Source organism: Micromonospora sp. HM134 (genome assembly GCF_007833915.1).
GTDB lineage: Bacteria > Actinomycetota > Actinomycetes > Mycobacteriales > Micromonosporaceae > Micromonospora > Micromonospora wenchangensis.
Window position 1 is genome coordinate 2,917,824 of record NZ_CP041061.1, and the last position, 461,373, is coordinate 3,379,196.

Annotated in this window: 338 protein-coding genes, 2 tRNA genes, 6 pseudogenes and 2 riboswitches (2 of these 348 running past the window's edge); of the genes and pseudogenes, 207 read left to right on the plus strand and 139 right to left on the minus strand. The window is 73.2% G+C overall.

What is annotated here, in order from left to right; translation table 11 throughout:
- Positions 1-354: the 5' end (the start) of a CoA ester lyase gene (locus FJK98_RS12800; protein WP_145919210.1), read on the minus strand. 492 nt of this gene lie to the left of the window's left edge; 354 of the gene's 846 nt are visible here — the first part of the coding sequence; it begins with the start codon at positions 352-354; its stop codon lies beyond the left edge, outside the window.
- Between the two features lie 531 nt (positions 355-885).
- Here FJK98_RS12800 and FJK98_RS12805 point away from each other — a divergent pair.
- Both FJK98_RS12805 and FJK98_RS12810 read left to right on the plus strand, forming a co-directional pair.
- On the plus strand, positions 886-1,398 hold the full coding sequence (locus FJK98_RS12805; protein ID WP_205789430.1) for a hypothetical protein: 513 nt from the start codon (positions 886-888) through the stop codon (positions 1,396-1,398).
- 11 nt (positions 1,399-1,409) lie between these two features.
- A complete protein-coding gene (locus FJK98_RS12810) occupies positions 1,410-1,760 on the plus strand; it encodes an S-adenosylmethionine decarboxylase family protein (RefSeq protein ID WP_145919211.1) in 351 nt (116 codons plus the stop codon).
- 456 nt (positions 1,761-2,216) lie between these two features.
- On the opposite strand, the gene FJK98_RS12815 is transcribed toward FJK98_RS12810, so the two are convergent.
- The 9 genes from FJK98_RS12815 to FJK98_RS12855 form a co-directional block, all read right to left on the minus strand.
- On the minus strand, positions 2,217-3,092 hold the full coding sequence (locus FJK98_RS12815) for a hypothetical protein (RefSeq protein WP_145919212.1): 876 nt from the start codon (positions 3,090-3,092) through the stop codon (positions 2,217-2,219).
- 284 nt (positions 3,093-3,376) lie between these two features.
- On the minus strand, positions 3,377-4,576 hold the full coding sequence (locus FJK98_RS12820; protein ID WP_145919213.1) for an McrC family protein: 1,200 nt from the start codon (positions 4,574-4,576) through the stop codon (positions 3,377-3,379).
- Complete coding sequence (locus FJK98_RS12825) at positions 4,573-4,848, minus strand: hypothetical protein (RefSeq protein ID WP_228542754.1); 276 nt, start codon at positions 4,846-4,848, stop codon at positions 4,573-4,575. Before FJK98_RS12825 ends, FJK98_RS12820 begins: the two co-directional genes overlap by 4 nt.
- Positions 4,849-4,861: 13 nt before the next feature.
- A complete protein-coding gene (locus FJK98_RS12830) occupies positions 4,862-5,074 on the minus strand; it encodes a transposase (RefSeq protein WP_145919214.1) in 213 nt (70 codons plus the stop codon).
- A gap of 344 nt (positions 5,075-5,418) precedes the next feature.
- Positions 5,419-6,672, minus strand: coding sequence for an ATP-grasp domain-containing protein (locus tag FJK98_RS12835; RefSeq protein ID WP_145919215.1), 1,254 nt, complete (start codon positions 6,670-6,672; stop codon positions 5,419-5,421).
- A 35-nt stretch (positions 6,673-6,707) separates the two neighbouring features.
- The gene (locus FJK98_RS12840; protein WP_240762797.1) at positions 6,708-7,763 is read right to left on the minus strand and encodes an ATP-grasp domain-containing protein; all 1,056 of its coding nucleotides are present in this window, start codon (positions 7,761-7,763) and stop codon (positions 6,708-6,710) included.
- Between the two features lie 187 nt (positions 7,764-7,950).
- The gene (locus tag FJK98_RS12845; protein ID WP_205789431.1) at positions 7,951-8,856 is read right to left on the minus strand and encodes a hypothetical protein; all 906 of its coding nucleotides are present in this window, start codon (positions 8,854-8,856) and stop codon (positions 7,951-7,953) included.
- Positions 8,857-9,158: 302 nt separating this feature from the next.
- Positions 9,159-10,502, minus strand: coding sequence for an aldehyde dehydrogenase family protein (locus FJK98_RS12850; RefSeq protein ID WP_145919218.1), 1,344 nt, complete (start codon positions 10,500-10,502; stop codon positions 9,159-9,161).
- Between the two features lie 107 nt (positions 10,503-10,609).
- Positions 10,610-11,242 carry a cyclase family protein gene (locus FJK98_RS12855; protein ID WP_240762964.1) on the minus strand — a complete coding sequence of 211 codons (633 nt, stop codon included), beginning with the start codon at positions 11,240-11,242 and terminating at the stop codon, positions 10,610-10,612.
- A gap of 389 nt (positions 11,243-11,631) precedes the next feature.
- On the opposite strand from FJK98_RS12855, the gene aroF reads away from it, so the two are divergent.
- The 5 genes from aroF to FJK98_RS33580 all read left to right on the plus strand — a co-directional run bounded on the left by aroF (position 11,632) and on the right by FJK98_RS33580 (position 19,564).
- Entirely contained in the window at positions 11,632-12,798 is a 1,167-nt protein-coding gene (gene aroF / locus FJK98_RS12860) for a 3-deoxy-7-phosphoheptulonate synthase (protein WP_205789432.1), read from the plus strand.
- A 20-nt stretch (positions 12,799-12,818) separates the two neighbouring features.
- On the plus strand, positions 12,819-13,913 hold the full coding sequence (locus FJK98_RS12865; RefSeq protein ID WP_145919220.1) for an AMP-binding protein: 1,095 nt from the start codon (positions 12,819-12,821) through the stop codon (positions 13,911-13,913).
- A 2-nt stretch (positions 13,914-13,915) separates the two neighbouring features.
- Positions 13,916-15,367, plus strand: coding sequence for an isochorismate synthase MenF (locus tag FJK98_RS12870; RefSeq protein WP_145919221.1), 1,452 nt, complete (start codon positions 13,916-13,918; stop codon positions 15,365-15,367).
- A 374-nt stretch (positions 15,368-15,741) separates the two neighbouring features.
- Positions 15,742-17,013, plus strand: a complete 1,272-nt coding sequence (locus FJK98_RS12875; RefSeq protein WP_145919222.1) for an MFS transporter — start codon at positions 15,742-15,744, stop codon at positions 17,011-17,013.
- A 76-nt stretch (positions 17,014-17,089) separates the two neighbouring features.
- Complete coding sequence (locus tag FJK98_RS33580) at positions 17,090-19,564, plus strand: zinc-binding dehydrogenase (protein ID WP_205789433.1); 2,475 nt, start codon at positions 17,090-17,092, stop codon at positions 19,562-19,564.
- Between the two features lie 132 nt (positions 19,565-19,696).
- On the opposite strand, the gene FJK98_RS12890 is transcribed toward FJK98_RS33580, so the two are convergent.
- Complete coding sequence (locus tag FJK98_RS12890) at positions 19,697-20,674, minus strand: DUF5937 family protein (protein WP_145919223.1); 978 nt, start codon at positions 20,672-20,674, stop codon at positions 19,697-19,699.
- A gap of 79 nt (positions 20,675-20,753) precedes the next feature.
- On the opposite strand from FJK98_RS12890, the gene FJK98_RS12895 reads away from it, so the two are divergent.
- Entirely contained in the window at positions 20,754-21,965 is a 1,212-nt protein-coding gene (locus FJK98_RS12895; RefSeq protein ID WP_145919224.1) for an MFS transporter, read from the plus strand.
- Positions 21,966-22,369: 404 nt separating this feature from the next.
- Here FJK98_RS12895 and FJK98_RS33990 read toward each other — a convergent pair.
- From FJK98_RS33990 to FJK98_RS12920, 5 genes and pseudogenes are all read right to left on the minus strand, one after another.
- Positions 22,370-22,690: pseudogene (locus FJK98_RS33990) on the minus strand (transposase); the annotation flags it as partial.
- A gap of 107 nt (positions 22,691-22,797) precedes the next feature.
- Positions 22,798-22,869 (minus strand) — tRNA-Pro (locus FJK98_RS12905).
- Positions 22,870-22,879: 10 nt separating this feature from the next.
- A tRNA-Gln gene (locus FJK98_RS12910) sits at positions 22,880-22,951 on the minus strand.
- An 18-nt stretch (positions 22,952-22,969) separates the two neighbouring features.
- Positions 22,970-24,382 carry a hypothetical protein gene (locus FJK98_RS12915; protein WP_145919225.1) on the minus strand — a complete coding sequence of 471 codons (1,413 nt, stop codon included), beginning with the start codon at positions 24,380-24,382 and terminating at the stop codon, positions 22,970-22,972.
- A gap of 278 nt (positions 24,383-24,660) precedes the next feature.
- Positions 24,661-25,440: a cyclopropane-fatty-acyl-phospholipid synthase family protein gene (locus FJK98_RS12920; RefSeq protein ID WP_240762799.1), complete on the minus strand. Its 780-nt coding sequence runs from the start codon at positions 25,438-25,440 to the stop codon at positions 24,661-24,663.
- 84 nt (positions 25,441-25,524) lie between these two features.
- On the opposite strand from FJK98_RS12920, the gene FJK98_RS12925 reads away from it, so the two are divergent.
- Entirely contained in the window at positions 25,525-25,803 is a 279-nt protein-coding gene (locus FJK98_RS12925) for a hypothetical protein (protein WP_145919226.1), read from the plus strand.
- Positions 25,804-25,893: 90 nt separating this feature from the next.
- Here FJK98_RS12925 and FJK98_RS12930 read toward each other — a convergent pair whose 3' ends face one another.
- Complete coding sequence (locus FJK98_RS12930) at positions 25,894-26,109, minus strand: hypothetical protein (RefSeq protein WP_145919227.1); 216 nt, start codon at positions 26,107-26,109, stop codon at positions 25,894-25,896.
- 382 nt (positions 26,110-26,491) lie between these two features.
- On the opposite strand from FJK98_RS12930, the gene FJK98_RS12935 reads away from it, so the two are divergent.
- Positions 26,492-27,211: a VOC family protein gene (locus tag FJK98_RS12935; protein ID WP_145919228.1), complete on the plus strand. Its 720-nt coding sequence runs from the start codon at positions 26,492-26,494 to the stop codon at positions 27,209-27,211.
- Between the two features lie 713 nt (positions 27,212-27,924).
- Here the strand turns inward: FJK98_RS12935 and FJK98_RS12940 are convergent.
- Positions 27,925-28,869 carry an SDR family oxidoreductase gene (locus FJK98_RS12940; RefSeq protein ID WP_145919229.1) on the minus strand — a complete coding sequence of 315 codons (945 nt, stop codon included), beginning with the start codon at positions 28,867-28,869 and terminating at the stop codon, positions 27,925-27,927.
- A gap of 192 nt (positions 28,870-29,061) precedes the next feature.
- On the opposite strand from FJK98_RS12940, the gene FJK98_RS12945 reads away from it, so the two are divergent.
- On the plus strand, positions 29,062-29,901 hold the full coding sequence (locus FJK98_RS12945; RefSeq protein ID WP_145919230.1) for a helix-turn-helix transcriptional regulator: 840 nt from the start codon (positions 29,062-29,064) through the stop codon (positions 29,899-29,901).
- Positions 29,902-29,988: 87 nt separating this feature from the next.
- Here FJK98_RS12945 and FJK98_RS12950 read toward each other — a convergent pair whose 3' ends face one another.
- Complete coding sequence (locus tag FJK98_RS12950; RefSeq protein ID WP_205789435.1) at positions 29,989-30,645, minus strand: TetR/AcrR family transcriptional regulator; 657 nt, start codon at positions 30,643-30,645, stop codon at positions 29,989-29,991.
- A gap of 58 nt (positions 30,646-30,703) precedes the next feature.
- Here FJK98_RS12950 and FJK98_RS12955 point away from each other — a divergent pair, with 58 nt between their 5' ends.
- Both FJK98_RS12955 and FJK98_RS12960 read left to right on the plus strand, forming a co-directional pair.
- A complete protein-coding gene (locus FJK98_RS12955) occupies positions 30,704-31,534 on the plus strand; it encodes an SDR family NAD(P)-dependent oxidoreductase (RefSeq protein ID WP_145919232.1) in 831 nt (276 codons plus the stop codon).
- A 56-nt stretch (positions 31,535-31,590) separates the two neighbouring features.
- Positions 31,591-31,914: a nuclear transport factor 2 family protein gene (locus FJK98_RS12960; RefSeq protein WP_145919233.1), complete on the plus strand. Its 324-nt coding sequence runs from the start codon at positions 31,591-31,593 to the stop codon at positions 31,912-31,914.
- A 159-nt stretch (positions 31,915-32,073) separates the two neighbouring features.
- Here FJK98_RS12960 and FJK98_RS12965 read toward each other — a convergent pair whose 3' ends face one another.
- Entirely contained in the window at positions 32,074-32,346 is a 273-nt protein-coding gene (locus FJK98_RS12965; RefSeq protein WP_145919234.1) for an acyl carrier protein, read from the minus strand.
- The gene (locus FJK98_RS12970; protein WP_168222447.1) at positions 32,347-33,942 is read right to left on the minus strand and encodes an amino acid adenylation domain-containing protein; all 1,596 of its coding nucleotides are present in this window, start codon (positions 33,940-33,942) and stop codon (positions 32,347-32,349) included.
- Between the two features lie 539 nt (positions 33,943-34,481).
- On the opposite strand from FJK98_RS12970, the gene FJK98_RS12975 reads away from it, so the two are divergent.
- From FJK98_RS12975 to FJK98_RS12995, 5 genes are read left to right on the plus strand one after another with little or no spacing between them, the layout of a single operon-like run.
- On the plus strand, positions 34,482-35,441 hold the full coding sequence (locus tag FJK98_RS12975; RefSeq protein WP_145919236.1) for a hypothetical protein: 960 nt from the start codon (positions 34,482-34,484) through the stop codon (positions 35,439-35,441).
- Between the two features lie 19 nt (positions 35,442-35,460).
- Positions 35,461-35,706, plus strand: a complete 246-nt coding sequence (locus tag FJK98_RS12980; protein ID WP_145919237.1) for an acyl carrier protein — start codon at positions 35,461-35,463, stop codon at positions 35,704-35,706.
- A gap of 4 nt (positions 35,707-35,710) precedes the next feature.
- Entirely contained in the window at positions 35,711-37,429 is a 1,719-nt protein-coding gene (locus tag FJK98_RS12985; protein ID WP_145919238.1) for an AMP-binding protein, read from the plus strand.
- Complete coding sequence (locus FJK98_RS12990) at positions 37,426-38,466, plus strand: hypothetical protein (protein ID WP_145919239.1); 1,041 nt, start codon at positions 37,426-37,428, stop codon at positions 38,464-38,466. The genes FJK98_RS12985 and FJK98_RS12990 overlap by 4 nt, the downstream gene beginning before the upstream one ends.
- Positions 38,463-39,218 carry a hypothetical protein gene (locus tag FJK98_RS12995; RefSeq protein WP_145919240.1) on the plus strand — a complete coding sequence of 252 codons (756 nt, stop codon included), beginning with the start codon at positions 38,463-38,465 and terminating at the stop codon, positions 39,216-39,218. The genes FJK98_RS12990 and FJK98_RS12995 overlap by 4 nt, the downstream gene beginning before the upstream one ends.
- Positions 39,219-39,388: 170 nt before the next feature.
- Here the strand turns inward: FJK98_RS12995 and FJK98_RS13000 are convergent, their stop codons facing one another.
- Positions 39,389-40,423, minus strand: a complete 1,035-nt coding sequence (locus tag FJK98_RS13000; RefSeq protein WP_240762801.1) for an LLM class flavin-dependent oxidoreductase — start codon at positions 40,421-40,423, stop codon at positions 39,389-39,391.
- 239 nt (positions 40,424-40,662) lie between these two features.
- Positions 40,663-41,235, minus strand: a complete 573-nt coding sequence (locus FJK98_RS13005; protein WP_145919241.1) for a TetR/AcrR family transcriptional regulator — start codon at positions 41,233-41,235, stop codon at positions 40,663-40,665.
- An 84-nt stretch (positions 41,236-41,319) separates the two neighbouring features.
- Between FJK98_RS13005 and FJK98_RS13010 the strand changes: the two genes are divergently transcribed.
- Entirely contained in the window at positions 41,320-42,201 is an 882-nt protein-coding gene (locus tag FJK98_RS13010) for an SDR family oxidoreductase (protein ID WP_145919242.1), read from the plus strand.
- A 183-nt stretch (positions 42,202-42,384) separates the two neighbouring features.
- Here FJK98_RS13010 and FJK98_RS13015 read toward each other — a convergent pair whose 3' ends face one another.
- Positions 42,385-42,972 carry a TetR/AcrR family transcriptional regulator gene (locus tag FJK98_RS13015; RefSeq protein ID WP_145919243.1) on the minus strand — a complete coding sequence of 196 codons (588 nt, stop codon included), beginning with the start codon at positions 42,970-42,972 and terminating at the stop codon, positions 42,385-42,387.
- Positions 42,973-43,053: 81 nt separating this feature from the next.
- Between FJK98_RS13015 and FJK98_RS13020 the strand changes: the two genes are divergently transcribed.
- The 5 genes from FJK98_RS13020 to FJK98_RS13040 all read left to right on the plus strand — a co-directional run bounded on the left by FJK98_RS13020 (position 43,054) and on the right by FJK98_RS13040 (position 46,618).
- Positions 43,054-43,944: an SDR family oxidoreductase gene (locus tag FJK98_RS13020; protein ID WP_168222448.1), complete on the plus strand. Its 891-nt coding sequence runs from the start codon at positions 43,054-43,056 to the stop codon at positions 43,942-43,944.
- Between the two features lie 100 nt (positions 43,945-44,044).
- A riboswitch (cobalamin riboswitch) is annotated at positions 44,045-44,245 on the plus strand.
- Positions 44,246-44,281: 36 nt separating this feature from the next.
- Entirely contained in the window at positions 44,282-44,926 is a 645-nt protein-coding gene (gene bluB, locus FJK98_RS13025; protein WP_145919244.1) for a 5,6-dimethylbenzimidazole synthase, read from the plus strand.
- Positions 44,927-45,000: 74 nt separating this feature from the next.
- Positions 45,001-45,342: a hypothetical protein gene (locus FJK98_RS13030; protein ID WP_145919245.1), complete on the plus strand. Its 342-nt coding sequence runs from the start codon at positions 45,001-45,003 to the stop codon at positions 45,340-45,342.
- 72 nt (positions 45,343-45,414) lie between these two features.
- Positions 45,415-45,978: a hypothetical protein gene (locus FJK98_RS13035; RefSeq protein WP_145919246.1), complete on the plus strand. Its 564-nt coding sequence runs from the start codon at positions 45,415-45,417 to the stop codon at positions 45,976-45,978.
- Between the two features lie 196 nt (positions 45,979-46,174).
- Complete coding sequence (locus FJK98_RS13040; protein WP_145919247.1) at positions 46,175-46,618, plus strand: hypothetical protein; 444 nt, start codon at positions 46,175-46,177, stop codon at positions 46,616-46,618.
- 99 nt (positions 46,619-46,717) lie between these two features.
- Here the strand turns inward: FJK98_RS13040 and FJK98_RS13045 are convergent, their stop codons facing one another.
- On the minus strand, positions 46,718-47,317 hold the full coding sequence (locus FJK98_RS13045) for a TetR/AcrR family transcriptional regulator (protein ID WP_145919248.1): 600 nt from the start codon (positions 47,315-47,317) through the stop codon (positions 46,718-46,720).
- Between the two features lie 102 nt (positions 47,318-47,419).
- Here FJK98_RS13045 and FJK98_RS13050 point away from each other — a divergent pair, with 102 nt between their 5' ends.
- Positions 47,420-48,490 carry a hypothetical protein gene (locus tag FJK98_RS13050; protein ID WP_145919249.1) on the plus strand — a complete coding sequence of 357 codons (1,071 nt, stop codon included), beginning with the start codon at positions 47,420-47,422 and terminating at the stop codon, positions 48,488-48,490.
- 146 nt (positions 48,491-48,636) lie between these two features.
- Positions 48,637-49,545 carry a methyltransferase gene (locus FJK98_RS13055; RefSeq protein WP_240762803.1) on the plus strand — a complete coding sequence of 303 codons (909 nt, stop codon included), beginning with the start codon at positions 48,637-48,639 and terminating at the stop codon, positions 49,543-49,545.
- Between the two features lie 18 nt (positions 49,546-49,563).
- Here the strand turns inward: FJK98_RS13055 and FJK98_RS13060 are convergent, their stop codons facing one another.
- Both FJK98_RS13060 and FJK98_RS13065 read right to left on the minus strand, forming a co-directional pair.
- Positions 49,564-51,435 (minus strand): cell wall metabolism sensor histidine kinase WalK, encoded by a 1,872-nt coding sequence (locus FJK98_RS13060; protein WP_145919250.1) that lies wholly within the window; start codon positions 51,433-51,435, stop codon positions 49,564-49,566.
- Positions 51,428-52,117, minus strand: a complete 690-nt coding sequence (locus FJK98_RS13065) for a response regulator transcription factor (protein WP_145919251.1) — start codon at positions 52,115-52,117, stop codon at positions 51,428-51,430. The genes FJK98_RS13060 and FJK98_RS13065 overlap by 8 nt, the downstream gene beginning before the upstream one ends.
- Positions 52,118-52,253: 136 nt before the next feature.
- Here FJK98_RS13065 and FJK98_RS13070 point away from each other — a divergent pair, with 136 nt between their 5' ends.
- Complete coding sequence (locus tag FJK98_RS13070; protein ID WP_145919252.1) at positions 52,254-53,555, plus strand: alpha/beta hydrolase; 1,302 nt, start codon at positions 52,254-52,256, stop codon at positions 53,553-53,555.
- A gap of 125 nt (positions 53,556-53,680) precedes the next feature.
- Here the strand turns inward: FJK98_RS13070 and FJK98_RS13075 are convergent, their stop codons facing one another.
- Genes FJK98_RS13075 through FJK98_RS13085 form a run of 3 tightly spaced genes read right to left on the minus strand, consistent with a single transcriptional unit; the run spans position 53,681 to position 56,593 of the window.
- Positions 53,681-54,505 carry an ABC transporter ATP-binding protein gene (locus FJK98_RS13075; protein WP_145919253.1) on the minus strand — a complete coding sequence of 275 codons (825 nt, stop codon included), beginning with the start codon at positions 54,503-54,505 and terminating at the stop codon, positions 53,681-53,683.
- Positions 54,506-54,548: 43 nt separating this feature from the next.
- The gene (locus FJK98_RS13080) at positions 54,549-55,571 is read right to left on the minus strand and encodes an iron chelate uptake ABC transporter family permease subunit (protein WP_145919254.1); all 1,023 of its coding nucleotides are present in this window, start codon (positions 55,569-55,571) and stop codon (positions 54,549-54,551) included.
- On the minus strand, positions 55,568-56,593 hold the full coding sequence (locus FJK98_RS13085; protein ID WP_145919255.1) for an iron ABC transporter permease: 1,026 nt from the start codon (positions 56,591-56,593) through the stop codon (positions 55,568-55,570). Before FJK98_RS13085 ends, FJK98_RS13080 begins: the two co-directional genes overlap by 4 nt.
- A 103-nt stretch (positions 56,594-56,696) precedes the next feature.
- On the opposite strand from FJK98_RS13085, the gene FJK98_RS13090 reads away from it, so the two are divergent.
- The gene (locus tag FJK98_RS13090) at positions 56,697-57,746 is read left to right on the plus strand and encodes an iron-siderophore ABC transporter substrate-binding protein (RefSeq protein WP_145919256.1); all 1,050 of its coding nucleotides are present in this window, start codon (positions 56,697-56,699) and stop codon (positions 57,744-57,746) included.
- On the plus strand, positions 57,743-58,654 hold the full coding sequence (locus FJK98_RS13095) for a siderophore-interacting protein (protein WP_145919257.1): 912 nt from the start codon (positions 57,743-57,745) through the stop codon (positions 58,652-58,654). The genes FJK98_RS13090 and FJK98_RS13095 overlap by 4 nt, the downstream gene beginning before the upstream one ends.
- Here the strand turns inward: FJK98_RS13095 and FJK98_RS34650 are convergent.
- Positions 58,596-59,627 carry a LacI family DNA-binding transcriptional regulator gene (locus FJK98_RS34650; protein ID WP_145919258.1) on the minus strand — a complete coding sequence of 344 codons (1,032 nt, stop codon included), beginning with the start codon at positions 59,625-59,627 and terminating at the stop codon, positions 58,596-58,598. The genes FJK98_RS13095 and FJK98_RS34650 overlap by 59 nt on opposite strands.
- Positions 59,628-59,701: 74 nt before the next feature.
- Between FJK98_RS34650 and FJK98_RS13105 the strand changes: the two genes are divergently transcribed.
- A complete protein-coding gene (locus FJK98_RS13105) occupies positions 59,702-60,694 on the plus strand; it encodes a P1 family peptidase (protein WP_145919259.1) in 993 nt (330 codons plus the stop codon).
- A gap of 38 nt (positions 60,695-60,732) precedes the next feature.
- Here the strand turns inward: FJK98_RS13105 and FJK98_RS13110 are convergent, their stop codons facing one another.
- Entirely contained in the window at positions 60,733-61,416 is a 684-nt protein-coding gene (locus tag FJK98_RS13110; RefSeq protein ID WP_168222449.1) for a trypsin-like serine protease, read from the minus strand.
- 327 nt (positions 61,417-61,743) lie between these two features.
- On the opposite strand from FJK98_RS13110, the gene FJK98_RS13115 reads away from it, so the two are divergent.
- Complete coding sequence (locus tag FJK98_RS13115) at positions 61,744-62,658, plus strand: aminoglycoside phosphotransferase family protein (protein ID WP_145919261.1); 915 nt, start codon at positions 61,744-61,746, stop codon at positions 62,656-62,658.
- 18 nt (positions 62,659-62,676) lie between these two features.
- Here FJK98_RS13115 and FJK98_RS13120 read toward each other — a convergent pair whose 3' ends face one another.
- From FJK98_RS13120 to FJK98_RS13130, 3 genes and pseudogenes are all read right to left on the minus strand, one after another.
- Positions 62,677-63,546, minus strand: a complete 870-nt coding sequence (locus FJK98_RS13120; protein WP_145919262.1) for an NAD(P)-dependent oxidoreductase — start codon at positions 63,544-63,546, stop codon at positions 62,677-62,679.
- 61 nt (positions 63,547-63,607) lie between these two features.
- Positions 63,608-65,575 (minus strand): translation factor GTPase family protein, encoded by a 1,968-nt coding sequence (locus FJK98_RS13125; RefSeq protein ID WP_145919263.1) that lies wholly within the window; start codon positions 65,573-65,575, stop codon positions 63,608-63,610.
- Positions 65,576-65,827: 252 nt separating this feature from the next.
- Positions 65,828-66,294: pseudogene (locus FJK98_RS13130) on the minus strand (inositol monophosphatase); the annotation flags it as partial.
- Between the two features lie 727 nt (positions 66,295-67,021).
- Here FJK98_RS13130 and FJK98_RS13135 point away from each other — a divergent pair.
- The 5 genes from FJK98_RS13135 to FJK98_RS13155 are packed head-to-tail and all read left to right on the plus strand — an operon-like array spanning position 67,022 to position 74,387.
- Positions 67,022-69,478, plus strand: coding sequence for an amino acid adenylation domain-containing protein (locus FJK98_RS13135; RefSeq protein ID WP_145919264.1), 2,457 nt, complete (start codon positions 67,022-67,024; stop codon positions 69,476-69,478).
- Positions 69,475-71,415 carry a B12-binding domain-containing radical SAM protein gene (locus FJK98_RS13140; RefSeq protein ID WP_145919265.1) on the plus strand — a complete coding sequence of 647 codons (1,941 nt, stop codon included), beginning with the start codon at positions 69,475-69,477 and terminating at the stop codon, positions 71,413-71,415. The genes FJK98_RS13135 and FJK98_RS13140 overlap by 4 nt, the downstream gene beginning before the upstream one ends.
- The gene (locus tag FJK98_RS13145; protein ID WP_194821223.1) at positions 71,412-72,554 is read left to right on the plus strand and encodes an acyl-CoA dehydrogenase family protein; all 1,143 of its coding nucleotides are present in this window, start codon (positions 71,412-71,414) and stop codon (positions 72,552-72,554) included. Before FJK98_RS13140 ends, FJK98_RS13145 begins: the two co-directional genes overlap by 4 nt.
- A 43-nt stretch (positions 72,555-72,597) precedes the next feature.
- Positions 72,598-73,377 carry a thioesterase II family protein gene (locus tag FJK98_RS13150; RefSeq protein WP_145919266.1) on the plus strand — a complete coding sequence of 260 codons (780 nt, stop codon included), beginning with the start codon at positions 72,598-72,600 and terminating at the stop codon, positions 73,375-73,377.
- Entirely contained in the window at positions 73,374-74,387 is a 1,014-nt protein-coding gene (locus tag FJK98_RS13155) for an ornithine cyclodeaminase family protein (protein WP_145919267.1), read from the plus strand. Before FJK98_RS13150 ends, FJK98_RS13155 begins: the two co-directional genes overlap by 4 nt.
- 25 nt (positions 74,388-74,412) lie before the next feature.
- Here the strand turns inward: FJK98_RS13155 and FJK98_RS13160 are convergent, their stop codons facing one another.
- Positions 74,413-75,762, minus strand: a complete 1,350-nt coding sequence (locus tag FJK98_RS13160) for an APC family permease (protein ID WP_145919268.1) — start codon at positions 75,760-75,762, stop codon at positions 74,413-74,415.
- An 854-nt stretch (positions 75,763-76,616) separates the two neighbouring features.
- Here FJK98_RS13160 and FJK98_RS33185 point away from each other — a divergent pair.
- Genes FJK98_RS33185 through FJK98_RS13185 form a run of 6 tightly spaced genes read left to right on the plus strand, consistent with a single transcriptional unit; the run spans position 76,617 to position 83,072 of the window.
- The gene (locus FJK98_RS33185) at positions 76,617-77,642 is read left to right on the plus strand and encodes a hypothetical protein (RefSeq protein ID WP_205789436.1); all 1,026 of its coding nucleotides are present in this window, start codon (positions 76,617-76,619) and stop codon (positions 77,640-77,642) included.
- Positions 77,639-78,454 (plus strand): trans-aconitate 2-methyltransferase, encoded by an 816-nt coding sequence (locus FJK98_RS33190; RefSeq protein WP_168222451.1) that lies wholly within the window; start codon positions 77,639-77,641, stop codon positions 78,452-78,454. Before FJK98_RS33185 ends, FJK98_RS33190 begins: the two co-directional genes overlap by 4 nt.
- On the plus strand, positions 78,451-79,473 hold the full coding sequence (locus FJK98_RS13170) for a Rieske 2Fe-2S domain-containing protein (protein ID WP_145919269.1): 1,023 nt from the start codon (positions 78,451-78,453) through the stop codon (positions 79,471-79,473). Before FJK98_RS33190 ends, FJK98_RS13170 begins: the two co-directional genes overlap by 4 nt.
- A gap of 41 nt (positions 79,474-79,514) precedes the next feature.
- Positions 79,515-80,729, plus strand: a complete 1,215-nt coding sequence (locus FJK98_RS13175; RefSeq protein WP_145919270.1) for a cytochrome P450 — start codon at positions 79,515-79,517, stop codon at positions 80,727-80,729.
- A 46-nt stretch (positions 80,730-80,775) separates the two neighbouring features.
- On the plus strand, positions 80,776-81,864 hold the full coding sequence (locus FJK98_RS13180) for a polyprenyl synthetase family protein (protein WP_145919271.1): 1,089 nt from the start codon (positions 80,776-80,778) through the stop codon (positions 81,862-81,864).
- Positions 81,864-83,072 carry a cytochrome P450 gene (locus FJK98_RS13185; RefSeq protein WP_145919272.1) on the plus strand — a complete coding sequence of 403 codons (1,209 nt, stop codon included), beginning with the start codon at positions 81,864-81,866 and terminating at the stop codon, positions 83,070-83,072. The genes FJK98_RS13180 and FJK98_RS13185 overlap by 1 nt, the downstream gene beginning before the upstream one ends.
- Positions 83,073-83,083: 11 nt before the next feature.
- Here FJK98_RS13185 and FJK98_RS13190 read toward each other — a convergent pair whose 3' ends face one another.
- On the minus strand, positions 83,084-84,289 hold the full coding sequence (locus FJK98_RS13190; protein ID WP_145919273.1) for a pyridoxal phosphate-dependent aminotransferase: 1,206 nt from the start codon (positions 84,287-84,289) through the stop codon (positions 83,084-83,086).
- Between the two features lie 376 nt (positions 84,290-84,665).
- On the opposite strand from FJK98_RS13190, the gene FJK98_RS13195 reads away from it, so the two are divergent.
- A complete protein-coding gene (locus tag FJK98_RS13195; protein ID WP_145919274.1) occupies positions 84,666-86,072 on the plus strand; it encodes an NAD(P)/FAD-dependent oxidoreductase in 1,407 nt (468 codons plus the stop codon).
- A gap of 119 nt (positions 86,073-86,191) precedes the next feature.
- Here the strand turns inward: FJK98_RS13195 and FJK98_RS13200 are convergent, their stop codons facing one another.
- The 6 genes from FJK98_RS13200 to FJK98_RS13225 all read right to left on the minus strand — a co-directional run bounded on the left by FJK98_RS13200 (position 86,192) and on the right by FJK98_RS13225 (position 94,177).
- A complete protein-coding gene (locus tag FJK98_RS13200) occupies positions 86,192-87,592 on the minus strand; it encodes a GH1 family beta-glucosidase (protein ID WP_145919275.1) in 1,401 nt (466 codons plus the stop codon).
- Positions 87,589-89,829: an alpha-xylosidase gene (gene yicI, locus FJK98_RS13205; protein ID WP_145919276.1), complete on the minus strand. Its 2,241-nt coding sequence runs from the start codon at positions 89,827-89,829 to the stop codon at positions 87,589-87,591. Before yicI ends, FJK98_RS13200 begins: the two co-directional genes overlap by 4 nt.
- Positions 89,826-90,701 carry a carbohydrate ABC transporter permease gene (locus FJK98_RS13210; RefSeq protein ID WP_145919277.1) on the minus strand — a complete coding sequence of 292 codons (876 nt, stop codon included), beginning with the start codon at positions 90,699-90,701 and terminating at the stop codon, positions 89,826-89,828. The genes yicI and FJK98_RS13210 overlap by 4 nt, the downstream gene beginning before the upstream one ends.
- A 1-nt stretch (position 90,702) precedes the next feature.
- On the minus strand, positions 90,703-91,680 hold the full coding sequence (locus FJK98_RS13215; protein WP_145919278.1) for a carbohydrate ABC transporter permease: 978 nt from the start codon (positions 91,678-91,680) through the stop codon (positions 90,703-90,705).
- Between the two features lie 68 nt (positions 91,681-91,748).
- The gene (locus FJK98_RS13220) at positions 91,749-93,053 is read right to left on the minus strand and encodes an ABC transporter substrate-binding protein (RefSeq protein ID WP_145919279.1); all 1,305 of its coding nucleotides are present in this window, start codon (positions 93,051-93,053) and stop codon (positions 91,749-91,751) included.
- 86 nt (positions 93,054-93,139) lie between these two features.
- On the minus strand, positions 93,140-94,177 hold the full coding sequence (locus FJK98_RS13225) for a LacI family DNA-binding transcriptional regulator (RefSeq protein ID WP_145919280.1): 1,038 nt from the start codon (positions 94,175-94,177) through the stop codon (positions 93,140-93,142).
- A 529-nt stretch (positions 94,178-94,706) separates the two neighbouring features.
- On the opposite strand from FJK98_RS13225, the gene FJK98_RS34825 reads away from it, so the two are divergent.
- From FJK98_RS34825 to FJK98_RS13260, 7 genes are all read left to right on the plus strand, one after another.
- Positions 94,707-96,719, plus strand: coding sequence for a cellulose binding domain-containing protein (locus FJK98_RS34825; RefSeq protein WP_145919281.1), 2,013 nt, complete (start codon positions 94,707-94,709; stop codon positions 96,717-96,719).
- Between the two features lie 331 nt (positions 96,720-97,050).
- A complete protein-coding gene (locus FJK98_RS13235) occupies positions 97,051-97,905 on the plus strand; it encodes an ABC transporter permease (RefSeq protein WP_205789437.1) in 855 nt (284 codons plus the stop codon).
- Positions 97,902-98,624: an ABC transporter ATP-binding protein gene (locus FJK98_RS13240; protein WP_145919282.1), complete on the plus strand. Its 723-nt coding sequence runs from the start codon at positions 97,902-97,904 to the stop codon at positions 98,622-98,624. The genes FJK98_RS13235 and FJK98_RS13240 overlap by 4 nt, the downstream gene beginning before the upstream one ends.
- Positions 98,625-98,713: 89 nt before the next feature.
- Positions 98,714-99,727, plus strand: a complete 1,014-nt coding sequence (locus FJK98_RS13245; RefSeq protein ID WP_145919283.1) for an ABC transporter substrate-binding protein — start codon at positions 98,714-98,716, stop codon at positions 99,725-99,727.
- 6 nt (positions 99,728-99,733) lie between these two features.
- Entirely contained in the window at positions 99,734-101,221 is a 1,488-nt protein-coding gene (locus tag FJK98_RS13250; RefSeq protein ID WP_145919284.1) for an MFS transporter, read from the plus strand.
- 37 nt (positions 101,222-101,258) lie between these two features.
- Complete coding sequence (locus tag FJK98_RS13255; protein WP_145919285.1) at positions 101,259-102,161, plus strand: ABC transporter substrate-binding protein; 903 nt, start codon at positions 101,259-101,261, stop codon at positions 102,159-102,161.
- 103 nt (positions 102,162-102,264) lie between these two features.
- Positions 102,265-102,663 carry an NADPH-dependent FMN reductase gene (locus FJK98_RS13260; protein ID WP_240762805.1) on the plus strand — a complete coding sequence of 133 codons (399 nt, stop codon included), beginning with the start codon at positions 102,265-102,267 and terminating at the stop codon, positions 102,661-102,663.
- 40 nt (positions 102,664-102,703) lie between these two features.
- On the opposite strand, the gene FJK98_RS13265 is transcribed toward FJK98_RS13260, so the two are convergent.
- Positions 102,704-104,935 carry a UvrD-helicase domain-containing protein gene (locus FJK98_RS13265; RefSeq protein WP_240762807.1) on the minus strand — a complete coding sequence of 744 codons (2,232 nt, stop codon included), beginning with the start codon at positions 104,933-104,935 and terminating at the stop codon, positions 102,704-102,706.
- Between the two features lie 387 nt (positions 104,936-105,322).
- On the opposite strand from FJK98_RS13265, the gene FJK98_RS13270 reads away from it, so the two are divergent.
- Positions 105,323-106,366 carry an arabinan endo-1,5-alpha-L-arabinosidase gene (locus FJK98_RS13270; protein ID WP_240762808.1) on the plus strand — a complete coding sequence of 348 codons (1,044 nt, stop codon included), beginning with the start codon at positions 105,323-105,325 and terminating at the stop codon, positions 106,364-106,366.
- On the opposite strand, the gene FJK98_RS13275 is transcribed toward FJK98_RS13270, so the two are convergent.
- Positions 106,360-107,316: a YafY family protein gene (locus FJK98_RS13275; protein WP_240762968.1), complete on the minus strand. Its 957-nt coding sequence runs from the start codon at positions 107,314-107,316 to the stop codon at positions 106,360-106,362. The genes FJK98_RS13270 and FJK98_RS13275 overlap by 7 nt on opposite strands.
- Positions 107,317-107,419: 103 nt before the next feature.
- Between FJK98_RS13275 and FJK98_RS13280 the strand changes: the two genes are divergently transcribed.
- The 3 genes from FJK98_RS13280 (at position 107,420) to FJK98_RS13290 (ending at position 109,254) form a co-directional block, all read left to right on the plus strand.
- Positions 107,420-108,103 carry an alpha/beta fold hydrolase gene (locus FJK98_RS13280; protein WP_145919289.1) on the plus strand — a complete coding sequence of 228 codons (684 nt, stop codon included), beginning with the start codon at positions 107,420-107,422 and terminating at the stop codon, positions 108,101-108,103.
- Between the two features lie 176 nt (positions 108,104-108,279).
- Positions 108,280-108,654 carry a UBP-type zinc finger domain-containing protein gene (locus tag FJK98_RS13285; protein ID WP_145919290.1) on the plus strand — a complete coding sequence of 125 codons (375 nt, stop codon included), beginning with the start codon at positions 108,280-108,282 and terminating at the stop codon, positions 108,652-108,654.
- Positions 108,655-108,714: 60 nt separating this feature from the next.
- Positions 108,715-109,254 (plus strand): hypothetical protein, encoded by a 540-nt coding sequence (locus FJK98_RS13290; protein ID WP_145919291.1) that lies wholly within the window; start codon positions 108,715-108,717, stop codon positions 109,252-109,254.
- A 102-nt stretch (positions 109,255-109,356) separates the two neighbouring features.
- Here the strand turns inward: FJK98_RS13290 and FJK98_RS13295 are convergent, their stop codons facing one another.
- The 6 genes from FJK98_RS13295 to FJK98_RS13320 all read right to left on the minus strand — a co-directional run bounded on the left by FJK98_RS13295 (position 109,357) and on the right by FJK98_RS13320 (position 114,691).
- A complete protein-coding gene (locus FJK98_RS13295) occupies positions 109,357-110,886 on the minus strand; it encodes an RICIN domain-containing protein (protein WP_145919292.1) in 1,530 nt (509 codons plus the stop codon).
- Between the two features lie 185 nt (positions 110,887-111,071).
- Positions 111,072-111,554 (minus strand): hypothetical protein, encoded by a 483-nt coding sequence (locus tag FJK98_RS13300; protein ID WP_145919293.1) that lies wholly within the window; start codon positions 111,552-111,554, stop codon positions 111,072-111,074.
- Complete coding sequence (locus FJK98_RS13305; protein ID WP_240762809.1) at positions 111,551-112,669, minus strand: molybdopterin-dependent oxidoreductase; 1,119 nt, start codon at positions 112,667-112,669, stop codon at positions 111,551-111,553. The genes FJK98_RS13300 and FJK98_RS13305 overlap by 4 nt, the downstream gene beginning before the upstream one ends.
- A 50-nt stretch (positions 112,670-112,719) precedes the next feature.
- A complete protein-coding gene (locus FJK98_RS13310) occupies positions 112,720-113,361 on the minus strand; it encodes a class I SAM-dependent methyltransferase (RefSeq protein WP_168222452.1) in 642 nt (213 codons plus the stop codon).
- On the minus strand, positions 113,358-114,035 hold the full coding sequence (locus FJK98_RS13315) for a DUF2064 domain-containing protein (RefSeq protein ID WP_240762811.1): 678 nt from the start codon (positions 114,033-114,035) through the stop codon (positions 113,358-113,360). The genes FJK98_RS13310 and FJK98_RS13315 overlap by 4 nt, the downstream gene beginning before the upstream one ends.
- Positions 114,032-114,691: a glycosyltransferase family 2 protein gene (locus FJK98_RS13320; RefSeq protein WP_088646821.1), complete on the minus strand. Its 660-nt coding sequence runs from the start codon at positions 114,689-114,691 to the stop codon at positions 114,032-114,034. Before FJK98_RS13320 ends, FJK98_RS13315 begins: the two co-directional genes overlap by 4 nt.
- Before the next feature lie 143 nt (positions 114,692-114,834).
- Here FJK98_RS13320 and FJK98_RS13325 point away from each other — a divergent pair, with 143 nt between their 5' ends.
- The 3 genes from FJK98_RS13325 (at position 114,835) to FJK98_RS13335 (ending at position 119,208) form a co-directional block, all read left to right on the plus strand.
- Entirely contained in the window at positions 114,835-115,887 is a 1,053-nt protein-coding gene (locus FJK98_RS13325; RefSeq protein ID WP_240762813.1) for an NAD(P)-dependent oxidoreductase, read from the plus strand.
- 29 nt (positions 115,888-115,916) lie between these two features.
- Positions 115,917-117,317 (plus strand): hypothetical protein, encoded by a 1,401-nt coding sequence (locus FJK98_RS13330; RefSeq protein ID WP_370517080.1) that lies wholly within the window; start codon positions 115,917-115,919, stop codon positions 117,315-117,317.
- A 127-nt stretch (positions 117,318-117,444) separates the two neighbouring features.
- Positions 117,445-119,208, plus strand: a complete 1,764-nt coding sequence (locus FJK98_RS13335; RefSeq protein WP_145919296.1) for a DUF1996 domain-containing protein — start codon at positions 117,445-117,447, stop codon at positions 119,206-119,208.
- 102 nt (positions 119,209-119,310) lie between these two features.
- On the opposite strand, the gene FJK98_RS13340 is transcribed toward FJK98_RS13335, so the two are convergent.
- The 3 genes from FJK98_RS13340 to FJK98_RS13350 all read right to left on the minus strand — a co-directional run bounded on the left by FJK98_RS13340 (position 119,311) and on the right by FJK98_RS13350 (position 123,103).
- Positions 119,311-120,858, minus strand: coding sequence for a cellulase family glycosylhydrolase (locus FJK98_RS13340; protein WP_145919297.1), 1,548 nt, complete (start codon positions 120,856-120,858; stop codon positions 119,311-119,313).
- A gap of 127 nt (positions 120,859-120,985) precedes the next feature.
- Positions 120,986-121,828: a LacI family DNA-binding transcriptional regulator gene (locus tag FJK98_RS13345; RefSeq protein WP_145919298.1), complete on the minus strand. Its 843-nt coding sequence runs from the start codon at positions 121,826-121,828 to the stop codon at positions 120,986-120,988.
- An 18-nt stretch (positions 121,829-121,846) separates the two neighbouring features.
- The gene (locus tag FJK98_RS13350) at positions 121,847-123,103 is read right to left on the minus strand and encodes an ROK family protein (RefSeq protein ID WP_205789439.1); all 1,257 of its coding nucleotides are present in this window, start codon (positions 123,101-123,103) and stop codon (positions 121,847-121,849) included.
- A 218-nt stretch (positions 123,104-123,321) separates the two neighbouring features.
- On the opposite strand from FJK98_RS13350, the gene FJK98_RS13355 reads away from it, so the two are divergent.
- The 7 genes from FJK98_RS13355 (at position 123,322) to FJK98_RS13385 (ending at position 137,024) form a co-directional block, all read left to right on the plus strand.
- The gene (locus FJK98_RS13355) at positions 123,322-124,323 is read left to right on the plus strand and encodes a LacI family DNA-binding transcriptional regulator (protein WP_088646826.1); all 1,002 of its coding nucleotides are present in this window, start codon (positions 123,322-123,324) and stop codon (positions 124,321-124,323) included.
- Positions 124,324-124,629: 306 nt separating this feature from the next.
- Positions 124,630-126,006, plus strand: a complete 1,377-nt coding sequence (locus tag FJK98_RS13360; RefSeq protein WP_145919300.1) for an ABC transporter substrate-binding protein — start codon at positions 124,630-124,632, stop codon at positions 126,004-126,006.
- Positions 126,007-126,073: 67 nt separating this feature from the next.
- A complete protein-coding gene (locus FJK98_RS13365; RefSeq protein ID WP_145919301.1) occupies positions 126,074-127,033 on the plus strand; it encodes a carbohydrate ABC transporter permease in 960 nt (319 codons plus the stop codon).
- Between the two features lie 3 nt (positions 127,034-127,036).
- On the plus strand, positions 127,037-127,924 hold the full coding sequence (locus FJK98_RS13370; protein WP_145919302.1) for a carbohydrate ABC transporter permease: 888 nt from the start codon (positions 127,037-127,039) through the stop codon (positions 127,922-127,924).
- Positions 127,925-128,017: 93 nt separating this feature from the next.
- Positions 128,018-129,643 carry a glycoside hydrolase family 13 protein gene (locus tag FJK98_RS13375; RefSeq protein WP_145919303.1) on the plus strand — a complete coding sequence of 542 codons (1,626 nt, stop codon included), beginning with the start codon at positions 128,018-128,020 and terminating at the stop codon, positions 129,641-129,643.
- Positions 129,644-129,758: 115 nt separating this feature from the next.
- Positions 129,759-132,638, plus strand: a complete 2,880-nt coding sequence (locus FJK98_RS34655) for a discoidin domain-containing protein (protein WP_145919304.1) — start codon at positions 129,759-129,761, stop codon at positions 132,636-132,638.
- Between the two features lie 99 nt (positions 132,639-132,737).
- Positions 132,738-137,024: a discoidin domain-containing protein gene (locus FJK98_RS13385; protein WP_145919305.1), complete on the plus strand. Its 4,287-nt coding sequence runs from the start codon at positions 132,738-132,740 to the stop codon at positions 137,022-137,024.
- A gap of 95 nt (positions 137,025-137,119) precedes the next feature.
- Here FJK98_RS13385 and FJK98_RS13390 read toward each other — a convergent pair whose 3' ends face one another.
- The 4 genes from FJK98_RS13390 to FJK98_RS13405 all read right to left on the minus strand — a co-directional run bounded on the left by FJK98_RS13390 (position 137,120) and on the right by FJK98_RS13405 (position 140,536).
- A complete protein-coding gene (locus tag FJK98_RS13390; protein ID WP_240762815.1) occupies positions 137,120-137,920 on the minus strand; it encodes a hypothetical protein in 801 nt (266 codons plus the stop codon).
- 10 nt (positions 137,921-137,930) lie between these two features.
- Positions 137,931-138,935, minus strand: a complete 1,005-nt coding sequence (locus tag FJK98_RS13395; RefSeq protein WP_240762817.1) for a hypothetical protein — start codon at positions 138,933-138,935, stop codon at positions 137,931-137,933.
- A gap of 162 nt (positions 138,936-139,097) precedes the next feature.
- Positions 139,098-140,123 (minus strand): zinc-binding dehydrogenase, encoded by a 1,026-nt coding sequence (locus FJK98_RS13400; RefSeq protein ID WP_145919307.1) that lies wholly within the window; start codon positions 140,121-140,123, stop codon positions 139,098-139,100.
- Positions 140,120-140,536: an L-rhamnose mutarotase gene (locus FJK98_RS13405; RefSeq protein ID WP_145919308.1), complete on the minus strand. Its 417-nt coding sequence runs from the start codon at positions 140,534-140,536 to the stop codon at positions 140,120-140,122. Before FJK98_RS13405 ends, FJK98_RS13400 begins: the two co-directional genes overlap by 4 nt.
- 91 nt (positions 140,537-140,627) lie before the next feature.
- On the opposite strand from FJK98_RS13405, the gene FJK98_RS13410 reads away from it, so the two are divergent.
- Positions 140,628-141,323 (plus strand): FadR/GntR family transcriptional regulator, encoded by a 696-nt coding sequence (locus FJK98_RS13410; protein ID WP_145919309.1) that lies wholly within the window; start codon positions 140,628-140,630, stop codon positions 141,321-141,323.
- Between the two features lie 11 nt (positions 141,324-141,334).
- Here the strand turns inward: FJK98_RS13410 and FJK98_RS13415 are convergent, their stop codons facing one another.
- The 6 genes from FJK98_RS13415 to FJK98_RS13440 form a co-directional block, all read right to left on the minus strand.
- Positions 141,335-142,216 (minus strand): amidohydrolase, encoded by an 882-nt coding sequence (locus tag FJK98_RS13415; protein WP_145919310.1) that lies wholly within the window; start codon positions 142,214-142,216, stop codon positions 141,335-141,337.
- Positions 142,213-143,538, minus strand: a complete 1,326-nt coding sequence (locus FJK98_RS13420; RefSeq protein ID WP_145919311.1) for an enolase C-terminal domain-like protein — start codon at positions 143,536-143,538, stop codon at positions 142,213-142,215. Before FJK98_RS13420 ends, FJK98_RS13415 begins: the two co-directional genes overlap by 4 nt.
- A gap of 82 nt (positions 143,539-143,620) precedes the next feature.
- Positions 143,621-144,658 carry an ABC transporter permease gene (locus FJK98_RS13425; protein WP_145919312.1) on the minus strand — a complete coding sequence of 346 codons (1,038 nt, stop codon included), beginning with the start codon at positions 144,656-144,658 and terminating at the stop codon, positions 143,621-143,623.
- Positions 144,651-146,192 (minus strand): sugar ABC transporter ATP-binding protein, encoded by a 1,542-nt coding sequence (locus FJK98_RS13430; protein WP_145919313.1) that lies wholly within the window; start codon positions 146,190-146,192, stop codon positions 144,651-144,653. The genes FJK98_RS13425 and FJK98_RS13430 overlap by 8 nt, the downstream gene beginning before the upstream one ends.
- The gene (locus FJK98_RS13435; protein WP_145919314.1) at positions 146,189-147,256 is read right to left on the minus strand and encodes a sugar ABC transporter substrate-binding protein; all 1,068 of its coding nucleotides are present in this window, start codon (positions 147,254-147,256) and stop codon (positions 146,189-146,191) included. Before FJK98_RS13435 ends, FJK98_RS13430 begins: the two co-directional genes overlap by 4 nt.
- A 90-nt stretch (positions 147,257-147,346) precedes the next feature.
- Complete coding sequence (locus FJK98_RS13440; protein ID WP_205789440.1) at positions 147,347-149,602, minus strand: alpha-L-fucosidase; 2,256 nt, start codon at positions 149,600-149,602, stop codon at positions 147,347-147,349.
- A gap of 514 nt (positions 149,603-150,116) precedes the next feature.
- On the opposite strand from FJK98_RS13440, the gene FJK98_RS13445 reads away from it, so the two are divergent.
- The 3 genes from FJK98_RS13445 to FJK98_RS13455 are packed head-to-tail and all read left to right on the plus strand — an operon-like array spanning position 150,117 to position 153,875.
- Positions 150,117-151,763 carry an amino acid adenylation domain-containing protein gene (locus tag FJK98_RS13445; RefSeq protein ID WP_240762819.1) on the plus strand — a complete coding sequence of 549 codons (1,647 nt, stop codon included), beginning with the start codon at positions 150,117-150,119 and terminating at the stop codon, positions 151,761-151,763.
- Positions 151,760-153,094, plus strand: coding sequence for a hypothetical protein (locus tag FJK98_RS13450; RefSeq protein ID WP_145919316.1), 1,335 nt, complete (start codon positions 151,760-151,762; stop codon positions 153,092-153,094). Before FJK98_RS13445 ends, FJK98_RS13450 begins: the two co-directional genes overlap by 4 nt.
- Before the next feature lie 16 nt (positions 153,095-153,110).
- Positions 153,111-153,875: an enoyl-CoA hydratase-related protein gene (locus FJK98_RS13455; protein ID WP_145919317.1), complete on the plus strand. Its 765-nt coding sequence runs from the start codon at positions 153,111-153,113 to the stop codon at positions 153,873-153,875.
- Positions 153,876-153,920: 45 nt separating this feature from the next.
- Here the strand turns inward: FJK98_RS13455 and FJK98_RS13460 are convergent, their stop codons facing one another.
- Both FJK98_RS13460 and FJK98_RS13465 read right to left on the minus strand, forming a co-directional pair.
- Positions 153,921-154,601, minus strand: a complete 681-nt coding sequence (locus FJK98_RS13460; RefSeq protein ID WP_145919318.1) for a response regulator transcription factor — start codon at positions 154,599-154,601, stop codon at positions 153,921-153,923.
- Between the two features lie 55 nt (positions 154,602-154,656).
- Positions 154,657-155,982 carry a cell wall metabolism sensor histidine kinase WalK gene (locus FJK98_RS13465; protein ID WP_240762821.1) on the minus strand — a complete coding sequence of 442 codons (1,326 nt, stop codon included), beginning with the start codon at positions 155,980-155,982 and terminating at the stop codon, positions 154,657-154,659.
- 513 nt (positions 155,983-156,495) lie between these two features.
- Between FJK98_RS13465 and FJK98_RS13470 the strand changes: the two genes are divergently transcribed.
- A complete protein-coding gene (locus tag FJK98_RS13470) occupies positions 156,496-158,025 on the plus strand; it encodes a non-reducing end alpha-L-arabinofuranosidase family hydrolase (protein ID WP_145919320.1) in 1,530 nt (509 codons plus the stop codon).
- A 410-nt stretch (positions 158,026-158,435) separates the two neighbouring features.
- Here the strand turns inward: FJK98_RS13470 and FJK98_RS13475 are convergent, their stop codons facing one another.
- On the minus strand, positions 158,436-161,990 hold the full coding sequence (locus FJK98_RS13475; protein ID WP_145919321.1) for a ThuA domain-containing protein: 3,555 nt from the start codon (positions 161,988-161,990) through the stop codon (positions 158,436-158,438).
- A gap of 524 nt (positions 161,991-162,514) precedes the next feature.
- Between FJK98_RS13475 and FJK98_RS13480 the strand changes: the two genes are divergently transcribed.
- The 7 genes from FJK98_RS13480 (at position 162,515) to FJK98_RS13510 (ending at position 170,024) form a co-directional block, all read left to right on the plus strand.
- Complete coding sequence (locus FJK98_RS13480; RefSeq protein WP_145919322.1) at positions 162,515-164,026, plus strand: sugar ABC transporter ATP-binding protein; 1,512 nt, start codon at positions 162,515-162,517, stop codon at positions 164,024-164,026.
- 56 nt (positions 164,027-164,082) lie between these two features.
- Positions 164,083-165,057, plus strand: coding sequence for an ABC transporter permease (locus tag FJK98_RS13485; RefSeq protein ID WP_145919323.1), 975 nt, complete (start codon positions 164,083-164,085; stop codon positions 165,055-165,057).
- Between the two features lie 2 nt (positions 165,058-165,059).
- Entirely contained in the window at positions 165,060-166,043 is a 984-nt protein-coding gene (locus tag FJK98_RS13490) for an ABC transporter permease (RefSeq protein ID WP_145919324.1), read from the plus strand.
- A 12-nt stretch (positions 166,044-166,055) separates the two neighbouring features.
- The gene (locus tag FJK98_RS13495) at positions 166,056-167,240 is read left to right on the plus strand and encodes a substrate-binding domain-containing protein (protein WP_240762823.1); all 1,185 of its coding nucleotides are present in this window, start codon (positions 166,056-166,058) and stop codon (positions 167,238-167,240) included.
- Between the two features lie 5 nt (positions 167,241-167,245).
- Positions 167,246-168,115, plus strand: coding sequence for a sugar phosphate isomerase/epimerase (locus FJK98_RS13500; protein WP_145919325.1), 870 nt, complete (start codon positions 167,246-167,248; stop codon positions 168,113-168,115).
- A 171-nt stretch (positions 168,116-168,286) separates the two neighbouring features.
- Positions 168,287-169,363: a cellulose-binding domain-containing protein gene (locus FJK98_RS13505; RefSeq protein WP_145919326.1), complete on the plus strand. Its 1,077-nt coding sequence runs from the start codon at positions 168,287-168,289 to the stop codon at positions 169,361-169,363.
- Positions 169,364-169,586: 223 nt separating this feature from the next.
- Positions 169,587-170,024 (plus strand): cold-shock protein, encoded by a 438-nt coding sequence (locus FJK98_RS13510; RefSeq protein ID WP_145919327.1) that lies wholly within the window; start codon positions 169,587-169,589, stop codon positions 170,022-170,024.
- A gap of 44 nt (positions 170,025-170,068) precedes the next feature.
- Here FJK98_RS13510 and FJK98_RS13515 read toward each other — a convergent pair whose 3' ends face one another.
- The 6 genes from FJK98_RS13515 to FJK98_RS13540 are packed head-to-tail and all read right to left on the minus strand — an operon-like array spanning position 170,069 to position 176,064.
- Positions 170,069-171,652, minus strand: coding sequence for a hypothetical protein (locus FJK98_RS13515; protein ID WP_145919328.1), 1,584 nt, complete (start codon positions 171,650-171,652; stop codon positions 170,069-170,071).
- Positions 171,649-171,972 carry a YciI family protein gene (locus FJK98_RS13520; protein ID WP_145919329.1) on the minus strand — a complete coding sequence of 108 codons (324 nt, stop codon included), beginning with the start codon at positions 171,970-171,972 and terminating at the stop codon, positions 171,649-171,651. Before FJK98_RS13520 ends, FJK98_RS13515 begins: the two co-directional genes overlap by 4 nt.
- The gene (locus FJK98_RS13525; RefSeq protein ID WP_145919330.1) at positions 171,969-173,291 is read right to left on the minus strand and encodes a hypothetical protein; all 1,323 of its coding nucleotides are present in this window, start codon (positions 173,289-173,291) and stop codon (positions 171,969-171,971) included. Before FJK98_RS13525 ends, FJK98_RS13520 begins: the two co-directional genes overlap by 4 nt.
- Before the next feature lie 43 nt (positions 173,292-173,334).
- Positions 173,335-174,159: an SDR family NAD(P)-dependent oxidoreductase gene (locus tag FJK98_RS13530; RefSeq protein ID WP_145919331.1), complete on the minus strand. Its 825-nt coding sequence runs from the start codon at positions 174,157-174,159 to the stop codon at positions 173,335-173,337.
- The gene (locus tag FJK98_RS13535) at positions 174,156-175,136 is read right to left on the minus strand and encodes an alpha-ketoacid dehydrogenase subunit beta (protein ID WP_145919332.1); all 981 of its coding nucleotides are present in this window, start codon (positions 175,134-175,136) and stop codon (positions 174,156-174,158) included. The genes FJK98_RS13530 and FJK98_RS13535 overlap by 4 nt, the downstream gene beginning before the upstream one ends.
- Positions 175,129-176,064, minus strand: coding sequence for a thiamine pyrophosphate-dependent dehydrogenase E1 component subunit alpha (locus FJK98_RS13540; protein ID WP_145919333.1), 936 nt, complete (start codon positions 176,062-176,064; stop codon positions 175,129-175,131). The genes FJK98_RS13535 and FJK98_RS13540 overlap by 8 nt, the downstream gene beginning before the upstream one ends.
- Before the next feature lie 131 nt (positions 176,065-176,195).
- Between FJK98_RS13540 and FJK98_RS13545 the strand changes: the two genes are divergently transcribed.
- Complete coding sequence (locus tag FJK98_RS13545; protein WP_145919334.1) at positions 176,196-177,326, plus strand: mandelate racemase/muconate lactonizing enzyme family protein; 1,131 nt, start codon at positions 176,196-176,198, stop codon at positions 177,324-177,326.
- A gap of 65 nt (positions 177,327-177,391) precedes the next feature.
- On the opposite strand, the gene FJK98_RS13550 is transcribed toward FJK98_RS13545, so the two are convergent.
- The 6 genes from FJK98_RS13550 to FJK98_RS13575 form a co-directional block, all read right to left on the minus strand.
- Complete coding sequence (locus tag FJK98_RS13550) at positions 177,392-177,742, minus strand: L-rhamnose mutarotase (RefSeq protein ID WP_145919335.1); 351 nt, start codon at positions 177,740-177,742, stop codon at positions 177,392-177,394.
- A gap of 103 nt (positions 177,743-177,845) precedes the next feature.
- Positions 177,846-178,679 carry a carbohydrate ABC transporter permease gene (locus FJK98_RS13555; protein ID WP_145919336.1) on the minus strand — a complete coding sequence of 278 codons (834 nt, stop codon included), beginning with the start codon at positions 178,677-178,679 and terminating at the stop codon, positions 177,846-177,848.
- On the minus strand, positions 178,676-179,635 hold the full coding sequence (locus FJK98_RS13560) for a carbohydrate ABC transporter permease (protein WP_145919337.1): 960 nt from the start codon (positions 179,633-179,635) through the stop codon (positions 178,676-178,678). Before FJK98_RS13560 ends, FJK98_RS13555 begins: the two co-directional genes overlap by 4 nt.
- A gap of 62 nt (positions 179,636-179,697) precedes the next feature.
- Entirely contained in the window at positions 179,698-180,993 is a 1,296-nt protein-coding gene (locus tag FJK98_RS13565; protein WP_240762825.1) for an ABC transporter substrate-binding protein, read from the minus strand.
- A 29-nt stretch (positions 180,994-181,022) separates the two neighbouring features.
- Positions 181,023-182,009 (minus strand): Gfo/Idh/MocA family protein, encoded by a 987-nt coding sequence (locus FJK98_RS13570; RefSeq protein ID WP_145919338.1) that lies wholly within the window; start codon positions 182,007-182,009, stop codon positions 181,023-181,025.
- Complete coding sequence (locus FJK98_RS13575; RefSeq protein ID WP_168222453.1) at positions 182,006-183,253, minus strand: M20 family metallopeptidase; 1,248 nt, start codon at positions 183,251-183,253, stop codon at positions 182,006-182,008. Before FJK98_RS13575 ends, FJK98_RS13570 begins: the two co-directional genes overlap by 4 nt.
- 110 nt (positions 183,254-183,363) lie before the next feature.
- Here FJK98_RS13575 and FJK98_RS13580 point away from each other — a divergent pair, with 110 nt between their 5' ends.
- From FJK98_RS13580 to FJK98_RS13590, 3 genes are all read left to right on the plus strand, one after another.
- Positions 183,364-184,206, plus strand: coding sequence for an amidohydrolase (locus FJK98_RS13580; protein WP_145919340.1), 843 nt, complete (start codon positions 183,364-183,366; stop codon positions 184,204-184,206).
- A 157-nt stretch (positions 184,207-184,363) separates the two neighbouring features.
- A complete protein-coding gene (locus tag FJK98_RS13585) occupies positions 184,364-185,737 on the plus strand; it encodes a glycoside hydrolase family 43 protein (protein ID WP_228543876.1) in 1,374 nt (457 codons plus the stop codon).
- 63 nt (positions 185,738-185,800) lie between these two features.
- On the plus strand, positions 185,801-186,745 hold the full coding sequence (locus tag FJK98_RS13590; protein ID WP_145919342.1) for a hypothetical protein: 945 nt from the start codon (positions 185,801-185,803) through the stop codon (positions 186,743-186,745).
- Positions 186,746-186,759: 14 nt separating this feature from the next.
- Here the strand turns inward: FJK98_RS13590 and FJK98_RS13595 are convergent, their stop codons facing one another.
- From FJK98_RS13595 to FJK98_RS13615, 5 genes are all read right to left on the minus strand, one after another.
- On the minus strand, positions 186,760-188,247 hold the full coding sequence (locus tag FJK98_RS13595; protein WP_145919343.1) for an MFS transporter: 1,488 nt from the start codon (positions 188,245-188,247) through the stop codon (positions 186,760-186,762).
- A gap of 85 nt (positions 188,248-188,332) precedes the next feature.
- On the minus strand, positions 188,333-189,595 hold the full coding sequence (locus FJK98_RS13600; protein WP_168222454.1) for a helix-turn-helix transcriptional regulator: 1,263 nt from the start codon (positions 189,593-189,595) through the stop codon (positions 188,333-188,335).
- Between the two features lie 224 nt (positions 189,596-189,819).
- Entirely contained in the window at positions 189,820-190,566 is a 747-nt protein-coding gene (locus tag FJK98_RS13605) for an SDR family NAD(P)-dependent oxidoreductase (RefSeq protein ID WP_168222455.1), read from the minus strand.
- Positions 190,563-192,197 carry an FAD-binding protein gene (locus FJK98_RS13610; protein ID WP_205789441.1) on the minus strand — a complete coding sequence of 545 codons (1,635 nt, stop codon included), beginning with the start codon at positions 192,195-192,197 and terminating at the stop codon, positions 190,563-190,565. The genes FJK98_RS13605 and FJK98_RS13610 overlap by 4 nt, the downstream gene beginning before the upstream one ends.
- A gap of 287 nt (positions 192,198-192,484) precedes the next feature.
- Positions 192,485-192,874, minus strand: a complete 390-nt coding sequence (locus FJK98_RS13615; RefSeq protein ID WP_240762827.1) for a helix-turn-helix domain-containing protein — start codon at positions 192,872-192,874, stop codon at positions 192,485-192,487.
- Positions 192,875-193,007: 133 nt separating this feature from the next.
- Between FJK98_RS13615 and FJK98_RS13620 the strand changes: the two genes are divergently transcribed.
- The 9 genes and pseudogenes from FJK98_RS13620 to FJK98_RS13700 all read left to right on the plus strand — a co-directional run bounded on the left by FJK98_RS13620 (position 193,008) and on the right by FJK98_RS13700 (position 238,781).
- Complete coding sequence (locus FJK98_RS13620; RefSeq protein ID WP_194822632.1) at positions 193,008-193,661, plus strand: NAD(P)-dependent oxidoreductase; 654 nt, start codon at positions 193,008-193,010, stop codon at positions 193,659-193,661.
- Between the two features lie 1,422 nt (positions 193,662-195,083).
- Positions 195,084-209,123: a type I polyketide synthase gene (locus tag FJK98_RS13625; protein ID WP_168222456.1), complete on the plus strand. Its 14,040-nt coding sequence runs from the start codon at positions 195,084-195,086 to the stop codon at positions 209,121-209,123.
- Between the two features lie 69 nt (positions 209,124-209,192).
- A pseudogene (locus tag FJK98_RS13630) lies at positions 209,193-218,351 on the plus strand (type I polyketide synthase); the annotation flags it as partial.
- Positions 218,352-218,484: 133 nt separating this feature from the next.
- Positions 218,485-228,573, plus strand: a pseudogene (locus tag FJK98_RS33590) (SDR family NAD(P)-dependent oxidoreductase); the annotation flags it as partial.
- On the plus strand, positions 228,570-232,913 hold the full coding sequence (locus tag FJK98_RS13680; protein WP_370517049.1) for a type I polyketide synthase: 4,344 nt from the start codon (positions 228,570-228,572) through the stop codon (positions 232,911-232,913). The pseudogene FJK98_RS33590 and the gene FJK98_RS13680, both read left to right, overlap by 4 nt.
- Positions 232,910-236,734, plus strand: a complete 3,825-nt coding sequence (locus FJK98_RS13685) for a type I polyketide synthase (protein WP_145919349.1) — start codon at positions 232,910-232,912, stop codon at positions 236,732-236,734. The genes FJK98_RS13680 and FJK98_RS13685 overlap by 4 nt, the downstream gene beginning before the upstream one ends.
- Positions 236,731-237,960 (plus strand): cytochrome P450, encoded by a 1,230-nt coding sequence (locus FJK98_RS13690; protein WP_145919350.1) that lies wholly within the window; start codon positions 236,731-236,733, stop codon positions 237,958-237,960. The genes FJK98_RS13685 and FJK98_RS13690 overlap by 4 nt, the downstream gene beginning before the upstream one ends.
- A gap of 35 nt (positions 237,961-237,995) precedes the next feature.
- Positions 237,996-238,355, plus strand: a complete 360-nt coding sequence (locus FJK98_RS13695; protein ID WP_145919351.1) for a nuclear transport factor 2 family protein — start codon at positions 237,996-237,998, stop codon at positions 238,353-238,355.
- Positions 238,356-238,379: 24 nt separating this feature from the next.
- A complete protein-coding gene (locus FJK98_RS13700) occupies positions 238,380-238,781 on the plus strand; it encodes a hypothetical protein (protein WP_145919352.1) in 402 nt (133 codons plus the stop codon).
- 33 nt (positions 238,782-238,814) lie between these two features.
- On the opposite strand, the gene FJK98_RS13705 is transcribed toward FJK98_RS13700, so the two are convergent.
- Positions 238,815-240,200, minus strand: coding sequence for a short-chain fatty acyl-CoA regulator family protein (locus tag FJK98_RS13705; RefSeq protein WP_168222457.1), 1,386 nt, complete (start codon positions 240,198-240,200; stop codon positions 238,815-238,817).
- A 239-nt stretch (positions 240,201-240,439) separates the two neighbouring features.
- On the opposite strand from FJK98_RS13705, the gene aceA reads away from it, so the two are divergent.
- The 5 genes from aceA (at position 240,440) to FJK98_RS13730 (ending at position 248,308) form a co-directional block, all read left to right on the plus strand.
- Positions 240,440-241,711 (plus strand): isocitrate lyase, encoded by a 1,272-nt coding sequence (aceA, locus tag FJK98_RS13710; protein ID WP_145919354.1) that lies wholly within the window; start codon positions 240,440-240,442, stop codon positions 241,709-241,711.
- Positions 241,708-243,315: a malate synthase A gene (aceB, locus tag FJK98_RS13715; RefSeq protein WP_145919355.1), complete on the plus strand. Its 1,608-nt coding sequence runs from the start codon at positions 241,708-241,710 to the stop codon at positions 243,313-243,315. The genes aceA and aceB overlap by 4 nt, the downstream gene beginning before the upstream one ends.
- A gap of 149 nt (positions 243,316-243,464) precedes the next feature.
- A complete protein-coding gene (locus tag FJK98_RS13720; RefSeq protein WP_145919356.1) occupies positions 243,465-245,006 on the plus strand; it encodes a glycoside hydrolase family 43 protein in 1,542 nt (513 codons plus the stop codon).
- 232 nt (positions 245,007-245,238) lie between these two features.
- A complete protein-coding gene (locus FJK98_RS13725) occupies positions 245,239-246,870 on the plus strand; it encodes an ABC-F family ATP-binding cassette domain-containing protein (RefSeq protein WP_145919357.1) in 1,632 nt (543 codons plus the stop codon).
- A gap of 103 nt (positions 246,871-246,973) precedes the next feature.
- Complete coding sequence (locus FJK98_RS13730; RefSeq protein ID WP_145919358.1) at positions 246,974-248,308, plus strand: PIG-L family deacetylase; 1,335 nt, start codon at positions 246,974-246,976, stop codon at positions 248,306-248,308.
- Positions 248,309-248,370: 62 nt separating this feature from the next.
- Here FJK98_RS13730 and FJK98_RS13735 read toward each other — a convergent pair whose 3' ends face one another.
- The 3 genes from FJK98_RS13735 to FJK98_RS13745 form a co-directional block, all read right to left on the minus strand.
- Positions 248,371-249,348 carry a ribonucleotide-diphosphate reductase subunit beta gene (locus FJK98_RS13735; protein WP_228543325.1) on the minus strand — a complete coding sequence of 326 codons (978 nt, stop codon included), beginning with the start codon at positions 249,346-249,348 and terminating at the stop codon, positions 248,371-248,373.
- A 53-nt stretch (positions 249,349-249,401) separates the two neighbouring features.
- Positions 249,402-251,777: a ribonucleoside-diphosphate reductase subunit alpha gene (locus FJK98_RS13740; protein ID WP_145919359.1), complete on the minus strand. Its 2,376-nt coding sequence runs from the start codon at positions 251,775-251,777 to the stop codon at positions 249,402-249,404.
- A gap of 119 nt (positions 251,778-251,896) precedes the next feature.
- Positions 251,897-252,110, minus strand: a riboswitch (cobalamin riboswitch).
- 28 nt (positions 252,111-252,138) lie between these two features.
- Complete coding sequence (locus FJK98_RS13745) at positions 252,139-253,026, minus strand: helix-turn-helix transcriptional regulator (protein ID WP_145919360.1); 888 nt, start codon at positions 253,024-253,026, stop codon at positions 252,139-252,141.
- A gap of 127 nt (positions 253,027-253,153) precedes the next feature.
- Between FJK98_RS13745 and FJK98_RS13750 the strand changes: the two genes are divergently transcribed.
- Both FJK98_RS13750 and FJK98_RS13755 read left to right on the plus strand, forming a co-directional pair.
- Positions 253,154-254,056 (plus strand): oxidoreductase, encoded by a 903-nt coding sequence (locus tag FJK98_RS13750; RefSeq protein WP_145919361.1) that lies wholly within the window; start codon positions 253,154-253,156, stop codon positions 254,054-254,056.
- A 55-nt stretch (positions 254,057-254,111) separates the two neighbouring features.
- Positions 254,112-254,831 (plus strand): hypothetical protein, encoded by a 720-nt coding sequence (locus FJK98_RS13755; protein ID WP_145919362.1) that lies wholly within the window; start codon positions 254,112-254,114, stop codon positions 254,829-254,831.
- Positions 254,832-254,886: 55 nt separating this feature from the next.
- Here the strand turns inward: FJK98_RS13755 and FJK98_RS13760 are convergent, their stop codons facing one another.
- The 5 genes from FJK98_RS13760 to FJK98_RS13780 all read right to left on the minus strand — a co-directional run bounded on the left by FJK98_RS13760 (position 254,887) and on the right by FJK98_RS13780 (position 261,262).
- The gene (locus tag FJK98_RS13760) at positions 254,887-255,480 is read right to left on the minus strand and encodes a TetR/AcrR family transcriptional regulator (RefSeq protein ID WP_145919363.1); all 594 of its coding nucleotides are present in this window, start codon (positions 255,478-255,480) and stop codon (positions 254,887-254,889) included.
- Positions 255,481-255,487: 7 nt separating this feature from the next.
- Complete coding sequence (locus FJK98_RS13765; RefSeq protein WP_145919364.1) at positions 255,488-257,866, minus strand: PEP/pyruvate-binding domain-containing protein; 2,379 nt, start codon at positions 257,864-257,866, stop codon at positions 255,488-255,490.
- Between the two features lie 126 nt (positions 257,867-257,992).
- The gene (locus FJK98_RS34660; protein WP_205789443.1) at positions 257,993-259,783 is read right to left on the minus strand and encodes a cell wall metabolism sensor histidine kinase WalK; all 1,791 of its coding nucleotides are present in this window, start codon (positions 259,781-259,783) and stop codon (positions 257,993-257,995) included.
- Positions 259,780-260,469 (minus strand): response regulator transcription factor, encoded by a 690-nt coding sequence (locus FJK98_RS13775; RefSeq protein ID WP_194821796.1) that lies wholly within the window; start codon positions 260,467-260,469, stop codon positions 259,780-259,782. The genes FJK98_RS34660 and FJK98_RS13775 overlap by 4 nt, the downstream gene beginning before the upstream one ends.
- A 232-nt stretch (positions 260,470-260,701) precedes the next feature.
- Positions 260,702-261,262 carry a hypothetical protein gene (locus tag FJK98_RS13780; RefSeq protein ID WP_145919365.1) on the minus strand — a complete coding sequence of 187 codons (561 nt, stop codon included), beginning with the start codon at positions 261,260-261,262 and terminating at the stop codon, positions 260,702-260,704.
- Between the two features lie 124 nt (positions 261,263-261,386).
- Here FJK98_RS13780 and FJK98_RS13785 point away from each other — a divergent pair, with 124 nt between their 5' ends.
- Positions 261,387-261,977, plus strand: coding sequence for a DinB family protein (locus FJK98_RS13785; protein ID WP_145919366.1), 591 nt, complete (start codon positions 261,387-261,389; stop codon positions 261,975-261,977).
- 46 nt (positions 261,978-262,023) lie between these two features.
- Here FJK98_RS13785 and FJK98_RS13790 read toward each other — a convergent pair whose 3' ends face one another.
- The 3 genes from FJK98_RS13790 to FJK98_RS13800 all read right to left on the minus strand — a co-directional run bounded on the left by FJK98_RS13790 (position 262,024) and on the right by FJK98_RS13800 (position 264,638).
- Complete coding sequence (locus tag FJK98_RS13790) at positions 262,024-262,689, minus strand: DUF2306 domain-containing protein (RefSeq protein ID WP_145919367.1); 666 nt, start codon at positions 262,687-262,689, stop codon at positions 262,024-262,026.
- A gap of 150 nt (positions 262,690-262,839) precedes the next feature.
- A complete protein-coding gene (locus tag FJK98_RS13795; RefSeq protein ID WP_145919368.1) occupies positions 262,840-263,514 on the minus strand; it encodes a response regulator transcription factor in 675 nt (224 codons plus the stop codon).
- Positions 263,511-264,638 carry a sensor histidine kinase gene (locus FJK98_RS13800; RefSeq protein WP_145919369.1) on the minus strand — a complete coding sequence of 376 codons (1,128 nt, stop codon included), beginning with the start codon at positions 264,636-264,638 and terminating at the stop codon, positions 263,511-263,513. Before FJK98_RS13800 ends, FJK98_RS13795 begins: the two co-directional genes overlap by 4 nt.
- A gap of 394 nt (positions 264,639-265,032) precedes the next feature.
- On the opposite strand from FJK98_RS13800, the gene FJK98_RS13805 reads away from it, so the two are divergent.
- The 3 genes from FJK98_RS13805 to FJK98_RS13815 all read left to right on the plus strand — a co-directional run bounded on the left by FJK98_RS13805 (position 265,033) and on the right by FJK98_RS13815 (position 267,594).
- Complete coding sequence (locus tag FJK98_RS13805) at positions 265,033-265,743, plus strand: ThuA domain-containing protein (protein WP_145919370.1); 711 nt, start codon at positions 265,033-265,035, stop codon at positions 265,741-265,743.
- On the plus strand, positions 265,713-266,816 hold the full coding sequence (locus FJK98_RS13810) for a Gfo/Idh/MocA family protein (protein ID WP_145919371.1): 1,104 nt from the start codon (positions 265,713-265,715) through the stop codon (positions 266,814-266,816). The genes FJK98_RS13805 and FJK98_RS13810 overlap by 31 nt, the downstream gene beginning before the upstream one ends.
- A 112-nt stretch (positions 266,817-266,928) precedes the next feature.
- Entirely contained in the window at positions 266,929-267,594 is a 666-nt protein-coding gene (locus FJK98_RS13815) for a GntR family transcriptional regulator (protein ID WP_145919372.1), read from the plus strand.
- A gap of 109 nt (positions 267,595-267,703) precedes the next feature.
- Here the strand turns inward: FJK98_RS13815 and FJK98_RS13820 are convergent, their stop codons facing one another.
- The 3 genes from FJK98_RS13820 to FJK98_RS13830 form a co-directional block, all read right to left on the minus strand.
- A complete protein-coding gene (locus tag FJK98_RS13820) occupies positions 267,704-268,672 on the minus strand; it encodes a S9 family peptidase (protein ID WP_205789444.1) in 969 nt (322 codons plus the stop codon).
- Between the two features lie 116 nt (positions 268,673-268,788).
- Positions 268,789-269,142 carry a hypothetical protein gene (locus FJK98_RS13825; RefSeq protein WP_145919373.1) on the minus strand — a complete coding sequence of 118 codons (354 nt, stop codon included), beginning with the start codon at positions 269,140-269,142 and terminating at the stop codon, positions 268,789-268,791.
- Positions 269,143-269,231: 89 nt separating this feature from the next.
- A complete protein-coding gene (locus FJK98_RS13830) occupies positions 269,232-269,696 on the minus strand; it encodes a TetR/AcrR family transcriptional regulator (RefSeq protein WP_145919374.1) in 465 nt (154 codons plus the stop codon).
- A gap of 192 nt (positions 269,697-269,888) precedes the next feature.
- On the opposite strand from FJK98_RS13830, the gene atzF reads away from it, so the two are divergent.
- The 5 genes from atzF (at position 269,889) to FJK98_RS13855 (ending at position 275,410) form a co-directional block, all read left to right on the plus strand.
- The gene (gene atzF, locus FJK98_RS13835; RefSeq protein WP_145919375.1) at positions 269,889-271,799 is read left to right on the plus strand and encodes an allophanate hydrolase; all 1,911 of its coding nucleotides are present in this window, start codon (positions 269,889-269,891) and stop codon (positions 271,797-271,799) included.
- A gap of 36 nt (positions 271,800-271,835) precedes the next feature.
- Positions 271,836-272,525 carry a cysteine hydrolase family protein gene (locus FJK98_RS13840; protein WP_145919376.1) on the plus strand — a complete coding sequence of 230 codons (690 nt, stop codon included), beginning with the start codon at positions 271,836-271,838 and terminating at the stop codon, positions 272,523-272,525.
- A gap of 9 nt (positions 272,526-272,534) precedes the next feature.
- Positions 272,535-273,227, plus strand: coding sequence for a cysteine hydrolase family protein (locus FJK98_RS13845; protein WP_145919377.1), 693 nt, complete (start codon positions 272,535-272,537; stop codon positions 273,225-273,227).
- A gap of 12 nt (positions 273,228-273,239) precedes the next feature.
- A complete protein-coding gene (locus tag FJK98_RS13850) occupies positions 273,240-274,910 on the plus strand; it encodes a regulator (RefSeq protein ID WP_145919378.1) in 1,671 nt (556 codons plus the stop codon).
- 95 nt (positions 274,911-275,005) lie between these two features.
- Positions 275,006-275,410, plus strand: a complete 405-nt coding sequence (locus FJK98_RS13855) for an AtzH-like domain-containing protein (RefSeq protein ID WP_145919379.1) — start codon at positions 275,006-275,008, stop codon at positions 275,408-275,410.
- A gap of 158 nt (positions 275,411-275,568) precedes the next feature.
- On the opposite strand, the gene FJK98_RS13860 is transcribed toward FJK98_RS13855, so the two are convergent.
- From FJK98_RS13860 to FJK98_RS13880, 5 genes are all read right to left on the minus strand, one after another.
- Positions 275,569-276,513, minus strand: coding sequence for an acyltransferase domain-containing protein (locus FJK98_RS13860; protein WP_145919380.1), 945 nt, complete (start codon positions 276,511-276,513; stop codon positions 275,569-275,571).
- A gap of 47 nt (positions 276,514-276,560) precedes the next feature.
- Positions 276,561-276,887, minus strand: coding sequence for a type II CAAX prenyl endopeptidase Rce1 family protein (locus FJK98_RS13865; RefSeq protein WP_145919381.1), 327 nt, complete (start codon positions 276,885-276,887; stop codon positions 276,561-276,563).
- Between the two features lie 251 nt (positions 276,888-277,138).
- A complete protein-coding gene (locus tag FJK98_RS13870) occupies positions 277,139-278,302 on the minus strand; it encodes a S8 family serine peptidase (protein WP_168222458.1) in 1,164 nt (387 codons plus the stop codon).
- Entirely contained in the window at positions 278,299-279,816 is a 1,518-nt protein-coding gene (locus tag FJK98_RS13875; protein WP_145919383.1) for a S8 family serine peptidase, read from the minus strand. The genes FJK98_RS13870 and FJK98_RS13875 overlap by 4 nt, the downstream gene beginning before the upstream one ends.
- Positions 279,817-279,955: 139 nt before the next feature.
- On the minus strand, positions 279,956-280,681 hold the full coding sequence (locus FJK98_RS13880; RefSeq protein ID WP_145919384.1) for a hypothetical protein: 726 nt from the start codon (positions 280,679-280,681) through the stop codon (positions 279,956-279,958).
- A 102-nt stretch (positions 280,682-280,783) separates the two neighbouring features.
- On the opposite strand from FJK98_RS13880, the gene FJK98_RS13885 reads away from it, so the two are divergent.
- Together FJK98_RS13885 and FJK98_RS13890 are read left to right on the plus strand one after the other, a co-directional pair.
- Positions 280,784-281,167 (plus strand): hypothetical protein, encoded by a 384-nt coding sequence (locus tag FJK98_RS13885; RefSeq protein ID WP_145919385.1) that lies wholly within the window; start codon positions 280,784-280,786, stop codon positions 281,165-281,167.
- Between the two features lie 531 nt (positions 281,168-281,698).
- On the plus strand, positions 281,699-283,150 hold the full coding sequence (locus FJK98_RS13890; RefSeq protein WP_145919386.1) for a S8 family serine peptidase: 1,452 nt from the start codon (positions 281,699-281,701) through the stop codon (positions 283,148-283,150).
- Between the two features lie 33 nt (positions 283,151-283,183).
- Here FJK98_RS13890 and eccCa read toward each other — a convergent pair whose 3' ends face one another.
- Positions 283,184-287,242, minus strand: coding sequence for a type VII secretion protein EccCa (gene eccCa / locus FJK98_RS13895; protein ID WP_145919387.1), 4,059 nt, complete (start codon positions 287,240-287,242; stop codon positions 283,184-283,186).
- 155 nt (positions 287,243-287,397) lie between these two features.
- Here eccCa and eccD point away from each other — a divergent pair, with 155 nt between their 5' ends.
- The 16 genes from eccD to FJK98_RS13975 all read left to right on the plus strand — a co-directional run bounded on the left by eccD (position 287,398) and on the right by FJK98_RS13975 (position 330,799).
- On the plus strand, positions 287,398-288,789 hold the full coding sequence (gene eccD, locus FJK98_RS13900; RefSeq protein ID WP_145919388.1) for a type VII secretion integral membrane protein EccD: 1,392 nt from the start codon (positions 287,398-287,400) through the stop codon (positions 288,787-288,789).
- A gap of 4 nt (positions 288,790-288,793) precedes the next feature.
- Entirely contained in the window at positions 288,794-290,188 is a 1,395-nt protein-coding gene (eccB, locus tag FJK98_RS13905) for a type VII secretion protein EccB (RefSeq protein WP_145919389.1), read from the plus strand.
- A gap of 67 nt (positions 290,189-290,255) precedes the next feature.
- The gene (locus FJK98_RS13910) at positions 290,256-290,552 is read left to right on the plus strand and encodes a WXG100 family type VII secretion target (RefSeq protein ID WP_145919390.1); all 297 of its coding nucleotides are present in this window, start codon (positions 290,256-290,258) and stop codon (positions 290,550-290,552) included.
- A gap of 30 nt (positions 290,553-290,582) precedes the next feature.
- Positions 290,583-290,879 (plus strand): WXG100 family type VII secretion target, encoded by a 297-nt coding sequence (locus tag FJK98_RS13915; protein ID WP_145919391.1) that lies wholly within the window; start codon positions 290,583-290,585, stop codon positions 290,877-290,879.
- Positions 290,880-290,939: 60 nt separating this feature from the next.
- The gene (locus FJK98_RS13920; RefSeq protein WP_145919392.1) at positions 290,940-291,332 is read left to right on the plus strand and encodes a hypothetical protein; all 393 of its coding nucleotides are present in this window, start codon (positions 290,940-290,942) and stop codon (positions 291,330-291,332) included.
- A 4-nt stretch (positions 291,333-291,336) separates the two neighbouring features.
- Positions 291,337-293,469, plus strand: a complete 2,133-nt coding sequence (locus FJK98_RS13925; RefSeq protein WP_145919393.1) for a hypothetical protein — start codon at positions 291,337-291,339, stop codon at positions 293,467-293,469.
- Positions 293,470-293,493: 24 nt separating this feature from the next.
- Positions 293,494-295,557: a hypothetical protein gene (locus tag FJK98_RS13930; protein WP_145919394.1), complete on the plus strand. Its 2,064-nt coding sequence runs from the start codon at positions 293,494-293,496 to the stop codon at positions 295,555-295,557.
- Positions 295,558-295,641: 84 nt separating this feature from the next.
- Positions 295,642-296,088, plus strand: coding sequence for a YbaB/EbfC family nucleoid-associated protein (locus FJK98_RS13935; protein WP_145919395.1), 447 nt, complete (start codon positions 295,642-295,644; stop codon positions 296,086-296,088).
- Entirely contained in the window at positions 296,088-296,420 is a 333-nt protein-coding gene (locus FJK98_RS13940; protein ID WP_145919396.1) for a hypothetical protein, read from the plus strand. Before FJK98_RS13935 ends, FJK98_RS13940 begins: the two co-directional genes overlap by 1 nt.
- 82 nt (positions 296,421-296,502) lie before the next feature.
- On the plus strand, positions 296,503-321,738 hold the full coding sequence (locus FJK98_RS13945; protein WP_145919397.1) for a hypothetical protein: 25,236 nt from the start codon (positions 296,503-296,505) through the stop codon (positions 321,736-321,738).
- Between the two features lie 31 nt (positions 321,739-321,769).
- Positions 321,770-322,852, plus strand: coding sequence for a hypothetical protein (locus FJK98_RS13950; protein WP_145919398.1), 1,083 nt, complete (start codon positions 321,770-321,772; stop codon positions 322,850-322,852).
- Positions 322,849-323,178: a hypothetical protein gene (locus FJK98_RS13955; RefSeq protein WP_145919399.1), complete on the plus strand. Its 330-nt coding sequence runs from the start codon at positions 322,849-322,851 to the stop codon at positions 323,176-323,178. Before FJK98_RS13950 ends, FJK98_RS13955 begins: the two co-directional genes overlap by 4 nt.
- 6 nt (positions 323,179-323,184) lie before the next feature.
- On the plus strand, positions 323,185-325,449 hold the full coding sequence (locus FJK98_RS13960) for a hypothetical protein (protein ID WP_145919400.1): 2,265 nt from the start codon (positions 323,185-323,187) through the stop codon (positions 325,447-325,449).
- Between the two features lie 119 nt (positions 325,450-325,568).
- Entirely contained in the window at positions 325,569-328,919 is a 3,351-nt protein-coding gene (locus tag FJK98_RS13965) for an AAA family ATPase (protein WP_145919401.1), read from the plus strand.
- Between the two features lie 202 nt (positions 328,920-329,121).
- Complete coding sequence (locus FJK98_RS13970; protein ID WP_228542817.1) at positions 329,122-329,751, plus strand: sigma-70 family RNA polymerase sigma factor; 630 nt, start codon at positions 329,122-329,124, stop codon at positions 329,749-329,751.
- Positions 329,752-329,827: 76 nt separating this feature from the next.
- The gene (locus FJK98_RS13975) at positions 329,828-330,799 is read left to right on the plus strand and encodes a hypothetical protein (protein ID WP_145919402.1); all 972 of its coding nucleotides are present in this window, start codon (positions 329,828-329,830) and stop codon (positions 330,797-330,799) included.
- Here FJK98_RS13975 and FJK98_RS34030 read toward each other — a convergent pair.
- The 7 genes from FJK98_RS34030 to FJK98_RS14010 form a co-directional block, all read right to left on the minus strand.
- Complete coding sequence (locus tag FJK98_RS34030) at positions 330,796-332,736, minus strand: ricin-type beta-trefoil lectin domain protein (RefSeq protein WP_370517081.1); 1,941 nt, start codon at positions 332,734-332,736, stop codon at positions 330,796-330,798. The genes FJK98_RS13975 and FJK98_RS34030 overlap by 4 nt on opposite strands.
- Positions 332,733-333,911 carry a chorismate synthase gene (gene aroC / locus FJK98_RS13985; protein WP_145919403.1) on the minus strand — a complete coding sequence of 393 codons (1,179 nt, stop codon included), beginning with the start codon at positions 333,909-333,911 and terminating at the stop codon, positions 332,733-332,735. Before aroC ends, FJK98_RS34030 begins: the two co-directional genes overlap by 4 nt.
- 5 nt (positions 333,912-333,916) lie before the next feature.
- Positions 333,917-334,939, minus strand: a complete 1,023-nt coding sequence (locus tag FJK98_RS13990; protein ID WP_145919404.1) for a pseudouridine-5'-phosphate glycosidase — start codon at positions 334,937-334,939, stop codon at positions 333,917-333,919.
- Between the two features lie 88 nt (positions 334,940-335,027).
- Positions 335,028-339,017: an amino acid adenylation domain-containing protein gene (locus FJK98_RS13995; protein WP_145919405.1), complete on the minus strand. Its 3,990-nt coding sequence runs from the start codon at positions 339,015-339,017 to the stop codon at positions 335,028-335,030.
- A 25-nt stretch (positions 339,018-339,042) separates the two neighbouring features.
- Positions 339,043-339,957 carry an EamA family transporter gene (locus tag FJK98_RS14000; RefSeq protein ID WP_145919406.1) on the minus strand — a complete coding sequence of 305 codons (915 nt, stop codon included), beginning with the start codon at positions 339,955-339,957 and terminating at the stop codon, positions 339,043-339,045.
- Positions 339,954-340,646, minus strand: a complete 693-nt coding sequence (gene upp / locus FJK98_RS14005) for a uracil phosphoribosyltransferase (RefSeq protein WP_194821005.1) — start codon at positions 340,644-340,646, stop codon at positions 339,954-339,956. Before upp ends, FJK98_RS14000 begins: the two co-directional genes overlap by 4 nt.
- 5 nt (positions 340,647-340,651) lie before the next feature.
- A complete protein-coding gene (locus FJK98_RS14010; protein ID WP_145919407.1) occupies positions 340,652-341,335 on the minus strand; it encodes a phosphoribosylanthranilate isomerase in 684 nt (227 codons plus the stop codon).
- A 405-nt stretch (positions 341,336-341,740) separates the two neighbouring features.
- On the opposite strand from FJK98_RS14010, the gene FJK98_RS14015 reads away from it, so the two are divergent.
- Entirely contained in the window at positions 341,741-342,637 is an 897-nt protein-coding gene (locus FJK98_RS14015; protein WP_240762831.1) for a haloalkane dehalogenase, read from the plus strand.
- Between the two features lie 47 nt (positions 342,638-342,684).
- Here FJK98_RS14015 and FJK98_RS14020 read toward each other — a convergent pair whose 3' ends face one another.
- A complete protein-coding gene (locus FJK98_RS14020; protein WP_145919408.1) occupies positions 342,685-344,496 on the minus strand; it encodes a class I adenylate-forming enzyme family protein in 1,812 nt (603 codons plus the stop codon).
- Positions 344,493-345,323 carry an aminotransferase class IV gene (locus tag FJK98_RS14025; RefSeq protein ID WP_145919409.1) on the minus strand — a complete coding sequence of 277 codons (831 nt, stop codon included), beginning with the start codon at positions 345,321-345,323 and terminating at the stop codon, positions 344,493-344,495. The genes FJK98_RS14020 and FJK98_RS14025 overlap by 4 nt, the downstream gene beginning before the upstream one ends.
- Before the next feature lie 312 nt (positions 345,324-345,635).
- Between FJK98_RS14025 and FJK98_RS14030 the strand changes: the two genes are divergently transcribed.
- The 7 genes from FJK98_RS14030 (at position 345,636) to FJK98_RS14060 (ending at position 352,472) form a co-directional block, all read left to right on the plus strand.
- The gene (locus tag FJK98_RS14030; protein WP_145919410.1) at positions 345,636-346,811 is read left to right on the plus strand and encodes a sulfotransferase; all 1,176 of its coding nucleotides are present in this window, start codon (positions 345,636-345,638) and stop codon (positions 346,809-346,811) included.
- Positions 346,808-348,055, plus strand: a complete 1,248-nt coding sequence (locus tag FJK98_RS14035) for an ABC transporter substrate-binding protein (protein ID WP_168222461.1) — start codon at positions 346,808-346,810, stop codon at positions 348,053-348,055. Before FJK98_RS14030 ends, FJK98_RS14035 begins: the two co-directional genes overlap by 4 nt.
- 38 nt (positions 348,056-348,093) lie before the next feature.
- Positions 348,094-349,026, plus strand: a complete 933-nt coding sequence (cysD, locus tag FJK98_RS14040) for a sulfate adenylyltransferase subunit CysD (RefSeq protein WP_145919412.1) — start codon at positions 348,094-348,096, stop codon at positions 349,024-349,026.
- Entirely contained in the window at positions 349,026-350,288 is a 1,263-nt protein-coding gene (locus FJK98_RS14045) for a sulfate adenylyltransferase subunit 1 (RefSeq protein ID WP_145919413.1), read from the plus strand. Before cysD ends, FJK98_RS14045 begins: the two co-directional genes overlap by 1 nt.
- A gap of 52 nt (positions 350,289-350,340) precedes the next feature.
- Entirely contained in the window at positions 350,341-350,943 is a 603-nt protein-coding gene (locus tag FJK98_RS14050; RefSeq protein WP_145922746.1) for a disulfide bond formation protein DsbA, read from the plus strand.
- Between the two features lie 76 nt (positions 350,944-351,019).
- Positions 351,020-351,874, plus strand: coding sequence for an arylamine N-acetyltransferase (locus FJK98_RS14055; RefSeq protein ID WP_145919414.1), 855 nt, complete (start codon positions 351,020-351,022; stop codon positions 351,872-351,874).
- 25 nt (positions 351,875-351,899) lie between these two features.
- Entirely contained in the window at positions 351,900-352,472 is a 573-nt protein-coding gene (locus FJK98_RS14060) for a DNA-3-methyladenine glycosylase I (protein ID WP_145919415.1), read from the plus strand.
- A 58-nt stretch (positions 352,473-352,530) separates the two neighbouring features.
- Here FJK98_RS14060 and FJK98_RS14065 read toward each other — a convergent pair whose 3' ends face one another.
- Genes FJK98_RS14065 through FJK98_RS14085 form a run of 5 tightly spaced genes read right to left on the minus strand, consistent with a single transcriptional unit; the run spans position 352,531 to position 357,051 of the window.
- Positions 352,531-353,232, minus strand: coding sequence for an ABC transporter ATP-binding protein (locus FJK98_RS14065; protein WP_145919416.1), 702 nt, complete (start codon positions 353,230-353,232; stop codon positions 352,531-352,533).
- Positions 353,213-353,971 carry an ABC transporter ATP-binding protein gene (locus FJK98_RS14070; RefSeq protein WP_145922747.1) on the minus strand — a complete coding sequence of 253 codons (759 nt, stop codon included), beginning with the start codon at positions 353,969-353,971 and terminating at the stop codon, positions 353,213-353,215. Before FJK98_RS14070 ends, FJK98_RS14065 begins: the two co-directional genes overlap by 20 nt.
- The gene (locus FJK98_RS14075; RefSeq protein ID WP_145919417.1) at positions 353,968-354,942 is read right to left on the minus strand and encodes a branched-chain amino acid ABC transporter permease; all 975 of its coding nucleotides are present in this window, start codon (positions 354,940-354,942) and stop codon (positions 353,968-353,970) included. Before FJK98_RS14075 ends, FJK98_RS14070 begins: the two co-directional genes overlap by 4 nt.
- Positions 354,939-355,826 carry a branched-chain amino acid ABC transporter permease gene (locus tag FJK98_RS14080; protein WP_145919418.1) on the minus strand — a complete coding sequence of 296 codons (888 nt, stop codon included), beginning with the start codon at positions 355,824-355,826 and terminating at the stop codon, positions 354,939-354,941. Before FJK98_RS14080 ends, FJK98_RS14075 begins: the two co-directional genes overlap by 4 nt.
- Before the next feature lie 25 nt (positions 355,827-355,851).
- Positions 355,852-357,051 (minus strand): ABC transporter substrate-binding protein, encoded by a 1,200-nt coding sequence (locus FJK98_RS14085; protein ID WP_168222462.1) that lies wholly within the window; start codon positions 357,049-357,051, stop codon positions 355,852-355,854.
- Between the two features lie 402 nt (positions 357,052-357,453).
- Here FJK98_RS14085 and FJK98_RS14090 point away from each other — a divergent pair, with 402 nt between their 5' ends.
- Together FJK98_RS14090 and FJK98_RS14095 are read left to right on the plus strand one after the other, a co-directional pair.
- The gene (locus tag FJK98_RS14090) at positions 357,454-357,813 is read left to right on the plus strand and encodes an MmcQ/YjbR family DNA-binding protein (RefSeq protein WP_205789445.1); all 360 of its coding nucleotides are present in this window, start codon (positions 357,454-357,456) and stop codon (positions 357,811-357,813) included.
- A gap of 4 nt (positions 357,814-357,817) precedes the next feature.
- Positions 357,818-358,252, plus strand: coding sequence for a hypothetical protein (locus tag FJK98_RS14095; RefSeq protein ID WP_145919420.1), 435 nt, complete (start codon positions 357,818-357,820; stop codon positions 358,250-358,252).
- A gap of 63 nt (positions 358,253-358,315) precedes the next feature.
- Here FJK98_RS14095 and FJK98_RS14100 read toward each other — a convergent pair whose 3' ends face one another.
- Positions 358,316-359,602 (minus strand): cation:proton antiporter, encoded by a 1,287-nt coding sequence (locus FJK98_RS14100; RefSeq protein WP_145919421.1) that lies wholly within the window; start codon positions 359,600-359,602, stop codon positions 358,316-358,318.
- 607 nt (positions 359,603-360,209) lie between these two features.
- Here FJK98_RS14100 and FJK98_RS14105 point away from each other — a divergent pair.
- The 19 genes and pseudogenes from FJK98_RS14105 (at position 360,210) to FJK98_RS14185 (ending at position 380,511) form a co-directional block, all read left to right on the plus strand.
- Positions 360,210-360,836 carry an FMN-dependent NADH-azoreductase gene (locus FJK98_RS14105; RefSeq protein WP_168222463.1) on the plus strand — a complete coding sequence of 209 codons (627 nt, stop codon included), beginning with the start codon at positions 360,210-360,212 and terminating at the stop codon, positions 360,834-360,836.
- Positions 360,837-360,887: 51 nt separating this feature from the next.
- Positions 360,888-361,733 carry an SDR family NAD(P)-dependent oxidoreductase gene (locus FJK98_RS14110; protein ID WP_145919423.1) on the plus strand — a complete coding sequence of 282 codons (846 nt, stop codon included), beginning with the start codon at positions 360,888-360,890 and terminating at the stop codon, positions 361,731-361,733.
- A 43-nt stretch (positions 361,734-361,776) separates the two neighbouring features.
- Positions 361,777-362,856 carry a hypothetical protein gene (locus FJK98_RS14115; RefSeq protein WP_205789446.1) on the plus strand — a complete coding sequence of 360 codons (1,080 nt, stop codon included), beginning with the start codon at positions 361,777-361,779 and terminating at the stop codon, positions 362,854-362,856.
- On the plus strand, positions 362,857-364,230 hold the full coding sequence (locus FJK98_RS14120) for an aldehyde dehydrogenase family protein (RefSeq protein ID WP_145919424.1): 1,374 nt from the start codon (positions 362,857-362,859) through the stop codon (positions 364,228-364,230).
- Positions 364,217-365,059: a hypothetical protein gene (locus tag FJK98_RS14125; protein WP_145919425.1), complete on the plus strand. Its 843-nt coding sequence runs from the start codon at positions 364,217-364,219 to the stop codon at positions 365,057-365,059. Before FJK98_RS14120 ends, FJK98_RS14125 begins: the two co-directional genes overlap by 14 nt.
- 107 nt (positions 365,060-365,166) lie before the next feature.
- Positions 365,167-366,705, plus strand: a complete 1,539-nt coding sequence (locus FJK98_RS14130; RefSeq protein WP_145919426.1) for a PLP-dependent aminotransferase family protein — start codon at positions 365,167-365,169, stop codon at positions 366,703-366,705.
- Between the two features lie 182 nt (positions 366,706-366,887).
- Positions 366,888-368,102 carry a 3-deoxy-7-phosphoheptulonate synthase gene (locus FJK98_RS14135; RefSeq protein WP_145919427.1) on the plus strand — a complete coding sequence of 405 codons (1,215 nt, stop codon included), beginning with the start codon at positions 366,888-366,890 and terminating at the stop codon, positions 368,100-368,102.
- 45 nt (positions 368,103-368,147) lie between these two features.
- Positions 368,148-370,229, plus strand: coding sequence for an aminodeoxychorismate synthase component I (gene pabB, locus FJK98_RS14140; protein WP_145919428.1), 2,082 nt, complete (start codon positions 368,148-368,150; stop codon positions 370,227-370,229).
- Positions 370,216-372,150: an FAD/NAD(P)-binding domain-containing protein gene (locus FJK98_RS14145; protein WP_145919429.1), complete on the plus strand. Its 1,935-nt coding sequence runs from the start codon at positions 370,216-370,218 to the stop codon at positions 372,148-372,150. The genes pabB and FJK98_RS14145 overlap by 14 nt, the downstream gene beginning before the upstream one ends.
- Positions 372,147-373,577 (plus strand): 3-carboxy-cis,cis-muconate cycloisomerase, encoded by a 1,431-nt coding sequence (pcaB, locus tag FJK98_RS14150; protein ID WP_145919430.1) that lies wholly within the window; start codon positions 372,147-372,149, stop codon positions 373,575-373,577. The genes FJK98_RS14145 and pcaB overlap by 4 nt, the downstream gene beginning before the upstream one ends.
- 41 nt (positions 373,578-373,618) lie before the next feature.
- Positions 373,619-374,631, plus strand: a pseudogene (locus FJK98_RS14155) (nitronate monooxygenase).
- Positions 374,632-374,658: 27 nt separating this feature from the next.
- The gene (locus tag FJK98_RS14160) at positions 374,659-374,883 is read left to right on the plus strand and encodes a tautomerase family protein (RefSeq protein WP_145919431.1); all 225 of its coding nucleotides are present in this window, start codon (positions 374,659-374,661) and stop codon (positions 374,881-374,883) included.
- A gap of 32 nt (positions 374,884-374,915) precedes the next feature.
- Positions 374,916-375,878, plus strand: a complete 963-nt coding sequence (gene cysK, locus FJK98_RS14165; RefSeq protein WP_194820995.1) for a cysteine synthase A — start codon at positions 374,916-374,918, stop codon at positions 375,876-375,878.
- Positions 375,879-375,907: 29 nt separating this feature from the next.
- Complete coding sequence (locus tag FJK98_RS14170; RefSeq protein WP_145919433.1) at positions 375,908-377,197, plus strand: ATP-grasp domain-containing protein; 1,290 nt, start codon at positions 375,908-375,910, stop codon at positions 377,195-377,197.
- Positions 377,198-377,542, plus strand: a complete 345-nt coding sequence (locus tag FJK98_RS33595; protein ID WP_205789447.1) for a hypothetical protein — start codon at positions 377,198-377,200, stop codon at positions 377,540-377,542.
- The gene (locus FJK98_RS14175) at positions 377,542-378,459 is read left to right on the plus strand and encodes an acetyl-CoA carboxylase biotin carboxylase subunit family protein (protein WP_205789448.1); all 918 of its coding nucleotides are present in this window, start codon (positions 377,542-377,544) and stop codon (positions 378,457-378,459) included. Before FJK98_RS33595 ends, FJK98_RS14175 begins: the two co-directional genes overlap by 1 nt.
- Positions 378,456-379,145 (plus strand): MFS transporter, encoded by a 690-nt coding sequence (locus FJK98_RS33210; protein ID WP_168222464.1) that lies wholly within the window; start codon positions 378,456-378,458, stop codon positions 379,143-379,145. The genes FJK98_RS14175 and FJK98_RS33210 overlap by 4 nt, the downstream gene beginning before the upstream one ends.
- Positions 379,067-379,840, plus strand: coding sequence for an MFS transporter (locus FJK98_RS14180; RefSeq protein WP_168222465.1), 774 nt, complete (start codon positions 379,067-379,069; stop codon positions 379,838-379,840). Before FJK98_RS33210 ends, FJK98_RS14180 begins: the two co-directional genes overlap by 79 nt.
- Positions 379,840-380,511: a TRM11 family methyltransferase gene (locus tag FJK98_RS14185; protein ID WP_145919435.1), complete on the plus strand. Its 672-nt coding sequence runs from the start codon at positions 379,840-379,842 to the stop codon at positions 380,509-380,511. The genes FJK98_RS14180 and FJK98_RS14185 overlap by 1 nt, the downstream gene beginning before the upstream one ends.
- Before the next feature lie 7 nt (positions 380,512-380,518).
- On the opposite strand, the gene FJK98_RS14190 is transcribed toward FJK98_RS14185, so the two are convergent.
- Both FJK98_RS14190 and FJK98_RS14195 read right to left on the minus strand, forming a co-directional pair.
- Positions 380,519-382,093, minus strand: a complete 1,575-nt coding sequence (locus FJK98_RS14190) for a class I adenylate-forming enzyme family protein (protein WP_145919436.1) — start codon at positions 382,091-382,093, stop codon at positions 380,519-380,521.
- Complete coding sequence (locus FJK98_RS14195; protein ID WP_145919437.1) at positions 382,083-383,627, minus strand: NAD(P)-binding domain-containing protein; 1,545 nt, start codon at positions 383,625-383,627, stop codon at positions 382,083-382,085. The genes FJK98_RS14190 and FJK98_RS14195 overlap by 11 nt, the downstream gene beginning before the upstream one ends.
- Before the next feature lie 63 nt (positions 383,628-383,690).
- On the opposite strand from FJK98_RS14195, the gene FJK98_RS14200 reads away from it, so the two are divergent.
- The 11 genes from FJK98_RS14200 to FJK98_RS14250 all read left to right on the plus strand — a co-directional run bounded on the left by FJK98_RS14200 (position 383,691) and on the right by FJK98_RS14250 (position 396,946).
- Positions 383,691-385,208 (plus strand): aromatic amino acid ammonia-lyase, encoded by a 1,518-nt coding sequence (locus FJK98_RS14200; RefSeq protein WP_145919438.1) that lies wholly within the window; start codon positions 383,691-383,693, stop codon positions 385,206-385,208.
- Positions 385,198-386,760, plus strand: coding sequence for an NAD(P)-binding domain-containing protein (locus FJK98_RS14205; protein WP_145919439.1), 1,563 nt, complete (start codon positions 385,198-385,200; stop codon positions 386,758-386,760). The genes FJK98_RS14200 and FJK98_RS14205 overlap by 11 nt, the downstream gene beginning before the upstream one ends.
- A 1-nt stretch (position 386,761) precedes the next feature.
- Positions 386,762-387,823: an alpha-hydroxy acid oxidase gene (locus FJK98_RS14210; protein WP_205789450.1), complete on the plus strand. Its 1,062-nt coding sequence runs from the start codon at positions 386,762-386,764 to the stop codon at positions 387,821-387,823.
- Positions 387,820-389,157 (plus strand): cytochrome P450, encoded by a 1,338-nt coding sequence (locus FJK98_RS14215; protein ID WP_145919440.1) that lies wholly within the window; start codon positions 387,820-387,822, stop codon positions 389,155-389,157. The genes FJK98_RS14210 and FJK98_RS14215 overlap by 4 nt, the downstream gene beginning before the upstream one ends.
- Positions 389,154-390,419: a cation:proton antiporter gene (locus tag FJK98_RS14220; protein WP_145919441.1), complete on the plus strand. Its 1,266-nt coding sequence runs from the start codon at positions 389,154-389,156 to the stop codon at positions 390,417-390,419. Before FJK98_RS14215 ends, FJK98_RS14220 begins: the two co-directional genes overlap by 4 nt.
- Before the next feature lie 74 nt (positions 390,420-390,493).
- Entirely contained in the window at positions 390,494-391,141 is a 648-nt protein-coding gene (locus FJK98_RS14225; RefSeq protein ID WP_168222466.1) for a response regulator transcription factor, read from the plus strand.
- Entirely contained in the window at positions 391,141-392,421 is a 1,281-nt protein-coding gene (locus FJK98_RS14230; protein WP_145919443.1) for a HAMP domain-containing sensor histidine kinase, read from the plus strand. Before FJK98_RS14225 ends, FJK98_RS14230 begins: the two co-directional genes overlap by 1 nt.
- Positions 392,422-392,550: 129 nt before the next feature.
- A complete protein-coding gene (locus tag FJK98_RS14235; RefSeq protein WP_145919444.1) occupies positions 392,551-392,958 on the plus strand; it encodes a YciI family protein in 408 nt (135 codons plus the stop codon).
- A 2-nt stretch (positions 392,959-392,960) separates the two neighbouring features.
- Positions 392,961-394,106 carry an RNA polymerase sigma factor gene (locus tag FJK98_RS14240; protein WP_145919445.1) on the plus strand — a complete coding sequence of 382 codons (1,146 nt, stop codon included), beginning with the start codon at positions 392,961-392,963 and terminating at the stop codon, positions 394,104-394,106.
- A 103-nt stretch (positions 394,107-394,209) separates the two neighbouring features.
- A complete protein-coding gene (locus FJK98_RS14245; protein WP_145919446.1) occupies positions 394,210-395,457 on the plus strand; it encodes an MFS transporter in 1,248 nt (415 codons plus the stop codon).
- 421 nt (positions 395,458-395,878) lie between these two features.
- Complete coding sequence (locus tag FJK98_RS14250; protein ID WP_145919447.1) at positions 395,879-396,946, plus strand: TauD/TfdA family dioxygenase; 1,068 nt, start codon at positions 395,879-395,881, stop codon at positions 396,944-396,946.
- A 90-nt stretch (positions 396,947-397,036) separates the two neighbouring features.
- Here FJK98_RS14250 and FJK98_RS14255 read toward each other — a convergent pair whose 3' ends face one another.
- Positions 397,037-398,308, minus strand: coding sequence for a DUF4386 family protein (locus FJK98_RS14255; RefSeq protein WP_145919448.1), 1,272 nt, complete (start codon positions 398,306-398,308; stop codon positions 397,037-397,039).
- 94 nt (positions 398,309-398,402) lie between these two features.
- Between FJK98_RS14255 and FJK98_RS14260 the strand changes: the two genes are divergently transcribed.
- The gene (locus FJK98_RS14260) at positions 398,403-399,047 is read left to right on the plus strand and encodes a TetR/AcrR family transcriptional regulator (RefSeq protein WP_145919449.1); all 645 of its coding nucleotides are present in this window, start codon (positions 398,403-398,405) and stop codon (positions 399,045-399,047) included.
- A 67-nt stretch (positions 399,048-399,114) separates the two neighbouring features.
- Here FJK98_RS14260 and FJK98_RS14265 read toward each other — a convergent pair whose 3' ends face one another.
- Positions 399,115-401,376 carry a cytochrome P450 gene (locus tag FJK98_RS14265; protein WP_145919450.1) on the minus strand — a complete coding sequence of 754 codons (2,262 nt, stop codon included), beginning with the start codon at positions 401,374-401,376 and terminating at the stop codon, positions 399,115-399,117.
- 176 nt (positions 401,377-401,552) lie between these two features.
- Complete coding sequence (locus tag FJK98_RS14270) at positions 401,553-402,635, minus strand: NAD(P)-dependent alcohol dehydrogenase (protein WP_145919451.1); 1,083 nt, start codon at positions 402,633-402,635, stop codon at positions 401,553-401,555.
- 72 nt (positions 402,636-402,707) lie between these two features.
- On the opposite strand from FJK98_RS14270, the pseudogene FJK98_RS14275 reads away from it, so the two are divergent.
- The 14 genes and pseudogenes from FJK98_RS14275 to FJK98_RS14335 all read left to right on the plus strand — a co-directional run bounded on the left by FJK98_RS14275 (position 402,708) and on the right by FJK98_RS14335 (position 418,982).
- Positions 402,708-404,176, plus strand: a pseudogene (locus tag FJK98_RS14275) (aldehyde dehydrogenase).
- The gene (locus FJK98_RS14280; RefSeq protein WP_145919452.1) at positions 404,173-405,408 is read left to right on the plus strand and encodes a CdaR family transcriptional regulator; all 1,236 of its coding nucleotides are present in this window, start codon (positions 404,173-404,175) and stop codon (positions 405,406-405,408) included. Before FJK98_RS14275 ends, FJK98_RS14280 begins: the two are co-directional and overlap by 4 nt.
- Before the next feature lie 182 nt (positions 405,409-405,590).
- Entirely contained in the window at positions 405,591-406,604 is a 1,014-nt protein-coding gene (locus FJK98_RS14285) for a zinc-binding dehydrogenase (protein WP_228544019.1), read from the plus strand.
- Positions 406,601-408,076 carry an amidohydrolase family protein gene (locus tag FJK98_RS14290; protein WP_145919454.1) on the plus strand — a complete coding sequence of 492 codons (1,476 nt, stop codon included), beginning with the start codon at positions 406,601-406,603 and terminating at the stop codon, positions 408,074-408,076. Before FJK98_RS14285 ends, FJK98_RS14290 begins: the two co-directional genes overlap by 4 nt.
- Complete coding sequence (locus FJK98_RS14295) at positions 408,073-409,152, plus strand: BMP family ABC transporter substrate-binding protein (RefSeq protein ID WP_145919455.1); 1,080 nt, start codon at positions 408,073-408,075, stop codon at positions 409,150-409,152. The genes FJK98_RS14290 and FJK98_RS14295 overlap by 4 nt, the downstream gene beginning before the upstream one ends.
- A gap of 37 nt (positions 409,153-409,189) precedes the next feature.
- The gene (locus FJK98_RS14300; RefSeq protein WP_240762834.1) at positions 409,190-410,767 is read left to right on the plus strand and encodes an ABC transporter ATP-binding protein; all 1,578 of its coding nucleotides are present in this window, start codon (positions 409,190-409,192) and stop codon (positions 410,765-410,767) included.
- A complete protein-coding gene (locus FJK98_RS14305; RefSeq protein ID WP_145919456.1) occupies positions 410,767-412,062 on the plus strand; it encodes an ABC transporter permease in 1,296 nt (431 codons plus the stop codon). Before FJK98_RS14300 ends, FJK98_RS14305 begins: the two co-directional genes overlap by 1 nt.
- Positions 412,059-412,973 carry an ABC transporter permease gene (locus FJK98_RS14310; protein WP_145919457.1) on the plus strand — a complete coding sequence of 305 codons (915 nt, stop codon included), beginning with the start codon at positions 412,059-412,061 and terminating at the stop codon, positions 412,971-412,973. Before FJK98_RS14305 ends, FJK98_RS14310 begins: the two co-directional genes overlap by 4 nt.
- A 279-nt stretch (positions 412,974-413,252) precedes the next feature.
- The gene (locus tag FJK98_RS14315; RefSeq protein ID WP_145919458.1) at positions 413,253-414,197 is read left to right on the plus strand and encodes an alpha/beta fold hydrolase; all 945 of its coding nucleotides are present in this window, start codon (positions 413,253-413,255) and stop codon (positions 414,195-414,197) included.
- Positions 414,198-414,201: 4 nt separating this feature from the next.
- Positions 414,202-415,434: a sensor histidine kinase gene (locus FJK98_RS14320; RefSeq protein WP_145919459.1), complete on the plus strand. Its 1,233-nt coding sequence runs from the start codon at positions 414,202-414,204 to the stop codon at positions 415,432-415,434.
- Positions 415,431-416,033, plus strand: coding sequence for a DNA-binding response regulator (locus FJK98_RS14325; RefSeq protein ID WP_145919460.1), 603 nt, complete (start codon positions 415,431-415,433; stop codon positions 416,031-416,033). The genes FJK98_RS14320 and FJK98_RS14325 overlap by 4 nt, the downstream gene beginning before the upstream one ends.
- A 285-nt stretch (positions 416,034-416,318) precedes the next feature.
- Positions 416,319-417,473, plus strand: a complete 1,155-nt coding sequence (locus FJK98_RS14330; protein ID WP_240762972.1) for a helix-turn-helix domain-containing protein — start codon at positions 416,319-416,321, stop codon at positions 417,471-417,473.
- Between the two features lie 149 nt (positions 417,474-417,622).
- Positions 417,623-417,793: a hypothetical protein gene (locus tag FJK98_RS34035; RefSeq protein ID WP_240762835.1), complete on the plus strand. Its 171-nt coding sequence runs from the start codon at positions 417,623-417,625 to the stop codon at positions 417,791-417,793.
- Positions 417,780-418,982, plus strand: coding sequence for a helix-turn-helix domain-containing protein (locus FJK98_RS14335; protein WP_240762837.1), 1,203 nt, complete (start codon positions 417,780-417,782; stop codon positions 418,980-418,982). Before FJK98_RS34035 ends, FJK98_RS14335 begins: the two co-directional genes overlap by 14 nt.
- 95 nt (positions 418,983-419,077) lie before the next feature.
- Here the strand turns inward: FJK98_RS14335 and FJK98_RS14340 are convergent, their stop codons facing one another.
- Complete coding sequence (locus tag FJK98_RS14340) at positions 419,078-420,106, minus strand: aldo/keto reductase (RefSeq protein ID WP_145919462.1); 1,029 nt, start codon at positions 420,104-420,106, stop codon at positions 419,078-419,080.
- 222 nt (positions 420,107-420,328) lie between these two features.
- Here FJK98_RS14340 and FJK98_RS14345 point away from each other — a divergent pair, with 222 nt between their 5' ends.
- The 3 genes from FJK98_RS14345 (at position 420,329) to FJK98_RS14355 (ending at position 422,040) form a co-directional block, all read left to right on the plus strand.
- The gene (locus FJK98_RS14345) at positions 420,329-420,742 is read left to right on the plus strand and encodes a VOC family protein (protein WP_240762839.1); all 414 of its coding nucleotides are present in this window, start codon (positions 420,329-420,331) and stop codon (positions 420,740-420,742) included.
- Positions 420,730-421,182, plus strand: coding sequence for a nuclear transport factor 2 family protein (locus FJK98_RS14350; RefSeq protein WP_240762841.1), 453 nt, complete (start codon positions 420,730-420,732; stop codon positions 421,180-421,182). Before FJK98_RS14345 ends, FJK98_RS14350 begins: the two co-directional genes overlap by 13 nt.
- Before the next feature lie 102 nt (positions 421,183-421,284).
- The gene (locus FJK98_RS14355; RefSeq protein WP_168222468.1) at positions 421,285-422,040 is read left to right on the plus strand and encodes an IclR family transcriptional regulator; all 756 of its coding nucleotides are present in this window, start codon (positions 421,285-421,287) and stop codon (positions 422,038-422,040) included.
- A 21-nt stretch (positions 422,041-422,061) separates the two neighbouring features.
- On the opposite strand, the gene FJK98_RS14360 is transcribed toward FJK98_RS14355, so the two are convergent.
- Together FJK98_RS14360 and FJK98_RS14365 are read right to left on the minus strand one after the other, a co-directional pair.
- Complete coding sequence (locus FJK98_RS14360; RefSeq protein WP_168222469.1) at positions 422,062-422,895, minus strand: IclR family transcriptional regulator; 834 nt, start codon at positions 422,893-422,895, stop codon at positions 422,062-422,064.
- Between the two features lie 49 nt (positions 422,896-422,944).
- A complete protein-coding gene (locus FJK98_RS14365) occupies positions 422,945-424,279 on the minus strand; it encodes a hypothetical protein (protein ID WP_145919465.1) in 1,335 nt (444 codons plus the stop codon).
- A gap of 211 nt (positions 424,280-424,490) precedes the next feature.
- Between FJK98_RS14365 and fdxA the strand changes: the two genes are divergently transcribed.
- From fdxA to FJK98_RS14400, 7 genes are read left to right on the plus strand one after another with little or no spacing between them, the layout of a single operon-like run.
- Positions 424,491-424,802, plus strand: a complete 312-nt coding sequence (gene fdxA / locus FJK98_RS14370) for a ferredoxin (RefSeq protein ID WP_145919466.1) — start codon at positions 424,491-424,493, stop codon at positions 424,800-424,802.
- Positions 424,802-425,782 (plus strand): NAD(P)/FAD-dependent oxidoreductase, encoded by a 981-nt coding sequence (locus FJK98_RS14375; RefSeq protein ID WP_145919467.1) that lies wholly within the window; start codon positions 424,802-424,804, stop codon positions 425,780-425,782. The genes fdxA and FJK98_RS14375 overlap by 1 nt, the downstream gene beginning before the upstream one ends.
- A complete protein-coding gene (locus FJK98_RS14380) occupies positions 425,779-426,699 on the plus strand; it encodes a fumarylacetoacetate hydrolase family protein (RefSeq protein WP_145919468.1) in 921 nt (306 codons plus the stop codon). Before FJK98_RS14375 ends, FJK98_RS14380 begins: the two co-directional genes overlap by 4 nt.
- The gene (locus FJK98_RS14385; protein WP_145919469.1) at positions 426,696-427,862 is read left to right on the plus strand and encodes an amidohydrolase/deacetylase family metallohydrolase; all 1,167 of its coding nucleotides are present in this window, start codon (positions 426,696-426,698) and stop codon (positions 427,860-427,862) included. Before FJK98_RS14380 ends, FJK98_RS14385 begins: the two co-directional genes overlap by 4 nt.
- A 7-nt stretch (positions 427,863-427,869) precedes the next feature.
- Positions 427,870-428,715 (plus strand): HpcH/HpaI aldolase/citrate lyase family protein, encoded by an 846-nt coding sequence (locus FJK98_RS14390; RefSeq protein ID WP_145919470.1) that lies wholly within the window; start codon positions 427,870-427,872, stop codon positions 428,713-428,715.
- 25 nt (positions 428,716-428,740) lie between these two features.
- Complete coding sequence (locus FJK98_RS14395; protein ID WP_088647236.1) at positions 428,741-429,115, plus strand: cupin domain-containing protein; 375 nt, start codon at positions 428,741-428,743, stop codon at positions 429,113-429,115.
- A 6-nt stretch (positions 429,116-429,121) separates the two neighbouring features.
- Positions 429,122-430,021 (plus strand): ribokinase, encoded by a 900-nt coding sequence (locus FJK98_RS14400; RefSeq protein ID WP_145919471.1) that lies wholly within the window; start codon positions 429,122-429,124, stop codon positions 430,019-430,021.
- A 232-nt stretch (positions 430,022-430,253) separates the two neighbouring features.
- Here the strand turns inward: FJK98_RS14400 and FJK98_RS14405 are convergent, their stop codons facing one another.
- A complete protein-coding gene (locus FJK98_RS14405) occupies positions 430,254-431,363 on the minus strand; it encodes an acetamidase/formamidase family protein (protein ID WP_145919472.1) in 1,110 nt (369 codons plus the stop codon).
- A gap of 310 nt (positions 431,364-431,673) precedes the next feature.
- Here FJK98_RS14405 and FJK98_RS14410 point away from each other — a divergent pair, with 310 nt between their 5' ends.
- The 7 genes from FJK98_RS14410 to FJK98_RS14440 all read left to right on the plus strand — a co-directional run bounded on the left by FJK98_RS14410 (position 431,674) and on the right by FJK98_RS14440 (position 437,677).
- Positions 431,674-433,053: an SRPBCC family protein gene (locus FJK98_RS14410; protein WP_145919473.1), complete on the plus strand. Its 1,380-nt coding sequence runs from the start codon at positions 431,674-431,676 to the stop codon at positions 433,051-433,053.
- 44 nt (positions 433,054-433,097) lie between these two features.
- Entirely contained in the window at positions 433,098-433,586 is a 489-nt protein-coding gene (locus FJK98_RS33215) for an aromatic-ring-hydroxylating dioxygenase subunit beta (RefSeq protein ID WP_158224284.1), read from the plus strand.
- A gap of 22 nt (positions 433,587-433,608) precedes the next feature.
- Positions 433,609-433,926 carry a Dabb family protein gene (locus tag FJK98_RS14420; RefSeq protein ID WP_168222470.1) on the plus strand — a complete coding sequence of 106 codons (318 nt, stop codon included), beginning with the start codon at positions 433,609-433,611 and terminating at the stop codon, positions 433,924-433,926.
- Positions 433,923-434,816 carry a VOC family protein gene (locus tag FJK98_RS14425; protein WP_088647651.1) on the plus strand — a complete coding sequence of 298 codons (894 nt, stop codon included), beginning with the start codon at positions 433,923-433,925 and terminating at the stop codon, positions 434,814-434,816. Before FJK98_RS14420 ends, FJK98_RS14425 begins: the two co-directional genes overlap by 4 nt.
- A gap of 192 nt (positions 434,817-435,008) precedes the next feature.
- Positions 435,009-435,428: a MerR family transcriptional regulator gene (locus tag FJK98_RS14430; protein WP_145919476.1), complete on the plus strand. Its 420-nt coding sequence runs from the start codon at positions 435,009-435,011 to the stop codon at positions 435,426-435,428.
- A gap of 10 nt (positions 435,429-435,438) precedes the next feature.
- Complete coding sequence (locus FJK98_RS14435) at positions 435,439-436,341, plus strand: TIGR03619 family F420-dependent LLM class oxidoreductase (RefSeq protein ID WP_145919477.1); 903 nt, start codon at positions 435,439-435,441, stop codon at positions 436,339-436,341.
- A 121-nt stretch (positions 436,342-436,462) separates the two neighbouring features.
- Positions 436,463-437,677, plus strand: coding sequence for a hypothetical protein (locus tag FJK98_RS14440; RefSeq protein ID WP_145919478.1), 1,215 nt, complete (start codon positions 436,463-436,465; stop codon positions 437,675-437,677).
- Positions 437,678-437,736: 59 nt separating this feature from the next.
- Here FJK98_RS14440 and FJK98_RS14445 read toward each other — a convergent pair whose 3' ends face one another.
- The 3 genes from FJK98_RS14445 to FJK98_RS14455 form a co-directional block, all read right to left on the minus strand.
- On the minus strand, positions 437,737-438,609 hold the full coding sequence (locus FJK98_RS14445; RefSeq protein WP_240762843.1) for a hypothetical protein: 873 nt from the start codon (positions 438,607-438,609) through the stop codon (positions 437,737-437,739).
- Positions 438,606-439,727: a WxL protein peptidoglycan domain-containing protein gene (locus tag FJK98_RS14450; RefSeq protein ID WP_145919479.1), complete on the minus strand. Its 1,122-nt coding sequence runs from the start codon at positions 439,725-439,727 to the stop codon at positions 438,606-438,608. The genes FJK98_RS14445 and FJK98_RS14450 overlap by 4 nt, the downstream gene beginning before the upstream one ends.
- A gap of 71 nt (positions 439,728-439,798) precedes the next feature.
- Positions 439,799-441,307: an HtaA domain-containing protein gene (locus tag FJK98_RS14455; RefSeq protein ID WP_145919480.1), complete on the minus strand. Its 1,509-nt coding sequence runs from the start codon at positions 441,305-441,307 to the stop codon at positions 439,799-439,801.
- 194 nt (positions 441,308-441,501) lie between these two features.
- On the opposite strand from FJK98_RS14455, the gene FJK98_RS14460 reads away from it, so the two are divergent.
- The 6 genes from FJK98_RS14460 to FJK98_RS14485 are packed head-to-tail and all read left to right on the plus strand — an operon-like array spanning position 441,502 to position 446,356.
- A complete protein-coding gene (locus FJK98_RS14460; protein ID WP_145919481.1) occupies positions 441,502-442,335 on the plus strand; it encodes a hypothetical protein in 834 nt (277 codons plus the stop codon).
- Positions 442,332-443,348 (plus strand): hemin ABC transporter substrate-binding protein, encoded by a 1,017-nt coding sequence (locus FJK98_RS14465; protein WP_240762845.1) that lies wholly within the window; start codon positions 442,332-442,334, stop codon positions 443,346-443,348. Before FJK98_RS14460 ends, FJK98_RS14465 begins: the two co-directional genes overlap by 4 nt.
- Entirely contained in the window at positions 443,345-444,442 is a 1,098-nt protein-coding gene (locus tag FJK98_RS14470) for an iron ABC transporter permease (protein WP_145919482.1), read from the plus strand. Before FJK98_RS14465 ends, FJK98_RS14470 begins: the two co-directional genes overlap by 4 nt.
- 37 nt (positions 444,443-444,479) lie before the next feature.
- Complete coding sequence (locus FJK98_RS34040; protein WP_240762847.1) at positions 444,480-445,373, plus strand: heme ABC transporter ATP-binding protein; 894 nt, start codon at positions 444,480-444,482, stop codon at positions 445,371-445,373.
- Positions 445,374-446,051 carry a heme oxygenase (biliverdin-producing) gene (locus tag FJK98_RS34045; protein WP_145919483.1) on the plus strand — a complete coding sequence of 226 codons (678 nt, stop codon included), beginning with the start codon at positions 445,374-445,376 and terminating at the stop codon, positions 446,049-446,051.
- On the plus strand, positions 446,048-446,356 hold the full coding sequence (locus FJK98_RS14485) for a DUF2470 domain-containing protein (RefSeq protein ID WP_240762849.1): 309 nt from the start codon (positions 446,048-446,050) through the stop codon (positions 446,354-446,356). The genes FJK98_RS34045 and FJK98_RS14485 overlap by 4 nt, the downstream gene beginning before the upstream one ends.
- An 81-nt stretch (positions 446,357-446,437) precedes the next feature.
- Here the strand turns inward: FJK98_RS14485 and FJK98_RS14490 are convergent, their stop codons facing one another.
- Complete coding sequence (locus FJK98_RS14490) at positions 446,438-448,504, minus strand: UvrD-helicase domain-containing protein (protein ID WP_145919484.1); 2,067 nt, start codon at positions 448,502-448,504, stop codon at positions 446,438-446,440.
- Positions 448,505-448,822: 318 nt separating this feature from the next.
- Here FJK98_RS14490 and FJK98_RS14495 point away from each other — a divergent pair, with 318 nt between their 5' ends.
- The 4 genes from FJK98_RS14495 to FJK98_RS14510 are packed head-to-tail and all read left to right on the plus strand — an operon-like array spanning position 448,823 to position 452,432.
- Entirely contained in the window at positions 448,823-449,689 is an 867-nt protein-coding gene (locus FJK98_RS14495) for an ABC transporter permease (protein ID WP_205789452.1), read from the plus strand.
- Positions 449,690-449,721: 32 nt separating this feature from the next.
- Complete coding sequence (locus FJK98_RS14500) at positions 449,722-450,768, plus strand: glycine betaine ABC transporter substrate-binding protein (protein WP_145919486.1); 1,047 nt, start codon at positions 449,722-449,724, stop codon at positions 450,766-450,768.
- Positions 450,752-451,540 (plus strand): ABC transporter ATP-binding protein, encoded by a 789-nt coding sequence (locus FJK98_RS14505; RefSeq protein WP_145919487.1) that lies wholly within the window; start codon positions 450,752-450,754, stop codon positions 451,538-451,540. The genes FJK98_RS14500 and FJK98_RS14505 overlap by 17 nt, the downstream gene beginning before the upstream one ends.
- Positions 451,541-451,553: 13 nt before the next feature.
- The gene (locus FJK98_RS14510) at positions 451,554-452,432 is read left to right on the plus strand and encodes a TauD/TfdA family dioxygenase (RefSeq protein ID WP_145919488.1); all 879 of its coding nucleotides are present in this window, start codon (positions 451,554-451,556) and stop codon (positions 452,430-452,432) included.
- A gap of 70 nt (positions 452,433-452,502) precedes the next feature.
- Here FJK98_RS14510 and FJK98_RS14515 read toward each other — a convergent pair whose 3' ends face one another.
- Positions 452,503-452,874, minus strand: coding sequence for a MerR family transcriptional regulator (locus tag FJK98_RS14515; RefSeq protein WP_145919489.1), 372 nt, complete (start codon positions 452,872-452,874; stop codon positions 452,503-452,505).
- A gap of 111 nt (positions 452,875-452,985) precedes the next feature.
- On the opposite strand from FJK98_RS14515, the gene FJK98_RS14520 reads away from it, so the two are divergent.
- The gene (locus FJK98_RS14520) at positions 452,986-454,125 is read left to right on the plus strand and encodes an alkene reductase (RefSeq protein WP_145919490.1); all 1,140 of its coding nucleotides are present in this window, start codon (positions 452,986-452,988) and stop codon (positions 454,123-454,125) included.
- A 16-nt stretch (positions 454,126-454,141) separates the two neighbouring features.
- On the opposite strand, the gene FJK98_RS14525 is transcribed toward FJK98_RS14520, so the two are convergent.
- From FJK98_RS14525 to FJK98_RS14535, 3 genes are all read right to left on the minus strand, one after another.
- Positions 454,142-454,513 (minus strand): helix-turn-helix transcriptional regulator, encoded by a 372-nt coding sequence (locus FJK98_RS14525; protein WP_088647720.1) that lies wholly within the window; start codon positions 454,511-454,513, stop codon positions 454,142-454,144.
- Between the two features lie 215 nt (positions 454,514-454,728).
- Positions 454,729-456,042 carry a cellulose binding domain-containing protein gene (locus FJK98_RS14530; RefSeq protein WP_145919491.1) on the minus strand — a complete coding sequence of 438 codons (1,314 nt, stop codon included), beginning with the start codon at positions 456,040-456,042 and terminating at the stop codon, positions 454,729-454,731.
- Between the two features lie 327 nt (positions 456,043-456,369).
- A complete protein-coding gene (locus FJK98_RS14535; RefSeq protein ID WP_145919492.1) occupies positions 456,370-457,956 on the minus strand; it encodes a cellulose binding domain-containing protein in 1,587 nt (528 codons plus the stop codon).
- A 152-nt stretch (positions 457,957-458,108) separates the two neighbouring features.
- Between FJK98_RS14535 and FJK98_RS14540 the strand changes: the two genes are divergently transcribed.
- Positions 458,109-458,999 carry an SGNH/GDSL hydrolase family protein gene (locus FJK98_RS14540; RefSeq protein ID WP_145919493.1) on the plus strand — a complete coding sequence of 297 codons (891 nt, stop codon included), beginning with the start codon at positions 458,109-458,111 and terminating at the stop codon, positions 458,997-458,999.
- Positions 459,000-459,093: 94 nt separating this feature from the next.
- Here FJK98_RS14540 and FJK98_RS14545 read toward each other — a convergent pair whose 3' ends face one another.
- Both FJK98_RS14545 and FJK98_RS14550 read right to left on the minus strand, forming a co-directional pair.
- Entirely contained in the window at positions 459,094-460,758 is a 1,665-nt protein-coding gene (locus tag FJK98_RS14545) for a cellulose binding domain-containing protein (protein WP_228544095.1), read from the minus strand.
- 118 nt (positions 460,759-460,876) lie between these two features.
- On the minus strand, positions 460,877-461,373 hold the end of the coding sequence (locus FJK98_RS14550) for a glycoside hydrolase N-terminal domain-containing protein (protein ID WP_145919494.1). Its footprint extends 2,353 nt past the window's final position; 497 of the gene's 2,850 nt are visible here — the last part of the coding sequence; the start codon falls outside the window, past its right edge; its stop codon occupies positions 460,877-460,879.

The following is a 461,373-nucleotide window of genomic DNA, read 5'->3' on the forward strand; positions in this document are numbered from 1 at the left end:
GATGTGCCCTACCGGTAGGCCGCGCTCGCTCTCCAGGTCGGTGAGCAGGGCGTCGAGGCGACTCAGCAGGGACGGGCCGTCCACCTTCGCCACCACCAGGCCGGCGAGGCCGGGGCGGACCGCCGCCCGTAGATCCTCCTCCAGGGCGTCCGGCGAGACCCGGACCCAGGCGTCGGCGTCGCCGGTGGCGCCGGAGTCCAGCCAGTCGGCGACCACCGAACGGGCGGTCGGCCGCTGCGCTACCGGCACCGCGTCCTCCAGGTCCGCGATGATGGCGTCGGCTCCGACGCCGGCGGCCTTCTTGAGCATCCGGGGCGAGTGGCCGGGGACGTAGAGCCAGGACCGGGACACCATAACGCCTCCTCAGTTGGAACGGTGTTCCAATCTAGCGCGGTGTGCTGAGGCGCAGCGCGCGGCCTGCCGTTCGGCCCGGCCCGGCCCGTGCCAGGCAGTCACGTCGGGCTTCGGCGACCCCGGTCGGAGAAGCGCCGGGTCAACGGGGATCGCACCGATCCCGTTGTCCAGGTCCTGGTTATTTGGCATGTTCCACGCGATAGGTGGCGCGTGCCCGAGACCGGGTAGCGGTCCGCTGAGACGGAGAGATGACCGGTGACGATCTGACGGTGTTGGCGGATCGCTGCGATGGGATCGCCGGCGGCATCCCTACCGGGGGCGACGGGAATACTCACAGACCGCCCGCCGGGTGGCCGAGGAGTGTGATCGACTGGTCGCCGAGGGGTGAGCGGATCTCGCGGTGCCGGTGTTGCGCAAGGCCGTCGACCGCATCACCCGAGCCCTGACGTACCTGACTCATGGACCTGTATGCCAAGGCGTGTGCGGCGGCGTTGCCGAACCCGATCAGCCTGGCCGGTTGGCTGGTGGAGGGTGTATACGGACCACGGCCCGTACACCGAGCACGTCCCGGTCGACGGCGGCGGCTGGTACGACGCGAACACCCCGGTCCGCTCGATCCAGAAGGGCTACCTCCTCGCGGCCGAACGGGAGCTGTACGACGCCTGCTCCGTCTCCGCCGACGGCGCCGACTGGGGCGGAGCCTGGCACAGCCAAGTCCTCGCGCCCGGCCTGGCCACCCTCGGCGTACCGCCGCACGACTGGCCCGTCTCCGTGTTCACACCGCTCGTAGTCGACCGCACCGGCGGCAAGCTGTCCAAAAGCCTGTACGTCGCCAACGGCGCGTACGCCGACCTGCCCGAGCTGTTCCTCAACCTCGACGTCCTGCTGGCCGAGCACGGCGACCAAGTCCTCGACACCCTGTGGGCCGAGGTTTCCCGGTGGGCCAGCGACCCGCAGCGGCTGCACCGCTCCTACACCGTCGACTACCTCGCCGCCCTGCTCAACGAGCACCTGGCCGCCCGCCCCGCGCCCCGCGCCGCCTGATCGGAGCACCCGTGATCCACGCTGTCTACGACGTGACCAACTGCGCCAGGGCCGACGTCGACCCAGGGCAGATCATGACCGCGATGCGGGAGACGTGCCGCCTGTTGGGCAACACGGCCCGCTCCGAACTGATCGAGCCGTTCCAACCGCACGGCGCGACGTGCGTCCTGATCCTCGCCGAGTCCCACATCACCGTGTCGACGTGGCCCGAGCTCGGGCTCGCCCACATCGACGTGTTCACCTGCCGGGCCGAAAGCGACCCAGACATGGCCGTCGCGCCGATCCTCGCGCTGCTCGGCGGCGACGTCGCCCTCAACGGTCGAGTTCCGCGTCTGCCGCTACCGGCGCGGATCGCCGCCTAGGCCGCGATCGATACGACGATGGACCCGGAGGGAGTGACGACGCCGTTGGTCTATTCGGCCATGCATGCCGTGCACACACCCGTCGCAGCCGGGTCATCTGCTACGTACTGCTGGGCCAGGGCCGGGCATGTCGAGGTGCGCAACTCTGCATCGAGCGTCGGCTCGAAACGGCCCCGGTCCTCCCGGCCTTGCCAGGGCTCCACTCCGTCGATCTTGGCCTGCTTGGACAGCTACTGAGAGAACTCCACCTCCGCCGCTGACGGCTACGGGAATCAGGTGAACCCCGAGAGGCGGTCCGTCTCGGTTGCGCTCGTCCGCCGCTGCGCGGATATCAGCAGGAGGCGGTCGAGGCGACCGTATACATCGATGGTCACGATGGTGATGCTGGCACCAATACTGCGCCAAACGGGACCACTACCAGCGAAGACACCGAATCCACCAGCTGTGGCTGGAGTGCTAGCCCTGCGTATACCTTCTCAGCAACCCCGCCGTCGTCGCCAAGATCGCCTCGGCGTCGGCCCGGCTCCAGGAGAAGCTTCCCGTGGTGCTGTCGTCGTGGTGAGCGGCATGGGTCATTCCCTTGACGTCCCAGTAGACGGCCGCCCAACGCTGGTCCTGGGTGCGGCTGTCAGCCGGCACAGAGAAGACCTGTTTGGCGGACGGGATACTAACGAGCAAGGAGATGTTCTCTAGTACCCGCCGGCAGGTGGCCACGCAGTGCTCCCACTGCTGGTCACGTAGCTCGGCCCGCGCCTGCCGCAGCCGGGCAGCAGCTTGACTAAGCGAGGCCGCGTCCTTGTCGGAGGCTGCCGGCGGCGGCGTGAGGGCCGAGTCGGTCAGTGGGCTGGGCACCCGGAGCAGTACGCCCACCTCCGTGCCGGCCTGGTCAAGCAGCTCCAGCCAGCGGCCACGCGGAATGCGGACCGGCAGCTCATCATGGGCCACCGGATGCACGTCGCCCGGCGGCGACAACAGGGTTACCTGAAGCTTGAGTCGCAGGACGATGTCGTCCTGTCCGCAGGCGCTCTCCAGGGAGATGAGCTGGTCATCGGTGAGGGAAACGACCAACTCCTCCGCCGCCGGATAGCCGCGGAGGGTCACGACTTGGGGCTCCAGGCCCCCTACCCAGCGGAAGAACGGCCGCTCTAGCCAGACGGTGCCAACACACAGCACCTGGGCGTTGCTCTCCGGGGCCTTGGCATCCAGCCAGGTACCGGTGACCTGGGCCGGGATGATCAGACGGTGGTTGGCGACGCCGGGCGTCAGTTGGACCTCCCCGAAGGAGAGGTGGATCTGCCCGAGCGGGAGGTAGCGGAAGGAGGCCGTGGTCACGGGGACAGGAGTAGCACAGGGCGGCGACAAGATCAGCCCGCCGTGTGGCTTCTGCTGAACCCGTTACAGGACAGTAGGCAGAGAGAGGCGGCGCAAGCCCTCGGCGCCGGTGCCCGGCGGTGCTGGAACGCGCTGGTCATCCGGCAGCGAGCAGGCCTCTTCGTACTGGCCAGGAGGCGTTCAGCAGTTTCCGTACGCCGGCAAGCGCCGTCTGCGGGCGTGTGTCCACCGCACGAGAAGCGGTCGGCGGGCGGTGGAGCACTAGGGTCCTGAGCCGGGATCCGTCAACGGCGCTGCGTTTCCTCGTGTTGGTGCACGGCCTTGCGTGCCAGGATGTCGATATCTGCGAGAATCCTTCTGGGTGGTGCGATCAGGTCGAGTGGGTGGTGCACGACGTCAATCTCGGTATTGCGGATCCGACGCGGGCCGGGCTTAGATGTGCCCTGCGCGTAGATGAGCCACCCGAGGGGGAGGTTCAGCGCCGTGCAGTACGCAAGCATCTGGTACGCGTCGGCGTTCGGGTAACCCGAGTTGGCGCTTTCAAGCTTGTACTTCGTGTCGAAGACCGCGACGGGCCGGCCATTGATGACATGAACAACATCGGGTCGGATGGAGATCGTCCGGTCAACATCGAGGTACGCCGGGTACTGGCCGTCAGTGCGCCCGGGATACGGGGCCAACGCCTCGCGCAGGGCGGTTGTGACGAAGTCCTCGAAGGTCTTGGCCATGTTCACGACGAACGCGGCCATGGAGACGTCACCAGGGCCAGGCTCTGCGGATTGGTAGTGGAGCACCAGCTGTGCCAACCTGAGGGCGGGGGCGTACCGAGCGTTCAGCCGACTCGTACGCCAAGTCGGTAGGAACGCTCCGTGCGGTAGCACCCGTACGCCGTCGAGGCGACCGTCCAAGTGGGCGAGGCGAGCCTGCGCCCCGGCCGGCAGCCGGGGAACCGCCATCATGCGCCGCAAGGCCGTGCGTAGGATCTGGTTCTCGACGATGTCCGTGGCGTACTCGTCGAAGCGCACCTCGATCGGCAGCGGTATGCCGGGACGGCGGGCGAACTGGTCAGCCAAACGGACCCGGCCGCGGACCAGCGGCAGCGACTCGTCGACCGACACATAGCCCTGTAGGACGCCTGGGGCGAGTGCGCGCTCGGCCTGCCGGATCAATGACTCGGCCAGTGCCGGCCACAGGTCCGGTTCGGGGGTAGCGGTGACGTCTTCCGGCCGGAACCCCGGGTCCATGGCGTAGCCGAGCAGGAAGAGCAGTCGGGCGATCCCCACCTTCGGTTGCACCTGGACGTCGAGTCCGTCGATGCGGACCGCGCCGACCTTGCCGGTGGGCAGCAGGCGCCACCAACCACCGCCTTCAGGACGCACCTCAACGAGCCCAGTGCTGCTCAGCGTGCTTGCGGCATCGTCATCGAGCTGCCGCAGCGCGCCGGCCTTGTCGAGCTCGGCGACGTTGACTGGCAGCCCGCTCATTCCGATGGTGACGCTTCGTCGGTGTTCGTAGGTGAGTTGCCACCGTCCGCCGGAGTGGCGCGGGCGCGGATGGCCGCGAGTCCGAATCGGTTGCGAATCTGGGTCCGGGTGAGCCGTCCGTAGTAATGCTCCTCCAGTAGCGGCATCAGGTCGTAGCGCCATACGCGGTCGAGCGCAGCCTCGCTGTCGAGGTTCGGCTTCATCAGGTACGACGGGCCGATCTTGAAGTCGTGGTCTTCCTCGCCGATCGACTCGTTGAGCGCCGCCAGCAACGCGGCCCGCTCGTCACCATCCTTGCCGTTGGTAGGCCGCGGCCCGCCGCAGGACCTCGTTCTCCTGTTCGAGGAGCTTGATCCGCTTGCGGGCCTCGCGCAGCTCGGCTGACTCGCCGCTGGTCGTGCCGGGCTTCGCGCCAGCGTCGATGTCGGCCTGGCGCAGCCACTTGAACAACGTCATGGGGTGGACCCCGAAGTCCTTCGCGATCTGCTCGACGGTCACGCCCGGATAACGGTCACGGGCCACCCGCATGACGTCATCGCGGAACTCTCGGGGTAGGGCTTGGGCACAGCGACATCCTTCCAGCCCGCCCACAGGGCAAGCCTGTCACCTATCGGTGCAGCAGACCCAAAGACCGGCCGTCGCTGGCCGGCCGTCTCGGGGAGAGAAGGGACATCCGGCACCCGCCCTGCTGGGCATCGAGTCGGCCGCTTCGGTGCAGACCTGTTCCGTGAGTTCGCCGCACCGACGAGATTCGTCAGCCAGCTCCACCGACTGCGGCGCATGTTAGCGTCTCGGCCAGTTCGTCCCTGAACGCCACCCGCCCATAAGTATCTGGGGGGGCGTCAGGCCAGTTCGTAGAAGCCCTCGCCGTCCAGATAGCGCGTGGTCAGGGCATCACGGGCGACGGTGGCCGCGATCTCGTGCAGCAGGTAGACCCGGAGTGGGAAGGTCCAATCGTCGATGGACGGGTGCACCGGTTCGCCCGGGTGCACGCGGAACAGCACGTCGTGGAAGCTGTCCAGAGCGCGCAGGTCGTCCAGCCGGGGATAGGAGCGCAGCACCCCGCCCCGGGGCGCCACCATGTTGACCACGCGGGCGTGGCGGTCGACGCAATAGTCCTCGTCGGCTGCGGAGAGGAACCCTACGGGGTTGGTGCAGGCCTCGACGGTGAGGTCGAGCTGGCTCGTGCCGAGGGCTGCCGTGACGGGCACGTGGACGTCGGCCCCGCATACCCGGGCCCCCGTCTCGACCAACCGCGGGCCGTCCGGGGTGAGCTTCAGCTCGGTGTGCGCGGGGCCGTAAGCGATGCCGAGGGCGTCCAGGATCTGAAAGGTGTGGGCGACTAGGGCGTCCTGTTCCGGTCCGCGCCGGGGCAGCAGTTCGGCACCGGCGGCCAGTTCGGCGACCCCGTTGGCGCTGAGGGTGTGCATCTTCCAGATGTCGGAGACGCGGTGCGTGCCACCGTGGCTGACGGTGTTGACGATGTACTCATGGCCAACCAGGTATTCCTGCGCAAGCACCGCCTCGTTCTGCTGGCCGAGCACGCTCGTGGTGCCGTGCAGCGACTGAAAGGCCGCCGTAATCTCCTCGGGCCCGGAGCAGAAGTAGACGCCGTCGCTGCCCGCGCTGCTGACCGGCTTCAGCACCGTCCGACCGCCTGTCTTGTCGTACCAAAGCAGGAGCTCGTCCAAGTCGGCGGTGTGGAGCTGCTCGACAGCCGGCACGCCCGCCGCCCTGACAGTCTCGATCATCAGGTACTTGTCGCGGCGGGCGGGACTCAGCGCGGTGCCGTTTGACGGCAGGCCCAACCGCTCGCTGAGCGCGTCGGCGAGCAGCACCGCGCGTTCCACCCCGGGGATTAGCGCGATCGTCCGGTACGCGCTCAGGGCTTGCAGCGTCTCGGCGAGGTCGCCGTGGTGGACGACGTGTCCGCTGAAGTCCTCGGGGCGGTAACCACGCAGGTAGTTCTGGGGGATGTCAGGCGTGCTCTGTACGTGCACGCAGTCGTAACCGCGGGCACGGAAGAGCGGTGCCAGACAGCGCGAACTGGCGTAGGCGTCGACGATGACGACCGCCGGGGCACTGGCAACATTCATTGGTTTCCTCACCGTGCAGGGATTCGGACGCGGTCTCAAGCGACGGGGCTAGTCCGGATCCGGATCCGGGCGACGGCGGCCTCGGCGCGAGCCGCGGCCTCCACCGCGTCCCGGCCGACGGCAATGACGTCCCCGCACACCCGGTCGGCGGACCAGGTCACTGGCGGGATCACCATGCCCGGCCTCGCCTTGACACCGAGGGTGACGCCCTCTAGCCCCTCGGTCGGCAGGGCGATGTCGGTCACCACGCCGGGCTCGGCGGACAGGAAGCGGATCGCCGCGCCGCCTAGTGGTGCGGGGAGTTCCTTCTCCCAGGGTTCGAGACCGAGTGGAACGGCGACCGCGGCGCGCACGAGGTCCACGCCGCAGGCGAGCCGCACCAGTTCGGGGATGTTGTCGCCACCGGCCCGGTTGTGGGACTCGATGATCCGCAACCCGTCGGCAGTGATCATGATCTCGGTGTGGGAAGGGCCCTCGACGAGGCCCACCGCGTCGAGCAGCCGCGCTGTCAGCTCGGCGATCGCCGCGCGGACGTGCTCATCCACGGATGCCGGGACGGAGTGTCCGACCTCCACGAACCCGGTGCCCAGGAGCTTGTCAGTGATGGCCACGACGGTGTGCAAGCCGTCCGTCGAGAAGCCCTCCACGCTCACCTCGTAGCCGGTGAGGAACTCCTCCACCAGCATCCGCTCGCGCCCGGCGGCCTCGACCCGCGACCAGATCTCGGCGGCCCGGTGTGGGCCGTCGACCCTGTGGACGTCCGCGCTGCCGCCGAAGTCGAGCGGTTTGACGATGCCGGGACCACCGAGTTCGGTCAGGAACGCGGTGAGTTCGCGTGCGCTGTGCACGACGCGGAAACGGACCGGCGATAGGCCGAGGTCGGCAAGGTGGTTCCGCATCGCGGACTTGTCCTTGAGAAGGGTGACGGTGCGCAGCGAGTTGCCGCCGAGTCCGAAGTCCTCGTTGAGCCGGGCCGCAGCGACTAGCCCCAACTCGGTCGGCGAGAAGAAACGGACCACGGGTGACCGCGCCTGTAGCCCCCGCCCGGCCGCCAGGACCGCCGGTTGATCGCCTAGGTCGACGTCAATCACCTCGATGCACCAGCGCCGTGCGGCCTCAGGATCGTAGCCACCGGGCCTGGCCAGCAGGACGACCCCGCAGCCCAGTTCCGCCGCAGACCTCAGGACGCTCGGTCGACCGCCCAGTAGAGCAATACGCGGAGCCATCTGTCTCTCTCCGATCTGTTCCTCGGGGAAACCCCGTCGTGCCCGGCCCCGGTCAACTCGCGGCGAGCAACGTGACATTGTCCCCGAAGCGCATAAGCGGCCGGTACTCCTCGGCGCGGGTGTGGCGCATGGAGCGGAGCATGGCGATGGCGCTGCCGGCCGCGCTGGCTGCCTGAATGATCGAACTGTCGTCGCCGACGAGGGCGGCCGTGATAGTGATGTGCTGCTCGATGTCCTGCAGGTCAGCCTCCAGCAGCGAGTCCCGGGCCAGCGCCACCTCGGGGTCGTTGGCGGCCAATTTGTCAAAGGAGTCGGTCCAGGTCCGCACGAGGGTGCGCATGGCCTTGCGGAACGCCTTGTGCTCCGGCTGTGTCCGTCCGGTGAGCGCCGCGGGGACGGCCGGCGGGCTCATGGTGGGCCGGACCTCGGCGTCGTAGCAGGGTGCCGACATGTCGCCGGAGTGCATCATCGCGGCGGTGAAGGCACGGACATACGTAACGGCCTCCCGCAGCGCGGCTCTGGTGGCCTCCGACTCGCCGTCGCGGTGCAGGGCGAGCGCGCGTGTCACGGAGTCGGCCGCGGCGAGGTTGAGCACGAAGTAGAAGTGGTGCGTGATGACCCAACGGGTCAGTTCGTCCTGGCCTGGGGTGACAGGGGCCGGTCCGGCAGGCGAGGAGGGGGAAGTTGGGTCACGTTCCGCGTCCGGCGGGGCGAGTCCGCGTAGCACCTGGACCATCGCGGCGACCTCGGCGGCCTGCTGGTTCAGCGACAGCCGCGCGATCCTCAGGTCGGCGAGCGTACGGGCGATGATGACAGTGGTCTCGGACACCAGACGGGCATCGTCGATGTCTGCCGTGCGGACGCCGAAGTACGCGTGGTTCGGGACGATCGGGGTGAGCGCGGTGGCGTCCATCGGCTTCACCTGGGCGAGCGTCGCGAGCCCGGTGGTGGCCGCCACTGCGGCCTCCCTGGCGTCCCGGAGCTGCGCCGGGCGTACCCCGCTGGGGTTCAGAAGCTCAGTGTGCAGGCCCTCTAGGGTGGCCACGGCGGTGTGTAGGGCGGACTCCACGGGCTCGGCGGGCCGGGACGTGGCGCGGACCAGGTTGTTCGCCGGGAGGACGACGAGGGGGAGGTCGGGGCAGGCAGCAGGCATGTCGGGTACCTCGGTGCATCGTGGCGGAGGGCGGAGAGGTGGGGCACGGGATGGACGAGGACGGTGCGGCCCGGCCGGGGCATGGTCGTTCGTAGCGCGCCGATCGTTTACGTGCGGGCGTAGCCGCGTGCCTCGTTGAGGAACTGGCCCAGGTAACCGTCGTGCGGCAGGTTCGGGTCCTGCCACCAGCGGGCGACGGGACCGTGAACGACGGTGCGTACCCCGGGCATGGCGAGGACCTTCTCAACCAGGGAGTCGTCTTCGGTGAGCAGGCCGAGGGCCAGCGAGTCGTCCAGCGGAGCCATGCCGTCGGCCTCGCGCCAGGGCGCCACCCAGACACAGGGGAAGGGCAGTTCCGTCGTCAGCGCCGGATGGTCGCAGCGGTCGAGCACGTACACGGCGGGGCGCAAGGCGACGGCCGGCTTCCCGACGTCGGCCAGCGGTCCGTCGGGGCAGTGGACGGCGACGAGGTCGGGGACCGGACCGGCGGCAGCGGCGGCGGCGGCGCGCAGCGCCTCGGCTTCGGGTCGGGGTCGGACCGGGAGCACCGCGCGGGGGTCCGTGACCGGGTGTGTGGGAAGTGCGGCCAGGCGTTCGGCGAGCTGTCCGGCCAGCCGCCTGTGGTCACCGGTGGTCAGTACAGCGGTCGTGTTGGTGCAACGCACCCCGCCGTCCCCGGCGATCTCGGCGACGAGGTGGTCGAGCACGGCCTCGTCCGGCTCAGTGTCCACGAGGATCTTGCTGCGTCCCGGTCCGCGTACGAGGACCCGGTTGTTGCCGCGAAGTCGGGCTACGGTGTCCTCGCCGCCGTAGACGATGGCCAGGTCGCCCGCCTCGGTGAGGGCGTCTGCGGTGGCGTGGCCGCCGGGAAGCAGACTGATCCAGTCGGGGCGCAGTCCGGCGGTGAGCAGGGCGCGGACGAGACGCAACGGCGTGAAGGGGTCGCGACCGCCGGGCCGTACGGCGACGCGGTAGCCCATGGCGATCGCCTGGAGCCAGGCACCATGGGTGCCGGGGTGGTTGCTGGGCGCGACGACGGACAGGACGCTCCCGCGCCGCACCCAGCGGGCGGTGTCGCCGGCTCCGGCTGGTGTCTGGCGGCGGACCACCTCGCCGAGCGTCTCGCCGTCCCGGGCGACCCGTTGCAGGACGCCGCGCGCCACGGTGACGGGCACGCCGGAGGCGAGCGCCTGGAGGCGGCAGTACTCCTCCGGGGTCTGTCCACCGAGGTTTGCCTTGGCGAAGAGCCGGCCGGCCTCGGCGAGGACGGAGAGGCGTTCGTTGAGGCTGAGTTCGGGCGACTGCCGCATGGCCTTGACCGTCAACCGGGCAACCAGGGGCGGGACCTCGTGCATGGTCGCCAGCGGTTCGCCTGTGACACCATGCAGGACGCGGGTGTCGCGGGAGGTGCGTTCCTCTCCGGCGCGCACCACGGGTACGGATGACAGCACGCCAGATCACCTTTCCTTTGGGCCGAGCCGGGCCGGTGCGGTGGACAACTCGGACAGGCCGGTTCCGGGTGGAACGGGAACCGGGGCGCGTCGCGGCAGCGGTCGGGTCAGAACGGCCAGCCGTCGAAGACCACCGCGCGGGCGGGCGCGGCCTCCACGTCGGCGATCTTGATGGGCAGCGCCATGAGCTGGACGACGGGATTGGAGATCTGCCCGAGATTCTGGATGTTCTCCAGGATCGGGATGCCGGCGGACAGGAGCCGCCGGTGCACCTGGCCGCTGCGGTCGTCGGGCCGCTCGGTGATGCAGTCCATACCGACGAGCGTGGCACCGTTGTCGGCCATCCAGTCGGCCGCTGAGACAGTGAGGTACGGGGGCTTGTCCCAGTAGTCGTCGCGTCCGAGGTACCGGTCGGGGTGATCGGTACGGATGAGCAGCCGGTCCCCCTCCTGCCACACGTCGCGTACGGCCTTCTCCAGGTCCTCGCCCGTCACCGGGTCCAGGTCCCGCTTGTGGGATAGGTCGGCGACGACGGCCCGGCCGACGAATGTGCTGAGCGGAAGCTCGTCGATCTTCTCGCGGTCCTCGAAGAAGTGGAAACCGGACTCGATATGGGTGCCGTTGTGGGGAAATATCTCCAGGTTGGAGAACGTCCGACCAGTTCCGGAAGGGTCGGTGGCCGGCGTCATAGCCCGATGTACGTGGAATTGCGGATACCACGGCGCGTCGTAGGAGGGCATGCCCTCAAACCAGCCCTGACTAATATCGATCAGCTTCACGCGGCACTCCACCACTAGCACGGAGACTCCGCCGGGAGCAGCGGAGTCAGAGGAAAGGTAACACGTCTCCGAGGAGGAGCCAACAATTAATGGAGATCATTGTTCGACTGGGCGGCGAGGGATGAATGCGGTTGATGAGTTTGAGAATTTTCCTGACGGAAGCAGTATTCGCCACCTCTTAACATTGACGTGACCATTAATTAATAGCGGCCGGACAAGATGTCTCAATCATTTCGCTGGGATTCGTGCTCAACGCGGCCCTTGCCCCCGCTTGCCGTCGTTGGTCGATGCAGGCGAATAGGTCACCTCCAGGATGCCTTGATAGAAAGATTCGTTATGTCCATTGTGGCGTGACCTCCTTCGAGGAATTTATTTCCGCCACTCGGTGGTACGCTCGGCCGCACCATTCCCTGTTCGGGGAGAAGTTCACATCAAGCCCATGGAAGGCCTATTACGTGATCGTGATCCTTGATCATTTGGCACCCCAAGAAAGTGTCAGGGACCTCATCGAAACCCTTTCGGAAAACGGACTCGACGCAGAGTTGACAAGGCTTGGGAACATCTCGTTGCTCGTATCCGAGAGTTCCGGAACGGCGGGCTTGGCCACCATGCTCGAAGGTCTCCCGACCGTCTCCCGGGTCCTACGGGTGCCGGGGCCGCAGCGGCTGACCAGCCGGGCCTTCCGCGAGCAGGACACCCGCGTCCGGGTGGGCATGAACCTGCAGGCCGTGTTCGGCGGTACCGAATTCATCGTGATCGCTGGCCCCTGCGCGGTAGAGAGCGCCGAACAGATGACAGGCATCGCGGACATGGTGCGCGGGGAGGGCGCGGTCATGCTGCGCGGCGGTGCCTTCAAGCCCCGTACTTCCCCGTACAGCTTCCAGGGGCTCGGGCTCGCCGGTCTCACGCTGCTCGCGGAACAGCGTCGGCGCACCGGACTTCCCGTTGTCACCGAGGTCGTCACCCCGAAGGACGTCGAGTGCGTCGCTGAAGAGTGCGACATGCTCCAGATCGGTGCACGCAACATGCAGAACTTCGAGCTGCTCCGTGAAGCCGGCGCCGCGGGCAAGCCCGTCCTGCTCAAACGGGGGATGTCCGCCACTGTCGAGGAGTGGCTGCTCGCCGCCGAGTACCTGCTGCATGTGGGCAACGACGATGTCGTTTTGTGTGAGCGGGGGATCCGCAGCTACGAACGCAGTACCCGGTTCACGCTGGACCTTAGCGCGGTGGCCGAGGCCAAGCGGCTCACCCACCTGCCGGTGATCGTCGACCCCAGTCACAGCACCGGAAAACCACACCTGGTCGGGCCGATGTCGCTGGCGGCTGCCGCCGTCGGGGCCGACGGGCTGATTGTCGACGTGCACACCGACGCCCGCGCCGCACGGTGCGACGGTGCCCAGGCACTCAACGGCACGCAGTTCGCCGACCTGATGAAGAAGCTCGACCCCGTCCTGGAAGCCGTGGGCCGCCGGCTCGCACCGACCGCCCGCGCCGCCGGCTCCCTCGCCTCGGCCTGACCACCCACTGGAGACGCAGCATGTTGTCGTACCCCAAGGATCCGTTCTCCGCGGACCTCGGTCCGGACGAACTCGTGCCCGCCGCTATGAGCTGGCACTTCTCCGCCGAGACCGGCTCCCCATACTGGCTCAAGCGCGCCGCCGACCTCGGCTTCGACCCCCTGACAGACGTCCGTACCTGGGACGACCTCGACCTCTTCCCCGATGTGAGCGAGGAGTGGCGCACCGTCACGGTTGACGACCTAGTGCCGGCCGGTACCCTCGCCGACCCCTGGGACTTCCAGGTCTTCGACAGCGGCGGCACCACCGGCTCGCCCAAGCGCATCGTCGAGTCCCGTTCCCGCCGCAACGGCGTCGCTTGGGTCAGCGAGGTTCTCGCCGCGCATGGCATACCCGGCCGGAGCGAGGGACACTGGCTGCACATCGGCCCCACCGGGCCGCACATCGTAGGCCGATCCGTGGGTTTGCTCGCCCAACTCCGCGCGGCGTTCTGCCACTACATCGACTTCGATCCCCGCTGGGTCAAGAAGTGCATCCAGCAGGGCAGGGGGGAAGAGGCCGGCCGCTACGTCCAGCACATCCTCGCGCAGGCCCGGGACGTGCTCAGCACCCAACCCGTCGCCGTCCTCTTCGCCACCCCACCCGTGCTGGAGGCGATCTGCGCCAACGAGGCGCTTCTCGACCTAGTGCAGCGCAAGGTACGCGGCGTCGTGTGGGCGGGCACCAGCGTGAGCCCGGAAACTCTGCGCGCCTTCGAGGAAGAGGTGTTCCCCGACGCGGCCGTCGTCGGGCTCTACGGCAACACCATGATGGGCATCGCCCCGCAGCGTCCCCGGAAGACGGACGACAGCCACCCCTGCATCTTCATCCCCTTCCACCCCTACAGCAGGGTCAGGGTCGTCGACCCCGAGCAGCCGACCCACCAGGTCCGGTACGGCGAGCGGGGCCAGGCGCGCATCAGCCTACTCTCCCGCGACCTGCTGGTGCCCTGGACACTGGAACGCGACTCGCTGGTCCGTGTCGCCCCGACCGCCCGCTATCCGCAGGACGGGCTCGCCGACGTCCAGGTACACGCTGGCGACAGCGGACAGGCCATCATCGAGGGGGTGTACTAGCCATGGCCGTGGACGTCGCGCCGAACCCTGGCGGCCTGACACTCAGCCCGGCCGAGCGCAGCATGCTCGTGGACGCCTGCCGCGCCAGCGTCGAACGAGCCCGGGTCACCGGCCGGCACGCCCTGGTCAGTTGGGCCCACCCGTACCCCCTCACTGACCCCTTCGCGACGTGGGCCGCAGCCCGTACCCGCACCGGCCGCTCCCTGTACTGGCAGTCGGCATGGGACGGCAGCACGGTCCTCGCCTTCGGCAGCGCCCACGACCTGCGCGGCACCGGTGCCGGCCGGATCGCCGCAGTCCGCTCCGCTTGGTCGGAGCTGGTACACGAGACGATCAGGGCGGGTCCGACCGGGCCGGGGAGGGGGCCGCTCGCCCTCGGCGGTTTCGCCTTTGGAGGCGAAACGGACGGCACATACGGTATTCTGCCCGATGCCCTGCTCTGGGTGCCGTTGATGCAGGTGCGTCACACCGCCCGGGACACGGCGGGCACACCGGCGGAACTACGGCTCAATGCGCTCGTCGACGGCAGCGACGACCCCGAACTGCTCGCCACGGTACTCACGCTTCGGGTCGAACAGTGTTTCGGCGCTCATCACACGAACGGACGTCCCCCCACCCCCCGGACTCGCACGACCATCGAGACCCCCGCCGCCGAGGAGTGGAAGGATCTGGTCCGCCGCGCCACTGCCCGGATCCGCGCGGGCGACTTCGAGAAGGTGGTACTCGCCCGGCGGGTGGACGTCACCGCCGACCGAGAGCTCGACATCCCGGCAGCGGTGCATCGGATGCGGGAGACCCATGCCGGTACGACGGTCTTCGCCCTCGGCCACGGCGACACGACCTTCCTCGGCGCGACACCCGAGTACCTGGTTCGGGTCGAGGATCGGGAGGTACACGCGCTCGGCCTGGCCGGCACCACCCCGCGTGGCGCCACCCCTGCCGAGGACCGGGAACTTGAGGCCGAGTTGTCCGGCAGCGCCAAACTTCGACACGAGCACGACGTCGTGGTGCGGATGCTCAGCGAAGCGCTCACCGAATCGTGCACCCGGGTCACGGTCGAGGCCGAGCCGCAGGTACTCAAACTCGCCCATGTCCAGCATCTGTCGACGCCGGTGCGGGGACGGCTGGTCGAGGGTTCAGCGGAAGGCGTCCTCGACCTCGCGGCACGTCTGCACCCGACACCCGCGCTCGGCGGCCACCCCCGCGCCGAGGCGTTGGCGTGGCTCACCCGCAACGAGGGCTTCGACCGCGGATGGTATGCCGGCGGGGTCGGCTGGGCCGACGGAGACGGCAACGGGGAGTTCGCCGTAGCCATCCGTTCCGCGCTGGTGCGGGGCGACACAGCCCTGTTGTACGCGGGCTGTGGCCTCGTGGCCGACTCCGACCCCGAGGTGGAGTACGCCGAGACGTGCGCCAAGCTGCGCCCCATGCGCACCGCCCTCGGCATCGACTGACCGACCCGACGCCCGGGCCCGGCCACCTGCCCGCACCGACAGCCCTGCGGAATAGTGGCACCTTGAGCCTGGAGAACATCGCCGGTGGCGGGCTGGCCGGCTCGCATGTTCGCCGCACTGTGGACCGTCCAGGGACCTGATGCATGCTCGCCGTGCTCTCGTCGCCGGTCGCGTCGTCGACCTGCCGGCGGCTACGGATCCCGGTACCGCGCTGCGTGACGCCTTGCACCCGGCCCAATCGTTACGGAAGGAGATTCTCCCGTGACCGCGACGCCCGAACGACCCCCGACTCTGCACGGCACCGACGAGCTGCCCGCCCCCATTTGATCGAACCCACGGCGTCGGCGGTGAGTCGGCCCGTGCTTGGGAGACGCATGTCCTTCTTCCGCCCCCGGTTCCCGGGCGAACGCGCCCTGGTCTCCGGCATCGCCGTGGACGCGATCGGCTCCGGTATGTACGTCCCCTTCAGCCTAGTGTTCTTCCTTCACGTGACGGGCCTGCCGCTGCCGTTGATCGGGCTGGTGCTCACCGCCACGGGCCTGATCGCCATCGCCGTCGTTCCCGTGGTGGGCATCGTGGTGGACCGCGTCGGTGCCCGCCCCACGCAGATCGCCCTGTATGTGATACGGGGGCTCAGCTTCGCCTGCTTCCCGCTCGCCCGGTCCCTGCCAGTGTTCGTCCTCGTCGCGCTGTTCACCTCGGTGGGGACCCGCGCCTTCCGGCCAGCCCAGAACGCCCGGCTCGCCGAGCTCGCCGACGGCACTGACCGAGACCGCCTGCTCGCGCTCAGCCGTAGCCTGAGCAACGCTGGTCTCGGTGCGGGCACCCTGATCGCCTCGATCGTCATCGCCACGGCGGGCGATGCCGGCTACATGGTGACGGCGTGGCTCAACGGGGCGAGCTTCCTCGCCGCGGGCTTCCTCGCCTCCCGCACACCGCCGGCACCACCCCGGAACCCGGCGACCGTCCGTGCCCGTGGCGGCGGTTACCGGACCGTCGTCGAGGACCGGCCCTTTCTCGGCCTCGTCTGTGCCAACCTGCTCGTCGCCCTCGGCTTCTCGGCCCTCACCTCGCTCCTCCCGCTGTATGCGACAGGCTGGCTCGACCTGCCCGAAGGGCTCGTTGGCAGCGCCTTCCTCCTCAACACGGTGCTGTGCGCGACTCTCGGTGTCCCCGTCGCCACCCTCGCCCGGCGCTGCTTCTCCAGCCGTCCGCGGGCCGCCGCTGCTGGTGCCGTGCTCTTCGCGCTGGCCTTCCTCGCCCAGGCAGGACTCGGCATCGTTCGACCGCACGGCGTACCCCTCCTGCTCGCTGGGCTACTGGGCACCGTACTCGTGATGACGATCGGTGAGATGGTGTACAGCCCCTCCTCAGAAGCGCTGTCACAGTTCGCAGCGCCGCAGCGGTTGCGGGGCCGGTACCTCGCCACATACCAGATGTCCTGGTCACTGGCGTACGCCCTGGGTCCGATGGTGTTCACCTCCCTGCTCACCATCGACGGCCGCCTGCCGTGGCTGCTGGTGGCGGGCACCGCGGCAGGCGGTGCGCTGCTCCTGGTAAGCGTCGAGCGGCGGCTGCCCGTCGAGGCAGTCGCCTTCGTCCCCCCGCCCGTGCCCGGGAAAGCCACCCTCACCGCCGCCACCTGACCGAGCATCACCAATACCGGACACGGAGTCATGATGCGGGCCACCAGCCCGCCACCTCACCGTCAGGAGACCCGACATGGACCGCGTCACGCTGACCGAGACCTACCTGGCGGAGCTGGAGGCCGCCGGGACACCGGCCGAGGAACTCCTCGCCGGCCTGCCCCACAACAAGATCGTCAACAGTGGCAAGCCGAGTGGCCTGGGCAGGTGGCTCGCCCGCCCCGTCTTCCTGGGCGATGCGGAACTAACCCGGCTGACCGCCGACCTGGACAACCTACTCACGGCGCTGGAGAGCCTCCCCAGGAAGCTCTTCGGCGGGGACTTCGCCGCCTTCGCGCGGGCGGTCGGACTCACCGAACCACAGGTCGCGGCGGTCATGCAGAACCGCGGGGAGCGGCTGACCCGGCAGAGCCGGGCCGACCTGGTCTGCGATGGCACCGGCTTCAAGCTTCTCGAATTCAACATCGGCAGCGCGATAGGCGGGATGGACAACGTCGACGTCTGTCGGGAACTCCTGACGGTTCCCGTCCTCGCCCGGTTCGCCGAGCGATACGGGCTGACCTTCGTCGACTCCCTGCGCGGGCAGGTCCACAACATCCTGACCGAGACCGGTTTCTCGGCCGGGGACCACCCGGTCGTCGCGCTCACCGAATGGCCCTCGGCCTTTCCGGACGAGCTGCCATACCTGACGCAGCTTTGCGGGCGTTGGCGCGAGTTGGGACTCGACGCCGTCCCCTGCCACCTTGGTCAGCTAGAGGTGCGCGACGGCCGCGTACGGCTCGCGGGGCGGCCCGTTGACATCATCGTGCGGACCTTCCTCATCCGCGACGTCGTCGGCCCGGACGCCTCCCGGCTGACCACTGCCGTCTTCGAGGCCGCCCGCCGGGGCGAGGTGAAGATCTTCACGCCGCTCGACACCGCCGCCTACGCGAGCAAGGGGGCGCTGTCGCTGCTCTCGGAGGAAAGCAACCGGCACCTGTTCACTCCCGAGGTCGTCGCGAGCCTCGACCGCATCCTGCCGTGGACCCGGCGAGTGCGTCGCGAGGAGGTGACACTGGAGAACGGCGATCGAGTGGACCTCGTCGAGTACGCCCTGTCGCACGCCGAGGACCTGGTTCTCAAGCCGACGTCGCTGTTCGGCGGCAAGGGCGTCGTGCTCGGCTGGGCCGACGACCTTACCCCCGAGGCATGGCGCGCTCTGCTGCTCGCCGCGCTGGACAGCCCCCACGTACTGCAACGACGGGTGCGGCACGTGCTGGAGACTGTCCCCATCCCGGGCGGCGGCGTGGACCGATTCCGTCCCGTCTGGGGGATCGCCACGGGTGTCGACGGCTTCATGGGAGGCAGCGTGCGGGCACTTCCCTCGGCGGCCGGCGACGCCGTGGTGAGCCTCGCCAACGGCGCCCACATCGGAGCGCTACTGCACGAGACACCGGCGCCCCTCGCCGGTGCCGCTCCGGAAGTGAGCCGTCGGCGGCTTTGGGGAACGGCCACCGTCATGAAGGCCGCGGTGTTCCACGGCAGGGGCGACGTCCGAGTCCAGGAATGGCCGGCGCCTCCTGCCCCTGGGCCCGGCGAGATCCAACTCGCCGTGGTGCGGGCCGGCATCTGCGGCACGGACGTCGAGGAGTTCACCTCCGGTCCCCACCTCATTCCGCTCACCCGGCCGCACTTCGCGAGTGGACACCATGGCCCCTTGGTCATCGGCCACGAGATGGTCGGCGAGGTCGTCGCGACCGGACCCGGGGTGGACACCTTCGCCCCTGGCGACATGGTCGTCCCCGGCTCCGGCGTCTCCTGCGGAGACTGCCGCTGGTGCGTACGCGGGCGGACGAACATCTGTGGGCGCTACTACACTCTCGGACTGCACGTCGACGGCGGTCTCGCCGAGCGGGTCAACGTTCCCGCCCGGATCAGCCGTTCGGTGGGCGACCTCGACCCCGACATCGCGATCATGGCACAGCCGCTGGCGGTGGCGCTGCGGGCGGTCCGCGACATCACTCCCGATCCAGACCAGACCGTGGTGGTAATCGGCCTGGGCAGCATCGGGTCGCTCGCGGTCGCCGCCTGCGCGGCCCGTGGCGTACGGACGGTCGGTGTCGACGTCTCGGCCGCCCGACTGGAAACCGGCCGCCGTGCCGGTGCGGGACTGCTGATCGACGCCTCGCACGAGGATGCGAGCGCCGTGATCCGGGCGGTGACGGGCGGACACGGCGCAGACGTGGTGATCGAGGCCTCGGGCGCCCCGGCCGGCCTGGCGACCGCGGTGAACGCGGTGTGCCGGGGCGGGCACCTACGGCTGGTCGGTCTGCACCGCGATCCCTCGCCGCTCGACCTGACCCGACTGGTGCTGGAGGAGGTCATGCTTGACACCTCGAAGGTGCACATCTGCGATCAAGACCTCCCCGAGGCGTTGGCGCTGCTCACCGACCACCCGGAGATCGCCACGACGGCGCTCGATGAGGTCGTCACCCTGGACCGGCTGATCCCGGACGGGCTGGAGCGCATCGCCCGCGGAGACGCCACCGGCAAGGTCGTCGTCCGCCTCTAGCCGATGCTGTAGACGATCGGTGGCCATACTCGACGATCGACAAGACCGGCTTCGGCGACTGGCGGTCGCCATCGCGCGGCCAGCCCTGAGAGCAGGCTCGGGACCCGTACCGGGTGACCTCCTTCGGGCCGCTCAGCCGGGCGGTGTCCCGAGCAGCGCGTCGGCAATCGAGGTGCGCGCGTACAGCACGGAGCGGCCAGCGCGGTGCGCGCTCACCAGTCCGGCGTCCCGCATGGCGGTGAGGAACTGGGATACCCCGGCGGGCGAGAGGCCGGTGCGCCGAGCCAACTCGGCGGTGGAGGCAGGTGACTGGAGTTCGGTGAGCAGCAGGGTACGCGAGCGACCGAGCACCGCGGCGACCGCGACGGATCGGGAAGGAGTGGGTCGCTCCCACAGAACGCCCACGCCGCGCGAGGGGTAGGCCAGTTGCAGCGGCTCGGCGTCACGCACCACAGTGAGCACGCCCGGCCCGGCAAAGACGGAGGGGATGAGCAGCAGCCCGGCACCCTTGGTCGCGCCGCGCAGGGTCTGCGCGCGGCGGACCAGCCGCAGGGTGTTGTCCTGCCAGCTAATCTTGGCATGCAGCCCATTGAACAGGGCCTCCGCGCCGAACTCGGCGACCTGGCGGGCCCGGTGGAAGACATCGGCCTCCAGCACGGTGCGTATCCGCTGCCAGTAGGGTGCGAGCGCCAACTCCCAGTACCTCTCGATCTCGGCTGCGAGTTCGGGGAGCAGTCCCTCCGGATCGGCCCGCAGAGACCGCACTCGCCTCGAGGCGCCGCCCAGGTGTCGTGCCAGGTGGTCCAGGTCCCGCTGCACAGCGACGGTCGCACTGCCCCGCACCGCGTCCAACTCATCTCCCAGCGAGGGCGCGTGCCCGGCCGGAACGGGATTGAGGAAGTCGGGAAAATAGCCGCTCGGGGGAACGAGCGCGGTGAGCCAGCCGCGATCCAACCCGGCCGTCGTGAGGCGAGGTCGCACCTGCCCGATCCAGGGCAGATGCCCGACGGTCGGACGGGCGGATCGCAGCAACCGGAAACTGGTCACGACCTCCCACATGGGCGAGAGGGAGAAACGCATCCGTGCCAGGTCACTCGCCGAGAGCTCCACCTCAGCCAGTGTGGACCCCCCGCATTCAGTCATCGCTGAATCAGTTGTCGGGCTTTCCCGGGCCGCGCATCATGCGGCCATGTTCTCCTCGTACCGGGGCCTGCCGCGCACTGCCTGGATCATCTTCAGCGGAACGATAGTGAACCGTCTGGGCTTCATGGTAGTGCCCTTCCTGGTCTACTACCTCGGCGCACGGGACGTCAGCACGTCCGAGGTCACCTACGTGCTGGGTGCCCTGGGCATCGGCAACCTGGTCGGCCCGCTGCTCAGCGGGATGCTCGCCGACCACTGGGGCCGCCGCTCCACGATGATCACTGGGTTGTTGGGCACGGCCGCCTCGCACGGCCTACTCTTCGTGGCACCCAATCTCGTGACCTTGGCCTTCGGAGCCGCCGCGCTGAGCGTCTGCGGCACGATGGTCAGCCCCGCCGCCAATGCGCTCCTCGCGGAGTCCGTCGTTCCCGAACGCCGCCGCAACGCCTTCTCGCTGGTCTACTGGGCGGTCAACATCGGCAGCGCCGGTGCCGGCGTCCTCGGTGGCTTCCTCGCCGAGCAGGGCTACTGGCTGCTATTCGTGGTCGACGGCGTCTCCTCCGTCCTGTTCGCCGTCATCGCCGCGACCCTGCTCCCCGCCGGAAAGGGGTACACGGCACCCAGTACCGTCGTGCGCAGCGGTTACAGCGTGGTACTGCGCGACCCGCTCATGCGTGCGCTGCTGCCATTGTTCGGCATCACCCTGGCGATCTACTCCCTAACCGAGGCCGGCCTGCCATTGGCGATCCGCGACGACGGCCTCTCACCCAAGGTACTGGGACTGATGTTTACGCTCAACGCGGTCCTGGTCGTCATCGTGCAGCCCATCGCCGCCACGGTGCTGGACGAGTTTCGTCCGCTCGTCGTCTACGTCTTCGCAGCCGGGCTAATCGCTGTCGGCGTCGCGCTCACCGGCGTGGCCAACAGCCTGTGGAGCTACGGTGCGAGCGTCGCGGTGTGGTCGCTGGGCGAGGCGGCCATCGGCGGCATCCACTCGGCGACGATCCAGAGCATCGCCCCCGACCATGCCCGAGGCCGCTACCAGGGCGCCTTTCAGTGGTTGTGGGGCACTTCCCGGTTCGTCGCCCTGACCGTGGGCACCGCTGTCTACGCGCACGCGGGATCCGCTGTCCTCTGGTGGTTCTGCGCGGCGGCGGGTGTCGTCGCCCCGTTGGGGGTTCTCGCCATGGGCCCGGCCATCGAACGGCGCACGGCCGATGCGGCAAAGGCGGAAGCCGTCGTCGCGGCGGCTGACTGATTGGATATCTCACCGGCCGGTCCGACGTTTGACGCCGAGGCCGTGGCCAGGTCTTCGGCGTTGAGGCAGGCGGTGTCCAAGGCGCGCAGTAGGGCCAGGGCTTGTCGTCCCATGGCCTGTTCGACCAGGGGTGGCTGGTGCAGGGTTGCGGTGGCCAGGGCCTGGTGCAGTCGGTCAGCTTCGGCGGTGACGCCTCGTTGGCGGCCGGCTCGTCGTATGGCGTCGGCGAGGTTGTCTGGGGTCAGTGTCGCTGCCTGGGTGGGGGTGGGCGCTGTGGCGATCACGGCGCGGGCTTCGGGGCGGGTGATCCCGCCGCGGGCGTCGCGGAAGGCCAGTATGAACGTCGGGTAGTACTCGCGCAGCAGTGAGCGCAGTTTGTTGTGGGCTTGGGTTCGATCCCATACGGCGTCTTGTTGGGCACGGGCGAGAACTGCGATCGCCTGGCCGAGTTCGGAGTCGTTGGGCAGCGGCCGGTGCACGGCCATGTCGGTGCGCAGAATGTTGGCCAGGACCATCGCGTCGACGTGGTCGGACTTGGTGCGTGAGGCGGTGTATCGGTCTCGGTAACGAGCGACCGCGACCGGGTTGATCGCGTAGATCTGGCGGCCGGTCGCCCGCAGGCAAGCCACCAGCAAACCCCGGGAGGTCTCTACCAGCAGATCAGCGAGGTGCTGGCCACTGCCAACCCCTCCCACTACCAGCCGACCCTCCCGGGAAACACGCACTGGCGCAACTGGCCGATGTCAGGGGCACTGTGACACCTGACGTTGTACCACGACACCGGGAGTACGCCTCGCAGTTGATGTCATCAACTCAGACGGCAGATCGGGGGATCCGTTGACCGGGCTCGAACCGGCGTCCTCCCGGTCCCTAGCCGGGTGCTCTACCGCTGAGCTACAACGGATCTCCACGGGCCCCGTCGGCTGGGCTCGAACCAGCGTCCACCCGGACCAGAGCCGGGCGCTCTACCACTGAGCTACGACGAGCGTGATCATGCTGCCCTATCACGGCTTGACGTGTCCATCCCGTTCCGGCAGCTCGCTGACCACGACGTCACCCGGGATCAGCGTGTGCTCCAGGCCGCTCTTGATCATCTTTCCGGAGAACGCTCCACCGGCACGGAGCATCGATGCCCACAGCGGGTCCACGATCGATACCCCGTGCACCAACTCGGGCGTGGGGCGGAAGCGCCCGGTTGCTGCGGGTGTCCTGGGACCTGTCCAACCGGACGTGACCGGGTCGACGCCGCCATCGGCGCATGCTGCCTCGACATCCGCACGGGTGCAGGCGGTGGTGCCGTCGAGCACGTCCCACGGCAGCGGTAGCCGAGCCCATACGCCCACGTCGGGGTGCAGGCCGCCGCCGGTCGACCGGTGCCATGCCGCCAGGTCCGCCGCGATCAGCATCATCGCCTTGCCCGGGCAGGACGCCTGCAGCAGTCCGAGGCTGTCGGCGGCGTCGAGCGCCGCGATCCAGGCCGCCCGCGCGGCGTTGTACGCGCCGCACAGAAGGTTCCACGTCGACGAGTCGTTACCCCGCCTCACGATCATGGTGGCCTGGTCGAACTCACTGGCCGTCCATACCCGCTTGAGCAACGCCGCGACCTGGCGCATCGTTGTCCACCACCGGCCCAGCAGCTCACCGCGCTGTGCCTCGGTCAGCCGGGCGAGCACAGCCGGCGTCGGATGGGCCTGGGCGATCATCCACCAGTCCGTCGCCGGGTTGGCGGTGCAGTGCTTGAACAACAGGTCGGCGATGTCGTCGTACGGGTTGTCCCGCCCCGACAGGGTGAACTCCCGCCGCAGCTTCCGCTTGGCAGTCAGATACGCCACGAAGCAACCCGCCCACGGATCAGCCAGAAACGCATCCCGCTCGATGCTCGCGGCGAATCCTGCCCGCGCGACCATGGTCAACTGCCGCTTGGTCTGCTCGACCGCCAACCTGTCGGCTTTCGCCGACAGTCGCTGGGTCACCCGGAATCGCCGGTTGTACTGCCGCTTCGACAGCTCGATCCCCGCCGTCACCCGGCCCTCCCGGTTCAACCGGTCACGCAGGAAGTCCAGCCGGGCCGGATCGACGGCACCCAGGGATTCGCTCAGGCGGGACGAGAATTCAAGCAGCGAGACGGGATCGTCCGGGTCGACGCCGCCGGGCGTCAGATCGAACAGCCGCGTTGCGGCGTCGACCTGACGGGCACCACCGACCGGCCGGGCGAAGTCCGCCGACATCGAACTCCACCCGTTCCAGCGTGATGCCCCGCGAGCCGCCCGCCCCACCGTCATCCGGTCGCGAAGCCCCAACTGGCCGCCCACCACCCGCAGCACGAGATGCGCAACCTCCTCCGGCCGGCGCCGCTCATCGAGCGACGTGTGCAGCGCGACCAGGGCATCCTCAGCAGAGGTCTCGGCGATCGACATGGCGGCATCCTGGCAGGCACGACGCGACCCAAGCAATCCGATTCACCACCGCCCCTGGCACCGCACGGCGGAATGCTCATCATCAGATCCCAACCGGTCTCTACCGTGGAGGTGGTACGCGACCCCTACCGGACATCGTGCGACGAGGTGCTGTGTGCCACGTCGTTGAACCCGATCTCCTCGTTGTCCCTCAACACCTCCGCTACCACGCGATCATCGGCACAAACGGACACTCACCGGGCGCGCGGATTGCGGCATGAGAGTGAGATGCACCGCGATCAGATGTGGCGGAGCACCAGTGTCGCGAAGCCGAGAACGTTGCGGTACCCGCGCAACCACTGATCGCGGTGCCTTCGGGCGACGGTAAGTACCTCGGCAGCGTCCGGATGGCCGGGGTTGTTCAGCGCCCATTCAGTGAGCGAGCCGCTCCACGACCATTCGTAGTCGTCCCACTCGGCGGCGTCGCTGACATGGGCGTACACCGGCGTCCAGCCGGCCTGTTCAGCTGCGTCGATCAGGCCGGGGAGGTCGGTGAACTCCTCCGGCCGCGCATCGAGCGCGGCGAGTGCATCCGGAGTCGGTGGGACCTGCCAGAATCCCTCACCGACCATCAGGATGCCGTCGGCGTTCACCTGCCGGCCGGCCGACTCCAGCGTCTCGGCGAAGCCGCCGAACACGTGGGTCGATCCGACGCACAGCACCAGGTCGTAGTCGCCGTCGGGCGCGTACGTGCGGGCGTCGCGCTCGTGCAGCGTGAGCCGGTCGGCGAGGCCTCGTTCGACGGCAGCGCTCGCGGCGCGTTCGAGGGCGTACCGGCTGACGTCCACGCCGTCCGCGTGCCCCTCGGGGTAGTGCGTCAGGGCCTGCAGCGTCCAGGCCCCCTCTCCGCAGCCGAGGTCGAGGATGCGAGCCGCGGGTTGCCGGTCCGCTCGGCGCAGGAGGCGGTTGAGGGTGACACCGGAGACCGGAGCCGCGATCGGGTGGTGCGAGTGCGCGATGCTGCTGAGCCGCTGACGATCCACCGTCAAAGTCAACACGAGTCCGACCGACACCCGCACCCGGATTCACCACGGCACGCACGGCCAGCGGCATGGCATGGGAGCACTCCCCGTCCAGATGCGGGCTGTTTCTACCGTGAGGACATGCAGTGGTATCTCTTGCTTGCTGGCATCGGGCTTGTGGCGGGCGTCGTGGTCCTGATCTTCCAGCGCAGCGGTCGCCGGCCGCGGAGCGCAGCGGAGAAGGCGGCGGCCGCGCGGGCCGCCATGCGGGCGATACGCCGCGACTCGCCGCGCCCTGATCGCGACATTTTTCACCGGGGTCGTGGTGTTCCCGATCGGCACTCTGCCGCCATCGTGGACAACGCCGGGTATGGAGACGCTGCGAACTTCGATACCGGTGGCGGAGGGCGAACGGACTGAGCCCTCACCCGAGAGGCGCAGCTGTGCATACCGAATTGCGAAACATGTCCCTCTCAACCGGTTGGCCGCCTGGGGCAGGCATCGCTGCGCTTAGCTGGCCGCCCAGCGCACCAACGGTCTGGTCTTCCAGTGCACTCCACGCGGTGGTTCCTCGTCGTCGTCGGGCCAGTCGATGACGGGGAGGGCGAGAAGACCGATCCGGCGTGCCACGACCTCGTTGGCTTCGGCCATCCAGGTGCTGGCCCAGGCCAGCTCACCCGGCAGGGCGAGGAGCCGTTGACCGTCGGCGGGATCGAGCCGGTCCAACAGAGGATTGCCGTGGCGGTCGGGACCGTCCGCCGCTCTGCCGCTCCAGCGAGTACCGACCTGGTGCGATCGGGCCCGTAGCGGGATCAGCACGCCGTCGATGTCGACAAAGATCGAGGTCGTCGGACGCTGGCAGGCACTGCGGAACCGTACCGCGACGGGCGGTCCGGGCCGCTGACGGCAGCGGCCGATGACCTTCAGTAGCGCGAGAGCGGCAGATCCGGGTGCTTGATCTTGGCGAGCCGTGTGGCCGGTAGGAAGGCACCCCGATGGCGCGGCGCGGCGACGTTGCGTTCTGGGTCATCGGCCGATCGGATGGCCGGTGGCGATGATCGGCTATTTCCATGGGCGACGGACACCCTGCGACGTCTAGGAAGGAGGCATGGCCAACGAGCGGACCGTTCCCCTGCTGCCCTGCGCGTCCATTGATGACATTGAAGCCTTCTATGGAGTTCTCGGTTTCCGTACCACGTATAAGCAGCGCAAGCCCAACGCGTGCGTGGGGGTGCAGCGGGAAGACCTGCATCTGCAGTTCTTCGAGATCGCCGGGTTTGACTCGGAGCAGTCCTACGGCTCCTGTCTCGTACTCACCGCGGACATCGAGGGACTACACCGGGCGTTCGCCGCTGGCATGCGCGCCGCGTACGGCAAGGTCCTGGTGTCCGGAACGCCGCGGATGACCCGGCCCAGGGCGCGGAAGAACGCCGACGGGTGGGGTGGGTTCAGCGTCATCGACCCGGGCGGCAACTGGATCCGCGTCTTTCGGGACGCCGCCACCGCGCCGGTGCCGGCCGCCACGCCTGCCGGGCGGCTGGCCAAGGCTCTGGCGAATGCCGTCGTGCAGGCCGATTCCCGGGGAAGCGTGGGACAGGCCGTTCGGATCCTCGACAGCGCGTTGGCCCGCCCGCAAGCCGACGACGACCCGGTCGAGCAGGTAGAGGTCCTGGTCTACCGCGCCGAACTCGCGATGGTGCTGCACGATCCAAAGACTGCGGCCGAGATGCTGACCCGCGCCAAGTCCGTCACGCTCACGGAAGTCGAATCCGAAAGGGCAGCACCCGCGTTCGACAACGCCGCCGACCTCGCCGCAGCATTGCGGTAACTCACCATTCGAACGCCTCCGCCATCTCGGCTACGTCCGGACGCCGGGTGGCCTCGGGAGTAGTCACCGCCCGTGGCACGCGGTCGGCGGCAGATCCGGATGGCAGCTAAGTCAGGATCAACGCAGCGACACAGACGGTGTGGGCACGGTGTGGTGCCTGCGGCACGTGGTCGGCCATTTTGCATGGGCGCTATGTGCGGCGGCTGGCGGATGTGTGGTGACGAACAACCCGCCCTGTGCTCTCCATCGAACTCGCCGACCGGTAGCCGGGGGTGTTGGGGGCAGACCGCCGCGGGGGCGGGTGCGGTGTCGAAACTGATGGTCTGGCTTCGCCCTCCCCGGCCGAAGCCGGCGGGTCCGCAGTGGGCGTCGAGGATGTCCAGCCGCGGCTGACCTCGGCCACGTCGAACCAGTACCGCAGCTGCTGCTCGCCCCGCCGCCGCGATAGTGGACGTCGGTCATGCAGCCCCGGGTGTAGCCGAATTCCTCCAGCTCGGTGTCGTGGGGGAACACCACCTGGAGGTCGGCCCGCATCCGGCTCATCAGGGTGAACTGCGCGAGAGGGCGCAGCGCTCGTGCACCGGGTATCGGAAGGCCGGCGCGGCCACGGCAACGACGGCCGACCCACGGAACCGACCCATGGTCGTCCAGAACCAGAACCAGAACCAGAACCGGCCGCCGGACGACGGGCGGCGTTCCGGTTCCGGCCGGTGTCAGGCCGCGACGAACGCGACGCCGGCCAGCCGTTCGGAGACCTGCCAGACGCGCTGGGCCTCCCCGGTGTCGCGCAGTGTCGGGTACATCCGCTGCTCGGCGGGTGGGCCGCCGAGGTTGCCAGGCCCGCCGGGTCCGTAGAGGACGGCGGGACGGGCGTCGGGGTCGGTCGCGGCCATCAGCGCGGGCAGGGCCGCGGTCTGGACGGTGCCGACCAGGATGCCGCGGGCGGACATGGCCCGGATCAGGCGGATCGCGGGAGTGTCCCGGCTGCGGCCGAGTTCGGGGCGGGCGGCCAGGAGGCTGGTGGGGGCCACCCCGGGATGGGAGAGGTTGCTGGTGATGCCCCACCCGTGGGCCCTGCTACGTCGGTCCAGCTCCAGACCGAACAGCCCGAACGCGATCTTCGACTGGCGGTAGGCGCGCATGCCGTGGTACGAGCGTTCCCAGTTGAGGTCGTCCCAGTTGATGCGACCACTGCGGGCGGCGACGCTGACCTGGGAGGTGACCCGGGCCCGGCCGGCGCTCAGCAGGGGGAGGAGCCGGGCGACCAGGGCGAAGTGGCCGAGGTGGTTGGTGCCGAACTGCACCTCGTACCCGTCGGCCGTGGTCTGCCGGGTCGGCGGCTGCATCACACCGGCGTTGTTGATCAGGAGGTGGATCGGACGGCCCTCCGCACCCAGGGTCTCGCCCAGCGTGGCGACCGACTCCAGCGAGGACAGGTCCAGGCTGCGTAGCGAGACCTTCGCGTCCGGGTGGGCCCGCCGGATGGTGGCGATCGCGGCCTCACCCTTGCCCGGGTTGCGGACGGGCAGGATCACCTCTGCGCCGGCTCCGGCCAGCCGGGCGGCCATGCCCAGGCCCATCCCGTCGCTCGCTCCGGTGATCACGGCCAGCTTTCCGGTCAGGTCGGGGACGCTGATGTCGACAGGTGTACGTGGCATCGGCTCTGCTTTCGCTGTCGGTGGTCCGGGTCATCGGGTTACGCCGTCGATCATCGGTCGGATGCGGGGCGGTAGCCACGGCCTACCGATCCCACCCTCGGCGGGCCCGCGGCCGGGAAGGGGGGATCGGCGGGGCGTGGCTACGTCCCTGCCGTGGCCGGTAGAAACAAGGCGGTACCGGAGGGAGGCGTCGTGATCGATCGCAGTGGGCTGGCGGAGTTCCTCCGTAACCGGCGTGAGGCACTGCAACCGGAGGACGTCGGACTGCCCCGTGGGCAGCGCCGCCGGACGAACGGGCTACGCCGTGAGGAGGTCGCCGGGTTGTGCCACATGTCGACCGACTACTACTCCCGGCTGGAGCGGGAACGCGGCCCGCAACCGTCGCAGCGGATGCTCGCCTCGATCGCCCAGGGCCTGCACATGTCGATCGACGAGCGCGACCACCTGTTCCGCCTCGCCGGCCACCAACCGCCCCCCAGGGGTGCCTCCAACGACCACATCAGTCCCGGTCTGCTGCGGGTGCTGGACCGGCTGGACGACACCCCCGCCGAGATCGTCACCGAACTCGGCGAGACCCTGCGGCAGTCCGCCATGGGCGTCGCGCTCACCGGGGACACCACCCGCTACACCGGGCCGGCCCGCAGCGCGGGCTACCGGTGGTTCACCGACCCTGCCGTCCGTCGCTTCTACGCGCCCACCGAGCACGCCTTCCTGACCCGCATGTACGTCTCCGGGCTGCGTCAGCTGGTCACCCTCCGGGGCCCGGAGTCGCGGGCGGCGTACCTGGCCGGGCTGCTGCTGGCCGCCAGCGAGGAGTTCCGGCGGGTGTGGGACGACCACGAGATCGGGGTACGCCCGCACGAGGTCAAGCACTTCGTCCACCCCGAGGTCGGCGCGCTGGAGTTGAACTGCCAGCGGTTGGTCGACCCGGACCGGGCCCACTCGCTGATGGTCTACACCGCCGTTCCCGGCAGCGAAAGCTACGAGAAACTCCAGATGCTGTCCGTCATCGGCGCCCAGCCGCTGCGCTGAGGCACGTCCCCGCCGCGCCGACCCGCCGGGGGCGGCGTTGGACGGTCCCACACGCCGGACAGCCCGTGACACGAGGCCAGCGGCACGTCAGCGGGCCAGGCGCTCCAGCAGTTCGTCGAGCAGTCCGCGTTCGCCGGGGGTGAGGTCGCCCGGGTCGTCGTCGACCAGTGCCCGCAACGTCAACGCGGCGCTCGCGCGGGTCGCGGGGGCGTCGGCGGAGGGTGTGTGCAGGACTCCGGCCAGCGCCGCCTCACGGACGCGTCCGGACAGCCCGAGGTCCGGCTCCGTCTGGCTGATCAGGGTGAGCGTGATGCCGACGTTGGCGGCGAAGACCTGTTCGGCGGCGTCGTCCGCCGGCACCTTGAGCATGCCCCGGGTGGCTGCGGCGGTGAACCGTTCACGCAACGCGGCGTGCGCGGGAGCGGTGACGGCGCAGGCTCTTCCCGGCTCGGCGCGCCCGTAGAGCAACCCGTAGAACGACGGGTGCGCCAACCCGAACTGCACGTGCCGGTCCCAGCCCGTGCGGAGGTCGTCCAGCGGGTCGCCCGAGTTCTCGACCGCCGTGTACTGGGTGAAACCGTGGTTGGCCACGGCGTCGATCAGGCCCTGCTTGCTGCCGAAGTGGTGGTAGAGCGTCGGGGCCTGCACCCCGGCGCGGTCACACACCGCCCTCGTGGACACCGTGGCGCCGCTCTCCAGCATCTCCGCCGCGGCGAGCAGGAGACGATCCCGTGCGTTGGTCACGCTTGCTATGGTAGCCCATATAGCGCTACATTGCGTTCTATAGCGAGAGGAGAAGTCCATGCGGACCTGGTTCATCACCGGTGGGACGCCCGGAGGGTTCGGTCTGGTCTACGCCGAGGCTGCACTGGCACAGGGGGACCAGGTGGCGTTGACCGCACGTCGGCCTGCTGAGCTGCGGGAGTGGGCCGAACCGCACGGTGACCGGGTGCTGGTTCTCCAGCTCGACGTCACCGACTCCGACCAGGTGCGGACGGCGGTCGCGGCGGCAGAGGAACGGTTCGGCGGCATCGACGTGCTCGTCAACAGCGCGGGCCGTGGCTGGTACGGCTCGATCGAGGGGGCTCCCGACGAGACGATCCGCCGCACGTTCGACCTCAACCTGTTCGCCGTCGTCGAGGTGATCCGCGCGGTCCTGCCGGGTATGCGGGCCCGCGGCGACGGCTGGATCGTCAACATGTCGTCGGTGGCCGGCCTCGTCGGCGCACAGGGGTTCGGTTACTACGCGGCGGCGAAGTTCGCGATCGAAGGCCTCACCGCGACGCTGCGCCAGGAGGTCGAGCCGTTCGGGGTGCGGGTGCTCGCCGTAGCGCCGGGAGCCTTCCGTACCAGTGCCTTCTCCTACTTCCAGCACGAGCCCGTCACCGAGACCGTCGACGCCTACGTGCCGATGGTCGAGGCGGTCAAGGCGGCGTTCGTGGACGCCGACGGCAAGCAGGCGGGTGACCCTGTTCGTGGCGTGCAGGCCGTGATCAGCGCGATGAACGCACCCGTTGCACCGCACCGGATCGTGCTCGGCAACTCCGGCTACGACGCCGTCGTCGCGATGCACGAGAACGCACTCGCGGAGCTGCGCGCGAACGAGAAGCTCTCCCGCAGCGCGGACTTCTGAGCCTGTCGCCACAGCGCTGTCGGCGCGCCCTCGCACCCTAGAACCGGAGAGTGGAAATGAATGACATCACGCTGCCCACCGTCGTCGAGAACTTCATCGCCGCCACCAACGCGCACGACGCGAACGCGCTGGCCGCGGTCTTCGGCGACGGGGCCACCGTGCGCGACGACGGGAAGACCTGGACCGGCGGGACCGAGATCCGCGAGTGGATCCAGGGACACCTGATCACCCCCAGGATCGTGCTCACCCCGACCTCGTTCGCGGACGAGCGGCTGGTGGCCTCCGGGGACGGCGACTTCCCCGGCGGCCCGCTGTCCTTCTCGTTCGAGTTCGGCATCACGGACGGCCAGGTCACCGACCTCGCGATCGCCCCTGTCTGATCGTCACCGACCGGGGCGGCCCGAGGGGAGGCCGGCTCTCGATCATCGAGGGTCGGCCGCGCTGACGAGGGACGAGCGCGGCGCGGTGAAGGACCGCCCGGCGGTCCGGCGCGCGACCGGACGGGGCCGACCGCACCGGAGCCGGCTACCGCGACCGGATCACTGCGGGGCGCGCGAGGAGGAATCGCCCATCAGACCCTGGACCACGGTCCACATGTGGCCGGCACTGGAGAACAACGCTGGGTCGAGCACCTCGTCGCCGAAGTCGACACCGAACTCCTTCTCCAACTCCGTCAGGAGCGCCGTCGCCCGCAACGAGTCCAGGCCCAGGTCGACGAGCGGCTCCGCCGGGACGTCCTCGTCCGTGGAGACCGCCGCCAGGTAACGGCGCAGGATCGCCTCGAACGGCGCCGGCCAGGTGGTGGCTGACATCTAGGTCTCCGTCCTGGGCGGGGCCGCATCGGCACGGTCGAGGAACCGTCGGGTCAGCGCCGGATAGTCGATCTTGCCGTTGCTGTTCGTGTCGATCGCGTCCACCGCGAGCCATCGCGTCGGCAACATGTACGGGGGCAACGTCCGGGCCAGCTCGGACCGTACCGTCGCGTGGTCCGGCGGACGGTCGCCGGCCGCCACGTAGGCGAGGCCGATCTCGCGTCCGGCGGCCTCGGGGGAGTCCACCGCCACGACCGCCACGTCGGCGAACTCCGGCAGCCCCCGCGCCACCCGGGTGATCTCGTCCAGTTCGACCCGGTAGCCGCGGGACTTGATCTGCCGGTCACCGCGACCGTGGAAGTGGGCGAGACCCTGCTCGTCGATGTTGGCCCGGTCCCCGGTGCGGTACCAGCGGGTGGCGTCGTCACCCTCGACGGTGCCGAACACCGCCGCCGTCTCCGCCGGGCTCCGCCAGTACCCCGGGCTGAGTCCGACCCCGGCGATGTGGAGGTCACCGACCACGCCGGCCGGCACCGGCCGCCGGTGTTCGTCGAACACCCCCAGGCGCTCGCCGGGCAGCGCGGTGCCGATCGGCACCCCGGCACCCGGCGCCGGCATCGACCCGACGTCGTGGTAGCTGCTCGCGACGGTGGTCTCGGTGGGCCCGTAGAGGTTGGTGAACCGGACGTGCGGCAGGTTCGCCATCCAGTGGCGCAGACCGTCGACCGGAAAGACGTCCCCGCACCAGACCAACCGGCGGAGCTCCGGCATGTCCCGCACCACACCACGGTTGGCCATCGCCATGAGGACCGACGGCACGGACGACCACTGGGTCAGCCGCGACTCACGGATGAACCGCGCCAGCAGATCAGGTACGAGGTTGTAGTGCGCCGGGACCATGTGCAGCGACGCGCCGGCCGTCACCGCCGAGTAGATGTCGAGCACGGAGAAGTCGAACGACAGCGCCGAGTGGCAGGAGAGCCGGTCCATGCTGGTCAGTCCGAAGTGCTCCCGCGCCCAGGACGCCAGACTCAGCACGCTCTGGTGGGTGATCGGCACTCCCTTCGGCGTTCCTGTCGAACCCGAGGTGAAGAGCAGGTACGCGAGGTCGGTGGGGGCCGGTTCGGTGGCCGGTGGCGTGGCCGGTGCGGCGCAGACCTCAGCCGCCACGACGTCCTGCGGTCGAAGGGCGTCCGGTGGCGGGTCGGTGAGCCAGACCGTCACGGCCGACGGGCCGTCCCAGCACTGCCGGAGCAGGCGGTGAGTGGTGGCGTCCCCGATCAGGAACCGTGGCTCGGCCGCGGCGATCCGGGGCCGCAGCCGGGCCGGCGGACTGGCGGTGTCCAGCGGAACGTAGACGCCACGGCATTTCAGGACCGCGAAGATGGCGCAGATCGCCGCAGCGGACCGGGGGAGCAGGAGGACGACCCGGTCGCCCGGCCGGAGCCCACGGGACGCCAGGACGTGGGCGAGGCGGCTGCTCTCCCGCTCCAGGTCGCCGTAGGTCAGCACCCCGCCCTCGTCGACCACCGCCACGCTCGACGCATCACGGTCGGCCTGGTCGCGGACCAGATCGACGAGGCTTCCACGTGCCACGGCCCGTATCCCCATGTCGGGGTTCCCTTCCGAAACCTCGTAGTCAGTGCAGCCGGCGACAAATTCCTGCCTTTCTACCACACGTCCATTGCGCGAAGGGACACCGAAATTCACGGCTAAAGGTCACCAGACCCGCTGTCCAGCGCAGTTCTCCACCCAGCGTCAGGTAAACCGGGCCCAGCACGGTCGCCCACCTCGCCGGGTGCGTGGATCGGGTGGTCCGGCGCGCGGTCCGGGCAGCCCACCAGCGGCTTGTGACCCGGTCGGCGTCGGTGCACAGGGCAGTGACGAGACCTCTGGCACGCGCACCGCCCTGCCCGAAACCCTGCCTTGACACCCGGCATCCGCTCGCCGATTCTCTAGGTGATCGTACCACTTGCGGGTGTGCGGCAAACGGGGGAGGAGCCCGCAACAGGCAAATACCGTGGTCAATGTCACCCGAACCGCTGGCCGACGCCGTTTCTCCGGTCGATCCAACTTCCCGCTGCCCCCGGTGCGGCCCCGTGACGCAGGGCAGCCACGGGGAAAGGAGTCCCACGGTGACGGCCGTCCTCGACGAACAGCTCATCGACGACCGGGAGACCACTCCCGAGAGCCTGTACCTGCGCTGGGAGCGGCAGAACTGGGCCACCCAGGACCTGCCGATGACCGCCGACCGACCGGCATGGCAGGCGCTGCGACCCTTCCTCCACCAGGAACTCAGGGCCGCCCTCGTCGAACTCGCCGTCGGCGAGGTCGCCGTCGCCCGCCTGCTGACCCCCCTGGTGTACGCGGCCCCCACCCAGGCCGCCCAGTTCTACCTCTCCAGCCAGCTCGTGGACGAGAGCCGCCACAGCATCTTCTTCCTCGGCTACCTCCAGGCGGTGGAGGGATCCACCGAGCCACCCCACGCGTACGCGCGACGGTGCCGGGCGGACGCCTCCGACGCCACAGTGGAACTGTTCGACGCGTACCTGCTGGAACAGACCGAACGGGTGCGACGCGACCCGGACGACCTCGACGCCTGGTACGCCGCAGTGACCACCTACCACGTGGTGGCCGAGGGGGCGCTCGCGTTGGTCGTGCTCCGCTCGGTGGCCGAAGCGGTCCGCCGCTGCGGGCAGCTACCCGTGCTGGCCCAGGGACTCCGCAACGTGATCCGCGACGAGTCCCGGCACGTCGGCTTCGGCGTCTGGGCGATGCGCCACGCGGTGGACAACGGCCGCCGTCAGATCGTCGGCGACCAGGTCCTCGACGCCGTCCCGTACGTGGTGCACGTGCTGGTCGGACCGGAGCGGCGCAACCCGTCGGCGCTGCCGATGGTGGTCCGGGCCCGCGGCCGGCAACTGCGCGACCAGTGGGACACCGCCCGGGACGCGCTGCTGCGCCGGGTGCGCGCCACCGGCCTCGACGACGTCGACGCGCAGGTCACCGAGGTGTGGCGGGCCGCCGAGGAACGGGCCGTCGTCGACTACGAGAACCGTCACGGCGTGCCACACCCGATCCGGAGCCTGAGCTGAGAAGGAAGGAGAGAGCCTGATGGCAGAGCCCATCGAGGTGATGGTCCGCCAACTGGTGGCCAGCATGGCACCCCACCCGGCCGGGGACGTCACCGACGGCCAACGACTCGTCGACGATCTGCACTTCGACTCGCTCGCGCTCATCGAACTGGCGGTCGCGTTGGAGCGGCGCTTCGACCTGCCACCGATCTCCGACGACGAGGCGATGGACGTCACCACGGTCGCCGACGTGGTGACGCTGGTCAGCCAGGCAGCCGGACGATGACACCATGAGCCTGACCGGCTGGCTCACCGAGCCGCGCACCGGCCACGGGCTACGGGTGGCCACCGACGACGCCGGTTGGACCCGGCACGACTTTCCCTCGCTCGCCGTCGCCGCCGGGAACGTGGCCGGACTGCTGCGCGCCACGGGACTGCGCCGGGGTGAGGTGGTCTCGCTCCTGCTGGCGGCACCGGAGACGTTCCTGGCCGGCTTCTTCGGAGTGCTGGCAGCCGGCGGGGTGGTCAACCCGATGCCACCACCGTCCGGGCTCGGCGCGGGCGGGGCGTACCCGAAGCAGCTGACCCACCTGATGCGGGTCGCCGGCACCCGCACCATGGTCGTCGACCCGCAGCTGGCCGGAACCGCCCGCAGCGCCGCAGCCGCCGCCGGGCTGGCGGTGACCGTGCTGACCGCCCCGGGCGCGGACCAGTCGGGCGACGGGCGGCCGGGCCGTCCCGTCACGCCTGCCGCCGACGATCCGCAGCCACCAGCCGGGGACGAGGTGGCGCTTGTCCAGTTCACCTCCGGATCGTCCGGCCACCCCCGGGCGGTGGCGATCCGCGCCGACAACCTCCTGGCCAACATCACCGCGATCCGCCGCTGGCTCGACATGGGCGCCGCCGACGTGACCGCCACCTGGCTGCCGACCTACCACGACATGGGGCTGATCGGCTGCACCCTCGCTCCGGTGCTCAACCAGAGCGACATCCTGGCCATGCGACCGGACCAGTTCATCCGCTCGCCCCGACGCTGGCTGTCCTGCTTCGGCGAGCAGGGGGCGACGCTGACCGCCGCTCCCACCTTCGGCTACGCCTACGCCGCCCGGCGGATCGACCCCGACGAGCTGGCCGGGATGGACTTCAGCGACTGGCGGGCCGCGATCGTCGGCGCCGAACGGGTCAGCCGACGCACCCTGGAGTCGTTCGCGGCGCTGCTCGGCCCGCACGGGTTCCGCACCCGGGCCTTCCTCCCCGCGTACGGGCTGGCCGAGAACACCCTCGCGGCGACCGGCCTGCGCCTGGCGCCACCACCGGTGGCGCTCCGGGTCGCCGGACAGTTGCGCCCCGGCGAGCCGGTCGAGGTGATCGCCGTCGAGGAGGTCGGGACGGACCCGTCGGCCGACGACGACTGGTTGATCGGCTGCGGCGACGCCCGGGACGGCGTCGCGGTGACCGTCGTCGACGACGAGGGCGGACCGCTGCCGCCCGACGTCGTCGGGGAGATCGCACTGACCGGCCGGTCGGTGGCCGCCGGATACCACGGGCCCGACGGACCTGACGCCGCCTTCGCCGGGGGCCGGCTGCGCACCGGCGACCACGGCTTCCTCCACGACGGCCAACTGTTCGTCCTCGGCCGGGCCGGCGACAGCCTCAAGGTACGCGGACGCAACCTCTACGCGGAGGACCTGGAGGCCCGCCTCGCCGGCGTCGACGGCCTCTCCCCGGAACGGGTCGTGGTACTGGCCGGCTCCGCCGGCCGCACGCCGGAACTGCACGCGCTGATCCGGCAGCGGCCAGGTCCGTGGGCCGCGGAGGTGGCGCGGATACTCGGCCGGGAGGGCGGCCCCGGCGTACGCATCCGGGTGCTCAGCGTGCCCGCGTCCACAGTGGCGCGTACCACCAGCGGCAAACCGCGACGGCGGCCCATGTTCCGGGCCGCCATGGACGGCTCCCTCTCCGGCGAGGTGCTCTACGACTCCACCGAGCCCGGAGCGTGGCTGCCGTGAGCGCGGTCACCGCGGCGGAGACCGACCGGTGGCTCGCCGCGCTGCGCCGGGTCACCCTCGTCCCGCCGGCCCACCGCGAGGTCACCGTCGACCGGGCCGGCGCGCTGGGACTGCTGCGTTGTCCCGCCGAGACACTGGAGTTGCTGGTCGAGGCCGGGCTGCCGGTCACCGGCGAGGGCGACGAGCGGCGATTCTGCCACTACGACCTCATCAATCTGGGGCTCTACTCGGGAAGCGGGAACAGCCTCCCGGAGATCGGCTGGGAGTTCGCGTTCCGGTTCTCCCTGAAGCCCGCCGCCACCTGGACGGAACCGAGGCCCTGGCGGATGACCGCGACGCTGAGGTGCCCGGACGGCGGATGCGGCACGGACCCCGGCTGGCTGCTGCACCGACCGGTTCCGGAGCGCGGCGGTGGCGCGGCGTCCGGCTGGACCAGCGCCGCCGGACCCGTGACCGTCACCGACGACGAGGTGCGGCTCCCGGCCGCACCCGACCTCGTCGCCGTCGAACTGGACCTGGTCACCGCAGGTCGGGCGGACCGGATCGTCTCCCCCCGGTTGGCCCGGCTGTTCGCCGGCATCCGGCACGGCGGGCCGCGTTTCCAGATGCTGCCGTCCAGTTGGCAGGTCGACCCGGACGACACGCTCGCCAACGGGGTGGTCAACTGCGTCTCCGCCAGCCTGTATCTCGAACGGGAGTGCCAGGCCATGGGGTACGAGGCGTACGCCCGACGGGGTTGGCTGATCGGGATGATGGACCTCGACCACGCCTGGCTGGAGGTGCGCGACGACGACGGCCGGATCAAGGCGGTGGACCCGGTGATGGCACTACTGGCCCGGCTGCTCCCCGGCGACCGGACCGCCTTCGAGGAGTTCTGCATCGGGTCCAGCCTCAACCGGGTGTTGCCCTGCGCCTGCCGGGCGGAGGGTCCGATGGCGGTACACCACTGCGGGGGTCGGACCCGTCCGCCCACGGTGAGCACCACCATCAAACCGCGGCGGCCGGCGCGAGCGCAGGCCCAGGGACAGCTGCCGTGACCGTCGGGCCCAGGCTGTACCGGGCGGGCACCGAGGCGCGTTATCCGGCCATCACCCAGCGCGGCACCCTGAAACCGACCCACCTGGTGCAACTCCTCGACGAGGTCTCAGCCGGCTGGTGGCAGGAGATGGCCGGCCTCGACCGCTGGTCCTACTTCGAACGGCACCAGGTCCGCGCCGTGGTGCGGTACGTGCAGGCGTACACCCCGCCGGTGCGGGTGCTTCCCGGAACGCCGCTCGACGCCGAACTGGCCGTCACCCTCGGCACCGATCGGCGTGGCTGGTACGGCGGGCACGACGAGCTGACCCTCCGCGCCGTCGACGGCACCGTGGTGGCGGTGTGGACCAGCCGGTGGACCTGGTTGGACACCGGGGTCGGGGCACGACCCACACCGCGCACCGAGCCACCCCCGGGCTTCGGCGGCGAACCGCCCCTCCTGCCGGAGCTGCCGCGACGACCACGCAGCGGCGGAACCGAGACGGCCGGCTTCACGTTCAGCGACCGCGAGACGGATCTCAACGACCACGTCTTCTTCGCGTGCTACCTGGAGCGCGGCGAGAACGCGCTGGCCGACGCGGGGGTGCCGCCCGGCCGGACCGACACCAGCCGGTGCTGGTACCTGCGACCGGCCCGGGCCGGTCAGTCGATCATCCCAGCGGTCACCGAGACCGACCACGGGCACGTCGTCGAACTGCGCTTCGGCGCGGGCGGTTTCCCGGCGGCGGTCTGTGAGTACACCATCGAGCCGTGACCGATCCGGGCCGTGGCCGGCCGAACATGGATCGAGTCGGTGTCGCTCACGACCACAGATCACGGCTCACCGGAGGCGGTCCACCCTGTTCCGTGAGCCGCGCGGGGAGAATGAGACCTGCAACGCAGGCCGGACAGTGGGCTCCCTGCTCAATCTGGCCGGCCCGCCCGTCAGCGGCTGGGGTGCCACCCGAGCGCGGGGCCGAGCCGGGTCGCCATGTCGGTGAGGATCTGCGCGTAGTCGGCCGGCGTGAAGGTGAAGGGCAGGGCGAACGCAACCTCGTCGACCTCGCGGAACGCGACATCGTCGAGCAGTCGTTCGGCGATCAGCTCCGACGGGCCGACGAGATCGGGGGCGAACATCATCCGGGCCGGACCCTGGGGTGACGCCGTTCGGGGCGTGCGTTGCCGGGCGTACTCCTCGTAGCGGGCACGTTGGGTCGGGGTGGCGGTGTCGGTGGGGATGACGACGAGTCCCTGCGAGACACGAGCCCGTTCGCCGTCCGGGTGGTGGGCGCGGAACGTCCGGATGTGCGAGAGCTGGATCGCGGTGAAGTCGGTGGACTCCTCGGCCTTGACCACGCTGCTGGTGAGCAGGTTCATGCCCTGCTCGCCGGCCCAGCGGGCGGAGTGGAGGCTGCCCGCGCCGTACCACATCCGGGCGGCCAGGCCGGGGGAGTGCGGTTGCACCCGGCGGGAGAACTGTTCGAAACCCTCGAAGCCCTCGACGTCGCTGGCCGGCTCGCCGCGAACGAGGTCGAGCAGCCGTCGTACCCGCGTGTAGCTGAAGTCCTCCGCGTCGGCGGTGTCCGGGTAGAGCGACCGGCGGACCCGGTCGTAGTGCATCGGTGGGCCGACGCTCACCCCGGGGTTCAGGCGCTCGCCGGAGAGGATGTCGACCGTGGCCAGGTCCTCGGCCAGCCGCAGCGGGTTCTCCCAGCCGAGCGGGATGACCGCGGTGCCGAGCTCGATGTGCCGGGTCCGCTGTGAGGCCGCCGCCAGGACGGCGATCGGTGAGGATATGCCGTACTGGAGGTGGCGGTGGCGTACCCAGGTGCTGTCGAAGCCGAGTTGCTCGCCCAACTCGATGAGCCGGAGTGTCGCCTCGTGGCCGGTGCGGGGGTCGGCCTCGTCGAACAGGCCGATGGTCAGGAAGCCGAGCTTTCGCAGTGCTGCCGACTGCTTCGACGCAGGTGTTCCACTCACCGTCCGCCTCCAAGGATGCCCACCCAGGGACCTGGAACCCTACCTGGTCGGTAGGAAAGGGTTGCGCCCGGCGGCGGCGCAACCGCAGGTTGGGCGGGTCGTCGGGTTACGGCGTGCCGGCGAAGCCGGGCATCCGGAGCGGGTCATCCACCCGGGCTGGGTGGCCGGATCCAGTCCGCGTTCTCGCCGCAGGGCCTGACGCGCAGAGCCGGCGACCGGCCCGAGATCCGCGCGCCGGCTCAGCCGAGTGTCGCGGTCGCCGCTCGCAGCTCGCTCAGGGCGGCCAGCGTGTAGCGGGCCAGCCCGTGGTCGGCGTCGGTGTCGGCCCACTCGGCGTAGCCCCGCTTGAACGCGAGCAAGCCCAGCTCCCCGGCCAGCGCGGCGGCCGCGTCGGGGACACCGCGGGCGGTCAGGGCGGCGGTCATCGCGGCGGCCATGCTCACGCTCTTGAGGGCGTCGCGCTCCTGTAGCTCGGTGCTCGCCGCGACGGCTGCCTTGAGTCGGGGTCCGATCTCGCGGTTGAGCGGGCCCATCGCGTCGGACGCCCGCTGCAGGCCGGCCGCGACCGCCTCGAGCGGGGTGGCCCCGGCCGGCGCCTCGGTGATGCCCTCGGCGAGCAGCCGGCTGAGCGTCTCCTGCCCGGCCGCCAGCAGCTCGCGCTTGTCGGGGAAGTGCCGGAAGAACGTGCTCTTGGTGACGCCGGCCCGCTCGGCGATCTGCGCGACCGTGGTGGCGTCGTAGCCCTGCTCGGCGAACAGGTCGACGGCGGCGACGATCAGCCGCTCGCGTGCTCCCGGTTCCCAACGTGCCATGTCGTCCATCATAAGTGATGGGACTCTTGTCCCATCACGTGCTACGGTGATGGGACAAGAGTCCCATCACTTTCGGGAGCGTCCATGCAGGTCTTCATAGCCGGCGGCACCGGGCTGATCGGCTCGGCGGTCGTCGCCGAGCTGCTCGAACACGGGCACCGGGTGCTCGCGCTCACCCGCTCCGACACCTCAACCAAGGCCGCTGAGGCGGCCGGCGCCGAGACGATCCGGGGCGGCCTGGCCGACCTCGACGTCGTGCGAGCCGGCGCGGCCCGCTCCGACGGCGTGATCCACCTCGCCTTCGGCAATGACTTCAGCAGCCCCGAGTCGGTGGCCGCGGCGGTCGCCGAGGAAACCGCGGCGCTCATCGCTCTGGGCGAGGAGCTGATCGGCAGTGACCGTCCGCTCGTGACGGTTTCCGGCACGCCCTGGGTGGCCGGCCGGCTCTCGACCGAGGGCGACCCGCTGCCGCTCGAGGGCCCGGTCGGGGGCCGCGGGCGTACCGTAAATTCGATCTTGGCGTTGGCTGCTCGGGGTGTCCGCAGCTCGTCGGTCCGGCTGCCCCGCACGGTGCACAACCACGGCGAGGGCGGCTTCGCCGGGCTGCTCACCCAGATTGCCCGGCAGTCCGGCGTCTCCGGCTACCCGGGCGACGGCACCCAGCGCTGGCCGGCCGTGCACGCGGTCGACGCTGCCGTGCTGTTCCGGCTCGCCCTGGAGAACGCACCGGCAGGCACCGCCTGGCACGCGGTGGACGACGAGGGCGACGCGGTGCGGGACATCGCCGAGGTCATCGGGCGGCGACTCGGCCTGCCGGTACGGCAGGTGCCCGAGGAGACGTTCGGCCCACTCGGCGAGATCTTCGCCGCCGACCAGCCGTCGTCGAGCGCACACACCCGGGCGACCCTCGGCTGGACGCCGACCCACCCGAAGCTGCTCGCCGACCTGGAGAACCTCCAGCCCTGACCGGTTGCCCTCCACCCGCGGCGCCGACGCCGGCTGCCCCTGGCCGGGCCGGCGCTGCTGGTGCCGGCTGGCCCGGCACTGACCACTCACCTGCTCGTCTGGCCCGCCCTGCCGACGCTTCCCGGCCACGCCGACGCGATCGTGCAGCCGGCGTCCCGGGCCGTCGAGTCCGCCGCCCGCCGGTCAGGTGTGCCGGCTCGTGGCGGCGACCATGTCGACGAGGGTGTCGGTGAGGTCTTCGGCGCAGACGCCTCCCCACTTCGGGTCGGCCAGCTGGCCACTGGCCTCCAGACCGGCGATCCCGTTCGCGCTGCTGATGAGCAGGGCCGCGTACCGGCGGGCGTCCTGCTCGCCCACCAGTTCGGCGACGACGGCCAGGAACTCGGTCTGGCTCCGCTGGGCGGCCCGGGCGAGTGCGGTGGGATCGCCGGGCGGGTTGCTGAACATGAGCTGGTAGAGGTGTGGCTGAACGCGGCCGACGTCGATGAGCGCGAGGAGACCGCCGCGGATCTTCTCGGCGGCGGACAGGCCCGGGTCGGCGCGGAGGGCCTGCATGCGGTCGCCGAGCGTGTCCCACGCCCGGGTCCCGACGGCGATCAGCAGGCTCTCCTTGTCGGGGAAGTGCCGGTAGGGCGCTCCGCGGGTCACTCCCGCGCGTGCTCCCACCGCGCGCAGCGTCACCGCGTCGAGGCCACCGGAATCGAGCAGCTCAGCGGCCGATTCGAGCAGCGCGCGGCGGGTGGCGGCGGCTGATTCGGCGCGGCTGGTCACGCGGACGATGCTAGTCCGCTGGTGACGACCAGGTCACTTCCTTCGGTTGACGTTGTCATCTCAATGGCGCAGACTAGAGAGATGACAACGTCAACTGAAACTCGGGAACTCGTGGTCGTGACCGGCGCCTCGACCGGCATGGGTGCGGCCACCGCGCGGGAACTGGCCCGCCGCGGCTTCCACGTCCTCGCCGGCGTACGACGCGACAGCGACGCCACGGCCCTGCGGGCCGACCGCATCGAGCCGGTGATCCTCGACATCACCGACCCCGACCACGTCGCCGCGCTCGCCGCCCGGGTCGGGCGGGACCCGCTGCCGCTGCGGGCGCTGGTCAACAACGCCGGCGTCCCCGGCGCCGGCCCGGTCGAGGTGATGCCGCTGCACGAATGGCGGCGCATCTTCGAGGTGAACCTCTTCGGCCACGTCGCCGTCACCCAGGCCCTGCTTCCCGCCCTGCTGCGCGGCAGGGGACGCGTCGTCAACATCAGCTCCCTCAACGGCAGGATCTCCATGGCCGGCTACGGGCCGTACGCCGCCAGCAAGTTCGCGATGGAGGCGATGAGCGACGCGTTGCGCAACGAACTGGCCCCCCACGGCGTGCAGGTGGTGGTGGTCGAGCCGGGCGGCGTCCAGACCGAGATGTCCCGCGTCGGCCTCGCCGCCCTCGGTCGCCTCGACGACACGATGACCCCCGAGCAGAACGAACGCTACGGCGCCCTGATGCAGGCGATACCCTCCCACGTGGCGGCGTTCACCAGGGCCGGGGTGACCTCCACCGTCGCCGCGAAACGGATCGCCGCGGCGGTGACCGACCGCAGGCCCCGCACCCGCTACACCATCGGCGCGACGGCTGCCTTCCTCATCCGGGCCTCCCGTATCCTCCCCGACCGGACGCTCGACCGGATGACGACCTCCGACCTGCGCAGGCACTACCCGACCGGGAACCGTCGCCGGACGACCGCCAGCCGGTGAACGCCGAGGCCGGCGTCAGCGGCCCACCGTCACCCGGCTGCCGGGCCGTATCCGGCGACCACCTCGGGCACGAGGTACGTGATCCACCGGTAGCATCGGCGGCGGCACGAACGTGCGAGGTGCCCCGCGTGGTGCGGGGAGAATCGGGAAGCCGGTGTGAATCCGGCACGGGCCCGCCGCGGTGACCGGGGAGCGACCGTCCAGGCGCGAGGAGCGCAGCCACTGGCCGTACGGCTGGGAAGGCGGACGGGTCGGCGTTGATCCGGGAGTCCGAAGACCGGCCTCGCGTCGACCGCCCACCCGTCCGGGGTGGGCCGAGCGCAGCGGGAGCCTGCCTGTGGAACTCTACGACGCCATCCACCGCCGCCGGGACGTCCGGGCCGAGTTCACCGGGGAGCCGGTGCCGGCCGGCACCCTGCACCGGATTCTCGACGCCGCGCACGCCGCGCCCAGCGTCGGCTACTCGCAGCCGTGGGATTTCGTCCTGGTCCGGGACCCTGCCGTCCGCCGCCGGTTCCACCGGCACGTGCAGGCCGAGCGGGCGACGTTCGCCGCCACCCTGGACGGTGCCGCGGCCGACCGGTTCGCGCGCATCAAGATCGACGGGGTGCTGGAGTCGACGCTGTCGGTCGTCGTCACGTACGACCCGCGGCGCGGGGGCCCGGCGGTGCTCGGGCGGCACGCCATCGCCGACGCGGGCCTCTACTCCGTCTGCCTGGCCATCCAGAACCTCTGGCTCGCCGCCACCGCCGAGGGGCTGGGCGTCGGGTGGGTGTCCTTCTACCGGGAGTCGTTCCTCGCCGAACTGCTGGGCGTGCCGGCCGGCATCCGGCCGGTGGCCTGGCTCTGCGTCGGGCCGGTCACCCACCTGGCGGCCGTGCCCGACCTGGAACGGCACGGGTGGCGGCGGCACAGGCCCCTCGCCGAGGCGGTGCACCACGACCGCTGGCCGCAGCGGGCGACCGACCAACCGAACAGCTAATCCAGATACGTCTATGCAGTTGCTAGGTTTGCGGTTGCAATGAGTCATTGCCTGGTTACGTTGGGAGGAGTTCTATGCGTACCACCGTCAAGGTCCTGGCCGCGTCCGCCCTGGCCGCACTGAGCCTCGTCGCCGCCGGTGCCACCCCGGCCCTCGCCGCCGCCCCGGCGCCCTTCTGCGAGTCCGGCGGCTCGCAGTTCTACTGCGACGGCAGCAGCACCGAAACGACGACCTGGACCATCACCTGGTACTCCGGCAGCGTCGGCACCTTCACCGCCGGGTCGACCCTCTTCGCCAGCTGCCCGGCCAGCAACCTCGGCCGTCCCGTGCGGGCCAGCTACAGCTACTTCGACGGCAGCACCACCCAGTACAGCGACACCACCCAGTTCATCTGCCGCAGCGGCCCCTGGCAGTAGAGCCCTACGGAGTCCGGCGTACGCGCCACCCGCGCGTGCGCCGGACAGGCTGTGGTGGCGGAATGAGGTCCGATGACAGCCGAGCCGGTCCGCGAGGGGAAGTACGCGCGCATCGAGCGGGAGCGGCGGTTCCTGCTGGCCGGACCGCCGCTGCCGGCATCGGTCACCGCCAGCCGTCGCATCACCGACCGGTACCTGACAGGCACCCGGCTGCGCCTCAGGCGTGCCGAAAGCCCCGCCGACGGATCCCGCGAGTGCAAGCTCACCCAGAAGGTGCCCGCCGCGCGGCCGGGCCACATCCAGGGACTCATCACGAACGTCTACCTGTCCCCGGCCGAGTACGAACTGCTCGCCCGCCTGCCCGCCGCGACGCTGTCCAAGACCCGTCTGAGCGTCCCGCCGCTGGGCATCGACATCTTCGATCCGCCCCTGCATGGTCTGATCCTGGCGGAGGCCGAGTTCACCTCCGACGCGGCGGCACGCTCGTTCCTCCCACCCCCGCAGGTCCTCGCCGAGGTCACCGACGACCCCCGGTTCACCGGTGGCTCACTCGTCCATGCCCACCGCGAGGACCTGCTCGGCTGGCTCGCCGACTACGGCATCACGCCAGCCCCTACCACCCCGTGGACCGCCTGAACCCCCTCGACCACCGGCACCGACGACTGCGCAGGTGGTTAATCCGCAGACGGTCCCGTGGGCGGTCGACGGCCGCAATCCGACCGGACGTCGGTCACCGCCGGCTACCGCGCCGACTCGGCTCGGTCGGGGAGTGGGCGAGTCGAGGTGGTAGTTTTCCGCCCCTGTGCTGGGACAGTCGAGAAAGGACGTTCGGGTGACTGACGGCCACTCCGGGGCCGGGCCCGCCGTCGAGGTGCCGCGGCGACGACGTCGGTGGGTCATCCCGTCGGTGGTGGCCCTCGTGGTGCTCGCCCTGGGTGGCGGTGGTGCGGTGGCGTACCGGCAGCTCGCTGACCGGGAGGATGAGGATCCGGGGGTGACGGCCTGTCGGTCGGCCGGGTTCGTGGTGCGGGCCGCGCAGGGCGAGGTCGCCCCTGATGACGAGGTGCGGCGGGTGGGGGAGTTGTTCCAGCGTTCCGCGCACGAGGATCTGCGGTCCGCGGGGGTCTTCGCGGTGGGCACGGTGCAGCGGGCGCAACGGGCGCAGGATCCGCGCGATGCGCCGGAGACGGTGAAGTTGCGGCAGGTCAACCTCGCCGCCGCAGTCCCCAGGTTGATCGCTGCCTGTGCGGAGCGCCAGGTCACCGTCAAGGGATAGCCGTGGACGTGGGCGTCGCTGCGGCCTGACGTACGGTCGCGGCGACGCCCGGACCCGACGGGCGGCATCCGGACAGGGTCGGACCCGCTCGTGCCGGACTCACCCTTCCGGGGCGACCTGACCGTTCGAGGTGGGCAGCCCTTCCAGCTCGGTCCGCAAGGTCGCTAGTGCGGTGTCGATGATGTCGGCGAGCCGGCGACCGTCGTCGGTGTCGAGCCATGCGGCGACGGACACGTACATCAGGGTTCCCGCCGTCTCGGCGAGCAGGTCGGCCCGCAGCGGGTCGAGGCCGCCGGCGCGGAAGCCGTCCCGCATCACCTGGGCCAGCATCGCGCGCTTGTGCTGGTCGCGTTCGCGCAGCCCCGGGTCGGACGCCACGATGGCGCGCCGTTGCCGCAGGTCGTCCTTGCGACCTTCGAAATACGTCTCGGCGAGCGTGCGCAGGCCCGCGACGATGAACGCCAGCGGTTCGTCGGCGGGCGCCGTGGCCATGATCTGCCTGGCGTAGGCACCGATCTCGGCCTCGTCCGCGAAGAGCACCTCGCGCTTGTCGGCGAAGTGCCGGAAGAACGTGCGCGTCGTCAGGCCGGCCCGCGCGGTGATCGCCGGCACCGTGGTCGCGGCGAAGCCCTGCTCGGCGAAGAGTTCGAGCGCCGCCTGCCGCAGCCGCTCGCGGGCATCCGGTCGCCACCTGGCCATGATCCGAGTGTAGCCGTGATGACATCGCGTGTCGTCGCCGGTATGGTGATGACACGGCGTGTCGTCACTGGGGCGGATGCCGCACCAGGGCGGAGCTGTGCCATGACCGACGTGTGGATCCTCGGCGGCACCGGCCGCAGCGGGCGCGCTATCGCGGCCGAACTGCGCCGACGGAACATCGAGCCGGTGCTGGTCGGCCGGGACGCCGAACGGCTCAAGGCCGCCACCGGCGGGCTGCCGACGATGGTGGCCGGTTCGGTCCGCGAGACCGTGGCCGCGATCCGCCGGGAACGGCCGGCCGTGGTGGTCAACACCGTCGGACCGTTCATCGAGACGGCCCTGCCCCTGCTGGACGCGTGCCTCCCGACCGGCCACTACCTCGACCTCGCCAACGATCTGGCCTCGGTGTCGGCGGTCCTCGGCCGGCACGGCGAGTTGACGACAGCGGGGCGCACGGCCGTCACGGGAGCCGGGTTCGGCGTGACCGCCACCGAGAGCGTCGTGGTGAAGCTCTGCCAGGGGCGGCCGACACCCCGGCGGGTCCGGGTCGACATGGTGCCCTCGTTGGCCACCGAGGACGGCGTGGTCGGCGACGCCCTGGCCGCCACGATCGTGGAGGGCATCCCCGGAGTCGAGGGCGGTGGGCGGTTCCAGGGCCGCCGGTACCGCGACGGACGACTCGCCCCGGCCCGTCTCGGCAGCGACCCGATGAAACTGGTCCTTCCCGACGGGTCCACGGTGACCACCGCCGGCATGCCGCTCGGCGAGCTGATGGCCGCCCAGCGGGCCAGCGGCGCAGCGGACGTGCTCGCCGCATCGAGCGAGGCCCCGTCCTCCCCGGTGATGCGCGCGGTGCTGCCCGTGGCGACCGCCCTGCTCGCGATCGGCCCGGTGCGCGCCCTCCTGCGGCGACGGCTCGCCACGGTACCGACCAGGGCCCGCCCGAAGCCCCGCGAGCACTCCTGGGGCCACGCCGTCGTGGAATGGCCGGACGGCAGCATCCGCGAGGGCTGGCTGCGGGTCGGCGAGGCCCAGTCCTGGACGGCGACAGTGCCCGCCGAGGTGGTCCGGCGGCTGCTGGACGGTCAGGGGAAGCCGGGCGCGTACACTCCGGCGGCGCTGTTCGGGTCGACCCTCGCCGAGGCGTGCGGCGGCACGTACCAGGTGCGGTGAACCACTGACGGGTCCCCGTGACCGGCCAGCCGCCGGCCGCGAGCCGCCGACTCGTCGTGCACGGCCCGACGAGACCGCTCGTCCCGTGTCCGGTTTCATCCGGCGTCGTACTGGCACCGGAGGCGGTCGGTCGTGAGGATGGGGGTGTGAGTTCACCGAAGCCCCCCGCCGGCCCCGGGTCCGAGCCGCAGCCGACCGTGGGCGGGCGGGTGGACCCGGCGGGCGGGGAGTCCGGCCTCCCGGCACCGCGTCCCGGCGGGTCTGCTCCGGATCGCCGCTATCTGCTCGACAACGCGCGGGTGGAGGCTGGCGAGCGGTTCACCTGGTTGGCTGAGCTGTTCGACGGTGTCACCATGGGGCACGTCGACCGGCTCGGAATACGGGCGGGCTGGCGCTGCTGGGAGGTCGGCGCCGGTGGCCCCGACATCCCGCAGGCGCTGGCGGCGGCCGTCGGCCCCTCCGGTCACGTGCTGGCCACGGACATCGATCCCGCCTGGTTGGGCCCGCGAGGTGGGTACGAGGTGGTCCGGCACGACATCGGCGCGGATCCGCCGCCGCAGCCGGGGACCTTCGACCTGGTGCACGCCCGGCTCGTGCTCGTCCACGTGCCCGACCGTGCCCGGGCGTTGGCGACGATGGTGGCCGCGTTGCGGCCCGGCGGCTGGCTTCTCGTCGAGGACGCCGACACCGAGTTGCAGCCGCTGGCCTGCCTCGACGAGGTCGGCCCGGCACAGCGGCGCGCCAACCGGGTACGCCGGGCGGTCCGGGAGTTGTTGACCCGCCGGGGCGCGGACCTGCGCTTCGGCCGTACGCTGCCGGGGGCGTTGCGGGCGGCCGGCCTGGTCGGTGTCGGCGCGTCCGGCTGCTTCCCGGTCGGCGGGGTGGCCTGCGACCGGTTGGAGGCGGCTACGGTGCGGATGGTCCGCGCCGAGTTGCTCGCCGCGGGGTTGGCCACCGACGCCGAGATCGACGCGCACCTGGCCGCCGTCGCGGCCGGCGACCTTGACCTCACCCTCGCGCCACTCATCTCGGCATGGGGACGCCGACCGGGGTAGTCCCACGGCGGTGCGGGGTCAGGGTCGGTCGGGGAGCGGGACAGCTCCGTGCGGCGGGTCGGCCTGCCCGGATGCGGCCGGAAGGCGAAGGATGAACACCGCTCCCGTCCCGGCGGCGCCGGCGACCCCTGCGGTGCCGCCGTGTGACTCGGCGATTTTGCGGACGATGGCGAGCCCGAGACCGCTGCCGCCCGTTCGCCGGTTGCGGGACTTCTCGGCCCGCCAGAACCGTTCGAAGACGAGGTCACGCTGTTCCTCCGGAATCCCCGGCCCGGTGTCGGCCACGACGATCTCGGCGTACGCTGCCTGGTGCCGGGCGGAGAGCGTGACCTGGCCGTCGGCGGGGGTGTGCCGGATCGCGTTGGTGACCAGGTTGCCGATGGCCTGCCGGAGCCGGATCGGATCGGCGTCGACCGTGCCGGGTGCGGCATCGACGACCAGCGCGACCCCGGCGGACTCGGCGGCGGGAGCGAAGGCGTCCGCGACCTCGCGCAGCAGTTTGGGCACCTCGACCTGTCGCCGGTGCAGTGTCAGCTCGCCCGCGTCGGCTGCGGCGAGATCCTGAAGGTCGTCGATGACGTGCTGGAGTAGCAGCGCCTCGTCCAGCAGCGAGCTGACCAGGTCCGCATCGAGTTCGACCACCCCGTCCTCGGCTGCCTCCAACCAGCCGCGGATGTTCGTCACCGGTGTACGCATCTCGTGGGCGATGTCGCCGACCATGTCGCGGCGCAGCTGCTCGACCCGGCACCGCTGTTCGGCCATCTCGTTGAACGCGTTGCCGAGCCGGGCGATCTCATCGCGTCCGGCGACCCGCACCCGTGCCGTCGTGTCGCCGTTGCGCATCCGCCCGGCCGCGGCGGTCAACGCGTGTAGTGGTCGGACCAGGCGTACCCCCACCAGCACCGTGACGCCGACCGCGACGAGCAGCACCACCCCGGCCACCCCGAAGATCCGCAACCGGTTGGCCGGGGTGAGGTCGAAGGCGCCGACCGGCACCGGGGTACCCGGGTCGGTGACGAACAGCAACACGGGTGGCGCGACGTGGTCGGCGATCTGGGTGCGTCGGGCCGCGGCGACACAACCGTCGACGTCGTCGCGTCGTTCGGTGGTGATCGGGCCGGACCCGGCCGGGGTCCACTGTCCGTCGAGGTCGGTCCGCACCGCCGGTATCCGCTGGCGGCCCAGGCAGGTGTTGACCAGGTCGTCGAGCTGGTCCAGCGCTCGTCGCTCGGTGGCGGTCGGCTCAGCCAACGCGTCGAACTCCCCGGCGCACCGGGCGTCGCCGGTGACGGTGGCGCCTCGGGACGCGATGCGGGGCCGGCCGCTGGGGGCGACGACGATCTCCGCATCGGTACGGACCGGAAACAACCCTTCCGCCGCGGTCAGCGGGGCCAGGTCGACCGGACCGTGCAGACAGTCCAGTGCCCTCACCGCCAATCGGCGTAGCGCGGTCCGTTCGGCGTCCGGTAGCTGGTACGGGCCGGTGGCCCGCGCGTCGATGCCGCCGGCTCCCGCCGTGCCCGCCAGATCGGTGTCGACGTCGAGCGGGTCGACGGTGGCGGAGGCCCGTTGCGGCAGGGCTCCCGCACCGGACGCGGCGAGCGGGGTGCGGTTGCGGTCGGTCAGGACGATCCGTCGCTCGGTGTCCGCCGCGAGGGACCGCACCAGTGGCGACACGCCCGTCCAGTCGTGGTGCGTCGCGGCGTGCCCGAGCAGGGCGTCGTAGATCCGCGCGTCGTCGGCGAGCGCCCGGCCGCGCTCCTGTTGCAGGGCCCGGGTCGTGTCGCGTACGGCGAGCCAGGCGGTCGCCGAGATCGAGAGTACGGAGATGACCACGCTGAGGGCGAGCAGCCGGACCAGGAGGCTGCCGCGTCCGCAGCACTCAGCCATCGGCGAGTTTGTATCCGATTCCGTACACGGTGAGTAGCCGTGCCGGGCGTCGCGGATTCGTCTCGATCTTCCGGCGCAGGTTCATCACGTGCACGTCGACCGTGCGGGCGGTGACGTACGAGTCGAGCCCGTGCAGCCGGCGGAGCAGTTGGTCGCGGCTGAACGCTCTACCCGGCTCCGCAGCGAACGTGCTCAACAGGGCGAACTCGCCCGGGGTGCACACCACCGGGGTGCCCGCGACGGTGACCTCGTGGCGTACCGGATCAAGGAGAAGGTCGCCCACCCGCAGGGGCGGCGCGACGGGCCGCGCAGCCGCGGACCGGGTCCGGCGGAGCAGGGTGCGCACCCGCGCCGCCAGTTCCCGCGGGCTGTACGGCTTCGTCAGGTAGTCGTCGGCGCCCAGGTCCAGGCCCAGCAGAAGGTCGTCCTCGGTGCTGCGGGCGGTGACCATCAGCACCGGCACCTCGGAGTCCCGACGCAGGATGCGGCACACGTCGAGGCCGTCGACGCGCGGCATCATGACGTCCAGCACCAGCAGGTCCGGCGGGCGGTGGCGGATCTCGTCCAGCGCGGCCCGGCCGTCGTGGACCACCGACACCCGGTGGCCCTCATGCTCCAGATACCGCCGGAGCAGTTCGGCCTGTTTGGGGTCGTCCTCGGCGACGAGCACGTTCGCGTTCACGGCGGCGAGTCTAGGAGGCGTCAGAACATCGAAACAGGTAGAGAACGGGACCACTACCGGATCACCACAGGTTCCTGACAAGGGTTCGCCAGGATGTGGCACGTACCAGCCCCCGGTCCCCGTGAAGGAGAAAAGGTTGTCATTGCTGAAGGGCCTGGCCGCAGTGGCCCTGGTCGCCGCCGGCCTCGTGCCCACGTCACCCGCCCAGGCGAAGGACCGCACCTATCCGGTCAGGTCGCTCGACTACACCCTCGGCGACCGCGCGTTCACCGTCGCCGGTTTCCACACCGACGGCCCGGACTCGTCGACCCTGGCACCGATCGAGCTGACCGGCAACGTGCACTACCCGGCCGCCGGCAACGGGCCGTTTCCGCTGGTGGTGCTCTCGCACGGCTACTGGTCCACCTGCGCCGACCGGGCTGCCGACGCCGAGGCGGCTCGTATCGAGAAGGAGTCGCCAGCCGACTACTACGACGACCCGCGCTGGTTGGACGCCATCCACCGGCTCTGGCAGTGGCCCTGCGCGCCCGGTGTCGCAGCACTGCCCAGCTACCGAGGCTACGACTACCTCGCCCGGCAGCTCGCCGCCCAAGGAATGGTCGTCGTCTCGATCAGCGCCAACGGGATCAACGCCGGTCAGATCGGCACCGAGGCCGACAACGCCCGCGCGAAGCTCATCAACAAGCATCTCGCGCTCTGGACCGAACTGGCCCGCACGGGCCGTGGCGCCCTGGCCGGCCACTTCAACGGCCCGACCCCGGACGTCAAAGGCAAGATCGACTTCTCGCGTACGGGGACACTCGGCCACTCACGCGGCGGCCGTGCGGTGGCCTGGCACGCCGCGGACGTCCACCGCGTCGACCTTCCGGCAGGCGTACGCGTGGCCGGCGTCCTCGCCCTCGCCGCCGCCGGCTCAGGCACCGCCACCAACCCGGGCTCCCCGGATGCCAAGCTCTACCGGGTGACCTCGGCACCACTCGCGGTCTGGGTCGGCGGCTGCGACAGCGAGCAGGGTCTCGACTATGCGAAGTTGGCGACCGGTCACACGCGTGAGCCGATCTACACCTGGCATGTCCGTGGCGCGAACCACAACTTCCTCAACACCCAGTGGTCCCCCGGGAGCGGGCAGGTCGGCGCCATCGACGACCAGGGCTTCGGTCCGGCACCGGGCTGGTGTGGCACCCCGACGTTCCCGGACTGGGACCCGGACAGCGGCACCCCCGAACCGCCGATCGAGTGGTCGCACGTGACCCGCAAACTGACCGAGACCGAACAGCGCCAGGTCAGCGCCGGATACGTCACCGCGTTCTTCCGTTGGGTGCTCCTGGGCGACCGGCAGGCCGAGGCGGTCGTCAGCGGCGGCGTCCACCCGTACGCCTCGTTCACCGTGGTCGACGCCGAGAAGATCGTTCCCCGACCCCGGCGGGGCCCGCGCTAGCGCCGCACGGCGGTGAAGCCCCCGTCGGTCATGACTGGTAGGTAGCGATGTCCAGGGCCGGGGCTTCCGCCGCCGACCGGGCGGGCTGCCGCATCGGCGGCCCGCCCTCGGCGGGGGTGGTCCGCTCATCCACCGGGCGCCACCACGGGGCTGCTCGGGTGGGGGCGGGACGACTCGGGGAACACCGCAGGCGTGCCCGTCACCGGATCGGGCACGATCCGGCAGCGCAACCCGAACACGTCGGCGACGAGGTCCGGGGTGAGCACCGCCGACGGGTGACCGGTCGTGGTGACCTGGCCGTGGCGCAGCACCACCAGGTCGGTGGCGTAGCGGGCCGCCTGGTTGAGGTCGTGCAGGACGGCCACCACGGTCCGGCCACCGGCGTGCAGGTCGGCGAGCAGGTCGAGGACCTCGTACTGGTGGGCGATGTCGAGGTAGGTGGTCGGTTCGTCGAGCAGCAGGATCGGGGTGTCCTGCGCCAGCAGCATGGCCAGCCAGGCGCGTTGCCGTTGGCCTCCGGAGAGTTCCGTCAGCACCCGGTCGCCGAGGTCGGTGGTCCCGGTGGCGGCCAGCGCCGCGGTGACCGCCCGGTCGTCCTGCGACGTCCAGCGGCTCAGCGCCGACCGGTGCGGGTGCCGCCCGCGCAGCACCAGATCGGTGACGGTCATCCCGGCCGGTGCCTCGATGCCCTGGGGGAGCAGCCCCACGGTGCGGGCGTACTGCCGCCGGCTGTAGCCGCGCACGTCGCGGCCGAGGACGGCCACCCGGCCCCCGCCCGGCCGCAACACCCGGGCGATGGTGCGCAGCAGGGTCGACTTGCCGCAGCCGTTGGGTCCGATGAAGACGGTGAAGCTTCCCTCGGCGATCCGCAGGGAGACGTCCCGGCAGACGGTCCGGCGGTCGTAGCCGACGGTGACCGAGTCCAGTTCGATCGTGGGCGGGGCGGTCATGGTTGCCTCCGGGGTGGCGGTGCGGTGCGGGACGGGCGGCGGCTCACCCGGGCCTGCCTCGCCAGGTCCAGGCCAGGACGAGAGCCAGGTAGCCGCCGCCGACGACGCCGGTGACCGCGCCGACGGGCAGTTGCTGCCCGGGGACGAGTCGTTGGGCGAGCTGGTCGGCGGCGAGCAGCAGCACGGCGCCGAACACCGCGCTCGTGGTCACCAGGGGAGCGGCGACGCGGGTGAGCCGGCGGGCCAGGTGGGGGGCGGCCAGGGCGACGAAGCCGACCGGCCCGGCGCCGGCGACCCCGACGGCGGTCAGCGCGACCGCCAGGGCCGTCGCGGTGAGCCGTTGCCGGCGTACGGGGACGCCGAGGCTGAGTGCCTTGTCCCCGCCGTTCTCGATGAGCCGCAGCCCCCGGGCCGTCAGGACGGCGGGCGGCAGCAGCACCGCGAGCGCGCCGAGCAGCAGTGGCAGGTGCGGACCGCTGCCGTTGAGGCTGCCGACGAGCCAGACGGCGGCGTTCTGCGCGTCGGTCACCTCGGCGCGGGTCAGCAGGTACGCGTTGACGGAGGTGAGCAGGGCGGACAGGCCGATCCCGACGAGGATGAGGCGCTGCCCGGTCCCGCCGAGCAGCAGGGCCGCCCCGGCGACGGCGGCACCGCCGAGCACCGCGCCCACGGCAGGGGTGAGTCGGGTGTCGTGGAGCACCAGCAGGACGACGAGCGCGCCGGTGGCGGCGCCGACGGTGAAGCCGACGATGTCGGGGCTGCCGAGGGGGTTGCGGCTGGCGCTCTGGAAGAGGGCGCCGGCCGCGCCGAGGGCCGCCCCGACGGCGAGCGCGGTGCCGATCCGGGGGAGCCGCAGCTCGAACAGGACGAACCGCAGGCCGGCATCGCCGCCCCCGGTGAGCACCGGCCACAGGTCGTGCAGCGGGGTGGCGTACCGGCCGCTGGCCAGGGCGACGACGGCCAGCCCGGTGCCGAGGGCCAGCGCGACGAGGCAGGCCAGGGTGGCGCGGCGGGTGTGCCGACGGCGGGTGCGGCGACCGGGAGCGTTGGTCGGGGCGGTGGTCATGGGCGGGGAATCCTCCGGGCGCGGACCAGGGCGATGAACACGGGCGCGCCGATCGCGCCCATGACGATCGCGACCTCGATCTCTCCGGGGCGGGCCAGGAGCCGGCCGATCACGTCGGCGGTGATCAGCAGGATCGGGCCGAGCAGGCAGGCGTAGGCGACGATCCACCCGAGCCGGGGGCCGCAGATCGCCCGGGCGGCATGGGGGACGGCGAGCCCGAGGAAGCCGATGGGGCCGGCCACGGCGGTCGCGCCGCCGCAGAGCAGGGTGGTGGCGACCAGCGCGAGCAGCCGGGTGCGGCCGGGGCTGACCCCCAGCGCGGTGCCGCCCTCGTCGCCGAAGCGCAGCACGTCCAGCGGCCGGATCACACCGACGGTGACGACCAGGCCGGCGAGCAGCGCCGGTGCCGCCGTGAGCAGGGCGGACGGCGGCTGGTCGGCGAGGCTGCCGACGGCCCAGAAGCGGTACCTGTCGAATGCGGTCTGGTCGATCAGGGTGACGCCGGCGACGGCCCCGGTCAGGCAGGCGCCGACGGCTGCGCCGGCCAGGACCAGCCGGCCGTCCTCGGCCCGGCCCGGGCCCCGGGTGCCGCCGATGGCGGTGACCAGGCCGGCGGCGAGGCCCGCGCCGAGTAGGGCGAGCAGCAGGTGTCCGCGCTGGCCGGTGACCCCGGCGAGGATGCCGGCGACCACGGCGGCGGCGGCTCCGGCGTTGACGCCCAGCAGCCCGGGGTCGGCGAGGGGGTTGCGGGTGAGTGCCTGCATCAGGGTGCCGGCCAGGGCCAGGGCCGCTCCGACGCAGATCGCGATCGCCGTACGGGGCAGCCGGACGTCCCAGACGATCAGGCCCGCCTCGCTGTCGCCGTGGGCGAGGAGTTCCCGTAGCACGGTGCCGGTCGTCAGGGGCAGCGCGCCGACGGCGAGGCTGGCGGCGATCGCGGCCAGCAGGGCGAGCGCGCAGGCGAGCAGCCCGGCGGCGAGCAGGCGGGGGCGGCGTAAGCCGGCGGGGGTGGCGACCGACACTGTGACTCACTTCATGGTGGAACGTTCCATCACTGGCTAAGGTAAACCTACCCTAAGCCACTGGGAACGTCGTTCTCGCTGCCCCTCCTGAGGATCGAATGCCATGTCACACTCCCGCCCACGCCGGCTGAGCACTGTCCTGACCGCCGCCGCACTGATACTCGCCGTGCTGGTGGCCGGCGGTTGCGCCGCCGACGGGGCGAGCCCCGCCGAGCCCGCGTCCGGATCGTCCGACGCCGCGTTCCCCACCACCCTCACCCACGCCTTCGGCGCGACCACCCTCACCGCCAAGCCCGAACGGATCGTGGTGGTGGGCCTCAAGGAGCAGGACTACTTCCTCGCCCTCGGCGAGGTGCCGGTGGCGATCCGCGACTGGTACGGCAACATGCCGAACGCGACCTGGCCGTGGGCCCGGGAGCGGCTCGGCACGGCCAGGCCGGAGGTGCTGGCCCGCGCCGAACTCGACTACGAACAGATCGCCGCGCTGCGCCCCGACGTCATCGTCGGGCTCTCCTCCGGCATGTCCCGGCAGGAGTACGACCTGCTCACCAAGATCGCCCCCACCGTCGCCCAGCCCGCCGGCGACGGCAGTTGGGCGGTGACCTGGCAGCAGATGAGCCGGGCCGCCGGACAGATCACCGGCCGCAGCGCCGAGGCCGAGAAACTCGTCACCGACCTGGAACAGCGGATCGCCTCGGTCGCCGGCGCCCATCCCCGCCTCAAGGGCGCACGCACCGTGTTCGCCTCCACCTACGAGGGCCAGTACTACCTGTTCAGCCCCGAGACCACCGCCTCGAAGGTCCTGCTCGACCTCGGGCTGACCATGGCACCCGAGGTCACCACCCTCACCGCGAACGCCAACCAGTCCGCCACCATCAGCCGCGAACGGTTCGACCTGGTGGACGTGGACGTCGCCGTCTGGTCCGAGGCGGCCACCGACCCGGGCGTGACCACCCTGCTCGGCGACCCGCTCTACACCCGGCTGGACGTCCGCACCCAAGGCCGGGACGTCTTCCTCGGCACCGAGGCCAACGGCGCGCTGGCGTTCGCCTCCGTGCTGAGCCTGCCCTACGTCCTGGACAAGATCGTCCCCGCGCTCACCGTCGCGGTCGACGGCGACCCGGCCACCCGTTCGGAGTACAGCGCGACATGACCGACACACTCACCCGACCCGGATTCTGGACCGCCACCGTGCACGAGGTCCGGCGGCTGACCCCGCACCTGCAACGGATCGTCCTCGGCGGCCCCGACCTCGCCCACTTCCCCTGCCTGGGCGCACCGGACGAGTCGGTGACGCTCTACTTCCCCCGCCCCGGCGAGGCGGCCCCGCCGCCGATGACCCTGCGCGGCGAGGTGTGGGGCTACCACGACGAGCAGCACCCGCCCCTCGGCCGCAACTACTCCGTCCGCGCCGTCGACCCCGCCGGGGCGCGGCTGACCATCGACTTCGCCCTGCACGATCACGGCCCCGCCACGTCCTGGGCGCGGCAGGCCGAGACCGGCGCCGGTCTCCTGCTGTGGCGGTGCCGCGCGTGGTTCCGTCCCCCCGCGGACACCCGCTGGCTGGTGCTCGCCGCCGACCTGTCCGGGCTGCCCGCCGCGACCCGTGCCGTCGCGGAACGCACCCCCGGCCTCCCGGTCCGGGTGCTGGTGGACCTGCCGGACCTGGCCGACGCCCGGGACCTGCTCGCTGCGGCCGGCGACGACCCCACCGTGCACGTCGACGTACGGGTCGGGGTCGGCAACGGCCACGGCCCGGGCAGCCTCGTCGACCGGCTGCGGGAGACCACGCTGCCCGACGGCCCCGGCTACGTGTGGGTCGCGGGCGAGGCGGGGGAGTGCCGAACGGCCCGGTCCGTGCTGCGTACCGTGCACCGGCTGCCCCGCGACCGCGCCGTCTGCGTGGGCTACTGGCGCACCGACGCCGCCGAGTGGGAACGCCGCTACGCCCGCTTCCGCCCCGTCCTCGACCAGGTCTACCAGGACGGCCTCGCGGCCGGACTCAACCCGGTGGAAGCGGGCGACCGGATGGAGGAGGCGCTGGAACGGATGACCCGGTGACCGGCCCCCGGGTCGACTCCCGCCACCACAGGTGGACCGGATGCTCGTAGACCCCACCCGGGCCGCCACCGGTCACGTCGTCGAGCAGGTCGGCGCAGCGACGGCCGGCGTCCAACGGCGACAGGTCGAGCGCGGTGACCGGCGGTTGGCCCAGCCGCAGCGCGCTCGACTCGGTGGCGCTGGCCAGCAGGACGTCCCGCCCGACCCGACGGCCGAGCCGGTGCAGCACCTGCACGGCCGTCGGCGCGGTGTCCACCGAGGCGCACACCAGGGCGTCCACCCCCGGCGCGGCGAGCACCTGCTCGACCGCCCGGGACACCTCCGCCGGCGACGGCACCCACGGATGGTGCGCCACCACGGGGGCGACGCCGTGCCGGGCGCACCAGTCCCGGTGCGCCGCCGCCAACTGGGCCGCCCAGTCACCCGTCTGCGGTGGCACCACGAGGGCGGGACGCCGGGCCCCGGCCCCGGCCATCCGGTCCAGCAGCCCGGTGAGCGCCCGGTGGTGGTCCGCCCAGAGCACGACGTCCGCGTGCATCCCGACCGGGGGCCGTTCGAAACACACGACCGGCATGCCACCCTGCATCAGGACCGGCACGAACGCGTCGTCCCGGTGCGGATCGGCCACGATCACCCCGTCGAGCGCGCGGGGCGACCGGCGTTCCGAGGCGGTCAGGATCGAGACGTCCCGGTCGCGGGCGGCGGCACGTTCCATGACGCCGAAGACGAACCGCATGTAGAACTCCGACGTGGACGGCACGCCCGGAACGTAGACCCCGATGACGCCGGTGCGCCCGCCCCGCAACTGCCGGGCCGCCCGGTTGGGGACGTAGCCCAGTTCCTCCATCGCCGCGCGGACCCGCTCCCGGGTCGCCTCGGAGACCCGGCCGGAACACGACAGCACATTGGAAACGGTGGACTTGCCGACACCCGCCCGGCGCGCGACATCGTGCAGCGTGACGGGACGGGCCATCAGCCCAGTCTAGGTAACCGGGCGTCGGTCGGGACACGCCACCACCACACCCCCCACGGAAGACGGTGATCCTCATGTCCGAGCACCATCCGGCCCCGCCGCGTACGACGTCACCCGTCGGCAACGACCACCGGCGGCGACCCGCGGTGCTCGGTGCGGCGGGCGACGGATGGGTCGACTTCGACCTGCCCGGCGTGGCGATCGGCACCGCCGAGTACCCCGACGGCCCGACCGGCGTCACCGTGCTCAGCATCCCTGGCGGCGCGCGTACCGCCGTCGACAAGCGGGGCGGGGCCGTCGGGGTCAGCGGCGGCTTCCCGTACCACCACGCGTTGTGCTTCGCCGGCGGGTCGAGCTTCGGACTCGCCGCGGCGTCAGGTGTCTACGACGAACTGCTCCGCCGCACCGGCTACGCCACCGACTTCGGCAGCCTGCCGGTGGTGTCCGGGGCCGTCGTCTACGACTTCGCGCCCCGGGACAACGCCATCTACCCCGACGCCGGGCTCGGTGCCGACGGGCTGCGCGCGGTACGCGCCGACCGGGTGGCCGTCGGGCGGGTCGGCGCGGGTGTCGGCGCAACTGTCGGCAAGGTCGACAATGCCCGCGCCGAGTGGGGCGGGCAGGGTGCCGCCTTCGCCCGCGTCGGCGCGGCCCGGCTGCTGGTGCTGACCGTGGTCAACGCCATGGGGGTGATCGTCGACCGCGACGGCGGGATCGTGCGGGGCAACCTCGACCCGGCGACCGGCCGGCGTCGCCACCCGGCCGAGGACTACGCCGAGTTGGTCGCGGCGGCCACCCCGGACCCCGCGCCCACCGGCGGGAACACCACCCTGACCGCCGTGGTCACCAACGTCCGGATGACCGACACCGAACTCGCCCAGTTCGCCACCCAGGTGCACAGCTCCATGCACCGGGCCATCCAGCCGTTCCACACCATCGCCGACGGTGACACCCTGTTCGCCCTGACCACCGACGAGGTGACGATGCCCGCCCCGTCGCTGCGGCTGGGCACGGTCGCCGCCGAACTGGCCTGGGACGCCGTCCTCTCCAGCGTCAACGCCGCCTGACGACGACCCGTCCCGGTCGCCGGGCGATCAGACCGGGTTCAGTCGATTCCGTCGACCCCGCTGACGCTCTTGATCCAGCCGGCCAGGAAACCGGTGGGGACGGACAGTCCACCCAGCGCGTCGTCGGAGTGGGTGAACACGGCCTGGACGCGGTTGTTCTGCCAGACCGCCGCCCCGGAGTCGCCGTCCAGGGGGACCCCGTTGAGTCCCTCCAACTCCAGCTCCGACCCGATGGATCGCTCGACCCGCAGGTTGCACACCCGCAGGGTCGACGCCGGTGGCCCGTTCGTCTCGGTCTGCCCCCAGCCGCGGATGGCTACGGTGACCCCGGTCTTGAGCAGAGCCGTGTCTCGGCTGTAGGGAACGACGAGATTGCTCTGGGTGACGTTCGACGCCAGATGCAGGACCGCCATGTCGTAGCCCTTCGGCGCCGCCGCCGTGCCGTCGACGATGATGCGCTGACCGCTGCCGAGACGCTTGTCGCCCGCCTTGACCACGAGGCGGCTGCTGTGGAGGCAGTGTGCCGCGGTGAGCACGTAGCGCACATGGATGAGCGAGCCGGTACAGCGGAAGTCGGCCCCTCCGTTGTTCCAGATCTGCACCTGCCCGTGCAGTGACGACGTGGTGGTGCCGCCGGCGATCGCCGATGCGGGGGTCTGCGGACCGACCACCAGCACGGCTCCGCACAGCACGGCGAGAAAAGCTCTACGAAAGTGATTCACCGACACTCCTCCGTGCATGTGGAAACAGCAGACTCGCGGCAGAAATCGGGAGACGTGGATGGTGTGACGTGCGGTTGCCTACAGCAGGCACATCCCCGCCCGCCCGGCGCGGTCCGGGCACTCTCTCTGCACCCCGATGAGCCGAACGGTCCGACCGCGGTGTCAGCATGCCCGATCCAGGCACTGTCCACAATCACCACTGCGACTGACGCGCAACACGCGTGCTCCCGTCGCGGGAACCAGGCCGCGAGTTCCCGGCCGTCGTCGTCGCGACCGGCCGGTGACGAAGGCCCGCGAGACGCCTCTGCGGGACTACCGTTGTTCCGCATGACCCACCGGGAAGAGGAGATCACCGCGGAACTGGTCCAGGAGCTGGTTCGGGACCAACACCCCGACCTCGCCGGTCTTCCCGTCCGGCTGGGCGCACGCGGGTGGGACAACCAGATGTGGCGGCTCGGCGACGAGCTGGCTGTCCGGCTCCCCTGGGCGACCGACTGCGCGGACGCGCTGCTGCGCAAGGAGTTCACCTGGCTGCCCACCCTGGCCCCGCACCTTCCGCTGCCGGTCCCGGTACCGCAGCGCATCGGCACACCGTCCGACCGCTTCCCCCGGTTCTGGCTCGTCACCACCTGGGTGCCGGGTGTCCCCGCCGACCGGCACCCCGTCACCCGGGCCACCGACGCGGCGCACTCCCTGGCCACCTTCCTCACCGCACTGCACCAGCCTGCCCCCACCGGCGCTCCGACCGGCGGCAGTCGGGGCGGCCCGTTGACCGACCACACCGAGGGATTCACCGCAGCGCTCACCGACGCCACCGGACGGGGCCTGATCCCCGACCCGGACGCCGTGCACGCCGTCTGGCACGACGCCGTCACCGCACCTGCCTGGGCAGGCCCGTTGCGCTGGCTGCATGCCGACCTGCACCCGGCCAACGTCCTCACCACCGACGGCACCCTCTGCGGCGTGATCGACTTCGGCGACCTCGGCACGGGCGATCCCGCCTACGACCTCGCCGCCGGATGGCTCCTGCTACCCGACCACGGCATCGACCACTTCCTCGGGGCCTACCAGCCGGCACCCGACACCGCCACCGTCCGTCGTGCCCGGGGGTGGGCCATGGCACGCGCCCTCGGTGGCATCCTGATCGGCGATGCCGGTGTCCACCACCGTCGCGGCGGCAAACCGTCCTGGGGTCCTCCCGCTCACGCCGCCATGCGACGCCTCACCCGCCACCACCGGTAGTCGGCCGTCGGAACAGCGTCACGGGACGAAGCTGGCGTGATAGGACGCCGCCATGTCCTCGTCGCCGTGACCCTGCGCGGCCGCGCGCCGGAACCGCTCCGCACCGGCGGCCAGGACGTCGAGGCGTACCCCGTGGTCCTCGCCGGCCGCGACGATCAGCCGGGCGTCCTTCTCGGCGGTCTCCACCGCGAAGCTCGCCGGCGACAGCCGGCCCTGCCGCACCAGGTCGGTCTTGGCGTGCAGGTAGCCCATGTCCAGCGGGCCGCCCTCGATCACCGCGAAGAAGCGGTCCGGGTCGACGCCGAGCGCCCCGGCCAACGCCAGCGTCTCGACCGCGCCGTGCGTCACCGTCAGGACCCAACTGTTCGCCACCAGCTTCAACCGCGTGCCGTCGCCCCGCGCGCCGTCCTCACCCAGCCACACCACCCGGGCCGCGATCGCGTCGAACACCGCGGTGAGCCTCTCCCGGCCGGTCTGCGGCCCGGCGGCGAGCACGGTCAATTGGCCGGCCTCGGCGGGCTGCCGGGTGCCGAGCACCGGCGCGTCGTAGAACGCCACCCGGTGCTCGGCGGCGACCTCGGCGAGCCCGGCCGTGTCGGCCAGGCCCACCGTGGTCGTCTGCAACCAGGCCGCGCCCGGCCTCAGCCCCGGTGCGGCCCGCCCGATCACGTCGCGGACGGTCGCCCCGTCGTACAGCATCGTGATGATCACGTCGGCGTCGCGTACGGCGTCGGCCGGGGTGTCCGCCACGGTCGCACCGGTGGCCGCCGCCTTGTCCGGGGACCGGTTCCACACGCGGACGACGTGTCCCGCCCGGACGAGATTGCGGGCCATGGCGGCGCCCATGATGCCCGCGCCCAGCACCCCTACGGTCAACTCGTCGGTCATGGGTCCATCCTCGCCCACGACCGGTCGCCTCACGTGGGTCGGCGCGGCGTCCGCGCGTCTGTCACCCCCGTCCGAGTACGTGGGTCAGGTATTCCCTGCGGTTCAGGGGGTTGCCGTCGGTGCGTGGTCGGACGGGTGGGGTGCCGGTGGTGCGGCGGTGGCCGGTGAGGGTGGAGACGAAGACACCTTCCCCGTGGGACAGGCCCGGTAGCTGCCGTTCGATGTCGTGGACGTTGCTCGCGGGGATCGTGCCCTGCAGGTGGCTGACCGGTCCGTGGGTGTCGCACCGGTCGACGACCGCGCGGGCGGCGACGAGCCGGGAGGTGACCGCGTGGACGGTGTCGTCGGGTACTTCCAGCTCGAACCGGTTCACCGGCTCGTGGACCGTGGTCCCCGCCGTGCGTAGGGCGGCCATCAGCACCAGTGGGGTGAGCCTGCGGAAGTCCCCGGCGGAGGTGATCGGGCTGGAGTACGCGGTGTCGGTCAGCGTGACGACGCAGTCGACGACCTCCCAGCCGAACAGTCCCTGCCGCAACGTGCGGCGGACGGTCTCCTCGATCGCCTTGTGGAAGGCGGCGGGCAGTCCACCGGGTTCGACGGCGATCCGGTACCGCACCCCGGTGCCGGGGGCGCCCGGTTCGATCCGCAGGCCGACGGTGGCGGCGAACTCGTTCTGCCAGATCACCTCCAATCCGTGACCGGTGCCCTCGACCTTCTCGACGTACACCGTGGTGGTTTCCTCGAAGGTCATCTCGATGCCGTGCCGGTCCAGCATCAGGCCCTTGACGACCTCGCGTTGGACCTCGCCGTAGAGCGCCACCGAGATGGTCCGGTCGGTCTCGTTGCGGCGCACGTTGATCAGCGGGTCCTCCTCGGCCAGACGGAGCAGGTGCTGGTAGAACTGCGCGTTCTGTTCGGGTCGGGCGGCCCGGACGACGGTCTCCAGGCTGGGTGGCGCGAAGAAGCCGCCGCTGGGGAGCCCGTCGGGTGAGCCGAGCTGGTCGCCGACCCGCACCTGCGCCAGCCCGTACACGGTGGCGATGTCGCCCGGTCCGGCCGCCGTCTCACGGGTGGTGGTGCCGTGCGCGAAGACCCGTACCGACGTCACCTTGCCGACTCCCTCGACCACCCCGCCGGTGCGGGCGCGGCGGTAGGTGTCGACCGGTTCCCGGGCGGCGAGCCGGCCGGAGTACACCCGAGCGTAGGCGACCTTCTCCCCGCCGGGCGCCCAGTCGATTTTGAAGACGCTCGCCCGCAGCCGCGCCGACGGGTCGCCGGCCGAGGGCGGGAGGAGTTCCCTGATGGCGCGGAGCAGGTCGTCCACGCCCTCACCGGTCACGGCCGAGCCGAAGTACACCGGTACCACCTGCGCCTGGCGTACCTGACGCACCAGCTCCGCGCGGTAGTCGCGGTCGGTGAGCTGCGTGGTGTCACTGAGGTACGACTCGAGGAAGGTGTCGCTGACTTCGGCCAGCAGGTCGGCCACCGACGCGGCGCGTTCCCCCTCGGACAGCGGCAGGGGCATCGACCGCGCCTGCGCGGTGCCGGAACCGGTCACCGTGCTCATCGCCAGCCGGCGGGGAGTGAGTTTCCGCCCGATGTCGTCCAGCAGTTCGTGGTAGCGGGCACCACCGCGGTCGATCTTGTTGGCGAAGATGAGGACGGGAATCCGCAGGCGGGTCAGCGTCCGCATGAGAATGTGGGTCTGCGCCTGCACCCCTTCGACGGACGACACCACCAGAACGGCCCCGTCGAGCACCCGCAACGCCCGTTCCACCTCGGCGATGAAATCCGGGTGCCCCGGTGTGTCGATCAGATTGACCTGGAGACCGTCGATGGTGAACGACACCACCGCCGACCGGATGGTGATCCCACGACGTCGCTCCATCTCCATGGAGTCGGTCTGGGTGCTTCCGGCGTCGACGCTTCCGACCTGGTCGATGACGCCGGTGTGATGAAGAAGCCGTTCGGTCAGGCTCGTTTTTCCCGCGTCAACATGCGCGACGATCCCGATATTGAGGGAGCCCATTGATGAATGCCACCCTGGGGTAGATAGCCGACATGACCGTCCCGTCTGGTGCTCCGGACTGTCGGCGCATCCCACTCTCCTTACCGGGATCAGGGTGAAATGGTGAGCTACCCGAGCCGGAGCCTACCACCGGGGCCACCACGCGACGTCCGCATTCGAGTGCCGTCGATGTCGTTTCGCGGGCCGGGAAGTCCGGTGCGCGGACGCCCGGCAGTCCAGGGTGTCGGTGCCCGGCCCGGCGGTGTCCCACCTCTCGAGATTGACGTCCACCAGGCTGGACTCCGCCGACGGGACGAGTCGCTCGTCCACCCCGCCGTTGCGCAGGTACGCGGCGTCGCCGTCGGTCCAGAACACGTCCCCGGTGAACGGGTCCGCCGAGGCGGCCACGGTGACGGCGGTCCCCACCCGCAGGGCCACGTTGACCGCGACCAGCATGTTCCGTACGGCGAAGTTCAGCGTTCCGCACAGGGGATCGACCAGCCAGGTGCGGCCGTTGTCCGCCGGGGCGGTGCGTCCGCTCTCCTCGCCCGGCACGGCGTCGTCCGGTCGCGCGGCACGCAGGACGTCGATGATGGCCTGCTCGGCGTCGAGGTCGGCGGCGGTGGCGAAATCGCCCCCGGCCTTGTCGAAGCGTGTCAGCGCGGAACCGTGGTAGAGCGGACGATCGCGGCACCGGCCTGCGCCGCATCGATGGCCAGGGTGGAGTCGGTGATCGACATGGATGCAGGGTAGGCGCTGCCGGGCCGCGATCGCCCGGCCCTTGATCGTGTCGAGCGCCCGCCCCGGAAATGCCGACCCCCATCGGCGGCTTCGTGTCCGGCGGCCGTCATCAGCCGCGTCTGCCCCGCTCATTGCGGGTTTCAGGAAGATCGCATTGATTGATCAATGGCAATTGATCAAGATATGTCCCGGTGGTTGGTATGACGTTCGACCAGGCTTTCCCTGTCGCCCTGTTGATGCTTGCGGTCCCGCTGCGCTTTGTTATACATTCCAAACGGTCCGTGAGGGCCGGTGTTACGTCAGACGTGCGTCCACCGCAACGACGCGACCGGCGCAGGCAGCGAGGATGGGACACAGTTACGGGGGGCAATAAGGGTCCATCGTCGACGGCGACCGCGGGATAACCTCCCGAGCGGTGACCTGCGCGTATGCGGTCAGGCCGTCAGGCGTGTGGTAAGTGGCATGGCAGACGTCCACAGTCGTGGCGATCACCCTGGGATAATCGTCGCCTGATCCATCGCCTGGAACGTCATCTGCGGTATCCGTGCAGCCTCCGGCGGCCGGGAAAGTATCGATCTCCAATTGCTCGGACGTTTCGACGCGCAATATCGGCGCGCGTGCGCCCACCGCATTCCGCTGGGTCGCTCCGCAATTGCTGGTGCCGCGTCACTATCTGCATGAACAGCCGGCACAAGGCTGCCCGCATTGTGGACACGAGGAGACGACATGACGCCACCCCCTGCCGGGCCGATGGCCGACCCGGACGCCCCGGCGGACACGGACACCCCGGCCGACACGGGCGCAGCGGCCGACGTGGACGCCCCGGCGAGAGCGCTGGACCTGGACGGCGAGCCGCAGCGGCACATCGCGGCGCTGGCCGCACGGCTCGGCGGCAGCGGGACCGACGTGCTGGTGGCGGCCGTCGGCACGCTGCTGATGCGGTACACCCGCCGCACCGGGGTCACGGTGGCGCTGCGGGAACCGGACACCGCCACGACGTCGGCCCACCCGGTGACGTTCCCGGTCGACCCACAGGACCGGTTCGGCGCGCTGGTGAAGACGATCGAGTCGACCAGACGCTCCACCGGGGCCGACGGGCCGGTCCCGGCGGGACCGCCGGGCTCCGGTGCCCCGGAACCGGTCGCGGTCGTCGCCGGTCCGGGTGGATCAGTCGGGGCCCGGGTCGTGCTGGTCCCCGCGCAGTGGCCCCGGGTGCCGGCCGGACAACTCGCCCGGCACCTGGCCACCCTCCTGCGGGAGGCTGCCGTGGACCCGGACCGGCAGGTGGTCGACCTGCCCCTCCTCGACGCCGACGAACTGCTGGCGGTCATCGAGGACGCCAACCGGACCGTGGTGTCCCGTCCCGACCGCAGCACCGTGGCCGAGCGGGTCCGCCGGTGGGCCGACCGCCAGCCCGACGAGCCGGCCGTCGTCGCCGGTGACCGCCGGCTGAGCTACGCCGAGTTGCTGGCCGCCGCCACCCGGGTCGCCACCACCCTGCGGGGGTACGGGGTGGAGCGCGGCGACCTGGTGGGGCTGCTCCTGGACCGGTCGCCGGAACTGGTGACCTGCGCGCTGGGGGTGCTGCTCGCCGGCGGCGGGTACGTCGGCCTGGACCGGGACGAACCGACCGCCCGGCTGGCCACGATGCTGGCCGACGCCGACTGCCGGGTGCTGGTCACCGGACCCGGGGCGGCGCTACCCGACGACGGCGTCCCCCCGGCCACCCGGGTGGTCACCGTCGAGACGCTGCTGACGCCGCCCGCCGATCCCGGCACGTCGACCCCGGAGGCCGGGACGCCACCGGTCGCCTCCACCGGGGACGTCTGCTACGTCACCTTCACCTCCGGGTCCACCGGCCGGCCCAAGGCGGTGCTGGTGCCGCACGACGGGGTGGCCAACCTGGTCGACTGGTACCGGGAGACCTTCGAGGTCCGCCCCGGCGACCGGATGCCGCAACTGGCCCGGCCCTCCTTCGACGGCTGGGGCCTGGAGGTGTGGCCCTGCCTCGCCAACGGCGGCACCCTGCACCTGGTGGACCGCCGGCGGCTGGACTCGCCGACGGAGTTCGGCGACTGGCTGGTGGAGCGGGGCATCACGGTCTGCTTCCTGACCACCGTGCTGGCCCGGGAACTGTTCACCTACCCCTGGCCGGCCGACCGGACCCGGCTGCGGCACCTGCTGCTCGGCGGCGAGAAGCTGCACCGCTACCCGCCGGCCGGGCTGCCGTTCCGGCTCTACAACGTCTACGGCCCGACCGAGACCACGATGCTCGCCACCTGCGGGGAGATGGACCCGGCCGACCCGCACGACGTCACCCCGCCGATCGGCCGTCCGCTGGACAACGTCCGCGCGTACGTGCTGGACGAGCGGGAACGTCCCGTGCCGGCCGGTGCCGTGGGTGAGCTGTACCTGGGCGGCACGGGCGTGGCCCGTGGCTACCTCGGCCGGCCGGAGCTGACCGGGCAGCGGTTCCGGCCCGACCCGTTCACCGGGCCGCCGGGCCGGATGTACGCCACCGGGGACCTGGTCCGCCGGCTGCCCGGCGGCGACCTGGCCTTCGTCGGGCGGGCCGACGACCAGGTCAAGGTGCGGGGCTTCCGGATCGAGCTGGGTGAGATCGAGGTGGCGCTGCGGGCGCTGCCCGAGGTCCGCGACGCCGCCGTGGTCGTCCGGCCCGGTTCGCCGCAGGACGCCACAGCCGACCGGCTGATCGGGTACGTCGTACCCGCCGATCCGACGCGACCGCCCCGGGCCGACCGGCTCCGCGAGGAGCTCGGCCGGGTCCTCCCGCCGTTCATGGTGCCGCACCTGTTCGGGTGCCTCGACGCCGTCCCGCTGACCCCGCACGGCAAGGTGGCCCGGGAGGAGCTGAGCCGGCGGCCCCTGCCCGTCCCGGCGGCGGACCCGCCCGGGACCGCGCCGGCCGGCCCGGCCGGGCTCAGCCCGGTGGAGCAGCTGCTGGTCGAGCTGTGGCGGGAGACGCTCGACATCGACACGGTCGACCGCGAGGACAGCTTCTTCGACCTGGGTGGCGACTCGTTGCAGGCCATGCGGGTCGCCGCGCGGGCCCGGGAACGCGGCCTGCACTTCGGGGCCGAGGACCTTTTCGAACACGAGATCCTGCACGAGTTGGCGGACGCGCTCCAGCAGCGCGGCGGACCGGACCGGAGGACGCGGTGACCGCGAACGGTGTGACCACGACGGATGTCCCGACCCGGGCCGGAGTACGCACGGTGGCCCTGGTGGAGCTGCCGCTCTACCCGAACAGCCTGCCGCTGACGTCGGGCTACCTGCAGGCGTACGCGCAGCAGGACCCGACGGTCGCCGCCGGCTACGCGTTCCGCATCCACGCCCGGCCGGTCACCGATCCCCTCGACGAGTTGGCCGCCGACCTGCTGGCGCAGCGGGCCGACGTGTACGCGCTGAGCTGCTACCTGTGGAACATGCGCCGGATGCGGGACCTGCTCGACCGGCTGCTGGCCGAACGCCCCGACGCGCAGTACATCCTCGGTGGGCCCCAGGTGATGAACCACGCCCCGGAGTACGTGCCGCCGCACCGGGAGAACGTGCTGGTCTGCAACGGGGAGGGGGAGCGGACGTTCGCCGCCTACCTGCGGGAGCTGCTGCGGGACCGGCCCGACTTCGACGCCGTGCCCGGGGTCAGCTTCTGGCGGGACGGCGAACTGGTCACCACCGACAAGCCGCCCCGGTTCACCGACCTCAACGAGATCCCCTCGCCGTACGACGCGGGGATCTTCGACGGCGGCGAGTACACCTTCGCGGTGGTGGAGACGAACCGGGGCTGCCCGTTCCGGTGCACCTACTGCTACTGGGGCGCCGCCACCAACGACAAGGTGCACCGCTGGGACCTCGACCGGGTGCTGCGGGACCTCAGCTGGGTCAGCCGCAACGGCGTGGAGAGCATCTTCATCGCGGACGCCAACTGGGGCGCGCTGCCCCGCGACGTCGAGCTGACCCGGCACCTGGTGCGGGGCAAGCAGGAGCACGGCTACCCGCTGATGATCTCGATGCAGGCGGCGAAGAACCGGCCGGACCGGGTCACCGAGATCACCGAGATCCTGGTCGAGGGCGGGCTGCTGGCCAGCCAGCCGGTCTCGTTGCAGACCGTCAGCCAGGACACGCTGCGGATCGTGGAGCGGGCCAACATCAAGGAGTCCACGTACGTGGAACTCCAGCAGAAGCTGCACGACAAGGGGATCAGCTCGTACACCGAGCTGATCTGGCCGTTGCCCGGGGAGACGCTGGACTCCTTCCGCGACGGCATCGCCCGGCTCTGCCGCTCGGGCGCGGACGTGATCGTGACGTACCCCCAGCTGCTGCTGCACAACACCCCGATGTACCAGCGCCGCGACGAGCTGGGCGTCATCACCGTCCGGGTGGACGACGAGGTGGCCGAGGCCGACGTGGTGGTCGGCACCCGGTGGGTCACCCCGGAGGAGTTCCGTGAGGGCGCCTGGTTCTACTACGCGGTGGTGAGCCTCTACAACGGCCGGGTCGCCTTCCACCTGGCCCGGGAGCTGGACCGCACCGGCCGGTGCGGCTACCGGGACTTCCTCGCCGCCGCAGCCGCCTACTACCAGCGGCGCGTCGACAACCCGGTCTGCGCGTTCTTCGCCGAGTCGGTGGCCGGGCTGGGCAACTACGACATCAACAACATCGGCAAGGCGCTGCACCTGGTGCTGCACGAACACCGCGCCGAGATGGACGAGCTGCTCGCCGACTTCGCCGGCGAGCAGGGCTGGCTCGACGAGCCGACCCTGCGGGCGGCCTTCGAGCTGGACCTGGTCGGCCGGCCGTACGTCTACCGGGAGCCGGTGGTGGCACCCTCGGTGCCGTTGGAGCACCTGCGCATCCTCGGGCAGGGGCGCTACCACCTGGACGTGGAGCTGCCGGCCTGGGCGGCGGCCGGGTTGGCGCTGGACACCGGCGACGCCGACCCGGTACGGCTGCGGGTCGACCACGTCGGACGGCGCAAGATGCCGTACCCCCGGCACCGCAGCATCGACCACAACGCCGCGTACTGCCAGGCCATGATGAACCGGCTGCGGGACCTGCTGCCGGCCTGGACCGTACCGGCCGCCGCGGTCTCGTCGTGATCACCTCGGCGCCGCCCCGGGACATCTTCGACGACGACCACCGCGCCTACCGCGACCTGGTCCGTACCTTCATCGACAAGGAGATCCTGCCGAACTACCCGCGCTGGGAGTCCGACGGGCTGACCGACCGCGAGGTGTGGCTGCGCGCGGGCCGGCACGGGCTGCTCGGCATCGACGTCGACCCGGAGTACGGCGGCGGCGGCAACCCCGACTACCGGTTCCACGTGGTGCTCTCCGAGGAACTGGCGCGGGCCGGCGTGCACGCCCCCGCCCTGCCGTTGCACAACGAGATCGTCGGGCCGTACCTGCGGACCCTCTCCTCGGCCGAGCAGCGTCGGCGCTGGCTGCCCGGGTTCTGCGCCGGCGAGCTGATCGGGGCGATCGCCATCACCGAGCCGGAGGCCGGCAGCGACCTGGGCAACATCCGCAGCACGGCCGTCCGGCGGGGTGACCACTACCTGCTCAACGGGCAGAAGACGTTCATCTCCAACGGCCACCTCGCCGACCTGCTGCTGGTCGTGGCCCGCACCGGCGACGCCGGGCTCAGCATGCTGGTGGTGGAACGGGACATGCCGGGCTTCGAGCGGGGCCGCCGGATCGGCAAGCTCGGCATGAAGGCGCTGGACACCGTGGAGTTGTACTTCCACGACGTGCCGGTGCCGGTGGCGAACCTGCTCGGCCGGGAGGGCAGGGCCACCGGCTACCTGCTGCGCCACCTGCGTCAGGAACGCATGTGGATCGCGGTGGCCGCGCTGGCCGCAGCCGAGCGGGTGTTCGAGGAGACGCTGGGCTACACCCGGCAGCGGCAGGTCTTCGGCCAGTCCGTCGGGCGGCACCAGCACAACCGGTTCCTGCTCGCCGAACTGGCGACCGCGCTGGCCGTGGCGCGGTCGTTCACCGACCGGTGCGTCACCGAGTTCGCCGCCGGCCGGCTGACCACCGAGTCGGCGGCCATGGCGAAGTGGTGGAACACCGAACTGTGCCAGCGGGTGGTGGACCGCTGCCTGCAACTGCACGGCGGTTACGGCTTCACCACCGAGTTCCCGGTGGCGCGGGCGTTCGTCGACACCCGGGTGCAGACGATCTACGGCGGCACCACCGAGGTGATGAAGGAAATGATCGGCAACTCGCTGTGCTGACCGTCCCGTCGTCGGACCGTACCGAGCGGAAGGGATTTCCGGCATGCCCGGCCCCACCTGGTACCTGACCTACCAACCCCGCCCGGCGGCGGCGGTACGGCTGTACTGCCTGCCCTGCGCCGGTGGTGGCGCCTCGATGTTCCGCCGCTGGGCCGGCCTGCTGCCGGACTGGGTGGAGCTGCGCGCCGTGCGCCTGCCGGGCCGGCAGGGGCGGCACCGGGAACCGTCGTTCACCGACTGCCACCGGGGGGCCGAGGCGCTGGCGGACGCACTGGCCGGGCCGCTCGCCGCCGAACCACCGGGCGGGTACGCCATCTTCGGCCACAGCATGGGCGCGATGCTCGGCTACCTGCTGATCCGGCTGCGGCAGCGTGCCGGGCTGCCGCCCCCGGCGCTGTTCGCGGCGGCCTCCTGGCCGGTGGCCGGCGCCGCACCCGGGGTCATGCCCGACCCGGCGGACTCCGACGAGGACTTCTGCGCCACGCTGCGCACCCTGGGCGGCGTACCGCCGGAGATGCTCGACGATCCGCAGATGCTCCGGTTGACGCTGCCCATCCTGCGGGCCGACTTCCAGCTCTGCCGCTCCTACCGGTACCGGCCGGACGGGCCGCTGCCGTGCCCGGTGGCGGCCTTCGGCGGGATCGAGGACCGGGTCACCCCGCCCGAGGGGCTGGCCGAGTGGAAGCAGCACAGCGCCGACTTCCGGGGCCTGCGGCTCTTCGACGGCGGCCACTTCTTCTTCCAGGACCGGCCGGAGGACCTGGTGACGGCGGTGACGACGGAACTGGCGGCGGCCACGGCGACGGGCGGGACGAACCGATGATCGTGATCGACGGCGGGACGGTGCGTCGGCTGCTGCCGATGGCCGACGCGGTGGACCTGATGCGGGACACGTTCCGCCGGTACAGCGGCGGGCGGGTGGTGCAACCCGTGCGGCACATGGTGCGCAGCCCCGGCGGGGAGGTGCTCGCGGTGATGCCGGCGCACGTCGCCGCCCCCGACCCCGGCACGGCGCAGCCGCACGCCGGGTACGGGCTGAAGACCGTGCTGATCAAACCGGACAACGCCGACCGTGGTCTGCCCGTACACGTGGGTCTGGTGCTGGTCTTCGACCCGGACACCGGGCTGCCGGCGGCGCTGATCGACGCCGCCGCGCTGACCGCGATCCGTACCGCGGCGGCGTCCGCCGCGGCCACCGACGCCCTGGCCCGCCCCGACGCCACCGTGCTGGCGGTGCTCGGTGCCGGGGTGCAGGCCCGCAGCCACCTGCGGGCGATCGCTGTCGTACGCCCGGTCAAGGAGGTACGGGTCTGGAACCACCGCCCGGCGTCGGCGCACGCCCTCGCCGACTGGGCCCGCGACCAGTTGGACCTGGACGTGACGGTCGCCGGCACCGTGCCGGCGGCGGTGGCCGACGCCGACGTGATCTGCACGGTGACCGCCGCCTGCGAACCGGTGCTGCCGGCCGCGCCGGTGGCCGCCGGGACGCACATCAACGCCGTGGGCTCCTCCTTCGCCCACCGCCGGGAACTCGCCGGTGACCTGGTGGGGCGCTGCGCGGTCTTCGTGGACAGCCGCGAGTCGGCCCGAGCCGAGGCCGGTGACCTGCTGCTCGCGGCGCGGGAGGGTCACTTCCGGATCGAGGCGGTCCGGGCCGAGGTCGGTGAGGTCCTCGGCGGGGACCACCCCGGCCGGTCCAGCGCCGGGGAGATCACCCTGTTCAAGTCGCTCGGCCTGGCGGCGCAGGACGTCGTCACCGGATTCGCGGTCTACCGGCGGGCGGTGGCCGCCGGCGTCGGCCAGCGGGTGGAGCTGCGCGGGGACGGTTCGTGACGGCCCTGGACGCCCTGGGGTGCGGTCAGCCCGCCGTGCCACCGCCGCCCGGTCCGCCGGCGGTGACCGCGGGCGTCGGGGCGGCCGGCACGGTCGGGGCGGACCGGCGGCGGCGGGACCGCCCGCCGAGCAGGTATCCGGCGAAGCCGACGGCCAGCCAGGCCAGCGCGCCGAGGATTCCGGTGGGGCCGCTCGCGACCAGGAAGACCGCGCAGATGAGGAAGGCCAGCGGGATGACCACCGGGGCCAGCGGGGTCCGGAAGCCGGGAACGGTGCGCGTCCGGCGGCGCAGCACCACCAGCGCGACCAGCGGCAGCATGAAGTGCACCACGTAGAGGAAGCCGCCGATCGCCGCGGCGACCGGCACCGACACGGCCAGGGCGACCACCGCGAGCACCCCGCTGCTGAACAGCACGGCCGCCCAGGGGGTGCCGGTCCGGCCACCGACCTTGCTGAGCTGGCGGGGCAGCAGGCCGTCGCGGGCCATCGCGAAGGCGATCCGGGACATCACCACCAGCACCGCGTTGCTCGTCGCCGCCGTGGTGAAGACCGCCACCACGGCGACCAGCCGCTGCCCGGTCGGGCCCGCGAACGCCTCGGCCGCGGTGGCCAGGGGCGCGGCCGAGCGGCCCAGGGTGCCGGCCGAGACCACCCCGACCGAGACGACGGAGATCAGCAGGTACACGCCGAGCACGGCGAGCAGGGTGAACAGGATCGCCCTGGGCAGCGTCCGTTCCGGGTCCTTGATCTCCTCACCGGCCGCGGCGATCATGTCGAACCCCGCGTACGCGAGGAAGGCGAACAACGCCGCCGTCACCACGCCGCCGACGCCGTGCGGGGCGAACGGGGTGAACCGGTCCAGGTCGACGTGCGGGAGCCCGACCGCGCCGAAACCCAGCAGGGCGACCGCGGTCAGTCCCACCACGAGGCTCTGGGCCAGCCCGGCCAGGCGCATGCCGGCGACGTTGACGGCGGTGCTCGCGGCGATCACCACCAGCGCGCCGATGGGTTGCGGCAGGCCGGTCAGGCTGTGCAGGTAGCCACCGAAGCCGAGGGTGATGAAGCCGCTCATGAAGACGTAGGAACCCCAGAACCCCCAGCCCATCAGGAAGGACAGGTGCGGGCCGAGGGCGGCCCGGACGAAGGCGTAGCCCCCGCCGGCGCGCGGGAACCGGCTGGCCAGTTCGGCGTAGGGCAGCGCGATGAGCACGGCGGCGGCGAACGCGAGGACGAAGGCGAGCGGCGCGGCCGGGCCGGCCTCACCCACGGTGGTGCCGACCAGGACGAAGATCCCGCCGCCGATGGTGCCGCCGACCCCGAGGGCGACCGCTTCTCTCAGCCCGAGCTCCCGCCGAAGCTGCGCATTATCCGCCATACCATCATTCTTTATGCATAAGCGTGCAAGAGGCAAGGGAAATCACTTTACGGACGAACCCGATCTTCCACAGAGGATGGTAGCGGTGGTCGGCACGCCCATGGGGGCGTGATCGGTGACCGCGCCGCCGGTGCCGTGTCCGGGAACGGCGCGCAGGCCCGTCGACCAGCGCGGGTGTCGCCGGTCCGTGTGCGGCGAGCTGGGTCGGCGGGCTTTCCGCCCGTGGGCCGGGATCTCGTGCCGGCCGTGGCCGGGTAGGTGACCGAACCGACCGCATCCATTTTCGTCGCCCCGGAGTATCGGCGGCCGGACATATTCGACCGAGGCTGCACCGCCCTATTCCAGCCCGGCGGCGGGTGTGTCGTTTCCGGCTTTGTCGCGCATTCGACACGCTTCCGCCGGCGCGCGACGACCCTCCAGCGTGCCCCCGCCGGGGGCGGGTCGGTGTCGCCGCCGCCGACGCGGTCAGGCGCGCGGCGATCACCCGCATGCTGGGACGCGATTCGCGGAGGTGGTTCACCGTATGTGCGTGACCAGGGCAAAGGGGTGGTTTCCCGACCTGCGGTATCCGGGTTCGGGCCGGTCGCACCCGAGCTGGACCGGTGACATTGAGTAATCCGATGTTGACTTTCCGCTGAGAACAGTCTTGCCATCCTTCGTCTGCCGCTCCTAGGCTGGGCTGCGGCGTCGGGCGTATTCATCGGGCCGGTGCGGGCCCACCCTCCCCATTTCCTGAATCCCGCCTGGGTGCTTCATTCCGACGATCGGGCGCGATGGGCCCGGTCGATGTCCGGCAGGAGCAACGAGTTGAAACCGGCACAGCCAGCAATCCGATCCCGCCGGAGGCCGTGTTCATGACGTTCACCGTTCCTGATCTTTCCGTACCCTTCCCCGAGCGGCAGAACCCGCACGTGGACGAGGCCGAGGTGCACGTACGCGAGTACCTGCGGGAGTTCGGCCTGCTCCGGTCGGAGGAAGCGAAGTTCCATTACGACCGGACCAGGTTCGGGGAACTGGTCGCCCGCGCCTATCCGTTCGCTGCGCTGGAGGAACTGTGCGTCATCACCGACTGGATGGCGGTCTGGGCGATCTTCGACGACTACCTGGAGCGGATCCCCGACGCCCAGGACGACGAGCGCTTCGTCGCCCTGATCCACGAGACGGTCAGCTGGTTCCCGCTCACCCCGCCCGGGGCCGTGGCCCGGTCGGGCAACCCCATCGAGCTGGCCATCCGTGACATCTGGGACCGGCTCACCGCCCGCAGCTCGCTCACCTGGCGTCGACGCTTCGTCCGCCACCTGACCGACTATCTCGAAGGATGCCACTGGGAGTCCCACAACCGACGGCGCGGCATCGCCCCGGACCTGCCGACGTACATCCGGACCCGGCGACGGTTCGGGGGCATGCGACCGAGCATGGACCTGTCGGAGATCGGGCTGGGCATCGAACTCACCGACGACGTCCACGCCCACCCGAGGATCCAGCAACTGCTGGACAACACGGCGGACCTGGTGCTGTGGGCCAACGACGTCTTCTCCGTCGAGGCCGAGAAGCGCGAAGGCAACGTGAACAACATCGTGCTGGTGGTCCAGCGGACGCGCGGCGGGTCCATGCGGGAGGCGGCCGACGAGGTGGCCGCCATGCTCCGTGGACGGTGCGCCGACTTCGTCGCCGCCAGCAGGTCGGCGGTGGCGTTCTTCGCCTCGTCCGGCGGGTACACCGCCGAGCAGGCCCACCAGGTGTCGCGCTACATCGCGGCGATGGAGTCCTGGGTCCGCGGGAACATCGACTGGTCGCGCGGCAACGAGCGGTACCGCAGCGAGCACCTGCGTACCGGCGAGGACCAACCCAACTTCCTGGAGAGGGCCGGCCAGCCGTGACACCGGCGGATCAACTGCCCGCGACCTTCCACTGGCGCGGCGGCACCTACGACGCGGAGTACGGGCACGTCGTCAGCTCCGGCGGGAGCCTCGTCGACCTCCTCGCCCCGCGCACCGGGGAACACGTCCTCGACCTGGGGTGTGGGACGGGGACCGTCACCGCCCAGATCGCCGACCGTGGCGCGACCGTCCACGGCCTCGACAACTCCGAGTCGATGATCGCCGAGGCCCGCCGCCGGCATCCCGGCATCCGTTTCGACCTGGGCGACGCCGAGGCGCTGACGCCGGACGCGCCGTACGACGCGGTGTTCTGCAACTCGGCCCTGCACTGGATGGCGGTGCCGACCCGGGTGTTCGGCGCGGTGTCCGCGGCCCTCGCCCCGGGCGGGCGGTTCGTGGCCGAGGTGCCGGTCGTGGGCAGCCTCGCGGAACTTCGGGAACTGCTGCTGCGGGCGTGGGAGCAGGCGGGGATCCCCGGCCCGCCGACGCCGACCCGGTGGCGGCTGCGACCACCGCAGACCTACCTGACGGGCCTGGCCGAGACGGGGTTCACCGTCACCTCGGCGCGGACCTCGCGGCGCGAGCGGACCCTGGACGGCGGGATGTCTCCCAGCCGGTGGTGGTCGCGGTACGGCCCCGAGGTCTTCCACGGCCTGAGCGACTCCCAGCGCGCCCGGCTGTGCTCCACCCTGGACGACCTGGCACCCCCCGACGTCGGGTGCGGCAGCACCCTGCTGCGTTTTCGTGCCCACCGGTCGCGCGACAGCGGACCGACGGCTGCCCACGGCCCGAGGAGACCCGAAGTGCCATGATCGATGACCGTAACGTGAAGCGCGGTCCGACCCCGGCGGACGAGGCGATCGGGGCGCCGCTGCCGTATCCCGAGGGCTGGTTCTGCGTCGGCACCGCCGCGCAGCTACGCCGGACCCCGGTGGTCACCCGCCGGATCGCCGACCGCGACGTCGTCGTCCACCGCACGCGACGCGGCGTCGTGCGGGCCACCGACCCCTACTGCCCGCACCTGGGCGCCCATCTGGGGACCGCCGGGCGGGTGGCCGGGGAGGCGCTCGTCTGCGGCTTCCACGGCTTCGAGTTCGGTGCCGACGGGGCGTGCGTCCGCACCGGCTACACCGACCACACGCCGCCCGCCGCCCGCCTGGCGCAGTGGCCCGTGTGCGAGCGGGGAGGGCTGGTCTTCGTCTGGTTCTCCCCGAAGGGGCTGCCGCCGTCGTGGGAACCGCCGGACCTCAACCAGCAGGGCTTCCCGCTGACCGCCATCCGGTGCCAGGTCCTGCCCGGACACCCACAGGACGTCGTGGAGAACGCCGTCGACATCGGGCACCTCTCGGTCTTCCACAAGTTCTACGGCATCGAGATCGCCGAACCGATCAGCTTCGAGGGGCCGCACTTCCACGCCCGGTACCGCTGGAAGCAGCGGTTCCCGGTCATCGGCACCAGGAGCGTCGAGTACCAGACCAGCGTCTCGGGCCTCGGCTACATCCTGGTGAACGCCGAGGTCCCCCAGCTGGGCCTGCGCGCCCGGATGTGGGCGATGGCCACCCCGATAGCACCGTGGCGCATCGAGTTCCGCTTCGCCACCAGCATCTCCGCCGCGCGGACCCGCCAGGGCCCGGCGGTCACCGGCCCGGCGTCCGCGGCCCTGTCCCGGGCGCTCACGCGTGCGGCGCTGCTCATCGTCTCGCCCGAGGCGACCCGCGACGTGCCGATCTGGTCGACGAAGACCTACCTGGAACACCCTCGACTGGTCAAGGGCGACGGCCCGATCGGCAAGTTCCGGCACTGGGCCGGCCAGTTCTACGCCGACAACTGAAATCCAGCCGACCGGGGCACCGACCGCCACAGCAAGGAGGAATGGACGCGATGGTGAACGCCGCTCCGCCCGATCTTCTGTCACCGGAGTTCGCGAGGGACCCGTACCCGATCTACCGGACGATGCGCAACGACTTCCCGATCCACCACGACCCGAGGCTGGGCTGGATCATCAGTCGCGCCGCCGACGTGCGGGAGGCCCTGACCCACGAGGACTACTCGACCGCCACCTACGCCGCCGTCCGGGAACTCGTGGGCCGCAGCATCCTGGAGATGGACGGCGCCGAGCACGGGCGGCACCGCCGGCTGGTCTCGCCGTCCTTCCGGGGCCGGCCACTGGCCTCGTACGGCGAGGTCATCACGGAGGCGGCCGACGAGCTGCTCGACGAACTCGCCGCCCGGCCGGACCCGGACCTGGTGCGGGACTACTGCGCCCTGCTCCCGATCCGGGTGATCATGGGGATCATGGACCTGCCCCGGCAGGACTACGCCATGTTCCAGGTGTGGTACCGGGCGGCTGCGGACTACGTCGGCAACTACACCCAGGACCCCGACGTCGCCGAGGCCGGACTGCGGGCCAAGCGCGAGCTGGACAAGTACCTCCAGGAGGTCATCGACCAGCGGCGGGCGGCCCCGGGCGACGACCTGATCTCGTCGATGTGCACGGCCACCATCAACGACGCGACGCTCACCGACCGCGAGATCCTGGACTTCTGCAGCCTCCTGCTCGCCGCCGGTGGCGAGACCACCGAACGGGGCCTGGCCTCCACCTTCCGGAACCTGGTGGACCACCCCGACCAGATGGACGACGTCCGGGCGGACCCCGAGCTGGCGCTGCGGGCCTTCGCGGAGTCCCTGCGCCTCAACCCGCCCACGCACATCCTGCTGCGTCGGCTGCTCACCTCGCGCGAGATATCCGGGGTCGACGTCCCTGCGGGGGCGACGATGTTCTGCCTGATCGGCGCGGCCAACCGGGACGAGGACGAGTTCGTCGACTCCGAGCGGTTCGACCTGCACCGCACCGAGATCGACGTGAACACGGCGTTCAACGCGGGAAGCAGTCACCTCTCGTTCGGCGCCGGCCGGCACTTCTGCGTCGGGGCGATGCTGGCCCGCGCGGAGGCGGCGATCGGCATCCCCGCCGTGCTGCGCCGCTTCCCCGTGATCCGCTACCGGGACGGGTTCGTGCCCGTCGAGGAGGGGATGCTCACCCGTGCCCCCCGATCCCTGCGGATGACCCTGGACCCCGCCCGATGACGACGCCCACCTCCCGGGCGTCCGACGGGGAACGGGGGAGCAGGGGATGACCGTCACCCAGGCCACCGGGGCCGTGGACGTGGCCGCCATCGACGCCGCCCTCGGCGACTTCTTCGCCGGCCGCCGGGGCGAGGCCGAGGCGTTCGGTCCGGACTTCGCGGCGACCGTCGCCGAACTGGAGAGCTTCGTGCTGCGCGGCGGCAAGCGGATCCGGCCGGTCTTCGTCTGGCTGGGCTGGCTGGGCGCCGGCGGCGACCCGGGTGGCCCACGGGCACACGCGGTGCTGCGGGCCGGCGCGGCGTTCGAGCTGCTGCACGCCGCCGGGCTGATCCACGACGACATCATCGACGCCTCCCTGACGCGTCGCGGCCACCCCTCGGCGCACGTGGCGTTCGCCGAGCGGCACCGCGCCCGGCGCTTCTCCGGCGACCCCGCCGCGTTCGGCGTGGGCACCGCGATCGTGGTCGGGGACCTGGCTCTGATCTGGGCCGACGCGCTGGTCGGTGACTCCGGGCTGCCGGCGGACGCGCAGATCCGGGTCGCGCCGGTGTGGTCGGCGGCCCGCGCCGAGGTGATGTACGGCCAACTGCTCGACCTGATCACCCAGGCCGGCGACGACGAGGACGTCGAGTCGGCGCTGCGGGTCGACCGGTACAAGACGGCGTCGTACACGGTGCAGCGACCGTTGCAGTTCGGCGGGGCCATCGCGGACGCCGATCCCGCACTCTCCGCGGCCTACGGCTCGTACGGCGTCGACATCGGCATCGCGTTCCAGCTCCGCGACGATCTCCTCGGGGTCTTCGGCGATCCCACGGTGACGGGCAAACCGTCAGGTGACGACCTTCGTGAGGGCAAGCGGACGGTGCTGTTGGCCACCGCCCTCACCCTCGCCGACGCCCGCGACGCCGCGGCGGCGGACTACCTGCGGACGAAGATCGGCACCGACCTCACCGCCGACGAACTCGACCGGGTGCGGGCCATCCTCGTCGACGTCGGCGCGGTGGCCCGGGTCGAGGAGCAGATATCGGTGCGCGGGGAACGCGCGCTGGCGGTGCTCGCCGCCAGCGACGCCACCGACCTGGCCAAACGCCACCTCGCGGAGATGGCGGTCACGGTGTTGCAGAGGACCCGCTGATGACCGTCGGCACCGCCGCCGCGCCGGAGGTTCCCGTCTACCTGCGCCGCGCCGGCTTCACCCCGGCACCCGACCTCGGCCGGCTCCGCGACGCCGGGGTCGTCGAACGGGTCACCACCCCGTTCGGCCTGACCGCCTGGTTGCTGACCCGGCACGACGACGTGCGCACGGTGCTGGCCGACTCGGCGCGGTTCAGCAACGACCCGTCGGCCATGCCGCCGCTGCCCGGGTTGGACGACCTCACCGACGACGAACGCGCACCGCTGCGCTTCGGCAACCTGCTCGGCGTGGACCCGCCGGAGCACACCCGGCTTCGCCGGACCCTGACCGGGGAGTTCACCCTGCGGCGGATGCGTGCCCTGGAGCCCCGGGTGCGACGCATCGTCGACCGGCAACTGGCGGAGATGGCGGGCAGGGGGTCACCGGCGGATCTCGTCGCCGGGTACGCCCTGCCGGTGCCCTCCCTGGTGATCTGCGAACTGCTCGGCGTGCCGGCCGCCGACCGGGCCGACTTCAACGCGCAGACGAACCGCCTCATCGACGTCTCGGTGCCGGTCCGGGAGCGGTTGCGGGTGGGCCGCGGGCTGCGTGACTACATGTCGGATCTGGTGCGGCGCGCCCGGCTCGCCCCCGGCGACGACATGATCGGCATGCTGATCCGCGAGCACGGCCACGACCTCACCCACGCCGAACTCGCCGGCCTGGCCAACTTCCTGCTGCTCGCCGGCCACGAGACGACCGCCAACATGCTCGCCCTCGGCACCCTGGCCCTGTTGCGCCACCCGGCGCAACTCGCCCGGGTACGCGACGACCCGGCGGCGGTGACGCCGGCCGTGGAGGAACTGCTGCGGTGGCTGAGCGTGGTGCAGGCCGGGGTGCCCCGGCTGGTCCGCGCGGACACCGAGTTCGGGGGCGTGCGTATCCCCGCCGGTGACCTGGTGCTGCTGTCGCTGCCGGCCGCGAACCGGGACCCGGCCGCCGTCGACCGCCCCGACGAGCTGGACATCGGGCGCGGCGCCGTGGGGCATCTCGCGTTCGGTCACGGCGTGCACCACTGCATCGGCGCGCCGCTGGCCCGGACGGAACTCCGGGTCGGGCTGCCCGCGCTGCTGCGTCGCTTCCCCGACCTGCGGATCGAGCCGGACGGGGTGGTGTTCCGCCCGTCGCACGTCTTCTACGGCCTCAGCAGGCTGGTCGTGAGCTGGTAGCCGGCTCCCTCCTACTGCCGGTAGGTGGACAGGAAGGTGCGGACGCGGCCGATCGCGTCGTCGAGGACGTCGGTCGGGGCCAGGAAGACCATGCGCAGGTGGTCGGGGGTGTCGATGTTGAAGCCGGTGCCGTGCGAGATCAACAGATGCTGCTGCTCCAGCAGGTCGATCACGAGCTTCTCGTCGTCGTGGATCTTGTGAACGGCCGGGTCGAGACGGGCGAAGAGGTAGAGCGCGCCCTCCGGCTTGACGCAGTCGACGCCGGGGATCGCGACGAGCTCGCGCCAGGCGTGGTCGCGCTGTTCCAGCAGCCGCCCGCCGGGCCGGATCAGCTCGTCGATGCTCTGGTAGCCGCCGAGCGCGGTCTGGATGGCGTGCTGGGCCGGCACGTTCGGGCAGACCCGGAGGTTGGCCAGCAGTTGCAGCCCGTTCACGTAGTCCGTGTCGGTGCCGGTGAATCCGCTGGTGGCGAGCCAGCCGGAGCGGAAGCCGGCGGCCCGGTAGACCTTCGACAGGCCGCCCATGCTGACCACCGGCACGTCCGGCGCGAGCGCCGCGAGCGTGTGGTGGGTGGCGCCGTCGTAGACGATCCGGTCGTAGATCTCGTCGGCGAAGATCAGCAGGCCGTGCCGGCGGGCCAGTTCGATCATGCCGAGCAGGGTCTGCTCCGAGTACACCGCGCCGGTCGGGTTGTTCGGGTTGATCACCACGAGGGCGCGGGTGCGTTCGGTGATCCGGGCGGCCAGGTGTTCCAGGTCGGGCTGCCAGCCGGCGCTCTCGTCGCAGCGGTAGTGCACGGCCTGCCCGCCGCACAGGTTCACCGCGGCGGTCCAGAGCGGGTAGTCCGGGCTGGGCACCAGCACCTCGTCGCCGGAGTCGAGCAGCGCCTGCAACACCATCATGATCAGCTCGGAGACCCCGTTGCCGAGCAGCACGTCGTCCGGTTGGACGCCGGTCACGCCGAGGTTCTGGTACCGCTGGGCGACGGCGACCCGCGCCGAGTAGATGCCCCGGGCGTCGCTGTACCCCTGCGCCTCGACGAGGTTCTGCACCACGTCGGCGACGATCGGCCCGGGCGTGGCCAGTCCCCAGGGCGCCGGGTTGCCCAGGTTCAGCTTGAGGATCCGGTGGCCGGCGGCCTCCATCTCCTGTGCCCGCCGCAGCACCGGCCCCCGGATGTCGTACCGGACACTCTTCAGCCGTTTGGCCTGCCGCATCGGACCCCCTCGACCACCTGGACACTTTGCCCCGGAAAGCACCCTAGTACGGCCGCCGGAAGGGTGGCTGCTCCGGCCCACCGCCGCAGCACGCCGACCCACGGAGAGTAGCGGTGCCCACACCGATCTTCATGTACGATCGTCTATCTCATTCGTGCGAGGATGGGGATGCTTGTGCTGCTTCGTTCGTCATCGGATTCGACCCGTGCGGCGCACGACCGTCGATACGGTACCCACGGCACACGCCTGCCGGATCCGACCATGACCGGCACCACCCCCTGATTCCGGCGGTGGCCCCGGTGGCCGCCGTGGAAACGCGCGTCGTCGTGCACCATCCCTGCGTGGCTACGGCCAGAACGGCAAGGTGGCAGAAGACATGAAGGTCCTCGTAATCGGTGGCGGCCCGGCCGGGAGCACCGCGGCAACGGCGATGGCCCAGGCCGGCCTCGACGTGCGGCTCATCGAGAGCGCCCACTTCCCGCGATACCACGTGGGTGAGTCGCTCACGCCGTCGTGCCGGGTGGTGCTGGACGTCATCGGCATGTCGAAGACGCTCGACGACCACGGCTTCGTGAAGAAGAACGGAGGCGTGATCCACTGGGACGACGACCAGTGGGCGTTCGACTGGCAGGCGCAGTCCGGGGTGCAGTCGTGGCAGGTGGACCGCAGCGAGTTCGACGCGCTGCTGCTGGAGCACGCCCGGCACAACGGGGTCGCCGTCACCACCGGTGTCACCGGCCGGTCGGTGCGGTTCGCCGACGGCCGCCCGGTCGCCGTGGAATGCGCCCCGGACGACGGCGAGCCGTTCACCATCGACGACTTCGACTTCCTGGTCGACGCCAGCGGGCGTAACGGGCTGCTCAGCACCCGGCACTTCGGCAACCGCGAGCCGCTGAACAACCTGCGCAACGTCGGCATCTGGGGCTACTGGACCGGTGCCACGCTGCTGCCCGAGACGCCGTCCGGCGGCATCAACATCATCTCCTCGCCGGAGGGCTGGTACTGGGTGATCCCGATGGCCGGCGGGCGGATGAGCATCGGCTACGTCACCACCAAGGACGCCTTCGCGCGTGACCGTCACGAGCACCCGTCGTCGGACGAGCTGTACCGGCACCTCATCGCGGCCTCGCCCACCATCGCCGGCCTGACCGCGGGGGCGGAGTTCCTCGGCGTGACGAGGGTCGAGACCGACTACTCGTACATCGCGGACCAGTTCTGCGGGCCGGGTTACGCGATCGTGGGTGACGCGGCGTGCTTCCTGGACCCGCTGCTGTCCACCGGTGTGCACCTCGCGCTCTACAGCGCGTTGACCGCCGCCGCGTGCGTCGCGTCGATGGACCGGGGCGAGGTCGGCGAGACGGAGGCCCTGCGGTTCTTCGAATTCGCCTACCGGCGCGCGTACATGCGCCTCTTCGCGCTGGTGACCATCATGTACGAGCGCTACCTGGGCAAGGACGGCTTCTTCCGCACCTCGGACCGGTTGATCGGCGACGAGCAGTCCGCGCAGCCGGACGACGACGTCTCCCCCCGGTCCTTCGCGGAGATCATCGGTGGTCTGTCCGACCTGCGGGAGGCGGCCGACTCGTCCACCCGCGTCATCACCGACCGGCTGCGGGAGGAAGCGGTGCGGGCGCAGCTGCAGGTGGTGCACGCACCCGACTCCGTCGGACCCGACTTCACCCCGGTCCGGGGCGATCCCCTCTCCGACGCGGAGTCGGCCGACTACCGCCTCGTCACCAGCCCGCAGCTCGGCCTCGAACGGGTCCGCGCGGCGCGCCGGTGAACGCGGGCCGGGGCGGGGGAGCCGGCTGCCCGGCCGCATAGCCGACGACGGTTGCCCTGGCCGGACGGCCAGGGCAACCCGAGGGCCCACCGGGCGGCAGGCACGCGCCGACCGCTGGGCTACCCGTCCAACCGGCCGGTGGCGACCAGCCGGCGGTACCAGTGGGCGCTGTCCTTCCAACGGCGCTCCTGCGTGTCGTAGTCGACCCGGATGATGCCGAACCGACGGTCGTAGCCGTAGCCCCACTCGAAGTTGTCCAGCAGCGACCAGACGAAGTACCCCCGCACGTCCACGCCCTGCGCGCGGGCGTCGGCCACCGCGCCGATGTGCCGGCGCAGGTAGTCGATCCGCCGGTCGTCGTGGACCCGCCCGTCGGCCGACACCACGTCGTCGAACGCCGCGCCGTTCTCGGTGATCATCAACGGCTGGCCCGGGTGGTCGTGCCGCAGCCGCAGCAGCAGCTCGGTCAGGGCCGGCGGGTCGATGTTCCACCCCATCGCCGTGTACGGGCCGGGCTGCGGCAGGAAGTCGACGTCGTCGGCACCCACCCACGGCGAGTGGGCCGACGCGCCGTGCCCGTCGGCGGCGGACCGGGCCGAGTGTCCGTCCCAGGCACGGACCAGGGTGCTGGAGTAGTAGTTCACCCCGAGCACGTCCAGCGGCACCGCGATCAGCTTCTCGTCGCCGGAGCGCACGAACGACCAGTCGGTGACGGCGGCGGTGTCGGCCAGCAGGTCCGCCGGGTACGCCCCGTCCAGCATCGGGCCGAGGAACGCCCGGTTCGCCAGCGCGTCGATCCGCCGGACCGCGTCGGCGTCGGCGGCCGAGTCGGACGCACCCCGTACGACGTGCAGGTTCAACGTCACCGACAGCTCGGCGCTCGGCGTCAGCTCCCGCACCACCCGCCCGGCCAGACCGTGCGCCAGGTTCAGGTGGTGCACCGCCGCCAGCGCCGCCGCCGGCTCCGTCCGACCGGGCGCGTGCACCCCGGAGCCGTACCCCAGATATGCCGAGCACCACGGCTCGTTGAGCGTGGTCCAGGTGTGCACCCGGTCGCCGAGGGCCGCGACGATCCCCGCCGCGTACTCCTCGAAACGCAGCGCCGTGTCCCGCGCCGGCCACCCGCCGGCGTCCTCCAACTCCTGCGGCAGGTCCCAGTGGTACATGGTCGCCACCGGCCGGATGCCGCGTTCCAGCAGGCCGTCGACCAGCCGGGCGTAGAAGTCGAGGCCGGCGGGGTTGAACCGGCCGGAACCGCCCGGCTGCACCCGGGGCCAGGAGATCGAGAAACGGTACGCGCCCAGCCCCAGCTCGGCGAGGTGGTCCAGATCCTGCGGCCACCGGTGGTAGTGGTCGGCGGCCACGTCACCGGTGTCGCCGTTCAACGTCCGCCCGGGGGTGTGGCTGTAGGTGTCCCAGATGGACGGACCTCGACCGTCCTCGGTGGCCGCGCCCTCGATCTGGTACGCCGCCGTCGCCGACCCCCAGACGAAGCTCTCCGGGAAACTACGTGCCGTCATCGTCCCGCCCTCTCCGCGCCGACCACCACGCAGTGGTACGCCGACGACTCGCCCGCCACCAGTTCGGCGGTCGCCACCCCGCCCCGGAACCCCACCTCGAACTGCGTCCCCGGCCCCCCGTCGGGCGACGGGATGCGCACCGGCTGCCGTTGCCCCTCCGCCGGGGCGTAGAGCCGCAGCTCCACCCCGTCGGCCCAGGCGTAGTCGGGCCGGTCGCAGCGTGCCCCGAACCCGATGACCGCGCCGGGCCGGGCGAGCACCGGCAGGCTGTCGTACCCGTGTTTCTCGGTCACCCACGCCGGGCCGGTGAGCTGCGCCCCGGTGACCAGGTGGGTCCAGGTGCCGGCGGGCACGTAGAAGGTGACCTGCCCGTCGGCGCTGAGCACCGGCGCGACCAGCACGTCCGGCCCGAGCATGTACTGCCGGTCGAGGTGCGCCACGGCCGGGTCGTCCGGGAACTCCACGATCATCGGACGCATCATCGGGACGCCGTCGCGGTGCGCCTCCTCGGCGGTCGCCGCCAGGTACGGCATGAGACCGAGCTTGAGCCGGGTGAAGTGGCGCAGCACGTCCACCGCCTGCTCGTCGTAGGCCCACGGCACCCGGTACGAGCCGGAGCCGTGCAGCCGCGAGTGCGAGGAGAGCAGGCCGAACGCGATCCACCGCTTGAACACCGCCGGGTCGGGGGTGCCCTCGAAACCGCCGATGTCGTGACTCCAGTAGCCGAAGCCGGACGACGCCAGGGACAGCCCGCCGCGCAGCGACTCGGCCATCGCGACGAACGTCGACTCGCAGTCACCACCCCAGTGCACCGGGAACTGCTGGCCGCCGGCGGTGGCCGAACGGGCGAACAGCACCGCCTCGCCCTCGCCCCGTTCGGCCTCCAGCAGTTCGAAGACCGCCTTGTTGTAGAGGTAGGAGTAGTAGTTGTGCATCCGCTGCGGGTCCGATCCGTCGTGCCACACCACGTCGGTCGGGATGCGCTCCCCGAAGTCGGTCTTGAAACAGTCGACGCCCATGTCCAGCAGCGCCCGGAGCTTGCCGGTGAACCAGGCCAGCGCGTCGGGGTTGGTGAAGTCGACGAGCGCCATGCCGGCCTGCCACTTGTCCCACTGCCACACCGACCCGTCCGGGCTGCGCACCAGGTAGCCGGCCTGGCGGCCCTCCTCGAACAGGTACGAGCGCTGCGCGATGTACGGGTTGATCCACACGCACACCTTCAGGCCCCGCTCGTGCAGCCGGCGCAGCATCCCCTCCGGGTCGGGGAAGGTCGCCGGGTCCCACACGAAGTCCACCCAGTGGAACTGGCGCATCCAGAAGCAGTCGAAGTGGAACACCGACAGCGGCAGGTCCCGCTCGGCCATCCCGTCGACGAACTCGGTCACCGTCTTCTCGTCGTACGACGTGGTGAACGACGTGGACAGCCACAGCCCGTACGACCAGGCGGGCACCCGGGCCGGCCGGCCGGTCAGCGCCGTGTAGCGGCGCAGCACGTCCTTCGGGGTGGGCCCGTCGATGACGTGGTAGGTCAGCGACTGACCCTCGACGCTGAACTGGGTCTGCGCGACGACCTCCGAGCCGACCTCGAACGACACGTGCTCCGGGTGGTCCACGAACACCCCGTAGCCGGCGCTGCTCAGATAGAACGGCACGTTCTTGTACGCCTGCTCGCTGGCGGTGCCGCCGTCGGCGTTCCACACGTCGACGGTCTGCCCGTTCTTGACGAACGGGCCGAACCGCTCGCCCAGCCCGTACACCGTCTCGCCGACGCCGAGGGCGAGCCGTTCGTGCACGTACCGGCGGCCCTCGCCGTCGGTGACGATGCCGACGCTACGCCCGGTGGACGCGGTGACCAGCCGGTCGCCGTGCTTGAACTCGACCCGCCAGCCGTCGATCAGCGCGACCCGGACAGTCAGCTCGCCGGTGGTCAGCGACGCGCTGATCCCGGTGATGTCGACGGTGACCGGGTGCGTGTCGTCGGTGTCCAGCCCGAAGCGGGGTTCGCGGGGCAGCCCGCCGCTGTGGTGGCCGATGGTGACCCCGACGACGCCGGGCGCGGGGGAGAAGAACCGGACGGTGACGACCGGCCGGTTGAGCGTGTCGCCCCGGCCGTTGATCTGACCGGCCGGCGCGAACACGGTGAAGCCGCGGTCGTCCGGTTCGACCGATTCGACAGTGCCGGGGCGCAGCACGCTGACCCCCGGGCGCAGTTGCCAGTACCCGTCGGTGAACTTCACTTCTCGGCTCCTGCCGTGATGCCGCGCGCCAGGGTGCGCTGGAAGATGAGGAAGAACAGGATGGCCGGCACCAGGCTGATCAACGCGCCGGCGTTGGTGGTGGGGGCGTCCATCAGGCGGTCACCCTGCAACGATGCGAGCGCGACCGGGATGGTCTGGGTCTGGTTGTCGATCAGCATGACCAGCGGGATGAGGAACTCGTTCCAGGTCCAGATGAAGAAGAAGATGAGCAGGACGGCGAGGGTGGGCCGCAGGTTGGGAAAGACCACCCGCCACAGCACCGTCCACCTGCCGGCACCGTCCAGCGCGGCGGCCTCCAGCAGCGCCCGGGGGAACGTGCCCAGCACCGAGGCGAGCAGGTACGTGCCGAACGCGCTCTGGATGACGGTGAAGATGATGATCACCGACAGCCGGGTGTTGTAGAGGCCGATCTCCTTGGCGACGTAGTACAGCGGGTAGATCAACGCCTCCTGCGGCAGCATGTTGGCCAGCAGGAACACCCCGACGATCCACAGCCGCCCCCGGACCCGGCCGATGCCCAGGGCGTACGCGTTGAGCAGCGACACAACGACGCCGAGCACCGCCACCGACCCGGCGATGAGCGCCGAGTTCCACAGCTTGAGCGGAAAGTTCACCTCCGACCAGTACGTCCGCAGCCCCGTGGTGTAGAACTCCGACGGCCAGCTCAGCGGGCCGCCCGACGAGTAGTCGCCCGGCGACTTGAACGCATTGAGCAGCATGAACGCGAACGGCACCAGCATGACCAGCGCGCCCGCGGTGACCCCGGCGAGCACCACCCAGCGGCTGACGCCCCGGTGGTGCCGGTCGCGCACCTTCCGGCGGACCGGGATCCCGGTCGTCGTGACGGCCATCTCAGCGCCCCCGTTCCCGGCGCTCGCTGCGGGCCTGCACGGCGATGAAGACCACGGCCACCACCACGATGATCGCCGTCAGCACGGTGGAGATCGCCGAGCCGTAACCGACCTGGAGCTTCTTGAAGAACGTGTAGTACGCGAAGTACGACGGCACGTTGGTGGCGTTCTCCGGCCCGCCCCGGGTCAGCGCGAAGATCGGCCCGAACACCTTCAGCGCGGCGATCGTGCAGGTCAGGGCCACCACGAAGGTCTCCGGCCGGATCTGCGGCAGGGTGATCGCCCGGAACCGGTGCAGCCAGTTCGCCCCGTCGACCTCGGCCGCCTCGTACAGTTCCGGGTCGACCCGCTGCAACGCCGCCATGAACACGACCACCGGGTAGCCGATCTGCACCCAGATCATCACCGCCATCACCGCCGGCAGCGCGGTGTCCGGGTCGCCCAACCAGTCGTGGCGCAGCGCGCCGAGACCGACCGCGTCGAGCACACTGTTGAACGCGCCGTCGGGGCGCAGGATCCAGCCCCACACGATGCCGGCCACCACCACGGGCAGCACCTGCGGCAGGTAGAACGCGGCCCGCAGGGCCGCCGCCGTCCGGGGCCGGAACCGACGCCCGATGACGTCGAAGAGCACCGAGGCGAGCAGCAGCCCGAGCAGCGTCGGCACCACCACCATCGCGACGATCATCGCCACCGTGTTGCGGAACGACGCCCAGAACACGTCGTCGTCCAGCAGCTGCCGGTAGTTGTCCAGCCCGACGAAGGTGGGGTCGCCGACGCCCGACCACCGGGTCAGCGACAGGTAGCCGGTGCCGACCAGCGGCACGCCGATCACCAGGACGAACAGCACCGCCCCGGGGAGCAGGTAGAGCCAGTACGCCGCGTCGCGTCCGTCGCGTCGGCGGCGGGGTGGGGGCGCGGGGGAGGGGGTGGGGGTCGTCGCCGGTGGGGTGCCGGCGACGGTGTCGGGGACTGTCATGGAGGATCCTTCCCGGCGGGGGTGGGCGGGCGCGCCGGTGGTGCCGGTCGCGCCCGCCGCTCGCCGTGTCACTTGCCGGTGATCTCCTTGACGCCGTCGGCGTACGGCTTGGCGATCGTGTCGAGCACCTGGTCGGGGGACTTCGACCCGTTGATCAGCGCCTGGAACCCGCCGACCAGCACGTCGTAGTAGCCGGGCACCGGCCAGTCCGGGTAGAAGGCCAGACCGTCCTGCTTGCTGACCGTGTTGAAGTCCTCGATCAGCTTGCGGTCCTTCGGATCGGCGATCTTCGCGGGGTCGCCGGCCACCGGGATGCCACCGTTGTTGCCGATCAGGTCCTGGATCTCCGGACGCAGGGTGATGTCGATGAAGTCGTACGCCAGGCTCTTGGCCTTGCTGTTGGTCGGGACGACCCAGAGGTTGCCGGACGAGCCGGCGTTGAGGGTGTTGCCCGGGAACAGGAAGGTGTCCCAGTTGGCCTTCATCTCGGCCTTGAACCGGCCGTACCACCAGCTCCCCGAGACGATCATCGGGGTCTTGCCCGCGATGAACGCGGTGCCCATGTCCTCGGCCTTGAGGCTCGCCGAGTCCTTGGCCACGTAACCCTTCTTCACCCAGTCGGCGAAGGTGTCCGCGCCGTACTTCAGCGGGTCGGCGCGGAAGTCGACCGGGTTCTTGTAGAGCTGGTAGTCGTCGACGAACTGCCGGTCGGCCTTCGACAGGGCCAGCTGGTAGAACAGCTGCCCGGCCGGGTACTCGGCGCCGGCCATGCCCAGCGGGGTGATGCCCTTGCCGACGAAGGTGTCCATCGCGGCGGTCAGCTCCGCCATGGTGGTGGGCACCGTGACGCCGTTACGGTCGAACAGGTCCTTGTTGTAGTAGACCGTGACGTACTCGCCGTAGTTCGGCACGCCGAACCAGTTGCCCGACCCCATCACGCCCTTGTCGCTGTACCGGGCGGTGGTCTGCAGGCTGGGGCTGAGCTTGCCGGCCCAGCCGCGCTTGTCCGCCTCGCCGCTGAGGTCGGTGAGCAGGCCCTGGGACGACAGCAGGCCGGCCGTCGCGTTGCCCTTGTTGTACTCCATGATGTCCGGGCCCTCGGACGAGTTGATGATCATGCCTGCGTTCTGCTGGATCTGCTCGAACGCCTTGCGCTCGAAGCGCACCTCGACGCCCGGGTGTTCGGTCTTGAAGATCTCGATGGCCTTGGCCCAGCCGACCCCCATCGCGCTGTTCTCGCCCTCGTAGTGCCAGAGCTTGAGGGTCTTGGCCCCGCTGTCGTCACCGCTGTCGTCGCCGCCGCACGCGGCCACGGTGGTCGTCGCGGTGGCCGCCAGGGCGATCGCGGCGACGATCCGGCGGAATCGCTGCATTGCTATCCTCCTCGTTGAGTATCGAGCCCGGTACTTCACTGGGTCCGTCGTCGCGTTGCCGCGCGGCGGCGGGCCGTTTTACCTGGTCAGCCCCCATCGGGGGGACGGCTTCGTGGTGCTGCGGTCGATCCCCGGATCTCCAGCGCGCACGGCAGCAACTGCTGGTGGCGCTCGTCACCGGCCCCGTCCAGGTGGCGCACCAGCGCCTCGATCGCGATCCGGCCCATCGCCGACCCGGGCGACGTCATCGCGGTCAGCGCCGGGGTGGCCAGCTCGGCGACCTGCGGCGAGGTGACCATCGAGACGACCGACACGTCGTCGGGCACGGTCAGCCCCCGCGCGGTCAGCTCGCCGAGGATGCCGAAGATCGCCGTCTCGTTCATGGCCAGCACGGCCGTCAGGCCCGGCGCCCGCGCGACGGCGGCGGCCAGCGCGGCCCGCCCACCGGCGGCGCTGTCCTGCGCCGGGATCATGACCGGCTCCAGGCCGTGGCCGGTCATCGCCGTGACGAAGGCGTCCCGGGTACGCAGCGCCGGCCCGTAGCCGCTGGCCAGGGTCTCGGCCGAGTGGTTGACGTAGACGATCTGCCGGTGGCCCAGGCCGACCAGGTGCGCCACCGCCTCCCGCACGGTCTGCTCGAAGTCGATGTCGACGTAGGAGAGCCCGTCGGTGTCCCCGGTCCGCCCGATCAGCACCAGCGGGACCCCGGCCTGCTGGAGCGCGTCGACCCGCTCGTCGGCGAGCTGCACCTCCATCAGCACGACCCCGTCGAACATCCGCTGGCTGGCCAGCCGGCGCAGCTCGTCGAGGTCGCCGCCCCCACCGACCGGCGACAGCACCAGGTGGTAGCCGACGGCGCTGGCCGCCGCGGCGGCCCCGGTGACGAACGCCGCCTCGGTCGCGCCGAGCCCGCGCTCGTCCATCGGCAGCAGCAGGCCCAGGATCCGGCTGCGCCGGCTGGCCAGGCCGCGGGCCATCGCGTTGGGCTGGTAGTCGAGCTGGGCCATGGCGGCGAGCACCTTGGCCCGGGTGGCCTGGGAGATCGGCCGGGCCCCGGTGAGGACGTAGGACACGGTGCTGACCGAGACCTGCGCCAGGCGGGCGACGTCGTGCATGGTGGCCATCGCGCACCTCCCCGGGCAGCGTCGAACCGCACGTGGATGATCGTCGAAGCGGTTCGACGAAGCGGTTCGACAGACGCTAAGCCCCCTGTTACGGCGACGTCAATAGCCGATGTCGAACGGAGGTCGTCACCCGGTGCGGGTACGGCCCGACGCGGTGACCGTGGGTGTGCGTCGGGTCGGGCAGCGGTTCACGGTCGCGCACCTCGCGGGCCCGACCCGCCGCCGGTATCAGCTCGGTCGACTGGAAAGTTTCAAATGATGTCCCGATAGTTTCCAGCCACCGCCTTGCCTTATATTGACGGAAATGCATGTCATGCGTAGTGTCCGCCGTGGAAATGTTTCTTGACGCGGCCCTTTTCGGCTCCGTGTCCCCGCCGCGAGGAAACAGGGCGGCGCGGCGAGCGACACGGAAGGGCCTGTCGGGACCAGCGCGGGTCCCGCGCCACGGCCGGCGGTCGCGCCGGTGCCGGCCCGCCTACGGCGGGCAGTCGTCCGGGCGAAACCCAGTCCATCCCCGAGAAGGGTCCCCATGAAGAACAGACGCCTCGCGATCTGGGCAACGATCGCGCTCCTCGCCGTCGGTGGTGTCGCGACGGGCGCAGTGGTGGCACCGGTCCACGGTGCGACCGCGGCGGCCGCGAACGACTCGCCCGGTGCGGCCGTCGGCGGCTGCGTCGCCGATCCCGCCCTGCGCGGCGCGACGAAGAGCACGCTCTACACCGTCACGGCGGACGCCACCCCGCTGTTCGTCGAGAAGATGACCAAGTACGCCCCGGAGATGCAGGTGCACTACGCGCACTGCTCGATGGCGGCGGCGGGGACCGCCCAGTTCTCGGTCACCGTCGCCGAGGGCTTCACTGCGTACACCGTCAGTCCCAAGAGCCGGAAGCTCGCCGTCACCCGCAGCGGCAACACCATCAGCTTCACCAGCGGCCCCAACTACCTGATCGTCCAGTTCGACGCCAAGGAACTGCTGTTCGTCCTGATCGACGCGCCCGAGGCGGACGCGCCGCAGGTGGGCGACGCCGACGTCACGAACCTGGCCGACTACGGCGTCGACAACACCGGGGGGACGCTGGTCACCTCCAAGATCCAGAGCGCCATCAACGCCGCGTCCGGGGCGACCCGCAACATCCTGTACGTGCCGCCGGGCCGGTACCAGGTCGGTGAGCTGTGGATGAAGAGCAACATGACCCTCTACCTGGCCGCCGGCGCGGTCCTCTACGGCTCGAACCAGAAGGCGGACTTCAACACCGGCGGCGGCGGGGTGAACATCGAGGGCATGCAGCACGCCTCGCTGCGGATGTACCAGGTGCGCAACGCGAAACTGCTGGGCCGTGGGGTCATCGACGGCAACGGCAAGTACCTGCGGGCCCAGGGCATCAACCTGGCCGTGCTGAAGATCGAGGAAAGCTCCGACATCCTGGTCGACGGCGTCACCGTCCGCGACTCCAGCTACTGGAACACCCTCGTCTACCGCAGCGACAGGGTCACCATCCGGAACTACAAGCTGATCAACTGCCGGCCGAACTCGGGGTACAACAACACCGACGGCGTGGACTTCGACGAGTCGACCAACAGCCTGCTGTCGAACGCGTTCCTCTACACCGGCGACGACAACATGGCGACCAAGAACGAGTTCGCCAGCGGCATTGTCAACACCAGGAACGTCGTCCACGAGCACGTCGTCTGCTACAGCAACTCCGCCTGCGCGAAGATCGGCACCAAGACCGAGGGAACGTCCATGGACGGGATCGTCTTCCGCGACATCGACGTGGTGAAGGCGGGACGCTCGATGGTGATCGACGCCGTCGACACCGCCGTCGTGTCCAACACCCGGTGGGAGGACGTCCGGGTCGAACAGACCGACAGCCTGATCGACCTCCAGGAGGACCGTCCGCCGTCCTGGCGGACGGTGAAGAACACCTCGACGATCCGCAACGCCTACTTCACCAACGTCTCCTCGGACGTGAAGAAGGTCGTCAACCTGCACGGACGATCCTCGACGGTCAACATCAGCGGCGTGCACTTCACCAACTTCACCGTCCAGGGCCGGCCGGTCACCAGCCAGACCGACGCGGACGCGAGCTGGAACATCAACTCCTACGTCTCGAACATCACCTTCGCCACCACGCCGCCGACCACGCCGCCCACCACCCCGCCCCCGACGACGCCGCCGCCCACCACGCCTCCGCCGCCGACCACGCCGCCGCCGGGCCAGTCCGGCGACTGCGCGGTGGGCTACACGATGAACTCCTGGAACGACGGTTTCACCGCCAGCATCCGCATCACCAACCGCGGCACGTCGGCGATCGACGGGTGGACCCTGGCGTTCACCCTGCCCGCCGGGCAGTCGCTCACCAACGGCTGGAACGCCACCTACACCGGCACCAGCGGTCAGGTCTCCGCCCGCAACGTCTCGTACAACGGGACGCTGGCGGCCGGCGAGTCCACCGACATCGGCTTCCAGGCCACCCACACCGGCAACACCGGCCGACCCGCCTCCTTCACCCTCAACGGGGTCAGCTGCGCCGTCTCCTGACGCGACCATCCCACCGGCCGGTGTGACCGCCCCGAGACGGGCGGTCGCACCGGCCGGCCGTGTGTGCGCCGGTCCTGCGGCCCGTCCGTCGTCCCGCTCGGCCCGGTCCCCGCCGGGGCACCCCGACGGCCCGTGACGCCCCGGCGACGACGGTCACTCGTTGCTCCCGGTCGACTACTCCACAAGGTGCATCCTGTCAGGTGAGACAACATTGCAAGCCTACTAATCCTATCGGCAGGATAGGAAATCGAGAGGCTGGCGTTGTCGTGCTGGTCACTGGTCTGCCGGCGTCGGGGATGACGCGGCCCACGTACCGAAGGATGGGATGTCGATGACCGTCACGCACCCCGCCGGCGTCGAGGAGGTCGTGCTCGGCGGTGGGCGGTCGCCCGCGCCGCCGGGCCGCCCACCCGCCACCGACGTCGTCGCACGCCTCACCCGGCCACTGCCCGCGCTGCTGCTCGTCGGCCTGCTCGCGGCCGGCTGGCAGCTCATGGCGCACACCTCCGGCAGCGCCCTGATCCCCGGCCTCGGTGAGATCGCCCGCAACCTGGCCGACATCACCACCAGCGGCGCGCTGGCGGAGAACGTCCGGGTCACCCTCACCCGCGTCGTGCTCGGTTTCGCGGCGGCCTTCGTCGTCTCCGTCGCCGCCGGCATCGCGATGGGCCGCAGCGAGTGGCTGCGCCGCTTCCTGGAGCCCGCCGTCCTCATCGGACTGGCCACCCCCGGCCTGGTCAAGGCCCTGCTGTGCGTCATCTGGTTCGGGGTGAGCCTGCTCAACCCGGTCCTCACCGTGGCGCTCGCGGCAGCCCCCGCGCTGACCATCAACGTCGCGCAGGGCGTCCGCTCGGTCGACCCGGCGCTGAGCGAGATGGCCCACGTCTACCGGTTCGACGCGCTGACCCGACTGCGGTACGTGTGGCTGCCCGCCATCGTCCCCGACCTGTTCACCGGGGCACGGCTGGGCATCGCGATGGCCTGGAAGGTCATCGTGCTGGTGGAGATCTTCGGCCTCGCCGACGGCGTCGGCTACCAGCTCAACCTGGAGTTCTCCCAGCACAACGTGGCCGGCGTGCTCGCCTGGACCGTCGCCTTCGCCCTGGTCATGGCCGCCATCGAGTACGGGCTGCTGCAGACCCTGGAACGTCGCGCGGTGCGCTGGCGGCGGGTGGCCCTGCGATGAGCATCCGGATCAGTCTCGACGGCGTCGACAAGGCGTTCACCAACCGGCGCACCGGCGAACGGCAACAGATCTTCCGCGACTTCTCCCTCACCCTCGCCCCCGACGAACTGGTCGCCGTGGTCGGCGGCTCCGGCACCGGCAAGACCACCCTGATGCACCTGATCGCCGGCCTGGAACGCCCCGACGCGGGCACCGTCTCCACCGGCGGCACCCGACCCCGCCTCGGCATGGTGTTCCAGCAACCCCGGCTGCTGGACTGGACCTCCGTCGAGACCAACGTGCGGCTCGCCGCCACGGCGGCCGGCGTCGACCCCGCCGAGGTCGCCCCGATCCTCGACGCCGTCGGCCTGACCGACTACGCCCGGTCGTACCCGTCGGTGCTCTCCGGCGGACAGCGCCAACGCGTCGCCGTGGCCCGCGCGTTCGTCGTCCGACCCGAGGTGCTGCTGCTCGACGAACCGTTCAGCGCGCTGGACGAGCTGACCGCCCGCCGCCTGCGGCTGCTGCTGCAACAGCTCTGGCTGCGCACCCCGCGCACCGGCCTGCTGGTCACCCACAACGCGCTGGAGGCCGCGTTCCTCGCCGACCGGGTGGTGGTGCTCGGCGGACGCCCGGCCGAGGTGGTCGGGGAGTACCGCATCGACCGCCCGCGCCCCCGCAGCCCGGAGGACCCCGACCTGTTCGACGTGCACCGCCGCATCGTCGCCGCCCTCACCTGAACCCGCCCCACCCCCCGGCGCGGCCACCGGCCCGCCGCCCTCACCCCGCGAGCCGGGGCATCCCTGAGCCACACCTGGAAGGAACCCCTGTGTCCACGACACCCCTCACCCGACGATCCCTGCTGCGTGCCGCCGGGCTCCTCGCCGGCGGCGCCGGCGCGGCCACCCTGCTGAGCGCCTGCGGCACCGACGAGCCGGCCGCCGCCGGCACCCGCAGCGCCAAGGTGCAGCCCCGCAGCCCCGGCACGGCGGGGGCGATCCGCGACTCCGTGGCCGAACAGTTCGGCCTGGAGGCCAAGCACGGGCTCCGCCTCGACCGCAAGGCCGGCGGTGGCCCCGGCGCGGGACAGGAACAACTGCTCACCGGCGTGCTCGACATCTACGCCTTCGGCCCGCTCGGCGCGACCGAGGTCAACACCAGCGGCCACGACGTGGTCATCGTCGGACCGTCACTGTGGAACCACGGCCGCTGGATCGTCCCCGCCGACAGCCCGTACCAGAGCATCGCCGACCTCAAGGGCAGGAAGGTCGGCGTGCAGCCACCCAGCAGCGACACCTACCGGGCGGCGGCGCTCGCCTCGGCCGTCAACGGCATCCGCTTCGACCGCGAGTTCAAACTGTTCACCGGGCAGCCCATCGCCAACCTCGCGCTCTACGAGCGCGGCGACCTCGACGCGATCATCGCGATCGAGCCCAACGCCACCCGCCTGGTCGGCTCCGGGAACCGGCAACTCGCCTCCGTCGACGAGCTGTGGCGCAAGGGAACCGGCGACAGCAGCCCGCTGTTCCTCAACGGCACCGCCGTACGCCGTGACTGGCTGGCCGCCAACCGGGAGACCGCGAAGGCGTACGTCGACTTCACCCTGGAAGCCTGGCGGCTGATCAAGCAGGATCCGGCCCTGATCGGGAGGTACCACGCCGACTACGGCGTCCCCGACACCGAGAAGAAGGCCATCGAGCTGTTGCCGGAGCGGCTCGCCCCCGTCTACGCCGACGTGTGGGACGACACCGTCTTCGCCAACCTGGAGAAGCAGATCGACCTTGCCGTCGAGGTCGGCGTGCTGAAGAAGCGGGCCGGCAAGCCGGTGTACGAGAAGCTCTGAGCCCCGGTGTCCCTGCCCTGGCGCAGCCGCGCCGCCCTGCTGGTGTGCTGCGGCACGCTGTTCCTCGGCGTCCTCGACGGCGCGGCGTTGAACCTCGCCCTGCCGTCGGTGCACCGCGAACTGCGGCTGAGCACGACCGAGTTGCAGTGGGTGGCGACCAGCAACGCGCTGGTGCGGGCCAGCCTCACCCTGCTCTGCGGCGCGGTCGCCGACCGGTACGGGCGGCGGCGGATGTTCCGGGTCGGGCTGCTGGTGTTCGCGGCGGGGTCGGTGCTGTGCGGGGCGGCCCCGCACGCGCCCGCCCTGATCGCCGCCCGGGGCGTGCAGGGCGTCGGGGGAGCGTTGATGGCCCCGCCCGCCCTCGCCCTCATCGCCAACCTGTTCCCCGACGCGGTACGACGCGGCCGGGCACTGGGCACCTGGAGCGCGACGGCCGGGGTGTCGGCCGCCTGCGGACCCCTGGTCGGCGGGGTGCTGGTGCAGGCCGCCGGCTGGCGCAGCCTCTTCGCCGTGAGCGTCGGCGGCGCGGCCCTGCTGTACCTGGGCACCCGGCTGCTGCCGCCGGGCGTCGTGGCCGGCCCGCCCCGACGCCTCGACGGACTGGGCAACACCCTGGCCGCCCTGGTCCTGGTCGGCTTCACGTTCGCCCTGATCGACGGCCCCAGCCGGGGCTGGCTGACCGGCCCGGTCCTGGTCGCGGTGGCCGTGGCGGTGGCCGCCGCCGTCGGGTACGTGCCGGCGGCCCGCCGCCGCCCCTACCCGGTGCTCGACCCGCGTCACCTGGCGATCCCCGCGCTGCGCGGCGCGGTGCTCACCGCGATCGTGGCCTACCTGGCGCTGGGCGGGTTCACCTTCGTCAACACCTTCTATCTGCAACAGGTCCGCGGATACAGCCCGCTGGCCACCGGCCTGCTCACCCTGCCGACCACCCTCGGCACGCTGGTGCTCGCCAACGTCTCCGGCCGCATCGTCGGCCGACACGGCGGCCGGCTGCCCGCCACCGTCGGGCACCTGTCGTTCGTGGCGTCGATGACCCTGCTCGCCCTGACCGTGACCACCGACGCGGGCCTGGCCCCGCTGCTCGTCGGCTACCTCCTGCTCGGCGCCGGCATGGGCCTGGTCAACCCGCCGGCCACCAACACGGCCGTGAACAGCCTGCCCCGCGACCGGGCCGGGGTGGCCAGCGCCATCACCAGCGCCTCCCGGCAGATCGGCACCAACCTCGGCGTCGCCGTCCTCGGCGCGGTGGTCGTGTCGGTGCTGGCCCTGACCGGCCAGCCCACCGACGACGTCGCCCGGGTCGCCGCCGAGGCGGGCGACGACTTCACCACCGCCCTGCGCGTCGCGTACGGACTCGTCGCGGCCACCGCCGCGTACTGCGCGTACGCGACGTGGCGGCTGCTGCGGCCGCCGCCCGGACCCACCCCGGGAGAGGAGGTGGTGGGCAACGAGGACCCGTCGACGGCAGCACCGACCGCCACACCCGCCCGATAACGCACAGCACGACACCAGCACAGAAAGGACCACCACGGTGGCACTCAAGAAGGTCAGGAGCGTCCGCAGCGGCGCCATCTTCACCCTGCCGTACCTCGTCGGCCTGGAGCACGGCTACTTCGCCGAGGAGGGCATCGACCTGGAACTGGTCGCCCCCGGCTCGTACGACGCGGTGCTCAAGCCGATCGAGGAACACGAACTGGTCAGCTCGTTCGGTGGCATCTCCAAGCCGTTCGAGAGCGGCGACGTCTCCCTCTACCGGGCCTGCGAGTGGGGGCAGATCCGCCGGTCCCACGACAGCGGACGCGGGGGCCAGATCATCGCCAAGCGGGCCTCCGTGGCCAGCCAGGCGATCTTCGTGCGGCCCGACTCCGACGTCAGGCACCCGCAGGCCCTGGCCAACAAGACCGTCGGCGTCAACTTCCACCACGGCTCGCACTACCTGGCCATCCAGTCCCTGGAGGGCTTCCTGGACTCCGACGAGATCAAGGTGGTGCACGCCGGCGGACCGGCCGAACGGTTCCGTAAGCTGCGCGACGGCGAGATCGACGCGGTGGCGCTGATGGAGCCGTGGACCACCGCCGCCGAGAAGCTCGGCTACGTGCTGATCACCGAGGCGTTCTACGTCGGCTCGGAGATCGCCAGCGCCGACGTCGACCCGGAGACCTTCGCCGCCGTCGACCGGGCCGTCCGCCGGGCCGTCGCGAAGATCAACGAGGACATCCGGCCGTACCTGCACCACTTCGTCGCCGAGGTGCCCGAGGACCTGGTGAAGCTGGAGCCGGCGGACTTCCGGCTGGGCCGGCTGCGCTACGTCGACCCGGAGCCGTACCCGGAGGCCGAGTTCGAGCGCACCTACCGGTGGATGGTGAAGTGGGGTCTGATCACCCCCGAGTCGACGTTCACCTCCATCGTGGACAACCGGGTCGTCACGGTCTGACCCCGCACACGGGGCCGGCCCGGCCGACGACGTCCGGGCCGGCCCCGCGCCCGACCTGGCCGACCACGACCTGCCACACCTCGACGAGCCGGTCCCGGCGGCCATGGGCCCCGAGCAGTACACCGCCGCGCACACCCGCCGCTGGGCCGACACCGTCGCGTCGTACGACGGGTACGTCTTCGTCACGCCGGAGTACAACCACTCCTATCCCGGCGTGCTGAAGAACGCGATCGACTACCTCTACACCGAGTGGCACCACAAGTCGGCGGGTTTCGTCGGGTACGGCCTCAACGGCGGTGCCCGGGCCGTCGAGCACCTGCGGCTGGTGCTGGCCGAAGTGCACGTCGCCGACGTCCGCGACCAGGTCGGCCTGCACTGTTTCGCCGAGTTCGACGCCGATGGCGAGGTGCGGCCCGCCGGCAACCAGGTGGACGTCCTGCACCGGATGCTCGACGAGGTGACGGCCTGGGGCGGTGCCCTGGCCACCCTGCGCCAGCGGTGACCGGCCTTCGGCGGGACGGCGGCACACCCGCAGACTCCCGCTACGCGAGAACCAGCTGTCCGAGTTCCTGGGTGCATCGGGTGAGCGCGACGTAGAGGCCGTTCCATCCGCGCGGCCCAGCGGCGATGCCCTGGGGGTCGACGAGGAGCGCCGCATCCCATTCCAGTCCCTTGGCCTGGACTGCGGTGAGCACCGGTACGTCACTCAGTACGGCGTGGAGTTCGGCGATGCGGTCGGCGGGGGCGATGACGCCCACCGTGCCGCCGTGCCACCGTTGCTGCAACTGCCGGACGGCCCGGGCAGCGGTGGCGGCAAGCTCCGCAGGGGCGACCGTGCGCACCCAGGGGTCGATGCCGCAGGAACGCACCGCCCGGGGCGGGGAGTTGTGGCTACCGGCCTGCTTCAGGACGGGCCCGGTGAGGTCCATGACCTCGCGCGGGGTGCGGTAACAGATGGTGAGTTCCGCTGCGGTCCACCGCTCGCCGAAAGCTGCCCGTACCGCCTGTGCCCAGCTGGTGTGCCGGTGCGCCGCCTCCGTCTGATCGATGTCGCCGACCGCCGTGACGGATCGACTGGGACAACGCCGCAGCACCATCTGCCACTGCATCTCGGACAGCTCCTGCGCCTCGTCGATGACGACGTGGCCGTACACCCAGCCGCGCTGCCGGCGAGCGTGGTCGGCGACGAAATCGCCAGGCGGTGGCGGAGCCTCGGTTTCGCCCAGCAGGTCGGCGACGGCGTCGAGCAGGGGGATGTCGCTCGAAGCCCACGGTGCGGGCTCGGTCGATACGGCGGTGATCTCCGCCGCGGACAACTGGGGAACGAAGCGGGCGAGCAGGGCGCGGTCGGTCAGGAGACCTCCCACCAGATCTTCGGCGTCGAGGGTGGGCCACCAGGCCTCGACGAACCGGGCGATGGTCGCGTTCTCCCCGATACGACCACGGAGAATGTCGATCTCCTCCTCGGAGAGCAGCCCGTCGACGTCACTGCCGGTGGGCCCACCGCCGGGCCGGTGGTCATGCTCCATGCTCCGGTCGACGCGGGCGAGGATGTCCTCGAAGCCCTCCTCCATCGCGTGCATCAACGCCTCGCGTTGATCGACGACGGCTTCGGTCAGGAGGTGGTGCAGCTGCTCGGCGCACGCCTCGCGGGCCCGGTGATAGGGACGCCCCCGCACCGAGGCGAGTATCTGGGCGACCGTCCCGGCGGAGATGACGTAGAACTCGCCCTCCCAGCGCAGCTTCAACTCACGGGGCCGGGGGAACAGCGAGCCGACGTAGTTCTCGAGCGCGGCCTGCCACAGGGCGCGGCCCTTGATCTCGGCGAGAGTGCGGCTCTCGTCGCGGCCCACGCGGATGCCGGGCAGCAGGGTGTCGCAGGTCGCCGAGACGACGGCGGTCTCACCGAGCGCGGGCAGCACCTGGGCGATGTACCGGAGGAACCGCGGGGAGGGACCGAGGACCAGGACCGCCTGGTCGGCCATTGTCGAGTGGGCGAACAGCAGATAGGCGACGCGGTGCAGGGCCACCACCGTCTTTCCGGTGCCGGGACCGCCCTGCACGATCAGCGGGCCGGTCGCCTCCGCCCGGATGATGTCGTCCTGTTCGCGTTGCAGCGTGGAGATCGCTGCCGACATGTGACCGGTGCGCCGCTGGTCCAGGGCGGCCAGCAGCGCGCCCTCACCGACGAGTTCCGCTGTCATGGTCCCGTCCAGCGGCTCGTCGTCCACCCCGACGACCACCGGTCCCGTCGTGCGGATGTGCCGACGCCGTGCCTGCCCCTGCGGGTCGACAGCCGTCGCGGTGTAGAACGGCCGGGCCGCGGGAGCGCGCCAGTCCAGCAGCAGCGGCTCACCGTCCTCGTCGTCGTTGCGCAGGCCGACCCGGCCCACGTGCCGCACGGTGCCGTCAAGACCGTCGAGGCGGCCGAAGACCAACCGTTCCTGCGCCCGCCGCAGCTGCTCGTACTGCTGGCGGAGCATGCGCAGCCGCGCCCGCTCCAACACGTCCAGGGCAGCTGAGGAAAGCTCTGCCTGCAGGTGGTCGACGAGAGTGTCGCGCTGGGCCATGGCCGAGTCGAGAAACTCCTGTTCCTCGGCAACCGCGGATCGGCGCGCGGCGTCCGCTGCGGGGGAGGTTGACGTTCCACTGCGGCTAATTGCCGTGGTGACGTCAGCGATGCCATTGTCCAGAGCAGATTTCCGACGCATTCGCAGATCCTCGGACTGGTGCTTTTCCTGCCACCCGACCGGCCGCAGGTATTCCGGCGACAAGCATAGGGTCGCTGTCTCCTCGTCGTGCCCTGATGCTGTCGGCGGAGATGAGCATCTCAATACCTCGCAGTTCCTTGCCGATCGTGGCCCGGTCCCATCGTGGCGGGTCGTGTCGCCCCTTTCGGGTGCGGACGCCGGTGGCAAGATCCCTGCGTGGGCGGTCGTCGACACCGTGGTGCGGGGCCCGCCGGGAGCGGTTCGTCGCGGCCTCTGCGGCACGGGCTGCCCGGGAGTGTCGGCGGGTGGGGAGCGGCAGCGCTAGGCGTTGACATGCTTCGATGTCTGCGTTAGCTTCGGGAAAATACGAATGCAATGATCTCGACATTTTTTGTCGACGTCGCGTCGCGTCGGCACCACGCTGCCCGACGCCCGACCCAGGGAACTGTCGTGACCACTTCGCTCGCCTCCGTACAGAATCCGTCCACCCTCCGCCGGCTGGCGTTGGTCTGCCTGTCGGTCGTGCTGGTGGCCGCCGGCATCGCCGGAGGATCACCGTCGGCCTCGACCGCCGCGCCCCGGGTGGCCGCCACCCCCACCACCCCACCCGCCTCCTACCCTGGACCGGGCCGGGTCACCGGGGACGTCGGGGTGCACGACCCGACGATCGTGATCCGCCCCGGCGGCGGCTACCTGGTCGCGCACACCGGCGACAACATCGCGCTCAAGACCTCCACCGACCGGACCGCGTTCCGCAACGCCGGCACGGTGTTCCCGGGCGGCGCGCCGTGGACCACCACCTACACCGGGGGCAGCCGCAACCTGTGGGCGCCGGACCTGTCCTACCGCGACGGCCGGTACTGGCTGTACTACTCGGCCTCGACGTTCGGCTCCAACCGGTCGGCGATCTTCCTGGCCACGAGCACCACCGGGGCGTCCGGCAGCTGGACCAACCAGGGGCTGGTGATCGAGTCCCGCACGTCGGACACCTTCAACGCCATCGACCCGAACCTGGTGGTCGACGCCACCGGCAGTTGGTGGCTCAGCTTCGGATCGTTCTGGTCCGGTATCAAGATGGTGGCGCTGAACCCGGCCACCGGGAAACGCTCCGATGCGACCGTGCACAGCATCGCGGGCCGCAACGGAGGGGCCATCGAGGCCCCGGTGATCGTCCGGCACGGCAACTACTACTACCTGTGGGTGTCGTTCGACCGCTGCTGCCAGGGCGCGGCGAGCACGTACCGGATCATGGTGGGCAGGTCCACCTCGGTCACCGGGCCGTACGTCGACCGCAACGGGGTGGCGATGACCGCCGGGGGCGGCACCCAGGTGCTCGCCGGGCACGGCAGCATCCACGGACCCGGGCACCAGGCGGTGTTCACCGACACCGACGCCGAGGTGCTCGTCTACCACTACTACGCCGACAACGGCGCGTCGCTGCTCGGTATCAACCTGCTCGGCTACGACACCGCCGGCTGGCCGTTCGGCTACTGACCGGGGTGGGGCTCGTCCCCCGACCGCGCCGCCGCCGGTCGGGGGGTGTCCGCCACGGCGGCGGTGAGGCGGGCGGCGAGCGCGGCCACCGCCGCCCGCAGCTCGGGCCCCTCCTCGACGGTGAACCCGAACGGGACGGCGGCCAGCCACTCCCCGGCGTACATCCGGGTGTTGGTGGTGCTGCCGGTGAGCACGCAGCGCTCGCCGGCCGGCTCCAGCCGGCCCATCGTCGGCCCGACCCAGGGCGCCACCCGTTCGTAGGGCTCGTGGAACACCACCCGGGTCGGGTACTTCCACCCGGAGCCCAGGTGCGCCTCCAGGGTGGCGACGGGGTCGAGGTCGGCGGGCGGGGTGAACGGCTGCGGCAGGTGCCGCACCGCCCCGATCCGGTCGATGCGGTACGTGCGGACCGCGTCCGCCCGGTGCGAGTGGCACAGCAGGTACCAGCGGCCGTGGCGCACCACCACCGCCCACGGGTCGACCTCGGCCTCCCACGACGTGCCACCCTCGGTGGTGTAGCTGACGGCCACCCGACGACGGTCGGCCACGGCCGTGACCAGCGCGCTGGTCGTGATCGGGTCGGCGTGCACCGCCCGCCGGTCGGCGGCGGCCGCCGCGTACGTGCGCAGCGCCGCCGCCTGCCGTCCGAGGCTGTCGGGCAGCGCCCGGATGAGCTTGCTCAACGCGGTACCGACCAGCCCGTCGGCGTCGACCGCGGCCGGCTGCCCGTCGAGCACGGCCATCACCAGGCCGAGGACCTGCTCCTGGGTGAACACGACGGCCGGCAGCCGCGCGCCCCGGCCGAGCCGGTAGCCCCCGTACGGCCCCCGGACGGACTCGACCGGGATGCCGGCCTCCCGGAGGACCTCGACGTAGCGGCGTGCGGCGCGCTCGGTCACGCCGAGACCCGCGGCGAGCTGGGCGGCCGTCGTGCCGGGCCGGTCGCGCAGGATGTCGAGCGTCCGCAGGGCGCGGGCGGTGGGGCTGACGGCGTTCTCCACGCCCGGACGGTACCGGAAGGAAAACGTCCGGAACCGGTTCTAGGTTGACGGTATGACGGATGAACGGATCGTCCTGGTCGGTGGTCTCTGGCTCGACGCCCCGGTGTGGGACGGCGTGGTGGCCGAACTGGCGCGGCGCGGCCGGCACGCGGTCGCGGTGCGCCTGCCCGGCCAGGGTGACGGGAACACCACGGCGACGCTCGACGACCAGGTCGACGCGGTGCTGGCCGCTGTCGACGCGGCACCGGGCGGGTCGGTGGTGGTGGGGCACTCGGCCGCCTGCTCCCTGGCCTGGCTGGCGGCCGACGCCCGGCCCTCGACGGTGCGCAGGGTGGTGTTGATCGGCGGGTTCCCACCGGCCGACGGGGACTCCTACGCCGACTTCTTCCCGATCGAGGACGGCGTGATGCCCTTCCCCGGCTGGGCGCCCTTCGAGGGCCCGGACGCGGCCGACCTCGACGACCGGGCCCGGCGGGAGTTCGCCACCGCCGCCGTCCCGGTGCCCGAGCAGGTCGCCCGGGGGACCGTCCGGCTGACCGACACCCGGCGGTACGAGGTGCCGGTCGTGCTGGTCTGCCCCGAGTTTTCCCCGGCCCAGGCACAGGCCCTGATCGACGCGGGTGACCTGCCCGAACTCGCCAAGGCCCGGCAGGTCGACCTGGTCGACATCGACTCCGGGCACTGGCCGATGCTCAGCCGGCCGGTCGAACTGGCCGGCATCCTGGCCGACCTCTGACGGGTCCGCCGCGCACCCGGTGGACCCTGCCGGGCGCGACGGGTGACCCGGCGGCACCGGGCGACGGTGAACGGGGGCGCACCGGTGCGGCCGGCTCACCCGGCCGGGGTGAACGGGGGCGGGACGCCACGGCGACGGTCCGGGTACCGTAGCCGGCGAGTCGAGAGGAACGCCGCGTGCAGGATCAACCCGAGCCGCTCACCGCGACCACGGTGGGGATCAATCCGGCAGCGCCGCCCAGCGGTCCCGGCTGCGTCGAGTGCGAGTCGTCCGGCGGGTGGTGGTTCCACCTGCGCCGCTGCGCGGCCTGCGGCCACGTCGGCTGCTGCGACTCGTCGCCGGGCCAGCACGCGACGGCGCACGCCGCCACCGAGGGGCATCCGGTGGTGCAGAGTTTCGAACCCGGCGAGGACTGGTTCTGGGACTATCCGGCGGACCGGTTCCACCCGCGCGGCCCGGAGCTGGCCCCGCCGCACTCGCGCCCGTCCGACCAGCCGGCCCCCGGCCCCGAAGGCCGGGTACCGGGGGACTGGAAACGTCGGCTGCACTGACGGGCGTGCCCGGCGGGAACGGTCCGTTTGGCTCTCCGGCCGGCCGGGCAGAACGCCGTGATGACCGCCGCCGATGACCCGCCCACCATCGAGTTCCGTCGCTCCCGCAGGCGTCAGGTCGCCGTCCTGGCGGTGGCCGTGCTGACGGCGGCGCTGGCGGTGGCGGTGGCCAACCTGGTCTCCGGTGACCCCTGGTGGGACGGGCTGTGGACACCCGCGCTGTGGATCCTGGCCCTCGGCCTGCTGCGCGGGGCGGCCCGTCCGTCGTCCACCGGTCACCAGCCGCAGCTGCCGCTGCGGCTCACCGCGGACCACCTCGAGGTGGCCGGCCCGGGTGAGCGCACCCTGGTCGTCGGGTGGTCGAACGTCGCCCGCGCGGAGATCACGGGGCGGCTGTACCCGGTCCTGGTGATCGAGCCGGCCGACCCGGAGCAGACCATCCCTCCGCTCGCCCGGTGGGAGTGGGCGGTCGCCGGGCAGAGCCGGCCGTACGAGATCCGGGTTCCACTGGTCTACCAGCGCCCCGGCCGTGACCTGCTGCGCCGGGAACTGGCCCGTCGCGTGCCCGGCCCCGCCGCCGGCGACCGACCCGCCCGGTAGGCCGGTTGCCACGGTCGCGGGTCACCGGCCCACGGGAGGCCCGCCGCCGCACCGACCCGCCCGGGTACGCGGGTCGGGCCGGTACGGCGGCGGGGTGGGACGTCAGACGGCCGTGCGGGACCACTGCTGGTTGGCGCCGGTGTTGCAGGCGTACTGCTTGAGCACCTGGCCGTCGGCGGTCGACGAGGCCGGCACGTCCACGCACTTGTTGCTGTGCCGGGCCCGGAGCTGGAAGAAGCTGCCGTTGGTGACCATCTGGAACTGCTGGTTGGTGCCGCTGCCGCAGGTGTACTGGATGAGTTCGGCACCGTCGGCCGTGGAGGCGCTCGTCACGTCGAGGCACTTCCCGCTGTGCCGGCTGACCAGCCGCCACCAGCCGCTGCCGGCGTCGACGAACTGCCACTGCTGCCAGGCGTTGCCGGCGTAGGTGTACTGGCCGACCCGCGCGCCGTTGTCGGTGTTCGGCTGCTGGACGTCCATCGCCTTGCCGCTGTGCCGCACGGTGACCCGGTAGTACGTTCCGCTGCTCGGCGGGGGAGTGGTGGGGCCGTCGCCGACGGTGTCGCCCCACCCGTAGCGGACCCGGTCGGCCCCGGAGGGGTTCCGGACGCTCAGGTTCAGGTCGGTGCCGCTGCCGCTGAGCGCGTACATCGAGTACCAGTCGTAGCCGATGGTGCCGGGCTTGCCGCCGAGGGCGGGCCAGTAGGTGCCGCCCATCTGGTTGTCCCGCATCACCTGGGCCATGGCGCGGATGTGGCGGACGAAGTTGTCGGTGCTGTTGGCGTCGGCGTAGTTGCGGCCGTCGTTCATCGGCGCGCCCCACTCGGTGGCGACGGCGCGGGAGGCGCAGTTGCCCAGGCGGGTCTGGATGTGGCTGCGGAAGGCGTCGTAGCTCATCTCGCTGTAGAAGAACGCGTAGTGGTGGAAGGAGAGCAGCGTCGCGTTGAACCGGCTGTCGTTGCAGATGTCCCGCAGGTCCTGGCTGAAGCCGGTGCCGCCGATGAGCACCCGGCCGGGCACCGCCGAGTAGTGGTAGCTGAGCCAGTTGGCGGCCACGTTGCGCCACTCCGCCGAGCTGTAGCCGTGCGGCTCGTTCATCGGTTCGAAGTAGACGTTGGGGTTGCTGCCGTACGTGTTGGTCACCGTGGACCACATCGCGTTCCAGGCGGCGAGGTTGGTGATCCGGCCACCGGAGGCGGCGCCGTCCTCCCAGTACGCCAGGATGACCTTGAACCCGCGTGCGGTGGCGGCGTCGACGGCCCCCCGGTACGCCTCCCACCACGCCGTCCCGACCGTGTGCGTGTTGATCGGCAGCCGGACGGTGTTGACTCCCATGCTGGCGGCCATGTCGTCGTAGAGGGCGTTGGCCTTGGCCCGTACCGTCGCGTTGCTGTCGGAGGCGCTGAGGCCCTGCACGACGAGCGGGCCGGTGCTGAAGTTGTCGCCCAGCACGGCCCAGTTCATGCCGCGGAACCCGCTGGTGGCGGCGGTGGCCGGGGACGAAACGACGACCGCGCCGCCGACCATCGCGGTCGCCACGGCGGCCAACGTGACCAGCAGCCGGCGGAGCGGGCGGTGTCGCCGCGACGCCGCCGAGGGCGTCGTGATCCGGGTCGGGGAGTGGTCGGTCACGGGATCGGGCCTCTCTGGTCGGGACGTCGCGCCGATATCGCTGTTAGCGCTAACATTGGCGCGCCGCGACCGGTGCCCTGATTGTTGCCTGCGTGTTGCAGACAAGTCTCAGCGATCGCTTCCGGGGTGTCAAGAATCGACGAGCATCGTTCGATGGGGTGGTGTCGTCGCCGGGCGGCACCCGGTCAGGGCGGATCGACACGCCCCGGCGGGCCCTCGTCGTCGGCCCGCGACGCCACCCCCGCCCCGTCCCGACCGGCCGTGCGCCTGCGGTGCCGCAGCTCCACCGCCAGGCACCCCACCGTCGTCGCGGCGGCGACGAGCAGCAGCACCACGGCGAGATTACGGCCGTACGGCAGCGGCAGCACCGAAGGATCGTCCGGCGGCCGACCGAAGCCCAGCACCAGCGGCAGCGCCACGACGGTGAGCGCGGCGGCACCGACCGCCCCGGCCCGCACCACCGGCCGGTGCCGGCGCGGGACGAACCGGGCGAGCAGCGCCCCGACGGCCAGCAGGCCGGCCATCCAGACGACGTCGTGCCCGACCAGCACCCCGGCCAGGAACACCAGCACCCCCGCCGGGGCCAGCTCCGGGTCGGTCAGTGCGCCCGCCACGGCGTACCCGATGAGCAGGGCGCCGGCCGCGACGAGCGCCACCCGGGTCCTCACCCCGCCTCCCGTACGACGATCCGGCCGACCCACTTGGTCTGGAGCACGCCTGGCCGGTTCGGGGCGATCAACCGGGCCGGGTAGCCGTGGTCGGGATGCAGGGGCTCCCCGCCGAGCCGCAACGCGACAAGCGTCGCCGGGTCACCCACGTGCGCCGGCCCGACCGTCGACACCCGGTAGCGGCCGGCCGCCTCCAGCGACTCGACGCGGACGCTCGCCCGGTCCGGGTCCGCCCCGACCAGCGCGACCAGGTCCCGCAGCCGCACCCCCGTCCACCGCCCGGTCGCGCTCCACCCCTCCACACAGGCGATCGGCAGGTCGGCGGTGTGCTGCGGCAGGGCGTACAGGGCGGCGAGATCCAACGCGACCCGTCCGCCCGGACCGTCGACCACCAGCCGGTACGCCGGATCCCCGACGTCCACCCCGGCCCGGCGGGCGGTCCGGTTCACCGGCAACCCCTGCGGGCCGACGTCCGGCCGGCGCGGGGCGAGCACCGCCAGGCCGGACAACGGCCGTACGGTCTGTCCGACCGTGGTCAGGGTGATCAGCCCGGCCGCGGCGGCCACCCCGGCGAGCAGCCCGCGCCGGCTGAGCCGCTCCTGCGGCGACTCGACGCCCGGGCGGGCCAGCGCGGCCCGGACGGCCGGCAACTGCACGCCGACGTGCACCAGCAGCGCACCCACCGCCAGCCACGCCACCCGGTAGTGCCCGGCGGTGAAAAAGAACGGCATCGGCGCGTACCAGCGGGCGACGTTGAACACCCCGCCGACCACCTCGAACAGGGCCGCGGCGACCAGCACACCGACGCTTGCGCGTTCGACCGCGTGCGCGACCGACCGCACCGGCGGCCAGCGGAACAGGTGGTGGTAGACCGACCACAGCTTGGCCCCGAGCAGCGGCACCGTGGCCAGCCCGGTCGCCACGTGCAGCCCCTGGGTGAACCGGTAGAGCCCCACCGGCCGGGCCGGCCACCGGAACCAGCCCGGCGGGTGCTGGATCAGGTGACTGAGCAGCCCGGTGAGGAAACAGACCGCGAACGCCACCCCGAGCGCGACGCCGAGCTGGCTGGTCAGCCGGGTCGACCGCAGCGGGGACGGGAACCGGTCGGGGCGCACCGATCCCGACCACCGTCCGGCGGGCCGCCGTGGCACCGCCTGCCGGCCGCTCACCGGGGGCCGAGGGTGGCGAACCAGCGGCCCGCCTCGGTCCAGGTGTCGCGCACCCGCAGCGCCGTCGCCCCGGCCAGCGCCGACAGACCGTCCAGGGGTACGCAGGCCCAGGGCAACGGGCCGTCCGCGCCGCCCGGCGTCCGCACCATGGCCGTACCGGACCAGGCCGGTGTCCCGGGTGGCGCGAACTCGACGTGCAGCCGACCGTCGGCGGCCAGCAGCCGGCGGCACCGGCGCAGCAGCCGGTACGGGTCACCGCCGATGCCCACGTTGCCGTCGGCCAGCAGCAGGTGCCGCCACCGCCCGGCCCCCGGCACCGGGCCGAAGACGTCCCGGCGCAGGGCCACCGCGCCACGCCGACGGGCCAACCGGACGGCGGTGGCGCTGACGTCGATGCCGAGCGCGGGCCGCCCCGCGTCGATCAGCGCACCGGTGAGCCGGCCCGGTCCACACCCGACGTCGAGGGTCGGGCCGGTGCACCGGGCCAGCAGCGACGCGTCCCCGGCGACGGTGTCCCGGCACCAGAGCGCCGGGTCGAACCGCAGCACCCCGCCGCTCGGGTGCCGGGCGGTGAACGCGGCGGGGACACCCGACGCGGCCCGGTCGAACACGGCGTCGAACAACGCCACCGCGTTCATCCGGCCACCGCCGTGGGCGACGGGACGTCGACGGCGACGGCGCGGGCGAACCGGCTGCCCGGCGGGCACAGCGCCGCCACCGCGTGGGCGTCGACGGCGGTGTCCACGTCCCGCAGCCGGGGCAGCAGGTGCACCCGCAGGCCCCGGCGGCGCAACGCGGCCAGGGTCAGCGCGCCGGTGCTCGCCACGGAGGTGGGGACCGTCCGCAGCACCGTGGCGTGGCCGGGGTCGCGCAGCCCCAGCGTCCACCAGCCGCCGTCGTCCGCCGGCCCGAGCACCGCGTCCGGCCCGTCCGCCCGGCCGAGCAGGTCCCGCGCGGTGTCCAGGTGCGCGGCGGTGAGCTGCGGGGTGTCCATGCCGACCAGCAGGGTCGCCGCGCCCCCCGCCCGGGTGTCGACGAACGCGTGGGCGAGCCGGTCGGCGAGCGGGCCACCCCGCTGGGCGAGCCGCGTCCAGCCCGGCGGAGCCGGCAGGTCACCGTCGACGACCAGCACCCGGGCGTCGACCGTGGCCGTGGCGACGGTGTCGAGGGTGTCGGCCAGGGCCGCCGCGGCGACCCGGGCGGCCTGCGCGGGCGTGCAGGGCGGGCAGAGCCGCGTCTTGACCCGGCCGGGCACCGGCGTCTTGGCCAGCACCAGCACCCGCAGGGCGGTCGGTGGACGGTGGGCGTTCACCGGGCCAGCACCGTGCCCATGTCCCGCACGGCGCGGGCGGTGCCGAGCACGGTGCCGGTCACCTTCGACCGGGTGCCGGCCGCCCGGGGGTGGTAGTCGACGTCGACCTCCACCACCCGCCAGCCCGCCCGACCGGCCGCGATCAGCAGCTCCAGCGGGTAACCGAAGCGGCGGTCCCGCAACCCCAGGGCCAGCAGGTCGTCGCGGCGGACGGCCCGGATCGGCCCGATGTCGTGGACGTCGAGGCCGGTGGTGCGGCGTAGCCGGTGGGCCAGCACGGCGTTGCCGACCCGGGCGTGCCACGGCCACACCCCACGCCCCGTCGGCCGACGCCGGCCGGTGCCCAGGTGCGCCGCGCCGGACCGGACCGGATCGGCCAGCCGGGGCAGCTGCGCCGGGTCGAACGACCCGTCGGCGTCCAGCACGCACACCACCCCGTCGACCGGGTCGGCCGCCAGCACCCCGGCGTGCACGGCCGCGCCGTACCCGGGCTCGGCCACGCTGATCACCTCGGCCCCGCAGGCCCGGGCCACCGCCGCCGACCCGTCGGTCGAGCCGTTGTCCACCACGATCGGCCGGTAGCCGGCCGGCATCCGCGCCAGCAGGTCGGGCAGGGCCGGGGCCTCGTCGCGGCAGGGAAGAACCACATCGGTCATGCAGCGGGACGCTAGGGCACCACCGGCCCGGAAATTCTTACCTGACGATGACGGAATCCCCGGCCGCCGCGCAGTTCTTACGAACCCCTGACGGCTGGTCGTCGTCGCGGCGCGACGCCGGTCACCGGCCCTACCGTCGGCGGGTGACCCACGTACTCGTCACCGGCGGCGCCGGTTTCATCGGCACCCATGTGGTGACCGCCCTGCACGACGCCGGCCACCGGGTGACCGTGGTGGACTCCGGCCACCCCGGCGCGCACCGCCGGCCGCTACCCGACACGGTGGCGGGCGCACCGCTGCTCCGGATCGACGTCCGGGACCGGCCCGCCCTCGCCGACGTCCTGGCCGACGGGGTCGACGCGGTGGTGCACCAGGCCGCCATGGTCGGCCTCGGCGTCGACCTCGACGACCTGCCCGAGTACGTCGGCTGCAACGACCTCGGCACCGCCGTGCTGCTCGCCGCGATGGCCCGGGCGGGCGTGCACCGGCTGGTGCTGGCCAGCTCCATGGTGGTCTACGGCGAGGGCGCCTACGCCTGCGCCGGGCACGGTCCGGTGCGTCCCGCACCGCGTACCGTCGCCGACCTGGCCGCCGGCCGGTACGAGCCGACCTGCCCGCGCTGCGCCGCCACGCTCACCCCGGGGCTGGTCGACGAGGACGATCCGCTCGACCCGCGCAGCGTGTACGCCGCCAGCAAGGCCGCCCAGGAGCACCTGACCGCCGCGTGGGCCCGGCAGACCGGCGGCGCGGTGGTGGCGCTGCGGTACCACAACGTCTACGGGCCGGGGATGCCCCGCGACACCCCGTACAGCGGGGTCGCGGCGATCTTCCGGTCCGCGTTGGAGGCCGGCCGGGCGCCCCGGGTCTTCGAGGACGGCGGGCAGCGTCGCGACTTCGTCCACGTCCGCGACGTGGCGGCGGCCAACCTCGCCGCGCTGGACGCGACCGGCACCGCCACCGGCTGGCGGGCGTACAACGTGGCCTCCGGCCGGCCGGCCACCATCGTCGAGGTCGCCACGGAACTGGCCGGCGCCGCCGACGGGCCGCCGCCCGTGGTCACCGGCGAGTTCCGCCTCGGCGACGTGCGGCACGTGGTCGCCTCGCCCGCCCGGGCGGAGACCGAACTCGGGTTCCGAGCCGCCGTGGGGCTCGCCGAGGGGATCGCCGAGTTCGCCCACGCCCCCCTGCGCGGGTGAGCGGCACCCCCGGCAGCCGTCCGGCCCGGGTGCCCGACACCCGTCCGGTTCCACCCGCCGGCACGGACCGCCGCCGGGTGGAACCGGACGGCGGCCCGCGCCGTCGCCCGCCGCGCGCCGACGTGATCGCCGCCGCCGCCGCGGTCGGCCTGTTCGCGGTGGCCGCCGTCACCGGCGGGGTGCTCTACCTGCTCGGCCACCCGGTGCACGCCAGCGCGGCGCCGCTGTTCGCGCACTGGCTGCCGCACGTCGGCATCGGCACCCCGCCGGCCCTGCTGCTGGCCGCGCTGGTCTGCTGGCACGGGCCGGCGGTGGCCGCCCGGCTGCCCTGGCGACCGCTGCTCGCCCTCGGCTACGCCACCGCCGTGGCCTGGACGCTGTCGCTGGCCCTGGTCGACGGCTGGCACCGTGGCGTCGCCGGCCGGCTGACCACCCGCCACGAGTACCTGCACGAGGTCCCCGGCGTCACCGACGTCCCCGCCATGCTTGCCGGTTTCGCCGGTCGCATCCTCGACGGGCAACCGGACTCCTGGACCACCCACGTCTCCGGCCACCCGCCGGGGGCGCTGCTCGTCTTCGTCGGGCTCGACCGGGTCGGGCTGTCCGGCGGGGGCTGGGCGGGGACGCTGTGCATCCTGGTGGCGGGCCTCGTCGCCGTCGCCGTGCCGCACACCGTACGGCTGCTCGGCACCGAGGCGGCGGCCCGCGCGGTGCTGCCGTTCGTGGTGCTGTTCCCCGGGGCGGTGTGGGCCGGGGTGTCGGCCGACGGGCTGTTCGCCGGGGTGACCGCCACCGGGATCGCCCTGCTGGCCCACGGCGCGACCCGGGGCCGCGCGGTGGGGGCGCTCGCCGGTGGGGCCCTGTTGGCGTTCGGCTGCTACCTGTCGTACGGGCTGGTGCTGATGGCCCCGCTCGCGCTGGCGGTCGTCGTGCTGGCCGGCCGGCACCGGCGCACCGTGGGGTGGGCGGTCGTCGGGGCGCTGCCGGTCGCCGCCGCGTTCACCGCCGCCGGATTCTGGTGGCCCACCGGCTACCACCTGGTCATCGAACGCTACTACCAGGGGGTCGCCGCCGACCGGGCGTACGGCTACTGGGTCTGGGCCGACCTGGCCCTGGTGGTGGTGGCCGCCGGCCCGGTGGCGGCGGTGATCCTGCGGCGGGCGGTGCCGGCCGGCCGGCGGGCCCTCGCGTCGCGGCGGCCGGACGCGGAGCACACCGTCTGGCTGCTGCCGCTCGCCGCCACGGCGGTGATCGTCGCGGCGGACCTGTCCGGCTACAGCAAGGCCGAGGTGGAGCGCATCTGGTTGCCCTTCACCGTCTGGCTGACGGCCGGCGCGGCCCTGATCCCCGTGGCCGACCGGCGCGGCTGGCTCGTGGTGCAGGCGGCGGTGGCGCTCACGGTCAACCATCTGCTCCTGACCGGTTGGTAGCACCGGCGCGACTTCTTACCGAACCATGACGTACCCGGCCGACGGTGACCGTTGCCCACCCGCCGGGCCGTACCCCCGGGGGACAGCACATCACCGGAGCCGGTTTCCGGCTTGGAGGAGATTTCCGATGAACCGCAGACCCGACGGGACCCCGCTGGTCCACACCCGGCCGGCCCGGATCGCCATGGCCGCGCTGGTGCTGGCGGCCACCGGTGCGCTCACCGTCACCTTCGTCTCGGGCGGCGGCAGGGGCACCGCGGACGCCGCCACCAGCCTGGACCAGTTCGTGCCGATCGAGAAGGTGCCGCCGAACGTGCGCAACCCGCAGCCGGCCCCCGGCGGGTCGACCGGCCGGTTCACCGTGGACTGCGGCACGAACGGCAACGGCAAGTTCAGCCCGGACAACCCGGTGGCCCAGCCCGGCATCCGCAACGGCGCCGAACACGTCCACGACTTCGTCGGCAACCTGGCGATCACCGCCAACTCCTCCGACGCCGACCTGGACGCCTCCGGCACCACCTGCCGCAACGGCGACAAGTCGTCCTACTTCTGGCCGGTGGTGCGCATCGACAGGAGCGTCCGCAGCGACAACCAGGTGCGGCAGGCCCTCGCCCAGACCCAGCCGACGGTCGTCTGCCCCTCGGTCGGCAAGCGGCTGCGGGCCGTCCCCACCGGGGCCCGCAGCACCGTCGACCGGCTGCTTGCCGAGCTGGACCGCCAGCAGGCCGCCGCGAACCAGCGGATGACCACCAGCCGGGGCCGCATCGACGCGGCCGTCAACCGGGAGGTCATCGACGCGTTGCGGGCCCGCCGCGCCGCGACGATCAGGCAGATCAGCATCTCGGTCACCGCCGCCGGCGGCAACCAGCCCGGCCTGGTCTCGCTGGTCGAGTGTGACGTCAGCTACGACGACATGCACGCCCGGATGCCCCGTAGCACCCACCGCGCCAGCGTCAGGGCGGCCCAGGCGGCCAACCCGCGCATCCAGTGCCCCACGCTGCGGGACAAGCTGCCCGGTGTGCCCGCCGGGGCGCTCGCCGAGGTGAACCGCAACCTCGACGAACTCGACCGGCAGCTCTCCGAGGCCAACGAACGCCTCGTCACCAGCCGGGGTCAGGGCGGCCCGGCCTTCGTCGACAACGCCATCCTCGGCCCGCTGCGCGCCAAGCGGATCGCCGTGCTCGACCGGATCGCCATCGCGATCGGCCGGCAGGCCGCCCGCCCGCAGGGCCTCGACGCGTTCGCCACCTGCACCCTGGACCAGGCCCCGGCCCAGGCCGGCACCCCCACCGCCGCCGCACCCACCACCGCCGCCGCGCTGCCCGACCCGCAGGGGCCCGACCTGGAACTGCCCGGCAACACCGGTGGCATCGTCCGCCCGGCGCAGGTGCTGATCGAGTACCGCGGCAACCCCGTCAGCCGGGTGGTGCCGATGCCGAAGTTCCTCCGGGCGCTCACCGGTGACGCCAAGCCCACCAGCCGTGGCCCGGCCAACGCCCGCGCCACCTGGACCTGCTCGGGCTTCGCCGACCGGCTGGCCGACAAGTACCCGATCTGCCCCGCCGGCAGCCAGGTGCAGCGGGTGCACGACTTCCCCGGCTGCTGGGACGGCCGCAACGTCGACAGCGACAACCACCGCAACCACGTCGCGTTCGCCGACCGGGCCACCGGCGCCTGCCCGCAGGGCTTCCGGGCGATCCCGCAGCTGCGCATCACCGTCGGCTACGACATCCCCCGGGACGTGCAGCTCAAGGGCCAGTACGCGCTCGACTCGTTCCCGGAGGAGAACCACAACCCGTTCTCCGACCACAACGACTTCGTCAACGTCAACTCCGCCCAGACCATGCAGCGCATCGCCACCTGCATCAACAAGGGCAGGAACTGCTCCTGACCCCGGGGGCACCGGACGCGCGACACCACCGCCACGCCGAGGGCGGTGGTGTCGCGCCGACCCGTGGCCGACCCGGCCGGCCGGAACCGGTCGGGTGGTCGGTTACGGGGTGACGGTGAGCAGGTGGGCCCGGTAGCCCTCGCCGTAGCTCTTGGTCGGGGTGCCGCTGTAGTCCTCGATGAGCACGTTGCCGCCGCTGCAACCCCACGGGTTCCAGGTCCACGCGGTGTAGCCGAGCCGGTTGCGGTCCAGCCAGGTCATCAACCGGTCGATGTAGTCGTGGGCGCAGGTGTCCTGGCCGATCTCCCCGGCGTGCACCGGCACCTGAGCGGCCACCGGCGCGATCTGGGTGTCCCAGCAGGCCTCGGTGACGCAGGCGTTGAAGTTGTACGAGTGCCAGGAGGCGACGATGTTGTTGCGCGGGTCGGTCGGCTTGTAGGCCAGCCACTGGGTCAGGTCGTTGGTCCAGGTCAGGCCGGGGACCAGCAGCACGTTGGTGGCGCCGGTGGCGCGGACGGCGTCGACCAGGCTCTGCATGCCCGCCACCGGGTACTCGATGCCGGTGCAGGTGCCGCCGTCACGTAGGCAGCGCCACGCGGCCGTCATGTCCGACCAGTTGTTGGCGGCGTCCGGGTACGGCTCGTTGAACAGGTCGAACAGCACCGCGTCGTTGCCCTTGAACGCGGTGGCGACCCCGGTCCAGAACTGGGGCGTGTACTGCCTGCTCGGCATCGGCTTCTGGCAGGTGGCGTTCACGTCGGAGCAGGCCGAGATGTTGCCGGTGTACTGGCCGTGGGTCCAGTGCAGGTCGAGGATCGGGTTGATCCCGTTGGCGACGAGCAGGTTCACGTACGCCTTGACCGCCTGCTGGTAGGTGGCCCCGCTGGGCGACCCGGACAGGCCCAGCCAGCAGTCCTCGTTGAGCGGGATGCGCACCGCGCGGATGTTCCAGGCCTTCATCGCGTCGACGGAGGCCTGGTCGACCGGCCCGCTGTCCCACATGCCCTTGCCCTGGACACAGGCGAACTCGCCGCTGGCCCGGTTGACGCCGAGCAGGCGGTAGGTCGCCCCGGCCGCCGTGACCAGCCGGTTGCCCGAGACCCGCAGGCTCGGCGCGGCCCCGCTCGGCGGCGGGGTGGTCGTCGGCGGTGGGGTGGTCGGCGGGGGCGTGGTGGGCGGTGGGGTGGTCGGCGGCGGCGTCGTCGTGGGCGGGGGAGTGGGTGTCGTCGGGCTGACCACGCCGGTGCAGGTCGTCCCGTTGAGCGCGAACGACGTGGGTACGGGGTTGACGCCGCTCCACGCGCCGTTGAAGCCGATCGTGGTGGACGCGCCGGTGTTCAGCGCGCTGTTCCAGCTCAGGCTGGCCGCCGACACCCGGCTGCCGGACTGCGACCAGGTGGCGCTCCAGCCCTGGGTGACCCGCTGGCCGGCGTTCGGGAAGTCGAACGTCAGCGTCCAGTTGGCCAGCGCCGAGCCGAGGTTGGTGATGGCGACGTTGCCGCTGAACCCGCCGGTCCACTGGCTCTGCACGGTGTAGGTGACCGCACAGCCCGAGGCGGCGGCCGAGGCGGGCAGGGTGGCCGCGGTCAGGCTGGCGGCCACCAGCGTGCCGGCGGCTGTCGCCGCCAGCAGGGCATGACGACGTGTCATGAAGCTCTCCTAGGCATAGAGGGGAGCGTCGATGGGAGCGCGCCTGCGAGCTTTCTTTATTCGCCTTACTAAGTCAAGCGTATCGATGCCGTTTCGACGGGTCGCCAGGTGGGACCGCATTACCGCGCTACCGGGGTGGGCCGGTCGTGCCCCGGGCGACCACCGTCTCGGTCGCGCACCAGCGCTGCGGCACCGACTCGCCGGTGACCAGCCGCAGCACCGACTCGCCGACCGACTCGCCGAACGAGTGCACGTCGAGGCTCATCGTGGTCAGCGCGGGCGAGGCCAGCCGGCAGAGGCTGGAGTCGTCCCAGGCGATCAGGCTGACATCGCGGGGGACCCGGTGACCCAGCTCGGTGACCGCGTGCAGGCCCGCCACCGCCATCAGGTCGTTGTCGTAGATGATCGCGGTGGGTGGTTCGGGCCCGTCCAGCAGCCCGGTGGTCAACCGCGCCCCCGACTCCGCCGAGTAGTCACCCTCCACCACCACGGCGTCGACGGCCGACTCCGCCGCCGCCGTCAGCATCGCGGCCGTCCGGATCCGGGTGTGCAGCAGCGCGTCGGGCCCGCTGACCCGGGCCACCCGGCGGTGCCCCAGGGCGACCAGGTGCGCCAGGGCGGCCCGCATCGATCCGGCGTCGTCCCGGCGTACCGCCGGGTTGTCGTCGGTGGGCTCACCCGCGACCACCACGGGCAGCCGCAGTTCCCGCAGCACCGCCGGCCGGGCGTCGTCCACCGACGGGTTCACCAGCACGATCGCGTCGACCAGCCGCTGCCGCGCCCACCGCCGGTACGCGGCGATCTCGGCGTCGTGGTGCGCGACGACGTGCAGCAGCACCGACCGGCCGTGCGCGGCGAGCCGCTCCTCGATGCCCGCGATGAACTCCATGAAGAACGGCTCGGTGCCGAGCAGGCGGGGTGGCCGGGCGAGCACCAGCCCCACCGCGCTCGTGCGCCACGTGTCGTCCATCGCGTACCCCCGGGTCACTCAGCCTGCCGATTCGGTGAGCCGGGCCCGCTGCCCGGCCACCTGCTCGGCCGGGCGTGGACCGTGAGCCAGCGGGACCAGTTCGGATTCCAGGACCAGGGCGGCGGCGCCGATGGCCGAGGCCGTCGCGGCGGAACGGGAGAGCCGGACATCGACGGTGTGCGTGCCCCGGGCGAAGGAGGCGCGCAGTTCGTGCCGGACGATCGGCAGGTACACCGACCCGGCGGTGGCCAGGCTCGGCCCGGTCAGCACGAGCACCTCCAGGTCCATCAGGTTGGCCAGCGTCCGGGCGGCCACCCCGAGGTGCCGGGCCGACCGCTCCAGCAGCGCCAGCGCGTACGGCTCACCCCGGCGGGCGGCCCGGCTGATCGCGGCGAAGTCGGCGACCACCGAGGGCCGTCGGACGCCGGGCGTGAAACCCACCGCCCGTGCCGTCGCCGGCTCCGAACGCGCGGCGGCGACCACCGCCGCCGGCCCGGCCAGCGCCTCCACGCAGCCCCGGGCCCCGCACCAGCACCGGGGTCCGTCGGCCGATACGCACACGTGTCCCAACTCGCCGACGTTGCCGCTCGGCCCCCGGTAGGTGACGCCGTTGATGACCAGCCCGGCGCCGATGCCGGTGCCCATGTAGAGGGCGGCGGCCGAGGTCGCCGTGCCGAACCCGCCGGTCCAGTGTTCGCCCAGCGCCGCCGCGGTCGCGTCGTTGTCCAGCGCCACCGGCAGGGTGGTCACCTGTTCCAGCGCCGCGCCCAGCGGGAACCCGTTCCACTGCCGCATGGCGGGGGCGAGCCCCACGTCCGGCGGGCCGCCCATGCCCCGGGTGGCGTTGACCGGGCCGGGGAACACCAGTCCGACGCCGAGGATGCGGTCCCGCTCCACCCCGACCCCGTCGATCAGCGCGGCGATCTCGGTGGCGATCCGGGCGACCACGACCGCCGGTTCCTGCGCGCCGGCACCCGGGCGGGAGATCCGGGCCACCACGGTGCCGCCCAGGTTGGTCAGGGCGTAGGTGATGACGCCGTGGTCCAGGTGCACGCCGACGGCGTACCGGGAGGCGTGGTTGAGCTGGAGCAGGACCCGGCGTTTGCCGCCTGTCGACTTCGCGTGCCCGGTCTCGACGACCAGATCCTCGTTGATCAGCTTACGGACCAGGGTGGAGATGGTCGGCGCGGTGAAACCGGTGGCCCGGATCAGCCCGACCCGGCTGATCGTCCCGGCTGCCCGGATCGCGTCGAGGACGACCGACTTGCTGCTCACCTGGGGTTTGCTCGCTGCTGGTCCGCTCACTGCTTCTCTGCCAGGGGCTGTTAGGTCGGCGGACCAGAGTATACAAGTATCCCGATGGCGCAGGGTCGTGGCCGAGGGGCGGACCGCCGGCCCGCTGACGCGCCCCGGCACCGTGGCGGTCCGGGTCGGACTGATTCTCGCCGGCTGTCTGTTCAGTTTTTGCAAGAATCCGACGTAGTATTGCCGCCGTGACGAAGCGTCTGACGGAGGTGGCCCGCAAGGCGGGGGTCAGCGAGGCGACCGTGAGCCGGGTGCTCAACGGTCGCGGGGGAGTGTCCGAGGCGACCCGGGCGGCGGTGCTGACCGCCCTCGACGTGCTCGGCTACGAACGCCCGACGAAGCTGCGCGGCGAACGGGCCCGGCTGGTCGGCCTGGTGCTGCCGGAGTTGCAGAACCCGATCTTCCCGGCGCTGGCCGAGGTGGTCACCGGCTCCCTCGCCCAACGGGGGTTCACCCCGGCGCTGTGCGCCCGCACCATCGGCGGCGTGCCGGAGTCCGGCTACGTGGAGATGCTGCTCGACCACCAGGTCAGCGGGGTCATCTTCGCGGGCGGCTCGTACGCGCTGGCCGACGCCTCGCACGAGCACTACCGGCGGTTGACCGACCGGGGCCTGCCGGTGGTGCTGGTCAACGCGGGCGTCGAGGAACTCGGCTTCCCCCGGGTGTCCACCGACGACGCGGTCGCCGTCGAGCAGGCGTACGGGCACCTGCGCTCGCTCGGTCACCAGACGATCGGCATGGTGCTCGGTCCGGCCGACCACATCCCGTCGCGGCGCAAGCTGGACGCGATGGTCCGTACCGCCGGCTGGGACGCCGACCGGCACCTGGTGGAGCGGTCCAGCTTCTCGATGGAGGGTGCCCGGGTCGCGGCGACCAGGCTGATCGAGCGCGGCGTGACCGGCGTCATCTGTGCCAGCGACGTGCTGGCGCTGGGCACCGTCCGGGCCGCCCGCCGGCTCGGTCGCGCGGTGCCGGCCGACGTGTCGGTGGTCGGCTTCGACGACTCGGCGTTCATGACCTGCACCGATCCGCCGCTGACCACGGTGCGCCAACCGATCGAGACGATGGGGCAGGCCGCGGTCGATCTGCTGGTCACCCAGATCGAGGGGGCCGGCGTGCTGCACGACGAGCTGCTCTTCGAACCCGAGCTGGTGGTACGCGGCTCCACCGCACCCGTTCCCCGCGACTGACCCGCCACGACCGAACCGCGACGCCTCCCGGCCGTCGACCGCACCTGCGGTCGGCGGCCGTTCTGCTGCCCGGGGTCGGCTTCGTTGCGATCAACCACTCCCAAGTCGATTTCTTTCGTGATGCGGTCGAAACCTTGCTGTAAAGAGTCCACGTCGCTACATTGACTCCACTCAACCCGACCCCGGGCACCGAGTCCCGGGGCAGGGCGTGGGCGGCTGCCACCCCACCACCCCCGTCACCGGCAGCCACCCGGTCACCGCAGATCAGTGCAGGTCATGGATAACCGTTCCCGAAGGGATGGACAGATGTCCGTACCGCAGTACCGGAAGGTCGCGGCCCTGACGCTCGCGGCCGGCCTCGGGCTCAGCCTGGCGGCGTGCTCCACCAAGAGCGACGACTCCGGCGCGGCCGGCGGCAAGGTCACCATCACGGTCGACTGCCAGCCGGTCGGCGCACAGAAGGAACTGCTGAAGAACTGGAACGACGACGTCGCCGCGTTCCAGCAGCAGAACCCGGACATCGTCGTCAAGAGCGTCAGCGTCGGCGAGCAGTGCAACAACCCGCCGGACTTCACCGCCCGCCTCGCCGGCGGCACCGTCACCGACGTCTTCTACGGCTACATGACCGACCTGGCGCAGGTGCTGGACTCCGGTCAGGCCATGGACATCACCGGGTACGCCACCAAGGACACCATCCCCACCTGGGACAGCGTCGACCCGGCGCTCAAGGAGGTCTTCACCGACGGCGGCAAGCTCTACGGCGTACCGGTGAAGAACTACTCGATGGGCCTGATCTACAACAAGGCGCTCTTCCAACGCGCCGGCCTCGACCCGGCCACCCCGCCGAAGACGTGGCCCGAGGTGCGTGCCGCGGCGAAGAAGATCTCCGCGCTCGGTGGCGGCGTCGCCGGCTACTCCGAGTACAGCGCGGGCAACACCGGTGGCTGGCACTTCACCTCGCTGCTCTACTCGCAGGGCGGCCAGGTGCTCAGCGCCGACGGCAAGAAGGCCGACGTCAACACCCCGGCGGGCAGGCAGGTCCTGCAGAACCTCAAGGACATGCGCCACGGCGACGACAGCATGGGCAGCCGCCAGCTCCTGCAGTGGGGCGACCTGCTGACCAACGCCGGCGCCGGCAAGGTCGGCATGTTCATCGGCGCGCCCGACGCCACCCAGGCGATCGTCACGCAGTTCCAGGGCAGGTACCAGGACTGGGCGATGGGCCCGCTGCCCGGCCAGGACGGGAAGGCGTTGGCGACGCTCGGCGGCGGCGAGGGCTACTTCTTCAAGAAGGGCCTGTCGCCCGAGCAGGTCAAGGCCGGTCTGAAGTGGATCGCCTTCCAGAAGCTCACCCCGGGCAAGGGCCAGTTCGACTACGTCCGGGCCAAGCCGCAGAACTACCCGGTCGGCCTGCCCCAGCCGCTGCTGTTCGCCGCCGGCAGCGACGCGCAGAAGCAGGAACTGGACCTGCGCAAGGCCAACGCCAACGTGGACACCGCCAACTTCGCGGTCTTCGAGGCCAACCCGGTGCCGATCAAGGGCGAGCCGCGCAACGCCCAGGCCATCTACGCGGTGCTCGACGCCGCGATGTCCGGGGTGCTGACGAACCCGAACGCCAACATCGACGCCCTGCTCACCACGGCCGAGAGCAAGATCAACCAACTGTTGGCCGCCGACAGCTGACCCGCCCGTGTGGGGGCCGGCCACCCGGCCCCCACGCCACCGCGACCCACTACCGCAGGGAGTTGCCTTGGCGCTCACCACCGCCCCGGGAGCCACCCGCCGCCCCGGCCGCCCCACGCCGTCGCCGCAGCCCACCGCCGCGCGCCGGGCCGGACGCGGCCGGCGGGTACGGGACAACCTGACCGGGCACACGTTCCTCGTCGGCGCGCTCGTCTGCTTCGCCGTCTTCTCCTGGTACCCGATGGTGCGCGGCGTGGTGATGAGCTTCCAGCGCACCCGGCGCGGCGAGACCACCTGGGTCGGCTGGGACAACTACGCCCGGATCATCGCCGATCCGAGCTTCTGGACGGCCTGGAAGAACACCTTCGTCTTCACCGGCCTGGCCCTGGTGCTCGGCTACGCCGTCCCGTTCCTCGTGGCGATCCTGCTCAACGAGCTGCGCCACGCCACCGGCTACCTGCGGGTGCTGGTCTACCTGCCGGTGATGCTGCCCCCGGCGTCCGCGCTGTTCCTGTTCAAGTTCTACGCCTACGACCCGAGCGGGGCGGGGCTGTTCAACGCGGTCCTCACCGCGCTCGGCCTGCCCACCTCCGAGTGGATGCAGTCGCCCACGATGACCATGCCGGCCATGGTGCTCGCGTCGACCTGGATGAACATGGGCGGCGCGGTGCTGATCTACCTGGCCGCGTTGCAGAACGTCCCCGGCGAGCTGTACGAGGCCGCCGAACTCGACGGCGCCGGACTGTGGCGGCGCATCGTCCACGTGACCGTCCCGCAGACCCGGCTGATCCTCGCCCTGCTGGCCATGCTCCAGATCGTCGCCACCATGCAGCTGTTCATCGAGCCGCTGATCCTCGCCAACGGCGCCGGCACCCAGGACTCGGCGACCTCGGTGGCGTACCTCATCTACCAGCACGGCTTCTTCCAGAACGACCTCAACGGCGCCGCCGCGTTCGGCGTGATCATGCTGGTGGTGCTGGCCGGGTTCTCCGCCGTCTACCTGCGACTGACCGCGAGACAGGACTAGGACATGGCCGCCGACCCCACCACCCGGACCCTCATCGCCCCGGCACAACTGCGACGCGGACGCGGCCGGGTCCTCTACTGGACCGTGCTGACCGTCGTCGTGGTCGTGTTCACGCTGGTCTTCCTCGGCCCGCTCTACTGGATGGTCACCGGCGCGCTGAAGAGCGGCCAGGAGATCGCCCAGACCCCGCCGTCGCTGTTCCCCCGCGACCCGCAACCGGGCAACTACGTCGACGCCTGGACCAACCTGGATCTGGCCAAGCTGCTGTTCAACACCTTCTACTACGCCACCGGCGCGGTGCTGTTCCAACTCGTGTTCGACACCGCCGCCGCGTACGCGCTGTCGAAGCTGCGCCCGGTGCTGGGTGGGCTGATCCTCGCCATGATGCTGGCGACGCTGATGATCCCGGCGATGGTGCTCATCGTCCCGCAGTACGTGACCGTGATCGACCTGCCGGTCGTGCACCTCAACCTGCTCGACTCCCCGTTCGCGATCTGGCTGCCGCTGGTCGCCAACGCGTTCAACATCTTCCTGCTCAAACGGTTCTTCGACTCCATCCCGGACGACCTGATGGCCGCCGCCGTGGTCGACGGCGCGTCACCGCTGCGTACCCTCTGGTCGATCGTCCTGCCGATGTCCCGCCCGATCCTCGGCGTGGTGGCGATCTTCGCGGTGACGGCGGTCTGGAAGGACTTCCTCTGGCCCAAGCTGGTCATGCCGTCACCGGAGACCCGCACGGTCAGCGTCGGCATCTACGCCTTCGCCGGCGGCACCCCGATGAACGTGGTGATCGCCGCCTCGGTCATCGCCGCCATCCCCACCGTCGTGCTGTTCCTGATCTTCCAACGGAACATCATGTCCGGCCTGACCACCGGCGGCCTCAAGGGCTGACCGGGCGATCCCGCCCGCCGTCCGCAGCCCGCCGCTCGCAACCCACAGCCCGCCGCAGCAGAACCGACCCGCAGAAAGCAGGTGACCGTGCCCATGGCCGACAGCAGCCCGTGGTGGCGCTCCGCGGTGATCTACCAGGTCTATCCGCGCAGCTTCGCCGACGGCGACGGCGACGGGATCGGCGACGTCGCCGGCATCCGCTCCCGCCTGGACCACCTCGCCGCCCTCGGGGTCGACGCGATCTGGTTCAGCCCCTGGTATCCGTCGCCGATGGCCGACGCCGGCTACGACGTCGCCGACCACCGCGACATCGACCCGGTCTTCGGCACCCTCGCCGAGGTCGAGGCGCTGATCACCGAGGCGCACGCACTCGGCGTCCGGACCATCGTCGACGTGGTGCCCAACCACTGCTCGGAGGCGCACCCCTGGTTCCGGGCCGCGCTCACCGGCGGCCCGGACGCCCCCGAACGGGAACTGTTCTGGTTCCGTCCCGGCCGGGGACCCGACGGCGACCTGCCCCCCACCGACTGGACGGGCGAGTTCGGCGGCCCCACCTGGACCCGCACCACCGACCCGGACGGCACCCCCGGCGACTGGTACCTGCACCTGTTCGCCCCGCAGCAACCCGACTTCAACTGGGACCACCCCCGGGTCCGCGCCGAGTTCGAGGGCATCCTGCGCTTCTGGTTCGACCGGGGCGTGGACGGCATCCGGATCGACTCCGCCGGCCTGCTGGTCAAGGACGGCACGCTGCCGGAGGTCCACCCGGACCGGCCGCACCCGTTCCACGACCGGGACGGCGTGCACGACATCTACCGCGCCTGGCGGCGCATCGCCGACTCCTACCCGGGCGGGCGGGCGCTGGTCGGCGAGGTGTGGCTGCCCGACCGGCAGCGGTTCGCCAACTACCTGCGCCCGGACGAACTGCACACCGCGTTCAACTTCGACTTCCTCGGCTGCGCCTGGGACGCCGCCGCGCTGCGCGAGAGCATCGACGGCACCCTCGGCGCGCACGCCCCGGTCGACGCCCCGGCCACCTGGGTGCTGTCCAACCACGACGTCACCCGGCACGTCACCCGCTACGGCCGGGCCGACACCACGTTCAGCTTCGCCGCCAAGCGCGAGGGCATCCCCACCGACCTGGAACTCGGCACCCGCCGGGCCCGGGCCGCCGCGCTGCTCAGCCTCGCCCTGCCCGGTGCCGCCTACGTCTACCAGGGCGAGGAGCTGGGACTGTGGGAGGTCGAGGACATCCCGTACGCGCTGCGGCAGGACCCGATGTGGGAACGCTCCGGGCGGGTCGACCCGGGCCGCGACGGCTGCCGGGTGCCGCTGCCCTGGCAGGGCGACACCCCGCCGTTCGGGTTCAGCCCCGACGGGGCCGCCGCCGCGCCCTGGCTGCCGCAGCCGGCCGACTGGAAGGACCGCACCGTCCGTGCCCAGACCGGCGACCCGCACTCGATGCTGGAGCTGTACCGGGCGGCGCTGGCGCTGCGCCGGGCCGAACCCGCCCTCGGCGACGGCACGCTGACCTGGCTGCCCGCGCCGGCGCGGGTGCTCGCGTTCGCCCGGGAACCCGGGTTCGCCTGCCTGGTCAACCTCGGTGCCGAGGCGGTGGCGCTGCCCGGGTACGACCGGATGCTGCTGGCCAGCGGGCCGCTCGACGACGACCGGCTGCCCCCGGACACCGCGGTCTGGCTGCGGACCCGGCCGGCCTGAACCGCACCACCCGGCGGCCCGTCCCGGCCGCCGGAACACCTGGGGAGGAAGGGGAGGAGACAGCAGCACCGCCGCACGGGGGACCTGGCCACCGACGAAAGGGAGCACACCCCGCATGGCCGAGCACCCGCACCACCGACGCCCGACCGGGCTCGCGGCCCTGGCCGCCGCCGTACTCGCCGCCTCGACACTGACCGTCGTGGCGTTGACCTCCACCGCCACCCCGGCGCACGCCGCCGGCCTGTCCCCGTTCGACATCGCCGGCCGGGGCGCGACCGTGCCGTTCCGGGAGCAGGAGGCGGAACAGGCCGTCCACACCGGCACCAGGATCGGCCCCGACCGGCGCTACGGCACGCTGCCGTCCGAGGCGTCCGGCCGGGAGGCGGTCACCCTCGACGCGGTCGGCGAGTACGTCGAGTTCACCCTCACCGCCCCGGCGAACGCGGTCACCTTCCGCTACAGCCTGCCCGACAACGCCGCCGGCACCGGTCGGGACGCCAGCATCGACCTGCGCGCCAACGGCACCCTGGTCAAGGCCGTCCCGGTCACCTCCCGGTACGGCTGGTACTACGGCGGCTACCCGTTCAACAACAACCCGGGCGACACCAACCCGCACCACTTCTACGACGAGACCCGGACGATGTTCGGCACCACGTACCCGGCCGGCACGAAGATCCGCCTCCAGGTCTCCTCGACCGCCCAGTCGCCCACGTTCACCATCGACCTGGCCGACTTCGAGCTGGTCGGGTCGCCGATCGCCAAGCCCTCAGGCGTGCTGGACGTGGTGACCGACTTCGGCGCGGACCCGACCGGCGGCACCGACTCGACGGCTAAGTTCCAGGCCGCGGCGGACGCCGGCAGGGCGCAGGGGAAAGCGGTGTGGATTCCGGCCGGCACGTTCACGCTCTGGGACCACGTGGTGGTCGACGGCGTCACGCTGCGCGGGGCCGGGCCGTGGTACTCGGTGCTCGGCGGCCGGCACCCCACCGACCGTAAGCGCGCCGCCGGCATCTACGGAAAGTACGTGCCCGGCGGCGGCTACTCCGGGGAGATCCGCGCGCACGAGGCCGGCGGACCCAGCCGCAACGTCACGCTGCGGGACTTCGCCATCATCGGTGACATCCGGGAGCGGGTCGACGAGGACCAGGTCAACGCCATCGGCGGCGCGATGACGAACTCGGTGGTGGACAACCTGTGGTTGCAGCACACCAAGGTCGGCGCGTGGATGGACGGCCCGATGGACAACTTCACCATCCGCAACAGCCGCATCCTCGACCAGACCGCCGACGGGGTGAACTTCCACTGGGGCGTCACCAACTCCACGGTGACCAACACGTTCGTCCGCAACACCGGTGACGACGCGCTGGCCATGTGGGCGCAGAGCGTGCCGAACGTCGGCAACTCCTTCACCCGCAACACCATCGGCGTGACGATCCTGGCCAACCATCTGGTCACCTACGGCGGACGCGACATCACCATCGCCGACAACGTGACCGCCGACTCGGTCACCAACGGTGGCGGCATCCACGTCGCGAACCGCTATCCCGGAGTCACCGGGTCCACTGCGGTGGCCGGCACCATCACGGTCGCCCGTAACACGCTGATCCGCAACGGCAACTCCGACTACAACTGGAACTTCGGGGTGGGCGCGATCTGGTTCTCCGCGCTCAACGAGCCGATCCAGGGCGCGGCCATCAACGTCACCGACACCGACATCCTGGACAGCTCCTACGCGGCGCTGCACTGGATCGAGGGGCAGACCAGCGGCATCGCGTTCAGCAACGTCCGGATCGACGGCGCGGGCACGTACGCGCTCCAGGTGCAGGCCCCCAGCCAGGTCAGCTTCACAGGCGTCCGGGCCACCAACATCGCCCAGACCAACCCGATGCACAACTGCGTCGGCAGCGGCTTCCAGATCACCCAGGGCACCGGCAACTCCGGCTGGTACACGCCCACCCCGTACTGCGGGCCGTGGCCGCAGCCGCAGTGGGGCAACGGCCCGTCCAGCCCGCCGCCGACCAGCGTCCCGCCGACCACCGCACCCCCGACCACGACCCCGCCGCCGACCACCCCGCCCCCGACCACCCCGCCGGCCGGCGGGAACCTGGCCCTGGGCCGGCCGGCGACCGCCACCAGCGTCAACCAGACGTACGCGGCCGGCAACGCGGTCGACGGCAACCCGGGCAGCTACTGGGAGAGCGCCAACAACGCCTTCCCGCAGTCGCTGACCGTCGACCTCGGCGCGTCGCGCACCGTCGACCGGGTGGTGCTCAAGCTCCCCGCCGGCTGGGAACGCCGCACGCAGACGCTGTCCGTGCTCGGCTCCACCGACGGCTCCTCCTACGGCACGCTCGCCGCGTCGGCGGGTCGCGTGTTCGACCCGGCGGCCGGCAACAGCGTGTCGATCGCGCTGCCGTCGGGCACCCGCCGGTACGTCCGGGTCACCGTCACCGGCAACACCGGCTGGCCGGCCGCCCAGCTCGCCGAGCTGGAGGTGTACGGCGGTGGCACCACCACCACCCCGCCGCCCACCACCACCCCGCCGTCGACCCCGCCCCCGACCACCGCGCCACCGACCGGCAACCTGGCCGCCGGCCGCCCGGTCGCCGAGACCAGCCACGCCGACGTCTACGGCGTCGGCAACACCGTCGACGGCAACCCGGCCACCTACTGGGAGAGCACCAACAACGCCTTCCCCCAGTCGGTGACCGTCGACCTGGGCAGCGCCCGCACGGTCGGCCGGGTGGTGCTCAGGCTGCCGGCGTCGGCGGCGTGGCAGACCCGTACCCAGACGGTGGCCGTGCTCGGCTCCACCGACGGCTCGTCGTTCACCACCCTCAAGGCGGCGGCCGGCTACCCGTTCGACCCGGCGGCCGGCAACAGCGTGTCGATCGCGCTGCCCTCCGGTGACCGCCGCTTCGTTCGGCTGACGTTCACCGGCAACACCGGCTGGCCCGCCGGTCAGCTCTCCGAGTTCGAGGTCTACGCCTCCTGACCCGGCGCGGCGGGGACCCGCCCGGGTCCCCGCCGCGCACCACACCCCCACCCCGTCAACGCCTCTCCACCTCCCCCGGGAAGAAGGTGTCCGTCCACCATGTCCAGATTCCGTACCAGAATCGTCGCGGTGCTCGCCGCGGTCGGCCTGGCCGTCACCGCGGCCCCCGCCCCACCGGCCCTGGCCGCCGGCGGCCCGAACCTCGCCGCCGGCCGCACCGCCACCGCCAGCAGCGTCAACGGCCCCTACGTCACCGCCAACCTCACCGACGGCAACCCGGGCAGCTACTGGGAGAGCAGCGGCGCGCTGCCCCAGTGGGCCCAGGTCGACCTCGGCACCAGCCGCGCCGTCGACCAGGTGGTGCTCAGGCTCCCCGCCGCCTGGGAGGCCCGCACCCAGACGCTGTCCGTGCAGGCCAGCGCCGACGGCAGCGGCTTCACCACGGTCGTCGCGTCCGCCGCCCGCTCGTTCAGCCCGGCCGCCGGTAACGCGGTGACCCTCGGCTTCAGCGCCACCAACGCCCGCTACCTGCGCGTCGTCGTCACCGCCAACACCGGCTGGACCGCCGCCCAGCTCGCCGAGCTGGAGGTCTACGGCACCGCCAGCTCCTCGACCAACCTGGCGCTCGGCGCGACGATGACCGAGAGCGGCCACTCCGACGTGTACGGGGCCGGCAACGCCAACGACGGCAACGCGGGCACCTACTGGGAGAGCCCGAACACCGCGTTCCCGCAGTGGATCCAGGCCGACCTGGGCGCCGCCACCAGCGTCAACCGGCTGGTGCTGCGGCTGCCCACCGGCTGGGGCGCGCGCAACCAGACGCTGACCGTGCAGGGCGGCACCAACGGGTCCACGTTCGGCACGCTCGTCGCGTCCGCGTCGTACGCGTTCGACCCGGCCGGCGGCAACACGGTCACCGTCACCGTGCCCACCGCGTCCACCCGCTACCTGCGGCTGCTGTTCACCGCGAACAGCGCCTGGCCCGCCGGGCAGCTCGCCGAACTGGAGGTCTACGGCGCGGCGACCGGCGACACCCAGGCGCCCAGCGCCCCCGGCAGCCTGGCGTTCACCGAGCCGGCCACCGACCAGGTGCGGCTGACCTGGACCGCGTCCACCGACAACGTCGGCGTCACCGGCTACGACATCTACGCGGGCGGCGCGCTGCGCACCAGCGTCGGCGGCACCACGCTGACCTACACCGACACCCAGCCGGCCGGGTCCACCGTGTCGTACTACGTCCGGGCCCGCGACGCCGCCGGCAACGTGTCGACCAACAGCAACACGGTGACCCGCACCGGCAACACCGGTGACACCACCGCGCCGACCGCGCCCGGCAACCTCGCCTGGACCCAGCCGGCGAGCGGGCAGATCCGGCTGACCTGGACCGCGTCCACCGACAACGTCGGCGTCACCGGCTACGAGGTCTTCGCCAACGGGTCGCTGCGCACCACCGTTGGCGGCTCCACGCTGACCTACACCGACAGCCAGCCGGACAGCGCCACCGTCTCCTACCGGGTACGGGCCCGCGACGCCGCCGGCAACGTGTCCGCCAACAGCAACACGGTGACCCGGACCGGCAGCACCGGCGGCGGCACCAACCTGGCGGTCGGCAAGCCGGCCACCGCGTCGTCGGTGGTGCACGTGTTCAACGCGGCCAACGCGGTCGACAACGACGTCACCACCTACTGGGAGGGCGCGCCGGGCGCGTACCCGGGCACGCTCACCGTGGCGCTGGGCGCGAACGCCAGCATCAGCGCGGTCGTGGTGAAGCTCAACCCGGACCCGGCGTGGGGCGCGCGTACCCAGACGTTCCAGGTGCTCGGGCGGGAGCAGTCCGCGTCCGGGTTCACCAGCCTGGTCGGCTCCGCGACGTACCCGTTCAACCCGAACACCGGCAACACCGTGACCGTCCCCGTCTCGGCGACCGCCGCGGACGTCCGGTTGCAGTTCACCGCGAACTCCGGCTCGTCCAACGGCCAGGTCGCGGAGTTCCAGGTCATCGGCGTGCCGGCGGCCAACCCGGACCTCACCGTCACCGCCCTGACCGCCGCGCCCACCGCGCCCGTCGAAACCGACGCGATCACGCTGTCCGCCACCGTGCGTAACGCCGGCAGCGCGGCGTCCGCCGCCACCGACGTCAACCTCTACCTGGGTACGACGAAGGTCGGCACCGCCGCCGTCGGCGCGCTCGCCGCCGGCGCGTCGAGCACCGTCTCGGCGAGCATCGGCGCGCGTAACGCCGGCAGCTACCCGCTCACCGCGAAGGTCGACGAGTCGAACACGGTGATCGAGCAGAACGAGGCGAACAACTCCTACACCAACCCGACCGCGTTGACGGTCAGCCCGGTGGCCAGCTCCGACCTGGTGGCCTCGGCGGTGACCTGGTCGCCCGGCACGCCGGCCGCCGGCGCCACGGTCACCTTCGCGGTGACGCTGCGCAACCAGGGCACGATCGCCTCGGCGAGCGGCGCGCACGGCATCACGCTCACCGTGCTCAACGACTCCGGTTCCGTGGTCCGCACGCTGACCGGCGCGTACTCCGGCACGATCGCCGCCGGGGCCACCGCCGGCCCGGTGTCGCTCGGCACCTGGACCGCCGCCAACGGCCGCTACACGGTGCGGGTGGTACTCGCCGACGATGCCAACGAGCTGCCGGTGAAGCGGCAGAACAATTCGAGCGACCGGCCGCTGTTCGTCGGCCGGGGCGCGAACCTGGGCTACGACGCGTACGAGGCCGAGGACGGCTCGGTCGGCGGCGGCGCGCAGGTGATCGGCCCGAACCGGACCATCGGCGACCTGGCCGGCGAGGCGTCCGGCCGGCGGGCGGTCACCCTCAACACCACCGGCGCGTACGTCGAGTGGACCACCAAGTCGGCCGCGAACGCGCTGGTCACCCGCTTCTCCATCCCGGACGCGCCGGGCGGCGGCGGAATCGACGCGACGCTCAACGTCTACGTCAACGGGGTGCTGCACAAGCCGATCAGCCTCACCTCGAAGCACATCTGGCTCTACGGTGCCGAGGCCGCCCCCAGCGACTCGCCGAGCGCGGGCGCGCCCCGGCACCTCTACGACGAGGCGAACGTGCTGCTCAACTCCACCGTCGCGGCGGGCAGCCGGATCCGGCTCCAGAAGGACCCGGCCAACAGCACCACCTACGCGATCGACTTCGTCGACACCGAGCTGGTGTCACCCCGCGCCAACCCGGACCCGACCCGCTACAAGGCGCCGACCGGGTTCAGCCACGCCGACGTGCAGAACGCGCTGGACGCGGTCCGGATGGACACCACCGGCACCCTGGTCGGCGTCTACCTGCCCGCCGGCAGCTACGAGACCGCCCAGAAGTTCCAGGTGTACGGCAAACCGGTGAAGGTGGTCGGCGCGGGCATGTGGTACACCCGCTTCCAGACGCCGACGAACCAGCAGAACACCGACGCCGGTTTCCGGGTCGAGTCCTCGGCCAGCGGGTCGACCTTCGCCCACCTGGCGTTCTTCGGCAACTACACCAACCGGATCGACGGTCCGGGCAAGGTGTGGGGCGAGCTGAAGGACGTGGACAACCTGACGCTGGACAGCGTCTGGGTCGAGCACACCGTCTGCGCGTACTGGGGGGTCAGCGTGGACGGGCTGACCATCCGGGACAGCCGCTTCCGTAACACCTTCGCCGACGGGGTGAACATGACCAACGGCAGCACCAACGCGCTGGTCACCAACACGGAGGGCCGGTCCAACGGCGACGACGCGTTCGCGCTGTTCTCCGCCACCGACTCCGGCGGCTCCGGCGGCAACCACGGCAACGTGTTCGAGAACCTGACCGCCACGTTGACCTGGCGGGCCGCCGGCATCGCCGTGTACGGCGGCTACGACAACACCTTCCGCAACCTCTACCTCGCCGACCAGCTGACCTACTCGGGCATCACCATCAGCTCGCTGGACTTCGGCTACCCGTTCGTCGGGTTCGGCGCCAGCCCACCCACCCGGTTCGAGAACATCTCGCTGATCCGCTCCGGCGGGCACTTCTGGGGCGCACAGACGTTCCCCGCGATGTGGTTGTTCTCCGCGTCCAAGGAGTTCCGGGGCATCCGGGTCAGCGCCGTCGACATCGTCGACCCGACGTACTCGGGGATCATGTTCCAGACCAAGTACACCGGCGGCCAGCCGGAGAACCCGATCACCGACACGGTGCTCACCGACGTGTCGATCTCCGGGGCGCGGCGCAGTGGTGACGCGTTCGACGCGAAGTCCGGCTTCGGCATCTGGGTCAACGAGATGCCCGAGGCGGGGCAGGGCCCGGCGGTCGGCTCGGCGACGTTCACCAACCTGCGGCTGAGCGACAACCACCAGGACGTCCGCAACACGACAAGCACCTTCACCATCGTCCGCAACTGAACCACCGATCAGCCGACGCCGCGGCGGCGGACTGACCGGGCCGGGCGGCCTCCCCGGAGGTCCGCCCGGCCCGGGTGGATCTTCCGCGCCGCGGGTCAGCCGTCGGCGGACGGTCCCGTCGCGCGCCACCCGGCCACCGTCGCGTCGTCGGTGGCGACCCCGTGCCGGGCCTCGGCCTCCCGGACCCGCCGGATGATCCCGGCGGGTCCGGCGGTGTCCAGCAGGCGCAGCAGGCCCGCCCAGTCGGTGAGGCCGAAGGTGTCCACGAGCCGGCTCGCCCCGTTGCTCAGCAGCGCCGCCACCGTCACCTCACCCGCCGGGCAGTCGCCGGTGACCGCCTCGTCGACCACCCGTGGGTCGTCCTTGGCCACCCAGAACCCGCCCGGGGCGTTCCGGTGCCCCCGCAGTTCGGCCAGCAACCGCCGGTGCTCCCCGCTGCCCTCGGCGACGCCCACCAGCCGCCGCTCGAAGGACCGGGCGATCACCACCTCGCGCGGGTCGTGGGCGACGAGCGGCCCGCCGGCCACCCGGCCGACGACCGCCACCACGTCCCCGAGGACCAGGTGCTCGACCAGCCCGCCGGAGCACCGCAGCACCGCCACGGCCGCGTGCGGGCTGCTCGGGTGGGTGACGTCGCAGCTGCCCCGGTGCGCGTCGGTGACCTGCGTGATCGCCCCGGCCAGCACCTCCCGCAGGCTCCCGCCCGTCGACAGCCCGCCCAGCAGCGCGCCGCCGAGCCGCCGGGCGTACCAGGCCACGCCGTGCCGGCAGAACTCCCCGGCCCCCGGGATGCCGCCCGCGCCGTCGACCAGCACCAGGCCGGCCGGCACCGCCCCGACGAAATCCTCGTTGGCCCGCCCGGGGTGTCCCGCGTCGGTCGCCAGCACCACCCGCACCCGCTGATCATCACACGGTCGGTCCGGCCGGCACGGTCCCGTACGACGCCCGCCGGGTGTACAGCCGGCGGGCGAGCCAGCCGGCGACGAGCGCTGCGAGGACCATGTCGTAGCGGCCGACCAGGGCGACCAGTAGGTCGAGGAGCACGAGGAACACGAGCAGGCCGACCACCACCCGGACCCCGTCGGCACCGTACGGGCCGGTCACCGCGAGCCGCCGGACCAGGAACAGTCCGGCGGCGACGGGCAGCAGCGCCAGCGCCACCCCGGCGGGCCAGGGCACGGCGGTCTGCGCGACCGTGTAGGTCAGGAACCAGTGCGCGCACGCGCAGCCGGCCACGAGCAGCACCAGCCCCCGCCGCGGTCGGGTCGGGTCACCGGCGGGTCGGGCGGCGTCCGGCGGTCGGCGGCGGCCCACCAGGAAGGCGGTCGCCACGACTGCGGCGAGCAGCGCCCCGGAGGCCACGAGGACGCCGGCCGGCGGACGCCGGTCGAACTCGCCGTAGACCACCGGGGTCACCGCGAGCACCAGACCCGCGACGACGAGCCCCGGCCGGCCGACCCACCGACGGTGCCGCGCCCGGGGAACGAACCACTCGACGACGAGGACGGACGCGCCGACGCTGACCGCCGTGTGGAACACCGTGAGGTGGGCCGCGAGCAGCAGGTTGGTGTGCCACACGACGCTGTAGCCGCCGACGCCGGAGTCCGCCCAGAACCGGGGGTCGAACCAGTACCGGTCGACGAGCGCCTCCTCCCACACGGCGTAGCCGACGCCGAGCAGGACCAGGCCGGTGAACCCCAGGCCGGACCGGTGGGCGAGTTCGCGGCAGACCAGCGCCCCGCAGCCGTACAGGGCGACCATGTAGGCGAGGTGCCAGGGCAGCAGCAGGTCCCCCGGTGGGCTGGACCCCGACAGGCCCTCACCGAAGAACGGGGCGACGAGCAGGACGAGCAGCGCCGGACTGGTGCTGGCCCGCCGGAGTCGTCCGGGTTCGGCCCTGGTGGTCGGCATGGCGTCAATCTCCCAGGGCGGCCCCCGACGGCGCATCGCCTACGGGTCGGTCCCCGCCCCGGCCAAGGTCGATCCCGCCCCGGCCAAAGTCGACCCCGGTCCGGACCAAAGTCGACCCCGGTCCGGTCGACGGCGGACCGGCCGGGGCCGGCCGCCCGGGGCTCACCCGGTGGCGCCGCAGTCGACGAGGATCTTCACCTCGCCGCCGGCGGCGAGCGCCCGGAACGCCTCGGCCACCTCGGGCAACGGCACGACCCGGGTGATCAGCCGCCCGGCGGGCACCTGTCCGCCGTGCACCAGCCGGACGGCCTCGGTGTAGTCCTCCCGTTCGTACACCCGCACCCCGATCAGCTCCAGTTCCCGCCAGAAGACGCGGTGCAGGTCCACCTCCCGGGGGGTGGGGTGGATCGCCACGACGACCAGCCGGCCGCGTGCGGCGAGCAGGTCGGTCGCGGTGCGGACCCCGGCGGCGGACCCGGACACCTCGAACGCCACGGCCGCCCCGGCCCCGCCGGTCGTCTCGTGCACGTGCCGGGCGACGTCCACCGTCGCCGGGTCGACGGTGCGTAGCCCGAGTTCGGTGGCGAGGGCCCGGCGGCGCGGGTCGAGTTCGAGCACCGTCACCTCGGCCCCGGTGGCCCGGGCGACCGTCCCGATGAGCAGGCCGACCGGCCCGGCGCCGACGACCACCGCGTGTTCCCCGGCGGTCAGCCGGGACCGGCGTACGTCGTGCACGGCGACGGCGGTCGGCTCGATCAGCGCGGCGTGGGTCAGCGGCAGGTCCGCGGGCAGCGGCACCACGATCCGCGCGGGCACCGTCCACGAGCGCTGCATCGCGCCGGGGGAGTCGATGCCGATGAAGGTGAGCCGGTGGCAGATGTGGCTGTTGCCGGCCCGGCAGGCGGGGCAGTCGCCGCACCAGTCCAGCGGCATCACGGTCACCGGGTCGCCCACCCGGTGCCCCTGCACCCCGGGGCCGACCTCGGCGATGCGTCCGGACATCTCGTGGCCGATCACCGCCGGCACCCGGACCCGCTGGTCCATCGCGCCGTGCGCCACGTGCAGGTCGGTGCCGCAGATCCCGGTGTACGCGACGTCGATGCGCACCTGGCCGGGGCCGGGCGGTACGACGGCGGTCCGCTCGACGACGAAGGTGTGGTCGCCGACGTAGTGCGCGCTGTGGTTCACGACTCCTCCTCGGACAGGTGCCAGACCTCCCGCATCGGCGCCCACCAGTGCCCCGAGCCGGCTTCGGCGACCGACTCCTGGCACGGGTCGGTCACCGTCCACCACTCCTGCGTCCGGGGGTCGGCGGCGATGCGCCGCTGGTCGGCGTCGTGGTCCTCGCCGACGTACTCGTAGTAGCCGAAGAGCAGGTCGCCGTGCAGGAAGATGCTGTAGTTGCGGATGTTCGCCGCGCGCAGCGTCCGTTCGACGTCCGGCCAGACGGCGGCGTGCAGGCGGAGATAGGTTTCGCGGTGCTCCGGTCGGAGCCGGATCAGCCAGCCGTAGCGGTGCACGTCACGCCTTTCCGGTGGGGGTGGTGGCCGCCGGCCAACGGCGGTGGGCGGCGGCGCGACGACCGCCGTCAGCGAAAACATCGGATGTCTCTATATTGGTGGGGGTCGCCGTCGGCCGCCCCAGCCGCAGCGGTCGGGACGACGCGCGACGGGCCGGCCGGAGGGGGACGTGATGGCACTGACCGACGACGCGATCGCCAAGATCCGGAGCATGGTCCAGAGCGGCGAGCTGCCGCCGGGTGCCCGGCTGCCCCCCGAGCCGCAGCTCGCCGAGCAGATGGGCCTGTCGCGCAGCGGGGTCCGGGAGGCGGTGAAGGTCCTCGAATCGGCCCGGGTGCTCGACGTACGCCGCGGCGACGGCACGTACGTCACCAGCCTCGCCCCCCGGCTGCTGCTGGAGGGGCTGGGGGTCGCGGTGGAACTGCTGCGCGACGACACCCTGCTGGAGGTCATGGAGGTGCGCCGGCTGCTGGAACCGATGGCCACCGGGCTGGCGGCGCTGCGGATGACCGAGGCCCAGCTCGACGACCTCGGCGGCATCCTGGAGGAGATGCGGGCGGCGGCCGACGACGCCGAGAAGCTGATCCGGTTCGACACGGCGTTCCACCACACCGTCGTCGCCACCACCGGCAACGAGACCCTCACCTCGCTGCTGGACGGGTTGTCCAGCCGTACCCTGCGGGCCCGGGTGTGGCGCGGGCTGATCGAGGGCAACTCGGCGCACACCACCATCGACGAGCACCACGCGATCTACCGCGCGCTGCGCTCGCGGGACCAACTGCTCGCCCAGGCGAGCGCGTTGATGCACGTCAACACCTCCGAGGCGTGGCTGCGCACGGTGCTGGCCGCCAAGGCGGGGGCCGCCTGACCCGGCCGGCGTCACGCCGGCCCCGCCGGGTGGGCCGCGCCGGCCCGCTCCGCCAGGCCGTAGGTGCGGACGGCGGTGCCGGCGAGGATCTCCCGGTGTTCCCGGTCCGACAGCGGCGGCAGCGCGGCCGTCAACGCCCGCAGCACCCCGGCGTAGTCCGACCGGAGCAGGCAGACCGGCCAGTCCGAGCCGAACATCAGCCGCTGTGCGCCGAACTCGGCGACGGCCACCGCGACGAACGGCCGCAGGTCGTCCGGCGTCCATGTCGGGGCGGCCTCGGTGACCAGGCCGGACAGCTTCGCGGTGACGTTGGGGTTGGCGGCGAGGGCGGCCAGCGGGCCGCGCCAGCTGCGCAGGCCCGCGTCGCCCGCGTCGATGCGGGGTTTGCCCAGGTGGTCCAGGACGAACCGCAACTGCGGCACCGCGCGGGCCGCCCGCGCGGCAGCCGGTAGCTGGTCGGCGCGGATGACCAGGTCGAACGCGAGCCCGGCGTCGGCGAGCGCGGCGAGCCCGCGACGCACGTCCGGCCGGTCCAGGTAGTCCGGGTCCGCCTCGCCCTGCACCTGGGAGCGCACCCCGGCCAGGTACCCGCCGCCGCGCAGCCGGCGGTAGCGGGCCACGGTGGCGGCCACGTCGGCGGCGGCGACGTCGAGCCAGGCCACCACCGCCAGGATCGGCGCGGTGTCGGCGGCGTAGCCGAGGAACTCGGCCGCCTCGTCGGGACGGCAGCGCCCGCCCTCGACGAGCACGGTGCCGGTGACCCCGGCGGCGGCGAGTTCGGCGGTCAGGTCCGCCGGGGTGAACGGCCGCCGGATGGCCGCCAGCTCGGGCGCGTCCAGCCAGGTGTACCCGCGTTCGGGCCGCCACAGGTGGTGGTGCGCGTCGATGATCACGCCGTCACCGGGCCCGGGGTCGCTGCGGCGTCGGCCCACTGCGGGCCGTCCGGGAACCGGTACGCGGCCAGGGACTCGGGCCGGATCTGCCCGCTCATGCCCGGGGTGGTGGGGGCCAGGTACCGCCCGCCGGTGACCCGGACCGGGTCGACGAAGTGGTCGTGCAGGTGGTCGACGTACTCGATGGCCCGGTCCTCGGTGCTGCCGCTGACCGCGACGAAGTCGAACATCGCCAGGTGCTGCACCAGTTCGCACAGCCCCACCCCGCCGGCGTGCGGGCAGACCGGCACCCCGAACCGCGCGGCGAGCAGCAGGATCGCCAGGTTCTCGTTGACCCCGGCGACCCGGCAGGCGTCGATCTGCACCACGTCGACGGCGTCGGCCTGGAGCAGCTGCTTGAACACCACCGCGTTGTGCACGTGCTCGCCGGTGGCGACCCGGATCGGGCTGAGCGCCTTGCGGACGGCGGCGTGCCCGAGGACGTCGTCGGGCGACGTCGGCTCCTCGATCCAGTACGGGTCGAACGCGGCCAGCTCCCGCATCCACCCGATCGCCTCGGGCACACCCCAGATCTGGTTCGCGTCGACCGCGAGGCGCACCTGCGGCCCGACGGCCTGCCGGGCGATGCCCATCCGGCGTACGTCGTCGGCCAGGTCGCCGCCGACCTTGAGTTTGATCAGCCGGTAGCCGTCGCGGACCGCCTCCGCGCAGAGCCGGGCCAGCTTCTCGTCGTCGTAGCCCAACCATCCCGGCGTGGTGGTGTAAGCCGGGTAGCCCTCGGCACGCAGCCGCTGTTCCCGCTCGGCCCGGCCGTCGGCGGCCCGCCGCAACAGGGCCAGCGCCTCGTCCTCGGTGAGGGCGTCGCGCAGGTAGCGGAAGTCGACCTGGGCGACGAGCTGTTCCGGGGTGAGGTCGGCCAGCAGCTTCCACAGTGGCTTGCCGGCCCGCCGGGCGGCGAGGTCCCACACCGCGTTGACCAGGCCACCGGCGGCCATGTGCACGACCCCCTTGGCCGGGCCGAGCCAGCGGATCTGGCTGTCGCCGACGAGTCGCCGGGCCAGCGCCCCGGGGTCGGCGGTCAGCTCGTCGACGGGCTGGCCGACGACCATCGCGGCCAGCGACCGCACGGCGGCGACCTGGATCTCGGTGCCGCGTCCCACGGTGAAGACCAGCCCGTGTCCCTCGGCGTCCGCCGAGGTCCGCAGGACGACGTACGCGGCCGAGTAGTCGGGGAACGGGTTCATCGCGTCCGACCCGTCGCGGTGCACGGAGGTGGGGAAGCGGACGTCGATCGTGTCCACCGAGGTGATGCGCTCAGTCAACGGAACTCCTGGTTGAGGGGATCGGGGGCGTCGGCGGCCCGCCTCGTGGGCGGGTCGCGCGGGGTCCGGCCGGGGGGCCGGTTCAGGTCTGCGCCTTGCCGCCGGTGATGCGGGAGACCACCAGGGCGACGAGGATGACCGCGCCGTTGAGGAAGTTCGTCCACTGCGCGGGCACCCCGGCCAGGGTCAACACGTTGATGATCATGAAGAGCAGCAGGACGCCGGTGAACGCGCCGAAGACGCTGCCCCGGCCGCCGTTGAGGCTGACCCCGCCGATCACCGCCGCCGCGAACACCTGGAAGATCGCGCCGTCGCCCTGGGCCGCCGGCACCGCCGCCAGCCGGCCGCTGATCAGCAGCCCGGCCAGGGCGGCGAGCACACTGGCCACGACCAGCGCGACCCACAGCACCCGGTCGGTGCGGATGCCGGCGGCGCGGGCCGCGTCGGCGTTGCCGCCGATGGCGTACAGGGCGCGGCCGGCGCGGGTGTGGCCGAGCACCACGATCCCGGCGGCGAACAGCAGCAGCGACACCCAGATCGAGGCCGGCACCCCGAACCAGCTCGTCGAGCCGAGGTACGTCATCGACCCGGGCAGCGCGAAGAACGTCTGCCCGCCGGAGATGCCGGTGAGCAGGCCGCGCAGGATGATCAGCATGCCCAGCGTCACGATGAAGCCGTTGAGGCCGAACCGGACGATGAGCAGCCCGTTGAACGCCCCGACCAGCGCCCCGACGAGCAGCACCACCGGCACCGCCCAGGCGTCCGGGAGCAGGCCGAGCCCCAGCCCCCGGGTCAGCTCCGGGTCGACGACCAGCCAGGCGGCGATGCCCGGGGCGAGCCCGAAGGTGGACTCCAGCGACAGGTCCATCTTGCCGGTGATCAGCACGATGGTCTGGGCCAGCACCAGGATGGCGATCTCCGACATGCTCTGCAGCACGTTGAGGATGTTGTCGGTGCTGAGGAAGACCGGGCTGATGATCCACCCGACGATCGCCACCGCGACGATGGCCGGCACCAGCGCCAGGTCCCGCAGCCGGGCGACGGCCAGGTGCCGCGACGACGGGCGGGTCGGCGGGGGTGCCGACGCCGGCACCGTGCCGGTGGACAGCGTGTCAGACATGGTGGAGGTCCACCCCTTCCATGGCGGCTACCAGATCGTTGTCGCTCCAGCCGTGGGCCATCTCGGCGACCACCCGGCCCTGGAACATCACCAGCACCCGGTCGCAGATGCGCAGGTCGTCCAGTTCGTCGGAGACCACCAGCACGGCGGCGCCCCGGCGGCGTACGTCCTCGACGACGCCGAGCAGGGTCTGCTTGGACCGTACGTCGACCCCGGCGGTGGGCGTGATCAGTACCAGCAGCCGGGGATCGTTGGCCAACGCCCGACCCATCACGACCTTCTGCTGGTTGCCCCCGGACAGGTCGGCCACCGGCGTCTGCGGCCCGGACGCCTTGATCGCCAGCGCGGCGATCGTCTTCCGGGCCAGGGCGTCCCGGCGGGCCGGGGAGATCAGACCGTGACGCCCGACCCGCTCCGGCACGGTCATCGTGACGTTCTCCGCGATCGACAGCGCCGGCACCAGGCCCTCCCGGTGCCGGTCCTGCGGCACCAGCCCCACCCCGGCGGCGAGGGCGTCGGGCACGCTGCCCGGCCGCAGCACCCGACCGGCGAGGGTGACCGACCCGGCCACCGGCCGGGCGAGACCGACGACCGCCTCGGCGGCCTCTACCTTGCCGCTGCCGCCACCACCGGCGATGCCGACCACCTCGCCCGCCCGGGCCCGCACCGACAGCCGGGCCCCGGACGCGGTGACCAGGTCCCGCACCGACAGCAGCACCGGCGCGTCGGACGCCGGTGGCCGGTGGTCGGCCTCCGGCATGCTCACGTCCTCGCCGGTCATCGCGGCGACCAGTGCCTGCCGGCTCAACCCGGCGACCGGGGCGGTGAGGATGTGCCGGGCGTCGCGGAAGACCGTCACCCGGTCGCACAGGTCGTAGATCTCCTGGAGGTGGTGGCTGATGAACAGGAACGTCACCCCCTGCGCCCGCAGGTCCCGGACCCGGGTGAACAGCCGGTCGATGCCGGCGGCGTCGAGCTGGGCGGTCGGTTCGTCGAGGACGATGAACCGGGCGCCGAAGGACAACGCCCGGGCGATCTCCACGAACTGCCGCTGCTCGACCGAGAGCGTCGCGGCCGGTTGCCGGACGTCGACGTCGACCGACCACTGCGCCAGCAGGTGCTCCGCCTCCCGCCGCAGGCTCGACCAGCGGATCAGGCCGGCGCGGGAGCGGGCGTGCCGGTTGAGGAACAGGTTCTCCGCCACGGTGAGGGCAGGGATGATCGTCGACTTCTGGTAGACGCAGGCCACCCGCTGCCGCCAGGCGTCCCGGTCGGCCAGCGGCGGCGCCGGACGGCCGTCGAAGGCGACCGCCCCGTCGTCGGCGGCCTGCAACCCGGTCAGGATGCCGACCAGCGTCGACTTGCCGGCGCCGTTGCGGCCCACCAGGGCGTGCGCCTCGCCGCGCCGGACCATGATCCCCGCTCCGGACAGGGCGAGCGTGGAGCCGAAGCGTTTGGTGACGTCGACCGCCTCGACGACCGGCCGGTCCGGGTCGTCCGGCGGGCCACCGGGGTGGTGCGGGGCGGTGCTCATGCCTGCCGGCCCCACAGCGAGGGGTCGTCGTACTTCACCGTGGGCTGCCCGGCGATCGGCGCGCCGTCCAGGGTCACCAGGGGTGCTGGGAGCTGGTCCTCCAGCAGGCCGTCGCGTACCTGGATGATGGTGCTGCCGTGGTCGGTGGGGCCGGGCTGGAACGTCCTGCCCTCGATCGCCGCCTTGGCGTACTCCAGCCCGTAGCGGGCGTACAGGTCGGCGGGCTGGCTGACGGTGGCGTCGATCAGGCCGTCGCCGATGTTCTTCAGCTCCTCGGGGATGCCGTCGTTGGACACGACGAAGACGTGCTTCGGGTCGGTCGGCGGCACCTGGAGGCCACGCTGCTTGAGGATCTGCAGGGTGCCCGACAGCGCGAACGACGACTGCATGTAGACGCCCCGGATGTCCGGGTCGGACGCGAATCGGGTCTGCAACTTCGACGCCGCGACGTCGGCCTTCCAGTCGGTCGCCTCCCCGAACACCGTGATGCCGGGGAACTCCTTGCCCATGCACTCGCTGAACGCCTCGGTGCGGTCCCGGCCGTTGATCGAGTCCAGGCCGCCCTGGAGCATGACGACCTTGCCCCGGCCGCCGAGCTTGGTGCCCAGGAACTGGCAGGCCTTGGTGCCGTACGCCCGGTTGTCGGCGCGGACCACCATGAACACCTTGCCGGTGTCGGGCCGGGTGTCGATGGTCACCACCGGGATCTTGCGGCTCTCCAGCTGGGCCAGGGTCGGCGCGATCGCGGCGGTGTCCTGCGGGGCCATCACCACCCCCTTGACGCCCTGGCTCATGAAGGTCTGCGCGTTCGAGATGAGGTTCGCGATGTCGTTCTGCGAGTTGGTGGTCTTGAGGTCGACCCCCAACTCCCCGGCGGACTGCGGCACGTACTTGATGTAGGAGTTCCAGAAGTCGGTGTCCGAGCGGGGGTAGTCGACCCCGATGAGCGGCTTGCCGCCGCCCGCGCCGGTCCCGTCGCCCCGGTCACCGCAGCCGGCGGTGAGGGCGACCGTCGCGCCGAGCAGCACCGTCAGCCCCGCGCTCACCAGACGTCCGTGGTTCATCGTGTTCGCTCCGTTTCTGCGGGAGTGGTCCGGCGGGTACGGCCGTGCCGTGGGGTGACGGCCGTACCCGCCGGGTGGCGCACTGCGGGGTCAGGCGGTGGTGACGGTCCAGAGCAGGTTGGTGCTGCCGTCCCAGCTCCACTGCTTGACGGTCGCGCCGGAGGCGACCTGGCCGCCGCCGTCGAGCACCAGGCCGGTCGCCCGGTTGGCGATCCGGTACCGCCGGTTGCCCTGGTCGGTGAGCTGCCACTGCTGGCTGGTGCCGCCGTTCCAGGCCGCCTGCTGGGCGGCGGCCCCGGTGTTGGTGAGGCCGGCGCCGTCGACGACCATGCCGGTGGTGCGGTTGACGATCCGGTGGTAGCCGGTGCCCAGGTCGACGAGCTGCCACTGGAGGTTGGTGCTGCCGTCCCAGCTCCACTGCTTCAGCGGCGAGCCGGCCGCGACGTTGCCGCCGCCGTCCAGCGCCAGGCCGTTGGTCACGTTGGTGATCCGCAGGTACGCCGCCGGGTTGAAGGTGACCCGCAGCGAGGCGATGGCGTCGTTGTTGCCGGTGTTGCGCAGGTCGGCGTTGTCGGCGGTGAACGTCCAACTGGTGCCCGAGAAGCCGTCGTTGGCGTACCCGACGAGCTGGTGACCGGCGGTGACCCGGACCGACGAGATGGTGCGCAGCCCGATGCCGGCGGACTGCAACTGCGCGGCGGTGTGGCTGCCGACCGGCAGGGTGACGCCGGTGTCGTAGCCGGTGTTGGCGTAGACGCTGACCGGCCCGGCGGTGGCGGGGCCGCCGCCGGGGGTCGGGACCGTCCCGCTGAAGGTCAGTTTCAGCACGTACGCGGGCGCGCTGAACGGCGCGCCCGCCGACGGCAGGGTGACCCGCAGCCCGGTGCTGTCCTGGGTGCGGGTGGGCAGGTTGACGTAGCTGCCGGCGGTGCTGTCGAGCAACTGCACGCCGGTCAGCGAGGCGAGGTTGATCCGGCCGGACGCGAGCGTGGTGATGGTCACGGAGCTGCCCGGCCAGCCGAGGACCGTCGCGTACAGCACCCGGTTGTCCTTGCTGCGGGTGAACCGGATGTCCTGGGCGGTGCCGGCCCGGGGCTGGGTGAAGGAGCCGCCGCCCATCTGGGTCGGGCCCTCGCCGTACGTGGTCCAGGCCCGGGTGGCGTAGATCGACTCGCCGAAGCGGCGCAGGTAGTCGCCGATGCTCCGCAGGATCGTCTGCTGCCCGGACGGGATGGTGCCGTCGGCCGTCGGCGCGATGTTGAGCACCATGTTGCCGTTCTTGCTGACCCGGTCGATCAGCGAGTGCAGCAGCTGGGGGAGCGTGTAGTAGCCGATGCCCGTGGTGTAGCACCAGCTCGAACTGCTGATGCTGTCGTCGGTCAGCCAGTAGGGGGTGCGCAGGTCGGCCGGTCCGCCGCGCTCGTAGTCGTAGACCGCGCCGCCGGATTCCAGGCCGTCCTTGTAGGTGGCGACGACCTCCCTGTCCCAGGCGACGGCCCGGTTGTAGTAGTACGCCAGGAACTTCGTCCGCTGGGCGTCGCTGATCCGCCGCAGGTCGAAGTCCTGCCAGATGATGTCCGGCCGGGCCTGGTCGATGACCTCGCGGAGCTTGTCGTACCAGAGTTGCTCCTCGGCGGCGGTGCCCAGTTGGCCGTAGAGCTTGCGCAGGCTCGGGTCGGACTGCTGCGGCGCCCACTGGTAGAAGCCGGTGAAGTTGAACGCGTGGTGCATGGCGACCAGCACCTTGAGGCCCCGGGCCCGGATCGCGTCGGTGTGCAGTTTCAGCAGGTCGAGGCGGGGTCCCTTGGCGACGGAGTTCCACTCGTTGACCTGGCTGTTCCACATGGAGAAGCCGTCGTGGTGTTCGGCCACCGGCCCGGCGAACCGCGCCCCGGCGTCGACGAACAGCTGCGCCCACTCGTCGGGGTCGAAGCTGCCGCCCGCCGACCGCAGCCGGGGGGCGAACTGGACGAAGCGGCCGGACCGGTCGTTGGCCCCGGTGATGAACTGGTGGTACGGCCACACCGACGGGTCGCCGTACACGCTCCGGTGGTGGTTGTTCTCGCCGGAGCCGTTGTTGTACATGTTGCGCGGGTACCACTCGTTGGCGAACGCGGGAACGCTGAAGACGCCCCAGTGGTAGTAGATGCCGAACTTGGCGTCCTGGAACCACTCGGCCGCCGCCGGGTGCTGGCCGACCGAGGCCCACGACTCGGTGTAGCTGGTGGGGCCGGGGATGGCGGCCGAGGCGGGGGAGGGGCGGATCAGGCCGGCGGTGGCGGCGGTGGCCCCGGTGAGGCCCAGGGCGGCCAGGAGCGAGCGTCGGGAGATCGGGGGACGGGACACGGAGACCCCTCCTTGGGTGGGGAGGTGGGGTGGTGCCGGTATGCGTGGTCGAGACATCAGACGTTAGAGTTTCCATTGTGTAACGTCAATGCCCTACGGAGACTCCAGAGCGCATCTGGGGCGGCTTTTCCGTCGGGACGCCGCTGATCCCGCGACGGCAGACATCATACCAATGCCCTGTCGGGCCGGACGGCCCCGGCTGGCGACGTGCCGCAGGCGGCGGTGGGCGGGCCGCGTTCCGATGAACGTTAACATCGAAATCCGTAGTTTCCCGGCGTCGTGTCGCCCGCGCCGGTCGACCCCGGGCCCGCGCCGCGTCGACCCCGCGCGCCGGCCGGGAGCCGACCCGCCCCGCCCGCCGTGGCCCCCTCCGATCCGACCGAACGTGCACCGGTGGGCACCGGGGCACGTTCGGTCGGCCACCGCGCGACGGATCTAAGAGATTTCCCATTTGAATTGACCAGCATCGATTCCGATCGCCGCGCAGGGCGGCCGGTCAGAACAGGAGCGGCCCATGTCCGTACGACAGTCCACCGACGACACCGCGACCCACCCGGTCGGCGTCCTCCCCGCCGGGCGGGACGGCTGGCGGGGAGCCCTGCTGGACCACCTCCCACCGCGCGAGCGGCGGCTGTTCCACCGGTTCGGCCAGGGCCCCCGGGTGCCCGCCCCCGACCTGCGCATCCACCAGGCGTTCGCCCGGTGGGCCGCCACCACCCCGGACGCCGTCGCCGCCGAGCACCTCGGGGTACGGATCGGCTACCGCGAACTGGACCGCCAGGCCAACCGGCTCGCCGCCCACCTCGTCGCCCTCGGCGTGCGCACCGGTGACACCGTGGGCGTGTTCACCAGCCGGTCCCTGCCGATGCTGGTCGGCATCCTGGCCACCCTCAAGGCCGGGGCGGCCTACGTCCCGCAGGACGTCCGGATCGCCCCCGCCGCGCAGTTGCGCCAGGTCGCCTCGACCGCCCGCTGCCGGGTGCTGCTGACCACGGCGGCGACCCTGGACGCGGTGCCGGCGTCACCCGGTGTGCCCCGGCTCGCGGTCGACGCGATGATGGCCGAGCCGCTGCCGCCCGGCGGGCACCTCACCGCCCCCGTCCCGGACCGTCCGGTACGCGCCGACGACGGCTGCTACGTGCTGTTCACCTCCGGCACCACGGGCACCCCCAACGGCGTCACCGTCACCCACGGCAACGTGGCCAACATCCTGCTCACCGCCCCGGGCCACCTGGGGATACGGCCCGGACGGACGGTCGCCCAACTGCTCAACGTCGCCTTCGACATGGCCGCCTGGGAGATCCTCGGCTGCCTCGCCAACGGCGGCACCCTGCTCGTGCGCGACCGGGACCTCACCGCCACCGCCGCCCGAGCCGACGTGCTGATCGCCACCCCCTCGGTGCTCGGCCGGATCGACCTGGACCGGTGCGCCGGGGTGCGGGTCGTCGCGGTGGCGGGGGAGCCCTGCCCGCGTCCGCTGGCCGACCGGTGGGCCGCCGGCCGGGTCTTCTACAACTGCTGCGGGCCGACCGAGACCACCATCGTCAACACCATGCACCGGCACCGGCCGGGCGCGCCGCTGACCATCGGCCGGCCGACGCCGAACAACACCGTCTACGTCCTCGACGCCGACGGACGGCCCTGCCGCATCGGCGAGGTCGGCGAGATGTGGGCCGGGGGCGACTGCGTCTCCGCCGGCTACCTGGACAACGACGCGCTCAACACCGAGCGGTACGCCCCGGACCCGTTCCTCGGCGGCGGCCGGCTGATGTTCCGTACCCGGGACCGGGGCCGCTGGCGCGCCGACGGGGAGCTGGAGCATCTCGGCCGCACCGACGACCAGGTGAAGGTCCGGGGTTTCCGGGTGGAGCTGGACGCGGTCTCCACCGTGCTGGAGACGGTGCCGGGCTGCCGGCGCGCGGTCACCCTCCGGGTCACCGACCGGGACCTGGTCTCCTTCGTGGCCCCCGCGGAGCTGGACCCGCAGCGGTGCCGGGAGACCGTGGCCGCCGCGCTGCCCTACTACTGCGTGCCGGCGGCCGTGCACCCGCTGCCGGAACTGCCGATGACCGGCCGGGGCAAGGTCGACCGGGACGCGCTGCTGAGGCTCGCCCTCGACCTGCGGTGGCAGTGGGCCCACGTCGAGGAGGCGGCGGCGTGACCACCACCGACCTGCCACCCGCGCCGACGTCGCGCACCGGCCCGGCGGGTGTCCCCGACGACACACTTCCCCCGCCGGTGTCGACGCTGCGCCGGGTCCTGGCCCAGCCCCGGTTCATGCACCACCACCGGCTCGTCGCGGCGGTGCTCGCCACCAACGCCGCGCTGCTGGCGTACGGGCTGTCCGCCGGCTGGTGGCACGGCCCCGGAGCCGCCGACGCGTTGGGTGTCGTCGCGCTGGCGAACGTCGCGCTGGCCGTGCTGATCCGCCAGCAGTACGTGATCAACCTGCTGTTCCGGCTGGCCACCCGGGCACCCACCCGGTGGCCGCTGCGGGTGCGGGCCACCCTGGGCAAGGTCTACCACTTCGGTGGGCTGCACGTCGGCGCGGCGCTGGCCGGCACCGGCTGGTTCCTCGCCCAGCTCGGCGCGCTGACCGTCGGCGACGGGCCGACGGGCGCGCTGGTCACCGGGTACGCGGTGGCCGTCCTGCTGCTGGCCGTCGTCGGCACCGCGCTGCCGCCGGTGCGGTCCCGCCGGCACGACCTGTTCGAACGCACCCACCGTCTCGGCGGCTGGGCGGCCCTGCTGCTGCTCTGGGCGCAGGCCGGTTTCCTGGCCGGCGGGCCGGTCGCGCTGGCCACCTCCGCGCCGGGCGTGGTGCTCGCGGTGCTGACCGTCAGCATCGCCCTGCCCTGGCTGCGGTTGCGCCGGGTGCCGGTGGTGGTGCACCGTCCCTCGTCGCACGTGGCGCTGGTCCACTTCGACCACGGCGTGACGCCGTTCCCCGGCTCGTCCACCGCGGTCAGCCGCAGCCCGCTGTGGGAGTGGCACTCCTTCGCCAACGTGCCGACGCCGGGTCGCAGCGGGTTCCGGCTGACCGTGAGCCGGGCCGGCGACTGGACCGGCCGGTTCGTCGACGACCCGCCGCGGCGGCTCTGGGTGAAGGGGATCAGCACCGCCGGGGTGGCCAACATCGAGACCCTGTTCCGGCGGGTGCTGTACGTGGCGACCGGCAGCGGGATCGGCCCGGTGCTGCCGCACCTGCTGGCCGGGCAGGTGCCGGCGCACCTGGTCTGGGTGGCCCGCCGGCACCGGGAGACCTTCGGCGACGACCTGGTCGACGAGATCCTCGCCCACCAGCCCGACGCGCTGCTGTGGGACACCGCCCGCGACGGCAAGCCCGACATGCTGCGGCTGGCGTGGCAGGCGTGCCGCCGGTACGACGCCGAGGCGGTCATCTGCATCTCGAACCGGCCGCTGACCTGGCAGGTGGTGCGGGGCATGGAGGAACGCGGGGTGCCCGCGTACGGCGCGATCTGGGATTCCTGACGAGAGGGAGGCGACGATGAGGATCACCGTGGAAAAGGACGACCGGGTGGTCACGGTGCGGTTGTGCCGGCCCGAGGTGCGCAACGCGCTGGACACGGCGCTGCTGACCGAGCTGGTCGAGACGCTGCGCCCGCTGGACCGCGACCCGGGGGTGGGCTGCTTCGTGCTCACCGGCTCCGACGAGGTCTTCGCGGCCGGGGCGGACATCCGGGAGATGGCCGGCAAGTCCTTCCTGGACGTGGCGTTGGACGATCACTTCGCCGGTTGGGACGCGTTCGCCGCGCTGCGTACCCCGAAGATCGCGGCGGTGGCCGGCTACGCCCTCGGCGGCGGCTGCGAGCTGGCGATGATGTGCGACCTGATCTTCGCGGCGGACAACGCCCGGTTCGGGCAGCCGGAGCTGCGGCTGGGGGTGATGCCCGGCATCGGCGGCACCCAGCGGCTGACCCGGCTGATCGGCCCGGCGCGGGCGATGGACCTGGTGCTCACCGGGCGGCAGCTCGACGCCGCGGAGGCGCACCGGTACGGCCTGGTGTCCCGGGTGGTGCCGACGGATCGCCTGCTGGCCGAGGCGCAGGCCGCGGCGGCGGTGGTGGCCGGGTATCCGAAGCTCGCGACGATGCTGGCCCGGGAGGCGGTCCGGCAGGCCGAGGAGGTCGGGGTGCACGCCGGGGTGCTGTTCGAACGGCGGGCCTTCCACGCCCTGTTCGCCACCGAGGACCAGCGCGAGGGGATGGCCGCCTTCCTGGAGAAACGTCCGGCCCGGTTCGTGGGCCGCTGAGCCACCCCGCCGCCCGGGGCCCCGTCGGGGTCCCGGGCGGCCGGCTCACAGCGCGCCGATCTGGTAGCCGAGGCCGTGCACGGTACGCACCACCCGGTCGCCGAGCTTGCGGCGCAGGTAGTGCACGTACGTGTCGACCACCGCCTCGGTGCGGTCCGCGCCGAACACCCGTCCGCGCAGCTGGCTGCGGCTGTGCACCATCCGGGGTTGGCTGGCGAGCAGCCGGATCAGCTCGAACTCCCGGCCGCTGAGCGTCACCTCCCGCCCGTCGGGCAGCCGCACCCCGCGCTGGGCCAGGTCGAGTTGCCCGGCCCCGATGGGGATCAGTTCGGCCCCGTCGAAGCGGCGACGGGTCAACGCCCGCACCCGGGCCATCAGCTCGGTCACCTCGAACGGTTTGGGCAGGTAGTCGTCGGCGCCCGCGTCGAGGCCCCGGATGCGTTCGTCGAGGTCGCCGAGCGCGCTGAGCATCAGCACCCGGGCGGCGACGGAGCACCGCCGCAGCCGGATGAGCAGGTCGACCCCGTCGATCGCCGGCAGCCGCCGGTCCAACATGATCACCTGGTAGGGGCCGCGCAGCGCCAGGTGCAGGCCCCGCTGGCCGTCGCGGGCCAGGTCGATCCGGTACCCCGCCCGGCGGAACAGCTCGACCAGCATGTCGGCCAGTTCCGCGTCGTCCTCGACGAGGAGCAACGGGCCGTGCGCCGGGGGTGACGGGTCGGTCATCCGTTCATGGTCGCACCGAAACCGCAGAAGGTTGACCGGTGGAATTTTTCGCCGGTCAGAATCTGCTGGTCGCGCGTTCCCCGCCCGTCCGCTCCCGGCCCGCCCACCAGCAGAAGGGCCACCGGCCCCCACCCGGGTCGCCGTCCGTCGGCGGACCCCCGGCCCGCCCCCCACCGGCCACCGGCAGCCGTACGGTGAAGGTGGCGCCCGCCCCGGGCCGGCCGGTGGCGCTGATCGTGCCGCCGTGCGCGGTGACCACCTCACGGACCAGCGCCAGCCCGAGCCCGGCCCGGCGGTCCCCGGCGTCGGGGCCCCGGTGGAACCGGTCGAAGATCCGGCCGGCGTGCCGGGGGTCGAATCCCCGGCCGGAGTCGCTGACCACCAGCTCGATCCGGTCCGCGCCCGCCGGGCGTAACCGCACCTGCACCCGCCCGCCGGCCGGGGTGTGGTGCAGGGCGTTCGCCAGCAGTTCCGCCACCACCCGGCGCAGCGCGGGCCCGACACCGGCCACCGGCACCGGATGGTCCGCGCCGGTCACCCCGAGCGTCACCCCGAGGGCGGCGGCGCGCGGCGCGTCGGCCCCGATCGCCTCGACGACCAGCGCGGCGAGGTCGACCGTGGCCGGCGGTCGGGTCATCGCCGCCGGATCGGCCAGCCGGGCCGACAGGAGCAACTCGTCGACGATCTCCCCGAGCCGCCGGGTGGTGTGCAGCAGCCGGTCCAGATCCTGCCGGTCCGCGTCGTGCGCCGCGCCGGTCGTCCGCTGGGCCAGCAACTGGGCCGCCGTGTGCACCCGGGTGATCGGGGCCCGCAGCTCGTGGCTGGCGTCGGCGACGAAGCGGCGTTGCCGGTCGAGCGCCTCGGTCAACGGCAGCACCGACCGGCGACGCAGCCGCAGGTCGGTCGCGGTCGCCGCGACCAGGACGGCCAACGCGGCGGTCGACACCGCCCACAGCAGGTAGCGCCGTTCGGCGAGTTGGAAGCGGGCGTCGAAGACCACCTGGACGACCTCGCCGTCGCGCAGCTGGGTGCGCACGTGGTAGACGGTGCCGTTGCGGGCGACCTGCCCGACCTGGGGTCGGCCGGTGCGGGCCACGGCGTGGATCGCCCCGTGCTCCGGGAACCCGGCCGGCATCGCGCCACCGTGCCCGGTGTCGCTCGCGCCGCCGAAGATCCAGGTGCAGCCGGACGGGTCGGCCGGGCGGCCGTGCACCATCGCCCAGTCCAGCTCGTGGCGGATCCTGGCCTGTTGGACGTGTACCAGGGCGGCGTAGCCGACGCCGCCGGCCAGCGCCAGCAGGGCGACGACCAGCAGGCCGACGGCCAGCCCGGTACGCGGCCGGGCGTGGCTGGCCGGTCGCGTCCGGCTGGTCAGCGGCACCGTGCCGCCCCGTGCCCGCGTGCGTGACCCTGTCCGCCTGCCCGGCCACCGACCCGCATCCATCGAAGATTACACATCACCCACCGGATCGGAAGGGATCATCGTCGGCTCCCGGACGGCGGGCCCGTCCGGCAGGTCCCGGGCCGGGCGATGCGGAGAGTGAGCGTTAACATGACCGCCGCATCGGCCACCCCGGCGGTAGGGGCCTTCCGTGTGGCGGCCACCTGGGCGGGCGGATGGCACGACCTTGAGCTGTCCGAAACACTCTGGTAACATCGCCGGATCTGAATGGGACCCCTGCCGGTTCGTTCGCCCCCACCAGCCCGACCGAAGAAACACCCGACCTGCATCCATCTATGTGAGCGTTCACATAGGTTGGTCGTATCCCGCCTCGGCGGGAGCGTCCGACGACGCGGGCCGGCCCGACCACCCCGGCCCTCGGCGACCACGTCACCGGGGGCCGCCGCGCAGGGACCCCCGGGCTCCACCCGTCCTCATGAAGGAGCGCCCTCCATGCATCTCCCGGCTGCCCACCCCGGCCCGGCCCCCGGCCGTCGCGGCCACCGGCGATGGCTGCTGTCAGCGGCCACCGCCCTCGTGACCGCCCTCAGCGGCGGTGCCGTCGTCGCGGTCACCGCGACGGAGGCCGCCGCCGCCACCATCGACACCGGCGCGTCGTACGTGCTGGTCAACCGCAACAGCGGCAAGGCCCTCGACGTCTACAACCTGGCCACCAGCGACGGGGCCCGGATCACCCAGTGGACCCGCAACGACGGCAGCCAGCAGCAGTGGCAGTTCGTCGACTCCGGCGGCGGCTACTACCGGCTGAAGTCGAAGCTGTCCGGCAAGGTGCTCGACGTCTACAACAAGTCCACCGCCGACGGCGGGTCGATCGTGCAGTGGACCGACAACAACGGCGCCAACCAGCAGTTCAGCATCCAGGACATCGACGGCTACATCCAGCTGATCAACCGCAACAGCGGCAAGGCCGTCGAGGTGCAGGGCGCGTCCACCGCCGACGGCGGCAACATCGTGCAGTACGCCGACTGGAACGGCACCAACCAGCAGTGGCAGCTCGTCAAGGTCGGTGGCACCACCACCCCGCCGCCCACGACCCCGCCGCCGAGCGGCAACTGCACGCTGCCGTCGTCGTACCGGTGGTCGTCGACGGGTTCGCTGGCCAACCCGAAGTCCGGGTGGGTGTCGCTGAAGGACTTCACGGTCGCCCCGTACAACGGCAGGCAGCTCGTCTACGCCACCACGCACGACTTCGGCAGCTCGTGGGGGTCGATGAACTTCGGCCTGTTCACGAACTGGTCGGAGATGGCCTCGGCGTCGCAGAACGGGATGAACTCGGCGACGGTCGCGCCGTCGTTGTTCTACTTCGCACCGAAGAACATCTGGGTGCTGACCTACCAGTGGGGTGGCACCGCGTTCTCCTACCGGACGTCGAGCGACCCGACCAACCCCAACGGCTGGTCCGCGGCGCAACCGCTGTTCACCGGCAGCATCACCGGCTCCGGCACCGGCCCGATCGACCAGACGGTCATCGGTGACAGCCAGAACATGTACCTGTTCTTCGCCGGTGACAACGGCAAGATCTACCGGGCCAGCATGCCGATCGGGAACTTCCCGGGCAACTTCGGTTCCAGCTACACGACCATCATGAGCGACACCACGAACAACCTGTTCGAAGCCCCGCAGGTCTACAAGGTCGCCGGCCAGAACCAGTACCTGATGATCGTCGAGGCGATCGGCTCCCAGGGCCGCTACTTCCGCTCCTTCACCGCCACCAGCCTGGGCGGCACCTGGACCCCGAACGCGGCCACCGAGAGCAACCCGTTCGCCGGCAAGGCCAACAGCGGCGCCACCTGGACCAACGACATCAGCCACGGCGAGCTGCTGCGCACCAGCGCCGACCAGACCATGACCGTCGACCCGTGCAACCTGCAACTGCTCTACCAGGGCCGTTCGCCGAGCTCCAACGGCGTCGACTACGGCCTGCTGCCCTACCGGCCGGGCCTGCTCACCCGGCAGCGCTGAGGATGCGCATCCCGGACCTCGGGGGTTCCTGAGGTCCGGGGTGGCCCGGGATAGGGCGGGCCGCCGGAACACCTGAACGGCATGCGCACCACCGATCGGCAGGGCCCGCACCTCGGGCCCTGCCGATCACCGTCTCCCCGCGCCGACGCCCGGGGCGGTACCGACCTGCCGGCGGGAACCGTCCGGTGACGTCCACGACCGGCGGTTCCGTCCGTCGGCCGCCGGAGGCGAACGGGTTCCCCCGCGCGGCGGCGATCCGGCGTACCGCTGATCAGCCCGCTGGCCCAGACCGGGACGGCCCGCCGGCCACCCGGCCGGGCGGGGTGGCGACGCGACCCGAGCGGGCCGGCTCCGACATCCGGAGCCGGCCCGCTCGGCCTACCGCCGCCGCGACGGCGACGGGTGGGGCGTCACACCTGGGTGAACCGCCACTGCTGGTTGGTGGCACCGTGGCAGGTCCACTGCAACAGCCGGGCGCCGTCGGTGGTGGCCCCACCGTTGACGTCCAGGCAGAGCCCGCTCTGCACGTTGCGTACCGTGTAGACCCCGGTGGTCGCCGTCGCCGTCGCGGTGAACTTCTGCTGGTTGCCGTTGTTGCAGGTGGCCTGCTGGAGGAACGCGCCGGTCGCGGTGGAACCGCCGGTCACCTCGGCGCACTTGCCGCTGTGCACCGCCTTCAGGTAGACCGCCCCGTTACCGGCGTCCACGGCCTGCCACTTCTGGTTGTTGCCGCCGGTGGCCGCCCACTGGGTGAGCTGCGCGCCGTCGGCGGTGGAGACACCGCTGACGTCCATCAGCTTGCCGCTGTGCAGCGCGGTGAGCGTCCAGGTCTTCCCCGCCACGCCGGTGCCGGTGCCGGTGCCGGGTGTGCCGACACCGTTCCCGCCGAAGGTGTGCGAGTCGAGGTCGAACCAGTTGTTCGCGCTGCCCTTGAACACCAGGTAGAGCGGGTGTGTCCCGGACAGCGCGGACACGCTCACCGGTGCGGTGGACTGGTAGTTGTCCCAACCACCCGTGCTCGGCACCGGGGTGGTGGCCAGCAGCGTGCCGGTCGGCGAGTCGGCCCGCAGCTCGATCGTGCCGCCACCGGACGGCGACGACAGCCGGTAGCTGACCGTCGAGATGCCCGACAGGCTCATCGGGGTGAACGCGATCCAGTCGTTGTTGGAGATGTCACCGACCCGCTTGGTGCTCTCCGCGGCGGCCTGGTCGACGACCCGGATGCCGGACTGGCTGCTGAAGTACTCGGCCTGCTTGTGCTTGGGTTGCAGGATCGCCTGCGCGGTGCCGGTGAGCGGGGACGCCCCGCCCGGGCCACCGCTGTCGGTGTAGCGGGCGTTGAGCACGTAGAACAGGTTGGCGCCGTCGGGATGCCCGCCGAGCAGGTCGGTGGAGATGGTCCCCGAACAGCCCGGGTACTCGGTGGTCTCGTGGGCGTGGTCGTCGTGACCCAGCGCCGGGTTGAGCAGCACCTTGCTGCAGTCGACCGTGCCGCCGTCCGGATCGGTGACGCTGATCTGGTACGACACCTTGTCACCGAAGGTGAGCATGCCGCCGTTGGCCGGTGTGGTGATGGTGACCACGGGCGCGCTGTTGCCGACGGTGATCTGGACGTTGGCGAAGCCCGTCTTGCCGGTGTTGTCGGTGACCTTCAGCTGCGCCGTGTAGTTGCCGTTGGTGGTGTAGACGTGCGACGGGTTGGCCGCCGTCGAGGTGGTGCCGTCCCCGAACGTCCACTGGTAGCTCAGCGTGTTGCCCGGGTCCGGGTCGGCCGTGCCGGCGCTGCTGAACTGGACGTTGAGCGGGGCGGGGCCGCTGGTGGGGGTGCCGACGGCCTTGGCGATCGGGGACCGGCCGCCCTGGATGTAGTCGATCCGGTAGAGCCCGGAGTCGCTGTTGCCGCCACCGAAGTTGGTGCCCCACTCCAGCACGTAGAGCGAGCCGTCCCTGCCGAACTCCAGGTCCATCGGCTTGTTGAACCGCCCGCCGGGCAGGAACGCGTTGGTGCGGGTCACCGCCGTCGCGGAGTCGAAGTGCACCTCCTTGATGTAGCTGCGCGACCACTCGTAGAAGAAGTGCACGCCGTCGTAGTAGGGCGGGAACTTGGTGGCCGACGGGTTCGCCGGGTCGTAGCGGTAGACCGGGCCGCCCATCGGGCCGGAGCCGCCGGAGCCCAGCTCCGGGAAGTTGGACGAGGTGCCGTAGCCGTACCACATGTTGGGGGCGACGACCGGGCGCAGGCTGGTCAGGCCGGTGTTGTTGGGGGAGTTGTTGACCGGGGCGTTGCAGTTGAACTTGGCGCCGACCACGCCGGTGTCCGGGTTGTACGGCGCGTAGGGCTGGTTGTCGCCGTGGCAGAACGGCCACCCGTAGTTGCCGGGAGACTTGATCACGTTGAGTTCGACCAGGCCCTCGGGGCCCCGGTTGGTGGTGGGCGGGTTGCGGTCCGGCCCGTAGTCGGCCAGGTAGACCCAGCCGTTGGCCGGATCGATCGAGAACCGGAACGGGTTGCGGAAGCCCATCGCGTAGATCTCCGGCCTGGTCTGCGCCGTACCCTGCGGGTACAGGTTGCCGGTCGGGATGGTGTAGCCGCCGCTGTCCGAGGGGCGGATGCGCAGCAGCTTGCCCCGCAGGTCGTTGGTGTTGCCGGCGCTGCGGGCGGCGTCGAGGTTGGACTTGCCGGAGCGCCAGTCCAGCGGCGCGTAGCCCTGCCAGTTGGGGTCGAGGTTCGGCGGGGTGTCGTCAACGGTGCCGATGTAGAGGTTGCCGTCCGGGCCGAAGTCGATGTAGCCGCCGGTGTGGCCGGGCTCGGGGAAGGTGCGGTCCCGGTACGCCGGGATGTCGATGATCCGGGCCTCGGTGGACAGGCTGAGGGTGTCACCGGACAGCGTGTAGCGGGAGACGCGGTTGACGTCGGTGCTGCTGCTCGCCGGTGAGTGGTAGAGGTACACGTACCCGTTGGTGGCGAAGTTCGGGTCCAGCGCCATGCCGGTGAGACCGTCCTCGCCGCCGGTGTAGACGCTCAGCGTGGCGGCGGTCACCGTGCTGTTGGTGGCCGGCTTGAAGATCTTGACCTGGCCGCCGCGCTGGACGTACATGACCCGGCCGTCGGGCAGCACGGCCAGGGCCATCGGGTCGACCGTGTTGTCGTCCAGGGTGCGCTTCTCGAAGTTGCCCCACACGGTGCCGCCGCAGTCGCCGGGCAGGTTGCCGGCGGCCCACTTGACGCCGCCGAGGACGTGGTTGCGGAAGTTCGTCTCGCTGTAGGAGTCGATCGCGTGGCCCATCGCGGTGGCCCAGACCCGACCGCCGGCGGCGTTGCGGCACCAGGAGATCGGGTGGTCCGGGCCCATCGCCCGGGACCCCGGGTTGTACGTGCGCTCGTCGGCGGTCACCAGCACGTGCACGTTGCCGCGCGGGTTGGTGTCGAAGTTGTACCACTCCTCGCTGCGGTTCCACCGGTCCGGCAGGCCCGTCGTCGACGGGTGTTGCTTGTCGGCGACGATGGCGGTGCCGGGCAGCACGCCGGGGGAGTGCTCGGGCATGTGGGCGCCGCCGTTGAGGGTCTGGTCCCACCAGGGGTACTCGCCCTCGATACCCATGTCCAGGGCGTTGTGGATGCCGACGATGCCCTTGCCGCTGGCGAGGTAACCCTCCACGGCCTGCCGCTGGGCCGCCGAGGTCCAGACCATGCCGGAGGTCTGGAACATGATGATCACGTCGAAGGTGGCGAGGTTGGCCGCGGTGAAGACGCTGGAGTCCTCGGTCTGCACCAGCTCGAAGTTGTTCGCCGCCGCCTGCTGCTGGAACATGCTGATCCCGGCGGGGATCGAGTCGTGCCGGTAGCCCACCGTCTTGGTGAACAACAGGGCGCGGAAGGCCGGGGCCGCCGACGCGGGTGGTGCGAGGCCGAGTGACATTAACAGCCCGGCGATCATGCCGATGAGCAACGTGGTGCGACGCATGCCGTCTCCTAGGTGTCGGCGGGAACTTCCGATGGCGACCACGGCCCGTCCGCGCGTCCGGTGGACGCCGGGACGCGCGGCGGGCACGGGTGTGCTGTCCGGGGTCGGCGTGCCGTCCGCCGCAACGGCCGTCCGCCCCGCAATGCGTCACTGAGAGTGACGTCGGTGATGTGCTCGCCCGCTGGGCCGCGTGGCCAGGATGGGTCAGTCATCGATGACTGTCAATGGATGGGGTAAGGTTCGATGTTTCGACGGTCCGGCTGTGGGGCGCGCACCGGCCCCCGATCCGGCATCGACGCCGATCGGGTGCTCGGACCGGCGGCCCGCAAAGATCGAGGATTGTGGACACGCATCGAAACATCTATCTTCATACGTGTGATGTTTCGTCGATGTCAAGGAAAGTTTGCTCCTTGGCGACGTAAGCGCTCACGAGCGACAGCGAAAGTTCACCGTCCGGCAGCTCGACCGTGCCGGACACGGAACATCAACCACGCCGATGACTACTGTCTGTGAGGGTTTCCGGGATGCCCGATCCGCCGCCGGCACCGCTGCTGACCCTCCGGGGCATCGGCAAGTCCTTCCTCGGGGTACGCGTGCTCGACGGGGTCGACCTCGACGTCGCACCGGGCGAGGTGCACGCCGTCGTCGGTGAGAACGGCGCCGGCAAGTCCACCCTCATGAAGATCGTCTCCGGCGGGTACGCCCCGGACGCGGGCAGCGTCGAGGTCGCCGGCGCGCGCCGGGTCTTCCGGGGCCCCCGCGACGCGCAGCGCGCCGGGATCGGCATCATCCACCAGGAGTTCAACCTGCTGCCGGAGCGCACCGTCGCCGAGAACGTCCACCTCGGACACGAGCCGGTCCGGCGCGGGCTGGTCGACCGGCGGGCGATGAGCGAGCACACCCGACGGCTGCTCGCCTCGATCGGCGAGACCGACCTGGCCCCCGACACCCGGGTGGGGCGGCTCGGCGTCGCGCAGCAGCAGGTCGTCGAGATCGCCAAGGCGCTCGCCCTGGACGCCCGCCTGCTCATCATGGACGAACCCACCGCCGCGCTGGCCGACCACGAGGTCGAGCTGCTCTACGGGCTGGTCCGCCGGCTCCAGCAGCGGGGCATCGGCGTGCTGTACGTCTCGCACCGGCTCACCGAGGTCTTCGACCTGTCCGACCGCATCACCGTCCTCAAGGACGGCCGCCGGGTCACCACCGTGCACACCGCCGACACCTCCGCCGACGACCTCGTCCGGCACATGGTCGGCCGGGAACTGTCCAGCTACTACCCCGACCGGGCCACCCCCGACGACCTCGGCCCGGTACGCCTCACCGTCCGGGGCGCGGGCAACCGGAAACTGCGCGCCGTCGACCTGGACCTGCGGGCCGGCGAGGTGCTCGGCATCGGCGGGTTGCAGGGCTCCGGACGCTCGGCGTTGGCCCGTGCGCTGTTCGGCGTCTCCCCGTTCACCAGCGGCGACGTGACGCTGGACGGCCGGCCGGTACGGCTGCGCTCACCCCGTACCGCGATGCGGGCCGGCATCGCCTACGTCACCGAGGACCGCAAGGGCGAGGGGATCGTGCCCCGGCAGTCGGTGCTCGACAACGCGCTGCTCGCCGGCCGGGCCGTCTTCCCGGCCCGGTCCGGGCGCGCGGCCCGCACCCGCCGGGTCCGCGACCTGCTCGCCGCCGTCGAGGTCCGCGCCGCCGGCGACGACCAGGAGATCCGCTTCCTGTCCGGCGGCAACCAGCAGAAGGTCGTGCTGGCCCGCTGGCTGGCGCTCGACCCCCGGGTGCTGCTGTTCGACGAGCCGACCCGGGGCATCGACGTGGGGGCGAAGTCGGCCATCCACGACCTCGTCCGTCGGCTTGCCCGCGACGGCGCGGCGGTGCTGATGATCTCGTCGGACCTGCCCGAGCTGCTGGGGATGAGCGACCGGATCGTCGTCATGCGCGACGGCCGGATAGCCGGTGAACTCCCCGCCGCCGCCACCGAGGAGGACGTCGTCACCCTCGCCGTCGGCCACACCCCGGAGGGCAGCCGGTGAGCGCGAGGAGTGAGCCGGGTTTGCGAGCCCCGCAGTCGCGAACGGAAGGCGGACCGGTGAGCGCCCTGTCGTTGCTGCCGGCCCGTCGTCGGGTGCCGGGGGTGTTCGTGGCGCTGGCCCTGACCCTGGCGGTCGGCTGGCTGGTCGTCCTGGTCGACGGCGGGCACCTGTTCAACCAGGCCACGACGGTGAGCCTGCTGCACGTCGCGGCCGGGCTGGGGCTCGTCGCCGTCGGCCAGACGCTGGTCATCCTCGGCGGTTCGCTGGACCTCTCGGTGGCGTACGTGATCAGTCTGAGCACCCTGGTCGCGGCCGAGACGATGAACGGCGGCGACGGCGCGCTGCTGCCGGCGGTCGGCCTGGCGCTCGCGGTCAGCGCCGGGATCGGACTGCTCAACGGGCTGCTCGTGACCCGGTTCCGGGTCAACGCGTTCATCGCCACGCTCGGGGTGGGGCTGCTGCTCAAGGGGTACCTCGACAGCAACTACGACGGCCCGGCCGGGACCACCTCTCCCGCGCTGGTGCAGTCGCTGGGCTACCAGCGGGTCGGTCCGGTGCCGCTGTCGTTCCTGCTGCTGCTCGCGTTGACCGGGGCGGCGTGGTTCGCGCTGTCGCGGACCCGCTTCGGGCACCACCTGGTCGCCGTCGGCGGCGATCCGGAGGTGGCCCGGCTCTCCGGGGTCCGCAACGACCGGGTCCTCGTCACCGCGCACGTGTTGTGTTCGCTGTGTGCCGGGCTCGCCGGGATCTACCTGGCCAGCCGGCTCGGTTCGGGTGCGCCCCGGGTGGGCACCGAGGGCCTCTACGACCTGGAGTCGATCGCCGCGGTGGTGATCGGCGGGACCGCGCTCGCCGGTGGGCGGGGCGGGGTCGTCGGCACGGTCGGCGGGGTGCTGCTGCTCGCCAGCATCGACGCGATCTTCAACCAGCTCGAGGTGGACGCCTTCTTCAAGCAGGTGATCCGGGGTGTGGTCATCATCGCCGCAGTCGCCGTCTACGCCCGTCGGGCCCTGCGGAAGGCGGCGTCCTGACCATGTCGACCGTCGCGCGTCGTGCGCTGTCCCCGATCCGCCTGCGGGTACGCCCCGGCGGGGTGCTGCCGATCCTGGCCATCCTCGCGGTGCTGTTGGTGCTCGTCGGCATCCGGCAGCCCGGCTTCCTCGACCCGCCGTCGCTGATGTCCTTCCTCGGCCGGTCGGCACCGGTCATCCTGCTCGCCGCCGGCCAGTACTTCGTGATCGTCTCCGGTGAGTTCGACCTGTCGGTGGGTTCGCTGGTCACCGCGCAGGTGGTGGTGGCGGCCCGGCTGATCGACGGCGATCCGGCCCGGACCTGGCCGGTGGTGCTGCTCCTGCTCGTCTTCGGCGCGCTGGTCGGGCTGGTCAACGGGCTGGTCACGACGCGCCTGCGGGTGCCGTCGTTCATCACCACCCTGGGCATGTTCCTGATCCTGGTCGGCGCGGTCTACCTGTGGTCGGACGGCGCGCCCAAGGGCGGGCTCTCCGAGGAGTTCCGCCGGTTCGGCCGCCGGGCGGTGGAGGACGTGCCGCTGCTCGGCCGGGTGCCGTACGCGCTGCTGGTCCTGGTGGTCGTCGCGGCGCTCGCCGTGCTGCTGATGCGGTCGGACTTCGGCCGGACCCTGGTGGCTGTCGGCGACAACCCGCGCACCGCGCAGCTGAGCGGGGTACGCGTCTGGCGTACCCGGACGGTCGCCTTCGTCCTCAGCGGGCTCGCGGCGGCCGTGGCGGCGATCCTGCTCGGCGGCTACAGCGGGGTGTCCTTCCAGGCCGGGGCGGGCCTGGAGTTCGGGGCGATCACCGCGGTGGTGCTCGGTGGCGTGGCGCTCGGCGGGGGCCGTGGCTCGGTCGTCGGCGCGATGCTCGGCGCGCTCACCCTCGAACTGCTCTTCGCGCTGATGAACTTCTACGGCGTCTCCGGCGCCCTCAGGTCCACCGTCCAGGGCGCGATCATCCTGCTCGCCGTGGCGGTCTCGGCTACCCGTTCTTCGTCTCGATAAGGGGAAACCATAGTGCGACGTTGCCTGGCGGCGCTGGCCGCCGTCACCCTGCTGTCCCTGACCGCCTGCGCCACCGACGAACCGGGCGCGGGCCCTGCGGGCGGTTCCACCTCGGCCGCCGGTTCGGGCACCGGGGAGCAGTCGAAGTTCTTCGTGCAGGCCGACTACGACGCCGAGTTGGCGCTGCTCGGCGCGACGCCGACCGGCCCGGCGGACAAGCCGTGGGAGCAGATGCTCAACCCGACCATGGTGGACACCACGAAGTTCAAGAAGGCCGGTCCGCACAAGCTGTGCTTCTCCAACGCGGCGTTGAACAACCCGTGGCGGCAGGTCGGGTTCAAGACCATGCAGGCGGAGGTGGCCGCTCAGGGCAGCCGGATCAGCGAGTTCGTGCACGTCGACGCCGAGGGCAAGGACCAGAAGCAGATCGCCGACATCAACGACCTGCTCGGCAAGGGCTGCGACGCGCTGATCGTCTCGCCGAACACCACCGCCACGCTCACCCCGGCGGTCGAGGCGGCCTGCAAGGCGGGGCTGCCGGTGGTCGTCTTCGACCGTGGGGTCAGCACGAAGTGCCCGGTGACGTTCGTCAACCCGATCGGCGGCTACGGTTTCGGCCACGTCGGGGCCGAGTTCGTCAGCCAGAGGATGAAGCCGGGCGGCAAGGTCCTCGCCCTGCGCATCCTGCCCGGTGTCGACGTGCTGGAGACCCGCTGGTCGGCGGCGAAGGTGGCGTTCGACAAGGCGAAGGTCGACGTGGTGGGGGTGGAGTTCACCGACGGCGACCCGGCCAAGACCAAGAAGATCGTCGACGACTACCTCCAGCGGTACGGCACCATCGACGGCGTGTGGATGGACGCCGGTGCGGTCGCGGTCGCAGCCGTCGAGGCGTTCCAGGACGCGGGCAAGCCGGTGCCGCCGATCAACGGGGAGGACCAGCTCGACTTCCTGAAGGTGTGGAAGGACAAGGGCCTGACCGCGATCGCGCCGACGTACCCGACGTACCAGTGGCGTACGCCGGTCATCGCCGCGCTGCGCATCCTCGACGGGCAGCAGGTGGCGAACCCGTGGAAGCTGCCCCAGCCGACCATCACCCAGGACAACCTGGACCGGTATCTCGACCCGGGCATGCCGCCGTTGCACTACGCGATGTGCGGCTGCACCGACCTGCCCGGTTACCCGCAGCGCTGGAAGTAGGCCCGGTGTACGTCTTCGGGGTGAACCCCTGGGTGTGGGCGTCGCCCGTCGACGACGAGGCCCTCGCCACGCTGGTGCCGCGGATCGCGTCGTTCGGCTTCGACGCGGTGGAGCTGCCGATCGAGCAGCCGGGCGACTGGGACCCGGCCCGTACCCGGGACCTGCTGGCCGCGCACGGTCTGGTCGCGGCGGCGGTCTGCGCGGTCACCCCGCCGGGGCGGGAACTTGTCGACGCCGCCCCGGCGGTGGTGGAGTCGACGGTGGCGTACCTGAAGGGGTGCGTGGCGGCTGCGGCGGCGGTCGGTGCGCCCTGCGTGGGCGGCCCGGTGTACGCCTCGGTCGGGCGTACCTGGCGGATGTCACCGGCGGCGCGGGCGGCCTGCCACGCGGACTTCCGGCGGGCCCTGCGGCCGGTGGCCGAGCAGGCCGCCGGGTGCGGGGTCGGCATCGGGGTCGAGGCGCTGAACCGTTACGAGACGAGCGTGGTCAACACCGTCGCGCAGACGATCGAGCTGATCGACGGGTTGCCGCCGAGCGTCGGCATCATGATCGACACGTATCACATGAACATCGAGGAGTCCGATCCGTACGCGGCTCTCGCCGCCGCCGGCCCGCACATCAAGCACGTCCAGGTCAGCGGCACCCACCGGGGCGCCCCGGGGTCGGACCACTTCGACTGGCCGCGGTTCTTCACGGTGCTGGGGGAGACCGGGTACCGGGGTGCGGTCTGCATCGAGTCGTTCACGGCGGAGAACGACACCATCGCCACCGCGGCGGCGATCTGGCGTCCGCTGGCCCCCTCGCAGGACCGGCTCGCCACCGACGGCCTGCGGCACCTGCGGGCGGTCACGGCGGCCGTGCCGGCCGGGGGATAGGGCGTTCGGGGCGGCCCGTCGGGACGTCTCGTCGGGGTGGCCGGACCATCGGCCGGCCACCCCGACGTCCTGCCGGCGGCAGGAGTCTCGTCCTTGTCTTGACAAGGCAAGCGGAGCCGCAGGACAGTCGTCGTACTTATTGATACCCAACGATTTATGGCGGGGTGTGCCATGCGGAAATCGCTGACGGCGGTGGTCGCCGTCGTTGTTGCCCTGGTCGCGACGATGGCGGCGGTCTCGCACGCCAGTACGGCGAACGCCGCCGCCGGGTGCCGGGTCGACTACGCCGTCACCAGTCAGTGGACCGGTGGCTTCCAGGCCGACATCGCGGTCACCAACCTGGGCGCGCCGGTCAACGGCTGGACGCTGCGGTTCGCGTTCCCCGCCGTCGACCAGCAGATCGCCCAGAGCTGGAGCGCCACCTGGGCCCAGACCGGCCAGCAGGTCAGCGCGACCAACCTCAGCTGGAACGCGACCCTGGGCACCAACGGCTCGGCGAACATCGGTTTCGTCGGTTCCTGGTTCCTCAGCAACCCCAAGCCGGCGGCGTTCACCCTCAACGGGGTCGCCTGCACCGGCGGCGTCGTGCCCAGCGTGACGCCGACCCGCACGACGCCGCCGCCGGTCGCCGACTACCCGGCGATCGTCACCTGGCTCAGCCCGGCCGCCGGGGCGGTCTACACCGCGCCGGGTCCCGTCCCGCTGGCGGCGACCGCGACCGTGGGCGGCGGCCACTACATCACCGGGGTGTCGTTCCGGGTGGACGGCGTCACGGTGGCCCAGGGGACGAGGTCCGCCGGCGACCGGTTCGACGCGTCGTGGACCCCGCCGGTCGGGGCCCCCGGCACCAGCACCACCTACGTGCTGAACGTCTCCGCCGGCACCGACCAGTCGCTGTCCGGTGGCGCCCCGCCCCGGCTGGTCACCGTGGTCACGCCCCCGACCAGCGGGGCCAACCAGCCCCCGGCGGTGGCACTGAGCACCCCCGGCGGGCAGACCTACTTCCTCGAACCGACCACCGTCACGCTGGTCGCCGACGTCACCGACGCCGATGCCGGGGACGCGGTCGACCGGGTGGAGCTGTACCTCGGCGGGACCCGGGTGGCCGCGACGCCGACCCGCAGTGGACAGCGTTTCCAGTTCCAGCTCGACCTGGCGGCGGCCACGTCGTCCACCTTCACCGTCCGGGCGTACGACACCCACGGTGGTGTCGGCATCTCCAACCCGCTGACCTTCACCGTCCGGTAGTCCGGCGGCGGCGTCCGCGCCCGACCTGCCCGGACACCGATGTCCTAGGATGCTTTAGAGGGTGTGCCCCGCGTCACCGGCGCGGGGCACACCCGTGACCACACGACTGCGCCCGAGTAGGGGTTCCGGAGCGCGCCCCGCCCACTAGCATGGGTGCTGCGCCGGGGACGGCACGGCGAAGTCTCTGTTCTGGTGGCTCTTGTTTCGTGGGGTGGTGGTCGCGGTGGCGGTCGGTACGATTCTCAGCTTCGACGACGTGAAGGGGTACGGCTTCATCAGCCCGGAGGGCGGCGGTGAGGACGTCTTCGTGCACGCGAACGACTTCGGCGACCAGCGCCCGTCGGTCGCGCCCGGGATGCGGGTGGAGTTCGAGTCGGTGGAGGGCAACCGCGGGATCAAGGCGCTCTACGCGCGCCTGCTCAACCCCGGTGCCCCGGTCGCGTCCCGCCCCTCGGCGTCCGCCGCGTCGACCGTGACCCGGCTGCCGGTGACCGACCGGGGCGACGACGACGAGTGCGACGTCCTGACCGCCTTCACCTTCCGCTCCAACATCACGGACCTGCTGGTGGAGCAGGTGCCGACGCTCACCGGCGCCCAGATCAGCCAGATCCGGCAGCACCTCACCCAGTTCGCCCGTTCCCACGGGTGGATCGAGGACTGACCCCCGCCCGGTGCGGGCCCACCACCGGCGGGCCCGCACCGGCGTCAGCCGGCGGCGTAGGCGTACCGCGAGGTGCGCTCGGCGAGCCAGAGCCACCGACGCCGCACCTCGCCGCTGGTGGCGGCGACCATGCCCAACGCGTCGGCGGACACGGCGGCCAACGCCGCACCGCTCGCCGCCGGATCGTCGAGCAGCGCCGCGCCGTCGCGGAACGCCTCCGCCTCGGCCGCGCCGCCGAACCGGGGAGCGACCTCGTCGCGCCAGAAGTCCGCCCAGGCCAGCTCCGGGTCCCAGGAGAACCGGGCGAACGCCAGGTAGCTGATCTCGTTGGTCGGGTGGTACGCGGACGGCTCGGCGAAGATGGTCAACCCGCGCATCCCGGCCGCCCCGGACCGGCCGGCCATGTCGGCGTACATGTCGGGGACCCAGGAGTGGCGCTGCCGGTTCCACTGTGAACCGGCGTGGGTACGCAGCACGTTCGTGGTGTGCGGGAGCCGCTCGACGTGCGCGGCGGTCAACCGGTCCCGCTGGTCGTACCAGAAGGCCCGGTTGACGCAGTACTGGTAGGCGACGTCGTCGGGCAGGTCGGCCAGGGGCTTCTGGGCGTCGAGGTCGAAGATGTTGTCCCAGTACACCTCGACGAGGTGGCGCAGCGGCACGCCGGCCGGGCCGGGCCGCCGGGCCGTCTCCAGCAGCGTCGGGTACACCGACCGCATCGCCTCGTACGACCAGGAGGTGCGTTCGCCCCCGGTGCGGGTGGCACACCGGGCGCAGGCGCAACTGCCGTAGTCGCCGGTCTCGAAGTTGATCCCGCCGACCGGCAGGGTGTCGAGCAGCCAGTCGATGGCGTCACGGTGCCAGGCCAGGTTGTCCGGCTGGGACGGGCAGGCCGCCATCATGTACTCGCTGGCCGGGAAGTGCAGGTCACCGAACTCGTCGATGTCGAAGCCGACCTTCTTCGGCAACTCGGCGGCGAGGTCGGGGCGCTGCCGCAGCCAGGTGGCCAGGTTGTAGCGGTGCCGGCCGTCGAAGTAGATGCCGCCGTAGGCGTTGATGCCCACCCCGGCGATGATCCGCACCCCGCGCGCGTTGGCGTACTCGCACAGGTCACGGGCCGCGGCGACGCCGCCGTGGGCGTCGCGCAGCAGCCCGTACACGACGATGCCGCCGATGCGTTCCCGGGAGCAGAGGTCGACCAGGCGGCGGTAGTCGGCGCCGAACGCGTCGGCGGACTTCGCGTACGGGTTGAGCGCGCCGATCTCCTGCTGCCCGAGCTGACGGAGGTCCCAGTTGGTGGAGTGGTCCCAGGTCCACAGGGTGCGCAACGGCAGCCCGGGGGCGCTCACCGTGCTGCCCACCGGCAGCCCGGCGGGGGTGGCGGCGGCGACCAGGGCGCGGGCGGCGTACACCAGGCCGGCGAACGGGTCGCCGACCAGCCGGATCTCACCCTGTTCCGGCACGTCGACGCGGTGTCCGCCCTCGGGCAGCGCCGGGTCGGCGACGAACCGGACCGGCACCGCGTCGGCACCGCCCTCGCCCCACGCCGCGCGGAGCAGGTCGGCGGCGAACGGGGCGTGCTCGGCCCCGAGCACCCGTACCCCGGAGAGTTGGCGGAACGACGTCATCATGACCTCCCGATGGTCGGTGCGGTGGCGGCCAGGTAGTCGACCACGTCGATCGCGGTCCACACCCCGTGCCGCCAGTAGGGGTCCTGTTCGAGACGGGTGCGGGCGGCGGGCGCGTCGGCGGCCCGCAGCACCAGCACCGAGGCGCGCAGGTCGGCGCGGGCCCCGACGACGAGGGCGGTGCCGTCGGCGAGCAGGTCGCGCATGTGCGCCAGGTGCGCGGCCCGGTGCGGTTCCCGCCGGACTGCGGCGTCGGCGGCGAACGTGGCGGTGACCAGGTAGGTCGGTACGAAGCGCAGTTCCCCGGTGGCGGTGTGGCTCACGTGTCGGCTCCGATCGCGCCGAGCAGCCGCTGCATGGCGACCCGGTAGACGGTCTGCGGGCGGCCCGCGCCGGTGCTGACGTGCACCCCGACCTCCTCGGCGAAGCCGGCCGCGCGCAGCGCGTTGAGCAGCCGGCGGGCCGAGCGGGCCTCCACGCCGTACGCGTCGGCGAGGCTCCGGGCGGTGATCTGGTCGGGGTCCATCTGGTGCAGCGCCTCCAGCAGCCGTCGGGTGGACAGCGGGCCGATCCGGAGCTGCTCGGAGACGCGCAGCATGCCCGGACCCGTCTCGCGCAGCCGGGGACGCACGGCGGTCTGCCGGCTGGAGTGGACCTCCCCGTCGGGGAAGACCACGTGGGTGTCGCCGCTGTGCCGGCCCAGCGCCAGGGCCTTGCGGGCGTTGTCCTCGGCGGCGGCGATGGTGGTGCCGGCGCCGAAACCGACGGCGTGCTCGACGTCGACGCCGCGCAGGGTGAGCAGGGAGGCGTGCCCGTCGCGGTGCCGGGCCAGAGCGCTCTCCACGGTGCCCCGGGTGGTGGTGATCAGCATCGTCCGGTCGTCGATGGTGGCGAGCCGGCCGCGCATCCGTTCGGCGTGCTCCAGCAGCGCCTCGCGGACCCGCAGCCGCTGCCGTTCGGCCTGGTACGGGTCCTGCGCCCGCTGGGTGGGTGCGCCCAGGTCGACCATCATCACCGCGATCTGGGTGGCCCGGGACTGGCGTACCTCGGCGGCGAGCCAGGCCCGGCGCAGCGCGTCGCGGACGGAGGCGCGGGTGTGCTCGACGCGCCACACCGGCACCCCGCTGTCGGCGAGGTCCCGGTGCACCGCGCCGAGGCAGGTCAGGCACGCCTCGACCGCGCCCGAGGCGTACCGTTCCCGGTGGTAGGCGGTGATCTCGTCGAGGCCGGAGAAGAGCAGCCCGGAGGAGTCGGCGATGGGCAGGATCTCGGTGGGCGGCTCGACCTCGATGTCGTGGTAGGTCTCCCGGACGGTCTCCGCCTCGATGGTGTCGACGCTGACCCGGGGCAGTCGTCCGCCGGTGGTCAGCAGTATCCGCGACAGGGTGCGGTAGAGGTCGATGCCGGCGTGCCGGACGTAGTCGATCTCGGCCCGCAGTTCCCCGGTGGCCGTGGCGAAGGCGTACGGGATGCGTCCGGTGAACAGCAGCACCTGGCACATCTCGTCGAGTTCACGGGCCAGCTCGGGCGCCTGCTCCGGCCGGGTGTACGCGCGGGTGGTGATCGCCTCCGCCCGGCCCTCCCCGGCCGCGACCTCCCGGACGAGCCGGATCGAGTCCTCCGGGCCGATGATCCCGATCACAATGCCTCCACGTGGTGTGCCGCTGCCCTGGTGGGTGGGGTGCTCAGCCGGTACAGACCGTGCCGGTGAGGCCGGCGCTCGCCGACGACGCCAGCAGGACCAGCGCCGAGGCGACGTCCTCCGGGCGACCCAGTGTGGCCTCGACGGCGGCGATCCGTCCGCCGTCGGCGCCGTTGGCCAGTGCCTCGGACAGCGACCGCCGCATCAGTGGCGTGTCGATGTCGCCGGGGCAGAGCGTGTGCACCCGGATCCCCTGTGGACCGAGCTGGCGGGCCAGTGTGAGCGCCAGACCGTGCAACCCTCCCTTGCTCGCGCCGTAGGGTACCGAGCCGGAGCCGTTCTGCACGCCCGCCTTGGAGCCGACCAGCACGAGCACCCCGCCGTCGGGGAGCAGGTGCCGGGCGGCGTGTTTGGCGACCAGGAACGGCCCGGTGAGGTTGACGGCGATGACCTGGGCCCAGAGCGCGACCGGCACGTCCCGTACGTCGAGGCCCTGCCCGCGCATCACCCCGGCGACGTGCAGCACGGCGTCGATCCCGCCGAGGTCGGCGGCGGCGGCGTCGAGCGCCTCGGCGACCTCGGTTTCGACGGTGACGTCCACCCGGTGCGCGTAGGCCCGGCCGCCGGTGTCGCGGACCTGCTCGGCGGCGGTGTCCGCGCCGGTGGCGTCGGCGTCGAGCACGGCGACGGCTGCGCCGGCCGCCGCGGCGGCGGCGACGGTGGCCCGGCCGATGCCGGACGCGCCGCCGACGACCACCACCCGCCGGCCGGCGAGCAGACCGGCGGGTGCGGCACCGGTGCCTGCTCCGCCGGCCGGCGGGTGTGCCTCGGGTGCGCCCGCGGCGGCGGGCGGGACGGCGTCGTTCACGCCCGGACCGTCCGGCGGACGGCGTCGGCGACGGTGGCCGCCTCGGGCACCACGACCGCCTGGAGGGCGGGCGCGGCGGGCATCGGCACGTCCGGGGCGGCGACCCGGGCGATCGGGGCGCGCAGGTCGGTGAAGCACTCGGTGGCGGCGCGGGCGGCGATCTCCGCGCCGAAGCCGCCGGTCAGGTTCGCCTCGTGGGCGACGACCAGCCGGCCGGTGCGGGCCACCGACGTGGCGACGGTGTCGAAGTCGAGCGGGTTGAGCCAGCGCAGGTCGACCACCTCGACGTCGATGCCCTCCTCGGCCAGGGTGCCGGCGGCGTCGAGGGCCGCCGACACCATCCGGGACCAGGCCACGACGGTGACGTCGGTGCCGGGGCGGACCACCCGGGCCCCGCCGACGGGCTCGACCGGGGCGTCGGTGCGGACCGGGCCCCGGGTCGGGTAGAGCATCCGGGCCTCGGCGACCACCACCGGGTCGTCGCTGACCACGGCGGTGCGCAGCATCTGGTACGCGTCGTCGGGGGTGGCCGGCAGGGCGACCCGCAGGCCGGGGGTGTGCGCGAAGTACGCCTCCGGCGAGTGCGAGTGCTGGGCGCATGCGCCGGGGGAGTAGCCCTGCTGCATCCGGATCACCAGCGGGGCCTTCCACCGGCCGGCGCTGGAGTAGTGGATGGTGGCGATCTGGTTGACGATCTGGTCCATCGCCACGAACGAGAAGTCGGCGTACATGATCTCGGCGATCGGGCGGAGCCCGGTCATGGCCGCGCCGAGGGCCATGCCGAGGAAGCCGGTCTCGGAGATCGGGGTGTCGAAGATCCGCTCGGAGCCGAACCGCTTGTGCAGCCCCTTGGTCGCGCCGAACGGCCCACCGGGCAGGGCGACGTCCTCGCCGAAGTAGATGGTGTCGGTCCGGCTGTCCAGGGCCCAGGTGAGGGCGGCGTTGACGGCCTGGATGTAGCGCAGCGACTCAGACATAGACGTGCTCCTCGGCGGTCGCCGGGTCCGGGTGGGGGACGGCGCGGGCGGCGGTGACGGCGGTTTCGATCTCGGCGGACACCTCGGCGTCGATGGCGTCGAGCCGGGCGGTCAGGTCGGCGTCGGCGGCCTGGCGGATGCGGGCCAGCGGTTCGCGTTGCCGGGCGGCGGCGATCTCGCCGGCCGGGCGGTAGTGCTGCACGTCGCCGCTGTAGTGGCCGACGAGGCGTTCGGTCATCGCCTCCACGATGGACGGGCCGGAGCCCTCCCGGGCCCGGTCGACGGCCTCGGTGACCGCCTCGGCGACGGCGTCGGGGTCGTTGCCGTCGACCACCCGGCCGGGCAGGCCGTAGCCGGCGGCCCGTTCGGCGAGCTGCCGGACGCGCACCATGTCGGAGATCCGGGACATCTCGGAGTAGACGTTGTTCTCCAGCACCAGCACCAGCGGCAGGTCGAGCACGGCGGCGAGGTTGAGCGCCTCGTGCACGTTGCCCTGGTTCATCGCGCCGTCGCCGATGCTGACCACGCTGACCGCCCCGCTGCCGGTGCGCTGGGCGGTGAGCGCCGCCCCGGTGGCGATCGGCACGCCGGCGCCGACGATGGAGTTCTCGCCGACGAACCAGCGTCCCGGGTCGGACAGGTACGGCGAGGCCGCCCGTCCGCCGCACAGCGCCGAGTCGCGTCCCATCATCTCGGCGAACAGGCCGGTCAGGTCGACGCCCCGGGCGATCGCCCAGCCGTGACCCCGGTAGGTGGCGGTGACGTGGTCGCCGTCGCGCAGCGCCCGGCACGCGCCGACCGGGATGGCCTCCTGGCCGTTGCACAGGTGGATCGATCCCGGGATCTCGCCGGCGTCCTTGAGGGCGGTCAGCCGCTCCTCGAACCGGCGGATCCGGGCCATCAGCCGATAGTCGTCGAGCTGCCCCATCACACCCCCAGAGATAATTGAGCCCTATTCCGGCTCGTTGGTTGTGGAGCCTAGACCAGCAGTCCAAGGCTATGGAAGAGTGCACAAGCAAGTTTGTGGCCGTTATTGGTCTCTAATTTGGGAGAGTCGGCATGGAGATCGTCGAGGTCGAGTCGGCGGTACGCGGGGACGCGCACTTCGTCCAGGTACGCACGTCCGACGGGCGGACCGGGGTGGGCCAGTCCGCGTGCTGGGGATACCCCGACGCGGTGCACGCCGTGACGCAGACGTTCCGGCCGTACCTGCTCGGGGCCGACCCGGACCGGATCGAGCACCACTGGCACCACCTCTACCGGATGGGCCCGTTCCGGGGCTCGGTGCTCACCGCCGCCGTCTCCGCCGTCGACCTGGCGCTGTGGGACCTGCTGGGCAAGCGGCTCGGGGTGCCGGTGTGGCAGCTGCTCGGCGGCCGGGTGCGCGACCGCATCCGGCTGCACCTGCTGCTGCCCGGCACCGGCGCGCAGGCGCTGGCCGAACAGGCCGCCGCCGCGGTCGCCGACGGCTTCACCGCCGTGAAGTTCGACCCGCTGCCGGCGAACTACGGCGACCTGTCGCAGGCCCGGCTGGTCACCGAGACCGAGGCCACCACCGCCGCCGTCCGTGACACCGTCGGCCCGGACGTCGACCTGCTCATCGAGCTGCACCGCAAGCTCACCCCGTTGCAGGCGCAGGCGGTGGTGCCGGCGCTGGCCCGGCACCTGCCGCTGCTGGTCGAGGACCCGATCCAGATCGACAGCGTGAGCAGCCAGGCCGAGGTGGGCCGGCGGGCGCCGGAGGTGCCGATGGCCAACGGGGAGCGGCTGCACACCATCTGGGAGTTCAAGGAGCTGCTGGCCCAGGGCGGCGCCCAGTACGTCCGGCCCGACGTCGGGCTGGCCGGCGGGCTCAGCCACGCCCGTAAGATCGCCGCGCTGGCCGAGGCGCACCACGCGGCCGTGGTCACCCACAACTGCCTGGGTCCGCTGCTCACCATGGCCTCGGTGCAGCTCGACACGGTCATCCCGAACTTCGTCACCCAGGAGTACTCGCCGCTGGACGACCAGCTCGCCGACGGTCCGGCGCGGGCCTGCGTCCGCCGGGAGGGCGGGTTCCTGCCGGTGCCGCAGGAACCCGGCCTGGGCGTCACCCTCGACCTGGCCGACATCCGGCCGCTGGACCTGACCGGTCGGCCGGTGACCCGCATCCCGCTGCGCGCCGACGGTTCGGTCGCGTACGCGGTCTGACGGCGGGCACCGCGACGGCCCGGCGGGGGACTCCCCGCCGGGCCGTCGCGGCACGCCCGCGCCGCTCACGGCGGCGGCTGCCCCGGATGGTGGAACACCGGGTACGCCCACAGCGGCTCGCCGTCGGCGTCGGCGATCTCGGCGAACAGCTCCGCCAGCGACGCCGTCCAGCGGGCCTGCACCGGCGAGCCGGCGGTCACCGCCCGGGCGTGCGCGAACCCGTGACGGGTCCGCAGCACACAGATCAGCAGCAGGTCGTGCCGGTAGATGTGGTAGTCGTAGACGCCCGCCTCGTCGAGCAGCGCGGACAACTCCGGCCACACCCGGGCGTGCCGCCGCTCGTACTCGGCCTGCGCGCCGGGGCGCAGCCGGTACAGGTGGCACACCTGCTCACCCGGCCCGGCCGCCCCGCTCACCGACGCCCCCGCAGGGGCGTCCCGCTCACCGGCACCCCGGCCGGGGCCGGGCCGACGACCGCCGGCACCCCGGCCTGCGTCACCCGGCTGCGGGCGGCCGGCGTCACTTGCCGGAGCCGGCGAGCGCGCCGGAGACGAGTTGCCGCTGGAAGACCAGGTAGACGATCAGCACCGGCAGCAGCGCCACGATCAGGCCGGCGCTGACCAGCGGCACCGACACGTCGTACTGGCCGCTGAGCAGGGAGACGCCGACCATCAGCGTCTTGCTGTCCGAGCCGCCCATGATGACCAACGGCAGCAGCAGGTCGTTCCACATCCAGACGAAGTTGAAGATGGCCAGCGCCGCGATCGCCGGAGTGGCGATCGGGGCGAGCAGCCGGAACAGGATGGTCAGGTGTCCCGCGCCGTCGACCCGGGCCGCCTCGATCAGTTCGTCGGGCACCTGCTGGAAGTAGCCGGCGAGCTGGTAGGTGCCCAGCGGCAGCCCGAACGCCGCGTACGCCAGGATCAGGCCCTGGTACTGGCCGGACATGCCCAGGTCCAGCACCGTCTGGTACAGCGGGTAGATGATCGCCTGGCTGGGGATGGTCAGCGTCACGATGATCAGCAGGAAGACCACCTTGCCGCCCCGGAACCGCAGCTTGGTCACCGCGTACGCGACCAGCAGCGCGGCGAGCACCGACAGCACCAACCCGCCGAGCGTGGTGATCAGCGAGTTGAGCAGCAGCCGGGGCATGTCCATCCGGCGGAACGCCTCCAGGTAGTTCTCGAAGGTGATCCCGGCCGGCAGGCCCAACGGGTCGGCGGCGAAACCGGACTGCGTCTTCACCGAGCTGACCACGGTGAACAGCAGCGGGTAGATCGCCGCGACGGCGACGACGACCAGCGCGAAGGTCAACAGGTAACGCCCGATCCGGGCGAAGTGGCGCGGGTTCATCGCGGCTTACGCGTCCCCTCGGTGAACATGTGCCGGACGCTGAAGATCGACAGCACGGCGACGAAGACGAACAGGGCGATGCCGATGGCCGAGCCGTAGCCGCGGTCCAGGAACTGGAAGGTGGTGAGGAAGACCAGGTACTCGGGGAGCATGGTGGCGTCCCCCGGACCGCCCTGGGTCAACGCGTAGATCAGCGGGAACAGCCAGATCAGCACGCCCGAGGCGCACAGCACGCTCCAGTACGCCACGGTCGGGCGCAACATCGGCACGACCACCGACCACAGCCGTCGGAAGAACCCGGCCCCGTCCAGGTAGGCCGCCTCCAGGGTCTCCTCGGGGATGGTGGCCAGGCCGGCGAGGTAGGTCATCACGCCGAGCCCGAAGAAGCTCCACAGGGCGACGGCCACCAGCGAGAACAGTGCGCTGTAGCGGCCGTTGAGCCACTCGATCGCCAGCGGTTCCAGGCCGACGAAACGCAGCAGGGCGTTCAACGGCCCGTCGGGGGCGAGGATCTGCCGGAACATGATGCCGACCACGATCGGCGCGATGGTGTACGGCACGAAGTACACCGCCCGGAAGAACTTCCAGCCGGGCGACCGCTGGTGGATCAGCAGCGCCAGGATCAGCGGGAGCACGATCCACACCGGCAGGGTGGCCACCACCAGCAGCGCGTTGCGGAAGCTGGTGAGCACCATCGGGTCGTCGAACATCCGGGTGTAGTTGTCCGCCCCGGCGAACTCGCTGCCACCGAACCCGCTGGACGACTCGAAGCTGGTGACCACCCCCCGGACCAGCGGCACCAGCTTGAACAGCACGGCCAGCACCACGGCGGGGAGCACCAGCGCGGCGCCCAGCCACCACTCCCGGGCATGCCCGGGGCGGTGCCGCCGGCGGGTCGGCGCGGGTGGGGCGTCGGCGGCCACCGGGTCCGACACCGGCGCGGTGGAGATCGTCATCAGGGTTCCTCTCCCCGGGTCGGGCGGGCGGGGCGACACGGCGTCGCCCCGCCCACCGGTGGTTACTTGCCCTGCTTCTTCGTGGGGCTGCGCTCCAGCGCCTGCTGCATCTGGTCGGCCCACTTGTCCACCGTGAGCTGGCCGAGGGTGACCTGCTGCCAGCCCCGGGCCAGGGCGTCGGCCTCCGGGCCGGAGAGCATCACCCCGGCGTGCAGGGTCGGCTCGGCGACCAGCTCCTGGATCTTGAGGAAGGCCGGCGACGACGGCAGCAGCGCCTTGTCGACGGTCTTGTTCAGCGGCTGGCCCTTGCCGTACTTCACCCAGAGCTCGCCGTTCTCCTTACCGGCGAGCCAGCTGATGAACTCCAGACCGGCCTGCTTCTTCTCGCTCCACTGGGTGACCCCGTAGACCGCGCCCTCGATGCCGGAGAACTTGCCGGCCAGCGGCGCGGCCGGGTCGATCGCCGGCCACCGGGTCACGCCGAGCTTGTCGTCGCCCAGCGCCTTGCCGAACGCCTCCCAGTTCACCGCGTCGGAGATGATGGTGCCGGCGAACGCGGCGTCGCCGCGCTGGAAGATGTCCGCGCCGTCGGGCAGCATGGTGATCGACGGGGCGTTCTTGTTGGCCCAGCCCTTCGTGGTGATCTCGGCCAGCTTGCCGAGCACCGACACCAGCTTCGGGTCCTTCCAGGACAGCTTCCCGGCGAGCAGCGCCCGGATGTCGTCCTCGGTCAGGTAGTTACGGGCGATCTCCGGGAAGTCCCAGTACGCGGGGAAGGTGCCGGACAGGCCCAGCGCCAGGCAGGTCTTGCCGGCCTTCTTCACCGCCTCGCAGGCGGCCCCGAACTCGTCCCAGGTGGCCGGGGGCTGCTCCGGGTTCAACCCGGCGGCGGTCAGGACGGCCTTGTTGTAGTACAGGACGTTGCCCTGGTAGGAGAACGGCACCCCGTAGCAGGTCTTGCCGGTGTCGAAGCCCTCGCAGGCCCCGCTGTAGGTGACCAGGTCCTTGGTGATCTCGGCGGCCTTGTCACCCAGCGGCACGTACGCCCCGCGCCTGTCGAACAGCTCCAGCCCGGCGTTGTTGGCCATCACGTCCGGCCCCGACTGCGAGGTGATGTACGGGCCCTGCACCTCGGGGTACTTGTCGAACGGGACGGACTGCATCTCCAGCTTGATGTCCGGGTGGCTGCCCTCGAAGCTGGTCTTGACCTGCTTCCAGTACTCGGCCCCACCCGGCTCCCAGGTCAGCACCTTGAGGGTGACCGGGCCGTCGGCGGCGTCGTTGCCACCGCATCCGGTCAGCAGGGCGGCGGCGGCCATGCCGGCGGCGAGGGCGCCGGCCAATCTCCGTCGAAACATCGGTTTAGCTCCTGTCACAAGTGGGGGGCTCAGGGGAGTCGGCGGACCGCGCCGCCGCTGTCGGCGCTGCCGGCCACGGCCTCGGCGACCTGCACCACGTGCAGTCCGTCGGCGAGCGGGACGACCGCCGTCGGTGCGGTGCCGTCGATCCGGCTCAGGAAGTGCCGCAGCTCGGCGGCGAGCGCGCCGCCGCCGTCGACCGGGGACAGCAGCCAGTCCGGCGCCTCGGTCGGCTCGCCCTGGACGAGCAGCATGGGGTGGCCGAGGTCGACGTGGGCGACCCCGTCGGTGCCGTACACCTCGACCAGGTCCGAGGTGTGGTGGGGAGTGCTCTCGGGAAGCAGGTAGCTGTTGCGGATCGACGACACGACGTCGTTGGCGTGTCGCAGCTCCGCCCACACCAGGACCGGGGTCGCCGATCCGGGTCGGGTCCGGGCCGCCGCGCGGACCTCGACCACGGGCGCTCCGGCGTACCAGAGGGCCAGGTCGATGTCGTGGACGGCGGTGAGCAGCGCGGGGTGTTCGCGCGGGAAGAGCCGGCTCAGGGTGCGGGGCCGGTCGCGGCGGGACGACACGGCGAGCACGTCGCCGAGCCGGCCGGCGCGGATCGCGTCGTGCAGGGCGCGGTGCGGTGGGCTGTGCCGCAGGAGGTGCCCCGGCTGGCAGAGCACGCCGGTGCGTCCGGCGGTGTCGACGATGGCGGCGGCGTCGGCGACGGTGGTGGCCAGCGGCTTCTCCACCAGCACCGGCACCCCGGCGTCGAGCAGCGCCACGGCCACCGCCCGGTGCGCCGGGCCGGGCACGCAGACCGAGGCGGCGTCCGGCGTCGTGTCGGCGAGCAGGGCGGCGACGTCGGTGTACGCCTGCGGCACCTGGTAGTCGGCGGCCACCCGGGCGCGGGTCGTGGCGTCCGGCTCGACCAGGGCGGCCACCGGCACGCCGAGCGACCGGTACGCGGCCAGGTGCCGGACCCCGAACGCCCCGGCCCCGATCACGGCCACCGACGGGCGGCTCACGCCCCCACCGCCTCGACGGCGTCGGCCCGGTCACCCGGGCCGGGCCGGCCGGCCCCGGCGTCCCCGTGACCGTCGGGAGCGGCCAGCCGGCCGTCGAGCACCGCCCGGGTGAGCCGCTCCAGGGCGGACACCCCGACGTCGAGGCAGCGTTCGTCGACGTCGAACGCGCCGGAGTGCAGCGGCGCGCCGCCCTGCTCGCCGGTGACGCCGAGCTTGACGTACAGGCTGGGGCCGAGCGCGGCGAGCAGCGCGAAGTCGTCGGTGGTCAGTGGGGGTTCGGTCAGGTCGGCGACCTCGACCACCCCGGGCAGTTCGGTGCGGGCGAGCGCCACCAGGGCTGCCGCGTTGCGGACCGGGGGCATTTCGTTGGCCCAGGTGAACCGCAGGCCCAGGTCGAGCGCGGCGGCCTGCTGCCGGGCGATCCGCTCGATGACCTCCTTGAGCCGGGCGCGGACGGTCTCGTCGTGGGTGCGCAGCGTGCCGGTGGCCTCGGCCCGCTCGGCGACCTGGCTCTGGCTGGCCCCACCGGCGATCGTGCCGATGTTGAAGGCCACCAGCTCGTGCGGGTTGCGGGAGCGGGCCACCCCGGCGTGCAGCAGGTTGACGATGCCGGCGAGGCCGAGGATCGCGTCGCGGCCCAGGGCCGGGGTGGCGGCGTGCGCGGCCCGGCCGGTCACCTCGAACCGGAAGGCGTCCTTGGCCGCCATCGCGGTCACCCGGTCCACCCCGATCGTCCCCACCGGCAGGTCCGGCCAGCAGTGCAGGCCGAGGACGGCGTCGAAACGCCGGTCGCGCAGGGCCTCGTCGGCGAGCACCGCGGCGGCGCCGGAGGTCGCGCCGAACGGGATCTCCTCGGCCGGTTGGAACAGCACGGTCACCGAGCCCCGGGCGGGCGGGTCGGCGGCGAGCCGGGCGGCGACGCCGGCCATCACGGTCATGTGCACGTCGTGCCCGCAGGCGTGACAGACCCCCGGGTTGGTCGACGCCCAGGGCACCTGCTTGGCGTCCTGCACCGGATAGGCGTCCATATCGGCCCGAAGCAACACCGAGGGTCCTTCGGTACGTCCTTCGATCTCCGCGAGCAGGCCGGTGCCGGCGACACCGGTGCGGACCCGGGCGATCGACGCGAGCCGCCCGGCGAGCACCGCAGCGGTCTGCTGTTCAGTGAACCGCAGCTCGGGGTGCTGGTGAAGCTGCCGACGCAGCCGTACCAGATCGTCAACGTCCTCGTGCGCCTGCACCACGCGGTTCACTCCTCGCCTACGTCCGATAATCCGGACCTAATTGAGACAAGAACCTAAGCGAGGGGTCCTCCCGCGTCAATGGGCAGCTCAGAATCGGTTAGGGTCCGGCCATGGAACGCGCCGACGCCCACCTGCACCTGTTCGCCGACGGTTATCCCGGCCGGTACGGAAGGTCACCGGCCGGGGGTGACGAACTCGCCGTCTACCGGACGTTGCGCCACGAACACGGCATTGCGCGGGCCCTCGTGGTCGGCTACGAGGGCGGCCCGGAGTTCACCGGCAACAACCGGCACCTCGCCCGGCTCGCCGCGACACACGACTGGATCGCCCCCCTGGCGTACGTTCCGGTCACCGGCGTCGACCCGGCCGGACTGGACCGCATCCGGTCGGCGGGATTCGCCGGCATCGCGGCGTACCTGCCGGACCCGGCCGCCGCCGACACCTTCGCCGACTGGCTGACGCGGACCGCCGCGACGCTCGCCGACACCGCGACGCTGCTCAGCCTCAACGCCCCACCCGAGGCGGCCGGGCGGCTCGGCCGTGCGCTGGCCGCCCTCGACGGGTGCCCGGTGCTGTTCAGCCACCTCGGCCTGCCGGGCCGGCAGTCGACCGTCCCGGGTCCGCAGGTCGCCGCCGCCCGGCTCGCCCTGCTGACCGACCTGGCCCGGCTGCCCCACGTCGGGGTCAAGGTCTCCGGCCTGTACGCCGTCAGCGACCCCGCCGAGGGCTACCCGCACACCGCCGCCCGGCCCTTCGTCGAGACGCTGCTGCACCACTTCGGCGCGCAGCGGCTCTACTGGGGTTCCGACTTCGCCCCCAGCCTCGACCACGTGTCGTTCGCCCAGACCCTGCACCCGGTCGGCCTCGACGGGCTCTCCGCCGCCGAGGCGGCCGACGTGTTCGGCGGCAACCTGCTCCGCGCCCTGGACCGCCACGCCTCGGCGACGCGCTGAGCGGAGGCGGGCCGGCCCGGGAAGCGGTGGCCTGCCCGGTGGCGTCCCACCTGCGGGGCAGGGGACGACCGGCCTCTCCGGACACTTGACGTCATCGATGTTAGCGATAACGTACGGGGACCACCGCCACCCCGCCGCCACCACCCCGAGGTGCCCGTTGAAGCGTCGTACCCTGCTGTCCGCCACCGGCGCCGCCCTCGCCGGCGCGACCCTGCTACGCCCTGCCACCGCGTCCGCCGCCCCCGGCGACGGCTACGTCATGGCCTACTTCACCGAATCGCCGAGCATGACCGCCGCCAGCTACGGCCTGCACCTCGCCGTCAGCACCGACGGCCTGAACTGGACCCCGCTCAACCAGAACCGCCCCGTCGCCACCCCCACGCTGGGCAGCCGGGGCCTGCGCGACCCGTTCATCCTGCGCAAGCAGAACGGCGGGTTCGTGGTGCTCGCGACCGACCTCAACGGCACCGACTGGAACTACCAGAGCCAGTACCTGCACGTCTGGGACTCGGCCGACCTGCGCACCTTCACCGGATACCGGCTGCTCAAGGTGCACTCCCTCGCCACCCACGCCTGGGCGCCCGAGGCGTACTGGGACCCCGGGCGCGGGCAGTACGCCGTCGTCTACTCCGCCGTCACCGGCGGCCGCAACGTGCTGATGGTGAACTACACCGCCGACTTCGTGACCGCGTCCGCCCCGCAGACGTTCTTCGACCCCGGCTACGACGCCATCGACGGCAGCTTCGTCAGCGTCAACGGGGTCAACTACATGTACTTCAAGAACAACACCAACAGCACCCTGCTCGGCACCCGCTCCACCACCCTCAACCCGGGCAGCTTCAGCATCCACACCGCCGCCATCGGCCCCGGCCGGGGCGTCGAGGCCCCGCAGATCGTCAAGTCCCACACCACGAACACGTGGTACCTGTGGGGCGACACGTGGAGCCCCAACGGCCGGTTCTTCTGCTGGCAGACCACCAACGTGGCCGGCGGCGCGTGGAGCCTGCTCAACGACCGGGCGTACACCCAACCGCTGAACTCCAAGCACCCCGGGATCGCCCCGGTCACCGCGGCCGAGCTGACCGCGCTCACCGCCGCCTGGGGGCTGCCCACCTGGAACCGGATCAAGTCGTACAACTTCCCCGACCGCTACCTACGGCACGCCGACAACGTCGGACGCATCGACACGTACCCGTTCGAGCCGTACCAGGACCAGCTGTGGACCCTGGTGCCCGGCCTGGCCGATCCGGCCGGAGTGTCGTTCCGCTCGGTGAACTACCCCGACCGGTACCTGCGCCACTACAACTACACGATCCGGCTGGCGGCCGACGACGGCACCAGCGCGTTCCGGGGCGACGCCACGTTCTACCGCACGGCCGGCCTCGCGGATTCCTCGTGGACGTCGTTCCGCTCGTACAACTTCCCCGACCGGTACCTGCGCCACTACGACTACCTGCTGCGCATCGACCCGCTCACCGGCAGCTCACCGGCCACCGACCGGCAGGACGCCACCTTCCGGATCGGCTACTGACCACACCCGGCGGGCGGCGCACCCGCCCCTCGGTGCCGGCGCGGCCGGTCCTATCCTGGGCCGATGTCGTACGCCGATCTCCGTGTCGACCAGTGGAACGACCGCTCCGAGGAGGCCGCCGGCCGACTGGCCCGGGAGATCGCGGCGCGGCACGACCTGACCGTGGTGGGCCTGCGGGACACCGGCTACGCGGGACGCCCGCACCGGACGGCGGTGTTCGACCGGGGCGGGCTGCGGTTCGCGCTGGTGCCCGGCGGCCGGCCGACGCTCGGCTACGACGCGTCCCGGTTCCACCCCGGCGCGGGCCAGGCGGCCAGCTACGCCGACAGCGCCGAGGAGTACGGCCTGCCGCCGCTGACCGAGTACGTCGACGCGATGACCTCGCCGGTGCGCGACGTCGACCTGCCGGCGATGCTGGTCGCGGTGGAGGCGTTCGATCCCGGTGAGATGCCGGTGCCGCCGGACGACCCCCGGGTCGGTGAACTCGTCGCGTCGCTCGGCCACCGGGGTGACGGGGCGGGCACGGTGAGTTCCGCCGACGGGCTGACCGTCGAGCTGGACGGGACCGGCCGGGTGGTCCGGGCCGTGCTGGTCGAGGAGTTCGACCACGACGAGGCGATGGCCGCCCTCGCCGCCCTCGGTCTGCGGACCACCAGCCCGGACGAGTGGGAGTGGGCCTGCGGCGCGGGCGCGACCACCCTGTTCCGCTGGGGCGACGACAGCCCCGACGACGGCTACCCGGTCGAGCATCCGACCGGGGTGCACCGGACGCCGAACCGCTGGGGGCTGGCGATCGGCCAGGACTCCTACCGGTACGAGGTGACGACCGAGCCGACGGTGGTGTGCGGCGGCGACGGCGGTGTCGTCACCTGCGGCGGCAGCGGCTTCTTCCTCGGCTGGCTCACCCTCGCGACCGCCTACCGGGACGGGGACTTCGGCCGGTGGCTCGCCTCCGACGACGGGTACGCCGACGAGACCCTGACCCGACCGGTGATCAGCCTGGGCTGAGCGACGGCTCCCGGCTACTCGCTCACCGCCGGTCGTACCGGTGCCGGCGCGGCGTGTTCCACCCGGCCCGCGCCCCGGGCCCGCCGGTCGACGACCACGAGCAGCACGGCGACGGCGATCGCGATCGCCGCCAGCACCAGCGCCACCGTGTGCAGCGCGTCGGTGAAGTGCCGGCCGCGCAGGCCGACGGGGCTCGCGGCGGCGATGAACGCCCCGGCCGCCGCGATGCTCACGTTCTCGGTGGAGAGCCGGATGGTGTTGAACAGCCCGGCCGCCGCCCCCCGGCGGCTCTCGTCCGCCTCGGAGACGGCGAGCCGGTCGATGTGACCGGAGGGCAGCCCGGCCCCCGCCCCGATGGCCATCAGGGGCAGCGCCATGGCGGGCAACGTGCTGCCCGGCGACAGGGTCACCAGCCCCAGCGCGCCGATCCCGCAGAGCACCACCGACGTGACCAGGACCGGGGTCATCCCGATGTTCCTGATCAGGATGCCGCCCACCGGCGGCAACGCGATCGTCGGGGCGGTGAGCACCAGCATCCAGGCGCCCGCCTCGGTGGGGGACAGGCCCACCACGTTGATCAGGTACGACGGCAGGTAGACCAGGATCGGCACCAGCACCACCATCAGGGTGCCCGCGGTGATCGCGATCGCCGTGTACCGGGGATTGCGCAGCAGCGTCAGGTCGGTCACCGGGTGCGCCACCCGACGCTCCACGCCGACGAACAACAGCAGCAGCACGGCGGACAGGGTCGCCCCGCCCCACAGCAGCGGATGCGTCGCCCCGAGCCGGGGGGCCTCCACCAGGGTCGCGATGCCGATCAGCGAGGCTCCGGTGAACAGCAGCGCCCCGGCCCAGTCGAACGGCGGGTGGGCCGACGTCCGGCGTCCGGCGGCGGGCCGGCGCGCGGCCAGGACGAGACCGATCACCAGCACGCCCACCGCGGCGGGCACCCCGAACACGGCCTGCCACCCCAGCGTCTCCAACGCCACGCCACTGAGCTGCGGTCCGAACGCCAACCCCACACCGAGCAGGGTGCCCAGCAGGCCGAAGGCGCGGGCCTGCGCCCGGCCGGTCAGCACGACCGACAGCAGCGCCACCCCGCCGGTCACGGTGGCCGCCGCGCCGACGCCGGTGACGGCGCGGGTCAGGTTCAGCACCAGCACCGTCGGCGCGAACGCCGAAGCGGCGGAGGCGACCGCGAAGACCGCCACCCCCGACAGGAACACCCGGTAGGGGCTCCACCGGTCGGTGACCGCGCCGCCCAGCACGAGGAACGCGGCGAACGTCGCGTTGTAGGCGTTGACCACCCACTGCGCGGCGACGGTGCTGGTCTGGAGGTCGTGCTGGATGCCGGGCAGCGCGACCGACGCCCCGGTGATGGTCAGCGGGAGGACCGTGGTGGCCAGCAGCACGGCCACCGCGTGGACCTGTGCCCGGCGGGTCGGCCGGTCCCGGTGCTCCTGCGCCCCGGCGGAATCCGGAGCGGAGAGGTGACTAGACATGAGGTTCCGTTAGAGGTGTGGGTCACGGGGCCCGGGTCCGTGGTGAGGGCGATCAGGTCGGGAGCGTCGTCGGCGACGCGGTGGGTCAGCCCAGGATCAGGCGGAGTTCCTTGCGGTTGCCGATGCCGAGCTTCTTGTACACATGGGTCAGATGCTGCTCCACCGTGCTGATCGTGATGCTGAGATCCCGGGCGATCATCTTGTTCTGCTTGCCCCGGCCGGCCAGGGTGGCGACCTTCAACTCGCTGTCGGTCAGCGTCGACAGGAACGCCACCGGACGCCGCTCCAGCACCGTGACGGTAGCGTAGTCCCCGCGGTCGAAGTCGAGCGGTTCGGTCTGCAACCGGCGCAGGATCAGGAAGAAGTCGGGGCTCGACGAGAATCGCTCCAGCGTCGTGAGGATCGCCTCGCGGGCACCGCTGAAGACCTCCCCGACGGTGTCCGCGGTCTGCATGGCCCGGGCCCGTATCTCGTCGCCACGGGCCTGCAGCGCCGCATCCACCAGGTGTACGGCGACGTCCTGCTCGCCGAGCATCTGGTAGCCGGCCGCCGCCGCCAGCCGCCACGGGAAGAGGTGCTCCAGCGCCATGCCCCATTCGGCCATGCTCCGCCCGCAGCTCATGAACCGGGTCACCGCGCCGCGCGGGTCCCCGGTGCCCAGACAGAAGTGCCCGAAGCCGTGCCGGTACCAGAGGCTGTAACTGGACTCGTCCATCAACGCCGACGGGGTGGTGCGCAGGTGGTGCACCGCCGCGCCGATCCGGCCCAGGGCCAGGTTGCCCAGGACCACGGTGGCCAGCGGCTCACCGATCCGGTGCGCCCAGCGCCTCGGCTGCATCATCCGCAGCGCCCGCTCACCCCACTCGACGCCGCCCTGCACGTCGCCGTCGAGCAGCGCGCAGACGGCGTGCAGGCTGGTGAGCCGGGCCCGCCAACCGACCGGGTTCTGCCCGCCGAGACGCTGCCGGGCCGCCGCCGCGCAGGCGGCGGCGGTCGGGTCCCCGGACAGCAGCAGGATGCGGATCGCGCAACTCACCAGCCACTCGACGCCGGTGGGGATCTGGCCGCCCTGGTTCTCCAGGTAGTCACGGGCCATGGTGACGTGGTCCAGGCCGGGCCAGGTGGCGGTCATCGCGTTGACCAGCCCGAGGGTCATCAACTGCTCGCGGCTCATGTCCTCAAGGGACGTGCCGCGCCGGGACTCGCCGCAGGGGTAGAGGTCGGTGAGCCGGTCGAGGGCACCGGGGAAATCGCAGGAGGCCAGCACCAGCGACTTCCACCGGTCGGATTCACGTGCCTCGGGGTGGCCGGCGAGCGGTTCGAGGCTCGCCTCGATTCTCCTGAACACCCGGTCGTAACCGACGACCTGCCTGATCCGCTGTCGTGCGGAATCGACATCGGGCCGCAACCACGTTGCCGGGAACTCTTCCGGGTAATCGCCGAATAAGGGTTCGGTTATCATTGGTCCCCCTGCCGTGCAAGTCGTTCCGAATTGCGTGACCGGCCCCTATGAAAGCACTCCTGTCTGTTCGACCGCTGATCTTTACCGGGACGTGCCGGCGGTACGGCCCGTCAGCGGGAGATCCGTTCCTCTCCCGCGATGACGACCTCCGTGAACGGATGCGGGGCGACCGGGTGCCCGGCGTTGACGATCCACGCCTCGCCGGTACGTCCCGTCGCGTGCGCCTGCTCGGCGGCGGCGGCCACCTCCTCCGGTGTCACCAACCCGACACCCGCGCGTACCAGCGCTTCGCGCCGGTCGGCGAGCATCGGGGTGTCCACCGCGCCCGGGCAGATCGCGTTGATCCGGATGTTCACCTGCCCGAGCGGGCCCGCGAGGGACCGGGCCAGCCCGACCACCGCGTGCTTACTCGCCGAGTACAGCGCGTCCGGCGACGGACGCAACCCGGTGGTGCTGGCGGTGACCAGCACCGCGCCACCGCCGTGCGCCCGCATCGGCGCGTACGCGGCCTGCACGCCGAACACGACGGAGTCGACGTTGGTCCGCATCATCGACCGGTACGCCTGCGGGTCGAACCCGTCGCCGACCGCCGTGCCGGCGAGCACGCCCACGTTGAGGTGCACCAGGTCCAGCGCCCCGTACCGGGCCAGGGTCGCCCCGACGTACTCCTGGCAGCCGGCCAGGGTGGTGGCGTCGGTGTGCACGAACAGCCCGTCGCACCCGTCGGCCACCGCGCGCCCCCGCCCGGCGTCGCGGTCCACGATCACGATCCGCCAACCCCGGGACCGGAAGCGGCGGGCCACTGCGGAGCCGATCCCACCGGCTCCCGCAGTGACCACCAGGACCTGTCCGGTCACGGAGCCGCCACGCCCAGGACGTGGCTGAACACGTTGAGCGGGTCGTAGGCCGCCTTGGCCAGTTGCAGGCGCGGGTAGTTGTCGCCGTAGAACAGCGTCGACCACGACACACCGGAGGTGTTCTGGGTGCTGTCGAGGAAGTCGATGTCGGGCCAGTTGATGTACGACCCCTCGTTGCGGGCGTCCGGCGCCGGCACCCCGCCGGTCTCGGCGTACACGTCCCGGTAGAGCCCGCGCAGCCAGTCGATGTTCACCGCGTCGGCGCTCGGGTCGTCCCAGTAGCTGGTGAACGACGCGGCGATCACCGACGAGCGGTGCGCCGTCGCCGTCGCGGTGGGAGCGGTGGCGTTGATCGCCCCGCCGTACGACAGCAGCGTCAGGCCGGACGCCGGGTTGGTGTAGCCGCTCGCCGTGAGCCGGTCGAACACCCGCCCCGCCTGGGCGTCGGTGTAGCGCTGCTTGAGCAGGCCGCCCTTGCTCTTGGAGCGCAGCGGGCCGGTGATGCCGAACGCGGCGGCCGTCGTCGGCAGGTTCAGCGTGGTGGTCAGCCACGGCCGGGTGCCGGTGTCGAGGATCGTCGGCGTCGCGGTGACGCCCGCGGTGATCGCGCTGACGTAGGAGCTGCGCAGGGTGTTGTTGCCGCTGACCGTGGGGTCGACCTGGGCGACGACCGACAGCCGGCCGTACTCGCTGCGGTTGGCGGTCAGCGCGGAGAACAGCCGGGTGCCGGTGGCCCCGGGGGCGCTGTTGAGCTCGTGCCAGGTGCCGTAGTTTGCCATGATCCGGACGAAGTCCGCCCGGGACACGTCGGCCCAGTTCCAGGTGAGGATGGTGTTGGCGACCGCGCCGGGCGGCGTCGGCAGCAGCGTGCTCGGGTTGGTGCCGGTGGCCGTGGCGCTGCGCAGCCAGAACCGGGTGACGATGCCGAAGTTGCCGCCCCCGCCACCGGTGTGCGCCCACCACAGCTCGCGGTTCGGGTCCCCGGTGGCCCGGGTCGCCACGACGGACTTCGCCGTGCCGGTCGCGTCGACGATGACGACCTCGACCGCGTCGATGTAGTCGGCGACGATGCCGTGCTGCCGGGAGAGCATGCCGAACCCGCCGCCGGTGGCGTGCCCGCCGATGCCGACGCTCTGGCAGGAGCCGCCGGGGAGGGTGACGCCCCACCCCCAGTCCAGCCGCCGGTACAGGTCACCGAGGGTGACACCGCCCTGCACGCAGAAGGCGTTACGGGTGGTGTCGAAGGTGACCGAGCGCATCTCGACCAGGTCGATGACGACCTTCGCCGCCGGGTCGTCGACGAAGTTCTCCAGGCAGTGCCCGCCGCTGCGGACCACGACCTTCTTGCCGGCCGTCACGGCCGCCTGCACCGCGGCGACGACCTGCTTGGTGGTGCTGACGATCCGTACCGCCTCCGGGCTGCCGACGAAGCGGCGGTTGAACCCGCGTTGGAGGGCGTCGGCGTAACGGCGGTCGGTGGGGCCGATCGTCACCGGCCCGGGAGTCTTCTGCCCACCGGCCAGGCTGTCGACCTGGGCGGGCGCGGCGACCACGTGGTCGCCGATCAGCGTGCTCGCACCTGCGCCGGCGATGACGGTGCCGACACCGGACATCAACCGCCTGCGGCTCAACCGGGACAAGCTTCCCCCTGGAATTGAGTGAATGTGGGGTGGACACCGCGCCCGATGCGTCGAGGCCCGGCGAAGAAACGTCAATGGGGGCGCGCGGCGATGCGCTCGCCACCTGTCGAACGGACCGTAACCTTACTATGGGAATTTCGCCGTCGCCAACGGTCGAAGCGCTCGCCAGAACCCCTATATCTCCCCTAGGGGAATTGTGTCCTGGATCACCTGAGTCGACGGTAATGGATGCGCTGAGCTATCCGGCCGGCACCCTGAATCAATACAGAAATGCCTGATCAGCGCAGTTCTGCCCGGCCCTGTCGGGCATGTTCGCGGTCGTATGCCTCCTGCGCGTCGAGCATCGCGCCGAGGTGGTCCTGTGCCCACTGGACGGCCAGCTCGATGGCGGGCAACAGGGTCCGGCCCAGCTCGGTCAGGCCATAGTGGACGCTGCGTGGCGGGCCGGGCTGCTCCATCCGGGCGACGAAGCCGTCCCGCTCCAGGCCGCGAAGCGCCGCCGTCAGCACCTTCGCCGTGACCGGGCCGATCTGCGCCCGGATGTCGGAGTACCGCATCGGTTCCTCGGCCAACAGGGAGATCACCATCGCCGTCCACTTGTCGCCGATGTGGATCGGCGCAATGCCCGACGGGCAGACCGGATCGAAGCGCGAGGTGGAGTCCGTCACCGAACCAGCCTAACGAGTTTCCCGGAGGAAACCTCGGTCCTCGTTACCGTGGCACGCCGGCGCTGTTCGCGGCCGTACGGCCCGTACGCGTGGGCGGCACCGGAACATCGGCATCGCGAGAGAGGGACGACCAGTGACCAAGATCGTAGTGTTCGGCGCAGGCGGCAAGGCGGGCAGGGCGATCGTGGCCGAGGCCGCCAGCCGTGGGCACGAGGTCGTCGCGGTCGTCCGGGACACCACCCGGTACGCCGACCTCTCCGGTTCCGGCGTCGAGGTGGTCGCCGGCGACGTCACCGACCAGTCGCAGGTCGCCGCCCTGGTCAAGGGCGCGGGCGCGGTGGTGAACGCGGTCGCCCCCGGTGCCGGGGACAACATGGCGACGTTCTTCACCGCCGCCGCGGGCGCGCTCGTCAACGCCGTCGCCGAAACCGGCGGGGGCCGCCTCGTCGCCATCGGCCTGTCGGCCTACCTCGACGCCGCGCCCGGCGTCCGGGTCATGGACACCCCCGGCTTCCCGGCGCAGTTCCAGGACTTCGCGAAGGCCCACGCGGCGGCGCTCGACGTGCTGCGGGAGGCGCCGGCGACGGTCGAGTGGTCGGTGGTGGTGCCGGCGATGGAGTTCGACCCGGAGGGCGAGCGGACCGGGACGTACCGCGCGGGCGACACCGGCATGCTGGCCGACGCCGACGGTGCCAGCCGGATCTCCTACCGCGACTTCGCCATCGCCGTCCTCGACGAGGCCGAGCAGGGCGCACACCCGCGCACGCACTTCGCCGTCGCCTACTGAGTTCCGGCGCGGAACACACCGCGTCCTGACCGTCGGCCCGGAACGCCGCGTCCGGGCCGGCACCGAGTGGTAGCCGCCGCGGGGCGTCGCCCGTCCGGCGGCCTGGACGCGGGCCGGAACCCGCCCGATCGGCTGCGCGGGATGGGCGCGGCAGCGGATCGGGCGGGTGGCCCGGGGTGGTCCCGTGACCGGGGTCGACCGTCCATGACGGACCCGACCCCTGTGCCGGCACGGGACCGGAGCCCGGGCCGACTGCGGCCTCCGCCACCGGCCCCCGGTGCGAGGGGCAGCCGGTGACGGAGGCCGCAGCACGAGACAAGGCGTCGGGTCGACCGGTGCTACCGCCGCGCCTCATTCCCGGGCGCCTGCCCCGGCTCCGATATCGGCGCGGCGCAGCGGTCCGCCCCCTGGCCGGACGGTAGATTCGCTGGCCGCTGGCCGCTGGCCGCTGGCCGCTGGCCGCTGGCCGCTGGCCGCTGGCCGCTGGCCGCTGGCTTGCCGGAGGATTCCCGCCCGTGGGTACGTGACTCCGGCCCTCTTCGGAGCGACCGTCCGCCGTGCCCCGATCCGGTCCTCGCCTCCCGGAGTTGGCCCGTTCTGCTCGTCGGGGCGGTGGCCCCCGCGAGGGCAGGCAACCCCGCCCTGCTGCGCGGAGCGCCGGGCACGCATCGGCTCGTCGTGCCGGTCGCGCGTCCTGTTCCCGCGCCGGGCGTCCGCTGCGTCGACGCCGGCGCCGTGCTTTCCCTCGTTGATTGTTCGCGTTATCCCGGAGCGTCGGCACCGGCGCGGTGAATTGTTTCCGCCGGGGAACAGTCGTGTTTCCGCCGTCGCCCCCCCATTGTCGGTGGTCGCTGATCCACTTCCGAGCATTTTTCCCCCGTGGTAATTGCACGTCGCGGAGCCCGGTGGTGTGCGGCACGGCCCGGCGATTGACGAAACAATACGAGTCCGGTTCTGATCAGCATGCGTATCGGTGCCCGGGTGGCCGTCGCCGATGTGGCGTCGGCCGGTCCGTCGGCGTGGCGGGGCGGCTTCCGGCCCCGTCGCCACCCGGTGCCGTGCCGGCCGGAAAGCCCGCCAGGGCAGCCCTTTCAATCGGCACCCGCGCCCGGCGCGGCCGAGTTCGCCCAGTGGCGATCGGTCCGTGGCCGCCCGCCGTCGCACGCCGTGGCGGCGGCGCTGGGTCGCCCGGGTCCATCGTGGGGACGGTGACCGAAAAGCGAGCGGAATGCGTTGCCGATAAACATCGATTAAACGTGGAGTTGACGATTCTAGGGGAAATCTAGGGGTTGAAGACCGTCGATCACTGATCGACTCTGGACGGGTCGTTGGCGGAGCGAATCGAAGTACCTCTCTCGATCATCTGCAATTCCCACGCGCTTCGCGTCACTGCGCCCACCGCGTCGAACCCGGGGGAAATACGTGGCTGTCCTGTACGGATACGAGTCGGCTGATTTCACGGCGGACATCGCGATCACCGGCATCGCGTGCCGTTTCCCCGAAGCACCGGACCCGACCCGATTCTGGGAATTGCTCGTGGCGGGCCGCAGCGCCGTCCGGGACGTCCGGGACCGCTGGCCCGCCGCCACCGGGGCCGCCCGCTGGGGCGCCTTCCTGACCGAGGTCGACACCTTCGACGCGCCCTTCTTCGACATCGGCGCCCGCGAGGCCGCACTGCTCGACCCGAGGCAACGCCTCCTGCTCGAACTCGGCTGGGAGGCACTGGAGGACGGCCGGGTGCCCGCCGACGCCGTGGCCGGCACCCCGTTGGGCGTGTTCGTCGGCACCACCTGGGACGACTACGCCCAGGTGGCACACCGCCACCGCACCGCGCTGCGCTCCGGCCACGCGATGACCGGCCTGCACCGCAGCATGATCGCCAACCGGCTGTCGTACTTCCTGCGCGCCAACGGGCCGAGCGTCACCGTCGACACCGGCCAGTCGTCCTCGCTGGTGGCCGTCCACCTGGCCTGCGCCAGCCTGCGCAGCGGCGAGTCGACGACCGCGCTCGCCGCCGGGGTGAGCCTGGCCCTGCTGCTGGAGAGCAGCCACATCTCCGACGACTGGGGCGGGTTGTCCCCCGACGGTCGCTGCCACACCTTCGACGCCCGCGCCAACGGCTACGTCCGGGGCGAGGGCGGGGGAGCGGTCCTGCTCAAACCGCTCGACCGGGCGCTCGCCGACGGCGACCGGATCTACTGCGTGATCCGGGGCAGCGCGGTCTCCGCCGGTGCGGGCGGCACCCCCACCACCCCGGACCCGGCCGCCCAGGAGGCGACGCTGCGCGCCGCCCACCGCCGCGCGGGCACCACCGCCGCCGACGTCCAGTACGTCGAACTGCACGGCACGGGCACCCGGGTCGGCGACCCGATCGAGGCCGGCGCGCTGGGCCGGGCGCTCGGCGACCCGGCCGCGCCGCTGGCGGTCGGCTCGGTCAAGACCAACATCGGCCACCTGGAGGGTGCCGCCGGCATCGCCGGACTGATCAAGACCGCGCTGGCCGTACGGCACCGCCAACTCCCGCCGAGCCTGCACTTCACCACCCCGAACCCCGACATCGACCTGCCCCGGCTCGGCCTGACGGTGGTCACCGACCCGACGCCCTGGCCGCGCCCGGACCGGCCCCTGGTGGCGGGAGTCAGCTCGTTCGGCATGGGCGGGACGAACTGCCACGTGGTCCTCGGCGAGGCCCCCACCGACGCGCCGCCGACCGCCCCGGTGCCGCCGGACGTGCCGGTCCTGGCCTGGCCGGTGTCCGCGAAGTCCGACCCGGCCCGGGACGCCGCCGTGACGCGCCTGCGGGAGCACGACGCCGACCCGGCGGCGGTGGCCTGGTCCCTGGCCACCACCCGGGCGGAACTGACCCACCGGGCCGTCGTGGTCGGCGACCGGGTGGTCACCGGCCAGGCGCGCGACACCGCCCTGGGATTCGTGTTCGCCGGTCAGGGCGCCCAACGGGTCGGCATGGGACTGCGCCTGCACGCGGCCCACCCGGTCTTCGCCGCCGCGTTCGACGAGGTGTGCGACCTGGCCCGGGTGGACCTGCGCACGGCGATCAGCACCGGCGACGGGCTCGACGCCACCGGCACCACCCAACCCGCCCTGTTCGCCGTCGAGGTGGCGCTGTTCCGGCTGCTGGAGTCGTGGGGCGTCCACCCCGACGTGCTCGTCGGCCACTCGATCGGCGAGATCGCCGCCGCGCACGTCGCCGGGGTGCTCGACCTGCCGGACGCGGTACGGCTGGTGTCCGCACGCGGCGAACTGATGCAGGCGCTGCCCGCCGGCGGGGCCATGGCGCACGTCCGCGCCGCCGACTCCGTCGTACGCCCGTTCCTGCGCGACGGCGTGGTCGTCGCGGCCGTCAACGGCCCCGACGCGACGGTGCTCGCCGGACCCGCCGGGCCGCTGCGCGCGGTCACCGGGGAGATCGCGGCGGCGACCCGGGCCCGGGTACGGCACCTGCGGGTCAGCCACGCCTTCCACTCGCCCCTGATGGACCCGATGTGCGACCGGTTCCGCCGGGTCCTGTCGACGGTGACGTTCCGGCCGGCCACCCTGCCCGTCGTCTCCACCGTGACCGGTGCGCCCGCCGACCTGACCGACCCCGAACACTGGGTACGCCAGGTGCGCGAACCGGTGCTCTTCCACGCCGCCGTCACCGGGGCCGGCACCGCGTACCACGTCGGCACCTGGCTGGAACTCGGACCGGACGGCTCGCTGTCCACCCTGATCGACGGCGGCGTCCCCACCCTGCGCGTCGACCACGACGAGGCCACCAGCCTGGTCACCGCCGCCGGGACGGTGTGGACCCGTGGCCACCCGGTGGACTGGCGGGCCCTACTCGGCGGCGCGGGCCGGGTCGTCGACCTGCCCACCTACCCGTTCCAACGCACCCGGCACTGGGTCGGAGCCCGGCCGGAACCCACCCGTACCGGCCGGCCGGCCGCCGACCGCGACCTCACCGCCGAGATCGACGTCCTCGTCCGACGGGTGCTCGGCGGACGCGCGCCCGCCGTCATCGCGGCCACCACCACCTTCCACGACCTGGGCTTCACCTCGCTGCTGGCGGTCGAGCTGCGCGACGAACTCGCCGCCGCCACCGGTCTGGTCCTCCCGAGCGGGCTGCTGTTCGACCATCCCACCCCCGCCGCGCTCGCCGAGCGGCTCACCGTGCTGCTCGCCGACGGCGACCCGGCCCCGGACGACGAAGCCGACGACGACACGTCGACCGTCGTGGACGAACCCGTCGCCATCGTCGGGATGGCCTGCCGCTTCCCGGGCGGGGTGGCCTCACCGGAGGACCTGTGGACGCTGCTCGTCGACGGCGCCGACGTCATCGGGGAGTTCCCCGACGACCGGGGCTGGAACCTGACGGCGCTGCGCGACTCGGGCCGGCTCGGCACCGGCTCGGGCGGGTTCCTCGCCGACGCCGCCGGCTTCGACGCCGCGTTCTTCGGCATCTCACCCCGTGAGGCGCTGGGCATGGACCCGCAGCAACGGCTGCTGCTGGAGGTCTCCTGGGAGGCGCTGGAACGCGCGGGAATCGCCCCCACCTCCCTGCGGAACAGCCGGGTCGGTGTCTTCGCCGGCGCGACCGGGGGCGACTACGGCCCCCGGATGCACGAGGCCCACCCCGACGCCGAGGGCTACCTGCTGACCGGCGTCAGCCCCAGCGTCGCCTCCGGCCGTATCGCGTACACCCTCGGCCTCACCGGGCCGGCGCTGACGGTCGACACGGCCTGCTCGTCGTCGCTTGTCGCCGTACACCTGGCGGCGTCGGCGCTGCGCAACGGCGAGTGTTCGCTGGCGTTGGCCGGGGGCGTCACCGTGATGTCCACGCCCGGCATGTTCGTCGAGTTCAGCCGGCAGGGCGGGCTGTCGCCGGACGGCCGGTGCAAGGCGTACTCCGCCGACGCCGACGGGACGGGGTGGGCCGAGGGCGCGGGGATGCTGGTGCTGGAGCGCCTGTCGGATGCGCGTCGGCTCGGTCATCGGGTGTTGGCGGTGGTGCGGGGTAGTGCGGTGAATTCGGATGGTGCGTCGAACGGCCTGACCGCGCCGAGCGGTCCGTCCCAGGAGCGGGTGATTCGTCGGGCGTTGGCGGTGGCGGGTCTGTCGGTGTCCGACGTGCAGGTGGTGGAGGGCCACGGGACGGGCACCCGGTTGGGTGATCCGATCGAGGCGGAGGCGTTGTTGGCGACGTACGGGCGGGGTCGGGTGGTGCCGTTGTGGTTGGGGTCGGTGAAGTCGAACATCGGCCATACGCAGCATGCGGCGGGTGTTGCTGGGGTGATCAAGGTGGTGTTGGCGATGCGGCACGGCATCGTCCCGGGGTCGTTGCACGTGGCCGAGCCGTCGGGGTTGGTGGACTGGTCGTCGGGTGGGGTGGAGGTGGTGCGGGGGTCGCGGGAGTGGGTGGTGGCTGATGGTGGTCGTCGGCGGGCGGGGGTGTCGTCGTTCGGGATCAGTGGGACGAACGCGCACGTGATCGTGGAGGAACCGCCGGCTGAGCCGGAGGTGCCGGCCGGAGGCGGTTCGCCCGTGTCGTCGGGACAGACCCCGGCGGCGGGTACGCCGGTCGGTGGCGTGGGGTCCTCCGCCGAGGTGTTGCCCGCGCCGGTGGGGGTGACGCCGTGGCCGGTGTCGGCGCGGACCGCCGCCGGGGTGCGGGAGTTGGTGGAGCGGTTGCAGTCGATGGTGGCTGGGGTGTCGGGGGTGGATGTGGGGTGGTCGTTGGCGTCGACGCGGTCGGTGTTCGACGAGCGGGCGGTGCTGCTCGACGGTGAGACTGTCGCGGATTCGGCGTCGCTCGCTCCGGAGATTCGTGCTCTGGCTTCCGGTGCGGTTCCTACCCCCACAGTGGATCCGGCCCGGGGGTCGTCGGATGGCGCTGCGTCGTCGGGTGGGGTGTCGTCCGGTGGCATTCCTGTGGGGTTGGGTCTGGTGTTCGGGGGTCAGGGTGGTCAGCGGGTGGGGATGGGTGCGGGTTTGTATCGGGCGTTTCCGGTGTTCGCGTCGGTGTTCGATGAGGTGTGTGGGCTGTTGGGGCCGGATGTCCATGAGGCGATCGGCTCTGGTGTGGGTCTGGATGGGACGGGTGTTGCGCAGCGGGCGTTGTTCGCGGTGGAGGTGGCGTTGTTCCGGCTGGTCGAGTCGTGGGGTGTGCAGCCGGCGGTTTTGGTGGGTCATTCGATCGGGGAGATCGCCGCCGCACATGTGTCGGGGGTGCTGTCCCTGCCGGATGCGGTGACGTTGGTGTCGGCGCGGGCTCGTCTGATGGCGGCGTTGCCGGCGGGTGGGGCGATGGTGTCGTTGCGGGCCTCGGCTGAGGCGGTGCAGCCGTTCCTGTCCGGTGATGTGGTGGTCGCGGCGGTGAATGGTCCGTCGGCGGTGGTGATCGCCGGCCCCGAACAGGAAACGCTGCGAGCGGCGGAGACGGCAGCGACCACGCTGGGTGTGCGGCAGCGGCGGTTGTCGGTGAGTCACGCGTTTCATTCGCCGTTGATGGAGCCGATGTTGGACGAGTTCCGTGCGGTGGTGGAGGGCCTGTCGTTCCAGCCGGCGCGGATTCCGGTGGTGTCGACCGTCACCGGAACGGTCGAGGATCTGGGGGAGCCGGATTATTGGGTGCGGCAGGTGCGTGAGCCGGTGCGGTTCCACGAGGCGATCGAGGCGGCTGGTCCCCGTTCCTGGTGGGAGTTGAGCGCGGACGGTGGTCTGTCGTCCCTGCTGACCGACGGTATCCCGATGCTCCGGCCGGGTGCCGACGAGGCGGTGTCGGCGGTGACGGGGTTGGCGCAGGTGTGGGTGCGCGGGCACGAGGTGGACTGGCGGGGGTACTACGGCGGGGGGAAGGTCGTCGACCTGCCGACGTACCCGTTCCAACGGCAGCGGTACTGGCTCGACAACCAGCCCGCGGTCGGGACCACCGGCACCCGGCACGGTCTGCTGTCCACCTCGGTGGACCTCGCCGACGACGCGGGGGTGCTGCTGACCGGCCGCGTCTCCACCCGCAGCCACCGCTGGCTCGCCGACCACGTCGTCGACGGGCGGACGCTGCTGCCGGGCACCGCGTTCCTCGAGGCGGCCCTGCGCGCCGGTGCCGAGTGCGACTGCCCCCGCGTCGAGGACCTCACACTGCTCACCCCCCTCCCGGTCGGCCCCACCGCCGTCGCGCTCCAGGTGGCCGTCGGGCCGCCGACCGTCGACGGCCACCGCACCGTCACCGTGTACGCCCGCGCCGCCGACTCGACCGACTGGACCCGGCATGCCGTAGGCACCCTGACACCCGCCCGGCCGGCGTCGGCCCCTCCCCGGCTACCGGCCGACGCGCAGGAACTGGACCTGACCGGCGTCTACGAGTCCGTCGCCGCCCACGGCTACCACTACGGGCCGGCGTTCCAGGGACTCCGTCGCCTCTGGCGGACCCGGGACGGCCTTCACGCCGAGGTCGAACTCGACGCGGGCGAGCCGGTGGAGCCGTACCTGCTGCATCCCGCCCTGCTCGACGGCGCGCTGCACCCGGCGCTGCCCGGCGTGGCCGACGACGCCCGCCCGGCCGCGCTGCCGTTCGCCTGGTCCGGCGTCCAGGTGCACGCCACCGGCGTCCGCCGGCTCCGGGTGGCGTACACCTGGACGGGGCCGGAGACGCTGTCGATGACGGCGGTGGACGACGACGGCACGCTGGTCGCCGAGGTCGCCTCGCTGGTCTGGCGGCCGGTGGGCGCGGTGCGGCGCGGTGAGGTGCTGACCCGGGGCTGGGTGCCGGCACCGGCCCCCACCGGCACGCCCCGCCCGGTCACCGCCGTGGCGCTCGCCGCCCGTGGCGCGGACCAGGCAGCCGCCGCCCACGCCGTCGCCGAGGACGTCCTCGACGAGATCCACGCCGCGCTCGCCACCGACGACGGGCGCACCGTGGTCTTCACCGTCGCCGACGACGCACCGGCCCTGGCCGTCGCCGCCGGGCTCGTCCGCTGTGCCCGCACCGAACACCCGGGCCGGTTCGTCCTCCTGCACCACGACACCGCTGTCGACGCGGCGGACCTGGCGCGGGTGGCCGCCCTCGACGAACCGGAGGTACGCCTCGCCGGTGGCGCGCTGACCGTGCCCCGGCTGCGCCGCGACGACCACACCCCGAGCGCCCCGGTCGACCTCGGCGACGGCACCGTCCTGATCACCGGCGCCAGCGGCGCACTCGGCACCGGACTCGCCCGCCACCTGGTACGCGACCTGGGCGTACGGGGGCTGCTGCTGCTCAGCCGCCGGGGCGCGGACGCCCCCGGCGCCGCCGAACTCGCCGACGAACTGCGGGCGTACGGCGCGGTGGTGACCCTGGCCGCCGGCGACGCGGCCGACCCGGAGCAGCTCGCCGCCGCGTTCTCCCTGATCCCCGCCGACCTGCCGCTCACCGCCGTGGTGCACGCGGCCGGCGTGCTCGACGACGGCCTCGTCGCCACCCTCACCCCCCGGGCGCTGCACGCCGTGCTGCGACCCAAGGTGGACGCGGCATGGCACCTGCACCGGCTCACCGCCGACCTCGACCTGGCCGCGTTCGTGCTGTACTCGTCGATCTCCCAGCAGATCGGCGCGGCCGGCCAGGCCAGCTACGCCGCCGGCAACGCCTTCCTCGACGCGCTCGCCGCCCACCGGCACGCCGCCGGCCTGCCCGCCACCTCACTGGCCTGGGGGCTGTGGGCCGCCGAGGGTGGCATGGCCGAGACGCTCGGCGCGGCCGACCTGGCCCGGATGGCCCGCAACGGGGTGGCCCCGCTGCGGCACGACGACGGCCTGGCCCTGTTCGACCGGGCCCTCGGGTTGCCCGGCCCGCTACTGGTCCCGATGCTGCTGGACACCGCCGGGCTGGCCACGGCGAACGATCCGGCGACACTGCCCGCCGTGTGGCGCGGCCTGGTCCGCCCCCGGGCCGCCCACCCCCGCCCGGTCACCGACGGCCCGTCGCACCGGGACCTGGCGGAGGTGGTCCGCGCCGAGGTGGCGGCCGTCCTCGGCCACACCGACCGGACGAAGGTCGGGGTGCGGGCCGCGCTCACCGACCTCGGTGTCGACTCGCTCACCTCCGTCGAGCTGCGCAACCGGCTCGCCTCGGTCACCGGGCTGGCGCTGTCGGCGACGGTGGTGTTCGACCATCCCACGGTCGCGGCGCTCGCCGACCACCTGCGGGAGCTGACCGGTGGGACCGACCCGGACGGCCCGGCGGCCGGCAGCGTCACCGACGCCCACGACCCGATCGCCGTCATCGGCATGGCCTGCCGCTACCCCGGCGGGGTCGACTCCCCGCAGGACCTGTGGCGGCTGGTGGCCGAGGGACGGGACGCCATCTCCGAGTTCCCGGTCAACCGCGACTGGCCGGAGGACCTCTACGACCCCGACCCGGGCCGCCCCGGGCACAGCTACGTCCGCGAGGGCGGCTTCCTGCACCGGGCCGACGAGTTCGACCCGGCGTTCTTCGGCATCTCGCCCCGCGAGGCGCTGGCGATGGACCCCCAGCAGCGGCTGCTGCTGGAGACGGCGTGGGAGGCGGTGGAACGCGCCTGCATCGACCCGTACTCGCTGCGCGGCAGCACCACCGGCGTGTTCGCCGGGCAGATGTACCACGACTACGCGCCGCCGGTCGACGCGATGCCCGGCGACCTGGAGGGCATCCTGCTCACCGGCAACACCGGCAGCGTGCTCAGCGGCCGGCTGGCGTACGTGCTCGGGCTCACCGGACCCGCCGTCACCGTCGACACGGCGTGCTCGTCGTCGCTGGTCGCCACCCACCTGGCCGTCCGGGCGCTACGCGCCGGTGAGTGCTCGCTGGCCCTCGCCGGCGGGGTCACCGTCATGTCGACCCCCGGCACGTTCGTCGAGTTCAGCAGGCAGCGGGGCCTGTCGCCGGACGGACGCTGCAAGTCCTTCTCGGCGGACGCCGACGGCACCGGCTGGGGCGAGGGCGTGGGCGTGCTGCTGCTGGAACGCCTCTCCGACGCCCGCCGCCACGGGCACCCGGTGCTGGCCGTGCTGCGCGGGACCGCCGTCAACTCCGACGGCGCGTCCAACGGGCTGACCGCCCCCAACGGCCGCTCCCAGCGGGCGGTGATCCGGGCGGCGCTCGCCGACGCCGGACTCACCCCCGGCGACGTGGACGCGGTGGAGGCGCACGGCACCGGCACCCGCCTCGGCGACCCGATCGAGGCGGAGGCCGTCCTCGCCACCTACGGCCACGACCGCGTCGAACCGCTCTACCTCGGGTCGCTGAAATCCAACGTCGGGCACACCCAGGCCGCCGCCGGCGTCGGCGGCATCATCAAGATGATCGAGGCGATGCGCCACGGCACCCTGCCGGCGACCCTGCACGTCTCCGCGCCGTCGCCGTTCGTGGACTGGTCCGCAGGCGCGGTGCGGCTGCTCACCGAACCCCGGGACTGGCCCGACACCGGCCGGGTACGCCGCGCCGCCGTCTCCTCGTTCGGGATCAGCGGCACCAACGCGCACGTCGTCATCGAGGCCGCCCCGCCGGAGCCGACGCCCACCGGGCCCGACCCCGCCACCGCCCCGGCCGTGGTGCCGCTGGTGCTCTCCGCCGTCACCCCCGCCGGACTGCGGGCCCGCGCCGACCAGCTCGCCGACCTCCTCGACGACGACGCCCCGAGCGCCGACCTGGGCTGGTCGCTCGCGGCCACCCGCGCCGACCTGCCGGAACGTGCCGTCGTGCTGGCCGATCACGCCACCGCCCTGCGCGCCCTCGCCGGCCACGACCCGCAGCCCGGACCGGGCGGCGACGCCGAACCCGCCCTGGTGGTCGGCACCGCCGGCGACCACGGCGGCGTCGTGTTCGTCTTCCCCGGCCAGGGCGGCCAGTGGACGGGGATGGCCGCGCCGCTGATGGCGCAGTCACCGGTCTTCGCCGCGTCGATGCGGGCCTGCGCCACCGCCCTGGCCCCGTACGTGGACTTCGACGTCACCGACCCGGACCTGGCCCTCGACCGGGTCGACGTGGTGCAGCCCGCGCTGTGGTCGGTGATGGTGTCGCTGGCCGCGCTGTGGCGTTCGCTGGGGGTGGAACCCGACGCCGTCGTCGGACACTCGCAGGGCGAGATCGCCGCCGCCGTCGTCGCCGGTGCGCTCACCCTCGACGACGGCGCCCGGGTGGTGGCGCTGCGCAGCCGGGCCCTGCGGGACATCACCGGCGGCGGTGGGATGCTCTCCGTCGCCCTGCCGGCCGAGGACGTCGCCGACCGGCTCGCCGGCCACGGCGGGCGGCTGTCCATCGCCGCGCTCAACGGTCCACGCTCCACCGTGGTGGCCGGCGACGCCGACGCGCTCGCCGACCTGCACGCCCGCTTCGCCGCCGAGGACGTCCGCTCCCGCATGGTCAACGTGGACTACGCCTCCCACTCCGCGCACATCGAACCCCTCGGCGCGTCGCTCACCGCGCTCCTCGCCGACGTCGCACCGCAGCCGCCCCGGGTGCCGCTGTACTCCACGGTCACCGGCCGTCCGCTGACCGAACCGATGGACGCCGACTACTGGTACCGCAACCTGCGGCACACCGTGCTGTTCCACGACGCCGTCACCGAACTGACCGGCCACGGGCACGGCGTTTTCGTCGAGATCAGCCCGCACCCCGTGCTCGCCGTCGGGCTCACCGAGACGGCACCGGACGCCCGCGTCGCCGGTTCGCTGCGCCGCGACCGGGGCGGCCTCGACCAGTTCCTCACCGCCGCCGCCACCGTCTACACCTGGGGGGTGCCGGTGGACCTCACCGCGCTGTTCCCCGGGGCCCGGGGCGTGGACCTGCCCACCTACCCGTTCCAACGCGAGCGGTACTGGCTGACCCGGCAACCCCGCGGCGAGGTCTCCGGGGCGGGCCTCGACCCGGCGGCCCATCCGCTGCTCGGCGCGGTGACCGCCCTGCCCGACGGCACGGTCCTGCTCACCGGCAGCGTGTCCCGCCGCACCCAGCCCTGGCTGGCCGACCACGTCTTCTCCGGCACGGTCCTGGTGCCCGGCACCGCCCTGGTGGAGTTGGCGCTGCGCGCCGGTGACGAGGTCGGCTGCGACGAACTGCGCGAACTGACCCTGGTCGCCCCGCTCGCCCTGCCCGACCGGGCGTCGGTGCGGGTGCAGGTCCGGGTCGGTGCACCGGAGGCCGACGGCGTCCGGCAGGTCACCGTGCACGGCCGGGCCGCCGAGGACGACCCGTGGACCCTGCACGCCACCGGCAGCGTCGCGTCCGCCGCCCCGGACACCCCGCCGTTCCCGCTGGTGTGGCCGCCGGCCGGCACGCAACCGGTCGACCTGGACGGTGCGTACGACCGGCTCGCCGCGCACGGCTACGACTACGGCCCGACCTTCCGTGGCCTGCGCGCCGCGTGGACCGGACCCGACGGTGACGTCTACGCCGAGGTGGCGCTCCCCACCGCCGACGCCGACCGGTTCCTCGTCCACCCGGCGCTGCTCGACGCGGCGCTGCACCCGATGCTGCCGGGCGTGGTCGGCGACCGGCCGGCGGGCCTGCCGTTCAGCCTGTCGGGCGTGCGGGTGACCACCACCGGGGCGACCGCGTTGCGCGTACACCTGTCGGCGGGGGAGGGGACGGAGGGCACCGCGCGGGTCGTCGCCGCCGACCCCGGCGGCACCGTCGTCGCCGTCCTCGACGCGGTCGTGCTGCGGCCGGCCGCCGCACCCGCACCGTCCCGCGACGCCCTGTACCGGGTGGAGTGGACGCCACTGGACCTGCCCGCCGCCGCACCCGTCCCGGCCGGCACCGAGGTGCTCGTGGTCCGCCCCGCCGCCACCGGGGACGTCCCCGCCGACATCCGGGCCACCCTGAGCCGGGTCCGCGACGACGTGCGGACCTGGCTCGCCGCCGAGCACCCGGACACCGCGCGCCTGGTCGTGGTCACCACCGGTGCCGGCCCCACCGGCACCGACCTGCCCGCCGCCGCCGTCTGGGGTCTGCTGCGCACCGCCCAGACCGAGAACCCCGACCAGGTCGTCCTGCTCGACGTCGACGCCACGGCGGTGCCCGACGACCTGCTCGGCCCGGTGCTGGCCAGCGGGGAACCGCAGGTGGCGGTCCGGTCCGGGGTCGCGTCCGTGCCCCGGCTCGCCGCCGCCGGGCCCGACCTGGTGCCACTGCCCACCGACGGGGCGCACCGGATGGTCGTCACCCGCCCCGGAACCCTGGACAGCCTGGCCTTCGAACCCTGCCCGCAGGTGTGGCAGCCGCTCGGCCCCACCGAGGTCCGGCTCGCCGTCCGCGCCGGTGGGCTGAACTTCCGCGACGTGCTCATCGCCCTCGGGCTGGTCCCGCAGCAGCACGCGCTGATGGGGGCCGAGGGCGCGGGTGAGGTCCTCGCCGTCGGGTCCGCCGTCACCGACCTCACCCCCGGTGACCGGGTGTTCGGCTACTTCGACGGCGCGTTCGCGCCGGTCGCCGTCGCCGACCGGCGGCTGCTGGCCCGGATGCCCGACGACTGGTCGTACGCCCGCGCGGCCACCGTGCCGGTGGTGTTCCTGACCGCCTACTACGGACTGGTGGACCTCGGCCGCGTCGGACCCGGTGACCGGGTGCTCGTCCACGCCGCCGCCGGTGGGGTCGGTATCGCCGCCGTGCAGCTCGCCCGCCACCTCGGGGCCGAGGTGTTCGGCACCGCCAGCCCCGGCAAGTGGGACACCCTGCGCGCGCTCGGCCTCGACGACGACCACATCGCCAACTCCCGCACCCTCGACTTCGCGGCGACGTTCCGCGCCACCACCGGCGGACGCGGGATGGACGTGGTGCTCAACTCGCTCGCCGACGACTTCGTCGACGTGTCGCTCGGCCTGCTCGCCGACGGGGGACGCTTCCTGGAGATGGGCAAGACCGACATCCGGGACCGCGCCGAGGTGTACGCCGCGTACCCCACCGTCGACTACCGGCCGTACGACCTCACGGCCCTGGCGGTCACCGCGCCCGACGCCGAGGGGGCCGAACCGGAGCGGCTGCGGGCGATCCTCGCCGAGGTGCTGGACCTCTTCGCCGCCGGGGTGCTCGCCCCACTGCCCGTCACCACCTGGGACGTGCGCCGCGCCCGGGAGGCGTTCCGGGCCCTGCAACAGGCCCGCACCATCGGCAAGGTCGTGCTCACCGTGCCGAAGCCGCTGGACCCGGCGGGCACCGTCCTGGTGACCGGGGCCACCGGCACCCTCGGCGGGCTCACCGCCCGGCACCTGGCCGCCGCCCACGGCGTACGCGAAATGCTGCTGGTCAGCCGGCGCGGACCGGACGCCCCCGGCGCGGCCGAGTTGGTCGCCGACCTGGCTGACCTCGGCGCGCGGGCCCGGGTGGTCGCCTGCGACGTCGCCGACCGCGACGCCCTCGCCGCGCTGCTCGCCGACATTCCCGCCGCGCACCCGCTGACCGCCGTGTTCCACACCGCCGGTGTCCTCGACGACGGGCTGTTCACCGCCCTGACCCCGGCCCAGTTCGACACCGTCCTGGCGGCCAAGGTGGACGCCGCCTGGCACCTGCACGAGCTGACCGCGCACCGGGACCTGTCCGCGTTCGTGCTGTTCTCCTCGTTCGCCGGGCTGCTGGGCACCCCGGGGCAGGCCAACTACGCCGCCGCCAACGGTTTCCTCGACGGCCTCGCCGCGCTGCGCCGCGCCGCCGGGCTGCCCGCCGTCTCCCTGGCCTGGGGACTGTGGGCGCAGGCCAGCGGCATGACCGGGCACCTGTCGGAGACGGACCTGGCCCGGATGGCCCGCGAGGGGCTGCGCCCGCTGGAGGCCGGGGAGGGGATGAGCCTGCTCGACGACAGCCTGGCCGCCGGCCTGCCCGTGGTCGCGCCCACCAAACTCGGCCTGCCCGCGCTGCGCGCCCAGGGCGACGCGCTGCCCGCCCTGCTCCGCGGCCTGGTCACCCGGACCTCCCGCCGGCAGACCGCCACCGGCCAGGCGACGGCCGGCACCCTCGCCGACCGGCTCGCCCCGCTCACCGAGGCGGACCGGACGACCGCCCTGACCGACCTGGTCCGTGCCCAGGTGACCGCGGTGCTCGGACACGGCGGCGACGGCGTCGTCGACCCCGACCGGGCCTTCCGCGACCTCGGCTTCGACTCGCTCACCGCCCTCGAACTGCGTAACCGGCTCGGCACCGCCACCGGGCTGCGCCTGGCCGCCGGAGTGGTCTTCGACCACCCCACCCTGACCGAACTGGTCACCCACCTGCGCGGCCAACTGGCGCTGGACACCCCGCCCCGACCGGACGGCAGCCCCACCGGCGTCCTGGCCGAGCTGGGCCGGCTCGAACAGGCGATGCGTCAACTCACCGACCGACCCACCGGTGCCGTCGCCGACCGGCTGCGGGACCTGTTGGCGATGTGCGGTCCGACCCCGGCGGCGGCCGTCCCCGACGTGGACCTGGACGCCGCGACCGACGACGAACTGTTCGCGCTCGTCGACGAACAGAACTGACACCCGACCCTGCCTGACTGGGAGTGGACTGACGTGGCGGACGAGGACAAACTGCGCGAGTACCTCCGACGGGCCATCGCCGACGCCCGCGAGGCGCGCGGCCGGCTGCGCGAATGGGAGGAACGCGCCACCGAGCCGATCGCCATCGTGGGCATGGCCTGCCGGTTCCCCGGCGGCGTACGCAGCCCGGAGGACCTGTGGCGGGTGGTCGCCGACGGGGTGGACGTGACGTCCCCGCTGCCCACCGACCGGGGCTGGGACGTCGACCGGCTCTATCACCCCGACCCGGACCACCCCGGCACGACGTACACCCGCACCGGTGGTTTCCTGCACGACGCGGGGGACTTCGACGCCGAGTTCTTCGGCATCTCACCCCGTGAGGCGCTGGGCATGGACCCGCAGCAGCGGCTGCTGCTCGAACTGTCCTGGGAGGCGGTGGAACGGGCCGGCATCGACCCGACGACGCTGCGCGGCACCCCGACCGGCGTGTTCGTCGGGGCCACCGACCAGGACTACGGACCCCGCCTGCACGAGGCCCCGCCCGAGGTGCAGGGTCACCTGCTCACCGGCAACACCGCGAGCGTCGCCTCCGGACGCGTCGCCTACCAGCTCGGGCTCACCGGCCCGGCGGTCACCATCGACACGGCCTGCTCGTCGTCGCTGGTCGCCCTGCACCTGGCCGTCCGCTCGCTGCTCGCCGGGGAGAGTGACCTCGCGCTCGCCGGTGGGGTGATGGTCATGTCCACCCCGGGCACGTTCGTCGAGTTCAGCCGGCAGCGGGGGATCGCCCCGGACGGACGGTGCAAGGCGTTCTCGGCCGACGCCGACGGTGTCGGCTGGGGCGAGGGCGCCGGCATGCTCCTGGTCGAGCGCCTGTCGGATGCGCGTCGGCTCGGTCATCGGGTGTTGGCGGTGGTGCGGGGTAGTGCGGTGAATTCGGATGGTGCGTCGAACGGCCTGACCGCGCCGAGCGGTCCGTCCCAGGAGCGGGTGATTCGTCGGGCGTTGGCGGTGGCGGGTCTGTCGGTGTCCGACGTGCAGGTGGTGGAGGGCCACGGGACGGGCACCCGGTTGGGTGATCCGATCGAGGCGGAGGCGTTGTTGGCGACGTACGGGCGGGGTCGGGTGGTGCCGTTGTGGTTGGGGTCGGTGAAGTCGAACATCGGCCATACGCAGCATGCGGCGGGTGTTGCTGGGGTGATCAAGGTGGTGTTGGCGATGCGGCACGGCATCGTCCCGGGGTCGTTGCACGTGGCCGAGCCGTCGGGGTTGGTGGACTGGTCGTCGGGTGGGGTGGAGGTGGTGCGGGGGTCGCGGGAGTGGGTGGTGGCTGATGGTGGTCGTCGGCGGGCGGGGGTGTCGTCGTTCGGGATCAGTGGGACGAACGCGCACGTGATCGTGGAGGAACCGCCGCCGGTGGAGGCGGGTGCTCCGGAGGCGGATGCGGTGGTGGCGGGTTCACGGGTGCCGGTGGGGGTGATGCCGTGGCCGGTGTCGGCGCGGTCGGTCGCCGGAGTGCGGGACCTGCTGGGGCGGTTGCGGCCGTTGGCGGCAGGGTCGGACGGGCCGTCGGCGGTGGATGTGGGGTGGTCGTTGGCGTCGACGCGGTCGGTGTTCGGTGAGCGGGCGGTGCTGCTCGACGGTGAGACTGTCGCGGATTCGACGTCGCTGACCCCGGAGATCCGGGAACTGACCGCAGGCGATGGCCCGGTGACGGTCCCAGCCCCCGGTCTGGGCCTGGTGTTCGGGGGTCAGGGTGGTCAGCGGGTGGGGATGGGTGCGGGTTTGTATCGGGCGTTTCCGGTGTTCGCGTCGGTGTTCGATGAGGTGTGTGGGCTGTTGGGTGGGGACGTGCGGGAGGCGATCTCGTCCGGGGTTGGTCTGGATGGGACGGGTGTTGCGCAGCGGGCGTTGTTCGCGGTGGAGGTGGCGTTGTTCCGGCTGGTCGAGTCGTGGGGTGTGCAGCCGGCGGTTCTGGTGGGTCATTCGATCGGGGAGATCGCCGCCGCACACGTGTCGGGGGTGCTGTCCCTGCCGGATGCGGTGACGTTGGTGTCGGCGCGGGCTCGTCTGATGGCGGCGTTGCCGGCGGGTGGGGCGATGGTGTCGTTGCGGGCCTCGGCTGAGGCGGTGCAGCCGTTCCTGTCCGGTGATGTGGTGGTCGCGGCGGTGAATGGTCCGTCGGCGGTGGTGATCGCCGGCCCCGAACAGGAAACGCTGCGAGCGGCGGAGACGGCAGCGACCATGCTGGGCGTCCGACAGCGGCGGTTGTCGGTGAGTCACGCGTTTCATTCGCCGTTGATGGAGCCGATGTTGGACGAGTTCCGTGCGGTGGTGGAGGGCCTGTCGTTCGGTCCGGCGCGGATTCCGGTGGTGTCGACGGTGACGGGGCAGGTCGAGGATCTTGCGGACCCGGATTATTGGGTGCGGCAGGTGCGTGAGCCGGTGCGGTTCCACGAGGCGATCGAGGCGGCTGGTCCCCGTTCCTGGTGGGAGTTGAGCGCGGATGGTGGTCTGTCGTCCCTGCTGGCCGACGGTATCCCGATGCTCCGTCCCGGCGTCGATGAGGCGGTCAGCGCGGTGACGGGGTTGGCGCAGGTGTGGGTACGCGGCCACGACGTGGACTGGCGGGCGTACTACGGCGGCGGCACCGTCGTCGACCTGCCCACGTACCCGTTCCAACGGCAGCGGTACTGGCTGGAATCCGTACGCCGCGGCGACGAGCCGTACCTGATCCAGGAAACCTGGCACACCGTCGACCTGCCGGCGGCCCCGACCCTCGACGGCGACTGGCGCATCGTCACCGACGACACCGTCGACGCGCGCCCGTTCGCCGACCTGCTCACCGGGCACGGTGCCCGGGTCGAGATCACCGACGGGCCCGGCAGCACCCCGGTCACCGGCATCCTCGCCCTCACCGCCGACCCGGTCCCGCTGCTCACCGCCCGCACCGGCCCGGTGTGGCAGGTCACCGGGGACGCCGCGACCATCGGCCGGGGTCGGGCCCTGGGCTGGGCGTGGCCGGACACCTGGCGGGGCACCCTCGACCTGCCCACCGACCCGGACCCGTACACCGGTGGGCTGCTGGTGGCCGCCCTCGCCGCTGCCGACCCGACCACCGAGCACCTCGAACTGCGTCCCGGCGGGGCCCGGGCCCGCCGACTCACCCCGGTACCCGCCGGCGGTCCCGAGTGGACGCCGCACGGCACGGTGCTGGTCACCGGCGACGGCCCGGGTGCCGACCTGATCGGCGGCTGGCTCACCGCCGAGGGGGCGACGGTCCGCCGGGTGCACCCGGACGAACTGGCCGGCGCGACGACCGGACCCGGGGTGACCGCCCTGGTGCACGCCGACACGGGCGTCGACGCCGACGAACTCGACCTCACCGGCGGGCCGGACACCGTCGTGCTGCTCACCCCGCTCGCCGGCGTCCTCGGTGCGCCCGACCTACCGGCGGCGGGCCGGCGGCACGCGGTCGCCGTCCACACCGCCCGTACGCTGGCCGCGCAGGGCCGTACGGCGAGCGTGGTGGCCTGGGTCGACCCGGCGGACCGGCCGGTGGCGGGGGTGGACGCCGCACCGGCCGACGCCGCCGTCGCCGCGCTGCGGCGCGCGGTGGGCGGTCGGCTGCCGGCCGCGGTGGTCGCCGCCCTCACGCCGGCCACCCTCGGCGTCGCCGACCTCCCCCCGGGGGTACGCGGCGTGCTCGGCGGGTACGCCGGCCCGCCGCCCGGGCCCACCGGCGGGCAACTCGACCCGGCCGACCTGCTGCCCCTGGTACGCCGGGAGATCGCCGTCGCGCTGGGGCACCCGGACACCGGCCGGGTCACCGCCGACCGGCCGCTGGGGGAGCTGGGCATCGACTCGATGACGGCGGTCACCATCCGCAACCGCCTCGCCGCCGCCACCGGGGCGGACCTGCACACCACCGTCGTGTTCGACCATCCCACCGCCCGTTCCCTGGCCGGGCACCTCGCCGCCGCCGGAACCCGCCCCGCCGACGCCCCCACCACCGTCGCAGCCCCCGACGAGCCGTTGGCGATCATCGGGATGGCCTGCCGGATGCCCGGCGGGGTGCGTACCCCCGAACATCTCTGGCGGCTCGTGCTCGACGGCGTCGACGCCATCTCGTCGTTCCCCACCGACCGGGGCTGGGACCTCGCCAACCTGGTCCACCCGGACCCCGACCATCCCGGCACCAGCTACACCGACCAGGGCGGGTTCCTGACCGGGGTGGCCGAGTTCGACCCGGCGTTCTTCGGCATCTCCCGCCGGGAGGCGCTGGGCATGGACCCGCAGCAGCGGCTGCTGCTGGAGACGGCGTGGGAGGCCGTCGAACACGCCCGGATCACCCCGGAGTCGCTGCGCGGGACCAGGGTCGGGGTGTTCGCCGGAGGCAACGGCAACGACTACGCCACCACGATGACCCGCGCCCCGGAGGGCGTCGACGGCTACCTGATGACCGGCAACGCGGCGAGCGTCGTCGCCGGCCGGATCGCCTACCTGTTCGGGCTGGTCGGCCCGGCGCTGACCGTCGACACCGCCTGCTCGTCGTCGCTGGTGGCGCTGCACCTGGCCGGGCACGCGCTGCGCGCCGGGGAGTGCACGATGGCGCTGGTCGGCGGCGTCACCGTCATGTCGACCCCGGGCACGTTCGTCGAGTTCAGCCGGCAGCGGGGCCTGGCCCCCGACGGGCGGTGCAAGGCGTTCGGCGCGGACGCCGACGGCACCGGCTGGGCCGAGGGCGCAGGCATGCTGCTCGTCGAACGGCTCTCCGACGCCCACCGCCACGGCCACCGGGTCCTCGCCGTGGTCCGGGGCTCCGCCGTCAACCAGGACGGGGCGTCGAACGGCCTCACCGCACCCAACGGCCGCTCCCAACAGGCCGTGATCACCGAGGCGCTGCGCACGGCCGGCGTCGCCGCCACCGACGTCGACCTGGTGGAGGCGCACGGCACCGGCACCCGGCTCGGCGACCCGATCGAGGCCGAAGCCCTGCTGGCCACCTACGGTCAGGGCCGACCGGCCGACCGGCCCCTGTGGCTGGGTTCGCTGAAGTCGAACATCGGGCACACCCAGGCCGCCGCCGGGGTGGCCGGGATCATCAAACTCGTCCACGCCCTGCGCGACGGCGTACTGCCCCGGACGCTGCACGCCGACGAACCCACCCCGTTCGTCGACTGGCGGCGCGGCGCGGTGGAACTGCTCCGCGAGCAGCGCCCCTGGCCGGCCGGTCCGGGGCCACGCCGGGCGGCGATCTCCTCCTTCGGGGCCAGCGGCACCAACGCCCACGTGATCGTCGAGGCCGCCCCGCCGACCGTCGACCCCGCCCCCTCGGCCGCGCCGCCGGTCACCCCGTGGGTGGTGACCGGGCGGGACGAACGCGGCCTGCGCGCCGTCGCCGCCGACCTGCTCACCGTCGCCGACCGGGTCGACCCGGCCGACCTCGGGTTCTCCCTGGCGACCACCCGCCAGCCACTGGAACGGCGGGCGGTGGTCACCGACACCGTCGGCCTGCGGGCGCTGGCCGACGGGGACCTTCCGCTGGTCACGCCCGGCCCCGGCGACCTGGGGTTCCTCTTCACCGGGCAGGGCGCGCAGCGGGCCGGCATGGGCCGGGGACTACGGGCCGCCTTCCCCGTCTTCGCCGCCGCGTTCGCCGAGGTCTGCGCCGCCTGCGACGGGCACCTGGGCCGGTCGTTGGCCGACGTCGTCGACACCGGCGACGGCCTCGACGACACCACCGTCACCCAACCCGCGATCTTCGCCGTCGAGGTCGCCCTGTTCCGGCTGCTGGAATCCTGGTCGCTGCGACCGGACGTGCTGGCCGGGCACTCCATCGGCGAGATCGCCGCCGCGCACGTCGCGGGGGTGCTGTCGCTGGCCGACGCGGCCACCCTGGTCACCGCGCGGGGCCGGCTGATGGGCGCGCTGCCGTCCGGCGGTGTGATGGCCGCCGTCCGGGCCGCCGAAGCCGACGTGGTGCCGCTGCTCACCGCCGAGGTGGGCATCGCCGCCGTCAACGGCCCCCGCTCCCTGGTGCTCTCCGGCACCGCGTCCGCCGTGGCCGCGGTGACCGACGCCCTCGGCGTGCCGGGCCGGCGGCTGACGGTCAGCCACGCGTTCCACTCGCCGCTGATGGCACCGATGCTCGACGACTTCCGGGCCGTGGTGGGCGGGCTCGCCTTCCACCCGCCCCGGATTCCGGTGGTGTCCACGGTGACCGGTCGACCCGCCGACCTGACCGACCCCGACCACTGGGTGGCCCACGTGTCCCGACCGGTGCGGTTCGCCGACGCGGTCGCCGCGCTGCGCGACACCGGCGTCGACACCCTGCTGGAGGTCGGCCCGGACGCCGCGCTCACCCCGCTGACCGTCGACCTGCTGACCGGGGACGCCACGGTCACCACCACGATGCGCCGGGACCGGGACGAGGCGGCCACCCTGGTCGCCGCCGTCGGCGAGGTGTTCGCCCGGGGGCACCGGGTGGACTGGGCGGCCTGCTACCGGGGCGGCGACGCCCGCGCGGTCGACCTGCCCACCTACCCGTTCGCCCGGGAACGGTTCTGGCTCACCGCCCGCCCCACCGGCGGCGTCGACGCCGCCGGCCTCACCGGCACCGACCACGGCCTGGTCGGGGCGCTCGTCGAACACGTCGACGACGACGGGCTGACCCTCGCCGGCCGGATCTCCACCGCCACCCACCCGTGGCTCGCCGACCACGCCGTGCTCGACACGGTGCTGCTGCCCGGCACGGCGTTCGTCGACCTGGCGGTCACCGCCGCCCGCCGCGTCGACTGTGCCGGTGTCGACGACGTCACCCTGGCCGCGCCGCTGGTGCTGCCGGCGGGCCGGGCCGTCGACCTACGGGTGACCGTCGCCCCACCCGCCGACGACGGCCGCCGGGCGGTCACCGTCCGGTCCCGGCCGGCCGGGGGCACCGGGTGGACCACCCATGCCACCGGCATGCTCACCCCCGACGGCGGCCCGGTGGAGGCGCTGCGCCAGTGGCCGCCGCGCGACGCCACCGAGATCGACGTGTCGGCCGCGTACCCGGCGCTCGCCGCCGCCGGCTACCGGTACGGGCCCACCTTCCAGGGGCTACGCCGGGCCTGGCGACGGGGCACCGAGGTGTACGCCGAGATCACCCTCCCCGAACCGGCCCGCCCCGACGCCGCCGGCTACGCCCTGCACCCCGCCCTGCTGGACGCGACCCTGCACGCGGTCATGCTCGACTCCCTCACCGCAGCCGAACCGAGCCTGCCGTTCGCGTGGAGCGGGGTGCGGGTGGTGCGTCCCGGCGGCACCGAACTGCGCGCCCGGTTCGTCCCGGTCGGCGAGTCCGCGGTGGCGGTGACCCTCGCCGACGGTACGGGCGAACCCGTCGCCGTCGCCGAACGGCTGGACTGGCGGCCGGTGTCCGCCGCCGCGCTGCGCCCCACCCACCACGAGTCGCTGTACCGGCTCAACTGGACCGAGGTCGCCGTCGGCGCGGCCGGGGACGACCCGCCGTCCTGGCAGCGCCCCGACAGCCCCGTCCGACTGGTGACCCTGACCGGCCCGGACGGCACCGACACCGTCGCCCGCACGCACGCGGCCACCACCGGGGCGCTGCGCCTGGTCCAGGAATGGCTGGCCGACGACAACGACCGTACCCTCGTCGTGCTGACCACGAACGCCGTGCCGACCGCCGGCGGTGAACCCCACGACCTGCCGCTGGCCGCAGCCCTCGGCCTGCTGCGTACCGCCGCCACCGAGAACCCGGGCCGGGTCGTGCTGGTCGACCTCGACGGGTCCGCCGCCGCCCGCCGGTTGCTGCCCGCCGTGGTCGCCGCCGCCGAACCCCAAGCCGTGGTACGCGGCGACCGGGTGCTGGTGCCCCGCCTGGTCCGGTTGGAGACCGCCGACGGGCCGGGCACCACCCTCGACCCGTCAGGCACCGTGCTGCTCACCGGCGGCACCGGCGGCATCGGCGCGGCCCTGGCCCGGCACCTGGTCCGCCGGCACGGCGTGACCCGGCTGCTGCTGACCAGCCGCCGGGGCCCCGACACCGACGGCGTCGGGAAACTCGTCGCCGAGCTGGCCGAACTCGGCGCTGAGGCCACCGTCGTCGGCTGCGACACCGCCGACCGGGACGCCGTCGCCGCGCTGCTCGCCGGCATCCCCGACGAGCACCCGCTGACCGCCGTCGTGCACCTGGCCGGCGTCTCCGACGACGGGGTGCTCGGCTCGCTCACCCCGGACCGGGTCGACGCCGTGCTGCGACCCAAGGTCGACGCGGTGTGGCACCTGCACGAGCTGACCGCCGGGCGGAACCTGTCGGCGTTCGTGCTGTTCTCCTCGGCCGCGTCGGTGTTCGGGGCGCCCGGCCAGGGCAACTACGCCGCCGCGAACGCCTTCCTCGACGCGATGGTCCACCACCGTCGCGCCCGGGGGCTGACCGCGACCACCCTGTCCTGGGGGCTGTGGGAGGGCGTCGGCGGCATCACCGGGCACCTCACCGAGGCCGACTTCCGCCGGATGGCCCGCTCCGGCGTGGCCGCCATCCCCGTCGCCGACGGCCTCGACCTGCTGGACGCAGCACTGGCCCAGCCCCGGGCCTGGGTGTTTCCGCTGCGCCTCGACCCGGCGGCGTTGCGGGGTCAGGGTGACGCGCTGCCCGCCGTGCTGCGCAGCCTCGTCCCCGCCGCCCGGTCGGCCACCGCGCCCGTCACCCCGACCGTCGACCTGGCCGCCCTCCCGCCGCAGGACCGGGACCCGGTCCTGCTGGACCTGGTACGCGGCCAGGTGGCGGCCGTCGTCGGGCTCACCGCCGTTGACGTCGACCCGGGCCGGCAGTTCCGGGACCTCGGCTACGACTCGCTGACCGCCGTGGACCTGCGCAACCGGCTCGGCGCGGCGACCGGGCTGCGGCTGCCCGCCACCCTCGTCTTCGACCATCCCACCCCGGCCGAACTGGCCGCCTACCTGGCGGAACGGTTCGCCGACGAGGCCGGGGACACCGGCCCGGCGGTGCTCGGCGGGCTGGACCGGTTGCACGCCGAGGTGCTCGCCGCGGATCTCGCCGCGACGGCGCGGGCGGCGGCGCGGGCCCGGCTCAAGGACATCCTCGCCCTGCTCGACGAGCCCGCCGCAGCGGGGGAGAACGTCGACGCGGAACTCGCCGACGCCTCGGCGGAGGAGGTCTACGCCTTCGTCGACCGCGAACTCGGCATCTCCCTGGACTGACCCGACCGACCCCATTCCACGACCAAGGGCGGAAGAGACCGACATGGCCGACGAGAAGCTGCTCGGATACTTCAAGAAGGTCAGCGCCGACCTGTACAAGACCCGGCAGCGGCTGACCGAGCTGACCGAACGGGACCGGGAACCCATCGCCATCGTCGGCATGGCCTGCCGCTACCCGGGTGGGGTCGGCTCCCCGGAGGACCTGTGGGACCTGGTCGCCGAGGGTCGGGACGCCATCTCCGACTTCCCCACCGACCGGGGCTGGCCGGCGGACCTCTACGACCCCGACCCGGAACGGGCCGGACACAGCTACGCCCACGAGGGTGGCTTCCTGCACGACGCCGCCGACTTCGACCCCGCCTTCTTCGGCATGAGCCCCCGGGAGGCACTCGGCGTCGACCCGCAGCAGCGGCTGCTGTTGGAGATCACCTGGGAGGCGTTCGAACGGGCCGGCATCCTCCCCGCCTCGGTGCGTCGTACCCCGGTCGGGGTGTTCACCGGCATCATGTACGGCGACTACGGCCTGCGGGTCCGCGACGTCCCCGAGGAGTTCGAGGGCTACCTGTTGACCGGCAGCGCCGGCAGCGTCGCCTCCGGTCGGATCGCCTACACCTTCGGCCTGACCGGTCCCGCCGTCACCGTCGACACCGCCTGCTCGTCGTCCCTGGTCGCCCTGCACCTCGCCGCCCGGTCGCTGCGCGCCGGGGAGTGCACGCTGGCCCTCGCCGGTGGTGTCACCGTGATGGCGAGCCCCGGCACGTTCGTCGAGTTCAGCCGGCAGCGGGGGCTGGCCCCGGACGGCCGGGCCAAGTCGTACTCGGCCGCCGCCGACGGGGTCGGCTGGGCCGAGGGCGCCGGCATGCTGCTGCTGGAGAAGCTCTCCGACGCCCGCCGGCACGGCCACCCGGTGCTCGCCGTCGTCCGGGGTTCCGCGATCAACCAGGACGGCCCGTCCAACGGGCTCACCGCACCCAACGGCCCCGCCCAGCGCGCCGTCATCCGGCAGGCCCTCGAATCCGCCGGCCTGACCCCGACGGACGTGCAGGTGGTGGAGGGCCACGGGACGGGCACCCGGTTGGGTGATCCGATCGAGGCACAGGCGCTGTTGGCGACGTACGGGCAGGGTCGGTCGGTGCCGTTGTGGTTGGGGTCGGTGAAGTCGAACATCGGTCATGCGCAGGCGGCGGCGGGTGTCGCCGGGGTGATCAAGATGGTGTCGGCGATGCGGGCGGGGGTGGTGCCGGGGTCGCTGCACGCGGGCGAGCGGTCGGGGTTCGTGGACTGGTCGTCGGGTGCGGTGGAGGTGGTGACCGGCCCGAGGCCGTGGGAGGTGGAGGGCCGACGCCGGGCGGGGGTGTCGTCGTTCGGGATCAGCGGCACCAACGCGCACGTCATCCTGGAGGAACCCCCCGCCGTGACGGACCCGTCGCCCGACGGGTCACCCGCCGAGGCGGGCCCGTCGGCCGGGGCCACCGGCGAACCCGACGCCGTACCGGTGACGCCGTGGCCGGTGTCGGCGCGGACGACCGCCGGGGTACGGGAACTGGTCGAGCGGCTCCGCCCGTGGAGCGCCGCCGCCGACCCGACGGTGCCGGCGGCCGACGTGGGCTGGTCCCTGGCGTCGACCCGGACGGTGTTCGACGACCGCGCCGTGCTGCTCGACGGCGACGTCGTCGCGGACTCGGCCTCGGTGCCCCCGGAACTCCGCTGGCCGGCGACGGTCCCACCGGCAGGTGACGCCGACCCGGCGTCCCCGGCCGCGACGGACGTCGACTCCCGGGTGGTGCCCTCCGGCCTGGGCCTGGTGTTCGGGGGTCAGGGTGGTCAGCGGGTGGGGATGGGTTCGGGTCTGTATCAAGCGTTTCCGGTGTTCGCGTCGGTGTTCGACGAGGTGTGTGGGCTGTTGGGGCCGGATGTCCATGAGGCGATCGGCTCTGGTGTGGGGCTGGATGGGACGGGGGTGGCGCAGCGGGCGTTGTTCGCGGTGGAGGTGGCGTTGTTCCGGCTGGTCGAGTCGTGGGGTGTGAACCCTGCAGTTCTGGTGGGTCATTCGATCGGGGAGATCGCTGCCGCGCACGTGTCGGGGGTGTTGTCCCTGCCGGATGCGGTGACGTTGGTGTCGGCGCGGGCTCGTCTGATGGCGGCGCTACCCGCCGGGGGAGCGATGGTGTCGTTGCGGGCCTCGGTGGGGGCGGTGCAGCCGTTCTTGTCCGGTGACGTGGTCATTGCGGCGGTGAATGGTCCGTCGGCGGTGGTGATCGCCGGTCCGGAGCGGGAGACGCTGCGCGTGGCGGAGGCGGTGGCGACGGCGTTGGGGGTGCGGCAGCGGCGGTTGTCGGTGAGTCACGCGTTTCATTCGCCGTTGATGGAGCCGATGTTGGACGGGTTCCGTGCGGTGGTGGAGGGCCTGTCGTTCGGTCCGGCGCGGATTCCGGTGGTGTCGTCGGTGACGGGGCAGGTCGAGGATCTGGCGGATCCGGGGTATTGGGTGCGGCAGGTGCGTGAGCCGGTGCGGTTCCACGAGGCGATCGAGGCGGCTGGTCCCCGGTCGTGGTGGGAACTCAGCCCGGACGGTGGTCTGTCGTCCCTGTTGGCCGACGGTATCCCGATGCTTCGTCCGACCGTCGATGAGGCGGTCAGTGCGGTGACGGGGTTGGCGCAGGTGTGGGTGCGCGGGCACGACGTCGACTGGCGGGCCTACTACGGCGGCGGCACCGTCGTCGACCTGCCCACCTACCCGTTCCAACGGCAGCGGTACTGGCTGGACGCCGGGGCCGGACGGGGCGACGTGACCAGCGCCGGCCTACGCTCCGCCGGGCATCCGCTGCTCGGCGCGACGGTCGAACTGGCCACCGGTGACGGCGTGCTGCTCACCGGGCGGGTGTCCCTGCGTACCCATCCGTGGTTGGCCGACCATGCGCTGCTCGACACCGTGCTCCTGCCCGGGACGGCCTTCGTGGACCTCGTCCTGCGCGCGGGCGACCACCTCGGCGTCAGCGTCGTCGACGAACTGACCATCGCCGCGCCGCTGGTGCTCACCGAGGAACCGGTGGAGATCCAGGTGGCCGTCGGCGCGCCCGACCCCGACGGCAGGCGACCGGTGACCGTCCACTCGCGTCCGCACACCGCCGACGGCGACGACCCCGCCTGGACCACCCACGCCGAGGGGCAGCTGACCGTCGCGCCCCCCGCCGCCCCCACCGGGCAGGAGACCTGGCCACCGCCCGGCAGCCGCGAGATCGACGTCACGCACGCCTACCCCCGCCTGGCCGAGGACGGCCACCGGTACGGCCCGGCCTTCCGTGGCCTGCGCCGGCTGTGGCAGCTCGACGAGGAGATCCTCGCCGAGGTGGGCCTGCCCGCCGACCGGCACGCCGACGCCGACGCGTTCGTGCTGCACCCCGCACTGCTCGACGCCTGCCTGCACCCGCTGCTGCGCGGTGTGCTCGACGACACCCGCCCCGGCGGTCTGCCGTTCTCCTGGAGCGACGTGCAGGTGCACCGATCCGGCGCGACCACCCTGCGGGTACGGCTGCGGGAACAGGCGACCGGCAGCCTCACCCTGACCGGCTACGACGAGTCCGGCGCGCCGGTGGTCACCGTCGGTGGACTGCTGTCCCGCCCCGTCTCCCCGGAGGCGCTGCGGTCGGCCGGGCGGCCCCGCCAGGAACACCTCTACGAGCGGGTGGCCGTGCCGGTGCCGGCCCCACCGGTCGCCGCCCCGGTGCCGGCCTTCGACGCGGGCCCCGCCCCGCTGACCTGCCACCACCTGACCGTCGACCCCGGCCGTGACGACCTGGCCGGCCGTACCCACGCCACGGTCGCCGCCGCCCTCGCCCTGGTCCGCACCCTGCTGACCGACCCGTACGCCGACACCCGGGTCGTCGTCGCCGGTGACCGTGTCGCCGACGATCCCGCCCTGGCCGCCGCCTGGGGGTTACTGCGTACCACGCAGACCGAGAACCCCGGGCGGCTCGTCCTGGTCGACACCGACGACCCGACCACGGTCCCCACCGTCGCGGCCGGGCTCGCCGCCGGTGACGAACCGGAGGTGAGCGTCCGGGCCGGCACCTGGACCGTCACCCGGTTGGCCCGGGTCACCGCCCCACCGGCCGAACCCGCCCGCATCCCCGGTCCGGTGCTGGTCACCGGCGGCACCGGTGGGCTGGGCGCGCTGGTCGCCCGCCACCTGGTGACCACCCACGGCGTACGCGAACTCGTGCTGGCCAGCCGTCGGGGCGCCGGAGCACCGGGCACGGGCGAACTGGTGGCCGGGTTGACCGGCCTCGGTGCCACGGTCAGCGTCGCCGCCGTCGACGTGGCCGACCGGGACGACCTGGCCCGGCTGCTCGACAGTCATCCCGTCCGTTCGGTGGTGCACACCGCCGGGGTGCTCGACGACGCGGTCGTCGGCGCGCTCACCGACGAACAGCTCACCCGGGTGCTCCGCCCCAAGGTGGACGCCGCCTGCCACCTGCACGAGCTGACCGTGGACCGGGCCCTGGACGCGTTCGTCCTCTACTCCTCGTCGGCCGCCGTGTTCGGTGGCCCCGGGCAGGCCAACTACGCCGCCGCCAACGCGTTCCTCGACGCGCTCGCCGCCCACCGCCGGGCCCGGGGGCTGCCCGCGCTGTCGCTCGGCTGGGGACTGTGGCAACAGGACGGCGGCATCACCGCCGCCCTCACCGCCGCCGACCGGGACCGGATCACCCGGGCCGGCATGACCCCACTGGACCGGTCGGAGGGGATGGCCCTGTTCGACACCGCGATCACCCTGGCCGACGCGACCGGCCAGCCGCACCTCGTACCGATGCGGATGGACCTGCCGAGGATCACCGGTGAGCCACCGGCGGTGCTGCGGGGGCTGGTCCGTCGCCCGGCCCGGCGGGCCGTCGCGGCGGCCGACCCCACCACGGTCTTCGCCAGGCGGCGCGGCGCGGACCTCACCGCCACCCTCCTCCAGGTGGTACGGGAACGCGTCGCGGACGTCCTCGGCCACTCCGGTGTCGACGCGGTCCCCGCCGACCGGCCCTTCACCGAGCTGGGCTTCGACTCGTTGACCGCCGTGGAACTGCGCAACGCGCTGTCGACGGCGACCGGGCTGCGCCTTCCCGCCGGGCTGGTGTTCGACCATCCCACCCCGGCGGCGGTCGCCACCTGGCTGACCACGAAGATCGCCGGCACCCCCGCCCCCGCCCCGGTCGCCACCCCGACCCGCACCGACGACGACCCCGTCGTCATCGTCGGCATGGCCTGCCGGCTGCCTGGCGGGGTACGCAGCCCGGAGGACCTGTGGCGGGTGGTCGCCGAGGGCACCGACGCGATCGGCGACTTCCCGACCGACCGGGGCTGGGACCTGGACAACCTCTACCACCCCGACCCGGACCACCCCGGCACCACGTACGCCGCCCAGGGTGGCTTCGTCGACGGGATCGCCGACTTCGACCCGGCCCTGTTCGGCATCTCGCCCCGGGAGGCGCTGGCGATGGACCCGCAGCAGCGGCTGCTGCTGGAGACCTCGTGGGAGGCGTTCGAACGGGCCGGGATCCCCCCGCTCGCCGCCCGGGGTTCGCGGACCGGTGTCTTCGTCGGGGTCAGCAGCCAGGACCACGGCTCGCTGCTCGCCACCGTGCCCGAGTTCGAGGGGCAACTGCTCACCGGCAGCGCCAACAGCGTCGCGTCCGGCCGGCTGGCCTACCACCTCGGCCTGGTCGGCCCGGTCCTCACCCTGGACACGGCGTGCTCGTCGTCGCTGGTGGCCCTGCACCTGGCGGCGAACGCCCTACGCGCCGGGGAGTGCGACCTCGCCCTCGCCGGTGGTGCGCTGCTGATGTCCACCCCGACCCTGTTCGTCGAGTTCAGCCGGCAGGGCGGACTGTCGCCGGACGGCCGGTGCAAGGCGTACTCCGCCGACGCCGACGGCACGGGGTGGGCCGAGGGCGCCGGGATGCTGCTGGTGGAACGTCTCTCCGACGCCCGGCGGCACGGCCACCCGGTGCTCGCGGTGGTGCGGGGCAGCGCGGTGAACTCCGATGGCGCGTCGAACGGCCTGACCGCGCCGAGCGGCCCGTCCCAGGAACGGGTGATCCGCCAGGCGCTGGCCGTGGCGGGCCTGTCGGTGTCCGACGTGCAGGTGGTGGAGGGCCACGGCACCGGCACCCGGTTGGGTGACCCGATCGAGGCGGAAGCGTTGTTGGCGACGTACGGGCAGGGGCGGTCGGAGCCGTTGTGGTTGGGGTCGGTGAAGTCGAACATCGGCCACACGCAGCACGCGGCCGGTGCCGCCGGGGTGATCAAGATGGTGTTGGCGATGCGGCATGCGACGGTGCCGGGGTCGTTGCACGTGGGCGAGCCGTCGGGGTTGGTGGACTGGTCGTCGGGTGGGGTGGAGGTGGTGCGGGGGTCGCGGGAGTGGGTGGTGGCTGATGGTGGTCGTCGGCGGGCGGGGGTGTCGTCGTTCGGGATCAGTGGGACGAACGCGCACGTGATCGTGGAGGAACCGCCGGCTGAGCCGGAGGTGCCGGCCGGAGGCGGTTCGCCCGTGTCGTCGGGACAGACCCCGGCGGCGGGTACGCCGGTCGGTGGCGTGGGGTCCTCCGCCGAGGTGTTGCCCGCGCCGGTGGGGGTGACGCCGTGGCCGGTGTCGGCGCGGACCACCGCCGGGGTGCGGGAGTTGGTGGAGCGGTTGCAGTCGATGGTGGCTGGGGTGTCGGGGGTGGATGTGGGGTGGTCGTTGGCGTCGACGCGGTCGGTGTTCGACGAGCGGGCGGTGTTGCTTGACGGTGTGGTGGTCGCGGATGGGGTGTCGCTTGCTTCTGGGGTGCGGGCGTTGGCGTCGGGTGGGTTGGGTTTGGTGTTCGGGGGTCAGGGTGGTCAGCGGGTGGGGATGGGTGCGGGTTTGTATCGGGCGTTTCCGGTGTTCGCGTCGGTGTTCGACGAGGTGTGTGGGCTGTTGGGTGGGGACGTGCGGGAGGCGATCTCGTCCGGGGTTGGTCTGGATGGGACGGGGGTGGCGCAGCGGGCGTTGTTCGCGGTGGAGGTGGCGTTGTTCCGGCTGGTCGAGTCGTGGGGTGTGCAGCCGGCGGTTCTGGTGGGTCATTCGATCGGGGAGATCGCCGCCGCGCACGTGTCGGGGGTGTTGTCGCTGCCGGACGCGGTGACGTTGGTGTCGGCGCGTGCCCGTCTGATGGCGGCGCTACCGGCCGGGGGTGCGATGGTGTCGCTGCGGGCATCCGAGCGTGAGGTGGAGCCGTTCCTGTCCGGTGATGTGGTGGTCGCGGCGGTGAATGGTCCGTCGGCGGTGGTGATCGCCGGTCCGGAGCGGGAGACGCTGCGGGCGGCGGAGGCGGCAGCGACCATGCTGGGCGTCCGGCAGCGGCGGTTGTCGGTGAGTCACGCGTTCCATTCGCCGTTGATGGAGCCGATGTTGGACGAGTTCCGTGCGGTGGTGGAGGGCCTGTCGTTCCAGCCGGCGCGGATTCCAGTGGTGTCGACCGTCACCGGAACGGTCGAGGATCTGGGGGAGCCGGATTATTGGGTGCGGCAGGTGCGTGAGCCGGTGCGGTTCCACGAGGCGATCGAGGCGGCTGGTCCCCGTTCCTGGTGGGAGTTGAGCGCGGATGGTGGTCTGTCGTCCCTGCTGGCCGACGGTATCCCGATGCTCCGGCCGGGTGCCGATGAGGCGGTCAGCGCGGTGACGGGGTTGGCGCAGGTGTGGGTACGCGGCCACGACGTGGACTGGCGGGCGTACTACGGCGGGGGGAAGGTCGTCGACCTGCCGACGTACCCGTTCCAACGGCAGCGGTACTGGCTGACGCCGGCACCCCGCACGGACGTGGCGGGCGTCGGGCTCGACCCGGTGGAACATCCGCTGCTGGGCGCGGCGGTGGAGCTGTCCGACGACTCGTTCGTCCTCGCCGGCGTACTGACCGCGACGGCGCTGGCCGAGGCCGGACCGCACGTCGTCCTGGCGGAGGCGGCGCTGGCCGCCGCCCGGCACGCGGGCGTCACCGGCGTCACCCAACTCGTCCCCGAGGTGCCGCCCGAGCGCCCCGGCCCACTGCGGGTCACCGTGGACGGTGCCGGCTTCACCATCGCCTCCCGGCCCAACGGCACCTGGATCGAACACGCGACCGGGCAACTCTCCGCCGAACCCGGCGACGGCGGGGCACTGCCCACCGCCGTGCTCCGCTCCGCCCTCGACGACCTCGCCCCCGCCCGGCCCGTCCGCTGGACGAACCTGACCGTGCACCGGGCCGCCCCCGCCGTGGACGTCGAGATCGCGCACCACGACACCGGGCACGTCCGGATCGCCCTGGTCGACCACGACGGCACCGTCACCACGGAAGCCGAGATCGAACTCGGCGACGACGCCGGCCCGTCCGTCGGCGACGCCCTGTTCCACCTGGAGGACCGGCGCGTCCCGACGCGGGAGACGAGCGGCGTACCGGGTGACTGGGCGGTGCTCGGCGACGACGAACTCGGGCTGCTCGACGGGCTGGGCGGCCTGCGCCGGCACCGTACCCTCGCCGAACTGCTCGACTCGACGGCCGGCCGGCCGGACGTGCTGCTCCACCCGCTGACCTACCCGGACACCGGGGACCCGGCGGCGGACACCCACACCATGGCACAACGGGTGCTGAAACTGGCCCAACACTGGCTCCGCGACGAGGCGCTCGCCCCCTGCCGCCTGGTGTTCGTCGCCTCCGGGGTGGACCGGGACGTCGTGCTCGCCACCGCCTGGGGGCTGGTCCGCTCGGCGATCAGCGAGTACCCGGACCGGTTCGGCCTGGTCGCCCTCGACGGGGACCGCCGCTCGGCACGGGCGTTCCCGTACGCCCTGCTAGCCGGCACCACCGAACTCACCGCGACCGGCGGTGCGGTGACCACCCCGACGCTCGTCCGCAGCCGGGGTGTCGCCCCGTCACCCCGCCGCTGGTCCGGCCCCGTGCTGGTCACCGGGGGCACCGGCGGCCTGGGGGCGCTCGCCGCCCGGCACCTGGTCACCACCCACGGCGTACGCCGGCTGCTGCTGGTCAGCCGGCGGGGGCCGGCGGCCCCGGGTGCGGCGGAACTCCGCGCGGAACTGCTCGACCTGGGCGCGCAGGACGTCACCGTGGCCGCCTGCGACGTGACCGACCGGGACGCCCTGGCGGAACTCCTCGCCGGGACCGACCCGGCGCACCCGCTGCGCGCGGTGATCCACACCGCCGGGGTGCTCGATGACGGTGTGCTGCCCGCCCTGACGCCGGAACGTCTGGACACGGTGCTGGCCCCGAAGATCGACGCCGCCTGGCACCTGCACGAGCTGACCCGGGATCTCGACCTCGACGCGTTCGTGCTGTACTCGTCGATCTCCGGACTGCTCGGCCCGCCCGCCCAGGCCAACTACGCGGCGGGCAACTCCGGCCTGGACGCGCTGGCCCGGCTGCGCCGCCACCTCGGCCTGCCCGCCGTGTCGCTGGCCTGGGGACTGTGGGCGCAGGACAGCGGCATGATCGGCACCCTGGACGCGCACGACCGGGAACGTGTCGCCCGGACCGGTGTGGTGCCGATGACCGAGGCCGAGGGCATGGCGCTGTTCGACCTGGCGCTGGCCCACGACCGGGCCGTGCAGGCGCCGGTCCGGCTCGACCCGGCCGCGCTGCGGGCGGTCGACGCGCCGCCGCCCGTGCTCCGCGCCCTGGTCCGCACCCCCCGCCGTACGCCGGGGGAGCAGCAGCCGGCCGCCGACCGGATCGCCGCGCTCGCCCCGGCCGACCGCCGCCAGGCGGTGCTGGACCTCGTCACCGCCCAGGCGGCGAAGGTGCTCGGCCACGCCGACCCGACCGAGGTCGACCCGGGCCGCCGCTTCGCCGACCTGGGTGTGGACTCGCTGGCCGCCACCCAGCTCCGCAACGCGGTCAGCGCCGCCGCCGGTGTGCCGCTGCCGGCCGGTGTGGTGTTCGACCATCCCACCCCCGCCGCGCTCGCCGACTTCGTCTGCGGGCTGCGCTGGCCGGACCAGGAGCGCGGGGACGGCTCGACGATGGCCGCCCTCGACCGGCTGGAGGCGGCGCTGCGCACCGGCGACGCGGGCGGCGACGAGGTGGTCGACCGGCTGGAACGCCTCCTGATCGAACTGCGCCCACCCGCCGACTACGGCGACCTGGACACCGACGACCTGGACACGATCCCGGTGGACCGCCTCTACGACATCATCGACCAGGGAACGGAGCTGTGATGGCCGAGGACAGCGCCAAGCTCGTGGAGTACCTGCGCAAGGCCACCACCGACCTGCGCCGGTCACGGGCCCGCGTCGCCCAGTTGGAGAGCCGGATCAGCGAACCGGTCGCGATCGTCGGGATGGCCTGCCGGCTGCCCGGCGGGGTACGCGGCCCGGACGACCTGTGGCGGGTGGTCGCCGAGGGGGTCGACGCGGTCGGCGGGTTCCCGACCGACCGGGGCTGGGATCTCGCCGGGCTCTACCACCCCGACCCGGACCACCCCGGCACCACGTACGCCACCGGCGGCGCCTTCCTCGCGGACGTCGCCGGCTTCGACGCCGACTTCTTCGGCATCTCCCCCCGGGAGGCGTTGGCGATGGACCCGCAGCAGCGGCTGCTGCTGGAAACCTCGTGGGAGGCCATCGAACACGCCCGTATCGACCCCGGGTCGCTCGCCGGCAGCCCGACCGGCGTGTTCGTCGGCACCATGTACCAGAACTACGCCTTCGGCGGTCAGGACGTGCCCGACGAACTCGAAGGGCTGCTGATCAGCGGCAGCGCCGGCAGCATCGTCTCCGGCCGGATCGCCTACCAGTTCGGCTTCACCGGGCCCGCGGTCACCCTCGACACCGCCTGCTCGTCGTCGCTTGTCGCCCTGCACCTGGCGGCGTCGGCGCTGCGTGCCGGGGAGTGCTCGCTGGCGCTCGCCGGGGGCGTGACGGTGATGCCCACCGCCGACCTGCTGGTGGAGTTCGCCCGGCAGCGTGGCCTGGCCCCGGACGGCCGGTGCAAGGCGTTCGCCGACACCGCCGACGGCGTCGGTTGGGGTGAGGGCGTGGGCCTGCTGCTGCTGGAACGGCTGTCGGACGCCCGCCGCAACGGCCACCGGGTGCTGGCGGTGGTGCGGGGCAGCGCGGTGAACTCCGATGGCGCGTCGAACGGCCTGACCGCGCCGAGTGGTCCGTCGCAGGAACGGGTGATCCGTCGGGCGTTGGCGGTGGCGGGTCTGTCGGTCAACGACGTGCAGGTGGTGGAGGGCCACGGGACGGGCACCCGGTTGGGTGATCCGATCGAGGCGGAGGCGTTGTTGGCGACGTACGGGCAGGGTCGGTCGGTGCCGTTGTGGTTGGGGTCGGTGAAGTCGAACATCGGTCATGCGCAGGCGGCGGCGGGGGTCGCCGGGGTGATCAAGATGGTGTCGGCGATGCGGGCGGGGGTGGTGCCGGGGTCGCTGCACCTGGCCGAGCCGTCGGGGTTCGTGAACTGGTCGTCAGGCTCGGTGGAGGTGCTGCGGGAGCCCCGGGAGTGGACGGTGGCCGATGGTGGTCGTCGGCGGGCGGGGGTGTCGTCGTTCGGGATCAGCGGCACCAACGCGCACGTGATCGTGGAGGAGCCACCGCCGGTGGAGACGGGCGCTCCGGCGGACGCGGATGCGCTGGCGGCGGGTTCGCGGGTGCCGGTGGGGGTGACGCCGTGGCCGGTGTCGGCGCGGACCGCCGCCGGGGTGCGGGAGTTGGTGGAGCGGTTGCAGTCGATGGTGGCTGGGGTGTCGGGGGTGGATGTGGGGTGGTCGTTGGCGTCGACGCGGTCGGTGTTCGACGAGCGGGCGGTGCTGCTCGACGGTGAGACTGTCGCGGATTCGGCGTCGCTCGCTCCGGAGATTCGTGCTCTGGCTTCCGGTGCGGTTCCTACCCCCACAGTGGATCCGGCCCGGGGGTCGTCGGATGGCGCTGCGTCGTCGGGTGGGGTGTCGTCCGGTGGCATTCCTGTGGGGTTGGGTCTGGTGTTCGGGGGTCAGGGTGGTCAGCGGGTGGGGATGGGTGCGGGTTTGTATCGGGCGTTTCCGGTGTTCGCGTCGGTGTTCGATGAGGTGTGTGGGCTGTTGGGGCCGGATGTCCATGAGGCGATCGGCTCTGGTGTGGGTCTGGATGGGACGGGTGTTGCGCAGCGGGCGTTGTTCGCGGTGGAGGTGGCGTTGTTCCGGCTGGTCGAGTCGTGGGGTGTGCAGCCGGCGGTTTTGGTGGGTCATTCGATCGGGGAGATCGCCGCCGCACATGTGTCGGGGGTGCTGTCCCTGCCGGATGCGGTGACGTTGGTGTCGGCGCGGGCTCGTCTGATGGCGGCGTTGCCGGCGGGTGGGGCGATGGTGTCGTTGCGGGCCTCGGCTGAGGCGGTGCAGCCGTTCCTGTCCGGTGATGTGGTGGTCGCGGCGGTGAATGGTCCGTCGGCGGTGGTGATCGCCGGCCCCGAACAGGAAACGCTGCGAGCGGCGGAGACGGCAGCGACCACGCTGGGTGTGCGGCAGCGGCGGTTGTCGGTGAGTCACGCGTTTCATTCGCCGTTGATGGAGCCGATGTTGGACGAGTTCCGTGCGGTGGTGGAGGGCCTGTCGTTCCAGCCGGCGCGGATTCCGGTGGTGTCGACCGTCACCGGAACGGTCGAGGATCTGGGGGAGCCGGATTATTGGGTGCGGCAGGTGCGTGAGCCGGTGCGGTTCCACGAGGCGATCGAGGCGGCTGGTCCCCGTTCCTGGTGGGAGTTGAGCGCGGACGGTGGTCTGTCGTCCCTGCTGACCGACGGTATCCCGATGCTCCGGCCGGGTGCCGACGAGGCGGTGTCGGCGGTGACGGGGTTGGCGCAGGTGTGGGTACGCGGGCACGAGGTGGACTGGCGGGGGTACTACGGCGGCGGCACCGTCGTCGACCTGCCGACGTACCCGTTCCAACACCGACGGTACTGGCTCGCTGCCGGTCCGGCGACGCCGCCGCTGTACGCGGTGCGGTGGACGCCGACGGACCTGCCCGCCGGGGAGGCGGCGGTGCTCGACTGCGCCGGCAGTGGCACCGCCGAGGTACTCGCGGTCCTCCAGCGGCGGCTCGCCGAACCCACCGGTGGTCGGCTCGTCGTCGGCTTCGACGGCACCGATCCGGCGGCCGACGGGGTGGCCGGTCTGCTGCGTGCCGCCCGGACCGAGCATCCGGGCCGGGTGGCTCTCGTCGACCACGACGGCACCCCGGCGTCGCTGGCGGCACTGCCGGCCACAGCCGCCGCCGGCCACGGGGAGGTCCGGCTGCGTGCCGGCGTCGCCAGCGTCCCGGAGTTGACAGCCGCCACCACCGGACCCCGCCCGCCCGTCGACGGCACGGTCCTGGTGACCGGGGCGGCGGGCGCCCTCGGCAGCGCCGTCGCCCGCCACCTGGTCACCGCGTACGGCGTGCGTGACCTGGTGCTGCTCGGCCGCCGCGGGGCGCCGGACCTGGCCGCCGAGCTGGCCGCGATCGGCGTGACCGCCACCTCGGTCGCCGGCGACGTCACCGACCCGGATGCGGTGGCCGCCGCGCTGCACGGGCGCACCCTGCGCGGGGTGGTGCACGCGGCGGGCGTGCTCGCCGACGGGGTCCTGTCCGGGCTCACCCCCGACCAGCTCGACCGGGCCTGGCGGGCCAAGGTGACGGGCGCGCGGGTCGTCGACCGGCTCACCCGCGACACCGACCTGGCCTTCTTCGTGCTGTTCTCGTCGGTCGCCGGGCTGTTCGGGGCGGCCGGGCAGGCCGCGTACGCCGCCGCGAACAGCGCGCTGGACGCCCTCGCCGAGCGTCGCCGGGCGGCCGGGCTGCCGGCCACCTCGATCGCCTGGGGGCCGTGGGCCGGTGCGGGCATGACCGGGGACCTGGGCGTCGCCGACCGGGCCCGACTCGCCGCCGCCGGCCTCGCCCCGCTGCCGGTGGCCGCCGGGCTGGCCCTCTTCGACGCGGCGCTGACCAGCACCGAACCGGTGGTCGTCGCGGCCGACCTGCGCACCGCGACCCTCGACCCGAGCACCGCCCCGGCCCTGCTGCGGACCCTGCTGCCGGCGGGGGAACCCACGTCCCCGCCCGTGCTGGACCTGACCGGCCTGGACACCCAGGGCCGTCGGCAGGCGGTCACCGACCTGGTCCGGGCCACCGCCGCCACCGTGCTGGGCCACCAGCCGGGCACGCTGGTGCCGGTGACTGGCGCCTTCCACGACCTCGGCTTCGACTCGCTGACGTCGGTGGACCTGCGTAACCGGCTGAGCGCGGCGACCGGGGTGCCGCTCGGCATGGGCGCGGTGTTCGACCACCCCACCCCGGCGGCGCTCGCCGCGCACCTGCTCACCCAGCTCGCCACCGACACCGACCCGGAGGACGAGCGGGTACGCGCGACACTGCGCACCCTCCCCGTCGACCGGCTGCGCCGCGCCGGCCTGCTGGACCGGCTGCTGGCCCTGGCCGACGAGCAGACCCCACCGGACGAACCGGCGGGGCCGGCCGACCTCGACGCGCTCTCCGGTGAGGAACTGCTCGCGCTGGCCGCGCAGACGGTGGGTCAGCAGTGAGCGCCGGCACCGAACAGTACGTGGCGGCCCTGCGTAACGCGCTGCGCGAGGTCGACCGGCTGCGCGGGGAACTCGACCGGGCCGCCGCGTCGGCCGCCGAACCGGTCGCCGTGGTCGGGATGTCCTGCCGGTTCCCCGGCGGCGCGGACACCCCGGACCGGTTCTGGGACCTGCTCGACGAGGGCCGCGACGCGGTCGTCCCGTTCCCCACCGACCGGGGCTGGCCGGCGGACCTGCACGATCCGGACCCGGCCGCCCCGGGGCACAGCTACGTCGACTCCGGCGGCTTCCTGCCCGACGTCGCCGGGTTCGACGCCGGCTTCTTCGGGGTCTCCCCCCGGGAGGCGTCGGCGATGGACCCGCAGCAGCGGATGCTGCTGGAGCTGGCCTGGACGGCGGTCGAGGACGCCCGCATCGACCCGGAGCGGCTGCGCGCCACCGAGACCGGGGTGTACGTGGGCACCAACGGCCAGGACTATCCGCTGCTGCTCGCCCACGCCGCCGGCGAGGCCGAGGGTTTCCTGCTCACCGGCAACGCGGCGAGCGTCGCCTCCGGCCGCATCTCGTACGTGCTCGGGCTGACCGGGCCGTCGCTGACCGTGGACACCGCCTGCTCGTCGGCGCTGGTGGCGGTGCACCAGGCCGTCCGCGCGCTGCGCTCCGGCGAGGTGCCCCTGGCCCTGGTCGGGGCGGCGTCGGTGATGTCGACACCGGTCGGGTTCACCGAGTTCAGCCGCCAGCGGGGCCTGGCCGCCGACGGGCGGTGCAAGGCGTTCTCCGCCGCCGCCGACGGGGTCGGCTGGGGCGAGGGCGGGGCGGTGCTGCTGCTGGAGCGGCTCGGTGACGCCCTCGCCCACGGGCGTACCGTGCACGCGGTGCTGCGCGGCAGCGCGGTCAACTCCGACGGGGCGTCCAACGGGTTGACCGCGCCGAACGGCCCCGCCCAGCGGCGGGTGATCGAGCGGGCGCTCGCCGACGCCGGGCTCACCCCCGGTGACGTCGACGCCGTGGAGGCGCACGGCACCGGCACCCGCCTCGGCGACCCGATCGAGGCCGAGGCGCTCCTGGCCAGCTACGGCCGGGCCCGGGACCGGCCGCTGTGGCTGGGCTCGGTGAAGTCCAACCTGGGTCACACCCAGGCCGCCGCCGGTCTGGCCGGACTGGTCAAGCTGGTGCTGGCGCTGCGGCACGGCCGGCTGCCGCGTACGCTGCACGCCGCGACCCCGACCACGGCGGTGCGCTGGGACGACTCCCCGGTGCGGCTGCTGACCGCCGCCCAGCCGTGGCCGCGTGGGTCCCGCCCGCGCCGGGCGGCGGTGTCGGCGTTCGGGATCAGCGGCACCAACGCCCATGTCGTCGTCGAGGAGCCACCCGCACCGGCTGCCGGCGGGCCGGCGGTGACCCCGCTGCCCGCGGTGCCGTGCCTGCTCTCCGCCGCCGACCCGCAGGCGCTGCGGGAGCAGGCCGGCCGGCTGGCGACGCTGGTACGGGCCGACCCGACGCTCACCCCGGCGGGGCTCGGCCTGGCGTTGGCCACCGGGCGGGCGGCGCTGCGGCACCGGGCGTGCGTCACCGCGACCGACCGCGCCGGGCTGCTCGCGGGTCTCACCGGGCTGGCCGATGCCGGGGTCGGCGCGGGCACGACCTGCGGCGGTGACCTCGCGGTCCTGTTCACCGGGCAGGGCGTGCAACGGGTCGGGATGGGCCTGGCGTTGGCCGAGCGGTTCCCCGCCTACGCGGAGGCGTTCGCCGAGGTCTGCGGGCACCTCGATCCGCTGCTGGACCGGCCGCTGGCCGCCGCCGTCGCCGACGGCGGCGGACTCGACGACACGGGCACCGCGCAGCCGGCGATCTTCGCGGTCGAGGTCGCCCTGTACCGGCTGCTGGAGGCGTACGGCCTCACCCCGGCCGCCGTCGCGGGGCACTCCGTCGGCGAGTTGACCGCCGTGCACGTGGCGGGCGCGTTGTCGCTGGCCGACGCGGCCACCGTGGTCGCGGCCCGGGGCCGGCTGATGGCCGCGCTGCCGGCGGGTGGGGCGATGCTCGCCGTACGGGCCGACGAGGCGGAGGTGACCCCGCTGCTCGGCGACGACGTCGAGTTGGCCGCCGTCAACGGTCCCCGGGCGGTGGTGCTCTCCGGCACGGTCGACGGGGTGGAGCGGGCGGCCCGGCTGCTGCGGGCCGGCGGCCACCGGTGCCGGCGGCTCGACGTCAGCCACGCCTTCCACTCCCGGCTGATGGAGCCGGCCCTGGCCGGGTTCGCCGAGGTGGTGGCGGGGGTACGGTTCACCGCGCCCCGGCTGCCGGTGGTGTCCACCCTGACCGGGGCGGTGCTGACCGTCGAGGACCTGGCCAGGCCCGGGCACTGGCTGACGCACGCCCGCCGGCCGGTGCGGTTCGCCGACGCCGTCCGCACCCTGGAGCGGCGCGGGGTACGCACCTTCCTGGAGGTGGGGCCGGCCCCGGCGCTGACCGCGACGGTGGTTGACTGCCTGCGCACTCCCACGGACGCGGCGGCCGTTCCCACGCTGCGTCCCGACGTGCCCGATCCGGTGTCGGTGCCGGTGGCGATGGGCGCGCTGCTGGTGCGGGGGCACCTGGACCGGGCGGCGGTGTTCGCCGGCACCCGCGCCGCCCCGGTGGCGCTGCCCGGTTACCCGTTCCAGCGGACCCGGTTCTGGCCCGACGCCCGGTTCACGACCACCACCGGCGGCCCGCAACCGGTGACGTCGGCACCACCGGCGGCCACCCCGGCCCCGGACGCGCTACGCGACGTGGTGCTGCGGCACGTGGCGGCGGTGCTCGGCCACGGTACGGCCCCCGTCGACCCGCACCGGTCGCTGGCCGAGCTGGGCCTGACCTCACTCAGCGCCGTGGAGCTGCGCGACCGGCTGGTGCGGGCCACCGGGCTGCCCGTCGGCACCGCCGACCTGCTCACCGCCGTCACCGCCGACGAACTCGCCGGCACCCTCGCCGGGCGGGCCGACGGCGACCCCGACGACGGCGCGGTGCGGGCGGCGTTCGCGGCGGCCTGCGCCCGTGGCGACGTACCCGCCGGGTTGGACCTGCTGGCCGCCGCGGCGGACCGGGCACCGGCCGGCGGCACCGCCGCCGCCGCGACGCCGCTGGTGTTCGCCGAGGGCGACGGCCCGCTGCTGGTCTGTCTGCCCAGCATGGTCGCCCCGGCCAGCCCCTACCAGTACGCCCGGCTGCTGGCCTGCCTCGACCGGCCCGCCGTGGTGCTGCCGCTGCCCGGCTACCGGCTGGGGGAGGCGCTGCCGGCCACCCGCGCCGAGGTCGTCGACGCCCAGGTAGCGGCGCTGCGGGCGCACCTCGGCGACCGGCCGTACGTGCTGGTCGGCTACTCCTCCGGCGGCTGGCTGGCGCACGCGGTGGCGGCGGCCCTGCACGACCTCGGCACACCGCCCGAGCGGGTGGTGCTGGTCGACGTGCACGTCCCGGGCGGGTCCTGGTACGTCGCGACGATGCCGACCCTGTTCACCCGGATGGCCGCCGACCGGACCGTCACCGAACTGGTCACCGACCGGCAGTTGCTGGCCATGGGGCGGCATCTGGCGCTGTTCGCCGACTGGCGACCGCAGCCGCTGGCGGTCCCCGTCACCCACCTGCGGGCCGCGGCGGCGCCCGGCGGACGGGAGCCGGGCTGGGCGGCCGACACCGGGTGGCGCACCGTGCCGGGCGACCACCTGGGCGTCCTCACCGGTGACGCCCCGACCACGGCCGCCGCGCTGGCCGACTGCCTGCGGTCGGCACCGACGAACACCCCACTGATCCCCTCACCGACAGGGCGGAGCCGATGACCATCGGACAGCAGGAAACCTCGACCCCCCACCCGGCGGACATGCTCACCGAGGAGTTCGCCCAGGACCCGTACCCGGGGTTCGCCCGGCTGCGCGACGGCGGCACGGTGGACCGGTTCCGGCTCAAGACGTTCTCCACCGCCGTGCACGCCTGGCTGGTCACCCGGCACGCCGACGCGCGCCGGCTGCTGGCCGACCCGAGGCTGTCCAAGGACGCCGGACGCATCGCCTCGGTGATCCGCGCCCAGGCCGTCGACCCGGACGAGCACGTCACCGACAACCCGCCGAGCATGCTGTTCAGTGATCCCCCCGACCACACCCGGCTGCGTCGGATCGTCGGCGGCGCGTTCACCACCCGGCGGGTGCAGGGCCTGATCCCGGTGATCGAACGCTTCACCGACGCCGCGTTGGACCGGATCGTCGCGGGGGAGACGGTCGACTTCGTGACCGACGTCGCGCTGCCCGTGCCGATGGCGGTCATCGGCTCGCTGCTGGGCATCCCCGAGGAGGCGTTCGACGACTTCCGCCGGTGGAGCGCGGAACTCGGCAGCGTCGGCACCTCGCTGGCCGACAAGCAGCAGGTGATCGCCGACGCCTACGGCTACGTGCGGGACCTGATCGCGGTCAAGCGCACCGCGCCGGCCGACGACCTGATCAGCGCGCTCATCGCCGCCGACGACGAGGGCGGCCGGCTGGCCACCGCCGAGTTGCTGTCCACCGTGTTCCTGATGATGAACGCCGGCTACGAGACGACCGCGGCGATGCTCAGCAGCGCCGTGCTGCTGCTGCACCGGCAGCCGGAGCTGCGCGCGGAGCTGGCTGCCGACCCCGGACGGGTGCCCGCCTTCGTGGAGGAGGTGCTGCGCTACGAGAGCCCGTTGAACCTGAGCACGATCCGGTTCACCGAGCAGGAGGTGACCGTCGGCGACAGGGTCATTCCGGCCGGGGAGATCGTGTTCATCTCGCTGTGCGCGGCCAACCGCGACGCGGACCGGTTCCCCGATCCCGACGCGGTCCGCCTCGACCGCGACGGCCACCTGGCGTTCGGGCACGGCATCCACCACTGCCTGGGCGCACCGTTGGCCCGGCTGGAGGGTCGGGTGGTGTTGCAGCGGCTGCTGGCCCGGCACCCGCACTGGCGGCTGGCCGTCGCCGACGACGAGGTCGCCTGGCGGCACAGCCTCCAGTTCCGCGCCATCGAGTCGCTGCCCGTGCGCTTCGGCTGACACCCCACCCACCACCCGAGCAGAGGGGACCCTCCATGACCGACACCAGCCCGGTGGCGGCGTTCTTCGCCGCCTGTGACGCCGACGACCTGGACGCCGCCGCCGACTGCTTCGCCCCCGACGGCGTGTGGATCGTCGCGGCCGGCCCCGAACCGGGCCACACCTACCACCGCAAGGAGATACCCGGGTTCCTCGCCGAGATCATCGGCAAGCGCGACGAACTCGACGCCGCCGGCGCCCGCATGGTGTACGGCGACCGCATCGTCGTGGCGGACCGGGAGTTCCTGGAGTTCCGCTGCGAGTCCGCGACCGGCGAGGTGCTCGAACGGGGCGTGGACGTGTTCACGCTGCGCGACGGCAAGATCCTGGTCAAGGACGTCTTCCGCAAGGCCTGACCCCCAACACGGAAAGAGGCGACCATGTACGACAACCTCCACGAGATCCTCACCTCGTTCGGTGCGGACATCGACTTCGAGAACCCGAAGCTCGGGCAGAGCGGGTGGTACAAGGCGGACCTGGTGGTCCCGGACGAGGGCCGGGTGGGCACCGTCGACGGCGGGTACCGGCTGGTCCTGCACCGTGAGTCCGACGGGATGCCGATGGTGCACCTGTCGGAGACGCTGTCGTTCCCGCAGGGGGACGTGCACGTGCAGGCGTGGGCGGAGTTTCCCAACCTGAGCAACGGCGACTGGTTGTACTGCCCGGCGGTGGGGATCAGCGGGGAGCTGACCGGCCGGCAGGGCTTCCGCCAGTGGCGCCCGGTGGAACTGGGCAAGCTCGCCGAAGCCAAGGTGATCCTCTTTACCAGCCCCACCTCGTGACGTCCGCGCGCCCGTTCCGGCCCGCCGCCGGGATCAGCCCTTCAACGGGTACGGGATGAAGGTGCTGCGGTTCTCGTCCAGGTCGAGCCGGCCGCTGATCGGCGCGGCGGCCCGCTGCGGGCAGGTCATCCGCTCGCAGGTCTTGCACCCCGGGCCGATCGAGGTGACGGCGTCGGCGTCGTACAGGTCGATGCCCCGGGAGTAGACCAGCCGGTCGGCGTGCCGGATCTCGCAGCCGAGCCCGATCGCGTAGACCTTGCCGGGCTGGTTGTAGCCGCCGTGGTGCCGGGTGATGGTGCGGGCGATCCACAGGTAGCGCTGCCCGTCGGGCATCGCGGCCACCTGCACCACCACCCGGCCGGGCGCGCTGAACGCCTCGTAGACGTTCCACAGCGGACAGGTGCCGCCGGTGAGCGAGAACGGGAAGCCGGTGGCGGACTGGCGTTTGGACAGGTTGCCGGCCCGGTCGACCCGGACGAACGAGAACGGCACCCCGCGCGCCCGGGGCCGTTGCAGCGTGCTGAGCCGGTGGCAGACGGTCTCCCAGCCCATCGTGAAGTGCTGGGTGAGCAGGTCGATGTCGTACCGGTGCTGTTCGGCCGCCGCGAGGAACGGCCCGTACGGCAGGATCAGCGCGGCGGCGAAGTAGTTGGCCAGGCCGACCCGGGTGAGGATCTGGGTCTGCGGGTCGTCGAACCGTTCCTCCTCCACGATCTCGTCGATCACGTCGGCGTACTCCAGCAGGGCGATCTGCGCCGCCATCCGCATCGCCTCCTGCCCGGCCCGCAGCGACGTCGACAGGTGCAGGGTGCGGGTCTGCGGCCGGTAGCGGTGCAGTTCGTCGCCGAGCAGGGTGGCGTCGTCGCGGCGTACCTGCACGCCGTGCCGCTGGGCGAGCCGGTCCTGGAGGGTGGACCGGACCTCGCCTCGGCGCATCCCGATCGTCGCGGCGAGCCGTTCGGCCGCCTCGTCCAGATCCGGCACGTAGTTCTGCCGCCGGTAGAAGAACTCGGTCACCCGGTCGTGCGGGCTGCGCCCGACCGTCTCCCGGTCGCCCAGCAGTTCGGCGAGCTGCTCGTCGGCCTGCCGGTAGCGGCGGTGCAGGTCGAGGACGGCCTCCGCGACCTCGGGCAGCCGGGTGGCGAGTTCGGTGAGGTCGGCGACGCCCGGCCGGCCGGGCAGCGCCTCGCGCAGCCCGGCGACCAGCCGGGGCGTGTCCCGGGGGGCGAAGACCGTCGGGTCGACGCCGAACACCTCGGTGATGCGCATCAGCACCGGCACGGTCAGCGGCCGGGTGTCGTGCTCGATCTGGTTGAGGTAGCTGGGCGAGATGTTGAGCAGCCGGGCCAGCCGGGACTGGCTCAACGCGCGGTCCTCGCGCATCCGGCGCAGCCGGGCACCCGCGAAGGTCTTGCTCACCACGCTCACCTCCCCGCTGCTCTTTCGGCAGCCCAGCACCCCTTGGCAGAGTGCGAATATACCTGTTCGCAACTTCGCAGAACCGGGTGTGAACTTCTCAGAACTTGGCTTCTTCCGTCCCTCGACCACGCCCCGGACCCCGTGTGACCGTGGGTGACACGCCGGTCGGGCGACGCGTTCGCACCGCCGGACGGCACGACGGCCGGTGCCGGCGTCACGACATCCGAGGAGACGAGATCATGCAGAACGCCGTGGAGCGGTTGCGTACCGAGTGGGAGACCGACCCCCGCTGGCAGGGGGTGCGCCGCAGCTACCGCGCCGAGGACGTGGTCCGCCTGCGCGGGGCCGTCCAGGAGGAGCACACCCTGGCCCGCCGTGGGGCGGAGCGGCTGTGGCGGCTGCTGCACACCGAGGACTACGTCCACGCCCTGGGCGCGCTCACCGGCAACCAGGCCGTGCAGATGGTCCGGGCCGGGCTCAAGGCCATCTACCTCTCCGGCTGGCAGGTGGCCGCCGACGCCAACCTCGCCGGGCACACCTACCCCGACCAGAGCCTCTACCCGGCCAACTCGGTGCCCGCCGTGGTGCGCCGGATCAACAACGCGCTGCTGCGCGCCGGGCAGATCACCACCGCCGAGGGCGACGACGACGGCATCGACTGGCTCGCGCCGATCGTCGCCGACGCCGAGGCCGGCTTCGGCGGCCCGCTCAACGCCTACGAGCTGATGACCGCCATGATCGGGGCCGGCGCGGCGGGCGTGCACTGGGAGGACCAGCTCGCCGCCGAGAAGAAGTGCGGCCACCTGGGCGGCAAGGTGCTCGTCCCGACCGGCCAGCACGTCCGTACCCTGGAGGCGGCGCGGCTCGCCGCGGACGTGGCCGGGGTGCCGTCGGTGGTGATCGCCCGCACCGACGCGCAGGCCGCCACGCTGCTCACCACCGACGTCGACGAGCGGGACCGGCCGTTCGTCACCGGCGAGCGCACCGCCGAGGGGTTCTACCGGGTGCGCAACGGCATCGAGCCGTGCATCGCCCGGGGCCTGGCCTACGCCCCGCACGCCGACCTGCTGTGGATGGAGACCTCCACCCCCGACCTGGCGGTGGCCCGCCGCTTCGCCGAGGCGGTCAAGGCCGAGTACCCGGACCAGCTCCTCGCCTACAACTGCTCGCCGTCGTTCAACTGGCGCAAGCACCTCGACGACTCGACCATCGCGAAGTTCCAGCGGGAACTCGGCCACCTCGGCTACCGGTTCCAGTTCATCACCCTGGCCGGCTTCCACGCCCTCAACTACTCGATGTTCGACCTGGCCCGGGGTTACGCCGCCGACGGCATGTCCGCCTACGTGGCGTTGCAGGAGCGGGAGTTCGCCGCCGAGGCATCCGGCTACACCGCCGTCAAGCACCAGCGTGAGGTCGGCACCGGCTACTTCGACCTGATCAGCACCGTGCTCAACCCGGCCGCCGAGACCACCGCCCTGCGCGGCTCCACCGAAGAGGAGCAGTTCGCATGAGGTACGAGATCATCGGCCCGCTGGCCGACCGGTTCGACGAGGTCCTCACCCCTGCGGCGCTGGAGTTCCTGGTCGCGCTGGACAGTGAGTTCGCCGCCCGCCGGGTGGCCCTGCTGGACACCCGCCGGGCCCGCCGGGACCGCTACGCCACCGGCCAGTTCCCCGACTTCCTGCCGGAGACCGCCGCGATCCGCGCCGACCCGGACTGGCGGGTCGCCCCGCCGGCACCGGGGCTCCAGGACCGGCGGGTCGAGATCACCGGCCCGACCGACCGCAAGATGACTGTCAACGCGCTCAACTCCGGGGCCCGGGTGTGGCTCGCCGACTTCGAGGACGCCACCGCACCGACCTGGCACAACGTCATCTCCGGCCAGCTCAACCTGATCGACGCCCTGGACCGGCGGATCGACTTCACCGACCCGCGCGGCAAGCGGTACGCCCTCGGCGCGCAGCTCGCCACGATCGTCGTCCGGCCACGCGGCTGGCACCTGGTGGAGAAGGGCATCGTGGTGGACGGCCGGCCCATCTCGGCCAGCCTGGTCGACTTCGGGCTCTACCTGTTCCACTGCGCGCAGCGGCAGCTCGACGCGGGCGCCGGGCCGTACTTCTACCTGCCGAAGCTGGAAGGGCACCGGGAGGCACGGCTGTGGAACGACATCTTCGTCTTCGCCCAGCAACGCCTCGGCCTGCCCCGGGGCACCATCCGGGCGACCACGCTGATCGAGACGATCACCGCCGCCTTCGAGATGGAGGAGATCCTCTACGAGCTGCGGGAACACTCGGCGGGGCTGAACGCCGGCCGGTGGGACTACATCTTCAGCGTGATCAAGAACTTCGGGCAGTGGGCCGACTTCGTCCTGCCCGACCGGTCCGAGGTCACCATGACGGTGCCGTTCATGCGGGCGTACACCGAGCTGCTGGTGGCGACCTGCCACCGGCGCGGGGCGCACGCGATCGGCGGGATGGCCGCGTTCATCCCGAGCCGGGACCCGCAGGTCAACGAGGTGGCCCTCGACCGGGTCCGGGCCGACAAGCGGCGGGAGGCCGGCGACGGGTTCGACGGCTCCTGGGTGGCCCACCCGGGCCTGGTCGACACCTGCCGTCGGGAGTTCGACGCGGTGCTGGGTGACCGCCCGCACCAGCTCGACCGGCTGCGGGACGACGTCGCCGTCACCGCCGCCGACCTGCTCGCCGTCGACAAGACCCCCGGCCGGGTCACCGCCGCCGGGGTGCGGGCCAACATCGCCGTCGCGGTGCGCTACGTCGACGCGTGGCTCGGCGGCACCGGCGCGGTGGCGCTGGGGAACCTGATGGAGGACGCGGCGACCGCCGAGATCGCCCGCTGCCAGGTCTGGCAGTGGCTGCACCACGGCACCCCGCTGGCCGACGGCGGCTGCGTGACCGAGGACCTGGTCCGGTCGGTCCTCGCGGAGGAGTTGGCCGCCCTGGTCGCCGGGCGCGACGGCGAGGACCGGGAACGGGCCGGCCGGGCGGCGCGGATCGTCGAGGACACCGCCCTCGGCGAGGACCTGCCCGCGTTCTTCACCACCGGCGCGTACGCCCGGCACCTCGGCCCGGTCCGGCGTCCCGTGCCGGTGGGCTGACCCGTCACCGCGCGGCCGGGAGGCGGCCCGACGGCCCCTCCCGGCCGGTGCCGGCCCGGCGGCCGGCGTCGGGTGGGGCAGCAGGCGGTGCCGCCCCGTGGGATCGTGAGCGGGTATCCATCCTGATCACGATCCCAGGGGGTTGGTGGATGAATCCGGTCGGGGCCGACGCGGTGACCGGGGGTGCGGCCGGCTGGGGCGACGGCACCTTCGCCAACCCGGTGCTGGCCGGCTTCCATCCCGACCCGAGCGTCTGCCGGGTCGGCGACGACTACTACCTGGCCTGCTCCAGCTTCGAGTACTTCCCCGGGGTGCCGCTGTTCCACAGCCGGGACCTCGTGCACTGGGAGCAGATCGGCAACGCGCTGGACCGGCCCGGTCAGCTCACCCTGCCGGTCGACATGCCGTCGTCGGCCGGGGTGTACGCGCCGACCCTGCGCCACCACGACGGCCGGTTCTGGCTGATCGTGACCAACTGCGCGGACGGCGGCGGCACCCTGATCTGCACCGCCGCCGACCCGGCCGGCCCCTGGTCGGACCCGGTCCGGGCACCCGGGGTGGACGGCATCGACCCCGACCTCGCCTGGGACGACGACGGCACCTGCTGGTGCACGTACGCCGGGATCGGGCAGGTGCGCCTCGACCCGGAGACCGGACGCACCCTCGGCCCGGTCCGGCGGCTGTGGTCCGGCGCGGCGGGGGCGCAGGCCCCGGAGGCGCCGCACCTGTACCGGATCGGTGACCACTGGTACCTGCTGATCGCCGAGGGCGGCACCGAACGCGGGCACGCCGTCTCGATCGCCCGCGCGACCAGACCCGACGGCCCGTACGAGCCGGGCCCGGCCAACCCGATCCTCACCCACCGGGGCACCCACCGGCCGATCCAGAACACCGGCCACGCCGACCTGGTCGAGGGGCCCGACGGATCGTGGTGGCTGGTGCTGCTCGGGGTCCGCCCCGGCGGCGGCACCCCCGGCTGGCACGTGCTCGGGCGGGAGACGTTCCTGGCCCCGGTGACCTGGGTCGACGGCTGGCCGGTGGTCGGCGCGGTCACGCCGACGATGGCCGCCCCGCCGTGGGCCGCGCACCCCGTCGCCCCGCCGCCCGTACGCGACGACTTCGACGCCGACCGGCTGCACCCCCGCTGGGTGTCGGTGCGGTCCCGGCCGGCGGAGGTCTGGTCGTTGGCCGAACGGCCCGGCTGGCTGACGCTGCGGGCCCGGGGCACGTCGCCGGACGCGCCGGACGTCACGTTCGTCGGCCGCCGCCAGCAGCACCCGTCATGCCGGGTCGGGACCGTGGTCGATCCGGGCGACGGGCGCGGCGGTCTGGTGGTCCGCCTGGACGAACGGCATCACTACGACATCGAGGCGGGCGGCGGCGCGGTGCGGGTCGTGGCCCGGATCGGATCGGTGCTGTCGACGCTCGCCACCCGGCCGGTCGGGCCCGGCCCGGTCCACCTGCGCGTCGAGGTGCTCGCCCCGGCCCCCGGCGACTGGCACCCCGCCAAGGAACCCGACCAGCTCCGGCTCGGCGTCGAGCGCCCGGACGGGACCTTCGACGTGTTGGCCGAACTCGACGGCCGGTACCTGTCGACCGAGGTCGCCGGCGGCTTCACCGGCCGGGTCATCGGCATGTACGCGGCGGATGGCGTCGTCGCGTTCGACTGGTTCGACTACGCGCCGCGCTAGCCCGCCTGCGCCGGGCGTGCGTCGGCCCGCCCGCGCCGGGCCGACCGGGTTATTCTGGTCGGGTCGACCAGGACAGGGAGCAGACCGTGGCAGGTGACGACGACATCTCCGGGTGAACACCCGGCTGCGGTGACCGACGGGGACGATCCCCCGCCGCGTCGCCCATGTCGTCCTGCCCTGTTCACCCCGGGCAGCGCCTACGCGCCCGGATCACCTGTCTCCGAGGTCCGTCATGTCTGACAGTTTCGTCGTCTGCTCCAACCTGTCCTTCTCCTGGCCGGATGACACCCCGGTCGTCGAGGACCTGTCGTTCTCCCTTCCCGGTGGCCGCACCGGCCTGGTCGCGGCGAACGGGGCCGGCAAGTCCACCCTGCTGCGGCTCATCGCCGGCGAACTGCGCCCCACCGGGGGCAGCATCACCGTGGAAGGGGTGCTGGGCTACCTGCCGCAGCACCTGCCGTTCGCGATGCGGCAGACCGTGGCCGAGGTGCTCGGGGTCGACCGCGTCGTCGCCGCGCTGCACGCCATCGAGGCCGGTGACGCCGCCGAGGAGCACTTCGCCACCGTCGGCGACGACTGGGACGTCGAGGACCGCACCCGTCTCGCCCTCGACCGGCTCGGCCTGACCGGGGTGACGCTGGACCGCCGGCTCGGCACCCTCAGCGGCGGTGAGGTGGTTTCCCTCGGCCTCGCCGCCGAACTGCTCAAACGGCCCGACGTGCTGCTGCTCGACGAGCCCACCAACAACCTCGACCGACCGGCGCGGGCGCGCCTGCTCGCCGTGCTGCGGTCCTGGCCGGGTGCGCTGCTCGTGGTCAGCCACGACCGGGAACTGCTGGACGAGATGGACCGCATCGCCGCCCTCGACCACGGCGGGCTCCGCTGGTACGGCGGCAACTTCACCCACCACGAGCAGGTGGTACGGGTCGAGCGGGAGGTCGCCGAGCGGCAGGTGCGTCAGGCCGAACAGGACGTGAAACGGCAGAAGCGGGAACTCCAGCAGGCCCGCGAGCGGGCGGCCCGCCGGGCCTCGACCGCCGCCCGGAACCTGTCCGACGCGGGGCTGCCCCGGATCGTCGCCGGCAACCTCAAGCGGGAGGCGCAGGTGTCGGCGGCCAGGGCCCAGGACGTGCACACCGCCCGGGTCGGCGACGCCCAGGCCCGGCTGGACCAGGCGAGCGGGGCCGCCCGCCGCGACGACCACCTCGTCCTCGACCTGCCGGACACGACGGTGCCCACCGGCCGGACCGTCTTCCACGGCGAGGGGATGCGGGCCGGATACGACGGCCGGCCGGTCTTCGCCGGTGCGGGGGTCGGCCTGGACATCCGGGGACCGGAACGAATCGCCCTGACCGGGCCGAACGGTGCGGGCAAGTCGACGCTGCTGCGGCTGATCGGTGGGCGGCAGGAACCGGACTCCGGCACCGCCACCCGGGCCCAGGGTCGGGTGGCGTACCTGTCGCAGCGCCTCGACCTGCTCGACCCGGACCGTACGGTCGCGGAGAACCTCGCCGGGTTCGCGCCGGCGCGGGCCGAGGCGGAGCGGATGAACCTGCTGGCCCGGTTCCTGTTCCGGGGTGCCCGCGTCCACCTGCCGGTCGGCGCGCTGTCCGGTGGCGAACTGCTGCGCGCCACCCTGGCCTGCGTCCTGTTCGCCGAGCCGGCACCGCAGCTGCTCCTGCTCGACGAGCCCACCAACAACCTGGACCTGGTCAGCGTGGCGCAGTTGGAGAGCGCGCTGCTGGCGTACCGGGGGGCGTTCGTGGTGGTCAGTCACGACGACCGGTTCCTCGCCGGGATCGCCGTGGACCGCTGGCTCCGGTTGGCCGACGGCCGGCTCACCGAGACGGGGCCGCCGCGCTGACCCGGCCCGGCCGTCCGACGCCGGGGGCCGTCGTGACGGGGCAGAGGTTGACGTTCGTCCATGGTAGAAAGAGGACGCACGCTACTGCTACGGGGAGGTAACCGTGCGTCACTTTGTCATGCGAACAGTTCGCCGTCGTCCGGCCCGGTGGTCGCTGGCCGTCGGGGTGGTGGCCGCCTGCGCGGCGGCTACCCTGGTCGGCCCGCCGGCCGCCCAGGCCGGGCCGGGCTGCCCGGCCGGAGCGATCATGAACGTGGTCGCCCACCAGGACGACGACCTGCTCTTCCTCAGCCCGGACCTGCTGCACGACGTGCAGGCCAACCGCTGCGTCCGCACGGTCTTCGTCACGGCGGGCGACGCCGGCCGGGACAGCGCCTACTGGACCGGCCGGGAGACCGGGGCGCGGGCGGCGTACGCCCAGATGGCCGGGGTCGCCGACACCTGGACCCAGGCGGACGCCGGGATCAGCGGGCACCCGATCCCGATCTTCACCCTCACCGCCAAGCCCACCGTGTCGCTGGCCTTCCTCCGGCTCCCGGACGGATACCCCGGCGGCACCGGCCATCCGAACACCGGTTCGCAGAGCCTGCAGAAGCTCTGGCTCAACGACATCTCGTCGATCACGTCGCTGGGCGCCGGCGCGTCCAGCTACAGCCGCTCCGGCCTGACCACCACCCTGGCCGGGCTGATGGCCGCCTACCAGCCGACCGCCGTCAACACCCAGGACCACGCCGGTGGGTTCGGCGACGGTGACCACAGCGACCACCACGCCGCGGCCTACTTGGCCCAAGCCGCCGAGCAGGCGTACGTCGGTTCGCCGACGTTCACCGGCTACCACGACTACAAGATCAAGAACTATCCGGCGAACCTGGGGTCGACCGACGTCGCCGCCAAGTCCGCGGCCTTCTTCGCCTACGGCCAGTACGACGACGGGGCCTGCACCAGCCTGCCCACCTGCGCCGGCCACGACTACCCGTACTTCCTCCAGCGGCAGTACAAGGTCCTCGGCCCCAACCTGGCCCGGACGGCCACCGTCACCGCGACCAGCCAGGACACCGGCAGCGGGCAGACGGCGGCCAAGGCCGTCGACGGGGTGATCGCCGGCTGGCCCGACGACCCGACCCGGGAGTGGGCGACCGTCTACGGCGGCGTCGGCACCCAGCTCACCCTGAGCTGGCCGGGCCCGCGCACCATCCGCCGGGTCGTCCTCTACGACCGGCCCAACCCCAACGACCAGATCACCGGCGGCACCCTGCTGTTCAGCGACGGCACCTCCACGGCCGTCGGCGCCCTGGACAACAGCGGCGGCCCGACGGAGATCATTCTCCCGGCGGCGAAGACGGTGACCAGCGTCAAGCTCACCGTCACCGGGGTCGGCGGCGGCACCGTCAACGTCGGCCTCGCCGAGATCGAGGTGTTCGGCAACGCCGGCCCCTGACCGACGGCCAGGCCCGGCCCGGTGGTCGCACGCCCCACCGGACCGGGCCCCGGCCACGCCGGTCAGAAGTCGTCGTCGAAGGTGACGCTGCCGCTGACCCCCACCTGGTACGCCGACACCCGCCGCTCGAAGAAGTTCGACAGCTCCTGCACGTCCTGCAGATCCATGAACGCGAACGGGTTCTGCGCCCCGTAGCGCGGCGCGATGCCGAGCTGGGCGAGCCGCCGGTCGGCGACGTGCTCCAGGTAGGCCCGCATGTCCTTAAGTGACAGCCCGGACACGCCCTGGTCGAGCAGGTCCTCGGCGAACTGCACCTCGCACTCGACGGCCTCGGCGAGCATCTCGGTCACCTGACGTTCCAGCTCGGCGTCGAACAGGTCCGGCTCCTCCCGCCGGGCGGTCTCCACCACGTCGAAGGCGAACGCCATGTGCATCGACTCGTCGCGGAACACCCAGTTGGTGCCCGACGCCAACCCGTTGAGCAGGCCCCGGGACCGCAGGAAGTAGACGTAGGCGAAGGCCCCGTAGAAGAACAGCCCCTCGATGCAGGCGGCGAAGCAGATCAGGTTGAGCAGGAACGCCCGCCGGTCCGCGCGGGTACGCAGCTCCCGCAGTTCGAATACCGAGTCGATCCAGCGGAAGCAGAACTCGGCCTTGCGCCGGATCGACGGGATGTTCTCGATGGCGGCGAACGCGGCGAACCGTTCCTGCTCGTCGGGCACGTACGTGTCGAGCAGGTTCAGGTAGAACTGCACGTGCACGGCTTCCTCGAACAGCTGCCGCGACAGGTAGAGCCGGCCCTCCGGTGAGTTGACGTGCTGGTAGAGGTTGAGCACCAGGTTGTTGGCGACGATCGTGTCACCGGTGGCGAAGAACGCCACCAACCGGGACACCAGATGCCGCTCGGCCGGCGACAGCCGCTCCAGATCGGCCAGGTCGGAGTGCAGGTCGACCTCCTCCACCGTCCAGGTGTTGCGGATGGCGTCCCGGAACCGGTCGAAGAAGTGCGGGTAGCGCATCGGCCGCAGGGTGAGGTCCATGCCGGGGTCGAGCAGCAGCTGCCGCCCGGCGGTGCGGGGTTCGTCGACGGTGGTCACTGGCACGCCTCGCAGCTCTCGGGGTTCTCCAGGGAGCAGGCGAGCGCCTCGGCGTCGGCCGCGACGACCGGGGCGACGGTGACGGTGGCCTGCTGGATCCGGGTCGCCGGACGCGACCGCAGGTAGTAGGTGGTCTTCAGCCCGGACTTCCAGGCGTGCAGGTACATCGAGGACAGCTTGCCGATGGTAGGCGCGCTGAGGAACAGGTTCAGCGACTGCGACTGGTCGATGTACGGCGCCCGCGCGGCGGCCAGGTCGATCAGCGCCCGCTGTGGCAGCTCCCACGCGGTACGGAACAGCTCCCGCACCTCGGCGGGCAGGTCGACGATCCCCTGCACCGAACCCTCGGCCCGCTTGATCTGGTCGCGGATCTCCGACGTCCACAACCCGCGCGCCTTCAGCTCCCGCACCAGGTACGTGTTGATCTGGAGGAACTCCCCGGACATGGTCTCCCGCTTGAACAGGTTGGACACCTGCGGCTCGATGCACTCGTAGCAGCCGGCGATCGACGCGATCGTGGCGGTCGGGGCGATCGCCACCAGCAGCGAGTTGCGCAGGCCGTGCGCCGCGATCCGGGTGCGCAGCGCGACCCACCGGTCGACCTGGGTGGGTTCGACCCCCCACAGGTCCGGGTGCAGGTCACCCCGGGCGGCCCGGGTCTCGGCGTACGCCGGGTGCGCGCCGAACCGTTCGGCGAGACCGGTCGACGTCTCCAGGGCGGTCAGGAAGATCTCCTCCTGGACCCGGGTGGACAACTCCCGGGCCCCGGCCGAGTCGAACGGCAGCCGCAGCGCGAACAACGCGTCCTGAAGCCCCATCAGCCCCAGCCCGACGGGCCGCCAGCGCGGGTTCGACACCGCCGCCTGCTCGGCCGGGTAGTAGTTGATGTCGATCACCCGGTCCAGGAACACCACCGCCGTGCGGACCGTCCCGCGCAGCTTGTCCCAGTCGACGCCGTCGTCGGTGAGGTGCGCGCCCAGGTTGACCGACCCGAGGTTGCACACCGCCGTCTCGGTGTCGCTGTTGACCTCCAGGATCTCGGTGCACAGGTTGGACAGGTGGATCGTGTTGCCCGGCACGCCGGTCTGGTTGGACAGCCGGTTCGCCGGGTCCTTGAACGTCATCCACCCGTTGCCGGTCTGCGCCAGGGTGCGCATCATCCGCCCGTACAGGTCCCGGGCCCGCACCGTGCGGACCGCCTTCTTCTCGGCGACCCGGTACGCGGCGTCGAACTCCTCGCCGTACAGGTCGGGCAGCTCCGGGGCGTCCGACGGGTCGATCAGCGACCACTCGCCGTCGGCCTCGACCCGGCGCATGAACTCGTCGGGGATCCAGTTGGCCAGGTTGAGGTTGTGGGTACGCCGGGCCTCCTCGCCGGTGTTGTCCCGCAGCTCCAGGAACTCCTCGATGTCCGGATGCCAGGGTTCCAGGTAGACGCAGGCCGCCCCCTTGCGCCGGCCGCCCTGGTTGACCGCCGCCACCCCGGCGTCGAGGGTCTTCAGGAACGGCACGATCCCGTTCGACCTGCCGTTGGTGCCCCGGATCAGCGCGCCCCGGCCGCGCACCCGCGTGAAGGAGATGCCGATGCCGCCGGAGAACTTCGACAGCTTCGCCACCTGGTGGTAGCGCTCGTAGATCGAGTCCAGTTCGTCGCGCGGCGAGTCGACCAGGAAACACGACGACATCTGGGTGTGCCGGGTGCCCGAGTTGAACAACGTCGGGGAACTCGGCAGGTAGGCCAGCGACGACATCAGCCGGTAGAACCCGACCGCCTCGTCGGGCGTGCTGGACAGCCCGCAGGCCACCCGCAGCAGCCAGTACTGCGGCGTCTCCACCACCAGCCGCGACTGCGGGTGCCGCAGCAGGTAACGGTCGGCCACCGTACGCAGCCCGAAGTACTCGAACCGCAGGTCACCGGCCGGGTCGACGGCGTCGTCGAGCTGCCGGGCGTGCCGGGCCACGAACGCGGCGGTGTCGTCGGCGATCAGGCCGAGGCCGTGGGCGTACCGGATGGACTCGCTGAACGAGGTCACCTCCTGCCCGCGTACCTCCTTCTCCACGTACGCGGCCAACAACCGCGCTGCCAGCCGGGAGTACTGCGGTTCCGTGCCGATCAGCTCCGCCGCCGTCTGGATCGACAACTTGTCCAGCTCGGCGGTGGTCGCCCCGTCGTAGAGGCCGCTGATCGTCCTGGTGGCCACCCGCAGCGGGTCGACCTCGTCCAGGTCGGCGGCCCATCGGGCGACGGCCGTGACGATCCGGTTGACGTCCACCGGCTCGGTGTCGCCGTCGCGCTTGCGTACCCGCATCGCCGGCCGGCGTGGCCCCGCGCCGTCGACATCGGACGGTAGGCTCTCCGCTACGTTCGTCATGACCTCTCCTCGCTGTCACCGATGGCCATCGGACGCGGGAGAACGCCAACGGGCGCGGCACGGCGGCCGGCCCGGGTGCTGGCGTCGGTCGTCCCGCGCGACCTCCGACCGCCGCGCGCAGCAGCGCACGGCGCACTGGCAGGTCTTCGGACTCGCGGGCGTGACCGGGTCCGGTCGCCTACTGGCCGTCGCTTCCCAGACCTCGCGGTCCAGTGCTCGATGACGGCGGTCGTTCCCACTTACCGCTGCGGGGCAGTCCCGGATTCCCACCGGGTTCCCTGTTGCCTCGACCGGACCACCGGGCCCGGTCGAACCAGCTGCGTGGCACACCATATATGGCGTGGATGGGGGAGAGGCAACACTAGATGTCGCGTCGGCGTGTCGGATAACTCTCATCCGACCGGCCGGTTGCCCGCAGTGACGCCAGCAGCCGCAGCGCGTCGGCGTCGGCGCTGCCCGGCTCGGCGGTGAAGACCAGCATGACCGGGCCGGGGTTGCCGGGCAGCGGGTAGGTGTCCCAGTCCAGGACGATGTCACCGACCTCGGGGACCTGGAAGGTCTTGGTGCCGTTGACCGATCCGCGCACGTCGTGCCGGGACCACAGCCGCCGGAACTCGGCGCTGCGGATGCTCAGCTCGCCGACGACGGCGGTGGCCCGGGGGTGGGTGGGGTCGGTGGCGACGGCGGCGCGCATCATGCCGATGTAGTCCATGGCCTGCCGCTCCCAGGCCGCGCAGCGCCGGGCACCGGTCGCCGCCTCGTCGAACATCAGCAGCAGCATGTTGAGCCGGTCCGGCGGGTAGCCCGCCGGGTCGCCGAGCAGCGCCACCGCCCACGTGTTCCAGGCGAGCAGGTCCAGGTGGCGGCCGAGCACCACCGCCGGGGTGTCCATCACCCGCAGCAGCCGCCGGGTGCTCTCCGGCACCCGCTCCGGGCCGTGGTCGACCCGGGCGGGCAGCGGCCGGCGGGCGGCACGGGCCAGGGTGAACAGGTGCCGGCGTTCCGCGTCGTCGAGGCCGAGCGCGGCGGCGAGCCCGTCCAGCACGTCGTCGGACGGGCGTACCTCCCGGCCCTGCTCCATCCGCTGGTAGTAGTCGGTGCTCAACCCGGCCAGCAGCGCCAGCTCCTCGCGGCGCAGCCCGGTGACCCGGCGTCGCCCGCCCGGCTCCAGGCCGACGTCGCGGGGGTGCAGCCGGCCGCGCCGGGCGCGCAGGAAGTCACCGAGTTCACGGGCGTACGGGTGGGTCATGTCGCCAGTGTGGCGCGGCCCGGACCGGCGCGGGTAGGTCTGCGGGACCTAGGCAACCGGGTACGACCGGTCCCGCCCGGCCGGCCCCTAGCGTCGGCGGTCCCACCCGACCGTCAGGGAGCAGCAGATGACCTGGACCGCCGACCACATCCCCGACCAGCACGGCCGCACCGCCGTCGTGACCGGCGCGAACTCCGGCCTCGGCCTGGTCACCGCCACCGCCCTGGCCCGCCGGGGCGCGCGGGTCGTGCTCGCCGTGCGCGACACCGCCGCCGGCCGGCAGGCCGCCCGTCACATCGGCGGCGACGCCGAGGTACGCGAACTGGACCTCGCCTCCCTCGCCTCGGTACGGGAATTCGCCGCCTCGCTGGCCGCCGACCGTCCGGTGCTCGACCTGCTGGTCAACAACGCCGGTGCGGTGCTGCTCGGCCCGCGCCGGACCAGCGTCGACGGCCACGAGCTGCACCTCGCCACCAACCTGCTGGGGCACTTCGCGCTGACCGGTCTGCTGCTGGGCAATCTGGGTGCGGCGCGGGCGGCCCGGGTGGTCAGCCTCAGCTCGATCACCCACCGCAGCGCGCACCTGGACTTCACCGACCTGATGGGGGAGCGCGGCTACCGGGGTGCCGGCGCGTACGGCCGGTCCAAGCTCGCCACCACCGTCTTCGGCATCGAACTGGACCGCCGGCTGCGCGCCACCGGATCGCCGGTGCTCAGCGTGCTGGCCCATCCCGGTGTCACCCGCACCAACCTGACCCCCCGGGCCTGGTCCCACCAGGGCCGGCGCGGCCGGGTGATCGCCCGGCTCGGCCTGCTGGCCACCCAACCGGTCGAGCAGGGTGCGCTGCCCCAACTGCGCGCCGCCACCGACCCGCAGGTCCACGGCGGCCAGTTCTTCGGCCCGGCCCGGTTCTTCCAGACCCGGGGGCCGGTCACCGAGGTGCGGGCCAGCCGGGAGGCCACCGACCCCGCCGTCGGCCGGCGGCTGTGGACGGCGGCCGAGGAACTGACCGGCGTCCGCTATCTCTGACGCAGGGCCGCACTAGCATGGCTGCGGTCGGTGACGGCGGTGGAGACGAGGCGACATGGGATGGCTCGGGCGGGTGCTGGGCGGCGGGGGCCGGCAGGTCCAGGACGATCCGGTCCGGCAGGCGGCGCTGTCGGCCGAGGTACGGCAGCGCTTCGGCGCGCACCTGGCCGTCCGCCCGGCCGAGCAGGTGGCGGCGATGGTCCGGCTGCTCGACGACGGCGACGGCCTGGCGGTGGCGGCCTCGATCGTCGGTGAGTTCGCCGACGCCGCCCACGCGGACCTGCTGGCCCAGACGGCGGAGCTGTACCGGCGTACCGGCCAGCGGTTCCCGGTGGACCGGCGCAACTACCGGCCGCTGTGGCGCGAGGCGGGTGGCCGGCTGCACTGGCCGCTGTTCGCGCTGCCGGGCGGCCTGCACCCGTACGTGCACGTCGCCGCCGCCACCACTGTCGTCGGCACCCGGGCGGCGCAGTTCGTCCGGGGCACCGACCCCCATCCGCTGCTCGCCCGCCTGTTCGAGGTGCTCGACCTCACCACCTGCGGCTGGGAGTACGGCCGGGTGCGGGTGGACCACGACGGGGCGTCGCTGGTCGGTCGACTGATCTCGACCACCCGGGACGTCCGGGCGGCGATGAAGGAACCTCCGTCGCTGCCGCCGTCGGTGCGGGAACTCATGCGCACCAACCGGACGGTCGACGTCTTCGACCTCACCGGCGACCGGGTGGTCGGCACGATCAACGTGGGCGGCGAGCTGCGGCCGGCCCTGCTCACCTGACGTCGCCGGGGGTGGACGCCGACGGCGTCCACCCCCGGCTGCCGGTCAGCTGCGGTCAGGCGAAGAGCAGGTCCAACTGGTGGTCGAGGACCGCGGTCGCCTGCGCCGGGGTGTACTGCCCGCCGAGCAGGTACACCCCCAGCCCCTCCACCATCGCCAGCAGCCCCGCCGCGGCCTCCGACGCCGCCTCCGCCCGGCCGGCGAGCGGTGCCGGTGGCTGCGGCAGCAGCCCGGCGATGAACTCCACCAGTTGCGCGGTGTCCGGCCGCAGCCCGGGGGCCGCCGCCGGGTGCAGGGCGGTCCAGGAGAGGAACGCCAACGCCACCCGCCCGTCCCCGCGTGCCGCCTCGTCCAGCGGCAGCAACGCCGCCAGCAGGGTGCGCAGCAACAGCCGGGGCTGCGGGTCCGGGCCGAGTGCCGCGACCGCCGCCTCGACCCGGGCCCGGCCCCGGTCACGGACGACGGACAGCGCGAACGCCATCATCTCGTCCTTGGTGGTGAAGTAGTGCTGCACCATGCCGGCGGAGACCCCCGCCTCGGCGGCCACGTGCCGCAGGCTCACCGCCTCCAGACCCCGGTCGGCGGCGACCCGCATGAGCGCGTCCGCGATCAGCGTGCGCCGCTGACGGGGATCGACCTTCCTGGGCATCGGGGGCCTACCGCGCCGTCGTCACGGTGCCGGCCGCACCGTCCACGGTGATCACCTGACCGGTGACGATCCGCGACGTGGCGCCCGGCACGCTGATCACGGCCGGAATGCCGTACTCGCGGGCCACCGTGGGGCCGTGCGCCATGATCGCGCCGGTCTCGGTGACCAGCGCCCCGGCGGTCAGGAACAGTGGCGTCCAGCCCAGGTCGGTGGTGGCGGTCACGAGGATCTCCCCGGGTTCGAGGTGCGCGGTGGCCGGGTCGGTGATCACCCGGGCCGGGCCGGTCACCCTACCCGTCGCCGCCCCCACGCCCCGCAGCAGACCTGCCCCGTCGGCGGGGGCCGGCAGGGTGCTCTCCACGTCGGTCCCGTCGGACAGCAGCGCCACCGGCACCGCCCGGCGGCGCAACTCGCGCCGGTGCGTCGCCCGTCGTCGCGCGACCAGCCCGGTCAGGTCGGCACCGTCGAGGGCCGCCTCGACCTCGTCGAGGGTGAGGAACATGACGTCGTCCGCCGTCGGGAACAGCGTCGCCCCGATGAGCAGCAACTGCTCGCGTACGGTCCGGAGCCGGTACAGCCCGGCGAACTTGCCGGACTCCCGCAGCCCCGCCAGCCGTCGTGCCCGCCGCAGCAGGAAGACCGCGATCCGGCCCCGCACCGGGCGACGTCGGCGGACCCGGGAGGCCAGCTCGTCCAGCGCGGCCCCGGCAGCTGCGGCGGCCTCGGCGAAGCGCCGGTCGGGTGCCTGCGCGGGATCGGTCAGCCGCAGGTAGTTGGCGATCACCGCGAAGACCGGGGTGGGGTCCTCGGCCCAGCGCGGCACCCCGACGTCGGCCTCGGCCGCCGCCCGGTGGCCGTACCGGGACAGGAAGGTGGACAGCCCGATCTCGGGGAGCGCGCCCCGCAGGTACCGGGCCGACAGCTCGGCCGGTGGCGTGCCGAGGAGCAGCTCGCGGTGCTCGCGGGCGGCGCAGGCGAGCGCCCACAGCGCGAGGTCCATCTCGATGGTCACGTTGTGCGGGACGCCGCGCAGCACGGCGTGGACGTCGTCCTCGGTGGCGACCCCCTTGAGCAGGTGGGCGGGCAGGGCCGAGGCGAGCATCCCGGCCACGATCGGCCAGGTGATGTCGTCGGCGGCACCGTCGTCGCCGTCGCCGTGGTCACGGACGAACCGCAGCCGCTCGTGGGCCGTCCGCAGGTGCGGCGACGCCGTCGACTCGGCCCGTAGCCGGTCGACGGCCGCGAGCAGCCGGTGCCGTGCCGCGTCCGGTCGGGCCAGCGCCCGCAGGATGCCCCGTAGTGCCCGCAGGGCCGTACCCAGCGAGGCGTCCGCCGGGCGGCGGGACCTGCCGGGGGACGGTGCGAACCGGGGGTCCCGCAGGACGTGTTCCATCACGGCCTGAGCGCGGGGTCCGAAGTCGACGGCCATCAGCCGGACGAGCCGCCGGCGGCTGGCCGGCCGGCGGACCAGGTCGGTCAGGTCGCCGTAGAGCCGCCCGCCGATGTCCACGATCTCCACCCGCATCCCGAGCGAGGCGACCATGGCGGCGATCACCCTGCGCAGCGTGGACACGCCCATCGGGGTGACCGGTCGCAGCATCCCCTGCACGTTGCCGAACTCGACGTACACCCGAAGGTCGTCGGTCTGCGGCGGCAGCGGGAACAGCGTGGTGACCGGCCGCGACTGGAGCAACCACAGCGTCCCGTCGTGGTCGAGGGCCCACTCGACGTCCTGCGGCGTGCCGAAGTGCGCCTCGATCCGCCGGCCGGCGGCCCACAGCGCGTCCCGCCACCCGGGCTCCGGCCGCCGCCCGTCGCTGCCGGCCGGGCCGGTCAGGACGACGCGCGTCACGTCGGTGCGGCCGTCGACGACCGTCGTGCCCGGGCCCGGCCCGACCTCGACGAGCATCTCGGTGCGGTTGCCGGTGACCGGGTTCGCCGTGTAGAGCACGCCGGCCCGGGCCGGGGTGACCATCCGCTGCACCACCACCGCCATGTGCACGTCGGCGGGGTCGCTCCCGCGTGCCTCCCGGTAGGCCGCCGCCCGGCTGCCGTGCAGCGACTTCCAGCACGTGCCGATCGCCGCCACCAGGTCCGCCTCGCCCTCGACGTCCAGCACCGTGTCGTACTGGCCGGCGAAGCTGGCGTCCGGGAGGTCCTCGTCGGTCGCGCTCGACCGCACCGCCACCGGGCCGCCGCCCAGCCGCGCGTACGCCGCCCGGACCTCGTCCTGCGGAACCACCCCGGCCCGGTGCGCCTCGGTGGTCACGCAGAACCCCTCCGGCACCCGCTCGCCGGCGCGGATCAGCTCGCCGAGTCCGGCCGCTTTGCCGCCGACCGGCGGGACCAGGCCGGCATGTGCCTCGGACAGGGGGATCACCGACACCTGCGCCTCCCTTTGCAATACGACTGCATTGCAAAAGAAGGTACGCGGGTTACAGTGCAACTGCAACGCAAAAAGTCGCCCGTACCCGGAAGGCGGCGTGGGCGGGAGCGAGGGACGGCGGCGGGCTCAGCCCCGGGCCGGAACGACGATCGGCAGCCGGACGGTGAACGTGCTGCCCCGGCCGAGGACGCTCTCGACGCCGATCGTGCCGCCGTGCGCCTCGGCGAGCTTGCGGGCGATCGACAGCCCGAGCCCGCTGCCGCCGGTGCTGCGGGTGCGGGAGTCGTCGGCCCGCCAGAACCGGTCGAAGATCTTGGCCTGGTCGGCGGAGGCGATGCCGGTGCCGGTGTCGGACACGGCGATGGTGAGCTGGTCGTCGCGTACCTCCAGGCGCACGACGACCGAACCACCCGCCGGGGTGTGTCGCACCGCGTTGGCGACGATGTTGCCGACGATCTGGCGCAGCCGGGCACCGTCGACCGCCATCTCCAGGTCGACGCCCACCGAGGTGCCCAGCCGCACCCCGGCCGCCTCGGCGGCCCCCCGGTGTGCCTCGACGACCTGCTCCAGCAGGTCGGCCACGAAGTACGATTCACGGTGGATACGCAGGTCACCGGCGTCGGCGGCGGCCAGGTCACGCAGGTCGTCGATGATGTGTTGCAGCAGCAGCGCCTCGTCGAGCAGCAGGGTGAGCAACTGAGTGTCGAGCTGCGCGAGGCCGTCCTGCGCGGCCTCCAGCCAGCTGCGCATGTTGGTCAACGGCGTCCGCAACTCGTGCGCCACGTCGCTGACCATGCTCCGGCGCAGCGCCTCGGTCTGCTCCCGCCGGGCGGCGAGATCGTTGAGCGCGGTGGCCAGCAGGCCGATCTCGTCGCGGGTGGTCACCGGAACCCGGGCCGGTTCGTCCATCGGCTGCCGGGTCGCGTCGGTGAGCGCCCGCAACGGCCGGACCAGCCGCCGCCCGACCAGCACGGTGATCAGCACGGTGGCCACCAGCACCGCCCCGGTCACCTGGGCGATGCGGACCACGTTGGCCCGGGACAGGTTGAACACCGGCTCGGAGCCGCCCTGCGTCTTGTCGGTGACGAACAGCAGCGCCGGTGGCGCCACGTACGCCCGGAGCTGGGCCGTCCGGGCCTTCTGCAGACAGCCGGCGACCTGCTCGTCGAAGCGGGTGTCGCGGCTCGGTGCCGCAGTCCGGTCGGCGCGGATGTCGACCCGGGTCGGTTCCCCCAGCTCCTTCAAGCAGGTCTTGGTCAGGGTCTCCAACTGGGCGATCCCGGCGGCCTCGCTCGGCATCGGGCGGGTCAGCTCGTCGGGCAGGCAGAACCCGACGATGCCCCGGTCCTTCGGGTCGCTCACCTGCACCGAGGCGCGGCCGGCCGGATCCACCACCACCCGCGCGTCCGCCCTGGACTCGGCACGCACGCAGCCGAGCTGCCGCTCGGCCAGCTCCCGGATGGTGCTGCTCTCCCGCTTGGTCAGCCGGTACGGCCCGACCGCGCGCGGATCGACCCGCTCGGTCCCGCCGGTCAGGCCCAGGTCGACCTGCAACGGGTCGACGGTCGCCGACGGCCGGGCCGTCTGCAACGACGGGCCGTCCGGGGCGGAGTCGGCGATCACCTGCCGGTCCGGGGTCATCAGGGTGATCCGCCGTTCGAGCCGGTCGGCCCGTTCGGCGAGCACCGCGTCGACCCCGCTCCAGTCCCGGTGGGTCGCCGCGTGATCCAGTAGCGTGTCGTAGATGCTCTTGTCGTCGGCGAGCGAGCGGCCCTGCTCCTGGCGGATCGCCCGGGTGGTCGACTGCACGGCCAGCCAGGTCGTCGCCAGGATCGCGCAGATCGCGACCAGCAGCGAGGTGGCCAGCAGCCGCACCACCAGGCTGCGGTGCAGGGGTACCCGCTGCCGTCGGGTCACGACGCGCCGGCGCTGAGCTTGTAGCCGACGCCGTAGACGGTCAGCAGCTGCTGCGGCCGGCGTGGGTTCAACTCGATCTTGCGGCGCAGGTTCATCACGTGGACGTCGATGGTGCGTCCGGTCGACTCCCGGTCGACGCCCCGGGTGTGTTCGAGCAGTTGCACCCGGCTGAACACCCGGCCGGGCTGCCGGATCATCGCGGCGAGGATGGCGAACTCCCCGGCGGTGCAGTCGACCGTGGTGTCCCCTGCGGTGACCAGGCGTCGGGACTCGTCGACGGCGAGCCGCCCGAGCCGGTGCACCGGTGACTCCTGGGGCGTCGTGCGTACCCGCCGCAGCAGGGTGCGTACCCGGGCCACCAGCTCACGCGGGCTGTACGGCTTGGTCATGTAGTCGTCGGCACCCAGGTCCAGTCCGCGCAGCAGGTCGTCCTCGGCGGACCGGGCGGTCAGCATCAGCACCGGCACGTCCGACTCCTGCCGGAGGATCCGGCAAACCTGCATGCCGTCCAGTCTCGGCAGCATCACGTCGAGCAGGAGAAGGTCGAACGCCTGCTCCCGGGCCTGGCGCAGCGCCGTCTCGCCGTCGGCCACGACCGTCGCCCGGTGACCCGCTGCGGTGAGGTAGCGGCGCAGCGCCTCGGCCTGCCGCGGATCGTCCTCCGCGAGCATCACGTGTGCGCACATGCTGGGGAATATAGAGCAGGTCAGGGGGGTCGCGAATCCGGCGGAAGGTGGTGGCACCGGGCACCTCACGATCGGTGTGCAGTTCGGCGGGCGGGTGGCGGGGAGATCCGGCGATCGTGAGAAGAAGGTCATGCCCGGCCCTGACCGGTTCCTGACAAACCGGTGGCAGGATCGCCCTGCGGACGACCGTCGGCGGCGTCGCCCGGGGTGGGCGACGCCGCCGGGTGCGCGGTCACTTCCGCTTCGCGGCGACCTCGCGTTCACACGCCGGGGAGTACTTCAACCCCTTGGAGATCGACTCGGAGTCGTTGTTCTTGCCGCCGAAGGCCCAGCCCGTGCCGTCGGAGCCCACCTCGACGTACCGGACGCCCTTGCCCTTGAGGCACTTGACGACGTCCCGGGCGAAGTCCTTCGCCTCCGGGTTGGCCGGGTCGAACTCCCAGGGCGGTAGCGGCATCAGCTGCTCACAGGCCTTGGACGCCTCGCTGGTCCCGTTCGAGCTGGTGCCGTCGCTCCGGAGCTTGGCGATGTCGACGCCGTGGTCGGCCATGCACTTCACGTACGGTTTGAGGCGTTCCTTCTGGTCCTCCGGGGTGTCGTCGAGGCGTTCCCGTGGCCGCTCGGCCTGCGGTGACGTCGCCGACGCGGCGGGGGTGGGCGCGCCGGTCTGGAGGGTGGCCACCTCCGCCTCACCGGTCTTGCCGACGGCCGCGGGCTGTTCCTCGTCGGCGGTCGAGCACCCGCCGATCAGCAGTACGGCGCTGCACAGCGCAGCCATCAGTTGCTTCCTCATCGTCACGCCTCCGGTCAGCTCTGTGGCGATCTCGCCGGGGCCCAGCATCACCGTCGACTGTCAGGAAGCTGTTTGCCGCGACGGGCCCCCACGGGTGTCGTACCGGTGGGGCAGACTGACGGGCATGGCGGAACGGGACGATCCGAAGGCGGCACTGCGGCACTACCTCCAGGCCACCCGCGACGACCTGGTGTGGAAGCTGGACGGGCTCGACGAACGCGAGGCCCGGCTGCCCCGCACCGCCACCGGCAACAACCTGCTGGGCCTGCTCAAGCACTGCCTGAACGTCGAGGCCGGCTACTTCGGCCCCACCTTCGGCCGGACGTTCCGGTCCCCCGGCGAACTGGTCCCCATGGCGGCGTACGACGAGGACCCGCAGGCGGACTGGTACGCGCGGGCGGACGAGACGAAGGACGGCCTGATCGACCTGTACCGCCGGGTGGCCGAGTTCGCCGACCGGACGATCGCCGAGTTGCCGCTCGACGCGCCGGGGCGGGTGCCGTGGTGGCGACCGGGGCACCAGGACGTGACCCTGCACCAGATCATCATCCACGTGACCTGCGACCTCGCCCGGCACGCCGGCCACGCCGACATCCTGCGCGAGCAGCACGACGCGGCGATCGGTTGGCGACGGGAGAACCCGAACGTCCCCGACGACCAGGACTGGCCGGCGTACGTCGCCAGGCTGACCGCGCTCGCCGACCGGTTCGCCTGACCCGCCGACCGGCCCACCCCGGCGAGGGGACGCTCCGTCCCGCCCGTTATCCCGTGGCGGCGAGCGTCGCCGGGCGGGTCGCCGTGACCGGGCCGGGTCGCCGCCGGATCAGCCACTCGGCGACGAGCAGGTTGAGCGTCCAGGCCGCCCCCATGAGCAACGCCCGCGACAGCTCGGTCGTCGGCCCCACCGCCAGCATCCAGGTCGACAGCAGCACGCCCTGGGTCCCCGCGCCCTGGGCGATCGCGTAACCCCGCATCATCCACGCCCGGTGCTGGTGCAGGCGTCGCCGTCGGACGGCCACGAAACCGGCGGCGACGGCGACGAACATGCCGGCGGCGAACAGGTAACGCAGCACCATGAGCAGCGGGCCGTCACCCGGTGGCAGCGGATAGGTGGCGTTCATCCACCACCCGGTCGCGGCCACCATCAGTCCACAGCCGACCAGCAACCGGCCCGCCCGGCGGTGCCAGGCCCGGTGGCGGTGCCGGAAGCCCGGCGCGAACTGGAACGCCCCCAGCAGGCTGAAGGTGACGGCGGCGGCGATGTGCAGCAGCACCGGGACCGGCGCGGCGAAGAAGCGTTCGTTGGCGGGGGTCACCTCGGCCCCACCGGAGAGGGCGGCCACCCGCAGCGCGCCGCCGAAGGTGGGGACCGCGCTGAGCGCGCTGAGCCCGGTGAGGAGGGGCCAGTCCCGTCGTCGCGTCGTCATGACCCGAGCATGGCGACCGGACCCGGCCGGCTCATCGGTCCACGGGCCGCCGTCGGACCGGCCGATGGTCGGGGCCGTCGACCGTACTTTCGGCGACGTCCACCGTGGAGGGACCCGGCCGCGACCGGCGTCGCCCGGAAGGGGTCCCGCTCAGCCGTCGCGCAGCCGATCGGTCCGGTACGCCCACATCGCGACCTCGACCCGGTTCCGCGCACCCAGCTTCGCCATCAGGCTGGCGACGTGCGTCTTGACCGTGCTCAGCGTGATGTGCAGCTCGGCCGAGATCTCGGTGTTGGTGCGTCCCCGGGCCACCGCGCCCAACACCTGCTCCTCCCGGTCGGTGAGCCGGTCGACCGGCTGGCGGGGCGGGGCGGCCGGCCCGGCGTCCGCGAACGCCCGGAGCAGCCGGGTGGTGACCTGCGGCGCGATCAGCGCGTCCCCGGCGGCCGCCGCGTGAACGGCCTGGGTGAGCAGGGCCGGGCCGCAGTCCTTGAGCAGGAACCCGCGCGCCCCGGCGCGTAGCGCGGCGTAGACGTACTCGTCCAGGTCGAACGTCGTGATGACCACCACCGCCATCGGGTCCGCGACCCCCGGGCCGGCCAGCAGCCGGGTCGCCTCGATCCCGTCCAGGCCGGGCATCCGGATGTCGAACAGGCACACGTCGGGGCGCAGCCGCCGGGCCAGCTCGACCGCCCGCTGCCCGGTGGCCGCCTCGCCGACCACCTCGACGTCGGGCTGCGCGGCGAGGATCATCGCCAGCCCGGTCCGCACGATCTCCTGGTCGTCGGCGACGAGCACCCGTACCCGGCCGGGCCCGCCGCTCATGCCACGGCCCGGGGCAGCGCGGCGGTGACCGTCCAACCATGGTCCCGGTCGGGGCCGGCGTCGACGGAGCCGAGCAGATGGGCCCGTTCCCGCATCCCGACCAGCCCGAAGCCGTCGCGTCCGGGCCTCGGCGGGCCGACGCCGTCGTCGCTGACCCGCAGCCGCACCGTGTCCCCGTCGGCCACGACCCGGACCGTGATCCGGGTCGCCTCCCGGGCGTGCCGGCGGGCGTTGGTGACCGACTCCTGGGCCAGCCGGCAGATCGTGGCCGCCACCGGGGCCGGCAGGCCGTCCAGGTCGCCGTCCAGGTCCACCTCGACGGCCGGGCCGTCACCGGTCCGGCCCGCCAACTGCCGCAGGTCGGCGATGCGGGGGCTCGGCAGCCGGTCGGCCGGCTCGTCGCGGCGCAGGGCCCGGACCAGGGTGCGCATCTCGGTCAGGGCCTGGCTCGCCTCCGTCTCGATCAGCCGTAACGCGTCGGCGGCGGCCGAGGGCCGGGTCTCCATCAGGGCGAGTCCGGCCTGGGCGCGGACGGCTATCGCGGACACATGGTGGGCGACGGTGTCGTGCAGGTCGCGGGCCAGCCGCTCCCGCTCGCGCAGCGTCACCTGCTCGACCTCCCGCCGCCGGGCCCGCTCCCGCCAGCGCAACGCGGCCCCGACCGCGAGGGCCGCCGCGACCACCCCGGCCCCGGCCAGGGCGTCCTCCGGGCCGAGGTGGCCGACCACAGTCGACCAGGTGATCTTCGCGGCGACGAGGGCCGCGCCGAACCCGGCCTCCCGCCCCGATCCCCAGCGCGTCAGCGCGAACACCGCCAGCAGCAGGTAGGCCAGCGTGTGCAGGCCGAGATCGCCACCGACGACGATCTCGCCCACGGCGCAGACCGGGAAGGCGACAAGCGTCACGAGCAGCGGCCGGCTCCGTCGCCACAGCAGGACCGGGGCGAGACCGACGCCGATCAGGACCGGCACGGCCGCCGGCTGCGGCAGGCTGCCCCACCGGGCGAGCCCCTCCACCAGCGCCGCTGCCGCGAGCAGGGCGACCAGCGTCCCGTCGCGCCACCCGTGCGGTGCCGGGCGCGCCGGGCGGGGCTCACGCCACCAGGACCGCAGCAGCTCGCGCACGGGGAAATCGTACGGCCGGCACCTCGCCGCCGCCTATCCCGACCGCCTCGACGAGGTGAGCGCCGCCGCCCTGGTCGGCGCGTCCGTCGGTGCGGCCACCGCCGCCCTGACCACGCTGCCGGGGAGGCGCGACGCCGCGTCGACCCGGTCGCGACCCACGCGGCCCTCAAGCAGGCCACCGAGGTCGCCCTGTGCCCGTGGACGCCCCGGCCCTGGACCCGTCCCCGCAGCCGCTGCGGTCCGGTCCGTCGGCGCTGCCGCGATCCGCGCGGGGCCGATCGTGTCGGCGGAGCCGAGTACGGTTTCGGTGCCCGGCCGGCACGCCCGGCGGCGGCCCGTCGCCGGCCCGGCACTGGCCGGCCCGGCCGGCGACGGACCGTGGAGGGGAGCGAGCGTGACGCAGCGCAGAGCACTGGTGGTACGCGGTGGCTGGGAGGGACACCAGCCGGTCCGGGCGACGGAACTGTTCCTGCCGTTCCTGGCGGACAACGGCTACTCGGTACGGATCGAGGAGTCCACCGAGGTCTACGCGGACGCCGCCGCGATGGCCGGCACCGACCTCGTCGTGCAGTGCATGACGATGGCCGAGATCACCGCCGACCAGGTGGCGGGCCTGAGCGCGGCGGTCGTCGCCGGGACGGGCCTGACCGGCTGGCACGGCGGCATCGTGGACGCGTTCCGCGCCTCGTCGGACTACCTGCACCTGGTGGGCGGCCAGTTCGCGACCCACCCCGGGCGGGAGCCCTGCGAGCGGCGCGGCGGGGAGGAGGACAACTTCCTGCCGCACACGGTGACGGTCACCGACCTCGGCCGCCAGCATCCGATCACCGCCGGGATCGCCGACTTCGACCTGGTCACCGAGCAGTATTGGGTGCTGCACGACGACCTGGTCGACGTCCTCGCCAGCACCGTCCACCCCACCCGGGACTGGCACCCCTGGCACCGGCCGGTCACCTCGCCGGCGATCTGGACCCGGCGCTGGGGCGCCGGCCGGGTCGTCGTCACGACCCCCGGGCACAGCCTCGACGTGCTGGAGCACCCGTCCGTGCGGACCGTCATCGAGAGGGGCATGCTGTGGGCGACCCGCACCGCGTCGGCGTCGTAGGGCTCGGGGTCATCTCCCGCGCCTATCTGGACACCCTGGCCCACCACCCCGAGCTGTGCATCGTCGCGGTGGCCGACCTCGACGCCGACCGGTCGGCCGCAGCCGCCGCGACCCTCCCCGACGCCGAGGCGATGAGCGTCGCGCGCCTGCTCGACCACCCCGACGTGCAGACGGTCCTCAACCTCACCATCCCCGCCGCCCACGTGGAGGTCTCGCTCGCCGCGATCGACGCCGGCAAGCACGTGTACGTGGAGAAGCCGCTCGCTGTGGAGCTGCCGCAGGGCCGTACGGTCCTCGACCGGGCCGCCGCGGCCGGGGTACGGGTGGGCTGCGCGCCCGACACCGTCCTGGGCACCGGCACCCAGACCGCCCGCGCGGCGATCGACGGCGGGCTGATCGGGCGTCCGCTGGCCGCCTCGGCCGTCATGGTCACCCCCGGGCACGAGCGCTGGCATCCCCACCCCGACTTCTACTACGCCCCGGGTGGCGGCCCGTTGCTGGACATGGGCCCCTACTACCTCTCCGCGCTGATCCACCTGCTCGGTCCGGTCCGCGCGGTGACCGGGGCGGCCAGCCGGCTGCGTTCCGACCGGGTCGTCGGCAACGGCCCGCGCCTCGGCCAGCGCGTCCCCGTCCTGGTGGACACCCACGTGACCGGCGTGCTCGAACACGACAGCGGGGTGCTGTCCACCCTCACGACCAGTTTCGACGGGGTGACCACGACGGCCGCGCCGATCGAGGTGCACGGGGAGAGCGGCACCCTGGCCGTACCCGACCCGAACTACTTCGACGGCGAGGTCCGGCTGTGCCCGCTCGGCGGCGACGGCTGGCGGGTGCTCGCACCGACGGCGGGCTACCGGGACGGCGCCCGGGGCCTCGGCCTGATCGACGCGGTGCGGGCCGACGACGCGCGGGCCCCCCGGGCGGGCGGTGACCTGGCGTTGCACGTGCTCGACACGATGACCGGCCTGCTGCGGTCGGCGACCGAGGGCCGGCGGATCACGCTGGACACGACGGTGCGGCGACCCCACCCCGTGCCGCTCACGGCGGCCGAGGACTGGCAGGGACGCTGAGCGGGGGCGGAAGGCCCGGCAGCCGGGGTACGGGCCGGACCGTCGCGGCGTCACCCCGGCGGGGTGACGCCGCGACGCCGACCGCCGGGGGACAGATGGCAGACTCAGCGGAGTGAACGACGTGGCCGCATCGCCGATGGATGGTGAGCTGGAGAGTGTCAGCCTGGTGGAGCTGGCCGTCATCCGGATCACCCAGGAGATCCTCAGCGGCAGGAGCGACCCGGGTGAACGCCTGGTGGAGGAGCAGCTGACCCGGCGGTTGGGGATCAGCCGGGCGCCGCTGCGGGAGGCGCTGCGGTTGCTCGCCCAGCAGGGGCTGGTCGAGCACGTGCCCCGCCGGGGGGTCCGGGTCGCCACCCTCTCCGACCGCGACGTGCGGGAACTCTACGAGCTGCGCGACGTGCTGGAGCGGTTCGCGGTGCGGGCCGGCATCCCGGTGGGCCGCGACGGCGACCTGGCCGGCCTGCGGGCGGCGTTGGAGCAGATGCGCGAGGCGGTACGGCGTGGCGACCGGATGCTGGTCGCGCAGGCGCACCGGGCGTTCCACGTCGCGCTGGTGGCGCTCGCCGGAAACCGGAAACTGTCCGACGTGTACGACTCGATCCTGGTGAAGTTGCAGCTCTACATGGCGATCAACCTGCGCCGGGAGGCGGAGCTGGCCCAGCCGCTCGACGGCGTGCACCGGCACGAGCGGCTGTTCGAGGCGGTCGCCGGGGGTGACCCGGAGGAGGTGCTCGCCGTGCTCTCCGCGCACGGCGCGCGTTCGTACCTCGGCTAGGTTCCGTCTTAAGGAGCTTGAGGGGCGGGGACGGCGCGTGGCCGGTCGAGGGTGGCAGCGACCCCACCGGCATGCCCATCACACCGGGCATCGTGAGCATGGGCCTCGCCTATCGGGCGCCGTGCCGCATGAACCGGTGCAGTGCGTCGAGTGTCGCCGGGGCGAGCACGTCCGGATTCGCGGGGTCGGTCAGATCGTGCGCCACGCCGGACAGCACGATGCGGCCGGACCCGCTGGTGTGTGCCCGCTCCAGCGCCGTTGCCAGCCGCGTGGTCGTGTGGCACGGGACCTGCTGGTCGATGGTTCCGCAGGTGAGCAGGGCAGGGGTCCGGGGCGGTAGCTGGAGTGCGACCGAGGCGGGGTCGATGGCGTCGATGGTCTCCACGTAGCGCCGGTTGGGGCCGCCGAGGGCCTGGAAGAGTGCGGCGAGGGCGGGCGGCATGCCGGTGGTGTCGGGCGGGCGGTGCGCCCGGAGATCGGCGACGGCCCGGTCGACAGCGCGTCCGATGGTGCGTTGCTCCTGCCGGCTCAGCTGACCTGCGGCGACGGCGGCGGCGAGTTGGTCGTGCAGTTGCCGGGCGAGCACGTCGAGGAACCGTTGTGCCAGGGGTTGCAACAGCCCGACCCCGGCTGCACGGGGTTCGGCGGTGACCGCGACCTGCAGTGCCGTCAGCGCACCTTCGCTGTGCCCGATCAGCCGTACCGCTCGCCGGTTGACCTCGGGCTGGCTGGCGAGTAGCCGGTACGCGGCATCGGCCTGGCGGACGAAGGCGGGATAGTCGATCGTCTCGGGATGTTCGGCGTAGGCGCCCAGCCCGGTCCGGCCCGTGCCGTACTTGTCGAAGCGCAGGCTGACGGCTCCGTCGCGCGCCAGCGCATCGGCGAGTTTGGCCAGGGTGTGCGGGGTGAGCGCGGGCGGCTGGTCGCCGTTGCGGTCGGTGGGGCCGCTGCCAGGCAGCAACAACACGGCCGGCATCTGCCGCCCCCGACGGTGGGCGGGGATGTGCAGGGTGCCGTACGTGACGGTGCCGTCCACAGTGAAGCTGATCTCGCGGTCCATGGCGGGCGTGGTCGGCATGGCCCGCACGGCACCGGCGGGAAGGGCCCCCGCGGCGATGCTCCCGAGCGTGACGGCGCCGATCGCGGCTCTCCATGCGATCCGGCGGGCGGTGTGCGGCATCCGGCCGAGCGAGATCATCGCAGGACCGCCTGCTCGATCAGGGCGACCGTGGCGGCCGGGTCGACGACCTCCACCACCAGGCGGGCGTAGTGCTCGTCGGCGAGTTCGATGACGACGGCGCGGGCACCGTCACGGATGTTCCAGAAGACGCGCTCACCGTCCTGATGGAAGGTGCCGGCCGTGATCACCCCGGGCAGACTCGTTCCCGGTGCCCGGAGGCCCTTGGGTTCGGCGGCGATACCCGGGTCGGCGGTGGCGCCGCGGACATTGGCCAACGGGATCACCAAACGGCTCTTGAGCGACCACAACCTGTCCATACCCTCGATCTCCACGACGAGATCGTCGCCCTCGATGCGGACACTGGCCATGTCGTAGGTCCTTTCGTAAGCCCGGCGGCACCGGCCGCAGGGCATGGTGGGGCACCGGCGTGAGCAGCGCCGGGCGGGGGAGGGTGGGGCTATGAGGGGCCGGCCGTCGCCGCAGCGGCACGAGCCCGCAGCCGCTCGCCCAGCAGGGCGTTCAACGCCGTCGAGGGAGAGCCGTCGGTGTCGTTCACCGACGCCCGCTGCAGGGCCTGATCCAGCGCCTGCCACGCCTTGGTCACGAGGGCGGCTACCTCGACGTCGCGGGGAGCGCGCTCGACCGCCGCCAACAACAGCAGATCGAGTGCGGAGTCGTCGGCGACTTCGGCGCCGGCGGCGAGCTGCTCGGTCAGTGGCGGTAGCCGGTGATCGAGGTGCCACCGCAGAGCGGCGAGATACAGCCCCCGTTTGCTGCCGAAGGTCTTGTACAGACTGTTGCGGTGCACTCCCAACTGCTGGACGAGGTCGTCGACGGACACCCCGTCGTAGGCCCGGCCGGCGAACAGCTCGGCCGCCGCGGCCGTCACGACTTCTTCGTCGAAACCTCTCGGGCGACCCATGCCGAGAACCCTAACGATTGAGGAACGACCAGTCAAGAACGATCGTTCCTTTTCCCGGCGGGCCGAGCGGGGCGCGGGCATCACGATGCGGACGGCTACCGGGAGAAGGTGGGCCGGTCCGGCCTGCGGGCCGTCATGGCGTCGTTACGACGTGGACCGTTGGTCGTAACAAGACAGTCGACAATCGACAGTATGTCAGAGCGCATCGGCACCGTCCCGGAACTACGGTCGGCCTACCGCAGCGGGGCGACAACCCCCGTCGACCAGGTCGAACGCGTCCTGGCCGGGCTCGCCGGGCGGGACGGGGGACCGGTCTGGATCAGCACCGTCCCGGCCGCCGAGCTGCGGGCCCGCGCCGAGGAACTGACCCGCCACCACGATCCCGCCGCGCTGCCGCTGTACGGCATCCCCTTCGCGGTCAAGGACAACATCGACGTCGCCGGGATGGTCACCACGGCCGGCTGCCCCGACTTCGGCTACCGGGCCGCCGAGGACGCTCCCGTGGTGCGCCGGCTGCGCGACGCCGGTGCCCTGCTCGTCGGCAAGACCAACCTCGACCAGTTCGCCACCGGCCTGACCGGCTCCCGATCGCCGTACGGCAGCGGCGAGAGCGTCTTCGGCGGCGGGCTCGTCTCCGGCGGCTCCAGCTCCGGTTCGGCCGTCGCGGTCGCCGCCGGCCAGGTCAGCTTCGCCCTGGGTACGGACACCGCCGGCTCCGGCCGGGTCCCGGCGGCGCTGAACGGCATCGTCGGGCTCAAACCCACCCGGGGTCTGCTCAGCACCGCCGGGGTGGTGCCGGCCTGCCGCTCGCTGGACTGCGTGTCGGTCTTCACCACCGAGGTCACGGGCGCGGTCGACGTGCTGCACGCCGCCCGGGGCGTCTCGCCGGCCGACCCGTGGGGCCGTGCCCTGCCGGCGCGACGGGAGGTCGCCGCCGTGCCGGCGACGCTGCGCCTCGGGGTGCCCCGGCCGGAGGACCTCGACTTCTTCGGCGACGACGGGCAGGCCGACCGGTTCGCGGTCGGCGTACGGCGGCTGAGCGCGCTGGTCGCCGCCGCGCTGCCGGTGCCGCTGGACGACTACCTCGCGGCGGGGGACCTGCTCTACCAGGGGCCCTGGGTGGCCGAGCGGCTCGTCGCCCTGGGCGACTTCCTGCGGGCGCATCCCGGGTCGGTCCTCCCGGTCACCCGGGCCGTGCTGGAGACCGGACGACGCCACGACGCGGTCGACGCCTTCCGGGGCCAGCACCGGCTCCGTGAACTGCGGGCCCGGGTCGACCGGCGGTGGCAGGAGATCGACCTGCTGGTGGTGCCCACCGTCGGCACCACGTTCACCCTCGACGAGATCGCCGAGGACCCGATCGGCCGCAACGCCACGCTCGGCCGCTACACCCAGTTCGCCAACCTGCTCGACCTGGCTGCGGTGACCGTGCCCAACGGGTTCACCGAGGGCGGCCGGCCGGCCAGCCTGACCCTGATCGGCCCGGCGTTCAGCGACCTCACCCTGGCCCGGCTCGCCGCCGCCCTCACCACCGCCACCGAGCCCACCCCGGTGGACGCCCACCCGGCCGGGGCGGGCACCGCCGCGGCGGCGGTGACGGACGGCGGCGCGCCGCCGGCGGTAGCGCACGACGGTGTGGTGGACGACGGTGTGGCTGCGGCGGCGGGCGGTGGCCCGGTGCCGGCTCCCGCCCCGGCGGAGCTGCTGCTCGCCGTGGTGGGCCGGCACCTGGCCGGCGAATCCCGCAACGGCGAGCTGACCGGGCACGGGGCCACCCTGGTCGGCGCGGCCCGGACCGCGCCGCTCTACCGGCTCTACCGGCTGGACACCCCGGACGACGAGGGACTGCCCGGCCTGGTCCGGGCCGCCCCGGACGGCCCGCCGGGCCAACCGATCGACGTCGAGCTGTGGCGGCTGCCGGCGTCCGCCGTCGGACCGTTGCTGACCGGGGTGCCGGCACCGCTCTGCCTCGGCTGGGTCCGGCTGCACGACGGGCGGGACGTGCTCGGCTTCCTCTGCGAGGCGTACGCGGTGGGGCCGCAGGTCGAGGACATCAGCGCCACCGGCGGCTGGCGGGCCTGGCGGCGTGCCGCCCGACGGTGATCCGGACAGCACCTTCGACGACGACAGGGAGCGAGGATGGGCAGCATCGGGCCGGTACCGGCCAACCCCTACCCGTGGCCGTACGACGGCACGGTGGACACCACGCGTACCGCGTTGCTCTGCATCGACTGGCAGACCGACTTCTGCGGGCCGGGCGGCTACGTCGACGCGATGGGCTACGACATCGGACTCACCCGGGCCGGGCTGCCGGCCACCGCCCGGCTGCTGGCGCACGCCCGGTCCCTCGGGATGCTGGTCGTGCACACCCGGGAGGGACACCAGCCGGACCTGTCCGACCTGCCGGCGAACAAGCGCTGGCGGTCGGCCCGGATCGGCGCCGAGATCGGCGCCCCCGGCCCGGCCGGGCGCATCCTGGTCCGGGGCGAACCGGGCTGGGAGATCGTGCCCGAGGTCGCCCCGGCGCCCGGCGAGGTGATCGTCGACAAGCCGGGCAAGGGCGCGTTCTACGCCACCAACCTCGACCTGGTGCTGCGGACCCGGGGCGTCACCCACCTGATCCTCACCGGCATCACCACCGACGTGTGCGTGCACACCACCATGCGGGAGGCGAACGACCGGGGCTTCGAGTGCCTGATCCTGGCCGACTGCACCGGCGCGACCGACAAGGGCAACCACGAGGCGGCCCTGCACATGGTGACCATGCAGGGCGGCGTCTTCGGCTGCGTCGCCACCTCCGACGACGTCATCGCCGCCACGGTGAGGTGAGGAACGCCCATGACGACCGTCGCCGCCGCGCGGCCCACCCCGTACTCCTTCGAGCCGGCCAGCACGGCGCTGCTGGTCATCGACATGCAGCGCGACTTCCTGGAGCCCGGCGGCTTCGGGGAGAGCCTGGGCAACGACGTCGGTCAGCTCCGCCGGACCATCGCGCCGCTGGCGGCGCTGCTGGCCGACGTCCGCGCCGCCGGCCTGACCGTCGTGCACACCCGCGAGGGGCACCTGCCCGACCTGTCCGACTGCCCGCCGGCCAAGCTGCACCGGGGCGCACCGAGCAGGCGGATCGGCGACCCGGGCCCCAACGGCCGCATCCTCGTGCGGGGCGAGTACGGCCACGACATCATCGACGAGCTGACGCCGCTGCCCGGCGAACCGGTCGTCGACAAACCCGGCAAGGGTGCCTTCCACGCCACCGACCTGGACGCCCTGCTGCACGCGCGGGGCATCCGCAGCCTCCTGGTCACCGGGGTCACCACGGAGGTGTGCGTGCACACCACCGTCCGGGAGGCCAACGACCGCGGGTACGAGTGCCTCGTGCTCGCCGACTGCGTCGGGTCCTACTTCCCCGAGTTCCACCGGGTCGGGCTCGACATGATCGCCGCCCAGGGCGGGATCTTCGGGTGGGTCGCCGACTCCCCACAGGTACGCGCCGCGCTCGCCACCACCTCCGTGTCGCACCCCTCCTCCTGACCGGGAGCAGCCATGGTCCCCACCAAGCCCACCGTCGTCGCGCTCCCGTACTGGGTGCGCGGCGACACCAACGCGTTCTTCGGTTTCGGCGTCAACGTCCTGGTCAACGTGCTCACCCTGACCGGGCTCTGCGTCGCCGTGGTGAACCTCCCCGAGGGGGAGGTGTTCGGCACGATCCTGCCGGCGCTGGGCATCGCCCTGGTCGTCGGCAACGTCTACTACACCCTGCTGGCGCGGCGGCTGGCCCGCCGGGAACAGCGCACCGACGTGACCGCCCTGCCGTACGGGCCGAGCGTGCCGCACATGTTCATCGTCATCTTCGTCATCATGCTGCCGATCTACCTGCGCACCAGGGACCCGGTGCGGGCCTGGGAGGCGGGACTGGCCTGGGCCTTCATCATCGGCGTGATCGTGCTGATCGGCGCGTTCGTCGGCCCGTACATCCGCCGGTACGCGCCCCGGGCCGCCCTGCTCGGTACCCTGGCCGGGATCTCCGTCACCTTCATCTCGATGAATCCGGCCGGGCAGATGTGGCGGACCGCCTGGGTGGCGCTGCCGGTGTTCGCGCTGCTGCTGATCGGTCTGCTCACCGACGTGAAGCTGCCCTTCCAGTTCCCGATCGGGCTCGCCGCGCTGCTGGTCGGCACGGCGATCGGCTGGGCCGGTGGGGCGATGTCGGTGCCGGACGTCACCGCCGCCGCCCGGGACGTCGCGGTCGCCGTACCCTCGTTCAAGCTGGACCTGCTGCTCACCGGGCTGGGCGACATGGCGCCGCTGCTGGCCACGGCGATCCCGCTCGGGGTCTACAACTTCACCGAGGGCATGTCCAACGTGGAGAGCGCGGCGACCGCCGGTGACCACTACAACCTGCGCAGCGTCCTGCTCGCCGACGGGGCGGGCGCGGTGATCGGCGCGGCCCTCGGTTCGCCGTTCCCGCCCGCCGTCTACGTCGGGCACCCGGGCTGGAAGGCGGCCGGTGGCCGCACCGGCTACTCGATGGCGACCGGCGTGGTGATCGCGGTGCTGTGCTTCCTCGGCATGTTCGGCCTGCTCGCGACGATCTTCCCGACGGCCGCCATCGTGCCGATCCTGCTCTACATCGGGCTGCTGATCGGCGCGCAGGCGTTCCAGGCGACGCCGAGGGCGCACGCCGCCGCCGTGGTCGCCGCGCTCATCCCGAACATCGCGGCCTGGGCCACCAGCCAGATCGACAACACCCTGGCGGCGGCCGGCACCACCGCCGCCGCGGTGGGCGACGACGCGCTCAACGGCGCCGGGGTGGTCTACGACGGGCTGCTCGTGCTCGGCCAGGGGGCGATCCTCGCCGGCCTGGTGCTCGGCGCGGTGGTGGTCTTCATCATCGACAAGCGGTTCGTCCGGGCGGCGGTCTTCGCCGGGGTCGGCGCGGTGCTGTCGTTCGTCGGGCTGATCCACGGCGAGAAGATCGAGTGGAACGCCAACGGCCCGGTGGCGCTCGGCTACCTCTTCGTCGCGGTGATCTGCGCGGTCTTCGCGCTGGGCCGGCCCACGCCCCGCGTCCCCGACCCGGACGAGGCCGAGCTGGACCGCCGGCACGAACCGCCCGCCCCGGCCGTCGCCACCGCCCCGGCCACCGGCACCGTCGTGCCGGCCCCGGGCGGTCCGGCCGACGGCACCCGGCCGACGTCGGCGGTCAACGGCTGAGCCGACCGGCCCGGTCGGTGGTCGGTGGGCCCCACCCCGTACCACCGACCGGGTCCACCGGCTCAGCCATCCGACGACGGGAAGGGACGCACCACATGGAGATCGACCGGGCGGAGGTGGTCGCCGAGGTGACGGCGGCCTTCGCCGGCTACGAACAGGCGCTGGTCGACGGGGACGCGGACCGGATCTGCGGCTACTTCTGGGAGTCCGACCGGACCGTGCGGTTCGGCCTCGCCGACCACCAGTACGGCTGGGACGAACAGCGCAAGTGGCGGGCCGCCCAGCCGCCGCTGCCGCCCGGCCGCCGGCTGGTCGACCCGGTGGTCACCACGTTCGGCCCGGACCTCGCGGTGGTGACCACCCGGTTCGGCTACCCCGGCACCGCCGTCACCGGTCGGCAGACCCAGACCTGGGTACGCCTGCCCGTCGGCTGGCGGATCGTCACCGCACACGTCTCCGAGCCGACCGGCGCACCGACCGGCAGCGACACACCGACCTGAGCCCGGCGTGGGCCGGCGGGCCGGTCAGCGTCCGGTGCCGGGCAGTTGCTTCGCCAGGCGGACGGTGGGTGAGGTCGGGTACGACGGCGAGCCGTCCCAGGTGGCGGTCGGTGCCGTCGGGGAGGGTCCGCACCATGTCCGGCAGCCGTCCACCCCCCCTAGAGCGGGAACCGGCCGTGCCGCCACTGCCAGTGGCCACCGGCCGCCAGGTGGTCGACGATCGCGTGTTGCAGCACCGTCCGCCGGGGCAACTGCTCCAGCGGCGTGCTGAGCGTACGGAAGGCGAACCGGCGCACCTCGACGTCGGCGTCCGGCCCGTCGGCCGGCACGTAGGGGAGCAACTCGAACCGGCGCTGGAACCGGATGATGTTGGAATCCCCGGGGAGGTAGTCGCGCAACTGCGGATCGAGCAGCCAGGAGCCGCAGGAGAACGTGGTGTAGCGCTCGTCGGGGAAGTGCCGGGGGAAGAACTCCCGGGCCTCGTCGAGCGACGCGTCGACCGCCTCCGGGGTCAGCGGCCCCGCGTCGGGGACGTGCAGCCCGATGGCCGTCGCGCCCCGCTCGTGCTGGAGGCGGCCCAGCTCGTAGAGGCCGCCCCGGGCGTGCAGGGTCAGCCAGCTCTGCATGACCGGCCAGCCCTCGCCGCGCATCCGCCTGTCGATCGCCAGGTTGCGACCCAGGTCGGCGAGGGTCGTCCAGGTGACGGACCCGGCGACGCCGTGCTCGCGGTGGTATCCGGTGACCACGTCGACCAGGGCGAGGTAGGCGTAGACGTACAGGTGCCGCCAGGCCGGCCCCCGGTCGCGGGGCAGCTCCGGGCCGGGCGACAGCCACTCGCGCCCGCCGAGGTCGGCGCGGACCAGGGCGGTCGAGCGGTCCAGCAGCCAGCGCAGCTCCGGCGTCCACAAGGGAGAATCCTGGTCCGGCCAGCCGGCCATGATCTCGGCGGCGTCGTCCGGTAGCACCCCCAGCCGGTCGAGCAGCGCGGGCGCGTCGGCGCGGTCGGGCAGCGGGGCCGACGGCCGGTCACCGGCGAGCCGGTGCACCCGCTCGACCTCCTCGACGGGCACCCCGAGCCGGGCGGCCACGGCATCCAGGTCCACCGGGCGATCCTACCGTCCACCGGCCACGCCCCAGGGCCCGCCGCCGGTCAGCGCTGCACCGCCCCCACGGCGAGCACCACGAAGGTCACCAGGTTGACCAGCACGTGGGTCGACACCGCGACGACCAGGCCGCGTGCGCGTCGGGCGACGACCGCGAGCGGGAGCGCGAAGACCGCCACCGTCAGCCACGCGTACGGCTGCCACAGGTGGTGGAGCGGCACCAGGCCGGGTGCCAGCGCCGCGACGGCGAGCGTCGGGGCCAGCAGCCGAACCGGCCGCGGCCAGCGGGTGTCGGGCTCGTCGCGGCCACCCCGCAACCGGTGGACGAGATACAGCTCCAGCGGGGCGAGCACCAGCAGCACCGCCGCGTACATCGCCCAGACCGGCGGCAGATCGGCAGCCGCCAGGACGGGGGCGGTTGTTCCTCACCCCGCTGTAACGCGCCTGACGGGTGTGCCCGTCGGGCGCGGGCCATCGCCGGCATGGCGCTCGGCAACACCTGGGCCTGGCCGGTCACCGGCGACCGCCATGTCGAACGGTTCTCGGCGCTGATGGGCGGCCCGGTCGGCGGTCGGCTGATCCGGCGCGCGAACCTCTTCGTCAACGTCATGATCCCGCCGTCCGCTCACCCGGGCCGGCGGGAGCCCCGGCGGGTGAGCGTGGCGGCGGCGAGCAGGGTCACCACGAACGCGCCGAGGACGGTCAGGCCGGCCACCCGGGCGGCCCGCGACGGGCCGGGCGCGGTCGGCACGACGACCGGCCCGGCCGCGACCGGCACCGGCGGGTCGCCCTGCCGGGGCGCGAGCGCGGCGACCGCCGCGTACGCGTCGAGCGTGCCACCGCCGACCCCCCGGGTCGACCCGCCGACCGGGATCGCCGTGCGCTCCAGCCGGGCGCGCACCTCGGCCTGGGACAACCCCGGGTGGTACGCCCGGACCAGCGCGGCGACCCCGGCGACGTACGCGGCGGCGACCGCCGCGCCACCGATCCGGTAGTGGCCGGACCCGCGCGGCGCGATCCCGAGCCCGGCCCCCGGGGCGGCCAGGTCGGTGCCCGCATCGGCCGCCACCGGACCGGCAGTCCCGTCGACACCGACCGCGTTGACCGCCAGCACACCGGGGAAACCGGCCGGGTAGCCCACCGGCGGGTCCCCGCCGTCGTCCCCGCCCCGGTCGGTGACGGCGGCGACCACCAGGATGTCCCGGTCGACCGCGGCCCGTACCGCGTCGGCCAGGTCGGGGGTCGCCGTGGTGACCCCGGTGGCAACCAGGATGACGTCCGCCCCGGCGGTGGTGGCGAGCCGGATGCCGGTGGCGAGCCGGGCCGGGCTGGTCCGCCGGTTCGCGTCGGTGATCCGCACCGGCAGGATCTCGGCGTCCGGGGCGATCCCGGCCGGGCCCCCGCCGGCGGTCGGACGGGCCGCGACGATGCCGGCCAGGGCGGTGCCCCGACCGGCGCAGTCGCTGTCGGCCCGCCCACCGGTGACGTCGGCACCCGCGCGTACCGCCCCGGCCAGGGCGGGCGCGGCGGCGCTCACCCCGCTGTCCACCACGGCGACCACCACCCCGGCCCCCCGGGTCAACGGCCAGCTGCTCTGCGGGTCGAGCAGGCGCAGCGCCCACGGTGTCTCCCGGACCGTCACCGGGGACGGTCCGACGCAGCTCCCCGCCGTCGCCGGCAGCGGCGGTGGCTCCCCGTCGGCGGCACCGGCCGGCGACCCCACCAGCACCGCGACGGCGACCAGCGTCCCGACGGACCCGGCACGACGGCGACCGGCCCCACCGGTCACGGCAGCACACCCCGGGCCGCCGCCGGTTCCACCGGTTCCGGCAGGGCCGCCGGTTCCCCGGGTTCCGTCGATGCCGGCAGGGCCGCCGGGGCGGCGGGCACGGCGGTGTCGGCTCCCCGGTGGGTGAGCCGGCGGGCCCGGCGGGCGAACACCCCCACCACGGTGAGCAGGAGGAGCCCGAGCCCGGCGGCCACCAGCGCCGGCCAGGTGCCGGAGCCGGCACGGGCCGGCGACGCCGCCGCGTCCGGGCCGGTGCTGACCGCCGCCAGCGGGTCGACCATGCCCCAGCCGTGCTCCGGGCTCGGGCTCGACCGGGTGCCCGGGTCGGCCGTGGTGGCGATCCGGCGGGCCACCTGGACGGCGTCCGCCCCGGGCAGCGCCGTGCGGACCAGCGCGGCGACACCGGCGACGTAGGCCACGGCGTACTCGGTGCCGGTGCGGGACCGCGGCGTGGTGGCACCGACGGCGAGCGTCGGTACGTCCAGGCCGGGCGCGGTCACGTCGACCCCGCCGGCCGGGTACGCCAGGACGGGCCGACGGTCGGGGCCGACCCCGGCGACCCGGAGCAGCCCCTCCTGGGCCGGTGCCGGGGTGCCGTCGGCGGTGGCGGCGGGGGCGACCACCACCACGTCGTGCGCCACGGCCGACCGGACGGCCTCGGCCACGGCGGGATCGGTGAGTTTCGTGTACCCGCCCAGGGCCACCACCGTCGCGCCGGCCGAGACGGCGACCTCGATGCCGAGGGCCGTCCGCTGCGGATCGGCGTCGGTCGCGTCGGCGACGATCCGTACCGGCAGGACCGCCGCCTCGGGGGCGACGCCGACCACCGGTGGTGCGGGTGAGCCGGTGCCGGGGGCCGCCGCGATCACACTCGCCATGGCGGTGCCGGTGCCCAGGCAGTCGGTGTCGGCGCGGGCCTTACCGGTGATGACGTCCGAACCGGGCGCGACCCGGCCGGCGAGGGCGGCCAGTTCCCCGTCGATGCCGGAGTCGACCACCGCCACCAGCGCCCCGGCACCCGTGCTGTGCGGCCAGGCGCGCGCCGGGGACAGCTCCGGGTCGACCCATGGGGACCCGCCGTCGCCGGAGACGGCGGCGACGCAGCCCGGAACGCCCGCGCCGGCGGCGGGCCGGCCCGGCTTCGCCGTCGGGGTGTCCGCCGGCAGCAGGCCGTAGCGGACCTCGTCGCCGGACGCGTCCCAGGGCAGCACCAGCAGCCAACCGGGGGACAGCCGCTGCCCGACGGCGGTCAGGGCCCGGCCGTCGGGCTGCCGGCGGCCCTCGTTGAGCCGGTAGACCTCGTCGGCCCGGTCGGGGTCGGCCAGGAACCGGGCGGCCACCCCGGTCAGGTCCGTCACCGCGCCCTCGGACCCGCCGTACACCGTGTAGTACTTCACGTACGTCGGGGGCGGTGGCGGGGCCGCCCGGGCCGGGGCGGGCGGGGCGAACACCAGCGCGCAGGTCACCATGAGGCAACCCAGGGACCGGGTCCAGGACACCAGCAACCGGCTCATCCACCGTCTCCTCGTCACCAGCGGGCATCGGCCGGTGGGACGCCCCGGCCCGGCGGGGCCGTCCGACGTGGCACCCCGGGACCACAACGGCGCGCCGCCGGTCACGGTTCACCCGGGCCGTGGGGAAACCGGCCACCGGTCACGGCGTACCACCGTCAGCAGGGGACCCGTCGCCGTGGGCCGCACCGGCCGGGGCGACGGCGGCGACGGGGTCGGGCCGGGCCGGGACGTCCGGCCGGACCGTCACCGACCAGCGGGCCCGCAACGCCCGGCCGACGACGATCGGCACCAGCCGGTGCCCGGTCAGGGCGGCGATCCGGCGGGCGAAGGCCAACTCGGTGCCGGACAGGGCGGCGCTGCACAGCACCCCGGTACCGTCGGGCAGGTCCGCCTCCCCGGTGGGGAAGGCCGCCCGGCGGACCCAGCCGTCGGGCAGGTCGGGTCCGAACAGGTCACCGATCACGGTGACCGTGTGCCCGGCGGTGTGTACCTGCTCGGCGAGCGTCCGGGCCCGGTGCCGGGCGGCCTCGACCGGGCCGGTGACCGTGAACACGTCCGAGGTGCCGGCCAGGTCGACCCAGAGCGCCCAGCCCTGCCGGTGGCCGAGCCGGACCGGCAGCCGCATCGACGGTCGGGGTTGCGCCGGGATCTGCCAGGCGTGGTGCGGTTGCCCGCCACCGGCCGCCACCCCGGGCACGCGGACCACCAGGGTGCCGGCGGGCGAGGTCACCTCGGTGTCGAGGCCGCCGTCGATGCCCGGCGGCACCGGGCCGGTGTCGGGAACAGCGGCGGTACGGCCCGGATCGGGCTGTGCCGCGGCGTCGGCGCGTACCACCGGGTCTGCCGGCGGGGCGGACCGGTCCACGGGGGACGGTCGGCGCGGTGGGCCCGGTCGTGCCGGATCCGGGGTTCCGGCCGGCACGGCGGTGGGGGCACCGTCGACGGCCGGGTCGACGTCGGTGGCCGGATGCGGGGCGGGCGGCACCGCGCCGCCCGCCGTGAGGGCGAGCCGGGCGGGGCGGCCGGGCAGGGCGCGCCGCCGTCGGGGCGGCCGGCGCAGCAGGGTGGCGACGAGCAGGGCGACGGCGGCGAGTCCGGCCAGGACGACCAGTTGACCGGTGTGCCCCGGGTCGGCCGTGGCCGGTGGGGTGTCGTCCCCGCCGGCCGGGGGCAGCGGGCCGATGCGGACGCCCGGCCCCGCGCGTCCGGGGGCAGCGCCAGCACCCAGCCGGGGCGGAGTTCGGCCGGGTCGGTCAACCGTCCGCCGTCGGGCTGGCGGCGGCCCCGGTTCAGCTCGAAGACCTCCCGGTACCGGTTGCCGTCGCCGAGGGTGGTGGCCGCGATCTGGTAGAGGTACTCCCGCTGCCCGCCCACCGGCGGCCCCACCACGTAGTACCGCCCTGCCGGCGTCGTGTCGGCGGAGTTCGCGGCGGACGGCGTCGCGTCAACGGACACCGCCCCGACCGACCCCGCGTGTGACGGTGCCGGTTGGACGGACCCCCGGTCGGGCGACGTCGCCCCGGCGGGCACCGTCCCCGCGGCGTGGGCGGCGGCGAGCAGGAGGGCGGCCAGGACCGCCGCCGTCGTCACGACGATGCCGCGCCGCCTGGACCGACCGGTGACCCGTCGGGTCACCGGTCGCCCGGCACCGGTAGTGGTCGGGAATCGCACGGTCAGCCTCCTTGATCCTCCGCCGGGTGGAGCCCTTCCCCGGCCGGTGCCTACAACGGCGGCGACCGGCGATCTGTTCAGTCCGGCTTCGCCGTCCGCCCGCCCGGTTGGCCGAATCGCAACCGACCGGACCCGGGGCCGGTACGGGGGAGGCCGTAGCCTGGGCGGTCCACGACGACGCTGGGAGGTAGCGCTGTCCCGCCCGCTTCCGGTGACCGGACGCCACCGGGCCCGATGGTCCCGTCCGCTGGTCGCCCTCCTGCTCGGTGGGCTCGCCGTCCCGGCGTCGACGGTGGCCGTGGCGACGCCGGCGACGGCCGCCCCCGTGCCCCCGCCCCCGGCCGGCGCGCCCGCCCGGCCGGGGGTCGCGCCGAACGGCTTCGTGAAGTACCTGGTGGTCGGCGCGGAGCAGGGCCGGGTCGAACACCTCTGGGAGGTCGCGTTACGGGTCCTCGGCGACGCGCAGCGGTACCCGGAGATCTTCGCCCTGAACAAGGGACGGGTCCAACCGGACGGCATCGCGGTCACCGACCCCGCCGTCCTGCGCCGGGGCTGGGTCCTGGTGCTGCCCTGGGACGCCGTCGGCGCGGGCGTCAGCTACGGCCCGCTGCCGGTGTTCACCCCGGCCCGCCCGGCGGCGACGCCCCGCCCAAGGCCGAGCACCGCGCCGACCAGCGCCCTGGTCTGCACGGTGGCCCCGAAACGGCGGATCGGCGGGGTGCCCTGGGCGCAGCTACGGCTGACCCCGGAGGTGGCCTGGACCCGGGGCCGGGGCGCGGGGGTCACGGTCGCGGTCATCGACTCCGGAGTGGACGCCACCCCGCCGGCCCTCGCCGGCCGGGTCCGTCCCGGTGCGGACGCCGGGGCCGGCGGTGACGCCCGGGGGGACCGGGACTGCACCGGCCACGGCACCGCGCTCGCCGGGATCGTCGCCGCCGCCCGGCAGCGGGGCACCGACTTCGTCGGTCTCGCCCCCGAGGCCACCGTCCTGCCCGTCCGGATCGGCATGGCCGCCGGGACGGCGGAGTCGACCGAGCTGGTGGCCGCGCTGCGGGTGGCGACCACGGCCGGGGCCGGGGTGGCCGTGGTCGGCGGCTCGGTGGACACCACCGACAAGCGGGTGGTCGCGGCGCTGCGCGCGGCGGTCACCCGGGGCACCACCGTGGTGGTGGCGGCCCGCCCGGCGACGGCGGCGAAGGGTGCCGCCCTGCCGCCGGGGGTGCTGCGGGTCGGTGCGGTGGGCCCGGACGACCGGTTGGCCGAGGTGCACCGGCCGGGGGAGGTCGACGTGGTGGCGCCGGGCGTGGACGTGGTGGGCCTGGGGATCGGCTCGGGCGAGGTGCAGGGCACCGGCACCGGCTACGCCGTGGCGTTCGTCGCCGGGCTGGTCGCCCTGGTCCGCTCCAGCGCGCCCCGGTTGGACGCGGTCGAGGCGGCGGCCCGGGTCACGGCCACGGCCGACGGGGCGGCGCCCCCGGCGGGCGGGCCCGACCCGTGGCACGGCTGGGGCATGATCAACCCGGCGGCGGCGGTGAACGCCACCCCGGCCGGTGTCGCCACCACCGTGGAGCAGAAGAGCCCGGCCGGCGCGATCGCCGTGCTGGCGGCGATCCTCACCCTGGTCACCCTCACCGTCGGCGTGCGGCGTCGGCGTCGGCGCTGACCCGCCCCGCACCCCGTGCTGCCCGGCCGGCGGTCAGCCGACGGGCACGGGGTCGGGTTCGACGTACGCGGTCTGGATCATCCGGTGTCCGCGTCGGGTCAGCACCATCGCCCGGCCGGGCGGCAGGTGCCGTCCCTTCACCCCGCCCAGCAGCGGCCCCTCCGTCGGCGGGCAGGACAGCGCGAGGTCCGGGCTGCTGGCCTCCTGGAGGCGACGCAGCAGCGGGTCCATCGACATCCGCATCAGGTTCGCGGTGCCCCGGACGACCACCATGTGCAGCCCGATGTCGACGCCGTGCGGGACGTACGGGATGAGGGGTTGCAGGGGGTTGTCCTGCCCGGCGAGCATCTCGAAGTCGTCGACCAGCACGAACAGTCGCGGCCCGGTCCACCAGTCGCGGCGGCGCAACTGCTCGGGGCTGATCTCCTTACCCGGCAGCCGTCCCTTGAGGCCGAGCACGGCGTCGGCGACGGTCTCCCGGGTGGAGTCGGTGGAGACCGAGTAGCCGAGGCGGTACTCGGCCGGTACCGAGTCGAACAGCTGCCGCCGGTAGTCGACGATCAGGATGCGCGCCTCGGCCGGGGTGAACCGGCCGACGATCAGGCGGGCCAGGTGGCGCAGCAGGTTGGTCTTGCCGCTCTGGCTGTCGCCGAGCCCGGTCAGGTGCGGCAGCTCCGCGAAGTCGTGCCAGTACGGCTTCAGGTCGGTCTCGTCCAGGCCGAGCGGCACCCACAGGTCGCCCTCGGCCGGCGGCAGGTCGGCGGCGGGGAGCACCGCCGGCAGGGTACGCACCGGCGACGCCACCGGCCCGGCCCAGAACTCGGCGACCGTGCCGGCCAGCTCACGCGCCCCCTCGGCGGTGCTCGCCGGGTCGGCCGCCCCGTCGATGCGCGGCAGCGCCCCCAGGAAATGCAGCTTCTCCGGGGTGAGGCCGTGCCCCGGGGCACGCGGCACGGTGGCCGCCAACCGCAGGTCGATGGCGGAGTCGACGGCGTCGCCGAGGCGCAGTTCCAGTTTGATGCCGAGCTGGTCGCGCATGCTGTGGTGCACCTCCGACCAGCGGGCCGCGCTGACGATCAGGTGGACGCCGAAGTTGAGCCCCCGGGCGGCGATCTGCCGCAGCGCCACCTCCAGCGGCTCGAACTCCTGCCGCAGCGTGAACCAGCCGTCGACCACCAGGAACACGTCGCCGTACGGGTCGTCGGCGACCCGACCCTCGGCGCGTAGCCGGCGGTAGGTCTGGATGCTGTCGATGCCCTGCTCGGTGAAGCGCCGCTCCCGCTGGTTGATCAGGCCGGTCACCTCGGCGACGGTCCGGCCGACCCGGTCGGTGTCGAGCCGGCCGGCGACGCTGCCCACGTGCGGCAGCCCGGCGACGGTGCCCAGGGTGCCGCCGCCGAAGTCCAGGCAGTAGAACTGCACGTCGGTGGGGCGGTGGGTGAGCGCCAGCGCGCAGATCAGGGTCCGGATCAGGGTGCTCTTGCCGCTGCGGGTGCCGCCGGCCACGCCGATGTGCCCGCCCACCCCGGACAGGTCCACGGTGAGCAGGTCGCGGAGCTGCTCGTAGGGCTTGTCGATGAAGCCGAGCGGGACGACCAGCCGCCCGTTGCCGGGCCAGTCCGCGGCGACCAACCCGAGATCGGGGTCGGGGGTCAGCGCCGGCAGCAGACTGTCCAGGGTGGGGGATTCGGCCAGCGGCGGCAGCCAGACCTGGTGGGCCGGTGGCCCGGAGTCGACGAGCTGGTCGGCGACGATCGCGAACACGCTACGCCCGGCGGCCGGCTCCGCCCCGGCCACCGGCGGCGTCCCGGACCCGGCCGGACCGCTCGCCGGGGTGCCCGCTCCGGCGGTCGGCGCGTCGGCTCCGGCCGAGTCGGTCGCGGGCGCGGTGTCGACGGGCCGCACCGACGGCGTCGGCTGCTCCGCTGTCACCGGGCCCAGCCGGTAGGGCACCACCTGCCGCTGGACCACCTCCTGCCGGACCCGGGCCCGGCGGGGGCGGTACTCGCCGGAGACGTACGCGGCCTTGAACCGCAGCAGCGTCGAGACGTCCATCCGCAGGTAGCCGTTGCCCGGCGCGGCCGGCAACTCGTAGGCGTCGGGCACCCCGATCACCGAGCGGGACTCCATCGCCGAGAAGGTCCGCAACCCGATCCGGTACGACAGGTGCGACTCCAACTGCCCGATCCGGCCGTCGTCGACGCGCTGGCTGGCCAGCAGCAGGTGCACGGCCAACGAACGGCCCAGCCGCCCGATCATGACGAACAGGTCGATGAAGTCCCGGTGCGCGGCGAGCAGCTCGGAGAACTCGTCGACGACCACGAAGAGGGTGGGCAGCGGGTCCAGCGGGGCGCCGCCGGCGCGGGCCTTCTCGTAGTCCAGCACCGAGCTGTAGCCACCAGCGGCCCGCAACAGCTCCTGCCGGCGGACCAGCTCGCCGTGCAGGGCGTCGCGCATCCGCCCGACCAGGGACGCCTCGTCGGCCAGGTTGGTGATCACCGCCGAGGTGTGCGGCAGCCGGTCCAGGCCGAGGAAGGTCGCCCCGCCCTTGAAGTCGACCAGGACCAGGTTGAGCGTCTCCGAGGAGTGCGTGACGGCCAACGCCAGCACCAGCGTCCGCAGCAGCTCGCTCTTGCCGGAGCCGGTCGCGCCGATCAGCATCCCGTGCGGGCCCATGCCGCCCAGGGCGGACTCCTTGATGTCCAGCTCGACCGGGGCGCCGGTGGCGTCCACCCCGATCGGCACCCGCAGCCGCTCGTCCGGCCCGCGCCGGTCGCGCAGCGCGGCCAGCTCCAACCGTTCCAGGTCGGGGATGCGCAGCAGCGTACCGAGGTCGAAGTCGGCCTTCATCGGTTCGGGGGCGAGTTCGGTGCTGACCGCCAGCCGGTAGGGCGACAGCAGCCGGGCGACCGTGCGGGCCGCCGCCGGGCCGAGCAGATCGGGGGTGGCGAGCACCTGCCGGGTCTCCTGGCCCACCCGGTCCCGCCCGAGCATGGTCAGCGTGCCGTCGGCGACCTCCAGGTTGAGGATGCCCTTCCCGGTGGCCACCGGCGGGTCGTCCAGGTCGACGAAGACCGCGTTACGGTAGCCGCCGGTGGTGAGCCGGTGACCGGTCGGCACCCGGCCACCGTCGCGGACCACCACCACGTACGGCTCGTCCCGGTCGGGGGTGACGCCCGGCTCGTAGCGGGGGCGGCCGGTGAACTCCGCGCCGAGCAGCCGTTCGAGGCGTTCGATCCCGTCGGCGGCCAGCCGTGCCGCACCGGCGGCGTCCTGTTCGGTGGGATGCTGGGCGTGCGGCAGCCACTTGACCCACTCCCAGGCCGCCGACCCGTCCGGGTCGACGCAGAGCGCCACCCGGACCTCCTCCGGCGCGTGCAACGCGCCGAGCTGGGTGAGCAGCGCCCGCAGCAGCGCCCGTGCCGCCGTCCGGTCCCCGGTCACCCGGATCTCGGCGAAGCCCGGCAGGAACAGCGCCACCGGCTGGTCCGGCAGGGTGCTGTACGCCCGGATGAACCGGCGCAGCGCCTTCGCGGCGACCGGTTCGAGATCCTCGACCGGCTTGGTCTGCATCGGCGCGATCCGGACCGCCAACCGCTGCTCGCCGGTGCCGACCCGGATCTCCAGGAAGTCCGGGTGGGTGGGGCGGCGTTCCCAGCGGCGGGTGGTCATCGCCAGCGACCACAACGACGCCGGGTCGGGGTGCCGCCACAGGCTGGAGTCGCGCTGGTCCTGGGCGTAGCGGCGGGCCCGGCGGCGGTGCTGGGCGAGATAGCGCAGGTAGTCGCGGCGGTCACCGCCGTGGCGTTGCTTGCGTTCCCCGCTGCTGGCGATGACCGAACCGATCATCACCCCGCCCATGGCCACCGCCATCATGCCGGCCATCACCCAGGTCAGCGGGCCCCGCGACGGGCCCATGAACATCAGCATCATCACGCCGGTCATGAGCGCCATCGGCAGCACCATCATCGCCTGCCGGGCGCCGTTGTGCTGCGGCTCGCTCAGCTCCGGCGGCTCCTGGAGGGTCAACTCCCCGGTGGGCATCTCCGGCCCGCTGCGCCGTGCCGGCCGCCGGAACAGCACCGTCCCCATGCTCGTCTCCCTCCACCCGGGCCGTCGGCCCCCCTCCACAACGGAGCACGGGCCGATCCGGGTCGATCCCGGTTTCCGGCCGGGGGCGTGCCGGCGGGGGAAGAAAATTCCGATCGGTCGTTGAACGTTCTCCGGGCCGTTCCGTTGAAGGGGCCGTGACAGGCACCGAGACCGAGCAGATGTGCCGGCTGGTCGTCCGCGGACCGAGCCGGCAGATCGAGGTCGCCGTGCCGGTCGGGGTGGTCGTCGCCGACCTGTTGCCGGCGCTGCTGCACCACCTCGGGGACGGGTTGGCCGACACCGGGCTGCGGCACGGCGGCTGGGTGCTGCAACGTGCCGGCTCGGCCCCGCTGGACGAGGAGAGCAGCGTCGCCGCGCTCGACCTGCACGACGGCGACCTGGTGTATCTGCGTCCGCGCGCCGACCAGCTGCCCGAGGTCGACTTCGACGACCTCGTCGACGGGATGGCGACCGGGGTGCGGGACCGTCCCGGCCGGTGGCGTCCCGAACTGGTCCGCCCGGTGGTGCTGGGGCTGGCCGGTCTGCTGTTCGCCGTCGGGCTGGTGGCCCTGGCGCTGCCCGGCCCGGTGCCGCTGCGGGCGGTGGCGGCGCTGGCGGTGGCGGTGGTGGCGCTGGGCGGCGGGGCCGCCGTGGTCCGGGCCGCCACCGGGCGGGGGTTCGGCGTGCTGCTGGGTGTCGCCGCGACCGGCTACGCCGGCCTGGCCGGGCTGGTGCTGCCCGGCGACGGCGGGGCGGTCGGAGCGGGGGTGACCGGGCCGCAGGTGCTCGGCGGGACCGCCACCGGGGCGGCGCTGGCGGTGCTCGCCGCCGGCCTGCTCGGCGCGGCCACGCCGCTGTTCGTCGCCGGCTCCGTCGCGCTGCTGCTGGGGGTGCTCGGCGGGGCCGTCGCCACGGCCGGTGGGCTGACCGGGCCGCAGGCCGGCGCGGTGGTGGCGGTGGTCGCGACCGCCCTGGTGCTGACGGTGCCCCTGTTCGCGTTCCGGCTGGCCGGGATGCGCCTCGCCCCGTTGCCGACCCGACCCGAGCACCTCCAGGAGGACATCGACCCGGAACCCGCCGGCCCGCTGATGGACCGGGCGCGGGCCGTCGACCGGCTGATGACCGCCCTGTACGCCGGCCTGGCGACGGCAACCGCCGTGGCGCTGCTGCCGGTGGCCCACCGGGCGGGGTGGGCGGAGGCGACCCTGGTGCTGCTGGTCGCGCTGGTCTGGTCGCTCAACGCCCGACCGATGACCAGCGCCTGGCACCGGCTGACCCAGGCGGTGCCGGCGCTGGTCGGGCTCGTCGCGGTCGCCGTGGACGCCCTGGCCGGTGCGGGACCGCTGGCGCGGGTGGTGTCGCTGGCGGTGCTGCCGGTCGCCGTACCGGCGTTGCTGCTGGCCGGGCACAGCCTCACCGGACGGCGGCCGACGCCGTACTGGGGGCGGGTCGGTGACCTCACCCTGACCGCCGCGGCGGTGGCCCTGCTGCCGATCGGGCTCGCCGTCCTGCACGTGTACGACTACTTCCGGGCGATCGGGGGCTGAGGTCGTGCAGTCCCGACGTGACCAGGTGCAGGCGCAGTCGCACCTGCTGGGCCGGTTGACCGCCGCGCTGGTGGCCGGCGAGCCGGACGGCCTGGAGACACCGCACCGGCGTACCACCGTGGGTCTGCTCGCCGGTGTCCTGGTCGCCGCGCTGGTGGTCGGCGGCTTCACCCTGTACGGCTTCTTCGCCCCCGGCGGGGCCACCGCCTGGCGCAGGGCCGGGGCGCTGGTGGTGGAGAAGGAGACCGGCTCGCGCTACCTCTACCTGGACGGCCGGCTGCGCCCGGTGCTCAACTACGCCTCGGCCCGGCTGCTGCTCGGCGAGGAACTCGCCGTGGTCACCGTGTCGGCCAAGTCGCTGCGGGGGGTGGCGCACGGACAGCCGTTGGGCATCGTCGGCGCCCCCGACGTGCTGCCGGCCGCCGGGCTGGCCGGCGTCGAGTGGACCGCCTGCGCGCCCGGCGGCACCGATCCGGCCGGCGTCGGGACGACCGCGCTCACCCTCACCGTCGCCCCGGCGGGGGACGGGACACCGCTGCCCGCCGACCGGGCGGTGCTGGCCCGGCCGACCGGCGACCCGACCGGCGATCACCTGATCTGGAACGGTCACCGGTTTCGGCTCACCGCGCCGTGGCTGCCGGCCGTGCTCGGTCACGACGCGCCCCCGGTCACCGTCCCGGCGGCCTGGTTGGACCTGCTGCCCGCCGGAGCGGACCTGGGGCCGGTGCCGGTGCCGGGGCGCGGCGCGGCCGGGCCGACGGTGGACGGGCAGCCGACCCGGATCGGTCAACTCTTCACCGCCCGGCCGGCCGACGGCGAGCAGCGGCACTACCTGCTGCGGCGCGACGGGCTGGCCCGGCTGACCCCGCTGGCGTACGCGCTGCTGGCCGCCGATCCGGCGACCGTCGCCGGGTACGGCGGTGGGGCGGTGGTGCCCACCGTGCTCAGCCCGGCGGCGCTGGCCCGGGTGCCGGTCGCGGCGCGGGCACCGCTGGCCGAGGAACTGCCGGCGGTGGCGCCCGTGGCGGCCACCCGTGCCCCCGGCCTCGCCTGGTGCCTGCGCTTCGGGGCCGACGGCCGGCCCCGGGTCGTCGCGGCCCGACCGGCACCGGCGTCCGGCATCGTACGCGGCGGTGTCGGGGTGACCCGGACGACACACACCGCCGACGCGGTGACGGTCGCGCCCGGACGCGGCGGGCTGGTGGTCGCCGGCCGTGCCGGGCGGCCCGGCACCGCCTACCACCTGGTGACCGACGCCGGGGTGAAGTACCCGCTCGCCGGTGCGGCGGTGGCGGAGCGGCTGGGTTACGCCCCCGCCGACGCGACCGTCGTCGCCCCGGAACTGATCGACCTGCTGCCCACCGGTCCCGCCCTCGACCCGGCCCGGGTCGTCGGATGAGGCCGGCCCGGCCAGCGGAGCCGGCGGCGCGGAACCGCCGCGACCGCCCCAACCGGAAGGAGCGCCGATGCCACTCGGCAACGAGGTAGACGAGCAGACCATCCGCAGCACCATCTCGGCCATGAACCAGACCGACGCGCAGTGCGACGCGGCGCAGCGTGCCGTCGACAACACGTCCAGCTTCCTGGACACCCAGTGGCGTGGGGAGGCCAAGACCACCTTCACCACCTCCATCCAGCAGTGGCTGGAGGGGCTGGGCAAGGTCAAGCAGGGCCTGCTCGACCTGAACACCGCGATGACCTCGCACTACCAGACCAGTGCGCAGGTGGAGCAGGACAACGCCCTCTCCGCCAGCTGGACCTGACCACCGACCGACCCCTCACGGAGGACGACCATGCCGTCGTACGGACTCAATCCCAACGGGCTGCTGGACAGCTCGGCCGAGTTGCAGGGCGTGACCACCAGCATCCAGAACTCGATCGACGAGCTCAATACCGTCGTGCAGACGTACGTCAGCGCCAACTCCGGTGACACCCGGGAGGCGTTCACCGCGGCGCAGGCCAAGTGGAACGCCGGGATCGAGGAGATGCGCCGGGCGCTCGCCGACGCCTCGTCCCGGCTCGACCAGATCCACGACAACTACCGGCTGGGCGACGCGCGGGGCGCGGCGCTGTTCCAGGGCAACGTCTGACCTTCGGTGCGGCGGGCGGTACCGGGCCGCCCGCCCCCACCTCACGGAACGGAGCACCAGATGCCGATCGTCATCGACGAGCCGTACATCAACCAGCTCATCGCGAAGCTGAACAGCCTGCGGGACGCGGTCGACACCGCCACCTCCGGGCAGGGCCAGTACGTGTCGCAGACCCTGCGCGACCTGGTCGTCTCGGCCGGCACCAACAACTTCGAGCCGGGCAAGACCATCCGCGACCAGCTCAACAAGACCGGCGACACGCTGCTGGCCCGGATGACCAGCCACCGGACGACGATGAACGCCCTCGCCCTCGGGCTGACCGAGCTGCTGGCGAACTCGGACTACATCGAGTCGCTCAACTCGATCACCGCCGAGCGTTTCCTGGAGTTCCTGCCCGGCACCGGCACCGGCACCGGCACCTCGCCCAACCCCACTCCCAACCCGACGGCGTGACCCGGTGACCGCGCCGTACCAGGACATGTCCCAGTGGACCTGGGAATCGATGCTCCAGAACGTGCTGGGCGAGGGCAGGGACGGCCCGGACGGCACCAGCGGCACCATGCTCGACCGCAAGCTGGTGGCCGGTCCGGACGTGCGGTGGCTGCGCCTCGTCGACCACATGGACGACGTGACGGAGTCCTCGCAGCCGCCCAGCGACGGCGATGTGACCAACCGGATCGACTCGCTCGACGGCAACGAGTTCTTCCTCTACCGGATCAGCTCGGTCGGCTCGCTGCGGGACGGGCAGCCCCACTACACCACCCGGACCCAGTTCATCCAGGTGAAGATCGTCTTCAACGATTCGCAGACCGAGGGGGCGCCCTCCCCGCGCGGGGCCTTCGAGACCTTCTACAAGTCCAGCGAGGGGGCGTTGCAACGGCTGACCAGCGGCACCAACCCCGTGTTCAGCTGGAAGAGCTTCACCGACGCCGCCAAGATGCTGCACGACGTGGAGAGCAGCCTGATCAGCACCGAACGGGAGCTGAAGACCATCCTGGACCGGGTCGGCGACGACGCCTCCGGGTTCCAGGGCAACGCCTCCGGGGTGTTCATCGGGGCGGTGTCGGGCCTGCGTCGGGACGTCCACCGGCTCGCCGTCGACATGAACGCCAACAGCGCCGACCGGGCCTGGTCCGACCAGGTCGACGACGTGGTCGACGACATGACCACCTTCCGCAACAAGATCGCCGGTTCGTTCCGGGAGTTCAGCGACCACACGTTCCAGTGGTTCAACGGCTACAACCCGACCACGTTGATCGACTCGCTCAAGAAGATCATCACGGAGGTCAGGACGGGCAACTTCAGCCAGGTCACGATCACCCTGCCGGACGCGTACGGCAACGGCACGGTGAACACCGGCACCTTCAACCTGATGACCGAGGCCGGCTGGCAGAGCGTCGACAACCTGGTCAAGGGGGCCTGGCTGGGCCAGTTGCGGGAGCTGGACGCCACGATGCGCACCGAGCTGGCGCGGTTGACCACCCGGCTGCGGTCCGTCACCCACCTGGTGAGCGTCATCTCGCCGCCACCGACCACCACCAACGCCACCCCGCCGCCGGGGGGCACCCCCAACCTCAACGGGCCGGACCTGAACGGCGGTGGTGGTCCCGGCCTGGGCGGCGGCGGTGACCTCGGGCTGGGCGGTGGTGGCGATCTCGGCCCGGGTGGCGGGGGTGACCTGGGCCTGGGCGGTGGTGGTGACCTCGGGTCCGGTGGCGGGGGTGACCTGGGGCTGGGTGGCGGTGGCGGGGGTGACCTCGGTCTGGGCGGGGGGTCCGGGCTCGGTCTCGGTGGCGACCTGGGCCTGGGTGGTGGGTCCGGCCTGGGTGGCGGGAGCGGGGCGGGCGGCCTGGGACTCGGCGGGGGTGACCTCGGTGCCGGTGGGTCGACCGGGGGACTGGGCGGGATCGGCGGCGGCATCGACTGGGACGACCTGCTCGGCGGTGGCACGGGGTCCGGCTCGGCCGGTGGCGGCGGGATCGGCGGTGGCCCCGGTGGCGGGATCGGCGGCCCCGGTCTCGGCGGCGGTGCCGTCGTTCCCGGCCTGCCTCCCGGGCTGGGTGGACTGGGTTCCGGTGGTTCGGGTGGCCTCGGTGGTGTCAAGGGCGGCGGGGCGGGTGGCCCCGGCGACGACACGACCAACCCGTCGGCACAGTTCCCGACCGATGTGGACGGCGTCGACGTCGGCAACCTGGGTGGCGGCTCGCCCGGCGAGTCCTCGACCAGCGGGGTGGCGCTCGGCAGCGAACTTGCGGCACTGCTCGGTGAACCCACCGGCGTCGGACCCGGCGGCACCGGGGCGCGGGGCGCCGACTCCGCCACCTCGGCGGCCGGCGGGTTCCCGATGATGCCCCCGATGGGCGGCATGGGTGGCATGGGTGGGGGCGGCCAACAGGGGGAGAAGGACCGTGAGCGCAAGACCTGGCTGGAAGAGGAGGAGGACGTCTGGGGCACCGACCCGGAGTGCGGGATGGCCGTCATCGGCCGGGCCGAGCAGTCCGGGGAACCGGCCACCACGATGCCGGTCGCGCCGCGCCGACCCGGTCAGTCGCCCGGCCCCACCCGGACGACGGGCCGCCGCCGTGGCTGACCGGCGATGCGGGCGGGCCGCGCGGTGACCGCCCCGAACCCGGAGTACGCCGGCTGGACCTGGGAACGGATGCTGCGCGACGTGCTCAACGAGGGGCGCGACGGCTCCGACCAGGGCAGCGGCACGCTGATCGACCGCAACCTGGTCGCCGGCCACGGGGTCACCTGGGTCCGGTTCGTCGAACGGCGGACCCAGGAACTGGACCGTGGCACCCGCCCCACCGTCGACCCGGGAGACCGGGAGCTGATGGGCTACCGCCGGGTCGGCCCCGGAGTGGACGACCCGCAGCGGGACCTCTGGGAGATCGTGCGGGGCCACGTCACCTTCTGGGAGGGGGCTGGCGGCCCACCACCGAGCACCGCGTTCGACAGCTTCTACCGGGCGAGCGTCAACGCCCTCACCCGGTTGTACGCCGGCACCAACGGCTGGTTCAGCGAACGCAGTTTCACCGACGCCGGCAACCTGCTCTGGCGGGTCGAGCAGACGCTGCTCACCACCGCCGCCGAGCTGCGGGTGCTGCGCGACGGCATCAGCGGGACCGGTTCCGGGTTCGAGGGGTCGGCCTCGGCGGTCTTCGTGGCGGCGCTGACCATTCTGCACGCCGACATCGACCGGCTCACCCGGGACATGAACGCCACGAACGAGGCCAACGCCTGGTCGGACCGGGTCTTCCAGCAGTCGAACGATCTGCTGATGTTCCGCGAGCGGATCAACGACGCCTGGCGGGTCTTCAGCGACCACACCCACGAGTGGTTCAACACGTACCATCCGACCGCGCTGTTCAGCACGGTCCGCAGCATCCTGGCGCAGGTCGACCAGGGCAGCCTCAACGCGGTCCAGGTCACCATCCCGGACACCTACGGCACCGGGCCGGTCAGCGGCACGTTCGACCTGACCACCGCGGCCGGCTGGACCGGTCTCGACCTGCTGCTGCGCACCGCCTGGGTACGGCAGCTCGTCCGGCTCGACCTGGCGATGCGCGACGCGCTGGCCCAGCTCGTCGCCGCGTTGCGGGAGACCAGCGGGATCGTCAACCGGTTCGCGGGCCCGTCCGGCGGCGGCGACCAACCGCCGCCGCCGGGCTCCCCGGACGGCCCCACCGACGGTCCACCCCGCAACGAGGTGCGTTTCACCACCACCCAGGTCGGCGGAACCGGATTCGACGGGGCCGGTTCCGGTGCTTCCGGGGGCGGTGGGGCGGACCTGGCGTTCTCCTCCTCCTCGGCGGCCGGCGGGGCGGGGGAGATGCTGACCGGTGGCCCGGCGGCCATCGGCGCGCTGGGCGGCGGCGGGTTCGGCGGGGCGGGCTTCTCGGCCCTCGGCGCGGGAAGCCTGGCCGGCGGCTCCGGTGCCGTCGGCCCCTCGGGCCTGACCGGAGGTGTCGGCCCCTCGGGCCTGGCCGGCGACGGTGTCGGGGCGGTCGCCGCCCTCGGGCGTACCGGCGTCGGCGGCTGGGGCGGCGGCGCGCTGGCCGGGGTGGGTGGCCTGGCCGGCGGCGTCAGCCCGGTGATCGGCGGCCGTACCGGAGGGGGCGTCCCGGACGGCGACCGCCGTTCCGGCGGGGCGCTGGGCGGCTGGGCCGACGGCGGCGTCGACATCGGCGACCTGGCGGACGGCCCGGTCGCCCCGCCGTCGGGCGCGGCGGTCGGCGGCTCCGCCGTCGGCCGGGAACTCGCCGCCCTGCTCGCCGGTCCGCTCGGCGGTGCCGGCGGTGCGGGGTTGCCCACGGGTACGGGACTGCCCGGCGGCGTCGGGGCGTCCGGTGGGGCCGGCGGACCGGGGTTGTCGGGCGCGACGGGCAGCGGCTCCCCGGCGTCCGGGCCGCTCGGCGGCCGGCCGGTCGGGCCGCCGATCCTGCCGTCGCTCGGCGCACCGGGCCGCCCGGACGGCGACGCCGACGCCCGACGCGCCACCCGGTTGACCGAGGACGAACAGGCGTGGGGAGCCGACCCGACGTGCACGGCGGCGGTGGTCGGCCGGACCGACCCACCGAGGCGGCGGCCAGCGGCGACGCCGGTGGAGGTGGGGGAGGTCCCCGCCGCCGGCCCGGTGGTCCACGGCCGGGAGCAGGCACGCGGCCGAGGTTGACCGCCGGCGCTACCGGGCGACGGGCGACCGTCGCCAGCGGTGCTCCGCACCGGATGAAACCACCGATCCAACAGGAGGTGAGACATGTCGAGCCCGTTGTCCAACCAGGTCGAGCAGGCGCTTGCCGAACTCGAACGGCAGAAGGCCGCGATCGACGAGATCCAGGGTGGCCTGCACACCGTCTACAGCACGGTCACCGCGAAGAACCGGGCGGTGGCGGTGACCGTGGACAGCCGGGGGGCGGTCACGGCGATCAGGTTTCCGACCTCGGCGTACCGGTCGATGGCCGGCCCGGAGTTGGGTGAGCTGCTGGTCGACACGATCGAGGCGGCCCGGGGCGAGGCGATGGCCCGGACCGTGGCCGCGTTCGAGTCGATGCTCCCCGCCGGGCTGCCCATGATCGACCTGTTGACCGGCGGGGCCGACCCGGAGCACGGCCCGCTGCCGATGGACCGGCTGCTCACCGAGATGTTCCGCACGGCCGAGCCGGACGACGACCCGACGCCGCCGTCTCCGGCCGGAGCCCACTGATGGCCCCGGCCGAGGGGCCGATCGGTGCCGACACCGGCCGGCTGACCAACCCGAACTTCGACCCGTTCACCGAGGAACTGGACCGGGTCCAGCAGGCGCTGCGACGTAGCGACACGGACAGTCCGGGGCTCGTCGGCGCGCCGTACGCCGACATCGACGAGATCGTGGCGAACCTGCCGAAGGCGTCGCTCGGCGCGGACCTCATCAGGCTCCTGGGCGCGGTGCCGCAGGGCTACCAGGAGGACCTGCGGGAGCTGGGGCAACTCCTGGCCAGCGTGGAGGCGACCAACGCCGACATCTCCGGCGGGGTCAACACCGGCCGGCACACCTAGCGGCTGGCAGCGCTGTCCGCAGCAGGCGGGCAGTGGTTTGCGTGACACCTGACAACGGCACGACGACGAGGGGTGGTCTCCGGTGGCGATCGAGGTTAGCGCCGAACTGGCGAACTTCCTGCGCTTCCTGATCGGGGAGAAGTTTCCCAGGGCCAACGAGACCAACCTCTTCGCCACCGCCGAGGAGCTGCGGCGGGCCGCCGAGCTGGTGGCCTCGTCGAGCGAGACGTTCGGCGACGGGGTGCGGGCGTACCGGGCCGGGGTGAACGGGCAGGCCGAGGACTCCTTCGTCGACACGATGGAGCGCTACGTCCTGCACAGCCCGGGTTACCTCGGTCTGGTGTCGAAATACACCAACCGGATGGGGGACAGCTACCGGGGCACCGCGACCGAGGTGCAGTACGCCAAGCTGATGATCATCGCGTCGTTGCTCGCGCTGATGCTCGAACTGCTGGCGGCACTGGCGATCGCCTGGATCAACCCGGCCGCCGCGCTGGCCCGGCTGGCCGTCGGCAGGGTGATCATGCGGATCATCTTCCAGAACGTCACCACCCGGGTCCTGTTCCAGGTGGCGATGGCGCAGGCCGTCGGGATCGGTCTCCAGACGGTGATGGACCGGCTGGTGCAGCTCTACCAGATCCGCAACCACACCCGCGACGGCTGGAACGACGAGCTGACCCGCGCCGCCGCCGAGGTCGGCTCGCTCGGCGGCGCGGTCGGCCTCGGCCTGGGCGGGCTCATGCAGGGGCTGGAGCGGTTGGCCCGGTCGACGAACATCGGCCGGCGGGTCGGGCTGACCGCATCGTCGAACACCCCGGAGCCGCACGGGTTCCGGCCCGGCGAGGCGGCCCAGGAAATCGCCAACGAGGGCGTCAGCGAGTGGCTGACCGAGTTCCTCTACAACGGCATGACGACCGGCGAGTGGGACGCCGACGGGGCGGCCGTCATCGCGGGTGCGCTCTCCGGGGTGGCGAGCGTCGCCGGCACCGCCATCGGGCAGCAGCTGAACAAGGCCACTGTCGGTGACCGGGACCGCAAGGCGGACCCGTCGGCGCTTGCGGACCCGGTGACGGACGAGCAGTTGCCCGCGTACGACCCGGTCCGCCTGCCGGCGTACGACGAACCACCGTCGTACGCCGAGGCGGTGGCCGCCGCGCCGCAGGTGGGTGCCGGCGCGGGTGGTATCGGCACCGGCGGTACGTCCCTCGGCGGTGTGACGCCCGGTGGTGCGACCCCGGGCGGTGCGGGTCGGGGTGGTGCGGCGGGGGGTGCGGGCTCCGGGGCCGGGTCGACGGCCCGGCCCGGTGCCGGTGGCGGTTCCGGCGACGCCGACGCGGCCCGGCCCCGGCCGGTGGACGGTATGTCGACGCCGCCGGGGGAGCCGGCCGGGCCGGAGCCGGTGGACCCGGGCGGCCTCACCGCCGGTGGCAACCCCGGCCTGTCGGACCTGTTGACCGCACCCGACCTGTTGGGTACGCCCGGCCTGTCCACCGCGTCGGACCTGTCCGCAGCGCCCGGTGCGCCCGCATCGGTGGACCTGTCGGCCGGTTCCTCGGCGGGCGGACCGCAGCCGGTCGGCGCACAGGTGGTGGGCGGACCGGGACCTGTCACGCAACCGCCGGGCACGCCGCCGGGGGTCGGGTCGGGGCCGGGGGCGCAGGCGGCGGGCGGACCGCAGCCCGGCGCGCAGCCGGGGGCCGGATCGGGGGCCCGGCCGCAGCCGGTGAACACCTCCGTGCCCGGTGCATCGTCGGGCGTACCGGCGGCGGGTCCACAGCCGGTGCCGGTGGGCACGGTGACCGCCTTCCCCGGGACCCCGGTCGACGGCCGGGGAGCCGCCCTGGAGCAGCGTCTGACCGGGGTGCTGCCGCCGTACGACGGTACGGCGATGGACTGCGTGATCCGGCTGGCGGCGGTGGTCGGTGAGTTCTCGGCCATGCCCCGGACGACCCGGGACGACATCGCGGTCGACTCCGCGCGCCCGGAGCGGGAACTCGCCGCGCAGCTCGGCGCCGAGTGGCAGCCGGTCTCCGACTGGGCGCAGGTCGTCGGCCCGGTCCGTGCCGCCGGTCCGAACGCGTTGGCGGCGGTGCTGGTGGAGCCACCGAACGCCCCGCGGCACGCCTTCGCCCTGGTCAACGACGGCGGTGAGCTGTTCTGGGTGGAGACCCAGGCGACCGAGGGCCGACGGGTCCGGCCGGTCGGCGAACCGCCGGAGCTGCCGGTGGGCGCGCGGGTCATCATGCGGGACGGGCAGGGCAACCCGGTGCCGGTGACGCCGGGCGGCACGGCGACCGTCCGGGCCCTGGTGGACCCCGCCAGCACCAGCCGGTACGGCATGTCCCGGCCGGACCCGACGCCCCCGGCCCCCACCCCGGCCGGCCAGCCCGTCGACCCGGTGACCGTGCCGACGGTCGAGCGGTTCACCCTGACTGCGGAGGGGCTGCCGGCGGACCTGGTGCGGGTGCCGGCGAACGGACGGTGCCTGCCCTATGCGGTCCTGACGTCCGCGCCGGGGCTGGTGTCCCACCGGTTGGAGCGTGCCGGGCTGCTGACGGAGGAGCTGGCTCCCTGGCTGGCGGAGGCCGACGATGTCCACGCGGCGGCGCGGTGGCACGCCGAACAGCTCTCCATCGGCGCGGCGTCCGTGCCTGACGACGCGCCGATGAACCGCACCGCCGACGCCCTGACCGATCTCGTCGCCAGGCATCTGACCACACACCGGGCCACCCTGCCGACGGTGATCCCCGCGATCCGTCAGGCGCTGGCCGACCGGGAACAGCTGGACCCCGGTCCGGTCTCCCGCGCCGACCGGATCGCCCTGCTGGAGCGGCACGGGTACACCGACCTGACGGGGCTGACCGACGACGATCTGTCCACCACCTACCTCGACTGGTACGCCTTCCAGGCCGGGCCGCTGACCGACCAGGAGTTCGACGTGCTCCTGGCCGCCGTACGCGACTGGTCCCGATCCTGGCGGGAGCCGGTCGGCCTGGCCCTGCTCCCGCTGTTGGCGTACGCGCTCGACGTGCAGTTGAGCGTGCGCAGCCGTGCCGACGGCCGGGAGCGCGCGAGGTACGGGCCGGCGGACGCCCCCACGATGACGGTCTACCACAACGATCGCGACCACTTCGACGCCTCGTCCGCCGAGACGAACAACCCGACCGCCCCCGAGCCCCCGGCCACCGCCGAGCCTTCGTCGGTTCCCGAGACCCCGGTCGCTGCCGACCTCCCGGCCACCGCCGATGCCCCGGTCACCCCGATCACGCGCGACATCCCGGTCGTCGCCGACACCTTCGGTGGGTCGAACACCCCGCAGAGACCGGTCGCCGAGGGTACTCCCGATACGCCCGCCACCCTGGCTGCCGCCGCGACCCTCGACGACCCGCCGGTCGGCGCGGATCTCGACGGTGCCTACGGGCCGGCGGTGCGGGCGGCCCGCATCACGCCTGAGGAACGCGACGACGCCGGGGACGTACGCCTCAATCCGCTCTGGTACCGGTTGGCGGACTTCCCCGCCCACCTGCTCGACCCGGCGGGGGCGCGGTCCTGGCGCTACGTGGTGGCCGAGGACGGCGAGATCTACCTCGGTGCGGCCGACGCGGCCGCGGCGATGCGGCCACGGGACTTCCGCGCCCTGCTGGCGGGGATGCGGCAGCACGATCCGGAGCTGACCGCCGAGCGGTTGCGGGACCAGCTCGGCGGGCAGGGCCACGCGGGCCTCGCGGTCGGCTTCGACGCGCGGGGCCGGGCCATCGAGCGGCACGCGCGGGTGGGTGGCGAACTGACCTGGAACGAGTCGGCCCGGCGCTGGCAGGTCGACGACCGCTCGGCGCAGTACATGGGGGCGACCCGCCCGGCGGTGAGCCCCGACGAGGTACAGGGCTGGTTGGGCACCGTCGCGGCGGCGGTCGGCAACCGGTTCGACCGGGACGTCACCCCGGTCCGGCACACCCCCGACGACGCCGACCCGGTGGCCACCGTCACCGTCGACTTCGCCCCCGGCCAGCGGGCGGCCGAGGACGGGCAGTGGCCCGAGCTGGACCTGTTCGTCGACCAGGTCGTCACCCAGGCCCGCCGCGCGTGGGAATCCGACCGGCCCCGGGTGGTGCGGGTCCGGATCGAGGGCGGCGGCAACGGCGGCCGGCTGCTGCGGCGGGGGGCCGCCCGCACCGGGCGGCGGCGGGCGGCCTCGCTGGCGGAGCTGGTCGGCACGATGGTGGCGGCGCGACTGAGGACCGAGGGGATTCCGCCACGGATGGTCCGGGTCGACCAGAGCAGCCGGGGTGCCGGCCGGTCGAAGGCACCCGGCGGCACGCAGCGTCCGTCGACACCGCGGCAGCGCCGCCGGGCGGTGCTCTGGACCGAGCCGGGGCCCGCCTACGCCAACCGGATCCGCCGCCGGGAACCCGCGTCGACCGACCGTGCCGGCCGGGACCGGCGACGGTCGCGCGGGTCCGCCCCGGCCGGACGGGCGGACCGGCCCGCTGCGGGCCGGCTGCGGCAGGACCCGGACGGGACCTGGTGGTTCGGTGGCAGCCGGGTGGTGACGCACGACGTACCCGGCCGACCGGGAAGCATCGCCCTGCTGTCGGACCGGGAGTGGCGTCGGATGGCCCGCAACCCCCGGCTACCCGCCGCGACCGACGGGGTGACGGTGCTGGTGCACGGGGCCGGCGACCGGTTCCGGGTGCCGCTGCGCCACACCGACGGCCGTACCGGCGAGGTGACGCTGACCGTCGACGAGCTGCACACGCTGCTGGAGTCGCCCGAGCGGGACGGCCGGCGGCTGGCGCTGCTGTCCTGCGCGGCGGGTCGGATCGGCGCGCGGTCCGTGCAGCGCCTGGCCGACCTGCGCGACACCGACGTGTTCGCGCCCGAGGGCGACCTGGTGGTGGCCGGGACGGCGGAGCACCTGCCGCTGTCGGTCGACGGTCGGCCGTGGGCGCTGTTCGTGCCCGACGGCACGGGGGCGTGGGACGTGGTCAACGACGAGATCGTCGACCCCGACCGGTCGGACGCGCCGTTCGCCGTGCCGTTCGCCGGCTACGCCAGCCGGGCCGGTGCCGCCGACCCGGACGGCGTACGGCTGACCAACGCCCCGCTGCCGCCGACCGGGTGGGACCGGATCCGCATCATCGGGGACGGGCTCTGCCTGCTCAGTGCGGTCGCCGTCGCGGTGCCCGAGGCGATGGCCGGCATCCCCGGCATGCCGTCGGACGCGGTGGACCGGCTGCTGCGGGTACGCCGCGCGGGCGTCCACGACACCGACCTGACCGACATCGACACGGCGCTGCGGGAGGAGATCCTGCGGCGGGTGGCCGACCCCTCCCCGGCGATGGTGGAGCTGTTCGACCAGGTGGCCACGACCTGGCTGTTCCCGGTCGGATACGACGTGCAGACCACCCTGCTCGACGCGGTCGACACCTGGGACTGGCAGCGGCTGCTGCCCGGCCAGGACGATCCGGACGACGGTGGCCGGGTCGGTGACGTGCTGCCCCTGGTGATCGGTGCGGCGCTGGGCCGGCCGGTGTGGCAGGGGCGGCTCGACCCGCCGTCGGTGACGGTGCTCTGGCCGGACGGCGACGGGACGCCGGTGCGGTTGCTCTACAACGGGCACGACCACTACGACGCCTGGGTCCCCGACGCCCTCGTCACCCCGGTCACCCCGGTCGACGTCCCCGACGACGACGGCGGCCGGACCGTCGACACCGGCGACAGCGGCAAGGAGCCCGACTGGCGAGGGGTGGCCAGCAGCCCGAAGCGGCGGGGGGTGCTGTGGCCCTGGGACGGCGAGGAACTGGCCACGACGGTGACCACGCTCATCCGGCAGGTCGACGCGGTGGACCTGCCGGGCCAGCACCTGCTCGTCCTGCTCGCCGACGCCGAACGTGCACTGCTGCTCGGTGGACGGGTGCTGCCCGAGGCGATGCTGGACGCCTTCTTCGCCGGCGGGCACAACGGCGGGCCGTGGGCGCCGACCATCGACGTCGATCCGCGGGCGCCGCTGGTGCTCACCGTGGTCAGCGACGACGACGCGAACGCGGTGGCGTTCGGTCGCTCCGTCGAGCGGGAACTACGCCGCCGCCTGGACGTGGGCCAGGCGGCACCGGCCCACCTGAGCGTGGTGGTCATGCAGGAGTCCCAGGTGCCTGCCGAGCCGGTACGGATACCCCGGCTCCGCTTCCGGCTCCCCGTACCCCCCGCCGGGCAGCTGTCCCGGGCGCAGCTCGCCGGCCTGCCCGAGCGGGTCCGGCAGGCGTACGTCGCGCTACCCGACTACACGGCCGGCGACCCGTCCCCGGCGTACGAGCGGCTGTCGCAGGACCAGCGGGAGCAGCTGCGGGTGGCGGCGCAGCAGGCGACGCCGCCGCACGCGGAGTCCACCCCGCCCGGCCCGGTGCGGCGGGTGACCGTCGCGGACACCGGTCTGGCCGACGGTCTCGGCGGGCACCGGGGCTGGTTGCTGCACGGCGGATGGCCGTCGACGGTGGCCGACTCCAGCGGTACGGCCCCGGTGGAGCTGGCCGTGGCGGCCCCGGCCGACACCACCCGGTTGGTCCGGCTGTCGTTGCCCGCGATCGAGGACCAGCCGGCGCTGGAGGTGGACGCGCTGGTGGAACCGCCGGCAGGGGCGTCGCTCGACGTCGAACCACGCCTGATCACCGTGGTCCCGCTGTGGCGCAACGACTTCGTCGACGGCCCGGTGGCCCAGCCGATCACGGACCCGCCCGAGATGGTCCGCCGGGCCTGGCAGTACCTGATCGAGGACACGGAGCAGACCGAGACCACCGGGATCCTGGCCGAGCGGTCCGACCAGCACGACGACAGCCCGCTCGACGGGATCGAGCGCCGGATGCTGCAGGCCCGCGTCCTCGCCGCGATCCGGGAGACCTTCTGGGAGACGTTCGGGGATACCCCGGCGTACGCCGCCGGGCTGGCCGCGTTCCTCGAGATGCCCGAGGACACACCCCTGGCCGACTACTGGCAGAACGAACCGGTCCGCGAGCTGATCATGCGGCGTCCATGGCAGCTGCTCTCCGGGGTGCTGGTGACCTACGTGGACCGGTACGGCTGGCGGGGCGCACACCGGATCGTCGTACAGCCCGGCCGGCTGGACGCGGAGTCGTCCGACGCGCTGGTCACCCCGGACGGCACCCGCTACACCGCGGCCGACTACCTGGCCCGGCTGCCGACCACCGGGGGCACCCGGGTGCTGTTCTTCCCGGACCTCGACCACGCCGCCGTGGTGGATTCCGGCTTCATCCGGGCGGTACGGGCCTCCGCCATCGTCGTCCTGCCGACGCTGCTGCCCGCCGACGTGCACTGGATCGTGCTCGGCGCCAGTGCCGTCACCGGCGCCGAGGTGAGCCAGCTCGTCACCCAACTCGACGGAGCGCTCGCCCGGGCCACCCTGCACGCCGCGGACCCGGTCGAGGGCCGTGAGCTGGCCCAGACGCTGCTCGCCGACCCCGCCCTGCGGATCTACGAGGACGACGACTGGCTCACCGAGATCTTCGACAGCGGGCTGCTGGCCACGCCGACCGAACCCGTGCGGCTGCTGCTCGCCCGGGCGGAAAGGGGAGACGTCGCGAGCATCCGAACGGAGTTGCGGGAGGCCGGGGTCCTGTTGATCGATCCAGCCGTGCTACCGAGGCACCGCGTGCTGATCGAGATCACCGATCCCCGTCCGGAGCTGGTGCAGTCCTTCCAGACCACCCGTGGTGGGACACGCTGGGCGCAGTTCCTCTTCGACGGCAGGTACGCCGCCGACCATCCCGACACGTGGCGGGTGATAAGGGAGCCCTGGTCGCGCATCCAGTCCTGGCTGGCCGTCCTCGACCCGGGCCGGACCTATCCCTGGGACCAGTTCCTGCTGGCCATGGCACATCGGGACCAGGTTGCGCGGCGCATCGGTGAAACCCCGGGCGCCTGGCCGGGGGCCGGTCACCGCTTCGCCCCGGTGTCGCCCGCCGCACTGGCGCAGGTGCAGGAGTTGTTCGCCGGCCGGTCCGACCGGGAGGGGGTGATCTGGACCGAATCCGCCGAGTCGTCGAGCCCGACGTTGTTGCTGGTCGACGCGTCCGCCCGGAGAATCGTCGATCATCCGATGGTCTACTTCGTCCCGCAGCCGCCGGAGGCCCGGGCGGTGGTCACCATCCCGCAGCGCGAGGACCTGAGCGGCCGGGGGTTGGTCGTCGCCACCGGGCAGCTCGCCGGCGACCGGCTGACCGGCGACGGCTGGGAGGTGACCGCCGACGAGGTGATCGGGAGCGAGGCGTTACGGGCGCACCCCCGGGTCGTCCTGCTCGACCGGTCGCCACCGGAGGGAAGCCCGTTCGTCCAGCGGCTGCTGGAGCGGGGCGTCGGCGTGCTCGCCCCCGACGCCGATCTGACCGGCTGGACCGCCGTCTACCAGCTCCCCGGCTGGCAGCTGGAGTTGACCGGCCCGGACAGCGCGGACCTGCTGCGCGAGCTCCGGCACGAGTTCGACGCGGTGGTGCTCAGCGCGGCCATGGCCCGCCGCCGGACCCCGACGCAGACCGCGCTGGTCCGCGCGGTCTTCGACCTGCTCGGTCGGCCGTACGGGCAGGAGGTCGTCGACGGTCACCTGCACCTGCACCTGGACCGGTGGGCCTCGGCCGAGGCGTTCGCGGCCGAGGCCGGCCACGACGGGCTGCTCCTCGTCGGCGACTCCGACCAGCACCAGCACGACCTGACCCTGCGGGTCCCCGTCGACCAGGTCCGGGTGTTCCAGCGCTGGTCCGGGGAGGAGCTTCACCTGGTCACCGTGGACCCGGCCACGATCGCCCCCGTCACGGACTTCCTCCGCGACCGGATCGCGACCGGCCCCGTCGTCCGCTGGACGCCCGACCTGGGCCGGGCGGCGCGGGCGGCGGACGTGGGCCAGCCCTATGCGGACCACGTCACGCTGGGCGGGCTGCCGATCTCGGCCGGCCACGTCGACGACCTGATCCGGACGACCCGCGACAACCCGTCGTGGCGCGGCCTGGGCTGGGCGGTGGACCCGGATGCGGACGACGATGCCCTGGTGTGGCTGGGCCCGGAGATGGCCGCCATGGAGTTCCCGGCCGACGGGGGTGAATCCCTGCTCGCCGTGGGCATGCCGGCGTCGGCCGTGCCCACCGCCGACCGGTACGGCAACGGCGCGGTGCTCTGGTCGGCCGGTCGCTCCGGCCTGCCGGCCTCCCTGCGTGCGGCGTTCCGGGTGGCCGTGGTGCCACTGTCCGAGCTGGACGACATCGTCGACGGTGTGCGGGCGGGTTTCCCCGCGGCCGACGCGGTCGCCGTCCTGACGGAGCGGCTGCCCGAGGGGACCCGGATCATCGTGGTGCCCGGCGAGGTCGAGTCGATCGCGGAGATCCCCGAGATCTTCGACGCGGTGTTCGCGGTGGTGACCCGCTCCACCGTCGGCGACCCCGGAACGTGGACGGCGTACGCGTGGTCCGACGAGGAACAACGGATCGGTGTGCTGACCGGCGCGGACCTGTCGTACGTCGTCGCCGGCGTGGCCGCCACGGACCCGGTGCTCCGGGAACAGAACGTGCCGGCCCCGACGATGCTGGCGCTGCCGCAGGCCGCCGTGCGGTTCCTGGCCGACACGGTGGCCGCCCGAGACGCCGACCCACCCGTCGGGCACGCCGTCACCGATGTCGCCTTCGTCGCCGTCGAGGAGATCAGCGCCGACGACCGCGTGTACACCCTGCCGGAGGGTTCGGTGATGCGCGTGATGGCACCCGGTCCGGACGGGGAGCACGTCCTGCACGGCTGGTTCATCGACGGGGACATCCTGGCCGAGGCCGGGCACGACATCCTGGGTGAGGAGGACGGATCGCTGGCTACCGCCCTGCCGAGCCAACTCGCCGACGACCTGTCCTACGACCGGCGGCTCGCGCTGCTCGAACTGGCCCGTCTCGTCGGAGTCGGACAGCCCGTCACCGAGAATCCGCTGCGCCAGCACGGGATCCGCCCGGCCGACCGGACCTTCGTGCCCGACTGGACGGTGCCGGTCGGCCCGCCGGGCGGACCGGCCTGGTGGGTCGGCGCGGACGTGTCGGTCATCGAGATCACGTCGGCCCCCGCCGGCCGGCTTCCCGCCCGGCGGGTGCTGGCGTGGGAGGTGACACCCCCCGCCACCGGCACCGGGCAACCGTCCGACGACGTGCCGCCGCCGCAGCTGATGGCGGTCCCCTACCGGGACGGACCGCTGCTGGGAGTCATGCCCGACCAGGTCTGGGCGTGGGGGCTGGGCCCGCTGCTGGGCGAACGGGGTGTCCTCGTCGAACCCGGCGTGGTGAGCGGCGACGGGGTGACCACCGGGCGTCCCGACGGGCGCGGCGCGCTGCCCGCCGACGATTACCGGGTGATCCTGCCGGACACCGCCGCCGGCCTCCCCGTCGTCGTGCTGCTCGACACCGGTACGGCGGCGGAGGACTTCGCCGGGGCGCTCGCCGCGCAGGCGGCCGTGGTGCTGGTCCGCACCGGGGACGGACAGTGGCGGGCCCATCATCCCCGGCCGGGCACCGGCGTTCCCGAGGTCATGACGGGAACTCAGGCGTACCAGCTGTTCAACCGGGCCGTCGCGGCGGTCACCGCCGAGCTGGCCGAGCTGGCGGGTGCGGTCAACGACCTGGGCCAGGAGTGGGGCGGGACCATCCCGCCCGACGGCGTCAACCTGTGGGGCCGGCTGTCCGGGCTGCCCGCCAGCACCTTGGCGGACCGGGCCGCCCGGCTCGCCTCGGCCCTGTTCGGGATGGACCGGCTGCGGGCCGCTGTCGACGGCCCCTCCGGCGAACAGTCGGTGGGACGGGTGCTCACCCACCTCGGTCTGCCCGGAGCGGCGGGGCAGCACCCGGCGTTGCTGGCCCGACGGCTGCACGCGCTGCAGTTCGCCCCGGTGCCGGTCACGGCCCTGGGGCTGCTGCCGGCCAACGCGGTCGCCCTGGTCTGGCTGGGCGACGCCGTGGTCCTCGTCCATCGCGCCCCCGACGGCACGCTGACGCTCGTGCGGCCACAGGCCGAGGCAGCCGACCGGCTGACCGCGCTCGACCCCGACGGGCTGACCGAACCGCCGTGGATGCTGCTGGCACGGGGGCGGCTGGTGGCGGTGCGCGTCGCGAGTGGCCATCGGGTGCTCGGCGGCGAGGTCGTATCCGAGCCGCCGCCGTATCCCGCCCAGGAGCGGCCGGCGGACCACGACCCGGACCTGCCTTCCGACTTCGACCAGGACCCGTCGTCGGACTCCGACCAGCACCTACCGTCGGACTGGGAGCCGGATCAGGACGCCTCGTCGGATTCCGACCGGGACCCGTCGTCGGACCGGGAGCCGGATCAGGACCCGTCATCGCATTCCGACCGGGACCAGTCGTCGGATCGGGAGCAGGATCAGGACGCTTCGTCGGACCGGGACCCGGATTCCGCGTCGACCGGCGCGGCGGTGACGGAGCCCGGCTCGGTCGACACCGCGTCGGTGTCGACCGGCCCGACGGAAGGGACCGCATCCACCACGGCCGGCCCGTCCCCGGCAGCGCTGCACGCCGCCGGGGAGGCGCTGCGCCGGCTGCCGGCGGCCCGCCTCGCGGCCGGCCGGCAGATCCGTCGGGGCCGCCCGTCCCTGCCCCGGCTCGCCGGGTGGGTCGACGCGGTGCAGGTCGACGAGGCCGGCGCCACCGAGGCCAGCTCCCGGGTCCGGGCGGTCAGCGCCCACCTAGCCCTGCACGGTCGGATCGGCGACCTCCCGGTGACCGAAAGGGCGGTGACCGCGCTCAGCCTGGACGGGTTCCACCGGGCGTTGGGCGGGCGGCCGGTGGCACCCGACGCCGGCCGTCCCGGTTCGCTGGTCCAGGCGCTGACCCGCCGACCGGGCGCGATGATCCTGGTCCACGAGCAGCCTGCGGACGGGCCTGCCCGGGTGTTCTGGCTGGTCGCCGACGACCGGGACGGTGCCGTGGTGCCCCGGGTGGTCGACCCCGCCCGGCCGGGGGTGTTCGCCCGGTCCGCCGCCGACGACCCGGCCACCGCCGTGGCGCTGACCCGCGCCGGCACCACCGTGCTGGCGGTGGACGCCCGTGGCGACGCGATGGACCTGGCCGACTTCCTCACCCCGTCGCCGGCCGGCCTCACCCGGGCCACCGGTGACCCGGCGCTGGTCGTGGCCGACGCCACCGACCTGGTCCAGGCCATGGTGCGGCTGGTCGACGGCTACTTCGGGCGGACACCCCGCACTCTCGGCGGGCAATTCACGGTGACCCCGGAGACGATCCCCGGCACCCTCGCCGCCGCGCTGGGCGGGCAGTTCGAACCGCTGCACGACGTCGAGGCCACCGTCGCCGCGCTGCGCGCCGCCCCGGGCTCCTTGGCGCTGGCGTACCTGCCCCGGGCGGAGGCACCCGGACATCTGCTCATGTTCGTCGTCGAGCCCGGGTTGGCGACGGTGCCGGCCCAGCTCATGGTCGTCGGGGTCGACGCCGCCGACCTCAGCGACGCCGACCTGACCCGGGCGCTGTCCACCGGACGGGCCCAGGTGCTGCTGCTCGACGCGACCGGCGCGGCCCGCCAGGTGCCGGGCCGGGAACCCACCGCGGAGCAGGTCACCGCGGTCCGCACCGCGGTCACCGCGCAGCCGCTGCTGATCGGCGTGCCACACACCGACCACCCGGCCTGGGGCGACAGGCTCGGCGCCCAGGTGACCCGGCGGTTGGCCGCGCTGGGCGTGACCATGGCCACCGCCCGGCCGCTGCTGCACGCGCTGGCCACCGATCCCACCGAGTTCCTGCACCACGGCTCCGGCCACCCGGTCCGGGTGGGCCGGGACAGGCGGTTCGCCTGGGTACGCCTGGTGCCCCGGCCGAGCGACACCGACGAGGTGCGGCTCGCCCCCGGCCTGGGTGGCATCGAGGACCGGCGTACCGCAGGTGTGTCGGCGTCGACGTGGGCGCAGCCACAGACCACCACCGCCCGGGTCGTGGTGCCGGTCCCCGCCGGGGGCGTCGGGGTGACCGTCCTGGGTGGTGTGCTGAGCAGCCGGGCGGTCCGAACGATCGGCCAGTCCCTCACCACCGGGGACAACGGGATGATGATCGGGGTACCCGACTCGTTCCTCACCCGCAGCGCGGTGTTCGTCCAGGTGGAGATCACCGAACGGCCCGCCGCGCCGACCTGGGCCGACGTCCCGGCCACCTGGGTGCCCGGCGACGGCGACCGCTTCTGGTTCCGTACCCCCGAGGTGCTGGCCACGATGCGGCCGATCAGCGACGGCACCGCGCTGACGGTGAGTCGCGCCGGGGCGGCGTTCCTGCGGGACGCGAGCTACCCGGTGGAGGTCGTCGACGACGGCGCCCTGGCGACCACCGTGCTCTCCGGCATCCCCGACGTGGTCCGTCGGGGGAGCAATCTCAGGGTCTGGCGGCTCTGGGGCGGCCAGCGGGCCCTCGACGCGGTGCAGCCCGGCGCGACCGGTCTGACCGCGACCAGCTCGTCATGGCTGCGCCGGCCGGCCTACGCCCAGGGGGTCCGGCCCACCCTGCGGCTGACCCGGCTGACCCCGATCGGTGAGCTGCCCGAGTCGGCGCTGCTGCGCGCGGTGGCCTCGGCCACGACAGGTCAGTCGGTGCAGTCCGCCTCGGACCGGGGCGGCTTCCTCGCGGTGCTGATCGGCCGGGCGTTCGGCCTGTTCCGGCTCTCCGCCGGGCCGAGCATCTCGGTCGTCGACCGCCGTGCGCAGGCCATCGCACCGCAGGTGGAGACCACCGCCGGACAGGAGACGGGCGACCACGCCCTGGGGCTCTACCTGGCGGAATACACCGGCACGTTGCAGTGGAGCATGCACCGGTCGGTCACCCGGTCGCTGGCGCACCGGGGGCTGCGGCGCGGGGCGCAGCCGGTGACGGTGCGGACGCTGCTGGTCGTGCCGCAGCAACACGTGGCGGAGCTCTCCCGGGTCCCCTCGACGGCCCGGCCCGACCGGGAACTGGTCGCCCTGCTGGCCCGCACCGTCGAGGAAGACCCCGACGACCCGCGTGCCCTACCCGACTACCTGTGGCAGGGCGACCGGCTGCGCATCGGACGCGGCTTCCTGCACGGCGGGGATCTGGTCGCCGGCCTGGTCGCCGACCGGCTGCGGCAACTGCTCGACGACGACCGTAACGCGGTGTACCGGCAGTACCTGCCCGACTGGGACAACCCGCGGGTGCAGACCGCCCGGATCCGGCGGGCCCTGGACCGGCTGGGCAACGAGGAACGTCTCTCGGCGCAGAACAGCCCCAGCCGCTACTCGGCCCGCCTGTTGGGCACCGCCGACGGGGAGCTGCTGATCGAGCTGCGGGTGCGGGACATCTTCTCGGGTCGGGCGCTGGAGGTGCGGATCGGGGTACGGCGTCGCCACCCGGACACCGCACCCCGGTACCTCGGCCGGCGGGGCACCCACCCGGACCCGGTCACCGCCGACCTCCCCGAACCCAGCGACAGCGGGTCGAGCGAGTCGGAGGACGACGAGCCGACGGTGAAGCTGCGCACCAGCCAGGGCCGGGCGCAGGCGGCGACGAACCGGGCGGTCCGCAGCGTCGCGTCGGGCGTGCAGGCGGGCGCGTCGGTGGGCAGCGACGCGCTCGGCGGAGCCGCCGGGATCGGGTTGCGGCTCCAAGGCGTCTGGCGGGACGTCATCGAGGTGACCCAGGGCAGCCAGGCCGGCGTCGTCGGCGTCGGCGGCGGCGCGGTCGCCGTGTTCGCCGACGACGTCCGGTTGGAGCTGTCGGCGTCGGTCATCGTCGAGTACCGCGGGTTCCTCGCCGACACCTGGCGGTGGCTGGCCGACCAACCCGTGCAGGCGCAGCCACTGCGTTTCGCCGGGGACGCCACCATCGACCTCGAACTCGGTTTCTCGGTGCCGTTCACCCAGACCATCGCGGTCGGGCAGCCGCAGCCGGTCGTGCTGCCCACGCCGGCCGGCACGCCGAGCGCGGGCATCGTGCTGCGCGAGGCGCTCGGTGAACTGCTGCCCGCAGCCGTGACCCCGCAGCGGCAACGGCTACGCCACCTCGGGGCGGCACTGGCCCAGCACACCGTCACCCACCACGTCCACGGCCTGCCCGAGCTGCGCGAACAACTGCTGGACGCGTTGCGGGGGGCCACCGCGGACTACATGGACGCCGGGCACCTGCCGTCCGGCACCGGCGGTCGTCGGCGGGGCACGGCGTTCAGCGGCGACATCCCCGGCACCCCCCTGCACCAGTGGCTCAACGCCTTCGTCGACCAGGGCCACCTGGCGGCGCTGCTGGCACCGGCGACCCAGCAACCCCAGCCGGTGCACGCCCCCAGCGTGGTCGTCGGCGACGACGTGCCGGTCACGGTGTTCGTCTTCGCCGAGGTGACCGGGCACGACCAGGCACCGGCCGGCGCGGTCACCGGCGACGGGTACGAGAGCGCGGTCGCCGGGTACGCGGTCCGCCGCTCGGCCACGGACCGGGGTGGACAGTTCCGGCTGGAGGTCGGCGGGGGCGGCGCGGCGTGGCGAGCGGCCGAGCCCGGCGCCCCCGCCCAGCCCGGTGACGCGGGTGGGGGAACGTCGGGCGGCCAGGCACCCGCCCCGAACCCCACCCAGCCGGCCGCCCGCACCCCCACCCAGCCGCCCGCGACCCTGGCGTTGCGCCTGTTCGGCCGGCGGCAGATCGAGTGGACCAACGGCGAGACGGTCCTCGCCGTCGCCGAGGTCGAACGGACCATCAAGCACTCCGAGTCCCGGACCGTCCTGCTGGGTGTGCACGGTCGACTGCGGGTCCACCTCGCCGTGGTGCTCACCGAGCCGAAGTGGGTGCTGTCCGACCGGTCCTTCACCCGCTACCAGCAGGTGGGCGACGTGTCCCTGCTGGGTCAGATATCGGCCGAGGAGTACCGGCAGGCCGTCGGTACCCCGTTGGGCGGCTGGCGGCTGCCGCGCCAGGTCAGCCCACCGGCGGCGCAGGTGATGCACCAGACCAGCCGGCTGGTGGACGCCCCTGCCATCGGTCAGGCCGTGCTGGGCTGGCTGCGTTCGCTGCGCCTCGGCGGCGACGAGGGAATGGAACTGGTCGGCCACGACCGCAACACCAGCATGAACATCAGCACCGTCCTGCACCACACCGACCCGGTCACCGTCGCCGCGCACCTGGGCGACCTCTTCGACGGTGGCCTGAGCTTCGTGCTGCGCTACCCGGGACTGCTCAGCCGTCCGGCGGTGCAGATCATCGTCCGGGCGGTACCGGCCACCGACCCGCCACAGGTGGGTGAGCTGCGGGCGGGCGCCAGCAACCTGGAGTTGAGCACCGTCAGCGAGGTCGGCGGCGGACGCCAGTCGGGCGAGGCCGTCACCGACGAGGTGGTCCCGGTGGCACACGTCGGAGAGCGGGCGGCGCTCAACGCGCTCGGGGCGCTGGGGCGTACCGCCGCCGGCCGGTCCAGTGACGTCACCCTCGGCCGGGCGGTCAGCGCCGTCGAGACCCCCGGCCCCTGGCTGCCGGTCGACTACGGGCCACAACGGCTGGTCTTCACCGCCCACCGTCGCCGGCAGGAGATCGGCCGGCACGAGATCACCGTGCCGCTGCGTACCGAAACCGCCGCCGAACACCTCAATCTCACCTACCGGCCGGCCGGCCCGGCCACCGTGCTGCCCGACCCGGCCGCAGTGACCGACGCCCGGCTGACCGTCGGCGGGACGGACGGGCCGCTGCGGCTGGTGCCGATCCCGGCCGACAACTGGCTGGCCTGGCGGGACGCCGCCGTCCCGGTGCCCGACCGGTATGTGGCGCTCGGCTTCAACGGAGCCGCCGCCCTCCAGGCCACCGCGCTGCGGGCGCTGCGGATCGTCGGCTCCGGACCGACGGTCGGGATGCCCGGAACGACCCTCAACTACCAGCTGATGACCCTGCTGGGACGGACCCACCTGTGGGCCGCCACCCCACACCGGATGGCCGGCCCCTACGAGATCACCCTCGCCGACGGGTACCGGCTCGTCCTGCACACCCGGGTCACCGCGGTACGGCTGGACACCATTCTCGTGCCCGCTGAGGGAACCTCCGGTGTCGGTGGGGCCGGCCGGCACGGCGACGCCCGGCTGGTGGCCCGGGCCGACGCCGCCCTGCCGGACACCCTCGGCACCTCGGTCGGGGTGGTGCCGGCGCTCGGGCTCTCCGTGCCGGGCAATTCCAGCCAGCAGGAGGCCGCCGGGCACCGGACCGACGTGATGCGGCTGGGACTGGACGACGAGGGCGCGCGGGCGAAGGTGTGGTGGACCACCGAGACGGTCGTCGTCGCCGAGCACACCGACCTCACCGGCACCCGCCGTACGGCCGTGCAGGTGACCATGCCCGATTCGCAGCCGGTGCTGGTCGATCAGGCCGCAGCCCTGGACCACCTGCTGGCCGGTGACGCACCCGGGAGCGCGCCCGTCGACCGGGTGGTCGTGGCCGGGCTCCTGGAGCAGGCGGTCCACGCCGCGAAGCAGGCGCAGAGGGCGCTGAAGTCCTGGCGGGAGCTGGAACGGATCGCCCTGGTCGCCGAGTTCCCCGGGGACGCCGGCACCACCGGCGACACGCTCGCCGGGGCCGCCGCCGCGAACGCGGCCGAACGGGCCGAGGCGGAGGCGTCCGCCCGTCGCCGGTGGTGGGAGGCCCGCGCCGAGGTCGAACGGCTGGTGGCGCTGGCCGCCGGCCACCTCGGCCGGAGTTCCGCAGCCGACCCGGTTCTGCTTCCCCCGACCGACGGCACCGATCCGACGCCGCCCGGTGGACGACCCGCCCCGACGGCGGCCGGGCGGCAAGACCCGGTCGAGCCGGTCGAATCAGTCGTCGACGACCGTGCGCCGGCCGGGTCGGTCGCAGCCGTAGCCCCGGCCGGGCCGGCACCGTCACCGGCGATGGTCCGTGAGGTCACCGACAACCAGTTCACCGCACTTCCTCCCCCCGCCGCCGGGGAGGTCGTCGATGTCAACCGCAACGGCCTCTGCCTGCTCGAATCCGTGGTCGTCAGCGCGCTGCCCGAGGTGCGCGGCCTGCTGCCCGACGGGTACCACGGGCAGCTCGACGAGATCCAGGCCTGGCGGGACGCCCGAGGGCCCGTCGACGTGACCCTGCCCTACCGCCTGCGCCCACTGGTCCTACGGGTTGCCGACGGCCTGCGCGCCCAGATCCATGCCCTGCTCGTCGACGGCCGGCTCGCCGAGGTGGAACAGGTGATCGCCGACGGCGGGCTGCTGGGCCGGGGCGTCAGGGCACAGCGGCGGGTACGCGTCCAACTCGCGCGGACCGTCAGCAGGTGGCAGGCGGACTGGGCGGCCGATACCGGCGACTACCTCGTCCTGTTGGTCGGAGCGGCGCTGCGCCGGCCGGTGGTGCTGGCCACCCCCGTCCCGTCGGCCCGTCCGGCCGCTGGCTCCCGGTCGACCGGCGACACGGCGACGGCGGTCCGTGGTCAGGCCGCCGACGACGCTCAGGCGAACGTCGGAGGCTGGTCGATCCGGACGGTCTACAACCCGCGCTTCGACGGTGCCGAGGCCCGGATCAGCGAGGGACCGGTGCTGCTCTACCTGGCGAACGGCCACTACCGGGCGTGGCTACCGGAACCGGACGTGCTCGATGTGGCCCGGGCCCGGGAGGAGGCGCTCGAACTGCCCCGCCCGACGGTCGACCTCTGGCGCGAGAGCACCGATCCGGCGACCCTGCGACCCACGACGACCGGGAGCGATCCCGGGTACGGCGCTGCGGACAGCGACGCCTTGCTCAGCGACGCCGTGCTCAGCGACGCCGAGAGCGGTGCCGGGTCCGACGGTGCCGTCGTCGGCCATCCGGGCGGTCATGCCGGCGTGCCCCGGCCGACCGGCCGGGGACGGCACCCGTTGACGCTGGCGGGGTTGGAGACGGCCGTGCAGGAGACCCAGGACGTGCAGGCTGCCGTCCGTCCGGCCGGCCCGGTGACGGATTGGCGCCCGCCCGAGGATCCGTTGTCGTGTCTGGCTCTGGCCCGTCGGTTCGCAGTCGTCCTGCATCCGGGCATCGACGGGTTCGTCCGGCCGGGCCTGCGGGTCGGTCGGACCCGGGACGACGCCGCGATCGGCACCCGGTGGGCCGGCGATTTCGCCGGTGACCGGTCCGACTGGGCGGTGGTGGATTCCTGGGCGCAGGTCGAGCGGGCACTCGGCGCCGCCGTGCCCGGCACCGCCGCCTTCGTCCTGCTGGAACGCCCCGGCAGCGCCCCCGGGCACGCCTTCGCGGGGTACCGGCTGGACCGGGAGACCGATCCGGTGCGGTGGGTGCAGTTCGGCGGCGACCGGGGCGCGGTGCTGCTGCCCCGGGCCGCAGCGGACAACCGGCTGCCCCGGCTCAACGCCCTCGGCCCGGAGGTCGCCGCCCGTGCGGTCCTGGTGGATCCCGAGGGCACTGTCGATCCGGCGGCGCTTGTCGACGCCGGGACGTTCGCGCCCGTCGCCTCGACCTCGGTGGCGCGGGCGATCGTGGACGCGCCGGTGAACCGGACCTTCCTGGGCCATGGCACGGAGTTCGAGTTCTTCGAGATGCTCGACCTCAGCGCGGCCGCCGACATGTTCACGGGAGCCACCGCCGAGACGCTGCCCGATCGGGCCCGGACGAGAGCGCTCGCCAGGGACCCCGCGGGAACGACAGTCATCGAGGTGGAGACCAAGACCTACTTCCGCGACAGCGGCGACGGCCAGCTCTACCGGCGACCGGCCCCGAAACGGACCAAGGAGGCCGTCGCCATCCTGGAGGTCATCGTCGGCGTCGTGCCCGACACCGACGCCGAGATGGACGCCCACCACGGCGGCGAGTCGTTGTACCCGGCGATGACCGCGTTGGGTCAGGCCCTGTCGGCGCTCACCGGGCCCGTCCCGTTCGCCCAGCTCCTGGGCACGGTGCAGGCCGCCGGTCACCTCCCCCAGGTGGTGCTGACACCGCTCGGTCGCAAGGCGAACGTCGGCCCGCGCCCGTCGGACAGCGAGCCCGGCGCCCGGGTGCACCACAGCATCGGGGTCCCGCTCGCCGGTGCCCACTCGTTCCTGAGCTACGTCGCCCGGCACACCTGGCGCAGCCCGACGAGTGTGTCTCCCTCCTACGCCCGCCCCCACCTGGAAGACGCGTTGTCCTTCGCCGACACCGTGGCCGACCACTTCGCCGACGGGGGCGGCAGCCCTCGGGACGTCGCGGAGCTACGCGGGTTCGCCACCGTGCTGTACTCCAACACCGCAGGCGTCGCCGGAGCCTGGCTCCACCGGGGTCTGGTCAAGGAGAACGTCGCGGCGTTGTCCCGGCAGGACATGCGGATGCTGCTCGACGCGTTGTCACCGGCGGCACAGGCCTATTTCCAGGCCAACTTCACGGAGATCGCGCAGTTGTTCCGCGGGATGTTCACGGACCGGTTCCCGGATCTCGAAGAGCGCTTCGAGCTGAGGACCGGGGTCAAGCTGGCCGGTGACTTCTTCCAGAACGGCGCCTTCGTCGACAAGAAGAACAACAACAAGCAGCAGTCGATCATCGACTACCTCCGTGGAGACGTGCGGCAGCATCTCGGGTACGGCGGAATGACCGTGATCAACGGTTTCGACACGTCGAACGGTGCGCTGCCGCTGATGGTGCTGGAGGTCCGGTACTTCGGCGCGCAGCACGTCGACGGCGCCACCGCCCAGGTGGAGGCAGCGGTCCTGCGCCGGGAGGCCGGGGCGGCCTTCGACGAGGCGCTGCAGGTCACCGGCGTGGCGGTGGAGCGTCCGGGGGGCCTCCAACTGGCCCTGCCCGACCGGGAACTCTGGCCGATGTGGCGGCACGCCGGCCCGCCCGGCCTGCTCACCGTCGAGTTGCCGCTGTACGCGCCGAACTGGTCGCTACGCCCCCTGTTGCCGGTTGCCGACGACGTGACGGCGATCCGTGTCGTCCAGCATGCGGGCCTTTCCGAACACTACGTTGCCCTGCAACGGCTCGCGGACCTCACCGGCCGGCCCGTCTACGCGTTGGCCGGGGAGGCGATGCCGAGGTGGGATCCGGATGCGGGGGAGCTGCGGGTCGACTGGCCCGACGGCACGCGGCCCTGGCTGGAATTCCTGCCGGCGTTGTACGACGCCGACAGCGACCGGGGAATCCGGCGGGGTGTCGACCCCGACGGGGTGCTCGTCCCGCTGGACGACCGGGTCGACCTGCTGGAGCCGACGACGGTCCACCTGAACCTGTATCCGCCGGACGTGGCGCACGTCCTGCCGCCCCTCTTCGGCACCGAGGACCCCGACGTGCTCGACCTGGTGCCACTGATCCAGGCGTCCGACAGCCGCCAGCTGATCTTCGCCGGTCCCGACGCACCGACGTACCTGCCCGGCTGGGCGACGACCGTCGTCGAGACGGTCATCGCCCAGTCGACACCGGTCGAGGGTCTCGTCCTCGTCGGGCACCCGCTGCCGCACGCGGCGGCGCAGACCCTGGTCGACGTGCTCGGACAGGCGGTGGCCGAGCAGCCGGGACTTCTCGTCACACCGGTGGTCCTGACCCACGGGGCGGACATCGACATCACGACGCGCGCCGGCGCGGCCCGGATGGTGTCCACCGACGACGGCCTCGGCGGATGGCGGGTGTTCCGGCCGGACCAGAAGGGCCGCACGAGTGCCGTCCCCGACGACCTGCGCGCGGTGATCACCACCCCGACCGTGGCACCGGAACAGCCGCAGGACACCGCGGACCCGCTGGGGCCCGACGGGGCGGAGCCGGCCCCGCCCCGCCCCGAACCCCGCACGGTGCCGCGCGGGGAGGACGAGCCGTTGGAGTGGACGATCCGGCGCGCGATGGCACAGGTCGCGGTCCGCGAGCACCACTGGGTCGACCCGGTCAGCCGGCCCGGCCCCGCCCGGGACGACCGTTACGAGGTCGTGTCGCGGTTCGAGGCCCGCCGGTTCCGGTACGGCGGCCAGCCGGTGACCGACCTGACCGTACGGGTGTGGCTCGACGACGACACCGGTGGAGCCATGCTCGCCGCCCTCGAACGGGGGGTGAACCGGGTGTTCAACAGCAGCGCCGACGCAACGGCGTACCGGCTGCCCAACCGGTCCGGCGACCTGCTGCACGTGACCGTGGAAAAGGCCGCCTCCCCGCAGGACGCCCACCTGCGGGTGCAGGTGATCGACGAGGGGCCGACCGACCAGTTCCACTGGCGTCACGACTCCCTGGAGGAGGAGCTGGTACACGAGTTCGCCCACCAGCTCGGCCTGCGCGAGGAGTACCGCGACGACACCGCGCCGCACCGCCCGAACGTGCCCGGCAGTCTCCTCGGCGACCTCGCGGGACTTCCCGGTGATGCCCTGACCGACGAGGAACAGGCGGCGCTGTCCGACGAGGAGAAGGCCCAGCTACGGGGCATGCGGTGGGCCGGGCTGCGGTCGCGTCACCTCCACCTGCTGGCGGCGCTGGTCGGCGAACCGGACGCCGACGGGGAGTACCGTGCGGTGGACCCGGTGCTCCGACCGATCGGTGTCGCGCCCTTCGCACCGCAGACCACGACGGACCAGGCGGGGCAGCAGCCTCCGGCAGCCGATCCGACGGTTCCGCCGGTCACGGCGGCCGAGGTGGAACGGACCTGGCGGACCCGGCCCGAGCGCCTCGGCTTCGAGGCCCCGGTCCGGATCGCCGCGGACCACGCCGTCCGGGCGGTTCTCGACCGGGTGGATCTGCTCCGCCGGCCGTGGGACCTGGAACTGCTCGGCGACCTCCCGCCGTCGGCGGCCGCCGGGGACCACCAGCGGCTCTCCCCGGCTGAACCGGTAGGTGACTGGGCGGTGTTGACCGGACCGACCCGCGATGCGATCTCCCGGCGGGCCGCGCTGGTCACCTCCTGGTTGGCCGGCCTGCCGCAGCAGGCGACAGCCGGCACGGCGCTGGAGTTCGGTCTGGTGCTGGGCGTGCCCCCGGAACTGCTGGCCGATTCCCGGGGCAACGCGGTGGCCCGCGTCCTCGCCGACGCCGCTGCCGACTTCCTCCGGGGCCAGCTCGACGCCCAGCTCCCCGTCGGGATGCTCCCGGTACGGGTCCTCGTCGAGGTCACCGACTTCGACGGGGTCGTCGACGGGGTCCGCGAGCAGGTCCGGATGCAGGTCGAGCTGTCCCTGCGCCGGGTGCTCCCCGGCCCGGTGTACGCCGACGATCCGACGTCCGGCAGCGCGGTCGGCGGAGTCTACGACGGTCGGGACCTCCGGGACGACGTGCTGCTGCGCGTCACCGAGGCGCGGCAGGCCCTAGCCGGGCTGCCCGCCGGGGAACCGGAGACCGCGGCGGCGGTCGTCGTCCACCGGCTCGGCGGCGTCCTGGTCCGGCTGCTGCCGGTGCTCGTCACGCCGACCCTGGCCACCCCGTTCGCGGCCCACGCCGCACAGGTGCGTGGCGTGCTGGACGAGTTCCGGTGGCTGGTGGGCCGGTGGGCGCAGCAGTGGCGCACCGGCGACATCGAGGTCGCCGAGCTGGTCACCCGCGCCACCGGGACGCTCGACGTGATCGTCGACCTGGCGCCGCTGATCGAGCTGGCCCCGGCCGCCCATCGCGACCTCGACCTGACACCGCTGGTCGACGGCCACCAGCCGGACGACGCGGACCACGTCGCGGCGCTGGCCCGGTTCCGTGCCGAGCTGACCCGGCTGCGCGACGCCACCGGGATCGCGCTGGACGGGCCGATCATGCAGGTGTACGGCTGGCAACTGCTGACCCAGGCACTCGGGGCGCTGTGGTTCGGCATGACCGAGGGCCCCGAACCGATCGCCGACGGACGCCTCCTCGGGGCTGCCGGTGCGGCGCTCGACGCGTACCACGAGGTGGTCGGCGGGCTCGGTGCCGGCACCGCCGATCTCGCGGCGTTCGACCGGGCCGCCGGGGCCGTCGGGGTGCTGGCCGGCTGGCTGCGTCCCCGCCCCGACCAGGCGGCGACGGACCGGGACCTCGCCCGGCTCGACGACGCGCTGGCGGTGGTGGGTCTGCACACCGACGCGCAGCTCGACCGGCTTGCCCTGGACACCCGGGAGGCGATGCTCGACGGGCTGCTCGACGCGGCGACCGCCGCCCTGGACACGTTCCGGATCAGCCGCGACCCCGGCCGGGTCGGCCTCGCCGGGATCCCCGGCGCGCCGGGCCCGCTCGCCGACTGGATGACGCTGCTGCGCACCCTGCAGCAGATGAGCGCCCTCTGGAACGGCGGGGAGCCGGACCTGCCCCGGCTGCGTGCCATGCACGGCCTCGCCGGACAGGTCCGCGACGGCATCGCGGCCGGTCGGGCCGACTTCGTCCGACTGGCCAACCGGGAGGCTCCCGGTGGCGACCCGCGTGCCGTGTCGGACCGGGTCCTCGACGCGCCGGCCGGCGGGGCCCGCCCGCCCGCGCCGGTCCGATCCGCCGGTGGTGGGACCGGCCCCGGAACGGTGCGGCCCGGCCCCGGTCAGGTCCTGCTGCATCTGGTCGTCGAGGTGCCCCGGGGGCGGCAGAGCGGGTCTGCGGAGCCGGTGTCGACCGACCTGTACCAGGACCCGGCCACCGGACGGGTACATGTCACGACCGGTGACCCGTACGCCCCCGTCGCCGTGTTCACCCGGCCGGAGACCGCGTACGGGGTGGCCCGGGGGATGGCCGAGCACCTCGCGCAGGTGGGTCTGCCACCCGGCGACGGCCCGGTGGTACGCCGGTTCGTCGTCGACACCGACGCGTTCACCGCCCCGGACGACGCGCAGGTGTACGTCTTCCCGGCCCGCGACTTCGCGGCCCTGGTCGGCCGGGCCGAACCCGGCTCGCTGGACAGCTACGCGACCGACCCGGAAACGGTCGACGACACCACCCGGGCACTGGACACGCTCGCCGCCGCCGACACCCCGGTCGTCACCGTCGACGAGGCGAGCCGGATGCTGCCGACGCAGGAGCCGAACGCCCGACACCGACCGCGCCCGGAGCCGGCCCCGGTCGCCACCGGCGACCCACCTGCCGGCACCGCCGTCGACCCGGTCGTCCGGCGGGATGCCGGTCCGGCCGGTGCCGTCCCGCCGGGCACGGTGCCGGCCGGTCCGGTCCCGTCGGGCACGGTGCCGCTGGGCGCGGTCCTGGCGGGTGTGGTGCTGGCCGGGGTGGTCCTGCCGGACACCATCGTCGTGCCCGGTCTCGGCGACATCCTGGTCACCGGACTCCCCGGCCTGCCGGTGTACCCGCCCGGCGCGCGGCCGACCACACCCGCCCCGGTACCGGACCGCCCCGGCAGCCGGCCACGCCGTCGGCAGCGCACCCCGCGACCGGCGGCCGATCGGGGGTGAACCGGTCCGCTCCGGTGGCCGTTGTGGAGGCGTGACCGCGACGACCGAGCCGACCACCGACCGGCGCACCGCCGTGCACCGGCTCCTGCTGCGCCTGGCCGGGCAGGCCCCGGACGAGCTGGTCAGCGCGGCCCGGCAGTGGCTCGCGGCGGGGCAGCTGACCGAGGTGGCGCAGGCGGTCGCGTTCACCTGCCTGAGCGGACCCCTCCCGCTCACCGGGGCGGAGAGCGCCCTGCTCGCCGGCATCCTCGACGATGCCGGTGCGGACGGCAGCGCCCTGGTCAGGTCGCCCACCGGCGACCCGGCGCCGCCGGTGCCGTACGGGATGGCCCCGGTCGGCCCGTCGGTGCTGACCGAGTCCGGTGCGCGGGTGCCGTACAGCATGGATCTCACCGTCGGAGGGGACGGCCCCGGCGGGCCCGACGACCTCGACCGGGCCGCCGTGGCCGCAGCATCCGGGGCGGTGGGGCTCTGGCGGGCCTGGCGGTTCCCGGCCGTCGACGCGCGGCATCCGGCACCGAAACGGCTCTACCTGGTGCAGGGCGGTGACCCGGTCACCATCGCCGCCCGGGTCGGGTCCGCCCTGGAGGCGGCCGGTGAGCGGCATCCGCTGGTGGAGGCGTTCGTCGACCCGGCGGAACTGCCGGAGTACCAGCGGCGTGCGTTGGCCTTCTCGGCGCTGCTCTGGGCGGCCCGCCCCGCCGAGCCGCTGCGGGTGGCCGTCCCGCCGGACCCCGCCGCGCCGCCCGGCACGCTCACCGACGACGAGGCGGAGCGGGTCGCCGCCTACCTGGGGGCGGGGGTGCCGCTGTTGACCAGTCCGCAGCGGTCGGCGGACGTCTTCGACCCGGAACACAACCCCGACCCGGTGCCGACGGGCGTCCGGGGCGACGGGCGGTGGTTGTGGTCGGAGGCGGTCACCTACTACACCGACCAGTACGGGCTCGCCCCCGATCCGGAACTGCTCGCGGCGATCCGGGCGGTCGACTACACCGCCCCGACGGTCGACGCGGTGGCGGTGCACCGTTCGCTGTCGTACCTCTTCGCGGCGATGTGCGACGCCGGACGGATCGCGGTGAACCACCCCGGCGAGCCCCACGTTGTGGAGGCATGAGCGTGCCGTCGGCGTTGCACCGGCTCCTGCTGCGGGTCGCCGGGCAGATCCGGCTGACCGACGCCGCCGCGCGGCTGCTTGCCGGGGTGCCCGCCGCCGGTGCACCCGACGACCTCCTCGCCGACCGGCCCCGATCCGAGAACGACCTCACCCCGCCCTGCACCTGGACGCCGGGCCCGCGCAGCGCCCCCGGGCCCACCCACCGCGGCACCCTGCCCGCAGCGCGACGGCACGACCAGGGTGCCGCGCCCGGAGCGAACCGGGTCGACCCGACCACCGGTGTGCGGGCGGGCGCGACCCACGCGGGTGGACCGGTGGCGGGATAACCGGCGATGGAGCAGCCTCCCGGAACCGTCCACGCCGCCGTCGTCGGTGACGTGCTCCTCGTGCACGGCGAGACGGAGCCGTACGCCGCCCTCACCGGGGTGGCCGCCCGGTTGCCGGCCGACCCGGACCGTACCGTGGTGCTCTGCTCGCCGACCGTCTCGGGACGGCCGGACCTGTTCCGCCTCCTGGCCGAGCTGCTGCCCCGCCATCTCGGCGGATCGGCCGTCGGATTCCGCCTCGTCCCGCTCGGTGGTTACGCCGACCCGGTGGCGGTGTCGGACCTGGCGGCCGGGCTCGCCACGGATCTGGGGATCGACGGGGTGGTGCCGCTGGACGCCCCGGCCATGTCCACCCGGGCCGTGGCGACCGCACGACAGTGGGTCGTCACCGACGGCGGACCGGTCCGGCCGGAAGACCCGCCGGCCGCATGGTGTGCGCCGATCCCGGGCCCGCCCCGGCCGGCCGACCACCCCGAGCAGTCCGGGGCCGCCCCGGCCGGCGACGAGCCGGTCCCGCGGTCCGCGTCCCGGGAGCAACCGTCCCCGCCGGCCGTCGCCGCGTCGCCGCCGGGGCGACCGGTCCCGGGCGGCTGGTCGTTCCTGGACTCGTCGGACCCCGGACCAGCCGACCCGGTGCCCCTCGCCGTGTTCCTCGTCGAGGTGGCGATCGGCGCGGGCGGCTTCCGGGTCGATGGGTGTCCGGTGCCGCCCGGCGTGCTCGCCGATCACCTCGCCGCCGTCCGGGTCGACGGGCGGCCCGTGGTGCTGCGCGGCAGCGCGCCGTACCCGGCGGCAGCCGGGATGCTGTTCGGGAGCCTCGCCGACGCGCTCGGCAGTCCGGTGGTCGCCAGCGACGCCCGGGTCACGGTCACCGCGACGGGCCTGCTGACCACCCCGGGCACCTTCCGCCGTTGGCATCCACGGACCACCGCCGGTGCCGCCCGGATGGTCACCGACCTCGGCCCGGTGCTGCCCGCCCAACCCCGGGTGCCCCCCACCCCGTCGGCCCTGCCGTCCGACGTGGCCCTGCCGTCCGACGTGGCCCCGCCGTCCGGTCCGGCACCGGCGGCCCCGCGTCGGGTCCCGGAGGTGCTCCTGGTCGGGCGGTTCGGGTCGGCCGTCGACCCGGCATTCGTGCTGCCGGACCTCGTGAGTCACTGGCAGCGGCTCCGCGTTCCCCGGCCCGACCTGCTGTGGGTCGAGCCGGCTGAGGCGACTGCGGTCCAGCGGGCACCGGCCCCGGCGGCGGAGCCGACGGCCACGGGTGCACCCGGCCCGGTGGACGTCGGGGCCGACCCGACCGTCGGCCCGATCGGCCCGGCCGCCGTGCTGTCCGGCGCAGGCATCTCGCCCGGTCCGCCTGGCATCTCGCCCGGTTCGCCCGGTGACGGCTCCGGTCCGCTGCCGACCGCCGACGTCGCACCCCGGCCGGGCACGCCGGTGACGCCTCCGGCCGGCCAGCAGCGGGTACCGGTGCCGTTGCGTCCGGACGGGGCCGAGCCCGCCGCCGAGGACCGGATGGCGCTGCGCCGGATCCTCGCCGGGCGCTACGACTCGTACACCCAGGTGGTGACCCGGACCCTGGCGGAGGAACCGGGGCTGCGGGTGGCGGCGATGGGTGCGCCGGACCTCCCGGCCGGCCTGGTCGCCGTCCGCGCCTACTGCACCGGTGCGCGGGACACGGTGAACGCGATCCTGCGCGGCGAGGCCGATCCGGACCCGGACGCCGACCCGACGGTGCTGGCCCGGTGGGTGGCCTACGGACTGCGCCGCCTGCCGGTGGTCTTCGGCCCGGTCTTCCGCGCGGCGACCGTGTTGCCGGCGGTCGGCTACCAACCGGGCGTGGTCCTGGTCGAGCCGGCCTTCCTCGACGTCGACCCGGTGCCCGCGCCGGACGCCGTAGCGGAATTCGTGATCTGGTCCATCGGCGCCCGCCGGTTGGGCGGCCTCGCCGCCGGTCCGCGTACCGGCCCTGCCGGTGCCGGCCCCGTCGGCGGGCGAACGGCGCCCCGGGCCGATGGCGCGGCGGTCTTCCCCGCCGGGACCTGCTTCGAGGTGCTGGCCGAGGAGCCGGCGCAGGAGCGGCAGCTGCGGCGGGTCTTCCTCCGGGAGGTGCCGGCCGGGCGGCCGTCCGGTGGCGGTGACCAGACGCTGGAACGGCTCCGGGCCGTCGTCGCGGCGGGAGCCGGGTCGGGCGGCCGCACCACGCCGTTGACCGTGGGGCTCGGATGTGACCCGGCCGGGCGGCTGTTCGCCCTGCCGTCGGGGTGAGCGCGCACGGCGTCGGACGCCGGGCTGCCGTGGCCCCGGTGCGGGAGACGGCGGACGGCACGGGACGAGCCGGTGCCGCACGACCAGGCGCGATGAACCAGACGAGAGGGTGGTGCGGGGTGAGCGGCACTGTGCTGGCGGTTTCCCAGACGGAGTCGGGCTGTCAACCGACGATTACCGGCGCGTTGGCTGTCGCCCCGGTCGGCGCCACCGTCGTCGTGCAGCCGGGGGTGTACCGGGAACAGATCCAACTCGGTGGCGACGTCACGCTGATCGCCGAGGAGGGGCCGGGCACGGTCACCATCGACGGCGGTGACGGTGTCGCGTTCTTCGTCGGCGCGGGGGAGGTGACCCTGCACGGGATCGAGCTGCTCGGGGGCGGCGGGCACCTGCCGGCCGTCCAGGTCGGCGGCGGTCGGCTGGAACTCACCCGGTGCGGCGTACGGGCCGGGGGGGTCGTCGCGGTGCACGTGCCCCGGGGGGAGTTGACCATGCGGGACTCCCGGGTGGGCAACCCGGCTGGTGCGGGCCTGCTGTTCGAGCGCGCCGGCACCGGTGAGGTCACCCGCACCACGGTCGCCGGGATCGGCACCGTGGCGGTGGCCGTCGCCGGGGGTGACCCGGTGCTGCGCGGTTGCACGATCACCGACGTACGCGGCAGCGGGGTGCTGTGCACCGGTGGCGGACGGGGGCTGCTGGAGCAGTGCGTGGTCACCGCCGTGGACGGCCCCGGCCTGCTGGTCGAGGACGGAACGATCCGACTGGTCGACACCCGGATCGTGGACACCGCCGGCCCCCCGGTGCTGGTGACCGGGGGCAGCCCCGAGCTGACCGGCTGCGAGTTGCGTACGGCGACCGGCCCGGTGGTGCTGGTCGACGGGACGGCCGACCCGACGCTGCGCGACTGCGTCGTCGGAGCCGAGAGCGGGCACGGTCTCAGCGTCCAGGCCGGTGCCACCGGCAGCTACCTGGGGCTGCGGGTCGAGACGACGACCGGGGCGGCCGTGGTGGTCAGCGGCACGGCGACGCCCCGGATCGAGGGTGGCACGCTGACCGCCACCGACGGGGTCGGGCTGCTCTTCGTCGACGCGGCGACCGGCGCTGCCCGGGGGGTGACGGTCGTCCGGACCCGGTCCGGGCTGCTGGCCCGGGGCACCTCCCGGCCCGAGGTCGACGACCTGACGGTCACCGCGCCGACCGAGGACGGGCTGCGGGTCGCCGAGTCGGCCCGGCTGCGGGCGCTGCGGGGTGCGGTGACCGACGCCGGTTCGACCGGGGTGCTGGTGACTGACGGGGAACTGGCCGTGGAGGGGATGACGCTGCGCGACTGCGCCACCGGGCTGGTGGTGGCGGCCGGCCGGCTGCGGGCCACCGGCGTGGACGTGCTCGGCAGCCGGGGTGCCGGGCTCACCGCCCGGCATGGCGCGACGGTGCAGCTGCGGCGCAGCCGGGTGCGGGGCAGCGACGGGCCGGGGATGTGGTTCGCCGTGGACTCGCAGGGTGAGGTGACCGGGTGTGAGGTGTTCGGGAACACCGGGCCGGGGGTGCTGGTGCAGACGCGCCGACCGGTGCGGCTGATCGAGACCGAGCTGCGGGGCAACGGGGGCGGTCGGCTGCGTACCACGGTGGACGCCGCCGCCGTCGAACTCGTCGGCACCGACGGCGACCCCACGCCCCCGGGTCCGGCGGCGGACGGGCCGCACCGGCCGTCGGAGCCCGCCGTGCGCCCCGACCCGCCCGTGCCGGCCCGGGCGGCCGACCCTGTCCCGGCGGTGCCGGCGGCCGGCGGCGGGCCCGCCGACGACCCGGCCGCGCCGCTGCTGACCGAACTGGACGCGTTGGTCGGCCTGGCCGGGGTGAAGCGGGAGGTGGCGACTCTGGTCGGGCTGCACCGGATCGGCCGGCGGCGGGCCGCCGCCGGACTGCCGGCCCCGCCCATGTCCCGACACATGATCTTCGCGGGTGCGCCGGGGACCGGGAAGACCACCGTGGCCCGGCTCTACGGCCGCATCCTGGCCGCCCTCGGTGTGCTGCCCGGCGGGCAACTGGTCGAGGTGGCCCGCGCCGACCTGGTCGCCGAACACATCGGCGGTACGGCGGTGAAGACCACCGAACGGTTCCGCGAGGCGATCGGCGGGGTGCTGTTCATCGACGAGGCGTACACCCTGGCCCCGGTCGACGGCGGCGGCTCGGGGCACGACTTCGGTCGGGAGGCGGTCGACACCCTGGTCAAGCTGATGGAGGACCACCGCGACGAGGTGGTGGTGATCGTCGCCGGCTACTCGGCGCAGATGCGCACCTTCCTCGCCGCGAACCCCGGACTGGCCTCCCGGTTCTCCAAGACCGTCGAGTTCGAGAGCTACACCTCCCCGGAGCTGGTGCAGATCGTCGAGCGGCTGTGCCGCGACCACCACTACGCCCTGGAGTACGACACCCGGCTCGCCCTGGAGTCGTGGTTCGAGTCGATGCCGCGTACCGCCTCCTTCGGCAACGCCCGGGTGGCCCGGCAGACCTTCGAGGAGATGGTCAGCCGGCAGGCGTTCCGGCTGTCCGGCAGCGGTGCCGCCTCGGGGGTGGAGCTGGCCCAGCTGCTGCCGCAGGATCTCGACGAGGCGGCGGCCGGCCCGGCCGACGACGAGCCGCCCGCCGGTGCGGTGGACGCGCTGCTGGCCCGGCTGCACGCCATGATCGGGTTGGACGCGGTGAAGCAGGAGGTGGCCGACCTGATCGACCTGCTGGCCGCCGTCCGGACCCGGGTGCGGGCCGGCCTGCCCGCGCCGTCGGTCTCCCGGCACCTGGTCTTCTCCGGGCCACCGGGCACCGGCAAGACCACGGTCGCCCGCCTCTACGGGCAACTGCTGACCGCGCTGGGGGTGCTGCGCGGCGGCCAACTGGTCGAGGTGGCCCGCGCCGACCTGGTCGGCGAGTACGTCGGGCACACCGCGCAACGCACCCGGGAGGCGTTCGAACGGGCCCGGGGCGGGGTGCTGTTCATCGACGAGGCGTACACGCTGGCGCCACCCGACGCCCGCAACGACTTCGGTCGGGAGGCGATCGACACGCTGGTCAAGCTGATGGAGGACCACCGCGACGAGGTGGTGGTTATCGTCGCCGGCTACGAGGCGGAGATCGCCCAGTTCCTCGCCGCGAACGCCGGCCTGGCCTCCCGGTTCTCCCGCCGGGTCCACTTCGCCCCGTACACCGCCGACGAACTGGTCGCCATCTTCGAGGGGCTGGCCCGCGCGGGCGGGTACGACTGCCCCGGGGACACGCTGACCGCGCTGCGCCAGCACTTCGAGCAGGCCCCGCACGGTCCGGCCTTCGGCAACGGCCGGTACGCCCGCCAGGTGCTCGACGAGGCGGTGACCCGGCAGGCGGGCCGGCTGCGCGGCCTGACCGGGCCGACCGTCGCGGACCTGCGTACCCTGCGGGCCGAGGACGTCACCCCCGCGACGGCGTCGCATGGCTGACCGGCCCGGCGGCACGGTGTGGCGGCTGCGGCCGGTGGACCGTCCGCATCGGAACCGGTTGCGCCGTCGGGTGACGGGCGGCATCAGCGACAGCGCGTCCGACGGTGCCCCGTATGCTCTCCTGGATCGACGTGGGACCGGAGGTGCGGGCGCGCCCGCGCGGCCGGTCGCGCGGACGGTGAGCGTGCTGGGGAGGCACCGGTTGGCAGGTCTTTCTCGCGGGCCGGACGCGGACGCGCCGGGCGGGGCCGGCATCGGGGTGGCGGCAGCCGACACCGTGGACGCGTCGGCCGTCGACGCCGGGCCCCCGCCACCCGCCGCCGACCTGGCCCCCGACGCGCGACTGCGGGAGCTGCACGCCGTACACGCCGAGCCGCTGTTCCGGTTCCTGCTCCGGCTCGCCTCCGGTGAACGGCAGCTCGCCGAGGACCTGCTCCAGGAGACGATGATGCGGGCCTGGCGCAGCATCGACAGCCTCGCCGCCGACCTGGAGACCCAACGGCGCTGGCTGTTCACCGTGGCCCGCCGGGTCGCCATCGACGTGGCGCGGGCCCGGCAGGCCCGCCCGACCGAGGTCGGCGCGCTGGACCTCAGCCGGATGCCGGCGACCGCCGACGTGGCGGAGCGGGTGGTGACGGCGCGGACCATCCGCGACGCCCTACCCCGGATCAGCGTCGAGCACCGCCGGGTGGTGGAGGCCGTCTACTTCCGGGGGCTCTCCACCGCCGAGATCGCCGCGGAGTTCGGCATCGCCGAGGGCACCGTCAAGTCCCGCGCCCACTACGCCCTGCGCGCGTTGCGCGCCGTCATAGGGGAGGTCGACGGTGCGTGAGGCGACGACCGCGATGGCATACGATTGCGGCGGCGGGGCCGCGAGGCGCTGCCTCCCCGAGCAGAGCTGACAGGCCATGACCGACCTCCGAAGCGACAGCGACGCCCCCGGTCCGCTGGCCCACGCCCCCCTTCAGCAGTGCGCTCCCTACCTGTGGGGTGACCTCGATCCGCAGGACGAGTGGGAGTTCGAACGCCACCTCGGCACCTGCACGGTCTGCCTCGACGAGTGCGACCGGTTGGGCCCCCTGGTGGGGGCGTTCTCCGGGCTCACCGCCAGCGAGATCGTCGACCTGCGCGCCGGTCCGGCCGCCGAGTCCGCCCCCGCCCCCTCGGTGGCCGAGTCGGCTCCCGCCCTCCCGACCGTCTCAGCGGCCCCCGCCGCCCCGGCCCCCGGCGTCACGCCGGCCCCCGAGGCTCTACCGGCCGCCGGGTCGCTGCCGGCCCCCGAACTTTCGCCGGCCGTCGACGCCGCATCGCGTCCGTCGGCGGCCCCAGCCGGTCCGTCGCAGTCGCGTCCGGGGTCGGAGGACCGGCCGCCCTCCCGGGACGCGGCCGGGCGGGGTCCGGCCGGCCGCGCGCCCGACCGGGCCCGGCGGGGTCGACGGCGGTGGCTCGTCGCCGGCACGCTCGCCATGGTCGCGGCGGTGTCCCTGGGGGTCACGCTCGGGCAGCGGCAGCAGGGCGGCGCACCCGACGCCCGACAGTCCACGGTCAACCCGGTCAACGCCGGGGTGACGGTGGAGGGGGTCGGTGCGGCCACCCGGCTGTCCGTCACCGTCTCGGCCCGCACCGACGGCCCCGGACCGGTCTCCGACGTACGGGCCACGGTGGTCGGCCTGACGGCGGGGGTGCAGTACCGCCTCTACGCGGTCGCCGCCGACACCCGCACCTACCAGGTGTCACAGTGGACGGCGACGGCCGGGCCGCAGGAGGTCACCGGGGAGATCCCTGCCGTCGTCGACACGCTGGCGTTCTTCGCCGTAGCGGAGACCGACGGGACGGCGCTGGTGTCGGCCCGGATCGGCCGCCCCGCCGGACCCCGCTAGACCTTCACCCGCGTCCACTTCTGGTTGGCCTCACCGGTGCACGTCCACAGTTGCAGGCCGGTGCCGTTGGCGGTGGACCAGTCCCGGATGTCGACGCACCGGCCGATCGCCGAGTTGACCAGATCACCGGAGCCGTTGATCCAGAACTTCTGTGCCCAGCCGCCGTTGCAGGTCGCCAGCTGGATGCGGGTGCCGTCGGCGCTGGAGGCGTCCGCCAGGTCCATGCAGAGCGACCCCATCCGGATCGTGCCGTCGCCGCCGAACGTCCACTTCTGCCGGGCCGAGCCGTTGCAGTCCCAGACCACCAACTGCTGGCCGTCGACGGCGCTGGGCGCGTACACACAGGTCCCGCCGTACCCGCGGATGCGGTAACCGGCGGCGGCCGCGGCCGGCGGCGCGGTGGTCGGGCGGGCGGCGGCCGGCGTGGACCGGGTGGCGACCGGGGCCGGCCTGGTCGCGGCGGCGCTCGGCCGCCCCGGGGCGGCCCGGCGACGGTGGGGGTGGCGGGGGTGGGCAGGGCCAGCACCGGGCCCCGGGTGGTGTCCGGCAGCGGGGGACGCGGCGACGGACGCCCACCGAGCCGGGGGTCCTGGGCGTAGAAGGCGGCGTAGGCGAGGACCCGGCCGGCGATCTCGTCCACCGTGCCCAGGTCGGGTGCGCCGCCGGCCTGCACCCCCGGCCCCCACTGGAAGGCGGCCAGCGCGAGCGGGTACGGGTCGGCGGTGAGCCCACCCAGGTCGGTGGTGAGGGCGCACATCGTCCGGCCGAGCGTGGCGATCGCCGTCGCGGCGTCCCACGGTGACTGGCCGGCGGTCGCGTAGCGGCTCCACACGGTGGGGAGGAACTGGGCGATGCCCTGCGCGCCGTTGGGGCCGAGCAGGTTCGGGTTGAACCCCGACGCCGCCATGAGCTGACCGGCGATCTTCGCCGGGGTCACCGCCGGGCAGGTCCGGCCGGCGGCGAGGATCGCCGCCAGGTGCTCGTCGGGGATGGGGCGCGGCGCGCTGCCGGCGGGTGGCGCGGGTGGGGCGGGCGTCGGTGACGCGTCCGCCGCGTCCGGGTCGAAGTCGGGCTGCCGGGAGTACCACTCGGCGTAGCCGACGACGGTCCGCACGTACCCGGCTGCCGCGTCGGGGACGCCCCGGTCGGCCTGGACGGCGGGCATCCCGGAGCGGTGCGCGGCGAGCGCGAGCTGCCAGGTGTCGCCGTCGATGTCGCCGTGCGACACCTGCCCGACGAGGTCGCACATGTGGTGGGCCAGCGCGACGATGTTCGCGGCGACGTCCAGCCGGGGCGCGTCGGGCCAGGGCAGCCACCGCTGCCAGAGTTCGTCGGTGAGGCCGGCCACCCCGGAGCCGCCGTCGTCGGTGCGGGCGTCGGCCACGAACCCGGAGGCGGCCATGAGCTGACCGGCCAGCCGGGGCGCGGTCAGGGTCGGACAGGAGAGTGCGGCCTGGGCGATCAGTGGCACCTGGTCGGCGGGGACCGGTTTGCCCTCCACCGTTTCGGCGGTGGCCGTGCCGAACCCGGTGCTGGCGGCGAAGCCGGCCAGGACGGCGAGCGCCAGCGCCATCAGGCCGGCGACGATCCGCGCGACGATCGGCGGGCCGGGCAGGCGGGACATCCCTCGCCGGACGACGCTGGTCAGTGGTGACAGCCGTTGCCGCACCCCACCGACGAGTCGTTCCAGCCGCTGGCGGTGGGACGTGGAGGTCAGTGGCACCGGTGCGCTCCTCGGCAGGCTGTGGCTTCGACCTCTCAACGCACCGAGCCAGCCGAAGGTTCAGTCGGATCAGCGTGGAGTTTGCCGGGTGCCGGTGATCGTGGCGCTGCCGGGGTGGGTGGTCCGGGCCGGCGGCAGGTCGGCGCGCCGCCGACCTGCCGGACGTCACCGGGTTGACCCTCCGTTCGGCTGCGCTGCGCTGCGCCGCGTTCACCGGATGATCAGGGTGTCGAGGTAGCCGGCGACGTTACGGCGGATCTCGGCCACCGAGTCACCACCGAACTTCTCCACCACCGCCTCCGCCAACACCAACGCCACCATCGCCTCCGCGACAACGGCGGCGGCGGGAACGGCACACACATCCGACCGCTGGTTGATCGCCGTCGCCGCCTCACCCGTGGTCACATCCACCGTCGACAAGGCCCGGTTCAACGACGAGATCGGCTTCATCGCCGCCCGCACCCGCACCGGCTCACCCGTCGTGATCCCACCCTCCAAACCACCCGCCCGATCCGTCACCCGACGCACCCCCACAGCCGTCGGCACGATCTCGTCATGCGCCTCCGAACCCCGCGACCGGGCCTGCTGCCAGCCGTCCCCGATCTCCACACCCTTGATCGCCTGGACCGACATCAACGCCGTCGCCAGCCGGGCGTCAAGCTTCCGGTCCCACTGCACATGACTCCCCAGACCCGGCGGCACCCCATAGGCAAGGACCTCCACCACACCACCGAGGGTGTCCGCGGCCTTCTTCGCGGCGTCCACCTCCGCCACCATCCGCGCACTCGCCTCCGGATCGAGACACCGCAACGGATCCGCGTCGATCCGCTCCGCGTCCTCCGGCACCGGCCGCAAACCGGGCTTCGCGACCACCGAGCCGAGCTCCACCACATGCGACACGATCTCGATACCGACCGCCTGCTTCACCAGAGCCTTCGCCACCGCACCCACCGCCACCCGCGCGGCAGTCTCCCGCGCACTCGCCCGCTCCAGAATCGGCCGCGCATCCGTGTGACCGTACTTCTGCATCCCCGCCAGATCAGCATGACCCGGACGCGGACGCGTCAACGGCGCATTACGCGCCTGACTCGCCAACTCCCCCGCATCAACCGGATCAGCGGCCATCACCGTCCGCCACTTCGGCCACTCCGAATTCCCCACCCGCACCGCCACCGGACTACCCAGAGTGACACCATGCCGCACACCACCAACGACCTCAACCACATCCTGCTCAAACGCCATCCGCGCACCCCGGCCATAACCCAACCGACGACGCGCCAACTCACCCGCGATGTCACCGGTCGTCACCGCCACCCCGGCCGGCACCCCCTCCAACAACGCGACCAGAGCCGGACCATGCGATTCACCTGCAGTCAGCCAACGCAACACAGCGGTCACCCCCGCAGACCGGGCAGGGCGTGCGCCATCCCGGCAGCGGCCGGGGCCGGCGACGGGGCGTCGGCGGCGGCCGGGCTCCCGAGGTCGGCCAGGTGGCGGGCGTGGGCGGCGGCGAGGTGACCCCCGGTCCGGGCGGTGCTGATCAGCACCGCCATGTTGGCCCGGGAGGACCGGCCCTGGGTGGCCGCGTCGACGGCGCGCATCAGGTACTTGGTGATGGCGTTGCCGCGTACCCCGTCCCGCCGGGCGGCCACCATCGCCTCCTCGATGGCCCGGTCGACCTCGGCGTCGTCCACGGCCTCGGCGGCGTCGACCGGGGTGGTGATCAGGAAGGAGCTGTGGTTGCCCAGGGCCCAGTGGTTCTCCACCGCGCGGGCGACGACCGTCGCGTCGTCGACCCGGCAGGGGCTGGGGATGCCGCTGGAGACGCAGTAGAAGGCAGGGAAGTCGGCCGAGCGGTAGGAGACCACCGGCACCGAGTGGGTCTCCAGGTATTCCATGGTCAGCCCGAGGTCGAGGATCTTCTTGGCCCCGGCGCACACCACGGCCACCCGGGAACGGGTGAACTGGATGAGGTCCGAGGAGATGTCCATGCTCGTCTCGGCGCCCCGGTGCACCCCGCCGATGCCGGCGGAGGCGAAGAACGCGATGCCGGCCAGGTCGGCCGCGATCAGCGAGCTCGCCACGGTCAGCGCGCCCATGCCGCCCCGGGCGAGGGCCACCGGCAGGTCGCGGGCGCTGACCTTGGGGATGCCCGGCGTGGAGGCGAACCGTTCGATGTCCGCCGCGGTCATGCCGACCCGGATCACCCCGTCGTCGACCGCGACCGTCGCCGGCACCGCGCCGCCCTCCCGGACGGCATCCTCCACCCGGTGCGCGGTGGCGGCGTTGTCCGGGTAGCGCAGGCCGTGGGTGATCACGTTGGACTCCAACGCCACCACGGCCCGCCCCTCGGCGAGGGCGTCGGCGACCTCCTCACTCAACCGCACCTCGACGGTGGAGTGGACCTTGCGTGTCATGCTGGCTCCTCGGTCGGTCCGGTCCGGCGCGTCGGGACCGGTTTCGGGCAGGACGGGTGCGGGGTGGGTTCGGTGCGGCCGGGACCGCTCACTCCTCCAGGACCGCCTCCAGCGCGATGGACACCGCGTCCTCGTCGCAGCCGAAGGCCCGGGTCATGGCGCGGGTGACGGCGGTCACCAGCCGGTTGTGCTGCTCGTCGGTGAGCGCGATCGGCAGGTGGGTGATGCTCACGTGCGGGCGGACCGGGCGACGGCGGGACCGGGCGGGCAGCGCCGCCACCACCTGGTGCACCCCCGGTTCGCGCAGCACCCCGTAGTGGTCGGCGGCCAGGTCGACGACGACGGGGGACAGGGAGCGGCGGGCGACGGCGGTGTCGAGGAAGGACTCCTGGTCGCCCCGGGTACGCAGCACCGTCACCGGGGCCCGCACCGGCCGCCGGGCGAGTTCGGCCTCGGTGTGCCGCAGCCCGTACGTCCGGGCGACGACCCCGGTGATCCGGCGGACCAGCGGCAGGTCCAGGGTGGGGAAGTGCCGTTGGACGAACGCGGTGAAGCTCTCCTCGTCCACGACGGTGGCGAGGCACTCCTCGATCACCGGACCGCTGACCGTGCCCGCGAACACGGAACACAGCACCGCCAGGTACGTCGGGTTGGTGAAGCTCGCCGTGTCGGCCGCGCCCGGCGTCACCGGCACCCGGACCCGGGGTGACCCGGGGGCGATCAGGACGAGCTGGTCGACCTGCTCGCCGGCCTGCTCCAACTGGTACGCCGCCTCGACGGCGACCCGGGTGCCGAACGAGTAACCCCACAGCGTGTAGGGGCCCCGGGGTTGCCGCTCCCGGATCGCCCGCACGTCCTCGGCGGCCATCCGGGCGATCGTCCGGTAGGGCTCCTCGCCCGGGTTCACGCCGTACGCCTGCACGCCGTGGAAGGGGCGTCCGACGGTGCCGGCGAGCAGCCGCAGGTTCATCGGGTAGCCGCCCAGGCCCGGCCAGCAGTAGACGGAACGTCCCTCCCGGCCCCGCGCCAACGGCACCAGCCGGGACCCGCCCTGCTGGTCGCGTCGGGCGACCCGCCGGGCGAGCTGGGCGACCGTCGGGTTGTCGAAGATGACCTGCATCGGCAGCGCCGCGCCGAACACCCGGTTGAGCCGGTTGATCAGGGCGACGGCGATCAGCGAGTTGCCGCCGCAGGCGAAGAAGTCGTCGTGGACGGAGACGTCGTCCTGGCGGACCGCCTCCCCCCAGAGCCGGGCGATGCGGCGTTCCAGGTCGGTGCGGGGCGCCACGAACGGCCGTTGCGGGCCGGGGTCGTCGGCGACCCGGGCGGCGAGCGCCGTGAGGTCGGTCTTGCCGTTCGCGGTCAACGGCATCCGGTCGACGATCACCACCTTGTTGGGCAGCATGTAGTCGGGCAGCCGACCGGCCAGGTCGTCGCGGATCAGCTCCGCCGGACCCTTCATGTGGACGACGTCCTCCTTCATGCCCCGGCCGGCCACCTGGGCGGCGCTGACCCGCCCGCCGACGGCGAAGTACGACGGCCCGTCGGGCAGCCCGTGCCGGCGTAGGATGCCCCGGATGCGGTGGGCCGACGGCAGGTCGTGGCCGGTGTCGGAGCTGTAGCCGGAGGACATGAAGCCGAAGCCGAGGTCGTTCATGGACAGTCGTTGCAGGGCGCGTCCCAGGTCGATGTAGCGCCGCCACCGGGTGGACGACGTGCTGATCATGCTGATGCCGATCGCGGCCCGGTCGTACACCTGCTGGTTGATGGCGATGACGTGCTGCCGCTGCACCAGGGCGTCGTCGAGGCGGACCAGTTCACCGCCGTGGTACCGGTACTGCCCGGCGGGCAGGTCCACGCCCCGGTCCGGGTGGACCTGGACGTACAGGTCGATCTCGTCCGGTGGCGGCGGGGCGTACGGCGTGACCGCGAAGCTGCCGAGGTAGAGGTCCTCGTCGGCGCAGTCGAGGTGCCGGACGGTCTGCGGCGTGTGGTCGGTGGCGGTGATGCCCAGCCCGTATCCGGGCAGGACCTGTTCCAGCAGGCCGACCAGGTGGCCGGTCTCGATCTCCAGGACCTCGCGGATGTTGTTCTGGTAGACCGGTTCGATGGCCCGCCGCCGACCGACGAGGTGCAGCCGGACGGTCGGCTCGGGCCGGGGCGGGGCCGGGCTGATCAGGACCAGCTCGTGGGTGAGCGGGTGGTGGTAGTAGTAGCCGGACGGCTGCCCCCAGAGCTGGTGCAGTTCCAGGTAGACCTGGGTGGCGTTGAGTGCCCCCGGCGAGGCGTAACCGTACTTGGGCAGCAGCCGTTCGTCGCTGACGAACTGCCCGAGGTAGCGGACGATCTCCCCGAAGGTGGCCAGGTCGAGCTGCCCGAGCGGGCGCGGGGTGACGTCTGCGGGCTGTGGGGGGCGCAGCAGCGCCAGCAGGTCGGCGCGGGTGACCGGCGGACCCTCGTAGAACCGGTACGTCTTGCGGGCGAACACCCGCCGCACCTGCTCCGCGGTGGGTTCGGCCCCGGGCAGCGCGAGCACCGCCCGCCCGGCCAGCTCCTCCGGGGTACGCACCCCGACGTGCGACAACTGTGCCCGGACCTGGAGCCGGCTCTCCTTCGACCGGTGGTGGGCGCCCTGCCGGCCCTGGTCCATCAGCGCCGCCTCGCGCGGGTTGAGTTCGACGACGGCGAGCAGGTGCGGATGCCCGGTGCGCGGATCGTCGCGGACCAGCACCCCCGCGTGCCGGACCCACTGGTGGGCCTCCACGGCGAGACGGACCTCGTCGAGTTCGACCCGGAACCCGCGCAGCTTCACCTGGTTGTCGACCCGCCCGACGAACCGTACGGTGCCGTCGGCCTGCCAGGCGGCCAGGTCGCCGGTGCGGTAGAGCCGTTCGCCGGTGACCGGGTCGGGTACGAACCGTTGCGCGGTCAACGCCGGCCGGTGCAGGTAGCCCCGGGCGAGCTGGATGCCGCCGATGAGCAGTTCCCCGACGGCGTCGCCGGTGACCGGGGTGTCGTCGGCGTCGACGATGACGTAGCGCAGGCCGGTGACGGGCCGGCCGATCGACACGGACTGCTGGGTGGGGTCGAGCCCCGCCGGGTCGACGGTGAACGCCGAGGAGTTGATCGTGCACTCGGTGGGGCCGTACAGGTTGACCAGCGTGCCGGGGTGCGCCGTGAGCACGTCGGCGGCCAGCGTGGTGGACAGCGCCTCGCCGCCGGTGAAGACCTGCCGCAGGCTGGTGCAGGTGCCGAGGCGTTCGGTGTCGACCAGCGCCCGCAGCAGGGTCGGCACGCACTGCAACGCGGTCACGCCGTGGCGGCGGATGCTCGCGATGATCGCCTCGGGGTCGCGGTGCAGGCCGGGGGTGCCGGCGACGACGGTGCCACCGCAGGCCGGGGCGAGGATCTCCCACTGCGCGGCGTCGAAGCTCATCGGCGTCTTCTGCAGGATGACGGCCTCGTCGAGCCGGTAGGTGTCCCGCAGCCAGCGCAGTTGGCTGACGATGCTGCGGTGCTCGATCATCACCCCCTTGGGTCGTCCGGTGCTGCCGGAGGTGTAGATGACGTAGGCCAGGTCGCGGGGGCGTGGCCGGTGGTCGGGCACGTCGGGTGGGGACGTGTCGTGCCACGCGCTCAGCGGCACGATGGCGGTGTCGGGCGGGACCAGGTCGGTCAGCCGTTCGACGAGGTCGTCCTGGGCGACGACGAGGCGGATCCGGGCGTCGGCGGCCATGTAGCGCAGCCGCTCGTCGGGGTAGTCCGGGGCCAGCGGCAGGTAGGCCGCCGAGGCGTACAGGATGCCCCAGGCCCCGACGACGAGCCCGGCGGACGGTTCGGCGAAGAGGCCGACCCGGTCGTCGGGGCCGGCGCCGCGCTCGCGGAGCTGGGCGGCGAGGGCACGGGCCCGGCGGGCCAGCTCCCGGCGGGTGACGCCGTCCGGCCCGTGCCGGACGGCCACCGCGTCGGGGTCCGCCCGGACCTGCTCGTCGAGCAGGTCCGGCAGGGTGGCGGCGGGTGGGTGGTGGGCGTCGGTGCCCGGTTCGTGGGCGTCGGTGGTGGCGGGCGTGGTGCGCATGCTTCCCCCTGTGGTGGGTGACGCCTCACCGGCTGGTCAGCGCGGGTGACGCCACCGGCTCCGTGGCGGGTGGCGATGCCGGCGGGGACGACCTGCGTTGGGCGAGGGCGACGGCGGCGACGATGACCAGGCCGCCGACGAGCTGGGTCAGGCTGAGCCGTTGGTCGAGGAAGGCGAAGCCCAGCAGGCTGGCGACGATCGGGCTGACCAGGCTGAGGAACGACGCGGCCAGGGCGGGCAGCCGTTCCAGGCCACGGAACCAGACCGCGTAGCCGAACAGCGATCCGACGATCCCCAGGTAGGCCAGTCCGGCGAGGTTGGGGCCGGTGAGGCGGTCGGGCAGGCCCTCCATCAGCAGGGTGGTGGGGAGCAGGACGAGACCGCCGGCGGTGAGCTGCCAGCCGGTGAACTGCAACACGCCCACCCCGGGCGGTCGGGCCCACCGTTTGGTCAGCACGATCCCGCTGGCCATGCTGGCCGCGCCGGCCAGGGCCGCGACGACGCCGAGCGGGTCGAGCGCGGCGGTCGGGCGCAGCACGAGCAGCGCGACCCCGGTCGCCCCGAGCAGGCACGCCACGACGTGCAGCGGCCGGATGCGGTCGCGCAGCAGCAGCGCGGCGAGGATCAGCACCAGCATCGGCTGGAACGACATGATCAGCGCCGCGACGCCGCCGGGCAGCCGGTAGGCGGCGACGAAGAGCAGCACGAAGAACAGTCCGATGTTGAGGGTGCCGAGCACCAGCGCCCGCCAGATCCACGCACCGCGCGGCACCACCCGCCCGAGCGCCATCAGGGCGAGCCCGGCGGGCAGGGCGCGGGCCAGGGCGGCCAGGTAGGGCCGGCCCGGGGGCAGCAGTTCGGTGGTGACGAGGTACGTGCTGCCCCAGATCGCCGGGGCCAGCGCGGTGAGTCCGACGTCGCCGATTCCGCCGCGCCTCATCGCGGCTGGTCCGTTCCGAAGTAGCGGTCACCGAAGTCGCCGATGCCGGGCACCATGTAGGCGTCGGCGTTGAGGCGTTCCTCGATGGCGGAGGTGACGATCCGGACCCGGGGGTGGTGGGCGTGCACGGCGCCGATGCCCTCCGGCGAGGAGAGCAGGGTGACGAAGACGACGTCCTCCTCGAAGACCCCGTACTCGCGCAGCAGCGCGAGGGCGGCCAGCGCGGTGCCGCCGGTGGCGAGCATCGGGTCCAGCAGCAGCACCTGGGACCTGGCGATGTCCGGGGGCAGGGCCGCGTAGTGCAGGTGCGGCAGCTTCGTCGTCCGGTCCCGCTGGATGAGGATCTTGCCGATCCGGGTCTGCGGCAGCATGGCCCGCAGTTCGGACTCCATGCTCTCGCCGGCGCGGGCGATGGACACGCCGCAGACCGGCGCGGCCGGGCGCAGCCCGTGGTAGGTCTGCCCGACCGGGGTGCGCACCTGCTGGGAGACGACCGGGAGCAGGTCGAGGGCGGTGTCGAGGAGCTGCCGGAAGATCTGGGCGGAGGTCTGCACGAAGTCGGCCCGGGAGGCGTCGCGGTCCCGGATGACCGTGTGCAGCGCGCGCAGCCGGTTGGTCTGCGGCAACAGGTGCAGCCGGCCGGTCACGGCGGGGGCGGTCACGGTGGGGGCGATGGCGGTGTCGGTCATGGCTCTCAGTCCTGTCCGGCGAGGTCGGCGAACGCCTGGCGGGCGGCGGTGACGAACCGGCGCACCTTGGCGCGGTCCTTGCGGCGGTCGGGGCCCTCCAGGCCGGTGTGCGCGTCGACGGCGGCGGGGCGTACCGCCGCGATGGCCGCCGCCACGTTGTCGGGATTCAGACCACCGGCGAGCATCAGCGGCCGGGGCGCGACGCGGACCAGTTCGGCGCTGACCGACCAGTCGTGCGTCAGACCGGTCGCGCCCTTGGCCCCGGTTGCGGGGTTGAAGCTGTCGGTGATGTACATGTCGACCCACTCGGCGCTCTCGTCGACGATCTTGGTCAGCTCGTCGATGTTGTCCTCCTTGACCACCAGGCTCTTGAGGACGTAGAGGTCGGGGTCGATCCGGCGCAGCTTCTCCAGCTGGGCGGGCTCGACGTCGCCGTGCAGCTGCACGGCGGTGACGCCGAGTTCGGCGCAGAACTGCCGGATCTCGTCGGCCTCGGTCAGGTAGGTGATCAGGACGCCCCGGTGCCGGGGCTGGATCGCCGCGACGATGGCCGCGGCGTCGGCCTCGGACAGGTCCTCGTTCTTCGCCGGCAGCCGCAGGGCGAACCCCAGCCAGTCGGCGCCCTCCGCGCAGATCAGGTCGGCCTCGTCCTGGTCGATGACCCCGGCCACCTGGATCAGTCCCTGCATCTGCTGCTCCCTCTCTGCGAAAAGCCGGTCAGGATCTCCACCGACGGAGATCCCACGTGTGCGTCGACCAATCGGTGGCGGCCGGAGATCCGGGACGGAACCGGCCGCGCGGTCGACTCGACGAGAGAAACGTACGAAATGAACGGCACCGGGGGACAGGCCCATGTCCGGCCCCGCGTCGGTGCCACTTCCACCGGTGGCCCCACCCGACGACGAAGCGGCCCCACCTGCGCACAGTGGAGCCGAAAAGGATTCGCCATGTCATTGTTTGAATTCTCGCGAACAATTCATGAATGGCGCCGCCCCGCTGAGCGCGAACGGCCGCCGGTAACGGGACACGCCGTCAGGCCGATGCCCCGGAATTGCCCGGACCTCTTGCTATCACTGTGCCGAGGAGGTCCACCAGTGACAACAAGTTCCACACCCGCCGCGGCTTCCGTCTCCGCGGCCGACCCGCATCCGCGCCGGCGCATCGACCTGTGCGGGACCCACCTGTCGTACGTCGACGTGGGGGCCGGGGACCCGATCGTGTTCCTGCACGGCAACCCCACCTACTCGTACCTGTGGCGCAACGTCATCCCGGCGGTCCGCGACCTGGGCCGCTGCCTCGCCCCCGACCTGGTCGGCATGGGCGACTCCGGTCCGGCGCCCGACGGCGGCTACCGCTTCACCGACCAGGTGCGCTACCTCGACGCCTGGTTCGACGCCGTGGTCGGCGACCAGCCGGTCACGCTGGTGCTGCACGACTGGGGCTCGGCGCTGGGGTTCCACTGGGCGGCCCGTCACCCCGAACGGGTCCGGGCCGTCGCCTATCTGGAGGCGATCGTCCAACCCCGCCGGTGGAGCGACTTCGAGGCCGGACGCGACCAGCTCTTCCGCGCCATGCGCTCGCCCGAGGGGGAACGCCTGGTGCTCCAGGAGAACTTCTTCGTCGAGGTGGTGCTGCCCCGCAGCGTGGTACGCCCCCTGTCGGAGGCCGAGCTGGACCACTACCGCCGGCCGTTCGGCGACCCCGACTCCCGGCGGCCCACCCTCGCCTTCCCCCGGGACCTGCCCATCGAGGGCGAACCGGCGGACGTGACCGCCGTGGTCGAGGAGTACGGCCGGTGGCTGGCCGCCTCCCCGGTGCCGAAGCTGCTGGTGGTCGCCGAGCCGGGGGCGTTGCTGACCGGCCGGGCCCTGGCGTTCGCCCGGACCTTCCCCAACCAGCGCGAGGTCACCGTCACCGGCAGCCACTACGTGCAGGAGGACTCGCCGGACGAGATCGGCGCCGCCCTGCGGGACTTCGTCACCGCCCACTGAGCACGGCCGCGGGGCGGGCGGTGGGAACCGCCCGCCCCGGGTGCCGGTCAGGCGGCCGAGGTGGCCCGCTCCTCCTGCGGCGTCTCGACCGAGGCGCTCAGCTCCCGCAGGATCGACTGCTCGGTGCGGGTCCGCGCCACGTCCAGCCCACCGTCGTCGTCGGTCAGCAGCAGCTGGGCGAACTGCGCGCGTACCTCCCGCTTGAGCACCTTGCCGGTGACACCCAGCGGGATCTTGGTGTCCCCCTTGGAGATGACCGTCGCGGCCAGTTCGTGCTTGCCCGCCGCCCGCAGCGCCCGGTTGATCCGGGTCAGCAGCTCCTCGGCGGTGAGGTCCGACTGGTCGATCAGGCGCAGCGCGGCGATCGGGGCGAACGAGGTCGGCTCGACCGGGTCCACCACACCGACGACGGCGCAGTCCACCACCGCCCGGCACGCCTTGAAGATCTCCTCCTCGATGGTGAGGCTGTAGACCGGTCCGCGCCGCGTCGTGATCACGTCCGTGGTCCGGTCGTAGTGGTAGAAGCGGCCCTTCTCGTCCTTGTAGCCGATGTCACCGGTGAGCCAGTAGCCCTTGCGGATCGACTTGTGCGTCAACTCGTGGTTGCCCCAGTAGCCCAGGGTCACCGTCGGGGTGTGCACCGCCAGGTAGCCGACCTCGTTGGGGCCCAGCTCCCGGCCGTCCTCGTCGAAGACCACCGCGTCCTCGACGATCGGCTCCGGGTAGCCGACACAACGGTTGTAGGCGTTGGTCTTGGGGCCGTGGATGTTGAGGAACAGGGCCATGCCCATCTCCGAGGCGCCCAGCCCGTCGAGGTAGTGCGACCCCGGCCGCCAGCTGCCGTTCTCCCGGTGCCGGCCGAGCCGGACCAGCTCCCGCACGTGGGCCTCGTGCGAGGCGTCCGCCGTGCTGATCCAGGTCGTCACGTTCGCCGCGGCGGACGGCTCCAGGCCGAGCGCGAGCATCTCGGTGAAGGTGATCGGGAAGCCGGTCACCACGCTGGGCTTCCACCACCGCATCGCCTGGGCCACCGTCGCGCCGTCCTGGGACTCCATCACCAGGGTGGGCAGGCCGATCAGGGTGGCCATCATCATGTAGCTGTAGCCCGACGAGTGCGAGGCCGGGAAGGCCAGCAGCATCTTGTCGTCCGGACCGGACGGCAGCGTCATGATCCGGGGACGCTTGCCGGCGAAGAACTGGCGGTGGCCGAACGTGGCGGCCTTCGGCATGCCGGTGGTGCCCGACGAGTGCGAGATGAGCACCGGGTCGCGGTCGCCGTGCCGGTACGGGTAGACCCCGGGCAGCGGGCCGGCCGGCGGCGCGGCGTGCATCGCCTCCTGCGAGGCGGTGAACCGGAACGGACGCGCGTCGGCCATCCCGTTGAGCAGCGGGCCGAGCTTGTCCGCGTCGACCACCACGCCGACCGCGTCGAGCCGGGCGAGGTACTTGGCGGCGGTGTCGGGCACCATGTTCGGGTTGATCACGGCGGGGATCGCGCCGAGGCTGTTGAGCGCCAGGAAGTGCACGAAGCTCGCCATGCCGTTGCGGGTGAAGACCCCCACCCGGTCGCCGTGGGTGACCCCGGCGTTGTGGTACCACCGGGCGTACCGCTCGGTCTGGTCCCGCAGCGTCGCCAGGCTGTAGACGATCAGGTCGTCCGGGCCGCCACCGGGCGGCAGGTGGTGGAACAGCGGGGCGTCGTGGTCCTGCCCCCGCTCCAGGGCGTGCCACAGGAAGTCACCCGCGCCGAGCTGACGGGTGGCCAGCAGCTCCAGCCGGGCCCGCAGCCCCCGGTGCGACCGCCCGAAGTGCATACGCGGGACCGATGCCAGATAACGCTGTAGTGACCTGAGCTTCATGGTGCCTCCTCGGTGCTTCGGTGCGGCCAGATGGCCTCGGGGTCGGGCAGGGGTTCGGTCAGCGCGTCGAGATGGGCGCGCCAGTCGTGCAACCGCCGCGCGTCGACGGGGGCGGTCGGCTCTCCGTTGATCCGGGTCAGGACCCGGATTCCGTGCAGGGCACTGGTGATCCACACCTCGCTGTCGAGCAGTTCCGCCACGCTCGGCAGCCGGTGCCGTACCGGCATCCCCAGCTCGGCGCAGCGGTCCAGCAGCAGCCGCCGGGTGACGCCGGGCAGGATCCGCCCGTCCTCCGGAGGGGTGTGCAGGACGCCCGACGACCACCAGTAGATCGTGCTGAACGCCCCCTCGCGGACCAGACCGCGCTCGTCGCAGAGCAGGGCCTCGTCGGCGTCCGCGTCGTGGGCGGCGGCTCTGATCTTCTCCAGCTCCTCGAAGTCCGGCCCCTTGAGGTGGGGCAGCCGCCGGGGGTCCGGATGCGGCCACAGCCAGCCACGTGCCTGGCTGACCCGGGGCGGGGCGGGCCGCAGCCGCAGGACCAGCCGCTGCGTGGGAACCAGGTGCAGTTCGATGCGGGGAAACCACACCCCGGAACGGGGCAGCGCCGTGGTGACCGACGCCCCGAAGGACGCCACCCGGTGCGCCGAGACCCCGAACCGTCGTACGGCCGCGCCGAAGCGCTGCCAGTGCAGCCGGTACGCCCGGGCCCGGCCGTCGGTCAGGAGCCAGGAGTCGGCCACCACGGGGCGGTACCGACTGTCCTCGATTCCTTCGCGGACCCCCGTCTCCCACAGCAGCAGTGGGACGGCCCGAGTCGCCGGCGGCATCTTCTTCTCCGATCCGTGGTGCGTCGCCGATTGGCTGGGCCGACCATAGGGCGGCCGTCCGGCACCGCTCCAGAGCCACGTTGACGCCGTACTCCGGGCCACTTGTCACCCCACGGCTTTGGTCCCGTGCGGACCACTGATGTGGCCCTGTACCGACCGTGGTCGGGTGCCTATCGTCGCTACCTACCGTGATCGCTGTTCACATTCGTCACCGTCCGTCGGCACGTCCGGCCCGGTGGAGGCGGGGGCACCGACCGCACGGACCGGCAGCCCGAGCCGCCGCGTTTCCAGCCAGACAGAGGGGAGTACGCCGTGACCGCCGTCATCGAACCCACTCAGGACACCTACCGGGTGGACGAGTTCGTCGAGGCCGCCCGAGCCAGGGCGGGAGTTCCGGACTTCGAGTTCGCGCACCTCGACGCCCTCGACCGGCTGCTGCGGGCGTTGGACACCGAGGGGGGCCTGAACGAGGCCGGTCGCCGGTCGGTCCGGGGCGCCCTGGTCGCCGCGCTCGCCACCCAGGCCGCCGCGCACCGGGCCCGGGTGAAGAACCCGGAGATCGCCTCGGTCGAGATCAACCAGCCGGTGTTCATCACGGGCATGACCCGCAGCGGCACCACGCTGATGCACAACCTGCTCGGTCAGCACCCGGACCTGCGCGCCCCCGACCTGTGGGAGCTGATGGCCCCGGCGACCGACGACCGCGACGAGGCGACCCGGCAGGCGCTCGTCCAGGCCGCGGAGAACTTCTGCGTCGACTACTACACCGTCGCGCCGGCGCTGAAGCCGGTGCACCTGTGGGAGCCGCACCGCCCCGACGAGGACCACCGGCTGACCGCCCCGACGTTCAAGACGATGGCGTACGAGCTGCGCTACACCGTGCCCAGCTACGGCGAGTGGCTCCGCACCCAGGACCAGTACGACGCCTACGACTACCACCGCTACCTGATGCAGCACATCGTCTGGCGGGTGCCCACCGACACGCTGGTCCTCAAGGACCCGTTCCACCTGTGGCGGGCCGACGCGCTCGCCCGCACCTACCCGGACGGCCGGCTGATCTACATGCACCGCGCGCCGAGCGTCACCATCCCCTCCACCTGCAGCCTCACCGAGATCATTCGACTCGCGCGCGCCGACCAGGTGGACCGCCTCGCGCTGGGTAGGCTCTGGACCGAGCGCTTCGCCCAGATGCTCGACCTGTACGCGCAGGCCGAGCAGGAGCAGCTCGGCGGCACTCCGGTGCTCGACGTCGACTACCAGCGTCTGATGGCCGACCCGATCGCGGTGATGGCCGAGATCTGCGACTTCCTCGACGCCCGCTGGGACGGCGAGGTCGAGAAGGCGTTCCGCGACTACCTCGCCGCGAACCGCAAGGACAAGCTCGGCAAGCACGTCTACCGGGCCGAGGACTACGGCCTGGACGCCGACGAGCTGGACGAGCGCTTCTCCGCGTACCTGACGAAGTACCAGATCGGAGGACGGGCGTGAGCACCACGTCGGAGCCCACGGTGCTGGAGACGGTCACCGAGCAGGTCCGCGCCTTCGCCCGTACGGTGGACGGCGCGCCCACGGTCACCGTCGGCATCGTGACCCCGCTGTCCCTGCCGGGCGACCCGACGGCCGGCACCCTCACCGCGCGCGGTGCCCTGATCGGCGCGGAGTACGTCCGCGACCACGGCGGCATCCGCGACGGCCTCCAGTTCGACTTCGTCGTCCGCGACGACCAGGAGACCGTCACCCTCGACGGGGGCACGATGCCCCGCTCCGCGGTCGGCGCGCTGGCGAAGGTCGCGATCGTCGACCGGGCGCTGGCCGTCCTGGGGCCGTGGCACCTGCGCTACACCGAGGAGGTCGCCGACCTCGCCGACCGGATCGGGGTGCCGCTGTTCATCGAGAACGCCCACCCCGGGGTCACCGCGCAGAAGCGGCGGGCGGTCTTCCGCACGTTCACCTCGATGGCCGAACGCGCCCCGGTGCTGATCCGGTTCGCCGCCGACCAGGGCTTCCGGCGGGTCGGCCTGATCCACGCCGACACGGTCTTCGGGCGCAGCGCCGCCGCGCTGCTCACCGCCGAGTTGCAGGCGGCCGAGGAGCCCATGGAGCTGTACTCCGTGGAGTTCGACCAGGAGTCGACGACGGACCTGCGTCCCCAGCTGCGCGAGATCCAGCAGTGGGGGCCGGACGTGGTGATCAACGTCGGGGTGGTGCGCACCAACCACCTGATCGTGCAGCAGGCGGCGGAGATCGGGCTGCTGCCGGAGGTGCCCATGCTGGCCCCGTTCCAGTGGCCGCTGCGGGCGCCCGACTACTGGAAGGCGCTCGGCGCGCACGGCCTGCACCTGGTCTGGCCGGCCACCCAGTTCAGCCCGAACTGGTCGGGGCTGACCCCGATCGGCAGGTGGTTCGTGGACCGCTACCGCGACACGTACGGCACGATGCCGCCGGACACCGCCCTCAACGCCTTCACCGACATCACGATCATCGCGCAGGCCCTGCGGCAGGCGGACCGGGTCGGCCGGGCGGAACTGATCGACGCGCTGGAGAAGGGCACCTTCGACACCTGGCGCGGCCCGGTCAGCTTCACCCGGGGCGAGACCCACTGGCACCACAGCCCACCCCCGGTGGTGCTCCAGCAGTACCAGGAGATCGACCAGGACATCTCCACCGTGCCGATCGTCTACCCGCCCGAGCTGCGTACCGCCGGGTACGTACGGCCGGGCTCCTCGACCTGACCGGCCCGACCGGCCGACACCTGTGGGGAGACAACGCCATGGCGTTCACTTCGACCGCATCCGAAACCTCATCCGACCTGCGGATGTCCTACCTCGACGTGCTTGAGGCCGAGGCGGTGCACATCATCCGTGAGGTGGCGGGCACGCTGGAGCGTCCCGTCCTGCTGTTCAGCGGCGGCAAGGACTCCGCCGTCATGCTCCACCTGGCCCGCAAGGCGTTCCTGCCGGGCCTGCTGCCCTTCCCCGTCATGCACGTCGACACCGGGCACAACTTCCCCGAGGTCATCGAGTACCGCGACAAGGTCGTGGCGGAGCACCAGCTCACGCTGCGGGTGGCGCACGTGCAGGACTACATCGACGACGGCCGGCTCACCGAGCGGCCCGACGGCAGCCGCAACCCGTTGCAGACCGTCCCGCTGCTCGACGCCATCACCCAGCACCGCTTCGACGCCGTGTTCGGCGGCGGGCGGCGCGACGAGGAGAAGGCGCGGGCCAAGGAGCGGGTGTTCTCGCTGCGCGACGAGTTCGGGCAGTGGGACCCCCGCCAGCAGCGCCCCGAGCTGTGGAACCTGTACAACGGCCGGCACGATCCGGGCGGGCACGTGCGGGTCTTCCCGCTGTCGAACTGGACCGAGCTCGACGTGTGGCACTACATCGCCCGGGAGGAGATCCCCCTGCCGGCCATCTACTTCGCCCACCAGCGTCAGGTCTTCCTGCGCAACGGGATGTGGCTGGCGCCGGGGGAGTGGGGTGGTCCGCGCCGCGACGAGCAGGTGCAGGAACGCACCGTGCGGTACCGCACCGTCGGGGACATGTCCTGCACGGGCGCCCTGGAGTCCGGGGCCGCGACCATCGACGAGGTGATCGCCGAGATCAGTCTGTCCCGGATCACCGAGCGCGGTTCGAGCCGGGCCGACGACCGGATGTCCGACACCGCCATGGAGGACCGCAAGCGGGAGGGGTACTTCTAGTGACCACACTCAGCCTCGACACCACGCGCGACGGCGAGCTGCTGCGGCTCGCCACCGCGGGCAGCGTCGACGACGGAAAGTCCACCCTGGTGGGCCGCCTGCTCTACGACTCCAAGTCGGTGCTGGCCGACCAGTTGGAGGCGGTCGAGTCCGCCAGCCGCGCCCGCGGCTACGGCCAGGCCGATCTCGCCCTGCTGACCGACGGGCTGCGGGCCGAACGCGAGCAGGGCATCACCATCGACGTCGCCTACCGCTACTTCGCCACCGGCAACCGCCGGTTCATCCTGGCCGACACCCCCGGGCACGTGCAGTACACCCGGAACATGGTCACCGGCGCGTCCACCGCGCACCTGGCCGTGATCCTGGTCGACGCCCGGCACGGCGTGGTGACCCAGACCCGGCGGCACACCGCGGTGGCCGCGCTGCTGCGCACCCCGCACGTGGTGCTGGCGGTCAACAAGATGGACCTGGTCGGCTTCGCCGAGGACCGGTTCGCCGAGATCGACGACGAGTTCCGCCGCCTGGCGGGTTCGCTCGGGGTCCCCGACGTGCGGTCCATCCCGTTGTCGGCGCTGCGCGGTGACAACGTCGTCGACGCCTCGACCGAGATGCCCTGGTACACCGGGCCGACCTTCCTGCAACACCTGGAGCGGGTGGACCTCGACGAGGACCTGACCGCCCTGCCGGCCCGGCTGCCGGTGCAGTACGTGCTGCCCGACGGGTCGCTCGCCGGTCAGCTCGTCGCCGGTCAGCTCCGCCTGGGGCAGCAGGTCCTGGTGACGCCGGCCGGCCGGCCGGCGGTGGTCACCGCCATCCAGCGGCTCGGCACGCCGATCGAGTACGCCCGCGCCGGCATGTCGGTCAGCGTGAAGCTCGACGGGGAGGGCGAGGTGGGACGCGGCGACATGATCGTCGCGGCGGACCGGATCCCGACGACGACCCGGCAGGTCACCGCGACGCTGTGCCACGTCGCCGAGCGTCGGCTCGGCGAGGGCGCCCGGGTCCTCGTCCAGCACCAGACCCGGGTGGTCGATGCGACGGTGACGTCGATCGTCGACCGCCTCGACCTGGCCACCCTGGAGCACACCCCGAACTCCGACCCGCTGGCGGTCAACGACATCGCGACCGTGGTGCTGGACCTCGACGAGCCGATCGCCGCGGACCCGTACCGCCTCATCCGGGGCACCGGGTCGCTGCTGCTCATCGACCCCGCCGACGGGGCGACCCTCAGTGCCGGCCTGGTGGGTCCGGCTTTCCGATGAATCAACCGAAGGATGTACGACGGTGCCCGAAGTGAACCGAATCCTGGTGGACATGTTCGTCGACCCGGTCTGCCCGTGGGCGTGGCTGACGTCCCGGTGGCTGCTCGACGCCGAGCGGCAGCGCCCGATCGACGTACGGTTCAAGATCATGAGCCTGTCCGCGCTCAACGAGGGACGGGCCGACATCGACGCGTTCTACCAGCGCAACATCGGACCGTGGCGGCGGCCGGTGCGGGTGCTGATGGCGGCCGAGCAGCAGCACGGGCCGGACGCCGTCCGGTCGCTCTACGACGCCATGGGCACCCGCCGGCACGTCAAGGGCCAGTCGTACGGGCCGGCCCTGTACAAGGCGGCGCTCACCGAGTGCGGGCTGCCCGCCGAACTGGCCGACGCGGCGGACGACGCCGGGTTCGACGACGCGGTACGCAAGAGCCACCAGGCGGGGATGCAGCCGGTCGGGCTGGACGTCGGCACCCCGACGATCCACGTGCACGTCCCCGGCGGCGACCCGGTGGCGCTGTTCGGCCCGGTGGTCACCCCCGCCCCGCGTGGCGAGGACGCCGCCCGACTCTGGGACGGCTTCCTGCTGGTCGCCCAGACGCCCGGGTTCTACGAGCTCAAGCGCAGCCGCACGAGTGGCCCGCAGACCCGCTGACGACCGGCCGGGGCGGTGCCATCTCCACCGATGGCACCGCCCCGGCGTTTTCCGCAGAGAAGGTGACCGTTCCGACATGCAGGAGCCGTCTGTGCCCAGGATCGGTGACGAGGTGGTCCGCCGCTACCTCGCCCGCCTGGACGAGCCCGGCCGGCCCAGGGTGAACCTGGCGACGCTGGTCCGGTTGCACGAGCGTCACGTCCGGCGGGTTCCGTACCACAATCTCGACATCCAGTTGGGGCTGCCCACCGACGTCGACCCGGCCGGCAACGCCGCGCGGCTGGCCGGCGGCGACGCCGGCTACTGCTTCCACCTCAACGGCGCGTTCGCCGCCCTGCTGGCCGCGCTGGGGTTCGACGTGACCCTGCACCGGGGCCAGGTGAAGAAGGCGCCGTCGCTGCCCGACGGCGTGCAGTTCGCCAACCACCTGACCATGACCGTCCTGCTGGAGGGCCGGCGCTGGTTCGTCGACGTCGGCCTCGGTGACGGGCTGCTGGGTCCGGTGCCGTTACGTCCCGGCGTGGTCCGGCACCCGCCGCTGACCTTCGCCTTCGCCGAGGCGGCGTGGGGGTGGCGGTTCACCCACGACCCCCGCGGGTCGTTCACGGTGATGGACTGGGAGGACCGGCCGGCCCGGCCGCAGGACTTCGTCGCCGCCCACCAGCTGCTCTCGACGGCGTCGACGTCCACCTTCGTCCGCCGGTTCATCGTCACCAACCGGGGCCCGGGTGAGGTGGTGTGGTCGCTCGTCGACCGCCTGCTGACCCGCATCGACGGCGACGGCGTGCACCGGCGGGCGCTGACCACCTTCGACCAGTGGCGTCGGGAGTTGGAGGAGACGTTCCTCCTGCGGCTCGACGACCGGCACACCGCCGGGCTGCGGCTGCTGTGGCAGCGGTTGCCGCAGCACCCCGGCATCCCCACGGGTTGACCCCGCTCCCCGGACAGGAGACGACATGCAGATCAGCACCGGCCCCGACGGCGTGCCGCGCTGCGGTTGGTGCACCGGCACCCCCGTCTACGTCGCGTACCACGACGACGAGTGGGGGCGTCCCGTGCACGGCGACGCCCCGCTCTTCGAACACCTGGCGCTGGAGGCGTTCCAGGCGGGGTTGTCGTGGTCGACGATCCTGCACAAGCGGGAGGCCTTCCGGTCGGCCTTCGACGGCTTCGACCCGGAGACGGTCGCCGGCTACGGCGACGCCGACGTGGACCGGCTGCTCGCCACCGACGGGATCGTGCGCAACCGGGCCAAGATCGAGGCGACGATCGGCAACGCCCGGCTCGTCGTCGCGCTGGCCGGCGGCCTCGACGCCCTGCTGTGGTCGTACGCGCCGGACGCGGTCCGGCCCCGGCCCCGCTCCACCTCGGAGGTGCCGGCCCGGACCGCCGAGTCGACGGCGATGGCGCGGGAGCTGAAGCGGCGCGGGTTCCGGTTCATCGGCCCGGTCGGCGCGTACGCGATGATGCAGTCGACCGGGATGGTCGACGACCACCTGGCGGGCTGCCACCTGGCCGTGGACGGCTGAACCCGCTGCGGGTGCGGCCCCACCGTCGGCGACGGTGGGGCCGCACCCGGCCGTGTCCTCACGCCGCGACGCCCAGCAACCGCTGCATCGTCGGCAGGTCCCCGCGCAGGTCCTGGGTGGGGCACCGGTGGACGATCCGGCCCCGGACCATCACCGCCGCCTCCTCGGTCACCCCGAGGGCCAGGTGCAGGTCGTGCTCCACGAGCAGCAGCGTCAACCCTTCCCGCACCACCACCCGCAGCGCCTCGGCCACCTGGTCGACGACGATCGGCGCCAGCCCCTCGGACGGCTCGTCCATCAGGACCAGCCGTGGGTCGGTGGCCAGGGCCCGGCCGATGACGAGCATCTGCTGCTCCCCACCGGAGAGCTGCCCGGCGAGGTGCCGTCGGCGTTGCGCCAGGCGGGGGAACAACTCGTAGACCCGCCCAGTCGGCCAGGTCCGGCCGCCGTGCCGGGTGGCCAGGGCCAGATGCTCGTGCACCGTCAGCGTCGGCCACACCCGCCGTCCCTGCGGCACCAGCGCCACCCCGGCGCGGGCGAGCCGGTCGGCCCGCCAGCCGGTGACGTCCCTACCGTCCAGCAGCACCCGGCCACCGGTGGGCCGCAGCAGCCCGGCGAGAGTGGACACGAGGGTGGTCTTGCCGACCCCGTTGCGGCCCAGCAGGGCCAACGCCCGCCCGGCGGGCAGGTCGAGATCCAGCCCGTGCAGCACCTGCCCCTGCCCGTAGCCGGCGGACAACTCACGCACCGCCAGGTTCACCGTGCACCTCCTCCATCCGGCCGCCGAGGTACGCCTGCTGCACCTCGGGGCTGCGCCGCACCTGCTCGGGCGTGCCGCTGTGCAGCACGGTGCCGAGGTGCAGGACGCTGACCCGGGTCGCGACGTCGAAGACGACGTCCAGGTCGTGCTCGACGAACACGATCGTCACGGTGGGTGGCACGCCGCGCAGCAGCTCCACCAGCCCACCCCGTTCCTCGCCGGACATGCCGGCCGCCGGCTCGTCCAGCAGCAGCAGCTGCGGCCTCGCCGCGAGCGCCACCGCGATCTCCAACCGCCGGCACTGGCTGTACGACAGCGCCGCCACCGGCACGTCCGCCTGGTCGGCCAGGCCGACCGGGGCGAGCGCGGCGGCCACCTCGGCGCGGCGGTGCCGGTCGGTGTGCCGGGCCAGCACCCGGCCACCGGTCAACGCCAGGGCCACGTTCTGCGCGGCGGTCAGCGAACCCAGCAGGGTGGAGTGCTGGAAGCTGCGCCCGATGCCCGCGCGGGCCCGTCGGTGGACCGGGTCCCGGGTGACGTCGCGGCCCCGGTAGTGGACGGTGCCCTCGGACGGGCGTTCCTCCCCGGCGATCAGCTTGAGCAGGGTGCTCTTGCCGGCGCCGTTGGGCCCGATGAGCGCGTGCCGCTCCCCGGCGGCCACCGTCAACCGCACCCCCCGCAGGACGCTCAGCGCGCCGTAACGGTGGTGCACGTCGTGGCAGCGGAGCACGTCGATCATGACGCGGCCCTCCTCAGCCGGATCCGGGCGATCCCCGTGGGCAGCAGGTAGACGACGAGCACGAACAGCAGCCCCAGGGCCAGCGGGCCGTGCCCGTCGAGGGTCGCGCCCAGCGAGTCCCGGACGACGATGACCAGGGCCGCGCCGAGGCAGGGCCCCCACCAGGAGCCGGTGCCGCCGATCACCACGGCCAGCAGGGCGAGCGCGGAGGTCTCGAAGCCGGCGTCGGCGGGGGTGACCAGCCGCTGCTGGGCGGCGAGGAGCCCGCCGGCCAGCCCGGCGACGGCACCGGCGAAGACGAACGCCCCGAGCTTGATCAGCGTGGTCCGGTACCCCAGCGCCCGCATCCGGTCCTCGCTGTCGCGGATGCCCCGCAGCGCCACCCCGGTGGCGGAGGTGGCCGCCAGGCGCAGGGCGAGCAGCCCGACGAGGAAGAAGGCCAGCACGTACCAGTAGGTCGTCGCGGGCTGGTCGAGGACCAGGCCCGACAGCGTCGGCGCCGGTACGCCGTACAGGCCGTTGGAGCCGCCGGTGACCGACTCCCAACTGTCGGCCGCCTGCTGGGTCAGCTCCCCGACCGCCAGGGTCAGCATGAGGAAGAAGACCCCGCCCGCCCGGACGGCGACCGCCCCGGCGACCAGCGCCACCAGGGCGGCGGCGGCCATCCCGACCAGGAGCGCCGGCACGCCCGACGTCACGTGCAGGGCGCTCCAGGCCGCCGCGTACGCGCCGACGCCGAAGAACGCGGCGTGCCCGAGCGACGGCAGCCCGACGACGCCGACCAGCAGGTTGAGGCTCGCCGCGAGCAGCCCGAAGACGAGGATGCGGGTCAGCGTCGTCGTCGCGTACGGGGCGAGGTAGAGCGGGGCGGCGGCCAGCAGCAGGGTGCCGGCGGCCACGCCGGCCGTCGTCCGGACGGCGGGACGCAGCCGGGGACCGGTGGCGGTGCGGGCCGGGGCCAGGGTTGTCATCGTCGTCCTCCCGGGGCGAGGGTGAACAGGCCGCGCGGCCGGACGACGAGCACCGCCGCGAGCGTGCCGAAGAGCAGGAAGGAGGCCAGGCCGGGCAGCACCGCCCGGCCGACGGACTCGACCTGGCCGAACAGCAGCGCGGCGATCAGCGGCCCCCGGATGGAGCCGAGCCCGCCGACCACCACGACCACCAGGGCGAGCACCAGGATGGTGGTGTCCAGCCCCGGACGGGCGTGGTAGATGGGTGCGCCGAGCAGCCCGGCGAGGGTGGCCAGCACCGAACCCAGCACGAACACGCCGCCCCGGACCAGGCGCGGGTCCACCCCGACGGCGGCGACCATGTCCCGGTCGCCGACGGTGGCGCGGAACAGCGCGCCGAGCGAGGTGCGCTCCACGGTCCAGTACACGGCGGCGGCGAGCAGGGCGGCGACCCCGACCAGGGCGAGCCGGTAGCTGGGGTAGCTCCAGCCGGCGACGGTCACGGTGCCGGCCAGACCGGCCGGTGGTTCGGTGGCGCGGACGTCGTCGCCGAACAGCGCGGACAGGATGTCGGCGGCCACCAGGGCGATGCCGAGGGTGAGCAGCGCCTGTTCGAGGTGGGAGCGGCGGGACAGCGGCGCGGTCAGCAGGGACAGCAGGCCACCGGCGGCGGCCCCGAACACGACGACGGCGACGACCGCCCGGCCCAGCGACGGCCAGGTCTGCTGCTCACCGCCGATCCACCAGGCCAGGTAGGCGCCGGTGAGGAACAGCGCCCCGTGGGCGAGGTTCAGCACGTCCATCATGCCGAAGATCAGGGACAGGCCGGCGGCGGTGATGAACAGCAGCAGCCCGATGGCCAGCCCGTTCACCATCGCGGTCAGCGCGATCTGCGCGGTGGGCATCGTGATGCTCCGTCCGCTGGCCCGGTCAGGCCTGCGGGTCGAGCGGACCGAGGTCCTCGACCACGCCGTTGACCGGTGCGCCGCCCCGGGTCTGCACCCGGCGCAGGTAGAAGTTCTGCCGGGGCGACTGCTCCACGAACGACCACGGGCCGCGCGGGCTGTCGGTGATGACGCCGACCGAGCCGAGCGCCCCGGCGAGGCTGTCGCCGTCGACGGCCCCGGCCTGCGCGACGGCGCGGGAGAGCACCTCGGCGGCGTCCCACGCCTGCACCGCGTAGGCGGTGGGGGCGGCGTCGTAGGCGGCGCGGAACGCCTGCCCGAACGCCGTGTTGGCGGGGTTGTCCAGTTCGGAGGTGTAGTGCAGCGTCGACAGCACCCCGTCGGCCGCCGCGCCCTGCGCGGTGAGCACCCCGCCCTCGACGAGGAACCCGGAGGCGTACAGCGGGATGGTGCGGGAGAGCCCGAACTGGGCGTACTGCTTGACGAAGGCCACCGACTCGGCCCCGCCGAAGAAGCAGAACGTGCCCTGGGCGCCGGAGGACTGGATGCGGCTGAGGAACGGCTGGTAGTCCTGGGTCTTGCCGAACGGCGGCTGGCTCCGGCCGACGATGGTGCCCCCACCGGCCCGGTAGGCGTCGCTGAACCCCTTGATCGCCTCGGTGCCGGCGACGTAGTCGGGGGCGATGGCGTAGACCCGGCGTACGCCGCTGGCGGCCAGGTGGCGTCCCATCGCGGCGGCGACCTGGGCGTTGGTGAACGAGGTACGCCAGATGTAGGGGCTGCGGTTGGCGCCGGTGATGGCCCCCGCGCCCGCGTTGGCGATGACCAGCAGCCGGCGGGCGCTGGTGACGAGGTCCCGGACGCCGAGCGCGGTGGCCGAGCTGACGATGCCGACCAGCACGTCGACCCGGTCGTTCTGGAGCAGCTTCTGCACCGCCGGCACGCCGGTCTGCGGGCCCTCGCCCTCGTCGGCGACGACGGTGGTGACCCGGCGACCGCCGAGCCTGCCGTCGTGCTGGCGCAGCCAGAGGTCCCAGCCCCGTTGGATGTCCACGCCCAGCGGGGTGTAGACCCCGGCTTGGGGGATGACGAGGCCCACCTTGACGGTGTTGCTGTCGCCGCCGCTGGCGGCGGTGGCGCCGAGGCTGCTGCCGCAGCCGGTGAGGCCGGCGACGCCGAGGCCGGCGGTGATGCCGAGGAATGTCCTGCGGTTGATTCCGGTCATGGCTTGACTCCCGAACGTATCGAGCAGGATTGGTGGCCTGAAGGTATGGCCGGCCGTCGGGGGCGGCCAGTGCCACATCGCCGCCCGGTCCGGAACCACTCCGCCGCCGGCCGGACCCGTTCCCGGGCGGCGGCGATTGGCCCCGTCGGGCGACGTCAAGTGGCCGTTTTCCGCGCCGCCGGGCCGTGGCACGCTGCTGGACGCCGTCCGGTCCGGACAGGTGGGGAGCCGGCGTGCGCGCGTACGGCCGGCGGGACGGTTCCGCCGACGGCGCGCACCCGGGCTCCGGCCTTCCCGGGTGCCGGTCGGCGCGTCCGCCCGGACGGCACCCGGCGTCGACCGTCTAATGGGCGGTGCGCCCCGCCGCGGGCGTCGTGCCCGCTGACCCGGAGGGAACCGACAATGCTGACACCCGAGCAGGTACGGGAGTTCGCTCTCGCGATGCCGGAGGCGGTGGAACAGGAGACGTGGGGCCATCCCACGTTCCGGGTGCGCGACCGCATCTTCGCCAGCACCTCCGCCGACGGCGTGGTGGCGATCATCCGGGCCTCCAAGGAGGACCAGGCCGAGCTGATGGCGGCCGACCCGGACACCTACGACCCGGCGGACTACTTCGGCCGGTACGGCTGGGTCCGCGCCCAGCTCGCCTCGGCCGACCCGGACGAGATCCGGGAGCTGGTGGTGGAGGGCTGGCGGCGGGCGGCGCCGAAGCGGCTGGTGGCGCGGTACGACGGCGGGCCCGCCCGGACCCCGGGGCGGTGACCGGGTGGCCGCGATCATCCTGGGCTGGAACCCGCAGCGGTGGAACGGGTGGACGCCGAGCTACGAGGAGCTGACGCCGTCGGTCTCCGCGCAGCGCACGTTGGCCGGGTCGTGGACGGTGGGCCGCCGGGTGAACATCCCGGTGGGTGCGGACGCCTGGCTGTTGATGCAGGGCCGCCACCGGGGCCTGGTCGGGCACGGCGTGGTGACCCGCGCCCCGTATCCCGGCCCGCACGACCGGGACCCGTCGGCGACGACGAACTACGTGGACGTCGCCTGGGACGGGCTGCTGCCGGTGGCGCGGCGGATCGTCCCGGAGGTGCTGATGACGGAGGCGTTCGGGGTCGCCTGGGGCTATGTGTTCAGCTCGGGCACCGGGGTGCCGGCCGCCGCCGAGGCGCAGGTCCACCAGCTCTGGCAGCGGCACGCCCTGGACTGATCCGTGGGGGGCCGGCCCCGGCGGCACGCGCACGGCGTGCCACCGGGCCGGCCCCCACGGTGTTCAGCGGCCGACCGGCACGGGTTCGGCAGCCGGCGTCAGCGTCTCGTCGCCCGACGCGGCGCGGGTGGCCAGCAGCGGTCCGGCCATCGCGGTGGTCACCAGGGCCATGATGACCATCATGGTGAACATCTGTCCGTCGAGGACGCCGAGGGAGACGCCGATGTTGAGCACGATCAGCTCGGTCAGTCCCCGGGTGTTCATGAGCACGCCCAACCGGCGTGCCTGCGGCCAGGACAGGCCGAAGGCGCGGGCGGGCAGGGTGGCGCCGGCCATCTTGCCGACGCAGGCGACCAGGATGATGGCGGTGAGTTCGAGCAGGTTGGTCAGGCTCAGCGCGGCGATGTCGACGCTCAGCCCGGTGACGATGAAGAAGACCGGCAGCAGGACCAGGCCGATGTTCTCGAAGGGCACCCGGACGTGCTTGATCAGCGCCTCCGCGGGCTGGCGGGGCATGACGAACCCGAACGCGAAGGCCCCGAAGATGGCGTGGATGCCGATCCAGGTGGTCGCGTAGGAGGACAGGAAGACGCCGGCGGCGGTGATGGCCGCGAGCTGGTAGGTGTTCGGGCCGACCCGGCGGATCAGGGCGGCCAGGCCGGGGCGGACGGCGAAGGCCATCACCGCGACGTACCCGGCGGACATGAGGACCACCTGGGCGAGGTCGGTGGCGTCCCGGGCGGTGGCGACCGCGGCGACCACCGCCAGGATGCACCAGGCCAGCACGTCGTCGATGGCGGCGCTGGCCAGTGCCAGCACGCCGACCTGGGTGTGGGTGAGGCGGCGGTCGCGCAGGATGCGGGCCAGGACGGGGAACGCGGTGATGGCCATGGCGGCGCCGAGGAAGAGGGCGAACGCCAGGAACGGCACGGACTTGCCGGCGATGGTGGCGTGTCGGGGGTAGATGAGGCCGGCCAGGCCGACGCCGAGGGTGAAGGCGAGGGCGATGGAGCACACCGACACCGACAGGGTGAGGCTCTTGCGCCGGGAGACCATGCGCCGGTCGAACTCCCACCCGATGAGGAACATGAACAGCAGGAGGCCGACCTGCGAGATGGCCGACAGGTACGGCCGGGCGGCGGCGGGGAAGAGCAGTGCGGTCAGGTCGCCGGGGAGCAGGCCGAGCAGGCTGGGGCCCAGCGCGATGCCGGCGACGATCTCGCCGATCACCACGGGCTGCCCGAGCCGCCGGGCGATTCCGCCGAACAGGTGGGCTACCAGCAGGACGAGGGCGATGTCGGCCATCACGATTGCCACGGTGAGTTCGGCCGGGGTGGCTACGGACTTCATGAGATCTCCGGATCTGAGCGGGAGAGGGCTGGTCCGCCGGCCGGCGCCGTTAATGCGGGGCCCGCGCGGGTCACCGACCGTAGCAGCGGATTCTGCCGCCCGACATGTCCATGTCCGACGGATCAGGGGTGCCATTTGCCGGCCCGGTCGCGGTGCGCGGGGGGTTGGTGGGAAACGCGACCGGCGGGTGTGTCACCGCCGTTTACGGCCGGCTCTCCTGGCGGTCACCGGGTTAAATGCGGAAAGCTGACTCGTAACTGGCCGGTCAGGTTGCCGACACCGGCTGGTTAACGCGAAATGGTGCATTCCAGCGATCGGTTCCCGATGATGGGTGTCTATAGCGGGGCCTTTTCGAGGCCATTTGGTCACCTGCCGTGACGGTATGATCACCGCATGACATCAATGCTGGACAGCGGCCTGTCCAGTGGCACTGTCTGCGGGCAAAAAATGGCTCTGGTTGCCCCGCAACCGGTGGGTTAGCCTTCCTGACGTTCCGTCCCTCCGGCGACACAGAGAGTGCAACCATGACACGTTCGTCAGCCCTCGGCGGTCATTGCGGTCGGTCCGGGGCGGTCCTGTCCGGCAGCCAGCGGGGGCGGGCCGAGAGGTGACCAGACTGCTGCATGTCAAGGCCACTCCGACCGGCCCGCGAAGCCGCTCGGCCGCCGTCGCCGAGGCGTTTGTCGACGCATTCCTCGAGTGCCACCCGCAGGCGGCAGTCGACGTGCTGGACCTTTCCGCGACCACCCTGCCCCCGGTGGGGGCGGTCGCGGTGGCGGCCAAGAAAAACGCCATCTCCGGTGCCACCGGCTCCGCCGATGAGGCGATGTCGTGGCAACAGACCCGGGAACTCGTACGCCGGTTCACCGATGCTGACCACTATCTGTTTTCCGTGCCGATGTGGAACTTCGGAATCCCCTACCTGCTCAAGCACTTCATCGATATCGTCACCCAGCCGGGGCTGACGTTCCGCCTCGATCCGCGACACGGTTACCAGGGCCTGCTCACCGGCCGCCGGGCCTGTGTCGTCTACACCAGCGGCGTCTACACCCCCGGGTGCCCGCCGGAGTTCGGCGTCGACTTCCAGTCGACGTACCTCAACTACTGGCTGCGCACCATCGGCGTCGACCCGGTGATCGAGGTCGCGCTGCGGCCCACCGACTTCACCCGTTCCCTGGCCGCGGACCTCGACCGCGCCCGCGAGGACGCGCGCAAGGCCGCCCACACCATCTGACCACACCACCGGCCGACGACCCGTCGGCCCGTGCCACAGGAGGGAAGAAGCATGTCCGTCTGGTTCGTCACCGGCGCCTCGCGGGGCTTCGGCCTGGAGATCGTCCGGCAGTTGCTGGAGCGCGGCGAGCAGGTCGTCGCCACGGCGCGCAACACCAGCAGCCTGGCCGAGCTGTCCTACCCCGACCGGCTGCTCGTGGTCCCGCTCGACGTCACCGACCAGTCCCAGGCCGACCGGGCGGTGCTCGCCGCGGTGGAGAGCTTCGGCGGCATCGACGTGCTGGTCAACAACGCCGGCCGGGGCCTGCTCGGCGCCGTCGAGGAGGCCACCGACGCCGAGACCCGGGCGGTGTTCGACACCAACGTCTTCGGCCTGCTGAACGTCACCCGCAGCGTGCTGCCCGTGCTGCGGCGTCAGCGCCGGGGCCGGATCATCAACATCAGCTCGGTCCTCGGCTTCAGCGCCAAGATGGGCTGGGGCGTCTACGCGGCGACGAAGTTCGCGGTGGAGGGGCTCAGCGAGGCCCTGCGGGTGGAGCTGGAGCCGGTCGGCGTCCAGGTGTGCCTGGTGGAGCCCGGCCTGTTCCGGACCGACTTCCTCGACCCCTCGTCGTTGCGCTTCGCCGGCCGCGAGTTCCCGGAGTACGCCGAGACCTCCGGGCGGGTCCGCGCCTGGTCGGTCGGGCACAACCACGCGCAGGCCGGCGACCCCGCGCGGGCGGCGGCGGCCATCATCGACCTCGGCGGCAACCCGCAGCCGCCGTTCCGGCTCCCGCTCGGGGTGGACTCCGTGCAGCGCGTCGGCGAGAAGCTGACCGAGGTGTCGCAGGAGCTCGCGGCCACCCGCGAGATCGGGCTGTCGATGTCCTACCCGGAGCCCGCGGTCGCCGCCCACTGAGGCGGTCCGGGCCCATCCACCAGACGATCGGCGAGGAGCGAGCATGAACACGATGACCACGGCGGTGGCGTCGAGCCGCGTCGAGACCTTCGACGAGCGGCTCCGGCGGCTGCTGCGATGGCACTTCGACCCTCAGACCGGCTCGCCGTTCTGGCTGCGCCAGCGCGGGCTGCTCGACTTCGATCCGCTACGCGACATCGACGGGGCCGCCGACCTGGTGCGGTTCCCGGATCTCACCGACCAGTTGCGGCACGTCCCGGTCGGCGACCTGATCCCGCGCGGCCTGACCGGCACCGGCTTCCGGGTGTACGAGTCGGGCGGGACCAGCGGCGCGCCCAAGCGCATCATCGACCGCGACTACCGGCGTCGGCTGCTCACCTGGGCGATGCAGCGGCTGCGGGCGCACCACATCGCCGACCCGGCGCACTGGCTGCACCTCGGCCCGAGCGGGCCGCACGTCTTCGCCTACGACTGCGCCCGCTACGCCGCCCTGGGCAACGGCCTGTTCCACACGGTCGACTTCGACCCGCGCTGGGTCAAGAAGCTGGTGGCGGCGGGGGAGGCCGACACGGTCAAGCGGTACGTACGGCACCTGCTGGACCAGGCGGCCGAGGTGCTGCGGTCGCAACCGGTCAAGGTGCTCAGCACGACGCCCCCGCTGATCGAGGCGATCTGCGCCGACCCGGAGCTGCACGCGGCCGTCGAGCGGACCGTCGAGACGATCATCTGGGCCGGCACCTCGTTCAGCCCGGAGAGCCTGCGTCAGGTGGAGGAGGTGTTCTTCCCGGACACGACGATCGTGGGCATCTACGGCAACACCCTGATGGGGGTGGCCCCGCAGCGGCCCCGGCAGCCCGACGACCGGCACCTGTGCGTGTTCGAGCCGTACGCCGAGGCGGTCTGGATCGACGTGGTCGACGACGACGGCGCGGTGGTCGACTACGGTCAGCGTGGCCGGGTCCGGCTGAGTCTGGTCAGCGACGAGATGTTCCTGCCCAACGTCATCGAGCGGGACACCGCCGTGCGGGTGGAGCCCGTCGGCGACGCCATGGTCGACGGCCTGGCCGAGGTCGGCACCGTGGCCGAGGTGGGCGACGTCCGGGTGATCGAGGGGGTGTACTGAGTGGACGGCATCGTGGTGGAGCCGATCGTCTGCGGCCGGCCGGTGCGCAGCCTCGACCGGGCCCCGCTCGCCGACGTCCGGGGCGACCTGCTGGGCGAGGTGGGGACGGCGCCCCGGTTGATGGCCGTCGGGGCGGTGACCCGGGCCCGGCGGGCGGCCGACGGCGCTCCGGTCGGGCACGACCTGCTGCTGCGGGCCGCCGACCTGTTCGCCACCGCCGACCTCGACGGGGAGACCCCGCAGGAGTACGAGCGGCGGGTCGCGCTCGCCGCCGGCCTGCCCCGGGTGACCGTCCGCAACGCCGTGGCCGACATCGTGCGCAGCCTCACCCACCTGCCCGCCACCACCCGGGCCGAGCTGCCCGGCACCCGGCTCGGCGACGGCTACGACACGGCCTGGGTGCCGGCCGGTCGGCTCTTCACGGCCGTGATGGCCAGCAACCACCCGGCCCCCAACGACTCGTGGCTGCACGCGCTGGCGTTGGGCTACAGCGTGCTGGTGCGCCCCGGCACCCGGGAGCCCTTCACCGCCCGCCGGTTGACCCTCGCCCTGCTCGCCGCCGGCCTGGCGGAGCACCGGATCTCCTTCCTGCCGTGCGAGCGCGCGGTGGGGGAGTACCTCCTGGAGGCCGCCGACCGGGGCATCGTGTACGGCGGCAGCGACGCCGTACGGCGGTGGGCCGACAGCGCGACGGTCACCACCCGGGGGCCGGGGCGCAGCCGGGTCCTGCTCGACCGGCCGCTGACCGACGAGGTTCTCGACCATCTCACCGTCAGCGCGGCGCACGACGGCGGAACCCGGTGCAACAACATCTCCCTGGTGCTGACCACCGGCGATCCCCGGCAGGTGGCCGCCGCGCTCGCCGCCCGCTTCGACGCGTTGGCCAGCCCGGAGGTGTCGGCCCCCGACGCCACCCTGCCCGTCGTCGACGCCGCCCGCGCCGAGGGCCTGCGCCGGCAGCTCGCCGGGCTGACCTCGGGCGGGGTGGTGGTGCACACGGCGGCCGGCGTGGACCCGCTGGTGCGGCTGCCGGACGGGTCGCACCGGCCGCTGCCCACCGTGCTGTCCACGGACGACGTGCGGCATCCGGCGGTGGGTGTGGAGCTGCCGTTCCCGTTCGTCGTGGTGGCGCCCTGGCGGCGTACGGACGGCACCGCCGCCCTCGGTGACGCGCTGGTGCTCAACCTGCTGACCGACGACGCCGACCTGCGGGCCGCCGTGGTGGCCGATCCGAGCGTCCGCAAGGTCACGTGCGGGCTGACCCTACCCTGGGACAGCACGCCCGGGATTCCGCACGAGGGCAACCTGTCGCTGTTCCTGCTGAAGTCCAAGGGCGTCGTCTCGACCGGAGCGAGGGATCATGCGTTGGCTTGAGGAGTTGCTCTCCGACGGCTGGTGGGCCACCGGCCAGGCGGTGCGGTTCCAGCTGCCCAACCAGAGCGAGTCGTCGATCACCTACGGCGACCTGCTGCGCCAGGCGGCGACGCTGGCCGGCCGGATCGGCGAGCCGGGTGACGGCGCGCAGACCCGGCTGGCCATCCTGACCATGGGCAGCGCGGAGGGGCTGGTCGCGCTGATCGCCGGGCTGATCGTCGGCGCGGTGGTGATCTCGACGCCCATCCAGACGCCGAGCCCCTGGTCGGCGGACCTGCTGGGCGATCCGGACGTGGTGCTGACCGACGCGACGGGCGCGGCGGTGTTGCAGTGTCACGAGCGGCTGACCGGGGCACGTCCGCGCTACCGGGTGCTCGGCGTCGACCTGACCGAACCGGCCAAGGCCAGCGTCCGGCCGGACATCTGCGCCGACCAGGACGACGTCTGCAAGATCGCCTATCTGGACCCGGGCCGCTCGCCGCTGGTGGTGGGGCTGACCGGGTTCGCGCTGGACTCCGCCGTCCGGCAGCCGGAACGCCGGCCGGTGGTGGCGGCGGGTGGGCTCGGCAGCCTCACCGGCCAACTGGCCAGCTACCGGACGCTGGCCGCGGGCGGCGTCGTCGACCTGACCACCTCGCGTCCGGCGGGACGGTCCATTCTGGACGCGGCGATGCCGGTGACCCTGCCGCGCCGGCCGGAGGGCCGGACGGCCGACTCCAGCACCACCTTTCCGTACATCGTGGACAACGCGGCCCAGTTGGACAAACTTGTGTCGGGAATCGTCCTACCGGCCGGGTCCGTCGCGCTTCCGTCAGTAGCTAAGTTGTAGGCATGGTCATTTCCGTTTCTTGAGCCGCCTCGGTCGGGAGATGGATCGTCAGCGCGGCCGGGCACACATGCAATCCCGGCCGCGCCCGATCGGGCAAGGACAAATGCATGCCACGTGAGTCTCCCGCCCTGCCGGGAAGCGGTTTCCTCATCGACCGTCATTCATCGGCGCCGCTCTACCAACAGTTGTACGAACAGTTACGGTGGAGCATCGAGGCGGGTCAACTCACCCCGGGCACCCGACTGCCGGCCACCCGTACCCTGGCCAAGGAGTTGGGGGTTTCCCGCAACACCGTGCTGGTGGCCTACGACCGGCTGCTCGCCGAGGGCTACCTCGACGGCCGGGTGGGTTCCGGCACCCGGGTGGCCACCCGGCAGAGCGTGCGGGAGATGGAGTCCCAACTGCCCCGGCCGGCCGCCAAGACCCCCCTGCGGATCACCCGGGCCGCCCGCCGGATGGCCGAGGCGGCGGCCTACTTCACCCCGGCGCACGACCAGCTGCGCTACCCGGACCGGCCGTTCACCCTCGGCATGCCCGCCCTGGACCTCTTCCCGTCGAAGGTCTGGGGCCAGATCATGTTCAGCAAGTCGCACCAGCTCACCAGCGCCCTCTACACCCACCGCGACCCGGCCGGCTACTGGCCGCTGCGCAAGGGCATCGCGGCCATGCTGGGGCTGATGCGGGGCGTCCGGTGCACCCCGGAACAGGTGATCATCCAGCCGAGCGCCCAGATCGCCGTGCACGTGATGGCCCTGACCCTGCTCGAACCGGGGGAGAAGGTGCTGGTCGAGGACCCGGGCCTGCAGGCCATCCGGGGCGCCCTGCACTCCGCCGGCGCGGACACCTGCCCCGTCCCGGTCGACGCCGAGGGCATGTGCGTGGCCGTGGGCCAGGCCCGCCACCCGGACGCGCGGATGGCCGTGGTGACGCCCAACAACCAGTTCCCCCTGTCGGTGCGGATGTCCGCCGCCCGTCGGGCCGAGGTGCTCGCCTGGGCCCGGGACCGCGACGCCTGGATCATCGAGGACGACTACGACGGCGAGTTCTGGGCGGAGAATCCCGGCCCGCCGCTGCACCAGGGCGACGAGTACGGGCGCGTCATCTATGTCGGGACCTTCAGCAAGGTGCTGTTCCCCGGGCTGTGCCTGGCCTATCTGGTGGTCCCGCCGGATCTGGTCGACATCGTCACCGAGGTGCAGCGGGCGACGGTCAACTCGCTCAACATCCTCACCCAGGCGGCGCTCGCGGAGTTCATCGAGGCGAATCACCTCGCCCGGCACGTACGCCGAATGCGCGACGTCTACCGGGAACGCGGCGACATTCTCGTCGGCGCGCTGCGGGGCCGGCTCGACGGGTTCGTCACGATCGACACCGCGCCACGGGGCACCCATCTGGTCGCCAGCCTGCCCGACACCGCCGACGAACAACGCCTGGCCCGGCTGGGTCGGGAGGCGCGGTTGCGGGTCTATCCGCTGTCGTCGTTCGGCGACGAACTCGAAGGCATCGGGCGGGGCCTGGTCCTCGGTTACGCGGCCACCCCACCCGAGAAGATCCTCTCCGGCGTGACCCGCCTGACGACGGTTGTCGAGCAGTTTACCGGTCGTTCGCATTCGAACAGCCGGGCGGCATTGAGGAAGAGCGTATAAGTCGTTCGCCGGGGGCCAAAGGTCCATGTAGCCAAATAGTCAGGTGCCAATCCCAGTGGTACTAGCGAGATGGCAAACATGGCCCTGTGCCAATCGTCTCTTGCGCCTATACGGTCCGTACCGGATCGCGGCGCCTTCTTCGGTGACCGGGCCGCCCCGAAGAATACAGGGGGAGAGACTTCATGCCATCACCACGGCTTCTCGTACGGCGCCCCGAGGCGCCCACCATCGACAGCTGGAGCCCCGCCGGTTGGCGTACGCTGCCCATCGCGCAGCAGCCGACCTGGCCGGACCGGGACGAACTCGACGCTGTCGCCGACTACCTGTCCGGCCTGCCCGCGCTGACCGAGGTCGCGGAGATCAGGCGGCTGAGGGAGGACATCGCCCGCGCCAGCGTGGGTGAGGCGTTCGTGCTCCAGGCCGGCGACTGCGCCGAGCCGCTCGGCATGGCCGCCACCACCTCGGCACGGGCCAAACACCGGGCCATCACGGCCCTCGGCGAGCGCCTGGCCCGTGAGCTGCGCCGCCCGACCATCGGCGTGGGACGGCTCGCCGGCCAGTTCGCCAAGCCCCGCTCGGAGCCCTTCGAAGCGGTCGACGGCCAACTGCTGCCGGTGTTCCGCGGCCTGATGGTCAACGAGCCGGAGGCCACCGCCACCGCCCGCCAGGCCGACCCGTACCGGCTGCTGTCCTGCTACTACACCGCCCGCCAGGTGGTGGCGGAGCTGGCCCGCTCCGGCGGCGGCGTGCGGACCAGCCACGAGGTGCTGATCCTCGAGTACGAGCAGGCGCTGACCCGCCTCGACGAGGCCAGCGGCGAGTGGTTCCTGCGCTCGACGCACCTGCCCTGGGTGGGTGAGCGCACCCGCGCGGTGGACGGCGCCCACCTGCACTTCCTGGCGGGGCTCGGCAACCCGGTCGCGGTCAAGGTCGGTCCCAGCGCCACGGTCGACGAGGTGCTGCGGATCTGCGCCCTGCTCGACCCGCACCGCCGGCCCGGCCGGCTCACCCTGATCAGCCGGATGGGCCACCGGCAGATCGCCGACCACCTGCCGGCCCTGGTCCGGGCGGTGGCCGAAGCCGGGCACCCGGTCGCCTGGATGTGCGACGCCATGCACGGCAACACCGTCCGCGGTGCCGGTGGGGTGAAGACCCGCCACCTGGACACCATCGTGGGCGAGTTGACCACGTTCGTCGAGGTGCTGCGCAGCCACGGCCGGGAGCCGGCGGGCCTGCACCTGGAGATCGCCGCGGACGACGTCACCGAGTGCGTCGGCGCGGGCGTGGTCGACGAGAGCCAGCTCGGCCGCGCCTACCGGTCGCTGTGCGACCCGCGGCTCAACCACGAGCAGGCCGACGCGGTCGTCGACGCGCTCGTCACCGCGATGCACCGCTGAACACCAGTCCCCACACACCTCGTGACCCGAGCGGAGGAGGCATCAGTGCGTACCCTGCTGGTCGACAACTACGACTCCTACACCTACAACCTGTTCCAGCTCATCGCCGTGGTCAACGGCGTCGAGCCCACCGTCGTCCGCCACGACGACCCGGCCGTGGCCACCCTGGATCTGCGCCGGTTCGACAACGTGGTCATCTCGCCCGGACCCGGCCGGCCCGACCGGGAGAAGGACTTCGGCTTCTCCGCACAGGTCATCGCGGAATCCCCGGTGCCGGTGCTCGGCGTCTGCCTGGGCCACCAGGGCATCGCCTCGGGGCACGGGGCGGCCGTGCACTCCGCGCCCGTACCCCGGCACGGGCACCTGGCGTCGATCACGCACGACGGGGACGGCCTGTTCACCGGCATCCCGCAGCGCTTCACCGCCGTGCGCTACCACTCGCTGTGCGTGTCGGACCTGCCCCCGGAACTGGTCGCCACCGCCTGGGCCGAGGACGGGGTGATCATGGGGCTGCGGCACGTGGACCGGCCGATGTGGGGGCTCCAGTTCCACCCCGAGTCGATCTGCACCGAGTACGGGCAGACCCTGCTCGGCAACTTCCGCGACCTGACCCGGGCCCACCAGGCCCGGGAGAGCATCCAGGTGGCCGCCCCGCCGCCCATCGCCGCGCCGACGCACCGGCTGCACGTGCGCACCCTCGGCTGGGAGACCGACGCCGAGCAGGCGTTCACCCGGCTGTTCCGGGACTCGACCCACGCCTTCTGGCTGGACAGCGCCCGGGTCGAGGAGGGACTGTCCCGCTTCTCCTACCTCGGCGACGCCTCCGGGCCGCTGTCCGAGGTGGTCCGCTACGACGTCGGCACCGGCGCGGTCGAGGTCGCCACGGCGGCCGACGCCCCGACCCGGGTGCCCGGCACCATCCTGTCCTACCTCCAGCAGAGGCTGGCCGGCATCCACCTCGACTCGTCGGCCCTGCCCACCGACCTGACCTGCGGCTACGTCGGCTACTTCGGCTACGAGCTGAAGGGCGACCTGGGTGCCGCCGGGCCGCACCGCGCCGACACCCCGGACGCGTACTGGATCTTCGCCGACCGGTTCGTCGCGGTCGACCACCGGGACCGGCAGACCTACCTGGTGGCCCTCTCCGACGGCAGCGAAGGCAGCGACGAGGCGGCGCAGGACTGGGTCGAGACCGTCGCCGAGCAGCTCACCGCCATCCCCGAGGCGGGACCGGTCACCCCGCTCACCCCGCCGCCGGTCGACACCACCTCGCTGGTCGCGTCGCTGGAACGGGACCGGGAGCAGTACCTGGCCGACATCGCCGCCTGCAAGCGGGAACTGGTCGCCGGGGAGAGCTACGAGATCTGCCTGACCAACGGGCTGCGCCTGCCGCGCCCCCGCGACGGGTTCGCCTTCTACCGGGCCATGCGCCGGTACAACCCCGCGCCCTACTCGGCCTACCTGCGGCTGGGCGACATCGAGGTGGCCTGCTCCTCCCCGGAGCGCTTCCTGCGGCTGACCGCCGACCGGGTGGTGGAGACCAAGCCGATCAAGGGCACCGCTCCCCGGCACCCCGACCCGACGGTCGACGCGGCGCTGCGCGACGAGCTGACCACCAGCGACAAGACCCGCGCCGAGAACCTGATGATCGTCGACCTGCTCCGCAACGACCTCGGCCGGGTGTGCGAGGTCGGCAGCGTCACCGTCCCCAAGCTGATGCAGACCGAGTCGTACGCGAGCGTGCACCAGCTCGTCTCGACCATCCGGGGCCGGCTGCGGGCCGAGGCCAGCGCCGTCGACTGCGTCGAGGCGTGCTTCCCCGGCGGCTCGATGACCGGGGCGCCGAAGCTGCGGACGCTGGAGATCATCGACGGGCTGGAGACCACCGCCCGGGGCATCTACTCCGGCTCGCTGGGCTTCCTGAGCTGCAACGGCACCGCCGATCTGAACATCGTGATCCGCACCGCGGTGCTGTCCGGCGACGGCATGCGGGTCGGCGCGGGCGGGGCCATCATCCTCGACTCCGATCCGGAGGGGGAGTTCGACGAGATGCTGCTGAAGGCCGCCGCCCCGTTGCGCGCGCTGCTCAGCGGCGGCTACCGGGAGGACGTCGATGTCTACCAGTGATCCGCTGTCGGTGTGCATCGTCGGCATGGGGCCGCGTGGGCTCTGTGTGCTGGAGCGCCTGGTCAGCAACGCCGCCGCCGACCCCGACCGGCGGGTACGCATCGACGTCGTCGACCCGTACCCGCCGGGGGCGGGCCGGGTGTGGCGGGCCGACCAGTCGGACCGGCTGCTGATGAACACCGTGGCCTCCCAGGTGACCGTGTTCACCGACCCGACCGTGGAGATGGCCGGCCGCCTCAGCGAGGGCCCCAGCCTCTACGAGTGGGCCCGGTTCCAGGTGCTGATGGGCGACCTCGGCCAGTTCCCGGCCGACGTCGCCGAGGAGCTGCGCGCGGTGGGGCCCGACACCTACTCCACCCGCCGGCTGTTCGGCCACTACCTCGCCTGGGTCTACCGGCGGGTGGTCGGCACCGCGCCGGCGAACGTCAGCGTCCGCGCCCACGCCACGGTCGCCGTCGCGCTGTGGGACGAGTCCGACGGCCGGCAGTGCGTGCAGTTGCAGACCGGCGACCGGCTCCCCGGCCTGGACGCGGTGGTGCTGGCGCAGGGCCACTACCCGGTCACCCCGACCGCGCAGGAGCAGACGCTCGCCGAGTTCGCCGTCGAGCGGGGGCTGACGTACATCCTGCCGGCCAACCCGGCCGACGTGGACCTGTCGATGGTGCGGCCCGGCGAACCCACCCTGCTGCGCGGGCTCGGGCTCTGCTTCTTCGACTACCTGGCGCTGCTCACCGAGGGCCGCGCCGGCCGCTACGTCCGCGCCGACGACGGCCGGTTGACCTACCTGCCGTCCGGGTTGGAGCCGCAGCTGCTGGCCGGCTCCCGGCGCGGCATCCCGTACCGGGCCCGGGGCCGCAACGAGAAGGGCGCACACGGGCGGCACGAGCCGCGGGTGCTCACCGTCGCGCTGGTCGAGCGGCTGCGCGCGGCCCGGGACGGCGTCGCGATGGACTTCATGACCGACCTGTGGCCGCTGATCGCCAAGGAGGTGGAGACCGCCTTCTACGTGGCGGTGCTGCGCCGGGCCGGCTGCCGCGGCAAGGCCCGCCGGTTCGAGGCCGAGTACCTCCAGACGCCCCGGGGCGACGCGCGGGAGGAGGAGATCCGCCAGCGCTACGGGATCACCGAGCGGTGGGACTGGGACACGGTGCTGGACCCGGCCCGCGAGGAGACCTTCACCGGGTCGGCGGCGTTGCAGGAGTGGATGCTGCGCTACCTCGACGAGGACGCCCGCACGGCGGACGAGGGGAACGTCAGCGGCCCGCTCAAGGCGGCCATGGACGTCCTGCGCGACCTGCGCAACGAGGTCCGACTCGCCGTCGACCACGGCGGTCTGCGGGGCGCCTCGCACCGCGAGCACCTGGACCGCTGGTACACCCCGATGAACGCCTTCCTCAGCATCGGACCGCCGGCCCACCGGGTCGAGCAGCTGGCCGCGCTCATCCGCGCCGGGGTGCTGCGGGTCGTCGGGGCCGAGATGCGGGTGACGCCGTACCCCGAGCGGGCCGGGTTCCTCGTCGAGTCGCCCCGGACGCCGGGGAGCCGGGACGTGGTGACCGCCATGATCGAGGCGCGGCTGCCGGAGGTGGACCTGCGGCGTACCGCCGATCCGTTGCTCGGCTGGATGCTCGCGCACCGGTCCTGCGCGCCGCACGTGGTGCCCGACCGGGAGGCCGAGCCGCACGTCACCGGCGGCCTGGCGGTGACCGGCCGGCCGTTCCACCCGGTGTCGGCCGCCGGCGAGCGACACGCCCGGCGGTTCGTGTTCGGGGTGCCCACCGAGGGCGCACACTGGGCCACCGCGGCGGGCGCGCGGCCGGGCGTCAACTCGGTGATGCTCGGCGACGCGGACGCGATCAGCCTGTCGGTGCTCGCCCTCACCGCGCAGGCGGCCACCACGACGGGAGCGGTGACGACATGACCGAAGGCTTCGACCACGGGCTGCTCAGCCCCAGCAGCGCCGACCGGAGCATCGAGAACGCCGTCCGGGACCGGGCGGTCCTACAGGCGATGCTCGACGCGGAGGCCGCCCTGGTGCGGGCCCAGGCCCGGATGGGGGTGGTGCCCCGGGAACACGCGGACACCATCACCGCCGTCGCCGACGCCCGCCGGATCGACCTCGACGCGGTGGCCCGCCGGGCGACCGAGACGGCCAACCCGGTGGTCGCGGTGGTCGCCGCGCTCACCGACCTGGTAACGGCGCTGGACCCGGCCGCCGCGGAGTACGTGCACCGCGGCTCCACCAGCCAGGACATCCTGGACACCGCGCTGATCCTGGTGGCGGAGCGGGCGTTGCGGGTCATCGACGCGGACCTGGCCGCCACCGCCGACGCGCTGGCCACCCTCGCCGACCGGCACCGGGGCACGCCGCTCGCCGGCCGGACCCTGACCCAGCACGCCGTGCCGACCACGTTCGGCCTGAAGGCGGCGACCTGGCTCTCCGGCGTCCTCGACGCGCGGCAGGCGATCCACGCCCTGCTCGCCGAGGGGCTGCCGGTGCAGCTCGGCGGGGCCGCCGGCACCCTCGGCGCATACCTGGAGTTCGCCCGGCTGGCCGGGGACACCGACGACGGCTACGCCGAGAAGCTGATCCACGCCTTCGCCGCCGAACTGTCCCTGGCCGAGCCGCACGCGCCCTGGCACACCGTGCGTACGCCCCTGCACGCCGTCGCGGGCGTGCTGGGCCTCACCACCGGCGTGCTCGGCGCGATGGCGGCGGACGTGCAGGTCATGGCGCGTACCGAGATCGGGGAGCTGGCCGAGCCGACCGGCCCGGGACGCGGGGTGTCCTCGGCGATGCCGCACAAACGCAACCCGGTGCTGGCGACCCGGATCCGGGCGGCGGCCACCCAGTTGCCGCTGCTCGCCGCGACCGTCGCGCACTGCCTCGTCGCCGAGGACGAACGCCCCGGCGGCGCCTGGCACGCCGAGTGGCAGCCGTTCCGGGAGGCGTTGCGGCTGGCCGGCGGGGCCGCCGACGCGGCGGCCGAGCTGGCCGCCGGGCTGACGGTGTTCCCCGGCCGGATGCGCGCCAACCTCGACCTCGCCGGGGAGTTCATGGCCTCGGAGCGGTTGGCCGTGCGGCTCGCCCCGCTGCTCGGCAAGGCGGTGGCGAAGGAGCTGCTGACCACCCTGACCGGCCGGGCGGTGCAGACCGGGCAGCCGCTGCGCGACCTGGTGGCGGCCGATCCCCGGGTCACCGCCGTCCTCGACCCGGCCGAGGTCGCCAGCCTGCTCGACCCGGCCCACTACGTCGGCGCCGCCGACCTGCTGGTGGACCGGGTGCTGCACCGGCACCGCACGGTCGGCGCGCGGTCGGCCTTCGCGACCGAGGGCCGGCGGCTGTGAGCGGGCCGGGCCCCCTGGCGCGTCCGGTGGTCGGCGCGCCGATGGCGGGGGGAGTCAGCACGCCCGCCCTCGTCGCGGCCGTCGGCGACGCCGGGGGGCTCGGTTTCCTGGCCGCCGGTTACCTCCGGCCGGCGGACCTGGCCGCCGACATCGACCAGGTCCGTCGCAGCACCACCGCACCGTTCGGGGTCAACGTCTTCGTGCCGGAGTCCCGGCCGGTGGACCGGGCCGCCGTCGCCCGGTTCCGGCAGGCGTTGCTGCCCGGGGCCACCCGGTGGGGGGTGACCCTGCCCGAGCCGCCCGAGCGGGACACCGACCACTTCACCGACAAGATCGAGGTGCTGCTCGCCGCGCGGGTGCCGGTGGTCAGCTTCACCTTCGGCTGCCCGTCCCGGGCGGTCGTCGACCGGCTGCACGCCGCCGGGTCGCAGGTCGTCGTCACGGTCACCGACGTCACGGAGGCGCTGGTGGCCGTCGCGGCCGGGGCCGACGCGCTCTGCGTGCAGAGCGCCGACGCCGGCGGGCACCGGGCGAGCTTCACCCCGGACCTCCGTCCCGACCCGCAGCCGGGCACGGCCGAACTGGTCGGGACGGTCCGGCGGGCCGTCGCGGTGCCGCTGATCGCCGCCGGGGGATCACCGGCCCGGCGCAGGTCGACGCGGTGGTCGCGGCCGGCGCGTCGGCGGTGCAGGTCGGCACCGCCCTGCTGCTGACCCCGCAGGCCGGCACCCATCCGGCGTACCGGGCCGCGCTGACCGACCCCGGCCGGCCCGGCACCGTCGTCACCCGGGCCTTCTCGGGCCGACCGGCGCGGGGGCTGCGCAACCGGTTCGTCGACGCCTTCGACGCGCTGGCCCCCGCCGCCTACCCGCAGGTCCACCACCTGACCAAACCGTTGCGGGTGGCGGCGGCGGCACGCGGCGACGCCGAGCAGATGGCGCTCTGGGCCGGCACGGGCTACCGGTCCGCCCGGCCGGAACCCGCCGGGCGGGTGGTCACCCGCCTCGCCGCCGCCGTGGCCGCCGCGACCCCGCCGCGTCCCGTACCCCGTTGACCCGTCAATTCCCCCCAGGAGGACCCGATGCCGCACATCAACATCAAGTTTTTCCCGGTCGACCTGCACCGGGACACCGAGCAGCAACTCGTCGACGAGCTGACCGAGGCGGTCACCGCCGCCTTCGGGTGCAGCCCGAACGTGGTGTCCATCGCCCTGGAACCGGTGGAGGAGCAGCGCTGGCAGGCGCAGGTCTACCAGCCGGAGATCGTCGAACGGCAGCACCTGCTGCGCAAGGTGCCGAACTACTGACGCCCCGGCCCCTTGAGGAGGTGGAGACCGTCATGGCGCAGCCGACCCGTACCCTCGCACCGAGACCGTTACCCAGCATCGCCGACGGCATCGACGATCTCGTCGGCAACACACCGCTGCTGCGCCTGCCCGTCGCGCACCGGGCGCCCGGCGCCGACGTGCTGGCGAAGCTGGAGTGCGCCAACCCGGCCGCCAGCGTGAAGGACCGCGCGGCGCTCTACATGCTCCGCGCGGCGGAGGCCGACGGGCGGCTGCGCCCCGGCGGCGTCGTCGTGGAGGCGACGTCGGGCAACACCGGGATCGCGTTGGCCGCGTTGTGTGCGGCGCGCGGGCACCGGTGCATCATCGTGCTGCCGGACAACGCCACCCCGGAGCGGATCGGCCTGCTGCGCCGCTTCGGCGCCGACGTGGTGCTGACCCCACGCGAGGCACGCTACCAGGGCGCGGTCGACAAGGCCGAGGAGATCTGCGCGATGACGCCGGGCGCGTGGTTCGTCCGGCAGCACGACAACGACGACAATCCCCGGGCCCACCGGGAGACCACCGGCCCGGAGATCTGGGCCGACACCGGCGGTCAGGTCGACGTCCTGGTCTGCGGGGTCGGCACCGGCGGCACGCTCAGCGGCACCGCCGGCTATCTCAAGGACCGCAACCCGGCGCTGCTGGCGGTCGCGGTGGAGCCGGCGGGTTCGCCGCTGCTGTCCGGGGGTACGGCCGGGACCCACGCCATCCCCGGCTTCAACGGCGGGTTCGTCGCGCCCACCACCGATCTGGACCTGATCGACGAGGTCGTCACCGTCACCGACGACGAGGCGGCGGACACGAGCCGCTGGCTGGCCCGCCGTGTCGGGGTCCTCGCCGGGGTGTCCTCCGGGGCGGCGACGCACGTGGCGCTGCGGGTGGCCCGCCGGCGCAGCAGCGTCGACAAGCGGATCGTCGTCATCCTCCCCGACACCGGGGAGCGCTACCTGAGCATGTGGTCGGAGCGTCCGTGAGACGCCGGAGATTCGGAGGGGACGGTCCCGTGAGGACACTGCTTGTCGTCGGTGGCGTCGACGACACCGCCGTCGCGGCGAAGGAACTCGGTCTGCGGGTGCTGCTGCTCCAGCACCCCACCAAGATCACCGAACGGCAGCGGCAGGTGGCCGACGTCGTGGAGGTGCTGGACTACACCGACTGGACGCTGACCGCGCCGGTCGTGACCCGGCTGCACCAGCGGTGGCGCATCGACCAGGTGGTGTCGCTGACCGAGCCGGGCCTGGACATCGCGGCCCGCGCCCGTGACCTGCTCGGCCTCGACGGCACCACGTACCCGGTGTCCCGCCGGTTCCGGGACAAGCTGGCCATGCGCCGCCACCTGGTACGCCGCGACGCCGAGGCGGTCGCGGCGGCGCCCCTGCGCGACTTCGACGACCTGCACGCCTTCGGCCTGCGGCACGGGTACCCGTTCGTGGTGAAGCCGACCGCCGCCACCGCCAGCATCGGGGTGTTCCGGGTCGACGACCCGTCCGGGCACGAGGCCGTGTGGGAGCAGGTGTGCCGGTTGCGGGGCACCCGCACCGACCGGGTGTCCACCCTGCTGGTGCTCGACGACTTCCTGATGGAGGAGTACGTCCACGGCCGGGAGTTCAGCGTCGAGACGTTCAGCTTCGCCGGCCGGCACGTGGTCGTCACGATCACCGAGAAGATGACCGACCCGGGCCACTTCGCCGAACTCGGCCACGCCGTGCCGGCCCGGCTGACCGAGGACGCCTGGGACCGGGTCGGCGAGTGCGTCGGCACCTTCCTCGACCACCTGGGCTTCACCGACGGCCCCTGCCACACCGAGGTCCGCCTCAGCGGCACCCGGGCCCGCATCATCGAGAGCCACCACCGCTACGGTGGCGACGCCATCCCCGAACTGGTCCGCGCGGTCTACGGCATCGACCTGGACCGGCTCGCCGTCGGCTGGCCGTTCCGCCTGGTCGACCCGTTGCCGGACAGCCCCGCGCCCCGGGGTGCGGGCTGCGTGCGTGCCGTCGTCGGCCCGCCCGGCCGGGTGCTGTCCGTCGAGGGGGTGCAGGAGGCGGCCGGCCAGCCCGACGTGCTGGCGGTCCGGATCAGCGCCCGGCCCGGCGACGAGGTGCGCCCGCTGCGGGACAACTGGGACCGGCTCGGCCTGGTCGCCGTCACCGGCCCCACCGTCGCCGCCGCCGCCGAGCGGGGCGCCCGGATCGTCGACGAGTTCATCCGCATCCGCATCCGCGACGACCGGGGTGCGGTGCACCTCGCCCGGGTCGCCGAGGTGCACCAGCTGACCGGGGCGGTGGGGTAGGTGAGCGTGCTGATCCTGCACCGCAATCCGCTGGAGCCGTTCCCGTACCGGGACTGGCTGGCCGACCACGACCAGCCGGCGGTGGTGCTCGCCGCCCGCGACAAGATCGAGTCCTTCGGCGAGCAGGTCCCGACCGACACCCTGGGCCTGGCCCACCTGGAGGTGCTCGACCACTACGACCGGGACGTGGCGGCCCGCGCCACCGCGCTCGCCGCCCGCCACCGGCCCCGGCACGTCGTCGCCCTGCACGAGGCGGACCTGGAACTCGCCGCCGACCTGCGGGCACGCTGGGGGCTGCCGGGCCCCGGCCCGCCGACATCCGGCCGTTCCGCGACAAGCTGCTGATGAAGCGCCGGGCGGCTGCCGCCGGCATCGAGGTCGCCCCGCACACCCTGGCGGCCACGGCGGAGCAGGTACGGGCGTTCGCGGCCGACCACGGGTACCCGGTGGTGCTCAAGCAGCGGGCCGGCTACAACTCCGTCGGGTTGCGCATCGTCCGCTCCGCCGGGGAGCTGCGCACCCACCTGGACGAGCTGTACCGGGACGGCGACCGCGACGACCTCCTCGTCGAGCGGTTCGTGCCCGGCCGGATGTGCCACGTCGACGGGTTCGTCCGGGCCGGCCGCACCGTGCTGGCCTGGCCGTCGCAGTACCAGTACGACCTCGCCTCGTTCGGCAGCGACCCCGGCCCGCGTATCGACGTCACCCTCGACCCGGACGACCCGCTCACCGGGCGGCTGCTCGACCTCGTCGACCGGGTGCTGGCCGCCCTCACCCGCTCACCCGGCGGGCTCACCGACCACGCCTTCCACGCGGAGGTGTTCCACACCCCCGACGACCGGCTCGTGCTCTGCGAGATCGCCTGCCGCAGCGGCGGGGCGAAGATCCGCGAGGTGTTCGAGGTGATGTTCGGTGTCAACCTGGCGGAGGCGGAGCTGCGTACCCAGTTGGGGCTGCCCGTACCGGCGCTGGACCGGCCCGCCGGCGACGCCCGCCCGCGACCGCGCAGCATGTCCGGCCAGCTGCTGATGATGAAACGTCCCGGACTGGTCCGTACGGTGCCCACCCCGCCGACCGAGCCCTGGGTCCGCCGGTTCTGGTGCTGGGCCCGACCCGGGCAGGTGATCCCCCCGGCCGCCGGGTCGGCCGACTTCCTCACCGCCGCCGTCGCCGCCGCCCCGACCCGGGCCGAGTGCGAGGCGCGGCTACGCCGGCTCGGCGACCGGGTCGCCGCGCAGATCCAGATCGGGGAGGCGTCGTGACCGGCCGGGGAGTCCAGGCCCGCTACATGGCGGCGATGGTGATCGACGCCACCGGCAGCGGCATGTACCTGCCGCTGTCGCTGATCTACTTCCAGCACAGCACCGGCCTGTCCGTGGGACGGGTCGGCGCGATCGTCAGCGCGGCGGCGGTGCTCGGCCTGATCGCCAACCCGCTGACCGGGGTGCTCGTCGACCGGTTCGGCGCGCGGGCCGTGGTGGTGGGCGGCTACCTGCTGCGCGCCGCCGCCTTCGCCTGCTATCCGCTGGTCGACTCGGCGGGGCCGCTGTTCCTGGCGGTGCTGGTGGTGGCGTTCGGCGACGTGTCGTTCTCCCCGTCGGTGCACTCGCTGGTCGCCGAGATCGCCAGCGGCAGCGCCCGGGACAAGCTGATCGCCGCGCAACGGAGCCTGCGCAACGCCGGCCTCGGCGCGGGCGGCCTGCTCGCCGGGGCGGCCCTCACGGTGCGGGCCGACCAGGCGTTCACCGTGATCGTGCTGACCAGCGCCGTCGCCTTCACCGTCGCGGCCGGGCTGATCCGCGCGATCCCCGTGCACCGCCGGCCCGGCGTCGGCACCCCCGGGCGGCGCGGGGCCGGGGCTACCGGCTGGTGGCCCGTAACCGCCCGTTCCTCGCCCTCACCCTGCTCAACGTGCCGACCGCGTTCGGCTACATGGTGCTGGCGGTGAGCCTGCCCGTCTACGTCACCCTGCACCTGGGGCAGCCGGCCTCGCTCGTCGGCGCGCTCTACGCGGTGAACACCATCGGCATCGCGGTGGCGCAGATCCCGGTCACCCGGGCGTTGACCCGGTTCCGCCGGTCGCGGGCCGTGGCGGCCGGGGCCGGCGTGTTCGGGCTGTCGTTCGTGTCGTTCGCGGTGCTCGGCGCGACGGCCGGCGGCGCGGTCCTGCTGGCCGGTGTGTTCGCCGCGACCGCGCTGTTCACCGTCGGGGAACTCCTGCACGGGGCGACCGCGTCCGCGCTGGTGGTCAACGCGGCCCCCGAGCAGACCCGGGGCCGGCACCTCGCCGTCTACCAACTGTCCTGGGCGGTGCCGGGCGCGTTGGCGCCGGCGGTGCTGACCGCGCTGCTGTCGCTGTCGCCGACCGGGATGTGGCTCGTGCTGGCGGCCGGTGTGGTGGTGTCGGCGGTCGGCGTGCTGCGCCTCGAACCCCACCTGCCCCCGGCGGCGGTCCGACCGTCGCCCCCGCCGGAGGCGACCGGGCCCACCCCGCCGTCATCCGGGGACACCGGACCCCACGGCGACCCCGCCACCGACCCGCCCGGCGGTCCGACCGCCGCCGACCCGCCCGGTGGCGCACCCGCCGCCGGTTCCTCCGACGGTCGCGACGCCGACCTCGTACGAGTCAGGGAGAGTCACTGATGGGAGTTGCCAGCTGGGTGGTCCTCACCGGCGACGATCCGCGGCACGCGCCGCCGGCCGCCGCCGGCCAGTGCGGCTGGGTGAGTCAGATCGCCCCCCTGATCACCGAGTTCAGCAGGCCGGGGGACCTGGTGTTCGACCCGTTCGCCGGCTGGGGGACCAGCCTCGTGGCGGCCTCGGTCACCGGCCGGCGCGGCATCGGCCTGGAGATCTCCCCGGACCGGGCCAAGCAGGCGGCGCACCGCCTGGAGGCGTACCCCGACCAGGTGATGATCTGCGGCGACGCGCGCCGGCCCCCGGTGCCCGACCGCAGCGTCGACTTCCTCGTCACCGACCTGCCCTACTTCGGCACCGCGCTCGACGCCGACTCCCCGGTCGACGGCCAGTTCTACGCGCTGCGCGACTACTCCGCCTACCTGACCGCCCTCGACCACGCCTTCCACGCGCTGGCCCGGGTGCTCAAGCGGGGCGCGTACGCGGTCGTCGCGGTGCAGAACCGGCGGGTCGCCGACCGGTTCGTGCCGCTGGCGTGGGACGTCGGCCGGGTGCTGGGCGGTCACCTCACCCTCGGCGACGAGCGCATCCACCTCTACCCGCGCCCGGTCACCGACGGGGACCCGATGGTCAACAACCGGGCGCACGAGTACCTGCTCGTCGCGCGGAAACGGTAGCCGCCGCTCAGGAACCGACGCCCACGCCCAGGGCACGCTTGTCCGGCTTGCCGCTCGGCCCCACCGGCACCCCGGCGATCACCTCGACGGTCGTCGGGACGGCGGCCGCGCCCAGGGCCGCCGCGACCCGGGCGCGCAACCGGCCGACGTCCACCGGGCACCCGGCCGCCGGCACCACGTACGCGTGCACCGCCTCGCCGGTGACGTCGTCGGGACGGCTGACCACGTACGCCTCGGCGACGGCGGGGTCGGCGGCGAGCACCCGCTCGATCGGGCCGGCGTACACCAGGTTGGCGTTGACGATGATCACGTCCCGCACCCGGCCGGACAGGTGCAGGTAGCCGTCGGTGTCCAACCGGGCCAGGTCGCGGGTGCGTACCCAGCCGTCGGTGAACACCTCGGCGGTCTCGGCCGGGTCGCCCCAGTAGGCGCCGGCCTGCGCCGGGGTCCGGACGAAGAGTTCGCCCTCGGTCGCCGGCCGGCCGTCGGCGTCCCGGACGGACAGGTCGACCACCTCGGGCGCACGCCCGACCGAGGCGAGCCGGCCCGGGTCGGCCAGCAGCTCGGCCGGGGTGACCATCGAGATCATCCCGGTCTCGGTCTGGCCGTAGCCGTGGAAGACGACCGGGCCGAGCACGTCGAGCGCCTCGGCGAGCCGGGACGCGGTGAGCGGGGAACCGGAGACCACGAGCGCCCGCAGGCTGCCCAGGTCGACCGGGTCGGCGCGCTGGTCGCGGACGAGCTGGTGCAGCTTGCCGACGGTGATCACGCTCGCGGTGGCCCGGTGCCGGGCGATCATGCCGGGGAAACCGGGCGGGCGGGCGGCGACCAGGGTGCCCCCGGCGGCCAGGGTGAGGATGCCGTACTCCAGCATCACCTGGCTGGCCAGCGAGCCGAAGACCAGGTAGCGCCCCAGCCGGGGGGCGAGCTCGGCGATCGCCGGTGGCCACCGGTCGGGGTGGGCCGCCCAGGCCGCGCTCATCGCCGCGTACGTCTGGGCGCAGCCCTTGGGGTTGCCGGTGCTGCCGCTGGTCCAGGTGATCCGGGCGACGTCGCCGGGCCGGCCGGCGGCGACCAGCGGGCTACCGTCGTCGCGGGTCCCGGCCAGGGTGGCGAGCCGGGCGTCGTCGACGAGCAGCACGTCGTCGCTGGCGAGCAGCCGGTCGAGTTGCGCCGGGGTCAGCTCCGGCCGGATGCCGGACACCCGCGCGCCGACGGTGAACGCGGCGAGGACGCCGGCGAGCGCCTCCGGGGTGACCCCGATCCGCAACGCCACCCCGCTGCCCGGTCCGATGCCGGCGGCGCGCAGGCCGCTGGCGGTCCGCCGGACCAGGTCCGCCAGCTCGGCAGCGCCGACGATCCGGTCGCCGTCCTCGAAGACCGGCCGGTCGCCACCGGTGGTGAGCAACCGCAGCACGGGCTGCGGCCACAGCTCACCACCGGCGGCGGCCCCGGACCGGTCGCGGTCCGCCGACCCGCGACCGGTCCGGTCGTGCCCGCCGTGCCGGCCGGGCTCCGTCGCGCGGCGGTCGGCGTGGTGGTGCTCCGCCGCGCGACGGCCGTCGTCGTGCTCAGCCCGCATCGGACAGGACGCCCTTGAGGAACAGCGCCAGCGGCTGCTGGTGCACGCCGGGCAGGTCCCAGTTGTTCTCCAGGTTCTCGGCGAGGTGGTGGGTGGCGACGACCTGCCCACCCCGGTGCACCCGGACGACGGGGTGCAGGTAGCTGGCGTCGTGGGCACGCTCGGCGTCGTTCTCGGCGATCCGGGGGACGGTGATGTCGAACGGGTCGACCTGGTCGTGGTCCGGGCCGTACTCCAGGGTGGTCACCACGGCGAACGGCGCGGGGCCCAGGCCCCCGTCGTGCAGGTGGGCCACCGGCACCTCCTCGTGGTAGCGCGCGACGCCGTCGGCGATCACGACGACGTCGCCGAGGACGCCGAACTGCTGCCACAGCGCGGAGGTGCGGTTGATCCGGGCGATGATCGCGTCGGTGATCGCCTCGGGGGTGACGTCCAGTGTGGTGGACGGCCACGGCGTGCCGTGGTGCCGGGCGTTCAGCATCCGGTGCAGGGCGCGTACGCCGTACCGGAAGCCGTGGATGAAGCCGTTGGTGGAGCGCTTGAAGTCGCGCTGCTGGGTGAGGGTGCCGGCGAAGTACAGGCCGGGCACGTTCACCGACTCGAAGCCGGAGGTCTGCTCGGGGAAACGGTCGTTGATGACCAGCTTGGGCCGCGCCGACGGGGCGAAGATGTCCGCGTCGAACCGGAAGCCGGTGCACAGGATGATCCGGTCGTAGTCGAGCTGCCGCAGTGACTCGCGGGTGCGGGCGTACCGGAAGTCGATCCGGTAGCCGCCGTCGTCGCGGCGGGCGATCCGCTCGACGGTGCCGTCGAGGACCGCGTTCTGCGACTTGAGCTGGTAGGTGTCGAGGAAGTTGTTGTTCACCGCGCGCAGGTGCCCGACGTAGTGCGTCTGCCAGGCCAGCCGGATCGAGTGCGGGCCGGCGACGTGGATGACGGCGGCGGTTTCGACCAGGGCGTCGGCGGTCTCGAAGGCCGAGTTGCCCTTGCCGATGATCAGGACCCGCTGGTTGGTGAAGTCGTCCGGGTCGACGCTGACGGTGTCGTAGCGTTCGGCGAGGTCGACGCCCTCGATCGGCGGGACGTACAGCTGGGAGACGCCGGTGGCCACGACGACCCGGCGGGCGGTCAGGGTGTCGTCGCCGGCCGCGACGGTGAACAGGTCGCCGTCGCGGGCGATCCGGGTGACCCGGGTGTCGTAGCGGACCCGCAGCCCGTCGGCGAAGGCGGCGAGGTAGCGCACCATGTCGTCGGCGTCGGGGAAGTAGCGCCGGCTGAAGTTCCGGAACAGCAGCGCCGGATCGTCGGTGAGCAGCGAGTTCCAGTCGGAACGCAGGTTGAACTCCGGATCGTCGGAACCGGTCCAGACCTTGTTGATGGAGATCAACTGGCGGTGCCGCGGGTAGCGGCCGAAGAACGTGCCCGGCGCCGGTCCGGCCTCCAGCACCAGATGGTCGCGGCCGTCGCGCTCCAGCAGGGCGGCGAGTTGGAGCCCGGCCGGCCCGGCTCCGATGATCACGTAGTCGAGCGTCATGCGGCGCACCGTATCGGCCCGATTTCAAAGCGTTCTGAGAATCGCTCTCTAGGGTCCCGTCGCATGACGACAGAGGTTGATCTCGCGGCGCCGCTGCGGATCGCCGACCTGAGCGCCGCGCGTGACCCGGTCCGGGTCGTGGTCGGGCCGCAGGTCCGCGACCGGGTCACCCGCACCCGCACCTTCCTGTCCGAGGTGCTCGGCGAGGACCGCGCGGTGTACGGCAGCACCACCGGCTTCGGCGCTCTCGTCGGGTACGCCGGCCGCGCCGACCTGCGCGACCAGGCCGACAACACCCTCGCCCACCTCGGCGCGGGCCAGGGCCCGGATCTCGCCCCCGGGATCGTCCGGGCGACCGTGCTGGTCCGGGCCTGGTCGCTGGCCCGGGGCGCGTCGGGGGTGTCCCCGCACGTCGTCGACGCGTTGGCGGCGATGCTCGGCACCACCTTCGTGCCGGCGGTGCCGCGGTGGGGTTCGGTGGGCGCGAGCGGCGACCTGATCCCGTTGGGCGCGGTGGCCCAGGCGCTGCGCGGTCGCGGCCACGCCTACCTCGACGGGGTACGCCTGCCGGCGGCGCAGGCGCTGGAGAAGGCCGGCCTGACCCCGTTGCCGCTGGACGGCCGGGACGCCCTGGCCCTGGTCAACGGCACCTCGCTGACCACCGCGGCGACGGCGCTGGCGTTGTCCGCCGTGCGTGCCGCGCACCGGGCGGCGCAGGTGCTCACCTGCCTGCTGGCCGACCTGCTCGGCTGCGACCCGCAGTTCCTCGACGCCCGGCTGCTGCGCGCGTACGGGCATCCGGGGGCGATCGACGTGGGCGCGCGGATGCGGCAGGTCGGCGCGGGGCTGGTCGCGTCGGGCAAGCGCCCGTTGCAGGAGCCGTACAGCATCCGGTGCGCGCCGCAGTTGCTCGGCGCGGCCGAGGACGCGCTGCGCCACGTCGACGGGGTGGTCACCGCCGACCTGGGCAGCGTCAGCGACAACCCGCTGTTCTTCCCCGACGACGACCTCGTGGTGCACGGCGGCAACTTCTTCGGCCAGCCGGCCGCGTTCGCCGCCGACCTGCTGTCGATGGTGGTGGCGCAGGTCGGCAACCTCGTCGAGCGGCAACTCGACCTGCTCGTCGACCCGCACCGCAACGGTGGCCTGCCGCCGATGCTGGCCGCCGGCCCGGGACAGCAGCACGGGCTCCAGGGGGTGCAGTTGGCCTCCACCGCGCTGATCGCCGAGATCCGCCGGGACGCCATGCCGGCGAGCATGCAGAGCCTGCCGACCAACCTGCACAACCAGGACGTCATCCCGCTCGGCACCCAGGCCGCCCTGCGGGTCTTCGACCAGGCCGGGCTGCTGCGGCTGATCGTCGGCTCGCTGGCGCTGGGGCTGCGGCAGGCCGCGTACGTGGGGGCCCGGACGCCCACCGCGCCGGGCTGCGGCGCGGCGCTGGCGGCGCTGGTCGCGGCGATCCCCCCGGTCGATCCGGACCGGCCGCTCGACGGCGACGTCCGGCGGGCCGCCGACGTGATGGACGCACTGGAACTTCCGTTGACCCCTCTCACCCTGGATGGCCGTCGTGACGCTTGACTGTCTGATCATCGGAGCCGGCCCCGCCGGCCTGCAACTGGCCGCCCTGCTCGAGGCCGACGGCCGGCGCGACTACCTGGTGCTGGAGGGCGCGGACATCCCGGGCGCGTTCTTCGCCACCTACCCCCGGCACCGGCAACTGATCTCCATCAACAAGCCGCACACCGGCTCCGACGACCCGGAGTTCAACCTGCGGCTGGACTGGAACTCGCTGCTCGGCGACGACCCGGCGCTGCGGTTCACCAGGTACACCGAGCGGTACTTCCCGGACGCCGACGTGATGGTCCGCTACCTGGCCGACTTCGCCGCGAAGACCGGGGTGAAGGTGCGCTACGGCGCGCGGGTGACCTCGGTGTCCAAGGTGGACGGGGTGTTCGAGGTGCACGCCGGGGAGACCTTCCGGGCCCGCCGGGTGGTCGTCGCCACCGGCGTGTCCCGACCGTACCTGCCGGACATCCCGGGGCTGGAGCTGGCCGAGCAGTACGCGGACATGCCCGTCGACCCGCGCGACTACCTCGACCAGAAGGTGCTGATCATCGGCAAGGGCAACTCCGCGTTCGAGACGGCGGACAACCTGATGGAGACCACCACCCTGATCCACCTGGCCGGGCCCAGCTCGGTGCGGATGGCCTGGCGTACCCACTACGTCGGGCACCTGCGGGCGGTGAACAACAACTTCCTCGACACCTACCAGCTGAAGTCGGCCAACGCGATCCTGGACGGCACGGTCCGGCGGATCACCCGCGACGCCGACGGGTACACGGTGACGTTCGCGTTCTCCCGCGCCGACGAGGTGACCAAGGAACTGCGCTACGACCGGGTGCTCGTCTGCACCGGGTTCGCCTTCGACGCGTCGATCTTCGACGGGTCGTGCCGGCCGGAGCTGGCGATCCGGGACCGCTTCCCGGCCCAGACCGCGCAGTGGGAGTCGGTGAACGTGCCCGACCTGTTCTTCGCCGGCACCATCACCCAGCAGCGGGACTTCAAGCGCTCGACCAACGGGTTCATCCACGGTTTCCGCTACGCCGTACGGGCCCTGCACCGGATCCTCGAACGCCGGTACGGGGACACGCCGTGGCCGGCGGAGAAGCTGGACGCCACCGGGGCGTCGATCGCCGACGCGGTCATCGCCCGGGTCAACCGCACCTCCGCGCTGTGGCAGCAGTTCGACGTCCTCGCCGACGTGGTGACCGTCGCCGACGCCGACGCGCGTTACCACGAGGAGGTGCCGGTGGACTACTTCACCGAGACCGGCCTGCGCACCGCCGACCACGACTACTCCGACGCGTTCGTGGTCACCCTGGAGTACGGCCCGGAGCACGACCAGGTGGACCCGTTCGACGTGACGGTGAAACGGGTCGCCCAGGACGTCGTCGGTCAGGCCCACGACGCGGCCTACCTGCATCCGGTGGTGCGCCACCACCGGGCGGGGCAGGTCGTCGCGACCCACCACCTGGCGGAGAACCTGGAGAACCGGTGGGACCGGCCGCAGGTGCACGTGACGCCGTTGGCCGACTTCGTCGACCGGTGCCTGCGCCGGGCCGGGGACTGACGTGCCGGCCCTCGACGAGGTGGCGCTGAACCTGGCCGACGTGGCCGCCGCCGCCCGCCGCCGTCTCGACCCGGTGCACTGGGACTTCTTCGCGGGCGGGGCCGGCGACGAACGGACCCTGCGGGCCAACGAGGCGGCCTTCGCCCGGCGCTGGCTGCTTCCCCGGGTGCTGCGCGGCACCGGCGAGCGGGACCTGCGGATCGCCCTGCTCGGCAGCGAGGTCTCGATGCCGGTGCTGGTCGCGCCGACCGCGTTCCACCGGCTGGCCCACCCCGACGGCGAGGTGGCCACCGCCCGTGCCGCCGCCGACGCCGGGACGGTCATGGTGGTGAGCATGGCGGCCACCCGGCCGGTCGAGCAGATCGCGGCGGCCGGCGGGCCGCTGTGGTTCCAGCTCTACCCGCACACCGACCTGGAGTTCACCACCACCGTGGTCCGGCGGGCGGTGGCCGCCGGCTGCCGGGCCCTGGTCGTCACGGTCGACTCGCCCGTGTTCGGTCGGCGCGAGCGCGACCTGCGGCACGGTTTCGTGGACCTGCCACCCGGCCTGGTCTGCGAGAACATGCGTGACGCGGACGGCCGGGTCCGGGACGTCGAGATGAACGCCCGGGTGGGCTGGGAGCTGGTCGCCGAGCTGCGCCGGCTCACCACGGTGCCCATCGTGCTCAAGGGGGTGCTGCACCCCGAGGACGCCCGGCTGGCCGTCGAGCACGGGGTGGACGGGGTGGTGGTCTCCAACCACGGCGGCCGGCAACTCGACGGGGTGACGGCCACCCTGGACGCGTTGCCGGCCGTCGTGGCGGCCGTCGGCGGTCGGCTGCCGGTGCTGGTCGACGGCGGCCTGCGGCGCGGGGTCGACGTGCTGGTCGCGTTGGCGCTCGGCGCGACGGCCGTGCTGGTCGGCCGCCCGGTGCTGTGGGGGCTGGCGGTGGGCGGCGCGGCCGGGGTCCGGCACGTGCTCGACCTGCTGCGCGCCGACCTCGACCGGGCGTTGGCGCTGGTGGGCGTCGCGCGCCCGGGTGACCTCAGCGCCGACCTGGTCACCACGGGAGCCCCGGCGTGAGCGCGCCGGTGCTGTGGGGCGCGCTGGTCGTGGCCGGGGTCGGCTGGACCCTGCCCCGGTGGCTGCCCGCGGCGGTGGTGCGGCTGCGGCAGTGGGTCTTCGCCCGGGTCAACGGCGGGGAGGGCATCCCGGTGCCCGGTCCGCTCGTCGACGTCGACGACTTCGAGCGGCTGTACGCCGACCCGGCGGCCGACGGACGCAGCCGGGGCGCCGGCCTGTCCGACCTGTTCTGGTACTGGCTGTCACCCGGCCCGCACATGCACCAGGAGCACCTGGAGCCGGGGGAGCGGTACCGCACGGTGGCCGGGGCGACCCGCCAGGTGCTCGCGATCCGCCCCCAGCGCGCCGACGCGCTCGCCACCGCCGCCACCCGGCGGGTGCTCGACGAGCTGCCGGCCGGGCGGGTCCATGTGCGGCTGCGGGACCTGATGATGCCGGTGTGGGCGGAGGTCTACCACGAGCTGATCTTCGGTGAGGTGTGCCCGCCGGAGGTCCGGGCGCTGTTCGTCGCCAACGCCGCCGACGTGGCCGCCGCCCTCAAGTGCACCGGCCTGCGGCACCTGGACCGGCGTGACCCGTTGACCCGGTACCTGCGTGGGCGGGTCGAGGCGGGCACCTGCCCGGTGACGTTGCCGCCGCCGTTCACCACCGAGGAGACGGCCTGGTACCTGCACGGCGCGTTCGGCACCACGGCGGTGGTGCAGATGTCCGAGGCGATGTCGCACGTGCTGCTGGCGCTGGCGAACCGTCCGGACCTGCAACGGGGTCTGGACGACGACGACGCGTTGGACCGGGTGATCGACGAGACGCTGCGGCTGCACCCGCTCTTCGGCGTCGCCCACCGGATCACGTCCGCGCCGATCGGGTTGCCCTCCGGGGTGACCCTGCCCGCCGGGTCGGTGCTGCTCTTCAACTACCTGGCGTTCCAGCGCAGCGGACCGGCCGGCGACGAACGGTTCGACCCGGACCGGTGGCGCACGCTGCGCCGCCGCGACGCCCGGTTCATCCCGTACGGCGTCACCGCGAACCGGGCCTGCCCGGCGCGCGGGGTCGCGCCGGTGATGCTGCGCGCCGCGACCCGTGAGGTGCTGCGCCGGTACGCCCTGGCGTCCTCGGCCGCGCACAGCCGGTCGCTGCCCAGCCGGGGCCCGGCGTACCTGACCCCGGCCGGGGTGGCCGGCCCGGGGCGGCTGCGGCTGGCCGCGATGCGGTGGCGGGACCGCTGGGCCGACGTGGGGCGCAGCCTGCGGCAACTGGTGTTCGGCGCCTGGATGGTCGTCGACGCGCGACGGCAACGCTTGTGCACCAACTACTTCGAGGAGGCGGTCCGATGACCCCCACCCAGTTGGCTCCGCGGTTCTTCATCGCGGTCGCGGTGATCCTGATCTTCTGCAAGGCGGTGGCCTGGCTGCTCGGCCGGGTGGGTCAGCCGGCCGTGGTCAGCGAGATGCTCGCCGGCGTGCTGTTGGGCCCGTCGCTGCTCGGGCTCGTCCTGCCGGAGGTGAAGGACGCCCTGTTCCCGCCCGCGCTGCTGCCGGTGCTGTACGTGGTGGGCCAGGTCGGCCTGGTGCTGTTCATGTTCCAGGCCGGGTACGCCTTCAGCGCCCACCGGGTCACCGGCCTGGCCGGCACCGCCGGGCTGGTGTCGCTGGCCGGGGTGACCGCGCCGCTGGTCCTGGGGGTGGGGCTGGTCCTGGTCACCGCGGACGCCGTGCCGATGCGGGCCGACGGGACGTCGATCGGGGTCTCGGCGGCGTTCGTCGGGGTGGCGTTGGCGATCACCGCGTTCCCGATGCTGGCCCGGATCATCACCGAACGCGGCCACGCCGGCACCCGGCACGGCACGTTGTCGCTGGCCAGTGGCGCGCTCGACGACATGGTCGCCTGGATCATGCTGGCCGTGGTGCTGGCGTTCGCCTCCGGCCGGGCCGGACCGGCGGTCGTCACCGCCGGTGGGGCGGTGCTGTTCGCGCTGGTGCTCTGGCTGTGCGGGCGGCGGGTGACCACCGCGCTGATGACCAGTCCCGGCCTCAACGACGCCGCCCGGGTGCTCGGCACGGTGGCCCTGCTCTTCCTGGTGGCCTGGTACACCGACGAGATCGGGCTGTACGCGGTGTTCGGCGCGTTCGCGGTCGGCGTGGTGATGCCCCGTACCGACAACACCGACCGGGTGGTGGACACCCTCACCCCGGTCGCCGCGACGGTCTTCCTGCCGCTGTTCTTCACCTATTCGGGGCTGCGGACGGAGTTCGGGTTGCTCGGCAGCCCGCCGGTGCTGCTGTTCGCGGTGGCCTGCGTGGCGGTGGCGATCGTCGGCAAGTTCGGTGCCTGCTGGGCGGCGGCCCGGCTCCGGGGCGAGTCGCAGGGCGTGGCGCTGCGGGTGGGCGCGTTGATGAACGCCCGGGGCCTGATGCAGCTCATCGCGCTCAACGTCGGCCTGGAGGCGGGCATCGTGAACCGGTCGTTGTTCACCGTGCTGGTGCTGGTCGCGCTGGTCACCACGATGATGACGACCCCGCTGCTGAGCTGGATCGAGCGCCGGGAGGCCCGTCGGGGCGACGACGTCCGGCCCCGGACACTCGCCACGGTGAAATGATAAAAAGATAGCTATCACTCTTTAGGCTCACTCTGTGCGATTGTGGAGGCATGCGCGGGGGAGGACCTAACCGGTTGCTGTTGGTCGAGGACGACGAGGAACTGGCCGACTTACTCACCGAGACACTGAGCTGTGAGGGTTTCCTCGTCGACCGGGCCGCCGACGGCCAGCGTGGCCTGCACCTGGGGCTGACCCGCAGCTACGACGTGCTGGTCGTCGACCGGATGCTGCCGGCGCTGGACGGTCTCGACCTGGTCGCCCGGCTGCGGTCCCGGGCGGTGCCGACCCGGGCGCTGATGCTCACCGCGCTCGGTGGGGTCGGCGACCGGATCGCCGGGCTGGACGCCGGTGCCGACGACTACCTGGGCAAGCCGTTCGACCTGGACGAGTTGAGCGCCCGGGTCCGGGCGTTGTGCCGGCGCGGCGCGGAGTCCACCACCGTGCTGCGCATCGGCGCCGGGCGGCTCGACCTGACCTCGCACGACGCGGTGCTGGCCGACGGCACCCGGGTGGCGCTGTCCGCCCGGGAGTTCGAGCTGCTGCGGGTGCTGGCGGCCCGGCCGAGCACCGTGCACTCCCGGGGTGAGCTGCGCCGCCGGGTCTTCGACGAGGCCGCCGCGACGTCGCTGGTGGACACCTACGTCTACTACCTGCGCCGCAAACTCGGCCGGCCGGTGATCCGTACCGTGCACGGGCTCGGCTACCGACTCGGAGCGCTGTGATGGAGTTGGTGGAGCAGTCGATGGTACGCCGGGCCCGGCTGCGGATCGGGCTGCTGGTGGGGCTGGCCATCAGCGCCCTGCTGCTGCTGGCCGGCGGCATCTCGTACGCGGTCCTGGTCCGCAGCCAGGAGGCGCAGATCCACCGGGAGCTGGCCTGGGGCACCCAGCACGCCACCATCCCCGGCCCGCCCGCGTGCAGTTGGGTGTTCCGCTACAACGGGCTCACCACCGACACCGGCCTCAACCCGCCACCTGCGGGTTTCCCGCTGACCGGAGCGCTGAGGTCGGTGGCGGCCACCGGGATCACCGAGGTCACCACCGTCACCCGAAACGGCACCACCTACCACGTCCGCACCGAGTCGCGCAGCGACGGGATGGTCGTCCAGGCGGTGTTCGACGCGCGGTTCCAACTGTCCGACCGCCGGCACCTGCTGCTGGCGTTCAGCCTCGCCGCGACGGTCGGGCTGTTCGTCGCCGTGCTGACCGGCGCGCTGGTCGGGCGGCAGGCCGTCGCGCCGCTGGCCGAGGCGCTGACCCGGCAACGGCGGTTCATCGCCGACGCCAGCCACGAGCTGCGGACCCCGATCGCCCAGGTGCACATCCGCGCCCAGTTGATGGCGCGGCGGGCGCGGACCGGGGGCAGCACCACCAGCCTGGAGGATCTCGACCGGCTGATCGGCGGCACCCGCCGGCTGGGCGAGATCGTCGACGACCTGCTGCTCTCCGCCCAGCTCGCCGCCGCTCCCGCCGACCGCCGGCCGTACCCTCCGGTCGACCTGACCGCGCTCGTCGGGGCGGCCGTCGCCGCCGAGACGGAACGGGCCGCCGAACGGCAGGTCACCCTCGCCGCCGACCTGCCCGACGGGTCGCTGCCGGTGCCGGGGGTCGCATCGGCGCTGCGCCGGGTGGCCGGCGAACTGTTGGCGAACGCGCTCGCCCACACACCGCCCGGCGGCCGGATCGACGTGTCGCTGCGGTCCGGCGGCGACTACGTCGAGTTCGTGGTCGCCGACACCGGGGTCGGGTTCGACCAGGCCGACGCGCGGCGCATCTTCGACCGGTTCCACCAGGGCGGGGGCTCCGGGGAGCACCGGTTCGGGCTGGGGCTGGCCCTGCTCCAGGAGGTCGTGACGAGCCACCGGGGCACGATCGAGGCCGAGGGCCGGCCGCACCGGGGGGCGGTCTTCACCGTCCGGCTGCCCGCCACCCGGGCACCCGAGGTGCCGGAGCGGGCCTCGGGTATCCGCCGCCTGCGGGTCCGGCAACTCGTCGACAGGTGAGCCGCGCCGGGCCGCGACACCCGGCCGGAGAAAAAGTTCCGCCACCGATGTCGAGAACGGCAGGCCGGCTCCGTCCCCGGGGTGAACGCGGCCAGAATGGGGGTCGCGCCGGCACCGAGGAGAGACCCGATGGCGAAGTACCTGCTGCTCAAGCACTACCGGGGTGCCCCACCCGCGGTCAACGACGTCTCGATGGACCAGTGGACGCCCGAGGAGATCACCGCCCACATGCGGTACATGCACGACTTCGCGGCCCGGCTGGAGGGCACCGGCGAGTTCGTCGACGGTCAGGCCCTCGCCCCCGAGGGGACGTTCGTCCGGTACGACGGGCCGGGGCGTCCGCCGGTCACCGACGGGCCGTTCGCCGAGACCAAGGACCTCGTCGCCGGCTGGATGGTGATCGACGTGGACAGCTACGAGCGCGCCGTCGAGCTGGCCGGTGAGCTGTCGGCCGCGCCGGGGGCGGGCGGGCGGCCGATCCACGAGTGGCTGGAGCTGCGTCCGTTCCTGACCGCCCCGCCGACCGTCACGGACTGACGGTGGACGGTGACCTGCTGCGCCGGCTCATCCCGGAGGTGCTCGGGGTGCTCGTCCGGCGCGGGGCCGACTTCGCGGCGGCCGAGGACGCCGTGCAGGACGCGCTGGTCCGGGCGCTGGACGTCTGGCCGGCCGACCCGCCCCGCGACCCGAAGGGCTGGCTGGTCACCGTGGCCTGGCACCGGTTCCTCGACGCGGGCCGGGCGGACGCCGCCCGTCGTCGGCGCGAGGACCTCGTCGTCGAGGAACCGGCGTCCGGCCCGGCGTCCGGGGTGGACGACACGCTCCGGCTGTACTTCCTGTGCGCCCACCCGTCGCTGAGCCCGTCGTCGGCGGTCGCGTTGACCCTGCGCGCCGTCGGCGGGCTGACCACCCGCCAGATCGCCCGGGCCTACCTGGTGCCGGAGGCGACCATGGCGCAGCGGATCAGCCGGGCCAAGCGCACGGTGGCCGGCGTGCGCCTCGACCGGCCCGGCGACGTCGCCACCGTGCTGCGGGTGCTCTACCTGGTCTTCAACGAGGGCTACTCCGGCGATGTGGACCTCGTGGCCGAGGCGGTCCGGCTCACCCGGCATCTCGCCGCGCTGGTCGACCACCCCGAGGTGGCCGGGCTGCTCGCCCTGATGCTGCTGCACCACGCCCGCCGCGCGGCCCGCACCACGCCCGACGGCAGCCTGGTGCCCCTCGCGGCGCAGGACCGCAGCCGGTGGGACACCGCCGCGATCGTCGAGGGGGTCGGCATCCTCCAGGCGGCGCTGGCCCGGGACCGGCTGGGCGAGTTCCAGGCCCAGGCCGCCATCGCGGCGTTGCACGCCGACGCGCCCATCGCCGCCGAGACCGACTGGGTGCAGATCGTCGAGTGGTACGACGAACTCGTGCGGCTGACCGACAGCCCGGTGGTCCGGCTCAACCGGGCGGTGGCCGTCGGGGAGGCCGACGGGGCGCGGGCCGGGCTGGCGGCCCTGGCGGCGGTGGACCCGGCGGTGCCCCGCCACGCGGCGGTGACGGCGTACCTGCACGAGCGGGCCGGCGACCTGGCGACGGCGGCCCGGTGGTACGCCGAGGCCGCCCACCGGGCCGCCCACCTCGCCGAACGCGACCATCTGATCCGTCAGGCCGCCCGCCTCAACGCCCGCCAGCCCGGCTGACCGCGGCGCGCGCCCGCCGGGCCGGGATTCGATGCATCGCTATTCTTGACTCCTGTCGTGGTGGCCGCCTCCGTGCGGGTGGCGCAGGGACGGGGGCCGGGCGATGACTGACCGTCGAACCCCGGCGGTGACCGTTGCGCCCCGGGCGGTCGCGGCGCTGGTCGCGCTGTCCGTCTCGGCGTTCTGCTACGTCGCCGTGGAGACGTTGCCGGTCGGCATCCTGCCCCTGGTCGCCACCGACCTGGACGTGTCCGTGTCGCACGTGGGGCTGCTCGTCACCGGCTACGCGATCACCGTCGCTGTCGTCTCGGTGCCGCTGACCCACGTCACCCGGCTGGTGCCGCGCCGTCGGCTGCTCGGTGTCCTGCTGGGCGTGCTGGTGCTCGCCACGCTGGTGTCGGCCGCCGCCCGCGACTACCAGGTGCTGCTCGGGACCCGGGTGGTCGTCGCGCTCACCCAGGCGCTGTTCTGGGCGGTGGTCGCGCCGACCGCCGCCGGCATGTTCCCGGTCCGGGTACGCGGACGGGTCACCTCCGTGGTGTTCGCCGGGGCGTCGCTCGGGCCGATGCTCGGTGTGCCGGCGGGCACCTGGCTCGGCCAGCAGTGGGGCTGGCGGGTGGCGTTCCTGGCCCTGGCCGCCCTGGCGCTGGCCGCGTTCGTGGCGGTCGTGACGCTGATGCCACCGGTGCCGGTCGGGGCGACGCACGCGTCGACCGGCACCGCCCCGGACGCCCGCCGGTACGCGGTCGTCGTGGTGGCGACCGCGCTGTCGGTGGGGGGCCTGTTCACGGCGTTCACCTACACCGCCGTGTTCCTGACCGACGTCTCCGGGTTCGCCCCGGGCGCCCTCGGGCTGCTGCTGCTGGTCCGGGGCCTCGCGGACTTCGCCGGCATCACCGCCGGGGGGATCGCGAGCGACCGTCACCAGCGGGTGGCGATGGTGACCCCGGTGCTGCTGCTGGTGGTGGCCCTGCTCGGGATGTTCCTGCTGGCCGCGTCGCCGGTGGCGACCGGGGTGCTGCTGGCCGTGTCCGGGTTCGCCATGGGCGCGCTGACCCCCGCGGTGCAGAACCGGGTGCTGGAGGTGGCCCCGGGCAGCGCCGACCTGGCGGCGGCCGGCAACTCCGCCGCCTTCAACGTCGGCATCGCCGGCGGGTCGCTGCTCGGCGCGGTGGTGCTGTCCGGGTTCGGGGTGCGCGCCACGGCGTTGGCGGGTGGCCTGGTGGCCGTGGCGGCGCTTGTCGTCCTGCTGGCCGAGCCGCTGATCGCCCGGGGCGGCGGGGCGCGGCGGGCCACCCCGGTGGCGGGTCCGGCAGGTGCCGCCGCAACCGGGAGGATGGTGGGCCGGTGACCGAGCGGACGCGGTGACCCCGGGGTTCACGTCGAGGGGGTCCGCTGACCGGACGGAGCGCCCGCCCCGGGAATACCCTCAGGTCGTATTGCGAGACGGTGTCTCTGTTGACGTTGCGGTGGGGGTTGGTTAGCCTGGACCGATCATCGCCAGCCGCAGGAGAACGCCATGATCCGAGTTCCGCAAGGCTCTGGATTGCTGGTGCGCGGTTACGAGGAGCCGCTGCGGGTCCACCCGCCGCGGGAGGGCATGCGCCCCGGGACCGCCGCCGGGGACCCGCAGACCCCGTTCTGATGGATCGGCCCGCCGTCTCCCGACCCGGACACGGCGAGTGCCCACGTCGTTGATCAGCCCGGTGGGCGACACCGCCCGCCCGGCACGCCGACCTTTTCCGCAGAACCGAACCTCGGAGCGCATCATCATGACCACCGCAATCGATCTCGCCCCCATCTCCGGTCCGTCCGCCTGGCGCGGTGACGAACTGCGTACCTCGACCGAGTGGATCTACCAGCTCAGTGACGCCGAGCGCGCCGAGCTGGAGACCGTCGGCCGCCGGTTCGTCGCCGACAACCCCGACCTGCGTACGGTGACCGCCGCCGACTACCCGCTGCCGGCCTGCGCCGGCCTCAACGAGGAGTGCGCCCGCCAGCTCGACTCCGGACGCGGCTTCATCCTGGTCCGGGGCCTGCGCACGGAGGAGTACGGCGACACCCTCGCCGGGGCGATCTTCTACCTGATGGGCCTGCACCTTGGCGTGCCGATGGGGCAGAACCAGATGGGCGACGTGCTCGACCACGTCATCGCCACCTCCAACAAGACCCTCGACGACCCGTCGGCCCTGCCGTCGCGGGTCCGCGACCGGCTGCCGTTCCACTCCGACAGCTCCGACGTGGTCGCGCTGATGTGCCTGCGGGCGGCCAAGGCCGGCGGGGCGAGCAGCCTGGTCAGCGGCACCACGATCTACAACGAGATCCTGCGCCGCCGGCCGGACCTCGCGCCGCTGCTGTTCGAGCCGTGGCACTGGGACTGGCACCGGCAGGACCCGGACGCCCCGGCCCGCACCTACACCTCGCCGATCTGCAGCTACGTCGACGGCATCTTCAGCACCTACGCCGGCAGCTCGATGATCTTCTCGGCGCAGGACTACCCCGAGGTGCCCCGCCTCACCGAGGCGCAGATCGAGCTGCTGCACCTCTACGACGAGGTGTCCCAGTCCGCCGGCCTGGCCCTGGACATGGACTTCCAGCCCGGTGACGTGCAGTGGCTGCTGAACTACGCCGCCCTGCACTCGCGTACCGGTTACGTCGACTTCCCGGAGCCGGAGCGTCGCCGGCACCTGCTGCGGCTGTGGCTCAAGCGCGACGTCGGCCGGCCGCTGGTCGGCGGGTTCGGCAAGCACGTGGTGACCGAGCGCGGCAGCGAGATCGCGCCGGGCGGCCGGTTCCGCATCGCCGAGGCGGTCGAGCCCAACTTCGAGTGGGGCAACTGACCCACCGGCCCCTCGTCAGGACGGCCCGCAGCGCCCCAGTGTCGTGGCGCGGCGGGCCGTCCGCGTGTGGTCGCCCGCACGGCCGTCCGGTCACCGGAGGGCGCTGAGTGGCCGTGCGGTGGCGTCCGGAGCGATGCGGCGGGCTGCTGACCGGCCGGGCCGGGCGGCGTGGACGAGCAGCCAGCCCATCAGGACGACCTCACCGACGAAGGTGACCCCGGAGACCTGCACCGGATATCCGGCGGAGAGCAGCGGTCCGACCGCGTCGGCCAGGTAGCCCGCGCCGGCGACGGCCACCAGCGCCGCCACCCAGGTCGGCACGGTGTCCGACCGCCAGGCCAGCCAGCCGACCAGCAGCAGGTGGCCGCCGAAGAGCAGCAGGCCCAGGTCCCAGACCTGCTGGAAGTCGGCGAGCCCCGGGTATCCGTCGGCGTGGAGCCGGTCGGCCCCGGCGCTGTCGCGCAGCAGGCCGGCGACACCGGTCAGGTGGGTGACCGCCACGGCGAGGATGACCGCGTAGCCGGTGCGGCACCACGCCGCGAGCAGGGCGACGGCACGGTGGGTGCGGCGCAGGAGCGCGGCCAGCGCCCAGCCGACCAGCACGTCCAGGCAGGCCACCGTGAACAGGGCGACGACGGCCAGGGTGAGCGCCCTCTGCTGTGCCGGCAGCCGGGTGACGATACCCGCCGCGTCGGTGGCGAGCAGTGGTTGCACGACGCCGAAGTTGGCCCACCCGGCGAGCACCGCCATCAGCAGCAGCCCCGCCCCGGCGGCCAGCGCCGCCCGGTGGGCGCGGGAGTCGTCCGGCCCCACCACGGCCGGTCCGGTGGCGGCGGTGGCCGGCGCGAAGCCCCGGACGAGCAGCACCACGCCGAAGGCGACCTCGAACAGCCCGCCCGGGACGGCCGGTGCGACGCCTACCTCCACCCCGGCCAGTGCGGCGACCGCCCCGGCCGCGAGCAGCGCGTAGCCGGCGGTTCCCCAGCCGGCGAACCACCGGGGCAACCAGCGCCGCCGGGCCAGCGCCAGGCAGAACGGCACGCTGCCCAGTCCCAGTGCCAGCATGGCGAGCTGGTAGGCGAGGTCGGCGGCGCCGTCGCCGTACCGGTCGCGCAGCACGAGACCGGCGGCGAGCAGGAACGCCTCCGCGCCCCGGGTCACCAGGTAGAGCCAGGCGACGCCGGGGTGCGGCCGGCGCAGCGCGCGGAAGGCCAGCACCCCGATGGCCGCCACCAGTACGGAGTTCGCCAGCACCAGCGCCACCCCGGCCGGTCGCCCGGCGAGCGCGCTGCCGACGCCGTAGGCGACGAACGCCGACAGGAAGAACGCGCCGGCCCACCGACCGGTCACACGCAGGGACATCGTCGCCTCCCGGATCTTCGTACTAAGTACGACTTACTTAGTACGGTACGGTGGGCGGAGCAGGCGGTCAACGAAGTGTCAGGGGAGCGACGCAGTGGGCGAACCGGTGCGGCAGCTCAGCCGGGAACGGGTGCTGCGGGCGGCGGTCGCCATCGCCGACGCCGACGGCCTCGGCGCGCTGACCATGCGGTCGCTCGCCGCCGCGCTGCACGCCAAGCCGATGTCGCTCTACCACTACATCCGCAACAAGGAGGAACTGCTCGACGCGCTCGTCGACGGGGTGTTCGCCGAGATCGACCTGCCCGTGCCGGGCGGCGACTGGCGGGCCGAGGTACGCCGACGGTGCCTGTCGGCCCGTGCCGTCCTCGCCCGGCACCCCTGGGCACTGACCCTGATCGAGACCCGGACCAGCCCCGGCCCGGCCACCCTGCGCCACCACGACGCCATGCTGGGCGTGCTAAGGGGCGGGGGCTTCTCGCTGCCGATGACGGCCCACGCGTACGCGATCGTCGACGCGTACGTCTTCGGGTTCGTGTTGCAGGAGGCGTCGCTGCCGTTCGACACCGGCGACGCCGCCACCGAGGTCGCCGACGCGATCATGGCGGGGTTCGCGGCGGGGGAGTACCCGCACCTGGTCGAGTTCGCCACCCGGCACGTGGGCCAGCCCGGCTACCACTTCGGCGGGCAGTTCACCTTCGGCCTCGACCTGATCCTCGACGCGCTGGCGAACGCGGCGTGACGACCACCGGGGACGGACGTCCGGACGGGCCGGCCCCGGGACCCGGGCCGGCCCGTCCGGACAGGACCTACAGGTCGAGCACCAGCCGCTCCGAGCGGCACCGCCCGACGCAGATCATCATGCTGCGCCCGGCCGTACGCTCCTGCTCGGTCAGCAGTGAGTCGCGGTGCTCCGGCGTGCCGGCGAGCACCCGGGTCTCGCACGCTCCGCAGTAGCCCTTCTCGCAGTCGTAGGTCAGGCCCGGCACGACCTCGCGCAGCACGTCGATCATGCGCCGGTCCGGCGGCACCCGCAGGGTCGCCCCGGTACGCGCCAGGTGCACCTCGAACTCGGTGTTCGTCGCCGGGTCGAAGGCGACCTCCAGGTCGTCCCCGGCGGTGAACCGCTCGACGTGCAGCCGCTCCGACCGGCCGGTCGCGGCACAGACCCGCTCCAGCGCGTCGATCATGCCGGTCGGCCCGCAGCAGTAGACGGCGGTGTCCGGCCCGGTGGCGTCGAGCAGCGCCTCCAGGTCGGGCAGGCCGGCCTCGTCCTGCGGCAGCAGGGTCACCCGGTCACCGGCGAGCGCGGTCACCTCGTCGACGAAGGCCATCGAGGCCCGGCTGCGACCGCCGTACACCAGCCGGAACGGCACGCCCCTGCGGTCGGCCTCGCGGGCCATCGCCAGGATCGGGGTGATCCCGATGCCCCCGGCGAGGAAGAGGTAGTCGGGGGCGTCGACGAGCGGGAAGTGGTTGCGCGGGCCGCGCACCGAGAGGGTGACGCCCGCCCGGGCGAGCGCGTGCAGCTCCACCGAACCGCCCCGGCCGGCGGGCTCGCGCAGGGCCGCGATCCGGTAGTGCCGGGTGTCGTCCGGGTCGCCGCACAGCGAGTACTGCCGGACCCGCCCGGACGGCAGCCGCACCTCCAGGTGCGCGCCCGGCGCCCAGGGCGGCAGCTCCGCGCCGGTCGGGTCGGCCAGGCGGAGCTCCAGCACCTCGTCGGTGGCGGTGGCGGTGGCCGCCATGACCAGCTCCCGGTCGCCGGTCAGGCTGGCGGTGGGCCGGGTCCCCGCCGCGTCGGCGTCGCGGCGGGGACCCGGGGTGAAGACGGCCGGGATCGCGTCCCAACCGCTCTGGTTGCCCCGGGTGGGGTAGGCGACGAGCCCCTCCTCCACCACCCGGAAGTCGGGCAGCCGGGTGAGCACCTGCGTGATCATCTCGCGGAACATCAGCCGGGCCAGGTGCGCTCCGGCGCAGCGGTGGCTGCCGATGCCGAAGCTCAGGTGCCGGGCGGCGTCGCGGTCCAGCCGCAGCTGCTCGGGGTCGGGGAAGACCGCCGGGTCGTGGTTGGCCGCGACCCAGGGGATCAGCACCCGTTCGCCGGCGGTGACCGGGCAGCCGCCCACCTCGGTGTCGGCCCGGACGGTACGGGCCATCGACTGCGACGGGGCGAACACCCGCAGGAACTCGTCGGTGGCGGTGAGCAGCAGGTCGGGGGAGTCGATCAGGCGCTGCCGGTCCTCGGGGTGCCGGCTCAGGTGCACCAGGGTGGAGCCGGTCAGCGAGGTGGTGGTGTCCACCCCGCCGGCGATCAGCAGCCCGATGACCGAGACCAGCTCGTCGGCGGCGAACAGTTCCCCGTCGGGGCGGCGCTGGGCGGCCAGGTAGCTCACCGCGTCGCCGGTCGGCGCGGCCCGTCGCTCGACGATCAGTTCGCGGATGCGCTGGTCGAGGTAGGCCAGGCCGGCGGCCCCGCGTACGGCGCGTTCGCTGCCGGGCAGCGCGGCGAAGATGTCGTGGATCGGGCCGGCCAGCTTGGCCCAGTCGGATTCGGGGAAGCCCAGCCAGTCGAGGGTGACGGCGGCCGGCAGCGGGTTGGTCAGGTCGCGGACGAAGTCCACCGACCCCTCGGCGATGAACGCGTCCACCACGCGGGTGGTGTGCCGGGCGACCATCGGGGCCAGCTCGGCGACCGCGTCCTGGGTGAGCAGCGGGTTGATCAGGTCGCGGTAGCCGGTCGCGGCGGGCGGGTCCAGCTCGATCGGGTACTGCTCCAGGCCGGGGCCCCGGGGGATGACGATGGCGGTGCCGTCGCCGCCGGCGGTGGCGCGGGCGGAGGAGAAGGTGTCGTCGTCGCGGGCGATCCGGACCACGTCGGCGTACCGGGTGGTGTAGACGAATCCGCCGTGCGCGTCGGTCCGACCGACCGGGCAGGTCTGGCGGAACTCGCGGTAGTAGCCCACCGGGTCGGTGTTGCACTCGGCCGAGTGGTGGTCGAAGGGCGCGGCGGGCCGGTCTTCGGTCGCGGTCTGCGTGGCGGCCGGGGCGGTGCGCTGCTGTTCGGTCATCGGGACGTGCTCCACAGGTGCGGGACGCTGCGCGGTGTTGCCCAGCCGCGCCACTGGGTGTGGGTCTGACGCCAAGGGTAATGTCGCTCACATTGCGAGACAATGTTTCGCGATGAGATACAGAAATGTCGATGGGGTGGCCCGGCGGGATGCTCCGGACCCGGCGTCGTCCCCGGTCAGAGGGTCAGCACGGCCTTGCCGACCTCGCCGGAGCGCAGCGCCGCCACCGCCTCGTTGATCTGCGCGAAGGGGAACCGGGTGATCAGGCGGTCCACCGGGAAGTTGCCGGCGGCGTGCAGGTCCAGCAGCTTGGGCAGGAAGACCTGCGGCAGGCTGCTGCCGCCGATGATGCCGGTGATGCTGCGGCCGTTGAGCACGCTGCGCCACTCGAAGCTCATCTGCTCGCTCGGGCCGATCCCGACCACGCCGCAGCGGCCGAGCGGGCCGAGCGACTCGACGGCCAGCCGCAGCACGTCCTCCCGGCCGGTGGTGTCGATCGCGACGTCGAAGCCGTGCGGGGCGATCGCGGTCAGCAGTTCGCGTGGGTCGCCGTCGGTGGAGTTCACCCCGTGGGTCGCGCCGAGCAGCCGGGCCGTGTCCAGCTTGCCGGCGTTGACGTCGACGGCGGCGACGACGGCGCAGCCGGCCACCCGGGCGGCCAGGATCGCCGCCACGCCCACCGCGCCCGCGCCGAAGACCACCAGCGAGGAGCCGACCTCCGGGCGCAGCACGTTGAGCACCGCGCCGGCGCCGGTGCCGAAGCCGCACCCGAACGGGCCGACCACGCCCAGGTCGATCTCCTTGCTGATCGGCACCACCGCGCGGGCCGGGGCGACCACGTGAGTGGCGAACGACGACTGGCCCAGGAAGTGGCCGTTGACCGGCTGCCCGTCGCGGGACAGCGCCGAGCTGCCGTCCGGTCGCCGGCCGGTGAAGTTGACCGCGTCGAACTGGCGGCAGTAGGCGGGGTTTCCGCCCCGGCACAGCGGGCAGTCGCCGCAGGAGGTGAAGCTCATCGCGACATGGTCGCCCGGGGAGATCCCGGTGACCCGCTCGCCGACCTGCTCGACCACTCCGCTGCCCTCGTGGCCGAGCACCGCCGGGGTGGGGAAGAAGTTGGCGAACTCCAGGTCGGTGGCGCAGATCCCGACGCTGTGCACCCGGACCAGCACCTCGTCCGGTCCCGGGTCGGCGAGGTCGATCTGCTGGAGGGTGAACGGCCCTCCCGCGCTCTCCAGCACCGCCGCTGTGATCCGCACGCGCCCTCCTAGTGACTCATAAAGCGAGATTGCATCTTGACATGCGAAACGTGAAGGGTCAAGGATTCGCACATGGCTGACCTGGACATTCCCACCGCCCGCCAGCTCGTCGACGGCGACTGGACCCCCGCCGCCGACGGCGGTGAGCTACCGGTGCTCGATCCCGCCACCCGGGAGCCCATCCAGTCGGTGGCCCGCGCCCGCGCGGTCGACGTCGACCACGCCGTCGCCGCCGCCCGCCGGGCCGCCCCGGCTGGGCGGCCACCTCGCCCAGCGAGCGCGGCGCGGTCCTTTCGCGCTGGGCCGCGCTGATCGGCGAGCACGTCGAGGAACTCGCCGCGTACGAGGCGCGTGACGTGGGCAAACCCCGCTCCGGCGGGCGGCTCAACATGTACATCACCCAGGGCATCGTCGACTACTTCGCCGGGGCCGCCGACAAGCTCACCGGCGTCACCCTGCCCACCCGTACGCCTGACTACTTCGGCTACACCCGGCCCGAGCCGTACGGCGTCTGCGCGGTGATCATCCCGTGGAACGTGCCGGCCGTGCTCACCGCCGCCAACGTCGCCCCGGCGCTGGCCGCCGGCAACACGGTGGTGCTGAAGCCCTCCGAGGTCGCGCCGTTGTCGCCGTTCGCGTTGGCCGAGCTGGGCCGCCGGGCCGGCCTGCCGCCGGGCGTGCTCAACGTGGTCACCGGCCTCGGTCCCGAGGCCGGGGTGGCGCTCACCGGCCACGCCGACATCGACCACATCAGCTTCGTCGGCTCGACGGTGACCGGCCGGTCCGTCATGCGCGCCGCCGCGCAGCACCTCGTCCCGGTCAAGCTGGAGCTGGGCGGCAAGTCCCCGAACGTGGTCTTCGCCGACGCCGACCTGGACGCGGCGATCCCGGCGATCATCGCCTCGATCACCGAGAACGCCGGGCAGAACTGCTACGCCGGCTCCCGGCTGCTGGTCGAGGAATCCATCCGGGCCGAGGTGGTCGAGCGGGTCGCCGCCGGTATGGCGGCCGTCCGGACCGGCCCCTGGGACCAGGACCTGGACATGGGCCCGCTGGTCAGCCAGGCCCAGTACGAGCGGGTCCGGGGTTTCCTGGCCGAGGCCCCGGCCGCCGGGGCCCGGCTGGTCGTCGGCGGCGAGCCGGCCACCGCCGCGTTCGACGACGGCTGGTACGTCGCCCCCACCGTCTTCGACCAGGTCGACTCGGACATGCGGCTGGCCCGCGAGGAGGTCTTCGGCCCGGTGCTGGCGGTGCAGGGCTTCCGGGGCGTGGACGAGGCGGTGGCCCTGATGAACGACACCGACTTCGGCCTGCTGGCCTGCATCTGGACCACCGACGTGTCGCGGGCGCTGCGGGTGGCCGGGCAGGCCCGCGCCGGGCAGGTCGCGGTCAACCAGTTCCACGACGCCGGGGTGATCGGCTTCCCGTTCAACATGCAGAAGGAGAGCGGCTTCAGCCGGGGCGGCGGCTACGCGGCGCTGCGCGAGTACACCCAGGAGAAGGCCGTCGCGGTCCGGCTGCTCGACCGACCGTCGGCGTGAGCCGATCGGGTGAGCTGGCGGCGGCCCGCCCCCGGCTGGCCGTCGCCGCCGCGCCCCCACCGGCCGCGTTCGCCCAGTGGCTCGCCGAACTCGCGTTCGGCGGCGCCGGCTGGCCGGAACTGCTGGCCGCGGTGGCGGAGCGGACCGGCGCGGCCTGCCGGCTGGTGGCCGAGACGGGGGAGCTGCTCGCCGACAGCGACGGCACGGGCGGTCCGGGGCGCGACGCCGCGCCGGACGACGTCCGCCGCGCCCTGGCCGCCGGCCGGGCCGGCGGGGCGGGGCCGCCGGGAGGCGCGCCGGCCACGGTGCGCTGCGCCGACGGGTGGACCGGCCGGGCGGTGGCGGTCGGCGCGGGGCCAAGGCGGATCGGCGCGCTGCTGTTGGCCGAGCCGGTCTCGACCGGGCAGTGGGAACTGGCGGCGGCGGCGACCACCGCGCTGTTGATCGAGGCGGTCCGGCACGAGTCGCCGCCGCCCGCCGTGCGGGACGCCGCGACGGTGCTGCGGGCCCTGCGCGGCGGCCCCGGCGGGCCGGCCGGATCGCCGTCGGCGCCCCGGATGGGCGAGGCGGAACTGCTGCGGGCCGGCGCGGCGCACGGTTGGCGGCTGGACCAGCCGCACGCCGTCGCCGGGATCGCCTACACCGGGGAGCAGCAGCGCCGCTGGGCGTCCGCGCTGAGCTGGCTGGACCGGCCGGTGCTGGCCGAGGGACGGCTGGCCTGGACCCTGCTGCACGGCGACGTCGAGCGCGAGGTGACCCGGTTGCGGGCCCGGCTGGACCAGATCGTCGGCCCCGGGCAGGTCCGGGTGGTCGCCGGGCCGCTGGTGACCGGGCCGGCCCGGACGGCGGCCTCGTTCCGCGACGCGGACCGGCTGCTGCGGCTGCTGCTGCGCTCGTCGGACGGGCGGTCCGAGCTGCCGTTCGGGCAGGCCGGCCTGGCGCAGGTCCTGCTGGCGGTGCCGGACGAGCGGCTGCGCTGGTACGTGCACCGGCACCTGGGGCCGATCGCCCACCGCGACGACCTGCTGCGCACCCTGGACTGCTGGCTGGCGACCGGGGGCAGCCGGCAGGCGGTGAGCGAACGGCTGCACCTGCACCGCAACTCGGTGGGCTACCGGGTCGGCCTGATCAAGCGGCTGCTGGGGGTCGATCCGCTCGACCCGCAGACGGTCGCGGTGCTGCGTACGGCGCTGGTCGCGCGGGATCTGCTGGCCGCGTCCGAGGCCGGTTGATCCCCTGGTGGGTGGCCTGTGAACAGCCTGGACGCCCGGCTTCGTTAACCGTTCCGCCTCTTTTGCGGCAAGCCGTTGACACGCCGCCGCCCCGCAGGCAGAGTACGTCCCCAAGCAGCGAGAATCACAATGCAAGACGCCATATTGACTGGTAGACCATGGGGGAGGTTGCGGTGCGGGCGATGGTCCAGACCGGTTTCGGGGGTCCCGAGGTGCTGAGCCTGCGGCACCTGCCCGACCCCGAGCCGGGCCCCGCCGACGTGGTCGTCCGGGTGCACACCGCCGCCCTCAACCGCCTCGACCTGCTCCAGCGGCACACCGCCCTGCTCCCCGGCTTCACCCTGCCCCACACCGGCGGCATGGACGTCGCCGGCCAGGTCAGCGCCGTCGGGCCGCAGGTCACCACGGTACGCCCCGGTGACCGGGTGCTGATCGACCCGACCATCGGCTGCGGAACCTGCGCCACCTGCAAGAACGGCCAGCCGGGCTACTGCGCCACGCTGGCCGTGGTCGGCGGCAACCGGCCCGGCGGCTTCGCCGAGTACGTCACCGTCCCCGCCACCGTCGTGCACCGGGTGCCCGCCCACGTCGACCTCGCCGAGGCCGCCGCGCTGCCCACCGCCTGGAGCCTCGGCTGGCACGCGGTGCACGGCGTCGGCGCCGTCCGCCCCGGGGAGTGGGTGCTGGTGCAGGCCGCCACGAGCGCGGTCAGCATCGCCGCCATCCAACTCGCCCGCCGGGCCGGCGCCCGGGTGCTCGCCGTGGCCCGTACCGAGGCCAAGCGGGCCGTCGCCGCCGACCTCGGCGCGGACGTGCTCGACCTCGACGACCACACCGTCGAGCGGGTACGCGAGCACACCGACGGCCACGGCGTCGACCTGGTCGTCGACCACGTCGGCACCGCCACCTGGGCCACCTCGCTGGCCAGCCTGCGCACCGGCGGCCGGATCGTGCTGCTCGGCAACACCACCGGCGACCAGGTCAGCTTCTCCCTCTCCGACGTCTACCGGCGGGGGCTGCGGCTGCTCGGGGCCGGGGCCTACCGCCCGGCCGACTTCGCCGACATGCTCGACGCCTACTTCACCGGTGGCCTGCGGGTGCTCCGGGGCGCGGAGTACCCGCTGGCCGACCTGGCGCAGGCGTACGCCCGGCAGGAGTCCGGTGACCTCGTCGGCAAGATCCTCGTACGGCCATGACCACCATCCCGACGGCGGCCACCGCCGACCCCCGCCCGGCGGACCTGCTGATCGTCGACGCCGAGATCGTCACCATGGCCCCCGACCGGGCGGTCGTCCCCGGCGGCACGATCGCCGTGGTCGACGGCCGGGTCGCCGCGATCGGCCCGGCGGCGACCCTGCGCGCGGCGTACCCGGGCAGCCCCGAACTCGACGCCACCGGCTGCGTGGTCGTCCCCGGTCTGGTCAACGCCCACCAGCACACCACCGCCGACCCGCTGGTGCGCAGCAGCATCCCCGACGACGTACCGGCCCAGCAGGCGATCTTCGACTGGATCGTGCCGCTGCACGCCGCGGTCACCGGCGACGACGACGAACTGTCGGCCACCCTCACCGCCGTCGAGTCGCTCAGCTACGGGGTCACCACCCTGCTGGAACCCGGGACGGTGGCGCACCCGCTGCGGGTCGCCGCCGGGCTGCGCGCCGCCGGCATCCGGGCCCGGGTCGGCGGCTGGGGTTGGGACGCCGACGACGCCCCGTACGCCCGACCGGCCGCCGAGACCCTCGCCGTGCAGGCCGAGACGGTCGCCGCACTGGCCGGCGACCCGCTGGTCACCGGCTGGATCACCCTGGTCGGGCACGACCTGGTCAGCGACGACCTGTTCACCGGCGCGGCGGAGTTGGCCGACCGGCTCGACATCGGAATGACCTGGCACCTGTCGCCCGGCCCCGAGGACGCCGCCGCCTTCGCCGCCGCCGGTCGGGCCCGGCCGGTGCGGCACCTGGCCGACCTCGGCGTGCTCGGCCCCCGGCTGCTGCTCGGCCACGCGGTGTGGCTCGACGACGCCGAACTCGCCGCGCTCGTCGAGACCGGCACGGCGGTCGCCTCCTGCCCGGGTGCCTACCTGCGGCTCGGCCAGGGCTTCACCCGGGCCGGCCGGCACACCGCGCTGCACCGGGCCGGCGGCCGGCTCGCGCTGGGCTGCGACTCGCACAACGCCGGGGACACCCCGGACCTGTGGCGGGCCGCCCGACTCTTCGCCGGCCTGGAGCGGGACCGGGGCGTCCCCGACCCGCTGCGCGCCGACGAGGTCTTCGCCCTGGCCACCGTCGACGGCGCCGCCGCCGTCGGGCTCGGGGCGCGGACCGGTTCGATCGAGGTCGGCAAGGCCGCCGACCTGGTGCTGCTCGACACCCGGACCGTCCCCTGGACCCCGCGCGGTGACCTGCCCACCCAGCTCGTCTGGGGCGCGGCCGGGCACACCGTCCGGGACGTCCTGGTCGACGGCCGGCTGGTGGTCCGCGACCGGCGGGTCACCACCGTCGACGTCGACGCCCTGCGCGAGGAGGCCGCCCAGCGTCGGGCCGCCCTGCTGCGCCGGGTCGGCATCGACATCCCCCCTCGCTGGCCCACCGTGCCAGCGACCGAGTACTCCGCGCGCCGGTCCGTGCCGGGCGGCGCGCCGACCCCACGTGAAGGGAAAGCACCATGACAATGAGGATTGGTCGGGGTCCGGCGGCGCTGCTCGCCGGGGCGCTGGGGTTCGCCCTGGTCGGTTGCGCGAGCAACGACGCGACCGCGCCGTCGGCGGCCGGTTCGGCCAGCAGCGGTACGGCCCCCGCCGGGCAGCCCGACGCCAACGGTGACGGCAAGGTCGTCATCGGCGTGCTCAGCCCCGGCGACATCAACGACAACGGCTACTACGAGAGCTTCGTCGTCGGTGCCGAGAAGTTCGCCACCGAGAAGGGCTGGCAGGTCATCAAGCGCGGCAACGTGCCGCCGACCGAGGCGCTCAGCGCCGCCCGCGCGCTGTGCCAGCAGGGCGTGGACATGGTGGCGCTCGGGGCCTCCGAGCTCAAGGACGCCATCCCCGCCTCCGAGGAGCCGGTCTGCGCCAAGACCTCCTGGTACGTGCCGTCGTCGGAGAACATCCCGCAGAGCCCCCGGGTGACGCTGTCCAGCGACGACCCCAACCAGAGCATGCTCGCCGCCGGGTACGCCACCGGCCTGGTCATGCAGGCGAAGAACGCCACCAAGGCCGGTTTCGTCACCGGCATGGAGGCCGACTTCTCGGTCAACGCCGCCAAGGCGTACAAGGCCGGCATCCGGATGGTGGTGCCGAACGCGACCCTGGTGACCACCTACACCGGTGACTTCAACGACTCGGCGAAGGCCCGGGAGGCCGTCCAGGCGCAGATCAGCCAGGGCGTCAAGGTCGTCTACCCGTACCTGGGCGGGGCCACCGACGCGGCCGCCAAGCTGGCCAACACCGGTGGCGCGCTCACCCTGACCCCGGGCACCGACCGGTGCGACTCGACCGACCCGCGCTTCGACATCTCGGTCATCTTCGACCCGGGCGCGTACTTCGCCGCCGCGCTGGAGCTGTTCGCCAAGGGTGAGATGACCCTCGGCACCACCAAGAAGTGGGAGCTCGGCAAGGACCCGTTCCCGGCCGTCAAGATCTGCAAGCCGACCCCGGAGCAGACCCAGAAGATGGACGCCTTCGTCGCCGACGTGGCCAGCGGCAAGACCGACACCGCCGCGACGGTCGCCAAGCTCGGCTCCTGACCCCCGCTGCCCGACGACCAACGAGGTGTAACGGACTGTGGACGTTGACGACCAGCTGACGCCGGCTCTCACCCTGCGCGGGGTCAGCAAGCGTTACGGTCCGGTTGTCGCCTGCGACGCCGTGGATCTCGCCGTACGACCCGGCGAGATCCACGGCCTGCTCGGCGAGAACGGGGCCGGAAAGTCGACCCTGATGAAGATCCTGCTCGGGTTGGTACACCGCGACGCCGGCACCATCACGCGCGGCACCGAACCGGTCGAGATCGACAGTCCGCAGGTCGCCGCCGACCTCGGCCTGGGCATGGTGCACCAGCACTTCAGCCTGATCGAACCGCTCACCGTCTGGGAGAACGTCATCCTCGGCGACACCGGGCGGATCGACCGGGCGGCGGCCTGCGCCCAGGTCGAGGAGGTGTCCCGCCGGTACGGGCTGCCCATCGACCCGCACGCCCGCATCGACCGGCTCTCCGCCGGGGAACGGCAGCGGGTCGAGCTGATCAAGTGCCTGCGCCGCGACCCGTCCATCCTGATCCTGGACGAGCCGACCTCGGTGCTCACCCAGGCCGAATCGGCGGAGCTGTTCACCGTGCTGCGCCGGGTGGTGCAGGCGGAACGGCGGGCGGTCATCCTGATCAGCCACAAGCTCGCCGAGATCATGGCGGCCACCGACCGGGTGACCGTGCTGCGGCGCGGCGCGGTGGCGTTCCACGGCGCGACGAAGGACACCACCGCCCAGCAACTCGCCCGGCAGATGGTCGGCCGGGAGGTGTCGTTGCAGTCCGAGAGCGCGGCGCTGGGCCTGCTGCCGGTGGAGCGTCCCGAACCGGTCGAGGGCGTCGCCCCCGCGGCCGGGGACCCGACGACGCCGGAGCAGCCGGCGGCGCTGCGGCTGCGCGAGGTGACCCTGCTCGTCGGCGGCCTGCCGGTGCTGGACAAGCTCAGCCTCGACGTCGCCCCCGGCGAGATCGTCGGCCTGTACGGCGTCGAGGGCAACGGCCAGGCCACCGTCGGTGAGCTGCTGTCCGGGCTGCTCGTCCCCGACTCCGGCACCGTCGAGCTCGACGGCCGGCCGGTCGACCTGGTCCGGCCCGGCGCGCTGCACACCGCCGGTCTCGGCATCGTGCCCGAGGACCGGCACCACTCCGGCGTCGTGCTCGACATGAGCGTCGCCGAGAACCTGGTGATGAAGTCCCTCGCCGGGGTCACCGCACGCGGGGTGCTCAGCCGACGCAGGATGCACCGGATCGCCCAGCGGCAGATGGCCGAGTTCAACATCGTGGCGCCCTCGCCGGACACCCCGCTGCGTAGCCTCTCCGGCGGCAACCAGCAGCGGGTGGTGCTCGCCCGGGAGCTGTCCGCCGGGCCGAAGGCGCTGGTCGCCGCGCAACCCACCCACGGGCTGGACGTCGGCGCGATCGAAGACATGTACGTGCGGCTGCGGCAGGCCGCCGCGGAAGGGGTGGCGGTGTTGCTGATCTCCACGGAGCTGGAGGAGGTGATGGCCCTGGCCAACCGGATCGCGGTGATCTCCTCCGGCCGGATCGTCGGGGTGCTCCCCACCGCCGAGGCCACCGCCGAGCGGCTCGGCATGCTGGTCGGCGGGGTGAGTCACTGATGGCCACCCTCGGTATCGACGGCACCGGCCAGCGGCTGCTGCGCCGGCTCAACCCCGGCCCCGGCGGCTGGCAGGTCGGCCTCGCCACGGTCGCCACGGTGGGCGTCGCGCTCGGCCTGTCGGCCCTGCTGATCGCGGTCACCGGCGGCTCGCCGGCCGCCTCCACCAAGGCCCTCTACCAGGGCAGCATGGCCACCCCGGCGGCCTGGTCCACCTCCCTGCTGTACGTCGCGCCGCTGCTGCTGGTCGCCGTCGGGGCCTGCGTCAGCGCCCGCTCCGGCTTCTTCAACATCGGCCAGGAGGGGCAGGTGCTGATCGGCGCGCTCGCCGGCGCGTGGGTCGGCCTGCGGCTGGCCGTACCCGGGCCGCTGCTGCTGGTCCTGGTGCTGCTCGCCTCGGTGGTCGGTGCCGGCGTCTGGGCCGGACTCAGCGCCCTGATGTACCGGTTCCGGGGCGTCAACATCGTGGTGAGCACGATGCTGATGACGTTCCTCGCCCAGCAGCTCATCTCGTTCGCGGTGAACACGCCGTGGCTGCTCCAGGAGTCCCGGCTCGGCCGGGGCACCCTGTCGCCCCAGTCCAACCCGGTGCCGGAGAACGCCCGGCTCACCTCCCTCGGCGACTACCCGAACCTCCAGCTCAACGGCGGTCTGGTGCTGGCCGTCGTGGTGGCGGTCGTGCTGGCGCTGGTGATGGCGCGTACCCGGTGGGGTTTCCGGTTGAAGATGGTCGGCCTCAACCCGGCGGCGGCCCGGCACGCGGGCGTGCGGGTCGGCGCCCTCGGCGGCATCGCCCTGGCGATCTCCGGGGCGCTGGCCGGCCTGGCCGGCGCGCTGCTGCTGACCAGCCCGGTCGGCACCAACCGGTTGCAGCCGGGCATGTCGCTCAACATCGGCTGGGACGGCCTGCTGGTCGCCCTGGTCGCCCGGAACAACCCGCTGCTGGCCATCCCGGTGGCGGTGCTGTTCGGCGTGCTGCGGGCCGGCGGTAGCTTCCTGGCCGCCACCGGCGTGCCGTCGTTCCTGGTCGACGTGGTCAAGGCACTGCTGGTGCTGGCCTTCGTCGCACCGCCGGTGGTGATCGGCATGCTGCGCCGACGCCGCCTGGCCGACCAGCCGGCGACCCCCACCACCCCGACCACCCCGGTCGCCGCGGTGGCCACGCCCGAGCCGGCCGACCCGCCGGCCCCGGCGGCGTCGGTGCCGGCCCCCCGGTCCGCCGCGCCGGAACCGGCGGACCCCGGCGACGCCGGGACCGCCGGCACCAAGGACGCCATGGAAGGCAGGTTGGCATGAGCGCCGCCGACAACATCGCCACCATCCTCTCCAGCGGGGCCCGGCTCACCGTGCCCCTGGCCTTCGCCGCCTGCGGGGAGTACGTCGCCCAGCGCGCCGGCACCCTGAACATCTCCGTCGAGGCGATGATGCTCGGGGCGGCGTTCGGGTCGATCGCGGTCGCCAGCGCCACCGGCAGCGCCACCATCGGCCTGGTGGCCGGTGCGCTGGTCGGGGTCGCGGTGGCGTTCGTGCACGGCGTCCTGTCGCACCGGGTGCAGATCAACACGTTCGTCGTCGGCCTGGTGCTCAACGCGCTGGTGCTCGGCCTGACCAGCTACCTGATCACGGTGAGCACCTTCACCGGCCACCAGGTCTGGCAGGTGGACATCCCCGTGCTGCGGGACATCCCGATCGTCGGCCCGATGCTGTTCGTGCAACGCTGGCCGGTCTACCTGCTGCTGGCGGTGATCCCGCTGACCTGGTGGCTGGTCGAGCGCAGCCGGTGGGGGCTGGAACTGCGGGCGGTGGGGGAGAACCCGCAGGCCGCCGACGTCAGCGGGATCGAGGTCAACAAGCGACGGCGGCAGGCGCTGCTGTGGTGCGGGCTGCTCGCCGGGCTCGGCGGGGCGTACCTGGCCGTCGGCGAGGTCGGCTCGTTCAACCAGAACATGACCGCCGGCCGGGGCTACCTGGTCATCGCGGCGGTCATCTTCGGGGCCTGGCGGTTGGGCCGGACCCTGATCGGCTGCGTCGTCTTCGGCCTGGCCGACGCGATGCGGCTGGCGCTGCCGGCGCTCGGGGTCACCATGAACTCGCAGCTGCTGATCGCCGCGCCCTACCTGCTGGCCCTGCTGGCGATGCTGGTGTTCGCCACCGCCCACCGCGAACCCCGGGCGCTGGCCCAACCGTTCCAACGCGGCACCACCTGACGGGGGATTCCCCGACTCCGGTCCGCCCACACGGCGCAGCGGCCACCCTCCTCCGGTGGCGGTCGCTGCGCCGTGTGGGTTTCTGGGTCGGCACCCGCCCGCCGTGGGGGTCGTCTCTCGTTGCTCACGAGGACCCGGCGGTCCCACGGGGCATACCATGACTTTTTGTCACGATCGGTCGTGACAGCGGGACACTTCTCCAGCGCCTCGCGCGCTTGATTGGCTGGTCAGGCATCCCGGGAGTGATCCGGATGCGCCGCCGATCCGAAAGAAGAACCCATGCGTAAGCCCGTGCGAGTCGTGCTCACCACCCTCGGTGTCCTGGTCGCCGTGCCGGTGCTCCTGCTCGCCACCACCGCCGTGGTCAACGTCGTGGCGACGAGGTCGGAAGCCTCCTCGATCACCCGGTACGGGCAACTCGTCCCCGTGGACGGCAAGCAGATGAACGTGGTGGTCGCGGGCAGCGGTGCCGAGACGATCGTGCTGCTGCCCGGCCTCGGCACCGCCGCCCCCGGGCTCGACTTCCAACCGCTGATCACGGAACTCCAGCACACCTACCGGGTCGTCGCGGTCGAACCGTTCGGCACCGGCCTGAGCGACCCCGCCGACACCGACCGCACCGCCGCGAACATCACCCGGGAGGTGCACGAGGCGCTGCGGCACCTCGGCATCGACCGGTACGTGTTGATGGGCCACTCGGTCGCCGGGATCTACGCGCTGACCTACGCCGCCAGCTACCCCGACGAACTCGTCGCCTTCGTCGGCATCGACAGCAGCGTCCCCGACCAGCCCGGCTGGGACGACCCGATTCCCACCGGCGTGATCGTCGGCCTGAGCAGGCTCGGCCTCACCCGCGCCCTGGCGGCGATCGCCGACGACCCGTACGCGGGCCTGCCCTACGACGAGCGGACCCGGGAGCAGTTGCGGTTGCTCACCGCGAAGAACACGGCCGCCCCGACCATGGTGAACGAGATGGAGCACGTCCCGGCGAACTTCGCCGCGGTCAGCGGGAAGACCTTCCCCAAGGGGCTTCCCGTCCTGTTGTTCGTCCGGTCGAACGACACCGACGTGGCGGACTGGGTCGCCCTGCACGAGCGGCAGGCGGCGAGCGTCGACACCGGTCAGGTCGTCCTCCTGACGGGCGACCACTACCTGCACCACACCCTGTCGCCGGAGATCGCCCAGCAGACCAGGGCCTTCCTGACGGCCCGGTCGCTACGCTGAGCCGGTGACGGACACCTGGCAGGGTGCGCCGCGAGTGGCCGCCGACCTGCGGGCGATGCGCCTGTTCACGGTGCTCTCGCTGGGGCTGGGCATGCTGATCGGTGGCGTCGTGCAGGTGCTGCTCGGCGTCGGCGTGGCAAGCGGCCCCCGGACGGTCGTCCTGGTGGCCGCGACGACCGCCGCCGTCCTGGCCGGGCTCGCCGCGATTCCCCTGCTGCTGCGGGGCCCCGACGAGGTGCCGCCCGGCCATCCGCTCGTCCTGGTGCTGCTGGCGATGTCCGGCGCGGTGTGGGTGCTGGCCGTCGTGCCGCCGTTCGCCGGCTGGGGGTGGGCGTTCACCCTGGCGATGGCGGGCGGGGTGCTCAGTTGTCTGGTCCGGGGCCGGTGGCGGGCGACGGTGATCCTCGGCTGCTGGGCGGTGATCGGTCTCGGCGGCCTGATCGGCGTGCTGGCCCCGTCGCGCGTCGGGCCGCCGCCCGATGCGGCCGCCGACGCCATCGTGCTCAGCACCCTCGCGGTGTTCACCCTGCTGCCGCTGAGCGCGGTCTGGGTGCAGCAGGTGGTGCTGCGGCTGGAACACGCCCGCCGGCTCGCGTCCGACCTGGCGGTGGCGCGGGAGCGGCTCCGGTTCGCGACCGACCTGCACGACATCCAGGGCCACAACCTCCAGGTGATCGCGTTGAAGAGTGAACTGGCGGAGCGCCTGCTGACCGGCCAGCCCGAACGGGCCGGCCGGGAGATCGCCGAGATCCGCCGGATCGCGCAGGTCGCCCTCGACGACACCCGCGCGGTGGTGAACGACTACCGCACCGTCACCGTGGCGACGGAGGCACGCAACGCGGCGGCGGTGCTGCGCTCCGCCGGCATCCGCTGCACCGCACGCATCGACACCCCGGACCTGCCCGTGGCCCTCGGCGCGGTGTTCGCCGTCGCGATCAGGGAGGCGGTGACCAACGTGCTACGGCACAGCCGGGCGACCGACGCCACCATCGAACTCGTCCGCGTCGCGGCGGAGTACCGGCTGACCGTCACCAACGACGCCGCCGGGGTGCCGCGCCGCGACGGCACGGGCCTGGCCGGCCTCGCCGAACGCGTCGCGGCCCAGCGCGGAACGGTCGAGACCACCCGTGAGGGTGACACGTTCGTGCTGGTCGTCCGCATCCCCGCGCCGGACGCTGCGGGGCCTGCCCCACAGGAGCCGACCCCGCCGGGCAGACGACGGGGGACCGGCCGGTGATCCGGATCGTGATCGCCGACGACGAGGAACTCATCCGGGGCGCGCTCGTGGCGCTGCTCTCCCTCGAGGCCGACATCGAGGTCGTCGCGGACGTCGCCGACGGCGAGGCCGCCGTCGCCGCCGCCGTCACCCACCGCCCCGACCTGACCCTGCTCGACCTCGAAATGCCCGGACTCGACGGGGTCGACGCCGCCCGCCGGCTGCTGCGGCTCGTCGCGACGCAGGTCGTCATCGTCACCCGGCACGCCCGACCGGGGACGTTGAAGCGGGCGCTGAACGCCGGGGTGCACGGCTTCGTGCCGAAGTCCACCCCGGCATCCGAGCTGGCCAGGATCATCCGGTCGGTGGCCGCCGGCGAACGCTACATCGATGCCCGTCTCGCCGCGTCGGCGCTCACCGAGCAGGAGAGCCCGCTGACGCCCCGGGAGATCGACGTGCTGCGGCTGACCCGCGACGGCCTGCCCACCAAGCACGTCGCGCGGCAGCTCGGCCTCGCCCACGGCACCGTCCGCAACCACATCTCGTCCGCGATGGCGAAACTCAACGTCGGTTCCCGCACCGACGCCGCCACGATCGCCTGGGAACAGGGCTGGATCTGATCGCCCCGCCGACGCCTTTCGCCGTGTCGCGGGGACGCCCGTCGACGCTTTTCGCTATTTCGCCGATGTGGCGGTATCGAAGTGACTTCGACCCCCCAACATCGGCGACATTGAGTCGATCACGCGACGTCCGTCCGGCGGATGGGCCGGATGAGCAGGCGTCACGCATCGGGTGGTACGGGTGTACGGTCCGTGGTGGCAGCCTGTCGGTTTCGGCTGGCAGGGATCTCGTGTCACCGGGGGAGTGCGCTGATGCCTCGTCGCTCTATTCCTGACGATCCGTCGATCGGTGATCGTATTCGTGCCCGTCGGGAGTTGCGTGGTTGGAGCGTGCGGTATGCGGCCAGCCGGGCGGGCATCTCCCATACGTCGTGGTCGCGTATCGAGCGGGGACTACAGCGCACCGACCGGTACATGGTGGTGGATCTGGCGGCGGCCCTGGAGTGTTCGGTGGTCGACCTGACGGGTCAGGCGTACACACCGGCTGACCGGCAGCTCGACGCAGCCCGGATCGACGCCGAGCGGGTGTGGCGGGTCATGATGGACACGCCGATGGCCCGGCGTTCCGCCGCGACGGCGACGCTCGAACAGGTGCGCCGTGAGGCGGCGTTGGTGCGTGGTCTGTACGGGCGGTGTGATTACGCGGGTGCGTTGCGGCGGCTGGTGGATCTCGTGCCGGCGATGCACGGCCTGGCGGACCGGCGGGCTGCGTTGTCGGAGATGGTGCCGGTGTATGGCGTGGCCATGGGGTCGTTGTTGAACGTCAGCTATCCGGCCCATGCCTGGCTGGCGGCTGAGCGTTGTGCCGAGGCTGCCGGGTTGCTCGACGACGGGGTGGCGGTCGGGGTGGCGGCGGCCAACCGGGCGCGGGTGTCGGCCTACTCCGGGGCGTACGGGTCGGCGCGCGCGTGGTGTGACGCGGCGGCTGCCGATCTTGCGGGTAGCGCTGCCGATGGCGCGTTGGACGTGCTGGGGTTCCTGCACCTGGCGCGGGCGCACCATCTCGCCGGTCTGCGGGAGCGGGCCGGTGCCGAGGATCATCTCGCCGAGGCAGCGCGGATCGCCGCGCACACCGGGGAGACCGAGAACTGGGATCTGGTCTGGGGCCCACGGAACGTGGCCCTGTGGACGATGGCGTTCCAGCTCGACACGGGTCGCCCGGAATTGGCGATGCGGACGGCGGCGGGTGTGGAGGTGGCCGGTCTGCCGGCGGTGCGCCAGGTGTACTTCTGGCTCGACATGAGCCGGGCGGCCGAGGGTACCGGTCGGGATCGTGACGCCGTGCGGATGCTGCTCGCTGCGGAGCGGATCGGGCCGCAGCATGCCCGCTCGTCGGTCGCCGCCCGGGAGACGGCGCGGTCGTTGCTGCGTAAGGGGGCTACCTCGCCCGAGCTGCGGGGGCTGTGCGAACGGATGAGCCTGACCACGGGTGGTGCGTAAGCGTTCCAGCCTTCCGTGCGCGCTCCGTAGCGTCCTGACCACGGTGCGGTGACGCCTCGTCGGTCTGGTGACCGGCCGCCGCTGCGCCGCTGATCGTGCGCGGCGGCAGCTTCAGTTCGTACCGCCGGGCCCTTGCGGAGGGGACGCGGGTGGGCGACAGGGAACGTGATCCGGGTGAGAGCCGGGGCGAGCGGATTCAGGCGGTCGAGCGGGAGGCGGCGCGGCAGCGGTTGCTCGCGCAGGCCGAGGCGGACCGGATTCCGGTGGAGGAGACGACGCGGGCGGTGCCGGATCGGCGGTGGCGTCGTGGAGGGCGGTGAGTTGTTGCCGGTCGGCCGGCGGGTGGCGCACTGGCGGGGGCGGCGTGGGTTGTCGCAGCAGGTGTTCGCCGACCGGTTGGGTAAGTCGAAGAGTTGGGTAGACAAGGTCGAGCGGGGTGTCCGGACGCTGGACAAGGTGTCCACGCTCCAGGACATCGCCGCTGTTCTGAGCATCGACCCGGGTGTGCTGCTCGGCCGGGACCTCCGGCCGGCCGACGTGCCCGGTCCGGTCGAGGCGGTGGAACGGGTCCGGGAGGCGCTGTCGACGTACGACGTCGTGGTGGGAAGGCCGTCAGTGCCGGGCCGGGTCGTGCCGGCGGATCGTGTGGGGCGGGACGTCACCCACGCGTGGGTCGCCTTCCAGCATGCCCGGTATACGCAGGTGACCGGGATGCTCCCGGGGTTGGTGGGTGGCGCGCAGCGTGCCCATGCCGGTGATCCGGTCGCGGGCCGGCCGGTGCTGGTGCAGGTGTACCGGCTTGCCGCAGCACTGCTGGTCAAGCTCGGTGAGGTGGATCTGGCCTGGTTGGCTGCCGACCGGGCGATGACTGTCGCGGCCGGTGAGGTGGGGTCGGTGGCTGCCGCGACCGTGCAGCTCAGCCAGGTGTTGCGGGCGTCGGGGCGGGTGCGGGCGGCCCGGTCGACGGCACTGGCCGCCGCGTACCGGATCGCCCCGCCCGACCTCGACGGTGCGTCCGCCCCGGAGTTGTCGTTGTGCGGGACGCTGGTCGTGCAGGCGGCTTTGGCTGCCGCCCGCGACGGCGACGATCACGCCACGGCCGCGCTGCTCGACGAGGCCGCCGGGATGGCGGACCGGGTGGGTGACGGCCACGACCATCACCGGACCGGGTTCGGACCGGTGGCGGTGGATCTGGCCCGGGTCGTCGCCGCCCTCGACCTGGGCGAGGCGAGAGCAGCGGTGGCCTGGCACGAGAAGACCACCGCCCGCGACGGCTGGCGGTGGCTGCCCACCGAACACCGCGCCGGGCACCTGCTCGACGCCGCCCGCGCCTACCTGAACGCCGGTGATCCGGGCAACGCCTGCCGGGTCCTGGTCGCGGCCGAGCGCACCGCCCCCTGCGAGGTACGCCTGCGGCCCGCGGCCCGCGCGGTCCTCGCCCGGCTGGTCCGCGACCCGTACGCCCCCGCCACGGTCATCCAACTCGCCGCCACGCTCCGGGTGACCTGACCACGACCGCGCCACCGTTCGGCGCTGTCGTGCCGGTATGGCGGTATCAGAGCGCTCCGATACCGCCACACCGGCACAACAGCGCCAAAAAACCCTCAGGGTCGGCGGCGGAGGGTGGGGTCGGTCAGGGCCGGCACCCGGTAGCCGGCGTCGGCCGGGTTGACGTCGTGGCCCGGCCGGACCAGTTCGTCGATCCGGTCCAGCACGTCGGCCGGCAGCCCGGCCGGCTCCCCGGCGGGCAGTTGGCTGCGCAGTTGGGCGAGGGTACGCGGGCCGATGATGGCGCTGGTGACCGCCGGGTGGCTCAGCACGAAGCCGAGCGCCAGGTCGATCAGCGTCAGACCGCTCTCGTCGGCGAGGGTGGCCAGCTCGTCGACCAGGGCGAGCTTGCGGTCCCGGGCGGCGGCGTCGCGGAAGTCGAAGTGGTCGCCGTTGCGTCCGGCACGGGAGTCCGCCGGTACGTCCGTCGACCGGTACTTGCCGGTCAGCCAGCCGCCGTTGAGCGGGCTGAACACCAGCACGCCGAGCCGGTACCGGGCGCTGGTGGGCAGGGCGGCGGCCTCGACACCCCGGGTCAGGACGGAGTAGCCGAGCTGTTCGGTGGTGAAGCGTTCCCGCTGCCGGCGTTCGGCCACCCACTGCGCCTCGACGATCTGCTCGGCGGGGAACGCCGAGGTGCCGATCATCCGGACCTTGCCCTCCCGGACCAGGTCGGTCAGCGCGCCGAGGGTCTCGTCGACGTCGGTGAGCGGGTCGGGGCGGTGCACCTGGTATAGGTCGATCCAGTCGGTGCCCAGCCGGCGCAGGCTGCCCTCCACCGCCTGCCTGATCCAGCGGCGGGAGTTGCCGCGCCGGTTGCGGTCGTCCCCCATCGGCTCGTGGAACTTGGTGGCCAGCACCACGTCGTCGCGGCGGCCACGCAGCGCCCGGCCGAGGATCTCCTCGGATTCGCCGTGGGCGTACACGTCGGCGGTGTCGACCAGGTTGATCCCGGCGTCGAGCGCCTCGGCGACGATCCGGTGGCACTCCTGCTCGTCGGTGTTACCCCAGGCGCCGAACATCATGGTGCCCAGGCAGAGGGTGCTCACCTCGACCCCGGTCCCACCCAGTCTGCGGTACTGCATGATCCGATCGTCCTCCCGTACGCGATGTGCCCCCACGCTGGCACGCGGGCCGGCCGGCGGCACCGTCCCGGCGCGTCGAAGCGGACCCGCCGGCTTTGTGTCCCCGGCACATCGACCCGGCCGCCGAACAGTGAATAGGCTGGTGAACGCGATAGTGATGGACATTTCGGTACGGTGGAGGTAACAGTGGCGACCGGCCTGACCCAAGCCCGATGGACGCATGTGGCGTTGCCTACCGGCGACCTCGACAAGGCGATCTCGTTCTACACCACGCTCACCCCGCTGGTGGTCGTGGAGCGGTTCGCCGACGCCGACGGCGAGAGCGTCTGGCTCTCCAACGACAAGCAGGTCGAGACCCCGTTCGTGCTGGTGCTCGTCTCCTTCAACAAGGACAAGGGCGGCCAGCTCGGCCTGCTGCACCCGTTCGCGCACATCGGCATCGAGGTGCCGCAGCGTTCGGACGTCGACGAGATCGCCGGGCGGGCCCGCGAGCTGGGTTGCCTGCACTGGGAGCCGCGTCAGATGCCGCCGCCGGTCGGCTACATCTGCGCGCTGAAGGACCCCGACGGCAACGTCATCGAGATCTCCCACGACCAGCAGGTCTTCGACACCGTGCGGCGTCGGTGGGGGAGCTGACCGCAGCGTCCACCCGCGCCGCCGTGCAGCGGTACCTGGCGGCGTTGAACGCCCACGACGCCGATGCCGTCGCCGGCTGCGTCAGCGTCGACTTCGTCAACGAGCACACCGCCGCCCTCGGTCGGACGGTGGTCGGCCGGGCCCGCTACCGGGCCCGGCTCGACGGCTTCCTGGCCGAGTTCGTCGACCTGCGCTACGAGGTCGAGGAGCTACTCGCCGACGCCGACCGGGCGGCGGTGGCGTACCGGATGTCGTTCCGGCTGGCCTCGGCCGGCCGGGCCCCGGTGCGCATCCGTGGCGTGTTCCGGTTCCGGGTCGACGCCGACGGTCTGATCGCCCACCGGGTCGACTACTGGGACAGCGGCGAGGTCCACCGTCAGCTCGCGGGTGCCTCCGAACCGCCGCCCGTCCCCGGTTCGGGGGCGGGCGGTCCGGCGTAGCCGGCTTTGCGGACCCGGCGTGCGGTGGTGTCCGTGTCGCCGGATGCGGCCCGTGCTCGGTAGAGTTCGCCTTTCGGTGGACGGCGAGTGCGAGGTGACGCGGTGACGGGCGGAGTCGACGAGTCGGCCGGTGACGCGCCGGCGATCCAGACCGTGCAGCGGGCCGCCACCATCCTCCAGGCGTTCTCGGTGGAGCGGCCCCGGCTCACCCTGGCCGAGCTGACCGCCGACCTGGCCGTCAGCCGGGCCACCGCGCACCGGTACGCCCGTGCGTTGCGGGCGGCCAACCTGCTGCGTTTCGACGTGGCCACCGCCACCTACACGCTGGGTCCGCAGGTGTTGGCGATGGAGGCCGCCGCCCGCGCGGCGCTGCCCATCGTCACCGCCGCCGAACCCCACCTGGACCGGCTCACCCGGTTGACCAACCAGACCTCGGTACTCAGCGTGTGGAACGGTGAGGCGCCCACGGTGGTCCGCTGCATGGACAACACCAGCGGCGACGTGCGGCTCAGCGTGCGGACGGGCTCGCCGTTGGATCTGCTGCGCTCGGCGCAGGGCCGGGTCTTCTGCGCCTACCTGTCGGCCACCGAGGCGCCCTCGGTGGCCCGCCAGTTGCGGCTGTCGGCGGGCCTGCGGGCGGTCGTCGAGCAGGTCCGCCGGGACGGTTTCGCGGTCAACTCCCCGGAGGATTTCGGGGTACGCGTGCTGGCCGCGCCGGTGTTCGAGCGGACCCAGGTGGTGGCCGCGCTGGCGGTGCTGGGCACCAGCACGGCGCTGTCCGGCGCGGTGGAGGCCGCCGCGGCGGACAGCCTGCGGTTGGTGGCCCGGGAGTTGTCCGAGGCGCTCGGCGCGGGCTGACGCCGGGGTGGCCCGCCTACGTCAGCGGTGACCGTTGCCGCCGGCCGCAGGGTGCTGGCCGTTGGCGTTGACCGGCAGGTGGCCGTTGCCGCCACTGCCCAGCTCGGCGGTGACCAGGGCGGCGACGCGTTGCAGGGCGATGGCGAGCGTGCTGTCGGTGCCCTCGGGGACCGAGGTGGTGGTGCCGACGATGGCCATGGCGGCGATCAGGGTGCTGCCCCGGAAGATCGGCGCGGCGATGCTGCGGACCCCGTTGGCCGAGGGCGTGTTGGCCGAGATGCCGGTCCGTCGGATCTTCTCGACCTCCCGGCGCAGCTCGGCGGAGGCGGCGATCTCCTCGGCCAGCCCCGGCACGTCGGCCTCAGGGAGGAACGCGCAGAACACCCGGCCCTGGGCGGATTCGGTGCGGGACAGCCGGGAGCCGGTCCGGACGCTGACCCGGATCACCCGGTCGGTGTTGTCGTCGGCGCGGACCACCACGGCGGTGTCGCCGTCCCAGACGCTGAGCACCACCGTCTCGTCGATCTCGCGGACCAGTTGCTGCATGCGCGGGCCGGCGATGCTGATCACCGGCATCGCCGCGCGGGCGGCGGCGGAGAGGGTCAGGATCTGCGGGCCGAGGGAGTAGAGTCCCTCCCGCTCGTCGTAGCGCAGCAGGTTGCTCTCCCGCAGCGCCTTGGTGTAGCGGTGCGCGGTGGCCTTGCTGGTGCCGAGGCTGGCGGTGAGTTCGTTGAGGCTCAGGCGCGGGCGGGCCGCGGTGAACGCGTTGAGGATGACCGCCGCGCGCTGCACGGTCTGGATCGCCGGTGAGCTGGGGTCAGCGCTCTTGACCGGCGAAGGGGCATCGTCCGCCATCTGGATTCCTTTGTGCGCAGAGTGAGACAGTATCATGGCATATGACACGTCAGCCTGTCGATGCCTGCTGGTGGCGCAGCGCGATGTCCGCGTACAACCGGGCGAAACGCACCAGTTCCGGCAGGGCGTACCTTTCCCGTCGCGGGTCGGTCGGATCGGGCGGTAACGCCGGCGGGCCCAGCCGTACGGTGGGCACTCCCCGGGCGCGCAGCACCACCCCGTCGGTCGACCCGGTCCACCCGCGCAGCGGCACCGGCGGCCGGCCGTACGCGGCGAGCCAGGCGGCGCCGGCGTGCCGGCAGATCGGCGCGGTGGGCGGGGTGGCCGCGGACGGGTGGGCCGGATGGCCGGCCACGGCCAGCCCGCAGTCGGCCAGCGGGGTGTCGCGCAGCCGCCGGGTCAGGGTGGCCCGCAGTGCGTCGGTGATCTGCGTCGGATCGTCGCCGGGCACCGTGGTCAGGTAGAGGTGCAGGTCCAGCACCCCGGGCAGCAGGTCGGGCTTGCCCGGCTGGCCGGCCCGCACCGCCCCCAGGCCCAGTTCCGCCCCGACCGGGGCGTCCGGGTCGGCCCGCTGGGCCAGGTGGACCCGACGGAACTCCTCCAGCGCCTCGACGACCACGCCGAGGTGGGCGAGCAGCCCGCCGGGGGGCGTGGCGGTGTCCCGGAACAGCGCCGGGTGGAACCCGCTGGACAGCCGGACCCGCAGGAACATCGCCCCCGGTTCGGCGGTGAGGATGCCCGGCGGGCTGGTCTTGGCCACGATCGCGGCGGCCGGTCGTGGCCGGCCGCGCAGGTGGTGCAGGACCCCGCCGGTGGTGGGGGCCGGCGCGACACCGTCCTCCGGCCCGGCGGTGGGGTCGTCACGGTGGGTGCCGGTGGCGGCGAGCAGCAGGGTCAGCCGGTGCGGCCGGCCGGCGGCCCGGAGGGTCTCGGCGGCGGCGGCGTAACCGACCAGGGCGGCGGCCGCCGCCGCCCGCGCCACCCCGAGGCCGAAGCCGCTGACCACCTCCCCGGCCGGGCCGGACAGCTCCAGCGCCGGGGCGGGGGAGTGCCGGCCGGTGATCGGGGCGTCGAACCCGGTCCCGCCGGTCAGCGAGGTGTCCAGGTGCGAGTAGATCAACAGTTCGGGGCGGTCGCCCAGGTCGGAGCCGCCGACCAGGTTGGCGCTGTCGGGCGTGGTCGCCGTGTGCTCCAGCGGGTCGACCCGCCAGGACAGCTCCGGCCAGCGGGCGGTGGCCCAGTCGGCGACCCGGAGCGCGGTGGCCCGTTCCCGGCCGTACGGGCTGGGCTGGGCGGTGAGCGCGGCCAGGGCGTCGACCAGGGTGGCCTCGTCGACCGCCCGCGCGGCGGCGTGGCGCAGGGGCGCCGGTACCTCGTCGTCCATCCGCTCCCTCTCGCCAGCGTGACTTCATTCAAGATGACGTCTCGTATGTTGACATACTCTGGGCGCTGTCTCTAGCGTGGCCTGACACCAAACGACATCGCCCCGCATCCGGCGACGTCGCGGAACGGGCCCGGCACCCCGGATCGACTGCGCGCCCGGACCTGCCGCTGCGACGCGGATGCGGCCGGCCGACCGAACCGCAGGAGGACCGATGACCTACGTGGTCACCGACGAATGTGTGGACGTACAGGATCGGTCCTGCGTCGAGGAATGCCCGGTGGACTGCATCTACGAGGGCGACCGGATGATGTACATCAACCCCGACGAGTGCGTCGACTGCGGGCGCTGCGAGCCGGTCTGCCCGGTCACCTCGATCTTCCACCTCGACGACCTGCCCGCCGACCGCGCCCGGTTCGGGCCGATCAACGCCGAGTTCTTCACCGAGATCGGCACCCCGGGCGGCGCCCGCAAGATCGGCCGGGTCGGCCACGACCACCCGGCCGTCGCGGAAAGCGCCAGCTGATGGCCGAGCGGCACGAGGTCGATCTCGCGATCATCGGCGCCGGCCCGGCCGGTCTCTACGCCACCTACTACGCCGGCTTCCGGGGGATGAGCGTGGCGGTGATCGACTCGCTGCCCGAACCCGGCGGGCAGATCGCCGCCCTCTACCCCGAGAAGGCGATCTACGACATCGCCGGCCTGCCCGCCGTGCGCGGCCAGGAACTCGTCGACGCCCTGCTCACCCAGGCCGCCACCGCCAAGCCGACGTTCCTGCTCGGGCAGAGCGCCATCGAGCTGACCTGCGCCGAGGACCACGTGCTGATCGGCACCGACACCGGCACCCAGGTCCGGGCGGCGGCCGTGCTGCTGACCGCCGGCATCGGCACCTTCACCCCCCGCGAACTTCCCGTCGGCAGCGACCACCTCGGCCGGGGCCTGCGCTACTTCGTCCCCCGGTTGGAGGAACTCGCCGGGCAGGAGGTCGTCGTGGTCGGCGGCGGCGACTCCGCCGTCGACTGGGCGCTGGCCCTGGAGCCGTACGCCAGCAGCGTCACCCTGGTGCACCGCCGCCCGCAGTTCCGCGCCCACGAACGCAGCGTCACCCAGCTGCACGAGTCGACCGTGCGGGTGCTCACCCCGTACGAGGTGTGCGGGATCGACGGGGAACAGACCGTCGAGGCGGTGCGGATCGCCGAGGTGCGCGGCGAGGGCCGGCAGACCCTGCCCGCCCAGGCGGTGGTCGCCGCGCTCGGCTTCATCGCCGACCTGAGCGCGATGGAGCGCTGGGGGCTGGAGATGCGCCGCCGCTACGTCGCCGTGGACCGGTCGATGCGGACCAACCTGCCCCGGGTCTTCGCCGCCGGCGACATCACCGACTACGACGGCAAGGTCCGGCTGATCTCGGTCGGCTTCGGTGAGGCCGCCGCCGCCGTCAACAACCTGGCCCCGCTGGTCAACCCGGCGCTCGGCACCGTACCCGGCCACTCCTCGGACGCCGCATGACCGCCCCCGCGCCCACCGACGCGCACCTCGTCGCCACCCGGTACGGGCTGGGCCGGATCACCGGCGACGACGTCGAACTGCTCGACCTGCCCGCCCCGGACGTGGCCGCCCTGCTGCGCGCCGGCCGGGGGCTCGCCCCCGCCGCCGAGGCCCGGGTCCGCCGCCGCCTGCCGCTGGAGACCCTCGTCGGCGACCTGCGCCCACCGCTGGCCGCCACCCGCGCGGTGTGGGGCGTCGGGCTGAACTACCACTGCAAGGCCCGCACCACCGGCCGGGCCCTGCCCACCCAGCCGGTGCTCTACCTGAAGTCGCCCAGCGCCGGCTCCGGCCCGGGGGACACCGTGCCGCTGCCCGGCTCGGTGAGCAGCCAGCCCGACTACGAGGGCGAGGTCGCCCTGGTCGTCGGCACCCGGATGCACCACACCCCGGCCGGGCAGGTCTGGGCGCACCTGGCCGCCGTCACCGCCGCCAACGACGTGACCGCCCGGGACGTGATGGCCGCCACGGGCAACCCCACCCTGGCCAAGAGCTTCCCCGGGTTCGGTGCCCTGGGCGCCTCCGTGCTCGGCCTGGGCGCGGTCGCCGACCGCGAGGCCATCGGCGTACGCACCACCGTCAACGGCGAGCTGCGCCAGCAGGCCAGCACCGCCGACCTGATCTTCCCGGTGCCCGACCTGCTCGCCTGGATCACCCGGTACGTGGTGCTGGAGCCGGGCGACGTGGTGCTCACCGGCACCCCGACCGGCACCGGTCAGGACCGGGGCTGCTTCCTGAGCCCCGGCGACCAGGTGGAGGTCACCGTCGCCGGGGTGCTGCCCCTGCGTACCCGGTTCGGTGCCGAGAGCCCGGACCACCCCGCGCCGGCCGCCGTCGACGCGTCGACCCACTCGCTTCGCACAGAGAGCCCGATGTCATGAGTGAGAATTCCGAGCGGTACGACCTGGTGCTGGCCGGTGGCCAGGTGTTCGACGGTCAGACCGGAACCAGCCAGGTCGCCGACGTCGCGGTGACCGGCGACCGGGTGGCCCGGATCGCGCCCGGCCTCGCCGCCGACGCCGACCGGGTGATCGACTGCGCCGGGCGGTACGTGCTGCCCGGCCTGGTCGAGGCGCACACCCACATCTTCGCCGAGGTCTCCAAGGTCGGTGCCCCGCCGGACGAGGCGCACCTGCACCGGGGCGTCGTGGCCGCCTGCGACGCCGGCACCGTAGGCGCGTCCACCTTCGCCGCGTTCGAGAAGTACGTCGCCGCGCCGGCCCGGATGCGGCTGGTGAACTTCCTCAACGTCTCGGTCCTCGGCCTGATCGACTTCCGCTTCGGTGAGCTGATCAACCCGGGCACGCTCGTCCCCGAGGACGCCCTGGCGGTGGCCGAGGCGAACCCGCACCGGGTACGCGGTTTCAAGATCCGACTCTCCGAGGACGTCGTCGGGCTGGACTGGCGTCCGCTGCTCAAGCGTTCCCTGGCGCTCGCCGCCGAGGCCGGCCTGCCGCTGATGATCCACATCGGGGAGACGCCGGAGCCGCTGCCGGTGATCCTGCCCCTGCTGCGCCCCGGCGACGTGGTGGCGCACTGCTACACCGGCAAGCCGTACGGCATCCTCAACGACGGCACGGTGCTGCCCGAGGTGTACGCCGCCCGCGAGCGCGGGGTGCTGTTCGAATCCGCCCACGGCAAGAGCAACCTCAGCTTCGCCGTCGCCCGCCCGGCGATCGAGCAGGGCTTCCTGCCCGACGTGGTCACCTCCGACACCAGCGCCCGCAACTGGCGCGGCCCGGTGTTCGACCTGGTCACCAGCATGGCCAAGCTGCGCGCGATGGGGATGACCCTGGAGCAGCTCGTGCCCCGGGTGACGTCCGCGCCGGCCCGGCTGACCGGCCTGGACGCCGAGGGCTACGGCACCCTGGTCGAGGGCGGCCCGGCCCACGTCACGGTGCTGGCCGAGGCCGAGGAGGCGGTGCTGCCCGACGCCGCCGGTAACAAGATCACCGCACCCCGGCTGGAGCCGAGCGTGGTGCTGCTCGGCGGCGAGCAGGTGCCGACCGTGCCGTGGCGTGGGCTGCCCGCCACCGGGGCGTGAGGCCCTGATGTCCGCCGTCGGGCCGGTGTCGGGCGAACTGCGGCCCACCCCGCCGACCTCCGTCGAGCCGACCCCGCCGACCGGGGTGCACGGCCACCGCGCCCGGCTGCGGGCGACGCTGCGCGCCGGGGGCCAGCTCGCCGGCACGTTCGTCAAGCTGCCCGGCGGTGACGTGATCGCCCTGGCCGCCCGCTCCGGACTCGACTTCGTCGTGATCGACCTGGAGCACTCCGGCCTGGACGAGCGGACCGCCACCGACCAGCTCCGGCTCGCCGCCCTGGCCGGCCTGCCGGCGCTGGTGCGGGTGCCGGCCGTCGACCCCGGCCAGGTCAACCGGCTGCTGGAGGCCGGGGCGGTGGGGGTGCAGCTGTCGACCGTCCGCCGCCGGGCCGACGTGGAGGCGCTGCGCTCGGCCAGCCGGTACGCCCCGCACGGGCGGCGCAGCATCAGCCTGGCGCACCCGTCGGCCGGGTACGGCGGCGACGGCCTCGACCGGTACCTCGCGGTGGAGGCCGAGCACCCGCCCGTACTGGTGGCCCAGATCGAGACGGCGACCACCGACGACCCGCTGCCCGCCCTGCTGGCCGGGGTGGACGTGGGCTTCGTCGGGACCACCGACCTGGCGGTGAGCCTGGGCCTGGCGACCACCGACGACCCGGGGCCGCTGCTGCGGCGTACCGGGGACATCGCCGCCGCGGCCCGCACCACCGGGACCCACCTCGGCGGCTGGGTGCCCGAGCGGTCCGCCGTGGCGCTGGACCGCTGTGGCCTGACCGACGCGAGTTACCTCGTCGTCGGCTCGGACCTGCACCTGCTCGGCACCGGCCTGCGTCGGCTCGCCGCACCCCTCTGACCCGCCCGAGAAGGGACGCGTTCACATGCTCAACCCGCAGCTCTACCGCACCTCGGTCAACTGGGACGACATCCCGGCCACCGACGTCCGGCCCGGGGTGCGCCGCAAGGTGTACGCCACCGACGAGGTCCTCTTCGCCTGGCACGAACTGGCCGTCGGGATGGACCTCAACCCGCACCACCACGACGACTTCGACCAGCTGGTGCTGATCCTCGGCGGCCGGTGCAACTACTACGTCGACGGCGTGCCACACCCGATGGGGCCGGGCTCGATGCTGCTGGTGCCGCGCGGCGCGGAGCACTACATCGAACCGACCGAGGGCCCGTGCATCAACGTGGACGTCTTCGCCCCGCCCCGGGCGGACTTCCTGCCGCACGCCTGGCGTCCCGGGCAGGGCTGACCGGCGATGACCGACATCGTGGTGGTGGGCAGCCTCAACGTGGACGTGGTGGTGCCGCTGCACGAGCTGCCCGCCCCCGGGCAGACCGTGCTCGGCGCGGCCGACCACCGGCGGGCCGGCGGCGGCAAGGGCGCCAACCAGGCCGTCGCCGCCGCCCGGCTGGGTCGCCGGGTGGCGATGGTCGGCGCGGTCGGCATCGACGCCGACGGCGACTGGCTGCTCGGGCTGATCGCCGCCGAGGGGGTGGCCACCGAGGCGGTGCTGCGCGCCCCCCGGCCCACCGGGCAGGCGATCGTGCTGGTCACCGCCGACGGCGACAGCACCATCGCGGTCAGCTCGGGGGCGAACATGTGGCTCGCCGCCGAGCATCTCGGCCCGCTGCGGGACCTGCTCGGGTCGGCGCGGGCGGTGCTGCTGCAACAGGAGGTCGACGCCGCCGTGGTGGCCGAGGCGGTACGGCTGGCCGAGGGGCTGGTGGTGCTCAATCCGGCCCCGGCCCGCCCGGTCGACCCGGCGACCCTGGCCCGGGTCGACGTGCTGGTGCCCAACCGGGGTGAGCTGGCCGCCCTGGCCGGCGCGCCGCCGACGGACGCCGGGGTCGACGCGCTGGCCGCGATGGCCCGGTCGCTGGGCACCCGGGGGCCGGTGGTGGTGACCCTCGGCGCTGACGGCGCGCTGGTGGTGACCACCGACCGGCAGTGGCTGATCCCGGCGGAGCGGGTCGACGCGGTCGACGCCACCGGCGCCGGGGACACCTTCTGCGCCGCCCTGTCCGACGCGCTGCTCGACGGCGCGGCGATCGACGAGGCGGCCCGGTGGGCGAGCCGGGCGGCGGCGGTCACCGTCACCCGACCCGGGGCGATGGAGGCCGCCCCCCGTCGCGTCGAGGTGCCCACCACCGCCTGACCTGCTCTCCCGATCCTGCCGCCCGTCGCATGCCGCCTGTCGGCGACGGCGCGGCCCGGCTCCGGCCGGCTGCGCGTCGCCCCCGGCCTGTCCCGGCCGGGGGCGACGGCGTGGCGGCTACCCCGTGCGCGGTGCGCCGCCCGGATTACGCCGGCCCCGGCCCGCGGCACAGCGCCACGGGCCGGTCAGCGGTCGTCGTTATCGGCTCGGCGACGAGGTCGTGGTGCGCCGGTCAGAAGTGGGCCGGGAAGTCGGCCTTGCGGATCAGGCAGTGGATGCCCTTCACCCCGTCGACGACCTGGCTCACCTCGAAGTCGGCGGCGGCGCTCAGGTAGGCCAGCGCGGTCTGCGGCGGCATGCCCTGGGTGCGGACGAGGAAGTCGACGGCGGCCCGGACGGCCCGGCGCATCGCCTCGTCGAGGTCGCCGTGCAGGCCGACCGGGAGCCAGTGGGTGGCGGTTTCGCCGAACGGCCCGTCGACGGCCCCGAGCAGGCCGCCGGCCTGTGCCCGGGGGATCACCGACAGCCGCAGGGTGGCCCGCAGCGGCGCCTCCAGGGCGGTCAGCGCCACCTCGCCGTCGCCCTGGGCGTAGTGCGGGTCGCCGGCGTAGAAGCCCGCCCCGGGCAGTTGCACCGGCAGGTAGAGGGCGGAGCCGACCTGGAGTTCGTTGATGTCGAGGTTGCCGCCGAACGCGCCGGGCGGCACCGAGTGCACCGGCTCGTCGGTGTCCACGGCGACGCCCATCAGGCCGAGGAACGGGGCCAGCGGGAAGGTGGCGGCCCGCCCGTCGCCGTACGGCAGGGTGCCGAACAGCCGGCCGCCGCTGTGCAGCACCCGGGTGAAGTGGGAGACGGTGCCGTACTCCCGGGGGCCCTCGGCGTCCGGGCCGGGGTCGGCCGGGGTGAGCGGGTACTCGCCGGGCAGCGCGCCGTAGCCGTGCCGGCTGCTGATGAAGCCGTACGGGGCGCGGACGAGCAGGTCGAGCACCTCGACCCGGAGCAGGTCGCCGGGTTCGGCCCCGGCCACCGTGATCGGGCCGGTGACCACGTGCGGGCCGTCGGCGTCGTAGTCGTGGGCGACGTCGGAGGCGGCCAGGTCGCGGGCGTCGGTGAGGACCTGGTCGCTGGGCACGTCGAACTGCTTGAGGAAGCCGACGGGGTCGCGGCCCTGGTCCTCCAGGATGCCCTCGTGGCTGAGTGTGTCGATGGTCACGGTCTCGCCGGAGCCGACCCGGAGCACGGGTTCGTGCCGCCGGTTGGGCAGCCGGCCCCACAGGCAGGTGTCGGGGGTGCTCGGCAGGTAGTGGGTTCCACCGATCGGGCCATCGTGCGGCTGGAGCATGACATCCTCCGGAAGGGGTGACACCGGCTGGCGGTGCGACGGGACGGCGCGGCCCGGTGCGGGTGGCCGGCGGCCGGCGACGGGATGCGCGGGCCGCGTCCGAGGGCCGGCGATCGGGGTCGGGCGGATCGGCCGGGCCACGTCGGATGCAGGGGATCGTGACCGGCGAAGCAACCGTTGCGTGTTGCGGTCGTATTAACAGCGAGTAACCCGGTGCCGGAGTCTGCCCTGCTCTTGACAGTTGCCATGGCCGAGTAGCAGCATCGTGTGGCGAGATGCTGTCTCGCATGACGTAGAAGGCGGTGAGGTGATGGCGCAGCAGACGCCGGTACGTCCGCTCGGTGCCACCGGTGACGGCGCGATGATCGACGAGGACTGGGAGGCGCTGCGGTTCCGGGTGCACCGCTCGGCGTACCGCGATCCCGAGGTGTTCCGGACCGAGATCGACCGGATCTGGAATCACACCTGGCTCTATCTCGGCCACGAGACCGAGATCCCGAAGGCCGGTGACTTCAAGACCCGCACCCTCGGCGGTCGACCGCTGATCTTCTGCCGGGACGCCGGGGGCCAGGTGCGGGCCTTCTTCAACGCCTGCACCCACCGGGGCACCGTGCTGTGCCGGCACAGCGAGGGCAACACGAAGTTCTTCCAGTGCTTCTACCACGCCTGGGCGTTCAGCAACTCCGGCGAACTGGCCGCGCTGCCCGGCGACGACGCGTACCCCGACGACCCCGCCTTCCGGGCGTCGATGGCCCTGCGCCAGGTGCCCCGGCTCCAGATCCACGAGGGTTTCGTCTTCGTCGCCTTCGACCAGGACGTGCCCGACCTGCTGACCCACCTCGGGCCGGCCGCGCACTACATGTCGCTGACCGCGAAGATCGGCGAACACGGCATGACCACCCTGCCGGGCGTGCAGCTCTACAGCGTGAAGGGCAACTGGAAGCTCGCCGTCGAGAACGCGATGGACGGCTACCACTTCGCCCCCACCCACAACACCTTCGTCGGCTACCTGCGGGAGACCGGCTTCGCCGTCACCGACGACGACCAGTACGCCTACGACCTCGGCGGCGGCCACGGGCTGCTCGTGCTCACCGGGCACAACGGCCGGATCGGGATGGTCTGGGAGCCCCGCTTCGGCGACGAGGAGAAGACCCGCACCGTCGCCAAGCGCCGCGAGCTGGAGGCCCGTCTCGGCCCCGAACTCGCCGCCGAGGTGGCCGACGCCAGCCGCATCCTGTTCGTCTTCCCCAACCTGCTGCTGTTCGACCTGGAGGCGCTGACCATCCGGCAGCTCGAACCGGTCGCCGCCGACCGCACCGACGTGCGGGCGTGGCAGTTCGTCGAGGTCGGCGAGCCGGAGTCGGTCCGCGCGCTGCGGATCAAGACGATGGTCAGCTTCGTCGGGCCGGGCGGCCTGGCCACCCCCGACGACATCGAGGCGTACGAGGCGGTGCAGCGTGGCATCACCGCGACCGCCGACTCGGTCGACCCCGCCCACGACTGGAGCGACATGTCGCGGGGCATGGCCAACGAGAAGCAGGGCAACCAGGGCCGCTCGATCGACGAGGGCGCGATGCGCAGCTTCTGGCGGCGCTGGGCCGAGGTGGTCGGGGCGGGCACCAGCGTGGCCGGCGACCCGCCGGCCGGTACGCCCGCCGCCGGACCCGCCACGGGGGGTGCGGGCAAGTGAGCGTGTCGTCGACGACGGCCGGGAGCCGTGGGGGAGTGGTCAGTGTGGCATCGCGCGAGGTGACCCGGGCCGAGGTGGAGGAGTTCCTCTACCGGGAGGCGCAACTGCTCGACGAGTGGCGGCTCGACGAGTGGCTCACCCTCATCGAGCCGGGTGGCCGGCTGGAGGTCCCGACCACCGACTGGGCCGGCTGGGACGCCACCACCGCCGGGTACTTCGTGGCCGACGACTACGAGCTGATCCAGGCCCGGGTCAAGCGGCTCAAGAGCCGCAAGGCGCACGCCGAGAACCCGCACTCGCGTACCCACCGGATGGTCTCCAACGTGCTGCTGCTGGAGGCCGGCGCGGAGACCGTCTGGATCAGCGCCAACTTCATCATCCACCGCTACCGCGACAACGGCGCCTACACCTACGTCGGCCGCTACGAGCACGTGCTCAAGGTCGACCCGGACGGGCTGCGGTTCCGGCTGCGCCGGGCCGTCCCGGTGATGGAGTCGATGGACCCCGGCGCCCGACTCAGCTTCATCCTCTGAGCCGGCCGCCATGATCACCCACATGCTGGTCTTCCGGTTCCGCGACGACCTGCCGCCCGGCGCGGCGGAGTCCGTCCTGGCCGAGCTGGAGACCTTCCCGAGCCGGTACCCCGCGATGCGCAACTGGCGCAGCGGGGTCAACGTCAGCACCCGCGACACCAGCATGACCCACGGCTTCGTCGTGGAGTTCCCCACCGAGCAGGACCTGCTCGACTACCTGCACAGCGACTCGCACGAGCGGTTCGTCCGGGAACGCTGGCGGCCGGTCATCGAGCGTCAGGCCATCGTCAGTATCCCCACCGCCGGGGACGCCCAGCCCATCGAGAGGGGTCACAGATGACCACCGAGGCCACCGCCCGCCGCCGTGGGCCGTACGGCATGGAGTACGCCCGGATCGAGGTGCCCGACCTGGCCGCCTCCATCGAGTTCCTCCAGTACCACGTCGGGCTGCAACTGGAGCAGCACGACGACGAGTACGCGTTCCTGCGCGCCGACCTCGAACACCACAGCATCGAGCTGGTCGCCGCGCCGCAGCGCACCGAGTCCTGGACCACCGCGGTCGGGTTCAGCGTCGAGAACGACGCCGTCCTCGACGACCTGCGGGAGCGGGTCACCGCCGCCGGGCACGAGGTGTTCGAGCTGGCCGACCGGGTCAAGGGCCTGGTCCAGCGGGGCTTCGCCGTCCGCGACCCCAACGGCCTGATCGTCGAGCTGTTCACCGAGTTCCAGGAGTACGCCGAGCCGCCGCTGATCGAGCTGCGCCCGCTGGACCTGGTGCACCCGTTCCTCGCCACCGACAAGTACGACGAGACGCTGGCCTTCTACACCAAGGTGCTCGGCTTCCTGGAGTCCGACCACGTCGGCGACGTGACGGTCTTCCTGCGCAGCGAGGACCGCTACCACCACAGCCTGGCGATCCAGCGCAACAACGAGTTCTACGTCGCGCACCTGTGCTTCATGATGAAGAGCTTCGACCACGTGATGCGCGGCCGGGCACGGGCCCAGTACAAGCAGGTCCCGATCGCCTCCGACCTGGTCAACCACTCGGCGTCCACGTCGATCGCCTTCTACATGCACGACACCCGGCACGGGCCGCGCTACGAGCTGTGCGACCGGCACCGGGTGTTCACCCCGGAGGAGCACGAGACCCACCGCGCCCGCCGGATGGCGGTCGACCCGCGCAACATCGACGTGTGGCGTCCCGCCGCCGACGACTGGGCGCGCTTCTGACCCGCGCCCCCGTCAGGGCCGGCCGGCGGACTGTCGTACCCGCCCGCCGGTGAGGGGCGCGAACGCGGGGTGGCCCGGTCAGGGGGCCACCCCGCCGTCATTCCCGCAGCGCCCCGGCGCGTTCGGCGGTGGGCTTGACCTTGACACCAGTGTCAAGGTCCTACCATCGCCCTGCGCGGGAGGGGTGGTCGAATGCGCATCGGTGAACTGGCCGGCCGTTGCGGCGTCAGCGCCCGGTCGGTGCGGTACTACGAACAGCAGGGCCTGATCGCCCCACGTCGTGCCGCCAACGGCTACCGGGAGTACGACGACCTGGCGGCGGTGCGCGTCCGGAACATCCACGAGCTGCTGGAATCGGGCCTCACCGTCGAGGACATCCGGCTCTCGATCGCCCACGGCTGCCTCGACGAGCCGTTGAGCACTTTGCCTGTCTGCCCCGACGCGGTGCGGATCGCCGCCGACCGGCTCGACGCCCTCGACCGGCGCATCGCCGCGTTGCAGGATCTGCGCGGGCGGCTCGCCCGGCAGGTCCGGGCGACCGAGACGGTGCTGGCCCGCGACGGGGCACCCGTCGTGACCGGGTTCCCGCCGTCGCCGCCGCCGGCGGACTGAGGGGGCGGGGATGAGACTCGGGCTGTCCCTGGAGCCGCAGGCGTGGCCGCGGGACACCGGTGCGGCCATGCTCCGGACGGCGGGTGAGGCCGAGCGGATCGGTCTGGAGTACGTCCTGATGGCCAACCACGTGCTCCGCAACCCGAACGGGGTCGGCCTCGATCCGGTGGTGCTGCTGGCGGCGGTCGCCGGCGCGACGACCCGCATCGGTCTCGCCACGAGCGTGCTGGTCCTGCCGTACCACCAGCCCGTGGTGCTGGCCAACCAGCTCGCCACGCTGGACGTCGTGTCGGCGGGCCGCCTGACGGTCGCCGTCGGCACCGGCTGGAATCCGCAGGAGTTCGACGCGCTGGGGGTGCCGATCCGGCTGCGGGGCCGGCGGACCGACGAGAGCCTGGAGATCATGAAGGCCCTCTGGTCCGGCACCACCGCGCAACTGGACGACAGGTTCGCCGGCCTGCGTGGCACCGTCCTCGGCGTCTCCCCGTACCGGCCCGGCGGGCCACCGGTCTGGGTGGGTGGACACAGCGACGCGGCGATCCGACGCGCGCTGCGGTTCGGCGTCGGCTGGCACGGCTCCGGCATCGACCACGAGGACGCGCGCGTCGTCCGGCAGCGGATCGGGGAGTTGGCCGACGGCACGGGACGGGACCCGGCGACCATCGAGATCAGCACGGTCGGTTTCCTGGTGCCACCGGGAATCCCGGCGGCCCGGTCCGCGCCGGGCCGGCTGCTCGGTGGCCCCCGCGCCACCACCACGGCGATCGTCGACGACCTGTGTCAGCTCGCCGACGCGGGGGTGGCGATGTGCTCGTTGTGGATGCCCGTCGACGGACGCCGGATGGGCGAGGCGTTGGCGTGGTTGGCCGACGAGGTCCTGCCCCGGGTGGGTCACCGGTCCGGCCCGCGTTAGCTCGGCCCCACGCCGTCGCCCTGTCGGCAAGCTGACCCGTGGCTGGCCGGCGGGATGCCCGCCGTCGACAATGGACGGAGCAGCGCGGACGGTCGGAGCCGACGGTGGCGGGAGCACGATGATGTCTGGCAGGACGGCCGCCCGGCGGGCGGCGGCGTTGGTCGCATGGTGCGCGATGGTGGTGGGGGCCGGTGCGGTGGTGGCGACACCGGCGGTGGCCGCGGTGCCGACGGGCACGATGAGCGCCGGCACCGTCACCGACGGTCGGAGCCTGCTCTATGTGAACAACCCGGATTCGCTCCGCAACACCGACCTCGCCGAGGCGGGCCGGGCGATCTCCGCCCACAGCCTGACCGCCGGCGGTGTGTACCGCGCCTACTTCTCGCACGTGAACCGGACCAGCCCGGCGGTGCCGCTGCACTACGGCATCCGGCTGACCAACGGTCGCAGCACCGCGACCGTGGTCACCCGGACCCGCAGCGTCTGGCGGGCCGGTGCGGCGGGCATCGGCGGCCCGGCGTTGGCCGACTTCCTCAACAGCAGCGAGAGCACCACGATCACCGTGCCCGGCAACGGTCGGGCCTGGTTGTACCGCAGCGACCAGCTCGGGACCGGCCTGCCCGCCGCAATCAACCAGTACCTCGTCGGGGCGGCCGACTTCAGCACCACCGGGTTGCTCACCGCCGAGGTGCTGGCCTGGTCCGGCACCGCGCCCACCGGCAACTACACCTACCCCGGCTACGTCACCGACCTGCGGGACGGGCAGGCGCAGCACCGCTTCGACAAGGGCCTGAGCCCGATCAGCGCCGCCACCCTCACCATCACCTCGACCCTGAGCACCGGCAAGGTCGAGGACCAGTTGCTCAGCGCCACGGCCGGCGTCAACACGGCCTGCCCCACCAACAGCTACGCGAACACGGGCTGGGCGACGAACCTCAACCACCTGCAGAACACGACAGCGCTCGGCGGCGACCTGGTGTCGCTCACCACGCCGGAGGGCCCGCTCGTGACGCCCTGCGTGAACTCGCCCTTCGGCGGCGGCAAGCCCAACCTGCGGAACTGGGGGGTCACCTACACCGTCCAGCTGACCGTGGACAACCAGTCGTTCGCGCCCCGGACACTGGCGTTGGTCGCGTCCGGGCTCGGCGGCAGCGTCAACCTCGCCTACCGCCCGCCGGGCGGCACGACCTGGCAGTCGACGGTGGTCGGCGACTTCGCCAGCGTCACCTGGGCGACCGTCACCGCCCCACCCGGCCCGTCGACCTTCACCGCCTCCTTCGCGGTGAGCGGGCCCGGCCCGGCCGGCCTCCTGCACCGGCTGCGGACCACCGGCTGACCCCGTCGACGCCCCCGCGCCGGTCCGCGCCAGCCGGCCCGACCCGGGCGGGCACGGGGCTACCTCCGCCGTGGGCGGCGGGCCGGTCGGCCACCACGGCGGCCGAGCAGCAGCCCCACCGTGAGGACGGCCGCCGCCACCGGCAGCCCCCAGGGTCGCCGGGCGGCCGACACGGTGAACGCGAGCGGCCGGCCGGGCACCGCGATCCGACCGTCCACCTCGTACCGGCCGTAGGGGGCCGCGCCGGTGGGCACCCGGACGTGGTACTCCCGGGTCTGCCCGGCGGCGATGCCGCCCAGCGTCGGGGCGGCCACGATGGTCCGGGCCCGTCCGGGCGGCCCGACGGTCAGCTCGAACGGCGGGTCGGTGACCTCCTCCGCGCCCGGGTTGTGCAGGGTGATCCGTACCGCGAGTTCACCCGGCAGGCCGAACCAGCCGCGCGGCCCGGAGCGGTCGTCGGCGTGCACCGCCACCAGGGTCAACCCGGCCGGGACGGCCGGCGCGACGGCCGGCGCGGTCACCCCGGCGAGCGTCAGGTCGGCGGTGGCGGCGACCGTGCCGGTCGGCGTCCGGACCCGCAGCACGCAGGGGCAGGCCACCGGCGGGGCGGCCAGCAGCACCGGCAGGGCGGTCCGGCCGGACGGCGGCACCTGGCCGTGGGTGGCGGCGGCGGTGGCGCAGTCGAGCGCGCCGCGCCGGGCGGCGTTGCCGCACACCTCGGCCTGCACGGTGCCGGCGGGCCAGCCGTCCAGGCCGACCAGCACCCGCTGCCCGACCCGCAACGCCCCGGCGGGCAGGGTGACGCCGGGCCCCCGGCCCGGGGCGGTGGCGGCCGCGCCCGCCGTCGCGCTGTCCGGGCCGGCTGCCGGGGGAACCGGCACCAGGGCGGCGGCCACGGCCAGCACGGCGATGGTCCGGAACTGTCCGGTCACGGGGCGTCCGGGCGTCGGGCGTCGGGGTGCGGGCCGGCCGGGGCGGCGTCGGACACCGGGCCGGGCCGCCGGCCGGCGGTGGCGGTGTCGTCGGGGCCGGGAGCGGTCACCCGGCCGGCGGGAGTGCCCCGCCGCCGCCACCATCGCAGCCCGGCCCAGCCGGCCGCGGCGGCGAGCAGGGCCAGCAGCAGCCACGGCGGGGCCCACACCCCGGCGGTACGGACCACCGGCGGCAGCGCGGTGTCCGTGGTGGTCGCCGCGATGTCGACCTCGGCGGTCAGCCGCAGCAGCGGGGGTACGCCGGTGATCCGTTCGGTGACGGTGAAGGTGGCCCCGGGCAGCAGTTCCGGCAGGTCGGTGGGGGCGGTGCGGGCCTGTTCCCGGCCGAACGGCGCGCGCACGGTCACCGTGCCGCTGCCGCCGACCCGGACGTTGCCGTCGTTGCGCAGCCGGTAGCGGACCACCAGGTCGCCGCCGCCGAACGGGTTGACCGGGTTGTCGTACGCGACGTCGACCGCCTCCACGGTGACGGCCGGCCGGACCGGGCCGGTGACCCGCAGGTAGACCCGGGCGGCGAGCCGCTGGTCGACCAGGACGCGCTGCCCGTCGGCGGTGGTCCGGACCCGGGCGACAGCACCGATCACGCCGCCGGTGTGGTCGCCGGGGGTGGCGTTGGCCGGCACGGTGAGCCGGAACGGGATGTCGACCCGCTTGCCCGCCGGAATCGTCCACTCCCGACGCGCGACGCTGATCCACGAGCCCACGTCGGTGGCCGGCCGGTCCGCCGGCAGCAGGGCGAACGCGCCGTCGGTGGAGGTGTACGCGTCGGTGCCGTACACGTCGAAGGTGAGCGGGCGGTCGCCGAGGTTGGTGACGCCGACGTGGTCGGTCAGGGTGCTGCCGGGGGCCAGGTCGTAGATGAAGTAGTTGCGCCCGGTCGGGCCCTTGGCGCTGGACGGCTGGACGGCCCAGCGCGCCGCGCCGGTCTCCCCGGCGGCGGCCTTCGGGGCGGGCGACGGGGCGGGCGCGGCGGGGGCCGGTGCGGGCGTGGCCGTGGCCACGAGCAGCGCGGCGGCGGCGACGGCGCTCGCCCGGGACAGGGTGGTACGCAGGGACATGCCGGGCTCCGGGAACGTGATCGGGCCCGGTGGGGCGGGTGGCGAGCCCGTCCCACCGGGGTGGTGCCGAATCAGGAGAGGGTGAGGGTGAGCACCGCGCTGTAGTCGCCCGCCGGGGCGGACGCCGGAACCCCGAGCTGGAGTTCGGCTCCACAGGTGAAGGTGCCGTTGCTCGCGCCGGTCGCCGAGGTGCACAGCGCCCGAGCGGTGCCGAGACCGGCGCCGGGCGCGGCGGGCGCGCCCGGGGTGACCACGCCGGGGGTGCCGGCGAGGCCGTCGGTGCCGACGGCGGCGTTCGGCGTCCACCCGAGGTTGTCCGCGGCGATCGCGCCGCCGGTGGCCGAGGCGAAGTCGGAGACCTGCCCGACGAGGCTCCAGCCGGCGTTGGTGCCGCGCAGGTCGGCCACCGTGGCGGTGTTCAGCGCCCCGGTGGTGACCTGCCCGTTGCTGACCGGCGGCAGGGCGACCGTGGCGCCGGCCACGCCGAGGGTCAGCGCGCCACCGGTGACGGTGGCGGTGATCTGCTGGTCGGCGTCGCCGCCGCCGGTCGGAGCGCGGGTGAAGGTCACCGGGGTGAAGGTGTCCTGGCTCCGGTCGGCCGCGCCCCGGGCGGCGAAGGTGATCACGTAGCACTGCACGGCCGTGCAGTCGACCTGCGCGCCGGTGCGGTCGGTGTAGACCGCGCTGATCGGCAGGGTGGTGCGGAACGTGCCGTCGGCGTTGAGCCGGTCCCGGGCCTCGGTCGGCTCGTTCGTCTTGTTCACCCACTTGGTGACCTGGAGGACACCGGCGTTCGTCCAGTGCTCGTCGACCTTCGGGCCGAAGGAGACGTAGATCCCCGCCGCCCCGTTGGCCTCCGGGTCGAAGCCGCTGCCGGTGACCGTGACGGTCGCCCCGGCCGGGTCGAGCCCGGTGGCGGGGGTGACGCCGACGGCCGGTCCGGCCGGTTCGCCGCCGCCACCGGTGGAGAAGGTGAACGACAGCGGGTCGAGCGCGGTGCCGGCGGTGTAGAAGCCGTTGAACGCCGAGGCGCCCTCGGCGGTCAGCGTCGCCGCCAGGTCGGTAGCGGTCACCGTGCCGCCGCTGCCACCGGGGTTGCCGTCGCTGACGGTGATGGTGGCGATGGTGGCCTGGCGGACCGAGACCGGCTCGGCCGCCGTGGTGGTGAGGTCCACGTCCGCCTTGACGGCGGCTGTGCCACCGGTCACGACGATCGTCGGGTTGGCCAGCGCGATGGTGAAGAAGTGCGCCGGGTACGAGAAGACGATCTTCCCGCCGTACTCGGCGTCGATGGCGTCGGTGCCGGCGTCGTATGTGCCGCCCTTCGCCGGGAAGGTGAAGGTGCCGTCGCTGTTGATGCGGGCGCCGTCGCTGGCGGCGATCGGCGGGTTGCCGTTGCCGGTGTTCACGTAGGCGCGGAACGACGCCTTGAAACCCCAGGTCAGGCTGCCGGAGCTGATCTCCGTCCCGGCGGCCTGGGCGGGGCTGACCCCGACGAGGACGGTCGACGCGCCGAGCAGGGCGACCGCCGCCCAGCGCAACGACCGCCACCGACCGGCATTGGTTCTGGATCTGACCATGCTGCTCCCTCTGTGGTGCCCAATACGGACAGTGGTTGAGGTTAGGCAAACCTAACTACTGCGGCATCCGGTAAAGGGGCCGAAGATCTTGGACCGAAGAACCTCTTGTGAACAGCGGATCAGTCGCTTAGGTTAGGCAAACCTTAGCTACGGTCGGTGTGGTAGCCGGCCCGATCCGTCATGGGAGGAGCCTGATGCGGGCACTGCCTCGCGCCATCCTGACCGCCGCCGCGATCACTGTCAGTATCGGTGTGGGGTCGACGCCGGCCCACGCCGGCACCGGGCGGGGCCCCGCCGGGCAGACCCTCACCGCCATCCCCACCAGCGGCGTGGCCCGCACCGGGGCGACGGTCACCGTCACCGGCAGCGGGTACGACGTCACCAAGGGCATCTACGTCGCCTTCTGCGTGGACAACGGCGTCGGCGTCGCCCCCAGCCCGTGCGGCGGCGGCGTCGACACCACCGGCAGCACCGGCGCGTCGCACTGGATCTCGTCCGACCCACCCTCCTACGGGGAGGGACTGGCCGTCCCGTACGGCCCGGGCGGCTCGTTCCGGGTGACCCTCACCGTGAACCCCCGCATCGGCACGGTCGACTGCACCGTCCGCCGGTGCGTGGTCACCTCCCGCGCCGACCACACCCGCACCGCCGACCGCTCCCAGGACGTCCGGGTGCCGGTCACCTTCGCCGCCGCCGCGACGCCCGCGCCGACCCGCACCCCGGCCGCCGCCCCGGCGACCGCCGGTGCCGGCGGCGCCGCCCGGACCACCCCGCCGGCGGCGGCCCCGACCGGCGCGGCCGGCACCCCCGCCGGCGGCGCACCGGCGTCGGCCGCCACCGCCGTCGCCCCCGCCGGCACCGGCGGCCCGGCGGCCCCGGCCGATGCCGGCGACCAGGCGCAGGTGACCCGGGTCAGCGCCGCCTCCGACACCGGCCGCTGGTGGCTCGTCGCGCTGGTCGTACCCCTGCTCGGGATGGCCCTGCTCGCCGGCCTGCGCCGACGTCGTCGACGCCGGGCCGCGTCGTGACCCGGCGCGCGCTGCCGCTCGTCCTGGTGCTGCTCGCCGGGGCGCTGGTCGGCTGCACCGACCCGGCCGTCGAGGCCCGGCCCGGCACACCGGCCTCCTGCGGCCCGGTCACCGCCGCCGTGGCCGACACCGACGTCACCCCGCTGACCCCGCCCCCGGCCCCCGGCCTGCCCGTCACCGTCACCTCCACCGACGGGGTCATCACCACCGTCAGCGACGCCACCCGCATCCTGCCGGTCAACCTCTACGGGTCGATCGCCGAGATCGTGTTCAGCCTCGGGCTCGGCGGCAACGTCGTCGGCCGGGACACCTCCACCACCTTCCCGGCCGCCGCGCACCTGCCGGTGGTCACCCCGGCCGGGCACGACCTGTCCGCCGAGGCGGTGCTCGCCCTGGCCCCCACCGTGATCCTCGCCGACGACAGCATCGGTCCACCCGAGACGCTGCGGCAACTACGCGCCGCCGGCATCCCGGTGGTCCTCGTCGCCGCCGAACAGACCCTCGACGCCGTCCCCGGCCACGTGCGGGCCATCGCGGCGGCGCTCGGCGTCGGCGCGGCCGGCGACCGGCTCGTCGACCGGATCGAGGCCGACATCGCCGCCGCCCGCGCCGGTGCGCCCGCCGACGCCGCCCCCCGGGTCGCCTTCCTCTACCTGCGCGGCACCGCCGGGGTCTACCTGATCGGCGGGCGGGGCGCCGGCAGCGACGCGATGATCGAGGCCGCCGGGGGAGTGGACGCCGGCAGCGCGATCGGCCTGGCGAAGTTCCGCCCCCTGACCAGCGAGGGCCTGATCAACGCCGCCCCCGACGTGATCCTGGTGATGAGCGGGGGACTGGAGTCCGTCGGCGGCGTCGACGGCCTGCTCAGGCTCCCCGGGGTGGGACAGACCCCGGCCGGCGCCGCCCGCCGCGTCGTCGACATGGACGACGGTGTCCTGCTCACCTTCGGCACCCGCTCCGGGCAGGTGGTCCGGGCGCTGGCCGACGCGCTGCACTGCCGGGGCCCGCGATGACCGTCACCGGCACCCGACCGGCCACCGGCGACACCGGAACCGGCCCGGACCGCCGCCGTCGGGTCCGGCGCGGACCGCTCCTGCTCACCGGACTCACCGCCGGCCTGCTCTTGATCGCCCTCGTCGCCGCCGGCCGGGGGCAGGTGGCCGTCGCCCCGGCGGAGGTGCTCGGCTCGGTGCTGCACCGCCTCGGCCTGGACCTGGGCCCCCGGCCCGCCGCCGTGCACGGCGAGAGCGCACTGTGGCTGGTCCGCTTCCCCCGGGTCGCACTCGCCGCCGTCGTCGGCGCGGCGCTCGGCTGCGCCGGTGCGGTCATGCAGGGGGTGTTCGGCAACCCGCTGGCCGAACCGGGCGTCATCGGCGTCTCGGCCGGCGCGGCGGTCGGCGCGGCGCTGGCCATCGTCACCGGCGTCACCGTCCTCGGCGGCTGGACGGTGCCCGCCGCCGCGTTCGCCGGTGGCCTCGCCACCACCTGGCTGGTCTACCTGCTGGCCCGCTCCGGCGGCCGGACCGAGGTGGTCACCCTGGTCCTCAGCGGCGTCGCGGTCAACGCCGTCGCCGGGGCCGCCATCGGGCTGCTGATGTTCGTCGCCGACGAGTCGGGCGTGCAGGCCATCGCCTTCTGGAACCTGGGCAGCCTGGCCCAGGCCAACTGGTCGGCGGTCGCGCTGGCCTCGCCCTGCCTCGCGGTGGGGCTGCTCGCCACCCTCGCCGACGCCCGCCGGCTGGACCTGCTGGCCCTGGGCGAGAAGTCCGCCCGGCACCTCGGGGTCGACGTGGAACGGCTGCGGGTCCGGATGATCGTGGTCACCGCGCTGCTCGGCGCGGCGGCGGTCGCCTTCACCGGCATCATCAGCTTCGTCGGCCTGGTCGTGCCCCACCTGGTGCGGATGGTCGCCGGCCCCGGGCACCGGCTGCTGCTGCCGGCCAGCGCGCTCGGCGGCGCGATCGTGGTCGTCGCCGCCGATCTCGCCGCCCGTACCCTCGTGGACTATCAGGAACTACCGTTGGGGGTGCTCTCCGCCCTCGTCGGTGGACCCGCCTTCTTCTGGCTGCTGCGCCGCACCCGCGACCGCGCGGGAGGCTGGGCATGAGCGGGCAGCCGGCGGGCACGCGCGGTGGGAGGGCGCGGTGAGCGTACGGGAACGCCGGCGTCGGGGGCCGCTGCGGCTGCTCGGCCGCCGGTCGACGCCCCGGGTGCCGGCCGACACGACGCCGGGCTCCACCCGGGTCCGGGCCACCGGGATACGGGTCGAGCGGGCCGGTCGACCGGTGCTCGACCGGGTCGACCTCGCCATCCGCGCCGGTGAACTGCACGCCCTGGTCGGACCGAACGGGGCCGGCAAGTCCACCCTGCTGGCCGCCGTCAGCGGTGACCTGCCGCTCGCCGCCGGCACCGTCGAGGTCGACGGCCGGCCGCTGGCCGAGTGGTCGGCGGTGGAGCTGGCGATGCGCCGCGCGGTGCTGACCCAGCGCAGCGTCCTGAGCTTCCCGTTCGCCGTGGTCGAGGTGGTCCGGATGGGCCGGGCGCCCTGGGCCGGCCGACCCGAGGAGGCCCACGACGACGCGGTGGTCGCCGAGACCATGCGCCGCTGCGACGTTATCCGGTTCGCCGCCCGTCCCTTCCCGTCGCTGTCCGGCGGCGAACAGGCCCGCGCCGCGCTGGCCCGGGTGCTGGCCCAGCGGGCCGGGGTGCTGCTGCTCGACGAACCGACCGCCGCCCTCGACCTGCACCACCAGGAACTGGTCATGCGGATCGCCCGGGACCGCGCCGCCGCCGGGGACGCCGTCGTGGTGGTGCTGCACGACCTCGCCCTGGCCGGCGCGTACGCCGACCGGGTCACCCTGCTCGCCGACGGGCGGGTCCGGGCCGCCGGGCACCCCGACACGGTGCTGACCGCGCCCCTGCTCAGCGAGGTCTACCGGCACGACATCGAGGTCGTGCCGCACCCGGACACCCGCCTGCCGCTGGTCGTGCCCCGCCGTCGGGGCCCGGCCCGCACCACCCGCGTCACGGAGGAATAGATGGACACCCCACCCCTGCCGTTCTCGGCCCGGTTGCGGGCCGCCACCCAGGGCGCCCACACCGCCGCCGAGGGCCAGCAGTACGTCACCGCCCTGGTCGCCGGTGAACTGGACCTCGCCGGATACCTCGACCTGGTGGTCCAGCACCACGCCCTCTACCAGGCGTTGGAGTCGGCCGCCGAGGTGATGCGGGCGGACCCGGTCGCCGGGGGGTTCGTCGACGACGCGTTGACCCGGCTGCCCGCGCTGGAGGCGGACCTCACCGCGCTGGCCGGGCCGGACTGGGCGCTGCGCACCGCGCCGAACCCGGCGACGGTGGCCTACGCCGAGCGCATCCGGGCCGTGGCCGGCACCTCCCCGGTCCGCTTCGTCGCCCACCACTACACCCGCTACCTGGGCGACCTCTCCGGTGGCCTGCACATCGGACGGGCGGTGGCCCGACGCTACGGGCTGACCGGGCAGTCGGGGGCGGCCTTCTACACCTTCGCCCGGATCGACCGGCCGAAGGCGTACAAGGAGGCGTACCGGGCGCGGTTGGACGCGCTGGCGCTGAGCCCGGCCGACGAGGCGGCGCTGCTCGACGAGGTGCTGGTGGCGTACCGGCACAACACCGCCGTCTTCGCGGCCCTGGCCCGGCACGTGCCGGCCGGCCCCGTGCTGCCGGAGGCGGTGGCGTGACCGGGCAGCCGTTCGACGCCGACACCGTGTCGGCGGTCAGCCGGCACATGAACGACGACCACGCCGGGGACTCGCTGCTGATCTGCCGGACCCTCGGCGGCTGCCCGGACGCCACCCGGGCGCGGGTGACCGGGCTGGACGCCGACGGGATGGACTTCGCCGTCACCCTCGACGACATCGAGGTGCCGGTACGGCTGCCGTTCGCCCACCGGCTCACCGAGCGGGCCGAGATCCGCCGCGAGGTGGTGCGGATGTACGAGCAGGCGTGCGCCGCGCTCGGCGTGCCGCCGCGCCGCGCCGGCTGAACACCCGTCGCGGGTCGGCCCCGACGAGCGGGGCCGACCCGGTCAGGTCGTTCCGGGGCGGGGTGGGTGCCGCCGGGCGGCTCAGCGGCGGGTCAGCTGCTCCGGCAGCGGCTTGCTGTGCAGGATCACCAGTTCCCCGACGGCCCGGGTCAGGGCGACGTAGAGCCGGTTCATGCCCCGGGGTTCGGCGGCGACGATGTCGGCGGGTTCGACCAGCACCACCCGGTCGTACTCCAGGCCCTTGACCTGGCTGACCGGGACCGCGCGCAGGGCTTCGGCCAGATGGTCGGGGGCGATGACGGTCCCGGTCTCCCCGGCCACCGCCCCGGCCAGGTCGTCGACCCGGCGGATCTCCAACCTGCCGCCGGGCCGGAACGACCGGGTCGGCGCGATGCCGGGCGGCAGGGCACGGGCCGCGAAGTCGGCGATGACCTCGGGCACCCGGTAACCGGTGGGCAGGTCCAGCGTCCGGGTGGTCCGCTTGCCGAGCCGTCGCACCAGCTCCGGCCACGAGCCGGCGGCCAGCGGATGGGTCGCCTGGCCGAGGTCGCCCACGATGGTCATCGAGGCGTACTCGGCCCGGCGGGCGATCATCCGGCACTCCATCGGCGACAGGTCCTGCGCCTCGTCGAGGATGACGTGCCGGTAGGCGTCCTCGACGGGCTCCTCGGCCTCGGCCACCGGCAGCGGGTCGGCCAGCACCGGAACGTAACCCTCCTCGCCGTACGGGTCGACGCCGTCGACCCAGCCCACCACCTGGTGACCCTCCCGGAGGATGATCGCGGCTGCCCAGCGCTGGGCACCCCGGTGGCCGCTGTCCAGCGACTGCCCGGACTGCGCCATGGGGGTGGACAGGCCGGGCGCGAAGAGCTGCCACCCGTCGGCGAGGCTCGGGCTCAGCACGAAGGTCTCCGCCAGCCGGATGCCGCTGCCCAGTTCCCGGCGCTGCCACTCGGGCCGGACCTCGGCGACCTGTGGCGGTCGGCCCAGGATCTCCGCCAGCTCGTCGAGCAGCGGGACGTCGTCCACCGACCACTGGCCCTGCTGGGCGGGGAGGACGTCCTGCGGGGTCAGCGTCGGCCACCAGGCGGTCAGGAAGGCGTCGGGGACCTCCCGGCCGGGCAGCAGTTCCGCGAGCACCGTCGCGGCCTGCGGCCGGCCGGCGTTGGGGGTGGTCCCGGCGGCCTCACACCGGCGGCGGACCTCCCGGCGGGCCCGCGCCAGGTCGTCGGCGTCGAGACCCCACAGCCGGTTCGGCACGTTCGGTGGGGTGTCCCAGGCCAGGTCGGTCAGCACCCGCACCATCCGCAGGTCACCCTTGGTACGGGCCACCTCGGCGCGGTCCCGCCGGGTCGCCACGACACCGTCGAACAGCTCACCGACGGCGCGCAGGTGGACGCTGTCCTCGCCGAGGCCGGGCAGCACCCGGCCGATGTACTCGGTGAACACGGTGGACGGGCCGACCACCAGCACCCGACCGTCGGCGTACCGGCCCCGGTCGCGGTAGAGCAGGTAGGCCGCCCGGTGCAGGGCCACCTGCGTCTTGCCGGTCCCCGGCCCGCCGGTGATCAGGGTGACCCCGTGGGTCGGTGCGCGGATCGCCTCGTCCTGCTCGCGTTGGATGGTCGAGACGATGTCGCGCATGTGTGCGCCGCGTTCCCGGGTCAGCGACGCGAGCAGGGCGCCCTCGCCGACCACCCCGTCGACGGGCGTGGCCGACAGCACCTCGTCGTCGAGGCCGACCACGGTACGTCCGGTGCAGGTGATGACGCGGCGACGGGTCACCCCGAGCGGTTCGCCGGGGGTGGCCCGGTAGAACGGTGCGGCGGCGGGGGCCCGCCAGTCCACCACCAGTGGCTCCCGGTCGGCGTCGCGGACACCCAACCGACCGATGCGGTACGTCTCGTCGTCGTAGTCGAGCCGGCCGAAGACGATGCCCTCCTCCTGGGCGTCGAGGTCGGACATCCGGGCGGCGGCGCCCAGCACCATGGCGTCCCGCTCGACCAGCCCGGTGACCGGCCCGCCGTCGGCCCGCCGGCGTCCCTCCTCGCCGAGCTGCCGGGCCTGCGCGCGCATGACCTCCAGGCGGGCGTACACCTGGTCGACCACCTGCTGTTCGACGGCGATCTGCCGGGTCGTCTCGGACACGGGCCCCCCGTTCTCCGCCGGGCCCCGTGGCCCGGACCGGTCGAGAGTAGGCGCGGTACGGGGTGGTAAAAATCGTCATCCGGGACGATCCGGACGGCTTGACCGACCCATATGATGAATATGGCGCAGTGGGAACGCCCCGGCCGGGCGTCGCGGAGCGCCGCGCCCCTGCCCCCTCGCGGAGCGCCGCCCCTGCCCCCTCGCGGACGGCGTCGGCCGTCGGTGTCGCGCGATCATTCGTTCCATGCCGTGGACCGGCCCTTGTCTATGACCTACTAAAGCTGTAGGAAAAGTAGGTCATAGACACCGGGAGAGATCGTGACCACCGTCCAGGCCCCCCAGAGCACGAGCGTCACCGCCGGCAGCCCACCGTCGGGGCGTGCCGCCCACCCACCCCGGCGGGGCCCCCTGCTGCGGCGCGTCCTCCTGCGCGCCGTCGCGTTGCTGGCCCTGCTCGCGCTCTGGCAGGCCCTCGCCGTGCTGGTGGAGAACCCGACGTTCATCCCGTCACCGGGCGCCGTCTGGGGCCGCCTCGTGCAGACCTCCGGCACCCACGACGGTGTCCGGGGCTACAGCGGCCATCTGCTGATCGAACACCTCGGGGTGAGCCTGCGCCGGATCCTCGTCGGTGCGGTCGTGGGCGTGCTGGCCGGTCTCCTGCTCGGCCTGCTGATGGGCACCGTCACCTGGGTCCGGGTGGCCACCGAACCCGCGGTCACCTTCGTCCGGGCGCTGCCACCCCTGGCGTACTTCAGCCTGCTCATCATCTGGTTCGGCATCGACGAGACGCCGAAGCTGTGGCTGCTGGCGATCGCCGCGCTGCCCCCGGTCGCGGTCGCCACCGCGTCGGCGGTCCACGCCGCACCGGTCACCCTGGTCGAGGCGGCCCGCGCCCTGGGCGGCAGCCGGTGGCAGGTCACCCGGGACGTGGTACTGCCGCACGCGTTGCCGGAGATCTTCACCGGGGTCCGGCTCGCCGTCGGCATCGCGTACTCGTCGGTCGTCGCGGCCGAGACCATCAACGGCGTACCGGGCATCGGGGGCATGGTCCGCGACGCCCAGCGTTACTCGCAGACCGACGTGGTGGTGCTCGGCCTGTTCGCCATCGGTCTGTCCGGCCTGCTCATCGACGCGCTGCTGCGCGCCGCCGAGGACCGGCTCGTTCCCTGGCGCGGTCAAGGGTGACCCCGCCGTCAGCTGTCAAGAATGGACGCCCCGTGCATCGACCTGTCACCCGTATCCTCGCCACCGCCGTCGCGGCGCTCACCACCGTTTCGCTCGCGGCCTGCGGTGACGGCGCCGCCAGCGGCGGCGGTGACCCGCAGCGCAAGAGCATCCGGATCGCCTACCAGGCGTTCCCCAGCGGCGACCTGATCGTCAAGAACCAGCGGCTGCTGGAGCAGGCGCTTCCCGACTACACCATCACCTGGACCAAGTTCGACTCCGGTGCGAGCATCAACACCGCCTTCGCCGCGAACAGCGTGGACATCGCCGCGATCGGCTCCAGCCCGGTCGCGCGGGGGCTGTCCGCTCCGCTGAACCTGCCGTACAAGGTGGCCTTCGTGCTCGACGTCGCCGGGGACAACGAGGCGTTGGTGGCCCGTACCGCCGGCAACGTCACCACCGTCGCCGGGCTGCGCGGCAAGAAGATCGGCACGCCGTTCGCGTCGACCGCGCACTTCAGCCTCCTCGCCGCGCTCGACCGGGCCGGGGTGAAGGAATCCGAGGTCACCCTGGTCGACCTGGAACCACAGGACATCCTCGCCGCCTGGAGCCGGGGCGACCTGGACGCCGCCTACACCTGGCTGCCGTCCCTGGACGAGCTGAAGAAGACCGGGAAGGTGCTCGTCACCAGCCGCGAACTTGCCGCCGCGGGCAAGCCCACCCTGGACCTCGGGGTGGTCTCCACCGCGTTCGCCGATGCCCACCCCGCCGCGGTCGACGCCTGGCGCAGGGCCGAGGCCCAGGCGCTCGACCTCATCGCCACCGACCCGACCGCCGCCGCGACCGCCGTCGGCAGGGAGCTGAACCTGAGCGCCGCCGACGCCGGACGCCAGCTGAGCCAGGGTGTGTTCCTGAAGCCGGCCGACCAGTCCGGCCCGCAGTGGCTGGGCACGGCGGACAAGGTCGGCGCGCTCGCCGACAACCTGCACGCCGCGGCGGTGTTCCTCAAGGACCAGAAGAAGATCGACGCCGTACCCGAGCCGTCGGTGTTCGCCGCGGCCATCTACACCAGGGGTCTGCCGGATGCCCTCAAGCCCTGACGCGGCGGTCGACGTCCGCGACGTCACCCACGTCTACCGGACGGGGGCCGGGACGGTCACCGCGCTGGGCCCGCTCGACCTGCACGTGACGCCGGGAACCTTCCTCGTCCTGGTCGGCGCGTCCGGCTGCGGCAAGACCACCCTGTTGCGCCTGATCGCCGGCTTCGAGGCGCCGACCAGCGGCACGGTGACCGCCGCCGGAGCGACCCCGGTGCCCGGCCGTAACGCCGGCCTGGTGTTCCAGCAGCCGAGGCTCCTGCCGTGGGCGACGGTCGGTGGCAACGTCGGGCTCGGCCTGCGGTACGCCGGCGTGCCCCGGGCCGAGCGGGCCCGCCGGGTCGCCGACCTGCTGGACCGGGTCGGGCTGCCGAACGTCGCCCACCGCCGGACCTGGCAGCTGTCCGGTGGCCAGCAGCAGCGGGTCGCCATCGCCCGGGCGTTGGCCGTGCAGAACCCGTTGCTGCTGCTCGACGAACCGTTCGCCGCCCTCGACGCGTTGACCCGGGAACGGTTGCAGGAGGATCTGCGCCAGGTCAGCGCCGAGACCGGCCGGACCTGTGTGTTCGTCACCCACAGCGTGGACGAGGCGGTGTTCCTCGGCAGCCGGGTCGTCGTGCTGACCGACCGCCCCGGACGGATCGCCCTCGACCTGCCGGTCGACCTCCCACGCAGCGGTGTCGGGCCCGACGAGTTACGGGGCGCACCGGAGTACGCGGCGCTGCGCACGACGATCGGTCACGCCCTACGGGCCGCCGCGACCCGAACCGGATGAGAGGACGACACGGATGACCGACACACTGGTGGAGTTGGCCCTGACGCCGCTCGGACCGCACTTCGCCGCCCGGGTGGCCGGGCTCGACCTCGACCGGGCCACCGACGGGGAACTCGCCGCCGTACGCGCGGCACTGGTGGCGTACAAGGTGCTGTTCTTCCCGGACCAGCGGCTCGACGACGACGGCCAGGTACGGCTGGGCCGTCGACTCGGCGAGCTGACCGCCTCCCACCCGGTCGTCGGCGGGGTGGACGAGGCGCACCCGGAGGTGTACGCGTTGGACAGCGCCGACAACGGTTTCGCCGACGTCTGGCACACGGATGTCACCTTCGTCGCCCGGCCGCCCCTCGGTTCGATCCTGCGGGCGGTCACCCTGCCGCCCAGTGGCGGTGACACCACCTGGGCGGACAGCCAGCTCGCCTACGACTCGCTCGCCGAACCCGTACGCGCGATGGTGGACCGGCTGGTCGCCGTCCACGACGGCAACCGGGAGTTCGGCTACTACCTGGCGCACCGTCGCGGCGGTCGGGGCAGTGTGTGGGAGGACGAGGTGGTGACCCGGCTCGACCCGGTGGAGCATCCGGTGGTGCGGGTCCACCCGGAGACCGGCCGGCGCGGCATCTTCGTCAACCCGGGCTTCACGTCACACGTCGTCGGTGTGTCGGAGGCGGAGAGCCGGGCCATCCTGGACCTGCTCTACGCCCACCTCACCAAGCCGGAGCACCTGGTCCGGCACCGGTGGCGGCCGGGTGACGTGGTGATGTGGGACAACCGCAGCACCGCGCACTACGCGAACCGTGACTACGGCACCGCCCGGCGGATCGTGCACCGGATCACCCTGCGCGGGGACCGTCCCCGGGGGCCCGGCGATCCGTGGCGTCCGGCGGCCTGAGCGGCGTCACCGAACGGTCCGGGTGGGTCGGGCACCGCCGCCGGCCACCCGGACCGTCGGCTGCACGACGTCACCGGCGGACGGCGGGCTTCGGGTGGTGTCGACGGTTGGCGGCGATGAGGTCGTCGAGGGAGTCGCGGGCCCGGGAGAGTTCCTCGATGTGCGCGGTGATCTGTTCCCGTTCCCGCAGCATCCGCTCCCACGCCTCGTCGGAGGTCTGCTCACCGGGGGAGTCGACGCACGGCAGCAGCTCGGCGATGGTCCGGCTGGACAGGCCCGCAGTGTACAGCCGCTGGATGAAGCGCACCCGCTCCACCACCTCCGCGCCGTAGCGCCGTTGACCGCTGGGGCTGCGGGTGCTGGTCAACAGTCGCTGTTCCTCGTAGTAGCGCAGCGACCGGACGCTCACCCCGGCCTGCGCCGCCACCTCACCGATCCGCACCGGATCTCCCGTCGCCACGCTTGCCTCTGACGTCAGTGTCAGGTTCTAGCGTATCGGTACGCCCCGGTCCACGGGCGCGACCGCCGCATCACCCACGGAAGGCGCTGCGACATGGACACCCTCTTCGACCCGCATCCGCTCGGCGAACTGGTCCTGCCCAACCGGGTGGTGATGGCCCCGATGACCCGGGTCCGCGCCACCCCCGACGGCCTGGCGACACCGTCCATGGCGACGTACTACGCCCAACGCGCGACCGCCGGGCTGATCGTGAGCGAGGGCATCCAACCCAACCGGGTCGGACAGTCCAACCCGGGAACGCCCGGCCTGCACACCGACGAGCAGGTCCGCTCCTGGCGGCCGGTGACCGACGCGGTGCACGTCAACGGCGGGCGCATCTTCGCCCAACTCATGCACGGTGGCCGGGTGTCGCACCCCGGGACGACCGGCATGCAGCCCGTCGGCCCGTCCGCCGTACCCGCTGTCGGTGCGGTGTTCACCCCCACCGGGCCGCAACCGGCCCCGGTGCCCCGGGCGCTCGCCGCCGGCGAGGTGCCGGAACAGGCCCGGTCGTACGCGCTGGCGGCGCGCCGCGCCATCGAGGCCGGCTTCGACGGGGTGGAGTTGCACGGCGCGAACGGTTACCTCATCTCCCAGTTCCTGTCGAGCAACGCCAACCTGCGGACCGACGCCTACGGCGGATCGGTGACCAACCGGATCCGGTTCGCCGTCGAGGCCGTGGCCGCCACGGTCGACGCGGTGGGCGGTCACCGGACCGGGATCCGTCTCTCCCCCGGGGCCGGTTTCTGGGGTGCCGAGGAAACCGACGTCCCCGAGTTGTACGCCGCGCTCCTCGCCGAACTCGCCACCGTCGGTCCCGTGTACGTCCACCTCGAAGCCACCGCCGATGATGAGGTTCTGCGGGGACTGCGTGCGGTGTGGCCGGGCACGCTCGTCATGAATCCGGTCGTCCCGATGGGCCGGCGGCAGACGGACCGGGCTGCGGCCGACCGCTGGCTGGGCTGGGGTGCCGACCTGATCAGCTTCGGCCGCGCCTATCTCGCCAACCCCGATCTGGTCGAGCGGCTCCGTCAGGGTCTGCCCATGGCGGTGCACGACGAGGCGACCTGGTACGCCGGCGGCGACACCGGCTACCTCACCTATCCGACGTTCCGCCACCCCGGCGCGGCGGCGGTGCCGACCGTCCCGGACAGCACCGCGGCCCCGGCGCCGGCCGGCGTCGACCGGGCGTGAGCGGGGAGCGCCGCCGTCAGCGGGTCTTCTTGGTCGCCCGCTTGCGGGGCGGGGTCAACAGGTCGGCGATCGCGGCGATGGTGGACGGCACCGTGCGGTAGTACGCCCAGACCCCCCGCTTCTCGCGTTCGATCAGCCCGGCCTCGGTGAGGATCCGCAGGTGGTGGCTCACCGTCGGCTGGGACAGGCCGAGCGGCGCGGTGAGGTCGGTGACGGACGCCTCGCCCTGCGGGGCGGACTGGATGAGGCTGAGCAGTCGTAGGCGGGCCGGGTCGGCGAATGCCTTCAGCACCCCCGCCAGCCGTTCCGCATCGGCACGTTTGATCGGCTCACCGGTCAACGGTGAGACAGCAGGCGTATTCGTTTTCGCAGCTCCCACGTCCGCCATCATGGCAGCCGGAGTCAGCTCGGACCGGGGGATCGCCGATCGGCCGCGACGAATTTGGCGGATCGGGTGACAGCGAGCGGCGCGTCGGCCGACCCGCCGTCGCGGCCAGGGGGACGAGCCGCAGCCGGTGGGCGGGGGGTGCTCCCGCCCACCGGCTGCGGGTTCCCCGCCGTGCCGCCGGGGTTACGTGACCGACCCGGCCGTGGCCGGTGGGGTCAGCGGGCGGTGCAGGTGGGGGTGAGCCCGGACCCGCTGCCGTTGCCCTGGAAACCGAACTCGGTGACCTGACCGGGGGCGAGCTGACCGTTGTAGTTGACGTTGGTGAAGCGGACCGTCCCGGTGCTGCCGCTGGCGGTGGCGTTCCAGGTGTTGGTGACGCTCGCGCCGCCGGGCAGGGTGGTGCCGACCGTCCAGCCGGTGGTGCCGGCGGACCCGGCGGTCACCCGCAAGGAGGCGGTGAAGCCGCCGTTCCACTGGTTGACCGACACGGTCGCGGTGCATCCGCCACCGCCGGGCGGCGGCGTGGTCGGGGTCGCCGGGGGCGTGGTGGGCGTCGCTGGCGGGGTGGTGGTGGGTGGCGGGGTCGTGGGTGGCGTGGTGCCGTCGAACTGGGTGAAGAAGTTCCACACCACGGGCCGGGTCCAGGACTTCTCGCCGGGGGCGTACACGTCGGCGGTGCCGTCCACGGCGTTGGGGGCGTGCCCGCCGTCGAACGGCGCCCAGGCGACCGGGTAGCCCGCCCGGCAGCCCGAGTAGTAGGTGACGGTGTGGGTCAGGCTGCCCTGCGCCGGCTCCGGGGGGTTCTGCGGGGTGCACCCGTTGTTGCGCACGAACCGGTCGCGCAGCGACCGCCCGGTCGCGATGGGGAGCACGTTGTCCCGCAGGCCGTGGATGCCGATGTACGCGATCGGCTGGGTGCCGCCGTTGCAGCCGCTGAGCTGCCCGCCGGAGTAGACGGCGACCGCGCGGAAGGCCGAGGCGCGGGCGCAGGCGATGGCGTAGCTCATCCCGCCGCCGTAGCTGAACCCCATGGCGAAGCGCTGGGTGGTCTCGACGCACAGGTCCGACTCGATCTGCCGCATCATGTCGTCGACGAAGGTCAGGTCCCGGTCGCCGGTGTTGGCCCAGCCGTTGCCGATGCCCTGCGGGGCGACGAAGATCGCGCTGTTGTTCGCCAGGGCGCGGATGCCGTAGTAGGACCAGGGGTATCCGCTGGTGCCGCCCGAGTCGACCTCGGTGGCGGTGCCGCCGTTCCAGTGGAACGCGAAGATCAGCCGGTAGGGGCGGTTGCGGTCGTAGTTGTCGGGGATCCGCAGGATGAAGGTGCGGTTCTGACCGCCGCTGGAGATGGTGCGGGTGCCGCTGGTCAGCGTCGGCGTCTTGCCGCATCCGGCGGTCGCCGCGAGCGGGCCGGCGTCCTTGGCCCAGGCGGCCGGGCCGGCCCCGGCGGTGATCGCGGCGCCGCCCAGCGCGAGGGCGAGCGTCGCCACTCCCGCGACGACGCCGGCCACGAGTCGGTGTCTCGACATCAACGGATCTCCTTCGACATCAGCGTGGTGGTGGGGCGCGGCCGGCCCGCCCGACTCCGAGGGCGGGGCGACCCCGGTGGTGATCCCGGCCGTGCCGGTGGCGGCCACCGGAGCGGGACAGGCGATCACATTCATCGATGATTACGAACGTAATCCGTATGACGTATGATGTCAACAAACGCGCGGTCGGCGGTGCGTCACGGAGGGGGTCCGTGCCGTGCCGGTCCGGCCAGGGGATGCGCCGGGGTGCTCGACCACAGGGGCCGGCGACGCGGATCTTTCCGGGTCGCCGGCCCCTGTGCCGTGTGCCCGCCCGGCGTCAGCGGTTCACCAGGTCAACGGCAGGGTGTTGACGAACCGGGTGAGCGCGCCGGCGAGGAGCTGGTCGTCGCGGCGGGAGGGGTGCCAGTCGCAACCGAGCTTGTCGAGCCCCAGCGCGTTGTCGTCGTAGTAGAGCGAACGGATCCGGGTGTCGCCCCGGCCGGCGCGGGTCTGCACGATCTGCTGCACCGAGCTGGCCAGCGCGGTGGTGGGGGACAGGTCGGGGTAGGTGAGCACGATGAACGTGTCGGGCCCGTACCGGCTGCGCAGCTTGTCGAGGAAGGCCAGGTAGGCACTGCGGAAGTCGGCCGCGAGCTGGTCGACGGTGGCCCACCGCTCACCGGGGTTGAGGGCGGTGGAGAAGTCGTTGATGCCCAGCCCGACCACCACCAGTTGCGGCTTCCAGGTGCCCGGGTTCTGCCACACCGTGCTGTTCCACAGCGCCTGCAGGTCGGTCTCGTAGTAGGTGCGGAAGTTGTCGGTGCCGCCACCGTTGTAGTTGCGCACCATGCCGAGGCCGGACCAGGCGACGAGCTGGTAGTCGGCGTTCAGGCTCTGCGCGGTGAGGGCGCCGAAGGTGACGTCGGCGTTGGAGTTGCGGGTGACCCCGCCGTTGCCGGAACAGTCGCGGGTGGTCGACATGTTGCCGTAGCCGGCGGTCCACGAGTCGCCGATGAACTCGATCTGCCGGCTGCGCGGGGCGGGCCGGGTCAGGATCGCCCCACCGGCGGCGGGGACGAGCCCACCGAACTCGCCGACGGCCCACGGGCTCTCGGTGCGCTTGACCAATCGTACGGTGTGCTCACGGTCGGCCAGGCCGCGGACCCAGTAGGTGGTCCGGCCCGGCGTGACCAGGGTGGCGACGGTCGCGCCGTCGACCTGCACGAGGTAGTCGTTCTGGGAGTCGTTGAGGACGACCCCGACCCCGGTGCCCCGGAACCGGCCCTCGAAGTAGATGCCGGGCCAGGTGTACTGCGCGCTGCTGCCGACCGCCCTGACCCGTCCCACCGTCGTCGTCTGGTCGAGCGCCCCGGTCCCCGGCGGCGGCGTGGTCGGCGGTGGGGTGGTGGGCGGCGGCGTCGTGGGCGGCGGCGTGGTCGTGGGCGGCGTGGTCGGTGGTGCGCTGGTCGGCGGCGGCGTGGTGGTCGGTGGCGCGGTGGGTCCGGTGGTACGGCCGGTGCACGGCACCCCGTTGAGGGCGAAGTCGACAGGCACCGGGTTGGATGAGTTGTTCCACGTCGCGCCGAAGCCGAACTGGGCGCCCGCCCCGGTGCCGAGGCTGCCGTTCCAGTCGACGTTGCCGACGGTGACCCGGCCGGCGGACTGGGTCACCGTGCCGTTCCACCACTGGCTGACCACCTGCCCGGCGGTGAAGGTCCAGGTGAGCCGCCAGCCGGTGAGCGGATCGCCGAGGTTGGTGACGTCGACGCTCGCGCCGAATCCGCCCGGCCACTGGCTCGTCACCGTGTAGGTGACCCGGCACCCGGCCGCCGCCTGGGCGGGGACGGTGCCGGCGAGCGCGGCGGTGACGACGACGGTGGTGGCGGCGCACAGTGACACCGCCAGTCTGAACCGGGAACGCGTGGGTCCCATGGATGATCCTCCCGTACGGGTGGGGCGACGACTGTCGCCGGGCCCCGGGCGTGCACCCGAGGGCAATTTAGTGAGAGCTGTCTATATTGACGTCCGGCGTCGAAGGGCGCAGGATCGCGGCACCACCCCCGTGCTCCGCCCTGGGAGGCGTCATGCCCCGTTCCCGCCGGCCGCTGCTGCGGACCGCCACCCGGATGCTCGCGCTCGCCGCCGCCACCGCCGGTGTGCTGTCCACCGCCGCACCCGCCAGCGCCGCCGTCCCCACCGGACGCTACGTCGCACTCGGCGACTCGTACACGTCCGGTCCGTTGATCCCGACCCAGGTCGACCTGAACTGCCTGCGCTCCAACCGCAACTACCCGTCCCTGGTCGCCGCGTCCGCCGGCTCGTCGCCGTTGGTCGACGTGAGCTGCTCCGGGGCCACCACGGACGACATCCGCTACGGCGGCAGCGGCTCGCTGGGTAGCCCGCTGCCCCCGCAGCTCGACGCGGTAACCGCGAACACCGCCCTGGTGACGGTGCAGATCGGCGGCAACGACATCGGCTTCTCCAGCATCATCAGCGACTGCGCGCAGGCGAGCTTCAGCAGCCCGCTCGGCTCCCCGTGCAAGAACCTCTACACGGCCGGCGGCACCGACCAGTTGCAGGCCCGGATCACCGCCACCGCCCCGAAGGTCGCCGCCGTGCTCCAGGCGGTCCGCCGGGCCGCGCCCGGGGCGCGGATCGTGGTGCTCGGCTACCCGGCGATCGTGCCGGACTCCGGGTACGGCTGCTGGCCGCTGGTCCCGATCGCCTACCAGGACGTGCCGTACCTGCGGGGGGTCGCCAAGTCGCTCAACGCGATGCTGGCCGGCGCCGCCGCGGCGAACGACGCGGTCTACGCCGACGTCTACACCCCGTCGATCGGGCGGGACACCTGCAAGAGCAGCGGCACCCGGTGGGTGGAGGGCCTGGTGCCGGAGAACGCGGCGGCGCCCTTCCACCCCAACGCCCGGGGCGAGCAGGGCATGGCCACCGCCGTGCTGGCCACCCTGAACAACTGAGCCGACCAGCCGTGGCGGGGGACCCCCGGTCATGTCGCGTCCCGATGCCGGGCCGAGGTCATGACCGGGGGTCCTGTCGTCTCCGTGGGGCCGGTCAGGCCACGGTGCAGGTCTGGCCGTTGAGGGTGAACGCGGTCGGTTTGGCGTTGCTGCCGGACCAACTGGAGATGAACCCGAAGCCCACGCTGCCACCGGGGCTGAGCAGGCCGTTCCAGCCGGCGCTGCTGGCGGTGACCTGCGCGCCGTTCTGGGTGTAGGTGACCCCCCACGACTGGTTGAGCTGCTGTCCGTTGGCGAACGACCAGCGCAGGCTCCAGCCGTTGACCGCCGTGGTGCCGGTGTTGCGGATCGTCACCTCGGCCTGGAACCCGTCCGGCCACTGGCTGGTGATCGCGTAGCTGACCTGGCAGGAGATGGTCGCCGGCGGCGGGGTGGTCGGGGCCGGGGTGGTCGACGTGGGCGTCGGGGTCGGCGGGGTGGTGGTCGGCGTCGGGGTGGGGGTGCTGGTCGCGCCGCTGACCCGGTAGACGACGGTCCCGTGGCCCGGCACGCTGGCCGAGATGGCGCCGGAGGTGGTGCTGGTCGTGTTGGTCCATGCGTCACGCAGCGTGAACGAGCCGCCCGACAGCCCGATCGCGGCGGCGGTGGTGTTGATGGTGGTGGTGCCCGTCCCCTGGTTGAACAGGGCGACGGCGACGTCGCCGTTGGCGAGTCGCTTGGCCAGCACGCGGCGGGTGCCGTCGAAGGAGACCTGGCTGGCCTGGAGGGCGAGGGGGTCCTGGCTGATGCCGATGAGGTTGGCGTTCTTGAGGATGGTCTGGGTTGCGGTGTTCATGTTGCGGAGGTCGTTGCCGGCGATGAGGGGGGAGGCCATGATGGCCCACATCGCGAAGTGGGAGCGCATCTCGGTGTCGGTCATGCCGCCGCGGCCGACCTCCATCATGTCCATGTCGTTGAAGGCGCCGGGTTTGGCGCGGGCGGCGAGGGGGATGGTGACGTCGAGGATGTTCTGGATGCCCATGGGGTAGCCGTTGGTCTGGCCGCTGTTCCAGGTGTTGGTGATGTCTTCGGTGGTGCGCCACATGTTGGAGACGTCGCCCCAGTCGCGTTGGGGTCCGGTCTTGGAGTGGATGCTGTTGGAGTTGATGCTCAGGACGATGGGTCGGCCGGCGGCGGCGAGGCCGTCGCGCATCTTGGCGAAGGCACGCACCTGGTCGTCGATGGTGCCGGTGGGTGAGCACCAGTCGTATTTGAGGTAGTCGACGCCCCAGGCGGCGAACTGGCGGGCGTCCTGCGCTTCGCGTCCCTGGCTGCCGGTGGCGCCGGGGTAGGAGTTGAAGTACTGGGCGCAGGTCTTGTCGAGGGGCGCCTGGTAGATGCCGAACTTGAGTCCTCGGGAGTGGATGTAGTCGCCGAGGGCTTTCATGCCGGAGGGGAAGCGGGTGGGGTCGCCTTGGAGGTTGCCGGCGGAGTCGCGGTTGGGGTTCATCCAGCAGTCGTCGACGACGACGTACTGGTAGCCGGCGTCCTTCATGCCGGAACTGACCATCGCGTCGGTCATCTGCCGGATCAGCGCCTCGCTGATGTTGCAGCCGAAGGTGTTCCAGCTGTTCCAGCCCATCGGCGGCGTCCGCGCCACACCGTTGTCCAGGGCCAGCGCCGGGGAGGTCCGCAGCACCACCGCCGGGCCCGCCACCAGCAGGAGCCCCGCCGCCAGGGCGGTCAGCAGGCGACGCCTACGGGTCGTCGGTCGTCTCATGTTCTCGTCCGTCCTTCCACCGTGGTGGATCGTGGGTGTCGACAGGGAGGCGCGACGCGCGCCGCCACCTCGGCCGGCCCGGGGGCGCGGCGAGGCGGCGACGCGTGTCGCGCGTCGGTCAGCTCGTGGTGCAGGTGAGGTTCGTCGGCGCGTTGTTGGTGCCGTTCACCGTGCCGATGAAGCCGAACGTGGTGGAGGCGCCGGCGGCCAGCGTCCCGTTGTAGTCGACGTTCTTCACCGTCACGTTCGCGCCGCTCTGGGTGTGCGAGCCGCCCCAGATCTGACTGATGGTCTGCCCGTTGGGGAACGTCCAGGACACCGTCCAACCCCGGATCGCGGTCGCGCCGGCGGTCACCGTGACCTCGGCCTGGAAGCCACCCGACCAGGAGCCCGTCACCGCGTACGTCGCCCGGGCCCCCGAGGGGGCGGGCGAGCTGGTGGTCGGGACCGGCGTGGTCGGGACCGGGGTCGTCGGCGCCGGGGTGGTCGGGGTCGGCGTGGGGGTGGCGGTGGGCGTGACGGTCGGCGTCGGGGTCGGCGTCACGCCCGGCCGGGCCGCCCGGTAGGTGTGCCCGGCGCGGACGGTGAACTGGACGACGTCGGTCTCCGGGCGGG

Excerpts from the sequence above, each read along its gene's own strand:
- FJK98_RS33580 (WP_205789433.1), top strand. The coding sequence starts at position 17,090 with ATGGACCGCGTCACGCTGACCGAGACCTACCTGGCGGAGCTGGAGGCC.
- FJK98_RS14385 (WP_145919469.1), top strand. The coding sequence starts at position 426,696 with ATGAGTGAGAATTCCGAGCGGTACGACCTGGTGCTGGCCGGTGGCCAG.
- cysD (WP_145919412.1), top strand. The coding sequence starts at position 348,094 with ATGGCGTTCACTTCGACCGCATCCGAAACCTCATCCGACCTGCGGATG.
- FJK98_RS13200 (WP_145919275.1), bottom strand. The coding sequence starts at position 87,592 with ATGACGGCACGTAGTTTCCCGGAGAGCTTCGTCTGGGGGTCGGCGACG.
- FJK98_RS13095 (WP_145919257.1), top strand. The coding sequence starts at position 57,743 with ATGACCGACACACTCACCCGACCCGGATTCTGGACCGCCACCGTGCAC.
- FJK98_RS14390 (WP_145919470.1), top strand. The coding sequence starts at position 427,870 with ATGTCCGCCGTCGGGCCGGTGTCGGGCGAACTGCGGCCCACCCCGCCG.
- FJK98_RS12915 (WP_145919225.1), bottom strand. The coding sequence starts at position 24,382 with ATGTCGATCGCCGAGACCTCTGCTGAGGATGCCCTGGTCGCGCTGCAC.
- FJK98_RS14235 (WP_145919444.1), top strand. The coding sequence starts at position 392,551 with ATGGCGAAGTACCTGCTGCTCAAGCACTACCGGGGTGCCCCACCCGCG.
- FJK98_RS13560 (WP_145919337.1), bottom strand. The coding sequence starts at position 179,635 with ATGACGATCTCCACCGCGCCGGTGTCGGACCCGGTGGCCGCCGACGCC.
- FJK98_RS14135 (WP_145919427.1), top strand. The coding sequence starts at position 366,888 with ATGCCATCACCACGGCTTCTCGTACGGCGCCCCGAGGCGCCCACCATC.
- FJK98_RS14025 (WP_145919409.1), bottom strand. The coding sequence starts at position 345,323 with ATGCCGCCGGCGACTCGGGCCGTCCCACTGCTGCTGTGGGAGACGGGG.
- FJK98_RS13540 (WP_145919333.1), bottom strand. The coding sequence starts at position 176,064 with ATGGGGCAGCTCGACGACTATCGGCTGATGGCCCGGATCCGCCGGTTC.
- FJK98_RS13955 (WP_145919399.1), top strand. The coding sequence starts at position 322,849 with ATGAGCGTGCCGTCGGCGTTGCACCGGCTCCTGCTGCGGGTCGCCGGG.
- FJK98_RS14070 (WP_145922747.1), bottom strand. The coding sequence starts at position 353,971 with ATGATCGACGTGCTCCGCTGCCACGACGTGCACCACCGTTACGGCGCG.
- FJK98_RS13160 (WP_145919268.1), bottom strand. The coding sequence starts at position 75,762 with ATGGCGGATAATGCGCAGCTTCGGCGGGAGCTCGGGCTGAGAGAAGCG.
- FJK98_RS13915 (WP_145919391.1), top strand. The coding sequence starts at position 290,583 with ATGCCGTCGTACGGACTCAATCCCAACGGGCTGCTGGACAGCTCGGCC.
- FJK98_RS13790 (WP_145919367.1), bottom strand. The coding sequence starts at position 262,689 with ATGACGACGCGACGACGGGACTGGCCCCTCCTCACCGGGCTCAGCGCG.
- FJK98_RS13695 (WP_145919351.1), top strand. The coding sequence starts at position 237,996 with ATGACCGACACCAGCCCGGTGGCGGCGTTCTTCGCCGCCTGTGACGCC.
- FJK98_RS13875 (WP_145919383.1), bottom strand. The coding sequence starts at position 279,816 with ATGAGCCGGTTGCTGGTGTCCTGGACCCGGTCCCTGGGTTGCCTCATG.
- FJK98_RS34650 (WP_145919258.1), bottom strand. The coding sequence starts at position 59,627 with ATGGCCCGTCCCGTCACGCTGCACGATGTCGCGCGCCGGGCGGGTGTC.
- FJK98_RS14305 (WP_145919456.1), top strand. The coding sequence starts at position 410,767 with ATGGCCACCCTCGGTATCGACGGCACCGGCCAGCGGCTGCTGCGCCGG.
- FJK98_RS14425 (WP_088647651.1), top strand. The coding sequence starts at position 433,923 with ATGACCACCGAGGCCACCGCCCGCCGCCGTGGGCCGTACGGCATGGAG.
- FJK98_RS14365 (WP_145919465.1), bottom strand. The coding sequence starts at position 424,279 with ATGGACGACGAGGTACCGGCGCCCCTGCGCCACGCCGCCGCGCGGGCG.
- FJK98_RS13105 (WP_145919259.1), top strand. The coding sequence starts at position 59,702 with ATGTCCGAGCACCATCCGGCCCCGCCGCGTACGACGTCACCCGTCGGC.
- FJK98_RS13840 (WP_145919376.1), top strand. The coding sequence starts at position 271,836 with ATGGGCAGCATCGGGCCGGTACCGGCCAACCCCTACCCGTGGCCGTAC.
- FJK98_RS13395 (WP_240762817.1), bottom strand. The coding sequence starts at position 138,935 with ATGCCGACCACCAGGGCCGAACCCGGACGACTCCGGCGGGCCAGCACC.
- FJK98_RS14420 (WP_168222470.1), top strand. The coding sequence starts at position 433,609 with ATGCTGGTCTTCCGGTTCCGCGACGACCTGCCGCCCGGCGCGGCGGAG.
- FJK98_RS12940 (WP_145919229.1), bottom strand. The coding sequence starts at position 28,869 with ATGCCACGTACACCTGTCGACATCAGCGTCCCCGACCTGACCGGAAAG.
- FJK98_RS14230 (WP_145919443.1), top strand. The coding sequence starts at position 391,141 with ATGGAGTTGGTGGAGCAGTCGATGGTACGCCGGGCCCGGCTGCGGATC.
- FJK98_RS13470 (WP_145919320.1), top strand. The coding sequence starts at position 156,496 with ATGCATCTCCCGGCTGCCCACCCCGGCCCGGCCCCCGGCCGTCGCGGC.
- FJK98_RS13185 (WP_145919272.1), top strand. The coding sequence starts at position 81,864 with ATGACCGTCGGCACCGCCGCCGCGCCGGAGGTTCCCGTCTACCTGCGC.
- FJK98_RS13775 (WP_194821796.1), bottom strand. The coding sequence starts at position 260,469 with ATGTGCGCACACGTGATGCTCGCGGAGGACGATCCGCGGCAGGCCGAG.
- FJK98_RS13190 (WP_145919273.1), bottom strand. The coding sequence starts at position 84,289 with ATGCGGCAGGCCAAACGGCTGAAGAGTGTCCGGTACGACATCCGGGGG.
- FJK98_RS13045 (WP_145919248.1), bottom strand. The coding sequence starts at position 47,317 with ATGGCCAGGTGGCGACCGGATGCCCGCGAGCGGCTGCGGCAGGCGGCG.
- FJK98_RS33185 (WP_205789436.1), top strand. The coding sequence starts at position 76,617 with ATGACGTTCACCGTTCCTGATCTTTCCGTACCCTTCCCCGAGCGGCAG.
- FJK98_RS13175 (WP_145919270.1), top strand. The coding sequence starts at position 79,515 with ATGGACGCGATGGTGAACGCCGCTCCGCCCGATCTTCTGTCACCGGAG.
- FJK98_RS13755 (WP_145919362.1), top strand. The coding sequence starts at position 254,112 with ATGGGATGGCTCGGGCGGGTGCTGGGCGGCGGGGGCCGGCAGGTCCAG.
- FJK98_RS14535 (WP_145919492.1), bottom strand. The coding sequence starts at position 457,956 with ATGGGACCCACGCGTTCCCGGTTCAGACTGGCGGTGTCACTGTGCGCC.
- FJK98_RS14080 (WP_145919418.1), bottom strand. The coding sequence starts at position 355,826 with ATGCCCACCGCGCAGATCGCGCTGACCGCGATGGTGAACGGGCTGGCC.
- FJK98_RS13235 (WP_205789437.1), top strand. The coding sequence starts at position 97,051 with ATGACCGTCACGCACCCCGCCGGCGTCGAGGAGGTCGTGCTCGGCGGT.
- FJK98_RS13435 (WP_145919314.1), bottom strand. The coding sequence starts at position 147,256 with ATGAACCACGGACGTCTGGTGAGCGCGGGGCTGACGGTGCTGCTCGGC.
- atzF (WP_145919375.1), top strand. The coding sequence starts at position 269,889 with ATGTCAGAGCGCATCGGCACCGTCCCGGAACTACGGTCGGCCTACCGC.
- FJK98_RS14075 (WP_145919417.1), bottom strand. The coding sequence starts at position 354,942 with ATGACAACCCTGGCCCCGGCCCGCACCGCCACCGGTCCCCGGCTGCGT.
- FJK98_RS13115 (WP_145919261.1), top strand. The coding sequence starts at position 61,744 with ATGACCCACCGGGAAGAGGAGATCACCGCGGAACTGGTCCAGGAGCTG.
- FJK98_RS13195 (WP_145919274.1), top strand. The coding sequence starts at position 84,666 with ATGAAGGTCCTCGTAATCGGTGGCGGCCCGGCCGGGAGCACCGCGGCA.
- FJK98_RS13505 (WP_145919326.1), top strand. The coding sequence starts at position 168,287 with ATGCGGAAATCGCTGACGGCGGTGGTCGCCGTCGTTGTTGCCCTGGTC.
- FJK98_RS13490 (WP_145919324.1), top strand. The coding sequence starts at position 165,060 with ATGTCGACCGTCGCGCGTCGTGCGCTGTCCCCGATCCGCCTGCGGGTA.
- FJK98_RS14360 (WP_168222469.1), bottom strand. The coding sequence starts at position 422,895 with ATGGCGGACGATGCCCCTTCGCCGGTCAAGAGCGCTGACCCCAGCTCA.
- FJK98_RS14055 (WP_145919414.1), top strand. The coding sequence starts at position 351,020 with ATGCAGGAGCCGTCTGTGCCCAGGATCGGTGACGAGGTGGTCCGCCGC.
- FJK98_RS13430 (WP_145919313.1), bottom strand. The coding sequence starts at position 146,192 with ATGAGCACCGCCCCGCACCACCCCGGTGGCCCGCCGGACGACCCGGAC.
- FJK98_RS13320 (WP_088646821.1), bottom strand. The coding sequence starts at position 114,691 with ATGACCGATGTGGTTCTTCCCTGCCGCGACGAGGCCCCGGCCCTGCCC.
- FJK98_RS13020 (WP_168222448.1), top strand. The coding sequence starts at position 43,054 with ATGACAACGTCAACTGAAACTCGGGAACTCGTGGTCGTGACCGGCGCC.
- FJK98_RS13720 (WP_145919356.1), top strand. The coding sequence starts at position 243,465 with ATGAATCCGGTCGGGGCCGACGCGGTGACCGGGGGTGCGGCCGGCTGG.
- FJK98_RS13825 (WP_145919373.1), bottom strand. The coding sequence starts at position 269,142 with ATGGCCAGTGTCCGCATCGAGGGCGACGATCTCGTCGTGGAGATCGAG.
- FJK98_RS14160 (WP_145919431.1), top strand. The coding sequence starts at position 374,659 with ATGCCGCACATCAACATCAAGTTTTTCCCGGTCGACCTGCACCGGGAC.
- FJK98_RS12980 (WP_145919237.1), top strand. The coding sequence starts at position 35,461 with ATGGCAGAGCCCATCGAGGTGATGGTCCGCCAACTGGTGGCCAGCATG.
- FJK98_RS14455 (WP_145919480.1), bottom strand. The coding sequence starts at position 441,307 with ATGGTCAGATCCAGAACCAATGCCGGTCGGTGGCGGTCGTTGCGCTGG.
- FJK98_RS13475 (WP_145919321.1), bottom strand. The coding sequence starts at position 161,990 with ATGCGTCGCACCACGTTGCTCATCGGCATGATCGCCGGGCTGTTAATG.
- FJK98_RS14175 (WP_205789448.1), top strand. The coding sequence starts at position 377,542 with ATGAAGCGCCGGGCGGCTGCCGCCGGCATCGAGGTCGCCCCGCACACC.
- FJK98_RS14115 (WP_205789446.1), top strand. The coding sequence starts at position 361,777 with ATGAACACGATGACCACGGCGGTGGCGTCGAGCCGCGTCGAGACCTTC.
- FJK98_RS13780 (WP_145919365.1), bottom strand. The coding sequence starts at position 261,262 with ATGAGGAAGCAACTGATGGCTGCGCTGTGCAGCGCCGTACTGCTGATC.
- FJK98_RS13090 (WP_145919256.1), top strand. The coding sequence starts at position 56,697 with ATGTCACACTCCCGCCCACGCCGGCTGAGCACTGTCCTGACCGCCGCC.
- FJK98_RS14085 (WP_168222462.1), bottom strand. The coding sequence starts at position 357,051 with ATGACCGGAATCAACCGCAGGACATTCCTCGGCATCACCGCCGGCCTC.
- FJK98_RS13240 (WP_145919282.1), top strand. The coding sequence starts at position 97,902 with ATGAGCATCCGGATCAGTCTCGACGGCGTCGACAAGGCGTTCACCAAC.
- FJK98_RS13385 (WP_145919305.1), top strand. The coding sequence starts at position 132,738 with ATGTCCAGATTCCGTACCAGAATCGTCGCGGTGCTCGCCGCGGTCGGC.
- FJK98_RS13410 (WP_145919309.1), top strand. The coding sequence starts at position 140,628 with ATGGCACTGACCGACGACGCGATCGCCAAGATCCGGAGCATGGTCCAG.
- FJK98_RS13885 (WP_145919385.1), top strand. The coding sequence starts at position 280,784 with ATGCGGGGCGGGCGGCACCGCGCCGCCCGCCGTGAGGGCGAGCCGGGC.
- FJK98_RS13170 (WP_145919269.1), top strand. The coding sequence starts at position 78,451 with ATGATCGATGACCGTAACGTGAAGCGCGGTCCGACCCCGGCGGACGAG.
- FJK98_RS14430 (WP_145919476.1), top strand. The coding sequence starts at position 435,009 with ATGCGCATCGGTGAACTGGCCGGCCGTTGCGGCGTCAGCGCCCGGTCG.
- eccCa (WP_145919387.1), bottom strand. The coding sequence starts at position 287,242 with ATGGGGACGGTGCTGTTCCGGCGGCCGGCACGGCGCAGCGGGCCGGAG.
- FJK98_RS13545 (WP_145919334.1), top strand. The coding sequence starts at position 176,196 with ATGGAGATCGTCGAGGTCGAGTCGGCGGTACGCGGGGACGCGCACTTC.
- FJK98_RS12835 (WP_145919215.1), bottom strand. The coding sequence starts at position 6,672 with ATGAATGTTGCCAGTGCCCCGGCGGTCGTCATCGTCGACGCCTACGCC.
- FJK98_RS14245 (WP_145919446.1), top strand. The coding sequence starts at position 394,210 with ATGACTGACCGTCGAACCCCGGCGGTGACCGTTGCGCCCCGGGCGGTC.
- FJK98_RS13460 (WP_145919318.1), bottom strand. The coding sequence starts at position 154,601 with ATGACCGACCCGTCACCCCCGGCGCACGGCCCGTTGCTCCTCGTCGAG.
- FJK98_RS13995 (WP_145919405.1), bottom strand. The coding sequence starts at position 339,017 with ATGCGCACCACGCCCGCCACCACCGACGCCCACGAACCGGGCACCGAC.
- FJK98_RS13515 (WP_145919328.1), bottom strand. The coding sequence starts at position 171,652 with ATGATGACGTCGTTCCGCCAACTCTCCGGGGTACGGGTGCTCGGGGCC.
- FJK98_RS13060 (WP_145919250.1), bottom strand. The coding sequence starts at position 51,435 with ATGGCTGAGTGCTGCGGACGCGGCAGCCTCCTGGTCCGGCTGCTCGCC.
- FJK98_RS13335 (WP_145919296.1), top strand. The coding sequence starts at position 117,445 with ATGAACCGCAGACCCGACGGGACCCCGCTGGTCCACACCCGGCCGGCC.
- FJK98_RS12865 (WP_145919220.1), top strand. The coding sequence starts at position 12,819 with ATGTTGTCGTACCCCAAGGATCCGTTCTCCGCGGACCTCGGTCCGGAC.
- FJK98_RS14185 (WP_145919435.1), top strand. The coding sequence starts at position 379,840 with ATGGGAGTTGCCAGCTGGGTGGTCCTCACCGGCGACGATCCGCGGCAC.
- FJK98_RS14545 (WP_228544095.1), bottom strand. The coding sequence starts at position 460,758 with ATGAGACGACCGACGACCCGTAGGCGTCGCCTGCTGACCGCCCTGGCG.
- FJK98_RS13155 (WP_145919267.1), top strand. The coding sequence starts at position 73,374 with ATGATCGTGATCGACGGCGGGACGGTGCGTCGGCTGCTGCCGATGGCC.
- FJK98_RS13865 (WP_145919381.1), bottom strand. The coding sequence starts at position 276,887 with ATGTACGCGGCGGTGCTGCTGGTGCTCGCCCCGCTGGAGCTGTATCTC.
- FJK98_RS13480 (WP_145919322.1), top strand. The coding sequence starts at position 162,515 with ATGCCCGATCCGCCGCCGGCACCGCTGCTGACCCTCCGGGGCATCGGC.
- FJK98_RS13990 (WP_145919404.1), bottom strand. The coding sequence starts at position 334,939 with ATGACACGCAAGGTCCACTCCACCGTCGAGGTGCGGTTGAGTGAGGAG.
- FJK98_RS13935 (WP_145919395.1), top strand. The coding sequence starts at position 295,642 with ATGTCGAGCCCGTTGTCCAACCAGGTCGAGCAGGCGCTTGCCGAACTC.
- FJK98_RS13595 (WP_145919343.1), bottom strand. The coding sequence starts at position 188,247 with ATGTCTAGTCACCTCTCCGCTCCGGATTCCGCCGGGGCGCAGGAGCAC.
- FJK98_RS14100 (WP_145919421.1), bottom strand. The coding sequence starts at position 359,602 with ATGAAGTCCGTAGCCACCCCGGCCGAACTCACCGTGGCAATCGTGATG.
- FJK98_RS14405 (WP_145919472.1), bottom strand. The coding sequence starts at position 431,363 with ATGCTCCAGCCGCACGATGGCCCGATCGGTGGAACCCACTACCTGCCG.
- FJK98_RS13340 (WP_145919297.1), bottom strand. The coding sequence starts at position 120,858 with ATGACACGTCGTCATGCCCTGCTGGCGGCGACAGCCGCCGGCACGCTG.
- FJK98_RS13405 (WP_145919308.1), bottom strand. The coding sequence starts at position 140,536 with ATGTTTTCGCTGACGGCGGTCGTCGCGCCGCCGCCCACCGCCGTTGGC.
- FJK98_RS13425 (WP_145919312.1), bottom strand. The coding sequence starts at position 144,658 with ATGTCTGACACGCTGTCCACCGGCACGGTGCCGGCGTCGGCACCCCCG.
- FJK98_RS14265 (WP_145919450.1), bottom strand. The coding sequence starts at position 401,376 with ATGACCGAACAGCAGCGCACCGCCCCGGCCGCCACGCAGACCGCGACC.
- FJK98_RS12985 (WP_145919238.1), top strand. The coding sequence starts at position 35,711 with ATGAGCCTGACCGGCTGGCTCACCGAGCCGCGCACCGGCCACGGGCTA.
- FJK98_RS13280 (WP_145919289.1), top strand. The coding sequence starts at position 107,420 with ATGACGGATGAACGGATCGTCCTGGTCGGTGGTCTCTGGCTCGACGCC.
- FJK98_RS13050 (WP_145919249.1), top strand. The coding sequence starts at position 47,420 with ATGACCGACGTGTGGATCCTCGGCGGCACCGGCCGCAGCGGGCGCGCT.
- FJK98_RS13850 (WP_145919378.1), top strand. The coding sequence starts at position 273,240 with ATGGTCCCCACCAAGCCCACCGTCGTCGCGCTCCCGTACTGGGTGCGC.
- FJK98_RS13785 (WP_145919366.1), top strand. The coding sequence starts at position 261,387 with ATGGCGGAACGGGACGATCCGAAGGCGGCACTGCGGCACTACCTCCAG.
- FJK98_RS14435 (WP_145919477.1), top strand. The coding sequence starts at position 435,439 with ATGAGACTCGGGCTGTCCCTGGAGCCGCAGGCGTGGCCGCGGGACACC.
- FJK98_RS12870 (WP_145919221.1), top strand. The coding sequence starts at position 13,916 with ATGGCCGTGGACGTCGCGCCGAACCCTGGCGGCCTGACACTCAGCCCG.
- FJK98_RS34045 (WP_145919483.1), top strand. The coding sequence starts at position 445,374 with ATGGACACCCCACCCCTGCCGTTCTCGGCCCGGTTGCGGGCCGCCACC.
- FJK98_RS14190 (WP_145919436.1), bottom strand. The coding sequence starts at position 382,093 with ATGCGGGCTGAGCACGACGACGGCCGTCGCGCGGCGGAGCACCACCAC.
- FJK98_RS13210 (WP_145919277.1), bottom strand. The coding sequence starts at position 90,701 with ATGGCCGTCACGACGACCGGGATCCCGGTCCGCCGGAAGGTGCGCGAC.
- FJK98_RS13030 (WP_145919245.1), top strand. The coding sequence starts at position 45,001 with ATGCGTACCACCGTCAAGGTCCTGGCCGCGTCCGCCCTGGCCGCACTG.
- FJK98_RS12855 (WP_240762964.1), bottom strand. The coding sequence starts at position 11,242 with ATGCCCTCCTACGACGCGCCGTGGTATCCGCAATTCCACGTACATCGG.
- FJK98_RS13845 (WP_145919377.1), top strand. The coding sequence starts at position 272,535 with ATGACGACCGTCGCCGCCGCGCGGCCCACCCCGTACTCCTTCGAGCCG.
- FJK98_RS14195 (WP_145919437.1), bottom strand. The coding sequence starts at position 383,627 with ATGACGCTCGACTACGTGATCATCGGAGCCGGGCCGGCCGGGCTCCAA.
- FJK98_RS14200 (WP_145919438.1), top strand. The coding sequence starts at position 383,691 with ATGACGACAGAGGTTGATCTCGCGGCGCCGCTGCGGATCGCCGACCTG.
- FJK98_RS13180 (WP_145919271.1), top strand. The coding sequence starts at position 80,776 with ATGACCGTCACCCAGGCCACCGGGGCCGTGGACGTGGCCGCCATCGAC.
- FJK98_RS13075 (WP_145919253.1), bottom strand. The coding sequence starts at position 54,505 with ATGACCGCCCCGCCCACGATCGAACTGGACTCGGTCACCGTCGGCTAC.
- FJK98_RS14340 (WP_145919462.1), bottom strand. The coding sequence starts at position 420,106 with ATGCAGTACCGCAGACTGGGTGGGACCGGGGTCGAGGTGAGCACCCTC.
- FJK98_RS14290 (WP_145919454.1), top strand. The coding sequence starts at position 406,601 with ATGACCACCATCCCGACGGCGGCCACCGCCGACCCCCGCCCGGCGGAC.
- FJK98_RS13960 (WP_145919400.1), top strand. The coding sequence starts at position 323,185 with ATGGAGCAGCCTCCCGGAACCGTCCACGCCGCCGTCGTCGGTGACGTG.
- FJK98_RS14255 (WP_145919448.1), bottom strand. The coding sequence starts at position 398,308 with ATGTCCCTGCGTGTGACCGGTCGGTGGGCCGGCGCGTTCTTCCTGTCG.
- FJK98_RS13855 (WP_145919379.1), top strand. The coding sequence starts at position 275,006 with ATGGAGATCGACCGGGCGGAGGTGGTCGCCGAGGTGACGGCGGCCTTC.
- FJK98_RS13940 (WP_145919396.1), top strand. The coding sequence starts at position 296,088 with ATGGCCCCGGCCGAGGGGCCGATCGGTGCCGACACCGGCCGGCTGACC.
- FJK98_RS34825 (WP_145919281.1), top strand. The coding sequence starts at position 94,707 with ATGAAGAACAGACGCCTCGCGATCTGGGCAACGATCGCGCTCCTCGCC.
- FJK98_RS13580 (WP_145919340.1), top strand. The coding sequence starts at position 183,364 with ATGGAACGCGCCGACGCCCACCTGCACCTGTTCGCCGACGGTTATCCC.
- FJK98_RS14285 (WP_228544019.1), top strand. The coding sequence starts at position 405,591 with ATGGTCCAGACCGGTTTCGGGGGTCCCGAGGTGCTGAGCCTGCGGCAC.
- FJK98_RS13010 (WP_145919242.1), top strand. The coding sequence starts at position 41,320 with ATGCAGGTCTTCATAGCCGGCGGCACCGGGCTGATCGGCTCGGCGGTC.
- FJK98_RS13750 (WP_145919361.1), top strand. The coding sequence starts at position 253,154 with ATGACCTGGACCGCCGACCACATCCCCGACCAGCACGGCCGCACCGCC.
- FJK98_RS13690 (WP_145919350.1), top strand. The coding sequence starts at position 236,731 with ATGACCATCGGACAGCAGGAAACCTCGACCCCCCACCCGGCGGACATG.
- FJK98_RS14295 (WP_145919455.1), top strand. The coding sequence starts at position 408,073 with ATGACAATGAGGATTGGTCGGGGTCCGGCGGCGCTGCTCGCCGGGGCG.
- FJK98_RS14460 (WP_145919481.1), top strand. The coding sequence starts at position 441,502 with ATGCGGGCACTGCCTCGCGCCATCCTGACCGCCGCCGCGATCACTGTC.
- FJK98_RS14010 (WP_145919407.1), bottom strand. The coding sequence starts at position 341,335 with ATGCAGGGACTGATCCAGGTGGCCGGGGTCATCGACCAGGACGAGGCC.
- FJK98_RS12965 (WP_145919234.1), bottom strand. The coding sequence starts at position 32,346 with ATGTCAGCCACCACCTGGCCGGCGCCGTTCGAGGCGATCCTGCGCCGT.
- FJK98_RS14000 (WP_145919406.1), bottom strand. The coding sequence starts at position 339,957 with ATGAGGCGCGGCGGAATCGGCGACGTCGGACTCACCGCGCTGGCCCCG.
- FJK98_RS13215 (WP_145919278.1), bottom strand. The coding sequence starts at position 91,680 with ATGACAGTCCCCGACACCGTCGCCGGCACCCCACCGGCGACGACCCCC.
- FJK98_RS14380 (WP_145919468.1), top strand. The coding sequence starts at position 425,779 with ATGACCGCCCCCGCGCCCACCGACGCGCACCTCGTCGCCACCCGGTAC.
- FJK98_RS13725 (WP_145919357.1), top strand. The coding sequence starts at position 245,239 with ATGTCTGACAGTTTCGTCGTCTGCTCCAACCTGTCCTTCTCCTGGCCG.
- FJK98_RS14505 (WP_145919487.1), top strand. The coding sequence starts at position 450,752 with ATGCCCTCAAGCCCTGACGCGGCGGTCGACGTCCGCGACGTCACCCAC.
- FJK98_RS13975 (WP_145919402.1), top strand. The coding sequence starts at position 329,828 with ATGACCGACCTCCGAAGCGACAGCGACGCCCCCGGTCCGCTGGCCCAC.
- FJK98_RS13760 (WP_145919363.1), bottom strand. The coding sequence starts at position 255,480 with ATGCCCAGGAAGGTCGATCCCCGTCAGCGGCGCACGCTGATCGCGGAC.
- FJK98_RS13590 (WP_145919342.1), top strand. The coding sequence starts at position 185,801 with ATGTCGTACGCCGATCTCCGTGTCGACCAGTGGAACGACCGCTCCGAG.
- FJK98_RS14540 (WP_145919493.1), top strand. The coding sequence starts at position 458,109 with ATGCCCCGTTCCCGCCGGCCGCTGCTGCGGACCGCCACCCGGATGCTC.
- FJK98_RS14450 (WP_145919479.1), bottom strand. The coding sequence starts at position 439,727 with ATGTCCCTGCGTACCACCCTGTCCCGGGCGAGCGCCGTCGCCGCCGCC.
- FJK98_RS13745 (WP_145919360.1), bottom strand. The coding sequence starts at position 253,026 with ATGACCCACCCGTACGCCCGTGAACTCGGTGACTTCCTGCGCGCCCGG.
- FJK98_RS12875 (WP_145919222.1), top strand. The coding sequence starts at position 15,742 with ATGTCCTTCTTCCGCCCCCGGTTCCCGGGCGAACGCGCCCTGGTCTCC.
- FJK98_RS13150 (WP_145919266.1), top strand. The coding sequence starts at position 72,598 with ATGCCCGGCCCCACCTGGTACCTGACCTACCAACCCCGCCCGGCGGCG.
- FJK98_RS14110 (WP_145919423.1), top strand. The coding sequence starts at position 360,888 with ATGTCCGTCTGGTTCGTCACCGGCGCCTCGCGGGGCTTCGGCCTGGAG.
- FJK98_RS14525 (WP_088647720.1), bottom strand. The coding sequence starts at position 454,513 with ATGGCGGACGTGGGAGCTGCGAAAACGAATACGCCTGCTGTCTCACCG.
- FJK98_RS13220 (WP_145919279.1), bottom strand. The coding sequence starts at position 93,053 with ATGCAGCGATTCCGCCGGATCGTCGCCGCGATCGCCCTGGCGGCCACC.
- aceA (WP_145919354.1), top strand. The coding sequence starts at position 240,440 with ATGCAGAACGCCGTGGAGCGGTTGCGTACCGAGTGGGAGACCGACCCC.
- FJK98_RS14470 (WP_145919482.1), top strand. The coding sequence starts at position 443,345 with ATGACCGTCACCGGCACCCGACCGGCCACCGGCGACACCGGAACCGGC.
- FJK98_RS13370 (WP_145919302.1), top strand. The coding sequence starts at position 127,037 with ATGGCCGCCGACCCCACCACCCGGACCCTCATCGCCCCGGCACAACTG.
- FJK98_RS13455 (WP_145919317.1), top strand. The coding sequence starts at position 153,111 with ATGAGGATCACCGTGGAAAAGGACGACCGGGTGGTCACGGTGCGGTTG.
- FJK98_RS13555 (WP_145919336.1), bottom strand. The coding sequence starts at position 178,679 with ATGAACCCGCGCCACTTCGCCCGGATCGGGCGTTACCTGTTGACCTTC.
- FJK98_RS13005 (WP_145919241.1), bottom strand. The coding sequence starts at position 41,235 with ATGGCACGTTGGGAACCGGGAGCACGCGAGCGGCTGATCGTCGCCGCC.
- cysK (WP_194820995.1), top strand. The coding sequence starts at position 374,916 with ATGGCGCAGCCGACCCGTACCCTCGCACCGAGACCGTTACCCAGCATC.
- FJK98_RS12960 (WP_145919233.1), top strand. The coding sequence starts at position 31,591 with ATGAATGACATCACGCTGCCCACCGTCGTCGAGAACTTCATCGCCGCC.
- FJK98_RS14130 (WP_145919426.1), top strand. The coding sequence starts at position 365,167 with ATGCCACGTGAGTCTCCCGCCCTGCCGGGAAGCGGTTTCCTCATCGAC.
- FJK98_RS13700 (WP_145919352.1), top strand. The coding sequence starts at position 238,380 with ATGTACGACAACCTCCACGAGATCCTCACCTCGTTCGGTGCGGACATC.
- FJK98_RS13135 (WP_145919264.1), top strand. The coding sequence starts at position 67,022 with ATGACGCCACCCCCTGCCGGGCCGATGGCCGACCCGGACGCCCCGGCG.
- FJK98_RS13225 (WP_145919280.1), bottom strand. The coding sequence starts at position 94,177 with ATGGCCACCATGCACGACGTCGCCCGCCTGGCGCAGGTCTCGGTCAGC.
- FJK98_RS14410 (WP_145919473.1), top strand. The coding sequence starts at position 431,674 with ATGGCGCAGCAGACGCCGGTACGTCCGCTCGGTGCCACCGGTGACGGC.
- FJK98_RS13290 (WP_145919291.1), top strand. The coding sequence starts at position 108,715 with ATGACCGCCGCCGATGACCCGCCCACCATCGAGTTCCGTCGCTCCCGC.
- FJK98_RS13375 (WP_145919303.1), top strand. The coding sequence starts at position 128,018 with ATGGCCGACAGCAGCCCGTGGTGGCGCTCCGCGGTGATCTACCAGGTC.
- FJK98_RS14395 (WP_088647236.1), top strand. The coding sequence starts at position 428,741 with ATGCTCAACCCGCAGCTCTACCGCACCTCGGTCAACTGGGACGACATC.
- FJK98_RS13565 (WP_240762825.1), bottom strand. The coding sequence starts at position 180,993 with ATGTTTCGACGGAGATTGGCCGGCGCCCTCGCCGCCGGCATGGCCGCC.
- FJK98_RS14050 (WP_145922746.1), top strand. The coding sequence starts at position 350,341 with ATGTTCGTCGACCCGGTCTGCCCGTGGGCGTGGCTGACGTCCCGGTGG.
- FJK98_RS14125 (WP_145919425.1), top strand. The coding sequence starts at position 364,217 with ATGCGTTGGCTTGAGGAGTTGCTCTCCGACGGCTGGTGGGCCACCGGC.
- FJK98_RS14310 (WP_145919457.1), top strand. The coding sequence starts at position 412,059 with ATGAGCGCCGCCGACAACATCGCCACCATCCTCTCCAGCGGGGCCCGG.
- FJK98_RS13120 (WP_145919262.1), bottom strand. The coding sequence starts at position 63,546 with ATGACCGACGAGTTGACCGTAGGGGTGCTGGGCGCGGGCATCATGGGC.
- FJK98_RS14375 (WP_145919467.1), top strand. The coding sequence starts at position 424,802 with ATGGCCGAGCGGCACGAGGTCGATCTCGCGATCATCGGCGCCGGCCCG.
- FJK98_RS14220 (WP_145919441.1), top strand. The coding sequence starts at position 389,154 with ATGACCCCCACCCAGTTGGCTCCGCGGTTCTTCATCGCGGTCGCGGTG.
- FJK98_RS12955 (WP_145919232.1), top strand. The coding sequence starts at position 30,704 with ATGCGGACCTGGTTCATCACCGGTGGGACGCCCGGAGGGTTCGGTCTG.
- pcaB (WP_145919430.1), top strand. The coding sequence starts at position 372,147 with ATGACCGAAGGCTTCGACCACGGGCTGCTCAGCCCCAGCAGCGCCGAC.
- FJK98_RS13910 (WP_145919390.1), top strand. The coding sequence starts at position 290,256 with ATGCCACTCGGCAACGAGGTAGACGAGCAGACCATCCGCAGCACCATC.
- FJK98_RS14250 (WP_145919447.1), top strand. The coding sequence starts at position 395,879 with ATGACCACCGCAATCGATCTCGCCCCCATCTCCGGTCCGTCCGCCTGG.
- FJK98_RS13345 (WP_145919298.1), bottom strand. The coding sequence starts at position 121,828 with ATGGACGACACGTGGCGCACGAGCGCGGTGGGGCTGGTGCTCGCCCGG.
- FJK98_RS13260 (WP_240762805.1), top strand. The coding sequence starts at position 102,265 with ATGGGCCCCGAGCAGTACACCGCCGCGCACACCCGCCGCTGGGCCGAC.
- FJK98_RS14020 (WP_145919408.1), bottom strand. The coding sequence starts at position 344,496 with ATGAAGCTCAGGTCACTACAGCGTTATCTGGCATCGGTCCCGCGTATG.
- FJK98_RS13920 (WP_145919392.1), top strand. The coding sequence starts at position 290,940 with ATGCCGATCGTCATCGACGAGCCGTACATCAACCAGCTCATCGCGAAG.
- FJK98_RS13535 (WP_145919332.1), bottom strand. The coding sequence starts at position 175,136 with ATGTCTGAGTCGCTGCGCTACATCCAGGCCGTCAACGCCGCCCTCACC.
- FJK98_RS14315 (WP_145919458.1), top strand. The coding sequence starts at position 413,253 with ATGCGTAAGCCCGTGCGAGTCGTGCTCACCACCCTCGGTGTCCTGGTC.
- FJK98_RS14145 (WP_145919429.1), top strand. The coding sequence starts at position 370,216 with ATGTCTACCAGTGATCCGCTGTCGGTGTGCATCGTCGGCATGGGGCCG.
- FJK98_RS13740 (WP_145919359.1), bottom strand. The coding sequence starts at position 251,777 with ATGACGAACGTAGCGGAGAGCCTACCGTCCGATGTCGACGGCGCGGGG.
- FJK98_RS14440 (WP_145919478.1), top strand. The coding sequence starts at position 436,463 with ATGTCTGGCAGGACGGCCGCCCGGCGGGCGGCGGCGTTGGTCGCATGG.
- FJK98_RS13080 (WP_145919254.1), bottom strand. The coding sequence starts at position 55,571 with ATGACCACCGCCCCGACCAACGCTCCCGGTCGCCGCACCCGCCGTCGG.
- FJK98_RS13445 (WP_240762819.1), top strand. The coding sequence starts at position 150,117 with ATGTCCGTACGACAGTCCACCGACGACACCGCGACCCACCCGGTCGGC.
- fdxA (WP_145919466.1), top strand. The coding sequence starts at position 424,491 with ATGACCTACGTGGTCACCGACGAATGTGTGGACGTACAGGATCGGTCC.
- FJK98_RS13830 (WP_145919374.1), bottom strand. The coding sequence starts at position 269,696 with ATGGGTCGCCCGAGAGGTTTCGACGAAGAAGTCGTGACGGCCGCGGCG.
- FJK98_RS13360 (WP_145919300.1), top strand. The coding sequence starts at position 124,630 with ATGTCCGTACCGCAGTACCGGAAGGTCGCGGCCCTGACGCTCGCGGCC.
- FJK98_RS14090 (WP_205789445.1), top strand. The coding sequence starts at position 357,454 with ATGCTGACACCCGAGCAGGTACGGGAGTTCGCTCTCGCGATGCCGGAG.
- FJK98_RS13125 (WP_145919263.1), bottom strand. The coding sequence starts at position 65,575 with ATGGGCTCCCTCAATATCGGGATCGTCGCGCATGTTGACGCGGGAAAA.
- FJK98_RS14400 (WP_145919471.1), top strand. The coding sequence starts at position 429,122 with ATGACCGACATCGTGGTGGTGGGCAGCCTCAACGTGGACGTGGTGGTG.
- FJK98_RS12820 (WP_145919213.1), bottom strand. The coding sequence starts at position 4,576 with ATGAGCGGGCTGCCAGTCAACGTCGCCGAGCTCGACAAGGCCGGCGCG.
- FJK98_RS14530 (WP_145919491.1), bottom strand. The coding sequence starts at position 456,042 with ATGTCGAGACACCGACTCGTGGCCGGCGTCGTCGCGGGAGTGGCGACG.
- FJK98_RS34655 (WP_145919304.1), top strand. The coding sequence starts at position 129,759 with ATGGCCGAGCACCCGCACCACCGACGCCCGACCGGGCTCGCGGCCCTG.
- FJK98_RS13795 (WP_145919368.1), bottom strand. The coding sequence starts at position 263,514 with ATGAGCGGCGGGCCCGGCCGGGTACGGGTGCTCGTCGCCGACGACCAG.
- aceB (WP_145919355.1), top strand. The coding sequence starts at position 241,708 with ATGAGGTACGAGATCATCGGCCCGCTGGCCGACCGGTTCGACGAGGTC.
- FJK98_RS14060 (WP_145919415.1), top strand. The coding sequence starts at position 351,900 with ATGCAGATCAGCACCGGCCCCGACGGCGTGCCGCGCTGCGGTTGGTGC.
- FJK98_RS12895 (WP_145919224.1), top strand. The coding sequence starts at position 20,754 with ATGTTCTCCTCGTACCGGGGCCTGCCGCGCACTGCCTGGATCATCTTC.
- FJK98_RS13820 (WP_205789444.1), bottom strand. The coding sequence starts at position 268,672 with ATGCCGACCACGCCCGCCATGGACCGCGAGATCAGCTTCACTGTGGAC.
- upp (WP_194821005.1), bottom strand. The coding sequence starts at position 340,646 with ATGACCGACACCGCCATCGCCCCCACCGTGACCGCCCCCGCCGTGACC.
- FJK98_RS14520 (WP_145919490.1), top strand. The coding sequence starts at position 452,986 with ATGGACACCCTCTTCGACCCGCATCCGCTCGGCGAACTGGTCCTGCCC.
- FJK98_RS13035 (WP_145919246.1), top strand. The coding sequence starts at position 45,415 with ATGACAGCCGAGCCGGTCCGCGAGGGGAAGTACGCGCGCATCGAGCGG.
- FJK98_RS12925 (WP_145919226.1), top strand. The coding sequence starts at position 25,525 with ATGCAGTGGTATCTCTTGCTTGCTGGCATCGGGCTTGTGGCGGGCGTC.
- FJK98_RS14510 (WP_145919488.1), top strand. The coding sequence starts at position 451,554 with ATGACCGACACACTGGTGGAGTTGGCCCTGACGCCGCTCGGACCGCAC.
- FJK98_RS12935 (WP_145919228.1), top strand. The coding sequence starts at position 26,492 with ATGGCCAACGAGCGGACCGTTCCCCTGCTGCCCTGCGCGTCCATTGAT.
- FJK98_RS13735 (WP_228543325.1), bottom strand. The coding sequence starts at position 249,348 with ATGGACCTCACCCTGCGGCCGATGCGCTACCCGCACTTCTTCGACCGG.
- FJK98_RS13310 (WP_168222452.1), bottom strand. The coding sequence starts at position 113,361 with ATGAACGCGGTGGCGTTGTTCGACGCCGTGTTCGACCGGGCCGCGTCG.